This is a genomic window from Achromobacter sp. 1L-A-4-B-C2, assembly GCF_057291955.1.
The window spans coordinates 685,473-1,144,306 of the sequence record NZ_JBXAWP010000003.1; the positions used below are offsets into that span (position 1 = coordinate 685,473).

395 protein-coding genes, 9 tRNA genes, 1 pseudogene and 1 riboswitch (1 of these 406 only partly in view) are annotated in these 458,834 nt (G+C 65.1%); of the genes and pseudogenes, 183 read left to right on the top strand and 222 right to left on the bottom strand.

Annotated elements, in window-relative coordinates; all coding sequences use genetic code 11:
* Positions 1-158: 158 nt before the first annotated feature.
* Positions 159-758, bottom strand: coding sequence for a nitroreductase family protein (locus tag AC0Z35_RS16555; RefSeq protein WP_046807037.1), 600 nt, complete (start codon positions 756-758; stop codon positions 159-161).
* A gap of 121 nt (positions 759-879) precedes the next feature.
* Positions 880-1,836: a LysR substrate-binding domain-containing protein gene (locus AC0Z35_RS16560; protein ID WP_219991829.1), complete on the bottom strand. Its 957-nt coding sequence runs from the start codon at positions 1,834-1,836 to the stop codon at positions 880-882.
* A gap of 104 nt (positions 1,837-1,940) precedes the next feature.
* Between AC0Z35_RS16560 and AC0Z35_RS16565 the strand changes: the two genes are divergently transcribed.
* A complete protein-coding gene (locus AC0Z35_RS16565) occupies positions 1,941-2,759 on the top strand; it encodes an aminotransferase class IV family protein (protein WP_485132282.1) in 819 nt (272 codons plus the stop codon).
* 80 nt (positions 2,760-2,839) lie between these two features.
* On the opposite strand, the gene AC0Z35_RS16570 is transcribed toward AC0Z35_RS16565, so the two are convergent.
* Genes AC0Z35_RS16570 through AC0Z35_RS16580 form a run of 3 tightly spaced genes read right to left on the bottom strand, consistent with a single transcriptional unit; the run spans position 2,840 to position 5,603 of the window.
* Positions 2,840-3,805 carry a Bug family tripartite tricarboxylate transporter substrate binding protein gene (locus tag AC0Z35_RS16570; RefSeq protein WP_485132281.1) on the bottom strand — a complete coding sequence of 322 codons (966 nt, stop codon included), beginning with the start codon at positions 3,803-3,805 and terminating at the stop codon, positions 2,840-2,842.
* Between the two features lie 50 nt (positions 3,806-3,855).
* Positions 3,856-4,341 carry a DUF3237 domain-containing protein gene (locus AC0Z35_RS16575; RefSeq protein WP_120154163.1) on the bottom strand — a complete coding sequence of 162 codons (486 nt, stop codon included), beginning with the start codon at positions 4,339-4,341 and terminating at the stop codon, positions 3,856-3,858.
* Complete coding sequence (locus tag AC0Z35_RS16580) at positions 4,338-5,603, bottom strand: flavin-dependent oxidoreductase (protein ID WP_120154161.1); 1,266 nt, start codon at positions 5,601-5,603, stop codon at positions 4,338-4,340. Before AC0Z35_RS16580 ends, AC0Z35_RS16575 begins: the two co-directional genes overlap by 4 nt.
* 147 nt (positions 5,604-5,750) lie before the next feature.
* Here AC0Z35_RS16580 and AC0Z35_RS16585 point away from each other — a divergent pair, with 147 nt between their 5' ends.
* Together AC0Z35_RS16585 and AC0Z35_RS16590 are read left to right on the top strand one after the other, a co-directional pair.
* Complete coding sequence (locus AC0Z35_RS16585; protein WP_120154159.1) at positions 5,751-6,245, top strand: MarR family winged helix-turn-helix transcriptional regulator; 495 nt, start codon at positions 5,751-5,753, stop codon at positions 6,243-6,245.
* Between the two features lie 117 nt (positions 6,246-6,362).
* A complete protein-coding gene (locus AC0Z35_RS16590) occupies positions 6,363-7,154 on the top strand; it encodes a tyrosine-protein phosphatase (RefSeq protein WP_082134629.1) in 792 nt (263 codons plus the stop codon).
* Positions 7,155-7,238: 84 nt separating this feature from the next.
* On the opposite strand, the gene AC0Z35_RS16595 is transcribed toward AC0Z35_RS16590, so the two are convergent.
* Positions 7,239-7,403 (bottom strand): hypothetical protein, encoded by a 165-nt coding sequence (locus AC0Z35_RS16595; RefSeq protein WP_370512778.1) that lies wholly within the window; start codon positions 7,401-7,403, stop codon positions 7,239-7,241.
* A gap of 183 nt (positions 7,404-7,586) precedes the next feature.
* Between AC0Z35_RS16595 and AC0Z35_RS16600 the strand changes: the two genes are divergently transcribed.
* Positions 7,587-7,892 carry a hypothetical protein gene (locus AC0Z35_RS16600; RefSeq protein ID WP_120154153.1) on the top strand — a complete coding sequence of 102 codons (306 nt, stop codon included), beginning with the start codon at positions 7,587-7,589 and terminating at the stop codon, positions 7,890-7,892.
* Between the two features lie 109 nt (positions 7,893-8,001).
* Here the strand turns inward: AC0Z35_RS16600 and AC0Z35_RS16605 are convergent.
* From AC0Z35_RS16605 to AC0Z35_RS16620, 4 genes are all read right to left on the bottom strand, one after another.
* Positions 8,002-8,086 (bottom strand) — tRNA-Leu (locus tag AC0Z35_RS16605).
* A gap of 164 nt (positions 8,087-8,250) precedes the next feature.
* Positions 8,251-8,718 carry a preprotein translocase subunit SecG gene (gene secG / locus AC0Z35_RS16610; RefSeq protein ID WP_104142895.1) on the bottom strand — a complete coding sequence of 156 codons (468 nt, stop codon included), beginning with the start codon at positions 8,716-8,718 and terminating at the stop codon, positions 8,251-8,253.
* A 21-nt stretch (positions 8,719-8,739) separates the two neighbouring features.
* Positions 8,740-9,486, bottom strand: a complete 747-nt coding sequence (tpiA, locus tag AC0Z35_RS16615; RefSeq protein ID WP_046807028.1) for a triose-phosphate isomerase — start codon at positions 9,484-9,486, stop codon at positions 8,740-8,742.
* 130 nt (positions 9,487-9,616) lie between these two features.
* On the bottom strand, positions 9,617-10,594 hold the full coding sequence (locus tag AC0Z35_RS16620) for an NAD(P)H-quinone oxidoreductase (RefSeq protein WP_046807027.1): 978 nt from the start codon (positions 10,592-10,594) through the stop codon (positions 9,617-9,619).
* Between the two features lie 140 nt (positions 10,595-10,734).
* Between AC0Z35_RS16620 and AC0Z35_RS16625 the strand changes: the two genes are divergently transcribed.
* Positions 10,735-10,822, top strand: a tRNA-Ser gene (locus AC0Z35_RS16625).
* A gap of 145 nt (positions 10,823-10,967) precedes the next feature.
* Here AC0Z35_RS16625 and AC0Z35_RS16630 read toward each other — a convergent pair.
* The gene (locus AC0Z35_RS16630; RefSeq protein WP_046807026.1) at positions 10,968-11,882 is read right to left on the bottom strand and encodes a LysR family transcriptional regulator; all 915 of its coding nucleotides are present in this window, start codon (positions 11,880-11,882) and stop codon (positions 10,968-10,970) included.
* A gap of 122 nt (positions 11,883-12,004) precedes the next feature.
* Here AC0Z35_RS16630 and AC0Z35_RS16635 point away from each other — a divergent pair, with 122 nt between their 5' ends.
* From AC0Z35_RS16635 to AC0Z35_RS16655, 5 genes are all read left to right on the top strand, one after another.
* Positions 12,005-13,021 carry a Bug family tripartite tricarboxylate transporter substrate binding protein gene (locus AC0Z35_RS16635; RefSeq protein ID WP_223264773.1) on the top strand — a complete coding sequence of 339 codons (1,017 nt, stop codon included), beginning with the start codon at positions 12,005-12,007 and terminating at the stop codon, positions 13,019-13,021.
* Between the two features lie 41 nt (positions 13,022-13,062).
* Positions 13,063-14,247, top strand: a complete 1,185-nt coding sequence (locus tag AC0Z35_RS16640; RefSeq protein WP_485132280.1) for a serine hydrolase domain-containing protein — start codon at positions 13,063-13,065, stop codon at positions 14,245-14,247.
* 204 nt (positions 14,248-14,451) lie between these two features.
* Positions 14,452-15,591, top strand: a complete 1,140-nt coding sequence (locus AC0Z35_RS16645; protein ID WP_485132279.1) for an RDD family protein — start codon at positions 14,452-14,454, stop codon at positions 15,589-15,591.
* 57 nt (positions 15,592-15,648) lie between these two features.
* A complete protein-coding gene (locus AC0Z35_RS16650) occupies positions 15,649-17,184 on the top strand; it encodes a tetratricopeptide repeat protein (RefSeq protein ID WP_485132278.1) in 1,536 nt (511 codons plus the stop codon).
* Positions 17,185-17,705: 521 nt separating this feature from the next.
* Complete coding sequence (locus AC0Z35_RS16655; protein ID WP_240434040.1) at positions 17,706-18,254, top strand: PIN domain-containing protein; 549 nt, start codon at positions 17,706-17,708, stop codon at positions 18,252-18,254.
* A gap of 156 nt (positions 18,255-18,410) precedes the next feature.
* Here AC0Z35_RS16655 and AC0Z35_RS16660 read toward each other — a convergent pair whose 3' ends face one another.
* From AC0Z35_RS16660 to rpsO, 6 genes are all read right to left on the bottom strand, one after another.
* A complete protein-coding gene (locus AC0Z35_RS16660) occupies positions 18,411-19,916 on the bottom strand; it encodes a tripartite tricarboxylate transporter permease (protein ID WP_046807021.1) in 1,506 nt (501 codons plus the stop codon).
* 9 nt (positions 19,917-19,925) lie between these two features.
* Positions 19,926-20,348 (bottom strand): tripartite tricarboxylate transporter TctB family protein, encoded by a 423-nt coding sequence (locus tag AC0Z35_RS16665; RefSeq protein WP_485132277.1) that lies wholly within the window; start codon positions 20,346-20,348, stop codon positions 19,926-19,928.
* Positions 20,349-20,844: 496 nt separating this feature from the next.
* Complete coding sequence (locus tag AC0Z35_RS16670; protein WP_046807019.1) at positions 20,845-22,062, bottom strand: threonine ammonia-lyase; 1,218 nt, start codon at positions 22,060-22,062, stop codon at positions 20,845-20,847.
* A 15-nt stretch (positions 22,063-22,077) separates the two neighbouring features.
* Positions 22,078-22,755 carry a hypothetical protein gene (locus AC0Z35_RS16675; RefSeq protein WP_370512779.1) on the bottom strand — a complete coding sequence of 226 codons (678 nt, stop codon included), beginning with the start codon at positions 22,753-22,755 and terminating at the stop codon, positions 22,078-22,080.
* A gap of 237 nt (positions 22,756-22,992) precedes the next feature.
* On the bottom strand, positions 22,993-25,155 hold the full coding sequence (pnp, locus tag AC0Z35_RS16680; protein ID WP_046807017.1) for a polyribonucleotide nucleotidyltransferase: 2,163 nt from the start codon (positions 25,153-25,155) through the stop codon (positions 22,993-22,995).
* Positions 25,156-25,246: 91 nt separating this feature from the next.
* Complete coding sequence (rpsO, locus tag AC0Z35_RS16685; protein ID WP_006223612.1) at positions 25,247-25,516, bottom strand: 30S ribosomal protein S15; 270 nt, start codon at positions 25,514-25,516, stop codon at positions 25,247-25,249.
* A 294-nt stretch (positions 25,517-25,810) separates the two neighbouring features.
* Here rpsO and AC0Z35_RS16690 point away from each other — a divergent pair, with 294 nt between their 5' ends.
* Positions 25,811-26,329, top strand: a complete 519-nt coding sequence (locus AC0Z35_RS16690; RefSeq protein ID WP_046807016.1) for a lipoprotein — start codon at positions 25,811-25,813, stop codon at positions 26,327-26,329.
* A 108-nt stretch (positions 26,330-26,437) separates the two neighbouring features.
* Here the strand turns inward: AC0Z35_RS16690 and pssA are convergent, their stop codons facing one another.
* The 4 genes from pssA to AC0Z35_RS16710 all read right to left on the bottom strand — a co-directional run bounded on the left by pssA (position 26,438) and on the right by AC0Z35_RS16710 (position 30,981).
* Positions 26,438-27,214, bottom strand: coding sequence for a CDP-diacylglycerol--serine O-phosphatidyltransferase (gene pssA / locus AC0Z35_RS16695; protein ID WP_046807015.1), 777 nt, complete (start codon positions 27,212-27,214; stop codon positions 26,438-26,440).
* A 168-nt stretch (positions 27,215-27,382) separates the two neighbouring features.
* Positions 27,383-28,399, bottom strand: a complete 1,017-nt coding sequence (gene ilvC / locus AC0Z35_RS16700; protein WP_046807014.1) for a ketol-acid reductoisomerase — start codon at positions 28,397-28,399, stop codon at positions 27,383-27,385.
* 76 nt (positions 28,400-28,475) lie between these two features.
* Positions 28,476-28,967: an acetolactate synthase small subunit gene (gene ilvN, locus AC0Z35_RS16705; protein WP_006223608.1), complete on the bottom strand. Its 492-nt coding sequence runs from the start codon at positions 28,965-28,967 to the stop codon at positions 28,476-28,478.
* 10 nt (positions 28,968-28,977) lie between these two features.
* Entirely contained in the window at positions 28,978-30,981 is a 2,004-nt protein-coding gene (locus AC0Z35_RS16710; protein WP_255444745.1) for an acetolactate synthase 3 catalytic subunit, read from the bottom strand.
* 350 nt (positions 30,982-31,331) lie between these two features.
* On the opposite strand from AC0Z35_RS16710, the gene AC0Z35_RS16715 reads away from it, so the two are divergent.
* Positions 31,332-33,644 (top strand): FUSC family protein, encoded by a 2,313-nt coding sequence (locus tag AC0Z35_RS16715; protein WP_485132276.1) that lies wholly within the window; start codon positions 31,332-31,334, stop codon positions 33,642-33,644.
* Positions 33,645-33,792: 148 nt separating this feature from the next.
* Here the strand turns inward: AC0Z35_RS16715 and yaaA are convergent, their stop codons facing one another.
* The 3 genes from yaaA to AC0Z35_RS16730 all read right to left on the bottom strand — a co-directional run bounded on the left by yaaA (position 33,793) and on the right by AC0Z35_RS16730 (position 36,786).
* Positions 33,793-34,569 carry a peroxide stress protein YaaA gene (gene yaaA, locus AC0Z35_RS16720; RefSeq protein WP_104143654.1) on the bottom strand — a complete coding sequence of 259 codons (777 nt, stop codon included), beginning with the start codon at positions 34,567-34,569 and terminating at the stop codon, positions 33,793-33,795.
* A 14-nt stretch (positions 34,570-34,583) separates the two neighbouring features.
* The gene (locus AC0Z35_RS16725) at positions 34,584-35,366 is read right to left on the bottom strand and encodes a 3-hydroxybutyrate dehydrogenase (protein ID WP_485132275.1); all 783 of its coding nucleotides are present in this window, start codon (positions 35,364-35,366) and stop codon (positions 34,584-34,586) included.
* 124 nt (positions 35,367-35,490) lie between these two features.
* Positions 35,491-36,786, bottom strand: coding sequence for a cation:proton antiporter domain-containing protein (locus tag AC0Z35_RS16730; protein ID WP_485132274.1), 1,296 nt, complete (start codon positions 36,784-36,786; stop codon positions 35,491-35,493).
* 285 nt (positions 36,787-37,071) lie between these two features.
* On the opposite strand from AC0Z35_RS16730, the gene AC0Z35_RS16735 reads away from it, so the two are divergent.
* Positions 37,072-37,162 (top strand) — tRNA-Ser (locus AC0Z35_RS16735).
* A 77-nt stretch (positions 37,163-37,239) separates the two neighbouring features.
* On the opposite strand, the gene AC0Z35_RS16740 is transcribed toward AC0Z35_RS16735, so the two are convergent.
* From AC0Z35_RS16740 to AC0Z35_RS16760, 5 genes are read right to left on the bottom strand one after another with little or no spacing between them, the layout of a single operon-like run.
* A complete protein-coding gene (locus tag AC0Z35_RS16740; protein WP_485132273.1) occupies positions 37,240-37,362 on the bottom strand; it encodes a hypothetical protein in 123 nt (40 codons plus the stop codon).
* A gap of 7 nt (positions 37,363-37,369) precedes the next feature.
* Positions 37,370-37,621, bottom strand: coding sequence for a hypothetical protein (locus AC0Z35_RS16745; protein WP_485132272.1), 252 nt, complete (start codon positions 37,619-37,621; stop codon positions 37,370-37,372).
* Entirely contained in the window at positions 37,618-38,139 is a 522-nt protein-coding gene (locus tag AC0Z35_RS16750) for a lysozyme (RefSeq protein WP_485132271.1), read from the bottom strand. Before AC0Z35_RS16750 ends, AC0Z35_RS16745 begins: the two co-directional genes overlap by 4 nt.
* On the bottom strand, positions 38,054-38,317 hold the full coding sequence (locus tag AC0Z35_RS16755; protein ID WP_485133315.1) for a DUF7940 domain-containing protein: 264 nt from the start codon (positions 38,315-38,317) through the stop codon (positions 38,054-38,056). The genes AC0Z35_RS16750 and AC0Z35_RS16755 overlap by 86 nt, the downstream gene beginning before the upstream one ends.
* 9 nt (positions 38,318-38,326) lie before the next feature.
* Positions 38,327-38,623, bottom strand: coding sequence for a hypothetical protein (locus AC0Z35_RS16760; RefSeq protein ID WP_485132270.1), 297 nt, complete (start codon positions 38,621-38,623; stop codon positions 38,327-38,329).
* Between the two features lie 100 nt (positions 38,624-38,723).
* On the opposite strand from AC0Z35_RS16760, the gene AC0Z35_RS16765 reads away from it, so the two are divergent.
* Positions 38,724-39,767 carry an acyltransferase family protein gene (locus tag AC0Z35_RS16765; RefSeq protein WP_485132269.1) on the top strand — a complete coding sequence of 348 codons (1,044 nt, stop codon included), beginning with the start codon at positions 38,724-38,726 and terminating at the stop codon, positions 39,765-39,767.
* Positions 39,768-40,035: 268 nt separating this feature from the next.
* Positions 40,036-41,235 (top strand): acyltransferase family protein, encoded by a 1,200-nt coding sequence (locus tag AC0Z35_RS16770; RefSeq protein ID WP_485132268.1) that lies wholly within the window; start codon positions 40,036-40,038, stop codon positions 41,233-41,235.
* Positions 41,236-41,261: 26 nt separating this feature from the next.
* Here the strand turns inward: AC0Z35_RS16770 and AC0Z35_RS16775 are convergent, their stop codons facing one another.
* From AC0Z35_RS16775 to AC0Z35_RS16830, 12 genes are all read right to left on the bottom strand, one after another.
* On the bottom strand, positions 41,262-41,669 hold the full coding sequence (locus AC0Z35_RS16775; protein ID WP_485132267.1) for a tail fiber assembly protein: 408 nt from the start codon (positions 41,667-41,669) through the stop codon (positions 41,262-41,264).
* Positions 41,666-42,670 (bottom strand): glycine-rich domain-containing protein, encoded by a 1,005-nt coding sequence (locus AC0Z35_RS16780; protein WP_485132266.1) that lies wholly within the window; start codon positions 42,668-42,670, stop codon positions 41,666-41,668. The genes AC0Z35_RS16775 and AC0Z35_RS16780 overlap by 4 nt, the downstream gene beginning before the upstream one ends.
* A complete protein-coding gene (locus AC0Z35_RS16785) occupies positions 42,660-43,334 on the bottom strand; it encodes a DUF2612 domain-containing protein (protein WP_485132265.1) in 675 nt (224 codons plus the stop codon). Before AC0Z35_RS16785 ends, AC0Z35_RS16780 begins: the two co-directional genes overlap by 11 nt.
* Positions 43,331-44,542 (bottom strand): baseplate J/gp47 family protein, encoded by a 1,212-nt coding sequence (locus AC0Z35_RS16790; protein ID WP_485132264.1) that lies wholly within the window; start codon positions 44,540-44,542, stop codon positions 43,331-43,333. Before AC0Z35_RS16790 ends, AC0Z35_RS16785 begins: the two co-directional genes overlap by 4 nt.
* Before the next feature lie 7 nt (positions 44,543-44,549).
* Positions 44,550-44,900: a contractile injection system sheath initiator gene (locus AC0Z35_RS16795; protein ID WP_485132263.1), complete on the bottom strand. Its 351-nt coding sequence runs from the start codon at positions 44,898-44,900 to the stop codon at positions 44,550-44,552.
* Complete coding sequence (locus AC0Z35_RS16800) at positions 44,897-45,631, bottom strand: oxidoreductase (protein ID WP_485132262.1); 735 nt, start codon at positions 45,629-45,631, stop codon at positions 44,897-44,899. The genes AC0Z35_RS16795 and AC0Z35_RS16800 overlap by 4 nt, the downstream gene beginning before the upstream one ends.
* Positions 45,624-46,142, bottom strand: coding sequence for a baseplate hub protein (locus AC0Z35_RS16805; protein WP_485132261.1), 519 nt, complete (start codon positions 46,140-46,142; stop codon positions 45,624-45,626). Before AC0Z35_RS16805 ends, AC0Z35_RS16800 begins: the two co-directional genes overlap by 8 nt.
* The gene (locus AC0Z35_RS16810; RefSeq protein WP_485132260.1) at positions 46,109-46,327 is read right to left on the bottom strand and encodes a hypothetical protein; all 219 of its coding nucleotides are present in this window, start codon (positions 46,325-46,327) and stop codon (positions 46,109-46,111) included. Before AC0Z35_RS16810 ends, AC0Z35_RS16805 begins: the two co-directional genes overlap by 34 nt.
* 270 nt (positions 46,328-46,597) lie before the next feature.
* Positions 46,598-48,193: a methyl-accepting chemotaxis protein gene (locus AC0Z35_RS16815; protein ID WP_370638750.1), complete on the bottom strand. Its 1,596-nt coding sequence runs from the start codon at positions 48,191-48,193 to the stop codon at positions 46,598-46,600.
* A gap of 378 nt (positions 48,194-48,571) precedes the next feature.
* Entirely contained in the window at positions 48,572-49,189 is a 618-nt protein-coding gene (locus AC0Z35_RS16820) for a flavin reductase family protein (RefSeq protein ID WP_046803366.1), read from the bottom strand.
* 3 nt (positions 49,190-49,192) lie between these two features.
* A complete protein-coding gene (locus AC0Z35_RS16825) occupies positions 49,193-50,149 on the bottom strand; it encodes a carbon-nitrogen hydrolase family protein (RefSeq protein WP_104143650.1) in 957 nt (318 codons plus the stop codon).
* 16 nt (positions 50,150-50,165) lie between these two features.
* Positions 50,166-51,818 (bottom strand): MFS transporter, encoded by a 1,653-nt coding sequence (locus AC0Z35_RS16830; RefSeq protein WP_314358251.1) that lies wholly within the window; start codon positions 51,816-51,818, stop codon positions 50,166-50,168.
* Between the two features lie 171 nt (positions 51,819-51,989).
* On the opposite strand from AC0Z35_RS16830, the gene AC0Z35_RS16835 reads away from it, so the two are divergent.
* The gene (locus AC0Z35_RS16835; RefSeq protein WP_046803369.1) at positions 51,990-52,856 is read left to right on the top strand and encodes an IclR family transcriptional regulator; all 867 of its coding nucleotides are present in this window, start codon (positions 51,990-51,992) and stop codon (positions 52,854-52,856) included.
* Positions 52,857-52,900: 44 nt separating this feature from the next.
* Here the strand turns inward: AC0Z35_RS16835 and AC0Z35_RS16840 are convergent, their stop codons facing one another.
* Complete coding sequence (locus AC0Z35_RS16840; protein WP_485132259.1) at positions 52,901-53,884, bottom strand: Bug family tripartite tricarboxylate transporter substrate binding protein; 984 nt, start codon at positions 53,882-53,884, stop codon at positions 52,901-52,903.
* A 72-nt stretch (positions 53,885-53,956) separates the two neighbouring features.
* Positions 53,957-55,084: a mandelate racemase/muconate lactonizing enzyme family protein gene (locus AC0Z35_RS16845; protein WP_104143681.1), complete on the bottom strand. Its 1,128-nt coding sequence runs from the start codon at positions 55,082-55,084 to the stop codon at positions 53,957-53,959.
* Positions 55,085-55,247: 163 nt separating this feature from the next.
* Here AC0Z35_RS16845 and AC0Z35_RS16850 point away from each other — a divergent pair, with 163 nt between their 5' ends.
* The gene (locus tag AC0Z35_RS16850) at positions 55,248-56,132 is read left to right on the top strand and encodes a LysR family transcriptional regulator (protein WP_120154133.1); all 885 of its coding nucleotides are present in this window, start codon (positions 55,248-55,250) and stop codon (positions 56,130-56,132) included.
* Here AC0Z35_RS16850 and AC0Z35_RS16855 read toward each other — a convergent pair.
* Positions 56,129-57,319 (bottom strand): amidohydrolase family protein, encoded by a 1,191-nt coding sequence (locus tag AC0Z35_RS16855; RefSeq protein WP_314358240.1) that lies wholly within the window; start codon positions 57,317-57,319, stop codon positions 56,129-56,131. The genes AC0Z35_RS16850 and AC0Z35_RS16855 overlap by 4 nt on opposite strands.
* A 61-nt stretch (positions 57,320-57,380) precedes the next feature.
* Positions 57,381-57,578 (bottom strand): hypothetical protein, encoded by a 198-nt coding sequence (locus AC0Z35_RS16860; RefSeq protein WP_082134365.1) that lies wholly within the window; start codon positions 57,576-57,578, stop codon positions 57,381-57,383.
* A 177-nt stretch (positions 57,579-57,755) separates the two neighbouring features.
* Here AC0Z35_RS16860 and AC0Z35_RS16865 point away from each other — a divergent pair, with 177 nt between their 5' ends.
* Both AC0Z35_RS16865 and AC0Z35_RS16870 read left to right on the top strand, forming a co-directional pair.
* Positions 57,756-58,253: an ASCH domain-containing protein gene (locus AC0Z35_RS16865; protein WP_046803373.1), complete on the top strand. Its 498-nt coding sequence runs from the start codon at positions 57,756-57,758 to the stop codon at positions 58,251-58,253.
* Positions 58,254-58,525: 272 nt separating this feature from the next.
* A complete protein-coding gene (locus AC0Z35_RS16870) occupies positions 58,526-58,870 on the top strand; it encodes a virulence factor (RefSeq protein WP_104143641.1) in 345 nt (114 codons plus the stop codon).
* Positions 58,871-59,085: 215 nt separating this feature from the next.
* Here the strand turns inward: AC0Z35_RS16870 and AC0Z35_RS16875 are convergent, their stop codons facing one another.
* The 4 genes from AC0Z35_RS16875 to AC0Z35_RS16890 form a co-directional block, all read right to left on the bottom strand.
* Entirely contained in the window at positions 59,086-59,334 is a 249-nt protein-coding gene (locus tag AC0Z35_RS16875; protein WP_082134366.1) for a hypothetical protein, read from the bottom strand.
* A gap of 230 nt (positions 59,335-59,564) precedes the next feature.
* Positions 59,565-60,911: a serine--tRNA ligase gene (gene serS / locus AC0Z35_RS16880; RefSeq protein WP_046803374.1), complete on the bottom strand. Its 1,347-nt coding sequence runs from the start codon at positions 60,909-60,911 to the stop codon at positions 59,565-59,567.
* A 45-nt stretch (positions 60,912-60,956) separates the two neighbouring features.
* Positions 60,957-62,300 carry a replication-associated recombination protein A gene (locus AC0Z35_RS16885; RefSeq protein ID WP_046803375.1) on the bottom strand — a complete coding sequence of 448 codons (1,344 nt, stop codon included), beginning with the start codon at positions 62,298-62,300 and terminating at the stop codon, positions 60,957-60,959.
* Positions 62,301-62,425: 125 nt separating this feature from the next.
* The gene (locus AC0Z35_RS16890) at positions 62,426-63,217 is read right to left on the bottom strand and encodes a deaminated glutathione amidase (RefSeq protein WP_104143638.1); all 792 of its coding nucleotides are present in this window, start codon (positions 63,215-63,217) and stop codon (positions 62,426-62,428) included.
* A 166-nt stretch (positions 63,218-63,383) separates the two neighbouring features.
* Here AC0Z35_RS16890 and AC0Z35_RS16895 point away from each other — a divergent pair, with 166 nt between their 5' ends.
* The 9 genes from AC0Z35_RS16895 to AC0Z35_RS16935 all read left to right on the top strand — a co-directional run bounded on the left by AC0Z35_RS16895 (position 63,384) and on the right by AC0Z35_RS16935 (position 73,196).
* Entirely contained in the window at positions 63,384-64,712 is a 1,329-nt protein-coding gene (locus AC0Z35_RS16895; protein ID WP_485132258.1) for an amino acid deaminase, read from the top strand.
* A gap of 123 nt (positions 64,713-64,835) precedes the next feature.
* Complete coding sequence (locus AC0Z35_RS16900; RefSeq protein ID WP_319308182.1) at positions 64,836-66,395, top strand: ABC transporter substrate-binding protein; 1,560 nt, start codon at positions 64,836-64,838, stop codon at positions 66,393-66,395.
* Between the two features lie 104 nt (positions 66,396-66,499).
* Positions 66,500-67,441 (top strand): ABC transporter permease, encoded by a 942-nt coding sequence (locus AC0Z35_RS16905; protein WP_046803377.1) that lies wholly within the window; start codon positions 66,500-66,502, stop codon positions 67,439-67,441.
* A gap of 1 nt (position 67,442) precedes the next feature.
* A complete protein-coding gene (locus AC0Z35_RS16910) occupies positions 67,443-68,318 on the top strand; it encodes an ABC transporter permease (protein ID WP_046803378.1) in 876 nt (291 codons plus the stop codon).
* A 2-nt stretch (positions 68,319-68,320) separates the two neighbouring features.
* Positions 68,321-69,328 carry an ABC transporter ATP-binding protein gene (locus tag AC0Z35_RS16915; RefSeq protein ID WP_104143635.1) on the top strand — a complete coding sequence of 336 codons (1,008 nt, stop codon included), beginning with the start codon at positions 68,321-68,323 and terminating at the stop codon, positions 69,326-69,328.
* Positions 69,325-70,326, top strand: coding sequence for an ABC transporter ATP-binding protein (locus AC0Z35_RS16920; RefSeq protein WP_104143633.1), 1,002 nt, complete (start codon positions 69,325-69,327; stop codon positions 70,324-70,326). Before AC0Z35_RS16915 ends, AC0Z35_RS16920 begins: the two co-directional genes overlap by 4 nt.
* A gap of 37 nt (positions 70,327-70,363) precedes the next feature.
* Positions 70,364-71,236: a MurR/RpiR family transcriptional regulator gene (locus tag AC0Z35_RS16925; RefSeq protein WP_046803381.1), complete on the top strand. Its 873-nt coding sequence runs from the start codon at positions 70,364-70,366 to the stop codon at positions 71,234-71,236.
* 14 nt (positions 71,237-71,250) lie between these two features.
* On the top strand, positions 71,251-72,732 hold the full coding sequence (locus AC0Z35_RS16930) for an N-acyl-D-amino-acid deacylase family protein (RefSeq protein ID WP_046803382.1): 1,482 nt from the start codon (positions 71,251-71,253) through the stop codon (positions 72,730-72,732).
* A gap of 50 nt (positions 72,733-72,782) precedes the next feature.
* Entirely contained in the window at positions 72,783-73,196 is a 414-nt protein-coding gene (locus tag AC0Z35_RS16935) for a RidA family protein (RefSeq protein ID WP_104143630.1), read from the top strand.
* A 45-nt stretch (positions 73,197-73,241) separates the two neighbouring features.
* Here the strand turns inward: AC0Z35_RS16935 and lolA are convergent, their stop codons facing one another.
* Both lolA and AC0Z35_RS16945 read right to left on the bottom strand, forming a co-directional pair.
* The gene (gene lolA, locus AC0Z35_RS16940; protein ID WP_046803384.1) at positions 73,242-73,865 is read right to left on the bottom strand and encodes an outer membrane lipoprotein chaperone LolA; all 624 of its coding nucleotides are present in this window, start codon (positions 73,863-73,865) and stop codon (positions 73,242-73,244) included.
* Positions 73,865-76,249, bottom strand: a complete 2,385-nt coding sequence (locus tag AC0Z35_RS16945; RefSeq protein ID WP_120154118.1) for a DNA translocase FtsK — start codon at positions 76,247-76,249, stop codon at positions 73,865-73,867. Before AC0Z35_RS16945 ends, lolA begins: the two co-directional genes overlap by 1 nt.
* A gap of 42 nt (positions 76,250-76,291) precedes the next feature.
* Here AC0Z35_RS16945 and trxB point away from each other — a divergent pair, with 42 nt between their 5' ends.
* The 5 genes from trxB to AC0Z35_RS16970 all read left to right on the top strand — a co-directional run bounded on the left by trxB (position 76,292) and on the right by AC0Z35_RS16970 (position 80,134).
* Entirely contained in the window at positions 76,292-77,251 is a 960-nt protein-coding gene (trxB, locus tag AC0Z35_RS16950; protein ID WP_104143627.1) for a thioredoxin-disulfide reductase, read from the top strand.
* Entirely contained in the window at positions 77,238-77,906 is a 669-nt protein-coding gene (locus tag AC0Z35_RS16955) for a Smr/MutS family protein (protein ID WP_046803387.1), read from the top strand. The genes trxB and AC0Z35_RS16955 overlap by 14 nt, the downstream gene beginning before the upstream one ends.
* Positions 77,903-78,232, top strand: a complete 330-nt coding sequence (locus tag AC0Z35_RS16960; RefSeq protein ID WP_485132257.1) for a DMT family transporter — start codon at positions 77,903-77,905, stop codon at positions 78,230-78,232. Before AC0Z35_RS16955 ends, AC0Z35_RS16960 begins: the two co-directional genes overlap by 4 nt.
* A gap of 77 nt (positions 78,233-78,309) precedes the next feature.
* Positions 78,310-78,936 carry a hypothetical protein gene (locus AC0Z35_RS16965; protein ID WP_485132256.1) on the top strand — a complete coding sequence of 209 codons (627 nt, stop codon included), beginning with the start codon at positions 78,310-78,312 and terminating at the stop codon, positions 78,934-78,936.
* Entirely contained in the window at positions 78,923-80,134 is a 1,212-nt protein-coding gene (locus AC0Z35_RS16970) for a hypothetical protein (RefSeq protein ID WP_485132255.1), read from the top strand. Before AC0Z35_RS16965 ends, AC0Z35_RS16970 begins: the two co-directional genes overlap by 14 nt.
* Here AC0Z35_RS16970 and AC0Z35_RS16975 read toward each other — a convergent pair.
* Complete coding sequence (locus AC0Z35_RS16975; RefSeq protein WP_319308159.1) at positions 80,131-82,233, bottom strand: sodium:solute symporter family protein; 2,103 nt, start codon at positions 82,231-82,233, stop codon at positions 80,131-80,133. The genes AC0Z35_RS16970 and AC0Z35_RS16975 overlap by 4 nt on opposite strands.
* Before the next feature lie 110 nt (positions 82,234-82,343).
* Positions 82,344-82,613 (bottom strand): annotated as a pseudogene (locus tag AC0Z35_RS16980) (DUF4212 domain-containing protein); the annotation flags it as partial.
* A gap of 741 nt (positions 82,614-83,354) precedes the next feature.
* Here AC0Z35_RS16980 and kdpF point away from each other — a divergent pair.
* From kdpF to AC0Z35_RS17025, 9 genes are all read left to right on the top strand, one after another.
* Complete coding sequence (gene kdpF / locus AC0Z35_RS16985; protein WP_046803392.1) at positions 83,355-83,444, top strand: K(+)-transporting ATPase subunit F; 90 nt, start codon at positions 83,355-83,357, stop codon at positions 83,442-83,444.
* Entirely contained in the window at positions 83,444-85,240 is a 1,797-nt protein-coding gene (gene kdpA / locus AC0Z35_RS16990; RefSeq protein ID WP_485132254.1) for a potassium-transporting ATPase subunit KdpA, read from the top strand. The genes kdpF and kdpA overlap by 1 nt, the downstream gene beginning before the upstream one ends.
* A gap of 22 nt (positions 85,241-85,262) precedes the next feature.
* Positions 85,263-87,422, top strand: coding sequence for a potassium-transporting ATPase subunit KdpB (gene kdpB / locus AC0Z35_RS16995; protein WP_485132253.1), 2,160 nt, complete (start codon positions 85,263-85,265; stop codon positions 87,420-87,422).
* 162 nt (positions 87,423-87,584) lie between these two features.
* Entirely contained in the window at positions 87,585-88,220 is a 636-nt protein-coding gene (gene kdpC, locus AC0Z35_RS17000) for a potassium-transporting ATPase subunit KdpC (protein ID WP_485132252.1), read from the top strand.
* Positions 88,221-88,271: 51 nt separating this feature from the next.
* Complete coding sequence (locus tag AC0Z35_RS17005) at positions 88,272-91,094, top strand: DUF4118 domain-containing protein (protein ID WP_485132251.1); 2,823 nt, start codon at positions 88,272-88,274, stop codon at positions 91,092-91,094.
* A gap of 13 nt (positions 91,095-91,107) precedes the next feature.
* Positions 91,108-91,800, top strand: coding sequence for a two-component system response regulator KdpE (kdpE, locus tag AC0Z35_RS17010; RefSeq protein ID WP_046803396.1), 693 nt, complete (start codon positions 91,108-91,110; stop codon positions 91,798-91,800).
* 178 nt (positions 91,801-91,978) lie between these two features.
* The gene (locus tag AC0Z35_RS17015; RefSeq protein WP_219991801.1) at positions 91,979-92,737 is read left to right on the top strand and encodes a TorF family putative porin; all 759 of its coding nucleotides are present in this window, start codon (positions 91,979-91,981) and stop codon (positions 92,735-92,737) included.
* Positions 92,738-92,879: 142 nt separating this feature from the next.
* The gene (locus tag AC0Z35_RS17020) at positions 92,880-93,200 is read left to right on the top strand and encodes a hypothetical protein (protein ID WP_046803398.1); all 321 of its coding nucleotides are present in this window, start codon (positions 92,880-92,882) and stop codon (positions 93,198-93,200) included.
* 2 nt (positions 93,201-93,202) lie between these two features.
* Complete coding sequence (locus AC0Z35_RS17025) at positions 93,203-94,102, top strand: 4-hydroxy-tetrahydrodipicolinate synthase family protein (RefSeq protein ID WP_219991800.1); 900 nt, start codon at positions 93,203-93,205, stop codon at positions 94,100-94,102.
* Here AC0Z35_RS17025 and AC0Z35_RS17030 read toward each other — a convergent pair.
* The 3 genes from AC0Z35_RS17030 to icd all read right to left on the bottom strand — a co-directional run bounded on the left by AC0Z35_RS17030 (position 94,035) and on the right by icd (position 98,521).
* Positions 94,035-95,621 carry a methyl-accepting chemotaxis protein gene (locus AC0Z35_RS17030; protein ID WP_485132250.1) on the bottom strand — a complete coding sequence of 529 codons (1,587 nt, stop codon included), beginning with the start codon at positions 95,619-95,621 and terminating at the stop codon, positions 94,035-94,037. The two genes, AC0Z35_RS17025 and AC0Z35_RS17030, sit on opposite strands and share 68 nt — an antisense overlap.
* 244 nt (positions 95,622-95,865) lie before the next feature.
* Positions 95,866-97,143: an O-antigen ligase family protein gene (locus AC0Z35_RS17035; protein WP_485132249.1), complete on the bottom strand. Its 1,278-nt coding sequence runs from the start codon at positions 97,141-97,143 to the stop codon at positions 95,866-95,868.
* Between the two features lie 121 nt (positions 97,144-97,264).
* Complete coding sequence (gene icd / locus AC0Z35_RS17040) at positions 97,265-98,521, bottom strand: NADP-dependent isocitrate dehydrogenase (RefSeq protein WP_006217809.1); 1,257 nt, start codon at positions 98,519-98,521, stop codon at positions 97,265-97,267.
* A 201-nt stretch (positions 98,522-98,722) separates the two neighbouring features.
* On the opposite strand from icd, the gene AC0Z35_RS17045 reads away from it, so the two are divergent.
* Positions 98,723-99,148 carry a DUF1841 family protein gene (locus AC0Z35_RS17045; protein ID WP_046803401.1) on the top strand — a complete coding sequence of 142 codons (426 nt, stop codon included), beginning with the start codon at positions 98,723-98,725 and terminating at the stop codon, positions 99,146-99,148.
* 47 nt (positions 99,149-99,195) lie between these two features.
* On the opposite strand, the gene AC0Z35_RS17050 is transcribed toward AC0Z35_RS17045, so the two are convergent.
* Complete coding sequence (locus AC0Z35_RS17050; protein WP_319308138.1) at positions 99,196-99,558, bottom strand: c-type cytochrome; 363 nt, start codon at positions 99,556-99,558, stop codon at positions 99,196-99,198.
* A gap of 10 nt (positions 99,559-99,568) precedes the next feature.
* Positions 99,569-99,922, bottom strand: coding sequence for a c-type cytochrome (locus AC0Z35_RS17055; protein ID WP_046803403.1), 354 nt, complete (start codon positions 99,920-99,922; stop codon positions 99,569-99,571).
* Positions 99,923-100,098: 176 nt separating this feature from the next.
* On the opposite strand from AC0Z35_RS17055, the gene AC0Z35_RS17060 reads away from it, so the two are divergent.
* Positions 100,099-100,980: an AAA family ATPase gene (locus AC0Z35_RS17060; protein WP_046803404.1), complete on the top strand. Its 882-nt coding sequence runs from the start codon at positions 100,099-100,101 to the stop codon at positions 100,978-100,980.
* A gap of 23 nt (positions 100,981-101,003) precedes the next feature.
* Positions 101,004-102,176: a vWA domain-containing protein gene (locus tag AC0Z35_RS17065; RefSeq protein ID WP_120154099.1), complete on the top strand. Its 1,173-nt coding sequence runs from the start codon at positions 101,004-101,006 to the stop codon at positions 102,174-102,176.
* A gap of 40 nt (positions 102,177-102,216) precedes the next feature.
* On the opposite strand, the gene AC0Z35_RS17070 is transcribed toward AC0Z35_RS17065, so the two are convergent.
* From AC0Z35_RS17070 to AC0Z35_RS17080, 3 genes are all read right to left on the bottom strand, one after another.
* Positions 102,217-102,771: a GNAT family N-acetyltransferase gene (locus tag AC0Z35_RS17070; protein ID WP_120154097.1), complete on the bottom strand. Its 555-nt coding sequence runs from the start codon at positions 102,769-102,771 to the stop codon at positions 102,217-102,219.
* Between the two features lie 115 nt (positions 102,772-102,886).
* Entirely contained in the window at positions 102,887-103,264 is a 378-nt protein-coding gene (locus AC0Z35_RS17075) for a hypothetical protein (protein WP_104143610.1), read from the bottom strand.
* A 250-nt stretch (positions 103,265-103,514) separates the two neighbouring features.
* Complete coding sequence (locus tag AC0Z35_RS17080) at positions 103,515-104,114, bottom strand: GNAT family N-acetyltransferase (RefSeq protein WP_485132248.1); 600 nt, start codon at positions 104,112-104,114, stop codon at positions 103,515-103,517.
* A 98-nt stretch (positions 104,115-104,212) separates the two neighbouring features.
* Between AC0Z35_RS17080 and AC0Z35_RS17085 the strand changes: the two genes are divergently transcribed.
* Both AC0Z35_RS17085 and AC0Z35_RS17090 read left to right on the top strand, forming a co-directional pair.
* A complete protein-coding gene (locus AC0Z35_RS17085; protein WP_485132247.1) occupies positions 104,213-106,969 on the top strand; it encodes a M16 family metallopeptidase in 2,757 nt (918 codons plus the stop codon).
* A 343-nt stretch (positions 106,970-107,312) separates the two neighbouring features.
* Positions 107,313-107,702, top strand: coding sequence for a DUF4148 domain-containing protein (locus AC0Z35_RS17090; RefSeq protein WP_104143605.1), 390 nt, complete (start codon positions 107,313-107,315; stop codon positions 107,700-107,702).
* 448 nt (positions 107,703-108,150) lie between these two features.
* On the opposite strand, the gene dnaJ is transcribed toward AC0Z35_RS17090, so the two are convergent.
* The 7 genes from dnaJ to hrcA all read right to left on the bottom strand — a co-directional run bounded on the left by dnaJ (position 108,151) and on the right by hrcA (position 114,920).
* The gene (gene dnaJ / locus AC0Z35_RS17095) at positions 108,151-109,281 is read right to left on the bottom strand and encodes a molecular chaperone DnaJ (protein ID WP_046803410.1); all 1,131 of its coding nucleotides are present in this window, start codon (positions 109,279-109,281) and stop codon (positions 108,151-108,153) included.
* 108 nt (positions 109,282-109,389) lie between these two features.
* Complete coding sequence (gene dnaK / locus AC0Z35_RS17100) at positions 109,390-111,315, bottom strand: molecular chaperone DnaK (protein ID WP_046803411.1); 1,926 nt, start codon at positions 111,313-111,315, stop codon at positions 109,390-109,392.
* A gap of 79 nt (positions 111,316-111,394) precedes the next feature.
* Positions 111,395-111,799, bottom strand: a complete 405-nt coding sequence (locus AC0Z35_RS17105; RefSeq protein WP_120154091.1) for a thioredoxin family protein — start codon at positions 111,797-111,799, stop codon at positions 111,395-111,397.
* Positions 111,800-111,816: 17 nt separating this feature from the next.
* A complete protein-coding gene (gene grpE, locus AC0Z35_RS17110) occupies positions 111,817-112,374 on the bottom strand; it encodes a nucleotide exchange factor GrpE (protein ID WP_046803413.1) in 558 nt (185 codons plus the stop codon).
* Positions 112,375-112,519: 145 nt separating this feature from the next.
* Positions 112,520-112,756, bottom strand: a complete 237-nt coding sequence (locus tag AC0Z35_RS17115) for a hypothetical protein (RefSeq protein ID WP_485132246.1) — start codon at positions 112,754-112,756, stop codon at positions 112,520-112,522.
* Positions 112,746-113,870, bottom strand: coding sequence for a ferrochelatase (hemH, locus tag AC0Z35_RS17120; RefSeq protein WP_219991796.1), 1,125 nt, complete (start codon positions 113,868-113,870; stop codon positions 112,746-112,748). Before hemH ends, AC0Z35_RS17115 begins: the two co-directional genes overlap by 11 nt.
* Positions 113,871-113,915: 45 nt before the next feature.
* Positions 113,916-114,920 carry a heat-inducible transcriptional repressor HrcA gene (gene hrcA, locus AC0Z35_RS17125; protein ID WP_046803416.1) on the bottom strand — a complete coding sequence of 335 codons (1,005 nt, stop codon included), beginning with the start codon at positions 114,918-114,920 and terminating at the stop codon, positions 113,916-113,918.
* A gap of 139 nt (positions 114,921-115,059) precedes the next feature.
* Here hrcA and AC0Z35_RS17130 point away from each other — a divergent pair, with 139 nt between their 5' ends.
* Both AC0Z35_RS17130 and recN read left to right on the top strand, forming a co-directional pair.
* Positions 115,060-115,959, top strand: a complete 900-nt coding sequence (locus AC0Z35_RS17130; RefSeq protein WP_046803417.1) for an NAD kinase — start codon at positions 115,060-115,062, stop codon at positions 115,957-115,959.
* Between the two features lie 13 nt (positions 115,960-115,972).
* Positions 115,973-117,634 carry a DNA repair protein RecN gene (gene recN / locus AC0Z35_RS17135; RefSeq protein WP_485132245.1) on the top strand — a complete coding sequence of 554 codons (1,662 nt, stop codon included), beginning with the start codon at positions 115,973-115,975 and terminating at the stop codon, positions 117,632-117,634.
* A 222-nt stretch (positions 117,635-117,856) separates the two neighbouring features.
* Here recN and fur read toward each other — a convergent pair whose 3' ends face one another.
* Complete coding sequence (gene fur / locus AC0Z35_RS17140; protein ID WP_046803419.1) at positions 117,857-118,276, bottom strand: ferric iron uptake transcriptional regulator; 420 nt, start codon at positions 118,274-118,276, stop codon at positions 117,857-117,859.
* A gap of 156 nt (positions 118,277-118,432) precedes the next feature.
* Here fur and AC0Z35_RS17145 point away from each other — a divergent pair, with 156 nt between their 5' ends.
* A complete protein-coding gene (locus AC0Z35_RS17145; protein ID WP_104143600.1) occupies positions 118,433-118,969 on the top strand; it encodes an outer membrane protein assembly factor BamE in 537 nt (178 codons plus the stop codon).
* 19 nt (positions 118,970-118,988) lie between these two features.
* Positions 118,989-119,780: a 4-hydroxy-tetrahydrodipicolinate reductase gene (gene dapB, locus AC0Z35_RS17150; RefSeq protein WP_046803421.1), complete on the top strand. Its 792-nt coding sequence runs from the start codon at positions 118,989-118,991 to the stop codon at positions 119,778-119,780.
* 130 nt (positions 119,781-119,910) lie between these two features.
* On the opposite strand, the gene murB is transcribed toward dapB, so the two are convergent.
* Positions 119,911-120,957: a UDP-N-acetylmuramate dehydrogenase gene (gene murB, locus AC0Z35_RS17155; RefSeq protein ID WP_485132244.1), complete on the bottom strand. Its 1,047-nt coding sequence runs from the start codon at positions 120,955-120,957 to the stop codon at positions 119,911-119,913.
* 239 nt (positions 120,958-121,196) lie between these two features.
* Between murB and AC0Z35_RS17160 the strand changes: the two genes are divergently transcribed.
* Both AC0Z35_RS17160 and AC0Z35_RS17165 read left to right on the top strand, forming a co-directional pair.
* Positions 121,197-121,272 (top strand) — tRNA-Gly (locus tag AC0Z35_RS17160).
* Between the two features lie 258 nt (positions 121,273-121,530).
* On the top strand, positions 121,531-122,241 hold the full coding sequence (locus AC0Z35_RS17165; protein WP_485132243.1) for a hypothetical protein: 711 nt from the start codon (positions 121,531-121,533) through the stop codon (positions 122,239-122,241).
* Positions 122,242-122,338: 97 nt separating this feature from the next.
* On the opposite strand, the gene AC0Z35_RS17170 is transcribed toward AC0Z35_RS17165, so the two are convergent.
* The 17 genes from AC0Z35_RS17170 to gspG all read right to left on the bottom strand — a co-directional run bounded on the left by AC0Z35_RS17170 (position 122,339) and on the right by gspG (position 140,156).
* Positions 122,339-124,963, bottom strand: coding sequence for a S8 family peptidase (locus AC0Z35_RS17170; protein WP_485132242.1), 2,625 nt, complete (start codon positions 124,961-124,963; stop codon positions 122,339-122,341).
* 133 nt (positions 124,964-125,096) lie between these two features.
* Positions 125,097-126,617 (bottom strand): lytic polysaccharide monooxygenase, encoded by a 1,521-nt coding sequence (locus AC0Z35_RS17175; RefSeq protein WP_485132241.1) that lies wholly within the window; start codon positions 126,615-126,617, stop codon positions 125,097-125,099.
* Positions 126,618-126,888: 271 nt separating this feature from the next.
* The gene (locus AC0Z35_RS17180) at positions 126,889-128,433 is read right to left on the bottom strand and encodes a lytic polysaccharide monooxygenase (protein ID WP_485132240.1); all 1,545 of its coding nucleotides are present in this window, start codon (positions 128,431-128,433) and stop codon (positions 126,889-126,891) included.
* Positions 128,434-128,672: 239 nt separating this feature from the next.
* Positions 128,673-129,845 (bottom strand): sensor histidine kinase, encoded by a 1,173-nt coding sequence (locus tag AC0Z35_RS17185; protein WP_319308988.1) that lies wholly within the window; start codon positions 129,843-129,845, stop codon positions 128,673-128,675.
* Between the two features lie 147 nt (positions 129,846-129,992).
* On the bottom strand, positions 129,993-130,679 hold the full coding sequence (locus tag AC0Z35_RS17190) for a response regulator transcription factor (protein ID WP_046803427.1): 687 nt from the start codon (positions 130,677-130,679) through the stop codon (positions 129,993-129,995).
* A gap of 243 nt (positions 130,680-130,922) precedes the next feature.
* A complete protein-coding gene (locus AC0Z35_RS17195) occupies positions 130,923-131,351 on the bottom strand; it encodes a type II secretion system protein (RefSeq protein ID WP_240434128.1) in 429 nt (142 codons plus the stop codon).
* A 52-nt stretch (positions 131,352-131,403) separates the two neighbouring features.
* Positions 131,404-131,793, bottom strand: coding sequence for a type II secretion system protein (locus tag AC0Z35_RS17200; RefSeq protein ID WP_046803429.1), 390 nt, complete (start codon positions 131,791-131,793; stop codon positions 131,404-131,406).
* The gene (locus AC0Z35_RS17205) at positions 131,768-132,244 is read right to left on the bottom strand and encodes a type II secretion system protein (RefSeq protein ID WP_485132239.1); all 477 of its coding nucleotides are present in this window, start codon (positions 132,242-132,244) and stop codon (positions 131,768-131,770) included. The genes AC0Z35_RS17200 and AC0Z35_RS17205 overlap by 26 nt, the downstream gene beginning before the upstream one ends.
* A gap of 9 nt (positions 132,245-132,253) precedes the next feature.
* On the bottom strand, positions 132,254-134,086 hold the full coding sequence (locus tag AC0Z35_RS17210) for a type II secretion system protein GspD (RefSeq protein WP_189371487.1): 1,833 nt from the start codon (positions 134,084-134,086) through the stop codon (positions 132,254-132,256).
* 50 nt (positions 134,087-134,136) lie between these two features.
* On the bottom strand, positions 134,137-134,589 hold the full coding sequence (locus AC0Z35_RS17215; protein WP_485132238.1) for a hypothetical protein: 453 nt from the start codon (positions 134,587-134,589) through the stop codon (positions 134,137-134,139).
* 11 nt (positions 134,590-134,600) lie between these two features.
* On the bottom strand, positions 134,601-135,173 hold the full coding sequence (locus AC0Z35_RS17220; RefSeq protein WP_046803432.1) for a hypothetical protein: 573 nt from the start codon (positions 135,171-135,173) through the stop codon (positions 134,601-134,603).
* The gene (locus AC0Z35_RS17225) at positions 135,170-135,697 is read right to left on the bottom strand and encodes a hypothetical protein (RefSeq protein ID WP_485132237.1); all 528 of its coding nucleotides are present in this window, start codon (positions 135,695-135,697) and stop codon (positions 135,170-135,172) included. Before AC0Z35_RS17225 ends, AC0Z35_RS17220 begins: the two co-directional genes overlap by 4 nt.
* On the bottom strand, positions 135,685-136,440 hold the full coding sequence (locus AC0Z35_RS17230) for a hypothetical protein (RefSeq protein ID WP_485132236.1): 756 nt from the start codon (positions 136,438-136,440) through the stop codon (positions 135,685-135,687). The genes AC0Z35_RS17225 and AC0Z35_RS17230 overlap by 13 nt, the downstream gene beginning before the upstream one ends.
* Entirely contained in the window at positions 136,421-138,019 is a 1,599-nt protein-coding gene (locus AC0Z35_RS17235; RefSeq protein ID WP_485132235.1) for a GspE/PulE family protein, read from the bottom strand. Before AC0Z35_RS17235 ends, AC0Z35_RS17230 begins: the two co-directional genes overlap by 20 nt.
* A 41-nt stretch (positions 138,020-138,060) precedes the next feature.
* A complete protein-coding gene (locus AC0Z35_RS17240) occupies positions 138,061-139,254 on the bottom strand; it encodes a type II secretion system F family protein (RefSeq protein ID WP_046803435.1) in 1,194 nt (397 codons plus the stop codon).
* A gap of 1 nt (position 139,255) precedes the next feature.
* A complete protein-coding gene (locus AC0Z35_RS17245; protein WP_046803436.1) occupies positions 139,256-139,702 on the bottom strand; it encodes a lytic transglycosylase domain-containing protein in 447 nt (148 codons plus the stop codon).
* Positions 139,703-139,727: 25 nt separating this feature from the next.
* Positions 139,728-140,156, bottom strand: a complete 429-nt coding sequence (gene gspG / locus AC0Z35_RS17250) for a type II secretion system major pseudopilin GspG (protein ID WP_046803437.1) — start codon at positions 140,154-140,156, stop codon at positions 139,728-139,730.
* 344 nt (positions 140,157-140,500) lie between these two features.
* Here gspG and AC0Z35_RS17255 point away from each other — a divergent pair, with 344 nt between their 5' ends.
* Both AC0Z35_RS17255 and AC0Z35_RS17260 read left to right on the top strand, forming a co-directional pair.
* A complete protein-coding gene (locus AC0Z35_RS17255; RefSeq protein WP_485132234.1) occupies positions 140,501-141,154 on the top strand; it encodes a cytochrome b in 654 nt (217 codons plus the stop codon).
* Between the two features lie 134 nt (positions 141,155-141,288).
* Positions 141,289-141,364 (top strand) — tRNA-Gly (locus tag AC0Z35_RS17260).
* 97 nt (positions 141,365-141,461) lie between these two features.
* Here AC0Z35_RS17260 and AC0Z35_RS17265 read toward each other — a convergent pair.
* Genes AC0Z35_RS17265 through AC0Z35_RS17280 form a run of 4 tightly spaced genes read right to left on the bottom strand, consistent with a single transcriptional unit; the run spans position 141,462 to position 146,615 of the window.
* Complete coding sequence (locus tag AC0Z35_RS17265) at positions 141,462-142,079, bottom strand: sarcosine oxidase subunit gamma (protein ID WP_319309106.1); 618 nt, start codon at positions 142,077-142,079, stop codon at positions 141,462-141,464.
* A complete protein-coding gene (locus AC0Z35_RS17270) occupies positions 142,069-145,080 on the bottom strand; it encodes a sarcosine oxidase subunit alpha family protein (protein ID WP_485132233.1) in 3,012 nt (1,003 codons plus the stop codon). The genes AC0Z35_RS17265 and AC0Z35_RS17270 overlap by 11 nt, the downstream gene beginning before the upstream one ends.
* Positions 145,077-145,355: a sarcosine oxidase subunit delta gene (locus tag AC0Z35_RS17275; RefSeq protein WP_046803450.1), complete on the bottom strand. Its 279-nt coding sequence runs from the start codon at positions 145,353-145,355 to the stop codon at positions 145,077-145,079. The genes AC0Z35_RS17270 and AC0Z35_RS17275 overlap by 4 nt, the downstream gene beginning before the upstream one ends.
* A gap of 15 nt (positions 145,356-145,370) precedes the next feature.
* A complete protein-coding gene (locus AC0Z35_RS17280) occupies positions 145,371-146,615 on the bottom strand; it encodes a sarcosine oxidase subunit beta family protein (RefSeq protein ID WP_046803451.1) in 1,245 nt (414 codons plus the stop codon).
* 64 nt (positions 146,616-146,679) lie between these two features.
* Here AC0Z35_RS17280 and AC0Z35_RS17285 point away from each other — a divergent pair, with 64 nt between their 5' ends.
* Both AC0Z35_RS17285 and fdhA read left to right on the top strand, forming a co-directional pair.
* Positions 146,680-146,817 carry a hypothetical protein gene (locus AC0Z35_RS17285; RefSeq protein WP_319309111.1) on the top strand — a complete coding sequence of 46 codons (138 nt, stop codon included), beginning with the start codon at positions 146,680-146,682 and terminating at the stop codon, positions 146,815-146,817.
* Between the two features lie 29 nt (positions 146,818-146,846).
* On the top strand, positions 146,847-148,043 hold the full coding sequence (gene fdhA, locus AC0Z35_RS17290; protein WP_104143571.1) for a formaldehyde dehydrogenase, glutathione-independent: 1,197 nt from the start codon (positions 146,847-146,849) through the stop codon (positions 148,041-148,043).
* A gap of 7 nt (positions 148,044-148,050) precedes the next feature.
* Here fdhA and AC0Z35_RS17295 read toward each other — a convergent pair whose 3' ends face one another.
* The 10 genes from AC0Z35_RS17295 to glyA are packed head-to-tail and all read right to left on the bottom strand — an operon-like array spanning position 148,051 to position 160,339.
* A complete protein-coding gene (locus tag AC0Z35_RS17295; RefSeq protein ID WP_082134371.1) occupies positions 148,051-149,073 on the bottom strand; it encodes a GlxA family transcriptional regulator in 1,023 nt (340 codons plus the stop codon).
* Between the two features lie 17 nt (positions 149,074-149,090).
* Positions 149,091-150,260 (bottom strand): FAD-binding oxidoreductase, encoded by a 1,170-nt coding sequence (locus tag AC0Z35_RS17300; RefSeq protein ID WP_104143568.1) that lies wholly within the window; start codon positions 150,258-150,260, stop codon positions 149,091-149,093.
* Between the two features lie 9 nt (positions 150,261-150,269).
* On the bottom strand, positions 150,270-151,547 hold the full coding sequence (locus AC0Z35_RS17305; protein ID WP_485132232.1) for an aromatic ring-hydroxylating oxygenase subunit alpha: 1,278 nt from the start codon (positions 151,545-151,547) through the stop codon (positions 150,270-150,272).
* An 8-nt stretch (positions 151,548-151,555) separates the two neighbouring features.
* Entirely contained in the window at positions 151,556-152,323 is a 768-nt protein-coding gene (locus AC0Z35_RS17310) for an electron transfer flavoprotein subunit beta/FixA family protein (protein ID WP_485132231.1), read from the bottom strand.
* On the bottom strand, positions 152,316-153,542 hold the full coding sequence (locus AC0Z35_RS17315; RefSeq protein ID WP_485132230.1) for an electron transfer flavoprotein subunit alpha/FixB family protein: 1,227 nt from the start codon (positions 153,540-153,542) through the stop codon (positions 152,316-152,318). Before AC0Z35_RS17315 ends, AC0Z35_RS17310 begins: the two co-directional genes overlap by 8 nt.
* Positions 153,542-155,440 (bottom strand): (Fe-S)-binding protein, encoded by a 1,899-nt coding sequence (locus AC0Z35_RS17320; protein WP_485132229.1) that lies wholly within the window; start codon positions 155,438-155,440, stop codon positions 153,542-153,544. The genes AC0Z35_RS17315 and AC0Z35_RS17320 overlap by 1 nt, the downstream gene beginning before the upstream one ends.
* A gap of 2 nt (positions 155,441-155,442) precedes the next feature.
* Positions 155,443-157,506, bottom strand: a complete 2,064-nt coding sequence (locus AC0Z35_RS17325) for an NADH:flavin oxidoreductase (protein ID WP_120154040.1) — start codon at positions 157,504-157,506, stop codon at positions 155,443-155,445.
* A gap of 7 nt (positions 157,507-157,513) precedes the next feature.
* Positions 157,514-158,035, bottom strand: a complete 522-nt coding sequence (locus AC0Z35_RS17330) for a DUF5943 domain-containing protein (protein ID WP_485132228.1) — start codon at positions 158,033-158,035, stop codon at positions 157,514-157,516.
* 12 nt (positions 158,036-158,047) lie between these two features.
* Entirely contained in the window at positions 158,048-159,034 is a 987-nt protein-coding gene (locus AC0Z35_RS17335) for a dipeptidase (protein WP_485132227.1), read from the bottom strand.
* 27 nt (positions 159,035-159,061) lie between these two features.
* A complete protein-coding gene (gene glyA, locus AC0Z35_RS17340) occupies positions 159,062-160,339 on the bottom strand; it encodes a serine hydroxymethyltransferase (protein WP_046803461.1) in 1,278 nt (425 codons plus the stop codon).
* Between the two features lie 285 nt (positions 160,340-160,624).
* Here glyA and AC0Z35_RS17345 point away from each other — a divergent pair, with 285 nt between their 5' ends.
* From AC0Z35_RS17345 to AC0Z35_RS17365, 5 genes are all read left to right on the top strand, one after another.
* Positions 160,625-161,704 (top strand): GlxA family transcriptional regulator, encoded by a 1,080-nt coding sequence (locus AC0Z35_RS17345; RefSeq protein WP_104143555.1) that lies wholly within the window; start codon positions 160,625-160,627, stop codon positions 161,702-161,704.
* A 145-nt stretch (positions 161,705-161,849) separates the two neighbouring features.
* A tRNA-Gly gene (locus AC0Z35_RS17350) sits at positions 161,850-161,925 on the top strand.
* A 55-nt stretch (positions 161,926-161,980) separates the two neighbouring features.
* Positions 161,981-162,054, top strand: a tRNA-Cys gene (locus tag AC0Z35_RS17355).
* Positions 162,055-162,154: 100 nt separating this feature from the next.
* On the top strand, positions 162,155-162,472 hold the full coding sequence (locus AC0Z35_RS17360) for a hypothetical protein (protein ID WP_104143678.1): 318 nt from the start codon (positions 162,155-162,157) through the stop codon (positions 162,470-162,472).
* Between the two features lie 2 nt (positions 162,473-162,474).
* Positions 162,475-163,065, top strand: coding sequence for a DUF2946 family protein (locus AC0Z35_RS17365; RefSeq protein ID WP_485132226.1), 591 nt, complete (start codon positions 162,475-162,477; stop codon positions 163,063-163,065).
* Positions 163,066-163,126: 61 nt separating this feature from the next.
* On the opposite strand, the gene AC0Z35_RS17370 is transcribed toward AC0Z35_RS17365, so the two are convergent.
* Positions 163,127-163,528 carry a DoxX family protein gene (locus AC0Z35_RS17370; protein ID WP_046803545.1) on the bottom strand — a complete coding sequence of 134 codons (402 nt, stop codon included), beginning with the start codon at positions 163,526-163,528 and terminating at the stop codon, positions 163,127-163,129.
* Between the two features lie 128 nt (positions 163,529-163,656).
* Between AC0Z35_RS17370 and AC0Z35_RS17375 the strand changes: the two genes are divergently transcribed.
* The 5 genes from AC0Z35_RS17375 (at position 163,657) to AC0Z35_RS17395 (ending at position 167,882) form a co-directional block, all read left to right on the top strand.
* On the top strand, positions 163,657-164,589 hold the full coding sequence (locus tag AC0Z35_RS17375) for a LysR family transcriptional regulator (RefSeq protein WP_485132225.1): 933 nt from the start codon (positions 163,657-163,659) through the stop codon (positions 164,587-164,589).
* Between the two features lie 10 nt (positions 164,590-164,599).
* Positions 164,600-165,181, top strand: coding sequence for an NUDIX hydrolase (locus AC0Z35_RS17380; protein WP_046803466.1), 582 nt, complete (start codon positions 164,600-164,602; stop codon positions 165,179-165,181).
* Complete coding sequence (aat, locus tag AC0Z35_RS17385; protein ID WP_082134372.1) at positions 165,178-165,990, top strand: leucyl/phenylalanyl-tRNA--protein transferase; 813 nt, start codon at positions 165,178-165,180, stop codon at positions 165,988-165,990. Before AC0Z35_RS17380 ends, aat begins: the two co-directional genes overlap by 4 nt.
* A gap of 47 nt (positions 165,991-166,037) precedes the next feature.
* The gene (locus AC0Z35_RS17390; RefSeq protein WP_104143552.1) at positions 166,038-166,772 is read left to right on the top strand and encodes an arginyltransferase; all 735 of its coding nucleotides are present in this window, start codon (positions 166,038-166,040) and stop codon (positions 166,770-166,772) included.
* 66 nt (positions 166,773-166,838) lie between these two features.
* A complete protein-coding gene (locus AC0Z35_RS17395; protein WP_485132224.1) occupies positions 166,839-167,882 on the top strand; it encodes a quinone-dependent dihydroorotate dehydrogenase in 1,044 nt (347 codons plus the stop codon).
* 146 nt (positions 167,883-168,028) lie between these two features.
* On the opposite strand, the gene AC0Z35_RS17400 is transcribed toward AC0Z35_RS17395, so the two are convergent.
* Entirely contained in the window at positions 168,029-168,607 is a 579-nt protein-coding gene (locus AC0Z35_RS17400) for a phasin family protein (RefSeq protein WP_046803469.1), read from the bottom strand.
* 382 nt (positions 168,608-168,989) lie between these two features.
* Between AC0Z35_RS17400 and AC0Z35_RS17405 the strand changes: the two genes are divergently transcribed.
* The gene (locus AC0Z35_RS17405; protein ID WP_104143549.1) at positions 168,990-169,967 is read left to right on the top strand and encodes a tripartite tricarboxylate transporter substrate binding protein BugD; all 978 of its coding nucleotides are present in this window, start codon (positions 168,990-168,992) and stop codon (positions 169,965-169,967) included.
* A 90-nt stretch (positions 169,968-170,057) separates the two neighbouring features.
* On the opposite strand, the gene AC0Z35_RS17410 is transcribed toward AC0Z35_RS17405, so the two are convergent.
* From AC0Z35_RS17410 to AC0Z35_RS17420, 3 genes are all read right to left on the bottom strand, one after another.
* Complete coding sequence (locus AC0Z35_RS17410) at positions 170,058-170,921, bottom strand: IclR family transcriptional regulator (RefSeq protein ID WP_104143548.1); 864 nt, start codon at positions 170,919-170,921, stop codon at positions 170,058-170,060.
* Between the two features lie 123 nt (positions 170,922-171,044).
* Positions 171,045-171,860 carry a competence/damage-inducible protein A gene (locus tag AC0Z35_RS17415; protein WP_046803472.1) on the bottom strand — a complete coding sequence of 272 codons (816 nt, stop codon included), beginning with the start codon at positions 171,858-171,860 and terminating at the stop codon, positions 171,045-171,047.
* Positions 171,861-171,894: 34 nt separating this feature from the next.
* Positions 171,895-172,704 carry an EI24 domain-containing protein gene (locus AC0Z35_RS17420; protein ID WP_046803473.1) on the bottom strand — a complete coding sequence of 270 codons (810 nt, stop codon included), beginning with the start codon at positions 172,702-172,704 and terminating at the stop codon, positions 171,895-171,897.
* A gap of 64 nt (positions 172,705-172,768) precedes the next feature.
* On the opposite strand from AC0Z35_RS17420, the gene AC0Z35_RS17425 reads away from it, so the two are divergent.
* The gene (locus AC0Z35_RS17425; RefSeq protein WP_104143546.1) at positions 172,769-173,152 is read left to right on the top strand and encodes a thioredoxin family protein; all 384 of its coding nucleotides are present in this window, start codon (positions 172,769-172,771) and stop codon (positions 173,150-173,152) included.
* Between the two features lie 74 nt (positions 173,153-173,226).
* Here the strand turns inward: AC0Z35_RS17425 and AC0Z35_RS17430 are convergent, their stop codons facing one another.
* The 3 genes from AC0Z35_RS17430 to AC0Z35_RS17440 form a co-directional block, all read right to left on the bottom strand.
* Positions 173,227-174,717, bottom strand: coding sequence for a DEAD/DEAH box helicase (locus AC0Z35_RS17430; RefSeq protein WP_104143545.1), 1,491 nt, complete (start codon positions 174,715-174,717; stop codon positions 173,227-173,229).
* A 382-nt stretch (positions 174,718-175,099) separates the two neighbouring features.
* The gene (locus tag AC0Z35_RS17435) at positions 175,100-175,435 is read right to left on the bottom strand and encodes an AzlD domain-containing protein (protein WP_046803475.1); all 336 of its coding nucleotides are present in this window, start codon (positions 175,433-175,435) and stop codon (positions 175,100-175,102) included.
* Positions 175,432-176,181 carry an AzlC family ABC transporter permease gene (locus tag AC0Z35_RS17440; RefSeq protein WP_046803476.1) on the bottom strand — a complete coding sequence of 250 codons (750 nt, stop codon included), beginning with the start codon at positions 176,179-176,181 and terminating at the stop codon, positions 175,432-175,434. Before AC0Z35_RS17440 ends, AC0Z35_RS17435 begins: the two co-directional genes overlap by 4 nt.
* A gap of 298 nt (positions 176,182-176,479) precedes the next feature.
* Between AC0Z35_RS17440 and AC0Z35_RS17445 the strand changes: the two genes are divergently transcribed.
* Genes AC0Z35_RS17445 through AC0Z35_RS17455 form a run of 3 tightly spaced genes read left to right on the top strand, consistent with a single transcriptional unit; the run spans position 176,480 to position 178,279 of the window.
* Positions 176,480-176,695, top strand: a complete 216-nt coding sequence (locus tag AC0Z35_RS17445; protein ID WP_006217686.1) for a zinc-finger domain-containing protein — start codon at positions 176,480-176,482, stop codon at positions 176,693-176,695.
* A 43-nt stretch (positions 176,696-176,738) separates the two neighbouring features.
* The gene (locus tag AC0Z35_RS17450; RefSeq protein WP_006217685.1) at positions 176,739-177,161 is read left to right on the top strand and encodes a YybH family protein; all 423 of its coding nucleotides are present in this window, start codon (positions 176,739-176,741) and stop codon (positions 177,159-177,161) included.
* A gap of 17 nt (positions 177,162-177,178) precedes the next feature.
* Positions 177,179-178,279, top strand: coding sequence for a YheT family hydrolase (locus AC0Z35_RS17455; RefSeq protein ID WP_046803477.1), 1,101 nt, complete (start codon positions 177,179-177,181; stop codon positions 178,277-178,279).
* Positions 178,280-178,364: 85 nt separating this feature from the next.
* Here the strand turns inward: AC0Z35_RS17455 and AC0Z35_RS17460 are convergent, their stop codons facing one another.
* Positions 178,365-179,888 carry a M48 family metalloprotease gene (locus AC0Z35_RS17460; RefSeq protein WP_046803478.1) on the bottom strand — a complete coding sequence of 508 codons (1,524 nt, stop codon included), beginning with the start codon at positions 179,886-179,888 and terminating at the stop codon, positions 178,365-178,367.
* Between the two features lie 57 nt (positions 179,889-179,945).
* On the opposite strand from AC0Z35_RS17460, the gene galU reads away from it, so the two are divergent.
* A complete protein-coding gene (gene galU, locus AC0Z35_RS17465) occupies positions 179,946-180,797 on the top strand; it encodes a UTP--glucose-1-phosphate uridylyltransferase GalU (RefSeq protein WP_046803479.1) in 852 nt (283 codons plus the stop codon).
* Positions 180,798-180,820: 23 nt separating this feature from the next.
* Here galU and AC0Z35_RS17470 read toward each other — a convergent pair whose 3' ends face one another.
* The 5 genes from AC0Z35_RS17470 to AC0Z35_RS17490 form a co-directional block, all read right to left on the bottom strand.
* Positions 180,821-181,693, bottom strand: a complete 873-nt coding sequence (locus AC0Z35_RS17470) for a cytochrome c oxidase assembly protein (RefSeq protein WP_104143544.1) — start codon at positions 181,691-181,693, stop codon at positions 180,821-180,823.
* A gap of 98 nt (positions 181,694-181,791) precedes the next feature.
* Positions 181,792-182,904 (bottom strand): porin, encoded by a 1,113-nt coding sequence (locus AC0Z35_RS17475; RefSeq protein ID WP_485132223.1) that lies wholly within the window; start codon positions 182,902-182,904, stop codon positions 181,792-181,794.
* 61 nt (positions 182,905-182,965) lie between these two features.
* Entirely contained in the window at positions 182,966-185,770 is a 2,805-nt protein-coding gene (gene mgtA / locus AC0Z35_RS17480; RefSeq protein ID WP_485132222.1) for a magnesium-translocating P-type ATPase, read from the bottom strand.
* Positions 185,771-186,194: 424 nt separating this feature from the next.
* Complete coding sequence (locus AC0Z35_RS17485) at positions 186,195-186,533, bottom strand: hypothetical protein (protein WP_039882806.1); 339 nt, start codon at positions 186,531-186,533, stop codon at positions 186,195-186,197.
* A gap of 463 nt (positions 186,534-186,996) precedes the next feature.
* The gene (locus AC0Z35_RS17490; protein WP_046803482.1) at positions 186,997-188,004 is read right to left on the bottom strand and encodes a sodium:calcium antiporter; all 1,008 of its coding nucleotides are present in this window, start codon (positions 188,002-188,004) and stop codon (positions 186,997-186,999) included.
* Positions 188,005-188,083: 79 nt separating this feature from the next.
* Positions 188,084-188,248: riboswitch (yybP-ykoY riboswitch) on the bottom strand.
* Positions 188,249-188,384: 136 nt separating this feature from the next.
* Between AC0Z35_RS17490 and AC0Z35_RS17495 the strand changes: the two genes are divergently transcribed.
* Complete coding sequence (locus AC0Z35_RS17495) at positions 188,385-189,731, top strand: aminopeptidase P N-terminal domain-containing protein (RefSeq protein ID WP_485132221.1); 1,347 nt, start codon at positions 188,385-188,387, stop codon at positions 189,729-189,731.
* Positions 189,732-189,804: 73 nt separating this feature from the next.
* On the opposite strand, the gene AC0Z35_RS17500 is transcribed toward AC0Z35_RS17495, so the two are convergent.
* Positions 189,805-190,293, bottom strand: coding sequence for a TM2 domain-containing protein (locus tag AC0Z35_RS17500; RefSeq protein WP_082134374.1), 489 nt, complete (start codon positions 190,291-190,293; stop codon positions 189,805-189,807).
* 78 nt (positions 190,294-190,371) lie between these two features.
* Between AC0Z35_RS17500 and AC0Z35_RS17505 the strand changes: the two genes are divergently transcribed.
* The 6 genes from AC0Z35_RS17505 (at position 190,372) to ruvA (ending at position 195,890) form a co-directional block, all read left to right on the top strand.
* Positions 190,372-191,610 carry a UbiH/UbiF/VisC/COQ6 family ubiquinone biosynthesis hydroxylase gene (locus AC0Z35_RS17505; RefSeq protein ID WP_485132220.1) on the top strand — a complete coding sequence of 413 codons (1,239 nt, stop codon included), beginning with the start codon at positions 190,372-190,374 and terminating at the stop codon, positions 191,608-191,610.
* Positions 191,611-191,682: 72 nt separating this feature from the next.
* Positions 191,683-192,708, top strand: coding sequence for a tRNA dihydrouridine synthase DusB (gene dusB, locus AC0Z35_RS17510; RefSeq protein ID WP_046803485.1), 1,026 nt, complete (start codon positions 191,683-191,685; stop codon positions 192,706-192,708).
* 36 nt (positions 192,709-192,744) lie between these two features.
* Entirely contained in the window at positions 192,745-192,984 is a 240-nt protein-coding gene (locus tag AC0Z35_RS17515) for a helix-turn-helix domain-containing protein (RefSeq protein WP_006217670.1), read from the top strand.
* Between the two features lie 106 nt (positions 192,985-193,090).
* A complete protein-coding gene (purH, locus tag AC0Z35_RS17520; protein ID WP_485132219.1) occupies positions 193,091-194,680 on the top strand; it encodes a bifunctional phosphoribosylaminoimidazolecarboxamide formyltransferase/IMP cyclohydrolase in 1,590 nt (529 codons plus the stop codon).
* Positions 194,680-195,228 carry a crossover junction endodeoxyribonuclease RuvC gene (gene ruvC, locus AC0Z35_RS17525; protein ID WP_046803487.1) on the top strand — a complete coding sequence of 183 codons (549 nt, stop codon included), beginning with the start codon at positions 194,680-194,682 and terminating at the stop codon, positions 195,226-195,228. The genes purH and ruvC overlap by 1 nt, the downstream gene beginning before the upstream one ends.
* An 89-nt stretch (positions 195,229-195,317) precedes the next feature.
* The gene (gene ruvA, locus AC0Z35_RS17530) at positions 195,318-195,890 is read left to right on the top strand and encodes a Holliday junction branch migration protein RuvA (protein ID WP_046803488.1); all 573 of its coding nucleotides are present in this window, start codon (positions 195,318-195,320) and stop codon (positions 195,888-195,890) included.
* On the opposite strand, the gene AC0Z35_RS17535 is transcribed toward ruvA, so the two are convergent.
* The 5 genes from AC0Z35_RS17535 to AC0Z35_RS17555 form a co-directional block, all read right to left on the bottom strand.
* A complete protein-coding gene (locus AC0Z35_RS17535) occupies positions 195,887-196,807 on the bottom strand; it encodes a complex I NDUFA9 subunit family protein (protein ID WP_104143536.1) in 921 nt (306 codons plus the stop codon). The genes ruvA and AC0Z35_RS17535 overlap by 4 nt on opposite strands.
* A 104-nt stretch (positions 196,808-196,911) precedes the next feature.
* A complete protein-coding gene (locus AC0Z35_RS17540; RefSeq protein WP_120154007.1) occupies positions 196,912-197,877 on the bottom strand; it encodes a threo-3-hydroxy-L-aspartate ammonia-lyase in 966 nt (321 codons plus the stop codon).
* 91 nt (positions 197,878-197,968) lie between these two features.
* Positions 197,969-199,042, bottom strand: a complete 1,074-nt coding sequence (gene ruvB / locus AC0Z35_RS17545; RefSeq protein WP_046803491.1) for a Holliday junction branch migration DNA helicase RuvB — start codon at positions 199,040-199,042, stop codon at positions 197,969-197,971.
* A gap of 101 nt (positions 199,043-199,143) precedes the next feature.
* Positions 199,144-200,742: a sensor histidine kinase gene (locus AC0Z35_RS17550; RefSeq protein WP_485132218.1), complete on the bottom strand. Its 1,599-nt coding sequence runs from the start codon at positions 200,740-200,742 to the stop codon at positions 199,144-199,146.
* Positions 200,742-201,443: a response regulator gene (locus AC0Z35_RS17555; protein ID WP_039882801.1), complete on the bottom strand. Its 702-nt coding sequence runs from the start codon at positions 201,441-201,443 to the stop codon at positions 200,742-200,744. Before AC0Z35_RS17555 ends, AC0Z35_RS17550 begins: the two co-directional genes overlap by 1 nt.
* A gap of 292 nt (positions 201,444-201,735) precedes the next feature.
* Here AC0Z35_RS17555 and AC0Z35_RS17560 point away from each other — a divergent pair, with 292 nt between their 5' ends.
* Together AC0Z35_RS17560 and recQ are read left to right on the top strand one after the other, a co-directional pair.
* Positions 201,736-203,097 (top strand): fimbrial protein, encoded by a 1,362-nt coding sequence (locus AC0Z35_RS17560; RefSeq protein WP_223264804.1) that lies wholly within the window; start codon positions 201,736-201,738, stop codon positions 203,095-203,097.
* A 92-nt stretch (positions 203,098-203,189) separates the two neighbouring features.
* The gene (recQ, locus tag AC0Z35_RS17565; protein ID WP_319308939.1) at positions 203,190-205,019 is read left to right on the top strand and encodes a DNA helicase RecQ; all 1,830 of its coding nucleotides are present in this window, start codon (positions 203,190-203,192) and stop codon (positions 205,017-205,019) included.
* A 63-nt stretch (positions 205,020-205,082) separates the two neighbouring features.
* On the opposite strand, the gene AC0Z35_RS17570 is transcribed toward recQ, so the two are convergent.
* Complete coding sequence (locus AC0Z35_RS17570; protein ID WP_046803495.1) at positions 205,083-206,138, bottom strand: cytochrome d ubiquinol oxidase subunit II; 1,056 nt, start codon at positions 206,136-206,138, stop codon at positions 205,083-205,085.
* On the bottom strand, positions 206,135-207,478 hold the full coding sequence (locus AC0Z35_RS17575; RefSeq protein ID WP_046803496.1) for a cytochrome ubiquinol oxidase subunit I: 1,344 nt from the start codon (positions 207,476-207,478) through the stop codon (positions 206,135-206,137). The genes AC0Z35_RS17570 and AC0Z35_RS17575 overlap by 4 nt, the downstream gene beginning before the upstream one ends.
* A 136-nt stretch (positions 207,479-207,614) precedes the next feature.
* Here AC0Z35_RS17575 and AC0Z35_RS17580 point away from each other — a divergent pair, with 136 nt between their 5' ends.
* From AC0Z35_RS17580 to minE, 4 genes are all read left to right on the top strand, one after another.
* Positions 207,615-209,384, top strand: coding sequence for a glutamine--tRNA ligase/YqeY domain fusion protein (locus tag AC0Z35_RS17580; protein WP_120153999.1), 1,770 nt, complete (start codon positions 207,615-207,617; stop codon positions 209,382-209,384).
* A gap of 175 nt (positions 209,385-209,559) precedes the next feature.
* Positions 209,560-210,468: a septum site-determining protein MinC gene (minC, locus tag AC0Z35_RS17585; RefSeq protein ID WP_319308938.1), complete on the top strand. Its 909-nt coding sequence runs from the start codon at positions 209,560-209,562 to the stop codon at positions 210,466-210,468.
* A 141-nt stretch (positions 210,469-210,609) separates the two neighbouring features.
* Positions 210,610-211,425, top strand: coding sequence for a septum site-determining protein MinD (gene minD / locus AC0Z35_RS17590; protein WP_006217655.1), 816 nt, complete (start codon positions 210,610-210,612; stop codon positions 211,423-211,425).
* Positions 211,426-211,428: 3 nt separating this feature from the next.
* The gene (gene minE, locus AC0Z35_RS17595) at positions 211,429-211,686 is read left to right on the top strand and encodes a cell division topological specificity factor MinE (protein WP_006217654.1); all 258 of its coding nucleotides are present in this window, start codon (positions 211,429-211,431) and stop codon (positions 211,684-211,686) included.
* A gap of 95 nt (positions 211,687-211,781) precedes the next feature.
* Here the strand turns inward: minE and AC0Z35_RS17600 are convergent, their stop codons facing one another.
* From AC0Z35_RS17600 to AC0Z35_RS17615, 4 genes are all read right to left on the bottom strand, one after another.
* A complete protein-coding gene (locus AC0Z35_RS17600; protein WP_039882797.1) occupies positions 211,782-212,006 on the bottom strand; it encodes a glycine zipper 2TM domain-containing protein in 225 nt (74 codons plus the stop codon).
* Positions 212,007-212,195: 189 nt separating this feature from the next.
* Entirely contained in the window at positions 212,196-212,729 is a 534-nt protein-coding gene (locus tag AC0Z35_RS17605; RefSeq protein ID WP_046803498.1) for an isochorismatase family protein, read from the bottom strand.
* Between the two features lie 284 nt (positions 212,730-213,013).
* Positions 213,014-214,687, bottom strand: a complete 1,674-nt coding sequence (ettA, locus tag AC0Z35_RS17610; RefSeq protein WP_006217650.1) for an energy-dependent translational throttle protein EttA — start codon at positions 214,685-214,687, stop codon at positions 213,014-213,016.
* 193 nt (positions 214,688-214,880) lie between these two features.
* The gene (locus AC0Z35_RS17615) at positions 214,881-215,795 is read right to left on the bottom strand and encodes a DMT family transporter (RefSeq protein ID WP_104143532.1); all 915 of its coding nucleotides are present in this window, start codon (positions 215,793-215,795) and stop codon (positions 214,881-214,883) included.
* A 309-nt stretch (positions 215,796-216,104) separates the two neighbouring features.
* Between AC0Z35_RS17615 and AC0Z35_RS17620 the strand changes: the two genes are divergently transcribed.
* Positions 216,105-216,626 (top strand): hypothetical protein, encoded by a 522-nt coding sequence (locus tag AC0Z35_RS17620; RefSeq protein ID WP_104143530.1) that lies wholly within the window; start codon positions 216,105-216,107, stop codon positions 216,624-216,626.
* 79 nt (positions 216,627-216,705) lie between these two features.
* On the opposite strand, the gene AC0Z35_RS17625 is transcribed toward AC0Z35_RS17620, so the two are convergent.
* From AC0Z35_RS17625 to AC0Z35_RS17650, 6 genes are all read right to left on the bottom strand, one after another.
* On the bottom strand, positions 216,706-217,695 hold the full coding sequence (locus tag AC0Z35_RS17625) for an ABC transporter ATP-binding protein (RefSeq protein ID WP_219991763.1): 990 nt from the start codon (positions 217,693-217,695) through the stop codon (positions 216,706-216,708).
* On the bottom strand, positions 217,692-218,672 hold the full coding sequence (locus AC0Z35_RS17630) for an oligopeptide/dipeptide ABC transporter ATP-binding protein (protein ID WP_314357558.1): 981 nt from the start codon (positions 218,670-218,672) through the stop codon (positions 217,692-217,694). Before AC0Z35_RS17630 ends, AC0Z35_RS17625 begins: the two co-directional genes overlap by 4 nt.
* Positions 218,673-218,679: 7 nt before the next feature.
* Positions 218,680-219,594, bottom strand: coding sequence for an ABC transporter permease (locus tag AC0Z35_RS17635; RefSeq protein WP_046803503.1), 915 nt, complete (start codon positions 219,592-219,594; stop codon positions 218,680-218,682).
* The gene (locus tag AC0Z35_RS17640) at positions 219,594-220,583 is read right to left on the bottom strand and encodes an ABC transporter permease (protein WP_104143526.1); all 990 of its coding nucleotides are present in this window, start codon (positions 220,581-220,583) and stop codon (positions 219,594-219,596) included. Before AC0Z35_RS17640 ends, AC0Z35_RS17635 begins: the two co-directional genes overlap by 1 nt.
* Before the next feature lie 64 nt (positions 220,584-220,647).
* A complete protein-coding gene (locus AC0Z35_RS17645; protein WP_046803505.1) occupies positions 220,648-222,219 on the bottom strand; it encodes an ABC transporter substrate-binding protein in 1,572 nt (523 codons plus the stop codon).
* Between the two features lie 223 nt (positions 222,220-222,442).
* The gene (locus tag AC0Z35_RS17650; RefSeq protein WP_485132217.1) at positions 222,443-222,949 is read right to left on the bottom strand and encodes a MarR family winged helix-turn-helix transcriptional regulator; all 507 of its coding nucleotides are present in this window, start codon (positions 222,947-222,949) and stop codon (positions 222,443-222,445) included.
* A gap of 368 nt (positions 222,950-223,317) precedes the next feature.
* Here AC0Z35_RS17650 and AC0Z35_RS17655 point away from each other — a divergent pair, with 368 nt between their 5' ends.
* The 14 genes from AC0Z35_RS17655 (at position 223,318) to AC0Z35_RS17720 (ending at position 240,665) form a co-directional block, all read left to right on the top strand.
* Positions 223,318-225,555, top strand: a complete 2,238-nt coding sequence (locus AC0Z35_RS17655; RefSeq protein ID WP_120153989.1) for a ferredoxin family protein — start codon at positions 223,318-223,320, stop codon at positions 225,553-225,555.
* Between the two features lie 13 nt (positions 225,556-225,568).
* A complete protein-coding gene (locus tag AC0Z35_RS17660) occupies positions 225,569-227,125 on the top strand; it encodes an indolepyruvate oxidoreductase subunit beta family protein (protein ID WP_485132216.1) in 1,557 nt (518 codons plus the stop codon).
* A gap of 50 nt (positions 227,126-227,175) precedes the next feature.
* Entirely contained in the window at positions 227,176-228,153 is a 978-nt protein-coding gene (locus AC0Z35_RS17665) for a PDR/VanB family oxidoreductase (RefSeq protein ID WP_104143521.1), read from the top strand.
* Between the two features lie 30 nt (positions 228,154-228,183).
* Complete coding sequence (locus AC0Z35_RS17670) at positions 228,184-229,503, top strand: aromatic ring-hydroxylating dioxygenase subunit alpha (RefSeq protein WP_485132215.1); 1,320 nt, start codon at positions 228,184-228,186, stop codon at positions 229,501-229,503.
* Complete coding sequence (locus tag AC0Z35_RS17675) at positions 229,500-229,991, top strand: aromatic-ring-hydroxylating dioxygenase subunit beta (protein WP_314357542.1); 492 nt, start codon at positions 229,500-229,502, stop codon at positions 229,989-229,991. The genes AC0Z35_RS17670 and AC0Z35_RS17675 overlap by 4 nt, the downstream gene beginning before the upstream one ends.
* 9 nt (positions 229,992-230,000) lie before the next feature.
* Positions 230,001-231,650, top strand: coding sequence for an AMP-binding protein (locus AC0Z35_RS17680; RefSeq protein WP_485132214.1), 1,650 nt, complete (start codon positions 230,001-230,003; stop codon positions 231,648-231,650).
* The gene (locus tag AC0Z35_RS17685; RefSeq protein WP_046803512.1) at positions 231,647-232,816 is read left to right on the top strand and encodes a thiolase family protein; all 1,170 of its coding nucleotides are present in this window, start codon (positions 231,647-231,649) and stop codon (positions 232,814-232,816) included. The genes AC0Z35_RS17680 and AC0Z35_RS17685 overlap by 4 nt, the downstream gene beginning before the upstream one ends.
* Entirely contained in the window at positions 232,813-234,054 is a 1,242-nt protein-coding gene (locus tag AC0Z35_RS17690; RefSeq protein ID WP_485132213.1) for an SDR family NAD(P)-dependent oxidoreductase, read from the top strand. The genes AC0Z35_RS17685 and AC0Z35_RS17690 overlap by 4 nt, the downstream gene beginning before the upstream one ends.
* Positions 234,055-234,144: 90 nt before the next feature.
* Positions 234,145-234,930: a cyclase family protein gene (locus tag AC0Z35_RS17695; protein WP_046803514.1), complete on the top strand. Its 786-nt coding sequence runs from the start codon at positions 234,145-234,147 to the stop codon at positions 234,928-234,930.
* Positions 234,931-234,975: 45 nt separating this feature from the next.
* Positions 234,976-235,704: an SDR family NAD(P)-dependent oxidoreductase gene (locus AC0Z35_RS17700; RefSeq protein WP_485132212.1), complete on the top strand. Its 729-nt coding sequence runs from the start codon at positions 234,976-234,978 to the stop codon at positions 235,702-235,704.
* A 193-nt stretch (positions 235,705-235,897) separates the two neighbouring features.
* On the top strand, positions 235,898-237,049 hold the full coding sequence (locus tag AC0Z35_RS17705) for an ABC transporter substrate-binding protein (RefSeq protein WP_046803516.1): 1,152 nt from the start codon (positions 235,898-235,900) through the stop codon (positions 237,047-237,049).
* An 18-nt stretch (positions 237,050-237,067) separates the two neighbouring features.
* Positions 237,068-238,108: a branched-chain amino acid ABC transporter permease gene (locus AC0Z35_RS17710; RefSeq protein WP_046803517.1), complete on the top strand. Its 1,041-nt coding sequence runs from the start codon at positions 237,068-237,070 to the stop codon at positions 238,106-238,108.
* Positions 238,105-239,898, top strand: coding sequence for a branched-chain amino acid ABC transporter ATP-binding protein/permease (locus AC0Z35_RS17715; protein WP_485132211.1), 1,794 nt, complete (start codon positions 238,105-238,107; stop codon positions 239,896-239,898). Before AC0Z35_RS17710 ends, AC0Z35_RS17715 begins: the two co-directional genes overlap by 4 nt.
* Positions 239,898-240,665: an ABC transporter ATP-binding protein gene (locus AC0Z35_RS17720; protein WP_046803519.1), complete on the top strand. Its 768-nt coding sequence runs from the start codon at positions 239,898-239,900 to the stop codon at positions 240,663-240,665. The genes AC0Z35_RS17715 and AC0Z35_RS17720 overlap by 1 nt, the downstream gene beginning before the upstream one ends.
* Here the strand turns inward: AC0Z35_RS17720 and AC0Z35_RS17725 are convergent.
* A complete protein-coding gene (locus AC0Z35_RS17725; protein WP_485132210.1) occupies positions 240,662-241,597 on the bottom strand; it encodes a glycosyltransferase family 2 protein in 936 nt (311 codons plus the stop codon). The genes AC0Z35_RS17720 and AC0Z35_RS17725 overlap by 4 nt on opposite strands.
* A gap of 256 nt (positions 241,598-241,853) precedes the next feature.
* Here AC0Z35_RS17725 and AC0Z35_RS17730 point away from each other — a divergent pair, with 256 nt between their 5' ends.
* The gene (locus AC0Z35_RS17730; RefSeq protein WP_120153971.1) at positions 241,854-242,837 is read left to right on the top strand and encodes a LysR family transcriptional regulator; all 984 of its coding nucleotides are present in this window, start codon (positions 241,854-241,856) and stop codon (positions 242,835-242,837) included.
* 56 nt (positions 242,838-242,893) lie between these two features.
* Here the strand turns inward: AC0Z35_RS17730 and AC0Z35_RS17735 are convergent, their stop codons facing one another.
* From AC0Z35_RS17735 to AC0Z35_RS17750, 4 genes are all read right to left on the bottom strand, one after another.
* The gene (locus AC0Z35_RS17735) at positions 242,894-243,022 is read right to left on the bottom strand and encodes a hypothetical protein (RefSeq protein WP_006226408.1); all 129 of its coding nucleotides are present in this window, start codon (positions 243,020-243,022) and stop codon (positions 242,894-242,896) included.
* A gap of 220 nt (positions 243,023-243,242) precedes the next feature.
* Complete coding sequence (locus tag AC0Z35_RS17740; RefSeq protein WP_485132209.1) at positions 243,243-244,202, bottom strand: sugar kinase; 960 nt, start codon at positions 244,200-244,202, stop codon at positions 243,243-243,245.
* Complete coding sequence (locus AC0Z35_RS17745) at positions 244,195-244,842, bottom strand: bifunctional 4-hydroxy-2-oxoglutarate aldolase/2-dehydro-3-deoxy-phosphogluconate aldolase (protein WP_104143510.1); 648 nt, start codon at positions 244,840-244,842, stop codon at positions 244,195-244,197. The genes AC0Z35_RS17740 and AC0Z35_RS17745 overlap by 8 nt, the downstream gene beginning before the upstream one ends.
* 22 nt (positions 244,843-244,864) lie before the next feature.
* Positions 244,865-245,650 carry an IclR family transcriptional regulator gene (locus AC0Z35_RS17750; RefSeq protein WP_120153967.1) on the bottom strand — a complete coding sequence of 262 codons (786 nt, stop codon included), beginning with the start codon at positions 245,648-245,650 and terminating at the stop codon, positions 244,865-244,867.
* 292 nt (positions 245,651-245,942) lie between these two features.
* On the opposite strand from AC0Z35_RS17750, the gene uvrA reads away from it, so the two are divergent.
* The 3 genes from uvrA to AC0Z35_RS17765 all read left to right on the top strand — a co-directional run bounded on the left by uvrA (position 245,943) and on the right by AC0Z35_RS17765 (position 253,612).
* A complete protein-coding gene (uvrA, locus tag AC0Z35_RS17755) occupies positions 245,943-251,747 on the top strand; it encodes an excinuclease ABC subunit UvrA (RefSeq protein WP_046803525.1) in 5,805 nt (1,934 codons plus the stop codon).
* Positions 251,748-251,752: 5 nt separating this feature from the next.
* Positions 251,753-252,904, top strand: a complete 1,152-nt coding sequence (locus AC0Z35_RS17760; protein WP_485132207.1) for an aminodeoxychorismate synthase component I — start codon at positions 251,753-251,755, stop codon at positions 252,902-252,904.
* Between the two features lie 75 nt (positions 252,905-252,979).
* A complete protein-coding gene (locus AC0Z35_RS17765; protein ID WP_485132206.1) occupies positions 252,980-253,612 on the top strand; it encodes an aminotransferase class IV family protein in 633 nt (210 codons plus the stop codon).
* On the opposite strand, the gene AC0Z35_RS17770 is transcribed toward AC0Z35_RS17765, so the two are convergent.
* Positions 253,593-254,525: a LysR family transcriptional regulator gene (locus tag AC0Z35_RS17770; protein WP_485132205.1), complete on the bottom strand. Its 933-nt coding sequence runs from the start codon at positions 254,523-254,525 to the stop codon at positions 253,593-253,595. The two genes, AC0Z35_RS17765 and AC0Z35_RS17770, sit on opposite strands and share 20 nt — an antisense overlap.
* Before the next feature lie 147 nt (positions 254,526-254,672).
* Here AC0Z35_RS17770 and AC0Z35_RS17775 point away from each other — a divergent pair, with 147 nt between their 5' ends.
* Genes AC0Z35_RS17775 through AC0Z35_RS17785 form a run of 3 tightly spaced genes read left to right on the top strand, consistent with a single transcriptional unit; the run spans position 254,673 to position 256,724 of the window.
* Complete coding sequence (locus AC0Z35_RS17775) at positions 254,673-255,911, top strand: aromatic ring-hydroxylating dioxygenase subunit alpha (protein WP_046803529.1); 1,239 nt, start codon at positions 254,673-254,675, stop codon at positions 255,909-255,911.
* Between the two features lie 2 nt (positions 255,912-255,913).
* Positions 255,914-256,387 (top strand): aromatic-ring-hydroxylating dioxygenase subunit beta, encoded by a 474-nt coding sequence (locus tag AC0Z35_RS17780; RefSeq protein WP_104143504.1) that lies wholly within the window; start codon positions 255,914-255,916, stop codon positions 256,385-256,387.
* A 25-nt stretch (positions 256,388-256,412) separates the two neighbouring features.
* On the top strand, positions 256,413-256,724 hold the full coding sequence (locus tag AC0Z35_RS17785) for a non-heme iron oxygenase ferredoxin subunit (RefSeq protein ID WP_120157387.1): 312 nt from the start codon (positions 256,413-256,415) through the stop codon (positions 256,722-256,724).
* Positions 256,725-256,732: 8 nt separating this feature from the next.
* On the opposite strand, the gene AC0Z35_RS17790 is transcribed toward AC0Z35_RS17785, so the two are convergent.
* Genes AC0Z35_RS17790 through AC0Z35_RS17805 form a run of 4 tightly spaced genes read right to left on the bottom strand, consistent with a single transcriptional unit; the run spans position 256,733 to position 262,208 of the window.
* A complete protein-coding gene (locus AC0Z35_RS17790; RefSeq protein WP_104143502.1) occupies positions 256,733-257,575 on the bottom strand; it encodes a tRNA threonylcarbamoyladenosine dehydratase in 843 nt (280 codons plus the stop codon).
* Between the two features lie 10 nt (positions 257,576-257,585).
* Positions 257,586-259,055 (bottom strand): efflux transporter outer membrane subunit, encoded by a 1,470-nt coding sequence (locus tag AC0Z35_RS17795; protein ID WP_485132204.1) that lies wholly within the window; start codon positions 259,053-259,055, stop codon positions 257,586-257,588.
* 5 nt (positions 259,056-259,060) lie between these two features.
* Positions 259,061-261,019, bottom strand: a complete 1,959-nt coding sequence (locus AC0Z35_RS17800) for a MacB family efflux pump subunit (RefSeq protein WP_046807887.1) — start codon at positions 261,017-261,019, stop codon at positions 259,061-259,063.
* A gap of 1 nt (position 261,020) precedes the next feature.
* Positions 261,021-262,208: an efflux RND transporter periplasmic adaptor subunit gene (locus tag AC0Z35_RS17805; protein ID WP_485132203.1), complete on the bottom strand. Its 1,188-nt coding sequence runs from the start codon at positions 262,206-262,208 to the stop codon at positions 261,021-261,023.
* 430 nt (positions 262,209-262,638) lie between these two features.
* Here AC0Z35_RS17805 and AC0Z35_RS17810 point away from each other — a divergent pair, with 430 nt between their 5' ends.
* From AC0Z35_RS17810 to purU, 6 genes are all read left to right on the top strand, one after another.
* Positions 262,639-263,847 carry an MFS transporter gene (locus AC0Z35_RS17810; RefSeq protein ID WP_104143672.1) on the top strand — a complete coding sequence of 403 codons (1,209 nt, stop codon included), beginning with the start codon at positions 262,639-262,641 and terminating at the stop codon, positions 263,845-263,847.
* Positions 263,848-264,510, top strand: coding sequence for a gamma-glutamylcyclotransferase (locus AC0Z35_RS17815; RefSeq protein ID WP_046807884.1), 663 nt, complete (start codon positions 263,848-263,850; stop codon positions 264,508-264,510).
* A 140-nt stretch (positions 264,511-264,650) separates the two neighbouring features.
* Positions 264,651-265,280: a pyridoxamine 5'-phosphate oxidase gene (pdxH, locus tag AC0Z35_RS17820; protein ID WP_046807883.1), complete on the top strand. Its 630-nt coding sequence runs from the start codon at positions 264,651-264,653 to the stop codon at positions 265,278-265,280.
* 39 nt (positions 265,281-265,319) lie between these two features.
* Positions 265,320-265,844, top strand: coding sequence for a flavin reductase family protein (locus tag AC0Z35_RS17825; protein ID WP_319307658.1), 525 nt, complete (start codon positions 265,320-265,322; stop codon positions 265,842-265,844).
* On the top strand, positions 265,841-266,950 hold the full coding sequence (locus AC0Z35_RS17830; protein ID WP_046807881.1) for an NAD(P)/FAD-dependent oxidoreductase: 1,110 nt from the start codon (positions 265,841-265,843) through the stop codon (positions 266,948-266,950). The genes AC0Z35_RS17825 and AC0Z35_RS17830 overlap by 4 nt, the downstream gene beginning before the upstream one ends.
* Before the next feature lie 45 nt (positions 266,951-266,995).
* A complete protein-coding gene (gene purU, locus AC0Z35_RS17835; protein ID WP_046807880.1) occupies positions 266,996-267,850 on the top strand; it encodes a formyltetrahydrofolate deformylase in 855 nt (284 codons plus the stop codon).
* Between the two features lie 3 nt (positions 267,851-267,853).
* Here purU and AC0Z35_RS17840 read toward each other — a convergent pair whose 3' ends face one another.
* Positions 267,854-268,771 (bottom strand): LysR family transcriptional regulator, encoded by a 918-nt coding sequence (locus AC0Z35_RS17840; RefSeq protein WP_485132202.1) that lies wholly within the window; start codon positions 268,769-268,771, stop codon positions 267,854-267,856.
* 114 nt (positions 268,772-268,885) lie between these two features.
* On the opposite strand from AC0Z35_RS17840, the gene AC0Z35_RS17845 reads away from it, so the two are divergent.
* The 4 genes from AC0Z35_RS17845 (at position 268,886) to AC0Z35_RS17860 (ending at position 274,290) form a co-directional block, all read left to right on the top strand.
* Positions 268,886-270,601, top strand: a complete 1,716-nt coding sequence (locus tag AC0Z35_RS17845) for an acyl-CoA dehydrogenase family protein (protein ID WP_219991745.1) — start codon at positions 268,886-268,888, stop codon at positions 270,599-270,601.
* 52 nt (positions 270,602-270,653) lie between these two features.
* Positions 270,654-271,637: a Bug family tripartite tricarboxylate transporter substrate binding protein gene (locus tag AC0Z35_RS17850; protein WP_046806453.1), complete on the top strand. Its 984-nt coding sequence runs from the start codon at positions 270,654-270,656 to the stop codon at positions 271,635-271,637.
* Between the two features lie 12 nt (positions 271,638-271,649).
* Positions 271,650-272,786 carry a CaiB/BaiF CoA transferase family protein gene (locus AC0Z35_RS17855; protein WP_104143492.1) on the top strand — a complete coding sequence of 379 codons (1,137 nt, stop codon included), beginning with the start codon at positions 271,650-271,652 and terminating at the stop codon, positions 272,784-272,786.
* A 97-nt stretch (positions 272,787-272,883) separates the two neighbouring features.
* Positions 272,884-274,290, top strand: a complete 1,407-nt coding sequence (locus tag AC0Z35_RS17860; protein ID WP_046806455.1) for an APC family permease — start codon at positions 272,884-272,886, stop codon at positions 274,288-274,290.
* A 133-nt stretch (positions 274,291-274,423) separates the two neighbouring features.
* Here the strand turns inward: AC0Z35_RS17860 and ggt are convergent, their stop codons facing one another.
* Positions 274,424-276,190, bottom strand: coding sequence for a gamma-glutamyltransferase (gene ggt / locus AC0Z35_RS17865; RefSeq protein ID WP_485132201.1), 1,767 nt, complete (start codon positions 276,188-276,190; stop codon positions 274,424-274,426).
* 114 nt (positions 276,191-276,304) lie between these two features.
* Between ggt and AC0Z35_RS17870 the strand changes: the two genes are divergently transcribed.
* Positions 276,305-277,210 carry a LysR family transcriptional regulator gene (locus AC0Z35_RS17870; protein ID WP_104143488.1) on the top strand — a complete coding sequence of 302 codons (906 nt, stop codon included), beginning with the start codon at positions 276,305-276,307 and terminating at the stop codon, positions 277,208-277,210.
* A gap of 198 nt (positions 277,211-277,408) precedes the next feature.
* Here AC0Z35_RS17870 and AC0Z35_RS17875 read toward each other — a convergent pair whose 3' ends face one another.
* The gene (locus AC0Z35_RS17875) at positions 277,409-278,401 is read right to left on the bottom strand and encodes a tripartite tricarboxylate transporter substrate binding protein BugE (protein WP_046806457.1); all 993 of its coding nucleotides are present in this window, start codon (positions 278,399-278,401) and stop codon (positions 277,409-277,411) included.
* 245 nt (positions 278,402-278,646) lie between these two features.
* Here AC0Z35_RS17875 and AC0Z35_RS17880 point away from each other — a divergent pair, with 245 nt between their 5' ends.
* Positions 278,647-279,546 (top strand): AEC family transporter, encoded by a 900-nt coding sequence (locus AC0Z35_RS17880; protein WP_104143486.1) that lies wholly within the window; start codon positions 278,647-278,649, stop codon positions 279,544-279,546.
* 152 nt (positions 279,547-279,698) lie between these two features.
* On the opposite strand, the gene fumC is transcribed toward AC0Z35_RS17880, so the two are convergent.
* Positions 279,699-281,093: a class II fumarate hydratase gene (gene fumC / locus AC0Z35_RS17885; protein WP_104143485.1), complete on the bottom strand. Its 1,395-nt coding sequence runs from the start codon at positions 281,091-281,093 to the stop codon at positions 279,699-279,701.
* Between the two features lie 162 nt (positions 281,094-281,255).
* On the opposite strand from fumC, the gene tsaE reads away from it, so the two are divergent.
* Both tsaE and AC0Z35_RS17895 read left to right on the top strand, forming a co-directional pair.
* Positions 281,256-281,795 (top strand): tRNA (adenosine(37)-N6)-threonylcarbamoyltransferase complex ATPase subunit type 1 TsaE, encoded by a 540-nt coding sequence (gene tsaE / locus AC0Z35_RS17890; RefSeq protein ID WP_104143484.1) that lies wholly within the window; start codon positions 281,256-281,258, stop codon positions 281,793-281,795.
* Positions 281,723-283,105 (top strand): N-acetylmuramoyl-L-alanine amidase, encoded by a 1,383-nt coding sequence (locus AC0Z35_RS17895; RefSeq protein WP_046806461.1) that lies wholly within the window; start codon positions 281,723-281,725, stop codon positions 283,103-283,105. Before tsaE ends, AC0Z35_RS17895 begins: the two co-directional genes overlap by 73 nt.
* A gap of 123 nt (positions 283,106-283,228) precedes the next feature.
* Here the strand turns inward: AC0Z35_RS17895 and AC0Z35_RS17900 are convergent, their stop codons facing one another.
* On the bottom strand, positions 283,229-283,864 hold the full coding sequence (locus tag AC0Z35_RS17900; RefSeq protein ID WP_082134590.1) for a VTT domain-containing protein: 636 nt from the start codon (positions 283,862-283,864) through the stop codon (positions 283,229-283,231).
* Between the two features lie 102 nt (positions 283,865-283,966).
* Here AC0Z35_RS17900 and mutL point away from each other — a divergent pair, with 102 nt between their 5' ends.
* Positions 283,967-286,120 carry a DNA mismatch repair endonuclease MutL gene (gene mutL / locus AC0Z35_RS17905; protein ID WP_485132200.1) on the top strand — a complete coding sequence of 718 codons (2,154 nt, stop codon included), beginning with the start codon at positions 283,967-283,969 and terminating at the stop codon, positions 286,118-286,120.
* 2 nt (positions 286,121-286,122) lie between these two features.
* Positions 286,123-287,091, top strand: a complete 969-nt coding sequence (gene miaA / locus AC0Z35_RS17910) for a tRNA (adenosine(37)-N6)-dimethylallyltransferase MiaA (RefSeq protein WP_485132199.1) — start codon at positions 286,123-286,125, stop codon at positions 287,089-287,091.
* A gap of 161 nt (positions 287,092-287,252) precedes the next feature.
* On the opposite strand, the gene purM is transcribed toward miaA, so the two are convergent.
* A complete protein-coding gene (purM, locus tag AC0Z35_RS17915; protein ID WP_104143482.1) occupies positions 287,253-288,302 on the bottom strand; it encodes a phosphoribosylformylglycinamidine cyclo-ligase in 1,050 nt (349 codons plus the stop codon).
* Between the two features lie 391 nt (positions 288,303-288,693).
* Here purM and hda point away from each other — a divergent pair, with 391 nt between their 5' ends.
* Genes hda through AC0Z35_RS17935 form a run of 4 tightly spaced genes read left to right on the top strand, consistent with a single transcriptional unit; the run spans position 288,694 to position 291,973 of the window.
* The gene (hda, locus tag AC0Z35_RS17920) at positions 288,694-289,395 is read left to right on the top strand and encodes a DnaA regulatory inactivator Hda (RefSeq protein ID WP_046806465.1); all 702 of its coding nucleotides are present in this window, start codon (positions 288,694-288,696) and stop codon (positions 289,393-289,395) included.
* Positions 289,392-290,090: an HAD family hydrolase gene (locus AC0Z35_RS17925; RefSeq protein WP_046806466.1), complete on the top strand. Its 699-nt coding sequence runs from the start codon at positions 289,392-289,394 to the stop codon at positions 290,088-290,090. The genes hda and AC0Z35_RS17925 overlap by 4 nt, the downstream gene beginning before the upstream one ends.
* The gene (gene pcnB / locus AC0Z35_RS17930; RefSeq protein WP_104143481.1) at positions 290,090-291,481 is read left to right on the top strand and encodes a polynucleotide adenylyltransferase PcnB; all 1,392 of its coding nucleotides are present in this window, start codon (positions 290,090-290,092) and stop codon (positions 291,479-291,481) included. Before AC0Z35_RS17925 ends, pcnB begins: the two co-directional genes overlap by 1 nt.
* A gap of 3 nt (positions 291,482-291,484) precedes the next feature.
* Positions 291,485-291,973, top strand: a complete 489-nt coding sequence (locus AC0Z35_RS17935) for a 2-amino-4-hydroxy-6-hydroxymethyldihydropteridine diphosphokinase (RefSeq protein ID WP_485132198.1) — start codon at positions 291,485-291,487, stop codon at positions 291,971-291,973.
* Positions 291,974-292,069: 96 nt separating this feature from the next.
* On the opposite strand, the gene AC0Z35_RS17940 is transcribed toward AC0Z35_RS17935, so the two are convergent.
* From AC0Z35_RS17940 to AC0Z35_RS17955, 4 genes are read right to left on the bottom strand one after another with little or no spacing between them, the layout of a single operon-like run.
* Positions 292,070-292,966, bottom strand: a complete 897-nt coding sequence (locus AC0Z35_RS17940) for a sugar kinase (RefSeq protein WP_046806469.1) — start codon at positions 292,964-292,966, stop codon at positions 292,070-292,072.
* Entirely contained in the window at positions 292,963-293,796 is an 834-nt protein-coding gene (locus tag AC0Z35_RS17945; RefSeq protein ID WP_485132197.1) for an HpcH/HpaI aldolase/citrate lyase family protein, read from the bottom strand. The genes AC0Z35_RS17940 and AC0Z35_RS17945 overlap by 4 nt, the downstream gene beginning before the upstream one ends.
* Positions 293,793-294,986: a CaiB/BaiF CoA transferase family protein gene (locus AC0Z35_RS17950; protein WP_104143475.1), complete on the bottom strand. Its 1,194-nt coding sequence runs from the start codon at positions 294,984-294,986 to the stop codon at positions 293,793-293,795. Before AC0Z35_RS17950 ends, AC0Z35_RS17945 begins: the two co-directional genes overlap by 4 nt.
* Positions 294,983-295,813 (bottom strand): HTD2 family dehydratase, encoded by an 831-nt coding sequence (locus tag AC0Z35_RS17955; RefSeq protein WP_046806472.1) that lies wholly within the window; start codon positions 295,811-295,813, stop codon positions 294,983-294,985. Before AC0Z35_RS17955 ends, AC0Z35_RS17950 begins: the two co-directional genes overlap by 4 nt.
* 165 nt (positions 295,814-295,978) lie before the next feature.
* On the opposite strand from AC0Z35_RS17955, the gene AC0Z35_RS17960 reads away from it, so the two are divergent.
* A complete protein-coding gene (locus AC0Z35_RS17960; RefSeq protein WP_104143472.1) occupies positions 295,979-296,872 on the top strand; it encodes a LysR family transcriptional regulator in 894 nt (297 codons plus the stop codon).
* A gap of 30 nt (positions 296,873-296,902) precedes the next feature.
* On the opposite strand, the gene paaG is transcribed toward AC0Z35_RS17960, so the two are convergent.
* The 3 genes from paaG to AC0Z35_RS17975 are packed head-to-tail and all read right to left on the bottom strand — an operon-like array spanning position 296,903 to position 300,070.
* Positions 296,903-297,721 carry a 2-(1,2-epoxy-1,2-dihydrophenyl)acetyl-CoA isomerase PaaG gene (paaG, locus tag AC0Z35_RS17965; RefSeq protein ID WP_485132196.1) on the bottom strand — a complete coding sequence of 273 codons (819 nt, stop codon included), beginning with the start codon at positions 297,719-297,721 and terminating at the stop codon, positions 296,903-296,905.
* Entirely contained in the window at positions 297,718-298,848 is a 1,131-nt protein-coding gene (locus AC0Z35_RS17970; protein WP_485132195.1) for an acyl-CoA dehydrogenase family protein, read from the bottom strand. The genes paaG and AC0Z35_RS17970 overlap by 4 nt, the downstream gene beginning before the upstream one ends.
* Before the next feature lie 31 nt (positions 298,849-298,879).
* Positions 298,880-300,070, bottom strand: a complete 1,191-nt coding sequence (locus AC0Z35_RS17975) for an acyl-CoA dehydrogenase family protein (RefSeq protein ID WP_046806476.1) — start codon at positions 300,068-300,070, stop codon at positions 298,880-298,882.
* A gap of 218 nt (positions 300,071-300,288) precedes the next feature.
* Between AC0Z35_RS17975 and AC0Z35_RS17980 the strand changes: the two genes are divergently transcribed.
* From AC0Z35_RS17980 to AC0Z35_RS18000, 5 genes are all read left to right on the top strand, one after another.
* On the top strand, positions 300,289-300,693 hold the full coding sequence (locus AC0Z35_RS17980) for a Zn-ribbon domain-containing OB-fold protein (RefSeq protein ID WP_485132194.1): 405 nt from the start codon (positions 300,289-300,291) through the stop codon (positions 300,691-300,693).
* Complete coding sequence (locus AC0Z35_RS17985; protein ID WP_046806478.1) at positions 300,690-301,862, top strand: thiolase; 1,173 nt, start codon at positions 300,690-300,692, stop codon at positions 301,860-301,862. Before AC0Z35_RS17980 ends, AC0Z35_RS17985 begins: the two co-directional genes overlap by 4 nt.
* A gap of 61 nt (positions 301,863-301,923) precedes the next feature.
* Positions 301,924-303,444 carry a class I adenylate-forming enzyme family protein gene (locus AC0Z35_RS17990; RefSeq protein WP_485132193.1) on the top strand — a complete coding sequence of 507 codons (1,521 nt, stop codon included), beginning with the start codon at positions 301,924-301,926 and terminating at the stop codon, positions 303,442-303,444.
* A 57-nt stretch (positions 303,445-303,501) separates the two neighbouring features.
* Positions 303,502-304,476 carry a tripartite tricarboxylate transporter substrate binding protein gene (locus AC0Z35_RS17995; protein ID WP_314357457.1) on the top strand — a complete coding sequence of 325 codons (975 nt, stop codon included), beginning with the start codon at positions 303,502-303,504 and terminating at the stop codon, positions 304,474-304,476.
* Between the two features lie 19 nt (positions 304,477-304,495).
* Positions 304,496-305,464, top strand: a complete 969-nt coding sequence (locus AC0Z35_RS18000; RefSeq protein ID WP_485132192.1) for an NAD(P)H-dependent flavin oxidoreductase — start codon at positions 304,496-304,498, stop codon at positions 305,462-305,464.
* Positions 305,465-305,479: 15 nt separating this feature from the next.
* Here the strand turns inward: AC0Z35_RS18000 and AC0Z35_RS18005 are convergent, their stop codons facing one another.
* The 5 genes from AC0Z35_RS18005 to AC0Z35_RS18025 all read right to left on the bottom strand — a co-directional run bounded on the left by AC0Z35_RS18005 (position 305,480) and on the right by AC0Z35_RS18025 (position 314,383).
* Positions 305,480-306,901: a type VI lipase adapter Tla3 domain-containing protein gene (locus tag AC0Z35_RS18005; RefSeq protein WP_485132191.1), complete on the bottom strand. Its 1,422-nt coding sequence runs from the start codon at positions 306,899-306,901 to the stop codon at positions 305,480-305,482.
* Between the two features lie 221 nt (positions 306,902-307,122).
* Entirely contained in the window at positions 307,123-309,489 is a 2,367-nt protein-coding gene (locus tag AC0Z35_RS18010) for a T6SS effector phospholipase Tle3 domain-containing protein (protein WP_485132190.1), read from the bottom strand.
* A 75-nt stretch (positions 309,490-309,564) separates the two neighbouring features.
* The gene (locus AC0Z35_RS18015) at positions 309,565-312,075 is read right to left on the bottom strand and encodes a type VI secretion system Vgr family protein (protein ID WP_319307636.1); all 2,511 of its coding nucleotides are present in this window, start codon (positions 312,073-312,075) and stop codon (positions 309,565-309,567) included.
* A gap of 176 nt (positions 312,076-312,251) precedes the next feature.
* Positions 312,252-313,247: a Bug family tripartite tricarboxylate transporter substrate binding protein gene (locus tag AC0Z35_RS18020; protein ID WP_485132189.1), complete on the bottom strand. Its 996-nt coding sequence runs from the start codon at positions 313,245-313,247 to the stop codon at positions 312,252-312,254.
* A gap of 230 nt (positions 313,248-313,477) precedes the next feature.
* Positions 313,478-314,383 (bottom strand): LysR family transcriptional regulator, encoded by a 906-nt coding sequence (locus AC0Z35_RS18025; RefSeq protein WP_046806484.1) that lies wholly within the window; start codon positions 314,381-314,383, stop codon positions 313,478-313,480.
* 150 nt (positions 314,384-314,533) lie between these two features.
* Here AC0Z35_RS18025 and AC0Z35_RS18030 point away from each other — a divergent pair, with 150 nt between their 5' ends.
* From AC0Z35_RS18030 to AC0Z35_RS18040, 3 genes are read left to right on the top strand one after another with little or no spacing between them, the layout of a single operon-like run.
* The gene (locus AC0Z35_RS18030; protein WP_046806485.1) at positions 314,534-315,448 is read left to right on the top strand and encodes an SDR family NAD(P)-dependent oxidoreductase; all 915 of its coding nucleotides are present in this window, start codon (positions 314,534-314,536) and stop codon (positions 315,446-315,448) included.
* A 7-nt stretch (positions 315,449-315,455) separates the two neighbouring features.
* Entirely contained in the window at positions 315,456-316,316 is an 861-nt protein-coding gene (locus tag AC0Z35_RS18035; RefSeq protein ID WP_046806486.1) for a MaoC/PaaZ C-terminal domain-containing protein, read from the top strand.
* Complete coding sequence (locus AC0Z35_RS18040) at positions 316,313-317,545, top strand: CaiB/BaiF CoA transferase family protein (protein ID WP_219991730.1); 1,233 nt, start codon at positions 316,313-316,315, stop codon at positions 317,543-317,545. The genes AC0Z35_RS18035 and AC0Z35_RS18040 overlap by 4 nt, the downstream gene beginning before the upstream one ends.
* 82 nt (positions 317,546-317,627) lie before the next feature.
* Here the strand turns inward: AC0Z35_RS18040 and AC0Z35_RS18045 are convergent, their stop codons facing one another.
* Together AC0Z35_RS18045 and AC0Z35_RS18050 are read right to left on the bottom strand one after the other, a co-directional pair.
* Entirely contained in the window at positions 317,628-319,151 is a 1,524-nt protein-coding gene (locus AC0Z35_RS18045; RefSeq protein ID WP_006217560.1) for a fumarate hydratase, read from the bottom strand.
* Positions 319,152-319,276: 125 nt separating this feature from the next.
* Positions 319,277-320,044: a crotonase/enoyl-CoA hydratase family protein gene (locus AC0Z35_RS18050; RefSeq protein ID WP_046806488.1), complete on the bottom strand. Its 768-nt coding sequence runs from the start codon at positions 320,042-320,044 to the stop codon at positions 319,277-319,279.
* A gap of 278 nt (positions 320,045-320,322) precedes the next feature.
* On the opposite strand from AC0Z35_RS18050, the gene glyQ reads away from it, so the two are divergent.
* From glyQ to def, 8 genes are read left to right on the top strand one after another with little or no spacing between them, the layout of a single operon-like run.
* Positions 320,323-321,234 carry a glycine--tRNA ligase subunit alpha gene (glyQ, locus tag AC0Z35_RS18055; protein ID WP_485132188.1) on the top strand — a complete coding sequence of 304 codons (912 nt, stop codon included), beginning with the start codon at positions 320,323-320,325 and terminating at the stop codon, positions 321,232-321,234.
* Positions 321,235-323,373 carry a glycine--tRNA ligase subunit beta gene (gene glyS, locus AC0Z35_RS18060; RefSeq protein WP_485132187.1) on the top strand — a complete coding sequence of 713 codons (2,139 nt, stop codon included), beginning with the start codon at positions 321,235-321,237 and terminating at the stop codon, positions 323,371-323,373.
* On the top strand, positions 323,370-323,909 hold the full coding sequence (gene gmhB / locus AC0Z35_RS18065; protein ID WP_046806491.1) for a D-glycero-beta-D-manno-heptose 1,7-bisphosphate 7-phosphatase: 540 nt from the start codon (positions 323,370-323,372) through the stop codon (positions 323,907-323,909). The genes glyS and gmhB overlap by 4 nt, the downstream gene beginning before the upstream one ends.
* Positions 323,910-323,913: 4 nt before the next feature.
* Positions 323,914-324,642, top strand: a complete 729-nt coding sequence (locus AC0Z35_RS18070; protein ID WP_046806492.1) for a lysophospholipid acyltransferase family protein — start codon at positions 323,914-323,916, stop codon at positions 324,640-324,642.
* Entirely contained in the window at positions 324,629-325,639 is a 1,011-nt protein-coding gene (locus AC0Z35_RS18075; RefSeq protein ID WP_319305469.1) for a M48 family metallopeptidase, read from the top strand. Before AC0Z35_RS18070 ends, AC0Z35_RS18075 begins: the two co-directional genes overlap by 14 nt.
* Positions 325,640-325,659: 20 nt before the next feature.
* Positions 325,660-326,802: a 2-aminoethylphosphonate--pyruvate transaminase gene (locus tag AC0Z35_RS18080; protein WP_485132186.1), complete on the top strand. Its 1,143-nt coding sequence runs from the start codon at positions 325,660-325,662 to the stop codon at positions 326,800-326,802.
* Positions 326,803-326,813: 11 nt separating this feature from the next.
* Positions 326,814-327,209 (top strand): lactoylglutathione lyase, encoded by a 396-nt coding sequence (gene gloA / locus AC0Z35_RS18085; protein ID WP_046806494.1) that lies wholly within the window; start codon positions 326,814-326,816, stop codon positions 327,207-327,209.
* Positions 327,210-327,220: 11 nt separating this feature from the next.
* Positions 327,221-327,754 (top strand): peptide deformylase, encoded by a 534-nt coding sequence (gene def / locus AC0Z35_RS18090; RefSeq protein WP_485132185.1) that lies wholly within the window; start codon positions 327,221-327,223, stop codon positions 327,752-327,754.
* Here def and AC0Z35_RS18095 read toward each other — a convergent pair.
* Complete coding sequence (locus AC0Z35_RS18095; RefSeq protein ID WP_046806496.1) at positions 327,751-330,060, bottom strand: acyl-CoA dehydrogenase; 2,310 nt, start codon at positions 330,058-330,060, stop codon at positions 327,751-327,753. The two genes, def and AC0Z35_RS18095, sit on opposite strands and share 4 nt — an antisense overlap.
* A gap of 148 nt (positions 330,061-330,208) precedes the next feature.
* Here AC0Z35_RS18095 and AC0Z35_RS18100 point away from each other — a divergent pair, with 148 nt between their 5' ends.
* A complete protein-coding gene (locus AC0Z35_RS18100; protein WP_485132184.1) occupies positions 330,209-331,438 on the top strand; it encodes a nucleoside recognition domain-containing protein in 1,230 nt (409 codons plus the stop codon).
* A 52-nt stretch (positions 331,439-331,490) separates the two neighbouring features.
* On the opposite strand, the gene pyk is transcribed toward AC0Z35_RS18100, so the two are convergent.
* A complete protein-coding gene (pyk, locus tag AC0Z35_RS18105; RefSeq protein WP_046806498.1) occupies positions 331,491-332,933 on the bottom strand; it encodes a pyruvate kinase in 1,443 nt (480 codons plus the stop codon).
* A gap of 141 nt (positions 332,934-333,074) precedes the next feature.
* Between pyk and AC0Z35_RS18110 the strand changes: the two genes are divergently transcribed.
* Positions 333,075-334,217 (top strand): glycerate kinase, encoded by a 1,143-nt coding sequence (locus AC0Z35_RS18110; RefSeq protein ID WP_485132183.1) that lies wholly within the window; start codon positions 333,075-333,077, stop codon positions 334,215-334,217.
* A gap of 87 nt (positions 334,218-334,304) precedes the next feature.
* Here AC0Z35_RS18110 and rsmA read toward each other — a convergent pair whose 3' ends face one another.
* The 3 genes from rsmA to AC0Z35_RS18125 are packed head-to-tail and all read right to left on the bottom strand — an operon-like array spanning position 334,305 to position 339,082.
* Positions 334,305-335,090: a 16S rRNA (adenine(1518)-N(6)/adenine(1519)-N(6))-dimethyltransferase RsmA gene (rsmA, locus tag AC0Z35_RS18115; protein WP_046806500.1), complete on the bottom strand. Its 786-nt coding sequence runs from the start codon at positions 335,088-335,090 to the stop codon at positions 334,305-334,307.
* Positions 335,091-335,108: 18 nt separating this feature from the next.
* A complete protein-coding gene (locus AC0Z35_RS18120) occupies positions 335,109-336,695 on the bottom strand; it encodes a peptidylprolyl isomerase (protein WP_120153903.1) in 1,587 nt (528 codons plus the stop codon).
* Positions 336,692-339,082, bottom strand: a complete 2,391-nt coding sequence (locus AC0Z35_RS18125; RefSeq protein ID WP_485132182.1) for an LPS-assembly protein LptD — start codon at positions 339,080-339,082, stop codon at positions 336,692-336,694. Before AC0Z35_RS18125 ends, AC0Z35_RS18120 begins: the two co-directional genes overlap by 4 nt.
* Positions 339,083-339,250: 168 nt before the next feature.
* Between AC0Z35_RS18125 and AC0Z35_RS18130 the strand changes: the two genes are divergently transcribed.
* The 6 genes from AC0Z35_RS18130 (at position 339,251) to AC0Z35_RS18155 (ending at position 344,325) form a co-directional block, all read left to right on the top strand.
* Positions 339,251-340,291 (top strand): aminoglycoside phosphotransferase family protein, encoded by a 1,041-nt coding sequence (locus AC0Z35_RS18130; protein ID WP_485132181.1) that lies wholly within the window; start codon positions 339,251-339,253, stop codon positions 340,289-340,291.
* A complete protein-coding gene (gene murU, locus AC0Z35_RS18135) occupies positions 340,291-340,977 on the top strand; it encodes an N-acetylmuramate alpha-1-phosphate uridylyltransferase MurU (protein ID WP_485132180.1) in 687 nt (228 codons plus the stop codon). Before AC0Z35_RS18130 ends, murU begins: the two co-directional genes overlap by 1 nt.
* Positions 340,978-341,125: 148 nt before the next feature.
* Positions 341,126-341,824 carry a DUF6776 family protein gene (locus tag AC0Z35_RS18140; protein ID WP_046806505.1) on the top strand — a complete coding sequence of 233 codons (699 nt, stop codon included), beginning with the start codon at positions 341,126-341,128 and terminating at the stop codon, positions 341,822-341,824.
* Positions 341,825-341,969: 145 nt separating this feature from the next.
* Positions 341,970-343,631: an FAD-dependent monooxygenase gene (locus tag AC0Z35_RS18145; protein WP_485132179.1), complete on the top strand. Its 1,662-nt coding sequence runs from the start codon at positions 341,970-341,972 to the stop codon at positions 343,629-343,631.
* A complete protein-coding gene (locus AC0Z35_RS18150) occupies positions 343,628-343,864 on the top strand; it encodes a hypothetical protein (protein WP_485132178.1) in 237 nt (78 codons plus the stop codon). Before AC0Z35_RS18145 ends, AC0Z35_RS18150 begins: the two co-directional genes overlap by 4 nt.
* Positions 343,861-344,325, top strand: a complete 465-nt coding sequence (locus tag AC0Z35_RS18155; protein ID WP_485132177.1) for a MarR family winged helix-turn-helix transcriptional regulator — start codon at positions 343,861-343,863, stop codon at positions 344,323-344,325. Before AC0Z35_RS18150 ends, AC0Z35_RS18155 begins: the two co-directional genes overlap by 4 nt.
* Here AC0Z35_RS18155 and AC0Z35_RS18160 read toward each other — a convergent pair.
* From AC0Z35_RS18160 to AC0Z35_RS18225, 14 genes are all read right to left on the bottom strand, one after another.
* The gene (locus tag AC0Z35_RS18160; protein WP_046807633.1) at positions 344,322-344,648 is read right to left on the bottom strand and encodes a 4a-hydroxytetrahydrobiopterin dehydratase; all 327 of its coding nucleotides are present in this window, start codon (positions 344,646-344,648) and stop codon (positions 344,322-344,324) included. The two genes, AC0Z35_RS18155 and AC0Z35_RS18160, sit on opposite strands and share 4 nt — an antisense overlap.
* Positions 344,649-344,658: 10 nt before the next feature.
* Positions 344,659-345,306, bottom strand: coding sequence for a YiaD family glycine zipper/OmpA-like lipoprotein (locus AC0Z35_RS18165; protein ID WP_046807634.1), 648 nt, complete (start codon positions 345,304-345,306; stop codon positions 344,659-344,661).
* A gap of 108 nt (positions 345,307-345,414) precedes the next feature.
* Positions 345,415-346,023 carry a hypothetical protein gene (locus AC0Z35_RS18170; RefSeq protein ID WP_319305495.1) on the bottom strand — a complete coding sequence of 203 codons (609 nt, stop codon included), beginning with the start codon at positions 346,021-346,023 and terminating at the stop codon, positions 345,415-345,417.
* 12 nt (positions 346,024-346,035) lie between these two features.
* The gene (locus AC0Z35_RS18175) at positions 346,036-349,170 is read right to left on the bottom strand and encodes a T6SS effector BTH_I2691 family protein (protein WP_485132176.1); all 3,135 of its coding nucleotides are present in this window, start codon (positions 349,168-349,170) and stop codon (positions 346,036-346,038) included.
* The gene (locus AC0Z35_RS18180) at positions 349,167-350,174 is read right to left on the bottom strand and encodes a DUF4123 domain-containing protein (RefSeq protein ID WP_485132175.1); all 1,008 of its coding nucleotides are present in this window, start codon (positions 350,172-350,174) and stop codon (positions 349,167-349,169) included. Before AC0Z35_RS18180 ends, AC0Z35_RS18175 begins: the two co-directional genes overlap by 4 nt.
* On the bottom strand, positions 350,171-352,921 hold the full coding sequence (locus tag AC0Z35_RS18185) for a type VI secretion system Vgr family protein (protein WP_485132174.1): 2,751 nt from the start codon (positions 352,919-352,921) through the stop codon (positions 350,171-350,173). Before AC0Z35_RS18185 ends, AC0Z35_RS18180 begins: the two co-directional genes overlap by 4 nt.
* Positions 352,922-352,937: 16 nt before the next feature.
* Positions 352,938-355,679, bottom strand: coding sequence for a type VI secretion system ATPase TssH (gene tssH, locus AC0Z35_RS18190; RefSeq protein WP_485132173.1), 2,742 nt, complete (start codon positions 355,677-355,679; stop codon positions 352,938-352,940).
* A gap of 25 nt (positions 355,680-355,704) precedes the next feature.
* The gene (gene tssG, locus AC0Z35_RS18195; protein WP_046807639.1) at positions 355,705-356,796 is read right to left on the bottom strand and encodes a type VI secretion system baseplate subunit TssG; all 1,092 of its coding nucleotides are present in this window, start codon (positions 356,794-356,796) and stop codon (positions 355,705-355,707) included.
* A complete protein-coding gene (gene tssF, locus AC0Z35_RS18200) occupies positions 356,760-358,598 on the bottom strand; it encodes a type VI secretion system baseplate subunit TssF (protein WP_104143432.1) in 1,839 nt (612 codons plus the stop codon). Before tssF ends, tssG begins: the two co-directional genes overlap by 37 nt.
* Before the next feature lie 52 nt (positions 358,599-358,650).
* A complete protein-coding gene (gene tssE / locus AC0Z35_RS18205) occupies positions 358,651-359,136 on the bottom strand; it encodes a type VI secretion system baseplate subunit TssE (protein ID WP_046807641.1) in 486 nt (161 codons plus the stop codon).
* A gap of 66 nt (positions 359,137-359,202) precedes the next feature.
* Positions 359,203-359,706: an Hcp family type VI secretion system effector gene (locus tag AC0Z35_RS18210; protein WP_006226591.1), complete on the bottom strand. Its 504-nt coding sequence runs from the start codon at positions 359,704-359,706 to the stop codon at positions 359,203-359,205.
* A 45-nt stretch (positions 359,707-359,751) separates the two neighbouring features.
* Positions 359,752-361,251, bottom strand: a complete 1,500-nt coding sequence (tssC, locus tag AC0Z35_RS18215) for a type VI secretion system contractile sheath large subunit (RefSeq protein ID WP_046807642.1) — start codon at positions 361,249-361,251, stop codon at positions 359,752-359,754.
* Positions 361,244-361,759 carry a type VI secretion system contractile sheath small subunit gene (gene tssB / locus AC0Z35_RS18220; protein WP_006226593.1) on the bottom strand — a complete coding sequence of 172 codons (516 nt, stop codon included), beginning with the start codon at positions 361,757-361,759 and terminating at the stop codon, positions 361,244-361,246. Before tssB ends, tssC begins: the two co-directional genes overlap by 8 nt.
* A 72-nt stretch (positions 361,760-361,831) precedes the next feature.
* Positions 361,832-362,626 carry a tetratricopeptide repeat protein gene (locus tag AC0Z35_RS18225; RefSeq protein WP_485132172.1) on the bottom strand — a complete coding sequence of 265 codons (795 nt, stop codon included), beginning with the start codon at positions 362,624-362,626 and terminating at the stop codon, positions 361,832-361,834.
* A 157-nt stretch (positions 362,627-362,783) separates the two neighbouring features.
* Here AC0Z35_RS18225 and tssJ point away from each other — a divergent pair, with 157 nt between their 5' ends.
* Genes tssJ through AC0Z35_RS18250 form a run of 5 tightly spaced genes read left to right on the top strand, consistent with a single transcriptional unit; the run spans position 362,784 to position 375,116 of the window.
* Entirely contained in the window at positions 362,784-363,401 is a 618-nt protein-coding gene (tssJ, locus tag AC0Z35_RS18230) for a type VI secretion system lipoprotein TssJ (protein ID WP_485132171.1), read from the top strand.
* Between the two features lie 60 nt (positions 363,402-363,461).
* The gene (tssK, locus tag AC0Z35_RS18235) at positions 363,462-364,808 is read left to right on the top strand and encodes a type VI secretion system baseplate subunit TssK (RefSeq protein WP_046807645.1); all 1,347 of its coding nucleotides are present in this window, start codon (positions 363,462-363,464) and stop codon (positions 364,806-364,808) included.
* Between the two features lie 13 nt (positions 364,809-364,821).
* Positions 364,822-365,601, top strand: a complete 780-nt coding sequence (icmH, locus tag AC0Z35_RS18240; RefSeq protein WP_052946138.1) for a type IVB secretion system protein IcmH/DotU — start codon at positions 364,822-364,824, stop codon at positions 365,599-365,601.
* Entirely contained in the window at positions 365,598-374,576 is an 8,979-nt protein-coding gene (gene tssI, locus AC0Z35_RS18245; protein WP_485132170.1) for a type VI secretion system tip protein TssI/VgrG, read from the top strand. Before icmH ends, tssI begins: the two co-directional genes overlap by 4 nt.
* Before the next feature lie 39 nt (positions 374,577-374,615).
* A complete protein-coding gene (locus AC0Z35_RS18250) occupies positions 374,616-375,116 on the top strand; it encodes a hypothetical protein (protein WP_104143428.1) in 501 nt (166 codons plus the stop codon).
* 40 nt (positions 375,117-375,156) lie between these two features.
* Here the strand turns inward: AC0Z35_RS18250 and AC0Z35_RS18255 are convergent, their stop codons facing one another.
* From AC0Z35_RS18255 to AC0Z35_RS18275, 5 genes are read right to left on the bottom strand one after another with little or no spacing between them, the layout of a single operon-like run.
* A complete protein-coding gene (locus AC0Z35_RS18255) occupies positions 375,157-377,475 on the bottom strand; it encodes a DUF2235 domain-containing protein (RefSeq protein ID WP_485132169.1) in 2,319 nt (772 codons plus the stop codon).
* Positions 377,468-378,247, bottom strand: coding sequence for a DUF3304 domain-containing protein (locus tag AC0Z35_RS18260; RefSeq protein WP_485132168.1), 780 nt, complete (start codon positions 378,245-378,247; stop codon positions 377,468-377,470). Before AC0Z35_RS18260 ends, AC0Z35_RS18255 begins: the two co-directional genes overlap by 8 nt.
* Positions 378,240-379,232, bottom strand: a complete 993-nt coding sequence (locus tag AC0Z35_RS18265) for a DUF4123 domain-containing protein (RefSeq protein ID WP_485132167.1) — start codon at positions 379,230-379,232, stop codon at positions 378,240-378,242. Before AC0Z35_RS18265 ends, AC0Z35_RS18260 begins: the two co-directional genes overlap by 8 nt.
* Positions 379,233-379,237: 5 nt before the next feature.
* Positions 379,238-382,171, bottom strand: a complete 2,934-nt coding sequence (locus tag AC0Z35_RS18270; RefSeq protein ID WP_485132166.1) for a type VI secretion system Vgr family protein — start codon at positions 382,169-382,171, stop codon at positions 379,238-379,240.
* Positions 382,172-382,230: 59 nt separating this feature from the next.
* A complete protein-coding gene (locus AC0Z35_RS18275; RefSeq protein ID WP_485132165.1) occupies positions 382,231-383,118 on the bottom strand; it encodes a hypothetical protein in 888 nt (295 codons plus the stop codon).
* A 226-nt stretch (positions 383,119-383,344) separates the two neighbouring features.
* Here AC0Z35_RS18275 and AC0Z35_RS18280 point away from each other — a divergent pair, with 226 nt between their 5' ends.
* The 5 genes from AC0Z35_RS18280 (at position 383,345) to AC0Z35_RS18300 (ending at position 391,319) form a co-directional block, all read left to right on the top strand.
* Positions 383,345-384,196, top strand: coding sequence for a M15 family metallopeptidase (locus tag AC0Z35_RS18280; RefSeq protein WP_370512753.1), 852 nt, complete (start codon positions 383,345-383,347; stop codon positions 384,194-384,196).
* Positions 384,197-384,265: 69 nt separating this feature from the next.
* Positions 384,266-385,690 (top strand): hypothetical protein, encoded by a 1,425-nt coding sequence (locus AC0Z35_RS18285; RefSeq protein ID WP_485132164.1) that lies wholly within the window; start codon positions 384,266-384,268, stop codon positions 385,688-385,690.
* Between the two features lie 65 nt (positions 385,691-385,755).
* A complete protein-coding gene (gene tssM / locus AC0Z35_RS18290) occupies positions 385,756-389,541 on the top strand; it encodes a type VI secretion system membrane subunit TssM (RefSeq protein WP_485132163.1) in 3,786 nt (1,261 codons plus the stop codon).
* Positions 389,538-390,521 (top strand): type VI secretion system-associated protein TagF, encoded by a 984-nt coding sequence (tagF, locus tag AC0Z35_RS18295; protein ID WP_485132162.1) that lies wholly within the window; start codon positions 389,538-389,540, stop codon positions 390,519-390,521. Before tssM ends, tagF begins: the two co-directional genes overlap by 4 nt.
* 3 nt (positions 390,522-390,524) lie before the next feature.
* A complete protein-coding gene (locus tag AC0Z35_RS18300) occupies positions 390,525-391,319 on the top strand; it encodes an OmpA family protein (RefSeq protein ID WP_046804221.1) in 795 nt (264 codons plus the stop codon).
* 118 nt (positions 391,320-391,437) lie between these two features.
* Here AC0Z35_RS18300 and tssA read toward each other — a convergent pair whose 3' ends face one another.
* On the bottom strand, positions 391,438-392,565 hold the full coding sequence (tssA, locus tag AC0Z35_RS18305) for a type VI secretion system protein TssA (RefSeq protein ID WP_219991710.1): 1,128 nt from the start codon (positions 392,563-392,565) through the stop codon (positions 391,438-391,440).
* Between the two features lie 186 nt (positions 392,566-392,751).
* On the opposite strand from tssA, the gene AC0Z35_RS18310 reads away from it, so the two are divergent.
* Both AC0Z35_RS18310 and AC0Z35_RS18315 read left to right on the top strand, forming a co-directional pair.
* A complete protein-coding gene (locus AC0Z35_RS18310) occupies positions 392,752-393,006 on the top strand; it encodes a hypothetical protein (RefSeq protein WP_104143413.1) in 255 nt (84 codons plus the stop codon).
* Positions 393,007-393,022: 16 nt separating this feature from the next.
* A complete protein-coding gene (locus tag AC0Z35_RS18315; RefSeq protein ID WP_046804224.1) occupies positions 393,023-393,292 on the top strand; it encodes a PAAR domain-containing protein in 270 nt (89 codons plus the stop codon).
* Positions 393,293-393,440: 148 nt separating this feature from the next.
* Here AC0Z35_RS18315 and AC0Z35_RS18320 read toward each other — a convergent pair.
* Together AC0Z35_RS18320 and AC0Z35_RS18325 are read right to left on the bottom strand one after the other, a co-directional pair.
* Positions 393,441-393,516 (bottom strand) — tRNA-Lys (locus AC0Z35_RS18320).
* 162 nt (positions 393,517-393,678) lie between these two features.
* The gene (locus tag AC0Z35_RS18325) at positions 393,679-394,425 is read right to left on the bottom strand and encodes an SDR family NAD(P)-dependent oxidoreductase (protein WP_485132161.1); all 747 of its coding nucleotides are present in this window, start codon (positions 394,423-394,425) and stop codon (positions 393,679-393,681) included.
* A gap of 114 nt (positions 394,426-394,539) precedes the next feature.
* Here AC0Z35_RS18325 and AC0Z35_RS18330 point away from each other — a divergent pair, with 114 nt between their 5' ends.
* On the top strand, positions 394,540-395,184 hold the full coding sequence (locus AC0Z35_RS18330) for a TetR/AcrR family transcriptional regulator (RefSeq protein WP_046804226.1): 645 nt from the start codon (positions 394,540-394,542) through the stop codon (positions 395,182-395,184).
* A gap of 11 nt (positions 395,185-395,195) precedes the next feature.
* Entirely contained in the window at positions 395,196-396,791 is a 1,596-nt protein-coding gene (locus AC0Z35_RS18335) for a sensor domain-containing diguanylate cyclase (RefSeq protein WP_219991708.1), read from the top strand.
* 77 nt (positions 396,792-396,868) lie between these two features.
* Here AC0Z35_RS18335 and AC0Z35_RS18340 read toward each other — a convergent pair whose 3' ends face one another.
* Positions 396,869-398,944, bottom strand: a complete 2,076-nt coding sequence (locus tag AC0Z35_RS18340) for an AsmA family protein (protein WP_485132160.1) — start codon at positions 398,942-398,944, stop codon at positions 396,869-396,871.
* A 355-nt stretch (positions 398,945-399,299) separates the two neighbouring features.
* On the opposite strand from AC0Z35_RS18340, the gene AC0Z35_RS18345 reads away from it, so the two are divergent.
* Positions 399,300-401,225 carry an LTA synthase family protein gene (locus tag AC0Z35_RS18345; protein ID WP_485132159.1) on the top strand — a complete coding sequence of 642 codons (1,926 nt, stop codon included), beginning with the start codon at positions 399,300-399,302 and terminating at the stop codon, positions 401,223-401,225.
* A gap of 19 nt (positions 401,226-401,244) precedes the next feature.
* On the opposite strand, the gene AC0Z35_RS18350 is transcribed toward AC0Z35_RS18345, so the two are convergent.
* Positions 401,245-401,850 (bottom strand): DNA-3-methyladenine glycosylase I, encoded by a 606-nt coding sequence (locus AC0Z35_RS18350; protein WP_319305541.1) that lies wholly within the window; start codon positions 401,848-401,850, stop codon positions 401,245-401,247.
* Between the two features lie 221 nt (positions 401,851-402,071).
* Between AC0Z35_RS18350 and AC0Z35_RS18355 the strand changes: the two genes are divergently transcribed.
* Positions 402,072-402,533: a YkgJ family cysteine cluster protein gene (locus AC0Z35_RS18355; protein WP_046804230.1), complete on the top strand. Its 462-nt coding sequence runs from the start codon at positions 402,072-402,074 to the stop codon at positions 402,531-402,533.
* Positions 402,534-402,552: 19 nt separating this feature from the next.
* Here AC0Z35_RS18355 and AC0Z35_RS18360 read toward each other — a convergent pair whose 3' ends face one another.
* The gene (locus tag AC0Z35_RS18360) at positions 402,553-403,338 is read right to left on the bottom strand and encodes a helix-turn-helix domain-containing protein (protein WP_082134428.1); all 786 of its coding nucleotides are present in this window, start codon (positions 403,336-403,338) and stop codon (positions 402,553-402,555) included.
* A 106-nt stretch (positions 403,339-403,444) separates the two neighbouring features.
* Here AC0Z35_RS18360 and AC0Z35_RS18365 point away from each other — a divergent pair, with 106 nt between their 5' ends.
* From AC0Z35_RS18365 to AC0Z35_RS18395, 7 genes are all read left to right on the top strand, one after another.
* On the top strand, positions 403,445-403,882 hold the full coding sequence (locus AC0Z35_RS18365) for a Fur family transcriptional regulator (RefSeq protein WP_046804231.1): 438 nt from the start codon (positions 403,445-403,447) through the stop codon (positions 403,880-403,882).
* Complete coding sequence (locus AC0Z35_RS18370; protein ID WP_485132158.1) at positions 403,879-404,298, top strand: hypothetical protein; 420 nt, start codon at positions 403,879-403,881, stop codon at positions 404,296-404,298. The genes AC0Z35_RS18365 and AC0Z35_RS18370 overlap by 4 nt, the downstream gene beginning before the upstream one ends.
* 283 nt (positions 404,299-404,581) lie before the next feature.
* Positions 404,582-405,493 (top strand): LysR family transcriptional regulator, encoded by a 912-nt coding sequence (locus AC0Z35_RS18375; protein WP_485132157.1) that lies wholly within the window; start codon positions 404,582-404,584, stop codon positions 405,491-405,493.
* Between the two features lie 159 nt (positions 405,494-405,652).
* A complete protein-coding gene (locus tag AC0Z35_RS18380) occupies positions 405,653-407,263 on the top strand; it encodes a methyl-accepting chemotaxis protein (RefSeq protein ID WP_046804234.1) in 1,611 nt (536 codons plus the stop codon).
* 184 nt (positions 407,264-407,447) lie between these two features.
* The gene (locus AC0Z35_RS18385; protein WP_046804235.1) at positions 407,448-407,735 is read left to right on the top strand and encodes a ClpX C4-type zinc finger protein; all 288 of its coding nucleotides are present in this window, start codon (positions 407,448-407,450) and stop codon (positions 407,733-407,735) included.
* A gap of 295 nt (positions 407,736-408,030) precedes the next feature.
* Entirely contained in the window at positions 408,031-411,060 is a 3,030-nt protein-coding gene (locus AC0Z35_RS18390) for an autotransporter family protein (protein ID WP_485132156.1), read from the top strand.
* Between the two features lie 303 nt (positions 411,061-411,363).
* Positions 411,364-414,459: an autotransporter outer membrane beta-barrel domain-containing protein gene (locus AC0Z35_RS18395; RefSeq protein WP_485132155.1), complete on the top strand. Its 3,096-nt coding sequence runs from the start codon at positions 411,364-411,366 to the stop codon at positions 414,457-414,459.
* A 333-nt stretch (positions 414,460-414,792) separates the two neighbouring features.
* Here AC0Z35_RS18395 and AC0Z35_RS18400 read toward each other — a convergent pair.
* The 6 genes from AC0Z35_RS18400 to mnmC form a co-directional block, all read right to left on the bottom strand.
* Positions 414,793-414,868 (bottom strand) — tRNA-Lys (locus AC0Z35_RS18400).
* A gap of 135 nt (positions 414,869-415,003) precedes the next feature.
* Positions 415,004-415,801, bottom strand: a complete 798-nt coding sequence (locus AC0Z35_RS18405) for a MetQ/NlpA family ABC transporter substrate-binding protein (RefSeq protein ID WP_104143395.1) — start codon at positions 415,799-415,801, stop codon at positions 415,004-415,006.
* A gap of 64 nt (positions 415,802-415,865) precedes the next feature.
* Positions 415,866-416,519 (bottom strand): methionine ABC transporter permease, encoded by a 654-nt coding sequence (locus AC0Z35_RS18410; protein WP_006226291.1) that lies wholly within the window; start codon positions 416,517-416,519, stop codon positions 415,866-415,868.
* Complete coding sequence (locus tag AC0Z35_RS18415; protein ID WP_046804292.1) at positions 416,476-417,564, bottom strand: methionine ABC transporter ATP-binding protein; 1,089 nt, start codon at positions 417,562-417,564, stop codon at positions 416,476-416,478. The genes AC0Z35_RS18410 and AC0Z35_RS18415 overlap by 44 nt, the downstream gene beginning before the upstream one ends.
* A gap of 229 nt (positions 417,565-417,793) precedes the next feature.
* Complete coding sequence (locus AC0Z35_RS18420) at positions 417,794-420,019, bottom strand: glycoside hydrolase family 31 protein (protein ID WP_485132154.1); 2,226 nt, start codon at positions 420,017-420,019, stop codon at positions 417,794-417,796.
* A gap of 269 nt (positions 420,020-420,288) precedes the next feature.
* Complete coding sequence (mnmC, locus tag AC0Z35_RS18425; RefSeq protein ID WP_485132153.1) at positions 420,289-422,163, bottom strand: bifunctional tRNA (5-methylaminomethyl-2-thiouridine)(34)-methyltransferase MnmC2/FAD-dependent 5-carboxymethylaminomethyl-2-thiouridine(34) oxidoreductase MnmC1; 1,875 nt, start codon at positions 422,161-422,163, stop codon at positions 420,289-420,291.
* Between the two features lie 146 nt (positions 422,164-422,309).
* Here mnmC and AC0Z35_RS18430 point away from each other — a divergent pair, with 146 nt between their 5' ends.
* Positions 422,310-423,194: an inositol monophosphatase family protein gene (locus AC0Z35_RS18430; RefSeq protein ID WP_046804295.1), complete on the top strand. Its 885-nt coding sequence runs from the start codon at positions 422,310-422,312 to the stop codon at positions 423,192-423,194.
* On the opposite strand, the gene AC0Z35_RS18435 is transcribed toward AC0Z35_RS18430, so the two are convergent.
* Entirely contained in the window at positions 423,191-424,942 is a 1,752-nt protein-coding gene (locus AC0Z35_RS18435; RefSeq protein WP_046804296.1) for an AMP-binding protein, read from the bottom strand. The two genes, AC0Z35_RS18430 and AC0Z35_RS18435, sit on opposite strands and share 4 nt — an antisense overlap.
* A gap of 77 nt (positions 424,943-425,019) precedes the next feature.
* Between AC0Z35_RS18435 and AC0Z35_RS18440 the strand changes: the two genes are divergently transcribed.
* Positions 425,020-426,216, top strand: coding sequence for a M20 aminoacylase family protein (locus AC0Z35_RS18440; protein WP_104143391.1), 1,197 nt, complete (start codon positions 425,020-425,022; stop codon positions 426,214-426,216).
* Positions 426,217-426,219: 3 nt separating this feature from the next.
* On the opposite strand, the gene AC0Z35_RS18445 is transcribed toward AC0Z35_RS18440, so the two are convergent.
* Positions 426,220-427,113, bottom strand: a complete 894-nt coding sequence (locus tag AC0Z35_RS18445) for a LysR family transcriptional regulator (RefSeq protein WP_046804298.1) — start codon at positions 427,111-427,113, stop codon at positions 426,220-426,222.
* 120 nt (positions 427,114-427,233) lie between these two features.
* Here AC0Z35_RS18445 and AC0Z35_RS18450 point away from each other — a divergent pair, with 120 nt between their 5' ends.
* The 4 genes from AC0Z35_RS18450 (at position 427,234) to pagP (ending at position 431,041) form a co-directional block, all read left to right on the top strand.
* Positions 427,234-428,328, top strand: coding sequence for a YeiH family protein (locus AC0Z35_RS18450; RefSeq protein WP_219991700.1), 1,095 nt, complete (start codon positions 427,234-427,236; stop codon positions 428,326-428,328).
* A 105-nt stretch (positions 428,329-428,433) separates the two neighbouring features.
* On the top strand, positions 428,434-428,844 hold the full coding sequence (locus AC0Z35_RS18455; protein ID WP_046804300.1) for an acyl-CoA thioesterase: 411 nt from the start codon (positions 428,434-428,436) through the stop codon (positions 428,842-428,844).
* Positions 428,845-428,854: 10 nt separating this feature from the next.
* Positions 428,855-430,327, top strand: coding sequence for a magnesium transporter (gene mgtE, locus AC0Z35_RS18460; RefSeq protein WP_046804301.1), 1,473 nt, complete (start codon positions 428,855-428,857; stop codon positions 430,325-430,327).
* Between the two features lie 159 nt (positions 430,328-430,486).
* The gene (gene pagP, locus AC0Z35_RS18465; RefSeq protein WP_104143389.1) at positions 430,487-431,041 is read left to right on the top strand and encodes a lipid IV(A) palmitoyltransferase PagP; all 555 of its coding nucleotides are present in this window, start codon (positions 430,487-430,489) and stop codon (positions 431,039-431,041) included.
* A 16-nt stretch (positions 431,042-431,057) separates the two neighbouring features.
* Here the strand turns inward: pagP and AC0Z35_RS18470 are convergent, their stop codons facing one another.
* From AC0Z35_RS18470 to AC0Z35_RS18510, 9 genes are all read right to left on the bottom strand, one after another.
* Complete coding sequence (locus tag AC0Z35_RS18470; protein WP_046804303.1) at positions 431,058-431,669, bottom strand: gamma-glutamylcyclotransferase; 612 nt, start codon at positions 431,667-431,669, stop codon at positions 431,058-431,060.
* Positions 431,670-431,830: 161 nt separating this feature from the next.
* Positions 431,831-432,289: an Lrp/AsnC family transcriptional regulator gene (locus AC0Z35_RS18475; RefSeq protein WP_485132494.1), complete on the bottom strand. Its 459-nt coding sequence runs from the start codon at positions 432,287-432,289 to the stop codon at positions 431,831-431,833.
* Between the two features lie 78 nt (positions 432,290-432,367).
* Complete coding sequence (locus AC0Z35_RS18480; RefSeq protein ID WP_104143386.1) at positions 432,368-433,150, bottom strand: SDR family oxidoreductase; 783 nt, start codon at positions 433,148-433,150, stop codon at positions 432,368-432,370.
* Positions 433,151-433,290: 140 nt separating this feature from the next.
* Positions 433,291-434,985 (bottom strand): thiamine pyrophosphate-binding protein, encoded by a 1,695-nt coding sequence (locus AC0Z35_RS18485; RefSeq protein ID WP_485132152.1) that lies wholly within the window; start codon positions 434,983-434,985, stop codon positions 433,291-433,293.
* Positions 434,986-435,044: 59 nt separating this feature from the next.
* Positions 435,045-436,019, bottom strand: coding sequence for a tripartite tricarboxylate transporter substrate binding protein (locus AC0Z35_RS18490; protein WP_370638747.1), 975 nt, complete (start codon positions 436,017-436,019; stop codon positions 435,045-435,047).
* Between the two features lie 11 nt (positions 436,020-436,030).
* The gene (locus AC0Z35_RS18495; protein ID WP_485132151.1) at positions 436,031-436,783 is read right to left on the bottom strand and encodes a GntR family transcriptional regulator; all 753 of its coding nucleotides are present in this window, start codon (positions 436,781-436,783) and stop codon (positions 436,031-436,033) included.
* A gap of 240 nt (positions 436,784-437,023) precedes the next feature.
* On the bottom strand, positions 437,024-437,743 hold the full coding sequence (locus tag AC0Z35_RS18500; RefSeq protein WP_046804308.1) for a VOC family protein: 720 nt from the start codon (positions 437,741-437,743) through the stop codon (positions 437,024-437,026).
* A 15-nt stretch (positions 437,744-437,758) separates the two neighbouring features.
* The gene (secA, locus tag AC0Z35_RS18505; protein ID WP_046804309.1) at positions 437,759-440,494 is read right to left on the bottom strand and encodes a preprotein translocase subunit SecA; all 2,736 of its coding nucleotides are present in this window, start codon (positions 440,492-440,494) and stop codon (positions 437,759-437,761) included.
* Between the two features lie 175 nt (positions 440,495-440,669).
* Entirely contained in the window at positions 440,670-441,656 is a 987-nt protein-coding gene (locus AC0Z35_RS18510; RefSeq protein WP_046804346.1) for a M23 family metallopeptidase, read from the bottom strand.
* Positions 441,657-441,783: 127 nt separating this feature from the next.
* Here AC0Z35_RS18510 and AC0Z35_RS18515 point away from each other — a divergent pair, with 127 nt between their 5' ends.
* On the top strand, positions 441,784-442,191 hold the full coding sequence (locus AC0Z35_RS18515) for a DciA family protein (RefSeq protein WP_006217476.1): 408 nt from the start codon (positions 441,784-441,786) through the stop codon (positions 442,189-442,191).
* A 204-nt stretch (positions 442,192-442,395) separates the two neighbouring features.
* Here AC0Z35_RS18515 and lpxC read toward each other — a convergent pair whose 3' ends face one another.
* The 12 genes from lpxC to AC0Z35_RS18575 all read right to left on the bottom strand — a co-directional run.
* On the bottom strand, positions 442,396-443,319 hold the full coding sequence (gene lpxC, locus AC0Z35_RS18520) for a UDP-3-O-acyl-N-acetylglucosamine deacetylase (RefSeq protein ID WP_046804311.1): 924 nt from the start codon (positions 443,317-443,319) through the stop codon (positions 442,396-442,398).
* A 241-nt stretch (positions 443,320-443,560) separates the two neighbouring features.
* Entirely contained in the window at positions 443,561-444,745 is a 1,185-nt protein-coding gene (gene ftsZ, locus AC0Z35_RS18525) for a cell division protein FtsZ (RefSeq protein WP_046804312.1), read from the bottom strand.
* Positions 444,746-444,937: 192 nt separating this feature from the next.
* Positions 444,938-446,164 carry a cell division protein FtsA gene (ftsA, locus tag AC0Z35_RS18530; protein ID WP_006217473.1) on the bottom strand — a complete coding sequence of 409 codons (1,227 nt, stop codon included), beginning with the start codon at positions 446,162-446,164 and terminating at the stop codon, positions 444,938-444,940.
* A 4-nt stretch (positions 446,165-446,168) separates the two neighbouring features.
* Positions 446,169-446,993, bottom strand: a complete 825-nt coding sequence (locus AC0Z35_RS18535) for a cell division protein FtsQ/DivIB (RefSeq protein ID WP_046804314.1) — start codon at positions 446,991-446,993, stop codon at positions 446,169-446,171.
* 12 nt (positions 446,994-447,005) lie between these two features.
* The gene (locus AC0Z35_RS18540) at positions 447,006-447,956 is read right to left on the bottom strand and encodes a D-alanine--D-alanine ligase (protein ID WP_485132150.1); all 951 of its coding nucleotides are present in this window, start codon (positions 447,954-447,956) and stop codon (positions 447,006-447,008) included.
* Complete coding sequence (gene murC / locus AC0Z35_RS18545) at positions 447,953-449,359, bottom strand: UDP-N-acetylmuramate--L-alanine ligase (protein WP_120153828.1); 1,407 nt, start codon at positions 449,357-449,359, stop codon at positions 447,953-447,955. Before murC ends, AC0Z35_RS18540 begins: the two co-directional genes overlap by 4 nt.
* Positions 449,356-450,432, bottom strand: coding sequence for an undecaprenyldiphospho-muramoylpentapeptide beta-N-acetylglucosaminyltransferase (gene murG / locus AC0Z35_RS18550; RefSeq protein ID WP_485132149.1), 1,077 nt, complete (start codon positions 450,430-450,432; stop codon positions 449,356-449,358). The genes murC and murG overlap by 4 nt, the downstream gene beginning before the upstream one ends.
* Complete coding sequence (gene ftsW / locus AC0Z35_RS18555; protein ID WP_046804318.1) at positions 450,429-451,622, bottom strand: putative lipid II flippase FtsW; 1,194 nt, start codon at positions 451,620-451,622, stop codon at positions 450,429-450,431. Before ftsW ends, murG begins: the two co-directional genes overlap by 4 nt.
* Complete coding sequence (gene murD, locus AC0Z35_RS18560; protein WP_485132148.1) at positions 451,619-453,151, bottom strand: UDP-N-acetylmuramoyl-L-alanine--D-glutamate ligase; 1,533 nt, start codon at positions 453,149-453,151, stop codon at positions 451,619-451,621. Before murD ends, ftsW begins: the two co-directional genes overlap by 4 nt.
* On the bottom strand, positions 453,148-454,317 hold the full coding sequence (gene mraY / locus AC0Z35_RS18565) for a phospho-N-acetylmuramoyl-pentapeptide-transferase (protein WP_046804320.1): 1,170 nt from the start codon (positions 454,315-454,317) through the stop codon (positions 453,148-453,150). The genes murD and mraY overlap by 4 nt, the downstream gene beginning before the upstream one ends.
* Entirely contained in the window at positions 454,307-457,165 is a 2,859-nt protein-coding gene (gene murF, locus AC0Z35_RS18570) for a bifunctional UDP-N-acetylmuramoyl-L-alanyl-D-glutamate--2,6-diaminopimelate ligase MurE/UDP-N-acetylmuramoyl-tripeptide--D-alanyl-D-alanine ligase MurF (RefSeq protein WP_485132147.1), read from the bottom strand. The genes mraY and murF overlap by 11 nt, the downstream gene beginning before the upstream one ends.
* Positions 457,162-458,834 carry the 3' portion of a peptidoglycan D,D-transpeptidase FtsI family protein gene (locus AC0Z35_RS18575; RefSeq protein WP_046804322.1) on the bottom strand. It continues 58 nt past the right edge of the window, so the window shows 1,673 of its 1,731 coding nt (coding positions 59-1,731); its start codon lies beyond the right edge, outside the window — the gene reads right to left on this strand; the stop codon is at positions 457,162-457,164. Before AC0Z35_RS18575 ends, murF begins: the two co-directional genes overlap by 4 nt.

The following is a 458,834-nucleotide window of genomic DNA, read 5'->3' on the forward strand; positions in this document are numbered from 1 at the left end:
GCTGCCGGCCCAAAGGAGTCGGGCCGGACAAACGACCATTATGCACTTGTCGACAATTTGCGCCGGCCCATGAAAAAGCCCGCCCTTCCTGTGTCGGAAGTGCGGGCTTGCATGGCGTTTTTGATCAGGCCACCGGCGCCTGCGTCACGTCAGGGCATTCAGCCAACCACGCGGAAACGCTCGGCATCGTCCATGAAAGGCTTGTCGCCAAAACCGTTCTCGTTGGAGCCGAACGGCATTTGCGCGCGCAGCTTCCACGAGGCCGGCACGTTCCATTCACGCGCGACCACGCCGTCGATCAGCGGGTTGTAATGCTGCAAGCTGGCGCCGACGTTGGCGTTGGCCAGGGCTGCCCAGGTGGACAATTGAGCCATGCCGCCCGACTGCTCGGACCACACCGGGAAGTTGTCGGCATACAGCGCGAATTTTTCCTGCAAGCTGCGCACCACGTCCTGGTCTTCGAAGAACAGCACGGTGCCCACGCCGGCGGCGAAGCTCTTGAGCTTGGCTTCGGTCTTGTCGAAACCTTCGGCCGGCGCAACCTTGCGCACTTCTTCGATGGCCAGGTCCCACAGCTTCACGCTTTCATCGCCAAACAGGATGACGGCGCGCGAGCTTTGCGAGTTGAACGACGAAGGGCTGTGCTTGATGGCTTCCTGGATCAGGCTGGCCAGTTCTTCTTTGGAGGCCGACACATTACGGCCCAGCGAATACTGCGTACGGCGCTTCTTGAGTGCCTCGAGATAAGCGTTGCTCATGGGACTTGACCTTTCGACTGGTAGATAGGGGGTGGTATGGGAACGAATTCTAACGGTCGAACCGTGACACGCGCACTAGCAGCACGACCAAAACGGCTGGTTTTGGACGGAACAAACTGTTCTATTCGTGGAACGAGCCGGGTTGATAGTGCTGTTTGACGGCATCCGCGGCGCTGACGGTTCGCAGCATCCAATCCCGCAATGCGCATACCCGGCGGTCGGACGCGCTGGCCGCCGGATACACCAGGTGATAGGCGTATTCCGGCGCCACCCGAACCCCAACATCGAACAGCCGGACCAGGCGGCCGGCTTGCACATCGCGTTCGACCAGTTCCCATTCCACCAAGCCCACCGCCGCGCCATCCATCACGGCTTGCACCACGTGGCTGGATTCCGCGAAGGCGACGCTACGGCTATCGTCGAAGCCATCAACGCCCGCCGCCGCCATCCACATCGGCCAGTTCGGCCAGACAATGCCGCCGGGCCGGCAGTCTACGTAGCACAACGTGTGGTTGAACAAGTCCTGCGGGCGACCCAACGGGCGGCCAGATTGCAACAGCGCCGGGCTGCACACGGGAACGACGACGGTATGAAACAGCCGATGGGACACCGCACCGGGGTAATCGCCCGCGCCGAATCGGATGGCCGCGTCCACATCGTCAGCGGCAAAGTCGCGCACGGCATCGCTGATGTCGAACGTCAATGCCAAGCCGGGGTGTTCGGCCTGAAACTGAGGCAGGCGCGGCAACAGCCAGTGCGTTGCAAAGCGCGCGCCCACTGACAGCCGCAGTTGGGCATCGCCCCGCGTCAGCCGTCGCGCCTTGGACACCGCCTGCTGCAACGTGTGCAACGCGTCGGCAGCGGCGTCGAACAGCACCGTGCCGGCAGGCGTCAATTGAATGCTGCGGCTGGTGCGCGTGAATAGCACCACGCCCAGTTGTTCTTCGATCTCTTTGATTTGATAGCTGACGGCTGCCGGCGTCAGCCCAAGTTCGTCGGCAGCGCGCGTGAAGTTCAGGTGACGCGCTGCCGCTTCCAGGGTACGCAGAGCACGGGTGCCGGGCAGCAGGCGATTCATGATCTTCAAGCCAAATTTGATAATGGCGTGAAAATAACTCGTTTCCCCTGGTAATGGCAATGCAGGATAGTGGCGAAACTTGATGATCAGCCCGGATATCCTTCATGCCCGCCTTGGAAAGTTTTCCCTATGTCACGCAGCGCAACGGCCTGCCCGCCACCGCCGCCGACCTGGCCCCGCTGGCGTTTGCCGGCTACGCCCACTTCACCGCGATGCAGGTACGCGGCGGACGGGTCCGGGGCCTGGACCTGCACCTGGCACGTTTGCGCGCGGCCTCGCTGACGATGTTCGGGCGGGCGTTGCCCGATACCGCCATCGTGGATGCGCTGCGTTCAGCCATCCGCGCCAGCCCCGAGGACTTATCCCTGGTCGCCACCGTCTATTCCCCAGCCGGCGAATTCACCGTTGCCCAAGGCGATACCCCGCTGGACATCCTGGTACGGACCGGGCCGCCTTCAAATGGCCCGGCCGGGCCCCTGTCGTTGGCGGCGATACAGCACGAGCGGACGCTGCCGGCCGTGAAGCATGTGGGCGAAGTCGCCAAGACGTATCTGTTGCGGCAGGCGGCCCGGCAAGGCGCCGACGACGCAGCCTTCGTCGACCGGCAGGGTCGTTTGAGCGAGGCGTCCATCTGGAACCTTGCGTTCTGGGATGGGCAGGCCGTGGTGTGGCCCGATGCCCAAATGCTGACCGGCACGACGATGGGCATCGTGCAGCGGCAGCTGCGCGACAGGCAGATACCGCAGCGTGTGCAGCCCGTGACGTTGGCCGACCTGCCGGCCATGGCGGGGGCCGCCGTGATGAACTCCTGGACGCCGGGCGTCGCGGTGAGGCGTATCGGCGACACCGCGATGCCGGACGCGCCCGCGTTCATGACATTGCTGCACGACGCCTATCGGGCCGAAGCGCTGATGGCGCCGTGATGGCTTGCGGCCACGCAACGGGATGCCCGCAACGGGATGCCGGCAACGTGGACGCCGGCAAACGGGAGGGCCGGCAACGATCAGTCGGCGCGGAACCCCGTGGCCTTCACCACATCGCTCCAGCGCTTGGATTCGCTGGTCAACAACGCTTGCAGCGTCGGGCGGTCGGATCCCACCACCACGAAGCCGGCCTCGGCCAGGCTGCGTACGGCAGCGGGCTGGCGCAGCGCAGCGGCGCTGTCTTTTTGCAGGCGGTCCAGTACCGCATCCGGCGTGCCGGCGGGCGCGAACAGCGCGAACCACGCGCCGAAGTTCACGGCGGGCAGGCTGCGTTCGGCAAAGGTCGGCACCGCCGACAGCGCGGGCGAGCGTTGCGCGCCGGTGATGGCCAAGGCACGCAGCTTGCCGCCCTGCACTTGCGGCACGGCCAGCGCCGTTGTCACGAACGCGGCCTGCACCGCGCCGGACACCAGGCCGGACACCGCGTCGCCCGTTGAGCGGTAGTGGATGGCCTCGATCTTCATGCCCGCTTCGCGCGCGAACAACTCGGCGCCAAAGTGGCCCGGCGTACCCGCCCCGAAGGTGGCGAAGTTGATGCGATCGGACGCCTTCTTCGCGCCGTCGATAAACGCCGTCAGGTCCTGATACGGGGAATCGGCCGGCACGACCAGCACGAAGTCGGCGCGCACCACTTCAGAGATCGGCGCAAAATCGCGCGGCGGATCGTAATTCAGGTTGCGGTAGGTGGCGGGCGAGATGCTGATGGAGCCGACTTCGCCCAGCAGAATCGTCTGGCCATCGGCCGGGCTGCGCGCCACGGTCTGCGCGGCGATCTGCCCGCCCGCGCCCACCTTGTTTTCCACGACCACGCTTTGGCCTAGCAACGGCCCCATGTGTTGCGACAGCGTGCGCGCCACGATGTCGGGCCCGGTGCCGGGCGGAAACCCCACGTTCAGCCGCACCGGCCCATTGGGAAATTGCGCCATCGCGGCAAGCGGCACGCACAGCAGGAAGCCGCCCAACAGGCGGCACAGCATTGAAGTCATGGTTGTCTCCGAGTCGTTTTTATCGTCATGCCACGGCGGATGCCGCGGGTTCAGCAAATGCGGTAGAAGCGCAGTTCGACCCGGTCGGGATAGCGTGCGCCCGTGCCGATGAACAGGCTTTCGTTCATCCAGCCCAGTGCGGGCGCCGCCGTTTCAAAGCGCGGATAGCTGCGGAAATAAATCCTGGCGGGGTCCACGGGTTCGCCGCGCACCAACCGGGCGATGTCGTCCGCGTGCCCGGTGCGGATGCCGGTGTTCTCGACGTAGACGCGATCGCCCTCGGGCGTTTCGATGACGTAGCGCGCGTGAATGTCGGTGTACGTGGCCGAGCGGATCACCTGAAAATCGGCGCCGCCCGGCAGCACCTTGCCTGTCAGGCGTGGGCCTTGCGCGGTGCCGCCCGAAATCGGGATGACGCGGCGGCGGCCTTGCGGCGTGTCGCCCACTTCCTGCGGTGCGCCAACCTGGACGATAACGGTGGTGACGTGTTCGAGCCGGGGGGCTTCCGGGTCGGTCAATGCATCGATGGCGCTCATGGCGTGGCTTCCCGGCTTTTCTTCAAGGCGGCGGGATCGAATCCCGCCAGTTGTTTGTAGCGCAGCGATACCGCCGCCAATTCCTCGTGCGCCATCACATCGTGGATGTCGGTGAAACCTTGCGGCGCGCGTTCTTCGGCCATCTGCATGACCTGTTCGGGGCCATTCAAGCGGTTGCGCAGCACGATGCCGGCCGTGCGCGGCAGGCGCTCGGCCTCATATTCCAACAATGCGATTTCCGGCGTGCGCACGCGACCGCCGGCCGCCTGCGCCAGCCAATCCGACAGACAGCGCGCGTCCAGAATGGCTTGCGCCGATCCGTTCGAACCAATGGGGTACATGGGATGCGCGGCGTCGCCCAACAGCGTCACGCGCCCCCGCGTCCAGCGCGGCAGCGGGTCGCGGTCCACCAAGGGAAATTCGTAGATGGCTTCTGCGCCGTCGATGATCGCGGGAATGTCGATCCAGTCCCAGCGCCAGTTGGCGAACTTGTCCGCAAACACCGACTTGTTCACCTGGCGGTTCCAGTCGGTGGCCGGCAGTTCGGCGCCCGGCACGGAAAGTTCGGCAATCCAGTTGATCAGCGAACGCCCTTCGCGGCGCAGCGGTTCAGAGATCGGGTAGCAGACGAACTTCTGGTCCTGATGACCGGCCATGAACATGCTGCGCCCGTCCAGGTAGGGCAGGGCCTCGGTGACCGCACGCCACAGCATGCGGCCAGAGAAGCGGGGTTCGTCGCCCACCGGATGCAGTTGGCGGCGCAACGCGGAATGGATGCCGTCGGCGCCCACCAGGATATCGCCGCGCACGCGGTGCAACGATCCGTCCGCGCGCCGCCGGAACACTGCCGTGGCGCCGTCCGCGTCCTGCTCGGCGGATTCCAGCGCCATGCCCGTCACAATGGCATCGTTGCCCAAACGGTCTCGCACCGCTTGCGCCAGCAGCATCTGGAATTCGCCCCGGTGCACCGAGAATTGCGGCAGCGGATAACCCGCTTGAACGCCACGCGGCTCGCGCCAGATGGGCTGGCCGAACTTGTTGTAGTAGTGCAGCTGCGACGTTTCGATGGCGCGCTCGGCCAGCGCGGGCATCAGGCCCAGCTGTTCCAGCTCGCTGACCGCGTGCGGCAGCAGGTTGATGCCCACGCCCAGCGGTCTCAGTTCCTGGGCGCTTTCATATACGCGGCATTCGATGCCGCGCCGATGCAGCATCAGCGCGAGCGTCAGCCCGCCGATGCCGGCGCCGGCGATGACGATTTGCATGTCCACTCCTGGTCTTATTTGTTATGCAACATAACAAAATTGCCGCCGATTCCGCACCGGGGATTTCCCGTAATCCGGTAGCGCGGCGCGCATGACTGCATTAGTGTTGAGCCCCCTGACACCAGGACCCTGCCCCGCGCCACCGCCATGTCACGAGCCGCATCCCAACGCCCCCGCCGCCCCGGCGCGCGAGGCGAGCAGTTTCAGCCCCACGTCCCCGGCGTCCGGTACGGCGCACTGGACGGTCTGGTCGGTTACGCCATCCGACGCGCGCAGATCGTTATCTATGAGGACTTCCTGGCCGCGTTGGCGCCGTGGGACATCACGCCCCAGCGGTTTTCGGCGCTGACATTGATTGCGGCGAATACTCACCTGAAACTAACGGACCTGGCTCGCATCCAGGGCATTGCGCGGTCGGGCGCCGTGCAGATCGTGAACCAGTTGCAGGCGCTGGGCTATGTGGAACGGCAGGACGCCGAGCACGATAAGCGCGCCTATTCCCTGGCAGCCACCGACGCCGGCCGCGCCGTGCTGGCCGACATTACAGAGGCCGTGCAGGCGCATGACGCGCGGATCAGCCAGGAACTGGGTGCGGCGGAAAAGCGGCAGCTGATTGAATTGCTGGGCAAGCTGGGGGCTTAGGCCCGGGCGGCTATTGCCCAAACGAGCGCCGGCGCCCCCCCCACAAGGGCGGCATGGCCGCTGCGAGCGCGCCCGTGGTGCTACGATCCACCGACCCGTTTACACGTGAAGGAACCCATGCCGACCCCCATGCGCCAGCAAGACCCATTCATGCCAACGCCCGAAGCCATGCAGCGCCGCCTGGAGCTTGAGAACGTGCACAATGCGCGCGACCTGGGCGGGCTGGCCGGGATCGACGGCCGGCGCGTGCGGCGGGGCAAACTGTTTCGCAGCGGCAACCCGGGCCGCGCCAGCGCCGCCGACCTGGAACGGCTGGGCGCGCTGGGTTTGGAAGCCGTCATCGACTTTCGCGCTGAACCGGAAAAGGCCCACGACGAGGCGCACTTCGGCCAACGCTTTCACTGGATTGCATCGCCCGTGCTGGACGGCAATATGGCCATGGCATCCCTGCTGCCGCGCCTGCGCGACGCCAGCCCGGCATTCGCGACGACCATGATGGTCGAGATCTACCGAGAATTTCCGTCGCGCTACCAGGCCGCGTTTGGCGGTTTCATGAACACGGCGATGACGGGCAAGACCCTGCTCTTTCATTGCACGGCGGGCAAGGACCGCACCGGCTTCGCATCGCTGTTGCTGCTATCGGCGCTGGGCGTGGCGCAGGACGATATCCTGTCGAATTATCTGGAATCGAATCACTGCAACGCCCGGTTCTTTGAGGACATCCTGGCAAAGTCCGGCGCCAGCGGCATCAAGGACGACGTGATGATGCCGCTGCTGGAAGTGGCGCCCGCGTACCTGGACGCGTCGGTGCAAGCCATCAAGCAGGAATACGGCAGCATGGACCGGTATCTGAAAGACGCGCTGAAGATAGACGCCGACGTCTTGCGCAATCATTACCTGGAAGCCTGAATCTTGCCGCGCGGGCGAGATTCAATGGCTTCGGCGGGTTCAGCTACTTCAGCCGCTTCAGCTACTTCAGCTACTTCAGTTGCTTCAGTTGCCCGAGCTGCGGCGCAGCCGATCGGAAGACTGCTTGTTCAAGCGCTTTGCCTCTTCTTCGGCGTAGTCTTCTTCGCCGGGGTCGTATGAGCCCTCGTGCATGCAGCTGCTGCGATACCACTGGCACTCGCTGCTGCGGGAGTCTCCCAAGCCAACCATGGAACATCCTGCACCCATCGCGATTAGCGACGCTGCCGCACCGCAACGGATCAACTGTTGAATCGACATAAGCTTGCCCTACCGTTGAATCTACAACGCCCTTTATAACAGTGCCGCATCACTGTTTTGGCGTGCATGGGCGTGCGCATTACATCCCCTAACTGAAACCCTAGGATCGAAACCATGCTGAAGGACCGCGCATTTCTGGCCTGGCTTGCCGTCTTTGCCGTGGTGGCCGGCACACTGATTGCGTTGCTGTGGCCACGGACGTCGGCGCCTGTATCGATTGGGGGTGGCGGCTATGACCTGTCGGATTGGGTGTACACGCTGTCGCTGCTGGCGTTCACGGGATTGTGGTCGACGGTGGCGACGCTGATCGGGCTAAGCCGAAACAACGCGCATGCCGCGAAGCGGGCGTATCGATTGGCGGCGGTCGGGCTCACGACATTCGTGGTGGCGGTGGTGGCGTTTGGCGGGAACTTGCATTGAGGCATTCAATGGCCATGTGTCCAAGGCCAAAGGCAAACGCAAACGCAAACGCAAAGCAAAAAGCCCGCTGAAACGTAGCGTTTCAGCGGGCTTTTTTGCGAGGAATTCTTGGTGCCGACGGCGAGACTCGAACTCGCACAGCTTTCGCCACTACCCCCTCAAGATAGCGTGTCTACCAATTTCACCACGTCGGCATTCACCAGATTTCTGTAACCCTACCGATAGGCAAGGCCAGAAAGTCGAGCATTCTAGCATGGATTTAGTAGAACCCGGAATGAAGCAGATTTCGGGCTCCGATCCCAATGGCGCAAAATAAAAAAGCCGGCGCGCACGCCGGCTTTTTCAACCTTGCCCGATCTTACTTGGCGGGCGTTTCAGCCGGCTTGGTGGCCGGAGCGGCCGGGGCAGTGGGCACCGAGGCATCGGGCTTGGCCGGCGCGGCAGGCGCCGCCGGAACCGAAGCGGCACCCGGAACCGAAGAACCACCGGCTGCGGGAGCAGCGGGGGCTGCGCCCGGCACTTGCGGCACGGAGCGGTCGGCCGGGAAGCTTTGCATCACGCCGGAGTCAACGGCCGGGCCGCTGGTGCCCTTGTGGCTGACGTAGGCCAGGCCGGCGGTGGACGCAAAGAAGACCACGGCGGCCCACTTCGTGGCGCGCGACAGGAAGTTGGCAGCGCCAGTGGCACCGAACAGGCTGCCGGACGAGCCGCTACCGAAAGCGGACCCCATGTCGGCACCCTTGCCCTGCTGCAGCAGGACCAGGACGATGATAGCCAGCGCCGAAAGTACTTGGACGGCCAGCAAAAGTTTAAGCATCAAGGGCATTACAGACTCCGGAACGGAAACTTAGATGGCGGCAATACGCAAAAATTCTTCAGCCACTAGCGACGCGCCGCCGACCAGGGCCCCGTCGATATCAGTCATGGCGAACAAACTGGCGGCGTTGGCAGCTTTGACGCTACCGCCGTATAAAACTTGTACTTGCGCCGCGCCCAGCGTGCGCAGGGCGGCGCGGATGGCGCCGTGAACTTCCTGCGCTTGCTCCGGGCTGGCGGTGCGGCCGGTGCCGATGGCCCAGACGGGCTCATAGGCCAGGACCATGCGCGCCACCGATTCGGCGCCCAGGGCCAGCACGGGCTTCAACTGGCGCTCGATGACGGCCAGCGTGTTGCCCGCTTCGCGATCCGCCAGCGATTCACCGACGCAGACCACCGGGGTCAGGCCTGCGGCCAGCGCGGCTTGCGCCTTGGCGGCAACGATTTCGTCGGTTTCACCGTGCAGCACGCGGCGCTCGGAGTGGCCGGCCAATGCCCAGCGGCAACCGAATTCTTTCAGCATTGCACCGGACACTTCACCGGTGTAGGCGCCTTTTTCGTGTGCGCTGACGTCTTGCGCGCCCCACGACACGCTGCTTCCGGTCAGGGCCGAGCCAGCTTGCGCCAGATAGGGAAACGGAACACAGATGCCGATCTCGCAGTGGCTCGCGGCATCCGCGGCGCGCAGCTCGGTCAGCAACGCGGCGTTCTCGGCCAGGTTGCCGTGCATCTTCCAGTTGCCCAGCACGAGGCGGGCGCGATTGTCGACTGAAGTCATGGCAGGTGTCAGAGTGGGGGTGAGCCCCGGGCAATGATGCAACCGCCCACGGGCCTGCCTGGAAAAAATTCCAGGCGAAACCCAAGATTGTATCCTGTTGCGCGGCGATACGCCGATCGCCGCGCGATTCTTACATTGTCAGGATGATTTTGCCGATGTTTTCACCGCCTTCCATCATGGCGTGCGCCTTGGAGGCCTCGGCCAGCGGGAAGGTGGCGTGAACGATGGGCTTGATGGCCCCTTTTTCCAGCAAGGGCCAAGCCTGTTCGCGCAGGGCGCGGGCGATGGCGCCCTTGAAGGCGACGGGACGGGGACGCAGGGTGGAGCCCGTGATGGTCAGGCGGCGGCGCATGACTTGCGAGGTGTCCACGTCGGCGCGCGAACCGCCCAGTTGCGCAATGATGACGATGCGGCCGTCATCGGCCAGGCACTGCATGTCGCGGGCGATGTAGTCGCCGGCCACCATGTCCAGGATGACGTCCACGCCGCGCCCATCGGTCGCGTCCATGACTTCCTTCACGAAATCCTGGGTTTTGTAGTTGATGCCTTTTTCAGCACCCAGTGCCTCGACGGCACGGGCGCGGTCGTCGCTGCCGACCGTGGCGAACACGCGGTTGCCCATGGCGCGCGCCAACTGGATCGCCGTGGTGCCGATGCCGCTGGCGCCGCCGTGCACCAGCAGGATCTCGCCTTCGGACAGGCGGCCGCGATCGAACACGTTGCTCCAGACCGTGAAATAGGTCTCGGGCAAACCGGCCGCTTCAACGTCTGACAAGCCCTTGGGAATGGGCAGGCATTGCGCCACGGGCGCCACGCAATATTCGGCGTAACCACCGCCGGCCACCAGGGCGCAGACCTTGTCGCCGATGGCAAAACCGCTGTCGGCAACGTCACCGCTTACGATCTCACCGGCCACTTCCAGGCCCGGCAGGTCGGACACGCCACGCGGCGGGGCATAGTTGCCCTTGCGCTGGAAAACGTCCGGGCGATTGATGCCCGCGGCGCTGACTTTGATCAGGACTTCACCCGCGCCGGGTTCGGGCGTGGGGCGTTCTACGGGGACCAGGACCTCGGGGCCGCCGGGGCGGGAGATTTCTACAGCGTGCATCGCGTGCCTCCTTTGCAGCAAATAGATTATTATTGCGCCCTTTACGGCATCTCGCGGGATCGTTCGGGCAGAATGTTTGCCTGACGGCCGAATCCCCAAACCGTAACGCCGCGACCCGACGCGCGGCGCGGCATCACCCCGGAAGCGTGGCAGAGTGGTCGATTGCACCGGTCTTGAAAACCGGCAACGGGCAACCGTTCGTGAGTTCGAATCTCACCGCTTCCGCCAGACCCTCGACAGCAGCCCACGCGCCTTTGCGGCGCGGCTGCGTTCCCCTACCCGTGTTGCAGACCGGCCCGAAATACGGCCTTGGCCCCGGCGCCCGCGCGCTATATCGGCAGGTGCCACGCAAAGACACCGGCTTCCCGTCGCGTCACGGGGCATCCTCTCCCGACATGTAGCGCGTGCACAGTTCCCTGAGCCGCAATAGCGCGGGTGGCAGTGTTTTGCCTTCCAGAGTCACAAACACAAACTGGGACGACAACTCCAATGCCGGTCGGATATCCAAGTGCACCAACTCGCCATGGGCGATTCCAGGCTGCGCCACGCGCAGCACGCCAAAGAACACCGTATCGCTGGTTCGGACCAAATCGACCAGCGGGTGGATGTCGTTCGATTGGTACTGGATCGCTTCGATGAAATGCGCTGTTGGGCCGAAATAGGCATTCAGTCGGTGCATCACCTCGTCGCTCATGGCTCGGCCGCTGGCGGCTACGCCGAAACGACGCAAGGCCTGAAAATCGAGATCGGTCCGGCCGGCCAGTGGATGGCCGGTCCGAACCACGAAGCCCAGCGGCGTGCGGGGAAAGAACATCAGATGCAGATCCGCGTCGGCCGGGATGTGGTTGCGGTGAACCACCAGCGCGTCGACCGCCCCCTCGCGCAGCTCTTGCACCTGCATCTCGGGTGCACCGCCGCTTAGCAGCAGCTTGATTGCCGGATAGCGCTCCTTCATCTCGCGCAGCAGCGGCACCGAAAGAATCGCGGTGGGCGTGGGGCCGAGGCCCAGCCGCAGCGTGCCGCCCGCGTAGTCGGCCAACAGGCTGGCGCTGCGACGCAGCTCGGACAGTTCGACCCGGATGCGCCGCGCGCGCACGATGGCCAACTCGCCCAGCGCTGTCAGCGTTTTCTCTTTGTCGCGTTCAAGCAAACGGCCGCCCAGCGTTTCTTCAAGCGCCTGGATACTGCGGCTGAGGGCGGGCTGTGTCAGGTGCAGTTTGACGGCTGCACGGCTGAAAGATCGAGTCTCCACCAACACAAGAAAGTGTTCCAGCTGCTGCAAGTTCATGCGGACCCCGTGGTTTTATTACTTCTTAATTATGCTTTGATGATTAATTATGCATTGGACGTAATGAATCGGGACTTCCAGAATGCGGGTTCACCATCCGAATTCAACTGGAGCAACAGGCCATGGCCCTCGGTTCGCGCTTTCCGCAGTCGGCTTCTTCCCGTTTTCAACGCCTGATAGGCCTGGCCGCAGCCGGCACGCTGGCCATGGCTTGCGCCGCGCCAGCTAGCGCCGCCGACTGGCCGGCCCGCCCGGTCTCGGTATTTGTTCCCGTGGCTGCCGGCGGCGCGGCCGACGCGCTGGCGCGCGCCTGGGCCGCCTACGCCGGCAAAGAGATCGGCGGCACCGTGGTGGTGGAAAACAAGCCCGGCGCCAATGGCAGCATCGCGGCCGCCTATGTGGCCAAGCAGCCGGCCGACGGCTATGCGCTGCTGTTCGGCAGCACGTCCAACATGTCGGTAAACCCATTCACCTACTCGCAGCTGGCCTACAACCCCACGCGCGACTTCGACCCGGTCACGAAGATCGCCGGCACCTCACAAGTGCTGGTGGCCAATCCCGCCACCGGCATCCGGTCGGTGGATGACCTGGTGAAGAAGGCCAAGGCCAGCCCCGGTCATCTGAACTACGGCTCGGCCGGTATCGGCAATTCCACACACCTGAACGTGGCATTTCTGGCCGAGCACTTCAAGATCGAGATGTCGCACGTACCGTACAAGGGCGCAGCGCCGGCAATGATGGATTTGATCGGCGGACAAATCGACCTGACCGCGGACGCGCTTACCGGCGCGGTGCCGCAGGTCAAGACCGGCAAGGCGGTACCGCTGGTGATCTTCGGCGCAGACCGCGTCGCGCAGCTTCCCGATGTGCCCACGATTGCGGAGGTCGGCGTGCAGGGCTTTCCCGGCGACGCCTGGTACGGCTTGATGGCGCCCAAGGGCACGCCCCCCGAGATCGTGACTCGGCTTACCGAGGCCACGCGCAAGTTCTGGGCTGATCCGGCGGTGCGCAAGCAAATGGCCGACATCTACATGACGCCGCCCAAGGAGCTTGGACCCGCCTCGGTGGCGGAGTCGATGAAAACCGAGGCCGATGTGTGGGGCCCGATCGTGAAACGCCTGGGCGTGCGAAACGACTGATTTGTGCCGGGCCGCGTGCCCGGCTTTTTATTGAGGTATCCATGAACGCTATCCCCTCCCCGCGGTTGGCCGAGGCCGTTGAACACCTGCCGCGCGGTGAAGACTTCCTGCTGTGGCCGCCCTGCCTGCAGTCGTATGGCTATCGCATCGTCGATCGCCTGTTCGCCACCCGCGCCATCCGCCGTGGTTCGCAGCCACGCCCCTTGCCGCGCGCTCCCGAAATCGACGTGCGCTTCACGCAGGGCGATGAACAGCTGGGTGTGGCCGATCTGATGGACCGCAACAACGTTGCCGGCCTGATCGCGATCCATCGCGGCCACATTGTTCTGGAACGCTATGGCCTGGGTTTCCAGGCGCATGAGCGCTGGTCGACCATGTCCACGGTCAAGTCCATGACGGCCATGCTGACGGGCGCGGCCTTGCACGACGGCTCGATTGCGAGCCTGGACGACCCGGTGACGGCCTATGTGCCGGCGCTGGCCGGCTGCGCCTACGATGCCGTGACGGTGCGCCACCTGCTGACAATGTCATCAGGTATCGCCTGGGAAGAAAACTACACCGACAAGTCCTCGGATGTGAATCGCTATAGCAAATCGCTGGCCGACAAGGTGCCGGGCGGCGTGCTGGGCTTGCTGCGCGCCTGCCATCGCGCCCACGACGCCGGCCGGGTATGGCACTACAACACCGGGGATACGTATCTGCTGGGCGCGGTACTCAGCGCCGCCACCGGCGGGACGCTGGCCGACTATATGTCACGGCGAATCTGGCAGCCGTGCGGCATGGAATTCGACGGGTTCTACACGCTGGAATCTGACGATGGGCAGGAGATCGGAGGCAGCCGCGCGGGCATGACGCTACGCGACATCGGCCGCTTCGCACAGTTCGTCCTGGACGATGGCGTGGCGGGCGGCGAGCGCATCCTGCCCGAAGGCTGGGTCGCACGGTCCGGCACCCCGGCATTCCAGATCCCGGCCGACCAGCACACCGCGCATCGAGAGGCGCTGGGCCTCGCGGCGTACGGCTACAGCTGGTGGCTGCGCGAGGACGGCGCGATGATGGCCATGGGCCATTCCGGTCAGCGCATCTTCATCGATACGCGCGCACAGCTGGCGGTGGTGCAGCTTGCCGCCTATCCCGAGCCGCGCTACGCGAGCCCCAACGAGCCAGACCGCGATGCAGCACTGAACGCTTTCATTCTTGCCCTGCGCGAGGCCACGGGCGCATAACCATGGGCCGGCGCCGGGCCCGGATCCACGCCCGGCATCGCGACGGAATCTTGCGACACCGCGGAGGCCCGCGCCCCACCTCTGTTTCAGTGGCGGCTGTTCGCACACGCGGTGATCCGGGTTTTCCCTAGCGCAAGACTTGAGTATCATCCGCGCTCCGGTCGTTGTTGTACGGCCCCAGGCGCCTCCAGGATCTCAGTTTCCATGCAATGCCCTCGCTGCAATTGGCAGAACCCCGCCTCGAATACGCAATGCTTCAGTTGCCAGGCGCCGCTGCCTGTCCCGGCTTCGTCGGCCGCCCAACCCGCCGGCGCATTCGCCACGGGCAAGAAAAAAACAAAACCCGCCAAGGCCTCCGCGCCTAAAGCCGCCGCCCGGTCCGCCTCCGCCGGACAAGGCAACGCGCTGGTGTTCCCCAGCATCTGGCCACGGCTGGGTGCAAGCGCAATAGACGCCGTGGTGATGGCGGTGGGAATGACCGTCTTGATCCTGGCGTGCCAGCTGACCTACGAGGGCTTGACCGGTGACAAGGCGCCCTTCTGGATTGCCTTGATCGCCGGATTGATCGGCTGGTTCCTGCCCGCCATCATGGACGCGTGGGGCAACGGGTCGCCGGGCAAGCGCGCGGTGAAACTGCGCGTGGTCAATCGCAAAGGCAAGGCGCCGGGCCTGGTGCGGTCGATGTGGCGGCACACGTTGAAGTACACGGTGAACATGCTGCTGCCGGGCCTGTTTCACCACTTGCAGCAAATGATCTTTGGCGAACGCGCCATGCACAACGCCTTGGCCGGCACGCACGTGATCACACGCGATGCGAACCCGCACGCGATGCAGGCGGCCGTGGCGCGCGCCCCGTCTGTCACCGGCGCGGGCAAGTTTCTGTTTTTTGTTTTCGGCACCCTGGTCCTGGTGGTGGTGGGCATCGTCATAGGCGTGAACGCCACCAGCGATCGCAACAGCGACAACCCGCTGCATGCGGATATCAACCGCTACGACCTGGTGTCCGACCCGGTGCGCCGCCTGGCGGAAAACCACTATCGGCGCACGCAGAAGTTTCCGGCCAGCCTGGACGACCTGGGCATCAGCCAGCAGTCCATGCAAGACAGCGGCTTTTCCAAGGTGGAGATGAACCCGGTCAACGGCGTATTGCGCTTCACCATTGCCGGCACGCCCAGCACCGACGGCACGCCCAGCCTGGCGGGCAAGCATCTGGTCTACGTGCCGGAACTGCGCGCCGAACGCAAAGGCGGCGGCGTGCGCCGGTGGCAATGCGGCAGCGACGACATCCCCGCCAGCGACCGTACCTACAGTTGCCGCCACGACGCCAGCGCCTTCTCGCGCTAGGCCGCCCGGCCATTCTCAGCACCCGCCAAGCAACCGACGTAACGACGGAACCCACGCATGTCCGCCTTGATCGAAGCCATCCACCGCGCCGAAGACGGCAGCGACTTGCCAAAAATGCTGTCGCTGTGCGACCAGGCCGTGCGCGAACAGCCGGCATCGGCCACCGCGTGGGCCTTGCGTGCCCGCTGCCACGCGCAACGCAAAGCCTATGTCCAGCGTGACGCCGACCTGGCGCGCGCGCTGGCGCTGGACCCGCAATGCAGCGACGCCATCGCCGTGCAGGCGGTGGTGCAATACGACGACGGCGACAAGCAGCAGGCGTGGCGCGGATTGCGGGACGCCCGCCAACGGGCGCCTTCGCACTTTGGCCTGCTGATGGCCGAAGGCTACCTGCTGATCAACGACCGTCGCCTGGAAGACGCCATCGCCAGCTGGACCCGCGCCTCTCAAGTGCGTTCGGCCGCCGCCGCGCCGCACTGCTATATCGGATCAAACCTGCACAACGCCGGTCGCTATACCGAGGCCCTGCCCTACCACCAGCGTGCCGTCGCGCTGGCACCCAACAATGGCGGCTTTTTGTACGACGCCGGCAACAACTACCGGCGCCTGGGCGACCTGCAAAACGCCATCGCCATGTTCGACCGCGCCCGCGCCATCCTGGGCGAACAAAACGCCATCCAGCACAACCGCGCGTCCTGCCTGCAAGCCATGGAACGCCACGCCGACGCCATCGAGGAATGGACCAGCCTGCTGCGACGCGAGCCCGACTGGGACTGGCCGCTGGAAGGCAAGGCGCGGTCGCTGCACCGGCTGGGTCGCGCGGACGAAGCCGTGCCCTTGTGGCGCCATCTGGATACGCTGTCCGACACCGGCTGGGAGGGCCGCAAGGAGCAAGCGCGCGAATACGTGCGCAGCCGCGAACCGAAACTTGCCGAAGAAGCGCTGATCGGCCTGGACCCGCTTGACAGCGGCGACGCGCAGCTGCTGTTCGTGGCGGGCAACGCCCAGCGCGACCAGCGCAATTGGGAAGCCGCGCTGGCGTACTACCTGAAAGGCTATGAGCTCGCCCCCAGCGACGACTTCCTGCCCGGCAACGCGGCCGACATGCTGAACTACCTGGAACGCTACGACGAAGCGCTGCCGCTGGCCGAGGTGGCCATTTCGCTGGACCCGGACTGGCTGAAATGGCGTCGCGTCCGCATCGAAGCGCTGACGCATTTGAACCGCGCCGACGAGGCCGTGGCCTACGCCGACACCGCCCTGGAACGTTGGCCCGACAGCGGCCCGCTGCACGCCGAACGCATCAACGCGCTGATCGCCGCCAAGCGCAATGACGAAGGGCTGGCCGCTTGCGACCGCCTGCTGGCGCTGGACCCCGACTACCGCAGCTGGGCGCTGTTCGCGCGCGGCCGGATCTACGGCCAGATGAAGCGCCACGCGGAATCGGCCGTGGCCTACCGCCAGGCCTCCTCGTCCTACCAGCAAAACGGCAAGCCGTATTTTCAGGAGCTGTCGATGAAGAACGCGCTGGAAGCGGAGGCGGCCGCCGCCAAACCCGCCGGCTTTCTGGGACGGCTGTTCGGCCGCAAGTAGCCGGAACGCGCGCGGCGGGATGTTATAGTCACGCCCGCTGCCGACCCTTGCAAAGGGCCGCGCATCGCCCGAGTGGTGAAATTGGTAGACACAAGGGACTTAAAAAAATTTGAGCCCTTTGGAGGAAACTTCAAAGGTGTAGCCCGTCAAACTCGGCGAATGCCCTGGACTTGTTCCGAGCCAACGCCGAGCCAAGCCCCGATTGAAAAATCGGGGAAGGTGTAGAGAGCAGACGGCGGGCACCTAAGGCCGCAAGGCTATGGTGAAGGCGTGCTCCAGACCACGAACAGCGCACCCGCGCTGGCGGCGAAAGCCGAAGTGGTAAGAAAATCCCTCGACCGCAAGGTCGTACCGGTTCGATTCCGGTCTCGGGCACCACTTTTGCGATCGAAAGGCATCGGCCTTTCGGGTCGCCTGTCTTGCGCCTGCCCTGCGCTTTCCCCGGTTTTCCCTTTCTTCCTGTCGTCTTGAACGCCCCCGCCGCCCGCCCCCCTTTCATCGTCCTGGACGCCTGCGTCCTGATGTCCGGCATCTTGCGGCGGCTGCTGTTGCGTCTGGCGGATGCCGGCGTGTACACGCCGGTGTGGACCGAACGCATTGGCGAGGAATGGCGCCGCAACGCGTCGCGCATCTGGGATATTCCGCCCGAGGTGCTGGCCGAGTTCTGGGCCGAGATGAACGCGCGCTTTCCCGACGCCAACGAAGCCGACACCCAGGTGTATGAGGCCTCGTTGCGCTACAGCGATCCCAAGGACTTCCACGTGATTGCCGCCGGCCTGGCGCGCCGCGCGCGTTGTGGCTGGCAGCAGCCGCCCGTGGTGCAGGTGCTGACCTGGAACCTGAAGGATTTCAACCGGTCGGAATTGCGGCGCCAGGGGCTGGATGTGTACAACCCCGATCGCATGCTGGTGCAATGGTGGCAGGCGGACGCGAGCGCCATGCGCGCGGCCATTGCGCAGATTCCCGACGACTACGTCGCGCTGGGCCGCGAGCCCGAACCCTTGGCCACGACGCTGCATCGCGAACGCCTGTATGGCCTGAAGAGCCTGGTGGCGCGCGACGCGGGGTGAAAAGGCGGGGCGGCTTCTGAAGCGACTGCTGAGGCGCCTGCTAAGACGCCTGCTAAGACGCCTGCAGGGGCCGCCTTGCAGGGCGACGAGAGGGCAAAAAAAGGGCCTGGCCAGCTTGCGCCGCACCAGGCCCGGAGCCAAGCGTGTTCCCCGTGGTCAGTCGACCTCGACGAACGTTTCCTCGCGCTTCTTTCGCAGCGCCGGCAGCATCACCAGCACCAGCAAAATGGCGGCCAGCGCCAGCAATGTGGCGGACAGCGGACGCGTGACGAAGGTGCTGAATTCACCGCGCGACAGCAGCAGCGCCCGGCGGAAGTTTTCTTCCATCATCGGGCCCAGCACCAGGCCCAGCAACAGCGGCGCACCCTCGCAGCCCAGCTTGCTCCAGACATACCCGATGACGCCGAAGATGGCGAACATGAAGATGTCGAACACGTTGTAGTTCAGCGAATACACGCCGATCGTGCAGAACACCAGGATTGCCGGGAACAGCATGCGGTAGGGAACCCGCAACAGCTTCACCCAGATGCCGATCAACGGCAGGTTCAGGATGACAAGCATCAGGTTGCCGATCCACATGGACGCAATCAGGCCCCAGAACAGCTCGGGGTGGCTCGTCATCACTTGCGGGCCGGGCTGGATGTTGTGGATGGTCATCGCGCCCACCATCAAGGCCATGACCGCGTTGCCCGGAATACCCAACGTCAGCAGCGGGATGAACGAGGTTTGCGCGCCCGCGTTGTTAGCGGATTCCGGACCTGCCAAGCCGGCCGGATGCCCCTTGCCGAAACGCTCGGGCTGTTTCGACAGCTTCTTCTCAAGCGTGTACGAGGCAAACGCCGACAAGACAGAACCGCCGCCCGGCAAGATGCCCAGTGCGGAACCCAGGGCAGTGCCCCGGACGATGGCGGGCGCGGCTTCGCGGAACTCTTGCCGGCTGGGATACAGCGAACCCACCTTGTCGGTGATCTCGACCCGATTCTCTTTCTGCTCCAGGTTGGCCATGATCTCGGACAGCCCGAAAACGCCCATCGCGACGATGGCGAAGTCGATACCGTCCTGCAATTCCGGGATGCTGAAATCGTAGCGGGCGACGCCCGAATTGACATCGGTGCCGACCATGCCCAGCAGCAAGCCCAGCAGGATCATGCAAATCGCCTTGGGCAGCGACCCCGACGCCAGCACCACCGCGCCGATAAGACCCAGGGCCATCAAGGAAAAGTACTCGGCGGGTCCAAACGCAAACGCCACTTCCGCCAGGGGCGGCGCGAAGGCCGCGATCAACACCGTGGCGACGCTACCCGCGAAGAACGACCCGATGGCAGCAAGCGACAAGGCCGCGCCGGCCCGTCCGTTGCGCGCCATCTGGTGACCATCCAGCACCGTCACCACGGCGGACGTTTCGCCCGGCAGGTTCACCAGAATGGCCGTCGTCGAGCCGCCATACTGGGTGCCGTAGTAAATGCCCGCCAGCATGATGAGGCCGGCCGTGGGCGGCAACACATACGTGATGGGAAGCAGCATCGCGATGGTGGGCACCGGACCCAGGCCCGGCAATACGCCCACCAACGTGCCCAACAGGCAGCCCAGGAATGCGTAGCTGAGGTTTTCCGGCGTGAACGCCACGGAGAAACCCAGCATCAGGTTTTGCAGTAGTTCCATTGCCGTCTCCTAGTTGGCGAATACGCTGGGCCACAGCGGAAATATCAGGCCCAGACCGCGGATGAACGCAAGGTAGGAGAACACCACCAGGAACAAGCCGTTGGCCACGGCGACTTTCCAATTGAATTCGTGGCTGGCGAGGCTGCTGACAAGTACCAGCACGAATACCGACAGGTACAGCCCCAGGTACTTAAGCGCGAAACCGTACAAGACCACCGATCCGACCACCAGGAAAAGAATGCGGAAGTCGAAGCGACTGATCGTGGTGGTCTCGGCGCGCTTGGCCAGTGCGCTGATGAGAACGACCGCGCCCATCAACGCCAGGACGATGCCTAGCCAGAACGGGAAATATCCGGGTCCCATGCGGGCCGCGCTTCCCATGGAATATTCGGTGGCCTGCGCGGAAAAGGCCCCTCCCAAAACGATGAACATGATTCCGGACCAGAAGTCCTGTCTGTTTTTAATCAAGCTGCGGTCTCCCTTGTCTGACGCGCCGAACCCTCACTGGAAACACCGGCGCGCGCTTATATCAACGCTTTCCGCGCCCAACAACGACAGGCGGAAAAGCGAAGTGGGAGATCCTAAATCGCATGCCGACATATCGAATATCCGTAAGAACCATGACTTTTTTGGGGATATCCCTAGGCCAAATAGTGGACAGTTTTCACGCATTTGGCCTCGATGAAGGCTTACAGAAACCCTTCAATCAGCTGTCACGCCAGGCACAGTGGGGATGTACGCGGCCCGCAAAAAAGTTCCCGTTGCGGGCAAATAAATTTTTTGCAGCCCCGGCGCCGCCCCACTTTTTTTGCAACGATTTCCGACTGAAGCAGGGGCGGGGAAAGCAAAAACGCCCGCAAGATGCGGGCGTTCGGAGTCTGGGTACGGTGACGATCAGGCCGGGCCGGCGCCCCTGCCGCAGTCCTGGTCAATGGTCGTGGTTGCTGGCCGCGAAGCCCGCGGCGTTCAGCACGTCGATGACTTCCAGGATGTGGTCCGGACCACGGGTCTGCAAGACAAAATCCACTTCGACATTGCGCACCGGCAATGACGTGAAAGCGCGTTGGTGATGCACTTCGGTGATATTCGCCTGCGCGTCGGCAATGAGTTTGGTGGCATGCGCCAGCGCGCCCGGCAGGTCGCGCAAGTCCACGCGGATACGGGCAAGGCGGCCGGCGCGCACCATGCCGCGTTCGATCAGCTCGCCCAGCATCAGCGGGTCAATGTTGCCGCCCGTCAGCACCAGGCCGATGCGCTTGCCCTTGTAGCGGTCGCTGCCCGCTTCCTGCGCGCGCAGCAGGGCCGCCAAGCCCGCCGCGCCGGCGCCTTCGACCACGGTCTTTTCAATTTCCAGCAACACGACAATGGCGTGTTCGATGTCGCTTTCGCTGACCAGTTCAATGTGATCGACCAGCTTGGCGACGATGGGCTGCGTCAGCGCGCCGGGCGACTTCACGGCGATGCCTTCCGCAATGGTGTATTGCCCCTGCGGCATGTCCACGCCCTTGACCGCCGCGTACATCGACGGGAAGCGCTCGGTCTGCACGCCCACGATCTCGATGTCCGGCTTCAAGGCCTTGGCTGCCGTGGCCACGCCGGAAATCAGCCCGCCGCCGCCGATGGCGATGACCATCATGTCCAGCCGCGGCTGGTCTTCCAGCATTTCCAGCGCCACGGTGCCCTGCCCCGAAATGACGGCTTCGTCGTCGTAGGGGTGGATCATGATCAGCCCGCGCGCCTGCGCCAGCTCGTAGCCGTGCGCCTTCGCATCGTCGAACGTATCGCCCGCCAACACCACCTCGGCGCCAAAGCGGCGCGTGTTGGCCACCTTGACGGTGGGCGTGAAGCGCGGCATCACGATCACGGCCGGTACGCCCATGCGCTGCGCATGGTAGGCCACGCCTTGCGCATGGTTGCCGGCGGACACCGCGATAACCCCCTTGGCGCGCTCCTCGTCCGACAAGCTGAGCATGCGGTTCAACGCGCCGCGTTCCTTGAACGATGCCGTGAATTGCAGGTTCTCGAACTTCAGCCAGATCTCGGCGCCGAAGATGTCGGACAGCGTGCGGGACAAGGTAAACGGGGTCTTCAAGACCTGGCCGCGCAAGTGTTCGCGGGCGGTCTGGATGGAAGCGATATCGATCACGATGGGTGGGTCCTGTTAACGCACAGGCAGAAAATTGAACAGCAAGAGGCCTTGCGCATAGTTGATCCCGATGCGGCGGGAATTCTCGCCAAGCAGGTTGGCGATCAGGTCCAGCCTGCCGATGATGGCGCCGAACTCGCGTTCGAAGCTCAGGTTCGTGGCATTGGGAGACATTTCATTGGCCAGCAAAAGCAGCTCGCCCTGATTGTTGCGGCGCGAGGCCAGCAGCCAGGCGGCAGCCTCGACGTTCCGTGCGGCATTGTAGACCCGCTGGCCGTCCAGCGCGTCGGTGGCATACAGGCGGGTCTTGCCGTTGTGTGCGGCGATGATGGTGTCGGCCATGCCGTAGATGAACGCGCCGACGCGGTCGCCGGAGTAGTTCGGGTCCAGCGACACGGCCAGGATCTGGATGTCTCGCAGGCCGGCCAGGTCGCTGGGCGGGATGCGCACTTCGATGGCGTGCTTGACCCGGTTCACGGCGGCTTTTTGATCGGCCACGCCGGTCTTGCGCCATTCGCGCGGATTGCGCCGGTAGAGCTTGTCCAGCAGCGAATACAGGCTGGTGAGGTTGTCGCGCACTTCCAGCGTGACGGTGCGGTTGAAATCCGTCTGGCCGAATTGGTCGGCCGACATGGCTTCGCTGTTGGGGCCGCGCTGCCCCGGCCCCGGACTGCTCATGCAGCCGGTCAGCATTGCGGCGGACAGCGCGCCACACAGCACCGCGCCCGCGGCGGCAGGCCATCTGGTCATGCTTGGATCATCCGATTCCCCCTTTTCTCGCGCACGACTTTACAGCAAGGTCGGCGAAGTTGGGGGACGACAGCGGGGTGAAGTCGCAAGAAGATGAATCAGCGCGTCAGTCGCGGTTTGCGGCGCCGCAATAAAAAACGGCGCCTTGCGGCGCCGTTCTTGTTCAATCAGCCTGCCAGCTTATTCAGCTTGCGGTTCCGATTGGGCGGCTGCATCGGGAGCGGCAGCGGGTTGCTGCGCTTCGATACCGCCGATTGCCTTGATGGACAGGCGCAGACGGCCCTTGTCGTCGGCCTCGATGACCTTGACGCGGACTTGCTGGCCGACCTTCAGCACATCGTTGATGTTGGCGATGCGGTAGTTGGCGATTTCCGAGATGTGCAGCAGGCCGTCACGGCCCGGCAGCACTTGCACGATAGCGCCGAAGTCCAGCAGACGCAGGACCGAACCTTCGTACATCTGGCCCACTTCGACATCGGCCGTCAGTTCGACGATGCGGCGCTGGGCTTCTTTGGCCTGCGCTTCGTCGACGCTGGCGATCACGATCGTGCCGTCGTCGGAGATGTCGATCTGCGTGCCGGTTTCTTCGGTCAGCGCGCGGATGGTGGCGCCGCCCTTGCCGATCACGTCGCGGATCTTCTCGGGGTTGATCTTGATGGTCAGCATGCGCGGGGCAAAAGCCGAGAGCTCGCCGCGCGAACCGTCCAGCGCTTCCTTCATCTTGGTCAGGATGTGCAGGCGGCCTTCGCGGGCTTGCGCCAGCGCCACTTGCATGATTTCCTTCGTGATGCCCTGGATCTTGATGTCCATCTGCAGTGCGGTGACGCCGTTTTCGGTGCCCGCAACCTTGAAGTCCATGTCGCCCAGGTGATCTTCGTCACCCAGAATGTCGGTCAGCACGGCAAACTTGCCGCCGTCCAGGATCAGGCCCATGGCCACACCGGCCACGTGATCCTTGACCGGCACGCCGGCGTCCATCATGGCCAGCGAGCCGCCGCAGACCGAAGCCATCGACGACGAGCCGTTGGACTCGGTGATTTCCGACACGATGCGGATCGTGTATTGGAAGTCTTCCGGAGCCGGCAGCAGCGGGATCAGCGAACGCTTGGCGAGACGGCCGTGACCGATTTCGCGGCGCTTGGGCACACCGATGCGGCCCGTTTCGCCGGTGGCGAACGGAGGCATGTTGTAGTGCATCATGAAGCGGTCGCGGTATTCACCCATGAGCGCGTCGATGATCTGTTCGTCTTGCTTGGTGCCCAGCGTGGCCACGACCAGCGCTTGCGTTTCACCACGGGTGAACAGCGCGCTGCCGTGTGCGCGGGGCAGCACGCCCAGACGCACGCTGATGGGGCGAACGGTGCGGGTGTCGCGACCGTCGATACGCGGTTCGCCGTTCAGGATCTGACCGCGAACGATGGCCGATTCCAGCGAGAACATGATGTTGTCGACGGTGACGGCGTCAGGCGCGGGCTCGCCCTTTTCAGCGGCGGCGGCAGCCAGCTTGGCCGACACGTCGGCCGACACTTCGCGCAGCTTGGCCGTACGGGCCTGCTTTTCGCGGATCTGGTAGGCGGCGTTCAGGCCTTCCTGGGCAGCCGCGGTCACGGCGGCGATCAGGGCTTCGTCCTTGGCGGGCGCTTGCCAGTCCCACTCGGGCTTGCCGGCGTCCTTCACCAATTCGTGAATGGCGTTGATGACGGCCTGCATTTGCTCGTGGCCGAACACCACACCGCCCAGCATGATTTCTTCGGACAGCTGTTGGGCTTCCGATTCCACCATCAGCACGGCGTTTTCCGTACCGGCAACCACCAGGTCCAGCTTCGAGGACTTCAGCTGCGTGGCGGTCGGGTTCAGCGCGTATTGGCCGTCGATGTAGCCCACGCGAGCGGCGCCGATCGGGCCGTTGAACGGGATGCCCGATATGGCCAGAGCGGCCGAGGCGCCGATCATGGCGGCGATGTCGGGATCAATCTCGGGATTGACCGACAGCGTGTGGATGACCACCTGGACTTCGTTGTAGAAGTCTTCGGGGAACAGCGGACGCAGCGGACGATCGATCAGGCGCGAGGTCAGCGTTTCCTTTTCGGACGGCTTGCCTTCGCGCTTGAAGAACCCACCCGGAATACGGCCGGCGGCGTAGGTCTTTTCGATGTAGTCGACGGTCAGCGGGAAAAACGTTTGACCCGGCTTGGCCTTCTTGGAAGCTACGACAGTAGCCAGGACAACGGTGTCCTCGATCGACACCACAACGGCGCCGGAGGCCTGGCGAGCGATCTCGCCAGTTTCCAGGACGACCGTGTGCTGGCCGTACTGGAACGATTTTGTCACTTTGTTGAACATGACGATTATTCCTTACAAATGAAAAACCGTGGCCGCTGCGACAATACGTCGCACCGACCACGGTTGCGTCATGGGGAGCCAGCCCCGTCGATCACTTGCGCAGACCGAGTTTTTCGATCAGAGCGCGGTACGAATCGGGATTGCGGCCCTTGAGATAGTCGAGCAGCTTGCGGCGACGGCTGACCATACGCAGCAGACCGCGGCGCGAGTGATGGTCCTTCATGTGTTCTTTGAAGTGACCGGTCAGTTCGTTGATACGGGCGGTGAGCAGAGCCACCTGAACTTCGGGGGAGCCGGTATCGCCTTGAGCGCGTTGGAACTGCGCAACGATATCGGATTTCTTGATGTCAGCTACAGACATTGATGACCTCTTCGGACATGCGACAGGGCCGAGGTGCCCTGACGTGGTTGGGAAAAATTTGCGTAAGACCCGGCGATAAGCGTTTTTGCTTTCTCACTGCTGCTTCAATAGCTGCAAAGTGGCCGCTTTCGGCTACCGTGCAGCCGGACTGCCGGCGCAAAGCATCTTGCAAAATCAATCAATACGTTTGATAAAGCTCGGTGATTATAGCTGAAACGCTAGAATTACCCCAGAGACGGTTTCGCCTGTTCGGCAGAGGCCGGCAAGCGCCCACGGCGCCTAGAGGAGCAATAGATGTCTAAATATTACAGAACAGCCCGCATCACCCTCGCCTCCCTGGCCCTGACCGGCCTGGCCGCCTGCGCGAACCTGGCCCAGGTGCCGCCCGGCACGCCTTACGCCGATGTGTTGACCCAGTTTGGCAAGCCCAATTACACCTGCCCGCAAGCGGGCGGCGGGCAACGCGTCATCTGGACCCAGCAGCCGATGGGGCAATTTGCCTGGGGCACCAACGTGGGCACCGATGGGCGCGTGGGTCCTGTCGTGCCTTTGCTGACGGACGCGCACTTCAAGGTGCTGGAAGTCGGCGATTGGGGGCCGGACCGGGTGCGCTGTGAATTTGGCCCGCCCGCCCGCATCGAAGAGGCAGGGCTGGGCGAAAAGCGCGAAGTCGTGTGGTCGTATCGCTACAAGGAAAACGGCGTCTGGAATTCGCTGATGTACGTCTACATGAGCCGCGACGGCAGCAAGCTGACGCACTTCCATCCTGGCCCGGACCCGATGTATGACGATGAAAGGTTCATGTGGCGCTAAGGTGTCCGGGCAATAATCGCCCGACGCCAAACGTCAAACGTCAAAGATGAAATACAAAACCCGCCGACTGGCGGGTTTTGTGTGAGCGGTAAGTAATACCGACAGCGGTCAGGACGATGACTGCCCGCGACGCTCTTGCGTCAGGCGGCGCGCCTTGTTCCAGCGCCACGCCCACATGACCCAGCCCGAAAGACCATACAGCACGAACAGGCCGAACAGCACCACCGGGGGATCGCTGGACACGAACACGAACACGGCCACCACCAGCAAGATGCCCCAGAACGGCACGCTGCGGCCCAGCGCAAAGCTCTTGCCGCTGAAGAACGGCGCGTTCGACACCATGGTGATGCCGGCGTACATGGTTAGCGTAAAGGCCACCCAGGCCATCAGGCTGTCATGGATCGGCAGCTTGTTATCGACAGCCAGCCAGACGAAGCCGGCAACCAAGGCGGCGGCCGCCGGGCTGGGCAAGCCTTGGAAATAGCGTTTGTCGACGACAGCGATATTGGTATTGAAGCGTGCCAGGCGCAGCGCGGCGCCGGCGACATAGACGAAGGCGGCAAGCCAACCCCAGCGGCCCAGGTCGTTCAAGATCCATTCGTACATGACCAGCGCGGGCGCAACGCCGAACGACGTCATATCCGACAGCGAATCATATTGCTCGCCGAAGGCAGACTGCGTATTGGTCAACCGGGCGACGCGGCCATCCATGCCATCAAGCACCATCGCCACGAAAATGGCGATGGCGGCGACTTCGAAGCGATCATTCATGGCCTGCACGACGGCATAGAACCCCGCGAACAGCGCCGCGGTGGTGAATGCGTTGGGCAGCAAGTAGATGCTTCGGTGGCGGTTCTCGGAATCGCGCATGGAAAAATTGGGCATAGTCTCAATAACTTACAACGGACTGTGAAAGGTTAACTCATATGGCCCCGCTTGCGGGATAGAGCAAGAGCCGTGCCTGACGAAAAGGCCATAAAAAAAACGGCACGCCCTTGCGAGCATGCCGTCTTTGAGGACGGGGCGCGGGGCCAGCCCCGCACCGGACGTCGATCAGTTCTTGGACTTGTCCACCAGCTTGTTCGCGGCGATCCAGGGCATCATGGCGCGCAGCTTGCCGCCCACTTGCTCGATCTGCGATTCCGCGTTGATGCGGCGGCGCGAGGTCAGCGTCGGGGCGCCGGCGGTGTTTTCCAGGATGAACTTCTTGGCGTATTCGCCGGTCTGGATGTCCGTCAGGCACTGGCGCATGGCCTTGCGGGTTTCGTCGGTGACGATCTTCGGACCCGTTTCGTATTCGCCGAATTCAGCGTTGTTCGAAATCGAGTAGTTCATGTTGGCGATACCGCCTTCATAGATCAGGTCGACGATCAGCTTCAGTTCGTGCAGGCATTCGAAGTACGCCATTTCGGGCGCGTAGCCGGCTTCCACCAGCGTGTCGAAACCGGCCTTGATCAGTTCGACGGTACCGCCGCACAGCACGGCTTGTTCGCCGAACAGGTCGGTTTCGGTTTCTTCGCGGAAATTGGTTTCGATGATGCCGGCACGGCCGCCGCCGTTGGCGCTGGCGTACGACAGGGCCACGTCACGCGCGGCGCCCGACTTGTCCTGGTACACGGCCACCAGGTGGGGCACGCCGCCACCTTGCTTGTACGTGTTGCGCACCGTGTGGCCCGGGGCCTTCGGGGCGATCATGATGACGTCGATGTCTTCGCGCGGCACGACCTGGCCGTAGTGGACGTTGAAGCCGTGGGCGAAAGCCAGGGCGGCGCCGGCCTTGATGTTGCCGTGCACTTCCTTGTTGTAGACCGAAGCGATGTTCTCGTCGGGCAGCAACATCATGACGATGTCGGCGGCCTTCACGGCATCAGCCACTTCCTTGACTTCCAGGCCGGCGTTGGCGGCCTTGTTCCACGAAGCGCCGTCCTTGCGCAGGCCGACGATGACCTTCACGCCCGATTCATGCAGGTTCTGCGCGTGCGCATGGCCTTGCGAACCGTAGCCGATGATGGCAACGGTCTTGCCTTTGATGAGGGACAGATCGCAGTCTTTGTCGTAGAAAACTTTCATGGTTGTGCTCCAGATTCCAGTATTTTGGATATTCGATTAATTCAGATGTAGGGTGTGGCGTGGCCTGGAAGGCCGGTCAAATCTTCAAAATCCGTTCACCGCGTCCGATGCCGGACACGCCGGTGCGTACGGTTTCAAGGATGGCACTGCGGTCCAGGGCTTCCAGGAAGGCCTGTACTTTTTCCTGCACCCCGGTCAATTCGATGGTGTAGGACTTGTCGGTCACGTCGATGATGCGGCCACGGAAAATGTCCGCCATGCGCTTCATCTCTTCGCGTTCCTTGCCAACGGCGCGCACCTTCACCAGCATCAGCTCGCGCTCGATGTGGGCGCCTTCGGTCAGGTCCACCACTTTAACGACATCCACCAGGCGGTTCAGGTGCTTGGTGATCTGTTCGATGACTTCATCGGAACCGGTCGTCACGATCGTCATGCGCGACAGCGTGGAATCCTCGGTGGGCGCCACGGTCAGGGTTTCGATGTTGTAGCCCCGCGCGGAAAACAGCCCCACCACGCGCGACAGCGCGCCGGGTTCGTTTTCGAGGAGGACGGAAATCACGTGCTTCATGGTGGCCTCCTTACAGGTCTTCAGAGCCAAGCAGCATTTCGGTCAGCCCACGGCCGGCCTTGACCATCGGCCACACGTTTTCGGTGCGGTCGGTGATGAAGTCCAGAAAGACCAGGCGTTCCTTGTGCTTGCCAAAGGCTTCGCGCAGCGCGGGTTCGACATCCGCCGGACGCTCGATGCGCAGACCCACGTGGCCATAGGCCTCGGCCACCTTGACGAAGTCGGGCAGCGAATCCATGTAGGACTCGGAATAGCGCGAGCCGTAATCGATCTGCTGCCATTGCCGGACCATGCCCAAGAAACGGTTGTTCAGGCAGACGATCTTGGGCGTCAGGCGGTATTGATGGCAGGTCGACAGTTCCTGGATGTTCATCTGGATCGACGCTTCGCCGGTAATGACGGCAACGTCGTGCCCAGGGTTGGCCATCTGCACGCCCATCGCGTACGGCAGCCCCACACCCATGGTGCCCAGGCCGCCGGAGTTGATCCAGCGGCGCGGCTTGTCGAACTTGTAGTACTGGGCCGCCCACATCTGGTGCTGGCCCACGTCGGACGTGACGAAGGCGTCGCCGCCCGTCACTTCCCACAGCTTTTCCACCACGTACTGCGGCTTGATGACTTCGTCCGAGTTGGCGAACTTCAGGCATTCCTTGCCGCGCCACGTTTCCACCTGCTCCCACCATTTGGTGATGGACGCGGGCTTGTGCTCGGCGGCCGCCACTTCGAATTGGGCGGACAGGTCGGCCAGCACATCCTTGACGTTGCCGACGATCGGGACGTCCACGCGCACGCGCTTGGAGATCGACGACGGATCGATATCGATATGGATGATCTTGCGGGCGTTTTGCGCAAAGTGCTTGGGGTTGCCGATCACGCGGTCATCGAAACGCGCGCCGATGGCCAGCAGCACGTCGCAGTGCTGCATCGCCATATTGGCTTCGTACGTGCCGTGCATGCCGGGCATGCCCACGAACTGGCCGCTGCTGGCCGGGTACCCGCCCAGGCCCATCAGGGTGCTGGTGCAAGGCGCACCCAGTTGCGACACAAGCTTGTTCAACTCGGGCGCGGCGTTCGACAGGATGACGCCGCCACCCGTGTAGATCATCGGCCGTTCGGCAGCCAGCAGCATCTGCACGGCTTTCTTGATTTGCCCCTGGTGACCCTTGTTGACGGGCGCGTAGGAACGCATCGAGATCTCGCCCTTGGGCGGCGTGTATTTGCACTGCGCGACGGTGATGTCCTTGGGGATATCGACCAGCACCGGGCCGGGACGGCCCGTACGCGCGATATAGAACGCGCGGCGCATGGTTTCGGCCAGGTCCTTGACGTCACGCACCAGGAAGTTGTGCTTGACGCAGGGACGCGTGATGCCGACGGTGTCGCATTCCTGGAACGCATCTTCGCCGATGGCCGCAGTGGGCACTTGCCCGCTGATGATGACCATGGGGATGGAATCCATATAGGCGGTGGCGATGCCGGTGACGGCATTGGTCACGCCCGGGCCGCTGGTCACGAGGCAGACGCCAACCTTTTGCGACGAGCGCGAATAGGCATCGGCGGCGTGCACGGCGGCTTGCTCGTGACGAACCAGGATATGCTGAAATTTGTCTTGCTTGAAGATCGCGTCGTAGATGTAAAGCACTGCGCCGCCGGGATAGCCGAAAACGTGTTCCACGCCCTCATCGGCCAGGCAGCGCACGACGATATCGGCGCCATTCATTTCCATGTTGTATTTCCTTTCAGTACCGGCCCTGCAACCCTGACTGCTGCTCGCCCGGATACGGCGGCAACGGAACCCATACCGGCTACGACAACATGATCCGGCGCTTAGCGGCTCACGGAGCCACGCCACCCGGACACCCTGCCGACCCGGCACACGCTCGACAGAACGCAGTGCAAACGCCCCTGGGGGACGCTGGAGGTCGAAATGGAAGCTTTGGCAACACACGCTTGTGGCGCGGCCAACAGCAAGTATCACTGCGGCGGGATGGCTGGGGAGGTGACCCGTTACCATCCGCCTCAACGCACCGGTATCGGATAGGCAGACCGGCGCAAGAGATGGAATTTACCGCGTTGCGTCAAAGGTAGCAAATCGGCGTGAAGCGACCGTTGCACGCGCGATGCAAGGCGAATTGCGGGACAGTCCGGCAACCATCCGACCCCAAAATATATGCCCCCCCAGCGGGGCAGCTTTCCCCTTGGGGCGGCCCAGCGGAAAAAGGGGCCCCCACGCTTCGCGCCCTTCGTGCGCTCTCTGCCCCCCAAGGGGGCAGCTTTCCCCTTGGGGCGGCCCGGCGGGGAAAGGCCCTAACTCGCGGGCGCATCTATATACTTGCCGCATCGCGAGAATTAGGCCCCGCCCCCATGGATTTGCGCATCGCCAGCATCCGCCGCTTCCTTTACAGCCACTACTTCTTCGGGGGGGTGCGCCAGGGGGTTGGCATGCTGTTGCCCGTGCTGGTGCTGGGCGGGCTGTTCGGCAACTACACCACCGGGCTGGTCGCCACGTTTGGCGCGCAGTGCCTGGCCATCATCGACCAGCCGGGCGGGCCGCAGCGCCATCGCACCAACGAAATGCTGGGCGGCGCAGCGCTGGGTACGCTTACCGTCATCATTACCGGCCTGGCCTCCAGCAACCCCGTCCTGATCTGGTTGGTGGTGATTGCGCAGTGCTTTGTCTATTCGATGTTCACGGTGTTCGGCAAGCGCGGCGGGCTGATCGGCTTTGCCGGCCTGTTGCTGATGACGTTGACCATGCATTCGCCGCTGGAGCCGCACCAAGTGCTGGCGCATGCCGCCGCGACGCTGGGCGGCGCGTTGTTCTACGTGGTCTTCAGCCTGGGCTTTTCGCGCCTGTTCTGGCTGCGCGAAGAACAGCAGGCCATGTCGGTGGCGCTGTTCGCCACCGCTGACTACGTGGCCGCTCGCGCCGCTTTCTACGACGAAACGGCCGACCTGGACGAGGCCTACCGCGCACTGATCCAGCGCCAGTCGATCATGACGGAAAAGCACCAGGCCGCGCGCGACATGGTGCTGCGCGCGCTGCCACGCGGCAAGGGCGTGGGCGACCGCCAGCGCGTGATGATCTGGAACATGTTCGTGGACATGCTGCAATTGCTGGACACGCTGGTTGCCACGCATACCGACTACGCGTCGCTGCGCCGCACGCTGGCCGGCAACGACTGCCTGATGTTCATGCGTGACGCGCTGGTCAAGATGTCGCTGGAATTGAATCGCATCGCGCTGGACGTGTCGCGCGGCCGCCCCGTGCAATACCGCAGCAGCGCCAAGGCCGAGCTGCGCGCCATCGAATACGAAATCGAACAGCTGAAACAGCAAGGCTTGGGCGAACGCGAACCCGAGATGCTGGCGCTGATCATCCAGGTGCTGCGCCGCCTGCGCAATTCGGCCCGCATCGTGGACCGCCTGGCCGACCACACGGCGGCATCGCCCGACGCCAAGCCCACCGACGTCTTGCGCATCAACAAGTCGTTGACGCGATTCATCTCGCGGCAGGAATTCCGCTTTGGGCTCCTGACCAGCAACCTGCGGCTGGATTCCCCCCATTTTCGCTACGCGCTGCGCGTGACGGCCGCCGCCGCCATTGCCATGACGCTGGCCAGCCGCTGGTTGTCGCCGGAGTTTTCCGCGCACAACTACTGGATCATGCTGACCATCGTCATCATCATGAAGCCCGGCTTCGCGCTGACGCGGCAACGCAACGGCTGGCGCCTGGGCGGCACCCTGATCGGCTGCATCTGCGCCCTGCTGCTGTTCAACCTGACCGACAGCCCCGAGATCCTGTTCGCCGTGCTGCTGGGCGCCTGCATCATGGGCAACAGCCTGGTGCAACTGAACTACATGGCCAGCGCCATATTCAACACCCTGTTCGTGGTGCTGGTGTTCCACTTCGTGTCGCCGGGCACCGTGTCGATGTCGGTGATTGGCGAACGCGCCATCGACACGCTGCTGGGTTGCGCGCTGGCGCTGATATGCAGCTACATCCTGCCGTGGTGGGAAGCGCGCTACCTGAAGCCGCTGGCGGCCGCCGCCACGCGCGCCAACCGCGAGTACCTGGTTGCCGGCCTGCGCTACGTGGAAGCCATGCAGGCGCATGGCGCGCCGTCAAACGTGGCCACAGCTACCGCCACGAATGCCGCCACGACTGCCGCCACGACTGCCGGCACAACCCCTGCATCCCCCGCCGCCAGCCCCACTGCCACATCCGCGGCCGACACGCCCGCCGTCATCGACGCCGACCTGGCCTGGCGGCTGGCGCGCAAGAACGTGCACATTGCGTTCAGCAACTTCGCCGAAGCGTTCTATCGAATGATGAGCGAGCCAAAGTCGCACCAGCAAAGCGTGCCGGAATTGAACAACCTGCTGATTCAGAACCACGTGCTGGCATCACAGATCACGGCGGCGATTCCCATCCTGGCCGCGCTGCCCAAAACGCCCGAGGCGGTGCAGCTTGCCATGAACGGCATGGTCGACCTGCTGGACGAAAAGCGCCCGCAGATCGCCACCACCCTGCCCACGCAGTTCGACACATCCGGAGAGCAGGCGGCGTTGGCCTATCCGCTGAAACAGATGCTGAAGGCCTCGCACATGATTCGCCAGGAGTTGCAGGCGCTGGCTGACCCGACGCACGCACCGCCGCTGGCGGCGGCGGCCTGAAGCCGAAGGTATCGGTAACCCGCAAGACAGGCAAAGCGCGCGAAGACGTGGAACAGTACTCACGTCAACCGCGCGCTTACCGCGTCGACTGATGACGGCGTCAACGCACCACGCCGTCCACGCATCACCGCATCACCGCATCACAGCATCAATCCGCCAGCTTGCGGCGAAACACCAGCTTGTCGTCCGTCGATGCCGAGGCGTCGTAGGCGTAGCCTTCCAGGTCAAAGCCCTGCAAGCCTTCGGGCTTGGTCACCTTGTGCTGGATCGCGTAGCGCGCCATCAACCCACGCGCCCGCTTGGCGTGAAAGCTGATGATCTTCCAGGCACCGTTCTTCCAGTCCTGGAACACGCACTGCACCACGCGCGCCTTCAGCGTCTTCAAGTCAACTGACTTGAAATATTCCTCGGACGCCAGGTTCACGATGACCGGCGCCTTCTTGCCTTCCAGGCGCTCGTTCAAATAGTCCGCAATGGTCGAACCCCAGTACTCGTACAGGTTCTTGCCCTTGGGCGTTTCCAGCCGCGTGCCCATTTCCAGGCGATACGGTTGCATCAGATCCAGCGGCCGCAACACGCCGTACAGGCCGCTGAGGATGGCCACGTGGTCTTGCGCCCAGTCCAGCTGCTTGGCCGACAGGCTGGAGGCGTCCAGCCCTTCGTACACATCGCCGTTAAAGGCCAGCACGGCCTGGCGCGAGTTGGTCTGGGTGAAGCTGCGCTTCCAGTGCGCATAGCGCTGCGCGTTCAGTTCCGACAGCGCCGGGCTCAGGCTCATCAGGCCGGCGATGTCTTCGGCGGACTTGGTCTTAAGCACTTTGATCAGGCCGGCGGCCTGATCCACGAACAGCGGCTGGGTATGCGTCTCGATATGCAAAGGCGAGTCGTAGTCCAGCTTCTTGGCGGGGGAAAGCAAAAACAACATTCGTAGTTCCTTTATCAGCGCGCCGTCCAGCCACCATCGACCGAAACGGACGTGCCCGTAATTTGCGCCGCGGCGTCCGAGGCCAGGAACACGGCGGTGCCGCCCAATTGCTCGGGCGTCACGAATTGCAGCGACGGCTGCTTTTCGCCCAACAGTTCGCGCGCGGCGGCTTCCTGGTCGACGCCATTCTTTTGCGCCAGCGCGGTGATCTGCTTTTCCACCAGGGCGGTGCGCACCCAGCCCGGGCAGATGGAATTGGCGGTGATGCCCTGCCCGGCCGTTTCCAGCGCCGTGACTTTGGTGAAGCCCACCACGCCATGCTTGGCCGCCACGTAGGCCGACTTGTTGGCCGACCCGACCAGGCCGTGCGCCGACGCGATATTGATGATGCGGCCAAAGCCCTGCTTCTTCATGTGGGGCAGCGCGGCGGCGGTGCCGTGGAACACGGCGGACAGGTTCAGCGCCAGGATGGCATCCCACTTTTCAGCGGGAAAATCCTCGATCAGCGCGGTGTGCTGGATGCCGGCGTTGTTGACCAGGATGTCGATGCGGCCCAACTGGCGCACCGTGTTCTCGACCAAGCCGCGCACCGCGTCGCCCTTGGACAGGTCGGCGCCGTCGTAGACGACCTTCACGCCATGCTTGTCGGCCAGGCCGGCGCGCACTTTTTCAATCTCGTCGGCCTCGCCAAACCCATTCAGGACGATATCGGCGCCTTGCTGCGCGAAGGCCGTGGCGATACCCAGGCCGATGCCGCTGGTGGAACCGGTGACTAGGGCGACTTTTCCTTTAAGCATGCGCATTCTCCTGGGGTCTGGCGGGGGTGACGGTGGGGTGACCGTGGGGTCGAAAAGCAGAGCGGTGACAAGTGTAGCCGCCCAACAAGACGGCAATCATGCCATGACCCCACGCCGTGCGGGGTCAAGCGCGAGGGGGGCTGTCGGCGGGGTTTGCCGAGGGGCTTGCGGGCGTGTTTGCCGCGGCGCTTGCCGAGACGCTTGTCGACGTGTCAGCTGAAGAACCGGACAACGGCTCCGACTCCGGCGAAGGCGTCGTCTGCACCGGGCTCGGCAGATCCGCCATGCCGCCACGGTTCTCAGGCACGCGCTCCAGCAGCTTGATCAGCACTGGCACCACGCCCATCGAAATCGCAACCACCACGGACAGCACATCGCGCTGTTCAAGATTCACCAGGTGGTTATCCCAGGCTTCGTTGAAGATGGCGAAGCTGAACTCGCCGCCTTGGGCCAGCACCATCGCGAACAGCAGCCGGTGGTAGCGCGGCAAGCCCAGAAATCGCGCGAACCCATACAGGACCAGCGCCTTGACGACCAGCAAGGCGGCCACGCCGCCAAGAATGAACGACCAGTGGTCGGCCACCACCTTCAGGTTGACGGACATGCCGATGGCCAGGAAGAACAGGCCCAGCAGCAGCCCCTTGAAGGGTTCGATGGCGCTTTCGAGGTCGTTCCGATAGCGCGATTCCGCCATCAACACGCCCACCAGGAAACCGCCCAGACCGGCTGACAGGCCGGCGTAGTCGAACAACTGCGCGGCGCCCACCACCATCAACAGCGCGGCCGCCGTGAACAGTTCTTGCAGCTGCGCCTTGGCGGCCCAGCCCAGCAGGCGCAGCCGATACGCCAACGTCACCACCGCCACGGCCACCAGCGCTTCCTTGAAAGACGGGGCCGACGTGCCGTCGGAGCCCAGCAGCCCCGCCGCCACCAACATCGGAATGGCTGCCATGTCCTGAAACAGCAGCACCCCCAGGGCCGATCGCCCCAGCGGCGTGCGGGTCAACGTGCGCTCATCCAGCAGCCGCAGCGCCACCGCCGTCGACGACAACGCCAGCGACAAGCCGCACAGCACGGCAGCCTGCCATCCCATACCGGCCAGATGCCGCAGCGCCGCGCCAAACACCAGGCCCAGCAGCAGGCCGCAAACCAGCATCTGCAAGGTGCCCAGCAAAAAGACCTCGCTGCGCATGGCCCACAAGCGCTTGGGCGACAGTTCCAGCCCGATGATGAACAGCATCATCACCACGCCCCATTGCGACACGTTGATCATGGTGTCGACGTTGGTCACCAGCTTCAGGCAGGACGGCCCGATCAGCACGCCCGCGATCAGGTAGCCCGGTATGGCGCCCAGCCCCAGCCGCTGGGTGATCGGCACGCATAACACGGCGGCAAGCAGAAGGATAAGGATCAGGTCCATGGAAAAGGATGCCGGCTGGGGATGATGGGGGAAGGCCGAAGGCGCGCAGCGCGAATGGAAGGATTCTGGGCAAAGATCGCGACCACCGGAAGCGTCGAATGCCTTCCTTCAAAGATTTTTTCGCACCCCCTTTACACACAAGAAAAAATTCCTGTAGAATTGCGGGCTTCGCTGCTCCAACAACGAAGATCCTTCCGACCAGGGATCTTTCAGTGAAGCCTCTTTTAAGAACTTGAAGTCGGGGTCTTAAAGCAAGGGGGCACCACCGTTTTGGAACCCAGCCACGGAGAGGTGGCAGAGTGGTCGAATGTACCTGACTCGAAATCAGGCGTACGGTATCCCCGTACCGTGGGTTCGAATCCCACCCTCTCCGCCAAGTATTCAAGCACTTACGTGCTTTGCAGAGGCCCCGAAAGGGGCCTTTTGCTTTTGGTACGGTGGGGGAAATATTGACTAATCGTCCACCCCAGGCCAATCGCACAGCCTCACGCCCAGCTCGTTGTGCGTCAGGATCTGCCGCGCCGTCCCGTCCGTCAGCACGTCATGCTGGCTGATGAAGATCGGCAGCGACACCATGCAGAACTCAGCGCCCACCGGTTCCCTTGTCGCGCATCCACTTGCTACGAAGCTCAGCAGCAGCGCCGCCGTCGTCCATCCGATTGACCTTAGCTTGAACATCCCGGACATCCTTAGCGGATTCGACCGCCTGCTTGTTGATCTGGTCGCGCACTTCCTGGCGGCCGTCAGACTTGCCCTTGAGGCGAACGCCGAAGTACGCCAGGACGATTGCCAGGCCCCCAGCGATGTAGGGCCAGAATTCGAGTAGGACGGTCATGGCGTCTTGTCCCCTGCCGCGATGGCATAGGCGGCATTGGCGCCCAGGAATAGCGCCCGTTCGGCAGCGCATCGACGGCGCAGGCCCTTGAGCGACTTCCCACCGGCCTTATCCCAGCGCGGGAATTGGTCGGCAGCCAAGGCGATATCCCCGGCATTGAACAGCTTCACCAGCGTCGACGCGGAGAACGCCCCTACCCCGATGTTGTAGGCGAGGCACACCATCGCGTCGAACTGCTCCTGGCGCATGCCTGCGGTGATCGCAGCCTGTACCCCCGGCTCAAAGTCACGGGCTAGCCGACGTTCAAGGCGATCTTCCGCCTCCTGCCGCGTGATCGTCATGCCTGGCAAAACGTTCTCGGTATCTCCGTACCCGATGGTCCAAACCCCCACCGAATCCTGGTAAGCCCGTAGCTCGCAGCCCTCGCAGTGCTTAAGGACCGTCAGACCGCTTTCGCTCATTGAGAGAGGGCTGACGAACGAGCCGGGCGACGATGCCGATTGCAATGAGCGCGACACCGAACCACTTGACGTAGCCGGGCGGGAAAGCCTGCCGAAGATCTTCAGGAAGAACTGACCAAAGTTGGATAGCTGCATCTGGCACCGCCGTTAAGTACGAAAAAAAAGCCGCTGCTGCGGCCTGGAACCATGTAGAAGACATGCGCCACCATGAGCGCCATTCAGGAACTAGCTTCATTGCACACACCTACTCATCGTTGAGAGTTTTTGATACATCGGATGCCCCCCCTTTTTTCACCATCTGCGTGATCAGGCGACGCTCCCAATCCTTGCGCTCGTTATCCTTCTTGATGAGCAGCACATCGGTCTGGATCGAATTGACGCTGCTTACAACGCGCTCTAGCGTGTCCACGCTCTTTGTCGCGTACCACGAGTACCCAGCACCCATGAACACCATGACGGCAATCGCCGCGCGCATGGTCGCCTTTAGACCGACCATTTCCCGTTCTAGGGCGGCTACACGTCCCTCAAGATTCGATTCCATAACGTTCCTTAGGACGTAAAAAATCCCGCATGGGCGGGTGGTGTGCCAACGTGGCGCTTATTTTGTTACGATCTTCCAGCTTTTCTCAACCAGACAGAACATGCCCCAAAACACTACAAGAATCGTTGGCCTCGACTACGGCAGAGCTACCGCCGCTGTATTCGTGTTGCTCTGGCATGAGCACTTCTTTGGGCTCGGTGGAATGTTTAGCGGCGCAGCTACTGCGCCTTTCGTGCCGACTGTCGTCGACATCCTGAACGCCAACATTCTGCTCCAAGCGGTCCCATTCTTTATTTTTCTATCCTGCTACCTGTACGTTTCCAAAGGGCCGAGCGCGCACTCGCTCAAGCGGCGCGCTACGAGACTAACAACCCTACATGTATTCTGGGGATGCGCTTATTTCCTGGTGATGGGTGGGCTGCCAGCGCTCACCCTCGCGCTTTCGTCGTTCCAGACGCGACCCGTTTTTGCGGCCGTTACTGCTATGGGGTCCTTCTACTTTTTTTCGGCCCTATTGCTGACGATCGCGCTCACCCACGTGGCTTCCCGGCTAAGCGATTCGTGGCTCTTCACTCTCGTAGTACTTTCTATCTTGCTCGTTACGGGCATGCAGTTCGCCACAGTACGGCACGGCGTAATCTGGGCGTCCGCTTTTTGGAGTCCGTTGAACTACATCACAATGCCCCCCATAGCAGTTCTGACTGCTCGGCATTTAAGCGGGCGCCAGGCGAGTTCACAGCTGATAGCGATTTTGGCCGTCGCATTTATTGGCGTTGCCGCAATTGAGTGGGCGGTTTTGGTGGATCCAGCGTTTACCAAGATTCAAGGCTATGCGATCCCGGCCTACACCAGGGTTTCGCCAGCAATATTCTGCTGTCTCGCTGTATGTCTACTTTTGAAGGTTAAACGCCCACCGGGTCCGATCGTCTCTTTTATGTCCCGGTACGCTTTGGCCGCCTACTGTCTACAAGCCTTTGTCCTGGAATCCACCGCGAGGGCTGGCCTTTCGGTTCTACCTAAGACAATTCTCGACTTAGGGGGCACCTATCTCCTGGCCTACCTCCTTGGAAAATTTGTACTCAAGAATCAGTTGCTTGAATCTGGTCATCGAGCACAGGCCCAGATTGAGCGGCTACCCACTTAAGATTTCCGATAGTCGACGTATTCCGCGCGGTGGCTTCCGCGTTGTGGGCCATGTTTTGCTCCATTTGCACGACGCGCGCGTGCAGTGACTTGATGAACGCATCGGACAGATGTTCGTCAGCCATGGCATTTCCTTTGAAGCGACAACATCGCGTCCCCTATAGACGTAAAAAAACCCGCAGAAGCGGGCTAATGTATGAAGTGCCGTCGTTTATACTCGCCGTCAAAATTCGGTAATGAAGCGGCCACATCGGTGGCTAAAAACTACAATGACAAACAGCCAAATAAGCCCGACCGCGTCCCACACGAAAGTACTGAGCCTAGAGGGCTTGCGAGGATATGCGGCGGTAGCCGTGGTGTTATCCCATCTGGCATTCGAGTTTTTCCCTGCTGCCGTCCGGGGCGAAACCGCTGCCGTTCATTCGAAATTCGAGATGTGGCTATATCACAGCCCGTTCAAGTTCTTCTACTCAGGTTTTTTTGCTGTCTGCATCTTTTTCGTAATGAGCGGCTATGTCCTCTCCAGAAAATTCTTGGCGACACATGACAGGAGCGTTTTGGGAGAAGCCGCCCTGAAGCGATATTTCCGGCTGATGCCCCCTGTTTTAGCCTCAAGCCTACTGCTGGTGGCAACGACCGGCTTCTACCACGGCGTCGGGGCCGAGCTGCTAGGCCTTAGACTGCTGGATGCCGCCGCCGAAGCGACTTATCGGACATTCCTGTTCGGGGCGAATACCTACAATTCGGTCATATGGACAATGCAGATCGAGTTTCTTTGCTCTCTGTTGCTTTTCCTGTTTCTCGCGCTGTTTGGAAAGACGCGCATTGCGGGAATAGCCGTGCTAGGCGCCTGTGCGGTCACCATGACCTTGTCGCCCCTGTTTGGATATTTTTTGGCGTTATTCCTCATCGGAGCCTATATCGAAAAGGTCGCGGCGTTTCTGAAGCCGATTGCAGTTTCGCTCGCGGCCCTGATCGCAGCTCTGTACCTTGGAGGCTACGACAGCCCGTCGGCGGCTTACAGCTCAATGGTATTCGTGGCCAATACGCTGCAATTCGAGTACGGGGTAAAACTGAATTGGCCGGTTCTCTTCCCATCGATCGGCGCAGTTATTCTTGTCGCTACGATCTTGGCAAACGGCGCTTTTTCTCGGCCGCTATCTACCCGCTTTTCTGTATGGCTGGGGAAGGTTTCGTTCTCGCTATACCTGACCCATTCCATCGTCCTGTTCTTCGTAACGACGCCAGTATTTAAGGCGCTTGAACCCGCTATGGGCTACAACGTCTCAGCCAGTATCGCCTCAATAGTCGCGTTATGTGCCTCCCTGGCTGTATCCGAGCTTTTTTACCGCTTGTTTGATCGGCCGTCTGTCCTTCTATCCAATGCCGTCGGATCATTGGCACGCCGATTGTTCCAAGCATCAAGGCACGGTGGATCGACGGGCACCGGTGCTACGCAACAGCCCTAGCGCGGAGTCCGTCGTATATCCATCAGTCAAGCCGGTGCCGAAGGCCATTCAAATTGGAGTGGAAACCCCGGCTGTTCGTGAAGGCGCATGAGGTCGATCCGATATCGCTTCCACCTGAGCAGCAGATCAATCTCCTGCTGGCTCGCGATTTCCAGGTCCTCGGCATCTTGGAGTGGGGCGATACTTGCCGTTGCGGCGGCCATGAGAGCCGCGCGCGACGCCGTCACCTGAGCAAGAACTTCTTCCGCGCTCGGGGGTGGCGGGGGCATGAACTGCTCGCCATCGAATGTCCAGCCCTCACCCGGCGACGGCTCGGTCTGGGTTACATCGACCCACACGAAGGACGGATGAAACAAACCTTCGATGCTGTCAGCAGTGTGGAAGAACTCGACCACATTACCGTCTTCGATTCGTGCATATTTTTTCATCTTCATCCCCAAATCAGCACTGCACCAGGCGCGCCCGCTCCGCCATTGAAGTTTCCGCCTGAGCCGCCAGCGCCACCACCACCGCCACCGCCCGGCGCAAAGCCAGCAGGGCCGGAAGAAGTGCCAGGCCCGGGCGCGTGCGGCTTGCCACGAGGTGCACCTCCACCGGCCCAGCCGTAAACCAGCGTCCCCGTGGAAATCGAAGGGCCAGTGCCTGGAGTGCCCGACAATCCGAAGTCCGCTCCGGTCGGGGCGGCACCGCCGGCTCCGCCGCCTGTGCCGCCACCAGCACCTCCTGCCCCACCCGGGCATGACATGACCGCACCGACCGATGACGCGCCGCCTGCACCGCCGCCGATTCCCACGCCGGTTCCTGCGTTTCCCGCCGCACCGACTACGATGCTGAACACTTGGCCCGGCGTGACGTCGATCCACTTCAAGCCATATGATCCCGAGCCGGCGCCGTTGCCTGAGTTGAGGCCCCCGCCCGATCCGCCGCCGCCGCCACCGCCCCATCCCTCCGCCAGGATTCGGTAGACGCCGGCCGGAACCGTGAACGAGAACGTGCCGGCAGTGGAGTAGGTAGCCAGCAGCGCGCCGCCCGATTTTGAAGGCAACGGCGACCAATTTGCGCCGCCGGTATAAGGGTTCGCTGAATTGTTGTCGACCAAGTTCAGCCACATGCCGTTCCCGGCCGCAGCGGCCAGCACGGCGCCCTTGGGATAACCGCCAATGGCCGCGGCGAATGCGGCGTCGAAGGTGTAGCGACCACCCGCCTGTGCCCAGCGCACCGCCGAGCTCAGGAAATTGAAAATGCCATTGAAATCGGCGCCATAGGGCGGCACGCCGCCAGCAGCCAACGGCGTCATCGTCAAAGGGGGGAAGCCATCTGTGAACGATGCGGCCCCAGGGGTCACGCCGATCTGTGAATCTACCGGAATGGTGTTCTTAGTGCCGCTTTCCGCGAACGGTACGGCAGATTTGCTGGGTGCGTTGCTAGCCTGCATGGATGAGCCCCGAGGATGTGAAAAAGACGCCGGAACCGAAGGGCTGCATCAGCCCTTCGTAGAATCCGAAGGTTGTTGGTAAGTCGACTTGCAGAACATTAGCCAAAACGGCGGCAGGCTTTGGGATTGCCCCGGATTGCGTCAGGATTGCGATCTCATACGGCTCAAGCGCAAACTCGAATACGTACCGGAATTCCATGTTCCCGGTGTCGGACACATAGCACCGTCCGCGCCCGGCGAAAAGGTTGGTCAGCAACCGGTTCAGGCTGGGCGACGTGCAATCGGAGATGTTCGCGAGCGCCTTCACCAAGATCAGCTTTCGATAGGCATCGTCCGCCAAACGGTATGTCCGCGTGTCTTGAATGCCTGTGAAGAACGGCGCTTGGTTGAATGGCTGCCAACTGATGGACTCCTCATACCCAAGATAGGTTGCGTCCCCCGGCACGGTGAGCATGCGCCCGATATCCACAATCCTGCCCCAGATATCCAGCCCGAACCCTTGCGCGGTCTCTACGTTCCAAACGAAGTCATAGAACGCGTCGAAATCGGCGTCAGGGTTGATGTACTCCTCCATGTTGTTGATCAACTGGACGAGGGTCGGACTATTGGCGTACTGGCTGATGATGGTGCGGGCCACCAGCCCCGGCTTTGGATCGACAGTCATACCAGGATCACCGAAATGTCGTCGGCCGTGATCGTGGGCCGGCAGTTAATGGGCACCGTGAGGCTCGGCGCCGTCGGCGTCGCTGTACCCAGCAGCAGCGACAGGATCGATACGGACGGGCTCAGAAGCGAAACTGGCGCATAGAACCGGCTGGCATAAATGGTCGACCCGATACGCGCGCGCTGGCCGCCGTCGGCGCCGTTGAAGGCGTCGATGATGGCCTGCTTGGTCAGCGCCACGATGTCCGAGGGCAGCGCGGGGTTGTCGGCCAACTGCACAGCAAACAACACCGGCAGCGCCGCAGGGGTTTCCCAGGTCACGACGTAGGACGGATACGGGTAGGCGTAGCCCTCCCGATCCTCGATCGTGTATGACGTGTTGCCGTTGTAGTTGGCGCCGTTGCTCTTCTTGCGCCAGATCGCGTCGGCGATATCGGCGGCCTCCCCACCCACCACCGCAACCCAGATGGAATGCGGAGTGAGCGACACGCCACCGATAGTCTGCGGCACGGACAGGTTATTCTCCGTGACATAGACGTCGATTACGTCGGCCACGTTGGCCACGTTGGCATAGATTGATGGCAGCGACCCCCGCGCATTCAGTGCCACCGACTGGCGCCGCCGCGCTTCGAACTCGGCGCGCGACTCTACATAGCTGCCGACCGTACCGGCGTCCGCGTTCAGGAGGGAATCCCAGCCGGGGATTGCCTGATAGATCTGGTTCAGCGCGCCAGGCGCGCAGTCCACCGGCCCGTCAACTGAGCATGCGAACGGCAGGTCGATGCTACCGCTCGGCGGGATCGTGCCGCCCTGCGTGCAGAGATACAGGTTGCCGTCTACCGCCTCGGCGCGTGCGCCCACCGGGATGACCACGCCGGACAGCCCCGTGCACGTCGCGATGACGACAGTCGGCGTGCCAGGCTTTCGATCCAGGAAATAGATGCGCCCAATGGCGTCCTGCATGCGACCCTCGGCGAACGCCGGATCCACCTGGTTTACGTAGCTGGCGAATTCGTTGTTCTTGTCGCCAATGATGGCCGTGGTGCTCGATGCCAGTTGCCCCTGCGGCGTCTCCAGCGCCGGATTCAAGCTGCCGCCAAAGGCGGAGTCCATATCGGTCTGGACGCCCGCCAGGATGGCCGACTCTTCGGGCAGCACCAGCCCTTCCGGCGTGAACTGCACGCGCGGCACTTGGGAGCTTGTAGCCATGGTTTCCTCAGAAGCTGACGGTCTGCGTCGTGCCGTCGGTCAGGGTGATTTCGACATAGCCCGCCAGGGCTCGGTCTGTGAAGCTGGTGAGCGTGCACCGCGCGCTGGCGACGTCAGCCACGGTAAGGGCGGCGCGCTGGACGTTTTCGCGCACCAGGGCAAGCGGTGGCCGGTGCCCGAGGATGTCTTCCCAGTACGGCACGCCCGGCGCCTTGTTGTAGAACAGCTCGCCCTTGAAGAGCTTGATGGCGCTGGCTACGTCCTGCGCCACAGCGTATGGATTCGACGCCATCGCAATGTTCCCCGCGGCATCGAGCACAAGATCCCACGCCGTCCGGTCGAGCAAAAGCGTGTTCATGGATTCGGTGCCCCAGTATTCGAAGGCCCGCTTTGCACACCCGGATGGGTATGCGTCGAGCCGACGTCCTTGCCGTTGTTTCGCAGCGTGCCAAGCGTGGTCATGTTGCCCTGCCAGGTCGAAGTGCCACCATACGAGCCCGCGCCCTGCTGCACGTTACCGTTCAGCACGATGCTGGGCGCGTTCAGCGCGCATTGTGTGCTGGCGTTCATCTCGATGTCCGGAGCCTGCACCGTCACCTTGGACGGTGACACCACGTTGATGCCGCCCGCGGTGAACTGCACGTACTGCACCGGCGTGCCGTTCAACAGGCCCCCGACATACAGGCCGTCTGCCATGTCGTGGGACCGCCAAGACCCGGGATTCGCCTCACCCTTTGACGCCTTCACTGCGGAAATATCCCGGCTAGCGAACACCGCGATGCCCAGGTCTCCTACCTTCGGATCCAGGATGATCGCGTCCGTACCACCCTGCTGGCGGAAGTACGGCAGGTTGTGCAGCACCGCATGCGGGACCGCATTTCCGGCACCGTCGAGTTGGTTGACCAGCGGTTGGACGTCCACGAAGCCCACGGGCGCCACGCCGCCTGCGTTTGTCACGGCCACCACTTTCACCAACGTGGAAGTACTGAGCCGCGCCAGCGCTTGCTGAATCACAAACATCATGGCGCCGTACTCGTCGCCGCCTTCTGCTGCCCGCGCCTGGCCCGGATACCCAAATTGTTCAGTCATTTATCTGCCTTTGACACATGATCTGCGACACCCAGTTGCCACCGGGCACTTGGGATTCCAGGGCATGAACGATGCTGACGACGATCCATTCCCCGTGAGCCGCTTCAATCGTGCTAGTGACCTGCACTAATCCGCCCAGGCTCAACTCCGGCGTGTACAGGAGGGTGAAGAGGATTCCGCCGCCAGTGAAGGATGGGTATCCCATGAGGTTCTTATCTGAAGATATTTGAACTGGATCGCCCTGTCGCGCAGTGGCGCGCGGCCAAATCGCGAGAATGCCGCGATCAATTGCATAGCTAATTCGTGCCGCACGCGCGCATGACCGCAGTTGCTCCAACGCCGTCCCGCTAAAGTATGGGTTGGACAATTGAACCGTCACCCCACTGTTTTCGAATGCCAACCCCATGGCGCCGGCCAAATCTGCGGCGATGACGGCCACCTCAGTTGATCCACGATAACTGCGCGCGTTGACAGGCTTTACGGCATGGATTGCCGCCGACAGCGCCACCACGTTGAAAACGACTCCGGTGCGCCGCTATAGTCGGCCCAAGCTTGGGAAATAGTCCCTTCGTACAGGACCGTCATCGCCTGCCCTTCGTCGCCAGCCGCTACCAGGATCCGGTTGTTCTGCCGTTCCGTCATGATCGGCCCGATCACAGTGAGCCGGTTCATCATGTCCTGGCTCAGTCCGAACATGCGAAGCTGCAGCTGGCTTTGGGCATCACCGTTGTATGCCACGACCGCCACGGAAACACGGTAGCCACTCAGCGTGACGTCGGGCCCCTTCGTGTCGCCGAACTTGCCTTGCCCCAGGCGTACGGTATCCCCGTACCGTGGGTTCGAATCCCACCCTCTCCGCCAGTATTCAAGAACGAAGCCCCTGAGAAATCAGGGGCTTTTTTCTTTGTGCGGCGGGCAGACGGCTGAAGAGTCAGGTGACCCCGCCGTGCCGTGCCCTACCCCGCCCTACCCTGCGCGGGCCAATGCGTGGCCGATCGCGACGCGCGGCGAGGCATGCGCTACCGCCACAACCCCCGGCAACTTGAACGCACTGACCGCCCGGGTCAGCTCCGCTGCCTGGTCCTGCATCGACCCGGCGGCCGCGGCGGCTTCTTCTACCAGTGCTGCGTTTTGCTGCGTGACTTCGTCCATTTGCGATACCGCGCGGTTCACCTGTTCGATGCCGTCGGCCTGTTCGGCGGAGGCCGCCGCGATTTCGCCCATGATGTCGGTCACGCGCTGCACCGAGCTGACGATTTCCTGCATGGTAGTGCCGGCGCGTTCGGCGCTGATCGAGCCTTGGCTGATCTTTTGGACGGTGTCTTCGATCAGCGTCTTGATCTCCTTGGCTGCTTGGGCGCTGCGTTGCGCAAGCGTGCGAACTTCCGCTGCGACCACCGCGAAGCCCTTGCCCTGCTCGCCCGCGCGCGCGGCCTCCACCGCCGCGTTCAGCGCCAGGATGTTCGTCTGGAACGCGATGCCGTCGATGACGGACACGATGTCGGCGATCTTGACCGAGCTGGACGAAATGGCGTTCATCGTGCTGACGACCTCGGACACCGTCGCGCCACCGCGCGAGGCCGTGTCGGAGGCGGCCGCGGCCAGTTGGTTGGCCTGGCGGGCGCTGTCGGCGTTCTGCTTCACGGTGGAAGACAGTTGCTCCATCGAGGCCGCCGTTTCCTCCAGCGATGCCGCCTGCTGTTCGGTGCGGGACGACAGGTCGGTGTTGCCGGCCGCGATTTCGCCCGACGCGGACGCCATGCTGTCCACGCCGGTGCGGATGCTGGCGACCGTGCCGGCCAGGTTGGCGTTCATGGATTCCAGCGCCTGCATCAGCTGGCCGATCTCGTCGCGCGAACGCACGGTGATCGTGCTGGTCAAGTCATTGGCGGCGACGGTGCGCGCCACGCGCACGGCGTCGGCCAGTGGGCGAGTGATGCCGCGTGTCAGCAACACGGCCAGTACCAGGCCCGTAACCAGCGCAATCGAGCCGATTACGATCATCCACAGGTTGGCGGCGCCGTAGGCGCTTTGGATGTCGGCCGCGCTGGCATCGATCTCGGCGCGTTGCAGGTCCGACAGCTTGTTGATCTGGTCGATGAACTGGCGCGTGGCCGGCAGGAATTCCTGCGTGAAGACGCGGTTGGCCGCCTCGACGTCGCCGTCCTGCTTGGCTTTGAAGATGGCGTCGCGCGTGCGCAGGTAGTCGCCGCGAGACTTGCGGATGCCTTCCCACAGGCGTTTTTCCTCGTCGGTCTCGATCAGCGGTTCGATCTTTTGTTGCAGCGCCGACGAATTACGGGTGGACGCGGCCGCCTCTTCCGTGAAGAAACCGGCCAGGCTGGCGTCGGCGCTTTTGGCGATGGCGGTGGTGCGCGTCACGCCGGTCTGGATGTTGCGGCCCCAGTCGCTGATCAGGCGTTCCTTGATGAGCGAACGCTGCGTCACGGTTTCGACCGATTCGTTGATGTTGGCCAGACTGACCAACCCCACGATGCACATGACGATAATCATCGCCAGCAAGACGGAAAAGCCACCCGCAAGACGGGTTCCAAGCTTCATGTTTTTCATACTGCCTCCAGCATCCACCCAGGCGCGTGAATGCGGGTTTTGGCAGCTGCATGGCGCCGGACTATGCCGCCGCCGTCGCAAGCCAGACGCCCGCAAGCCCCTGGATGATCCGCCCCCAAAAATATTGGTGTTCGTTGTGTCAGGTAAATGCCGCCGGAGAAGTCGGATTCGAGGATTCTCTTGACGGTCGGGGAAATGCTAGCAGCCCGGATTTGGGCGGCATCGGGCGAAATGGAGAACTTTTTGCCACAAGCTCGCGCGTTTGCGTAACCGCCCGCCCGCCCGCCGCCGCGGGCGAAAAAAAAAACGGCCGATGCACGATGCGCGGCCGCTGAAAAATGATGCGGCCGTAATGGCCGCCTTGTTGCGTCAATCCGTCACGGTGGGCCGCGCCAGCTGGAACAGGTCCGTGCTGCGGGCGTACCAGCCGCTGCCGTGCATGCGCGCCACCAGCCCCATCTCGGTCGTGTTCACATAGCCGCGCTCGGCGTCCTGCACAAAGGCGTCGTCCACATGCGCGCCCAGCACGCGGCCGATGACGACCACCTGGTGCGGGCCGGTCACGATCGTGGCCTGGCTGACGCATTCCAGCGACACCGGGCTGCCCTGAATAAGCGGTGGACGAACATGCGCGGCGGGCAGCGCGGTCAGCCCGGCCTTGGCCAGTTCGTCCACGCCCGGTGGGTAGTCGGCGCAGGTCTGGTTCATCTGCTGCATCAGCGCTTCAGGCACCAGGTTCACCACGAACTCGCCGTTTTCGATGATGTTGGCGCTGGTGTCCTTCAAGTCGCCGTTGGCGCGGCGCATCAGGCCGATGGCGACGGTGGGCGGCTGGTGCCCCATGACGTTGAAGAAGCTGAACGGCGCGGCGTTGACGCACCCGTCGGCCGATATCGTGGTGACCCACGCGATCGGCCGGGGGGTGACGGTCGAGGTCAGCAGCTTATAGACCGTCTGCGAAGGCAGCGCGCTGAAATCAAAATGCATGGCTTAGGGCTCCTGGCCGCCCGCGCCAAGCGCTGAGACGGCCCGCTTTTCTCGGGTGTCGACCTGCAACTGGAACACGTCGGGGCGAGCGTAATGGCCGGCCACATCGAAGTCGTACTTGCCGCGCAGGATCTGGTTGGGGTTGATGTCGGCGTACAGGATGGTCTCGTCCGAGAAATCCGGCCCGGCCAGCACTTCACCAAGGGGGTCGATGATAGCGCTGCCGCCGCGCATCAACACGGTGTCGGGCGCATCGCCCAGCGCGCATTCGAAGTCTTCCGGGTAGGCTTGGCGGCGCAAGTGCTGGCACGCCGTCAGCACATAGCAACGGCCTTCCAGCGCGATGTGGCGCATGCTGGGAATCCAGCTGTCGCGGTCATCGGCCGTGGGCGCGCAATACAGCGCCACGCCCTGGCTGTACATGTACATGCGCAGCATGGGCATGTAGTTTTCCCAGCAGATCACCGCGCCGATCTTGCCGTAAGGCGTGTCGAAGACGGGCATGGTCGAGCCATCGCCAAAGCCCCAGATCAGCCGTTCTCCGGCCGTGGGCATCAGCTTGCGATGCTTGCCGACCAAGCCCCTGGCGCCGTTGAAATACAGCACGGTGCAATACAGCGTGCCGCCGTCCGCTTCGATGCAGCCCATCACCACGAAGCTGTCGGTGTCGGCCGCGGCCTGCGCCACGATGGCCACTTCCTCGCCATCCAGCGCGATGGCCTGCCGGTGGTAGCTGGCGAACGCGTCGCGGCCTTCGGGCTTGCGCATGCCGATGGGCGCGCCAAAGGAATTGCCCTTGGGATAGCCGCCCAGAAAGGCTTCGGGAAACACCAGCACCCGCGCGCCCTGCTCGGCCGCCTGCCGGATCAGCGAAGCCGCCTTGTTGGCGCAGGCAACGCTGTCGGTGGGGATGGACGCGGCCTGGATCACGGCGGCCTTGAAACTCGCTTGCACGGACATGTTTCTCCTCGCTTTTTTAGTGGATGGGGTCTTCGTCGATGGCTTGGGCGCGGGTGTTCGGCAGGAACAGGCTGCCGATAACGCCCACTACCACCATCACGACAACCGGGTACATCAACCCGCCAAAGATATTGCCGCTGGCCTGGGCCAGGTAGGTGGCGGTAAAGGGCACGATGCCGCCGAAGATGCCGGCGCCGATGTGATACGGAAAGGATAGCGCGGTGTAGCGGATGCGGGCCGGGAACAATTCCACCAGGTACGACGCAACCGGACCGTACACCATGGCGACCACGGCGGTCATCAGCACCAGGATCAGGATGATGGTGGCGCGGTCCACGCGCGCGGGGTCGGCGCGATCGGGGTAGCCCGCCGTGCCCAGGGCGCGGGCGTAGGCGGCGCGGTCAAAGCCGTTGACGGTGGTGCCGCCCACGCTCATCGCGATTTCCTGCCCGGGCAGCGGCGCGGCGTATTCGAAGTTGATGCCCTTGCCGACCAGGAATTTCTTGGCCTGCACGCACACCTTCTTGTGATCGGCGTGGCTGCCGATCATGGCGGCCTGCAAGCCGAAGTCGCACGCGCCGCCGCTGGTGTCGGCGTGCACGCGGACGGGCGTGCTTTGCATGGCTTGCGCCAGCGCCGGGTTGCCGGCCTTGAGCAGCACGTCGAACATCGAGTGATAACCCAGGGCGGCGATGAACAGCCCCGCCATCATGATCCACTTGCGGCCGATGCGGTCGGACAGCCAGCCGAACAGCACAAAGGTCGGCGCGCCGATGATGAAGCCGATCAGGATCAGGGTGTAGACGCTGGTCTGGTCCAGCTGCACCGCCTGTTGCAGAAAGATCATCACGTAGAACTGGCCCGTGAAATACGTGGCGCCCTGGCCGGCGGTAACGCCGATCAGCGCCAGGATCACCAGGCGCAAGCTGGACCACTGGCCAAACGTTTCCTTGATGGGGTTTTTCGACAGGCGGTTCTGCTGCTTCATCCGCGTGAACACGGGCGATTCGTGCAGCTTGGCGCGCACGTAGATCGAAATGGCCAGCATCACGATCGACAGGATGAACGGCAGGCGCCATCCCCACTGCCGGAAATCATCGGCGCTCATGGATGCCTGGGTGCACAGGATGACGACCAGCGACAGGATCAGGCCGGCCGACGAGGTGATCTGGATCCAGCCCGTCAGCAGACCGCGCCGCTTGGGTTCGCAGTGCTCGGCCACGTAGATCACCGCGCCGCCGTACTCGCCGCCCACCGCCAGGCCCTGCACCACGCGCAGCGTCAGCAACAGAATCCAGGACAGGTGGCCCGCCGATTCATAGGTGGGCAGGCAGCCGATTAGTACGGTAGCCCCGCCCATCATCACAACCGTGATCAGGAAGGTGTACTTGCGGCCCCACTTGTCCCCCAGGTACCCGAACATCACCGCGCCCAGCGGCCGGATGATGAAGCCGACCGCCAGCGCGCCCAAGGCGGCCAGCAGCGCAACGGTGGGATTGTCCTGCGGGAACAGCACCTGGCTCATGAAAACCGCCAGCGTCCCGTAGATGAAAAAGTCATACCACTCGAACAACGTGCCCAAGGTAGAGGCCACCACCACCTGGCGTTCCTCTTTGCGACTTAGCGTCGGCGCCGCAGCCGCGCGCCCCATTGCCACATTAGCTTCCATGCTTACTTTCCCCTGTGTTTTTAGATTGATACTGCTGTACGCATTAACTATTATCAAACTTAAAACCCGGGCGGACAAAGCTGGGGGAAACCCGGAACGGGCCGCGTGGACCCGTCGAAAGCGGCCGGACGCCGCTGCTACACTGCCGCCAAACACACAGTGGAGGCAGTGATGGCAAGGCCCGCCGGCAAGGTAGACAAGGACACGGAAAAGACGCCGACCGCGGCGCGCAGGGGCATCCAGTCCATTGAAGTGGGCTTTCGCATCCTGGACCTGATCCGCAAGACGGGCCGGCCCTTGCCTCTGAAGGACATCGCGGACGCCTGTGAGCTGACCGTGCCGAACGTGCACTACTACCTGGTCAGTTTTCAGAAGGTGGGCGTGGTGCAGCAGCATGCGGACACGGGGCACTACGGCCTGGGGCCCTACGCGTTGCGCCTGGGGCTGGCCGCGCTGGAACAGTTCGACGTCTTCACCACAGCGCGGCCGATCATGGCCGAAGTGGCCGCCGTCACCGGGCATACCGTGTTTTTGGGCGTGTGGGGCAACAAGGGGCCGACCATCGTCTATCGCGTGGAAGGCAGCCGCAGCCGGCCCTTGCTGGAATTGCGCGTGGGCACCGTGATGCCGCTGCTGTCATCCGCGCTGGGCCGCAATTTTCTGGCCCATCTGCCCGATGCCTTGACGCGCGACCTGCTGGAGCGGGAACTGGCATCGTCCGTGCCGGAAAGCCACGGCGGTGCACCGGGCAATTCCTACACGCTGAAAGACGTGCAAGCCATACGCGACGAAGTGCAAAAGCACCACATCAGCCGCTGCCGCCATGCGCTGCTGCCGCACTTTACGTCGCTGTCCGCGCCCATCTTCGACATGCTGGGCGAAATGACGGCCGCCATCACACTGATGGGGCCGGTGGGCGCCATCGACGACGACCTGGATTCCGGCACCGCGCGGCTGCTGCGCGAAAAAGCGCGGTCGATATCGGCCATGGCGGGATGGGAAGGGTCAGAGCCGGTTGGGGCAACGCGCGCCGGTTGACGCGCGACGCCGGCTCAGGTGCATGCCGGGGCGCGCCGGCAGGGTCAGCTTTCCACCACGATCTTCGCGTCTTTGATCGTCTTGGCGTACTTGCGCTGTTCCTGCGTCATGAAATCGGCAAAGCGCTGCACGCTGCCGCCACCGTCTTCCGCGCCGACCTGCGCCAGCTTTTCCTGCACATCCGCCATCGCCAGCACCTGGTCGATGTCTCGATTCATGCGCTGGACCATGGCGTCCGGCATCTTGCCGGGGCCCACCATGCCGAACCAGATGCTGGCCTCGAAACCGGGGTAGCCCTGTTCGGCCACCGTCGGCACATCCGGCTGGCTCTTGGAACGCTGTTGCAGCGTCTGCGCCAGCGCGATCGCCTTGCCCGATTGCAGCAGCGGCGTGGCGGTGGTCATGCCTTCGAAGCAGTACTGCACATGGCCGCCCAGCAGATCGTTCATCAGCGGCGCCGATCCCTTGTAGGGCACGTGCAGCACGTCGATGCCAGCACGCGCCTTGAAGATCTCCAGCGCCAGGTGTTGGGCCGAGCCGGCGCCAGCGGACCCGAACACAATCTTGCCCGGCTGCGCGCGGCACAGCTTGACCAGGTCAGGCAAGGTCTTGGCGGGTTGCGAGGCGCCGCCGATCAGGATGGTGGGCGTTTTGCCGACCAGCGCGATGGGCGTGAAATCGCGGTCCACCGAATAGGCAAGCTTGGGATGCAGGCCGGGCGCGATACCGTGGCTGTTCACATGCGCCATCAACAAGGTGTTGCCGTCATTGGGCTGGCGCGCGACCTGTTCGGCGGCGATGACGCCGGCCGCGCCCGCCCGGTTCTCGACGATGACGGGTATGTTCCACATCACACCCAGCTTTTGCCCCAACAGGCGCGCCAGCACATCGGTGCCTCCGCCGGCCGGAAAACCCACCACGATTTTCACCGGGCCGGACGGCATGTCCTGCTGCGCTCGCGCCGTCACGGGCAGCACGAGCGCCGCCCCCAGCGCCGCGGCGCCGGTCATGAATTGCCTGCGTTGCATTCTTGTCTCCTTGCGCCGGTCCCGAAGGCCGGCAGCTTTTATTGGAAAAGCGCCGCCTGCTTGTGATGGCGCCTAGCGACTGACGCGGACCCACTTGCCAAATTTTTCCACCATGCGTTCGTCAAACCCGAAACCCAGGCCCGGTTCCTGATGCAGCACCACGCGGCCTTGCTTGTGGGTTAACTGCCGATCGACCAGTTTGCGGAAATTCAGCACCTGGTCGTCCCAGAAGAACTCCACGTAGCGCGCGTTAGGCGTGGCCGCCACCAGCGGCGCGTGCACGTCGTGGAACCAATGCGGGCACACCACGACGCCGTAGCTGGCGGCGGTGGCGGCAATGCGCTTCCATTCGGTGATGCCGCCGCAGACGGCCGCATCGGTTTGCAGGATGCCGGCCGCGCCCTTGTCCAGCAGTTCCTTGTGGTACCAGCGGCCATAGCCGATTTCCGCCGTGGCGATGGGCAGATGCGTCAGCCGCGCCAGCTTGGCATGGCTGTCGATATCGTCGGGGCCAAAGGGTTCTTCGATGAAATACGGTTCGTACTGCTCGAAGCGGCGGATGTACTGCATGGCCTGCGTCACGTCCTGCCAGGCGTTATTGCAATCCATCATCAGCTCGACGTCCGGGCCAACCGCCTCGCGCGCCGCCTTCAGGCGCGCCTCTTCTTCGCGCGGCGACAGGCGGCCCGTTTTCATCTTGACGGCGCGAAAGCCCTTGTCCACATAGCTGGCCATTTCTTCGCCCAGATGCTGCGGCGTCTTGCCGTCCAGGTAATAGCCGCCGCTGGCGTAGGCCGGCACCGTCTCCAGTTCAACGGCACCCAGGAACTTGTGCAGCGGCAATCCGGCAGTCTTGGCGTTCAAGTCCCACAGCGCGATGTCCAGTGCGCTTAACGCGCGCATCACCGTGCCCTGGCGGCCTTGCAGCAGCGCCTCTTGGTACATGGCCTGCCACAGGCCTTCAACGGCATGCGAATCGCGGCCCAGCAGCACGGGCGCCAACAGGCTTTGCACGGCCGCTTCGAAGATGGCGCCGCCGGCGCTGCCCACATAGCAAAAGCCGATGCCCTCGACGCCGTCGGTGGAACGAACCTTGACCAGGCCGTAGTGGCGGGTGGATACGCTGCGGTTTGAAAACGACGTGACTTTGTCCAGCGGCACGGCGGCGGCGCAAACGTCGATGGATTCAATAATGGGCACGGCAAGCTCCTTGATGGCGGGTTTCCAACATGCCGCGCCGTGGCCTGATGCGCGCGGGCGGCTGGGGTTGAACGTATTCTTGCCGCCGTGAAAGAAAACAACAATTATCTTCATCCATCTTTAGAATACGGAAAAACCATCTTTCAAAAGGGGCGCAATCGCCGTGGACTCGCGCTTTCTACAAACCTATGTGCATGTGGTGGAACTGGGCTCCATCGCGCAGGCCGCGCGCCATCAAGGCCTGACGCCGGCCACCGTGCAGCAGCGCTTGCGCGCGCTGGAAGGGGATGTCGGCAGCGCGCTGATTGCCCGCTCGGGCCGCACCGTCAAGCCCACGCCCGCCGGGCTGCGCATTCTTGAGCGCGCCCGCCATATCCTGCGCGACGTGCGCGACCTGCGTTCGGCGGCCAGCGACACCGAACTGCCCGCCGGCCCCTTGCGGCTGGGCGCCACGCCCACCGCGCTAACCGGCATCATGCCGCCCGTGCTGCGGACCTGGGTGGCGCGCCATCCGCATATCGAGATCTACATAGAGCCTGCGCCCACCACGCTGCTTTACAGCAAGGTACTGTCCGGCGAACTCGATGGCGCGCTGCTGGTGCACCCGCTGTTCTCCCTGCCCAAGACCTGCGAATGGCGCGACCTGCGCCACGAACCGCTGGTGCTGGTGACGCCCGCCGGCATGAAGGTGCGCGACCCGCTAGCGGTGATCGCGCGCGAACCGTACATCTGCTATGACCGCAGCGTGGTGGGCGGCAAGATGGCCGACGATTACCTGCGCGCGCGCAATTTGCGACCGCACGTGCGGTTCGAACTGGATGGCATCGACTCCATCGCCAAGCTGGTGGCCGAGGGCTTGGGCGTGGCGGTGCTGCCTGATTGGGCGGTGATGGGCGAGCCCGTGGCGCGGGTCAAGCGCTGGCCCTTGCCCGCGCCCTGCCCCGTACGCACGGTGGGTGCGATCTGGCAGCGCGCCGGCGTACGGTCGGAGTTGATGCGGGCCTTCGCGGCGTTGACTGAAACGCAGCTGGGCCTGACGCGCGGCTAGGCGATGGCGTCCTGGCCGTTACGCGCCACGATGACGCCGCCGGATATGACGAGGCGGCGCGGCTTGCGCGTGACGACCGCTTCGGCCACGCAGCTGGCGTCGACCAGCACCAGATCGGCGCGCGCGCCCGGCGTCAGGCCATAGCCCTCGAAACCACAGGCCCGGGCGGCGGCGCCGCTGACGCAATCAAACGCCCATTCCACTTCGTCGTCGCGCCGCAGGTCGTTGCGCAGGCCGATCATCATGGCACGCGCCAACATGTCGGGGCTGCCGTACGGCGTCCAGGTGTCGCGGATGCCATCGTTGCCGCCGAAGATCGTGACGCCCGCCTCGCGGCAAGCGCGCACGGGCGGCACGGGCCGCGATGGCGGCGCGGTGGTCAGCAGCGCAACGTCCAGCGTGGCCAGTCGTTTCAGCAAGCCGTCCAGTCGCTTGGCGTCCACGCCCCCCAGGCAAAACGCATGGCTGATCACCACCTTTCCCTGCATGCCCAGCGCCTGCACGCGGTCCAGGATCAGGTCCAACGTAAACGCGCCCAACTCGCCGGGCTCGTGCAAATGGATGTCTACCGGCTTGCCATGCTTGTTGGCCAGGCCGAACAGCACATCCAGGGATTGGGCGGGGTCGCGGTCAATAGCGGACGGGTCCAGCCCACCCAGCACATCGGCCCCTTGCGCCAGCGCCTGATCCAGCAGTTGCGCGGTGCCGGGGCGTACCAGCAGGCCCGACTGCGGAAATGCCACGGTCTGGATTTCAATGCGGCCCGCGAGTTCGTCGCGGGTGGCATGCACGCCGTCCAGATGGCGCAGGCCCGCGTCGGTGTCGACGTCGACATGGCTGCGGATGCGGGTGGTGCCTTCACGCAAAAACGCCAGCGCCAGCGCGCGCGCGTGGCTGGCGGCATCATGCCCCGAACTGGCGCGCCAGGCGCGTTCGTTATCGATACGGTCGGTCAGCAGCGGGCCGACTTCGTTGACGTACCAGGGGGAATCCCAGGTCGTCTTGTCCAGATGGGTATGCCCTTCTATCAGGCCCGGCAACAACAACGCGCCGCCGCCCTCCTCGACCAGCACGTCGGCCGGCGCGTGCACGGCGGTACCGATCTGAAGGATGCGCCCGTTGCGCACTTGCACGTCGACGGTTTCGGCCGCCGACATGCGGACGTTCTTCAACAAGAGGTCGGTCATGGATCTTCCCGGACAAACGAAAGCGGCCGGCCCGAGGGGCCGGCCGTATCAGCCTGAATGCTCAGACTTGCGGCGGTTCGATCCAGAAAAAGCGTTCGCCTTGGCGGACCATGTCGGCAACGCCTTCGGCGCCGATGCGATAGTCCGAACCCATGAGCGATGCGCCACCGTCTTCATGAATGTGGATAACGGCCAGCGGGTCATTGGCCATGGTGTACCAGTAGTACCCGGGCTTGAGATTATGCAGGTCAGTAGTCATTGCTCGAGTATACAAACAACGCCACAAGACAAAAAGACAACACTAATACAAAGCTTGCCTGACAGCGCGAACACGACACGTCATACTGCGTGATCCTGATCTGAATAAGCTGGTGCATGTGTCACGCTGCGGCACTTGGAATCCGCGGACGTTGGTAGATAGGAGAACAGCGAGCGCATGAAAAGGCAGTCACTTCAATTCAGCGAGCCGCACAAGCAAGCCGTTCTGGCGGGCACGAAAGTGCAGAGCCGACGCATCCTGAAACCGCAGCCCACCAAGCTCACAACGGCTTGGTACGCGGACGCGGCCGACGCCGGGCGCTGGGTTGCAATGGGCCCTGATCGCGATAATCCCACCGAATTACGCCGCACTTCCAGCTGGGTCAGATGCCCCTTTGGAAAATCCGGTGAAAGCATCGTCTTGAGCGACGAAGCCGGCAACCCGTTTGCGCACGCATTAGTGGTGGGCGTGCGCATTCAACGGCTGCAAACCCTGACCGAAGCCGACGCCCGGGCCGAAGGCACCGAAGCGATTTACCAAGCGTCGGCGTTATTGCCCGGCGTTCCTCTTCAAACAGCGTTTGCATTGATGTGGTGTGAGCGCTATGGCTCGCATGCCTGGGCCGCCAACCCCTGGGTCTGGGTCGTGGAATACCGGCGCACCCAAACGCTGTAGCGATGTCGCCACGCCGCCCCCGGCGGATGGTGACCGGGTGTAACGACCTCCGGTGACTTCATCGCATTCCACTTCATTTCAATCGATTTCAGATCTGGGCCTACCAGAGCAGCAGCACTAGTCCCGCATCGCAGCACGATCCGAGCCTTGTGACGGGGGACGGTTGCGGATTGTCGCTATTGCGCTTGGGGCGCTTACGAATACGCGGCCGAAAAGCCCGAAAATAGGGGCGTCAAATAACTTTGCTGTGTCGTGCAGCAGGCAGGTGCAACATGAAAAAGTGGCTTATTGCTGGTGTGGGTGCCGCAGGTCTGCTGATCTCCAGCGTGGCCTTGGCCCGAGTGGACGTGGGTATTTCCATCGGCGTGCCGGGTGTGGTGTATCCCGCGCCGGTATACGTTGCCCCCGCTCCCGTTTACGTAGCCCCGCCGCCCCCGGTTTACTACCGTCCGCCTCCCGTCTACGTGGCGCCCCCGGTGGTTTACCCCGCCCCGGTGTATTACCGTGGCGGCCCCCACTGGCGCGGCGGTCCGCCCCCGCGCTACTACGGTCCGGGCCCTGGCTATTATCGTGACGGGCACGGCCATGGCAAGGGCCATGGAGATTGGCGCCGATAAATACGAAGGCCACTCAAATGAGTGGCCTTTTTTCCGTGGGGACAATGTCCGGTGTCCCGGTGGATGCCTATTAAGCCGCGGGGGCTCGTAGCGGTTTTTCCGCCACCAAGGCGGATTTTTGCGATACCGGCGCGGGCTTTCCATCCACCCAACGCGGCGATTCCTGTACAAGATCAATCCATCTGCGCGGCGCACTGGACGCGCGCCACCAACCATTATGCGGACGCATGGGCAAACTCCGGCTCACCGTTAAAACGCACACCATTGATTTCTTGGAACAACTGACGGCTTTCCTGCTCTGCTTCGTGCAAATCCGAAAACGGCGCCTGTCCGGGTACCGTCCAGCATTTTTCCGGCGCGGTTCCACCGACTCGGCGGGTCCATATCTGCACGCGGTAGCCCTGCTCGTCTTCGCGAGCGACAGAGCATCTCACACGAAAATCTCCAATCATTCTTGAAGTCATGGACAACTCCTTGTTATATAAGTGAATGAAGCGTGAAGAACGCGGGTGTATTGTGCCGCAACTATCCGGCCCTTATATTAGAAATACACAATTGCTCACATCAAATTCATGCACTCACACTGTGATGATAATGAGTAAAAAAGACAGCAATGTGTCGCTATGATAAAAAAAAACGGAGCCGCCAGGCTCCGTTTTCTTATCCGCCAAATGGCCGATAGACGTAATGCGCTTCAGGGTTTCAGTACCGTCAAACCGCCCATATAAGCTTGCAGCGGTTCGGGAATCAATACGCTGCCGTCGGCTTGTTGATGGTTTTCCAGAACAGCCACCAGCGCGCGGCCCACGGCCAGGCCCGAACCATTAAGCGTGTGCACGAATTCCGGTTTGCCCTGTGCATTGCGGAAACGGGCCTGCATGCGACGTGCCTGGAACGTTTCGCAATTGGACACCGACGAAATCTCGCGCCAGGTATTTTGCGCGGGCAACCACACTTCCAGGTCATAGGTTTTGGCGGAGCCAAAACCCATATCGCCCGTGCACAGCAGCATGACGCGATACGGCAGGCCCAGCAATTGCAGCACGCGTTCGGCGTGGCCGACCATGTCTTCCAGCGCTTCATACGATTGATCCGGCTGCGTGATCTGCACCATTTCGACCTTGTCGAACTGATGCTGGCGGATCATGCCGCGCGTGTCGCGGCCGCCGCTGCCGGCTTCCGAACGGAAGCAAGGCGTGTGCGCCGTCAGCTTCAAAGGCAGGTCGGCGGCGGCCTGGATGGTGTCGCGCGCGACGCTGGTCAGCGTGATTTCCGACGTGGAGATCAGGTATTGGTCTTCACGCACATAGGGGTTGCCGGCGGCATCGACCTTGGGGTCGTCATCGCCACCGCCCTTGGACACGGCGAACATGTCGTCCTTGAACTTGGGCAGCTGGCCCGTGCCGTACAAGGTGGACGCGTTGACGATGTAAGGCGTATAGCACTCGGTGTAGCCGTGCGTGCCCGTTTGCAGGTCCAGCATGAACTGGGACAACGCGCGGTGCAGGCGGGCAATGGGCCCGCGCATGAACGAAAAGCGCGCGCCCGACAGCTTGGCGGCCATGTCGAAATCCAGGCCCAGCGGCTCGCCAATGGCGACGTGGTCGCGCGCTTCGAACGCCAGGGCGGGCGGGTTGCCGTCCGCACCGGCGGCGCCAGGCAGCCAGCGGCGCACTTCGACGTTGTCGTCGGCGGATTCGCCCAGCGGCACGCTGGCGTGCGGCAAGTTGGGCACCGACATCAGCAGGTCGTTCAGCGGGGCCTGCAAGGCCGCCAGCTCTTCTTCCAGCTGCTTCAGGCGAACGGGCACGGCCTGCGATTCGGCCATGACGGCGCTGGCGTCTTCGCCCTTGGCCTTCAACTGACCGATCTGCTTGGCCAGCGCGTTGCGGCGGGCTTGCAGGGACTCGGTTTCGGTCTGGACGGCCTTGCGGCGGGATTCCAGGTCGTTGAACCGTTCCGTGTCGAAGGACACGCCACGGCTCTTGAGGCGGTCGACGACGGTTTGCAGGTCTTTGCGCAGCAGTATCGGGTCTAGCATGTTGATGTCGGTTGAGGTTGGGTGAAGGCGGCGGGCCGGAGCCCGTTACCGGTTCTTGGCGCGTTCCTGCGCGTCCAGCTCGCGCAGAAATGCCAACTTTTGCTGGATTTTAGCCTCCAGGCCGCGATCGGTCGGCCGGTAGAAGGAAGGCTTGAGTCCGTCAGGGAAATATTGTTCGCCCGCGGCGTAGCCGTGTGGCTCGTCGTGGGCATAGCGATAGGCCTTGCCATGGCCCAGTTGCTTCATCAGCTTGGTCGGCGCATTGCGCAGGTGGATCGGCACCGGCGCGCTGCCGTGTTCCGCCGCGAATTGGCGCGCCTGGTTGTAGGCGTTGTAGACGGCGTTGGATTTGGCCGCGCAGGCCATGTAGACCACGGCTTGCGCCAGCGCCAGCTCACCCTCGGGCGAGCCCAGGCGTTCGTAGATGTCGGCGCCGTTCACGGCCAGGTCGGTGGCGCGCGGGTCGGCCAGGCCGATGTCCTCGACCGCCATGCGAACCAGGCGCCGCGACAGGTATTTGGGATCGGCGCCACCGTCGATCATGCGGCAGAACCAATACAACGCGGCATCGGGATTTGAGCCGCGCACCGACTTGTGCAAGGCGCTGATCTGGTCGTAGAACGCGTCGCCACCCTTGTCGAAACGGCGCAGGTTTTGCGACAGGGATATTTCCAGCCAGGCGGCGTCCACCGTGTCGCGACCGGCCGACTGCGCCGATTCCGCCACCACTTCCACCGCGCTGATCAGCCGTCGCGCATCGCCGTCGGCCCAGGCGGCCAGTTGCTCGCGCGCGTCGGGTTCGATGCGGATGGCGGCCTCGCCGTCGTCCAGCCCTTCGTTCAGGGCGTGCACGGCGCGGTCGACCAGCTGCTGCAATTCCTCGGGCGACAGCGATTGCAGCACGTACACCCGGGCGCGTGACAACAGCGCCGAATTGACTTCGAACGAAGGGTTTTCCGTTGTGGCGCCGATGAAGGTGAACAGCCCGCTTTCCACATAGGGCAAGAAGGCGTCCTGCTGGGCCTTGTTGAAGCGGTGCACCTCATCAACAAACAGGATGGTGCGGCGGCCCTGGCCTTGCGCCACTTGCGCCACCGTGACCGCTTCGCGGATGTCCTTGACGCCGCCCAGCACCGCCGAAATGGCGATGAATTGCGCGTCGAAACCGTCGGCCATCAGGCGCGCCAGCGTGGTTTTACCCACGCCGGGCGGCCCCCAGAAAATCATGGAATGCGGGCGACCGGATTCAAAGGCCACGCGCAGGGGCTTGTCGGGCCCCAGCAGGTGCGACTGCCCGACCACGTCGGACAACGTGCGCGGGCGCAGGCGCTCGGCCAGGGGCACATAGGGCCGATGCGCAGGATCGGCCGCGAAGAGATCGTTGCTCATTGGCAGCAGATGGGGGAAGACGGCAAGAAGATCAAGTCAGCATTACACCATGACCGCCGCGCCCTTTCCGGGCGCCCCCGGAGCGCACGCCGGACCACACATTGGACCGTCTGGCCCCGGGGCGCCTAGGCCAGTTCGGGCGGGCCGAAGCGGCGGTTGGCCAGCACCGGCAGCACCTTGCGGGCATGCGCCAGGCGCTCGGGGTCGATGTCGGCAAACACCAGCGCCGGGGCTTCGCCCGCGCGCGCCGTCACCACGCCCAGCGGGTCCACCACCATGCTGCACCCAATATTGCGTTCGCCGCATTCGCCCGTGGCCGCCACGTAGCAGGTGTTCTCCAGCGCACGGGCCGTGACCAGCACCTCCCAGTGCATTTCCTTGAGCGGCCCGCGCACCCAGGCGGCGGGCAACACCAGCAAGTCGGCGCCGTCCAGCGCCAAGCGGCGCGCCAGTTCGGGAAAGCGCACGTCATAGCAGGTCATCAGGCCGACGCGCAGGCCGGCGATGTCCAGCAACGGGGGGATCTCGGTGCCCGGCGTGACGTTGGTGGATTCCTTCATCGTGAAGGCGTCGTACAGATGCAGCTTGCGGTATTGCGACACGATGCGCCCGTCTTGCACCGTGACCAGCGTGTTCCAGACCCGGCCTTCGCCGGTCGGCACGTGCACGCACATCATGGTCGCCAGCGACGAGCCCCGGCTGGCCTCCAGCAGGCGCGTCATGAACGGGCCATCCAGCGGCTGCGCGGCTTTCAGCACGATTTGCGGGTCGGTGATGTCGCGCGCCAGGATGCCTTCGGGCAAGACCAGCAGACCGGCGCCGCCCGCGCTGGCCCGCTCCATCAGGTCGATGCAGACCTGCGCGTTCTCTTCCCAGACACGGCTGACGGCGAACTGGCCCAAGGCAACTTTCAACATGGCTATTCCTTCATGGAGCGCGTTTTTTTCGCGAATTTCCTATTGTCGCGCCAACTCGGCCGGGCCGCACCGTACGGGTAAGTCCTAGCTGCCTTTGTAAATTTCTTTCACGATAATGAAAAAAAAGCATTTCCACGTAAATATTTTCCATAACGAGCGCGCCGCCATGATCCATTCCTCTTCCCCCGCAGCCCTGTTGGATGTGAACGGCAAAGGCCTGGGCGCGTTCCCCGAGTGCTGTACGACGGCCGGTGTGGCCGCCCTGAACTGGAACCTGCTGGACGAAGACGTCAGCCTGCCCGTGGCCGTGTTGTACGAAGCACGCGTGCGCCACAACCTGCAATGGATGCAGCAGTTCATGGAGGCGTACCACGTCAAGCTGGCGCCCCACGGCAAGACCACCATGAGCCCGGCGCTGTTCAAGCGCCAGATCGACAACGGCGCATGGGGCATCACGCTGGCGACCGCGCCGCAGGTGCTGGCCGCGTACCAGCACGGCATCCGCCGCGTGCTGATGGCCAACCAGTTGGTGGGCCGCGCCAACATGGCCATCATCGCGCGCCTGTTGCAAGATCCGGCGTTCACCTACTTCTGCATCGTCGATTCCCCCGCCAACGCCGCCCAGCTAGGCCAGTTTTTTGCCGAACAGAGCCTGACTTTGCCCGTGCTGATCGAACTTGGCCCCACGGGCGGACGCACCGGCGTGCGCGATGATGCGCAGTTGCAAGCGGTGATCGACGAAATCGGCCGTTGGCCCAGCCTGGCGCTGGCGGGCATTGAAGTCTATGAAGGCGTGTTGCAGGAAGAAGGCGCGATCCGCGCGTTCCTGCGCCGCGCCACCGACGCGCTGCGCGGACTGGCCACGGCCGGTCACCTGCGCAAGAACGGCCCCGCCATTATTTCCGGCGCGGGCTCGGCCTGGTTCGATGTGGTGGCCGAAGAATTCTCGCAGCTGGATATCGGCGCGCCGCTGGAAGTGATCCTGCGCCCCGGCTGCTATCTGTCGCACGACGTGGGCGTCTACCGGTCCGCCGCTGAACGCATCAACGCCCACAACCCCGTGGCGCAAAAAATGGAACCGGGCCTGCTGCCCGCCTTGCAAGTCTGGGCCTATGTGCAGTCGCTGCCCGAACCGGGCCGCGCCATCATTGCGCTGGGCAAGCGCGATGCCGCTTTCGACGCCGGCCTGCCCACGCCCGCGCTGCATTATCGGCCGGGCCGCGTCAGGCCGGGCCGCGCCAGGCCGGGCCGCGTCAGGCCGGGCCGCGCCACGCCGGGCCAAAACGCCCCCAGCGCCGCGCCCCGGGCGTGGAAGCTGACCGCCATGATGGACCAGCATGCCTTCATGCAGATCGCCGACGGCGACGACATCCAGGTCGGCGACATGATCGCCTTCGACATTTCCCACCCCTGCCTGACGTTCGACAAATGGCGCCAGGTGTTGTTGGTGGACGAGCAGTACCGCGTCACCGACGTAGCCGAAACCTTCTTCTGAACGCCCCCTAGCCCGCCGCAACGCGCCTGGCCCAAGGGGGCTGCTGCACGACGACCGGGATCCCGGCGCGAATCCGATCACACGCGACAACCTGTTTGTTTTTGACCCTCTGGAGAGAGAATCATGAACTTCCGACCCTCCCGGCGAGGCAGTGGGCTGACCAGCCTGCTCGCGGCCGGCGCAATTGGCTTGACCGCAATGACCTCCCCCGCCCTGAGTGCCACGCCGGTCAAGGGGGGCACGATTTCCGTCGCCACCATCGGTGAACCGCCCACGCTGGACCCGATGACCAGCACGGCCGATCTGGTCGGCATCCTGACGCAGCATTTCTTCGAAACGCTCTACACCTTCGACGCCAAGTGGAACCTGACCCCGCTGTTGGCGGAGAAGATGCCCGACGTCACGCCCGACGGCCTGGTCTACACGATTGCGCTGCGCCAGGGCATCACGTTCCATGACGGCTCGAAGATGGACTCCTCCGACGTGCTGGCGTCCTTGAAGCGCTGGACCGAAACCGCCACGCGCGGCAAGGGCGCGGCCAAGGTCATCAGCAGCATCGAGGCGCCCGACGCCAACACCATCCGCATCACGCTCAAGCAGCCCTACGCGCCGCTGACCGCGCTGCTGGCCATGAACAACGCCGCCGCCGTCATCATGCCCAAGGGCAAGATTGCGCCGGTGCTGACCGAAATCGTCGGCACGGGTCCGTACCAGTTGAAGGCCCGCGTGCCCGACCAGTACATCCAGTTGGTGCGCTTTGACGGCTACAAGCAACGCGACGGCGAGCCCGACGGCTACGGCGGCGCGCGCAAGCAGTACCTGGACGAAATCCGCTTTGTGCCGGTCAGCAACGCCAACACGCGTTCCGAAGCCGCCGCCGCCGGCCAGTTCGACTACGTCGACTCGCTGCCGGTGGAAGCGCTGGCCAAGCTCAAGGGTGGCCGTTCCGACCCGGTGATGCTCAAGCCTTTCGGCTGGCCGCGCCTGGTGCTCAACACCAAGCAAGGCATCATGTCCAACCTGGCGGTGCGCCAGGCCGTGCAGCTGGCGCTGAATGAAGAAGACATGCTGTTCGCCGCCTTCGGCAACAAGGACTTCTACAAGCTGAACGGCGACCTGTATCCGGAAGGCTACCCGTGGGCCACGTCGCTGGGCGGCAAGGTCTACAACAAGGGCGATGCCGCCGCCGCCAAGAAGCTGCTTGACGGCGCCAACGTGGCCGACAAGAAGATCCGCATCCTGACCAGCCAGCAGTACGAATTCCATTACAAGATGGCGCTGGTGGCCGCGGAATACCTGAAGGCCGCCGGCTTCACGGTGGACATGCAGGTGGTGGACTGGGCCACGCTGACGCAGCGCCGCCAGGACCCCGCCGTGTGGGACATCTTCATTACCCACAGCGTGTTCCTGCCCGAACCCGCGCTGATCGATTTCCCGTCCAAGGACGCCCCCGGCTGGTGGGACACGCCGCGCCGCGCGCAGGTGATGGACGCCTTCAACCAGGCGCGCACGCAGGAAGAACGCATCAAGCGCTGGGCCGACGTGCAGCAGGCCGTGTATGACGAAATCCCCTTCGTGAAGGTGGGCGACTTCAACGCCCAGGCCGCGCGCTCGCCGTCGTTGCAAGGCACGCAGCCCGCTCCGTGGCCGTACTTCTGGAACGCCTGGAAAAGCGCCAAGTAAGTAGGGAAACGCGCGGCCAGGCGGTGCATGATCCCGCCGCCTGCCGCGCCCCAAGCCGTCTTTCGCTCCGCGTGCACTGATTGCCGCTTTTCTAGGACTCTATCGTGTTGCGTTATCTTTTGAACCGGCTGGTCGGGCTGGTGGCCGTGATGTTTATCGTCGCGACCATCGTGTTCGTCATCATTCGTGTCACACCCGGCGATCCGGCGGCCGTGATGCTTGGGCCACAGGCCAGCCAGCAGGACATCGCCGCGCTGCGCGCGCAACTGGGGCTGGACCAGCCCATGGCGCTGCAATACGTATCGTGGCTGGGCAAGCTGGTGCAAGGCGACCTGGGCCAGTCCATCTTCATGAACAAGCCCGTGCTGTCGGCGCTGGCTGACCGTGCCGAGCCCACTATTTTGCTGACGTTGATGTCGCTGCTGATTGCCAGCGCCATCGCCCTGCCGGTCGGCATCCTGTCGGCGGTCAAGCGCGGCACCACGCTGGACCAGTCGGTGCTGTCGTTCTCGATGTTTACCTCCAGCGTGCCCAGCTTCTGGCTGGGCCTGCTGCTGATGCAGATTTTCTCGGTGAAGCTGGGCTGGCTGCCGGTGTCGGGCTATGGCGGCCCGGACGCCTCGCTGGCCACTCGCCTGTCGCACCTGATCCTGCCCGCCGTGGTGCTGGGCCTGGTCAACTCGGCGCTGATCACCCGCTTTATCCGCGCCAGCATGCTGGACGTACTGCGCGACGATTACGTGCGCACCGCGCGTGCCAAGGGCCTGCCGGAAAGCAAGGTCATCCTGAAGCACGCCGTGCGCAACGCGCTGATTCCCATCCTGACCGTGCTGGGCCTGACCACCGCGCTCTTGATCAGCGGCGCGGTCGTGACCGAGACCGTGTTCGGCCTGCCCGGCGTGGGCAGTCTGGTGGTGTCGGCGGTGCTGCGCCGCGACTACCCCGTCATCCAGGGCGCGCTGCTGATCATCGCGGCCATCTACGTCCTGATCAACCTGATCATCGATCTGCTCTACCTGCTGGTCGACCCCCGGGTGCGCTACTGATATGGCTATTGCAACTTCCCCCCAATCCGCCGGCGGCGCCGACCGCTGGCAGGTGCTGCGCCTGCTGGTGTCGCGCAAGACCGTGCTGCTGAGTCTGATCGTCATCATCGTGCTGGTGGCCGCCGCGCTGCTGGCGCCGTGGGTCAGCCCCTACGATCCCTTCAAGCTGTCCATCATGAACCGGCTGAAGGCGCCGGGCGCCGCGCACTGGTTCGGCACCGACGACTTTGGCCGCGACGTCTTCAGCCGCGTCATCTACGGCGGCCGCCTGTCGCTGATGGTGGGCTTTTCGGTCGTGATCGTGTCCAGCGTGCTGGGCATCGCGCTGGGGCTGATCGCCGGTTTCTTCCGCTCGGCCGACAAGTTTGTCTCGCGGCTGATCGACGCCATGATGGCGTTTCCCGACATCCTGCTGGCCATTTCGCTGGTGGCCGCGCTGGGCCCCTCGCTGATCAACGTAGTGATTGCGCTGGGCATCGTCTACACGCCCCGCCTGGCCCGCATCGTGCGCGCCTCCACGCTGGTGATCCGTGAATTGCCGTTCGTGGAAGCCGCCCGCGCGCTGGGCGTGCCCACGTGGCGCATCGTCACCGTGCACGTGCTGCGCAACCTGGTGTCGCCCATCCTGGTGCAAGGCACGTTCATCTTCGCCTACGCGATTCTGGCCGAAGCCGGCCTGTCGTTCCTGGGCGTGGGCGTTTCGCCCGACATCCCCACCTGGGGCACCATGATCAACGCCGGCCAGCAATACATGGGATCGGCGGACTGGATCATGATTTTCCCCGGCATCGCCATCGTGCTGTCCGTGCTGTCGCTGCAATTGGTGGGCGACGGGCTGCGCGACGTACTCGACCCGCGCCTGCGCAAGGAGCTGTAATCATGACGTCAAGCAACCGAGACGTCGTGCTGTCCGTGGAAGGGCTCAAGACCTGGTTCCACAGCCGCGACGGCATCGCCAAGTCCGTGGACGGCGTCACCTTTGATCTGGCGCGCGGTGAAACGCTGGCCATCGTAGGCGAATCCGGTTCCGGAAAATCCGTGACCAGCCTGTCCATCATGGGGCTGTTGCCCAAACCGGCGGGCCGCATCGAAGCGGGCAAGATCCTGTTTCGCGACCGCCAGGGCGTGCAGCATGACCTGGCACGCGCTTCGTCCGCCACCCTGCAGAAGATACGCGGCGCCGAAATCGCCATGATCTTCCAGGAACCCATGACCAGCCTGAACCCGCTGTACACGGTGGGCGACCAGATCGCCGAAGCCGTGTTGCAGCACGAAGGCGGCTCGTACGCGTCGGCCATCCGCCGCGCCCGCGAAATGCTGGAACGCGTCGAGATCCCGGCCGCCGACCGGCGCGTCAACGAATATCCGCACCAGATGTCGGGCGGCATGCGACAACGCGTGATGATCGCCCTGGCGCTGGCCTGCAACCCGGCGGTACTGATCGCCGACGAGCCCACCACCGCGTTGGACGTGACCGTGCAGGCGCAGATTCTGGACCTGCTGCGCCGGCTGCAAAAAGAAATGAACATGAGCATCCTGTTCATCACGCACAACCTGGGCGTGGTGGCGGAAATCGCGCACCGCGTCGCCGTCATGTACGCCGGCCGCGTGGTGGAAGACGCGGGTGTCTACGACCTGTTCGAAAAACCCACGCACCCGTACACCCGCGGCCTCTTGTCCTGCCTGCCCACGGCCGCGCTATTGGCTTCGGGCGAACGGCTGCGCGCCATTCCCGGCAACGTACCCAGCGTGCTGTCGCTGCCCGCCGGCTGCACCTTCGCCCCGCGCTGCGAACTGGCGGCGGACGATTGCCGCGCCGCCGTGCCCGAACTGGTTGCGGTGCAAGCGGAACACCGCGCGCGCTGCATCAAGGTGAATCCGATATGACTAGCCCCCAAGCCACCGTGCGGGCCCAAGACCCGCTGGTCCGCATTGAAGACCTGAAGGTCCATTTTCCCACGTCGCAAGCCCGTAACGCGCCGGTCGTGCGTGCCGTGGATGGCGTCAGCTTCGATGTGCCGCGCAACACCATCGTCGGCCTGGTCGGCGAATCAGGCTCGGGCAAGACCACGACGGGCCGCGCGTTGCTGCGCCTGTTCAAGCCCACCGCCGGCCGCCTGCTGTTTGACGGCACCGACATCACGCATCTGAACGAAAAGCAGATGCTGCCGTGGCGCCGCCGCATGCAGATTGTGTTCCAGGACCCGTATGCCAGCCTCAACCCCCGCATGACGGTGGCCGAGATCCTGGGTGAAGCGCTGGACACGCACAAGCTGGCGCAACATCGCCGCGCCGCGCGCATCGGCGAACTGCTGGAACGCGTGGGCCTGAACGCGGACCACAGCCGCCGCTACCCGCACGAATTCTCGGGCGGCCAGCGCCAGCGCATCGGCATCGCACGCGCGCTGGCCGTTGAACCCGATTTCATCGTGGCGGACGAGCCGGTGTCGGCGCTGGACGTATCCGTGCAGGCGCAGGTGCTTAACCTGCTGCAAGACCTGCAACGCGATCTGGGCCTGACCATGCTGTTCGTGGCGCACGACCTGGCAGTGGTGGATTACCTGTGCGATGAAGTCGTCGTCATGTATCTGGGCCGCGTGATGGAACGCGGGCCGACCAGCGAGGTCTATGCACGGCCGCGCCACCCCTATACTCGCGCACTGCTGTCGGCCGCGCCCGTGCCGGATCCGCGCGCCCCGCGATCGCGTATTCTGCTCAAGGGCGATATCCCCAGCCCGGTCAATCCGCCGTCCGGCTGCGTGTTCCGCACGCGCTGCCCCCACGCGATCGACGCCTGCGCCACCATCGAGGCGCAAGCCGTCCAGGTGGGCGCGGGCCACTTCGTGGCCTGTTCGCGCCTGGACGCCCCCGAGCTGGCGGCCTAGCGCATTGCACGACCCGATCAGACCCAGGAAACCCCACATGGACATCATCCGCGACATCGTCTTCCAGATACGCAGTCGGCGGGACGCATTGAGCGTGACCGAACGCAAGGTGGCCGACGCCATTCTTGACGACATCATCTGGGGCGCCAGCGCCACCGTCGACCAGCTGGCCACCAAGGCCGGGGTCAGCATCGCCACGATTTCGCGCTTTGCGCGCACCGTGGGCTGCGACGACACGCGCGACCTGAAAATGAAACTGGCGCAGGCCAGCACGGTGGGCAGCCGCTTTCTGGACCCCAGCGCGCCGGCCGAGGAAAGCACCTTTTACGCACGCATCTACGCCGACATCGAAAGCACCTTGCGCGCGCATCTGCCCACGTTCACCGAACCGCTATTCGAACAGGCGGCATCCATCGTGGACGGCGCGCGGATGATCTACGTGTTCGGCATGGGCGGCGCCTCGGCCGTGCTGGCGCAGGAAGTGCAGTCGCGGCTGGTGCGGCTGGGCTACCCCATCGCGGTGTACAGCGATGCCGTGCTGCTGCGCATGGTGGCCGCCACGCTTACCGAGCACGACGCCGTGCTGGTGTTGTCGGCGTCGGGCCTGACGCCGGAAATCCTTGGCGCGGCCCGCATTGTGAAGCAGTATCGCGCCCGCATCGTCGCCATCACCGACGCCACGTCCGAACTGGCCAAGCTGGCCGATGTGGTGCTGCCCATCCGCACGGACGAAACCGACTTCATCTACAAACCCTCGGCATCGCGCTACGCGATGATGCTGGCCATCGACTTGCTGTCCACCGAACTGGCCATGCTGAACCAAGAGGAAAACCGCGAACGCCTGCGCCGCATCAAGCTGGCGCTGGACGAACACCGTGGTGGCCCCAACCGCTTGCCGCTGGGCGATTGAACCTGGAACCCAAGATGTACGACACCCTTATCGGCAACGTCCGTATCCTGGACGGCACCGGCGGCCCCGAGTACCGCGCCAGCGTTGCGCTGGCCGACGGCCGCATCGCAGCCATCGGCGCCTTGCCGGGCGCGCAGGCACGCCAGATCATCGATGGCACCGACCTGGCGCTGGCGCCCGGCTTCATCGACGTGCACACGCACGACGACACCAACGTGATCCGCACTCCGGGCATGCTGCCCAAGCTGTCGCAGGGCGTGACCACCGTGGTGGTGGGCAACTGCGGCATCAGCGCCTCGCCCGTGTCGCTGCGCGCCGACCCGCCGGATCCGATGAACCTGCTGGGTGGCCGTGAAGACTTCAACTACCCCTCGTTCAGCGACTACACGCGCGCCATCGAAGCGGCGCGTCCGGCCGTGAACGTGGCCGCGCTGGTCGGCCATACCGCCCTGCGCAGCAACCACATGGACCGCCTGGACCGCGTCGCCACGCGCGACGAAGTGCTGGCCATGCGCGAACAGCTGCGCGATGCGCTGGCGCACGGCGCCATCGGCCTGAGCACCGGCCTGGCCTATGCGTCCGCCATTGAAGCCGACACCGCTGAAGTCAAACTGCTGGCAGAAGCCCTGGATGAATTCGGCGCGCTGTACACCACGCACCTGCGTTCCGAGTTCGCCGCCATTCTGGATGCCATGCAGGAAGCTTTCGACATTGCCGGGCACGCGCGCGTGCCGGTGGTGGTGTCGCACCTGAAATGCGCGGGCGCGGGCAATTGGGGCCGCACGAAGGAAGTGCTGTTCGCGTTGGAAAACGCAGGCCGCATGCAGCATGTGGGCTGCGATTGCTACCCGTATTCGGCCAGCTCGTCCACGCTGGATTTGAAGCAGGTGACCGACGAATTCGATATCGACATCACGTGGTCGGTGCCGCATCCCGAGCAGGCGCGGCGCAAGCTGGCCGACGTGGCGGCGGACTGGGGCGTGTCCTTGCTGGACGCCGCGCGCCGCCTGCAACCGGCCGGCGCCGTGTATCACAACATGCACGAGGACGACGTGCGCCGCGTGCTGTCGCATCCATTGACGATGGTGGGGTCCGACGGCTTGCCCAATGACCCGATGCCGCACCCGCGCCTGTGGGGCGCGTTTCCGCGCGTGCTGGGTCACTACAGCCGCGACGTGGGCTTGCTGCCGCTGATCCAGGCCGTACACAAGATGACCGGTCTTTCCGCCGCCCGCTTCGGCCTGGCTGATCGCGGCCTGGTGCGCGAGGGCTATCACGCCGACTTGGTGCTGTTCAATCCTGATACCGTCATCGACCGCGCCACCTTCGCCGAGCCGGTGCAAACGGCCGCCGGCATCGAGGCCGTGTGGGTCAACGGCGCGCTGTCCTACCGGCACGGCCAGGCCACCGGCGAACGCGCGGGCCGCTGGCTGCCCCGCAATGGCGATTTGCGCGCCAGCTTCGCGGCGGCCTCGCCCTATTCGGCCTTGGCCTGAATTTCCTTGCCCGAATCATTCTTGCCCACTACGAATTAAGGAGCACCTCCATGAGCAACACTCCCACCCCCGATCAAAACGGCATCACCCGCTACGGCGTCGGTGGCGGCACCGGCCAGGGCGGTTCGCACATGCCGTTCGCGCGCGCGGTCGCCGCCGACGGCTGGCTGCACGTATCCGGCCAGGTGCCGATGGAAAACGGGGAAGTGATTGAGGGCGGCACGGTGGCGCAATGCCACAAGGCCATCCAGCAATTGCTGGCCATCTTGAAGGAAGCGGGCTACGGCCCGGAACACGTCGTGCGCTGCGGCGTATGGCTGGACGACGCGCGCGATTTCCCGTCGTTCAACAAGGTGTTCAAGGAATACTTCGGCGAAAATCCGCCCGCCCGCGCCTGCGTGCAGTCCAGCCTGATGGTGGACGCCAAGGTGGAAATCGATTGCGTGGCGTACAAGCGCCCTTGATGCGGTGAACCGCCGGCCACGCGCCTGCCGGCGCGCGGCGCGGCCTTACATCTTGACGATGTCCACGCCCTTGGGCGCGGTGAACTGGAATTCCTTGGCGGGCAGGCTGGGGTTGGCGGCAATGGACGACAGGTCCACGCGCGTCGTCTGGCCAAACGAATCCAGCAGCTCGACCCGCACGGGCAGGTTGTCTTTCATGCCGATGTCCACGCGCGAAAAGCCCGCATCCGCCGTGCGCGGCTTGGCGCGCAGCCAGTCCACGCCGTCCTTGGACGGCAAGGCCGACACATCAAACGACTGTTCCAGCGAACCCGATCCGAACAGGATCGCGGCCGGCGACGTGCCGATGGCGGCGTCCACCTTGCGTTCGGTAACCTGCGCCAGGTCGGGGTCAAATTGGAACAGCACGCGCCCGTCGGACACCACCAGCTGCTCATAGGGCTTTTGCACCGCCCACTTGAACTTGCCCGGGCGCTGGAATGAAAACACGCCGGTCTGGGCTGGCTGCGTGCGGCCCTGGTTGTTCACGGTGTATTGCGAGAACGAACCGGTGGCCGAGGTGACCGTGGCCACGAACGACTTCAACTGCTCTTGCGCGCTGGCGGCGAACGTCAGCGCGGGCGCCAGGCTCAGGGCGGCGACAACGGCCAGGCGGTGAAACGTCTTCATCAGGCTTCCTCTCGGGCGGCGGCAGCGGCGGGGACCAGGATCTCGCGATTGCCATTGGACTGCATCGCCGACACCATACCCGATTGCTCCATCTGCTCCAGTAACCGGGCCGCGCGGTTGTAACCGATACGCAGGTGGCGCTGCACCAGCGAAATCGACGCGCGGCGATGCTTGAGCACCACTTCGCAGGCCTGGTCGTACATCGGGTCGGATTCCGCGTCGCCACCGATGCCGGTGACGCTGCTGGCGCCTTCGCCGTTATCGCCCTCGACGCCGCCTTCCAGCAGGCCTTCGATGTAGTTGGGCTCGCCTTGTGCCTTCAGGCTTTCCACCACGCGGTGCACTTCATCGTCGCTGCAGAACGCGCCGTGCACGCGCACGGGCAAGCCGGTGCCCGGCGGCATGTAAAGCATGTCGCCCTGGCCCAGCAGGGTTTCGGCGCCCATCTGGTCAAGAATCGTGCGGGAATCGATCTTGGACGACACCTGGAACGCGATGCGCGTCGGGATGTTGGCCTTGATCAGGCCGGTGATGACGTCCACGCTGGGGCGCTGCGTGGCCAGGATCAGGTGGATACCGGCAGCGCGCGCCTTTTGCGCCAGGCGGGCGATCAGTTCTTCTATCTTCTTGCCCACCACCATCATCAGGTCAGCCAATTCGTCGATGACCACCACGATGGTGGGCAGCGGCGCCAGCGGCTCGGGCTGGTCGGGCGTCAGCGAGAACGGGTTCGGGATAGGTTCCTCGCGCTTGATGGCGTCGCGGATCTTGGTGTTGTAGCCCGCCAGGTTGCGCACGCCCATCTTGCTCATCAGGCGATAGCGCTTTTCCATTTCGCCCACGCACCAGTTCAGCGCGTTGGCGGCCTGGCGCATGTCGGTGACAACCGGCGCCAGCAGATGCGGAATACCTTCGTAGACGCTCATTTCAAGCATCTTCGGGTCAATCAGGATCAGGCGCGTGTGCGAAGCGTCGGCCTTGTACAGCAGGGACAGGATCATGGCGTTGATCCCCACCGACTTGCCCGACCCCGTGGTACCCGCCACCAGCAGGTGGGGCATCTTGGCCAGGTCGGCCACGACCGGGTTGCCGGCAATGTCCTTGCCCAGCGCCATCGTCACGACGGAATGGCTGGCGTGATAGGTCTGCGACCCCAGGATTTCCGATAGGCGGACCATCTGGCGGCGCGGGTTGGGCAATTCCAGGCCCATCAGGTTTTTGCCGGGTATGGTTTCCACCACCCGGATACTGACCAGGCTCAAGGCGCGCGCCAGGTCCTTGGCCAGGTTGACGATCTGGCTGCCCTTGACGCCGGTGGCGGGCTCGATTTCGTAGCGCGTAATGACCGGGCCGGCCTGCGCCGCCACCACGGTGACCGACACGCCGAAGTCGGCCAGCTTCTTTTCGATCAGGCGCGAGGTGAATTCGATGGTTTCGGCCGACACCGTTTCCTGGTTGGTCAGCGGGGGGTCCAGCAGGCTGATCGCGGGCAGGTCGCCTTCGGCGCCGCCGGCGGGCGCGAAGAACAGCGACTGCTGCTTTTCCTTTTCGACCCGCTCGGACTTGGGCACCACCGTAATGGCGGGTTCGATCCGCACCGGCTGTTCGTGCACCAGTTTTTCCTGCTTGGCCACGACTTGCTCGGTACGCACGGCCTTGGCCACCTGGCCGACCTTGCGGTCTTCGCGAGCGGCGTAGGAATTACGGACGCGGCGCACCAGGCCTTCCAGCCAGGAGCCCACTCGTTCGGCCACCGCCAACCACGAAAAAGAGAAAAACAGGCTCAGGCCGATGGCCAGCATGACCAAAAAGGCCAGCGTGCTGCCCGTAAAACCGATGCTGCGGCTGATCAAGTCGGCCAGCGTGTGGCCGATGACGCCGCCGGCGCCGCTGGCCGTTTCGGACGCGCCGGGCAGGTGCGTGCCCCGGCTGGACAGGCGCAGGGCTTCCATGCCCAGCGACCCCACCAGCAGCAGGAAGAAGCCGATGCCCTCTTCCCAATGGACGCGCGGCAGCACTTCCGGTTGCTTACTGTTAGTTACCTTAAGCTGGCTGGCCAGGCGCCGGTAGCCCGCGCGAACCCGGTGCAGCAGCAGAATTACCCACCACCAGGCGGAAAAACCGAACAGGTAGAGCAAGATGTCGGCCAGGTAGGCGCCCAGGCGGCCGCCGTGGTTGCGCACCACGTCGCCTGGCACCGAGTGCGACCAGCCAGGGTCGGACGCGCTCCAGGTGGCCAGCACCAGAGTCAGCCAGGCCGCCAGGGCGGCAAATAGGATCCAGCGGGCTTCACGCAGCAACGCGGAGATACGCGTTTGTAGCGGCGAAGGCCCGTTGCGGGTGTTGCGCGAGGCGCGCGGGGAAGCAGTCGAGATACGCGGCATGCGGCTCATTATAATTGGGCGTTAACCTAAAGATACCCGCCCATGTCCACGCCCACGCACGCTAAAGTTTTGATACTCGGTTCCGGCCCCGCCGGTTACACGGCGGCCGTCTATGCGGCACGCGCCAACCTGAGCCCCGTCCTGGTGACCGGCCTGGCCCAAGGCGGCCAGTTGATGACCACCACGGACGTCGATAACTGGCCCGCCGACGCGGATGGCGTCCAGGGTCCGGACCTGATGCAGCGCTTCCAGAAGCACGCCGAACGCTTCAACACCGAAATGCTGTTTGACCACATCGCCAAGGTCGACCTGTCCAAGCGCCCGTTCACGCTGACCGGCGACACAGGCAAGATCTACACCTGCGACGCCCTCATCATCGCCACTGGTGCATCGGCCAAATACCTGGGCCTGCCCTCTGAAGAGGCCTTCATGGGCCGCGGCGTGTCGGGCTGCGCCACCTGCGACGGTTTCTTCTACCGCAACCAGGACGTGGTCGTGGTCGGCGGCGGCAACACCGCCGTGGAAGAAGCCCTGTACCTGTCCAACATCTGCCGCAAGGTCACCCTGATCCATCGCCGCGACAAGTTCCGCGCCGAGCCCATCCTGGTGGACAAGCTGATGTCCAAGGTCGAGAACGGCAACATGGAACTGAAGCTGTTCCATACGCTGGAAGAAGTGCTGGGCGACAACAGCGGTGTAACTGGCGTGCGCGTACGCCACGTGGACACCGGCGTCACGGAAGACATGCCGGTCACCGGCGCCTTCATCGCCATCGGCCACCAGCCCAACACGGAAATCTTCCAGGGCCAGCTGGAAATGAAGGACGGCTACATCGTCACCAAGAGCGGCTTGTCCGGCATGGCCACGATGACGTCCGTGCCCGGCGTGTTCGCCGCCGGCGACGTGCAAGACCACGTCTATCGCCAAGCCATCACCAGCGCCGGGACGGGCTGCATGGCCGCGCTGGACGCCCAACGGTGGTTGGAGAATGCGGGGCAGTAAGGTCGGCCTGGCCGACCTGAAACGCCTGAAGAAAGACCTGCAAACCGAGCGCGAACGCGAAGCGCTTGCCAAGCGGGTTGCCGCCATCAAGAAGCCTGAAACCGCCCCCATGGATGACATGGCGGCGTTTCAGCGCACGATGAAGTCCGTCACGCCGATCAAGCAGGACGCCCGGGTTGAACACAAACCCGTGGCGGAACCTGCCCCGGCGTTGCGGCGGGCCAACGCGCTGGGCGAAACGCCGTCGCGCGCCGATGTGGGCGTATCCGATGGTGGCGAAATCACGCACCTGTTGTCCGAAGGCGGCACCGCCTTTGTGCGTGGTGACGCGGCGCCGGACACCGCGCGCAACCTGCGGCGCGGCCAATGGCGCGCGGGCGCTGAACTGGATCTGCACGGCCTGCGCGTCGAACAGGCGCGCCACGCGCTATTGTCGTTTCTGGACGAATGCCAGGACCATGGCATCCGCTGCGTGCGCATCGTGCACGGCAAAGGCTACGGATCCGAAGGGCTGGAGCCCGTGCTGAAAGACAAGGCGCGGACCTGGCTGGTGCAAAAGAACGAAGTGCTGGCTTTTTCCGAGGCCCCCGAACGCGAAGGCGGCGCCGGTGCGCTGCTGGTGCTGCTGCGGCAATCCGAAGGGTCGCGCAAATGAAATGGCTGTACCTGGGCGTGGCGATCATCGCCGAGATCTTCGCCACCAGCGCGCTGAAGGGTTCCGAAGGATTCACCCGTCTGGTGCCGTCGCTGATCACCGTGTGCGGCTACCTGATTTCGTTCTACTTCCTGTCTCTGACGCTGCGCGAGATCCCGGTGGGCATTGCCTATGCCATCTGGTCCGGCGTGGGCATCGTGCTGATCTCCATCGTGGGCGCGGTGCTCTTCAAGCAGCACCTGGACACGCCCGCGCTGGTTGGCATCGGCCTGATCATCGCCGGCGTGGTGGTGATGAACGTATTTTCGCAGTCGGTATCCCATTGACCGCGCCTGCCGCGGGGGGGGCAGCCGCTGTATGTGACGCGGAATTGTCCGGCGCGGCCTGCTGGCGCGTGGCCAGAATGCCGCTCTGGCGCCAATGGTTTGCCTGGCTGTGCTTTGTCAGCCTGGCCTGCGTGGGCGGGCTCTGGAGCGCCAACGCCATGGCGCAGGACTTCAACCGCGCCGCCGAACTCGTCCGCTACCGCGCCTGGTTCCAGGCATTCACCCACGATCTTGATGCGCTTGCCGCCACGCGCGGCCCGCTGACCGAGGCGCAGCTGGACGAACGCTTTGCGCGCTCCGTCGTGCCCGGTTCGCGCGCCGCCAGCTTCCTGCGCCAAACCTTCACGCGACGTGGCGACGACGGCTTGTACTATCCGCAAGCCGGGTCGCGCGCGGTGTTCACAGGCGTACTTGCCAGCGCCATCCCGGCCGGCCAGGGCGGCGTCTACCCCGAGACCACGCCCGCCGTCGATGTCGGCGATTTGACCGTCTGGTACCTGCACGTGGACGTGGGCGACATGGCCAATACCTACCTGCTGTCACCCGAGCATTTCAAGCCCTACCGGCTACCCCCGCCCGGCAAGCTGGAACGCGACGCCTACCCTTTCCTGCTGATGGACACGCGCGACAAGGCGTTGCGCCTGGGCGGCATCAGCAGCGAACTCTGGGGCCTGATCGTCTACCTGCACAATGCCGCCTATTGATCGCACCTTGCGCCTGCTGCTGCTGACCGGGCTGTCGTGCGCGTCCACGTGGGCGCACGCGCTGTGCCAGCCCATGGCCGCATCGGCCCAGCGCGAGACGGTGGTGGCCCAGGTACGGCTGGACGAAACCGCCACTTTGCTGGCGTTGGACGGCTCGCGCATCAAGACCTGGGAACCGCCCGTTGCGGTGCAAACGGGCACACGCGCCACGCCCGTCATCTGGGCCGAGCAGGTGGACTGGTCGGTGTATGTGACCGATCCGATGGCGAACGCCTCCCCTGCGTCTGGGGCCGCGTCTCCCGCCCCCATCAACGCGGGGTCCAAGGCCAACCCCATCGCCAACGCCATGCTCGGCCCCACCGTGCTGCGGTTCGAGCGCGGCCCCGACGGCGTCCGCCACCTGTGCGGCATCGCCCAATTCGACCCCGGCACACTCCAGGCCGCGCAAGCCGCCGGGCGGCCCGGGCTGCCCAAGCCCGACTACGAAACCCGCTTTCAATACGACAGCGCCGGCCGGCTTGCGGGCTACGAAATGCGTTCTCGGGATGCGAAGGGCAAGCCCAACCCCTCGGCCTATTTCTGTCTGCGCTATGACAGCAACGGATGGCTGGCGGAACATGGCGCCAACGCTTGCAGCGACCCGTCTCGGCCGCTGATGCGCTATGTACACGATGCCGCCGGTCGGCTGCTGCGCACGATTTCCTATGTGGAAAACCAGGGCGATGCCCAGGAAGTCACCCAGTTCGATCAGCAAGGCCAACCCGCCCAGCGCTATCGTCGCCAACGGCTGGACTGGCACAACGAAAAGTTGAGGCTGGGGCTGCCCTATCAGGAACGCCCATCCGAATTTGCCGTCTTGGTGTTGCCCGGCGCGAACTGGGCGGCGCCGGCCATGGAGTCGTATCACTACGACTGGGCCATCGTGCAGCCCAAGGGCGATGACGGCGACGTCTACGGCGCCAGGCGCGATCCATCGTCCATCCTGGCGCAGGGCAATAGCGGCCCGGACGGCCAATTCACCCTTAGCGTGGCGCAGCGCCGCCAAGTCTGGGAAGCGGCAGGGAAAAACCCCGGCGGCGTGCATTGGCTGTGGGCGCCGGGCCAGGTCTACACGCTATTGCAGACGCTGCCCCCAGGCGTGTGGGAAGCGTGCACCAACGCCGACAACCGGCAGGCGAATGCCTGCGGCGCCCCCTAGGAATTGTTGGTGGGCGGCAGCGAATCGCCGGGATGGCGCGCGCCCGGATGCCGCACATAATCCACCAGCGCCAAGGTGGCACGGTCCGGCGGCGGGGTCAGCAGCGACACCACGATGATCGTCAGGAAGGCCACCGGCGCGCCGAACACGCCGGCGGCAATCGGCTGGATGCCCCACCACAGGTCCACCGGCTGCGTGCGTGAAATGCCCAGCACCCATTCGCGCAACCACGGATGCGTATGCGTCATGTAGGCAAAGGTAACCAGCAGCCCGGCCGCCATGCCCAAGGTAGCGCCCCATTTGTTGGCGCGGCGCCAGAACACGCCCATGACCAGGGCAGGAAAGAACGACGAGGCCGCGAACGAGAACGCCGCCGACACCATGAACAGAATGTCGGCAGGCTTGCGCGCGGCGACCCAGGCCGCGCCAAACGCCACCACCAGCAACAGTATCTTGGACACCATTACCCGGCGCGCCGCCGACATGCGCGGCGACACCATCCGGTACCACATGTCGTGCGACAAGGAATTGGACAGCGTCAGCAGCAGGCCGTCGGCCGTGGACAAGGCGGCGGCAAGCCCGCCGGCCGCCACCAGGCCCGAAATCACATAAGGCAAGCCGCCGATCTCGGGCATCGCCAGCACCACCACGTCCGCGCCCATGCTGATCTCGCTTAGCTGCACGACGCCATCGCGATTGATGTCGGTCACGTCAAGCAGGTTGCTGTCGACCGCGCTCCAGGCATGCACCCAATTGGGCAGGCTGAGAAAGTTCGACCCCACCACCTGCGTATAGACCTCGTACTTGACCAGCAGCGCCAGCGCGGGCGCCATGAAGTACAGCAGCAGGATGAACAGCAGTGACCAGAACACCGATTTGCGCGCCTCGATCACCGAGGGCGTGGTGTATGAACGCATCAGAATGTGCGGCATGCCCGCCGTGCCCAGCATCAGGCACAAGACCAGCGCCAGGAAGTTGACGCGCATGTTGCGCTGTTCTTCGGGATCTTTGGCGGGAAAGGGTTCCGCGTGAGGGGTGGCCGGGGCGGCCCGCGCTTCGAACGTGGCGCGCGCCTGCGACCACGCCACCCGCGCGTCTTCCACGCTGGCGGGGTAGGCGGCCAGCTCGCGCTCGGCCGAACGAATCTCGACCATCGGCGCATCCGACGCGTTCAATTGCGCCAGCCGGCTGCGCAGCTTGTCCTTTTCCAGGGTCCAAGATTCGGGCAGGGCCTGTACGCGCGACGCCATTTCATCGGCATGCTGCTGCCACAGCCGCCGCACCTCGATTTCGGAAGGATCGTTTTGCAGATAGATTTCTTTTTCGGTCACCTGCTGCAAGACCACGCCGGCCGACAATTGCGGCACCGGCATGTTCGTATGCTTGACCGACAGCCACACCACCGGCACAAGATAGGCGATGACCAGGATGATGTACTGCCCCACCTGCGTCCACGTTACGGCGCGCATGCCGCCCAGGAACGAACACACCAGCATGCCGCCCAGCGCCACGAAGATGCCCAGCTCGAACGAAATACCCGTCATGCGCGTGGTGATGATGCCCACGCCGTAGATCTGCGCGACCAGGTAGGTGAACGAACAGAGGATGGCGCAGGCCACGCCCGCCAGCCGGGGCATGTTGCCGCCGTAGCGCGCGCCCATGAAGTCGGGAATGGTGTATTGGCCAAAGCGCCGTAGGTAAGGCGCCAGCAACATGGCGACCAGCACGTAGCCGCCCGTCCAGCCCATGATGTAGGCCAGCCCGCCGTAGCCGGTCAGGTACAGGGTGCCCGCCACGCCGATGAACGATGCCACCGACATCCAGTCGGCCGCCGTGGCCATGCCGTTATAGATAGCGGGCACGCGTCGGCCCGCCACGTAGTATTCGACCTGATCCGACGTGCGGCAGACGATGCCGATACCGGCATACAGGCTGACCGTGACCAGCAGGAAAACGTAGCCGATCCAGTTGCGCGGCATCCCCAGGACCTCGGCCAGCGCCATCAGCAGGATCATCAGGGCAAAGCCGGCCGTGTACAGCACGTAGATACGGCGCAGCCGGATCTTGAATTCCTGCGGGGTATCTCCGCTGAACGGCATCAGCGGCCCCCGCCGGCGCGATCGCCGTTGCCGGGGGTGTTGCCGTTGCCGTTGCCGTTGCCGTTGCCGCCCGCAGGGGTCCCCACTTCAGCGCTCCCTCCACCGCCCGCATCGAGCGCCGCCTCGGCGGCTTCATCGGCGCGGTTCATGACCCGCGCGTAGACGCCAACGATGATCAGATACGCCAACGGCGCGCCATAGGCCGCCATCCAGAACGCGAAGGGCCATCCGATGAAATCAAAGCTCAGGCTGCGCGCGAAGAATGCGGGCACGAACGTCAGTGCCGCCCAGACCACAAGCAGCAACAGAATCAGCCGCAGATTGCGGCGCCAATAGGGGGTGGTGATAGGCGGGGAAAGAGATGCGCGGGATTTCGGCATAGCTAGGATGTTTTCAGACCCTATCTGGATAGCGCGAAACGCTGCGTCTGAAAAGCCCTTGCGGATGAAATCCAGGCTTTTTATGCGACAACGGCTGGCACTCTTTGGTGCCAGCCGTTGTGCGTTTTGCTTTTTTTGAGTACTGCTTTACTTTTTTTATGTACCGGTGCCGCCGGTATTTGCCCATGCAGGGCTTTGTCTCCTCACCTGCATGGGAAGAGATTCTGCACCAAGTGCGGGAATGCCACACTAGGGGAATGCCCTAAGACGGAGCATTCATTTACATATTCCTCGCACCACAACGGTGCCATTTGACCGGAAAGTTCTAAATATTGGGATTTTTTGGCAAAAAAGCCGGAATTGAGCCGAATTCAGGAATCTGGCGCGTCCCGCAATATGACGGCCGCCACCGCGCCATGCCCGGAATCGGGCGCGCCGGTCCGGCCCATCAGCCCCCTGGTCCGCCCCGGACGCCGCGCCTTTTTATTTCTTGTTTACACCCGCCCGCCCAACCTATATCCCGTTTTTACCCCCCGCTCCGTAACCTGCCGGTGTCCTGATTGTCACCTGGCCTGCCCCGGCGCGCATCCGCCTTTGCCGCGCAGGCCCGTCGTTCGAAGGGAGCGCTGCTCCCGGGAGGAAAAACGTGGATGCCATCTATATCGCCGCCTTCGCCGTCATGGCCGGCGCGACGCTAGCCCTGCTGCAATTTTGCGCAGCCCTGTCCGGGGGAGAGCCGTCATGAACTGGCTTTACTGGCTTAGCGGCCTGACCGCGGCCGTGCTGTTCGTCTACCTGTTGGTGGCGCTGTTCAAACCGGAGAAATTCTGATGACCGCCGAATTCGTCGGATTGCTGGCCTTGTACCTGGCAATCCTGCTTGCGATCGCGCCGCTGCTCGGGCGCTACATCCGCGTCGCCATGGAAAACGGGCAATCCAGGCTGACCGCCTGGGGCCGCCCGCTGGAGCGCGGCATCTACCGGCTTGCCGGCATTGACCCGCAGGCCGAAATGGGTTGGAAGCGCTACGCCTTGGCCGTGCTGGTGTTCAACATGGTCGGCATCGCGGTCGTCTATGGCTTGCAGCGCTTGCAAGGCATGCTGCCGCTGAACCCTGCCGCCCTGGGCGCCGTCAGCCCGGATTCCGCGCTGAACACCGCGATCAGTTTTGTCAGCAACACCAACTGGCAAGGCTATGGCGGCGAATCCACCATGAGCTACCTGACGCAGATGCTGGCGCTGACGGTGCAGAACTTTGTCTCGGCCGCCACCGGCATCGCCGTGCTGTTTGCGTTGATACGCGGCCTGTCGCGCCACTGTTCGGCCACGGTGGGCAACTTCTGGGCGGACATGGTTCGCTGCACGATGTACGTGCTGCTGCCGCTGTCGTTCGTGCTGGCGCTGTTGCTGGTCAGCCAGGGCGTCATCCAGAACTTCAGCCCGTATCAGGACGTGCAGACGGTGCAGGCCCTGCACTACGAACAGCCGCGCGTGGGCGCCGACGGCCAGCCGGTGCTGGACGCGTCCGGCCAGGCCGTGACCGACCCGGCAGTCACCTCGACACAAACGTTGGCGATGGGCCCCGTGGCCTCGCAGGAAGCCATCAAGCTGCTGGGCACCAACGGCGGCGGCTTCTTCAATGCCAATTCCGCGCACCCGTTCGAGAACCCCACGCCGCTGGCGAACTTCATGCAGATGCTGGCCATCTTGATGATTCCCGCCGCGCTGTGCTTCACCTTTGGCGAAATGGTGGGCAGCCGCCGGCAGGGCATCGCCATCCTGGCCGCGATGACGGTGCTGTTTGCCGCGTTTGCGCTGACCACCGCCTACTTCGAACAGCAGCCCAACCCCATGGCGGCGCAAGCCGGCGCGGACAGCGCCATGACGGCCCTGGCGCCGGGCGGCAACATGGAAGGCAAGGAATCGCGCTTCGGCATCGCGGCCACGTCGCTCTTTGCCATCATCACCACGGCGGCATCGTGCGGCGCGGTGAACGGCATGCACGATTCGTTCAGCGCCATGGGCGGCCTGCCGCCGATGTTGCAGATGCAGTTGGGCGAAGTGGTCTACGGCGGCGTGGGCTCGGGGCTGTACGGCATGTTGGCCTTCGCCGTGCTGGCGGTGTTCATCGCCGGCTTGATGATCGGCCGCACGCCCGAATACCTGGGCAAGAAGATCGAAGCCTACGACATGAAGATGGTGTCCATCATCATCCTCGTTACCCCCTTGCTGGTGCTGGGCGGCAGCGCGCTGGCCGTGTCGGTATCGGCGGGCCAGGCGGGCGTGCTCAATCCGGGCATCCACGGTTTTTCGGAAATCCTGTACGCACTGTCATCGGCCGCCAATAACAACGGCAGCGCGTTTGCCGGGCTATCGGCCAACACGCCTTTCTACAACGTGCTGCTGGGCATCGCGATGTGGTTTGGCCGCTTTGCCGTGATCGTGGCGGTGCTGGCCATGGCCGGCTCGCTGGCGGCCAAGCGGCGCCTGCCCGCCGGCCCCGGCAGCATGCCCACCACCGGCCCGCTTTTCGTCGTGCTGCTGATCGGCGCGGTGCTGCTGGTGGGCGCGCTTACGTATGTGCCCGCGCTGGCCCTGGGGCCGGTCGCTGAACACCTGCAACCTTGAATGCAACAGGCTAGGAAACAACATGGCCAAGATTGAAATGCAAACCTCAAGCGCAGGCGGCGCCGCCGCCTGCGCACCCGACGTCACCCCCCAAGAGCGCCCGTTCGGCATGTGGTCCCGATCGCTGGTCGCGCCCGCGCTGCTGGACAGCCTGCGCAAGTTGTCGCCCGCCGCGCAATTGAAAAACCCCGTCATGTTCGTCGTGTACGTGGGCAGCATCCTGACCACCGTGCTGGGGGTCATGGCCCTGCGCGGCCAGGCCGAAGCGCCCGCCGGCTTCATCCTGGCCATCGCCGTTTGGCTGTGGTTCACGGTGTTGTTCGCCAACTTCGCCGAGGCCCTGGCTGAAGGCCGCGGCAAGCAGCAGGCGGCGACGCTGCGCGGCTTGCGCACCACCATCAACGCGCGCCTGCTCAAGAACTTTCACGATGCCGACGCCCGCGACGCACATCCCGATCAATGGCGCGGCCAGGCCGTCAGCCAGGCTTCGGGCCTGCTGCGCCGAGACGACGTGGTGCTGATCGAAGCGGGTGAAACCATTCCCGGCGACGGGCAGGTCATCGCGGGCGTGGCCTCGGTGGACGAAAGCGCCATCACCGGCGAGTCGGCGCCCGTCATCCGTGAATCGGGTGGCGACTTCTCTTCCGTCACCGGCGGCACGCGCGTGCTGTCCGACTGGATCTTCGTGCGCATCGCGGCCGACCCCGGCGAGAGCTTCCTGGACCGCATGATCTCCATGGTGGAAGGCGCCAAGCGCCAGAAGACGCCCAATGAACTGGCGCTGACCATCCTGCTGGTCGGCCTGACGGTGGTATTCCTGCTGGTGGTCGTGACGCTGATGCCCTTCTCCATCTACGCGGTCAGCGCGGCGGGCGGCGGTGCGGCGGTGACCGTGACCGTGCTGGTGGCGCTGCTGGTGTGCCTGATCCCGACCACCATCGGCGGCCTGCTGTCGGCCATCGGCGTGGCGGGCATGAGCCGCATGATGAGCGCCAACGTCATCGCGACCTCGGGCCGCGCGGTTGAAGCGGCGGGCGATGTCGATGTCCTGCTGCTGGACAAGACGGGCACCATCACCTTCGGCAACCGCCAGGCGTCCACCTTCCTGCCCGCCCCGGGCGTGTCGGCCCGCGAATTGGCGGACGCGGCACGGCTGGCTTCGCTGGCCGATGAAACGCCCGAAGGACGCAGCATCGTGGCGCTGGCCGACAAGACCACGCACGCCCCCGCCACGCGTGTGGAAGACGCGGAGTTCGTCCCGTTCACCGCGCAATCGCGCATGAGCGGCGTGAACCTGGGCGAACGCATGATCCGCAAGGGCGCGATAGACGCCGTACAGTCCTGGCTCAAAGCGCTGGACGCCAACGTGCCCGACGCCGTGTTGCATCAAGCCGAAGACGTAGCCCGGCGCGGCAGCACGCCGCTGCTGGTCAGCGACGGCAATCGCGCGCTGGGCGTGGTCGAGCTGAAAGACATCGTCAAGCCGGGCATCCAGTCGCGCTTTGCCGAACTGCGCCGCATGGGCATCAAGACGGTAATGATCACCGGCGACAACAAGCTGACCGCCGCGTCCATCGCCGCCGAAGCCGGTGTGGACGACTTCCTGGCCGAAGCCACGCCCGAGGCCAAGCTGAAGCTGATCCGCGCCTATCAAGCCGAAGGCCGGCTGGTGGCGATGACGGGCGACGGCACCAACGACGCGCCCGCGCTGGCGCAAGCCGACGTGGCCGTGGCGATGAACTCGGGCACCCAGGCCGCCAAGGAAGCGGGCAACATGGTGGACCTGGATTCCAACCCCACCAAGCTGATCGAGATCGTTGAAATCGGCAAACAGATGCTGATGACGCGCGGAGCCTTGACCACGTTTAGTGTGGCCAACGACGTAGCCAAGTACTTCGCCATCATTCCGGCCGCCTTCGCCACCGTGTATCCGCAGTTGAACGTGCTGAACATCATGCAGCTGGCCACGCCAGCCTCGGCCATCTTGTCGGCCGTGATTTTCAACGCGCTGATCATCGTGGTGCTGATTCCGCTGGCCCTCAAGGGCGTGCGCTATCGGCCGCTGGGCGCCTCGGTGCTGCTGCGCCGCAACCTGCTGATCTACGGCCTGGGCGGCCTGCTGGTCCCGTTCGTCGGCATCAAGCTGGTCGACATGGTGCTGGCCGCGCTGGGGTGGGCCTGACGCCCGCGCCGGCCTGGCGCGGCCCGGCCCGCAACATAAGCACGTAGCCCACGTCTGTCATGCCGCCGACATAACCCGCACCCAGTCACTACCGGCCCCCGGCGCGCGCCTCGCGCCCGCCGGTGAGCCCGCCCAGAGCCTGCCTCATTCAAGGAATTCATTATGCAAGCCACAACTTCCGCAAACGCAGCCGCCACTGCGTCCACCCCGGCCCGCCAAGGCGGCATCCTGCGCCCCGCGCTGGTCGTCTTTGCCGCGCTGTCGCTCGTGACCGGCCTGGCCTACCCCTTCCTGACGCGCGGCGTGGCCGCCGTGGTGTTCCCGCACGAGGCGGCCGGCTCGCTCATCACGCAGGGCGACAAGGTCGTCGGGTCGGCGCTGATCGGCCAGGCGTTCAGCGAACCGCGGTACTTCTGGAGCCGGCCGTCGGCCACCGCGCCCATGCCGTACAACGGCGCGGCCTCCGGCGGGTCCAACCTGGGCCCGCGCAACCCCGCGCTGGCACAAGCCATCCAGGAACGCATCGCGGCCTTGAAAGCGGCCGATCCGGACAACCCCACGCCGGTGCCGGTGGACCTGATCACCGCGTCCGGCAGCGGCCTGGACCCGCACATCAGCCCGGCCGCCGCCAACTATCAGGCCGCGCGGGTGGCGCGCCTCCGCCATCTGCCGCGCGCGCAGGTCGATGCGTTGATCCAGGCGCACACCGAAAAACCCTGGATCGGCGTGCTGGGTGACCCGACCGTCAATGTGTTGACCTTGAACCTGGCGCTGGATGCATTGCGCCCTGCGCCATGACGGCGCGGCGTATAGTAGCGCCAGCCTTTTCCACCCCACACTTTGCGCTTCATGGCTGACATTGCTGGCGAGCGTCCCGATCCCGACGCGCTCTTGAAAACGCTGGACGACGCCGCGCGCCAGGCGGTGCGCGGCAAGCTTCGCGTGTACTTCGGCGCATCGGCCGGCGTGGGCAAGACCTACGCCATGCTGGTGGCCGCCCGCGCGCAAGCCGAGCAAGGCGCGCACGTGCTGGCCGGCATCGTCGAAACCCACGGCCGCCGCGAAACGGCAAGCCTGCTGGAGGGCTTGGCAACGCTGCCCTTGAAAGATGTGGCGTACCGGGGCCACGTGCTGCGCGAATTCGACCTGGACGGCGCGCTGGCCGCCCGGCCCGCGCTGGTGCTGGTGGACGAGCTGGCGCATTCCAACGCGCCGGGCTCGCGCCACGCCAAGCGCTGGCAGGACATCCACGAATTGCTGGCCGCCGGCATCGACGTCTGGACCACGCTGAACGTGCAGCATCTGGACAGCCTGAACGAAGCGGTGGGCAGCATCACCGGCGTGCGCGTGTGGGAAACCGTGCCGGACGAGGTCTTCGACACCGCCGACGAGGTCATCCTGGTGGACCTGTCGGCCGACGAACTGCTGCGGCGCCTGAAAGAAGGCAAGGTCTATCTGCCCGAGCAGGCGCGCCACGCCACGCGCAATTTCTTTCGCAAGGGCAACCTGATCGCGCTGCGCGAACTGGCCTTGCGCCGCACCGCCGACCACGTGGACGACGACGTGCAGGCCTATCGCCGCGACCGCGCCATCGATTCGGTGTGGCGCACGCGCGAAGCCGTGGTGGCCTGCATCGGCCCGGACGCGGACGCCGAATACGTGATCCGCAGCGCGCACCGCCTGAGCCAGCAATTGGACTGCGACCTGCACGTGGTCACCATCGACACGCCGCGCGCGGCGCCCACCCCCCAGGGCCAGCAAGACCGCATGCAGCGCAGCCTGGCGCTTGCCGACGGCCTGGGCGCGCGCACGGAAACGCTGCCCGGCGGCGACATGGTGGATGCCGTTGTGCGCTACGTGCGTCGGCACAACATCACCAAGGCCGTCGTGGGGCGCACCCGCGCAAGCGGCCTGCAACGGCTGCGCGTGTCGCTATCCGCCTTGCTGTCGGCGGCGCTGGCGCCGGGCTGGCTGTGGCGCCGCCACAGCTTTGCCGACATGCTGGCCGCGGGCTGCCCCGAAATCGACATCATCCGGCTGGGCGCACCGCCCCTGCCCGCCAGCGCGGCGCCAGGGCGCGACCCGCTGACGCTGGGGCACCGCGCACGCGCGCAAGCCGATGACCGCAACACCGCGCCTTGGTCGGGCTATGCCTGGGCGCTGTGCTATTGCGCGGCCGCCACGGGCTTGTCGATGCTGGCGTTTCCGGCGCTGCACCAGACCAACATCGTCATGCTGTTCCTGCTGGCGGTAGTGGCCGTGGCGCTGCGTCACGGGCGTGGCCCGGCCGCGCTGGCGTCCGTGGTCAGCGTGGCGTTGTTCGACTTTTTCTTCGTGCAGCCGCTGGCATCCTTTGCCGTGTCGGACGTGCAGTACCTGCTGACGTTCGCCGTGCTGCTGGCCGTGGGCCTGTTGATCGGGCAGCTGACGGCCGGGCTGCGGCTACAGGCGCAGGTGTCGGTCAAGCGCGAAGCGGACGCGCGCAGCCTGTACGAATTCGCGCGCGAGCTGTCGTCGGCATTGTTGCCGGAACAGATCGTGGCGCTGGCCGGCGCATTCGTGCACGCCACGTTCGGCTCGCGCTGCGCGCTGTATATCCTGGGCCTGGACGACCGCCTGAAGCTGGCCTCGCCCGCCGCCGACGATATGCCGGCGCTGGAGTCCGCCTTGGCCCAATGGGTGTATGACCATGGCCAACCGGCCGGCGCGGGCACCGCCACGCTATCCAACAGCGACCTGCTGTACCTGCCCCTGAAGGCGCCGATGCGCACGCGCGGCGTGCTGGCCCTGGCCGCGCCGCGCCGCAGTCTGTTCACGCATCCCGACGCGCGCCGCCAGATCGAGGCCTACGCCACGCTGATCGCCATTGCGCTGGAGCGGCTGCACTATGTCGAAGTCGCGCAGCAGGCACTGGTCAGCATGGAATCCGAACGGCTGCGCAATTCGCTGCTGGCGGCGGTGTCGCATGACCTGCGCACCCCGCTGACCAGCCTGGTCGGCATGACGGACACGCTGACGCGCCGGCCGGGCACGCTGCCGGACGATGTGCAGGACACCATTCGCGCCATGCGCGACCAGGCGCAGCGCATGCATGCGCTGGTGGTCAATCTGCTGGACATGGCGCGGCTGCAAAGCCATGACACGCCGCTGCGCCTGGAATGGCAGTCCATTGAAGAACTGGTGGGCGCGTCGCTGGCCGCCATGCGCGAGCCGCTTGCCGCGCACCACGTCACCGTCGCGCGCCTGTCCGACCTGCCGCTGGTGGAATGCGACGGCGTGCTGATCGAACGCGTGCTGTGCAACCTGCTTGAAAACGCCGCCAAGTACACGCCGCCCGGCAGCACCGTGCATATCCACGCGGCGGTGCACGATGACTCGCTGCGCGTGGCCGTCTGCGACAACGGCCCGGGCGTTACACCGGGCGCCGAGCGCCGCATCTTCGAAAAATTCACGCGCGGCGACCGCGAATCCGCCACCCCCGGCGTGGGCCTGGGCCTGGCGGTATGCGAAGCCATCATCCTGGCCCACCACGGCCGCATCTGGGTGGAGCACACGCCGGGCCAGGCCCATGGCGCGCAGTTCGTCTTCAGCCTGCCGCTGGGCACCCCGCCCGACGTCCAGCCCGAATCCACCGAATCCACCGAATCCCCCGATTCCCCCGATTCCCATTGAAAGCGCCTTTTGCATGTTCGACTACCAGCCTACCGTCCTGATCATTGAAGACGACGCCAACATCCGGCGCTTCGTACGCCAGGCCCTGGAAAGCGAGGGCTGCGCCGTGCACGAGGCCGACACGGTCAAGCGCGGCCTGATCGAGGCCGGCACGCGCCAGCCCGACGCCATCGTGCTGGACCTGGGGCTGCCCGACGAAGACGGCATGACGCTGATCCGCGAGTTGCGCGGCTGGACGCAGGTGCCGGTGCTGGTCCTATCGGCCCGCAGCGCCGAGCCGGACAAGGTGGCGGCGCTGGACGCGGGCGCCGACGATTACCTGACCAAGCCGTTCGGCGTCAGCGAACTTCTCGCGCGGCTGCGCGTGCTGTTGCGCCGCCATGCGCGGGCGGGCGCGGCCAGCGCCGCCGAGATCAGCTTTGGCGACGTGCGCGTCGACTTCTCGCGGCGCGTCGTCGAACGCGGCGGCCAGCACGTGCACCTGACCGCCATGGAATACCGACTGCTTGCCGCACTGCTGGCGCACCGGGGCAAGGTCATGACGCATCGAGAACTGCTGCGCGAGGTGTGGGGGCCGTCGCATATCGAAAGCAACCACTACCTGCGCATCTACATGGGGCACCTGCGGCAAAAGCTCGAAGCCGACCCCGCGCAGCCCGTGTTCCTGCTGACCGAGATCGGCGTGGGGTACCGCTTCGCGGGCTGAGCGGGGCAACGGATCGCGGTGACCGGGATGTAGTGAACGTGGATGTAATCAACGTGTCTGCGATCGCCGTGCCTGTGATCCACATTGACGCGATCTTTACGCGTGCCGCCCGTGTCTTGTCTCGCGCTTTATGCCGATCCTCCTATTGTTGCCATCCGTTCAACAGCAGGAGCATTCCATGTCCCGCAATTCCTTGGCCGCGCTGGCGCTGCTGACGCTGGCCGCCACCGCCCAAGCCAATGACGCCCCGGTCGCCCCCGCCGACCCCGACTTCACTTTGTCCGCAAACCTCAGCCTGACCAGCCAATACCGCTATCGCGGCCTGATGCAGTCGGACAACAAACCCGCCGTGCAAGGCGGCTTCGACCTTGCCCACCGCAGCGGCTTTTATCTGGGCAACTGGAATTCCAGCATCAGCTGGCTCGGCGACAGCAACCCCGACGTTTCCGCCCCCGTGGAAATGGATTTCTACGGCGGCTACAAGGGCAATGTGGCCGACGGCGTGCCCGTGGACCTGGGTGTCTTGCAGTACTACTACCCGGGCGATTTCCCGTCCGGCTACACCAGCCCCGACACCACCGAACTCTACGCCGGCATCGGCTATGGCCCGGTCATGTTCAAGTATTCCATTGCCATGACCAACCTGTTCGGCTTTGCCGACAGCAAATACAGCCAATACTTCGACCTGAGCGCCAACGTCGACACCGGCGTGTGGGGCCTGACCCTGAACGCCCATGCCGGCCGCCAGATGGTGAAAAACGTGGACAACGGGTCGTATACCGACTGGAAGCTGGGGCTGACCAAGGACTTTGGACAAGGCCTGTCGGTATCGCTGGCCTACCTGGACACCAACGCGGATCGCGCCGTCTATACCAACACCCGCGGTCGCGACATGGGCCGCGCGACAGGCGTGCTGTCATTGACCAAAACCTTTTGATCCCCCCGGGCGTTGACGCGATTTTTACGCGCCGCGCCCGCTTTTATCGGCGGGGTTTACGGCGCCCTTCCTATAGTGGAATCGTCATCAACCAACCGATACGCGGATCGCCGCAAGCAGCGCCTTCCGCCCCGCCCCCGCCATGATCGCCCAACCCAATTCCTCTGGCCCCGCCTTGCTTGCCCCCTTTCCCGCGCCTGCGCAGGCGCGCAACGAACAGGTGGCGCTGACGGTCAGGATCGATACGCTGGATGCCTTGAACGTGCGCCTGGCGCTGCATCGGGCCCTGGGCACGCGCATCGGCATCTATTTGCTGTCGGTGGACCACGCCCGCGCGCAAAGCACGCTGCAATTGCAATGCAGCCGGGACCAACTGGATGACATGATGCAAGCCGTCATGCGTGGGCTGCCGCAGGCCGAATTCGGCACCGTGCGCCCGGCCGCCACCCTGACGGGGCAATAACCATGGACATGCCCGTCACCCCCCGCTTTGAAGGCATCTGGCTGCCGATGATCACGCCGCTGCGTGGCGGCTATGTGGACGTGGACGCGGCCCAGGCGCTGGCCCGCTATTACCGCAACGCGGGCATCGCCGGGCTGGTGCTGTTCGGGTCCACCGGCGAAGGCAACTTGCTAAGCCTGTCCGAAAAGATCGACATGGCGCAGGCGATCAACAGCGATCCACACGCGCTGCCGCTGGTGTTCGGCGCGGGCGGCGTGGACACGCGCGGCGTGGCCACGGCCATCCGGCGCCTGGACAAGCTTCGGCCGGCGGGCTATCTAGTGCCGCCGCCTTATTATCTGGGCCCATCGCAGGCGGGCATTCTTTGGCATTACCGGCAGATCGCCTGGGCCACCGATCGCCCCATCATCCTGTACAACATCCCCAAGCGCACCGGCGTGACGATGACGGTGGAAACCATGGAAACACTGGCGTCCTTGCCCAATTTTTCGGCGGTGAAGGAATGCGATGCGCCCGTGCTTGCCGCCCTGAATGCGCGCGGCAAGCTGGATGCGCTGTGTGGCGACGACTTGTCCTTGCTGGACCACTGGCTGGCCGGCGGACACGGCGCCATACCGGCCGCCGCGCATCTGTTTCCCGAACGCCACGTTGAAATCATGCGGCTGGCGCGCGCGGGCCAGGCCGACGCCGCCCGGGCGCTATTCGAACCGCTGCGCGCGTTGATCCGGCTGCTGTTCGCCGAACCGAACCCCGCGCCGATCAAGCGTGCGCTGGCCATGCAAGGCCTGATCGCCGACGAACTGCGCATGCCGATGATGCCCGCCAGCCGCGAGCTTACGCCGCGGCTGCAACGAGCACTGGGCGCAATGCAGGCGCTGCCGAGCCGCTTGCAGACAGCTTGAATACCGACACGGCGCGCGCCAGGCCGTCGGCCTGATCGTGCAGGGTCGAGGCCGACGCGGCAAACTCTTCGACCAGTGCGGCGTTCTGTTGCGTCACGCTGTCCAGATGCGTGACGGCCTGGTTGATCTGTTCGATGCCCGCGCTTTGTTCAGCCGACGCCGTGGCGATTTCCCCCATCAACGGCGCGCTGGTGGCCGCCGATTCCAGCACGCTGCCCATCGTGGCGCTGGCCTGCCCCACGCGTTCGCTGCCGCGCGCCACCGAATCGGACGAGGCTTCGATCAGGTCCTTGATTTCTTTGGCGGCCGTGGCCGAGCGCTGCGCCAAGGCCCGCACCTCGCCCGCAACCACCGCAAACCCACGCCCCTGCTCGCCCGCGCGCGCGGCTTCCACCGCCGCGTTCAGGGCCAGGATGTTGGTCTGGAACGCAATGCCGTCGATCACGCTGATGATCTCGCCGATGCGCTGCGAGCTGTGCGAGATCTCCCGCATGGCGTCGATGGCGTGCTGCGTTTCTTCGCTGCCCTGACGCGCCAACTTTGCCGACTGCGCGGCCAGCGCGCTGACTTCGCGCACGTGTTCCGCGCTTTGGCGGGCAGTAGCCGTAATCTCTTCAACGCTGGCCGCCGTCTGTTCCAGCGCGGCCGCCTGCTTTTCGGTGCGGTCCGACAGGTCCAGGCTGCCCGCCGCGATCTGGCGCGAGGCCGCCGCGATGGACCCGGTCGATTGCACGATGCTGCGCAAGGCCACTTCCAACCGTGTCTGCATGCGCCCCATGGCTTCGAACAGCTGCCCGATCTCGCCACGATGGTTGCTGGACACTTCGCCAGCCAGATCGCCGTTGGCCACGCGTTCGCACAGCGCCACGGCCTCGTCCAAGGGGCGGATCACATGGGTGTGGAAAAAACGCAGCGCCGCCAACAGCAACAACACCAACAGACCGATGGTGGCCCCGCCCTGACGCCAAAGCGTCTGGTAGAACGCGGCGTCCACATCGTCCACATACAGGCCCGTGAAGATCAGCCAGCCCCATTCCGCGTCGTAGGTTGCGTAACTGATCTTCGGCAGCGCCTCCTCCGCGCCGGGGCGTGGAAAGCGGTAGTGCACATAGCCGCCGCCCGCCTTGCCGCCGGCATACAGCCGCTGGAATATGGGCAGGCCGTCCACGTCCTTGATGTCCCGCACGTTGGTGCCCACCAATTTCGGGTCAGGGTGCACCAGCAAGGCGTAGTCATCACCAAAAGCGCCCACATAGCCGTCGTCGCCATAGCGCAGCTGCGACAGGCGCCTGGCCACGTTGCGCTTAGCCTCGGCCAGCGGCATGCCTTCGCTGACGCTTTGCTTGCCGTTGCGCAAAATGCCGGCCGACAGGTCCAGCACGTGCCGCAGTTCCGTCTTGCGGTCCTCGACCATTTCACCCCGGCGCTGCCACGCATCCCAGGCGCCCAGCGCCAGCACGGCCGCGCCTATCGCGAAAACGAACCACAACAACTCTCTGCGCAGACTGGAGTTCTTCACCGGATTTCCTTGTAATGCTTGTCATGCCCACTGCGCGCCTGAAACGACAGACGGCAAAATGTGACTGTTTATGTATTTGCGATTTGTCAGGATACGGAGAAGACACAGGGTTTTCACCAAGCGCGCGCGGGCTTGTTGATCTGGCGCAAGCGCCGGGCGCAAAAAAAACGCAAGGCGCGGGACGCCTTGCGTTTTGTTTGGTGCGGGCCCGGCGGCTGGATGCCGGGTCGTCAGGGATGGGAGGTCATGGCCTCGGGGGCACCGCCGGCGGTGTCACTGGCTGCTTGGTCGGCCGCGGCGTCGTCAGCGCGATCAGCGTGACCACGATCAGCGAGTAATTGGGCACGCTGCGCATGTTGCGAAACATCATCTCCGTCAAGCTGAACGCGCAATAACCCAGGCAGAACAACAAGCCCAGCTGCGCTCCCACCCGTATCACGCGGTCGTCGCTGGCCATGCGCCGGAAGAAAACGCCGGCCGGCACCAGATACAAGGTCAGGATGGTCATCAAGCCCAGCAAGCCATATCCGGACAACGCACCCAGCATATCGTTGTGAGGCTCACCGAAGCCTTCAACCACCTCTTGCGTCACGATCCCCTGCGTCTGCAAGTGCCGCAACTCTTCGCGGAACATGCTGGGGCCCACGCCCACGATGGGGCTTTTCTGGAACATCAGCAGCGACGCATGCCACAGCTGCAAGCGGATGCCAAACGAGGTATCGCGGTTGGACGACGTGGCAAACCCCTGCACGTCGGACGTGATCTCGTGCATGCGGCTGCTGAACGTCCAGATCGCGGCGGCGCTGGCGGCCAGCGCCACGCACAGCGCCAGCGCGCAATACACCTTGTGACGACGGCTCCAGTTGCGCAGGCCCAGCAGGAATACCAGCGCCAGAATCGGCAGCAACATCCAGCTGCTGCGCGTCTCGGACTGCCACGTGGCGTAGACGGTCAGCAGCACTACCGCCAGCTTCACCGCCATTTCGATGCGCGGCCAGCGCGTACAGGCGCCAAAGCCCATCGACAGCAAGGTCATGCCGCCCAGCAGCAGAGTCAGGTTGGCGAACGCCACCGCGTTATAGCGCCCGCCCACGTCCACCATGCCGTTGCGGCCCACCGTCGCCATCGTGACGATCAGCAGCATGGCCCCGCCGAAGGCGCCCACCAGCACGCTCCATTGCACCGCCTTCAACCACGGGCGCGGCGCACGCAGCAGCAGCCACAGCACCGGCAGCGCCAAGGCGAAGCGCAACAGCTTTTCAAGTTCTGAATTGCTCCACACGCCGCGCACCGCCGACGTGATGAACATACAGGCCAGGGGCAGCAGCAGCACCAGCGACATGGGCCACAAGGCCCGGAAGTCCATGGGTTCGTAGCGCTTGACGGCGTTCACGGCCAGCGCGGTCAGCGCAATCAGCGCGCTCAGATAAAGAACGGCGGGGCCGCCCACCGGGCTGGTCAACGCCAGCGCGGGAACCAGCAATACAAGCCAGGTGGCTAGGGATACATATAGTCGGGGCACAGCGATCAACCTGGAAAGAGCAGCGTAAGCGCCAGCGCGCTTCATGCGGATACGTTAGACAAAACCCGCCCGCCATGACGGCGGGCGGGTTCAGCGGACCATCTTGATACGAACCGCGGGTTTACATGTTTTCGATCATGACCTGGCCGAAGCCCGAGCACGACACCTGCGTCGCCCCTTCCAGCAGGCGGGCAAAGTCATACGTGACCTTCTTGGACAGGATGGACTTTTCCATGCTGGAGATGATCAGGTCGGCCGCTTCGGTCCAGCCCATGTGGCGCAGCATCATTTCGGCTGAGAGGATTTCGGAACCGGGGTTCACGTAGTCCTTGCCGGCGTACTTGGGTGCGGTGCCGTGGGTGGCTTCGAACATGGCAACCGAATCCGACAGGTTGGCGCCCGGGGCGATGCCGATGCCGCCCACCTGCGCGGCCAGCGCATCCGAGATGTAGTCGCCGTTCAGGTTCAGCGTGGCGATCACGTCGTATTCGGCCGGACGCAGCAGGATCTGTTGCAGGAAGGCGTCGGCGATCACGTCCTTGACGATGATCTCGCGGCCCGTCTTCGGGTTCTTGAACTTGCACCACGGGCCGCCGTCGATCAGCTGCGCGCCAAATTCCTTTTGCAGCAGCTCGTAGCCCCAGTCCCGGAAGCCGCCTTCCGTGAACTTCATGATGTTGCCCTTGTGCACCAGCGTCAGCGACGTGCGATCGTTGTCGATAACGTACTGCGCGGCCTTGCGCACCAGGCGCTCGGTGCCTTCGCGCGACACCGGCTTGATGCCGATGGACGAGGTGTTCGGAAAGCGGATTTTCTTGACGCCCAGCTTGGTCTGCAGGAACTGGATCAGTTCCTTGGCCTGTTCGCTTTCGGCCATGTATTCGATGCCCGCATAGATGTCTTCCGAGTTCTCGCGGAAGATCACCATGTTGGTCTTTTCGGGTTCACGCACCGGCGAAGGCACACCCTTGAAGTACGCCACCGGGCGCAGGCAGACGTACAGGTCCAGTTGCTGGCGCAGCGCCACGTTCAGCGACCGGATGCCGCCGCCCACGGGGGTGGTCAGCGGGCCCTTGATGGACACCACGTAGTCTTTGACGACTTCCAGGGTTTCATCGGGCAGCCAGACGTCCGGGCCGTAGACCTTGGTGGCCTTCTCGCCGGCATAGACTTCCATCCAATGGATCTTGCGCTTGCCGCCGTAGGCTTTTTGCACCGCGGCATCGACAACCTTGATCATCACCGGGGTGATGTCAGCGCCCGTGCCGTCGCCTTCAATGAAGGGAACGATGGGCTGTTCAGGCACATTCAGCGAGAAATCAGCGTTGACCGTGATTTTCTGGCCGCCAGCGGGAACCTTGATATGTTGGTAGGACATGAATGCTCCATTTGCTCCGGGTGGTATTTCTGCACGCGCCGCATCGAAAAGCGTCCGATTCCGCAGGGAAAAACCCCTGTCTGACCGCACACCGGATGGCGGATAGCAACCAATTCTATATCGCAAAGGGTTCCCGGCAACCGGCGGCCATCGGGCGCGCGGTAAAATAATGCGTCCATAGACCGCATTGCGCCCCCACCGATGTTCAATCCCTCACGCGACCAAGTCCGCGAATTCTTTATCGACACCTGGCGCAAGCACCGCGCCAACGAGGTGCTGACCCCGCTCGAGGCCATCGCGCTGGACTGGATCATCGAGCATCCCGAATACCACGGCGACCTTGAAAGCCCCGAGGCCATGACCATGGAATACGCGGTGGAAAAGGGGCGCACCAACCCCTTCCTGCACCTGTCCATGCATTTGGCCATCGCCGAGCAGTTGTCCATCGACCATCCGCCCGGCATCCGTCTGGCTTACCAGCAGTTGACCGCCCGCTCGGACGCGCACCATGCAGCCCATGAAATCATGGAATGCCTGGGGCAAGTCGTATGGGAGGCGCAGCGCCTGGGCACGCCGCTGGACAGCGACACCTATATCGATCTGATCCGGCGCCGCGCCAGCCTTTGATGCTTGCTTTGACGCTTATGTAGCGTGCAACGCGCAAGCGTTATGGCTTATTTGCGTACGCCCAGGTCGCTGGGCTGAGACGCGAGCCATGCCGACACGTTGGAAATATCCTGGTCGGACAGCTGCGTGGCAAAGGCGCCCATGATGGGGTTCTTGCGCACGTTGGCGGTGGCCGCGCTGCCCGAGGCGCCGCGTTTGTAGGCCTTCAAGGCATGCGACAGGTAGTCGGCATGCTGGCCGGCCAGCGTGGGGTAGGCCGGGTCCACCGCGGTCTTGGCGTCGGCGCCGTGGCACGACGCGCAATTGAATTTGTCGAAAACGGCCTTGCCGGCCGCCAGGTCCTGCGCCTGGACGGAGGCGCCCGCTATGGCGAAAGTCGCGCCCAGAAGGGCAAGCATCGTGCGATTCATTGTTTGCCCCTTATTTCAGATTCGAGTAGTACGCGGCCAGATCGGCGATGTCCTGGTCGGACAGGCTGCCGGCAATGGCGTCCATCGTGGGATGGCTACGCGCGCCTTTCTTGTACTCGTTCAGGGCGGTTTCGATGTATTTGGCGTTCTGGCCAGCAATCATCGGCACGTGATACAGCTCGGGGAACGTCGCCTTGTAGCCTTCGATGCCGTGGCAGCCGATGCACATGGAGACCTTGTCGCGGGCGTTTTGGATATTACCGACAGGCGCTGCGTCGGCAGCAACAGCCTGACCGGCGATCGCACAGGATGCCATCGCGGCCAACACGTAAACCGTGCACTTCAGAGAGGTTCGCAACTTCATTGGAATGGCTCTTCTTGGTATGGCTTAAGGACTAGGGCCTGCTCACACGTCGGCCCCCTGCAAACACGTTGCGGGTCGAACCCAACTGCAAAACCGCCTGATTGTACGATAATTGCTCAGGATTAATACCTTGCGATGGGTATTGATCACCGTCAATCCTCGGAAGCCATAAGCCAATGTCCGCAGCCCAGTCCGCACACTCCGCCTCGCCTGCCCGCTTCAACGGGACCGACAGCTACGTCGCCACCGACGACCTGAAACTGGCCGTCAACGCCGCCCTGACCTTGCAGCGCCCGCTGCTGATCAAAGGCGAACCCGGTACCGGCAAGACCATGCTGGCCGAAGAGGTGGCGCGCGCGCTGGGGCGGCCGCTGCTGCAATGGCACATCAAATCCACCACCAAGGCGCACCAGGGCCTGTACGAATACGACGCCGTCTCGCGCCTGCGCGATTCGCAGCTGGGTGACGAAAAAGTCCGCGATATCCGCAACTACATCGTCCAAGGCACCCTGTGGCAAGCCTTCCAGGCCGATGAGCCGGTGGTGCTGCTGATCGACGAGATCGACAAGGCCGACATCGAATTCCCCAACGACTTGCTGCGCGAACTGGACCGCATGGAATTCCATGTGTACGAAACGCGCGAGACCATTTCGGCGCGCCATCGCCCGCTGGTCATCATCACGTCCAACAACGAAAAAGACCTGCCCGACGCGTTCCTGCGCCGCTGCTTTTTCCACTACATCCGCTTCCCCGACCGCGACACCATGCGGGACATCGTGGCCGTGCACTATCCGCACTTGAAACAGGACGTGCTGCGCGCGGCGCTGGACACCTTTTTTGCGCTGCGCGATGCGCCCGGCCTGAAGAAAAAGCCGTCTACCTCGGAACTGCTGGACTGGCTGCGCCTGCTGCTGGCCGAAAACGCCACGGCGGCCGAGATCGACGCCCACACAGCAACCGCCGTGCCGCTGATGGCCGGCGCGCTTCTGAAGAACGAGCAAGATGTGCACCTGCTGGAACGCCTGGCGGCCATGACCCGCGGCGGCCAGCGCCGCTGATCTTGCAGCCACCGGCGCACCCTATGCTGATCGACTTTTTCTATCACCTGCGGGCGCACAAGCTGCCCGTCTCGGTCAAGGAATACCTGACCCTGGTGGACGCCCTGCGCCACGACCTGATGGCGCCCACGCTGGACGAGTTCTACTTCCTGGCGCGCGCCACGCTGGTCAAGGACGAATCGCTTTACGACCGCTACGACAAGGCTTTCGGCGCCTATTACAAGGGCATCGAAGCCGCGCTGCCGCCAGGCAAGGAAATTCCGCTGGACTGGCTGATCAAGCAGTTTGAAAAGAACCTGACGCCCGAAGAAAAAGCGGCCATCGAAAAGCACGGCTGGGACAAGCTGATGGAGCTTTTCAAGGAACGCATGCAAGAGCAGAAAGAGCGCCACGCGGGCGGCAGCAAATGGATCGGCACCGGCGGAACGTCGCCGTTCGGCAACGGCGGCTACCACCCCGAGGGCATTCGCGTGGGCGGCGCGTCGGCGGGCAACCGGTCGGCCGTCAAGGTCTGGGACATGCGTCAGTTCAAGGACTACGACGACCAGGTCGAACTGGGCACGCGCAACTTCAAGGTGGCGCTACGGCGCTTGCGCCGCTTCGCGCGCCAAGGCGCCGAAATGGAACTGGACCTGGATGACACCATCGCCAGCACCGCGCGCAACGCCGGCCACCTGGACCTGCGCATGGTGCCCGAACGCCACAACACCGTGAAGGTGCTGATGTTGCTGGACGTGGGCGGCAGCATGGACGACCACATCGGCCGCGTCGAAGAATTGTTTTCAGCGGCGCGCAGCGAATTTCGCAATCTGGAAGTCTATTACTTCCACAACTGCCCGTACGAAAGCCTGTGGCAAAGCAACCGCCGCCGCCAGAACGAACGCTTCGACACCTGGGATGTGCTGCGCAAGTACAACCCGGACTGGCGCCTGATCATCGTGGGCGATGCCACCATGAGCCCGTACGAAATCCTGCAACCGGGCGGGTCCGTCGAGCACTACAACAAGGAACCCGGCGCCCAATGGATGCGGCGGCTGCTGGACGCGTGGCCCAAGTCGGTATGGCTGAACCCCGAGCCCACCGCGTCGTGGCAGTATCGGCAGTCCATCGCGCTGATGCGCGACATCATGCAGGACCGCATGTACCCGGTCACCGTCGCCGGCCTGGAACAGGCCATGCGGGTGCTGTCCAAGTAAGGGGTTGCGGTAACGGCGCGCGGTAAGGCCCTGCGGGGCGTCAGCCGTCGACCGGCTGCTCGGGCGTGTCCAGCGTCAGTTGGTAGAACGCCAGATCCAGCCAGCGGCCGAACTTGAACCCGGCCTGGCGAATCGTGCCGGAATGCGTGAAGCCCAGCTTTTCGTGCAGGTGGATGCTGCCTTCGTTCGAGGCGTCGATGCCGCCGACCAACACGTGCACCTGGTTGGCGCGCGCACGTTCGATCAACACCCGCATCATCGCTTCGCCCAGCCCCTTGCCACGAAAACGCGCGTCCACGTAAACGGAATGCTCGACCGAATACTTGAACGCGGGCCAGGCACGGAAGGTGCCGTAGCTGGCGAAGGCCATCAACTCACCGGCCTCGTTTTCGAATCCCACTACCGGAAAACCGCCCTGCTGCTTGGCCTGGAACCAGCCTTGCATAGCCTCTGGCGGACGCGGCTTGTAGTCGTACAACGCCGTGGAATTGACGATGGCGTCGTTGAAGATGGCCAGTATCTGGTCGGCATGGCGCGCATGCGTGCAATCAACCAGGGCGGCGCCTGGTGGGACGTGGATGTCGGGCGAGTTCATGGCGCAAAATTGTACTGTCACGAGCCGCGTCGATAGCATCGGCCGAGAGCGTCCGCACAAAAAAAAGACCGGCGAATCCGCCGGTTCAATGAGGTGTTGCCGCTTCTGGCCACTCTCAGGCGGCGCGGCTCTCCACTGATCGGTTGTTGGCGGACGCATGCCGCAGGCCGGGACATTGGCGCCAGGACAGGTCGTCGCCGTCCATATCCAGGTCAAAGAGATCGTTCGCGGCCGGCCAGGGGTGGCTGCGCGTGGCCGCGCCCTCCATCTCGAGCACGTGCCCGGCAAACCCACGGGGCGAACCACCGCACTCGGCAAAATAACGTTGGGCGTTCAGGTCCACCACATAGGTGGTCATATCATGGGTCAGTATGGCCACGAATTGGCCGTCATCACTGGCATAGGCGTACTGAAACTGTCCTTTGATGCCGTCGCCGTTCAGGGCGCTACCGGTCAATTGGGACAAGGCACGCGTGACGATTTCGGTCAGCATGGGTCGTTCCTCCGAAAAATGCGCCGGCAGGATGCCGGCAGCGAAGGCGCGAACGACAAGCACCGGCGCCGCGCTTGCAGCGGCGTCTGGCGTTGGACGGGAAGCCGGGTAGACGGCTGTCGCGCATCCCGTCGGCAACAGCTACTACGTGTTGAAAAGCTTACACCCGCAAGCCGGGCAAGCTCAAATTTGCCTTGTGCACGAACGGTGTTGCGGTGCAGCACCCTGTGACGACGCCACTTTCGGCCGATTATGCGGCTGCAACCGGCACGCCGCCTATCTCTGCGTCACCGTTATTCTGGCGCAGCCATTGTTCGCGGCGCAGTCGATACAGCACGTGCTCGCGCAGCTTGTGCCCCTCGGGCAAGGCGGGATGATCGAACGTACCTGGCTCGGCCTGCATGCCCAGACGCCTCATCACTGCCTGCGAACGCTGGTTGCCCACGGCGGTGAACGCCACGATTTCGGGAAGGTGCACCTGGTCGAAGCCCACGCGCAGCGCCGCCTCGGCCGCTTCGCTGGCGTAGCCCCGCCCCCAAAAGGGACGAGCCAGCCGCCAGCCCACTTCCACGCCTGGCGCAAACGGAAGCAGGGCCGGCAACGGCTTGATGCCGACAAAGCCGATGAACGGCGCCGCGCCAGGCGCTTCCACCGCCCAAAAGCCCCAGCCGTGCTCGTCGATGCCCGCTGCCAGCCGCTGGGCCATCGCATCGCTTTGCTCGGTGGAAAGCGGGATCAGGAATTCCGTTACGCAAGGGTCGGCATTCATGGTGGCGAAGGGCTTGCGGTCGTCCGCCCGCCATTGCCGCAGCACCAGACGCGGTGTTTCTACTTCAAGAGATAACGACATGTCGCACTTCCTTGTCTTGCGCCCAGGTCCGCAGCCCCTGAACCATTGCCAACGTATACACTCCAACGAATTCTGCCATGCCAAAGGAATTGTCTGCCATGCGCCTGTCCCTGTCGAAGCTGCCGCGCCCGTTGGGTGCGCTGCTGTTCTCCTCCTTCCTGGCCTTCCAGGCCGGCGCCGCCAATCTTCCGGCCGGCGTTTCGGAGGCCGCCTCGGTTGAAGGCATCACCGAATATCGCTTGGCCAATGGCCTTCGGGTGCTGCTGGTACCCGACGAATCCAAACCATCCACCACGGTCAACATGACGTACCTGGTCGGCTCTCGCAACGAGAACTACGGCCAGACCGGCATGGCTCACCTGCTTGAACACATGCTGTTCAAGGGCACGTCCACTACCCGCAACGCCATGGGCGAGTTTTCGCGCCGAGGCTTGCAAGCCAACGGGTCCACCTCCAGCGACCGCACCAACTACTTCGCCAGCTTTGCCGCCAACCCCGACACCTTGAAGTGGTATCTGGGCTGGCAGGCCGACGCCATGGTCAATTCCTTGATCGCCAAGGAAGACCTGGATTCGGAAATGACCGTCGTCCGCAACGAAATGGAAAGCGGCGAAAACAGTCCTTCACGCATTCTGATGCAAAAGATGCAGGCCGCCGCCTACCAGTGGCACAGCTACGGCAAGAACACCATCGGCGCTCGCTCCGACGTTGAAAACGTAGACATCGGCCAGCTGCGCGCCTTCTATCACGAGTACTACCAGCCCGATAACGCCGTGCTGATCGTGGCCGGCAAATTCGACCCGCAAGCCACCCTGGCAGACATCGAGCAAACGCTGGGCAAGCTGCCCAAGCCCGAGCGCAAGCTGCCGCCCGAATACACCGTGGAACCCGTGCAGGACGGCGAACGCTCCGTCACGCTGCGCCGCACGGGCGGCACGCCGCTGGTTGCCGCGATGTACCACATCCCCGCCGCCGGCAGCCCCGACTTCGTGCCGCTGGACCTGGCCACCGTGATCTTGTCCGACACGCCGTCGGGCCGCCTGTACCACGCGCTGGTCGCCACGAAAATGGCCTCGGGCGTATTTGGCTTCACCATGGAAAACCGCGATCCGGGCCTGGCGATGTTCGGCGCGCAGTTGCCGCCCGGCAAAGACCTGGACGCCGCCATGAAGACGCTGACCGGCACGCTGGAATCGTTGGGTAAAAAGCCGTTCACTCAGCAAGAACTGGACCGCGCCCGCAGCAAGTGGCTGACCGCATGGGAACAAACCTACAGCGACCCCGAGCAAGTCGGCGTGGCGTTGTCCGAAGCCATTGCGGCCGGCGACTGGCGCTTGTTCTTCTTGCAGCGCGACCGCGCCCGCAAGGCCACGCTCGCTGAAGTCCAGCAGGCGGCCACCACGTACCTGCTGCAAAGCAATCGCATCGAAGGTCGTTATATCCCCACCGAAAAGCCGCTGCGCGCTCCGCAGACGCAACGCGTGGACCTGACCGCCGTGTTCAAGGACTACAAGGGCGACCCGGACTTCAAGGCCGCCTCGGCCTTTGACCCCACCCCGGAAAACATCGACAAGCTGACGCAAAGGAAGAAGCTGGACCTGCCCAACGGGCCGGTTCAACTGGCGCTGCTGCCCAAGGCCACGCGCGGCAACCGCGTGCAGGCGCAGATGCTGATCCAGTTCGGCAACGAGAAAGACCTGCGCGGGCAACGCGTGAACGCCAGCGCGGTGGCCGACCTGCTGTTACGCGGCACGGCCAAGCTGTCGCGCCAGGACATCCAGGATCGGCTGGACAAGCTCCAGGCTGAACTTGGTTTCAGCGGCGGCGGCACCACGTTGAAGATCGCCATGTCGACCAAGGGCGAAAACCTGCCCGAGCTCACTGCCCTGGCGCTGGACATCGTGCGCAACGCCAACTTCCCGAAAGAGCAGTTGGACGAATACCAGCGTCAGCTGGAAACGTCGATCCAAAACGCCATGACCGAACCGTCAGCCCTGGCCGGACGCACCCTGGCCCGCCAGGACAATCCGTGGCCCGTGGATGACCTGCGCTACGTGCCCACGTTCGAAGAGTCGCTGGCAAATGTACGTGGCCTGAACCGCGACGCGCTGGTCAAATTCCACGCCAAGTTCTACGGCGCCGGCAAGATCGAGTATTCCGCCGTGGGCGACTTTGAACCGGCGGCCGTCGAAAAGGCCATCAAGACGGGCCTTGCCGGCTGGAAGAAGGCGCCTGCCTACACGCGCGTGCCCAACCCGTACCGCGACATCCCCGCCAAGCAGTTCGATATCGACACGCCTGACAAGGCCAATGCGTTCTACTTGTCGCGCATGCCGCTCAAGCTGCAAGACACCGATGCCGACTACGCGGCGCTGTATCTGGGCAATTACCTGTTCGGTGCGTCGGAAACGTCACGCTTGTGGAATCGCGTGCGCGAGACCGAAGGGCTGTCGTACAACGTGCGCAGTTCGTTGTCGGTGTCCTCGTTCGAACCCAGCGCCAGCTGGACCATGTACGCCATCTACGCGCCGCAGAATCGTGAACGGCTGGAAAAGGCCATCAACGAGGAACTGGCTCGCGTGCTGAAAGACGGCTTTTCCGACAAGGAAATCACCGATGGCATCAACGCGCTGCTCAACTACCGCAACCTGGCGCGCGCGCAGGACGACATCCTGGCCAGCACCTGGCTGGACTATCTGCAACGTGGTCGCACGTTTGAGTGGTCAGCCGAGATGGACAAGAAGATCTCGGCCCTGACGCCAGATGCGGTCAACGCCGCGCTGCGCAAGTACCTGCGTCCCGACGGCTTCAGCACCGCCGTCGCCGGCGACTTCAAGAAGAAAGCCGCGCCTTGACCTGAACCGATCCGGGTACTGCCGGCGCCTGAGCGCGCCGGACCCCGCGGTTACGCCCTAGCCCCTGCCGGATGACGGCAGGGGCTTTTTTGCGCCATCTGCCGTCCCGGCGGTAAGGAAAGTTTCCCTGGAGGGCCGCGACCATGCCAAGACCATGCCAAAAACGGGGAGATTTTTCACTATCACGCTTATTACTCGGTTATTTGGAAAGATGTTTTCAACAAGCAAGGGTTTATCCCAGGTGGGATCAAGCGCAGAATTCAGTCATCGGGAACAAACAACGAACCACGACGGAGGGCCGCCGGATTCGGTCCCCATCCAAGATGACACGGAGGTCTCAATCATGAAAACCCTAACCACCACCCTGTTGCTATCCCTGGCGCTTGTTGGCGTTGGCGCCCAAGCCGCCGGTCTGGAACAAGCCAAGACCCGCGACCAGGTCGTGACCGAATTGCAGCAAGCCAAGGCCAGCGGCCAATACACGTTTGGCGAACTGGACTACCCGCCCGCCCAACCCCAGGCAGCCAGCCTGAGCTCGGACGAAGTGCGCGCCCAGCTGCAACAAGCCAAGATCAGCGGCGAATACACCTTTGGTGAACTGCAATACCCGCCCGTCATTGCCACCTCGGCCAGCGCGAAGTCCCGCGCCCAGGTGCAGCAGGAACTGGCGCAAGCCAAGGCCAGCGGCCAGTACACGTTCGGCGAGCTCGAATACCCGCCGATCACCCGGTGAGCTGCTTGCTGTAGCCCGGCCGGTCTCGGGCGGCATCATGGCCTGGGACCGGTTTTTTCCGGCACAGCGGCAACCGCAGTAGTAGTAGCAGTACTTAGCAGTTGAAGTACCAGCAGTTGAAGTACCAGCAGTTGAAGTACCAGCAGTTGAAGTACCAGCAGTTGCAGTACCAAGCAGTTGAAGTACCAAGCAGTTGAAGTACCCAGCAGTTGCAGTACCGACAGTTGAAGTACCAGCAGTTGAAGTACCCAGCAGTTGAAGTACCCAGCAGTTGAAGTACCAAGCAGTTGCAGTACCAGCAGTAAGGCCGCGGCGAGCCAGCCGCGGCCTTTTTACGTTGGGCGATCCTCCACGCCTCCGGGGCCAGGATGATCGCGCATTGCCAAACGCCCCCCAAAAAGAAAAAGCCGCGATTTCCATCGCGGCTTTTTAGCGCCCTTCAACCCGATCAGCTGAAGAATTCCTTCACCCGATCCGTCCAGGACTTGCTTTGCGGCGAGTGGCGATCGCCCCCGTCGTTCAGCGACGTCTCGAACTGGCGCAGGATGCTCTTCTGGTCTTCGCTCAGGCGCACCGGCGTTTCCACCACCACGTGGCAGTACAGATCACCCGGATAGCTGCCGCGCACGCCGCGGATACCCTTGCCGCGCAAGCGGAAAGTCTTGCCCGACTGCGTGCCCTCGGGAATCGAGATCTCGGCCTTGCCACCCAGCGTGGGCACCTGCAATTCGCCGCCCAGTGCCGCCGTGGTGAACGGAATGGTCAGCTCGCAGTGCAGGTCGTCGCCATCGCGCTGGAAGATCTTGTGCTGCTTGATGTGGATTTCCACATACAGGTCGCCCGGAGGACCGCCGTTGATGCCCGGTTCGCCATTGCCGCTGGAGCGGATGCGCATGCCGTCATCAATGCCGGCCGGAATCTTCACCTGCAAGGTCTTGTTGCGGCGGATGCGGCCCACGCCATCGCACGACGGGCACGGGTCGGTGATTTCCTTGCCGTTGCCGTGGCAGGTCGGGCAGGTTTGCTGCACGCTGAAAAAGCCCTGCTGCATACGCACGGCGCCCGAGCCACCGCAGGTGCGGCAGGTCTTGGGCGACGTGCCGACCTTGGCGCCAGAGCCGTGGCAGGTGTCGCAGTTTTCCCAGCTGGGCACGCGGATCTCAGTGTCGAAACCGGCGGCAGCCTGTTCCAACGTGATTTCCAGCGCGTATTTCAGGTCGGCGCCACGATACACCTGCGGGCCGCCGCGACGGCCGCCGCCGCCCGCGCCGCCAAAGATCTCGCCAAAGATGTCGCCGAAGGCGTCGGCAAAGCCGCCGCCCATCCCTGCCCCGCCCATGCCGGCGGAATTGGGATCCACGCCCGCATGGCCGTAGCGGTCATAGGCGGCACGCTTTTGTTCATCGCCCAGGACCTCGTAGGCTTCCTTGGCTTCCTTGAACTTCTCTTCGGCTTCTTTGCTGTCCGGATTGCGGTCCGGATGGTATTTCATGGCCAGCTTTCGATAGGCCTTCTTGAGTTCGTCGTCCGAGGCGTTTTTTGCTACGCCCAGAACTTCGTAATAGTCGCGTTTTGCCATGATCCGTGGGCTCGAATAGAGCCGTCTTTTCAGTGCTACAGAATGAGTACGCCCGGTAGGCGGATTTCTCCGGCTACCGGGCGGCAGAGGCTGGTCAGCGCCCGGCCATTATTGGTCGCGCTTGACTTCCTTGAAGTCGGCGTCGACGACGTTGTCGTCCACCGGCTTCGCGTTATCGGCCGCTTGCTGCTGGCCGGCGGCTTGTTGCGCCTGCATGTCGGCGTACATCTTTTCGCCCAGCTTCTGCGACGCGGTCGACAAGGCTTCCACCTTGGCGTCGATCGCGGCCTTGTCGCCTTCCTTCAGCGTGTCTTCCAGGTCCTTGATGGCGGCCTCGATGCTTTCCTTTTCGGAAGCTTCGAGCTTGTCGCCGTACTCGGTCAACGACTTGCGGGTGGCGTGCACCAGCGCATCGGCCTGGTTGCGCGACTGAGCCAGTTCGGCAACGCGGTGATCTTCCTCGGCGTTGGCCTCGGCATCCTTGACCATGCGTTGGATCTCGTCTTCCGACAGACCCGAGTTGGCCTTGATGGTGATCTTGTTTTCCTTGCCGGTACCCTTGTCTTTCGCGGACACATGCAGGATGCCGTTGGCGTCGATGTCGAACGTGACTTCGATTTGCGGCATGCCGCGCGGCGACGGCGGGATCCCTTCAAGGTTGAACTCGCCCAGCGCCTTGTTGCCCGCGGCGATTTCGCGTTCGCCCTGGAACACCTTGATCGTCACGGCCGGCTGGTTGTCGTCCGCGGTCGAGAAGGTTTGCGAGAACCGGGTCGGGATCGTCGTGTTCTTCTGGATCATCTTCGTCATCACGCCGCCCAGGGTTTCGATACCCAGCGACAGAGGCGTCACGTCCAGCAGCAGCACGTCCTTGCGGTCGCCCGACAGCACGGAACCTTGGATGGCGGCGCCAGCGGCGACGGCTTCGTCAGGGTTCACGTCCTTGCGCGGATCCTTGCCGAAGAATTCCTTCACCTTTTCCTGAACCTTGGGCATGCGGGTCATGCCGCCGACCAGGATCACGTCGTCGATGTCGGAAACCTTCACGCCGGCGTCCTTGATGGCGACGCGGCAGGGCTCGATCGTGCGTTCGATCAGTTCTTCAACCAGCGCTTCCAGCTTGGCGCGCGTGATCTTCAGGTTCAAGTGCTTGGGACCCGAGGCATCCGCCGTGATGTACGGCAGGTTGATTTCGGTCTGCTGGGCCGAGGACAGCTCGATCTTGGCCTTTTCAGCAGCTTCCTTCAGGCGTTGCAGCGCCAGCACGTCCTTGGACAGATCAACGCCTTGTTCTTTCTTGAACTCGGAGATGATGTAGTCGATGATGCGCTGGTCGAAGTCTTCGCCGCCCAGGAAGGTGTCGCCGTTGGTCGACAGCACTTCAAACTGCTTTTCGCCGTCAACGTCAGCGATTTCGATGATGGACACGTCGAACGTGCCGCCACCCAAGTCATACACGGCGATCTTGCGGTCGCCCTTTTCGGTCTTGTCCAGGCCGAACGCCAGCGCGGCCGCGGTGGGCTCGTTGATGATGCGCTTGACTTCCAGACCGGCGATGCGGCCGGCGTCCTTGGTGGCCTGGCGCTGGCTGTCGTTGAAGTAGGCGGGCACGGTGATCACGGCCTCGGTCACTTCTTCGCCCAGGTAGTCCTCGGCGGTCTTCTTCATCTTGCGCAGCACGTCGGCCGACACTTGGGGAGGCGCCATCTTCTTGCCGCGCACTTCGACCCAGGCATCGCCGTTATCGGCGCGTGCGATGGTGTAGGGCATCAGGTCGATGTCCTTTTGCACGGCCTTTTCTTCGAACTTGCGGCCAATCAGGCGCTTGACTGCGTACAGGGTATTGCGGGGATTGGTCACGGCCTGACGCTTGGCGGGAGCGCCAACCAGGGTCTCGCCGTCGTCCATGTAGGCGACGATCGAGGGGGTGGTACGGGCGCCTTCCGCGTTTTCAATGATTTTGACCTGCCCGCCGTCCATCACAGCCACGCAGCTGTTGGTCGTGCCCAGGTCAATGCCAATAATCTTGCTCATGGTGGGTTACCTTGAATTGATCTATGAAAATAGAGAGAAACTTCTTGTCCCCACATAACTGGGGTTAGTCGCAGGGTTTTCAAGACGCCTTGCCGGAATTTTCCGCATTCGGGTCCTGCAACCGCGAAATTGCCGCCGTGAACTGGGGCAATCCGGGCCAACCGGTGATACGACCCAGCCGTTTGCCAGCCCGGTACAGCACGAAAGTGGGGACACCATGCAGGGAAAAGCGCCGGCCCAGGGGTTCGTCGGCGTAAACGTCGGCCTCGAACCAGGTCAGGCCCAGCTTCAGCAACGTTTCCTGGTGCAGCAGCGCCGCCTGCTTGAAAAGATTGCAGTTATAGCAATCCTGTCCCCATAAAAACACACAGCGCAGATCCGTTCCCGGCGCCTGGACCACGGTGGCATCAAAGCCCTCGGTGTCGACATGACGCATGCCGAACACCTGGAAGACTTGAGCCGGATCGAAACGGGGATCGGTCATGACACGCTGCCGGCGTTTCAGCCTTGGCCGGCCGATACGACTACCAGCGCCGGACGCAGCGTGCGGTCGGCAATGGCGTAGCCCTTTTGCAGCAGCTGCACCACCGTGTTGGCGGGTTGCTCGTGGGGGATCGACGAAATCGCCTGATGCAGGTGCGGGTCGAATTTGTCGCCCTGGGCCGGCGCGATGTCCTTGAGCATGTTGCGCTCGAACGCGGCCGACAACTGCTTCAGGGTGACTTCGACGCCTTCGCGCAGCGTCTGGACGGTCTGGTCGGGCTGTGCCAGGGCGGCCTCAAGGCTGTCCTTGACCGGAACCAGGCTTTCGGCAAACGATTCGATGCCGAACTTGCGCGCCTTGGACACTTCTTCCTGCGCGCGGCGGCGCACATTTTCAGCTTCGGCGTGCACACGCAGAAGCTGATCGTGCTGCTCATTGACGGTAGCTTGGGCGGCGTCCAGCTGGGCGCGCAACTCGTTCAGCTCGGCCTCTGCCGCGCCCTGGTCGGCGGGTGCCGCGTCGGCGTTCTGGCCGGCTTCGGGCGTCTTATCTACAGGCTCGTGGGGTGCCGTCATGGGGAATCCTCCAAAAAGAATGGCTTTCGCAGACATGAATGGGGGCCAATACCCCTATTTCAAGCCCGGGAAAGGGAAATATTCCCTGACGGCGCCCGCCCGAGGCAGCAAGCCCGCCCGGGCTTGGCCCGGCGGGGCCGGCTGCTTACTTCCTGTGGGGCTGCGCCGGGGCGACCGGGTCGCTGGCGGGGAAGCTCTCTTCGAGCCCGCGATCCACCTTGTCGTCATCGTCGTCCGGTTCAGGACGGATGGCGATGGGATCGCTGGCGGGAAAGGTCTCGGCTAGCGCTTCGTCCAGATCGTGTTCGACCTGATCCTCGTCCACCGGGGTGGCAACGGTCCCCTTTTTTACGCTCTTGCCGCTCTTGGGATCATGGTGCATGCGCCTTCTCCTTCAAGTCCGTGTTGGCCTGGATCTTCAACGGCCAGCCCTGCAAGTTGCGTTCCACCAAAGTGGCCAAGCCGGCGATCCACGCGGGGTCGTCGTTCAGCGCAGGGATGTAACGAAACTGCTTGCCGCCCGCCTCAATAAAGGCGTCCCGGCATTCCAGGCTGATCTCTTCCAGGGTTTCCAGACAGTCTGCCACAAATCCCGGGCACACCACATCCACCTCGGTAACGCCCGAAGCGGCTAACGCTTTCAGGGTCGGTTCGGTATAGGGCTCAAGCCAGCGGGCAGTACCAAAGCGGCTTTGGAAGGTGACTTCGATCTGTTCGCGCGGCAGCGACAGCCGCTGGGACAACAGGCGGGCCGACTCCATGCAGTCGCGGTAGTAGGGGTCGCCCAGTTCGATGGAATATCGCGGCAAGCCGTGAAAGCTCATGACCAGCTTCTGCGGCTTGCCGTGCTCGCGCCAGAACGACTCGATGCGGGCGGCCAGCGGGTCTAGCCAGGCGGGGTCCTCATGAAAGCGCTTGGTAAAGCGCAGTTCAGGCTGATCCCGCAGGCGCCCGGCATGGCGGGTAACCGCGTCCACGACCGTGGCCGTGGTGCTGGCCGCGTATTGCGGGTACAGCGGCACGGTCAGGATGCGTTCGCAACCGGCCGCGCGCAAACGGGTGATGGCGTCGGGGATGGACGGGTTGCCGTAGCGCATGCCCAGTTCCACCACGGCGTCGATGCCCGCCGCCTCCAGCGCGGCGCGTACGCCGTCCGCCTGGCGCTGGCTATAGACCATCAGGGGCGACCCTTCTTTCAGCCAGACGCCCGCATAGCGCGGCGCCAGCTTCTTGGGTCGCAGCGTCAGCACCAGCCCGTACAGGATGGGTTTCCATAAATAACGTGGAATTTCAATGACGCGGGGGTCGGACAGGAATTCGCCCAGGTATTTGCGGATGCCCTGTTTGTCCGGCGTATCCGGCGTACCCAGGTTGACCAGCAGCACCCCGACTTTGCCGGGCGCGCGGGCCGGCGGGTCTTCGTTGAAGGGGTCGTCCTGCTCGGCTTCCGGCAGGTAGCGTTCAGGCCACAGGTACTTGAACAGGCGAAGAAACACAAAAACTCCCCTTCCTCCGCGAGGAGGATGTAGCTTTGAATGGGACTACTGGTTGTGGCTGAGCGCGTTGGACAGCAGGCGCGCCGTGATGTCCACGATGGGAATCACGCGTTCGTAAGCCATGCGGGTCGGGCCGATGACGCCCAACGTGCCCACGACCTTGCCGTCCACGCCATAGGGCGCGGTAATGACCGAGACCTCTTCCATGGGCACCAATTGGGAATCGCCGCCGATGTAGATCTGCACGCCCTGTGCGCGGCTGGACACGTCCAGCAGTTGCAGCAGGTCGGTCTTTTTCTCGAACAGCGAGAACATCTTGCGCAGCCGGTCCATGTCGGACGCGATATCCGTAACGTCCAGCAGCTTGCGCTCGCCCGAGATGACCATCGTGTCGCCGTCTTCCGCGGCCTCGGCGCTGGCCTCGACCGCCGCCTGCATCAGCCGCGAAATGTCTTCGCGCAGCTGGGCCAGTTCGGTCGATAGCGTCTGGCGCACCGCGTTGAACGACTTGCCCGCGAAATGCATGTTGAAGAAATTGCCGGCTTCCAGCAATTCCGCTTCGGCGTAATCGCGCTGAACAAAGAGAATGCGGTTCTGGACATCGCCATCCGGCGTGACGATGATAAGCAGCACGCGCTTGTCCGACAGCCGGATGAATTCGATCTGCCGGAACACCTGGGCGCGCTTGGGGGTCAGCACCACGCCCGCGAATTGCGTCAGGTTGGACAGCAACGCGGCGGCGGCGTTGACGGCGCGGGTAGGTTCGGCCGCCGACAGCATTTCGCCCATGTTGTGCGGTTGCAGCTGATAAGACTGCACGGCCAGCAGGGAATCGACGAACATGCGATAGCCCCGCGGCGTAGGCACGCGGCCGGCGGAGGTGTGCGGGCTATGGATCAGCCCCAGCTCTTCCAGGTCCGCCATGACATTGCGGATGGTAGCCGGGGACAAGTCAAAGACTTTCGATAGCGTCCGCGAGCCGACGGGCTGCCCATCGGCGATGTAGCGTTCTATCAACGCTTTCAGTAGTGCGCGTGCGCGGTCATCCATAGCGGGCATTTTAAGGAATCTTTTAGGATAAAGGCGATTTTTGTCCCGCAAGCAGATATGCGGCCCCATATAATCGGCTAATCGGCCCATTCCGGGCAGGTTTTGGCTTCGGCTTCGCCCTTTTGATACGCCCGCATCCATGCACTTTCCTACCGTCGCCCTGATCGGCAGATACCAGGACACCGGCCTGGACACCCCGCTAAGAGCCCTTGCGCACGCGCTGACGCAAGCGGGCCGGCATGTGCTGATCGATGCCGACACCGCGCGCAACACCGGCCTGACCGAATACCCAATAGCTACCCTCGAAGAGATCGGCCAGAACGCATCGCTGGCCGTCGTGATGGGCGGCGACGGCACGGTGCTGGGCGCCGGCCGGCATCTGGCGCCATTTGGTGTCCCCCTGGTGGGCATCAACCACGGGCGCCTGGGCTTCATCACCGACATCCCGCTGCAAGACGCGCACGGTGCATTGGCGCGCGTGCTTGAAGGCAGCTTCCAGATTGAAGAACGCATGCTGCTGGAAGGCAGCGTGTGGCGTGGCGACCAGAAAATGTATTCCGCGTCGGCGCTCAACGACGTCGTGCTGAACCGCGCCGGCCGCGGCGGCATGATCGAAGTGCGTGTCGAACTGGACGGCGCCTTCATGTACACACAGCGCGCCGATGGCCTGATCATCGCCACGCCTACCGGCTCGACCGCGTATGCGCTGTCCGCCAACGGCCCCATCCTGCACCCCGGCATGAACGCCATGGTGCTGGTGCCCGTGGCGCCGCAAACGCTGTCGAATCGCCCCATCGTCATCCCGGACACCGGTGTGCTGAACATGACGCTGACCGCGATGGGCCGCGTGGAAGTGGGCGCCAGCGTGCATTTCGACATGCAGACCTGGTCTGACCTGCAACCGGGCGACCGCATCGTCGTGCAGCGCGCGCCGTACACCATTCGCTTCGTGCACCCCGAGGGCTACAGCTTCTTTTCCACCTTGCGCCGCAAGTTGCATTGGAACCTGATGCCCCAGGCCACCGACAACGTAGAGTAGTAAGCGCCCCGACATGCTGCGCACCCTGCATATCCGCGACTTCGTCATCGTCGAACAGACCGAAATCCATTTCGGCCCCGGCTTCACCGTGTTCTCCGGCGAGACCGGGGCGGGCAAATCCATCCTGGTGGACGCGCTGGCGCTTGCGCTGGGCGAACGCGGCGACGCCAGCATGCTGCGCGAAGGCGCACCGCGCGCCGACATCACTGCCGTGTTCGATACGCCGAAGTCATTGCACAGCTGGCTGAATGAACGCGAGATCGACGTCGATGACGAACTGTCGCTGCGCCGGGTCATCGACGCGCAGGGCCGCAGCCGCGCATACATCAACGGCACGCCCGCCACCGTGGGGCAGCTGCGCGAATTGGGCGACAGCCTGGTCGACATCCACGGCCAACACGCCCATCAAAGCCTGATGCGCCCCGACGCACAGCGCGATCTGCTGGACGCGCACGGCGGCCATGGCGATCTGCGCCAGGCCGTGGGTCAGGCGTGGAAGCAATGGCGCGCGCTGGCGCGGCAGCTCGAAGCCGCCGAAAAAGACGCCGCCAGCCTGGCCAACGAACGCGACCGACTGCAATGGCAGGTGGACGAACTGGATCAGCTGGCACTGGGCCCCGACGAATGGGAATCCTTGCAGTCCGAGCACACGCGCTTGTCGCATTCGCAGTCGCTGCTGGACGGCGCCTCGCAAATCCTGGAAGCGCTGGACGGCGAAGGCGATTCCGCGCACCACCGTGTCACAGCCGCCAATCACCGCATTCAGCAAATGCTGCGGCATGACCCCGGCCTGCAAGGCGTGTACGACGAACTCGAGTCCGCCCGCATCGCGATCAGCGAAGCCGTGTCCGACCTGAACAACTACGTCAGCCGCGTCGATCTGGACCCCAAGCGCCTGGCCGACGTCGAAGCACGCCTGGGCCTGGTGTTCGAGACCGCGCGCAAATTCCGCGTCGAGCCCGACGCCCTGTGCGAATTGCGCGATTCCCTGCATGCCGAGCTGGCCGCCTTGCAAGCGGCGGGGGATATCGATGCGCTGCGGGCTCAGTCAGTTGCGGCGCAGTCGCAATACGACACGGCAGCCGCCAAGCTGTCGACCGCCCGCCGCAAGATTGCCAAGGACCTGGGCAAGCAAGTCACCCAGGCCATGCAAACGCTGGCCATGCAAGGCGGCAAGTTCGAACCCACCTTGACCGCCGCCGCGCCGTCCGCGCACGGCAACGAGCAGGTTGAATTCCTGGTGGCCGGCCACGCCGGCACCACCCCGCGCCCCCTGGCCAAAGTGGCTTCGGGCGGCGAGTTGTCGCGGATTTCGCTGGCGCTGTCCGTCATTGCCAGCCGCGCGGCGCGCGTGCCGACGTTGATCTTCGACGAAGTCGACAGCGGCGTAGGCGGCGCGGTGGCCGAAGCCGTGGGCAAGCTGCTGCGCGAGCTGGGCGAACGCCATCAAGTGCTGTGCGTGACCCACTTGCCCCAGGTAGCCGCCTGCGCGAACAACCAATTCCTGGTCAGCAAGACGGAATCTCGCGGCACCACGCGCTCCAGCATCGAAGAACTGGACGCGGCGGCGCGTGTTGAGGAAATCGCCCGGATGCTGGGCGGCATCAAGCTGACCGCCACCACGCGCGAGCACGCCCGCGAAATGCTGGAAGGTTTCGGCCAGCCCGCGGCCTGAGGCGGTTGAGCGCAGCCGGGGGCAAGTCCAGCCCTGGCTCCAAGGCAAATTCGCGCGAACGCCGTACAAAATACGGCACGAAGCCGCGAGAAAGCCAGGCAAAGCCGGGCAAAAGCCCCGCCCCCTCACAGACAAAAAAAAGCCCCTTCATCAAGAAGGGGCTTTTGATCTCACTGGCCCGCAACGAGCGCGGCCACGGACCGTGGGGCGGACGCTAGCGGTTTAGCGCCCTTTCACGCAGCTGCTGCACACGCCGTACAACACCATCGCGTGGCTTTCCAGCGCGAAACCGTTGTCCTTGGCGATCTTCTGCTGGCGCTTTTCGATCTCCGGGTCTGAAAACTCGACCACGGTGCCGCAATTCGTGCAGATCAGGTGATCGTGGTGATCGCCGTCGTTCAGTTCGAACACAGCCTTGCCGCTGTCGAACTGGCTGCGGGCCAGGATGCCGGCCTGCTCGAACTGGGTCAGCACACGGTAGACGGTTGCCAGGCCGATTTCGACGTTTTCGCCGATCAGCGCGCGGTAGACGTCTTCGGCGCTAAGGTGGCGTTGGTCGGATTTGCGGAAAATATCAAGAATTTTCAGGCGCGGAAACGTCGCCTTCAAACCCATGTTCTTCAGTTCGCTTTGGTCGCTCATGGTGTAATCGCTCTCCGTCCGCGTAGGCATGGGCAGGATCAAGGGTGCACCGCGAGTCGGCTCACCTGATTTCATGCCGCCTCGCGGAACTATCCTTATGAAACCTTTATGATAACGGTTTTGTCTGCTTCCAAATAATAGGGGCGCGTAGTGTCCATGATTGCACGAATTCCCTCCCGCTCGCTGAAGACCGGATTGGCCGTCGCCGCCCTGGCCATTGCCCTTGCCGGCTGCTCGGGGGACAAGTGGGGCTTCCCCTACAAGGCCGGTGTCCAGCAAGGCAACTGGATCACCCAGGAGCAAGTCGCGCTGCTCCAGCCGGGCATGAGCCGCGAGCAAGTCCGCTTTGCGCTGGGCAGCCCTACCCTGACCAGCGTGCTGCACGCCAACCGTTGGGACTACCCCTACTATTACAAGCCCGGCTATGGCGAAGCCCGCGAACGCAAGTTCACCGTCTGGTTCGAAAACGACCGCCTGACCCGCTGGGAAGGCGACAAGCAGCCTGATTTGCAGCCCTATCAGCTGAACACGCCCAGCAGCACCGCCGACGAAAAGGCGGACAAGCGCCTGGACCAGGACGAAACCCGCATCAAAGAAGAGGAAGACCTGAAAAAGCGCGATGCCGCCGCTCCGGTCAGCCCGCTGAATCAGTACCCCGGCCAACCGGGCAACGCGCCTGAGCCGCTTCGGTAACCCCTCAAGGATTTTCTTCATGCGTATTGCAATTGCCGGCGCCAGCGGCCGTATGGGCCAGATGCTGATCGACGCCATCCTCAAGTCCACCGACCTGCAATTGGCAGTGGCGTTGGACCGCAATGGGTCGACGTCGCTGGGCCAGGACGCGGGCGCCCCGCTGGGCCAACAGACCGGCGTGCTGATCACCGATGATCTTGACGCGCTGGCCAACGCCGATTGCCTGATCGATTTCACGCGGCCCGAAGGCACGCTTGCCCACTTGCAGGCCTGCGTGAAGCACGGCACGCACGCCGTCATCGGCACCACCGGGTTCGACGACAACGGCCGCGCCGCCATCGAAGTGGCCGCGCAGAAAATCGGCATCGTGTTCGCGCCCAACATGAGCGTGGGTGTGAATGCCACGCTCAAGCTGCTGGACATGGCCGCCCGCATTCTCAATTCCGGTTACGACGTTGAAGTGTTTGAAGCGCACCATCGCAACAAGGTCGATGCGCCTTCGGGCACCGCGTTGAAAATGGGCGAGACCATTGCGTCCGCCTGGGACGTGGCGCTGCCGGACGTGGCCACCTGGAGCCGCCATGGCGACACCGGCGTGCGCAAGCCCGGCACCATCGGCTTTTCCGTGCTGCGCGGGGGCGACATCGTGGGCGACCACACCGTGTCGTTCTGCGGCATTGGCGAGCGCATCGAAATCACGCACCGTTCCAGCAGCCGCGCCACCTACGCAGAAGGCGCCCTGCGCGCCGCACGCTTTCTGCAAGACAAGCACAACGGCCTGTACGACATGCAGTCCGTGCTGGGCTTCTAAGCCAGGCGGCGGCGGTGCACGCCGCGCCGCCGGATCGCCGGCCGCCGGATCGCCGGGCGCCGGAGCGCTCGCCACAAAACCAAAAAGGATCCCTCGGGATCCTTTTTTATCGCACCGTTCGCACCGCGCCCTACACCACCACAGGCTCTGGTTCCAGCACGACACCGTAGCGCGCCTGCACCGACGCTTGAATCGCGCCGGCCAACGCCATGATGTCGGCAGCGTTGGCGCCGCCGCGATTGACCAGCACCAGCGCCTGCCTGTCATGCACCCCCGCCGCGCCCAGGGCCTGCCCCTTCCAGCCGCACTGGTCGATCAGCCAGCCGGCTGCCAACTTGTAGCGGCCGTCCGGTTGCGCGTACGACACCAACCCGGGAAAGCGTTCGGCCAGATCGTCCCGCACGTCGGCGGTCACGATGGGGTTCTTGAAAAAACTGCCGGCGTTGCCGGTCACGGCGGGGTCCGGCAGCTTTGCGCGGCGAATGTCGCAAACCGCGTCGAAAATGTCGCGCGCGCTTGGCACGCCATGGGCCAGCCGTTCGTGGCGTTGCAGGTCCGGGTAGCCCAGCACGGGGCGCCAGGGGCGCGGCAAGGCGAACCGCACGCTGACGATGATCCAGCGGCCGGGCGCGTCGTGCTTGAAGGTGCTATCCCGGTACGAAAAGCGGCAATTGGACGGGCCCATTTCAACAAGCCTTGCCGCCGTCACATCCCAGGCAGTCAGGCTATGGAAGCGCTGTTCGAACTCGACGCCGTAAGCGCCGATGTTCTGCACCGGCGCGGCCCCGACCGTACCGGGAATCAACGCCAGGTTTTCCAGGCCATCCCAACCCTGATCGACGCAATGTTCGACAAAGCCATGCCAGCTTTCGCCACCCGCCGCTTCCACCAGGCGGACGTCGGGCGCGTCTTGCAACAGCTGCACGCCCCTGAAAGCCACCTTGGCCACCAGGCCGGAAACGCGTTCGGGCAGGACAACATTGCTGCCGCCGCCCAGCACCAGAAGGCTGTCCGCGCGGCGTGCCAAGTCGGACAAGGCCGGCAATTGCGCGGCATCGTCCAGTGTGACGAAGGCTTCAGCTTGCGACGCCAGACCCAGCGTATTGAGCCGGCTTAGATCGTGGGCGGCGGGAGTCAGCGCGGCTGGCGCCGTGTTGATAGCAGGGGCAGTTGACATGGGTGCTACGGGCTATGCTATAGTTTCGGTCTTCGCTCATATTACTTGATTGAGTGTTTTGGTTTGAGTACCCCGCTTTTCAACAGCCGCTCTTTATAGAGAACACGGCGAAAACGCGAAAAATCTCAGCCCAATGACAAGCTCGAAAAAATCATGTAAGATGCGCGCCTTCTGATCGATAACCAAGTTGATCAGAGTGCATAAGAAAACGGTTCTGAGCAGTTCATGACGGAACCCATGCGGGAGTAGCTCAGTTGGTAGAGCGCAACCTTGCCAAGGTTGAGGTCGCGAGTTCGAGACTCGTCTCCCGCTCCAAATTCAGATGTGCAGCGGTCAAGCAACCCCGTGTTCTTGATCTCTGCAGTCACCTAAGAAGGGCCCGACACTTGTTGTCCGGCCCTTTTTTCATTTCCGCCGCCATTAGCTGTGCCCGCCATTAGCTGCCTCCGCCAAAACCAGACCCCTGCAATTACCAGACTCCTCTGATTGCTTCTTGCGGATCCGGATGCTTTGCTCTTGGGTTGCATCGCGGACGCCGCGTCGCCGCGTTCGCCGCGCTCCGGAGGCTTGGCCATGACATTGACCCGCGCGGTGTTGCTGCACCGCTTGAAAACCGCCTGCTACACCATCAGCTCCATCGTGCTGATCAGCTGGGTAACCGATGCGCTCAATGAAGGGCTGATGTTCAAGCCTTTGCTGCGCTACTTCTACCCCACCACCGTTGAAAAGTATCAGCATCCGTTCACGGATCACCCCAGCCTGCTGATCTGGCTGGTTCCGTTGCTGGCGGGTTTATCCTTGACGATCGCCTCGTCGGCGATGGCGGTGCACCACCTGAAGCGGCGGCCTCGGTATCGGCTAAGCGCCGCACCCGCCCCACCCTCACAATTGATCGGGCTGGCATCGGGCGGCCGCGCGCTGTCTTCTTTCTGCGCCGCTCGCGGTTCCTTCCAGCCACGCACATTCCATGCCCTGTATCGGCACGCCGACGAGCTGGCCGCGCTTGAAGCGCCATGCGCCGCCGCCGGGGTGCACCTGCAAGGCCATCCGTTGCCAGACGTGCAAGACATGCAGCAGCATCACGCCCACCTGCACCATCTACTGGCCGGCATCCGCCGCGCAGCCGGCCCCGACGCGGCCATCGGCTTTGACCTGAGCGGGCTGCCGGCCGAGCTGGCCAGCATCGCCACGCTGGCGGGTCCGCAGCACGACATCCTGCTGTGCCAGGTCGACAAGCAGGGGCAAGCACGCACCTATCGCGTGGTGGCGGACATGCAGGCCTGAAGCCCATGAGAGCGGCTCGCCAAAAAAAAGCCCCCACCGGAAAACCGGCGGGGGCAGCGCATCACGCAACCATCGCGCGACGCTTATCGCTTAATGCTTAACGCTGCATCCACGCATCGCGCCAATGCGAACCCGTGCCGGGCGCATAGTGCGACGGCGACTGGCTGCACCAGCCGCTGTACGGGAAGATCTTGCATTCAAACGTCTTACCCACGTTCACGACCTTGTCACCCGCCTTATAGATGGTGCCCGCCTTGTACTGCGGGTGCCCACCCACGGCTGCCTGCGCCTGCACCGTCACGGTGTGGCTGGCCTGGACTTCGCCGCGCGAGTTGCTCACCGTCAGCGTAAAGCGGTAAGGCGTGTCCTTCGTGCTGGTCGGCGCGACAAAGCTGATGTCCGCCTGGTCCAACGCACCGGCGAAAATACCCGCGGGCACGGTCCAGCGGTAGCGCAGGTCCGTTCCGGTGGATGCCTTGCCGGACAAGACGACGCGCTCGCCGCCCTTGACCGTGGCGGGGCCGCTCAACTTGGCTTGCGGCGCAATGACTTCAGGCACCACGACCTTGGCCTTGGCTTTCACCACGTGAGTGGCGGTTGCGGTACGACCGCGCTCGTCCGTCACGGCCAGCTTGAACGTCAGGTTGCGATCCTGCGCCAGCGGGGGACCATAAAACGTAACGGTTGCGCCGTTGGCCTGTAGCCCGATCTCGTCCAGGCTCGTCCACACGTACTTCAGGCCTTGGCCCGTGGAACCGCTGGCCGACAAGGTGGCCGGCTGCAACGCCGCGACTTCAGCGGGACCGCTGATGCGAGCAACGGGCAGCGGAATCGGCGTGGGCTCCAGGTCGCAGGACTCGGGCATCTTCCACGGCTTGCCGTACTGCGCCGAGTTCTTGTCCGGCGCGGCGTCCACGTTCCAGTAGTTCTGGTGGTAGACCTTGCCGTTGTACGACACCGCTTCGTTCGGCACGTTGTACACCTTGCGGGCATCCCACGCGGGCGCGTTGGCGCACACGCCCGCCGCCTTCGCCTTGACCAGCACACCATGGTGCGTGGACGCGCTGCGCCCTTGCGAGTCGGTCACTTTCAGCGTGATGCGGTAGGCGACGTCCTTTGCGTTTTCCGGTGCAACAAAGCTGCCCTTGACGCCCTGCTCAATGAACGTCAGCGTGGGCTGGCTGCTCCATGCATAGTTCAAACCCTTGCCAGTCGAATCCGCGGCCGACAACACCACCTTGTCGCCCGCATTCGCTTGCGACGAGCCGACGACATGCGCTTGAGGCGCCTGCCCGCCGACGCTGTCGCCGCCCAGCAGTTCGGCCGCACGCACCAGATCGGGTTGCACACCGATCGGACGAGCCGGATTGACGATGGGCACGGGGTTGCCGCTGTCCACCAGGATCTGCCGCATGACCTTGGGCGGGATATTGCCCAGGCCGCGCTCGCGCGCCAGGCTTTGCAGCCACGCCACGCTACCCGCAATGATGGGGTTGGCGGACGACGTGCCGCTGTACGCCGTGGTGTACAGGTTGTGCTGACCTTCCTTCCAGTCGGTGGTCGTGACGCGCCCACCCCAAGAGAACATATCGACGCGGCTGCCCGTTTCCGAGAACCACGCGACCTGGCCCTGCACCGGGTCGGCCGCGCCGACGTAGATGGCGCCCGAATCGCGCTTGGTACGGTCATAGCGTCCACGGAACCACGGGTCGTCCAGGTTGGCCGCGCCGTTGGCCGCCGCCAGCACCACGTGCACGCCCTTTTCCTTGGTCAGATACGAAATGGCGTCATAGACCACATCCACGTGTTCCACGGGCAACCAGCATGCCGTGGTCGGGCCGCAGCCGTTGCTGAACTTGTAGTGCACGCCGATCTGCACCACGTCGCCGGCCTGCAGCACGTTGCGCAGATCGACCATGCCGCTGGGGCTGTACTTGGTATAGCCGGCCTGCGCTTGCGGCACGATGCCCGTCACGCCATAGCCGTTGTCCTGCCCGAACATGATGCCGGCCGACATCGTGTCGTGCGAATCGGGCTTTTCCACATACTGCCCGTGATGCAGGAAAGGCTTGGGCAGATCAACGTGGTCGAAATCCCAATGGTTGATCTCGTTCGAAATCAGACGCACATTCGCGCCATAGTGCCCGGTCAAGCGCTGCGCCTCGAAGGCGTTGACGCCGCCCAACGGCCAATAGCCGGGCTTGGGCGACTGCATATAGTTCTGGCACGTCGGCGCCATTGCGCCGTCGCACTTGGTGTAGTCCGGCGTGCCGGGCGCCGCGCGCGTGATCGCCATGGCGGGATCGGCTTGCAGGCCGTCACCAATCGACATCGGCACGGGCTCGATCTGCGCGCTTTCCACCAACGGGTTTTCAAGCAGCTGCTTGACCAGCAATTCCGCGTCGCGGCCGCGCATCATCTCGGCCGAAATCTTGTAGTAGCGCGTAAGGTTATGGCGTTCCAGTGCCGCGATATCCTCGTAGTTGCGCATCATCGGCGACATCGGGATCAGCGGCTCCATGCCGGGCGTCAGGCGCGTCAGCGCATCCATGGCGCCGGCCACTTCGGGCGTGGGCGCCGTGCGCTGGGCCGGGTTGGGAGCTTCGGCCTTCAGCCGAACGTAAATGGGCCGGGGTTCGTCGGCTGACGCCGCATGCCCCGGAGCGGAAAACGCCGTGCCTAGTGCCAGCACGAGCATCGAAAACGGTATTTTGTTTTTCATGGCTATTCAGTGATTCGCCTTGACGGCGAATCCAACAACGCAAAAAGAAAGCCCACCTCCCATCGCTGAGAGGGGGCTGGCGTCCAACGCGGGCCAAGGCGTGTTGACCTCGGCCCGCCTTGACAACGACGGCTTACTTCACCAGATCCCAGGCCTGGGTCCAGTAGCCGCCCTTACCGGGCTCGTAATGGAACGGCGACTGGCCGCACCAGTTCGTGTAGGGCCACGGCTTGCACTCGTAGACCTTGCCCAGGTTCGTCACGCGCTCAAGCGCCTTGTAGGCAGTGCCGGCCTTGTAGGCGGGCGGCGTATCGCCGGTGCCACCATTGCCACCGTTACCGCCGGTGCCGCCATTACCGCCATTACCACCATTACCGCCTTCGTCAACGATGACTTCCGGCTTGCCCTTGACCGTCACAACGTGGGTCGCATCCGATGCGCCCTTGTCGTTACGCGTGTTCAGCGTGAACGAGTACTGCTGGTCCTTCGTTTGCGTCGGCGCCACGAAGCTCAGCGTGGGCTGGTCCTTCACCGCGACGGTGATGCCGGCCGGCACGGTCCACGAGAACTTCAGGTCGGTACCGGTCGAGGCCGAGCCCGACAGCTGCACCTTCTGACCCGCTTGCACATTCACCGGGCCGGTGATGCTGGACAGCGGCGGGATCACCACGGGGTCCGGCTTGATCTCGGCCGCTTCCTTGGTCACCACAAAGTGGTACTTGCTGCCGTCCATCGAATAGACGTGCGACTTGTCCACACCCACGATCGGCGTCACGGTCTTGCCGTCAGCGCCCAACTGGCCGATGCGCACGCGCTTGGACGTGCCGTTGACGGCATTGCCCAGCACTTGCGTCCAACGCTCGCCCTGCACGGCGTTCTCGTCCAGCGGCACGCGCAGCTGTTCCAGGTATTCGCCGTTGCGCTTGGGGTCAGCCAAACGCCACACCAGCGAATCGCCCACCTTGGTTTCACCGATGGAGTACAGCGCGCCGATATCCGACGGCTTGATGACGTTGGACACGCCCTCGATGTTCACGTCGCCGCAAGCGCGATAGGACTCGCCCGAGGTCACGCCGTCGCCCACGTGGTTGGTGTTCCAGACGCTCATGATCAGATGGCGGCCGGTCTTGCCGGCGGGCAGCGTGCAGCTGTATTCCTGCTCACGACCTTCGCCCGCCGCGGCCGGCGTGAAGTCGCGCTGTTCGCAGAACTTTTCAAAGTCGGAGAATTGCAGCGGCTTGGTCGAGTCATACGGCATCTTCGTGATGAAGAATTGCAGCGACTTGGTGCGGTGGGCCACGGTGTGGTTCCACTTCAGCGTGACGTTGCCATTGGCATCCGGCTTGAGCGTGGTGATGGGCCATTGGGCCAGCGCGTTCAGGCCGCGATGGGACGGCTTGGTGCCACCGTCGCACAGGCGGTCGCCCGGCGTGGTGGCAACGGTTTTTTCGCCGCCCGGCTTCTGCCAGACTTCACGCCAGTCGTACACGCTGCCGCCCTGCGCCTTGAATGCGGTGCAACCTTCGCTCTGACTGCCCGCGTGGCAATGCAGGATGCGCGCCTTCGGATGCGACATGGTGCCGTGAGCCAAAACCGAACCGGATACGGCCGCCAGTACCAGGCCGCCCACCAGAGTTAATTTGAATTTCGCCATTTTTTTATAAACACTTCAGAGTGAGGTTGAATAAATCACCTTCCATGCAGCACGCAGGACAAGGTGAATTCATTCTCGGCCGGAAGCCCTTTGATAATCAAAGTTGATAAACGATTCCTTAAAGCAATTTCCCCACACTCATTAAAAAAATAACCTGCGGCAAAAAAAATCCCCCGCGCTTTCGCACGAGGGACCAGGAACTTCATTTTTCCGCGTTATTCACTGCGGATTTTCAAGCAGTTTCAGCTCAGACTGAGAACAGTGAAGGGAATTACTTCACCAGGTCCCAAGCTTGCTGCCAAGCCAGGCCCTTGCCGGGAGCGTAGTGCAACGGCGAAGCGCTGCACCATGCGGTCACGGGCCAGATCTTGCACTCGTAGACCTTGCCGCCGTTGGTGACCTTGTCGCCAGCTGCGTACGTGGTGCCTTCCTTGTAGGCCGGGTACTGGCCGGTCTGGCCGCCGTTGCCGCCATCGGTACCACCGTTGCCGCCTTCGTTACCGCCGGTGTTGCCACCGTCAGTGCCGCCGCCGGTTTGGGCTTGCTTCTTGACCAGGACCGAATGCGTCTTGCTCGACGAACCCTTTTCGTTCGTGACCTTGACGGTGAACGAGTAGGACTTGTCTTGCGTCAGCGTCGGAGCCGTGAAGCTCAGGTCAGCCTGGTTCAGCGCCGAAGCGGTGATGCCAGCCGGAGCCGTCCACTGGAACTTCAAGGTGCCACCACCGTTGTTCGAACCCTTGGCCGACAGCGAAACGCGCTCGCCAGCATTGGCCGTTGCCGGGCCAGTCAGTTGAGCCGTAGGCGCATTGATGACGACGGGCGGCGGATCCACCGGCTCGGCAGCCTTCTGGTCAATCGCGAAGCCAACCTTCTTGTTCAGGCCATAGACCTGGTTTTCGGTGTCGCTTTGCTGCGGCAAGACTTGGCCATTGGACTGCATCTTGCCGACCTTGATGACGGACGACTTGTTGTTGACTTCCTTGGCCAGGGCGTACATCCACTGGGCGGCCTTTTCTTCACCGGCCTTGACGATGATCGAATGGCTTTCCAGATCGCCGGCACGGCTCAGATCGAACACGCGCAGGGTCATCTTCGAGCCGACGTTGACTTGGCCGCCTTGCAGCGCGCCGCTGGCTTGCCATTGCACGTTGGCAGGCATCACTTCCACGTTCGAGCAAGAGTAGAAACCTTCCTTGGCGTCGCTCGGGTCACGTTGCCACACGCTGTAAATCACGCGCTTGCCAGTAAAGTGGGCGGGAATCTTGACATCCAGGGGCGTAACGGCGTTCACGACTTCCGGGCGCGGCAGAAAGCCGGTATCGCCGATCAGTTCCAGATCTTCCCAGCGCAGGCCGCGCTTGGGGTCGTAGCTGTCTTTGCTGATGTAGGTCTTGAAGTACGTGGTGATGTGCGGTGCCGTTTGCAGGTACTTGAACTGCGCATTGCCGTTGGCGTCAGGCGTAACTACCGTGGTGGGCCACTGGTGATCGCCATCCAGCGCCTTCCAACTGTCCTTTCCGCCCGCGCACAGCAGGCCATCAGGGATAAGATCCTTGTGGTTGTTGAACACGCCGCCGATCAAGTTGGACTGCCAGTTTCCAATAAGGTCGTTCGCTTTGCCGCAACCGGAGAACTTGGGATTATTCCAAGGAGTATCAAACTTGTGGCAAGCATATTCCCGGCTCGGGGGATCGATCATGGAACCGTGAGCCGAAGCGGTCGTCGGCGCCATGGCCATGAGCACAGCCTGCGTCAGCGCCGCGACCGGCAAGCCAAGCTTGGCGGCTGCACCGCGCAATGTGGTTTTAGTCATCAAATATCCTATGTTTAGTGGATTGTTTTTCGCATTCTCATGAACCGGAAATCACACGGATCTCGTGAAAGCGAAGCCATTATTCCCGGCGCTGGAAAACGGCAAAACCTTTCTCAATACACTATTAAAAGCAGGTGTTGCATCCTTGCCGCATCGCATTGATGACGCGGTAAAACGCGATAAATCACGCAATACATAACGTCCAGACGGCCGAAAAAAAGCGCCACGAGGGCGCTTGTTCATGAGGCGGGATTAAGGCCCGTTCGATAACCGGACCGCGCTTCCTGGCGATTGCCTTCCGCGCACGGAATCGGCGTCAATGGAAATGTGAGTGAAAACTCGCTTCCCTTCCCAGGACGCGAACTGACCGACAATTTTCCGCCGTGCGCATCCACCACCGTGGCCACCAGCGCCAAGCCCATGCCCACGCCGTCACGGCTGCCGGGCTGCACCTGAAAAAACGCCTCGCACAGCTGCGGCATGACCGAATCCGCAATGCCGATACCCTCGTCGATCACACTGATGCGGGCCATATCGCCCTGGCGCTTCAGGCACAACGTGATGCGTGTGGACGGGTTGGAATACTTGATCGCGTTGTCCAGCAGGTTGATGACGGCGCGTTGCAGCATGCAGTAGTCGCCCGACACCCACAGCTTTTCCCCGCATTCGCGGATATGCACGTCGATGCCCTTGCGCTCGGCCAGCAACAGGGTTTGGTCGGCGGCTTCCTGGCCCACGTCGAGCATCGAAACGGGCAGGAAATTCGCCTTATCCAGGCGCTCCGCGCGGGAAAGATGCATGAAGTCCTGCGCCACGGTCAAGCTGTACTGCGCCAGGTCACGCACGGACTGCGCAAAGGCTTCCTGCTTGGGGCAATCGCTTTCGGCGCTTTGCTTTTCCACCATCACCAGGATCGTCGACAGCGGACTGCGCAGGTCATGCATCATTTGCAGCATCACTTCGTTGTCGCGAGCGCAGTTCGGCTTGGCGTGGGTTACGGCAGGCGCATCTACCGGCGCGGCCGTGCGTGCCAAGACACGTTCACGGCGCGCGCCCCGCGTGGCCATGCGCCAGCGGACTACGCTGATGTACGCCAACGCCACGCCCACCACGGGCGCCACCATCGGCGTCCAGCGGCGTGCCGTGATCACGACAAAAGCGGCCAGCAGCCAAAACCCGATCAGCCAACCCAATGCCCGCAAGCGCATTTTCGATTGGCCCGCGATCACGCTGAACAACGCCAGGCCCGCCAGAATGCCGAAGTCCGCCAGCACGCCGGGCGCGGCCGCTGTCAGGGGCTGCCCATCGCTGGGCATGGCAAAGCACAGCAGGATGATGCCCAGGTTGCAGAACAGCAGCGCATCGTTTTTTCTGGCGCCCAGGCGCGTATAAGGCCAAATCAGGAATTTCATCGTCACGCTCGAAAGGTGGGTCGCGATGCGGCAAGCATGCGGTCGGACCGGCAGCGCACGTCAGGCGTGGACTGCGATTGGAAGGGGGGAAGTTGCGTGTACTGCCGAAGCAGCGCGGCGCACTGGCCGGGGCGAATGCCTGCCGGCTTAATACATGCGTTCGAGGCGGTAGCCGTAGTTGTACACGGTAGCGATCACATAGCCATTGCGCGAGCGCAGGCCCAATGACGAACGCAGGTTGCTGACATAGGTTGCCAGGCTGGCGTCGTACTTGCGGTCAACGGTGCCCCAGATGTGCTGGCACAACGCGTCTTTGGTGATGATGCGGCCGGGGCTGCGGAACAGCATCGTGGCCAAGTCGAATTCTCGCGTGGGCAAACTGACGGGGCGCCCATCCACGGTCAACGTCTTGGCTTCCAGGTTGAACGCAAAATGGCCCACCTGGAACTGCGACGCGGTGGCTTCGCCGCGCTGGGATTTGCGCAGCTGTGCGCCCATGCGGGCCAGCAACTCACGCTCGCGCACCGGCTTTTGCAGGTAGTCGTCGGCGCCCATGTTCAGCGCCTGCACGATGCTTTCCTCGTCATCGCGCTGCGTCAGCATCAGGATGGGCATGTTGGGCGCCAGGTTGCATCGCGCCCACTTCAGTACCGCAAGACCCGATGCGCCAGGCACTTCCCAGTCAAGCAGAACGACGTCCACGCGCTGTTGTTGCAGCAGCGCGATGAAGCCGTCGCCATCGCGACGCGAGAAGGCCTGGTGGCCGTGGCTTTGCAGCAGTTTGGTGACCCACTCGACCTGAGTGGGCGAATCTTCAAGAATGGCGACGATCATTGAGTCAACTCTTATGTAAGCGCAATTCCCGAAGATTTTTATTATTACGGCAATCACAATTGATACCCCGACAGAATGATTTCATGCAGGGATAGTCACAACAATAAGAAATTTCTCAAAGCCAAAGTGGGAAAGCCAAATGTCAAGATATGACAACCAGGGCCGAATATGCGGATATTTTCTCGGGCTCTCCAACGGAGAGACCGCGGATTATCAAGAAAATTCCTGGACGTATTTATCTTTTTAATGCGTGATGTGTTGATTAACGCCCATAAATACAAACTTCCAGTCCTGATAACTGGATTTTCCTGACATATCGCCCAACTCGGCATCAAAACCATCCTGCTTGATGGGCTTTTTTTCCGACAGGCTATATACCCCCATGATGCCGCCGTCAGGGGATTTGACGATGCCCCATTCCGTGCTGCCTGTTATCGGGTCAGCGTACAGCCGGCGCAGGTGCCTGCGCGTAAACGACACGCGGTCGTCCTTGAGCAAGGCCTCCATGGTTTTGGGATAGGCCGGCGCGGTGCCGGACAGGTAATAAGACGCCAGCGCTCGTTGATATTGCTGACCGACGAAAAGCAGCTCGGCCTCCTGGTCGCGCAGCTTTTGCATCGACCAGGGCTGCACCACCGCCGTCAGCCCGGTGGCCACCGCCATTACCAGCATCAGCACCGTCAGATAGCCGAAGCCCGCCTGACGGCGCGACAACGCACCGCGATCACCACCGCGCATAGTCCAACCCATCCAGCCCCCTGCCGGTCGCGCCGCTGATTACATCGTTCACGCCCGGCGCATCCCCGTTCTGCGGCAACCAGCTGTCGCGTTTACCCGTCACCGGGTCCATGGGAAGCTCGCGCAGGTATTTGTCGGCCACAAGCACATCCAGCGAATCGGGATTGTTGCCATGGTCGGCGCGGTAATCGTCGATAGCGTGACGGATCGATTGCAGGTTGTGACGCAACACCGTTTCGCGCGCACGGTCGTTGCTTTTGAAAAACGACGGCGCCACCAGCGACATCAAGGCGCCGATGATAGCCATGACCGCCATCAGCTCAATCAGCGTAAAGCCGGCACAGCCGCGCCTACCATTCTTTGTACGGAACGCCATTGAGGCCCCTTCTTTGACTTTTTGAACGCACATCGAACACGTCGCGTCCCGATGAAAACGCATCGACCGAACTGTCATAGCTTCGGGTATCCCAGGTGTCGGCCGCCGAGCGGTTCTCACAGTTTTCACACATCGGGTCCTTGGGCAGGCGGCGCAGGAAATACAACATGCCGCCGTTGGGGTCCGTCTTGTTCTGCACGCCCTTGACCAGGGATTCCAGGTCCGGCGGATAACCGCTGCGGTCCAGCGGCTTATCCACCTTGCCCTCGCGGCTGGCCTGGTAATACGCGTCGATGGCGTTGCGCAGCGTGTGCAGGCTTTGCCGTAGCTCGCGCTCCTGTGCGCGTTGCTTGACCAGCGCCGAGAACGGCAGCGCAACGCTCACCAGCAGGGCCAGCAAGGTCATGGCCGCCATCATTTCAATCAGCGTGAAACCCGATTGCTTGCGCATGTCGCGTCCTCAGAACGGCGGCTTGGCCAGCACCGCGTCCAGCGCCGGGGCGTCGCCGCCCGTCGCCGCGGCTTCCGGGGCGGCGGGCGCCTGGGTGGTCATCGGCATGACGGTGACGCGCGACTCGGTGCCCGACGGGAAGTAGCTGTCGGCAGCCGACGGCAAGGCCATCGAACGTTCGATATGCGGCGTCAACAGCAACACGATTTCCGTGTTCTGGTCCGTCTTCTTCTGGCCGCCGAACAAGCTGCCCAGCCAGCCCATCACGCTCAGTCCGGGCACACCGCTGCTGCTGCGCGTCTGCTGTTGGTTGACCAGGCCGGCCAGCACCTGCGTTTCGCCATCACGCGCCGTCATCACGGTTTCCGCATTGCGCGTGCTCATCGGGTAGACGACGCCGCCGCCAGCCGTCTTGACCTCGCCCTTCAGGTTGCTGACTTCCATGCTGACGCGCACGCTGACTTCATTGCTCAGGCTGATACGGGGCTCTACTTGCAGGATCAGGCCCACGTCCTGATAGTTGACGGATTCCGTCACCACGCCATTGGCGTTGGTGGTGGTCACGACCGGCACCTTTTCACCGATCTTGATGCTGGCCTTTTCCATGTTGCGAACACGGATCTTGGGATTCGCCAGCACCTTGGTCTTGCCGCGCTTTTGCAGCAGGTTCAGCGCCGCCGACAGATCATTGCGGCTGGTCACCCCGATCTTGCCCTGGTTCAGGCCGAGCAGGTCGCCCACCGTGATGCGGCCGTTTTCGCCTTGGGGCAGCACGGAAAACCGCAGGTCGCTGGGGTAGTCCACGCCCACTTCAAGTTCGTCGCTGGCGTTCACCTCCAGCACCTGCACATCCATCGTCACTTCCGACTGCGCGATGTCCAGCGCCGCCACCACGCGTTCCACCACCGCCATCACTTCAGGCGTGTCGCGCACCAGCACGGCATTGGCGCGTTCGTCCAGGTGCACGTTCTTGGGCGCGCTGATCTGCCGCAACGCCGCCAGCACGTGCGTGGCATCGGCATGGTTCAGGTAGAACACGCGCACCATCAGCTCGCGATACTCCTTGTCCTTGTCCGGGCGCGACGGATAGATCAGCAGGGTGTGCGCATCCAGCACCTTCTTTTCCAACTGATTGGTGCGCAGCAACAGGTTGATCGCGTCTTCGGCGGTGGTCTGCCGGGCCATGATGCTGGCCGGCATGGTCGTCTGCACGTCCGGGTCCAGCACGAAGTCCACGCCGGCCGCCAACGAAATCGTGTCCAGGATCTGCACGATGGGTTGCGCCTTGAAGTTCAGCGTCACGGGCTTGCGCAGCGCGTCGGCCAGCCGGGGCTTGACCGATTGGCGGCCGACGTCGCGGCGTTGCAGTTGGGCGCGCAGCGCTTCGGCTGACGGAAAGCCAGGCTGCTCCTGCAAGATGCGATTGACCTTGTACAGGGCCTCGCGCGGGTGGTCGAATTGCAGCCTCACCGCTTCGGCCAGCTCGGCGTTCAGGTGCACACGTTGTTCCAGCTGCGTCTTGAGTTGCTGGGCGCGCATATTGCCAGGGTTGATCGTCAGCAGCTCCAGCACGTCCTGCAGCGCGGCCTCGTCATCGCCCGCGTCCATCTTGACGCGCACACGTTGTAGGATCTCGCGGGTCAACGTCACGCCATCGCGCGCCACGTCCTTGCCCGCTTCGATATCGTTGGGGTTCTTGTCCAGCTTCGCGCGGCCGGCGGCCAGGCGTTCAGCTGTGGTCGGCGCGTCGCCGCCCAGTGCGCGTTTCAGTGATTCCGGGGCCGCGCATCCGCCCAGCAACAGGGTGAAGAATGCGGCTATTACGACAGGTTTTGCAATCATGATGTCTTGCCATTCCCAAAAGAATTTTTTCGTTTCGATGAGCGCCATGCTCATTGCGCCAGCGGCGCCAGGTCCACATGCAGTTCCTTGCCCTGCGGGTCCAACAGCACGGCGCGTTTCGCTTCCAGCGCCTTCAGGCGGTACTGCGGCGTCACGTTGCCGCCCGGCCGCACCGCGCCGTCCATATCGCAGCGCTGGCAGATCAGATAGGTTTCCCCTTGATGCGCCAGCACCACGATGCGGCGCCCGGTGTCGGACCATTCACCGATGGCCGTAAAGGCCGGTGCCGCGGTCGCGCCGACGCCTTCGGGCGCGGTGGGCATGGTGTCGTCCAGGGCCGGCGTGTCGGTCGGCGCGGCGTTGGCCTGGGCGGCGGCGTCCTGGGCAGGTTCGCTGCCGCGATCCAGCAGCGACGCCCAGCTTTGCGAGGGGAACAGATCCACCTCTTGCGCGGTCTCGGCCCACGTGGCGGCCGGTGCCAGGGCGGTGATTACCGCGGTCATCCATCGCTTCATCACACCACCCCCAGCATGCTCAAGCGCATCTTTACGTTCACCAGCATGTTTTCCGGTTTCTGCCTGTCCAAGGACAAGGACTCCAGGCGCAACAGCGGCTCTTCGGTCAACTTGCGCAGACCCGCGCTCAGGTCCTGGTACGAACCCACCGCCGTCACATCCACCGACGTGCGGCGCAAGCGGCCCTGGATGGTGTCTTCGCCCTGATACTGGATGTCGACCAGCAGCAGGCCCGAACGCACCAACTGTTCCATCACGGCCAGCTTGCGCTGGTCGGGGTCCAGGCGCAGTTGCACGCGCAGTTCGTCCATGTCATTGCCGGGTGGCGCAACGTGGGGTTGGCAGGCATGCAGCTCGGCGTTCAGTTCCAGCGCCCGCATTTGCAGCGTGCCCTTTTCCGGCCACAACACCACGACGCAGTGCACGATCAAGACCAGCAAGGCGGCCAGGGCCAACAGCCCGCCGCGCCCGAAGCGTTCGGCCCAACATTGGGCATGCCAACGCAGGGGGGAACCGCCGTTGCCCTGGCGCAGCGCAGCCAGGCGGCGACGAATTTCAGCAAAGGACTTCATCGCAGCTCCACCCGCACGGTGGCCATCGTGGCCAGGTTGGGGTCACCCGACTTGATGCCATGGCGCATCACGGTTGCCCGGATGCCTTCCCCGGCGTTCACGCGCCCGGCAAAGGCGAATATCTCGGTCAGGTCCACCGCCATCAGTTCCAGTTGCACGGTCCTGCCGGCGCCTTCGATCTTCAGGTTCATGACGGCCACGCGGGGGCTCCAGGCCTGTTCGATGGCGCGCAGCAGCACGGGCCGCAACCGGTCCTCGGCACTTTGCGCGGACACCAGCGCGTCCACCTTCTTTTCTTCCGGCGACTGCGCAAGCGCCCGTCGCTGCTCGCGTTCCTGTTGCATGCGGCGTTCGACCAGCTGGCTTTCAAAGCGCGTGACCTCGACCCGCAGCGCCCACAGGTCCCATTGACGCCAGGCGCTCAAGAAGCCTACGCACAGCAACAGCAGCACGACAATGGCGGCAAACGGTTGCGTCGCCCCGCGCTTGGTGAAATCGAGCTTGTTCATCTTCAACCCGGGCATGTCCGTCCTCCCAACATGGCATGGGGAAAGCCCAGCCAGCGCGCGTCTTCGGGCAGCGCGACGTCCGGGGATACCAAGGTGGACGTCCACGCGCATTGCGGCATGACCGGGCGATCGCACAGCGCCTGCGCCGAGGCGACGGCGGATGCGTGGGATTGGCCCGGCGACAACTGCAAGGTGATCATGTCTTCCCACCCCTGCGCCGACGGCCACAGGCACGTCACCGCGCCGGCTTCCGCCAGGACCAGGCAGGCGCCGTCCGTCCGCACGGCGCGTTGAAAGCGATGCAAGGCCGACGACAGCAGATCGTGGCAGGCCGCCACCGTCCACTTCTGTTCGCGCAGCTGGGCTTCCAGGGCGTCCAGCATCACGGCGTCGGCCGCGACGGCCAGGCGGGCCTGCCCATGGCTGGCCGGCCCCAGGCGCACGCGGGTCGGTATCGCGATGCCGCGCTCGCGCAGCAGCGCCTGGGCATAGCCGCACCAGTGCGTATCGCCACCGGGCAAGCCCGGTTGCCACGGCAGCAGCACCGTGTGCACCCAGGGATAACCCAGCCAGACGCGCACGCGGTTGCGCCAGCGCGGGCGCACCGAGGGGCGGCTTGCCAGCAAGGCGGACACGGCTTCGGCGGGCTGGCCGTCATGGACGATCTTCAGCCGCTCGTGCACGGCCGTTGTCGTGGACAACAGGCTGACGTGTTCGGCATCGATCAGAACGGCGTGATCATTCCATAGCGACGGCACGGCAAACCTCCTGATAAGTGGTCAGACCATGGGCCACCGCTTCATGGGCGGCGTCGCGCATCGATTGATAGTCGGGGCATTGCGCCAGGGCTTCCTGGCGGCGCTCGGGCGAGCGGTCCAGCAGCGCGGTCTTCATGCGGCTATCCAGGCGCAGGACTTCAGCCAACGCGATGCGGCCCAGAAAGCCCGTGTGACGGCAGGCCTCACAGCCGGGGCCCGCGCGCGCTTCGCCCGCGGGCGCGCAATGCGGACACAGGCGCCGCACCAGACGCTGCGAGACCACGCCGTTCAGCGATTCGAGGAACGTGGCGGGTTCGACGTCCATATACAAAAAGCGGTCAATCACGCTGAACGCGTCGTTGGCGTGCACGGACGACAACACGCGGTGGCCGGTCAGCGCGGACTGCACGGCGATGACCGCGGTCTCGGCGTCGCGGATTTCACCGACCAGGATCGTGTCCGGATCGTGGCGCAGGATGGACCGCAGGCCGCGCGCGAAGGTCAGGCCCTTTTTCTCGTTCACCGGAATCTGCAAGATGCCGGCCATTTCGTATTCCACCGGATCTTCGATGGTGATCAGCTTTTCGTCGCCGCTGTTCAGCTCGGACAGTGCGCCATACAAGGTGGTGGACTTGCCGCTACCCGTGGGGCCGGTAATCAGCGTCAGCCCATAGGGCAGCTGCGCCAGCACACGAATGCGGCGGGCCGTTTCGGCCGGAAAGCCCAAGGTGTCCAGGCTCAGCTTGTCGCCCCGCTGCGATCGGTCCAACAGACGCAGCACGGCGTTCTCGCCGTGATTGCCCGGCATGATCGACACGCGGAAATCCACCTCGCGCCCTTGCAGCACCACTTTGAAGCGGCCATCCTGCGGCACGCGCTTTTCCGCGATGTCCAGGCTGGACAGCACCTTCAGGCGCGACATCACCTGGTTGGCGGTCACCTGCCCCGGCACCTGGCGGATGCGCAGCATCACGCCGTCGATGCGATAGCGGATCAACAGCCCTTCCTCGTCCGACTCCAGATGGATGTCGCTGGCACGGCTTTGCAAGCCGTCATACAGCGTCATGTTGACCAGGCGGATTACCGGGCTTTCGTCCTTGGCCAGCGAGGCCAGCGAAATCGATTCGACCGCCTTGGCCAACGAGTCGTCCGCCATGTCGACGGCAACGCCGTCCAGCACGCGTTCCGTGGCTTCGGCCTGCTTGAGCCACGCGTCCACCGCGCCGGTGGGGCACACGGCAAAGCGCAATGCGCGGCCGGACAGCATCGCCTGCAACTTCAGGCGCGCATCGCGAGAGAAGGGCGCGGCCATCGCCAGCAGCAATTCGCCATCAACCTGCAAGGGCGCCACGCGGCAGGCCATGGCGTCGGCCAGCGGCAGTACGTCAAAGCGCGGAGTGGCCTGGCGGCATTGCTGCGCGCTTAACGGCTCCATGCCCAGCGCTTGCGCCAGCACAGGCAGCAGTTGCGGGCGCCGCGCCAGTTCCTCGTCCAGGTAATCGGCCAGGGACAGGCTCAGTTCCGCGGCGCGCTCGCGCCACAACCACCATGCCTCGTCGGCGACGGGTTTGGTTTCCATTGCGACCTTCTCCTGACTGATTTCAACTTGGTTCATTGCGTTCATCCCAAACTCCCGGCCATCTCGAAGATGGGCATGTACAGCAAGATGACGATGGTGCCGACCAGCCCTCCAACCACCAGCATCAGCAGCGGCTCGAACACCTTTCCAAAGACTTCGATGGCGTGGTCCAGCGTGCCGTCATGAAATTGGGCGATGCGTTCGCACATGCCGCCCAGATCGCCGCTTTGTTCGCCTACGCGCAGCAGCCGTTCGGCCACTGCCGTGGTCAAGCCGTGGCGCGCCAGCGTCTCCGACACGCTGCGGCCGGCGCGCAGCTCCTGCAACGCCAGGTCCAGCCGTTCGCCGTAGGCGGGCGGCAGGATGCGTTCAGCCAGCTCGAATGCCTGCAATGCGGGCGTGCCGCCTTCGATCAACAGGCCAACGGTGCGATAAAAGCGCGCCAGCACGAACAGGTTGCCCACATCGCGCAGCTTGGGCAGGCGCCAGAACAGGTTCATCAACGCCGCCTTGACCCGCTGCGTGCGCAGCGCCAAGGCAGCAAAGAGCAGGCTGCCGCCTATGCCCGCGCCCAGCCATTGGCCGTCGGACTTGACCAGGCGCGCCCACCACAACATGGCCTCGGCCGTTGCCGGCAAGGTCCGCATGCTTTCAAACACGATGGCAAAGCGCGGCACCACGAAAAACAGCATGAACAGCAAGATGCCAAAGCCCACTGCGATCACGACCAGCGGATACACCAGCGCGCCCACCACCTTCTTGCGGATGTTCTCGATCCGCGTTTCGTAGTACTGGTAGCGCCGCAGCACCACCGGCAATTGGCCACTGCCTTCGGCGGATGCCACCGTGGCCACCAGCAGCGCCGGATACACCAGGGGTTGCGCCTGCATCGCCTTCGATAGCGGCTGGCCCTGGTACAACAAGCGCAACAGCTGGCTCAGCGACGATTGCAGCGCCTTGTTGCCCTTGCCTGCCTTGTCGCTTAACGCCTCCAGCGCTTCGATCAACGCCAGCCCGGCGTCCAGCAACGTGGACAGCTCTTGCAGCAACAGGCCCAGCGAAAATGTCTTCTTGCCGCGCGCCTTGATGCCGCGACGCACGGCCGAACGTTGAATGTCCAGAACCATGCCGTCGGCATCGCTCAACTGCGCGCGGGCCTCGCCTTCGCTGGAGGCGCGCACGGTGTGCACGCGCAACGTGCCCTGCTTGAGCAAGCGGATCCTGAACTCATTCATATCAACGCTCCGCGTGTTGGGACTGGCGATAACGGGCGTCGCGCGCCTGGGTCAGTTGCAGATAGTGTTGCCACACGCGATTCACGTAGCGCTTGCGCGCCGCTTCGCGGTTGGCGGCGCCGCCGGCGTTGTAGGCACCGACCGCGCGCCAGGTGTAGCCATAGCGCTTGATGAAGCCGGCCAGGATTTCGGCGCCGGCATCAATTGACAGACAGGGCTCGTCCAGCAAACGCTGGCGCGTGATGCCCCGCTTGGCCAGGGCCGGCAGATGGATGCTGTTGATCTGCATCAGGCCGACGTCCTGGGTACCGTTGGTGTTGTTGTTGATGGCGCGAGGGTTCAGTGACGACTCCACCTTCGCAATCGCAAACAGCAGCAAGGGGTCCACGCCGTGGCGGTCGCCCGATTCCTGCCAGCAGCTGGCGGCGGCGGCCGCCGAGAACGTCATCCCGACGAGCCCGGCCGCCACCCACTTAGAGGCCGTAGACCAGTTCACCGCTGCCTCCCGCCCGGCCTTCCTCGCCGAAAGAAACCACTTCTGCGTCCGAGCTGCGCCCGGGCACGTTCAGCACGTAGGGACGGCCCCACGCATCGGCCGGCACATCCTTGGCCAGGTACGGGCCGTGCCAGTTGGGTGCGCCCTGCGGGGCCTTGACCAGCGATTCCAAACCTTGCTCGGTGGTGGGATAGCTGCCCACGTCCAGGCGGTATTGGGTCAAGGCATCGCCCAGCGTCTTCATCTGCGCCTGCGTGGCGCGCACCTTGGCGCGGTCGACCTGGGAGAACAACTTGGGGCCGACGTATCCGGCCAGCAACGCAATGATCAGCAGCACGACCAGCAATTCCAGCAAGGTGAAACCTTGTTGCAGGCCAAGACGGCGTCGGAAGGTAAGAGTCTTCATGAGTCCACTTTTTCTGAATGAGCGATTACCGCGCGGCGGCAATCTGGAGTGAAGTGCGAGGGGGGGGCAGAGGCGGGCATCGTGAGCAACGATGCCGATCCGAGCGCCGGTGTGGCCGGGCGCATCAAAGGCGGAAAAATCTCTACGCAGGCCGGCATATTTCCATGCGGACGATGGGCCAACAACGTTTCTAAAGAGAGCCTAAAGGGGCCGGGCGGAGGGGCTTTTGGCCTTCAGGAAGTGTTGAGGAAGATGGCGCGGCAGGGGGTGGCGGCGCTTCAATCTCGCCTCTTGGCCAAGCCCCGCCGCACGCGGAGCCGGCCGGCACCGCTAGAAGGAAGACCATGCATCCCCCCCCCGCCGCCCTGGCCACACAGGCCTACTCCACCTCGCAAATCGCCTTGCATTGGCTCAGTGTCAGCCTGATGGGCATCCTGATTCTTGCCGGCGAATTACGCCACGTGCTGACCGCGCAGACGGGCGTGTCGATGCGCTCGGTAATGATCGTGCACATCGGCTGTGGCATGGCGCTGCTTGCCGTCACGATGGTGCGCACGGTCGTGCGTATCTCGCGCCGCCGCGCCGCCGGCGCCGACTTCAGCATGCAGGATGCCTGCGCCCACGCGGTGCACCTGTTCATCTATGCGTTCATTTTTGCGTCGTGCATGGTGGGCTGGGTCGTGGTCAACGCCAAGGGCCTGGCCGTGCCGGTCCCCTTTACCAACCTGGAGTTTCCGCGCTTGGTCGCCGCCGATCCGGCGCTGGTGGTTACCACGGTGTGGATGCACGACATGCTGACGTGGGGGCTGTACGGCCTGCTGGGGCTGCACATTGTGGCGGCGCTTGCCCACCACTTCATCGCCCGCGACGACACCTTGTCGCGCATGGCCTGGCGCCGCGCTCCGCGCAAGCAGGCCACGCCGGCGTCCTTCAAACCGGCGCGAGTGCGCACAGCGGCATCACGGTCCACGGCCGGCGTGCATTTTTCAAAAAATTAGGTATACTTCCGCCTCGCTTGCCAGAAAACGACATCAAGACGCGGATGGCAATGCATGGCGATAGCGGTAAAACGCAGCAGTGAAGCGGTAGCGATAAAGCGGTAGCCGTAGCGATAAAGCGGTAGCAGTACATTGCGGGAGTAGCTCAGTTGGTAGAGCGCAACCTTGCCAAGGTTGAGGTCGCGAGTTCGAGACTCGTCTCCCGCTCCACATTCAGATTGGCAGCATTGGGTTTTTGCCTGCTGCAAATCAAAAAAGGGCCTTCGGGCCCTGGTAGTTGAAAAAAAGGGCCCCCTGGGCCCTTTTTTCATGCGCGCTCGATACGCTGGTTGGGCGACATGAATTCGCGCGCGGCGTCCAGCAGCATGCGGCCGGCATAGTCCGCGAAGCTGCGGCGCACTACCACTTCCACGCCGCGCGCCTCCAGCGCGCGCACCATCACACCCGCCTTGAAATAGTGGCTTTGCGCGCATTGCCCCGGGCCGAAGACGCGCGGATGCAAATCCAGGGGGCAACCCTTTTCCAGCACATCGCGCGCGGAGTCGCCCAGCAATTGCAGCACCGTATAGCCGCTGCTGACATCCACCACCGTTGCCGATAGCCCGGCCAATGCCGGACGCAGCGCGCCTTCAAGCGCTGGCCGCGCCGGCGCCAGCGACTGCAACCACCATTCATCCGGCCCCATCCACGCCACCAGATGCAGGCGACCTTGGACGACCGTGTTGGGCGCCAGCGGCGGCGCGGCTCCCAGGGCGCGTTCAAGCGCGTCGGTAAAGCCGGGCGACCGTGCATTGCCCCGCAGCACGGCCAGATCCAGAAATGGCCTTTCGACGATGCGCAAGCGCTTGGTGTCGCTCGTTTGCGCGGGTGCCTGTACGGGTTTGAGGCCCTTCAAGGGCGACTCCTGATAGGTTTCAGTCCACATGCTGGCGCCCTCCTTCGGGATCGTAGAAAACCGTGCTGTGTATGGTGGCCGGCATGAAGCCGCCCGTGGGCAGCGCCACTTCCACCAGCTGCCCCATTCGTTCTTGCCCGTCCTGCACCCACCCCAGCGCAATCGACCGGTTCAACGTCGGGCTCATGTAGCTGGACGTGACGTGGCCGATCATGGGCACGATGGGCGCACGGCTTGCACGGTGCATGATCTGGCTGCCCTCGGGCAGCACAACCGCCGGATCGCGCGCCAGCAGACCGACGAATTGCTTGCGCTTTGCGCCGGCCGTGTGGGTGCGTGACAGCGAACGCTTGCCCAGGCAGTCCTTAGACTTGGCAACCATGCCGCCCATGCCCAGGTCCTGCGGCGTCATGGAGCCGTCCGTGTCCTGGCCCACGATGATGTAGCCCTTTTCGGCGCGCAACACGTGCATGGTTTCGGTGCCGTAGGGCGTGATGCCGTGCTCGTGGCCGGCATCCATCAACGCATTCCAGACGCGCTGCCCCAGGTTTGCGGGCACGTTGACTTCGTACGACAGTTCGCCCGAAAAGCTGATGCGCATGATGCGCGCGGGGCTGGACCAACCGGCACCGGCAACCGAGCCGTCACGAAAACTCATGAACGGGAATGCCGCGTTTGAAAAGTCGATGTCGGGGCAGACGCTCTGCAAGACCTTGCGCGCCAGCGGCCCCGCCACGGCGAAGGTGGCGAAATGGTCCGTGACGGTGGTCAGGTGCACATCCAGATGCGGCCATTCGGTTTGCAGCCACCGTTCCATCCATGCCAGCACGCGGGCGGCGCCGCCGGTGGTGGTGCTCATCAGATAGTGTTGCTCGCCCAGGCGCATCGTGACACCGTCGTCGAACACCATGCCGTTCTCGTCCAGCATCAGGCCATAACGGCCCTTGCCCACTTCAAGCTTGCTCCACAGGTTGGTGTAGACCCAGTTCAGCAACGTTGCCGCATCCGGACCCTGGATGTCGATCTTGCCCAGCGTGGACGCATCCAGCATGCCAACGCCGTTGCGCACGGCCAGGCATTCGCGCGCCACCGCGGCCTGCATGCTCTCGCCGGGCAACGGAAAGTACCACGGGCGCTTCCAGTTGCCGACGTCTTCAAAAACCGCACCCCGCGACACGTGCCATTCATGCACGCTGGTCTTGCGGATGGGGTCGAAGAAATCGCCCAGCTCGCGCCCGGCCAGCGCGCCGAACGCCACGGGCGTGTAGTTTGGCCGATAGGTGGTGGTGCCGGTTTGCGCAATGGTCTTGCCCAGCGCGTCGGCCAGGACGGCCGCGCCGTTGATGTTGCCCAGCTTGCCCTGGTCGGTGCCAAAACCCATGGCGGTATAGCGCTTCACGTGCTCGACCGAGTGATAGCCTTCGCGCACGGCCAGGTGGATGTCGGCCACCGTGACATCATTCTGGTAGTCCACGAATTGCTTGGCGCCCCGGCTGGGACGCACACGACCGGCCACCTGCCACAGCGGCATCAACGGATCTTGCGCGATGTCGGCGGTGCGCCAGGCAAGCGCGCCCGCCGGGTTCAGGCCCGCCAGCATCGCTGCCCGGCTGCCCGCCTTTGCCCCACCTTCCAGCGCCAGTGCCAGCGAGAACTCTCCGTTGGCCGCGCCGGCGCTGGCCTGCGCCTGTTGCGAGCCCATCGGCACAAAGCAGGCATGGGCATCGTCCCAGCGCGTCTGCCCGCCCGACTGCGCATGCAGGTGCAACGCCGGGTTCCAGCCGCCGGACACGGCGACCAGATCGCAAGCCAGCCGGGCAGTGGCAGGCCCGGCTTGCCCGCCCACGTAAGAGGCCAGGACCACGCCCTTCACGTGCCGCCCGCCGCGCGCCTGCAACACCACTGATTCATTGCGCACCTCGATGCCGGCGCTGCGCACGGCGTCGGGCAAGGCCCCTCGCCCTGGCGGCCGGGGGTCCACCACGGTCACGTTGGCGCCCTGCTCGCGCAAGTCCAGCGCCGTGCGATACGCGCCGTCGTTGTTGGTGTAGAGCACCACGCGCCGCCCGGGCAGCACGGCGTAGCGCCGCACATAGGTCGACACCGCCGATGCCAGCATGATGCCGGGCAAGTCGTTATTGCCGAACAGCAGCGGCCGTTCGTGCGCGCCGGTGGCCAGCACCACCTGCTTGGCGCGAACCTTCCATAACCGTTGACGCACCCCGCGACGCCCCGTGACGGGGAGATGGTCGCTAAGCTGCTCGCACACCGTCACGAGGTTCTGGTCGTGATAGCCGAACGCCGTGCTGCGCGACAGGATGCGCACATCGCTCATGCCTTGCAGCGCGGCATGCGTTTGACGGACCCAGTCGTTGTTGGCCGCGCCATTGATCAGCGCGGGACTGGACAGCAGGCCGCCGCCCAGTTCGGACTGGTTGTCGACGAGGATCACGCGCGCGCCCGCCATGCCCGCCGCCATCGCCGCGGCCAGGCCGGCAGGCCCGCCTCCCACCACCAGGACATCGCAATGGGCGTAGCGCTTGTCGTAGTGGTCCGGGTCGGGCTGCGCCGGTGCACGCCCCAGCCCGCCCGCCTGGCGGATAAGGCGTTCGTAGCGCGGCCACCAGCGCCTGGGCCACATGAAGGTCTTGTAGTAGAAGCCCGCAGGAATAAAGCGCCCCACCCGTTGCAGGATGGCCATGCGGTCGCGTTCAAGGTCGGGCGCGGCGTTGACGCTGGTGGCGCGCAGGCCTTCATACAGTTCAATTGTCGTGGCGGCCGGGTTGGGCACGGTATGCCCGCCGTCTTCCAGCTGCACCAGGGCATTGGGCTCTTCGACGCCCGCCGTCATGACGCCGCGCGGGCGGTGGTATTTGAAGCTGCGCCCCACGAAATGCTCGCCGTTGGCCAGCAGCGCGGACGCCAGCGTGTCGCCCTGGCAGCCGTAAAGGGTGCGGCCATTGAAGGTGAATTCGATGGACGTCGCCGTGTCGAGGCGTCCGCCGTGCGCGAGCCGATGGGGTTGCCTCATTTGCGTTCTCCGGCCGCGTGCTCGAAAGTGTGGAAGCCATGAAATTCATGGCTGACCGTATCGCGTTCCGCCAGGAACCAGCGGCGGCAACCGTGGGCGTGCTGCCATTGCTCGCGCGCACGGCCGCGTTCGTTGCGCCGCATGAATGCGTAGTCGGCCCATTGCGCGTCGGTCAGGGCATCGCAATCCAGCGGCCGAACGATGTCGGCCTCGCCGCCGCAGGTGAATTCCGTTTCGGCGCGCGGGCCGCAGTAGGGACAAGTCAGCATCAGCATGGGTAAGCTCCGCAATCAATGCGCGACGGCGGCCGCGCCGTGTTCGTCGATCAAGTGGCCGGTATGGAAGCGGTCCAGCGAAAACGGGGCGTTCAGCCGATGCGGCGCGTTGTTGGCCACCGTGTAGGCAAAGACCCATCCCGACCCCGGAGTGGCCTTGAAGCCGCCCGTGCCCCAGCCGCAGTTGAAGTACAGCCCCTTGATGGGCGTCGTTGAAATGATGGGGCAGGCGTCGGGCGACACGTCCACGATGCCGCCCCACTGGCGGTTCATGCGCACGCGGCTGAATGCCGGGAACATCTCGACAATCGCCTGCAAGGTGCTTTCGATCAGGTGGAAGCTGCCGCGCTGCCCATAGCCCACGTACTGGTCGATGCCCGCGCCGATCACGAGATCGCCCTTGTCCGACTGGCTGATATACGCGTGCACCGCGTTGGACATCACGACGGTGTCCAGCACGGGCTTGAGCGGCTCGGACACCAGCGCTTGCAGCGGATGGCTTTCCAAGGGCAGCCGCAGGCCCGCCATGTCGGCAATCACGCTGGAATGGCCCGCGGCCACGACGGCAACCTTGCCCGCCTGGATGAAGCCGCGTGCCGTTTCCACGCCGCGCACCTGACCGTCTTCGCGACGTATCCCCGTGACCGCGCAGTTTTCAATGATGTCCACGCCCAGCCGGTCCGCCGCGCGCGCGTACCCCCACGCCACCGCGTCGTGCCGCGCCACGCCGCCGCGCCGCTGGAACGACGCGCCCAGCACGGGGTAGCGGCAGTCCAGGTTGATGGCGGGAACAATTTCCTTGACCTGCGCGGGGGTCAGCCATTCTCCGTCGATGCCGTTGTAGCGGTTGGCAGTGATACGCCGCTGCGTATCGCGCACGTCTTGCAGCGTGTGCGCCAGGTTCATCACGCCGCGCTGGCTGAACATGACGTTGTAGTTGAGCTCCTGCGACAGCCCTTCCCACAGCTGCATCGATTTTTCATACAGCTGGGACGATTCATCCCACAGGTAGTTGGATCGCACGATCGTGGTGTTGCGCGCGGTATTGCCGCCGCCCACCCAGCCCTTTTCAAGCACGGCGATGTTCTTTAGCCCGTGCTCCTTGGCCAGGTAGTACGCCGTGGCCAGCCCATGGCCCCCGCCGCCGACCACCACGATGTCGTAGGCGGGCCGGGGGTCCGGGCTGCGCCAGGCGCGCGGCCAGCGTTCGTGGTTTGAAAAGCCATTGCGGATCAGGCTGAACAGGGAATAGCGGCTCATCGTGGCTCCTAGACGGTGATCCATTTTTCTCTGAAGGCGCCGGCCATGACGTGCCGCGTCGGCCATGAACTTGCCTGATTCCGACAAGCCCGCCGCCCAGGCGCCCGCTGGCGCATACCGGCTGCTTCATGTCGCACGCGTCAAGGTTGACGGCATTGCGGCTTGCCAAAATCTGGCGGTGGCGGGCACCGGTCCGCATTGATCCGGCCCGGCCGGCAGGGAGACGCAGTCATGGCAGCGAACAGAGGCGTGGTGTACGTGGGCGACGGGCGGGTCGAAGTGCAGTCGATCAGCTTTCCCAAACTGGAGGACCCGCGGGGACGCAAGATCGAACACGGCGTCATCCTGAAGGTGGTCTCCACCAACATCTGCGGCTCGGACCAGCACATGGTGCGCGGCCGCACGACCGCGCAAACGGGCCTGGTGCTGGGCCACGAGATCACCGGAGAGGTCATTGAAGTGGGCCGCGACGTGGAAACGCTGGCGGTGGGCGACCTGGTGTCGGTTCCCTTCAACGTGGCGTGCGGACGCTGCCGCACGTGCAAGGAACAGGACACCGGCGTTTGCCTGACCGTCAACCCGGCGCGCGCGGGCGGCGCCTATGGGTATGTGGACATGGGCGACTGGATCGGCGGACAGGCCGAATTCGTCATGGTGCCGTATGCCGATTTCAACCTGCTGCGGTTTCCGGACCGCGATCAGGCCATGGCCAAGATCCGCGACCTGACCTGCCTGTCGGACATCCTGCCCACCGGTTTCCACGGTGCCGTCAGCGCGGGCGTAGGCCCGGGCAGCACGGTATACGTGGCCGGCGCCGGCCCGGTCGGCATGGCCGCCGCCGCGTCCGCGCGGCTACTGGGCGCGGCGGTGGTCATCGTGGGCGACATGAATCGCCAGCGGCTGCAACACGCACGCAAGGTCGGCTTCGAAACGGCGGACCTGTCGTTGGACGCGCCGCTGGGCGTGCAGATCGCCACGCTGCTGGGCACCCCGGAAGTGGATTGCGCCATCGACGCCGTCGGCTTTGAAGCGCGCGGGCATGGCTCGACCGGGTCGCAGGCGGAAGCGCCGGCCGCCGTGTTGAACGCGCTGATGGACGTGACCCGGGTGGCGGGCCGCATTGGCATTCCCGGGCTGTACGTTACCGACGACCCCGGCGCGAACGATCCCGCCGCGCGCCGCGGCAGCCTGTCAGTGCGCTTCGGCCTGGGCTGGGCCAAGGCGCACAGCTTTCACACGGGCCAAACGCCGGTGCTGAAATACAACCGCGCGCTGATGCAGGCCATCTTGTGGGACCGCATCAACATCGCGGAAGTCGTGGGCGTGCAGGTCATCACGCTGGACGCCGCGCCGGACGGCTATGCGGCGTTTGACGCGGGCGCCCCGAAGAAATTCGTGATCGACCCGCACGCGATGCTGTCCGCCTGAGCCCGGGCTAATCCAGCGCCTGCCTGCGCTCGCTGCTGGGCGAACGCCCGAAGCGGGCGCGGTACGCCTTGCTGAAATGGCAAGGCGACTGAAACCCGCAGGCCACGGTCACGCCCATGATGGTCATGTGGGTCTGAAGCAGCAGTTCGCGCGCGCGCAGCAGGCGCAACCACAGGTAATAGCGCATGGGCGACATGCCCAGGTAGTACTTGAACATGCGTTGCAGCTGGCGTTGCGACAGCCCGATCTGGACGGCGATCTGCCTGAACGACAGCGGGTCTTCGATATGCTCCTCCATCAGCTGCGCGACGTTCAGCAGTTCCTGGCGGTTGAATCCCACGCGGGCCACCATCGGAATGTGCTGCCGTTCCGACGGCAGGCGGATCCGTTCCAGCATGAACTGTTCGGACACGCCCTGCGCCAGTTCGGGTCCGAAGCGTTCGGCGGTGATGCCCAGCATCAGATCGATCGGCGCGGTGCCGCCGGAACTGGTCATGCGGTCGCGGTCGATGACGAAGAGTTCTTCGGTCAGCTCGACAGCGGGAAACTCCTCGCGCACGGCATACAGGTTTTCCCAGTGCATGGCGCAGCGATACCCGGTCATCAGGCCGGCCTTGACCAGCGCGTAGCTGCCGGTGCAGATGCCGCCCAGCGCCACGCCTTGGCGGGCGGCGCTGTGAAGCACTTTGATGACGGGTTCAGTCACCTGGTCCTGCACCTGGAGGCCGCCGCAGACGATCAGCGCATCCCAGTCGTCCACCAGCCCCCGTGAGGGCAAGGGCCGGATCGGCAGCCGGTTGCTGGCTTGCACCGCCGCGCCATCCAGCGTCATGACCGACCAGCGGTAGAGTTCGCGGCGGCTGACGTAGTTGGCCATGCGCAGGACTTCCACCGCGCCCGAAAACGCGATCATCGAAAAATTGGGCAACAGCAAAAAGCCGAAATGCACCTGGCCGGGCTCGACGGCGGGCGCCTCAAGCACCGGCCAGGACGGGTCGGCAATGCGCGCGGACGCTGCGTGCATAGGCATGGGTATTGGCCCCCTCTTCATTTGTCGATGAGCAAATTGCTTAACGGCCGGCTGCAGCATAGCAACACCATGCCCTGATCGATTTCGCGTTGCCGGATACCGCCCTGGTGCTGCATGTTGACGTTGCCTTCCAGCAGCCGCACCTTGCACGTGCCGCACAAGCCCTGGGTGCAGGAAGCCGCCATCCGCAATCCGGCAGCGCGCGCGGCCTCCAGCAACGGCTGGTCGGCCGCGCAGGCAATGGTGCGGTCGCTTTGCTGGAAGCGGATGCTATAGGTGGTGCTGTCCGTGGCGGTATCTGTGGCGGCATCTGTGGCGGCATCTGTGGCGGCATCGGCGGCCCTGGGCGGGTTCGGCGGCGACGCCTCATTGCGCGCCGTCGCCGCATCAGACAGCGTTTCAAACGAGAAGCTCTCTTCGTGATGACGCGCCATGTCGAAGCCCACCGTGCGCAGCATCTGGCTTACCGCCTGCATATACGGCGCGGGGCCGCAGACGAAGATCTCGCGCTGCCGGAAATCAGGCGCAATCAATTCCAGCAAGGGCAGGCTCAAGCGGCCGGTCAAGCCGTGCCATCCGGTGTGCTCGCCCAGGCTTTCGCAGATGAAGTGCGCGCGAAAGTGGCGCTGGCTGGCGGCAAACAGCGCAATTTCGCGGCCGAAGATGATGTCGTCGGGCGTGCGGGCGCTATGCACGAAAACCGTGTCGCGGTCGTCGCAAAGGTCGCGATGGGTGCGCGCCATGGACATCAACGGCGTAATGCCCGACCCGGCCGACAGGAACAGATATCGCTCGGCCGGATGCAAGGCGGACGAAAACACGCCCGCCGGACCCAGCACGCGCAACGGGTCGCCCACCTCCAGGCAGTCATGCAGCCAGTTCGACGCCTTGCCGCCCGGCACACGCTTGACGGTGATGGACAGGGTATGCGGCCGCGTCGGCGGCGACGATATCGTGTAGCAACGGTTCAGGCGTTCGCCGTCGATATCCAGCTCAAACGTCAAAAACTGCCCCGGCGAAAACTGAAACGCATGGCCCGCGCGCGAGCGGAAATAGAAGCTCTTGACGTCGGCGGTCTCTTGCCGAACTTGGCAGCACAGCAGGGTTTCTTCGATGTCGCAGTCCCACGGGGAAGGCAGCCGCTGCCAGAATTCCGGCTGATGAATACGTAAAAGCGCGTGCGGCATGGCGGTCTCTTAATCCAGATAATGGGCCGCCAGGCGGCCGACATACCAGTTGCAGAACTTGTCGACCAGGCTTTCGGTAAACGGCGAATACGGCCCGGGCTGGTACGCGGGGCTGCGCACACCTTGCTGCGAGATCTCGACCAGCGCACGGTCCTGTGCATTGGTGGCCCGCCACACGGCCGTCAGGTTCTGGACGTCGTAATCCACGTTTTCCACCGCGTCCTTGTGCACCAGCCAGCGCGTGCGCACCAGGGTCTTTTCCGGCCCCAGCGGCAGCGCCGAGAACGCGACGATGTGGTCGCTCATGAAGTGGAACCACGCGTTGGGCTGCGTCCACAGCGACAAGCCGCCCAGGTCGCGGCGCGTCAGGGTTCCCAACAGTTTCTTCGAGGCCGCGTTGCCGTCCAGCGTCTGCGACTCGCCGGCCAGATCCAGCGGCAGGCGCCGCACCCGATAGCCCGTCACGCAGCTATCCAGCGCTTCGCGCTCGGCGCTAGGCAGGCCGGCGGCTTCCCATTCGCGGCAACGCGCGGCCGACATTTGCTCGAACTGATCCATTTGCGCGGCGTTGGACAGCGAGGGCTGGTAGCCGTAGCCAAACTCGAACAGCGAGACGGTCAGTTCGGGATGGTTGACGGCGCAGTGGTAGCACTCGCGGTTGTTCTCCATCGTGAGCTTCCAGTTGCAGTCTTCGACGATATCGATCTGCGCGGCGACCTTGGTTTCGCGCAGTTGATGGGGCCGCAGATAAGGTTCCACCTGCGCGCGCATCATCTCGAAGTCGTCGGGCGCGTCCGGGCTCAGGCAGACAAAGATCAGGCCGCTCAAGGTTTCCACGCGGACAGGCTTCAGGCTGTAGAGGCTTTTGTCGAAGTCTTCGCCCATGTGTTCGGCGTAGGCCAGCTTGCCGTTCAAGGTGTAGGTCCACTGGTGGTAGGAACAGACCAGATTGCCGACCGAACCTTGCGGCGTCACGCACAGGCGCGCGCCGCGATGCCGGCAGACGTTGTGATAGCCGCGCACCTGCCCGTCGTCGTCGCGCACCAGCACCACGGACTGCCGGCCGATGTCGACGGCGAGGTAATCGCCGGGCTCGGGGATATCGGGCTCAACCGCCACGAACAGCCAGTGCCGGCCGAAGATGGCTTCCATGTCCATGTCGTACACGGCCGGACTCAGATAGAAGTCGGCGTCCAGGCTATAGCCCGGCCGGCGCGCGGCGATCAGGTTGCGTAGCGATGCATCGATAGGGGGTCGCACCGCGCAAACCTGCTGGATGATGGTCATGTTCCACCTCAGTAGTCGATCAGGCTGTGGGTGCGCAGGTAGTCAATGACCGCCTGCGCCTTTTCGTCGGGGGTTCCTTCGGTGATGACTGTGCCGCCACGGCTTTCCATCGTGATGGCCGCCAGCAGGCGCGCGCGCCCCGACCGCGATTCACGCGCCGCCAACTTGCGCGGGCTGCCCGTGGCGGCCTCGATGCGCGTGGCGGCCAGCGCCGCGGCCGGAACTTTGGGCACGTGCGTCGTCACCTGCCCGGCGCGCTCTTGCGCATAGACGTGCCGCACGTCGAACGCCGCCAGCGGATGCACGGCCACCACCGCGGGCAGGGTTGCGGCCACTTCCCGCCGCCGCCCTTTGGGCAGGCATTGCTGCGTGACGACGCTGCCCGCGTCGATGCGGGCCGACAGCACGGCGGGCAACAAAGGCAGGTGCCGTTTCTGCGCCACCAGATAGGGCAACAGGCCGCTGCCGTCGCCGCTTTCCGCGCGCGTGCCGCACAGCACCAGGTCGTACCCGCGCACGTACTCGGCCAATGCCTCCGCAACGTCGCGCCCCGGCGGCACGTCGATGGCATGGACCGTCGGCGCGCCCAACGCCAGGTAGTCGCGCAGCGCCGGATCGGCAGGGTTGCCGGCATGGACAACGTCAACGTTGGCGTCGCCGCTTGCCATCGTCCGCGCCAAGGCCAGGGCCAACGCGTCATTGCGGCTGAAGCGGGCCGCCCCGCTGACCGGGTGCGCGCCAACCGATACCAGTACCGCAATGCGCAGGTCAGCCATCGGGAGCCTCACGATGACGATGCGCGCCTCGCGCCTGCTTGACGCGGGCGAGCAGCGCCCGCGCCACGCGTTGGGTATCGTCGATGATGCTGAGGTCGGCGCGCCGGACCAGCGGCGCGGCGGCGTCCAGGTTGATCGCAATCACATGGCGGCAGTCTTTGATGCCTTGCAGATGCTGCACCGCGCCCGATATGCCGAACGCCAGATAGGCGCTGGCGCTGACGGTTTTTCCCGTTGCGCCGATCTGCTGGCCCCGCGCGAATCGCCCGTCATCCACGGCCACGCGGCTGGCGCCGATGGCCGCGCCAAGCTCATCGGCCAGCGCATGAAAGCCTTCCAGGTCGCGCATGCCGTTACCCGCGGACACGATCAGGTCGGCCTCTTCCAGGTCCACTTCCGTGGCGGGCAGCGTGCGCGTGCCATGGTCACGGTAGGCCGATGTCATCGGTAGCGGCATGACGCGAGCGGCTTCTCCGTGGCCCACGAAGGGCAAGCGATCATCGACGGCGTCCGGGGCCAGCAACACGATGCGGGGCAACGCGCGACGCGTGCGTCTTGGACCCGTGTGTTGGGGGGTGGGCAGGGTCGGCGGGTTCGGCACGCTCGGCGACCGCGACAGGCCGACGTGAGCCGACGCGACCGGCGTCGATGCCGCGCGGCCGAAGGCGCCACGTCCCACGGCCACCTGGCGATACGGGCTGGCCACTCCGTCGCGGCTCAGTTCCACGACGTGCGTGGCGACCGTGTCGCGCGTGGCGGCGGCCAGGCGTCGGCCCAGGTCGCCGTCGGGCAGCCCGTTGTCGGGCAGGAAGACGTGCAGCGGGCGGTCGCGCTCCATCAGCGCCAGCACCACGGCCAGTTCGGCGTCGGGCGCATAGGCAGGCGGCGCGGCAATGACGGTCAGCCTGTCCGCGCCCAAGTCGGCGGCATCACCCTGGAATTCTCCAAACACCAGCAGGTGGACCCAGGTGTCGTGCGCGGCCAGCAGTGCGGCGGCCGCCACCGCTTGGCAAGCGTGGGCATCCAGCTGCCCGCGATCGCTGTGCGCCACCGCCAGCACGCAGCGCAACGCTTCGGTGGCGCGTACCGGCTTGTGCACGGTGCGCGCTTGCCGGCCAATGGCATCGCCCGAGGGGTCGGCGCCAAGCACCAGGCGGCGAATACCCGAAGGCGCCACGGTGTACTGCCTGCGCGGGTCGATTCTGCGGATCGGGTTCATCATGCCTCCAAGGCGTCGGCGACAAGTTCGGCGATGTCTCGCACGTCGGGGCGGGGGCCGACCACGCCCTCCAGCATGGCCGTGCAATTGGGACAGGCCACCGCCACCAGGCTCGCGCCGGTATCGCGCGCGTCCTGGATGCGGATGTCGGGAATGCGGCGCTCGCCGGGAATATCCGTCAACGCCGCTCCCCCGCCCGCGCCGCAGCAGCGCGCGTTCAAGCCATGGCGTTCCATTTCGTTGATACGCAGGCCCAGTCGGCGCAACAACTTGCGCGGCGCCTCGGTTTCACCGTTGTAGCGGCCCAGGTAGCAGGGGTCGTGATACGTCAGGATGCGCGCGTCGTCAGCCGGCTTGAATCGCAGCCGCCCGGCGTCCGCCAGTTCGGCAAGCAGGCTGGTGTGATGCTGCACCTGGTACAGGCCGCCCAGCGCGGGATATTCATTGCGCAGGCTGTGCAGGATGTGCGGGTCGGCCGTGACGATGCGCGTAAAGCTCAGGCCCGCCAGCGTCTGGATCAGGCGCGTGGCCAGCACCTGGAACGTGGCTTCGTCCCCCAACCGACGGGCAATGTCGCCGGTGTCGGTCTCGCGGTCGCCCAGCACCGCGAAATCCACGCCGCCCGCGTGCATCGCCTTGACCAGCGCGCGCAGGCTGCGTTGGTATCGCAGTCCGAAGGCGCCCTCGCCGACGATCAGCAGCACGTCCACGGCCTGGTCCGGCTGTATCCACGGCACGTTCAGGTCCACCGCCCAGTGGTGGCGCGCGCCCAGGTCATAGCCGCCTGCCGTACCGGTCTCGCGCAGGTTGGCCAGGACGGTGGGCGCCGTCCCGGGCGCGGCGCCGTGCTGCAACGTCTGCTGGCGACGCATATCGATCACGGCGTCCACGTGTTCGATCAGCATGGGGCATTCGTGTACGCAGGCCCTGCACGTGGTGCAGGCCCACAGCGTCTCGGCCGCCACCAGGCCGGGCACTAGCGGTTTGTCCGCCGCGCCTTCGCGTGCGCCGACGGGCACACCCGGCATGGGGCTGCCGGTATAGGCGGCGTCCGACCCACCCGCCATGCCGACGACCATGTCCTGTATCAACTTCTTGGGGTTCAGCGGTTGCCCGGCGGCAAAGGCGGGACACGCGGCTTCGCACTTGCCGCACTGCACGCACGCATCGAAACTTAGCAGTTGGTTCCAGGCGAAGGCGGCCGGTTTGCCCACGCCCAGGGGCTCGGCCGTCGGGTCGCCGCCCAGCGCCAGCGGGCGCAGGGCCGCCTTCTGGCCGGGCAACGCGCGGCCGAAGCGTTCGGGCCGGGGGTGAAAAGCCAGGTGCAGCAGGCCGGCCAGCGCATGTTTCATGGGACCGCCACGCGCCATGCCAACCGTCAGCTCCCAGGCGCCCAGCGCCAGCAGCGCCACGGTGCCCAGGCCGGCCGCGCCCGCCAGCCAGGGCGCGGACACGCCGCCCAGCAGCAACAGGCCCAGCGCCAACGCGCCCAGCATCCAGGGCAGGCGGTCCCACAGGCCGCGCGACAGGCGCTTGGGCGGTTTGCGACGGCGGTGCCAGACGAATATCAGCCCGCCCAGCATCACCAGGGCGGCCACGGCAATGGCCATATCCAACACGGGCGAGTACAGGGCCAGGCCGTAGTTGATGGCCACCAGCACCATGGCCGCGACCGCGCCGCCCGCCGTCGCCACATGAGTCCGGGCGATGTACGGGTCGCGCGCCACCACGCGATGCAGGTCGACAAAATAGCGCTTGGGCACCGCCAACAAATCCAGCCAGCGCACCGGCGCGGCCCGGCCCACGCGCCACAAGGCAGCCCGCCGCCACCCGCCGACGCAGACCCCAAGCAGCGACACCCAGAACAGTGCGGTAACCACGACGGCAAACTGTTCCATGGTCAAAAGTCCTTGCACAGCCGCAATGCGTCATAAATGGCGGCGTGGATGTTGTGCATCGAGACGCAGTCGCCCACCCGAAACAGCAGGAAACGGCCGTCGCCCAGAGGCTGGCCCAGCGCGGGCTGCGGGTCGGCCGCATACAAGGCGTGCAGGTCGGTCTGGCCCATGTTGACGGACTTGCGCTTGAGCATGCCGTACAGCGCGTCATTGGGCACGATGCCGTTTTCAATGACCACCTGATCCACCACGCGCTCTTCGCGATCTTCGGTGTATTCGTTGCGCAGCAGCGCCACCTTCTTGTCGCCTTCCGCACTGACGCGTTCAAGCCAGTGGTTGGGCGTCATCACGACCTGCTGCGCATACAGGCGGCGGTAGAAGATCGGGAACGTGGTGCCGCCCACGTCCTCGGCCACCTTGGTGTCGGGCGTAACGATCTCGACGTGCGCACCCCGGCTGGCCAGGAAGTCGGCTACCCCTGCCCCCGCGTGGGTGCTGACGCCGTCGTACACCAACACGTTTTTCGCGGGCTCGACCTGCCCGGAAAGTATGTCCCAGGAGCTCACGGCCAGCCCGCGCGCCACGCCCCAGCCCTGGTGCTCGTAAACGTGGCTGAGTCCGCCCGTGGCCAACACAACAATATCCGGGCGCTGCGCCAACACCATTTCTTCGGTTGCCAGCGCGCCCAGGCGGCAGTCCACACCCAGGCGCTTGAGCTCCAGCGCGAACCACCGCACGATGCCGTCCATCTGTTCGCGCTGCGGCGCCTTGGCCGCCAGCAGAATCTGGCCGCCAATGGCGGCGGCGCGTTCAAACAGCACGACTTCATGCCCGCGCTCGGCGCACACGCGCGCGGCTTCCATGCCCGCGGGCCCGGCGCCAACCACCACCACTTTTCGCTCCACGCCGCGCGATCGCGCGATCACGTGCGGCATGGTTTCTTCACGAGCCGTTGCCGCGTTCTGGATGCACAGCACGTCCAGCCCGTCGTACTGCCTGTCGATACAGTAGTTCGCGCCCACGCATTGTTTGATCTCGTCTTCGCGGTCGTCGCGGATCTTCACGACCAGATGCGGGTCAGCGATATGCGCGCGCGTCATGCCCACCAGGTCCGCATGGCCGGCTGCCAGCAACCGCTCGGCCTGCACCGCGTCGCGGATGCTTTGCGCGTGCATCACCGGTATCCGCACTACCGACTTGATGCCGGCCGCCAGGTGGGCGAAGGGTTCGGGGGGCAACGCCATCGGCGGCATGCAGTTGGCCAGGGAATTGTGCGTGTCGGCACCGGAGCCGATGACGCCCAGGTAATCGATCAGGCCGGTGTCCGCCATGGCCTGGGCAATTTCGCGCAGCGCCTCGTGGTCGAGCCCATCGTCGTGGAATTCGTCGCCGCACATGCGCAGGCCCACGCAGAAATCGGCGCCGACCGCCTCGCGCACGGCGTGCAGCACGTCCAGCCCGAAGCGCAGGCGGTTGCGCAAGCTGCCGCCATAGGCGTCGGTGCGAAAGTTGGTGCGCGGGCTCCAGAACTGGTCGATCAGATGCTGGTGCGCGGCGGATATCTCGATGCCGTCCATGCCGGCCTGCTGCACCCGCTTTGCCGCGGCGGCAAAGTCGCTGATGATGCGGCCGATCTCTTCGACTTCAATCGTCTTGGCGTTGCCCCGATGCACGGGCTCGCGCACACCGGACGGCGACAGCAAGTGCGGCCAATGCTCCCCGTGCCATGCCGAACGCCGGCCCATGTGCGTTGCCTGGATCATCACCTTGGCGCCGTGGCGATGCATGGCTTCGCTAAGTCTGGCCAACGGTTCGATGACGCGGTCGGTGGTCAGGTTGACCGACCGCCACCACCCTTGCGGGCTATCCAGCGACACGGGGCTGGAGCCGCCGCAGATGGCCAGGCCAAGGCCGCCCTTGGCCTTTTCTTCGTAGTAGGCAATGTAGCGGTCGCCCGGCAAACCGCCCGGGTCCGCGTGCACTTCGGCGTGCGCGGTGCTGACGATGCGATTGCGCAGCACCAGGCGGTTCAGCGTCAGTGGCGCAAACAGGTGGGGATAACGCATGCCGGCCTCAGGTGATGGGGCTAACGGTGAACTCGCAGTGCGCGTGCCCTTCGGCGGCGCATTGGCTTTCCACGCACTGGGCGCGCGTGGCGCCGCCGTGCTGGTCGGCCACCCAGTCCATCGCCCCCGCGAACCATCCGGAAAACATGTGGCAGCGCTTGCCCTCGCCCTGGGGCTGGCCCAGCACGAATGCGGAATGGCGCAGCACGATGCGCGCCGTCATCGCGGTGGGGTCCGCGTCCGTCAGCCGGAACAGCCCCCAGCCGCGCTGCGACAGCCGCATCAGGTAGTGTTCATAAACCGCCAGCCCGCTCAGGCGATGCTCGCGCGACTCTTCATTGCACCAGTGGTAGGCCGAGCGGTGCCCGGCGTCGTACAGAATGCGCGCATAGGCCTCCCGGCCCAACGCCGCCTCTACCGCCGTGTGGTTGTTGATGAAGAAATGGCGCGGCACATACAGCATCGGCATGCCGTCCGTGCTCCACACGCCCGTCTGTTCGTTGACGTCGATCGGAAGCTGGGGATTCATGTTGGTTGCTCCTTAAGCCGCCGGCGCGTCGGCAGGCCAGACGTCGCCAAACACGCGCAGCCAGTTTTCGCCCAGTATTTTTCGGATGTAGATTTCGCTCCAGCCCGCGCGCTGCATCGCATCGGTTAGGTTGGGAAATTGGCCTATCGTCTGGATGCCTTCGGGGTTGCGGATGGCACCGAAGTCCGTCAGCCGGCGGTACCGGCCCTTGTCATGCGTCAGCCAATCAAAAAACGGCTGTCCGTAGCCTTGGGTGAAATCGGTGCCGATGCCCACCGCGTCTTCGCCCACCAGATTCACGACGTAGCCGATGGCTTCGACGTAGTCGTCCACCGTGGCTTGCACGCCGCGCTTGAGGAACGGCGGGAACATCGTCACGCCGATGAAGCCGCCGCGTTCCGCGATAAACCGCAGTTGCGCGTCGCTTTTATTGCGCGGGTGTTCTTTCAGGCCCGCCGGCAGGCAGTGCGAATAGCAAACGGGCCGGGTCGATGCCAGGATCGCTTCTTCGGAGGTTTGGGCGCCCACGTGCGACAGGTCAACCATGATGCCGACGCGGTTCATCTCGGCGATGACTTCGCGGCCGTAACCGGACAAGCCGCCGTCGCGCTCATAGCAGCCGGTGCCGATCAGGTTCTGCGTGTTGTAGCAAAGCTGGACCACGCGCACGCCCATGTCGGCAAAAGCTTCGATGGCGCCCAGATTGTCTTCGAACGCCTGGCCGTTCTGAAAGCCAAGAATGATGCCCGTCTTGCCGTCGCGCTTGGCGCGGCGGATATCGTCCGTGGTGCGCACCAACGTGGCCAGATCGTCGTTGGCGCGGATCAGGGCTTTCATGGCGGCAATGTTCGAGACCGTTTGCTCGAACCCTTCCCACACCGACACCGTGCAGTTGGCCGCGGTCAGGCCGCCTTGCTTCATGTCTTCAAAAACGGACCGGTCCCATTTCGAGATGATCAGGCCGTCGATAACCATGCTTTTCTGATGCAGCGTAGCCATGGGATTTCCCCCCCGATGTTGTGCCGCTTAGTAGATGGGATGGCGCTGGCACAGCGCGTGGACTTCAGCTCGAATGCGTCGTTCGGTTGCTTCGTGTTCGTCGGGGCTGGTGGCCAGCATGTCCACGACATGCACGATCATTTCGCCCACGGCGCGAAACTCGTCTTCGCCAAACCCGCGCGAGGTGGCGGCCGGCGTGCCCAGCCGGATGCCGGAAGTGACCGACGGCTTTTGCGTGTCGAACGGAATGCCGTTCTTGTTGCACGTGATGCCGGCGCGTTCCAGCGTGCGCTCGACATGCGCGCCGGTCAGCCCCTTGGAACGCAGGTCGAGCAGCAGCAGGTGGTTGTCGGTGCCGCCGGAAACCAGGTCGATGCCGCCTTCACGCAGCACGTCGCCCAGCACGTCGGCGTTTGCCAGCACGCGGTCGATGTAGCGTTTGAAGTCCGTATGCAGCGCCTCGCCGAAGGCCACCGCCTTGGCCGCCACCACGTGCATCAGGGGTCCGCCCTGCAAGCCGGGAAACACGGCGGAATTGATCTTCTTGGCGATGGCGCCGTCATTGGTCAGGATGAAGCCGCCGCGCGGGCCGCGCAGGGTCTTGTGCGTGGTGGACGTGACGACATGTGCGTGCGGCACCGGGCTGGGGTGCCTGCCCGCCGCCACCAGGCCCGCGATATGCGCCATGTCGACCATCAGCATGGCGCCGGCCTCGTCGGCGATCTGGCGAAAGCGGGCAAAGTCCGGCTGCCTGGGGTAGGCGGAAAACCCCGCGATGATGAGCTTGGGCCGATGCTCCAGCGCCAGTCGCCGGACCTCGTCGTAATCGATCAGGCTGTCTTCCCGGCGCACGCCGTACTGCACCGCGTTGAACCACTTGCCCGACATTGCCGGCCGTGCGCCGTGGGTCAGGTGCCCGCCGGCATCCAGCGACATGCCCAGCACGGTGTCGCCGGGTTCCAGCAGCGCCAGCATCACCGCGCCGTTGGCCTGCGCGCCGGAATGCGGTTGCACGTTGGCGTAGTCGGCGTGAAACAGTTCGCGTACGCGCAGCAGCGCCAGCGACTCGACCTCGTCCACGTGGTCGCAGCCGCCGTAATAGCGCCGGCCGACGTAGCCTTCGGCGTACTTGTTGGTCAGCACCGAACCCTGCGCTTGCAACACGGCGCGCGACACCAGGTTTTCGGACGCGATCAGCTCGATCTGGGTTTGCTGGCGGCGCAGTTCCCGGTCCTGCATGGCCATCACGACGGGATCGCGCTTGTCGAGCGGCGATGAGAAGAACGGGGATGAAGACTGGAACATGTCGACCTGCCTGAAGGAGCAATGACGTTCAAGAATCCGGCGTAAGCGGGGCCTGTGAAGCATTCTTTCTTAAAGGTCATGTGCACTGTTATCTGAACCGGACCACATCTTGTCCGATTGCGACAGGGGGTCGCACAGCGCGCAAAGGCATATGTCGTAATCCTCTGCAATTTTCGTATTGTTCCTAAGGGCAGACGCGTCCGGCTGGCCTACGATTGCAACGGTCAACTGCCGGAAGGTCAGTACCGGCATTCAGTCCGTGTATTCCTACCAAGGAGCCTAGCCATGACTGCACGTTCGCCGAACCGTGATCGCCGGCACTTGCGCCACTTCGGTTTCCTGCCCTTGCCGCAGTTCACGATGCTGTCGTTCTCGACAGCGATTGAAGTGCTGCGCATGGCCAACCACCTGTTGGGCCGGCAGTATTACCGTTGGTCGGTGGTAGCGCCGTCATGCGGGCCCGTCACGGCCAGCAATGGCTTGCAGGTGCACGCCGACGTGCTGGACGAGGCCACTTTGCCCGACGCCGTGTTCGTTTGCGGCGGCAAGCGCAACCGCGTGGACAACGACCCGGCCACGCGAGACTGGCTGCGGCGCCTGGCGGCGTGCGACGTCACGTTGGGCAGCCTGTGCACCGGCGCGCACACGCTGATGCAGGCCGGTCTGCTCAACGGCTATACCTGCGCCATGCACTGGGAAGACCTGGTCGCGCTGCGCAGCGAATTTCCGCATAGCAGGCTGTCGCACAAGCTGTTCGTTATCGATCGCGACCGCATCACCTGTACAGGCGGCACCGCGCCGCTGGACATGATGCTTAACCTGGTGGGCGAATCCGTGGGACCCGCCATCGTCGCGCTGATCGCTAACCAATTCACCATCGGGCACGTGCGCGACCACAAGGACAGGCAACGCATGCCGACGTCGATTCGCATGCCCGCCTCGCATCCCGCGCTGGCAGAGGTCATCGCGCTGATGGAGGTCAATCTGAAAGAGCCGCTGTCGCTGGAGGAACTGGCGCAATTGTCGGGCGCATCGCAGCGGCAACTGCAACGCCTGTTCCGCGAGCACCTGGGTACGACGCCCAAGCAACATTATCTGAGCCTGCGCCTGCGGCATGCGCGGGCACTGCTGCGGCAGACGCCGATGTCGATCACCCACATCACCACCGCATGCGGATTTCAATCGCCTTGCCATTTCAGCAAGACCTACCGCGCGGTCTATGGCGCGGCGCCCAGCTCGGAACGCCGCAATCCCCGCACGTTCGACCATGACGCCCATGGGCCGGGTTTTGCCTCGGCGATAGGCGCGGAAACCGGGCCCGACGCTTTTTTTCTTCGCCCCACGCGCCCCGCTACACAAGCCTGAAATTCTGTGTATAATCGCTGTCTTTGGTGGACACGGCCTTTGAGAAAAGCTTCTCAAACTTCACCAAAACCGGTGGCGGTTCCAACAGGAATTTCCTTCGGCAAAGCAGGAATACAGCATAAGCAATGGCTGTAAGCAGTACCCCGCGGGAGTAGCTCAGTTGGTAGAGCGCAACCTTGCCAAGGTTGAGGTCGCGAGTTCGAGACTCGTCTCCCGCTCCAAATACAAGAAGGAAGCATCGGCCAACACCGCGCTTCCTTTTTTCTTGCAAGTGCTGGCGCAATGGCAGAGTGGTTATGCAGCGGATTGCAAATCCGTGTACGTCGGTTCGATTCCGGCTTGCGCCTCCAGCATCTTTCCCCCCTCCCCCCAGCATCTCGTTACGCATCCCTACGCGCTGACAATCGAATGATTGCTAAGGTGACGCCGTTTTCCATTGACGTCGACACTATGCACCGCATTCTGAATTTTCGCGCTCGTTCCCCCGTGCTTGCCCTGTCCGCCGCCGCGATGTTGACGTTGGCGCCGATAGCGGCCGAAGCCGACTCCGACCGCCATCATCATCGCCATGGGCGTGAGTACAAAGAAAAGTACTGGGATGGCGCGTGCAAGGTCGAGCGCAAATGGAAGCGCAACGGCGAATATCAGGAAAAGCGCAAGTGCCGCGATGACTATCGCGAAGGCTATTACGCCGCGCCGCAGGTCGTGATGCCGATGCCCGCGCCTGCCATCGTCATCACCCCGCCTTCAATCATCATCCGGCCCTGAACATGGATCAATCGGTAAAGGACGCCATTGCCCGCTGGCCCAACGTGCCGGCCGTGTATGGCTGGCTGTCGCTGGACGGGCGTGGGCGCTGGCGACTGCATCCGCAGGGGCAGGCTGCGCAAGGCGGGCCGGGCGAATCCATCACCAATGCCCAGATCCTGGATTTCATGAATCGGAATTATGAACACGATGACGCGGGCCGCTGGTTTTTCCAGAACGGCCCGCAACGCGTGTTCGTGCGGCTGGATGGCGCGCCCTTCGTGCTGCGCCTGAACGACGACAATCACGGGTTGCGCACGCACACGGATGCGGCGGTCGACGCCGTCAGCGCCTGGTGGCTGGACGATGGCGGCCAGCTATATGCGTCCACGCCGGCGGGCGCCGGGCTGGTGCTGGACCGTGATCTGCCCGCCCTACTGGAAAAACTGTCGGCCAAGGACGGCGCGCCGGTCCTGGACGCCCTGGCAAGCTTGGCGCCTGACGCTGAGATCACCGTGTCATGGCCGGGCGCCTACGCCCCCGCGCCGCTGCGCGCGATCACGCGGCAGGAGGTGGCGCGCCGCCTGGGCTTCGAGCCAAATCCGGCCGCGTAGCGCCAGAACTGCGGCGGGGCAACACGGGGCGGCTACCTGGCAACACAAGGCGTTGCGGGAATCAGCCCCGGCCGCTTTTGACCAGGGCAAATTTGCCATCGCCCAGCAGCATCAGCACGGCGGCCGCCACGGTCAGGAAGATGGGATATTCCCAGCCGCCGCCCGCGTTGCCAAAGCCCCAGCCGTTGCCAAAGTGCACGGTCGACGCTACGAACAACTGCACCACCGCAATGGCCGCCACCCAGCGGGGCACGATGCCCAGGATAAGCAGCACGCCCGCGCCCACTTCAAAGAACGTGACCGGATAGGCCAGCCAGCCGGCAAAGCCGATCTTGGCGAAGAACTGGGCGGTGCCGGGCAGCGTGAAGACCAGCAGCTTGGTCAGGCCGTGGGCCAGGAACATGACGCCAAGCGCCACGCGCAGTAACAGCGCGGCATAGGGAGCGGTACGGGTATCGATCATGGCAAATCCTTCTGGGTAGCGCGGATCGTCCAAGACCGGACGATGCATCAGGCCGCCATTCTTACGATTCCAAAAACAAAGATAAATAGGCAGAATTGCAAATTATTGTTCCCCGATAGGAAACAATCTTGGACACTCACACCGCCATGCAGACCTACGCCAAGGTCGTCGAGCTTGGCCCGTTCGCGGCAGCCGCCGACAAGATGGGCCAGGCGCGTTCGGTCGTGACGCGGCAGATCGCCTACCTGGAACAGAAGTACGGCGTGCGCCTGTTGAACCGCACCACCCGCAAACTCAGCATGACGGACGCGGGGCGCGCCTTCTACGAGCGCGTCCGGCCGATCCTGGCGGAAGTCGCCGACCTGGAGCTGTCGCTACAGGCCGAAGGCCAGCGCCCCAGCGGCCGTTTGCGCGTCAGCGCGCCCGTGTCGTTCGGCATCCTGCACCTGGGGCCGGCCATTGCCGAATACCTGCAACGTTATCCCGACGTCATCATCGACCTGGACCTGAACGACCGCGTGGTGGATCTGGTCGAGGACGGCTACGACGTGGCGGTGCGTATCGGTCCGCTTCAGGATTCATCGTTGGTTGCGCGCCCGCTGGCGCCTCAGCAGTTGCTGGTCTGCGCGGCGCCGGCCTACCTGAAGCAGCACGGCACGCCGACCACCCCGGAAGACTTGAAGCAGCATCGCTGCCTGCACTATTCCTACGCCAGCACCGGCAATGAATGGCATTTCGAGAAGGACGGCGTGACGCATCTGGTTCGGGTGAACGCAGCGCTGCGCGCCAATAACGGCGATGTACTGCGCACGGCGGCGCTGGCGGGCCACGGCGTTATCCTGCAACCCGAATTCCTGGTCGGCGACGACATTCGCGCGGGGCGCCTGGTGGCCTTGCTGGCCGACTATGCGCACACACCCATCTCCATGTACGCCATCTATCCGCATCGCCGCTTCCTGTCGCCCAAGGTCCGCTCTTTTGTCGAGCATCTTGAAGAGCGGTTTGGCGGCAGTGCGCCGGCCACCCCAGGGGGACGCGCCACGGCGCGCCGCAGCCGTTAGAATCCTACCCATGACCGCGAAACCGTCCATCGAATACTTCCCCGCCCCCCGCCGTTCGCTTTTTTGCAGCCAGTGCGCCACGCCCATCACCCGCCGGGTGCCGGAAGGCGACAACCGTGAGCGCGACGTCTGCGATCACTGCGGCGCGATCCACTACCAGAACCCGCGGTTGGTGGTTGGCACGGTGCCCGTGTGGGAAAACCGCGTACTGCTCTGCCGCCGTGCGATCGAACCGCGCTACAACACCTGGACGCTGCCGGCGGGTTTCATGGAATTGGGCGAAAGCACGGCACAAGGCGCGGCCCGCGAAACGCTGGAAGAGTCCGGCGCGCGCATTCAGCTTGGCGAGCTCTACACCATGATCGACCTGCCGCAGATCGACCAGGTGCACGTGTTCTATCTGGCCCAGGCGCTAGGCCCCGAACTGGACCCCGGCCCAGAAAGCCTGGAAGCACGCTGGTACGACGAAGCCGACATTCCCTGGGACGACCTGGCGTTTCGCACGGTGGTAACGACCTTGCAACACTACTTCGACGACCGACGCCAAGGCGCGTTCGTGCCCCATCACTACACCCTAGAATCGCACCGTTGAAGCTGCCCTGGCTTGCCGTCGACACCCCGTTTCCGCCAGCGGAATATGCGCTGACGGAACCCGACGGCCTGCTTGCGGCCGGCGCGGACCTGTCGATGGACAGGCTGATCCAGGCTTACTCGAACGGCATCTTTCCCTGGTATTCCGAAGGCGAGCCCGTGCTGTGGTGGAGCCCCGACCCGCGCATGGTGCTGGCCACCAAGGATTTTTCGCCGTCCCATTCGCTGCGTAAGCTGCTGCGGCAGATCGCAGCGCAGGAAATCGACGCCCAGCCGCGCGTGCAAGTGCGTGTCGACACGGTGTTTTCGAGGGTCATGGCGCAATGCGCCGCGCCGCGTGACGGCCAACCGGGCACCTGGATCACCGCCGCCATGCAGCAGGCGTATGCCGAATGGCACCGGGCGGGCTACGTGCACAGCATCGAAACCTGGATCGACGGCGAGCTCGCCGGTGGCCTGTACGGCATCAGCCTGGGGCGCATGTTCTTTGGCGAATCCATGTTTACGCTCGCCCCTAACGCGTCGAAGATCGCGCTGGCGTACCTGGTTCGCTACCTGGCCGCGCAAGGCGTCGAGCGCATCGATTGCCAGCAGCAGACCCAGCATCTGGCCAGCCTGGGCGCACGCCCGATACCGCGCGCGCAGTTCCTGCAACATGTACGCCGGGCCACCGCCCAGCCCCCGATTTTCTGGGCGCCGGGCACGCTGGACAGCCTGGGCCGCCTGTTGCCCGCGACCCGTTCCACACCCCACCAGGCAGCGGAACCGACGCGGGATTCAGCGTCCGATGCAACGCCACTTAAGCGTTAATATGTAGCCATCGCGTCGCGGACGTACCGCGCGATGCGCACTTCCCCATGAGCCAGCTCAAAGAACTTCCCTTCTCCACGCTGCAGTTCTATGCAACCGCGCCTTACCCGTGCAGCTACCTGCCGGGCCGCCAGGCGCGGTCGCAGGTTGCCGCGCCCGGGCATCTGATCAACGCGGGCACCTATTCCCAACTGGTCGAACAGGGCTTTCGCCGCAGCGGGCTGTTCACGTACCGTCCCCATTGCGACAACTGCCATGCCTGCGTGCCGGTGCGTGTCGACACGTCGGGCTTTGCCCCCAACCGCAGCCAGCGGCGGGCGTGGCGCGATCACCAATCGTTGCAGTCGTTCGTTGCGGAATTGGCGTGGTCGCCCGAGCACTACCGGCTGTATACGCGCTACCAGCAAGGCCGGCATCCAGGCGGCGGCATGGACGAGGACAGCCGCACGCAATATGCGCAGTTTCTGCTGACCAGCCGGGTCAACACGCGGCTGGTTGAATTTCGCGACGCGGACGGTGTGCTGATGATGGTGTCCATCATCGACGTGCTGGATGACGGGCTGTCGTCGGTCTATACCTTTTACGACCCCGATATCGAGGGCAGCCTGGGCACCTACAGCATCCTGTGGCAGATCGAGCAGTGCCGCACGTTGAACCTGCCGTGGCTGTACCTGGGCTACTGGATCGCCGAAAGCCGCAAGATGTCTTACAAGTCCAGCTTCCAACCCGCGCAGTTTCTTGTCGACGGGGAATGGCGGAATCAGGACTACCTGTCCCTTTGATCGTGCCGTACGGTGCGCGGCCCGATTGCGGCAAGCGCGGCGAAATTGGCTCTACAATTCCGCCCCATGTCTATCCTCTTCCACGCCTACCCCCTGGCCCGCCCGGCGCTTTTTGCCATGGACGCGGAAACCGCCCACGAAGTCACGCTGTCGGGCCTGCAACGCGCCTATGAATGCGGCGCGACGCGCAAGCTGATGCATGCGCAGCCCTCGGCGCCTAGCACGCTGATGGGCATGCGGCTGGCCAACCCCATCGGGCTGGCGGCGGGGCTGGACAAGAACGGCGCCTATATCGACGCGCTGGGTAACCTGGGCTTTGGTTTCATTGAAGTCGGCACCGTGACGCCTCGCGCGCAACCCGGCAACCCCAAGCCGCGTATGTTCCGCCTGCCGCGCGCCAACGCGCTGATCAACCGGCTGGGCTTCAACAACCAGGGCCTGCCCGCGTTCCTGGCGAACGTGCAGCGCAGCCAGTGGCGCAAGCAAGGCGGCATCCTGGGCCTGAATATTGGAAAGAACGCGGACACGCCGATCGAGCGCGCCGCTGATGACTACCTGATCGGGCTGGAGGGCGTGTACCCGCATGCCGATTACGTGACGGTGAATATTTCGTCGCCCAACACCAAGAATTTGCGCGCGCTGCAAAGCGGGGACGAGCTCTCGGCCTTGCTCGGGCAGTTGGCCGACAAGCGCCGTGCGCTGGAAGACCAGCACCAGCGCCGCGTGCCCATGGCGGTAAAGATCGCCCCCGACCTGACCGAAGAACAGATCGACGCCATCGCTGACACGCTGCCCCGCCATGGCATTGACGGCGTCATCGCCACCAACACCACGCTGTCGCGCGATGCGGTCACCGGCCAAGCGCATGCCGAAGAAGCCGGCGGCCTGTCGGGCGCGCCGGTGCACGAGCTGTCATTGAAAGTGATTCGCCGCCTGAAGGCTCAGCTGGGTAACAGCCTGGCGATTATCGGAGTGGGCGGCGTGTTGTCGGGCGCACAGGCCCGCGAAAAGATGGACGCCGGGGCGGATGCCGTGCAGCTGTACACCGGCTTGATCTACCGGGGCCCCGCCCTGGTGGGCGAATGCGTGCGGGCTACGGCAAAGCGCTGAACGCTGCCTCCCCACGCTCGCGGCGCGCAGCGCAAAATGCGGGACAAAAAAAAGGGGCCACCCGGTGGGTGGCCCTAATTCCAGCTCTGCTCTGTCACTCAACAGTACTACATTACTGCGATTTGCGCAGCATCGCGCGCCAGGACTCAGGCGGTGCGACGGCTACGGCTGGCAACCTTGGTGGCGGCGTCGGCAGCATCCGTCGCAGCCTTGAAGGTCGCGTTGGCGGCGGCATTCAGGTTCGATTCGGCGACTTCAGCGGCCTGCTTGGCAGCCTTGGTCACGGAGTCGTAGGCGCTGGTCGCGGTGGCCAGCGAGGACTTGATCAGGGCAACGGCGCTTTCCGAACCGGCCGGAGCGTTCTTCGACAGTTGGTCGACGGCTTCGCTCAGTTGCTGCTGGCTTTCAGCGATTTGCTCTTCGGTCAGCTTGACCAGGCTGCCTTGCACGCCGGCAACGATGTCGTACACGTGCTTGGTGTAAGCCATGGCCTTTTCAGCGCCCGGCTGCAGCAGGCCCGACGCAAACGCGGCGGCTTCCTGCGGATCCTTGACTTCAGAGGCTTGTTGCGACTTCTGGGCGACTTCGTCCAGCGTGGCGCGCACAACCTTCATGTTCAGCTCAACCAGCTTTTCAAAGCCGGCGAAAACGGCGGACTGGGCAGCCACAAAAGTGTTGATGCTTGCCTTTTGGCGATCCAGGACTTGCTGCGGAATTGCGCTCATAGAATGCTCCTTTAGGGGTAGCCGGAAGCTTTCCGGCAAGAAGGATTGGTGTCTGCGACGAGAAATAGGAACGTGCGCGGAAACTGGTACTACAAGCTACCGCCGGCCCGTTTGATGCACTGCACAATTCACATTCTAGACTGCCACAAATTGCTGTCAAGCAGTTTTTGTGCAACGCAACAAGTATTTGCACTTTAACGGTGCAGGCGCGTGCACGCCATTGATCCAGAACAAGGTTTTGCCCTGCTTCGGGAAAAACCCGACATGACGGCGTATCAATTCTTTTCTAAACTGCTTTCACGCTGATGACAGAAAAAACAATCCATAAGTCAGCGGCCAAAAACTAAATCGCAGCAAGCAAAACCCTGCAATTGGAGACTTCATGACCTTTATTCCCCGCACGCTTACGGCCCTGCTCGCGGCCAGCGCCATGTTCGCGGCTGGCGCCGCCCAAGCGGAATTTCCGGAACGCCCCATCAATATGGTGGTGCCGTTCGCCGCAGGCGGCCCGACCGACAACGTCGCCCGATCGCTGGCTGAAGCCATGCGGCCGAGCCTGGGACAGACGGTCGTGGTTGAGAACAAGGGCGGTGCCGGCGGCACCATCGGCACCACGCAGGTTGCGCGCGCCCAGCCCGATGGCTATTCCATTCTGCTGATGCACGCCGGCTTCTCCACGGCGCCGTCCCTGTACAAGAACCCCGGCTACGACCCGTACAAGAGCTTTGAGCCCATCGGCCTGGTGGTCGACGTGCCCATGACCATCATCGCGCGTTCGGACTTCCCGCCGAACAACATCAAGGAACTGGCCGAATACGTCAAACAGAACAAGGACAAGGTCTCGCTGGCCAACGCCGGCATCGGCGCGGCCAGCCACCTGTGCGGCACCATGCTGGTGGAAGCGCTGGGCGTCCAGCTGCTGACGATTCCGTACAAGGGCACCGCGCCCGCCATGAACGATTTGCTGGGCAAGCAGGTCGACCTGCTGTGCGACCAGACCACCAACACGACGCAGCAGATCGAAAGCGGCAAGGTCAAGGCCTATGCCGTGACCAGCCTGAAGCGCGTGCCCACGCTGGACAAGCTGCCGACCATGGACGAATCCGGCTACAAGGGTTTCGAAGTGGGCATCTGGCACGGGATGTGGGTGCCCAAGGGCACGCCCAAGCCGGTGGTGGACAAGCTGATCAAGAGCTTGCAGGCCGGCCTGGCCGACCCGAAGTTCCAGGAACGCATGAAGCAGCTTGGTGCCACGGTGCTGACGGCCGAAGCCAACCCGCAGGCACTTGAGGCCAAGGTCAAGCAGCAGGTTCCGCAATGGGCCGAGCTGTTCAAGAAGGCAGGCGTCGAGCAGCAATAAGCTGACGCTGACGGCCGACCCTGGCCGAATGGCAAAAAAGCCCCGAAAGGGGCTTTTTTCATGGTCCGGACCGGCGCGGGCGCGGACTGCTCAGGGCCGCAAGGCTTCCGCCGCCATGCCCAAGCCGTTGAACCCGGTGGACACCGAGGGTTCGTAGCCGAGCGCCTCGGAAATGCTGGCGGCGGTATCGACCAGCGCGCGTATCCAGTCATCCTGCAAGCGTTCGGCCGGGGCCGAGATGGACAGCCCCGCCACCAGCTTGCCGGTATCGTCAAAAATGCCGGCGGCGATGCAACGCACGCCCAGCTCCAGTTCTTCGTTGTCGCGGGCGTACCCATGGCGCCGCACCAACGCCAGTTCACGTTCCAGGCGATCCAGGTCGGTCAGGCTGTTGCGCGTGTGGCCGGCCAGGCCAGTGCGCAGCGCGTACGCGCGCACTTGGCGCGCATCGCCGGTGGACAGGAACAGCTTGCCGGTCGAGGTCAGGTGCAGCGGGGCACGGCCGCCAATGGCACGCACCACCTGCATGCCCGAGCGCTCGCTCCAGGCGCGGTCGATATAGACGATTTCGTCGCCCTGCTGGACCGACAGGTTGATGGTCTGCCCCGTTAGCTTGTGCAGGGACCGCATGGCGGAAATGGCCGCTTCGCGAACGTTCAGCCGCCCTTTCACCAGCGACCCCAATTCCAGCAGGCGCATGCCCAGCTGATACAGGCCGTTGTCCACGCGTTCAACGTAGCGTCCGACGACCAGGTCGTTCAGGATGCGGTGCGCGGTCGAGGCATGCAGGCCGGTGGTGGCCGACAATTCCTTGAGGGTGACCGGGTCTTGCTGCGCGGCCAGGGCGTCAAGCAGGCGCATGGCTCGCTCGATGACCTGGATGGCGATGGGGTGGCCGGACGCGCCTTCGGTCTCGGCGTCCAGGGGAGTGCGGGGTGTCGTCAGACGGGGCATAGGGGGAGATAGGCTCGCGCCGCAACGCCGTAAAGGACCGGCCTTGCGGCAACGCAGCAAACAGTTCTTTCCCGTATTGTGAAATTTAAGACGCCATTTTGCAATGGCTTTTTTGCGACGAGATCAAGCCGCCGCAGGCGGCGCCAGCTTTCCGCCCAGGCGCAGCACCTCGGCGCGCAGGAACTCCAGCGCCTCGGCGGCGGCCGCCGGTTCCCCTTTGACGCCCAGCTCAATATGGGGCGTTCCGCCCGCTTCGCCCACGCTGGGCAGGCTGAAGGCGCGCACGTCGGGCCAGCGGCTTTCCACGCTGACCATAGCCGGCGTGATGCGCGATTCGGGCATGCTGAACACCAGGAAAGAATGCTCGACATGGGCGCGCACATGTTGCAGCGCACGATAGCGCGTGTCCAGGGTCCATTCCAGCATCGGCCAGGCCATCACGGGAAAGCCGGGTACGAAGGTGTGGTCGTGGATGAAGAAGCCCGGAATACGGTTGTACGGGTTGGGAACGATCTCGCAGCCTTGCGGAAACACGCCCATTTGCAGGCGCTGCTGGTTTTCCGGCGCGCTCATGTCGGCCGTGCCCTGGCCCTTGGCCGCCATTTCGGCGGTGCGCAGCGCAATCGCCTGCTCGGCCTCCGGGTGCAGCGCCAATGGCAAGCCCAGCGCGGCAGCGGCGGCTTGGCGGGTGTGGTCATCAGGCGTGCCGCCGATGCCGCCGCAGGAGAACACGACGTCGCCCGTGGCGAAGCTGCGCTTGTAGGCCGCCACCAGTGTGTCGCGGTCGTCGGGCAGGAATTCGGCCCAACCCAGTTGCATGCCGCGAGCACTGAGGAGCTCGACGACCTTTGAAAAATGCTTGTCCTGACGGCGGCCCGAGAGGATTTCGTCGCCAACGATGATAAGACCGATGCGACGGGCGGCGGATTCTGCGGCCATGTCCAGTTCCAAAACGGTAAGGGTTAAATGCCGGTCAGGCTTCGATGACACGATCCTGGCGCAAACGCCGAAGCGCTTCCAGGCCGTAGTGCGCGTAGACCAGCGCCGAAAACACCGGCAGGATAATCCAGGCGGGCGGCAGCAAGTTCAGCAGTGAGCAAATAAGCCCGATGGTCCAGAAGCCGCCGTTGTTGCGTTCCAGGATCAGCTTGCGTTCTTCGGGGCTGGCGTGTTCCACGATGGCGTCCACGCGCATCATCCGCGAAAAAGCAAAGGCCCACCAGAAGATCGACAGGATGATCGCCATGGGCGGCACCAGCCACAAGGGCAGCGTCAGCACCCAGCCGGCGGCGAAGGCGGCCGATACCCAGATGGCGTTCCATACGCTGACCGCCGTCGAGAACTTGCCCTGCGGCGTCACGCTGGCATATTCGCGCTGCCCCACGTGGCGCAGCACAAGCGGCATCACGAAAACAGCGGCAATGGCCAGGCCCAGGATGCCGGACACGGGCAGCAAAATGGCGGCGGCAATGACGGGGATGAGATAGATCTTGAGCGAAAACAGGCCCATTGCGATCATCCATTCATCGGCGCGATTCACCATGTCCCAGTGGGACACCTCGGCGCGCAGCCAGTCGGTCAACGGCGTCCAGAACAGATACAGCAACAGGAACGCGCCAACCAGCGCAATCAGGAACGGCAGCAGCACCGCGAACAGCATCGTGGGATGGCATTGCGACACCAGCGCGCGCTTGAACGCCTGGCCAACGCTGACGGCGCCCGTGCCGGCGCCAGAGAATCGGCCATTGCCGGGCGCGGCGGTATCGGGGCGTAAAGCGGTCATAAGAGCTTGAAAAAGGGGGTGGACATCCCGGGTATGATAGTCAAACACGCCCCGATCTGCTCACATGTCTCTACTCGTACCCGGCTCTGACCTGGCCGCCTTGCGCGCGCGGCTAAGCGCAACCCCCGACACCTGGCTCATCGCCTGCTTCTGCGCGGCCTGGTGCGACACCTGCGAACAGTACAAGCCCAAGCTTGAGGCGTTGGCAGACGCCCTGCCGCAGCACGTGTTCGCCTGGATAGACATCGAAGACCATGCCGAACTGCTGGGCGATATCGATGTCGAGAACTTCCCGACTCTGCTGGTGCAAATCGGGTCGCGCGTGGTGTTCTATGGCCCCATGTTGCCGCACATCGGCCATCTGGAACGCTTGATTGAAAGCGTGGACGCGAACAGCCCGGCAGTCAGTTCCGAATTACCCGATCTGCCAAAACTGCTAGCCGCCTGATTCCCGGCACCGACAAAAAAACCCGCAAGGCCAAACGGCGTTGCGGGTTTTTTTTATGCGGCGCGGGGCGGCGATCAGTTCTTGCGCGAGCCGCCCAGCAACACTGCCACCTGGCGCTTGGGCGACGACGAACCGCTGTCGTTCTTGGGCGCGGGTTCTTGCTCGGACGAAGACGACGCCGAGGGCTCGTAGGGCTTCAGGAAGAAATCATCCACCGGTTGGCGCGAGCCGCCTGACGTGTAGCCCGAGCGGCGATCGGATGAACGGCCACCGCGGTCGCCACGGCTTCCTTCACGGCTTGATTCACGACCCTCGCGCGAGGACGAGGACGAGGACGACGGGCGGTCTTCGCTGCGGCGATGGCTGCGCGCCACGGCGTCGGCCGGCAAGTCCAGCGTGCCGCGCGGCACTTCGCGCTTGATCAGCTTTTCGATGTCGAGCAGGAAACGTTCTTCATCCGGCGTGAACAGCGCAATGGCTTCGCCCGATGCGCCCGCGCGGCCGGTCCGGCCAATGCGGTGCACGTAGTCTTCGGCGTTGTACGGCAGGTCATAGTTGATGACGCAAGGCACGCCGGCCACGTCCAGGCCGCGCGCGGCCACGTCGGTGGCCACCAGCACTTCCAGGTCGCCGGCCTTGAAGGCTTCCAGCGCCTTCATGCGGTCGGCCTGGGTCTTGTCGCCGTGAATCGATTCGGCCTTGACGCCATCGCGTTCAAGTTCGCGGGCCAGCCGGGCCGTGCCGATCTTGGTGTTCGAAAACACGATCACCTGCTTCAGGCCGCGCGACTTCACCAGATGCACGACGGCGGCGCGCTTGGCGTCGCTGGACATCTTGTAGGCGATCTGCGTGATGGTGGTGGCCGTGGCATTGCGCGCCGCGACTTCGATCTCGACCGGCTGGTTCAGGTACGAACGGCCCAGTTTGCGGATTTCGTTGCTGAACGTGGCCGAAAACAGCAGGCCCTGACGCTGCGCGGGCAGCAGGCGGATGATGCGTTCCAGGTCGGGCAGAAAGCCCATGTCCAGCATGCGGTCCGCTTCGTCCAGCACCAGGATGCCGACCTGGCTCAGGTTCACGTTCTTTTGTTCGACGTGGTCCAGCAGGCGGCCGGGCGTGGCCACCAGGATTTCGCAGCCGCGACGCAGCGCTTCTTTTTGCGGACCGATATCCACGCCACCGAACACCACGGCGGAACGCAGGGGCGTTTGCTTGCTGTAGCGCTTGACGCTTTCGAACACCTGGTCGGCCAGCTCGCGCGTGGGCGTGAGGATCAGCGCGCGCACCGGGTGGCGCGCGGGCGAGGCGCTGGTGTTGGCCAGCGGCATCAGGCGGTGCAGGATGGGCACGGTGAACGCGGCCGTCTTGCCGGTGCCGGTTTGGGCGGCGCCCATGACGTCGCGCCCTTCCACCACGACGGGGATGGCTTGCGCCTGAATGGGCGTCGGAATGGTGTAGCCGGTTTCGGCGATGGACTGGAGCAGCAGCGGGTGCAGTCCAAAATCGGCAAACGTCGGCGCGGGCGCGTCGGCGGGGGGTGCTACGGATTGAGTGGATTCAGTCATCAGGGTTTGGCAGATACCGGGACCAGTGAAAAAGAACAAAACGAGAGTGCTACATGCACTGCACTACATATGCATCGGGGCAATCTGAATACGCGTGGTCGCATCGCGACGGCACGCAAATCGCCGCGAAGCGGATTCGGCTTCGCGGGCAATCGGCACCCTGCCTTGCAGGCCAGCGGGCGCATTCGGGATTCGATACTTATGAGGGCAGTACCAGGCCCGGATTGCTGTGGATAACGTGGATTTTAGCGCAGGCGCCCTACCACAACATCAAAGAGTGGTTTCAGACGGGTACGGCAACACCGCCAGACAACGGGCACGCCCGCTTCCAGCCGGTTTAGACTGTCCACCAGATGGACTAATCATGATCGAAAGCCGAACATCAGCCGGCCAGCCAGCGCAGCCCCCACAAGACCAGCATGCCGACCACGATCACCAGCACCGCGCTACGGGTGCGGAGAAAAACCAGGATGGCGACCAGACCGGCCACCAACTTGTAATCAAACACCGGCCCCAAGCCCGCCTTCCAGGGCAAGAGGTCCGGTACGACGATGGCGGTCAGCGCGGCGGCGGGCGCATAGCGCAACGCGCGCCGCACGCCATCGGGCAAAGGAATGTAATCGCCGAAAAGCATGAAGCCGGCGCGCGTCAGGACGCTGCACAGGGCCAGCAACAGGATCGCCGAATAGACGTAGATCTCGGAGGGCCAGAGGGTCATGGACGCGCCTTGAAGAATCGTTCGGCCCACATGCCGGCCACGACGCCCGCGATGACGGCCGCGGCCAAGCCCAGCCGCAATGGCAGCACCTGCCCCGTCCAGGCCACCACGCCGGCGGCCAGCATGGACACCAGCATCGGCTTGGAATTGGCCAGCGGCACGGTAATCGCCAGCAGGGCCAGCACCGCCGCAAAATCCAGCGACCAGCCGGTGGGCACCATGGTGCCCAGGTAAATGCCGACGATGGAAGACGATTGCCACACCAGCCACCCCGGCACGATGGTGCCCAGGAAGAACCAGAGTTGATCGCGCGTGCCGCGTTCGGCCGAATCGCCGTAGCGCGGCATGAACAGCACGAAGCCCATATCGGTGGTGAAGTAGCCCAGCCCCAAACGCTTGGGCCAGGACAGATGCCGGAAATACGGCTGCAAGGCCGCACCGAAAATCAGAAAGCGCAGGTTCACGACAAAGCCGGCGGCGAAGATCAGCCACAGCGGTGCGCCCGTGGCGATCAGCGGCAACGACGTCAACTGAGCCGAGCCCGCGTACAGCAAGAGCGTCATGGCCAACGCCATGGATTCGGTCAGCCCCGACTTGACCATCGCCACACCCGTCACCAGGCCCCAGGTTGCCGTGGCGATCAACGCAGGCACGATAGCGTGCACGCCGGCGCGAAAGGCGTTCAGGCGTTGCTGGCGCACCGCGCCGGGATCTTCGGATTCAGAAAGCGCGGATTCAGAGGACAACGGCTGGCCCCTGGCGGTTCGGACAGGACGACATGGGAACTCTTACGGATTGCGTGGGCCGAATGGCACCACGCCGGTGCGCGAATAGGCCGGTATTGTAACCTCGTCGCTTGATACAATACGCGCCTGAAAATTCTTGGCTGGTCGGGCCTGGCGCGGCGCAAAATCGGCCATGGTGAATGGCCGCGTCCCGAAGTACCATCACTGGCTAAGTCAGTTGTGATTCGCGCGGTGGGTTCAATACCGGCCGCACATTGCCCAACCCGCCGTTTATCGGTTTTTTTATTCAGGAAGATCCATGACCGCTGCCCCGGCCGCCGTCCCGAACGCTCACGAAGTCATTGAAGTCGGCGCTGAAGACCTGCCCGTTTTCTGTCCCGGCCCGAAGGCGCCGCTGTGGAGCATGCACCCGCGCGTCTTCCTTGACGTGGCCCGTACCGGCTCTGCAAGCTGCGCCTACTGCGGCGCGCAATATCGCCTGAAGGCCGGCACGGTGCTGCACGGCCACCACTAAGCCAGCCGCCTTCGACGCTCAACGCCACGGTTACCGCAGCCCTATGTTTGCCACCCCCGAAGAAGCCGAACACGCGTTCTACGAAGCCCTGGAACAGGGGGACTGCGTCCGCCTGATGCAGGTGTGGGCCGACGACGAAGAAGTCGTCTGCATCCACCCCGGGGGCCTGCGCATTGTCGGCCACTCGGCGGTGCACGACTCCTGGCAGCAGGTGCTGTCCAACGGTCCGCTGCATGTCCGTCCGCTGCGCCCGCTGGTCATGCTCAGCATGATGTGCGCGGTGCACGTGCTGGTTGAACAGGTGGCGGTGCGCACGCGCGAAGGCACGCAGTTTGCAAACTGCTACGCCACGAACATCTACCACAAGGGCCCAACCGGATGGCGCATGGTCATGCATCATTCGTCGTCGGCGCCCACGGAAGCCGGGGTGCTCGACTTGCACGACGTACCCGACATGCTGCATTGAATCGGGTGGATTTTTAGTTGGCCGCTGCTCGTCTTGACTCGTCTCCATGCCCCGTCCCCTCCTGGTTACCCGGAGGCGACAGCCAGACGGTCTACGCGTCCTTGTTCGCGCAATACCACCGGATCGCCTTCGTGCGCGACCGAGTGGACACGCCCGACACCGATTTCGTGGACTTCGACTGGACCGGACCCGGCCTGTTTCCGCACAAGGCTGCCGACGGTGCGCCTGTCAGCGGACAGGGCCCGGTTGCCAATGGCAAGACCGCCGCGGCGCGATGGATGACGGCCCCCGACTGGCAGTCGCTGCCGCAAACGCCGGACACCCCCGCGCTGATCCTGTTCCATGGCCTGGAAGGCGGCAGCAACAGCCGCTACGCCCAGTCCGTTGCCCATTATTTCCGCGCGCGCGGCTGGATCGTCGTCATCGCGCATTTTCGGGGTTGTTCGGGCGTGCCCAACCGCTTGGCGCGCGCGTATTACTCGGGTGATTCCGCTGAAGTCGGCTTCCTGCTCAAGACCGTGCGCGACCGCATTCCGCACGCGCGCTGGCATGCGGTGGGCGTGTCGCTGGGCGGCAATGCGCTATTGAAATACCTGGGTGAACACCAGGAAGACACCACCTGGCTGACCGCCGCGGCAGGCGTTTCCGTGCCGCTGGACCTGGTCGCCTGCGGCAAGACCCTGTCCACCGGCATCTTCAACCGGCGCGTTTACACCGCGCATTTCCTGAAGACGCTCAAGCACAAGGTATTGGAAAAGGCGCATCGTTTTCCTGGCGCGATCGACGTGATGCGTATCGCGCATGCGCACGACCTGCGCGAATTCGACGACACCTACACCGCGCCGATGCACGGGTTTCGCAATGCGCTGGACTACTGGACGCGTGCGTCCAGCAAGCCGTGGCTGCCCAAGATCTCGGTGCCCACGCTGGTGCTCAACGCCCGCAACGACCCCTTCATTCCGGCGGCATCGCTGCCCAAGCCGGAAGACTGCTCGCCCACCATCCTGCTGCACCAGCCCAGCGACGGCGGCCATGCCGGCTTTCCGACGGGCGCGTTTCCCGCACACCTGAACTGGCTGCCCCAGCGGCTGGGCCGCTTCTTCGAAACGGGCCTGTAGCTGTAGCGGTAAGCGCGGCAGTAGTTGGCCACTGGCACAAGCGGCGGCCGGATGACCCCGGCCATTACGGCATCGCCGCCTGCCATCAACCCGATTTGAAGCGTTCCAGCAGCTGTCGTTCTTCGGCCAGCTTGTCTTTGACTTCCTTGATCTGCACGTCGATCTGCGATTGCTCGTAGAAGTCGGTCGACAGGCCGCGCGCCTGCTGTAGCTGCGACTCGGCGGCGGCGAACGCCCCGGTCATGACATAAAACCGCGCCAGGTCTCGGCGCGCCTGCACGGGCTTGCCATTGCGCTCTTCGCTTTGCGCCAGCATCTGATACAGGCTGGGTTCGTCGCTGCCCCATTGCTTGATCTTGGCGCGCAGATAATCCTGCGCCTCGGCATGGCGGCCGTTGCTTTGCAACGCCTGCGCATAGGCGATACCCAGCGCCCGCTGGTCCGGCCAGCGCTTGGCGGCGGCCTGCGCCAACTCCACGGCGCGGGCGGTGTCCTTGCGCGCCAGCGCGATGTCGACACTAAGCTTGGCCAATTGCGCGGAATTGCGCCCGTTTGCGGTGGCCAGGTTCCAGTACCGGTCGGCTTCAGCCAGGTTGTTGCGCTGGAACGCTTGCAGGGCCAGCCCGTAATAGGCGGCCGACTGCCGCACCCCCGACAGCGCTTGCGCCTCGTCCTGCAATTGCTGCCCGGCCGAGCGCAGGCTGACGGCGTCGCGCCCCTGCACCACGCGCATCTTGGCGCGCACGTACCAAAAATCGTCGCTGTCGATATGGCGCGAAGCCGGCAATGACCGCACCCGGTTCTGGACATCGGACATCCGTTCGATGGACAAAGGGTGGGTGCTGGCCCATGAACCGCCGCCGGCCCCTTCGTTCAGGCGCGACGCATTCATCAGCCGCGAGAACATCTGGGACATGCCCTCGGCGTCGTACCCCGCCTTGGTCAGCATCTGGAAACCGGCCCGGTCGGCCTCGCGTTCCGCATCGCGTGAAAAGCCCAGCTGGCGGTTGATGGCGGCGGCCTGGCCAAACGCCGCCACGCCCATCGCCAGGTTGCCGCCGCCACCGGCCAGCGCGGCCAGCAACGCGCCGGCCAGGCTGGCCAGCATCACCATGCCGTTCTGGTTCTGCTGCGTCATGCCGCGCGCGATGTGGCGCTGCACGACGTGGCCGATTTCGTGCGCCAGCACAGCGGCCAGTTCCGATTCGCTGCCCGAGGACACGATCAGGCCGGTATTGACGCCGATAAATCCGCCCGGCATCGCAAAAGCGTTGATTTCGGGGTCGCGCACGCCAAACATTTCGACGTCGGGCACGGCCCCCGGCGCAAAGGCCGCCAGCTTGCGGCCCATGGTGGTCAGGTATTGGCTGAGTTCGGGGTCGTCGACATAAGTCGGGTCACGCCGGCCTTGCGACATGATGGCCTCGCCCAGGCTGCGTTCCAGCATGGGCGAGAGCTCGGCGGCGGATGCGGCCCCCATGGTTGGCAGACCCACCGGTTGCGCCCAGGCGGCAACGGGAAGGGAGGGGGCGATCAACGCGGCGCTCAGGGCGAGAATCGCGCTTCGTTTCGCAATAGCGCAAATGGATGGCATGTTCCTGCGGTTCATAAGCCTATGATAGCGATGAGCTTAAAATGTTTCATCGATACTCCCAACGAGGTCTCAATGCGTCCCGTCCGTAAAGCCGTTTTCCCTGTCGCCGGCATGGGCACCCGCTTCCTGCCCGCCACCAAGGCGATGCCCAAGGAAATGCTGCCCGTGGTCGATAAGCCATTGATTCAATACGCCGTTGAAGAAGCGGTCGCCGCCGGCATCACCGATCTGATCTTCGTGACGGGCCGCAATAAGCGCGCCATCGAAGACCACTTCGACTCGGCCCCGGAACTTGAATCCGACCTGGAAAGCAAAGCCAAGCACGAGCTGCTTGCCATGGTGCGGGGCATTCTACCCGCGCATGTCAATTGCCTCTACATCCGCCAATCCGCGCCGCTGGGCCTGGGCCACGCCGTGCTGTCGGCCGCCCCCGCCGTGGGCGACGAACCCTTTGCCGTATTGCTGGCCGATGACCTGATCGACGCCGACACGCCGGCCATGAAGCAATTGGTGGATGTGGCCGTGGCCCAGAACGCCAGCGTGTTGGGCGTGCAGGATGTGCCCCGCGCCGATACCCGCAAGTACGGCATCGTGGCCACCCGCGCCGGCGAAGCGAATCTGGATCCGCGCACGGAACGCGTCACGCATATTGTGGAAAAGCCCGAGCCCGATGCCGCCCCGTCGACGCTGGCCGTCGTGGGCCGCTACGTGCTGGAAGCCGCCATTTTCGACCACCTGCGTTCAACCAAGATGGGCGCGGGCAACGAAATCCAGCTGACGGACGGCATTGCCTCGCTGATGCGCGAGCGCGCCGTGTTCGCGCACCGCTTTGACGGCGTGCGCTACGACTGCGGCAACAAGGCAGGGATGTTCCAGGCCACCGTGGCGCTGGGCAAGAAGTATCACGGACTGGTGCCGGAATAAGCCCCGGCCCGCCTGAACCACGTTCAGGCGGATAGCGCCGCACGGGCCTTGGCCCGGGCGCGCGCATCGCGGTCCACCTTGCGCAGCCGCCCCTTGGCGGACAAGCGCATCAAGGTGCCCAAGGCCACCATCAAGCCGATCACCTCGACCAAGGCAGCCGGAATCCACATCGTGAGGCCGCCGATGGTCTGGTCTGTTTGCGCCGACATGGCGATGGCGCGGCCACAGAGCTCAAACAACGGATAGATATCGCTTTCAGTGAAGGCGATGACGGCGCCCGCCACCATCTGCGGCAGCATGGTCAGCACCGGAGAAATCACGCGTCCGCCCGGCGTCATGGCCGCGGGCGGCGCGGGGCGGCGATCCAGGATCAGGTTCCAGTACATGAAGCCGCTGATCACCACGGACCAGTTCATCAGGCGATACAGGCGCCAGTCCAGCATGGAATAGAACTGCACGGACGGAATCAGCCAGACCAGCACCAGGAAGACGAACAGCGTCGGCACGAAAATCTTGTTGGTCAGTACGGCAACGGTGACCCGCCCGCTACGCGTGCGCAGAAAGTCACGCAGCCGGATGCGCCAGGACATCGGCAGCCCGGCGCGCATGACCTGGCCCGGAAATGCCGCCATCACCAGCAGCGGACCCAAATGGTGTAGCACCAGATGCTGGATGCGGTGGATGAAGAACATCCGTTCGGCGTAGTAGTCGACGCGCGTATGCATCGACAGATACAGCAGCACCAGCCCCAGCCAAAAGAAAAAGCGACGCGCGCCGGTCACATGGTGAACGCGTTGCCCGCGCACGAACAGCACGATCGCCACCACGAAGGAGGCGACCAACGTGGGAGAGAACTCCCAGGGTATGAGCCATTCAAGACTATCCATGCGGGCCATCCGAAAGACATCGGGAAAGACGGGGCCGGCGGCGCGCGCCGGCCTGTGGGCTGATTGTAGTAGACCGCGCCGGCCCGTGGTCCGGTGGGCCGGCAGGATCAGAAGTGATGCGAAACGCCCGCTCCGACGCGCGTGGTGTGGGAATGGGCGGGGTCGAACTGGTCGTCCAGCGTGTAGTTGGACGCGTACCCGGCAAAGCCGTATAGCGTCGTGCGCGGTGACAAGGCATAGGTATAACCCAGGGTCGCCACCTGGGCCTTGCGCGCCGTCATGCCGTTGTCCCACTGCCAGTCGGGTCGCGCCAGGGACCACTGCACCAGCACGGTGCCCGGGCCGAACGGCACGCTGGCGCCCACCAGCCAGGCATTGATGGTGCCGCCCTGGACAAACGGGGCCGGACCCAGGCCCTGGCCCAGGTTGTCGGGGTCGCCGCCGTCCAGGCCGACATAGCCGTTTTGTTGCCGCGACCACGCCAGTGACAGTTTCAGCACTTCAAAGTCGTAAGCCGCGCCCAATTGCACGGCGCGGGGCCGCTTGGCCCCTGCTGCCGAATCGGAACTGGCCAGCTGCAATTGATCCCACGTGGCCACGGCCAGCAGTGGTCCGCTTTCGTACTTCAGCCCGGCGCTGACCGCGCGGGTGTTCTGGTTGGACCGAAACCGATTCTGGTCGCCGGCATCGAACGAGTAGCCCGCGCCTAGCTGGAAGCCGTTCCAGTCCGCCGACGTCACGTTCACCATATTGCTGAACTGGAAGTTGTCCGAGGCCTTGAACGTGGCGCCCATGCCCATGTCCTTCCAGGACGCAATTTCCAGCGCGTTGCCGAACGTCTGGCCGATGGTGCGCTGGCGCCCCAGGCGCACCTCGCCATAGGTATCGTTGCCCAGGCCGACCCAGGCCGCGTAGTTGAACAGGCGGCCCTCGTCTTCCAGCTGGCCGCTGGACGGGTCGAAGCCGCTTTCAAGGCCGAAGCGGCTGCGCCAGCCGCCGCCCAGATCGTCGGTGCCCGACACCCCCCAAAGTGAATCCGTCAGCCCGCCGTTCAGCACGCCGGCGTGGCTGCCTTGGCCGGACACGCTGGTCACCGCTACCCCGGCATCGACGACGCCGTACAGGTGCAGGCCGAAGTCTTCGACGGCGGCGGCCGTGGCCAGCACGGGCGACAAAATCAGCCCACCGGCCATGACGACCGCGCAGAATGCCTTTTTCATGCTTTCTCCTATCAGGGCGAGCGCCTTTGCCCGCCCCGCCAGATGTGACCTTATTGCGGCCTTATTGCCAGCCGTAACGACGTACCCAAATACCCTTGAGCAACTGCGTCAGCACGCAGTAGCTCAGCAACACCCCCACCAGCCAGGGGAAATAGCCCCATGGCAACGCTTGCAGCTGGAAGTACTCGGCCAGCGGCGAGAACGGCAGCATCAGGCCCAGCACCACCACCATTGCCGTCATCGCCATCAACGGCCAGGACGCCCGGCTTTGCAGGAAAGGAATGCGGCGCGTCCGGATCATGTGCACGATCAGCGTCTGCGACAGCAAGCCCTCAACGAACCAGCCGGACTGGAACAGCGTCTGATGCTCGGGCGCATTGGCATGGAACACAAACCACATGATGCCGAACAACGCGATATCGAACAGCGAGCTGATCGGGCCGAAGAACACCATGAAGCGGCCCAGGCCGTCCGCATCCCATTGCTGCGGCTTCTTCAGCAGTTCTTCGTCGACATTGTCGAAGGGAATTGCCGTTTGCGATACGTCGTACATCAAATTCTGCAGCAGCAGGTGAATAGGCAGCATCGGCAGGAACGGCAGGAAGGCGCTGGCGACCAGCACCGAGAACACATTGCCGAAGTTCGAGCTGGCCGTCATCTTCAGGTACTTGAGCATGTTGCAGAAGGTCTTGCGGCCTTCGATCACGCCGTCCTCCAGCACCATCAGGCTCTTTTCCAGCAAGATGATGTCGGCGGCTTCCTTCGAGATATCCACCGCGGAATCCACGGAAATACCGACGTCGGCCGCGCGCAGGGCCGGGGCGTCGTTGATGCCGTCGCCCATGAACCCCACCGTATCGCCTTGTGCACGCAGGCTGCGCACGATGCGTTCCTTGTGCGCGGGCGTCAGGCGGGCAAACACGTTGGCCTGGCGCACCGCCACTGCCAGTTCCGCATCGTCCATGGCTTCAATCTGCGCGCCCAGATACACGCCGCGCACCTCGAAATCGACCTCGCGGCAGACTTTCTGCGTGACTAGTTCCACGTCTCCGGTCAACACCTTGACCTCGATGCCGGACGCCTTCAGCGCGGCCAGCGCCGGGCCGGTCGATTCCTTGGGGGGATCCAGGAAGGCGATGTACCCCACCAGCACCAGGTCCGACTCGTCGGCCACGCCATAGGCCAGTTGCGTGGGCGGCATTTCCTTGACGCCCACCGCGATGACGCGCAGCCCGTCGCGGTTCAGCTCGGCCGTGACGCGCCGGATATCCGCGCGCCGCGCGTCGGTTAGCGGAAATACCGAATCGCCCACGCGCAAGCCCGTGCACGCCGTCAGCATTTCTTCCAGCGCGCCTTTGCAGATCAACTCGTGATGGTCACGGCCGTTTTCCGTTTCGTTGACGACAACGGACATCCGCCGCCGCGAAAAATCAAAAGGAATCTCATCGACCTTGCGGTACTTGGTGGCCAGGTTCAGGCTGCGCTTGACTTCGGCATGCTGCAACACCGCCACATCCAGCAGGTTCTTCAGGCCGGTCTGGTAGTAGCTGTTCAGGTAGGCATAGGCCAACACATCGTCGCTGCTGGATCCGTACACGTCGGTGTGGCGTTCCAGCACGATACGGTCTTGCGTCAGCGTGCCCGTCTTGTCGGTGCACAGCACGTTCATCGCGCCCAGGTTCTGGATCGCATCCAGGCGCTTGACGACGACCTTGCGGCGCGACATGCGCAACGCGCCCTTGGCCAGCGTGGCGGTAACGATCATCGGCAGCATTTCCGGCGTCAGGCCCACGGCGATTGCCAGCGCGAACAGCAAGGCTTCCAGCCAATCGCCCTTGGTGACGCCATTGATGACGAAGACGATGGGAGCCATGACCAGCATGAAGCGGATCAACACCCAGCTGACACGGTTGATGCCCTGCTGAAACTGCGTCGGGGCACGGCTTTCCTGGGTGACCCGGCCGGCCAGCTGACCAAAGTAGGTATTGGCGCCGGTGGCGATGACCAGCGCGCTGCCTGATCCGCTGACCACGTTGGTGCCCATGAAAACCATGTTTTCCAGCTCTAGCGAGTTGTCGGTTTCCTCGCGCTGGACGGCGTGCTTTTCAACGGGCAGGGATTCGCCCGTCAAGGCGGCCTGGGCGATGAACAGGTCCTTGGCGTTCAGGATGCGGCAGTCGGCGGGGATCATGTCGCCGGCCGAAAGCAGCACCACGTCGCCGGGCACCAGTTCAGCCAGCGGCACTTCCAGCTGGTACGAGCCCGAGTCGTGCAGGGGGGCGCCGAACACGCGCCGGCCGTTGGCGGCATCCGGCGTCAACACGTCCGCGCGCAGCACGGTAGCGGTGTTCTGTACCATGGCTTTCAGCGCTTCGGCCGCGCGGTTCGAGCGCAGTTCCTGGGCAAAGCGCAGCACAGTGGAAATCACCACCATGGAGCCGATGATGGCCACGGCTGTCCACGACTTGTCGTCGGCCTCGGCCATCCGCACGTCGGTCAGCCAGGACAGGCCGGCCAGCGCCGTCAGCAGCAGATTGAACGGGTTGCGGTACGACAGCCACAGGTGCGAATACCAGGACAGCGGCTTTTCGTGGTCGACTTCGTTGGCGCCGTGGCGTTCGCGGGCAGCGTCGGCCTGGGCTTGCGTCAAGCCGCCACGGCCACTGGCCAACTGCGTGAACAAGGCGTCCAGCCCCATGCGGGATTGCTCCAGCATGCGGCGGTTGGCGCGCCGCGATGCCTCCGACGGCGTCGACGCAACGGCGGTTTGAGCGCCCTGTTCAAGAATGGGGGTGCGGCGGAAGTGACGGCCTGCGCGGCGGCGGCCGGCGGCCGACGAAAAGAAGGATTTCAGGAAGGTAAACATCGGAGTGCTCCGGTTTTTCTTGGATTTCTTGTCGGAGACACGGCTTTCCCGCCCAGGCGCCGGCCACGCGGGCAGGAACGGGCCACGGCCATGATGGAAAGCCGTGGGTCCGCCCATGCGGGCGTGCGCAGGCACCGGGGCAATGTTGCCGGTGTCCGGATCGCGGTGAATCGCGCCGGAGTGCAAAAAACGGAAAGGGAGCTAGCTGGGAATCGAAACCGGCGCCGTGGACGCGTTCGTCAGTGGGACGCGGTAAGGCCGGGGATTCAATGCTGCGGAGTCCGTCGGAACCGGAAGTCTGTCCGGCCGGTCGGCTCGCAGGCGAGAAGACAGGTCAGACAGGCATGCCGGCGCCATGCACTTGGCGCAATCGAGGGTCGGGGTCTAAGGCACTAGGCATGATCTCTCCTGGGACAAGTGGGCGTTACGCAGCCATTGCGGCGGCTTGCGCGCCGAAATGCACGTGGCGCACGGCGGGGTTGGCGCTGAGGCGGCGCGCTTGCGACATCAATTCAGCACGCAGTTCGGGCGGGCAATTGACGGTGATGCAAGCCGATGCCAGGTTGGGGTCGCGGCCTTGGTCGACCTGCACTTGCGAGACATCCAGGCCGGCGGCGCTGAAGTCCAGGCAGATCTGTTTGCGCAAGGCGCCCAGTTCGTCGCGCGGGCAAATGACCGTCAAACGCGACGTGCCGCGACGGCGGCCCAGGGCGGTGGCACGGTCTACGCCGGCGCGGCGTAGGAACAAGTCGAAGAAACGCATAACGACCTCCATTGCGAAAATGGGGAGCGTGATCGCGAGTACGCGTGCAGCCGGACGCAGCGCATGGCAAACGCGCACAAAAGACGTGCACGAACGCTGACGCTGCGACTAGCGGCGGTTCTGGCGGTTTACGTTGGGGAATTTCCCGGCAAGCCGAAGGCTTGCGCTATTGCCCGGGTTGGAACCCTGGGCTTGGGATACGCCGCAACCTGTATGACAGGATGCGGCAGATGGAGCTCTGCGTGTTTCCTGTCAGACAGCGATGTCGATGCAAGATCGACTACTTTCGCCGGAATCGGTATTCACGAAGACTGCTCCTGGGATGGATAACGGACGGATTTTACGCGGGTTTCCACTGATGGACAAGGTTTTTGCGGTGCAACGACGCAAGTGACGCAAAAAAAGAAAAGCGGCGCGGGCCTGGCAGGCCGTGCGCCATGTTTTCCGTACAGGCCAGCTGCTGTCAGGCGTAGAAATGCCAGCCCAGATAGGCCGCGAACAGGGCATAAAAACCGCCCACCGCCGACAACGCGGGCACGCTCATGACCGAGCGGCGAAAGCGCAGCCACAACAGGCCGATCGACAGCATCGTGAACAGGCCCGCCGCCAGCAAGGGCGCATCCAGCAGCCACGGCGTCATGAAGATACCGAGCGCGCTGGGTATGGTGGCCTGGATCATCATGGCGCCCGAAATATTCGCCAGCGCCAACCGTTCCTTGCCCTGCCGGACCCAGATCAGCGCATTCATGATTTCAGGCAGCTCAGTGGCCACGGGCGCCAGCAACAAGGCGGCCACGTGCGGGGACGCGCCCATGGCGACGCCCAGCAGCTCGATCTGGTTGACGAACACGTGCGATGCACCGGCAATCACCACCAGCGCCAGCACCGTTTGCATCGCCGCCCAGAACATCGACGGGTCGGTGTCGCGGGGCCGCAGCTTAAGCGGTTCGAGGTCTTCGGAATCGGCCCGTTCTTCGTCATGGCTAAGTTCGCGTTTGACGTACATGCCGTAAGTGGCCAGGAACAGAATGCCCAGCCAGGGCTTCCAGGCAAAGGCCAGCAGGCCCAGCCCCACCTTGAAAACGAAAATGCCCATGAACCAGGCCTGGTCGCGGGCCAGCCGGCGCTGGTCCGCGTTGATACAGTTGGCTTTTTCCGGCTGGCCCCCACGGCGGGCGCGCCACAGCGCGATGCCCACCACCGCGTATGCCAGGGTCGCCAGCACCAGGGGGCCGCCCATGGCTGCGCCGACGCCGATGTCTTTCTGTTCAGGGGTGTCGCCGAACACGACGGCCATGAAAGTGACCGCGCTTTCGGGCAAGGCCGTGCCAAAGGCCGCCAGCACGGTGCCGGTAGCGGTAGCGCCCAGATGGAAGCGGTGTCCGACCCATTCAACGCCATTGACGAAGAATTCGCAGGCGAAGTAAATCACTGCCGCGGACAGGAAAAACAGGAACAGGGTGAGCAACATATGAACGCAGCCGGACGAGCAGAAACCAATTGGCGCGACGCAACGGCTCGCCCGGCTAGGGTGAACGCTACGCGGCCAAAGGTCTCGCCTGGCTGATCCATGCGGCGGGCGGGCCGCTTGCATGGAAACCGTTAGCGCCATGGAGTTCTAGCAACCGCTACGCGGCACTGAATCACCAAGTCTGTTGACGCTAACTCCTTTGGGGGCAAAGGATGGCTACTCCCCAATGACAGAGCCGCGATTGTAGCAGCGCAAATCGCGCCGTCCAGTCAAATTCGCCTGGACCGCGCCGGTTGGGTTTCTGCTGTTGTGCGCGCGCGATAGCGGGGTAAAGTAAGCCGCATCCCTCACCTTTCGCGGGGCTCGCGCCCCTGCCCGCCATGAGCCTGCCTCCCGCCGACATCGCTCCCTTTGCCGCCCGCCGCCAACGCTTGATGGAACGGATGCGCGCCGACGGCGGCGGCATCGCCATCTTGCCGACCGCCCCCGAGGCGATCCGCAACCGCGACGCCGAGTTCCCTTACCGCCACGACAGCGACTTCTTCTACCTGACCGGTTTCACCGAGCCGGCAGCCTGGCTGGTACTGATCGCGGGCGCCACGGATCGCGCGCTGTTGTTTTGCCGGCCGCGCCATGTCGAACATGAAATATGGGAAGGCAAGCGGTTCGGCCCCGAAGCGGCCGCCGATTACTTTGGCTTTGACGACGCGCACCCGATCGATGCGCTGGACGAACTGATACCAAAGCTGATGCTGGACCACCCCACGCTGTATGCGCCCCTGGCCGGCGACAAGCATCGCGACGGCCCCCTGCATCGCTGGCTGTCCGCCGCGCGTGATGCGGGGCGGGCCGGGCATGCGCCGCCCAGTCGGCAACAAGACATTCGACCGTTGCTGGCGGAAATGCGGCTGATCAAGGACGCCTCTGAAATCGCCAGCATGCGGCGCGCCGCCAAAATATCGGCCGGCGCGCACGCCCGCGCCATGCGCGTGGCCCGCCCCGGCATGCACGAATACGAACTGGAAGCGGAACTGCTCTATGAATTTCGCCGCCACGGCGCCCAGGCCGTGGCCTACAACAGCATCGTCGCGGCGGGCGCCAACGCCTGCGTGCTGCATTACCCTGCAGGCGAAGCCGTGCTGCGCGACGGCGACCTGGTGCTGATCGACGCGGGCTGCGAAGTCGACAGCTACGCCAGCGACATCACTCGGACCTTTCCCGTCAACGGGCGCTACAGCGGCCCGCAGCGCGCGCTGTACGACCTGACCGTGGCCGCGCAAGAAGCCGCGGCGGCGGCCACCGCGCCCGGGCGCACCTTCAACGACGGCCACGACGCCGCGTTGCGCGTGCTGGCACAGGGCATGATCGACTTGAAGCTGCTGAAGGGGTCCCTGGACGGCGTGCTGGAATCGGGCGACTACAGCCGCTTTTACATGCACCGCACCGGCCATTGGCTGGGGCTGGACGTGCACGACGTGGGCGATTATCGGCAACCCGGCCCCGCCCAGCCCTCCGGCGACCGGCCGTGGCGCACGCTGGAACGGGGCATGATGCTGACGATCGAACCCGGCATCTACGTGCGCCCCTCGGACGATGTGCCGGAAAGCTACTGGAACATCGGCATCCGCACCGAGGACGATGCGCTGGTTACCGATGAAGGCTGCGAATTGATCACGCGCGGGGTGCCGGTGCAGGCATCCGAAATCGAAGCGTTGATGCGCGAATAGGGCCGCCGGGCGGGGGCGGAAAGCGCAGCAGGCCGTGGGCAGCAATGAGCGCCGCGGCGGACAGCATCCCGCGCTACAGCACCAGCCCGTCCAGCCAGCCCATGGCGACCCAGACGTAGACCACCACCATCGCGATGGCGAACATCGACACCACCGAACCCACCAGGCAGGCCAGCAGCGCCACCAGCACCGGGCCCCAGCCCGTGGATGTGGGCCGCCCCAGGTCGGGGTTGTAGCGCCGGTCGAATTTCTCGTCGGACATCAGCGAGAACACGGCGCTTTCAATGAAGCCGTCGATCATCGGGATGAACAACAGGAAGAAGGCCGGGTTGTCGTACCAGACGGGGTAGAAGCGAAACGCGCAGAACAGGCTGACGATGGCCAGCAGCGTTACCGCCCAGGCGTAGCGGCGGCCCAGGTACCACCAATGCGCGCCAAACGAGCCGAACAGGCAGGCCAGCAGCCCCACGGCGACCTTGCCGCGCGGGCGGCGGGCGGTGGCGGATGCAGTGGCGCTAACCGATGCAGCGGACACCGAAGAAGAAGCCTGAACCTGCGTCATGTCGATCAACCGGGAAGGGTTACGCGCGGCCCGCCGCGCTGGCTGTGCCGGATTGTAGTGGACGGTTAAAATCCCGGCATGACTGCATCCGCCTTCGATATCGCGATTCTTGGTGCCGGCCCCGTGGGCCGCGTACTGGCCCTGATGCTGGCGCGCGTCGCGCCGGACCCGTCGCGCATCGCCCTGCTGGCGGGCAGCGTTCCGGCAGCGGCCCCCGCCGCGCCTAGCAGTGCGGTGCCGCCCGCCGCGGGATCGCCCGCCGCTACCAGCCCCGCCGCCACCATTCCCGCCGCCACCATTCCCGCCGCCGATCCGCGCGTGCTTGCCATGAACCACGGCAGCCGCGTGTTGCTGGAGTCGTTGCTGGCGTGGCCGGATCGGTCGGCCGACATACGCAACATCCATGTGTCGCAGCGCGGCCGGCTGGGTCGCACGGTCATTCAGAACACCGATTTCAACGTGCCGCAGCTGGGCAGCGTGGTGGCCTATGCCGGCTTGCACGCCAGGCTGGACGAACGCGTGGCCGCCTGCGGCGTCACCGTGCTGTCCGGCCCCGCCGCGCAGGTCGAACGCCAGGACGCCGACGGCGTGCGCATCGCGCAGGGCGACAACACCCTGCTGTGCCAGGTGGCCGTGCAGTCCGACGGTGCCGGCGCCACGGACCTGCGCCGCGATTACGGCCAGCATGCCGTGCTGACCACGGCCCACGCCACGCTGCCGCGCCGGGGTTGGGCCTGGGAACGCTTCACCGCCGAAGGGCCGCTGGCCCTGTTGCCCCATCCGCAAACGCCCGATGCGTACTCGGTGGTCTGGTGCAGCGCCCCCGAACGCGCCAACGAACTGGCCGCGATGGACAACGCCGCGTTCTCGGCAGCGCTGACGCAAGCTTTTGGCGACCGCCTGGGCCGGCTGTCGAGCCAGTCCCCGCGCCACGTCTTCCCGCTGGCGCTGGCCGCCCGGCGCGCCCAGGTGCAAGGGCGCGTGGTGGCCATCGGCAACGCCGCGCAGACGCTGCACCCCGTGGCCGGCCAGGGCCTGAACCTGGGCCTGCGCGACGCCGCCCGCCTGGCCCAGACGCTGGCCGGCTGGCTGGCGCAGCCGGAATCCAGCCCCACCGCGCGCCTGACGGAATTCGCACAGGCGCGGCAGGTCGACCGTTTCATCACCGCCGGCCTGACCGATTTGATGCCGCGCGTGTTCGCCACGGGGCTGGCGCCCGTCGAGCACGCCTGTGGACTGGCCTTGCTGGGCATGGACCTGGCTTCGCCCCTGCGCGCCCCCCTGGCCCAGCACTTGTTGCAGGGCTTTCGCGCCTGAACCGCGCCGCTTGTTACCAAGCTGTCGGCCTCTGAAAACAGGGGTCCGATTCGAGCCGGTTAAAATGTGACCATGCGCATAGGCCAATGGACCCTTCCCAACAACGTTCTTGTCGCGCCCATGGCGGGCGTGACGGACCGTCCGTTCCGACAACTTTGCAAGAAGTTGGGGGCGGGCTACGCCGTGTCCGAGATGGCCGCCAGCAACCCCAAGCTATGGGATAGCGTCAAGACGTCCCGGCGGCTGAATCATGATGGCGAGATCGCCCCTATTTCGGTCCAGATCGCGGGCGCCGACCCGGCCATGATGGCCGAGGCCGCCGTCTTCAACGCCGGCAAGGGCGCGCGCATTATCGACATCAACATGGGCTGCCCGGTCAAGAAGGTGTGCAACGTGGCGTCCGGGTCCGCGCTGCTGCGCCACGAAGACCTGATCGTCCGCATCCTGGACGCCGTGGTCTCGGCCTGCGCGCCGCTGGGCGTGCCGGTCACGCTGAAGACCCGCACCGGCTGGGACCGCGACAGCCGCAACGCGCTGCGGGTGGCCAAGCTGGCCGAAAATGCCGGCATCGCGGCGCTGACGCTGCACGGCCGCACCCGCGCCGACCTCTATACGGGCGAGGCGGAATATGACACTATCCGCGCCGTCAAGGCCGAGCTGACCATCCCCGTGATCGCAAACGGGGATATCGACTCGCCTGAAAAAGCCAAGCACGTCCTGGATTACACTGGCGCCGACGCGGTCATGATTGGCCGGGCGGCACAAGGCCGTCCCTGGATCTTCCGCGAAATCGATCACTATTTGCGCACGGGCGAGTCACTGGCCCCTCCCTCCTATGGGGAAATGCGCGAGCTGTTGCTTGAACATCTCGACGACCATTACCGGTTTTATGGCGAGCACACCGGCGTACGCACGGCGCGCAAGCATATTGGCTGGTATCTGGACGGCCTGCCGGGGGCGGATTCGTTCTGCGCCCACATGAACCTGATCGACAATACCCGCGACCAGTGGCGGGCGGTGTCGGATTGGTTCGATACCCTCTCGCGCGACGGAGAGCCCCATCCGGCGCCGGTCGCAGAAGCCCTGCTGGCGGCATAACCGCCTCAACACCAACATAAAAATATCTGTACTCAAATGAGCAAGAAAGATGTCCTGGAAGAATGCGTGCGCGCCAGCCTGGAGCGCTATTTCGAAGACTTGGGTGAATCCGAGCCCCACGATATGTGGGACATGGTGATGCGCTGCGTGGAACGCCCGGTGCTTGAAGTGGCGCTGGAGCGGTCGGGCGGCAACCAGTCGCGCGCATCCGAAATGCTGGGCATCACCCGCAACACCCTGCGCAAGAAGTTGCTGGCGCACAATATCCAGGTATAGCTTTTTCAAGAAGGACGGCCCCCCCGGCGGGCACCGTCCTTTCCTTCGCAGATTCCCATCCCGACCTGAACGAGAAAGGCCCACCGCCCGACTCCCGTCCCCCACCATGAAAATCGAAACCGCCCTGCTTTCGGTGTCCGACAAGACCGGCATCGTTGAATTTGCCCGCGCCCTGGCCGCGCGTGGCGTGCGCCTGCTGTCGACCGGCGGCACCGCCAAGCTGCTGGCCGACTCCGGCCTGACCGTCACCGAAGTGGCCGCCCACACGGGGTCGCCGGAAATCCTGGATGGCCGCGTCAAGACGCTGCACCCCAAGATTCACGGCGGCCTGCTGGCCCGTCGCGACAGCGCCGAGCACATGGACACCATCAAGGCGGCGGGCATCGACCGCATCGACATGCTGGTGGTGAACCTGTATCCGTTCCGTGAAACCGTGGCCAAGCCCGATTGCACGTTCGCGGACGCCGTCGAGAACATCGACATCGGCGGCCCGGCGATGCTGCGCGCGGCAGCCAAGAACCACGGCACCGAAGCGGGCGGCGTGACGGTCGTGATCGACCCGGTCGACTATTCGCGCGTGCTGGCCGAAATGGACAAGAGCGGCAGCACGTCCTACGGCCTGCGCCTGGCGCTGGCCTCGAAGGTCTACGCCCACACGGCGGCCTACGACGGCGCCATCGCCGCCTACCTGACCAGCCTGACCGAAGCCGAACCGGCCCAGGAAGCGGTGCCCGCCCGTAACGAATGGCCCGGCACGCTGACCTTGCAGGTCAAGCAGGAACAGGCGCTGCGCTACGGCGAAAACCCCCACCAGACCGCCGCGTTCTACGTCGACGCGCAGCGTCCGGCCGGGCTGCTGGGCAACTACCGCCAATTGCAGGGCAAGGAACTGTCCTACAACAACATCGCCGATGCCGACGCGGCATGGGAATGCGCGCGCAGCTTCGATGTGCCCGCCTGCGTCATCGTCAAGCACGCCAACCCGTGCGGCGTGGCCGTGGCGGCCGACACGCTGGGCGCCTACCAGCAAGCCTTCAAGACCGACCCGACGTCGGCCTTCGGCGGCATCATCGCCTTTAACCGTCCGGTGGACGCGGCCACGGCCGAAGCCGTCAGCGGCCAGTTCATGGAAGTGCTGCTGGCGCCCGCCTACGACGGCGCCGCGCTGGCCATCCTGGCCGCCAAGAAGAACGTGCGCGTGCTGGAAGTGCCGATGGGCGTGGGCCAGAACGCGTTCGACATCAAGCGCGTGGGCGGCGGCTGGCTGGTGCAGACCCCGGACGCCTACAACGTGCCGCGCGATGCGCTCAAGGTGGTCAGCAAGCGCCAGCCCACCGAACAGGAAATGAACGACCTGGCTTTCGCCTGGAAGGTCGCCAAGTACGTCAAGTCCAACGCCATCGTGTTCGTGGGCGGGGGCATGACGCTGGGCGTGGGCGCCGGCCAGATGAGCCGCATCGACTCGGCCCGCATTGCGTCGATCAAGGCGGAAAACGCCGGCCTGACGCTGCAAGGCTCGGCCGTGGCGTCGGACGCGTTCTTCCCGTTCCGCGACGGCCTGGACGTCGTGGTGGCGGCGGGCGCAACCTGCGTCATCCAGCCGGGCGGCAGCATGCGTGACGATGAAGTCATCGCCGCGGCCGACGAGCACAGCATCGCCATGGTGCTGACCGGCACCCGCCACTTCCGCCACTGATGCGCGTCCTGGGCATCGATCCCGGCTTGCGCCGCACCGGCTTCGGTGTGATCGATGCCGAGGGCTCGCGGCTGCGCTATGTCGCCAGCGGGACCATCGTGGTCCCGCCGGCGCTGACGCTGGCCGAGCGCCTGAAAGTCATCCTGGACAATCTGCGCGAGGTCGCGCGCGACACGCAACCCGATGTCGCGGCGCTTGAAATCGTTTTCCTGAACACCAACCCCGCGTCTACCCTGCTGCTGGGCCAGGCCCGTGGCGCCGCGTTGTGCGCGCTGGCCGACAGTTCGCTGGCGGTGCATGAATACACGGCCTTGCAGATCAAGAAAGCCGTGGTCGGCACCGGCCGCGCCGCCAAGGAGCAGGTGCAGATGATGGTGCAGCACCTGCTGTCGCTGGACGGCGTGCCCGCGCCCGACTCCGCCGACGCGCTGGCCTGCGCCATCTGCCACGCCCACGTCGGCCCCTTGCAGGACAAGCTGGAACGGCTGGGCACGGCGCTGCGCATGGGCGGCAAGACGCGCCTGCGCAATGGCCGCCTGATCGGCTGAGCCCGCCGCGCACCGCCTGCCCGGGCGTATAGAATGCCCGCATTCGCCGCGCATTCCGCGCGCGCCATTGCTACCAGGCCATCATCACCATGATCGGACGCATTACCGGAACCCTGATTGAAAAGCTGCCTCCCACCATCTGTGTGGACGTGGGCGGCGTGGGGTATGACATCGACGTGTCCATGAGCACGCTGTATTCGCTGCCGGAGACCGGCGCGCGCGTCACGCTTTATACACACCTGACCGTGCGTGAAGACGCGCACATCCTGTATGGCTTCGGCACCGCCGGCGAACGCAGCGCGTTTCGCCAGCTGATCAAGGTCAGCGGCATTGGCGCGCGCACCGCGCTGTCGGTGTTGTCGGGGATGTCGGTGGCCGACCTGGCGCAGGCCATTACCTTGCAGGAATCGGGCCGCCTGACGCGCGTGCCCGGCATCGGCAAAAAAACGGCGGAACGCCTGTTGCTGGAAATGCGCGGCAAGCTGGGCGCGGATATCGGGGCGTCGTCGCACGCCACGCCGGACAACCAGTCGGACATTTTGAACGCCCTGCTGGCGCTGGGCTATTCAGAGAAGGAATCGCTGTCGGCGCTCAAGACCCTGCCCGAAGGCGTGGGCGTGTCCGACGGCATCAAGCAGGCATTGAAGGCGTTGGCGCGCTAAGGCGCACGCTGTAGGTAGCGTGGCGCCACGGCTTCCAGGCCGGTCGGCACCACGCGCAATTCAGGCGCCATCGGACCCACGCAGACGTTATCGCGGCGCAGGGAATCCAGGTTGTCGCGCGACATCAAGGGTTCGCCGGGCATGCACTCGAACAGGCGCGCCTGGATGCGCCCCACGCCCATCGGCACCGGTACCACCGGGCGCGGATGGCCGCTCCAGGCGGCGCACAGCCGCGCAATTTCACCCAGCGTGTAAACCTGCGGGCCGCCCAGTTCATAGGTCTTGCCACAGGTCTGGGAATCGCCCAGCGCGTTGGCCATGGCCACCACCACGTCGCCCACATACACCGGCTGCATGCGCGCGTTGGCGCCCGCCAGCGGCAAGACCGGCAGCCAGCGCGCCAGCGACGCAAACATATTCGTGAAGTTGTCGTCCGGGCCGAAGATGACCGAGGGCCGGAAGATCGTCCATCCCGTATCGTTGGCGGATGGGAATTCGCTTTTGACGGCGGCCTCGCCGTCGCCCTTGGAGCGCTGGTACATGCTGTCGCCCTGGGAATCCGCCCCCAGCGCGCTCATGTGCAGCAGGCGCCGAACCCCGTGACGTTGGCACGCCCGCGCAATGCGTTGCGGCAGATGCACGTGCGCCCGCGCGAACGCCGAACCATAAGGCCGGCCGACGTTGCCGTGCAAGATGCCGACAAGATTGACCACCGCGTCGCAGCCCCGCACCAGGCGGTCCAGCACGGCATCGTCATGGATGTCAGTCTGGATCAGCGTGGTGGTCGGAAGGACTTGCAGTTCGCTGCCCCGCGCCAACAGGCGGGTGGGCACGATGATCTGGTGCAGGTCGGCGGAAAGTCGGGCAATCAGGTGACGGCCGATGAAACCGGTGCCGCCGATGACAAGGATACGCATGCCGCAGCCCCTGTTCGAGTCAGGATCGAGACCCGATTCTGCCCTGCACGGGCAACAACCGCAAGCACGCATCGACGGCCCGGGGACGGGCCGCCGTTTCCGCGTCAGGAAGCCAGCAGCCGGGAGTAGACCGGAAGGTCGACGTTGCCACCGCTGATGATGACGCCGACCCGCGCGCCGCTTACCGGCACCACGTTTTGCATGACCGCCGCGGCAGCCAGGCAGCCCGTGGGTTCCACCACCATCTTCATGCGTTCGGCAAAGAACTTCATGGTGGTGACCAACTGCGCGTCCGTGACGGTGACGATATCGCGCACATACTTCTGGATCAGCGGGAACGTCAGATTGCCAAGGTGCGTGGTGGCGGCGCCGTCAGCCAGCGTCTTGGGCGCGGGAATCCGGACGATTTCACCCTTGCGCAGCGACTGCTGGCCGTCATTGCCCGCTTCCGGCTCAACGCCGTACACCAGGCAACGCGGGCTTAGCGCAAACGCCGACAGGGCCGATCCCGACAACAAGCCGCCGCCGCCCAGGCAGACGAACAGATAGTCCAGTTCGCCCACTTCCTCGAACAACTCCTTGGCCGCCGTGCCCTGCCCCGTGATCACGTCTTCGTGGTCGTAAGGCGGGATCAGCGTGGCCCCGGTTTCGGCCTGGATGCGCAGCGCGATCTGCTCGCGGTCTTCGGTGTAGCGATCGTAGGTGACGATCTTGCCGCCGTAGCCTTCCGTGGCGGCGCGCTTGGCCGCCGGGGCGTCCAGCGGCATGATGATCGTGGCCGACACGCCTTGCAGCTTGGAAGCCAGCGCGATGGCCTGCGCGTGATTGCCCGACGAAAACGTCACCACGCCCGCCGCGCGCTGCTCCGGCGTCAGGCGCGCGATGGCGTTGAAGCCGCCGCGAAACTTGAACGCGCCCATGCGCTGGAAATTCTCGCACTTGAAGAAGATCGACGCGCCGCTGATCGCGTCGGCCGTGGCCGAGGTCAGGACGGGCGTGCGGTGGGCGTTGCCGGCCAGGCGCTCGCTGGCGCGTACGACGTCATCATAGGTAGGCAGTTCGGGCAGCATGGAAATCTGGTCCTTTGATCGCGGGAATGTCGAAAAACCCCAGGATCATAAACCCGTCACGCCGATTGCGCCGCCCGCCGAGGCGACTAGCCTATTTGTTGAACAGGTCGCCGCTGCCGGTGGCCGCGCCCGCCGGGGGCGCCAGGCCCAGATGGCGCCAGGTGGACAGCGTGGCGGTGCGCCCGCGCGGCGTGCGTTGCAGATAGCCGTGCTGGATCAGGTAAGGCTCGATCACGTCTTCGATGGTGTCGCGTTCTTCGCCGATCGCGGCGGCCAGGCTGTCCACGCCGACCGGGCCGCCATCGAACTTGTGGATGATGGCTTCAAGCAGCTTGCGGTCCATCAGGTCCAGGCCTTGGGGGTCCACTTCCAGCATGGCCAGCGCGCGGCCCGCGACGTCGGCGTCGATGGTGCCACTGGCCTTGACCTCGGCGTAGTCGCGCACGCGGCGCAGCAGGCGGTTGGCGATGCGGGGCGTGCCGCGCGCACGGCGTGCCACTTCCGCCGCGCCGTCGGGCGTGATGACGGCGTTCAGCAAACCCGCGCTGCGGGTGACGATGTGGCCCAGGTCCGTGGCGTTGTAGAACTCAAGCCGCGACACGATGCCAAAACGATCACGCAGCGGGTTGGTCAACATGCCGGCTCGCGTGGTGGCGCCCACCAGCGTGAACGGTTGCAGGTCCAGCTTGACGCTGCGCGCGGCCGGGCCTTCACCGATCAGGATGTCGATCTGGAAGTCTTCCAGCGCCGGGTAGAGAATTTCCTCGACCACGGGCGACAGGCGGTGGATCTCGTCGATGAACAGCACATCGTTCTTTTCCAGGTTGGTCAGCAATGCCGCCAGGTCGCCGGGGCGTTCCAGCACAGGTCCCGACGTCTGGCGCAGTTGCACGCCCATTTCATGCGCAATGATGTGGGCCAACGTGGTCTTGCCCAGGCCGGGGGGGCCGAACAGCAGCACGTGGTCCAGCGCCTCGCCGCGCTTGCGCGCGGCCGCGATGAAGATTTCAAGCTGTTCGCGGGCGCGCTGCTGGCCGACGTATTCCTGAAGGGCCTTGGGCCGCAAGGCGCGCTCGATCGATTCCTCGTTGGGCGACACCGGCTGCGGCGCCACGATACGAGGGGCGTCGGGACGAGAGGAAAGGGAATCGGACTGAATGGCCATGGTGCGAAAAACGACAAGGTACGAAGCAGGATGCATCGTACCGTATGGCGAGTCGGCGGGGGCGGGCCGTGGTGGGGGCGACTAGCTGGCCCCCACCCGCGTCAGCCGTTTTCCGACAACGGCAGCTTCACCCGCACGCACAGCCCGCCGGATTCCGCCTGGCGCAGTTCCAGGGACCCGCCATGCGCGCGCGCAATCGCCTCGGCCAGCGCCAGCCCCAACCCCACGCTGCCCGTGCGGGTACGCGCGTCGTCCAGGCGGCTGAAGGGGCGCAGCGCCTCCTGGCGGCGTTCCGGCACGATGCCGGGGCCATGGTCCGACACGTCCAGCACGGCCTCGCGGTCTTCGCGGCGCAGGCTGACATTGACCGGCGGCGCGCCATGATTGAGCGCATTGCCGATCAGGTTATCCAACAGGCGGCCCAGCGCCACCGCGTCGGCCTGCACCACCAGCGGCGCATCGTCGTCCACGGACGCCAGATGGATATCGGTGCCCGCCCCCTGCCACGCGCCCACGCGTTCGACCAGCCAGTCGGACAGCACGATGGGTGCATAGCGGTAGGCGGCCGGGTCCGTGCCGCGCACAAAACCGATGAACTGGTCGACCATGTGCTGCATGTCTTGCAGGTCGGTGCGCAAGCCTTCCTTCAGCTTGGAATCGTCGGCCATTTCAATGCGCAGCCACATGCGCGACAACGGCCCCTTCAGGTCATGCGGCAGGCCGGACAGCAGCGTGCGGCGCACGGAGTCGGACTCGGCCAGGGCGTCCAGCATGGCGTTGAAACGTTCGCCCAGCGCGCGGGTCTCGTGCGGGCCAGATGGTTCCACGCGCTGCGGCTGCCCGGCGGCAAGCTGGTCGGCCGCATCGGCCAAGCGCGTGATGGGGCGCGTGATGTGCCACGAAAAGCCCACGGCCAACAGCAGCAACAGGCCCAATCCGCCCAGCCAGGCCGCGATGAAGGGCGTGGCAACGGGCGGGTCCAGCCGTTCCAGGGGAATGACCAGCCATTCGCGCAGGCGCGGTACGTCTTCGCTGGCGGAATTGGGCGCCAGCGAAATGAAGATCTCGGGCGTGGGGCCGCGCGACAGCGCCACGCGCGTGCCGTCATTGAGCCGTTCGTTCAGCAACTGCACCAGCACGCGCAGGTCGCGACGGATGTCGTCGGGTTCGGGCTGGTAGCGCTTCATGCGCTCTTCATGGGCGGCGTGGTCGGCCTCGCGCTGCTGGGCGCTGCGCGAGTCGCCGGGGTCGACGCCGCGCCCGTCAGACGGCGGCGGAGGCGGCGATTCGCCGGGCCGGGAGTCGGGTCGCGAATCGGGTCGGGTGTCGGAACGGGTGTCGGAAGGCGGCGGCGGTGGCGGACGTGGCGCGGCACGTGGCGGCGGCGGCGGACGGCGGCCGTTGAAACGCTGAAGCTTGGCTTCGGCCGGCAACACGCGCGACCACAGGCGCCACTGGTTCTGCGACGCGGTGCGCACGAAATCGGCGCGGTCCTCGGCGGGCACCTCGGACAGCGCCGCGCGCAGCGTGCGGATCGTGGTGACGATATAGCCGATGGCCACGTCTTCCATGAACTTGTGCCGGAAGTACGACACCGTCACCAGCGTGGCCGCTTGCGTCAACAGCACAGCGCCCAGGATCAGCAGGATCAGGCGCGCCCGCAACGAGCGCGGCACCAGAAAGCGGGCGGGAAAACGCATCAGGGGGAAAACCGGTAGCCGATGCCCCAGACGGTCTGGATCCAGCGCGGTTGCTTGGGGTCGTCTTCAATGACGCGGCGCAGGCGCAGGATGGCGATGTCGATGGCGCGGTCGTTGCGTTCGCCCGCGTCATCATCGCGCGCCAGCGCCAGCAGGCGTTCGCGCGACAACGGCTTGCCCGCGTTGCGCACCAGCGCTTCCAGCAGGTTGATTTCGCCGCCGGTCAGCTTGACGACGGTGCCGTCACGGGACAACTGGCGGGTGGACGGGTCGAACAGGAACGGGCCGAACGTCACCGGCGCGTCTTTGGTCAGCGCGGACGGGCCGCGCTTGCGACGCAGCACGGCTTCAATGCGGGCCAGCAGTTCGCGCGGGTCGAAGGGCTTGCCGACATAATCGTCGGCGCCGGCTTCCAGGCCGATGATGCGGTCCACCGCCTCGTCGCGCGCGGTCAGCAGAATGACGGGGATGTCCTCGCCTTGCTCGCGCAGGCGGCGGCAGGCGTCGGCGCCATCGCCGCCGGGCAGCATGCGGTCAAGCACGAGCAGGTCGGGCGCGTAGCGGGTAATGCGCGACGACAGATCGGTGGCGTCCGGCGCCAGCAAGGTGTCGTAGCCGTGCCGATTCAGGTAGTCGGCCAGCAGTTGTCTTAGGGCCGGGTCGTCGTCCACGACCAGCAGCTTGGTATGAGGATTGTCCATGGATGCCATAGTGCGGCGCGGCGCGCCAAGCCGCAAGGGGCAGGAAATCAACTGAAATACACCTGTTGCATGATGTACGGCAGGTGTCTGGAAACGCTCCGGCAGCAGCTACCACGGGCGGTGGGCGCGTGATCGGCGGCGGGTTTGCAGGTGCTTGGCCATCTGCAAAACCTGTTCCGGACCCTTTTCCGCACCGGCCGACTAGCCGTAAAATACCGCTTGCCTTGCCGCTGGTCCGGTTTACTAAAAATCGTTTACAGCTACCGCGGCGTCCCCTTTCTACACTGTTTTTATGGTCGCCCCTGCAAACTGGCGCAGACGGCTGTTGCATGCGGCGCTGACGGCGGGAATGTGCTGCCCGCTGGCTACCGCGCTTGCCGACACGCTGGCTGCGTCCCCCCTTCCCAATTCGATGCCCGCCCAGGGCGCGCCGGTGCTGGTGGCACGCGGCATCGGCGTACTGTCCCCGGTACAGCCGATCCCCGTGCGCCCGGCGCCGTCGATCGAATCGCGTGCCGTGCCCCTGGGCCCGCCGCCCTGCGGCTTGCGGGCCGCCGAGCCGGCCTTGGACACCAGCGTGCAAGGCACCGAGGACAGCGGCGACGAAGCAATTCCCGGTTTGAATACCGGCTTGTCGCAAGGCATGGAGGGGGGCGCGCTGGCTTGCGACGATCAGGTTGCGGGCGCGGCCGACGGCAATGCGCCGGACGACAGCGGCACGTCGGACAGCAGCGTGCCGGACTATTCCTTCGCGCTGGAAGAAAGTGACATACCCCGCATCCCCGTCGTGGTGATTTCGGGCGTGTCGCGCCCGACTCGCCCGTGGTTTTCATCGGTCAGTGGCCAGGACGGCCTGCGTTACGGCGGCGACCGCAATTGGGTCTACCGCAACACCGCCGGCCCGTCGCTGACGGTGGGCAACATCAACGCCAACGCCCCCGCCTGGGGCAGCACCGCCCCGGTGGGCGGCTTGCAGATCGCCAATTGGGCCGGGTCGGCCGCCACCGTGCCGGAGGGCAGCTTTGGCTATTCGTCGTCGGTGGGCAAGCTCAACCGCATGGACCCCGCCGCCAGTTCAGGCGCGGTGGACTATGGCGCGTCGGTCGGCATGGGCAGCGTGCGCTACGGCCTGACGCCCGCGCTGACCGTCGAAGGCCAGATGCAAAGCGCCCCGTCGCTGACCACGCGCGGCATGGGCACCACCTATGCCGCTGGCGAATACGGCACCTTCCAGGCCGGCGCCACGCAAAGTTCGTTCGACGCGTCCAACGCCTGGCGCTACCGCTTCGGCTACAACGTCGAGGTTGCGGACGCCGTCAACCTGGGCTACACGAACGAGCAGATCGGTGCGGGGTTCGGCGACCTGTCCAATTACTCCGGCGGCGTGGCCGCGGCCCCGCAATCGCGCAATACGCTGTCGGCCGGTGTGCCGATCCAGGGCTGGGGCACCTTCAGCGGCACCTATTCGGGCCTGCACGAAGGCTCGGTGCTTGCCGAGCAGCGCGTGGGGCTGACCCACAGCATGTTCGTCGCGCCCAAGGTCAAGCTGGCCGTGGGCGCCGACCGCGACATCGTGTCGGGCAACTATGAATGGCGGGCCAACCTGAGCATGCCGGTGGACACCTTCATGCGCGGCACGTGGCTGAGCTGGTAGCAGGCCGCAAGCCGGACGGAAATATCCCCCTGAAACAGGCGCCCGGAAATTGCGGCTTAAAATCCCTGCCATGATGCTTCCGGCCTACCCCCATGTCTGACGCGCGCGCCCTGGGCGTACTACAGCGCGTTTTCGGTTACGAATCCTTCCGCGGCGACCAGCAAGCCATTGTCGAACAAGTGATCGACGGCGGCGACGCGCTGGTCCTGATGCCCACGGGCGGAGGGAAATCGCTCTGTTACCAGATTCCGTCGCTGGTGCGCGAAGGCACCGGCATTGTCGTGTCGCCCCTGATTGCGCTGATGCAGGACCAGGTCGACGCCCTGACCGAATTGGGCGTGCGCGCCGCGTTCCTGAACTCCACGCAGGACTGGCGCGTGGCCCGCGACGTCGAACAGGCGTTTCTGGCCGGCGAGCTGGATCTGCTTTACGTCGCCCCCGAACGGCTGCTGACCGACCGCTGCCTGCAACTGCTGGAACGCGGCCGCATCGCCCTGTTCGCTATCGACGAAGCGCATTGCGTGTCGCAATGGGGCCATGATTTCCGGCCGGAATACCTGGGCCTGTCGATGCTGCACGAGCGCTGGCCAGATGTGCCGCGCATCGCGCTGACGGCCACGGCCACGGCCGAGACCCGGACCGAGATCGCCCAACGCCTGTCGCTGGACGACGCCCGGCACTTCGTGTCCAGCTTCGACCGCCCCAACATCCGCTATCGCATCGTTGAAAAGAACGAAGTGCGCAAGCAACTGCTGGAAATGATCCGCACGGAACACCAGGGCGAGTCCGGCGTGGTGTACGGCCTGTCGCGGGCGCGGGTCGAGGAAACCGCCGAATTCCTGTGCAACCAGGGCATTGACGCCATGCCGTATCACGCGGGGCTCAGCCCGCAGGTGCGCGCCACCAATCAGTCCCGGTTCCTGCGCGAAGACGGCGTGGTCATGGTGGCCACCATTGCCTTCGGCATGGGCATCGACAAGCCTGACGTGCGTTTTGTGGCGCACATCGACCTGCCCAAGTCGGTTGAAGGCTACTACCAGGAAACCGGCCGGGCCGGCCGTGATGGGCTGCCCGCCACGGCGTGGCTGGCTTACGGCCTGCAAGACGTGGTGCAACAGCGCCGCATGATCGATGAATCCCCCGGCGACGAATCCTATCGCCGTCGGTTGGGTCAACAGCTGGACGCGATGCTGGGCCTGTGCGAAACGGTGGAATGCCGGCGCGTGCGGCTGCTGGCGTACTTTGGCCAGCACATTACCGCCTGCGGCAACTGCGACGTCTGCCTGGAACCGCCGCAAGCCTGGGACGGCACGGTGGCCGCGCAGAAAGTGCTGTCCGCCGTCTACCGCTTGTGGAAAGAACGCGGCCAGCGCTATGGCGCGGGCCACATCATCGACATTCTGCGTGGCAAGGTCACCGACCGCACCAAGCAGCACGGCCATGAAACGCTAAGCGTGTTCGGCGTGGGCGAAGACCTTAGCGATACCGCGTGGCGCGGCGTGCTGCGCCAGCTGCTGGCGCAAGGCTTGTTGACGGTGGACAACGAAGGCTTCGGCACCCTGGCCCTGACCGAAGGCAGCCGCGCGGTGCTCAAGGGCGAACGCCAGCTGATGCTGCGCCGCGAATCCGAAAAGAAGACGCGGTCGGGCAAGACCAGCAGCGGGCGGCCCAAGGCAGCGGCCATCGACCTGCCGGCCGAACTGCAACCCGTGTTCGAAGCCCTGCGCGCCTGGCGCGGCGAAGTGGCCAAGAGCCACGGCGTGCCGGCCTATGTCATTTTCCATGACGCCACGCTGCGTGAAATTGCCCTGGCGCAGCCAGAGTCCATGGACGCCCTTAGCCACATCAGCGGCGTGGGCGCACGCAAGCTGGAAGCCTACGGCGAAGAAATCCTGCAACGCGTGGCCAAGCCGGTGCTGTAAGGGCCCGCCCCTGGGGGGCGTTCCTTTTTCCGGCGCCCCGCCCCGCGCCCCACGCCTCAAGCTTCAATACGACGGCGGCGGCAACAGCGGCACCGGCGGGCGTTCCTTGCCGAACACCGACCGGTACGCCAGGATGTTGAACACCAACACCACCGGAATGCCCACGACCGCGCCGGCCATGACCAGGCGCATCGACCCCAGCGCGCCCGCGCCATCCCACAGCGTCATGTCGTCCAGGATCAGGTACGGGAACAGGCTGTAGGCCAAGCCGCTCAACATCAGCAGGAACAGCGCCACGCACAGCACGAAGGGCAACCAGCTGAAGCGGTCGGCGCGGCCGGGAAGGCGCGTCAGCAGCATTTCGGCCGCGACATAGCCTGCCAGCATCAGCACCCACACCGTGGCGGCCAGGCTCAGGTGCGCGATGTTGCTCCATTTGTAGAAGATGCCGGCATTGGCCAGGCCCAGCGTCACGGCAATGGCCACCATGCCCACCGCCGTCCAGCGGATGGCGTGGCGCGCCCAATAGGCGGCGCGGCGTTGCAAATCGCCGTCCACGCGCATGACCAACCACGATGCACCCAGCAGCACATAGGCGGCTACCGCGCACAGGCCGACGAACATGGCGAACCAGCCGTAGCCCGCATCGGACTGATAGCCCGTGGCGATGCGCCCCAGCAGCATGCCCTGCCCGAACGCCGTGATGAGGGAGCCCGCCCAAAAGCCGAAGATCCAGCGCGGCTTCATTTCGTTGCGCGCGCGGATGCGGAATTCAAACGACACGCTGCGCAGCACCACGCCCAGCACCATGAACGTCAACGGCCCGTACAGCTTGCCCAGCACCGCCCCCCACGCAAACGGGAATGCCGAGGCGAACAGCCCCATGCCCAGCAGCAACCAGAATTCGTTGGCGTCGCGCCACGGGCTCAACAGCGACATCATGCGGCCGCGCTCGTGTTCGGGCGCCAGTTGCAGCAGGATGCCCACGCCCAGATCGAAGCCGTCCAGGACCATGCCGGCGGCAATCACCACGAACAACAGGCCCATGAAGGCCAACGGCATCCAGAAAGAAGGGTCTTCGGGGCTGAGCCCCTGCGACGCGGCCAGCATGGCGATCATGGCGAGCCTCCGCCCAATTTACGTACCGGCACCACCCCATAGCGGGCGGCGTGAAACAGCATGCCCGTGAACGCGGCCAGCAGCAGGGCATACAGCAGGCCATAGCCCATCAGCCCGTAGAGCACCGTGCTGGACGGCATCTGCCCCAGCACTTCGGATTGCGTGATCGTGCCGTTCACCACGAAAGGTTGCAGGCCGATGATTGACACCCACCAAGTGGCCACCACGGCGATTCCGCCCGAAAACATCATGCCGCACAGCACGCGCTGCCACCACACGGGCAGCGTCGATGGGTCCAGCCCGCGCCGGAACGTCCACAGGAACGTCACGCACGCCACGGCCAGCATCAACAGCCCCGCCGCCACCGCCACCCGCAGCGACCAGAACGTCAAGGCCACCGGCGGCAACATGCCGGAATACTTGTCCAGGCCCCGGTAGGTGCCGTCGGCGTTGCGATGCAGCCAGCGGCCACCGGCATTGTGAATGGTGATGTCGGACACGTTGGTGTGGGCGCGCGCATCGGGCCAGCCAAACAGCACCAGCTGAGGTTCGGCGCCGCTTTCCCAGAAGCCGGCGGCGGCGGCGGCCTTGGCCGGTTGCAGCTTGGCCACCATCTGGCCCGCGCCGGTGGCCACGGGAATTTGAAGGATCGCGGCCAGCACAGCGATGACCAGCGCGGTCTTGAAGGCGTTGCGTTCGCCATCGCCCAGCGGACGGCGCAGCGCCTGCAATGCCGTCACGCCCATCATCAGGAATGAGGCAGCCAGCGCCGCGCCCACCGCCACCACGGCCATGCGCCAGCCCAACGACGGGTTCAGCACCACGGCCACCCAGTCGTAGACCTGGTAGCGGCCATCGACCAGGATCGCGCCATCGGGTGTCTGCATCCATGACTGCAAGGCCAGCACCCAGAACACCGCCACCAACTGGCCCACGGCCACCATCAGCACGGCCAGGGTATGGGCGCCGTCGGACACCCGGCGCTGCCCGAACAGCATGACGCCCAGAAAGCAGGACTTCAGGATGAATACCGACAGGATGCCGTAGCCCAGCAGCGGGCCGGCCACGTTGCCGATCTTGTCCATCAGGCCCGCCCACAGGCTGCCTATCTGGATCAGCACGGGCACGCTGGCCGCCAATGTCAGGACGAAGGCCAGCGCAAAAATGCGCACCCAGAACCGATAGGCGGCAGTCCAGCCGGGGCGGCCGGACCAGCGGGCGCGCACTTTAAAAAACAGAAGCACCCAGGCAAGCGCCAGGGAAACCGCCAGGAAAAGCGCCAGAAAGCTCAGGCTGGCCACGAACTGCGCACGGGCCAGGGAAAGGGTGGATATATCCATGATGGCCCGTAGTGTAGAGCCAGTTACAAGGCTGTGGGGACAGTTTGAAACCGGTTGCAGAGGGTTCAAAAAGGCCCCTGTTGCGGAACGTGGCAAAATTGACGCTTTGTCGCCGCTTTTTCCTATTCTTTCAAGAATGACCTCCGCCACGACGCCGACCCCTGCTGCATCCAATTTCCTGCTCAACATCGTCCAGGACGACCTCGAAGCCAACCGCTTCCAGGGCAAACGCTGGGCGGGCAAGCCTGGCCCGGCCGCCGTGCAGGAACAGGGCGACCCGGACCCGGCCCGCATCCGCACGCGCTTTCCGCCGGAGCCCAACGGCTACCTGCACATCGGTCACGCCAAGAGCATCTGCGTGAACTTCGGCCTGGCGCGCGACTTCGGCGGTGTCTGTCATCTGCGCTTTGACGACACCAACCCCGAAAAGGAAGACCAGGAATACGTCGACGCCATCATCGAAGCCGTGCGCTGGCTGGGCTTTGACTGGAAGGCCGCCGATGGCAAGGAAAACCTGTACTTCGCCAGCGACTACTTCGGCTATATGTACGAATTCGCCGAAGCCCTGGTCCAAGCCGGCCATGCCTATGTCGACGAGCAAAGCCCCGAGGAAATCCGCGCCAACCGTGGCACGCTGACCGAGCCGGGCACCGATTCGCCGTGGCGCAACCGCCCCGCCGCTGAATCGATCGCCCTGCTGCGCGAGATGCGCGACGGCAAGCATCCCGACGGCAGCCTGGTGCTGCGCGCCAAGATCAACATGGCTTCGCCCAACATCAATTTGCGCGATCCGGTCATGTACCGCGTGCGCCACGCCACCCACCACCGCACGGGCAACCAGTGGTGCATCTACCCGATGTACAGCTGGGCGCATCCGGTGGAGGACGCGCTGGAAGGCATCACGCACAGCGTCTGCACGCTGGAATTCGAAGACCAGCGTCCGTTCTACGACTGGATCCTGACGCGCCTGGCCGAACTGGGCAAGCTGGCCCAGCCGCTGCCGCACCAATATGAATTCGCCCGCCTGAACCTGAGCTACGTCGTCACCAGCAAGCGCAAGCTGTTGCAACTGGTGCGCGAAGGCCACGTCGACGGCTGGGACGACCCGCGCATGCCGACCATCTTCGGCCTGCGCCGCCGTGGCTACACGCCGGCCTCGATCCGCCTGTTCTGCGACCGCACCGCCGTGTCCAAGTCCGATTCGCGCATTGACTACAGCCTGCTTGAGCAAGCCGTGCGCGACGACCTCGACCCCATCGCGGCCCGCTCGGTGGCCGTGCTGGACCCGATCAAGCTGGTCATCACGAACTACCCCGAAGGCCAGTCCGAGCCCTGCACCGCGCCGCGCAACCCGCACGACCCGGAAGCGGGCGTGCGCGAATTCCCGCTGTCGCGCGAACTGTGGATCGAACGCGACGACTTCCGCGAGGAAGCGCCCAAGAAGTACTTCCGCCTGTTCCCGGGCAACACCGTGCGCCTGAAGTACGGCTACGTCGTGCGCTGCACCGGCTTCACCAAGAACGAAGCCGGCGAAATCGTCGAAGTGCAGGCCGAATACCTGCCCGAGACCAAAAGCGGCACGCCGGGCGCGGACAGCGTCAAGGTCAAGGGCAACATCACCTGGGTCAGCGCGGCCCACGCGGTGCCTGCCCAGATCCACCTGTACGACCGCCTGTTCGCCGATGCGCGTCCGGACGGTGGCGACAAGGACTTCCTGACCTGCCTGAACCCGAACTCCAAACAGACCGTCACGGCCTGGCTGGAACCCGGCACCGTCGCCACGCCGGGCGCCACCTGGCAGTTCGAACGCCTGGGTTATTTCACGGCCGACCTGAAAGAATCCACGCCTGACGCGCCGGTGCTCAACCGCATCGTGACCCTGCGCGATTCCTGGGCGCAAGGCTAAGCCGCCGCGCCACGCCGCCACGCGTGCGTAACACGGAAAAAGGCGCCTTCGGGCGCCTTGTTCTTTCGTCTTCCCCCCTGCGCACCCCACCCCGGCGCGGGTTATCATGCCCGACATCCCGCAGCCGGTTACGCGCGCCGTTTTCCTGGCGCCCGGACCGCCAGCCACAATCAAGATGAATACTGAATCGCTAGCCCTGGACTTCAAAAGCGCCACCCTTTATGCCATTCGCGTGGTTCTGCACAGCGCGGACCCCGAACGCCTCGCCGCCGCGCTGGCCAAGCGCATGGCGGATGCCGGCAGCTTTTTTGAAAACGAACCCGTGGTCATCGACGCCAGCCGCGTCGAAGACGCCATCGACTGGCCGGCGCTGGTTGCCGCGCTGCGCGCGCACAACCTGCCCGCCATCGGCGTGGTGGCCGAAGGCGCCAACCTGAAGGCCGCGCGCGACGCCGGCCTGGCACCGGTTGAGCTTTCCACCCCGCCCGCGCGCCCTGCCCCCGTGGTGGACACCGCGCCGCCCAATGATGTGTCGACGCCCGTGCCGTCGGTGCCGGCCGCGGCCGTTGAAACCGCGCCCGCCCCCACGGATACCTCGGCGGCGGATAGCGCAGCCACGGATAGCGCTGCCACGGATAGCGCTGCGGCTGACACGCCCGCCAAGCCCACGTCCGCCGAGCCGATGCCCGCGCGCGAAGCCAGCAACACCACCTCTGCCCCCACCCCCACGCAGGCCGCGCCGCATTCCGCATCGGCGCTGGTCATCACCAAGCCGCTGCGATCGGGCCAGCGCGTGTACGCGCGCCACACGGACCTGGTCGTGATCGGCATGGTCAGCCAGGGTGCCGAAGTCATTGCCGACGGCAATGTGCACGTCTACGGACCCTTGCGCGGCAAGGCCATGGCGGGCGCGCGCGGCGATACCTCGGCGCGCATTTTCACGACGCATCTGGACGCGGAACTGCTGGCCGTGGCCGGCGTGTACCGCGTGGTGGAAGACAAGCTTGACCGCACGTTGCAAAACCAGCCGGCGCTGGTTCGCCTGGATGGCGACACGCTGCGGATCGAGGCCCTGAAAAGCTGATCGGACGATGGCAAGGCGGCGTGCGCGCACGCCACGCACATCGTCCGGAACCTCAGGTCTCAACACATTCTGTAAGAAGCCTTACATGGGCTTTTTGCTTTACGATAACGCGATTTATTCGAACATAAGGGTTTGATCGTCATGACACGCATTGTTGTGGTGACTTCCGGCAAAGGCGGCGTGGGTAAAACCACGACGAGCGCCAGTTTTTCCGCGGGCCTCGCGATGCGGGGCCACAAGACCGCTGTCATCGACTTCGATGTCGGCCTGCGCAATCTCGACCTCATCATGGGCTGCGAGCGTCGCGTGGTGTACGACTTCGTCAACGTGATTCAGGGCGAAGCCACCCTCAACCAGGCGCTGATCAAGGACAAGCAGCTTGAAAACCTGTTCATCCTGCCCGCCTCGCAAACGCGCGACAAAGACGCGCTGACGCAGGAAGGCGTGGAAAAGGTCATCAACGACCTGAAGGAAATGGGTTTCGAATACATCGTCTGCGACTCGCCGGCCGGTATTGAAACGGGCGCGCTGATGGCCGCTTATTTCGCCGACGACGCATTGGTCGTGACAAACCCGGAAGTCTCGTCGGTACGCGATTCCGATCGCATCCTGGGCATCCTGGCGGCCAAGTCCAAGCGCGCGGTGGACGGCGGTGAACCCGTCAAGGAATTCCTGCTGCTCACGCGCTACAACCCCAAGCGCGTGGTCGACGGCGAGATGCTGTCGCTGGGCGATATCGAAGACATTCTGCGCATCAAGCTGATCGGTGTCATTCCCGAATCGGAAGCCGTGCTGCAAGCCTCCAACCAAGGCCTGCCGGCGATCCACCTGAAAGAGACCGACGTCTCCGAAGCGTACAAGGACGTCGTGGCCCGTTACCTTGGCGAAGACAAGGCCCTGCGCTTTACCGATTACGAAAAGCCCGGTTTCCTGAAACGCCTGTTCGGAGGCAAGTAAGCAATGTCCTTCCTGTCGTTTCTGCTTGGTCAAAAGAAAACTTCCGCGTCCGTCGCCAAGGAACGGTTGCAGATCATCCTGGCCCACGAGCGGGGCCGCGGCGACTCGCCCGACTACCTGCCGCAGCTGCAGCAGGAACTTATCGCCGTGATTTCAAAGTACGTGAAGATCAACCCCGAAGACATCAAGGTGCACCTGGAACGCCAGGACACGCTGGAAGTGTTGGAAGTGAAGATCGAGATGCCGCAGAACGAAACGTGATGCGGCGGTCGCGCCGGTTTGCCGGCGCGAATCGCATCTTGGTCACGGCCAAAAAAAAGCCCGGCAATGCCGGGCTTTTTGCTGCTGGGCAGCGTTTAGTGCTTGCCGACCTGATCGCCGATCACGCCGCCGATCGCCGCTCCACCCACCGTACCCAGGACCCCGCCGTTGGTGATGACGGCGCCTGCGACGCCGCCCAAAGCGGCCCCGCCCACCGTGCTCTTTTGACGATGGCTCATGCCATCCCAGGACGAGCAGCCTGCCATGGCGGCGGTCATTGCGAGTGCGACACAGATTTTGGAAAGAGATGCGATTTTCATGATGAGGCTCCTATTCTTATCCCCGGGGCCGCACCATGGACCTGACGCGAGCGCGCGATCCCCATATGGGTTTAGAAACTTCAGGATCTCAAAATATCCGCACGTGTGGTGTTAGGTTTGCCCAGGAATTGTGTCAAACAGCGAGAGAATAATTGCGCGCCCCAGGGACGATGTTGCAGGGCGCGTCGGCTATTTGACGAGACGTAACACCTCGCGAAAACGGGGATGTTCGCAAGTTTGCATCCATTCGAATATCGCCATTTCCGATGTGACGATATCCGCGCCATGTGCCCGCGCGCGGCGCAGCGCGGCGTGGTGGTCCGACGGCTTGCGCGAGCCCGCCGCGTCCGACACGAGCACCGCGTGATAGCCCATGTCGGCCAGGCCGATCACGGTTTGCAGCACGCAGATATGCGCCTCGCAACCGGCCACCAGAATGGTCTTGCGCGCGGCCGGCAGCCACGCTTCAAAGCCTGGTTCACGCGTGGAAGAAAAGTGCATCTTCTGAAAAGTGGACTGCACGATGCCGCGCAACGGGTCCACGGTGACGCCCAGCATCTTGCTGTGATGCTCGGTGGCGATGACCGGCACATCAAGCAAGCGCGCGGCCTGTGCGAGCTTGTGCGTGGTGTGCAGCACGGCCTCATTGTCGTGAATGACGGGCATCAATCGGCCCTGCATGTCGACGATGAGGAACGTGGAATCGGAGGCTTGCAGCAGCATTGGGAATCTCCGGAAAGCCGGCAACGGAATAGACGGGAACCGCAACGCGGCGCAGCCGAAGCGCGCGCGTGTTGCCTAATGATATAGCGGCGACCCGACCGGACAGGTTCAGCGTCTTGGCGACGGACCGCAGACGCTTGTCTTCGGTCCACAGCAAGGCACTGGACGCACGACGCAATTTTGAGTTCATCGCCGCGAAAAAAATCCCGGCGCGTGGGCCGGGATTCTTGGGCTGAACAAGCTGATTGCTAATTCAGCGCTTACTTCAGCACTTACTTCAGCGCTTACTTCAATGCCTTGTAGCGCAGGCGCTTGGGCTTGGCGCCTTCTTCGCCCAGGCGGCGCTTCTTGTCGGCTTCGTACTCTTGGTAGTTGCCATCGAAGAACACCACTTGCGAATCGCCTTCAAAGGCCAGGATGTGCGTGGCGATGCGGTCCAGGAACCAGCGATCGTGGCTGATGACCATGACGCTGCCGGGGAACTCCAGCAAGGCATCTTCCAGCGCGCGCAGCGTTTCAACGTCAAGGTCGTTGGACGGTTCGTCAAGCAGCAGCACGTTGCCGCCGGCGATCAGCGTCTTGGCCATGTGCAGGCGGCCGCGTTCGCCGCCGGACAGCTGACCCACGACCTTGTTCTGGTCGCCGCCCTTGAAGTTGAAGCGGCCCAGGTAGGCGCGCGACGACATTTCGAACTTGCCCACGGTCAGGATGTCGGCGCCGTCGGCCACCGCATCGAACACCGTCTTTTTGTCTTCCAGCGCATCGCGCGACTGGTCCACGTAGGCCAGCTTGACGGTTTGGCCGATGGTGACTTCGCCCGAATCCGGTTGCTCGCGGCCCGCGATCATGCGGAACAGCGTGGACTTACCGGCGCCGTTGGCGCCGATGATGCCGACGATGGCGCCCGGCGGGATCTTGAAGCTCAGGTTATCGATCAACAGGCGATCGCCATACGCCTTGCTGACGTTGTTGAATTCGATGACCTCGTTGCCCAGGCGCTCGCCCACGGGAATGAAGATTTCCTGGGTTTCGTTGCGCTTCTGGTATTCGTAGGACGACAGTTCTTCGAAGCGGGCCAGGCGAGCCTTGGCCTTGGCCTGACGGCCCTTCGGGTTCTGGCGCACCCATTCCAGTTCTTTCTTGATGGTCTTCTGGCGGGCAGATTCCGAGGACTCTTCCTGCTTCAGGCGGTCTTCTTTTTGCTCAAGCCACGAGCTGTAGTTGCCCTTCCAGGGGATGCCGTAGCCGCGATCCAGTTCCAGGATCCATTCGGCGGCGTTGTCCAGGAAGTAGCGATCGTGGGTCACGCCGACGACGGTGCCGGGGAACTTGTGCAGGAATTGCTCCAGCCATTCCACGCTTTCGGCGTCCAAGTGGTTGGTGGGTTCGTCCAGCAGCAGCATGTCGGGCTTGGACAGCAGCAGGCGGCACAGGGCCACGCGGCGCTTTTCACCCCCGGACAGGTTGCCGACGATGGCGTCCCAGGGCGGCAGGCGCAAGGCGTCGGCGGCGATTTCCATCTGATGTTCGATGTCGTCCGAACCGCTGGAGGCGGCGGCGGCGATGATGGCTTCCAGGTCGGCCTGTTCAGCGGCCAGCGCGTCGAAGTCGGCGTCCGGCTCGGCGTAGGCGGCGTAGACCTCGTCCAGGCGCTTCTTGGCGGTGACGACGGCGCCCAGGCCCTCTTCGACCGATTGGCGCACCGTGTGCTCGGGGTTCAGTTGCGGTTCCTGCGGCAGATAGCCGATGTTCAGGCCCGGCATGGGAATGGCTTCGCCTTCGATCTCTTTATCGACGCCCGCCATGATCTTCAGCAGCGTCGACTTGCCCGAGCCGTTCAGGCCCAGCACGCCGATCTTGGCGCCAGGAAAAAACGAAAGCGAGATGTCACGCAGGATCTGCCGCTTGGGCGGCACGATCTTGCCGACGCGGTTCATGGTGTAGACGTATTGGGCCATGGGCTCGTATAGGGAAAGAAAGCTGATGAACCGTCGATTGTAGGCCGGAACCCTGACAGGCGTGCGTCAGCGAGGGAACGTCGGGGTTACCCCCCCGTTCTCCGCCCCGGTTCTCCGTCCCTGTCATTGCCCAAGTCGCTGCTCGGGTCATTGCGCGGGTCACTGCCCGGGTCGCTGCCCCTTCGTCGCCCCTCTACCCGCGCCGTGCCCCCAGGCGCGGGGTACGCATCTGCGCCAGCATGACCCCGGCCAGCGCCAGCAAGCCGCCCACGATATGGAACAGATGCGGCTTTTCGTCCAGGAACACCGAAGCGATAGCCACCGTGCCCACCGGCATCAGGTTCAGGAAAATGCTGGCCCGGTTCGGGCCCAGGTGCTTGACCCCCTGCATCCACAGGAAAGGCGCAAACAGGGACGGAAATATCGCGGCATACAGCACCAGGGGCACGTTATCCGCATTCAACGGCGACGGCGCGGCCATCAGGAATGCCGGCAACTGGAACAGCACGCCAAACCCAATCTGCACGTACAGCGACACCCACGGGCCCACCGGCAAGCCCCAGCGACGCAGCAGCACGCCATACAGCGCATAGGCCAGCGCGGCCATGCCCATCAGCAGGTCACCCGGGTTGGCGCCCACGGACAGCAGCCGCGCGGGGTCGCCTTCGCCGATCAGCAGGGCCAGGCCGGCCAGCGACACCACGCCGCCCAGCATCGCCATCAGCGTGGGCCGCTGGCGCAGCACCACCGTGCCCACCGCGATGGTCAAGAGCGGGATCATGGCGGTGATGATGCCCATATTGGTGGCGGTGGTGCTGGACGCGGCCACATAGGCCAGGCCTTGGTACAGCGCCATGCCCAAGCCGCCCAGCACGGCGAACTTGGGCAGGTACGGCAGGATCAGGCGGCGTTGCGTCCACACGCCTCGCAATGCGAACGGCGTCAGCACGGCGCCGGCCAGCGCCCAGCGGTAAAAGCCGATGACGGCGGGCGAGATCACGCCGGCGGCCATCTTCGTGACGATCATGTTGACGGACCAGATCAGGGCAGCCAACAGCGGAAACAGCAGGTAGCGGGCGGGAACGGCGGAAGGGTCGGATCGCGACATGGATGGGTGATGCGAAAGAGGAATATAAGAACAGGGCGCAAGTGTAGGGCCTGTCCGAATGACGGTGTGCCGTTGCCGCGGTACGCCATCGGGATACGGCCGCGGGTCGGGCATTGCCGGTGGAACAAAGGCTGAAAGCAGGACGCCGGCAAGGACATTGAGCCGCCGGCCCGCGCGGGCCTGACAGCCTTGTAACGCCGCGTCATCCAAGCGCCTGATGCAAGGCAGCGCCGATCGCGCGACAATAGCGCCTGACTTTACGTATCTTGCCGTGCCGTCGCGGCTTCATCGCGCCCAGGAACCCTCTTCATGTCCGCCTCAGCCACTCCCCCAGCCTCCGTCACCCACTTCAGCACGTCCGAGCTGGACATGCTGGCCAAGACCGCCGACGCCCTCAGCGCCTATCTGGGCAAGCCGGTGCTGGCCGAAGTCATCCTGGGCGACGAAGGCACCGAGTGGGTCACCTATGGCGTGCCGATGGACGAAGGCGCGGAAGCGGACGATGAGCAGACTCACGTCCAGATGGGCGGCGCGGGCTCGCGCCTGCTGGGCAATCGCGGCGGGCTGCCGCATGCCGATGACGACACCTACGACTGCCTGTACCTGTGGGCCGTGCAGATTTCGCTGAACGAAGGCGAACGCTTCATCAAGCTGGATCACGACGGCGAAGAATCCGCGTGGTCCGACAACCTGGAAGACGTCCTGCCCTTTGCGCTGACCGAAGAACCGCAAGCGGACCCGAGCACGGCCGACGCAGAGGACGAAGACGAGGACGAGGACGATGAGGACGACGACACGCCGTACGACTCGGTCCACGAACCCCGCCACTGATACCCGGCGGGGTCGCGTCCGGCCCGTGACGGCTTGGGCGCCATTGCAGCCCGCCCTTATCGTTCGGGCGCATCCTTCCTCAGGCGCGTCCTTCCTCTACCGCATGGCAGGCCACCACGGAAACCCCAGTCAACATGGCAACCGGCGCTTCGGCCCGGCAGCGGTCATTGGCGTGCGGGCAGCGCGGATGAAACGTGCACCCTGGTGGCGGGTTCAGCGGATTGGGCACTTCGCCGGCCACCGCCGTGCGCGGCTTGCCCGCCCCGTTGATATCCGGAATCGCCTCAAGCAGCATGCGCGTGTACGGATGCCTGGGCCGCGCAAATAGTTCATCGCGCGGCGCCACTTCCACCATCCGGCCCAGGTACATCACGCCCACCCGGTCGGCCACATGGTGCACCACCGCCAGGTTGTGCGAAATGAACAGATAGGTCAGCCCCAGCTTGCGCTGCAGGTCCTTCATCAGGTTCAACACCTGCGCCTGCACCGATACGTCAAGCGCCGACGTCGGTTCGTCGCACACCAGGAATTCCGGGTTCACCGCCAGCGCCCGCGCAATCGAGATGCGTTGACGCTGCCCGCCCGAAAACTGATGCGGATAACGCCCCTGGTCAGCCGGGTCCAGCCCCACCTGCAACAGCAATTCGCTGACGCGCGCCACACGTTCGGCGGGCGTCATGGTGGTGTGCGTCAGCATGGGTTCGGCGATGATGCGGCCCACGCGCCAACGCGGGTTCAGGCTGGCGTACGGGTCCTGAAAAATCATCTGCAAGCGCTTGCGCAGATTGCGGCCGCCCTTCTCCGACATGCGTGACAGCGGCTGGCCGTCGAAACGGATGTCGCCACGCGTCAGTCCGTACAAGCCCACCAGCATGCGCGCGACCGTGGATTTTCCACAGCCCGATTCGCCCACCAGCGCCAGCGTTTCACCGCGCGCAATGTCGAACGACACACCGTCGACGGCGCGCAGCATCACACGCGGCTTGCCCGCCAGCTTGCGTTCCAGCCACGGCGGCGACACGTCGAACCAGCGCGCGGCATCCTTTACTTCCACCAAGGGCGCGTTCATGCGGCCACCATCGCTTTGTCGTCATGCAACCAACAGGCCGCGCGGGACGTGCCCGCCGGCAGTAATTCGGGGCGCTCGGTCGCGCAGCGCGGCAGGCGCTGGCCGCAACGCGGATTGAACGCGCAGCCCGACGGAATGGCGTTCAGGCGCGGCATGCTGCCGTCGATCTGCACCAGCCGTTCCGTGTGCCCGTCCATTGACGGGATGGACCCCATCAACCCCGCCGTATAGGGATGGCGCGGCTTGTGGATCACGTCGGCCACCGGCCCGATCTCGGCCACGCGGCCCGCGTACATCACCGCCACGCGGTCGGCGGTTTCGGCGATGACGCCCATGTCGTGCGTGATCAGCATGACCGCCGTGCCGTGGTCGCGGCACAGGCGTTTCAGCAGTTCGATGATCTGCGCCTGGATGGACACATCCAGCGCCGTGGTGGGCTCATCGGCCACCACCAGCTTGGGCTCGGCCGCCAGCGCCAGCGCGATGACCACGCGTTGCCGCATGCCGCCCGAGAACTGATGCGGATAGTGGTCAATGCGTTCGCGCGCGGCCGGGATGCCGGTGGACGCCAGCAATTCCACCGCGCGGTTGCGCGCCTGCGACCACGTCATGTCCAGATGCGTGACGATGGTTTCCGCCAACTGCCGGCCCACCGTGTACAGCGGGTTCAGCGACGTCAAGGGGTCCTGGAACACCGCGCCGATTTCGCGGCCGCGCACGCGGCGCATCTGCTCGTCGGGCAGGTTGTCGATGCGGCGGCCCGCCAGCAGGATTTCGCCCGCCGCGATACGGCCCGGCGGTTCCAGCAGGCCGATGATGGAGGCGCCGGTCAGCGATTTGCCGGCTCCCGATTCGCCCACCACGCCCAGCACTTCGCCGGCCTGGATGGAAAAGGACACGTCGTCCAGGGCGCGTAGCGTGCCGCGGCGCGTGGGAAATTCCACGCGCAGATTGCGGACTTCCAGAAGTGCGCTCATGGTTACCTCAATTCAGCCGCGGGTTGAGCGCATCGCGCAGCCAGTCACCCAGCAGGTTGACCGACAGCACCAGCAGCACCAGCGCCGCGCCCGGGAAAATGGTGATCCACCATTCGCCGGAAAACAGGAAATCGTTGCCGATGCGGATCAGCGTGCCCAGCGACGGCGCGGTCGGCGGCACGCCCACCCCCAGGAACGACAAGGTCGCCTCGGTGATGATGGCGGTGGCCAGGTGCACCGTGGCCAGCACCAGCACCGGCCCCAGCACATTGGGCAGCACGTGGCGGAACATGATGACGGGCGAGGCCACGCCGATCACGCGCGCCGCCTGCACGTATTCGCGGTTTTTCTCCACCAGCGTGGACCCGCGCACGGTGCGTGCGTACTGCGGCCAGCCGGCCAGCGCGATGGCGCCGATCAGCACGGGGAACGCGATCAGCTCGTGCATCTCGCGCGGCACGGCGGCACGCGCCACGCCATCGATCAACAGCGCGATCAGAATCGCCGGGAACGACAGCTGCACGTCGGCCACCCGCATGATGAACGCATCGATGCGCCCACCCGCGTAGCCGGAAATCAGCCCCAGCACGATACCGATCAACATCGACAGCAGCACCGACGCCAGCCCGATCAACAGCGACACGCGCGTGCCGTAGAGGATGGCGGAATACAGGTCGCGGCCCTGGCTATCCGTGCCCAGCAGGTAGGTGGCCTGGCCGTTGGCTTCCCAGGCGGGCGGCAGCAAGGCGTCCAGCAGTTCTACCGTAGTCAGATCGAACGGGTTGTGCGGCGCGACCCAGCCAGCGCCGAACGAGCCGATCAGCAGCGTCACCAGCAACAGGGTCGCGATGATGGCCACGGGCGCGCGGCGCCAGGCCCAGGCAATGTCGCTGTCCCACCAACGTTTGAGTGCGGCGCGCATCAGTGAGCCCCCCCGGCGCGAGTCATCCCGGAACGCAAGCGCGGGTCGACGACGAAATAGAGCAGATCGACCACCAGGTTGATCACCACGAACACCAGCGCGATCAGGCACAGGTACGCGGCCATCACGGGCACGTCGGCAAATTGCACCGCCTGGATGAACAGCAGGCCCATGCCCGGCCACTGGAATACGGTTTCCGTGACGATGGCAAACGCGATGATGCCGCCCAGTTGCAAGCCGGTGATCGTGATGACGGGCACCATCGTGTTCTTCAGCGCGTGGCCGAAGTGAATGGCGCGGCGCTTCAGCCCCCGTGCGCGGGCGAACTTGATGTAGTCGGACCGCAGCACTTCCAGCATTTCAGAACGCACCAGGCGCAGCACCAACGTCATCTGGAACAACGACAAGGTGATGGACGGCAGGATCAGGTGCTTCCAGCCGGTGGCGGTGAACAGCCCCGACGTCCACCAGCCCACGGCGACGGTATCGCCCCGCCCGTAGCTGGGCAGCCAGCCCAGCTGCACTGAGAACACCAGGATCAGCAGGATGCCGATCAGGAAGGTGGGCAGCGACACGCCCAGCAAGGAACCGGCCAGCAGCAACTGCGAAACCAGGCTGTTGCGCTTGAGCGCGGTGTACACGCCCAGCGGCACGCCCACCACCAGCGCCAGCAAGGCGGCCACCATGGACAGCTCCAGCGTGGCCGGCAGGCGGGACTTGAGCAAAGTGGAAACGGGTTCGCTCTGGCGCAGCGAAATGCCGAAATTGCCCTGCGCGGCGTTGGCCACGAAATGGCCGAATTGAACGATGGCGGGCTCGTTCAGGCCCAGGCGTTCACGCAGTTCGATGCGCTCGGCATCGGTGGCGTCCTGCCCCAGCATGATGGTGACAGGGTCGCCGACGTATTGAAAAAGCACAAAGGCCAGTAGCGCGACGGTGAGCATCACCGCTACGGCCTGCAACAGGCGGCGCAGTATGAAAGCAAACATAGGGGAACAACCAAAAACAGACGGCGCGCGCCGGGTGGGCGCCGCGCCGTCTGGTTAGCCGGGATCAGTCAACCTTGACCCAGTCGGCAACAAGGCGATTATCGGCACGGTGGATAACCGTGACGTTCTTGCGCATCGCCCAGGGGATGACCTGGTCATGCAGCGGGATGTGGCCGAAGTCCTTGGCGTGCCCTTGCAGCACGGTGATGATGTCGGCGTCGCGCTTGGCGGGATCGGTTTCGGTCTTGATGCGGTCGATGATGACGTCAAGTTCCTTGTTGCTGTAGCCGCCCAGGTTGTACATGCCGTCCGCGCCCTCGCCCTTGGTGCGGATCAGGTTCTGCAACGAGTACATGGCGTCGAACGTGGGCACGCCCCAGCCGAACAGGTAGGCGCTGGTGTCGAACGACTGCACCTTGGGGAAGTACGTGGAACGCGGCATGGCGTTCATCGTGGCCTTCACACCCACCTTGGCCCACATGCCGACCACGGCCTGGCAGATGGCTTCGTCGTTGATGTAGCGGTTGTTGGGGCAGTCCAGCGTGAAGTTCAAGGTGCCGTCGTAGCCGGCTTCCTTGAGCAACGCGCGCGACTTTTCGGGGTCGTAGGGCACGCGCTTGTGCACCGATTCCGCCCAGCCATGCACCTGCGGCGCGATCATCGTGCCGGTGGGCGCGGACAGGCCGCGCATCACGGCGCGCTTGATGGCGTCCACGTCGATGGCGCGGTACAGCGCTTCGCGCACGCGGATGTCCTGGAACGGGTTCTTGCCCTTGATGTTCGAGTACTGCAATTCCGGACGCTTCTGGTCCAGGCCCAGGTAAATGGTGCGGTATTCGTTGCCTTCGACCACCTTCTGCGCCTGGCGCAAGCGCTCCAGATCCTGCGCGGCGGGGTCCAGCACGAAGTCGATTTCGCCGGACAGCAACGCGGCGGTGCGCGTGGCGTTCTGCTTGATGGGCGTAAACACCACCTCGGTCACGTTACCGACCTTGCCGGCCTTGTTCCACCAGTCCTTGTTTTCTTCAAAGACGGTGCGCACGTCCACTTCGCGCGTCTTCAGCTTGTAGGGGCCGGTGCCGTTGGTGTTGCGCGCGCCAAAGGTCTCTTCTTTGTTGACGTAGTCCTGCGGCTTGGCGATGTTGTTCTTTTCGGACCAGGCCTTGTTCATGATGAACACGTTGGTCAGCTGGCGCAGCAGCACCGGGTTGGGCGCCGACGTTTCGATCTCGATGGTCAGGTCGTCGATCTTGCGCGCTTCCTTGATGCCGGTCGTGTAGGCCTTGTAGTTCGACGTGGGCGCCATGGCGCGGTGAATCGAGAACACCGCGTCGTCGGCGGTGAAGGCCGCGCCGTCATGGAACTTCACCCCGGGGCGCAGCTTGAAGCGATACAGCGTCGGCGACACCTGTTCCCATTCCGTGGCCAGGCGCGGCACCACCTTGAACGTCTTGTCGTAGTCCACCAGCGGCTCGTAGATGTAGCTGTTGGCGGCGATCGTCATGCCCTCGTTTTGCGAGTGCGGGTCGAACGTAAGGATGTCGCCTTGGGCGGCCCAACGGAAAGTCTTGGCCTGCCCGATCGAGGGCACAGCCACGGCGGCGGCGATCGCGATAGCAATCAAAGTGCGGCGCATAGGGGTTAACTCCTGACATTAGTCTGAATACCGGCGCCGAGTGTGCCTACGCGTAAGACCCCAGTCAATTCAGGGTTTATGCGTACCGTGGCCCCATTTCACAGAGGGGGATCTATTAAGGGACGCATAAGCATGTAACAAAATTGTTGGGTCGAACAATGTTCGAGTGCGCGGATGCAACGTCCGCCATCACCGCCCGAATCGCCGCCGAATCACCGCGCGCTTATTCCCCGGCGTCGATCGGCAGTTCCAGCGGCACGTGCTCGGTCATCAACACTTCCAGCATGTCGATCAGCAGCGCCGCCTTTTCTTCGCCAAACGGCGCCAGCACGGCTTTTTGATGTTGCAACGCCTGTTCGCACAGGCCCGCGATCAGGTGGGTGCCCTTGGTGGTGATGCACACGCGCGTCTGGCGGCGGTCGGCCCGCACGCCGGTGCGCGCCACCAGCCCCTCGGCCTCCATCCGCTGCACCACCTTGCTTAGCGTGGGTTGCTTGGTGATGGCCAGCACGGCCAGCGTGCCGATGGTTTCGCCGGGGCTGCCTTCCAGGCTGGCCAGCACCCGCCATTCGGTCACCGATAGCCCGGCCGCCTTGACCTGCATATGGAATTCGGCCGAGATGCGCTGGCTGGCCTGCGCCAGCAGGTATGCCAGATAGCCGTCAACGAAACGCGGCCCTGAAGTGCCGCGCCCCGTCAGTTGTGTGTCCCGCTGCTTGTCCAACCGCATGTTGCTTTGCTCCCACGCACCGGAATTCATGAATGGCCGACGGCCGAAAAAACGCATTGCACCACGACGGCGCAAACGCGCGCCATGATGCACGGCAATGCTGTTGCGCAGCACAGGGTATACCCCGAATCGCAACCCGTTTTTGCACCATGGCGGGGCCGAAAACCCGCCATGAAGCTAGAGAACAACCAGTATATACATCCTTGTTTTAGCGTGATATTTTTTGATTTCCATGAAATTTCATCTTTTTTGTTGACAGCTAAAACGTTGACTCCTAAAGTATTTTCAGACGACAATTTCGTGGCACGACGATGCTGCACGGCAGCAAGGCTTGAGGACCGGTCATCCGGCCCCACCAGGAGTTCGAGATGGCTGAAAGGTCTTTCAAGAAAGAAGTCCAGCAGTTGCGCATCGGCGCCGGCGAAGAGTTTCGCGGCGAGGGCATTCTTGCCGTCACCAAAGCCTTGCTGCAATCGGGTGTGGGCTATGTGGCGGGCTATCAGGGTTCGCCCATTTCGCATTTGATGGATGTGCTGGCCGACGCCAACGACATCCTGCAAGAACTGGGCGTGCACTTCGAGGCCAGCGCCTCGGAAGCCACGGCCGCCGCGACCCTGGCGGCGTCCGTCATGTACCCGATACGCGGCGCGGTCACGTGGAAGTCCACCGTGGGCACCAACGTGGCATCGGATGCGCTGGCCAACCTGGCATCGGGCGGCGTGACGGGCGGCGCGCTGGTCATCGTGGGCGAAGACTACGGCGAAGGCTCATCCATCATGCAGGAACGCTCGCACGCGTTCGCCATGAAGTCGCAGATCTGGCTGCTGGACCCGCGCCCCAACCTGGAAAGCATGGTCAAGGCCGTGGAAGACGGCTTTGAATTGTCGGAAGCCAGCAAGACGCCGGTGATGCTGCAACTGCGCATCCGGGGTTGCCACGTGCATGGCCGCTTCATTGCCAAGGAAAACAAGCGGCCCGCGTTTTCGCTGGCGCAGGCGTTGGAAAGCCCGGCGCGCGACACCAGCCGCATCGTGCTGCCGCCCGCGTCCTTTCTGCACGAGCAGGAAAAAATCAAGGATCGCTGGCCCGCCGCCATCCGCTATATCAAAGAACACAAACTGAACGAGCACTTTGACGGCGACCAGGACGATATCGGCCTGATCCTGCAAGGCGGCCTGTACAACGGCGTCATCCGCTCGCTGCAACTGCTGGGCCTGGCCGATAACTTCGGCAACAGCCGCATTCCGCTTTACGTCATGAACGTGACCTACCCCGTCATCGAAGACGAGGTCACGGAATTCTGCCGGGGCAAGCGCGCGGTGCTGCTGCTGGAAGAAGGCCAGCCGGACTACATCGAACAGAACCTGCACGCCGTGCTGCGCAAGGCGGGTATCGACACGCACCTGTCCGGCAAGGACGTGTTGCCGATGGCGGGCGAATACACCACGCAAGTGATGCGCGACGGCGTGCGCGAATTCTTGAAGCGCCATCGTCCTGAATCGCTACAGACGCATGCGGCGGTGGCGGTGGATGCGGTGGCCCAAGCCCAAGCCCCCACCAGCCAACTTGAAATCACCGAAGTCGCGCGTCCGAAGCCTGCGGCAAAGCACGTCGAGCAACCAATCACCTTCCACAAGCAGGTGGACGGACTGGCCTCGGTGGTGCCGCCGCGCCCTGCCGGCTTCTGTACGGGCTGCCCCGAACGCCCGATCTTTTCCGCGCTGACGCTGGCCCAGGAAAAGCTGGGGCAGCATCACATTTCCTGCGACATCGGCTGCCACCTTTTCTCCATCCTGCCGCCCTTCAACCTGGGCGCCACCACCATGGGCTACGGCCTGGGCGCCTCCAGCGCGGCGGCGTTCAATGTGCCCGCCGCCAAGCGCCCCATTTCCATCATGGGCGACGGCGGCTTCTGGCATAACGGCTTGTCGTCCGGCATCGGCAACGCGGTGTTCAACAAGTACGACGGCGTCATCGTCATCGTCGACAACTTCTATGCGTCGGCGACTGGCGGGCAGGACATTTTGTCGTCGCGTGCCGACAACCCCGACCGCTCCACCAACAACCCCATCGATCATGCCGTGCGCGGCGTGGGCGTGAAGTGGGTGCGCACGCTGGACCGCACCTACGACGTGGCCAAGGTGCGCGCCACCATCGAAGAAGCGCTGACCACCGACATCAAGGGTCCGAAGGTCATCATCGCGCAGTCCGAATGCATGCTGAACAAGCAGCGCCGCATCAAGCCGCTGTTCAACAAGGCCGTCAAGGAAGGCCGCCGCGTGGTCAAGGAACGCTTTGGCGTGGACCCCGACGTGTGCACGGGCGACCACGCCTGTATCCGGCTGTCCGGCTGCCCATCGCTGTCCATCAAGGACAGCGGCGACCCCTTGAAGGAAGACCCGGTAGCGCACGTGGAAAGCAGCTGCGTGGGCTGCGGCAACTGCGGCGAAGTGGCCCATGCCGCCGTGCTGTGCCCGTCTTTCTATCGCGCCGATATCGTGCACAACCCCACCGGCACCGACCGCTTCCTGGCACGCATGCGCGGCGCCGTGATCGGTTTCCTGCAACGCCGCCGCGCCGCGCGGCTGGCCCAATACGCCCTGTAAGGACTAGCCCTTCATGAACCCGCCGGCAATGCAGCAAGGCAACCCCATCAAGATCGCCATCCTGGCCATGGGCGGCCAGGGCGGCGGCGTACTGGCCGACTGGATCGTCGACATGGCCGAACACGCCGGCTGGTGGGCGCAAACCACATCGGTGCCCGGCGTGGCGCAGCGCACCGGCGCCACCATCTACTACCTGGAACTGCTGCCCGAAGCGGACGTGGCGCGCGCCGGACGCCCGCCCGCGTTGGCCTTGATGCCCACCCCCGGCGACGTGGATCTGGTCGTTGCCGCCGAACTGATGGAAGGCGGCCGCGCCATCCAGCGTGGCCTGGTCACGCCGGAACGCACGGTGTTGCTGTCCTCGTCGCACCGCAGCTACGCCGTCAGCGAAAAGTCCGCGCCCGGCAACGGCATTGCCGACCCCAACAAAGTGCTGGAAGCCGGCCGCGCCGCCGCCAAGCGCTTCCTGTGCTTCGACCTGCAAGACCTGGCCGACCGCGCCGGCAGCGTCATCAGCGCCAGCCTGTTCGGCGCGGTGGCCGGCAGCGGCGCCCTGCCCTTCACGCGCGACGACTACGAGGCCACCGTGCGCCGCGCGGGCCTGGGCGTGGACGCCAGCCTGCGCGCCTTCGCGCTGGGCTTTGACGCCGCCCATGCCGCGCCCGCCCAACCCGCCGCCATCGACCTGACGCGCCCGGTGGCCGACGTGCCCGAACGCGCCGCCAGCCCGAAGACGCAAGCGCTGCTGGACACCATCAAGCGCGACTTCCCCGCCTGTGCGCAGCCCATGCTGACGGCGGGCGTGCGCCGCCAGCTGGAATTCCAGGACGCCGCCTACGCCGCCGACTACCTGCGCCACATGAAGGCGCTGCGCGACCTGGACGCCCAACACGGCGGCGACGCCCAAGGCTGGGCGCTGACCTGTGCGGCCGCGCGCTACGTGGCCACGGCCATGGCCTACGACGACGTGATCCGCGTGGCCGACCTGAAAACGCGCGGCACCCGCTTTGAACGGGTGCGAAACGAAGTGGGTGCACGGCCGGACCAACTGGTGATGACGACCGACTACATGCACCCGCGCCTGGAAGAAATCTGCGGCACGATGCCCACGCGCATGGGCCGCTGGCTGGAAGGGTCCAAGGCCTTCGGCGGTTTTGTGGAACGCCGCCTGGGCAAAGGCCGCTTGATGCAAAGCGGCACGCTGGGCGGCTTCCTGATGCTGTATTCGCTGGCCGGCATGCGCCGCTTTCGCCGCCGTACATTGCGCCATCAAATCGAATCGGAAGGCTTGCGGCAATGGCTGGACCTGATTGCCCGGCTGGCGCCGCGGGACTACGCGCTGGCGGTTGAAACCGTTAATTGCCGGCGCCTGGTCAAGGGCTATAGCGATACGCACGTGCGCGGCGGCGGCAAGTATCGCCAGCTGATCGCGGCGGCGGCACAGCTGGTGGGCCGCGCCGATGCGGCCGAGACGCTGCGCACGCTGCGCGAGACCGCGCTGGCCAACGAAAGCTGCGCCCCGATGGAACGCCAGATGGCCGAGAAGCTGGCCGAAAAGCTGGCGGCCTGATCCCGCTACCCGAATACCGGAATACCGGAATACCGAAAGAGACAAACGCCGTGCAGACACTGAAACTGATCGTCCGGGAAGTCCGGCAAGAATCGCCGTTGATCCGTTCCTTCCGGCTGGCGCGCGAAGATGCCGGGCCGCTGCCCGCCTTCGGCCCCGGCGCGCATCTGAAGGTCACCGTGCCCGGTGTGCATGAACCGCGCTGCTATTCGCTGGTGCAGCTGACGCCCGACGCCGGCCAGTTCGCGCAGCCCACCGAATACCGGCTGGGCGTACGGCTGGAAGAAACCAGCCAGGGCGGCTCGCGCCACATGCATGCGCTGGCCGAAGGCGACACGCTTAGCGTGGAAGGCCCCAAGAACGATTTTCCGCTGCATGAATCTCCGGCAGGCGACGAACCCGTGGTGCTGATCGCGGGTGGCATCGGCATCACGCCGGTGGCGTCCATGGCCGCCGCGCTCAAAGCCGCCGGGCGCGACTTTCATCTGCACTACTGTGGCCGCAGCAAGGATCAGCTGGCCTTCCTGGGCGAGCTCGAAGCGCTGGCGGGCGGCAACCTGACCGTACACGCGGATGACGACCCCGCCTGCCGCTTCGACCTGCAAGCGCTGCTGGCCGCTTCCAACCCACGCCAGCACCTGTACGTGTGCGGCCCCAAGGGCTTGATCGATGCCGTGATTGCCGGCGCCAAGGCCCGCCACTGGCCCGATGCCCACGTTCACTTCGAACTGTTCGTCACCGCCGCCGCGCAAGCCGGCGACCAGGCGTTTGAAGTCGAGCTGCGCCAGTCCGGCCGCACGCTGACCATTCCCGCCGACAAGACCATCGTCGACGTCATGGAAGAAGAAGGCTGCGACCCGATGTACGACTGCAAGCGCGGCGAATGCGGCGTGTGCCAGGCAACGGTGCTGGAAGGCGAGCCCGATCATCGCGACTACTACCTCTCGGACACCGAGAAGGCCAGCGGCAAGATCATCCAGATCTGTATCTCGCGCGCGAAATCCGCCCGCCTGGTGCTGGACCTGTAACGCTGCCGCCCCGACGACAAGGAAGCGACCATGGCCAAATACCGCGACAACCCCAACGCCATCCGCGCCCTGGTGCGCGACACGGAAGTGCACAAGGACCTGTTCATCGACCAGGAACTATTCGACCTGGAAATGGAACGCCTGTACGCCAACACCTGGGTCTACGTCGGCCACGACAGCCAGGTGCCCAACAACGGCGACTACATCACCACTACCGTCGGCAACCAGCCCGTGGTGATGGTCCGCCACAGCGACAAGACCGTGCGCGTGCTGCACAACCGCTGCCCGCACAAAGGCACGATGGTGGCTGGCGACGCCTGCGGCAACACCGGCAAGTTCTTTCGCTGCCCGTACCACGCCTGGACGTTCAAGACGGACGGCAGCCTGCTGTCGATCCCCCTGAAGAAAGGCTACGAGAACACCGGCCTGGAAAACTGCGAAGCCAGCCAGGGCATGGCCGCCGTCAAAGACGTCAAGAACCATCGCGGCTTTGTGTTCTGCCGCCTGAATCCGGAAGGCCAGTCGTTCGAGGATTTCTTCGGCGATTCCTTGTCCACGCTGGACAACATGGTGGACCGCTCGCCCGAGGGCCGGCTGGAAGTGGCCGGTGGCGTGCTGCGCTACATGCACCGCTGCAACTGGAAGATGCTGGTCGATAACCAGACCGATACCTGTCACCCGATGGTGGCGCACGAATCGTCGGCGGGCACGGCGGTGAAGGTCTGGGAGCAGGCGCCCGAAGGCACGCCCAAGCCGATGGCGGTGGAACTGTTCGCGCCGTTTATCTCGCCGTACGAGTTCTTTGAAAACATGGGCATCCGCGTCTGGGAAAACGGCCACGGGCACACCGGCGTGTCGGACTCGATCCACGCGTCGTACTCCGGCGTGCCGGGCTATTGGGAATCCATGGTGGCCGCCTACGGCGAGGAACGCGCCAAACAGATCCTGGGCGACGTGCGCCACAACACCGTGTACTTCCCCAACATCATGGTGAAGGGCCCGATCCAGACGCTGCGCATCTTCAAGCCCCTTGCCGCCGACCGCACGCTGGTGGAATCGTGGACGTTCCGCCTGGTCGGCGCGCCCGACCTGCTGCTGGAGCGCACGCTGATGTACAACCGGCTGATCAACGCGCCCACCTCCGTTGTCGGCCATGACGACCTGGAAATGTACGAACGCGCCCAAGACGGCCTGAATTCCCGCGCGCGCGACTGGGTCAATGTGGGCCGGCTGTATACGCCCGACGAAGCCGGCCAGAAGAACGTCACCACCAACGGCACCAACGAATGGCAGATGCGCAACCAATACCGCGCATGGGGCCGCTACATGACCGGATCGGAGTCGGTATGAGCGCAAGCGACCGCGAGTTGATCGACTTTGTCTACGCCGAAGCGCGCCTGCTGGACGAGCTGCGCTTCGAAGACTGGCTGAACCTGTACACCGAAGACGGCTACTACTGGATGCCGCTGGCGCACGGCCAGACGGACCCGAAGCTGCACGCATCCCTGATGTACGAAGACAAGCTGCTGCTGCGCGTGCGCGTGGAGCGCTTGGCGGGCCAGCGCACGTTTTCGCAGCAGCCTAAAAGCCGCTGCCATCACCTGCTGCAAGCGCCCACCGTCGAACACGGCCACCCCGACGCCGCGCCTGAAGAAGGCCGCCATGTGGTGCGCACCGCCTTTCACTATGTTGAAACGCGCCAGGACATGCAGACGCTGTACGCCGGCTGGGCCACGCACCACCTGGTGGAACAGGACGGCGCGCTGCGCATCCGTTTGAAGCGCGTTGACCTGGTCAACTGCGACGCCGCCTTCGGCAACATCCAACTGTTCATGTAGGAGCGGCTTGTGAGCACCACCGTCCACCAGGCATTTGCCGACACCGCTTCGCGCTACCGCGCGCAGCCCTTTCTGTGCATCCTGCCGGAAACGGCCCAGGTCTATGGCATAGACGCCGGCGAACTGTCGTATGGCCGCGCGGCCGACGCCATTGAAACGCTGCGCGCCGCCTATGCGGCGGCCGGCTACGGCCACGGCCACCGCGTGGGGCTGCTGCTGGAAAATCGCCCCGCCTTCTTCCTGCATTGGTTCGCCTTGAACGCGCTGGGCGTGTCGGTGGTGCCGATCAACCCGGACCTGCGCGCGGCCGAACTCGAATACCTGACCGGCCATTCCGAGATCGCCCTGGCCGTTGCCCTGCCCACCCGCCACGCCGATTTGCTGGCCGCCGCCGAACGCGCGGGCCGCCCCTTGGGTGTGATGGGCCCCGACGATGCACCGCCGCCCGCCCCCTTCACCGCGCCGCTGGCCGACACCGCGCCCACCGAGCTGACCGAATGCGCCCTGCTGTACACGTCCGGCACGACCGGCCGCCCCAAGGGTTGCATCCTGCCCAACCGCTATTTCCTGCACGCGGGCGGCTGGTATGCGCGCATCGGCGGGCTGGCAACGCTGCGCCCCGGCCAGGAACGCATGCTGACGCCGCTGCCGCTGGTGCACATGAACGCCATGGCGTATTCCGCCATGGCCATGGTGCTGACCGGCGGCTGCCTGATTCCGCTAGACCGCTTCCACCCCAAGACGTGGTGGGACAGCGTGCGCGAGGCCGGCGCCACCGTGCTGCATTACCTGGGCGTGATGCCCGCCATACTGATGAAGGCGCCGCCGTCCGACCGCGACCTGCAACCCGCCATCCGCTTCGGCTTTGGCGCGGGCGTGGACCGCAAGCTGCATGCGCCGTTTGAAGCGCGCTTCGGCTTTCCCTTGCTGGAAGCCTGGGCCATGACCGAAACCGGCGCGGGCGCCGTCATCATCGCCAACCACGAACCGCGCCACGTCGGCACCAGCAGCTTTGGCCGCGAAGAAGACGACGTGCAGGTGCGCATCGTGACGGACGCGGGCCAGCCCGCCGCCGTGGGCGAACACGGCGAACTGCTGGTGCGGCACGCCGGCGACGACCCGCGCTACGGCTTCTTCGCCGGCTACCTGAAAGACGAGGCCGCCACCGACGAGGCCTGGCAAGACGGCTGGTTCCATACGGGCGACATCGTGCGCCGCGAAGCCGACGGCGCGCTGCGCTTCGTGGATCGCAAGAAAAACGTGATCCGCCGCAGCGGCGAAAACATCTCGGCCGTGGAAGTGGAAAGCGTGCTGATGCAGCACCCGCTGGTCAAGGCGGTGGCCGTGGCCGCCGTGCCCGACCCGGTGCGCGGCGACGAAGTGCTGGCCTGCGTCGTGCCCGAAGCCCTGCCCGCTGACGACGCCGCCATGGCCGAGGCCGCGCGCGATATCGTGCAGTGGTGCCTGCAACAGCTGGCCTATTACAAAGCGCCCGGCTATGTGGCCTTTGTGGACAGCCTGCCGCTGACCACCACCAACAAGATCCAGCGCGGCGAAATGAAAACGCTGGCGCCGACCTTGCCCGGCACGGCGCGCTGCATCGACACCAACGCCATGAAAAAGCGCCAGGCGCCCGACCGCCAGGAGTCTGCCCAATGAGCCGCCTGGGCTATGACGGCATCGTGGCGGCCCTGCCCGTCACCATCCCGTACGAACGTTATTCCACGCATGCCGCCCACTGGTGGCTGGGCCGCGCGCTGGGCGCGCTGATCCGGCAATCCGGCGTGGCCAAGCAGGACGTGGACGGCCTGTGCGTGTCCAGCTTTACGTTGGCGCCGGACACCGCCGTCGGCCTGGTCCAGCACCTGGGCATGAGCCCGCGCTGGCTGGACCACATCCCCATGGGCGGCGCCAGCGGCGTGGCCGCCTTGCGCCGCGCGGCCCGCGCGGTGCAGGCGGGCGACGCGAACATCGTGGCCTGCATCGCCGGCGACACCAACCACGTGGACTCGTTTCGCAATACCGTCAGCCAGTTTTCCCGCTTTGCGCAAGACGCCGTCTACCCCTATGGCGCGGGCGGCCCCAACGCCAGCTTCGCGCTGCTGACGGCGCATTACATGCGCACCACCGGCGCCACGCGCGAGGATTTCGGCAAGCTGTGCGTGGCGCAGCGCGACAACGCCTTGCGCTACCCGCACGCGCTGATGAAAAAGCCGCTGAGCCTGCAACAGTATCTGGACGCGCGCGTCATTACCGACCCCATCCATCTGTTCGACTGCGTGATGCCTTGCGCGGGCGCCGACGCGTTCCTCGTCATGCGTGAAGACCAGGCCCGCGCCTTGAACCTGCCCTATGCCCGCATCCTGTCCACCATCGAACGCCACAACGCCTGGATCGAAGACCCCATCCAGACGCGCGGTGGCTGGACCATGGACGTGGACGAACTGTACGGCCAGGCCAACGCCACGCCGGCCGACATGGACTTCCTGCAAGCCTATGACGACTACCCCGTCATCAACCTGATGCAGATCGAAGACCTGGGCTTTTGCAACAAGGGCGACGCGCCGGAATTCGTCCGCGCCCACACCTTCACCGTGGACGGCAGCTTCCCCTTCAACACCAACGGCGGCCAGCTGTCGGTGGGCCAGGCGGGCGCGGCGGGCGGCTACCTGGGCATGGTCGAAGCGCTGCGCCAATTGACCGGCACGGCGGGCGGCACGCAAGTGGCCGACGCGCGCGTTGGCATGGTCAGCGGTTTCGGCATGATCAATTACGACCGCGGCCTGTGCACCGCCGCGGCCATCCTGGCAAGGAGCGACGCATGACCGAGCCGCTAGCCAAGCCGCCCCGGAAGAATCCGGTTGCGCGCACCCGCCAGCCCACCTTGCCGCCCGGCTCGCGCAGCCGCGCGGCGCTGGGCCTGACGGCCGCCGCCGCCGAAGGCCGCTTCGATTTGCAGACCTGCGCCGATTGCGGCGCGGTGCAATATCCGCCGCGCGAAGTGTGCGGCCACTGCCTGTCCGAACACCTGCCCTGGCGGCCGGCCGACCCCAACGGCACGTTGCTGGTCAGCACCACGCTGCATCACAGCAACGACCTGTACTTCCGCGAACGCCTGCCGTGGCGCGTGGGCACGGTGGTGATGGACGCCGGCCCCTCCGTCGTGGCGCACGTGCACCAGGACTGCGCCGACGGCGCCCGCGTGCGGCTGGCGCTGAAGCTGGACCGCAGCGGCCAAGCCGTGATGATCGCCCTGCCTGAAAGGAATACGCCCAACATGGAAGACGACAAGACGCTGCGCGAAACCTCGTGCGACCCGAAGTTCCGCCGCGCGCTGGTCACCGACGGCAAGACCGCCGTGGGCCAGGCCGTGGCGCGCGCCCTGCTGGACGCAGGCTGCCCCACGGTGTTCCTGGGCGATGCGCAGGCCTGGAAGCGCGACGCCGCCTTTGACGCGCTGGCGCAAGACCCGCGCGTGCAATTGGTGGTCCTGGACGTGACGGATTCCGATTCCGTGGATCGGCTTGCCGCCTCAATCGGCGGCAAGGTGGAAATCCTGGTGAACACGGCCGATCTGGAACGCGAAGGCGGCCTGCTCCATCGCAAGGACGTAAACACCGCGCGCGACGCCATGGACGTGAACGTGCTGGGGCTGATGCGCCTGGCGCAGAGCTTCGGCCCTGCCCTGTGCGGCCGCGCCGCCGACGGCGTCAACAACGCCACCGCCTGGGTCAACGTGCTGTCCATCTACGCGCACATGAACCTGCCGTCGCGCGGCATGTGGTCGGCATCGAAGGCCGCCGCCTTGTCGCTGACGCAATGCCTGCGCGCGGAAATGCGCGGCGCGGGCGTGCGGGTGGTGAACGTGTTTCCCGGCCCCGTCGACCACGAATGGGAACAGCGCACGCCGCCGCCGCGCGTGGCCCCCGCCGCCATCGCCGCCGCCATCGTGCGCGCGCTGAAGGACGGCGTGGAAGACGTGTATGTGGGCGACGTGGCGCAGGAATTCCGCGCACGCCTGGCCGACAACCCCAAGGGGCTGGAACGCGAGCTGGGCGCCTGACCGCGCCCGCCACGCCACTGCCCAAGACAACACGCCAGATTCCCTCCGGCGCATCGCGCAAGCGACGCGCCCACCCCCAGGAGCCGCAGCATGAGCCAGAACATTCTTGCCCAATTCATGACGGAACTTGTCACCGGCCGCATCGGCCTGGTGGACTTGACCGAGACGCTGACGCCGGAATTTCCCACCATCGTCCTGCCGCCGGAATTCGGCCAGGCGTGGCCGTTCCGCATGGAAGAAATCTCGCGCTATGACGAGCGCGGCCCGGCTTGGTACTGGAACAATTTTTCGTGTTCCGAGCACACCGGCACGCACTTCGACGCGCCCGCCCACTGGGTATCGGGCAAGGACCAGCCCGACAACACGGTCGACACGATTCCCATCGACGCCTTCATCGCCAGCGCGTGCGTGATCGACTGTTCCGCCGAGGCCCGCGACAACCCCGACTTTCTGCTGACCATCGACTTCGTCAAGGCCTGGGAGGAAAAGCACGGCCGCATCCCCGCGCGGTCGTGGGTGCTGATGCGCACCGATTGGTCCAAGCGCGCCAAGCCCGTCGAATACCTGAACATGCAGGAAGACGGCGCCCACTCGCCCGGCCCGGACGCCGACGTGGTGCCGTGGCTGATCAAGGAACGCGATGTGCACGGCTTCGGCACGGAATCGGTGGGCACCGACGCCGGCCAAGCTCACCACCTGAACCCGCCCTACCCCTGCCACTACTACATGCACGGCAATAACCGCTACGGCTTGCAGTGCCTGACCAACCTGGACCAGTTGCCGCCCACCGGCGCCGTGATTTTCTCGGCCCCGCTGAAGATCCGCAGCGGCTCGGGCAGCCCGCTGCGCGTGCTGGCGCTGGCGCCCCGCGCCTGAGCCCCGCCGGACCTGGCCTATACGGCAACCCAACCAAGGACACGCATGACACAACAATACGTAGCGCTGGTCACCGGCGGCAGCGCCGGCATAGGCGCCGAGATCTGCCGCAGCATGCTGGACGCCGGCTATGAAGTGATTTCAATGGCGCGCCGCGCGGCGGACTTTACTCACCCGCGCCTGCACAACATGCAGGTGGACTTGCTGGATGCGGACGCCACCGCGCAGGCCGGCCAGGAGGCCGCGTCCCGCTTTCCGATCAGCCACGTTATCCACAACGCGGGCGTCATCTGGCCGAATCTGCTGCCCCAGGTAACGCAGGAAGAACTGCACGGCCTGACGCAGATTCACCTGGGCGCCGCGATCAGCCTGGTGCAGGCGGCGCTGCCCGGCATGCAGGAACGCCATTTCGGCCGCATCGTGATGATGTCGTCGCGCGGCGCATTGGGCCTGCCCACGCGCACCGCCTATTCGGCCACCAAGGCCGGCATGGTGGGCATGGCGCGCACCTGGTCGCTGGAACTGGCGCCCCATGGCATCACGGTGAACGTGGTGGCCCCCGGCCCGATCCAGACGGACATGTTCTACGAAGTGATCGAACCCGGCAGCGAACGGGAAAAGCAGCTGGCCAACGGCATTCCGGTCAAGCGCCTGGGCCGCTCCGACGACGTGGCGCGCGCGGTGATGTTCTTTGCCGACCCCGCCAACAGCTTCGTCACCGGCCAGACGCTGTTCGTCTGCGGCGGCGCCAGCGTCAGTTCCATCACCATCTAGTGGACGTTGCGCCATGCATGCTTCGGGTTTTGACGGATAGGTAAGCACCAAGAGCCCGTCTACAGTGCTGATCCTTGCAGGTTAGAAATTTTAAGCAACAAGTAATTCTCGCGATTCCCAAGATTTTCGCTGTTCCCGTTTTCTCCGCTTTTCAGCTGCACCCCCACCCTGCTCCCTATCCGGAGGTTTTGCCATGCTGTCGAAGAAACTCCCCCTGGCCGCGGCCGCCGCCGTTGCCGCCCTGTTCGCCCTGCCCGCGTTGGCGCAAATGAAAGTGGGCGTCGTCACGTCTTCCACCGGCCCGACCGCACTGGTCGGCATTCCGCAGAAGAACACCGTGCCGCTGCTGCCCAAGAAAATCGGCGACCTGACCGTGGAATATGTCTCGCTGGACGACGCCAGCGATTCCACCAACTCGGTGACGGCGTTCAAGAAGCTGATTTCGGAACAGAACGTGGACGCGTTGATCGGCCCGTCGGGTTCGCCCAACGCCATGGGCGTGATCCAGTTCGCCGCCGAGGCCGGCGTGCCGATGCTGGCGCCGGTGGGCACGGCGGCCGTGGTGCTGCCCATGAACGAGCAGAAGAAGTGGGTGTTCAAGACCACGCAGAACGACGACATCATCGCGCGCGCGCTGGTCGACCACATGGCCAAGACCGGCATCAAGACGGTGGGCTTCATCGGCCTGAACGATCCGTATGGCGAGAATTGGTACAAGGTCTTCTCGGGCCTGGCCACCGAGAAAGGCATCAAGATCATTGCCAACGAGCGCTATCTGCGCTTTGACAGCTCGGTCACGGGCCAAGCCTTGAAGATCCTGGCCGCCAAGCCGGACGCCGTGCTGGTGGCCGCCCCCGGCGCCGCCAGCGTGCTGCCGCAGACGACGCTGTTCGATCAGGGCTACAAGGGCAAGTTCTACCAGACCCACGGCGCGGCGCTGCCCGACTTCCTGAAACTGGGCGGCAAGAAGGTTGAAGGCACGGTGCTGGCCGCCAGCCTGATGCTGGTGCTGCCGGAAATGCCGGACAGCAACCCGTCCAAGAAAGTCGCCACCGACTACATCGCCGCGTACGAAAAGCTGAACGGTTCCAAGCCCGCCACCTTCGGCGCCAACGTCTACGACGCCGGGCTGCTGCTGGAAAAGGCCGTGCCGATTGCCGAGAAGGCCGGCAAGCCGGGCACCAAGGAATTCCGCAGCGCCTTGCGCGACGCGCTGGAACAGACCAAAGAGCTGGTGGGCACGCAAGGCGTCTACAACATGAGCGCCGCCGACCACAGCGGTTTCGATGATCGCGGCCGCGAGCTCATCACCGTCAAGGACGGCAACTGGACGCTGGTGAAGTAACGGCTTGGACCTTTTCGCATGAATGCTCAGATCGCCTTGATACTCGGGCAGGACGGCATCACCAACGGCGCGATTTATGCGTTGTTGGCGTTGTCGATCCTGCTGGTCTTTACCGTTACCCGCGTGCTGTTCATCCCCCAGGGCGAGTTCGTCGCCTTCGGCGCGCTGACCATGGCGGCCATCCAGGCCGGCAAGCCCGTGCTGCTGGTGTGGCTGCTGCTGGCCTTCGCGCTGGCTGAAGCCGTGGCCGACCTGATGGCGCGGGCCAAGCGCCCGGGCCGCTCGCGCGGGCTTTGGCGCATCGCGGCCAAGGCGATCTACCCGCTGATCCTGGCGGGGCTGTTGTACCAACTGCCGCTGGCGCAGCTGCCGATGGCCGTGCAGGCGTTGTTGACGCTGCTGCTGGTGGTGCCGATGGGGCCGCAGCTGTATCGGCTGTTCTATCAGCCGATTGCCTCGGCGTCCACGCTGGTGCTGCTGATCGTGTCCATTGCCGTGCACCTTGCGCTGGTGGGCCTGGGCCTGCTGGCGTTCGGCGCCGAGGGCGCGCGCACCGCGCCTTTTTCCGACGCCAGCCTGGCGCTGGGTCCCATCAACGTCAACAGCCAGGCGCTTTGGGTGGTGGCGGTGTCGGCGGTGCTGATCGTGGTGCTGTACCAGTTCTTTGAACGGTCGATGTACGGCAAGGCGCTGCGCGCCGCGGCGTTCAACCGGCTGGGCGCGCGGCTGATGGGCATTTCGCCCATCTTCGCCGGGCGCGCCACGTTCTTTCTTGCCGCGTTGATCGGCACGGTGTCGGGCATACTCATCGCCCCCATCACCACCATGTATTTCGATTCGGGCTTCATGGTCAGCCTGAAGGGCTTCGTGGGCGCCATCATCGGCGGCCTGGTCAGCTACCCCTTGGCGGCGGCCGGCGCGGTGCTGGTCGGGCTGATCGAAGCGTTCTCGTCGTTCTGGGCCAGCGCGTACAAGGAAATCATCGTGTTCACGCTGATCATTCCCGTGCTGCTCTGGCGCTCGTTGAAAAGCCATCACGTCGAGGAAGAAGACGAATGAACCCCCGCATCATCCTCGTCGCGTTCCTGGCGCTGCTGGCGCTGGGGCCGCTGGCCCTGCCGCCGTTCTATATCACGCTGCTGAACTACATCGGCCTGTACGCGCTGGTAGCGCTGGGCCTGGTGCTGCTGACCGGCGTGGGCGGCCTGACCAGCTTCGGCCAGGCGGCCTTCGTGGGCGTGGGCGCCTACACCACGGCGCTGCTGACTACCCGCGCCGACACGCTGCCGTCGTGGCTGGCCTGGCTGGGCGCATCGCCCTGGTTGACGCTGCTGGCCGGCTTGTTGCTGACGCTGGTCATCGCCTACCTGCTGGGCGCGATCACGCTGAAGCTGTCGGGCCACTTCCTGCCGCTGGGCACCATCGCCTGGGGCCTGTCGCTGTACTTTGCGTTCGGCTCGGTGGAAGGGTTGGGCGGCCATACCGGCATCCCTGACATCCCGGCCATCAACCTGTTCGGCTGGACGCTGAACCAGGGCGGCAGCATCTATTACCTGATCTGGGCGTTTCTGATGGTGGCCGTCTGGTCCACGCAGAACCTGCTGGATTCGCGCGAAGGCCGCGCCATCCGCGCGCTCAAGGGCGGCCGCGTGATGGCCGAATCCATGGGCGTGAACACGGCGCGCTCGCGCATGGTGATCTTCATCATCGCGGCGTTGCAGGCTTGCGCGTCCGGCTGGCTGTACGCGCACATGCAGCGCTTTGTGAACCCGAATCCGTTCGGCCTGCAAATGGGTATCGAATATCTGTTCATGACGGTGATTGGCGGCGCGGGCCAGGTCTGGGGCGCGCTGGTGGGCGCCGGCGTGTTTACGGTGGCCAAGCAATGGTTGCAAGACTGGTTGCCCAAGGTGCTGGGGCAGACGGGCAACTTTGAAGTCATCGTGTTCGGCTTCGGCATGGTGCTGTTGCTGCACCGCGCCCGCAGCGGCCTGTGGCCGGTGCTGACGCGCTGGATCCGCGTGAAGAAAGCGGTGCGCCGCGTGGACATGAACGCCGAGCCCCTGCCGCGCAAGCCCATGCCGGCGCGCGGCGAGGTGGTGTTGAAAGCGGTGGACGTGACGCGCAAGTTCGGCGGCCTGGTCGCCAACAACGCCATGAACCTGGAGATACGCGCCGGTGAGATCCTGGCGTTGATCGGCCCCAACGGCGCGGGCAAGAGCACGATGTTCAACCAGATTTCGGGCGTGGACACGCCCACCTCGGGCCAGGTCACGCTGCTGGGGCAATCGGTGGCGGGTGCCGGTGCGCGCAAGATCGCGCGCCTGGGTTTGTCTCGCACGTTCCAGCATGTGCGCCTGTTGGGCCGCATGAGCGTGCTGGAAAACGTGGCGATCGGCGCGCACCTGCGCGGCCATCGTGGCGTGCTGCCGGCCGCCTGGCGCCTGGACCGGGCCGAGGAAGCGCGCCTGCTGGCCGAGGCCGCGCGACAGGTCGAACGCGTGGGGCTGGGCAAGCACCTGCTCGACGAAGCCGGTTCGCTGGCCTTGGGGCAGCAGCGCATTCTGGAAATCGCGCGGGCGCTGGCGTCGGACCCTTGCCTCCTGCTGCTGGACGAGCCGGCGGCGGGGCTGCGCTATCAGGAAAAATGCGAACTGGCCGAGCTGCTTAAGAAGCTGCGTTCGGAAGGCATGGCCATCTTGCTGGTCGAGCACGACATGGATTTCGTGATGGGCTTGGTGGATCGCGTGGTGGTCATGGACTTCGGCGAAAAAATCGCCGAGGGCTTGCCGGCCGAGATCCAGCACAACCCCGCGGTGCTTGAGGCCTATCTGGGCGGAGTGGAATGATGAGCACGAATCTGCTGGAAGTGCGCGACTTGCGCGTGGCGTACGACAAGGTCGAAGCGGTCTCGGGCGTGAGCCTGACGGTGGGCGAAGGCCAGATCGTGACCGTGATCGGCCCCAACGGCGCGGGCAAGACCACCTTGCTGTCGGCCATCATGGGCGTGCTGCCCTCCACGGGCCAGATCGTGTTCGGCGGGAAGCCGCAGGAGCATGCCGAGATCGAGGAAATGGTGGCGGCCGGCATGAACCTGGTGCCCGAAAAGCGCGAGCTGTTTTCTGAAATGACGGTGCACGACAACCTGATGCTGGGCGGCTTCCACCGTTTTCGCACGGGCTTGCGCGACCAGGACAAAACGCTGGCGGAAGTTTACGAGCTGTTCCCGCGACTGAAGGAACGCCATGCGCAACTGGCCGGCACGCTGTCGGGTGGTGAACGCCAGATGCTGGCCGTGGGACGCGCGTTGATGGCCAAGCCGCGCCTGCTGATGCTGGACGAACCCAGCCTGGGGCTGGCGCCGCGCATCGTGCGTGAAGTGTTCAAGATCGTGGCGCGGCTGCGCGAGATGGGCGTGTCGATCCTGCTGATCGAACAGAACGCCCGCGCGGCGCTGCAAGTGGCCGACTACGCCTACGTGCTGGAAACGGGCGCCGTCACGCTGGAAGGGCCTGCCGCCGAGGTGGCGGTGGACCCGCGCGTGGTCGAGGTGTATTTGGGCCTGGGGCATGGCGCGTCCGCGCCTGCCGTGCCCGCCGCCCCCACGGCGGTCTAGGCCACGCCGCGCCGCCGATCCCGCCGGTACAGCGCATAGCCCACCGGCCACATCGCCGCGACCATGAAGCTTGCCATGGGGTTGGTCAGCCGATAGGCGCCCACTGCCGTGGGCACGCCCGAATGCTTCAGGTGCAGCCGAAAGCGCGTGTAGCGCGCGGCCGCCATGATGAATTCGCGCGGGCGGTAGCGGAAGAATTCCAGGTGATGTTGCAGCATGTCCCAGGCCAGCAGGTACAGGCCCTGGGCGTTGTTGCTGACCGACACCGCGCCTTGGGACAAGCCGCCCGGGGTGTCGTGGTACGTGCGCACCACGCGGTTGATGAAGCGGCTGAGATAGCCGGCGCGCGCGATCGCCCACCACACCAGGCTTTCCGGCACGAAGCCGGCCACGTCTTCCGGAAAAGGATATTTGCGCAGGATGTCGGTGCGCATACAGCCGAACTTCTCGCCCTTGATGCGATAGCGGAAGTACACGTCCACGGCGGTGCTGTCGAACACGTCTTGCGGATAGCGGTCGCCGACGATGCTGCCGTCGGGCCGCGCGCACAGCCCGGTCACGGCCACATAGGAATCGCGGCGCGCGGGCGGGATGGCTTCCCAGGCTTCCTTGAAGATGGCCAGCGCGTCGGGCGGCATTTCGTCGTCGCTGTCCAGGCCGACGATCATCTGGCCGTTGGCTTCGCGCACGCCCCGATTGAAGGCGGTTTTCTTGTGCTGGTTGTTCTGCCAGATGTAGCGGATGGGAAAATCCGCGCGCGTCTGCCAGTCCAGGATGGACTCGTGGGTGTTGTCGGTGGAGCCGTCGTCCACCACGACCCATTCGAAGTCCCTGAATGTCTGCCGGGAAAGCGATTCGTACACCCGGTGCAGCGTACCCGCCCGGTTGTAGGTGGGCGTTAGAACGGTGAAAAACGTTGGTGTATCGGTCATGCCTGCTATGCCCCTTTGCGATCTCCGTGCCACCGCTGCGGTCTTGGTCTGTCTGTTTTCGCCTGAAGTGTAGGGGATATGCCAACGTGAACCGATGCCACGGCATTCAAATTTGCAATCAAATCTGTCAACCCATGCGATTTTTAGGCAATATCGCGCGGCTGTGGCGCGGCGTTGGCGAATTTATCGCGATCTTTTGACCAAGCGCTGCCGTGCGCGAGTGGCGTAAACTCGTGCGGCCAAATCCGGAACGCCTATGGAAGCTTCGACCGTCCAGCTCAATGACATTGCCTTGTTTGTAGAGGTCGCCAAGCGCAAGAGCTTCAGCATGGCCGCGCGCGCGCTGGACATGCCTACGTCCACGCTGTCGCGGCGTATCAACGAACTGGAACGCGCGATCGGCCTGCGGCTGATCAACCGCAACACCCGGCGGCTGGACCTGACCGAAGCGGGCGCCGCCTACATGCGCCGCTGCCAGGGCCTGATCGACGAGGCCCGGCTGGCGCACGAGCAGTTGCTGTCGCTGTCCGGCGGCCCGTCGGGCAACCTGCGGGTGTCGATGCCGTACAGCCTGGCGATGTGGCTGCTGCCCGAAACCATCAAGGACTTCACCGACCAGTACCCCGACGTCGAATGCGAATTCGACCTGAGCATGATGACGGCGTCCGACGCGCAAGGCACGCCGTTTGACGTGGTGCTGCGGTTTGGCCGCGATGGGGATATTTCGCCGACGACGCTGGACGTCGGCCATGGCAACGGGAACGGTAACGGCAATGGCGGCGACGCCGGCCGCCCGGTTGGCGCCGTGGTGCAGGAGCTGGTGTCCCTGGACAACTACCTGTATGCGTCCGAGCGCTACCTGCAACGCCATGGCGAACCCCGGACACCGGGCGAATTGACGCAACACCAGTGCCTGCGAACCACGATCGACGACGCGCATTCGCACTGGACGCTGCACGACGGCACGGTCAGCGAAGTGGTGCCGGTCAGCGGCCATCTGGCGGCCAACAACATGAGCATCGCGGGCACGCTTGCCGGCCTGGACCTGGCCATCACCCGCATGCCCAACTGCCTGGCGCTGGACCCGATCATCAAGCGCAACTCGCTGCGCCGCGTGCTGCCGGGCTGGTCAGTGGACCCGATCTCGATCTACGCGGTGTACCCGTCAAGCATCCAACCGGCCAAGACGCGCGCGTTCATGGATTTCATCAAGCCCAAGCTTGGCCCGGCCCCGGCATAAAAAAATCCCCGCAAGGCACGAAGCCCTGCGGGGATTTTTCAGATCCAGAACGTCGATTAGACGCGCTTGATCTTTTCCAGCATCTTGAAAACACCCTTGGGCGACTTGACGAACAAGCGCTTGAAGGCCTTGCCCAGGCAACGGCGTTCCAGGGTGTTACGACGCACGCGTTTGCGTTCAGCCATGTTGATTCTCCTGTTGAATTTGCGGAAAAAAGTCACCGCACAACCGGATATCAGGCTGGCGGAAAAAATTCGGATAACTTGGCATTTTAGCCTGAAATTTCCCGCCGACGCCAATGGCGGGCATTTGGGGTGCATGGCGGCGCGGCGGGGACCCGTCCCTGAATTGATCCAGGCGGCATCGACCGCCTCCACCCCCGCTCCCGCGCCCCCCGCCCCAGGCCTACTTCGACCCCGCGGCGCCCTGCCCCGCCAGCAACGCCAGGCGTTCCCGAACCTGTTCGGCACGCGGCAGCGGGTCCACCGCGCCATAGCCCAGGGTGGACAGCGCCGCCGCCGCGTTGGCATAGCGCACGGCCTCTTCCCAGCTGTCGCCCTGGCAGCGCCGGGCCAGCAGGCTGCCGGCAAAGCAGTCGCCCGCCCCGGTGGCGTCCACGGCGTCCACGCGCAGGGCGGCCATCGGCGTGCGTGTCTTGCCGTCGTCGATGATGGAACCGTCCTTGCCCAGTTTCAGCACGACCACGCCTGCGGCGCCGCCGTCGCGGATCCAGTCCAGCGTGCGTTCGGGGTCGTCATTGCCGGTCAGGTGCTGCATGTCGTCCATGCTGGGCAGGAACAGATCGGCCTGCCGCATCGTTTCGCGCAGGATGGCGCGGGCGCGGTCCACGGGCCACAGGCGCAGGCGCAAGTTGGAATCCAGGCTGATCTGGGTGCCCGCCGCCCTGGCCCGTTGCATGGCGGCAAACACCGTGTCGCAGGCGCTGGTGCTGATTGCCATGCTGATGCCCGACACATGCAGGAAGCGGCTGCGTTCGATCAGCCCGCTGTCCAGCAGGGCCGGCGTCATCAGGCTGGCGGCCGAGCCCCGGCGCAGGTAGCTGAACGCATGGCCGTCGGGCCCGTGCTGCACGAAATACAGGCCCGTGTGCGCGTCGTCGTCGCGCTGCACGCCGGACGTGTCCACGCCTTCTGCCTGCCACAGGTCCAGGAACTGCGCGCCGAAGGCGTCGTTGCCCACCCGGGTCAGGTAGGCGCAGCGCGCGCCTTGCCGGGCCGCCGCGATGGCTGCGTTGGAGGTATCGCCGCCAAAGCCTTGCAGATATTGAAACTGGCCCTTGTGGGTCTGGTTCAACTCAATCAGCGGCTCGCCCAGCGCGACGATGTCGAAGTCCACGTCAGCCATGGGACGCCTCCAGGGTGCGAGTGATCTGCGCGACCAGAGCCGCCGTATCGCGCGCGGCGAAGGCGGCCTTGTCATAAAGGTTGCTGCCGATGCCGACCAAGCCGGCCCCGGCCGCGAAATACGCGCCCATGTTTTCCTGCGTGACGCCGCCCGTGGGGCAGAAGATGGTGTCGGGAAACACGGATTTCAGGGCGGCCAGGTGCTTGGGGCCGCCCGTATCCGCCGGAAAAACCTTCACCACATCCACGCCCGCGCGCCGCGCGGCCAATACTTCGGTGGGGGTAAAGGCGCCCAACAGGCACAGGGCGTCGGCGGCATGGGCCATGTCGACGATATCGGTGGCCAGGCCCGGCGACACCAGGAAATCGGCGCCGGCCACCAGCGCCTCGCGCGCCTGGGTTTCGTCCAGCACGGTGCCCACGCCCAGCAGCAGGCTGGGGCCGTGCTTGTCGCGCAGCGCGCGAACCAGGTCGGTCACGCCGGGAATCGTCCAGGTCAATTCCAGGGTGCGGCAACCGGCCGCCACCGCCACTTCGGCGGCATAGGCGGCGGTGGCGGCGTCGGTATAGCGCAGCACGGGCACGACCCGGGCCGCCAGCAAGGCGGATAGCTTGGACGCGAGGGGAGCGGATGCGGTCATGGGATTCCTCTGAGGCTGACGGTCAGGCGCCGCCGGTGGACACCGGCAACACGGCAAGTTTGGCCACGGCGGCATCGCGCAGCCGCAGCAAGGGGTCGATATAAGCGGTTTGGGGATCGTCCTGGCGCCGGAACAGCAGCGTGCTGACGCTAACGCCCGCCACCGGCCGGCCGGCCGCGTCGCACAGCGCCACGCCATAGCAGACGATACCGGCTTCATTTTCTTCGTCGTCCATGGCGTAGCCCCGGCCTCGGGCTTCGTCCAGCACGGCGCGCAGCGCCGGCAAGCTGGTGACGGTGCCCGGCATGCGCGCCGGCAGGGGCAGCCCGCGCAGCAACTGTTCGCGAGCCGCCTCGTCCAGCGCGGCCAGATAGGCCTTGCCCACCGCGCTGGAATGCAGCGCCACGGACGCGCCCACGCGCGACACCATGCGGACAGGCCCGGGGCTTTCCAGTTTGTCGATATAGATCATTTCGTGGCCCGCCGGCACGGCCAGATGGACCGTTTCGCCGGTGGCATCGCGCAGGGCTTGCAGGTCGGGCGCCAGGGCGGCGCGCAGGTCGAACCGCGACCACGCCCGGCTGGCCAGCGATATCAGCCGCGTGCCCAGCCGATAGGCGCCGCCCGTTTCGGCCACCATGCCCTGCTCGGCCAGCGCGGCCACGATGCGGTAGACGGTGGGGCGGGGATAGCCGCAAACGCGCGCCAGCGCGGCGGCCGTGGGCGGCTCTGGCGCATCGGCAACGGCTTGCAGCACGGCCATGAATTTCCCGAACGCGGCAGCGCCCGCGACCTTGGTTTCCGACAAGAACGTCCCCAGATAAGACCCATGCGCCGTCCTGGGACGGCACATGGAACGGCGTAGACCTTCAACTCGAAAATTCGAAGAAGTCCTAAGAACGCCACAGATTCGAAATGCAGGCAGCGCGGATTTCAGACGAATCTGCGATACTGTTTATTTGTACAGCTAGACCGCCTAGCGTTGTCCATAATGTGGACAACCGCATCACAATATAGGCAATTATTCCATATCGCCGCGCTTGGAACCAGCGATGGGTTATCGCTCGGGCAGGCGGCTTCCTCAGGCTACGATACCGTCCATGAGCTCCCAAATCCGCATCGTTGGCGCACGCCAGAACAACCTTAAAAACCTGGACCTGACCCTCGCCACCGGCGAATTGGTCGTTGTGACCGGCGTGTCGGGGTCCGGCAAAAGTTCGCTGGCTTTCGACACCCTGTACGCCGAGGGCCAACGGCGCTACGTGGAAACCTTCTCGCCCTACGCGCGCCAGTTCCTGGACCGCATGGACAAGCCCCAGGTAGACCGCATCGAGGGCATTTTGCCCGCCATCGCCATCGATCAGACCAACCCGGTGCGCAGCTCGCGCAGCACGGTCGGCACGATGACCGAACTGAACGACCACCTGAAACTGCTGTTTGCGCGCGGCGCGCGGCTGTACTGCCGGGGCTGCGGCAAGCTGGTCCGTCGCGACACGCCCGAATCCGTCTATCACTCGCTGGCCGAACGCGCCGCCGTGGCCGGCGACCCGCGCCTGGTAGTGACCTTTCCCATTGCCGTGCCCGCCAACTTCACCGAAGACGAAGTGCGCGGCTTTCTTGAGCAGCAGGGCTACACCCGCGTGCACGCCGAGGAAACGGCGGTGCCGCGCGCCACCGTGGCCAAGCCGGCCAAAGGCGCCAAGAAGGGCAAGGCCGCCAAGGACGCCGGCGAAGAACGCCGCATCCTGCACGTCATCCAAGACCGTTTCCGCTTCGCCGGCACCGAACGCGAACGCGTGATGGAAGCGCTGGACACGGCACTGCGCATGGGCGCCGGGCACCTGGCCGTCTACGTCATGAACGCCGAGGGCGAGAACGCGGACATCTGGAAATACAGCGACCGCCTGCACTGCGCCGACTGCAACATCGAATACACCGACCCGTTGCCCAGCAGCTTCTCGTTCAATTCCCCGCTGGGCGCCTGCGAGGCGTGCCGGGGCTTTGGCCGCGTGATCGGCATCGACTTCGGCCTGGTCATCCCCGACGAAAACAAGACCCTGATGGAAGGCGCCATCAAGCCCTGGACCACGCCGTCCTACAAGGAATGCCAGGACGAGCTGCAAAAGTACGCCCCCCGCGCGGGCGTGCCGCTGGGCGTGCCCTGGAAAAGCCTTAGCGAAGAACACAAGCGCTGGGTGCTGTACGGCACGCCCGACTGGAAGGGCGGCAACGATGCCTGGAAGCACCAGTGGTACGGCGTGCAGCGCTTTTTCGACTGGCTGGAAACCAAGGCGTACAAGATGCACGTGCGCGTGCTGCTGTCCAAGTACCGCAGCTACACGCCCTGCCCCACCTGCAACGGCGCGCGCCTGAAACCGGATGCGCTGCTGTGGCGCCTGGGCACCAAGGAAGAAGCCGACACCGTGCTGCCGCCCGAAGACGGCCGCTATCAGCGCTTCATGCCGGTCGCCGCCAACTGGTCGCGCGATCAGCTGAACAACATCGGCGGCCTGTCGATCCATGACGTGATGCTGTTGCCCATCGAACGGGTACGGCGCTTCTTTGACGGCCTGTCTTTCTCGGGCGCGCTGGATGCGGCCACCGACCTCTTGATGACCGAGGTGCGCGCGCGCCTGAAGTTCCTGTGCGACGTGGGCCTGGGCTACCTGACGCTGGACCGCCAGAGCCGCACGCTGTCGGGCGGCGAAGTGCAGCGCATCAACCTGACCACCGCGCTGGGCACCTCGCTGGTGAACACGCTGTTCGTGCTGGACGAGCCGTCCATCGGCCTGCACCCGCGCGACATGCACCGCGTGGTCGAAGTCATGCATCGCTTGCGCAACGCCGGCAACACGCTGGTGGTGGTGGAGCACGACCCGCAGGTCATGGTGGCGGCCGATCGCATCATCGACATCGGCCCCGGCCCCGGCGAACGCGGCGGCTACATCGTTTTTGACGGCACGCCCAAGCAACTGCGCGCGGCCGACACGCTGACGGGCAACTACCTGGGCGGACGCCAGCGCGTGGAAGCGCCGCGCCCCATGCCGGTGGCAGCCAACACGCCGCGCCTGCTGCTCGAAGGTGTCAACGCGCACAACCTGAAAAACGTGTCCGTCGAACTGCCGCTGGGTCGGCTGGTCTGCGTGACCGGCGTGTCCGGTTCGGGCAAGTCCACGCTGGTGCAAGACGTGCTGTACCCCGCGCTGCTGAAGCAAAAGGGCAAGCCGTCGGAAACGCCCGGCGCGTTCGACCGCCTGTTGGGCGCCGAGCAGATCGCCGACGTGGTCATGGTGGACCAGACGCCCATCGGCAAGACGGCGCGGTCCAACCCCGCCAGCTACGTGGGCGCGTTTGACGCCATCCGCAAGCTGTTTGCCCAGGCCCCGCTGGCGCGCGAACGCGCCTACACGGCCGGCACGTTCAGCTTCAACGGTGGCGACGGCCGCTGCCCCACCTGCGGCGGCACCGGCTTCGAACACGTTGAAATGCAGTTCCTGTCCGACGTCTACCTGCGTTGCCCCGACTGCGACGGCAAGCGATTCCGCCCCGAAGTGCTGGAAGTGCGTGTCGAACACCTGGGCAAAAGCGCGTCCATCGACGAAGTGCTGGCCATGACGGTCAGCGAAGCGCTGGACTTCTTCAAGGGCCTGCGCGACGTGCAGACCGGCCTGGCGCCGCTGGCCGACGTGGGCCTGGAATACGTGCGGCTGGGGCAACCCGTGCCCACGCTGTCCGGTGGCGAGGCGCAGCGCCTGAAGCTGGCCGGCCACCTGGCCGAGGCCGCGCGCAGCGGCATTTCCACCGCCAAGGTCGCCAAGAAGGGCAGCCTGTTCCTGTTCGACGAACCCACCACCGGCCTGCACTTTGACGACGTGGCGCGGCTGATGCGCGCGTTTCGCAAGCTGCTGGCCGCCGGCCACACGCTGCTGGTCATCGAACACAATCTGGACGTGATCCGCGCGGCCGACTGGCTGATCGACCTGGGCCCCGAAGGCGGCGACGCCGGCGGCCTGCTGATCGGCGTGGGCACCCCGCAAGACCTGATGGACAACCCCAAGTCGCATACCGGCGCGGCGCTGCGTGACTACGAAGTCAGCATCCTGCCGGCCGACGTGGTGGTCACCAGCGACATCGACGCGCAGGAAGTCGAGCAAGCCGGCCTGACCGCGCGCATCGCCGAGCCCACCGCCGTCTACAACGGCGCGGACGTGGCCACCGATGCCGCCGGCCCCGGCGCCGGCGAAGGCACGCCATTGCAGTCCGTGATGCGCGCGCGTCGCCAAGGCAACATGGCCATCGAGATCCGCAACGCGCGCGAGCACAACCTGAAGAACATCAGCGTTGAAATCCCGCACGATAAATTCACCGTGATCACGGGCGTGTCGGGCTCGGGCAAGTCAACCCTGGCGTTCGACATCCTGTTCAACGAAGGCCAGCGCCGCTACTTGGAATCGCTGAACGCCTACGCCCGCGCCATCGTGCAGCCGGCCGGCAAGCCCGACGTGGACGCCATCTTCGGCATTCCGCCCACCGTGGCCATCGAACAGCGCACCAGCCGTGGCGGGCGCAAGTCCACCGTGGCCACGATGACGGAAATCCACCATTTCCTGCGCCTGCTCTATGTGAAGCTGGGCACGCAGTACTGCCCGGATTGCAACGTGGCCGTTGAACCGCAGAACACGGACCAGATCGTGGCGCGCCTGCTGCGCGACCACAAGGGCGTGCACATCGGGCTGCTGGCCCCGCTGGTCACCGCGCGCAAGGGTTATTACACGGACCTGGCCAAGTGGGCCGGTTCGAAGGGCCATTCGCACCTGCGCGTGGATGGCGAGTTCATCCCCGTGGCCCCGTGGCCGCGCCTGGACCGCTACAAGGAACACACCATCGAACTGCCCGTGGCGGACGTGGTGGTGGATCCGGCCAACGAGGCCGACCTGCGCGCCGCCGTCAAAAGCGCGCTGGAAAACGGCCAGGGCGTGATGTCGGTGGTATGGCCGGTGAACAAGCTGCACGAAGCGCTGAACAGCGAATTGCAGCAGCAGCATTTTTCGGTCAAGCGCGCGTGCCCGTCTTGCGGCACCAGCTTCCCGGAACCCGATCCGCGCCTGTTCTCGTACAACTCCAAGCACGGCTGGTGCACGGGCTGCTACGGCACGGGCCTGCAATTGCAGGGCTTTGACGAAGAGCAGACGGGCGAGGAAACCGCCTGGAACGCCTGGTACGAAGGCGAGGCCAAGGCGTGCACGCAATGCGACGGGCAGCGCCTGAACCGCGTGGCGCGCGCCGTGCGCTGGCGCGACAAGTCCATTGCCGAACTGGCGTCGCTGCCGGTGTCGGACGCGCACACCTTCTTTACCGGACTGGTGGCGCGTGGCCGCGAAGGCGAGATCGCCCGCGACATCCTGACCGAAATTCGCGGCCGCCTGAACTTCATGCAGGAAGTGGGCCTGAACTACCTGGCGCTGGACCGCGCCGCGCCCACGCTGTCCGGCGGCGAAGCGCAGCGCATCCGCCTGGCCGCGCAGCTGGGTTCCAACCTGCAAGGTGTTTGCTACGTGCTGGATGAGCCCACCATCGGCCTGCACCCGCGCGACAACCGCATCCTGCTGGACGCGCTGGCGCGCCTGGAAGGCAACGGCAACACGCTGGTGGTGGTGGAACATGACGACGACACCATCCGCCGCGCCTCGCACGTGATCGACATCGGGCCGGGCGCGGGCATCCGTGGCGGTCGGGTCGTGGCGCAAGGCACCGTGGAAGACGTCATGAACGCGCCGGAATCCATCACCGGCCGCTACCTGAAGACGCCGCTGGCGCATCCGCTGCAAGGCCGCCGTCCGGTGGAAGCGGACACGCCCATGATCGAAATCCGAGGCGCGCGCCTGCATAACCTGCGCAGCGTGGACGCCAAGATTCCGGTGGGCCGGCTGAGCGTCGTGACCGGGGTGTCCGGTTCCGGCAAGTCCACGCTGGCGCGCGAAGTGCTGCTGGACAACCTGACGCAAGCCGTGTCGCAGGGCAAGGCCCCGGGCTGGGCGGGCTGCGAAAGCATCAAGGGCTGGGAAGCCATCGACCGCGTACTGGAAGTGGATCAGACCCCCATCGGCAAGACGCCGCGCTCGTGCCCGGCCACCTATGTGGGCTTCTGGGACGACGTGCGCAAGCAGTTCGCCGATACCCGCGAAGCCCGCATGCGCGGCTGGACGGCGGCGCGCTTCTCGTTCAACACCGGCGATGGCCGCTGCCCCATCTGCGAAGGCCAGGGCATGCGCACCATCGAAATGAACTTCCTGCCCGACGTCAAAGTGCCGTGCGACGCCTGCAACGGCGCGCGCTTCAACAGCGACACGCTCAGCGTGCAGATGCGCGGCAAGAACGCCGGCGAGCTGCTGTCCATGGAAGTGGACGACGCCATCGGCTACTTTGCCGCGCACCCGAAGATCCATCGCCCGCTGCAATTGATGCAGGACGTGGGCCTGGGTTATTTGACGCTGGGCCAGCCGTCGCCCACGCTGTCGGGCGGCGAGGCCCAGCGCATCAAGCTGGTGACCGAGCTATCCAAGGCGCGCCTGACCGACGGGCTGATCAAGACCGGCCGCGCCTCGCGCATCCCGCACACGCTGTACGTGCTGGACGAGCCCACGGTGGGCTTGTCGATGGCCGACGTCGAAAAGCTCATCCACGTGCTGCATCGCCTGGTGGAAGCCGGCAATACGGTGGTCGTGATCGAGCATAATCTGGACGTCATCGCCGAAGCCGACTGGCTGCTGGACCTGGGCCCCGAAGGCGGCACGGGCGGCGGGCAGCTGGTTGCCGAAGGCTCGCCGGAACATGTGATGACCCTGGCCGACCATTCCCACACGGGACGCGTCCTGACGGAATTCCTGGCTCATCAACATCCGTAGCAAGCATGCATTGTCGTTTTGAAGACCGGCTGGCCGGTCGCGCACTGAAGTTCGAGGGCTTTTGCTCCCGGATCGAGGCACGCACCGCCGCCGAGGTCGGCCCGGCACTGGCGGCCATCGAGGCCGCCCGGCAGCAGGGCCGCTGGGTGGCCCTGCTGCTGGACTACGAATTGGGCGAATGGCTGCTGCCCGAAGCCACGCGGGCGGCGCCGACCGGCTCTTGGACGGCTCCCCAAGACGACGGCCGCCCACGCCTGACCGCGCTGGTGTTCGAACGCAAGGTCGACGAAGCGCCGTGGGACGCGCCCGACGCGGCAAGCGCCGATGCGGCAAGCGCCAACTCCGCCATCACCCTGCCCGCGCCGCGCATGACGGAGGCCGACTACGTGCGCCAGATCAACGCCATCCAGGGCCTGATCGAAGACGGCGAGCTATACCAAGTCAACTACACCCAGCCGCTGGACGTGCAAGTCCAGGGGGATGCGGCCACGCTTTACCGGCGCATCGCCGCCCGCAACCCGGTCGCCCACGCCGCCTTTATCCAGGACGGCGCGCGCACGGTGCTGTCGTTTTCGCCCGAGCTTTTCGTACGGCGAGACGGCTCGCGGCTGACGACCCGCCCCATGAAGGGCACCGCGCCACGCCATGCCGATGCCGGGGAAGACACGCGGCTGGGGCAGGCCCTGCTGGCCAGCGAGAAAAACCGCGCCGAAAACCTGATGATCGTGGACCTGCTGCGCAACGACCTGGGTCGCCTGGCCCAGGCGGGCTCGGTCAAGGTCGACGCGTTGTTCTCGCTGGAGCGCTATCCCACCGTCTGGACCATGACGTCCACCGTGTCGGCACAGGCGCCCGACGCCACCCTGGAAGCCGTGCTGCGCGCGCTGTTCCCCTGCGGATCGATCACCGGTGCCCCCAAGGTCGCGGCCATGCGCCGCATCCGCCAGATGGAAACCGGCCCGCGCGGCCTGTATTGCGGCAGCGTGGGCTGGCTGGCGCCGGATGGCGATTTTTCGTTGAACGTGGCGATCCGCACCCTGGTGCTGGATGACGCCGGCCACGGCGTCTACAGCGTGGGCGGCGGCATCGTGCACGATTCGGACCCCGCCGAGGAATGGCAGGAGTGCCATTGGAAAGCCCGGATCCTGCGGGCCTGATGCCGCGCTGGAACTTCCGGCGACGGCGGTAGTAGCATAGAGCCCGGCCACACCCGCCACGACCAGGAGCGACCCATGCAACCCGAATTGATCGAGACCATCCTGGTTGATGCCGAACAGCGCGTGCCCTTGCTGGACCGCCACCTGAAGCGGCTGGAGGCGTCCTGCAAGGACCTGGGTTATGTCTGGGCCGGGCGCGCCGTTGAAGGCGACATCATGATCGCCGCTACCAGCCTGGTGACCCCGGGCGCGCATCGGCTGCGGTTGCTGGTGGCCCGCGACGGCAGCCGCCAGATCCAGACCGCCATGCTGCCGCCCCTGCCCGCCGTGCAGGAAGTGATGCTGGCGCCCGAAACGCTGCGCTCGACTGAACCGCTGCTGCGCTACAAAACCACGCACCGCCCCTGGTACACCAAGACCATCGAATGGCTGCCGGCGCATCCGCACCTCTTTGACCTGCTCTATCTGAACGAACGCGGCGAACTTTGCGAAGGCAGCCGCAGCAACGTGTACCTGCGCCTGGACGGCCGCTGGTATACGCCCCCGGTGGACAGCGGCTGCCTGCCCGGCGTGCAGCGCGGCGAATTGCTGGATACGGCCAACGTGCGCGAACGCGTGCTGACGCTGGCCGACTTGCATGCCGCCGACGAAATCCGGCTGTCGAACGCGCTGCGCGGCTGGTTCAACGTCACGCTGCGGGAAGCCTGACCCGCCCGTCCGGCTCGGCAAACTGCTCCACCACCACCTGCCGCAGCCACTGATTGGCGGGATCGCGATGGTTGCGCGCGTGCCAGAACACATTGATGACCGACTCCGGAATCTTCACCGGACAGGGCGCAGTCGCCAGCCCGAAGGGCGCACAGGCGCAATCGGCAAAACGCTGCGGCACCACCGCGATCATGTCGGTGGCCTGCAACACCGGCCCCACCGCAATGAAGTGCGGCACCGTTAACCGCAAGCGGCGCTGGATGCCGGCACGTGCGATCACCTCGTCCACCACGCCATGCCCGGTGCCTTCGGACACGATGGCCACGTGCTCGGCCGCGCGGAATTGTTTGGCTGACACGCCCGAATGCGCCAGCGGATGGTCGCGCCGGAAAATGCACACATAAGGCTGGCTGAACAGCTTGCGCTGAAAAAAACCGCTTTGCAGGCCGGGCAGGAAACCCATCGCCACATCGATGCGGCCGCGCTCCATTTCGTCACGCACGTCGATCGACGTGGTGCGCACCGTGCGGATGGTGACGCCAGGGGCGGCGGCGTCCAGCGCCCGCATCAGCCGTGGCAGGAAATAGGTTTCGCCCACATCGTTCACACCGATCACAAAGGCCCGTTCGCTGTTTGCGGGGTCGAACACGGCGCGCGCGTTCAGCGTGCCATGCAGCGCCGCCAGCGCGTCCGCGATGGGCTGGGCCAGCGCCTCGGCATAGGGCGTGGGCACCATGCCGCGCGACGTGCGCAGGAACAGCTCATCGCCCAGCAGCTTGCGCAGACGGGTCAGCGCGTTGCTGACGCCGGGCTGCGAGATGCCCAGGCTGTGCGCGGCGGCGGAAACCCGGCCATGCCTGTGCAGTTCGTTGAAGACGACCAGCAGGTTCAGGTCCACGTCTTTCAGGTTCATGCGCTTGTCTCCACCAATATTGATTCTGGTGATGCGTTCTATTGACCAGATTCTATTTATTTATTTTTGCGCGTGGCGGAACATGGACCGATAAAAGCAGCGATAAAAGCAGCGATAAAAGCCGCGACAACGACTCGGAGACAAGCCATGCCCATCGACCCGCCCTGGCCGGACGACGGTTCCCACCGCATTCCGTTCGGCGTCTACACCGACGCCGCCCTGCACCAACGCGAGCTGGAACGTTTTTTCTACCAGGCGCACTGGTGCTATGTTGGCCTGGAAGCCGAAATCCCCAACCCCGGCGACTTCAAGCGCACCGCCGTCGGCGAACGTTCCGTCATCCTGCTGCGCGACAACGACGGCCAGGTCCGCGTGGTGGAAAACGTATGCGCCCACCGTGGCGTGCAGTTCTGCCGCGAACGTTCCGGCAACCGCACCGAATTCGTCTGCCCCTATCACCAGTGGAACTACGACCTGCAAGGCAACCTGATCGGCGTGCCGTTCCGGCGCGGCGTCAAGCAGGACGGCAAGGTCAACGGCGGCATGCCGCCCGACTTCAAAACCGAGGACCATAGCCTGACCAAGCTGGCGGTGGCCTGTCGCAACGGCGTCGTGTTCGCCTCGTTCGACCACGACGCCGAACCGCTCGAAGACTATCTGGGCCCGGACATCCTGCATTACTTCGACCGCGTGTTCGACGGCCGCCAGCTGCTTATCCACGGCTACAGCCGCCAGCGCATCCCCGGCAACTGGAAGCTGATGCAGGAAAACATCAAGGACCCCTACCACCCGGGCCTGCTGCACACCTGGTTCGTCACCTTTGGCCTGTGGCGCGCCGACAACCGCTCAGAACTGAAGATGGACCGCCATTTTCGCCACGCCGCCATGATTTCCACGCGCGGCCAGGGCGGCAAGGGCAGCGTAACCAGCGGCGTGTCCAGCTTCAAGGAACAGATGTCGCTGAACGATGACCGCTTCCTGGACATCGTGCCGGAGCCCTGGTGGAACGGCCCCACCGCCGTGCTGATGACGCTGTTTCCCAGCGTCATCATCCAGCAGCAGGTCAATTCGCTATCCACCCGCCACATCCAGCCCGTGGGCCACGACGCCTTCGACTTCGTCTGGACGCACTTCGGCTTTGCCGATGACACGCCCGAGATGACGCAACGGCGGCTGCGCCAGGCAAACCTGTTTGGCCCGGCCGGCTTCGTGTCGGCCGACGACGGCGAAGTGATCGAATTTTCGCAATCGGGTTTTCAACAGAAGCCGTGGCACCGCAGCGTGGCCGAATTGGGTGGCAAGACGGCCGAGAACACCGACCACATGGTCACTGAAACGTTGATACGCGGCATGTACGCGTATTGGCGCCGCGTGATGGAGGCATGACGATGCTGGACTTTCCGCTTTATTACCGGCTGACCTGCCTGTACACCGACTACGCCGCCGCGCTGGACGCAGAGCAATGGGACAAGTGGCCCGACTTTTTCCTGGAAGACTGCATCTACAAGGTGCTGCCCCGCGAAAACCATGAACGCGGCTACCCACTGGCCACCATGGCGTTCGAAAGCCGCGGCATGCTGAAAGACCGCATTTACGGCGCCACCGAAACGATCTTCCACGACCCGTATTACCAGCGCCACGTGGTCGGAGCGCCGCGCGTGCTATCGGTCCAGGGCGACCGCATCGAATCCGAAGCCAACTACGCCGTCTTTCGCACCAAGCCCAACCAGCTGACCACGGTATTCAACGTGGGCCGCTACCTGGACGTGGTGCGCAACACGCCCGACGGCATGAAGTTCGAATCGCGCTTGTGCATCTTCGACAGCGAACTGGTGCCCAATTCGCTGATCTACCCCATCTAGCCTAGCCAGGATCACCGCCATGACGATGACCACCCAATGGATACAGGCCATCGCCCATGCCGATGTGCCCGAAGACGACGTGATTGCCGTGCAGGCGGGCGACCGCGAAATTGCGCTGTACGGCGTGGACGGCCAGGTCTACGCCACGGACAACCTCTGTACGCACGGCAACGCCCGCCTGTGCGACGGCTTTTTGACCGGCCATGAAATTGAATGCCCGCTGCACCAGGGGCGTTTCGATGTGCGCGACGGCCGGGCGCTGTGTTCGCCCTTGCGCGACAACGTGGCCACCTATCCCGTCAGGATCGAAGACGGAATGGTGTTCGTGGCGCTGTAGCGCCGCGTTCAGATCGCCATGCGCAACGCTTCGTTGGCCGCTGCCATGCCCATGGCCGCCGTCACCGTCACCACCGAGCCGTAGCCCGCGCAGGACAAGCCTTGCGGGGCGGTCGCCTGGCCGGCGGCGCCGACATCGTCCTCGCCTTCAGTGGGGCGCGTCCAGGCGTCGGGCAGAATGGCCGGCTGGTCGAACCACAGCGCATGCACGCCCATCTTGGGCACGCGCTTGAGCGCCTTGCCGTGCTGGTCGGACGCGCGCGGAAACCCGTGTTCGCGGCGCAGCTTGTTGCGCAGCTTGGACAACAAGGCGTCGTTCACCGCCGCCGACAAGTCCCCTGCCCGCAACGCCAGCGGATCGGTCTTGCCGCCCGCGCCGCCGCACAGCAGCATCGGCACACCCAATGCGCGCGCGTGCAGGATCATTGCGATCTTGGCGGCTGCCTGGTCGGTGCAATCGATGATGACGGTGTAGGGGCCGGGCAGCACCTCGGCCACGTTCTCGGGCGACACGAAGTCATCCACCCGGGTCACGCGGCATTCGGGGTTGATCTCCAGCACCCGCTCGGCCATCGCATCCACCTTGGACTTGCCCAACGTGGACGTCAGCGCGTGCAGTTGCCGATTGACGTTGGATTCGGCGATGTGATCCAGGTCGATCAACGTCAACGCGCCCACGCCGCAACGCGCCAGCGCCTCAACCGTCCACGACCCGACGCCGCCCAAGCCGGCCACGGCCACGTGCGCGCGCTGCAAGTGCGCGGGCGCTTGCGGGCCGTACAAACGGGAAAGGCCGCCGAAACGGCGGTCCAGGTCGGCGGCGGGGGCTGGGGTGGGGTCGGGAAAGTCCATGGCGGCTATTTTAGGGCAAGGGCCGGGCCTGAGTCCGAGCCTGGGTCTGGGTCTGCGCCTGGGTCTCAGCCTGGGCCTGAGCCTCAGTCTGCGCCTGATCATCCCCGCCCAGCGCCCGGTACACCGTCACCTGGTTCACCAGGCGGTTCAAGCCGTTTTCGTCGCGCGCGATCTCGGCGCTGCGGCGCTTCTCCTGTGCGTCCAGCCAATCCTTGAGCGACACCGCCCCTGCCCGATACCGCACTTCGTACAGGCGTTCGGCATCGCGCGCCGCGCGCAGCGACACCGCCAGCTGCTCGGCCTGCAAGCTCAGCTGCGTCCGGTTCGACAAGGCGTTTTCAACATCCGCCATGGCCTGATACAGCGTCTGCCGGAAATTGACGACGCGCTCTTCGTAGTCGGCCTTGGATATCTTGATGTTCAGCTGCATCTGGTTCCATTGCAGGAACGGCAGCGTCAAGCCCACGCCCAGGGCGGCGACGGGGTTTTGCAGCACGTTCGACAGCGTGGGGCTGGCGCTGCCCACCGCCCCCGTCAGCGTCACGGGCGGATAGAAGCTGGCGCGGGTGGCGTCCACGGTGGCCAGCGCCTCGCGCAGGCGCAGTTCGGCGGCGCGCAGGTCGGGGCGACGGCCCAGCAAATCGGCGGGCACGCCTGCGCGCGCCTCAGGCAACGGGTACGGCGGCAGGCGCAGCGGGTTGGCCATGCTGCGGTCGGGCGGGCCGTCAAACAGGATGGCCAGCGCGTTGGTGTATTCCACGCGCTGCTGCACCAGCAGCGTGTGCGCCGCCTGCTGGCTGGCCACGGTCTGTTCGGCTTCGGCAAGTTCCAGCGCCGACGCGCCGCCCGCTGCGTACTGCGCGCGCACCAGGTCCTGCGTGCGGCGCGCGTAGGCGATGCTTTCCTCGCTGCTGGCGATGCGCTGGTTGATGAACGCCGTCTGCCAATACAGCGTGGCGGTAGTGCCCACCAGCGACAAAGCGGCGGACTGGCGGTCTTGCTCGGTGGCCAGTGCTTCCCACTGGGCCGCATCGCGCTGGCGCGACAGCTTGCCCCACAGGTCCACTTCGTAGCTGACCGTCAGCTGGGCCTGGTTGTTGCGGGTGATGATGCGGTCGCCGTACAGGTTGCGGTTGCGCGTCACGCTGGCGTCGCCACCCAGTTGCGGCATCAGCTGGTCTTCGGTCAAGCCGGCCTGGTATTGCGCGCGGCGCACACGGATCGCGGCAGCCGCCAGATCGTTGTTGCGCGCCAGCACGGCGTCGATCAAGCCATTGAGCACCGGGTCGTTGAAGTTGCGCCACCACTGGCCGCCCTGGGCCAGGGGCGCATGCAGGTTTTCCGAACCGCCATGGGTCCAGGCGGCGGGCGTCTGGGTCATGGGGGGTTCGTAGTCACTGCGCAGCAGGCTGCCGCATCCGCCCAGCGCAACAAGCAGCGCCAGCGCGACGGGTTTGCAAATCAGGGAAACCGCTTTCATCGTCCTCATTCCCGGGCCAAGGCCTCGACGGGATCCAGGCGCGCCGCGTTGCGCGCCGGCAAATAGCCAAAAAGCACACCGATCAGCGTCGAGCACGTAAATGCCGCCACCATCGATGCCGTGGAATAAATCATCTGGAACGAGCCGCCCGTGGCCTTGGACACCAGCACGCCCAACGCCAGCGACAGCATGATGCCCACCGCGCCGCCGATCAGGCAGACCAGCACGGCCTCAATCAGGAACTGCTGCATGATGTCGCTGCGCCGCGCGCCCACCGCCATGCGCACGCCGATCTCGCGCGTGCGTTCGGTAACGGACACCAGCATGATGTTCATCACCCCGATGCCACCCACCATCAGCGAAATCAACGCAATCAGCGACACCAGCAGCGTCATCGTCGCCGTGGTGCGCTCGATGGTCTTGCGGATGGCGTCCGTGTTGAACACGAAGAAATCCTTCACCACGTGGCGGCGCATCAGCAGCCGTTCGATGGATTTCTCGGCGGCGGCCGGCGGCGTGGCGTCGCTGACGCGCACCGTGATGCTTTTCAGATGCTGCTGCCCCAGCACGCGGGATAACGCCGTGGTGTAGGGAATCCAGACGTTCAGCGATTCATTGTTGCCGAACACCGAGTCTTTCTTGGCGGTCACGCCGATCACGCGCGCGGGCATGGACCCCAGGAACACCACCTGCCCGATGGGCTCGGTGTGCGAGCCGAACAGCGCGCGCCGCGTGCCTTCGTCGATCACCACTTCCTGTGCGCGGCGCACCACGCTGGTCTCGTCGAAGAACTTGCCTTGCGCCAGCTTGATGGCGCGCACGCGGAAATACTGTTCGCCCACGCCCTGGATCGAGCCGTTCACCGACACGTTGCGATAGCGCAGCGTATTGCTGGTGGCGACCTCGGGCGTGACGCTGTCCACATAGGGCTCGCGCGCCAGGGCGTCGGCGTCCGCCGCGACCAGCGTGCGAATGTTGACGGCCTTTTCGTCGCCAAAGTCCTTGCCCGGAAAGACTTCCACCGTGTTGGTGCCGATGGCGCTGATGTCTTCCAGGATCTTGCGCCGCGACCCTTCCCCCAGCGCCACCACCGACACCACGGCGGCAATGCCGATGATGATGCCCAGCATGGTCAACGAGGTGCGCAGGCGGTGCGCGTTCATGGACAACAGCGCCATGCGCAGGGCTTCGCCGCAGCGGTCCAGGTAGGCCTGCCACGCGGGCCGCCTGGGCAGTTCGGGCGGGGCATCGCGCGCGGCGTCCCGGCGCGGGGCGTCGGGGTTGCGCTTGTCCGCCACGATCTCGCCGTCGCTGATCTCGATGATGCGCTGCGCGTGGCGCGCCACATTCATGTCGTGCGTGACGATGATGATGGTGTGCCCGGCCGCATTCAGCTCTTCCAGAATGCGCAGCACTTCCTGCCCGGTATGCGTGTCCAGCGCGCCGGTGGGCTCGTCGGCCAGGATGATGTCGCCACCGTTCATCAGCGCACGCGCAATGCTCACGCGCTGCTGCTGGCCGCCGGACAATTGGCCGGGCCGGTGCTCGGACCGGTCAGCCAGGCCCAGCCGCGCCAGCAGTTGTTCGGCGCGGTCCATGCGGGCCTCGCGGCGCTTGCCGGCATACACGGCGGGCATTTCGACGTTGCCCTGCGCGGTCAGGTCCGACAGCAGGTGATAGCGCTGGAAGATAAAGCCGAAATGCTCGCGGCGCAGTTCGGCAAGCTCGTCCGGACCCAGCTCGCCCGTGCTGCGACCGCCCACGCGGTAGTCGCCCCGCGTCGGGCGGTCCAGGCAGCCCAGGATGTTCATCAGCGTGGACTTGCCCGAGCCGGACGCGCCCACGATGGCGACCATCTCGCCGGCTTCGATGGTCAGGTTGACGTCTTTCAGGACGGCGATGGTCTGGTCGCCGGCGGGAAATTCACGCCGTACGCCGGACAACGCAATCAGCGGACCGCTCATGTCAGGCCCCCGGCGCGGCGGCGGCGGCCGGGGCGGAATCCGCCGACACGACCCGCTCGCCTACCTCCAGCCCTTCCAGCACCTGCGCCTGCACGTTGTTGTTCATGCCGATCTTGACGTGGCGCACCTCGGTCTTGTTGTCCTTCAGGACGACGCGCACGGCATAGCGGCCGTCCTCGCCCCGCTTGCCCAGCGCCGAGGCCGGCACCACGACGGCGTCGCGCGCCTCGCCCAGCACGATGAAGACCTGCGTGGTCATCGAGATGCGCAGTTTTTCGTCGGGGTTGGGCACATCGAACAGGCCGTTGTAGTAGACGGCGGCGGTAGTCGAGCTGCCGCTGGATGCGGTCAGCGACGTGGTGGCGTCGTCTTTCTGGATGGAGTCGGGCGCCGGTTCCACGGCGCGCAAGGTCGCGTGATAGCGCTGGTCGGGCTCGCCAAGAATCGTGAAGTACACGGGCAGCCCGGGTTTGACGCGGGTGACGTCCGCTTCGGAAATCTGCGCCTTGATCGTCATGGTGTCCACCTGGGCCACCTTGATGATGGTGGGCGCGCTTTGGATGGCGTTGACCGTCTGCCCTTCCTTGGTCACCACGGCCACGACCATGCCGTCGATGGGCGAGACGATGCGGGTGTAGCCCAGGTTGACCTTGGCCGTGTCCACCTGGATCTCGGCCTGCGCGATCTGCGCATCCAGCGAGGCGATCTCGGCGCGGGTCACGCCCAGCGTGGCCTCGGCGGATTCGTAGGCTTCGCGCGAACTGGCGTCGGCGGCCAGCATCTGGCGTTGGCGCTTGAAGGCCAGTTCCGCCTGCTTCAGCATGGCGACCTTGGCGGCCCGCTCGGCGCGCCGGGTCTGAAGGGCGGCCTCGGCGTTGCGCAGATCGTTCTGCTGGGTCAGGTCGTCGATCTCGGCGACCAGCTGCCCTTTCTTGACGCGGTCACCCAGCTGCACTTTCAGGGACTTGAGCTGGCCGGTCGCCTGCGCACCGACGCTGACGCGCTCAATGGCGTCCAGCGTGCCGCTGGCCAGCACGCTGTCTTCCAGGTTGGCACGGGCGACCTCGGCGACGGCGAAGGTGGGCGGCGGCGGGGCCGAGAAGAACATGGCGCGCACCGCCAGCCCCCCCAACAGGACGACGACGGCGATCAACGCGTAACGCTTGAACTTACTGCGGGACTTTTTCATTGCACCTGAGAATGAGTGACCGGCAAGGCGGCCGTAACGTAACGCCACGCCATCGCAGCGCCACGCCCTCGCAACGCCACGCAGTCGCGCAACGTCGGGCCGCCATCCTAAACGGGGCGAGGGTGCGTGGCGATGACCGATTGCGGCGAAACGGTGAAAAACCGTAAAGCGGGTTTCGGCCGGGACGCCGGCAAGAACGATTGTTCCGTTGCGTGAACGATACAACGGCAATGGCGCATGCACGAAACCGCCGTCCTGCGCCTGCCGGGATCGTGCCGCCAACGTGCCGCCTCTTGTTGCGTAAGGCCGCGACTTGGCCGCTAGATGGCCGCTATCTTGTTCGCGCCGCCTGAAACATTTTGCCGCGCCGCAAAAAAACCGCGCCTCGACATAGCCCGACGATCCGCACAGAATGATTGCAGTTAACGCCGTGTCTACCTCCAACAGATCCCCCTCCTCGCCCTCTGGTTCCCCGGAATTTTCCGGGGCGGTGCTGCTGTGTCTGTTGGCGATGATGAACCACGTGGCGCTGACGGGCGGCCGGATCACTGTGTCGCTGACCGCGCTGCAAATGGGCCTGTCCACCTTCAAGGTCGGCACCCTGGTCGCGGTGTTCGCCGTGCTGCCGATGCTGTTCTCGGTGCGCGCGGGCCGCTGGGTGGACCGCGTGGGCATCGTGCGCCCGCTGGTCATTGGCACGTCTTTGGTCGCCATCGGCACCGCTTTGCCCTTTATCTTTCAGACACAGACGGCCCTGCTGGTGGCGTCCTGCTGTATCGGCATCGGTTTCATGCTGCACCAAGTCGCCACGCAAGATCTGCTGGGCCACGCCGAACCGGCGCAGCGGCTGCGCAACTTCTCTTTCATGTCGCTGGCCTTGGCCGGATCCGGCTTTTCGGGACCGCTGATCGCGGGTCTGGCCATCGACAACCTGGGCACGCGAACCGCCTTCGGCCTGCTGGCCCTGGGCCCCATCCTGTCCGGCATCGGCCTTTATTACCTGCGCCACCAACTGAAAGCGGTGGACTCGCAGCTGTCCGGCGCCAAAGAGGCCCAGCGCCGCCGCGTGACCGAACTGCTGGCGGTGCCGGCCCTGCGCCGCATCCTGATGGTCAACACAATTCTGTCGGGCGCCTGGGACACGCATCTGTTCGTGGTGCCGATTTTCGGCGTGGCGATCGGGCTGTCCGCCACCACCATCGGCGTCATTCTGGCGTCGTTCGCGGCGGCAACGTTCGTGATCCGGCTGGTATTGCCGCTGATCATGCGCCGGGTGCGGTCCTGGACGCTGGTGCGCGTGGCCATGGCCACCGCCGCCATCGACTTCATGCTTTACCCGCTGTTCACCGACGTTACCGTGTTGATCGTGCTGTCTTTCATTCTTGGGCTGGCGCTGGGCTGTTGCCAACCGAGTATGCTGTCGCTCTTGCACCAGCATTCCCCGCCCGGCCGCGCGGCCGAAGCCGTGGGCCTGCGCATGGCGCTGATCAACGGTTCTCAGGTGTCCCTGCCGTTGACCTTCGGCGCGCTGGGTGCGGTAATTGGCGTTGCCCCCCTGTTCTGGGCCTATTCGCTGGCCCTGATGGCGGGCGGGTGGGCCAATCGAAATCCCCCGCTCGAGTCTGACCGGAAGCCTTAAGTGAACACGCAGTCCCCTCCCTCCGCCCCCGGCGTCGCCGGCGCCAGCTTGCCTTTTCGCCTGTGGACGCCCGAAGAAAGACAGGCCTCGCTGGACGACGCGCTGCGCCATTGGCAGGCGGGAGACGACGTCTGGGTATATGGGTACGGGTCGCTGATCTGGCGCCCGGACTTTGACTTCATGGAGCGCCGGCTGGCGACCTTGCGCGGCCACCACCGGGCGCTGTGCCTGTGGTCGCGGGTCAACCGGGGCACGCCGGAATGCCCGGGGCTGGTGTTCGGGCTGGACCGGGGCGGCTCCTGCCGCGGCGTCGTGTACCGCCTGGCGGGCGACCAGGTGCCCAACTATTTCCCTGCCTTGTGGGAACGCGAGATGTCCACCGGCGCCTACCTGCCCCGCTGGATCAACTGCACTACCGACGCCGGCACCGTGCGCGCGCTGGTGTTCATCATGAACCGCGACAACCCCGCGTACATCCGCGCGCTGCCCCAGGACGAACTGCTGGCCATCGTGCGCCGGGCGGCCGGCCGCTACGGCCCCTGCACCGATTACGTGGTGCAGACGGCCCAGGCGCTGCGGGCGGCCGGCATCCACGATGCCCGGCTGGACGCCATTGCGCGGCTGCTGGAAGAAGACGGACACAGGCTGCCTGAAGGCGCCTGAATCGGGCGGGAACGGGGTGGGTAGTGCTGCCCGGCCACACCCCGGGCCGGAAACATCCCCGAGGTCTGCGCGGGGTCAAAGGGCGGGTGGTGGTGCGGGCGGTATAAACTCCCTGTTATCCACCCTGAATCCCCATCCTCATGTCCGTCTCCGATCTGCGTCAAAGCTACGAAAAGAACGTCCTGTTGGAAAACCAGGCCGCCGCCTCGCCGTTCGAGCAATTTACCCGCTGGTTCGACGAAGCCCTGGCCGCCAAGGTGCCCGAGCCCAACGCGATGACGTTGGCCACGGTCGACGCAAGCGGCCAGCCCAGCGCCCGCATCGTCCTCATCAAGGGCTTTGACGAACGCGGCTTCACGTTCTTCACCAACTACGAGTCCCGCAAGGGGCAAGACCTGTTGGCCGAGCCGCGCGCCAGCCTGCTGTTTTTCTGGCAGCCCCTGGAACGCCAGGTCCGGATTGAGGGCGTGGTGGAAAAAGTGGCGCCCGAAGAGTCGGACGCCTACTATCACAGCCGCCCCGCCGGATCGCGCATCGGCGCCTGGGCTTCGCCCCAGAGCCAGCCCATTACCCGTGAAGCGCTGGAAGCCCGTGAAAAGGAATTCCGCGAACGTTTCGGTGAGCAGCCGCCGCGTCCGCCGCACTGGGGCGGTTACCGCTTGAAGCCCACCGCCATCGAATTCTGGCAAGGCAGGCCGTCGCGCCTGCACGACCGCCTGCGCTACGTCGCGGACGGCCCGGCCTGGAAGATCGAACGCCTGTCGCCCTGATGTCGGGCGCGTTTGCGCGCCCGCCCAATTACCGATTGCATGCCCGCCTCCTCCCCTGATTTTGACGCCGCTTTTTTCCGCACCGCGCTGGGCCGCTACGCCACCGGCGTCACGGTCGTGACGGCCGCCGGGCTTGATGGCGCCCCCATCGGCCTGACGGTCAGCTCGTTCAACTCGGTGTCGCTGAACCCGCCGCTGATCCTGTGGAGCCTGTCGCGCTCGTCGTCCTCGCTGGCGGCGTTCGAACAGTGCGAGCGCTACGTGGTCAACGTCCTGAGCGCCGAGCAGATCGCGCTGGCGCGCCGCTTCGCCACGGGCAAGACGCCCGACCGCTACGCCGGCCTGACGGTGCATTACGCGCCAGGCGGCACACCGATGCTGGACGGCCATTGCGCCGCCTGGTTCGAATGCCGCAACCGCAGCCGCTACGAAGAAGGCGACCACATCATCATGGTGGGCGAAGTGGAACGCTGCGGCCACAGCAACGAACCGCCGCTGGTGTTTCACGCCGGCGGCTTTGACCTGACGCCCGCGGGCGGCCGGTCCGAAAGGAAGACGCCATGAGCGTGGACGTAGATTGCGTCGTCATCGGCGCGGGCGTGGTGGGGCTGGCCGTGGCCCGCGCGCTGGCGCAAGCCGGCCGGGAAGTGCTGGTGACCGAAGCCACCGAAGCCATCGGCACGGGCACCAGCTCGCGCAATTCCGAAGTGATCCACGCCGGTATCTATTACCCGGCGGGCAGCCTGAAGGCGCGCCTGTGCGTGCGCGGCAAGCACCTGCTGTACGCGTACTGCGCCGAACGCGGCGTGCCGCACAAGCGCCTGGGCAAGCTGATCGTGGCCACCGACCGCGATCAGGCGGCCCAGCTTGAGGGCATCGCCCAGCGCGCGCGCGCCAACGGCGTGGACGATTTGCAGTTCATTTCCGGCGAAGAAGCCATGCGCCTGGAGCCCGCGCTGCAATGCACCGCCGCGCTGGTGTCGCCATCCACCGGCATCGTCGACAGCCATGCCCTGATGCTGTCATTCCAGGGCGACGCCGAAAATGCTGGCGCGCAGTGTGTCTTTCACACGCCACTGGTGTCCGGCCGCGTGCGCCCCGAAGGCGGGTTCGAACTGCAATTCGGCGGCGACGAAGCCATGACGCTGACCTGTAACGTGCTGATCAATTCAGCCGGGCTGCAAGCGCCCGCGCTGGCCCGCCGCATCGACGGCGTGCCGCCCGCCACCATCCCGACCGATTACCTGTGCAAGGGCAGCTACTTCACGCTGGCCGGCCGCGCGCCCTTCACGCGCCTGATCTACCCCGTGCCGCAACACGCCGGCCTGGGCGTGCACCTGACGCTGGACATGGGCGGCCAAGCGAAATTCGGACCCGATACCGAATGGATCGGCACCGAAGACTACACACTGGACCCGGCGCGCGCCGACGTGTTCTACGACGCGGTGCGCAGCTACTGGCCGGCGCTGCCGGACCATGCACTGGCGCCCGGCTACACCGGCATCCGGCCCAAGATCTCGGGCCCACACGAACCCGCCGCCGACTTCGTCATTGCCGGCCCCGCCGTGCATGGCGTGCCCGGGCTGGTGAACCTGTTCGGCATTGAATCTCCCGGGCTGACCTCCAGCCTGGCCCTGGCGGAAGAAACCCTGGCGCGCCTGAGCGCCTGATTCCGCCCATCCCCTCTTCTCCTTACCTCGGCCTATTCCCGCACCATGCAGCACAACGACTACATCCTGACCCTGTCCTGCCCTGACCGCACCGGCATCGTCTACCGCGTCAGCGGCCTGTTGTTCGAATTGGGTTGCAACATCCTGGATTCGCAGCAATTCGGCGACGAGGAAACGGGCCAGTTCTTCCTGCGCGTGCACTTCGACCTGCCTGTGGCCGTGAACCCCGACGACCTGCGCGGCCGCCTGGATACGCTGTCGGCGGACTACGGCATGGACCTGAAGCTGCATGACGCGCGCCGCAAGCAGCGCCTGTTGATCATGGTCAGCAAGCAGGGCCATTGCCTGAACGACCTGCTGTTTCGCGTGCATAGCGGGCATTTGCACGCCGAAGTGGCGGCCATCGTGTCCAACCACAACGACTACGCCAGCCTGGCGGCGTCCTACGGCATCCCGTTCCATTACCTGCCCGTCACGGCCGACACGAAGGCCGAGCAGGAAAAGCAGGTATTGCAGATTGCCGACCAGTCCAACACCGACCTGGTGGTGCTGGCCCGCTACATGCAGATCCTGTCGGCGGATATGTGCCGCGCGCTGAACGGCCGCGCCATCAACATCCACCACAGCTTCCTGCCCAGCTTCAAGGGCGCGCGCCCGTATCACCAGGCGCACGCGCGCGGGGTGAAGATCATCGGCGCCACCGCTCATTACGTGACGTCGGACCTGGACGAAGGCCCCATCATCGATCAGGACATCGAACGCGTGGACCACACCATGACGGCGGCCGACCTGACGCAAGTGGGCAGCGATATTGAATCGCTGGTGCTGTCGCGCGCGGTGCGCAGCCATGTCGAACACCGCATCTTGCTGAACCGCAACAAAACCGTCGTGTTCCGCTGATCGTCAATCCGCCTGCTGGGCCACCGCCGGCGTGGCCGGCGGAAAATGGCGCGTCACCAGCGCCATGGCCCGATGCTGCAAAGGCGACTGCGCGCCGGCTTGCCAGATCACCTGGCTGACCGAGCGCGCCGCGTGTTCGAACGCAATGAAGCGCGTGCCGGCCAGCCCGCTGCGCGACAGGCAGGACGGCACGATCGACACGCCCAGCCCCTGCGACACCAGCGACGCCACGCTAAGCCAATGCCGCACTTCGTGGCGGACCACCGGCATGAAGCCGGCCGCCACGCACATCGACAACACGGTTTCGTAATAGCTGGGTGAGGCCGCACGGGCGAAGAAGACGAAGTCATCGCCCGCCAGGTCGGCCAGCCGCAACGACGCGCGCGCGGCCAGCGGGTGAGAATCGGGCAGGCACACCACAAAAGGTTCGGCGATCAGGTCACGCGCCAGCACCTCTTCGGGCACCGGGTTGGCATGGATGAACCCCAGGTCCTGTTCCCCGCGCCGCACGGCTTCGATCTGCTCGTGCGAGTTCAACTCGGTCAGCACGTGCTCCACGTCGGGCAGTTCGGCGCGCATGGCGTTCAGCAGCACCGGCAGGCCGCGATACAGCATCGACCCGACGAAGCCGATGCGCAGCCGGCCGCGCAGGCCCGCGTCCACCCGCTGCACCAGTGTGCGCACTTCCTCGGCCTGCCGCAGCAACGTCAGCGCCTCGCGATACAGCACGTGGCCGGCGTCGGTCAGTTCCACATGGCGGCTGGTTCGGGCAAGCAGGCGCGCGCCCACGTTGTCTTCCAGCTGGCGAATGGCGTAGCTGAGCGGCGGCTGCGAGATATGCAGGCGGGTGGCGGCGCGGCTGAAATGGCGCTCTTCGGCTACCGCGATGAAGTAGCGCAACAGGCGCGGGTCCAGATCCATGGTCTCCCCCTATCTATATTTTTTATGGATTGTTCTACACCAAAACGGTATTTGCATAGATTAATCTACCCGCGCAACATCGGCCATCTTCCCGATTTTTCGCAGGATGCCGCCATGGACGCCCCCGCCCGCCCCAATCCCTCCGTTGCCACTTCCGCCGCCTCCACCCCGGTGCCGGATTCACGCGGGCTGAACCTGTTCACTGCCGACCCCTACGCCGCCGCGCTCAGCCGGCGCTACCTGCCCGCACCGCTGCACGCCCATCTGCTGCCCCACCTGGAACGCCTGGGCGGCTTGGCCGGAGGCGTGATGGACGAACTGGCCGCCACGGCGGACAAGCATCCGCCCACGCTGTCGGTACGCAGCCGGGCCGGGGCCGACGAATCGCGGGTGGACAAGCACCCCGCCTATGTGGAACTGGAACGGCTGGCGTACAGCGAATTCGGCTTGGCCGCGCTGTCGCATCGCGGCGGCGTGCTGGGCTGGCCCGAACCCATGCCGGCCGCCGCCAAGTACGCGTTGAGCCATTTGTTCGTGCAAGCGGAATTCGGCCTGTGCTGCCCGGTCAGCATGACCGATTCGCTGGCGCGCACGCTGCGCAAGTTCGGCGACCCGGCGCTGGTGCAACGCGTGCTGCCGCAAGTGACCACGCAGGATTTCGATGCGTTGCGCCAAGGCGCCATGTTCATGACGGAACAAGGCGCGGGCTCGGACGTCAGCGCCACCGAAGTCACCGCCGACCTGCAAGCGGACGGCAGCTGGCGCATCCACGGCGACAAGTGGTTCTGCTCAAACCCCGACGCGGGTTTTGCGATGGTGCTGGCGCGCAGCGAAACCGCGCCCGGCCTGAAAGGCGTCTCGCTGTTCCTGTTGCCGCGCGACCTGGCCGACGGCAGCCACAACCACTACCGCATCCTGCGTCTGAAAGACAAGCTGGGTACGCGTTCCATGGCCAGCGGCGAAATCCGGCTGGAAGGCGCCGTGGCCTGGCTGGTGGGCGAGCGCGGCCGGGGCTTCAAGCACATGGCCGACATGATCAATAACTCGCGCTTGTCCAACGGCATGCGCGCGGCCGGGCTGATGCGCCGCGCGGTGACCGAAGCGATCTTCGTATCGCAGCAGCGCCGCGCCTTCGGCAAGCGCCTGATCGACATGCCGCTGATGCAACGCCAGCTGGTCAAGATGACGGTCTGGGCCGAGCAGGCGCGCAGCGTCATGTTCCAGACGGCGCGCGCGCTGGCCGACGCCGACCAGGGCATGGCCGACCCGGCGTTGGCGCGCATCCTGACCCCGCTGATCAAGTTCCGCGCCTGCCGCGACGCGCGCAAGGTGACGGGCGACGCCATGGAAGTGCGCGGCGGCTGCGGCTATATCGAAGAATGGACCGAGCCACGCCTGGTGCGCGACGCGCATCTGGGATCCATCTGGGAAGGCACCAGCAACATCGTCGCGCTGGACGTGCTGCGCGCCATCAAGAAAGAAAATTCACTGCCCGCGCTGCGCGCCCATATCGACCAGCTGCTGGCAGACGGCGCGCCCTGCCCGCCCGCGCTGGCCGCGTTGCAGGCCGACGCGCTGGCCAAGACCTTTGCGCTGGCCGAGCACGCCGCCATGGGCGACCACGCCGAACTGGCCCGCCAGGCGGCGTCCCTGCTTTACCACGCCGTGTCCATGGCCGCCTTGCGCTGGGAAGCCACGGACGCGGGCATGCAAAGCCGTGCGCAACTGGCCGACCAGGTGCTGCTGCACCGCCTGGCGCCGCGCGACCCCTACGCCATTCCCCCCAACGAAAGCGCCGCCTGCCAGGCCATCTTGCAGTACGCGCTGTAATCCGCGACGCCGGCGGCACAGCCGGCGCGCCCCCCTCACAGGAGACACCACCATGAAACGCCTATTTGCCCCCTTGCTGCTGGCCGTGGCCACCACCGTGGCGCCCGCCGCGCCCGCGCTGGCGGCCGATGCTTACCCCAGCGCCAAACCCATCACGTTGATCGTGCCGTTCCCGCCGGGCGGACCCACCGACGCCATGGCGCGCCGCCTGGCCGAAAAACTGCGTGAACCGCTCAAGCAGAACGTCATCGTGGAAAACCGCAGCGGCGCGGGCGGCAACATCGGCTCGGAATACGTGGCGTCGGCCAAGCCCGACGGCTACACGATCCTGTTCGGCACGTCCGGCCCGCTGGCCATCAACGTCAGCCTTTACAAGAAGCAGGGCTACAACCCCGAAACCAGCTTCGCGCCGATCATCCGCCTGGGCCACCTGCCCAACATCCTGGTCGTGAACCCGTCGGTGCCGGTCAACAACGCCAAAGAACTCATCGCGTACGCCAAGCAGAATCCGGACAAGCTCAGCTACGCCTCGTCGGGCAACGGCGCGTCATCGCATCTGGCCGGCATTCTGTTCAACCAGATGGCCGGCACCAAGATCATGCACATCCCGTACAAGGGCACGGGCCCGGCGCTGAACGATCTGCTGGGCGGGCAGGTATCGATGTCATTCACCGACATCCTGACCGCGCTGCCTTACATCAAGGCCGGCAAGCTGCGCGCCATCGGCCTGGCCAGCGCGCAACGCTCTGACGCATTGCCCGACCTGCCCACCTTGTCCGAGCAAGGACTGACGGGCTACGACGTCAGCGTCTTCTTCGGCATCGTGGCGCCCAAGGGCACGCCGGCCGATGTGGTCGATACCTTGAACCGCGCGTTCAAGACGGCGCTGTCGGACCCGGCCATCGAACAGACGCTGCGTTCGCAAGGCATCGTTGCCGCAGAAGACCAGACGCCGCAAGGGCTGGCCGCGTTCATCACCACCGAAGTCCCCAAGTGGCGCGAGCTGATCAAGAGCGCCAACGTTTCCATCGACTGAAGCAGACCACCCATGGCCCCTACCCTACCGAACGCCGGCGCGCTTGCCGGCTGCAAAGTCATCGACCTGTCGCGCGTGCTGGGCGGCCCGTATTGCACGCAGATCCTGGCCGACCACGGCGCCGACGTGTTGAAGATCGAACCGCCGGGCGGTGATGAAACGCGCGGCTGGGGGCCGCCTTTCCTGGGCGACACGGCTTCGTACTTCATCGGCGTGAACCGCAACAAGGAAGGCATGACGCTGGACCTGTCGCAACCGGCGGGCCAGGAACTGCTGCGCCATCTGCTGGCCGACGCGGACGTGCTGGTCGAGAACTTCAAGCCCGGCACGTTGGAAAAATGGGGCCTGGGGTTTGACACGTTAAGCCAGGCGTTTCCCAAGCTGGTGCATTGCCGCGTCAGCGGGTTCGGCGCCGATGGCCCGTTGGGCGGCTTGCCCGGCTACGACGCCTGCGCGCAAGCCATGTGCGGCCTGATGAGCGTGAACGGCGAAGCCGACGGCGACGCCACGCGCGTGGGCTTGCCGGTGGTGGACATGGTGACTGGCTTGAACGCCGCCGTCGCCATCCTGCTGGCGCTGAACGAACGCCATCGCAGCGGCCTGGGCCAGTTCCTGGACATCACTTTGTACGACTGCGCGCTGTCGCTGTTGCATCCGCACGCCGCCAATTTTTTCTACAGCGGCAAGGTGCCCAAGCGCAGTGGCAACGCGCATCCGAACATCGCGCCTTACGAAACGCTGCCCACCGCCAGCGGCCCGATCTTCCTGGCCGTGGGCAACAACCGGCAGTTTGCATTGATGGCGCAGGTGCTGGACGCGCCGACACTTGCCGCCGACCCGCGCTTTGCCACCAACGCCGATCGCCTGCAAAACCGCCAGGCCTTGCGCGACGCCTTGTCCGACCTGCTGGCGCCGCAACACGCCGCGCCATTGGCCGACCGCCTGCTGCGCGCGGGCGTGCCCGCCGCGGCGGTGCAGACGGTGGACGAGGCGCTGGCGCACCCGCACACGCGCCATCGCGGCATGGTGGTGGAACAGGGCGACTACAAGGGGGTGGGCTCACCCATCAAGCTGTCGCGCACGCCCGCCACCTTGCGCAAGCTGCCGCCCGCGCTGCAAGAGGCGCCATCAACGAATACCAACAACTAAGACATTTCGTTGCACCGCTGTAGCAACGGCTGCTACGTCCTCCCCTTAGACTTTTCGGGTCGCCTCCCGCGAGTCAAAGAAAGAGGAGAAAAAGAAGATGGCTACAACCGATGTAAAAGCCCCATCGCAATCGGAAAACGCGCCGCTCAAGCGCGTGATGGGCCCCAAGCTGCTGTTGCTGTTCATTGTTGGCGACATCCTGGGCACAGGCGTTTATGCACTGACCGGCCAGGTCGCCGCCGAAGTTGGCGGCGCGGCCTGGCTGCCCTTCCTGGTGGCGTTTGCCATCGCGCTGCTGACCGCGCTGTCCTACCTGGAACTGGTCACCAAGTACCCCAAGGCGGCAGGCGCCGCGCTGTATGTGCACAAGGCGTTCGGCGTGCACTTTTTGACCTTCATCGTCTGCTTCACCGTCATGTGTTCGGGGCTGACATCGGCGGCCACGGCGTCCCAGGCATTCGCCGCGAACCTGTTCGCCGCATTCGGCATCAAGGCCGAGAAGACGTGGATCACGTTCGGCGCGCTGGGCTTCATGCTGCTGGTGATGCTGGTGAACCTGCGCGGCGCGGCCGAAAGCGTGAAGGCAAACGTGGTGCTGACGCTGATCGAGCTGTCGGGCCTGCTGATGGTGATCTTGCTGGGCTTTTATGCCATCGCCGGCGGGCAGGCGGATTTCTCGCGCGTGGTGGCGTTCGACACGCCCGAGGATAAAAGCGTGTTCCTGGCCGTGACGTCGGCTACCGCGTTGGCGTTCTTCGCGATGGTCGGGTTCGAGGACTCGGTCAACATGGCCGAGGAAACGCACGAGCCCAGCCGCATTTTTCCCAAGGTGATGTTGACGGGGCTGGGCATTACGGCCGTGATCTACGTGCTGGTGTCGATCTGCGCGGTGGCGTTGGTGCCGGTGGGCGAACTGGCCAAGAGCTCGACGCCGCTGGTGCTGGTGGTCAAGCGCGCCGCCCCGGGCCTGCCGGTGGAATACATCATGCCGATCATCTCGATGTTTGCCGTGGCGAATTCGGCGCTGATCAATATGATGATGGCCAGCCGCCTGCTGTACGGCATGTCGCGCCAGGGCGTGCTGCCGGCCTTTCTGGCGCACGTGCATCGCAAGAACCAGACGCCGTGGACGGCCATTCTGTTCACGACCGTGCTGGCCTTCGGCCTGATCATCCTGGTGTCGCTGGCCGACTCCGAAGCCATCCGCGCGTTGGGCGGCACCACGGCGCTGCTGTTGCTGGGGGTGTTCGCCTTCGTCAACGTGGCGGTGCTGGTCCTGCGCCGCGACAAAGTCCAGCATCAGCACTTCACGATCAATCGCATCGTGCCGTGGCTGGGCGCGGCGGCCTGCCTGTTCATGGTGACCCCGCTGACCGGGCGCGACGTCATCCAATATCAGGTGGCGGGCTGGTTGCTGCTGCTGGGCGTGGTGATGTGGGGCGTGACGTACGTGGCGCACCGCAAGGAAGCGCGCATGGAGATCGACCCGGCCTCGCTGGATTGAGGCGGCATTGCGGGGTCGCGGGACCGCTTGATCGGACGTCACAGCGTCGATCTGGCGGGGCGGCAAGGCATGGGCCTTGCCCGAAATGGGCGGGTGCGCATCGCGCCCCGCCTTGCTCCCGCCTTGCGCGGCTTCAACCGCCCTTGGCCAGCCCTTCGCGGCGCGGGTCCGCGCCCCCTTGCAAGCCCTGCCCGTCGATCACGATGCCGTGTATCCCGCTGGGAAATTCCGTGATGCGCACCGGATGCCCCATGGCTTCCAGCGCGGGCGCCAGCGCCTCCAGCGCAGTCCCCTTTTCCAGTTCGGTTTCCTTGTTGCGGCTGCCCATGTTGGGCAGCGCGATGGCGGCCTGCATGTCCAGGCCCCAATCCAGCACGCCCACGATGGTCTTGGCCACGTAGTTGATGATGGCGCTGCCGCCGGGCGATCCCACCAGCATGACGGGCTTGCCGTCACGCAGCACGATCATGGGCGCCATCGAGCTGCGCGGCCGTTTTCCCGCTTCGACGCGGTTGGCCACGAGCCGGCCTTCGGGGTCCTTGAACGACGAAGAAAAATCCGTCATTTCGTTGTTCAGCAAAAAACCGCGCACGAAGATCTTGCTGCCGAACTCGCTTTCGATGGTGGTCGTCATGGACAGCGCGTTGCCCTTGGCGTCCACCGCGACCAGGTGGCTGGTGGACGGCACTTCCAGCGCGTTGTCGCGGCCCAGGGTCAGCAGCTTGCCTTCGGGGTCGCCGGGCAGGGCCACCTTCATGCTGCGGTCGGGCTGAATCAACGCCCCGCGCGCGCGCAGATAGGCCGGGTCCAGCAGCGCGCGCACCGGCACGTTGACGAAGTCCGGATCGGCCACGTAGAAGTCGCGGTCGGCAAAGGCCAGCCGGCCCGCCTCGGAAAAATAATGCACGGCCTGCACGGAACCGGGCGTGTAGGTGGCGACCGGATACTGTTCCAGCTCGCCCAACATCTGCAACACCGCGATGCCGCCGCTGCTGGGCGGCGCCATGCCGCACAGCTGGTAGCCGCGATACGGCCCGCACACCGGGTCGCGCGTCTTGGCGCGGTAGTTGGCCAGGTCCGCCAGCGTCAGGTCGCCCGGTTTGGCGTGGCCGTGCACGGCGGCCACGATGTCGCGCGCGATGTCACCCTGGTAGAACGCATCGGCGCCCTGCTTGGCCACGGCGCGCAGCGTGCGCGCGAATTCGGGATTTTTCAGCACATGGCCTACTGGCCAGGGCGCGCCGTCGGGCGCGTAGAAATACGCGGCGGCGGCGGCCTGCGTGGGCAGCGCCTTGTTGCCGGCCAGCAGCGTGTGCAGGCGGGGCGACACGGCGAAGCCCTGTTCGGCCAGGTCAATGGCGGGCTGGAACAGGTCGGCCCAGGGCAGCACGCCCGCTTCTTTGTGGGCCAGTTCCAGGCCGCGCAACAAGCCCGGCACCCCCACCGACATGCCGTTGTTGACGGCCTGCGCAAACGGCAGCGGCTTGCCGTCGGCGTCCAGGAAACGGTCGGGGCGCGCGGCGGCGGGCGCGGTTTCGCGGCTGTCGACGGTCTGGATGCGCCCGGACTTGGCCGAATACCACACGATGAAGGCGCCGCCGCCGATACCGGACGATTGGGGCTCGACCAGGTTCAGCACCAGCTGCGTCGCGATGGCGGCGTCGATCACCGAGCCGCCCTTGCGCAGCATGGCATCGCCCGCCTCGGTAGCCAGCGGGTTGGCCGACACCATCATGTAATGCTTGGCGCGAACCAGTTCGCGCGCCTTGGCGCCGCTGGCGGCTTCGGGGTTGATGTCTTCGGTGGCCGGCGTGCGGGCCCAGGCGGCCGGGACGGGGGCCATGCTGGCCGTCAGGGTGGCGGCAAGCAAGACGGCGGCGGCGTGGCGGCAAGCGCGCATGGTGAGCTCCAGGGTGGCGCCGGGTGTCCGGCAGGCGTCCATGATGATCGGCCAGCGGGTCGCGCGCCGTCAACCGCTTAGAATCGCGGTTCCGGTCCCCTATCCTGTCCTGCCATGCGCCTGCGCCACATCGAAATCTTCGAAGCGATCCGTCGTACCGGTTCCCTGACCGAGGCGGCCGCCGCGCTGCATATCTCGCAGCCGGCCGCCAGCAAGCTGCTGGCGCACGCCGAGGCGCAGCTGGGCTTCAAGCTGTTTGATCGCGTCAAAGGCCGGCTGGTGGCCACGCGAGAAGCCGAGATCCTGACGCCCGAGGTCGCGCGGTTGAACCAGGACCTGAACAGCGTGCGCCGGCTGGTCGCCAACCTGCGCGACCGGCCGCATGGGCATTTGCGCCTGGGCTGCGCCCCCGCGCTGGGTCTGGGCCTGCTGCCCGGCGTGGTGCGCGACAGCCGCGACGCGCAGCCCGGCATCACGTTCGACATCCACACGCATCACAGTGCGGAACTCGTGCAAGGCCTGCTCACGCGCGAGCTGGACCTGGCCATTACCTTCGACACCAACGACTATCCCGGCCTGACGCGCACCGGCCTGGGCCACACCGAGCTTGTGCACCTGAGCCGTCGGCCGGCCACGGGGCCCATGCGCCTGGCCGAACTGGCCGATCCCACCGGTGAAACGCTGATCGTGCTGGATGCGGGCGATGCGTCCGGCGCGTTGCTGCAAATGGCGCTGGACGCGCAGGGGCTGGCGCCGCAGGTCTCCATCCAGGTGCAAACGCATTACGTGGCCTGCGCGCTGGTGGACGCGGGTTGCGGCGACGCCATTGTCGACGCCATCACCGCGCAGGCCATGTTGCGTCCCGGCATGAGCCTGCGCCGCCTGGAGCCCGCGCTGCGCGTGCCGATCAGCATCATGGTGCGCAACCAGGACCCTTTGTCGGCGCTGCATGCTGACCTGATCGAGCGGCTGCGCGCGGCCTGCGCCGCCCGCGTGGCGTCCTTGGATGTGGCGGGGTAGTCCGGGTAAATGGAGTAGCTGAAGCAGCCGGGCCGACGTTGCAAGACTGGCCGCGCGCGCATTCGGCCGCCGTCGTGTCGCCGTCGTGTCGCCGTCGTGCCGGCATCACTGCACGGCATAAAAAAAAACGGGCGCCCGTCAGGGCGCCCGTCTCATTTCAGCATCAGGAACCGGCTAGGCAGCCAGCCCCAAGCCGGATCAATCCAGCTTGATGTTCTGCTTCTTCACCACGTCTTGAGCCCAGTCGAACTGCTCTTTGATTTCCTTGGCGAACTCTTCAGGCGTGTTGCCCGACGGCGCCGAGCCCTGGTCGTCCAGCGCCTTGATGACCTTCGGGTCCTTCAGGGCCACGACGGCAGCGTCACGCAGCTTGTTCACGACCTCCATCGGCGTGCCCTTGGGGGCCAGCAGGCCGTACCAGACCGGCTGGTTCAGCACCGGGAAGCCGGCTTCCTTGAACGTGGGCACGCCCTTGACGGCGGGAATCTGCTCGGGCCAGGCGATGGCCATGGCGTTCAGCTTGCCCGCCTGGATCTGCGGCATCGAGGACGGCAGGTTGTCGAACAGGATTTCGATCTGGCCGCCGACGGCGTCGGCCACGGCCGGGCCCGAACCCTTGTACGGCACGTGCACGATGTCGGTGCCCGTGGCCATCTTGAACGATTCGCCCATCAAGTGCAGCACGCCGCACGTGCCCGAGCTGCCATACGAGTACTTGCCGGGGTTCTTCTTCAGTTCTTCGATGAAGCCCTTGAAGTCCTTGGCGGGGAACTTCGGATTCACGGCAACCACGTTCGCCGTGTTGGCGAAGTTGGTGACCGGCTGGAAGTCCTTGATCGGGTCGTACGGCAGGTCCTTCGGACGGCAGGCCGGGTTGACGGCCATGGTCGAGACCGTGGCGATCGACAGCGTGTAGCCGTCGGCATCGGCGCGCGCGGCTTCAGAGGCACCGATGGCGCCACCCGCGCCACCCTTGTTTTCCACGACCATCGGCTGGCCAAGTTCCTGGCTCATGCGTTGCGTCACGAGGCGCGCGATGATGTCGGTGGAACCGCCGGGCGCGAACGGAACGATCACGCGGATAGGCTTGCTGGGGTACTTGTCGGCGGCATGCGCGACGGAGGCGCCAAGCGTGCCGGCGGCGCCGGTAGCCAAAGCGATAGCAACGGCCAGGGAGCGAACTTTATTCATAGGTGTGTTTCCTCCAAGAGTGCGAGCCCGTATGTAAACGGACCGTTTTGAGATGGTCTCCGCCTGTGGACGGGCCAGCAGATAACGGTGGGAGCGCATTGCTTCTGTGCAGCGTGTGTGGCGCTGCTTTTATAAGGTGCTTGTGGCAGACGCGCCCGCCAGAATGACGGAGAATAGCAGCAAATGCTTACACCCGCATAGCGTGCCGATCCCCGGTCAACGCGCTGTTAAAACACCCTTTCCTCATGTCGGTCGCCTTCCTGGTTTTCCCTGATTTCATGCTGGTCGCGCTCGGTTGGGCGCTGCGTCACAAGCTGGGTTTTTCGCGCGAGTTTTTTGCGGGCACCGAGCGTCTCGTCTACTTCGTCCTGTTCCCCGCGCTGCTGTTCCAATCCATTCTGCGCACGCCCATCACCGCGGGCAACGCGGCCATGTTGCTACAGGCCACGGCGGCGGTGGTGGTGGCCGGCGTGGCGATGGCGTGGCTGGCCGGCTGGGTGTTGCGGCCGTCGTCGGTGGGGCTGGCGTCGTCGGCCCAGTGCGGGTACCGCTTCAACACGTATATCGGCCTGGCGCTGTCGGCAAGCCTTGCCGGCACGCAGGGCCAGACGGTGATGGCGCTGATCGTCGGCTTTGCCGTGCCCATGGCCAATGTGGCCGCGGTCTATGGCCTGGCGCGCCACAACGGCGGCAATCTGCTGCGCGAGCTGGCGCGCAACCCCCTGGTCGTGTCCACGCTGGTCGGGCTGGCATGCAACCTGGCGGGCCTGCACCTGCCCGGCCCCGTCGACACGGTGCTGGGGCGGCTGGGCGCGGCGGCGCTGGCGCTGGGGATTATTTGCGTAGGCGCCAGCCTGGCCTGGGAAGGCGGCAAGGGTTATGGCACGTTGATCGCCTGGATGCTGGCCGTGAAACTGGTCGCGCTGCCCGCCGTGGCGCTGGGCGTGGCGATGCTGCTGGGCCTGCCGCCGCTGGAAGCGCGCATGCTGCTGCTGTTCGCGGCCCTGCCGACGGCCTCGGCCGCTTATGTACTGGCCATGCGCATGGGGGGTGACGGGCGCATGGTGGCGGTGCTGATATCGCTGGGCACGCTGTTCTCGGCGGTGACGATACCGATGTGGCTGCTGCTGGCCGGGCAGCCCTGATCCGACGAAAAAAAGGCTGCCGGGTCGGGCAGCCTTGTTGGGCTTGGGCTGGGCTTGGGCTGGGCTTGGGCTGGGCTTGGGCTGGGCTTGGGCTGGGCTTGGGCTTGGCTTGGCTTGGCTTGGCCCTGTGCTTGAGCCCTGTCCCCAGACGTTTACGACTTGTGCGCGTTGGTCATGGACCCGGGCACCACCCATTCGGCGAACTGCGCTTCGGTCACGTAACCCAGCGCCAGCGCCGACTCCTTCAGCGACAAGCCTTCCTTGTGCGCCTTCTTGGCAATCTGCGCGGCCTTGTCGTAGCCGATGTGCGGGTTCAGCGCCGTCACCAGCATCAGTGACCGGTCGACCAGTTCAGCGATGCGCTCGTGGTTGGGTTCGATGCCGGCCGCGCAATGCGCGTTGAAGCTGGCCATGCCGTCCGTCAGCAGGCGCACCGATTGCAGGAAGTTGTGGATCACCAGCGGCTTGAACACGTTCAGTTCGAAGTTGCCGCTGGCGCCGCCAATATTGATGGCGACGTCGTTGCCCAAGACCTGCGCGGCCAGCATGGTGACGGCTTCGCACTGCGTGGGGTTGACCTTGCCCGGCATGATCGAGCTGCCCGGCTCATTTTCCGGAATGCTGATTTCGCCCAGGCCCGAACGCGGGCCGCTGGACAGCCAGCGCACGTCGTTGGCAATCTTCATCAGCCCGGCCGCCAGCGACTTCAACGCGCCGTGCGCGAACAGCAAGGCCTCGTGCGAGGCCAGTGCCTGGAATTTGTTGGGCGCCGACACAAAGGCCGTGCCGGTGGCATGCGCCAGATCGGCCGACACCTTGGCGCTGAATTCGGGATGCGCGTTCAGGCCCGTGCCCACCGCCGTGCCGCCAATGGCCAACTGATGCAGGCCGGGCAGCGTGGCGCGGATCTGCTGTTCAGCCAGATCCAGCTGCGCCACATAGCCGGACAGTTCCTGGCCCAGCGTCAAGGGCGTGGCGTCCTGCAAATGCGTGCGGCCGATCTTGACGATGTCGTAGAAGGCGGCGCTTTTCTCGGCCAGCGTGGCGCGCAACTGCTTCAGCGAGGGCAGCAGGTGATGTTCGACTTCGACGGCGGCGGCCACGTGCATGGCGGTCGGGAACGTATCGTTGGACGACTGGCCGCGGTTGACGTGGTCGTTCGGGTGCACCTTGCGCTCTTCGCCACGCACGCCGCCCAGCAGTTCCGAGGCGCGATTGGCCAGCACTTCATTCATGTTCATGTTGCTTTGCGTGCCCGACCCCGTCTGCCAGACCGACAGCGGAAATTCGTTGGGCCACTTGCCGGCGATGACTTCGTCGGCCGCGCGAATGATGCCGTCGGCGATCTTGGGGTCCAGCTCGCCAAGTTCGGCATTGACCTTGGCGGCGGCGCGCTTCAGGCGCGCCATGGCGTTGACCAGCGGGACAGGCATCTTTTCCGTGGAAATCGCGAAAAAATGCAGCGAACGTTGCGTTTGGGCGCCCCAGAGGTGATCCTCGGGGACTTCGATCGGCCCAAACGTGTCTTTTTCGATGCGGGTCTTCATGGCGCGTACAACTCCGTGGCGGCTGACAGTCGCAAAGCGCGGCGTCGGCCGCAAGCGACTTATTGAGAATGAAAATCACTAAATATATTAGCAGAAACCCGCATTCCTATAATTGCGGAAATCCGAAATCCCTCCACCGTTTTTTACCACTCGCCCCGCGCCATGTCCGCCCCTCTTTGCAGCCTGACCTTGCACCTGCCCGACGAAGCCGCCACGGAATCGCTGGCGCGGCAGCTTGCCCCGTTGGTTTCCGGGGGACAGACCGGGCCCGCCGGCGCCTGCATACACCTGCAAGGCGACCTTGGCGCGGGCAAAACGGCCTTCACCCGCGCCCTGTTGCGCGAATGCGGCATCACCGGCCGAATCAAAAGTCCCAGCTACGCGCTGCTTGAATCCTATAAAGTTTCTAACTTATACTTCTATCATCTTGATTTTTATAGATTTAGTGATTCACGCGAATGGTTGGACGCAGGATTTCGGGATTTACTGCGTGAAGACGCGGTGGTTTTGATCGAATGGCCGGAGCGGGCCGAGGGCCTTTTGCCCCCGCCCGACTTGCTGATTTCCCTGGCTTATGCCGATGAGGGCCGCGACGCCACCCTGACCGCGTACACCGCACGAGGACAAACATGGTTGAACGCGATTGTCCCCCCGCCAAAGACGGCGCCCTTCCCTCGGCAGGCGCCACCCGACGACGCCTGATCAGCGTCGCCGCCACTCTGCTCGTCTTGCCGGTCCTGCCGCGTCTGGCGCAGGCGGCAACGATCCTGGCCGTACGTACCTGGCCGGCCGACGAATACACCCGAGTCACGCTGGAGCTCGATAGCGAGCTGAAGGCGGAACAATTCACGCTTGAAAATCCCCATCGGCTGGTCGTGGATATCGAGGGACTGACCCTTAGCGCGGCCTTGAACGACCTGGTCTCCAAGGTCCGCCCCGACGACCCCTATATCCAAAGCCTGCGCGTGGCGCAGAACCGCCCGAACGTGGTGCGGCTGGTGTTCGACCTGAAGCAGCCCGTGGCGCCGCAGGTATTCACGCTCAAGCCCGTGGCCGACTACCAGTACCGCCTGGTGCTGGACCTGTATCCGAAGATCGCCCAGGACCCGCTGGTGGCGATCCTGAACAAAAGCGGCCCCGACGTCGACGACCCCCTGGCGCGCATCCTGGAAGACATCCAGCGCAACCCGGTTACGCGGGCCGACCCGCCCGAGCCGCCGCGCGTGCGCGGCCAGCAGCCGGCCCCGCCCCTGCCCACCGCGCCCAAGTCGCCCCCGGCCACCGCCGGCCGTGGCAAGCAGCGCATGCTGACCATCGCGCTTGATCCCGGCCACGGCGGCGAAGATCCCGGCGCCATCGGCAGCAGCGGCCTGCGCGAAAAAGACGTGGTGCTGCGCATCGCCCGGCGCCTGAAAGCGCTGATCGACAGCCAGCCCTACATGCGCGCCTACCTGACCCGCGACGACGATTATTTCGTGCCGCTGCATGTCCGCGTGCAAAAGGCCCGCCGCGTGCATGCCGACCTGTTCATCTCGATCCATGCCGATGCCTGGGTCAAGCCGTCGGCCAACGGCTCGTCGGTGTTCGCGCTGTCGCAACGTGGCGCGTCCAGCGCGCAGGCGCGCTGGATGGCCGACAAGGAAAACGCGGCCGACCTGATCGGCGGCGTCAACCTGGGCAGCCACGACCGTCAGGTGGCCAAGGTGCTGCTGGACTTGTCCACCACCGCGCAGATCAACGATTCGCTCAAGGTGGGCAACGCCTTCCTGGACGAAATCAAGAAGATCAACCGCCTGCACAAGAACAGCGTCGAGCAGGCCGGCTTTGCCGTGCTGAAAGCGCCGGACATCCCTTCGGTGCTGGTCGAAACCGCCTTCATCAGCAACCCGCAGGAAGAAGCCCTGTTGCGCAGCAATTCGCACCAGGACAAACTGGCGCAAGCCATGATGACCGGCATTCAACGCTACTTCACGGCCAACCCGCCGCTGGCGCGTCTGGGCGACGTCAGCTGAACCCGCCGGCGTAACCACCAACAACCGCGACAACGGTCGGGATAAAAAAAGGGCGATGCGCTTGATGGCGCATCGCCCTTTTTTCGACCCCGCGCAGCGTTGCGCGGGGTGGCCCTTGGGCTGTTACGCCCGGCGTGACTTGATGAGCTTGAACACGCCCGCGCCCACCACGGGCACGATCGCGGCGGCCAGGCCCAGCAGGACGATGGTGTTCAGGTGTTCGCGCACCAGCGGGATGTTGCCGAAGAAATAACCGGCCGCCACCAGGCTGATCACCCAGAACAGGGCGCCCAGGATGTTGAACATCTGGAAGCGCGACATCGACATATCGGCCACGCCCGCCACGAAGGGCGCGAACGTGCGCACAACGGGAATGAAGCGCGACATGACGATCGTCTTGCCGCCGTGCTTTTCGTAGAACGCGTGCGTGCGCATCAGCGCGCCCCGGTCCAGAAAGCGCAAGTTCATGGAGAACACACGCGGGCCGATGTAGCGCCCTATCATGTAGTTCAGCGTGTTTCCGGAAATGGCGGCCACGATCAGCAGCACGGCCATCAACACCGGGTCGATATGCCCCGTGGCGCCGAATGCGCCCGCGATGAACAGCAGGGAATCGCCGGGCAGGAACGGCAACACGACCAAGCCGGTCTCGGCGAATACGATCAGGAACAGCACCAGGTACACCCACACGCCATATTGCGCGACCCAGACGCCCAGCGTCTTGTCGATGTGGAGGACCATATTGAAAAATTCGAGCATTCAGCGGCCTGGAAGTCGGAAGAAAGGTTAAACCTTCGCGACTATAGCCCACCGGCCCATGACGCTAAAATCGTCCACACAGCACCATCAGACTTTAGCCTAATGACAGAACGCCGTTCCATTCTTGCGCTTCCCGACCTGTTGATCAGCCAGATTGCCGCTGGCGAAGTCATCGAGCGGCCCGCCTCCGTGCTCAAGGAAATTCTTGAGAACGCCATCGATGCGGGCGGCCGCGCCATTGAAGTGCGCCTGGAAGGCGGCGGCATCCGCCGCATTGCCGTCACGGACGACGGCGGCGGCATTCCGCCCGACGAGCTGCCGCTGGCGCTGGCGCGTCACGCCACCAGCAAGATCCGCTCGCTGAACGAGCTGGAATCGGTGGCGTCGATGGGGTTTCGGGGCGAGGCCCTGGCGTCGATTGCCTCGGTGGCCCAGGTGACCATCATTTCGCGCACCCGCGACGGCGAGCATGCCTGGCAGATCGATGCGGGCAGCATGCAGGTCAGCCCCGCTTCCGGCCCACCGGGCACCACCGTGGACGTGCGGCAGCTGTTCGATGCCGTGCCGGCGCGGCGCAAATTCCTGCGGTCCGAGGCTACCGAATTCGGCCATTGCGTTGACGCGATGGAACGCATCGCGCTGGCGCATCCGCAGATTGCGTTCCGCCTGTTTCACCATGATCGCGCGCAGCGGCAATGGTTGCCGGCCGAGCCGCCCCAGCGCATCCGCGACGTGCTGGGCGCGGAATTCGCCGAGCACGGGCTGCTGCTGTCGCACTCGGTCGGCACGGTGAGCTTGGCCGGGATGATCACCCGCCCGACCGCCGCCCGCGCCCGCGCCGACCGCCAATACCTGTACGTAAACGGCCGCTACGTGCGCGACCGCACGGTCAGCCACGCGCTGCGCGCCGCCTATGCCGACGTGCTGCACGGCGACCGCCAACCCGCGTACGTGCTGTTCCTGGACATAGACCCGGCCGCCGTGGACGTGAACGTGCACCCGGCCAAACACGAAGTCCGCTTCCGCGATAGCGGCGCGGTGCACCGTTTTGTGTCGCACGCCGTGGGCCAGACGCTGGCGCAGACGGGCGGCTCGTCCGCCGTCACGCCTTCGCGGCAGGAGCAGGAGGAAGACGGCGGCTTTGAGACCGTGGCGTCGGCCACGGCGGCAGGGGGCTCCGGTTCGGGCTTGGGTTCGGGTTCTGGCTTGGCGGCCGGCTCGGGCTTGGGTTCCGGCTCGGGCTTGGGGGCCGGCTCGGGCTTGGGTTCCGGCTCGGGCTTGGGGGCCGGTTCAGTTTCCGGATCGGGTTCCGGATCGAGCTTGGCTTCTGGGTCGGGCTTCGGCGCCGGCGCCGGTGCCGATGCCGGTCACACTGCCGTCGCGGACGCCGCCTCCGCCCACGCACGCACTCAGGACGGCCACGGTGCCTCCGGTACTGCGCCGAACGCCCTTCGCCCCGGCTACACCGGCCAGAACGCCGCCTACGGCCTGCGTCCGTCGCCCGCGCCGCAACGCGCTCACACCCAGGTGCCGTTCCGCCTGCATAGCGAGCCCGCCGGCATCCCCGCCGCCGACTGGCAATCCCTGTATCGCCCCCTGAACGACGACACGGCCGCCCAGGTCACGCCGGTCAGCGAGCCCCGGCCCGCGCCCTCCTTGCCCATGGACGAGGAACATCCGTTGGGCATGGCGCTGGCGCAACTGCACGGCATCTACATCCTGGCGCAGAACCGCCGGGGCATGGTGCTGGTGGACATGCACGCCGCGCACGAGCGCGTCGTCTACGAACAGCTTAAGCAGGCGTTGGACGCGCGCAGCCTGCCGCGCCAGGACCTACTGGTGCCGGTGGTGTTCCACGCCCAGGAAAAAGACGTGGCGCTGATCGAGGAATTTGAAGAGCAGCTCAGCGAGCTGGGTTTCGAGATGCGCCCTTCCGGCCCCACGTCCATCGCCGTGCGCTCGGTGCCCGCCATCCTGGCGCGCGGCGATATCGAAACGCTGGCACGCGCGGTGTTGCGTGACCTTGGCGCCGTGGGCGTATCGCGCCTGTTGACCGAACAACGCAACGAACTGCTGTCCACCATGGCGTGCCACGGATCGGTGCGCGCCAACCGCAGATTGACCATCGAAGAAATGAACGGGCTGCTGCGCCAGATGGAAGCCACCGAACGCGCCGACCAGTGCAACCACGGCCGCCCGACCTGGGTGCAATGGTCGGTGTCCGACCTGGACAAGCTCTTTCTGCGCGGACAATAAGTTTGCCCTCTTCCCTGCCCCCCGATACTCCGCTGGTGATTTGCCTGGCCGGCCCCACGGCCGCCGGCAAAAGCGCGTCCACCCTGGCCCTGGCCGAGCGCTGGCCGATGGAAATCGTCAACGTCGATTCGGCCACCATCTACCGAGGCATGGATATCGGCACCGCCAAGCCCTCGCCCGAGGAACAGGCCCGCGTACCGCAGCACCTGCTGGACATCCTGGACCCCGCGCAGTCGTATTCGGCCGCCGAGTTTCGCGCCGATGCGCTGCGATTGATCGACGAGATCCGTGCGCGCGGGCGCATTCCGCTGCTGGCCGGCGGCACGATGATGTACTACAAGGCCCTGCGCGATGGGCTGGACGACCTGCCTCAGGCGGACCCCGCCTTGCGCGCCGAAATCGAAGCGCGCGCGGCCATCCAGGGCTGGCCCGCGCTGCATGCCGAACTGGCGCGGCAAGACCCCGTCACCGCGGCGCGCCTGGCGCCCAATGACAGCCAGCGCATCCAGCGCGCGCTGGAAATCTGCCAGTTGACGGGTCAACCGATGTCCGCATTGCTGTCGCGCGGCCAGCAAAAGCCGGACGACGACGCCAACCACTACCTGACCATCAGCCTTGAACCGTCGGAGCGCGCCGCGTTGCACGCGCGCATCGAACAGCGCTTTGACGCCATGCTGGCCAACGGCCTGCTGGACGAAGTGCGCGCGCTGCGCGCCCGGGCCGATTTGCATCCGGGGCTGCCGTCCGTGCGCTGCGTGGGCTATCGGCAGATGTGGGCGCATCTGGACGGCGAGGTCGACCTGCCCACCGCGCGTGAACAGGGCATTGCCGCCACGCGCCAACTAGCCAAGCGCCAGATCACCTGGCTGCGCGCCCAGCCCGACCGCGTCATCGTCGACTGCCTGGCCAGCGACGCGGTGGCGCAAACCATCGACGCCGTGGCGCTGGCGCTGGCGGGCAAGCGCTTGTAGCAGAATGACGCTTGCCCAAGTCGCGCCTCGCGCGTGGCAAAACGTGGCGAAATGCGGCGAAACGCCGGCGACAGCACGAGCTGCTTCGGGCCCGCCCATGAAAAAACCCGCCAACGGCGGGTTATTTCATGCTCATGCACGCGAAGCGAAACCAGTCGGGCTTACACCACGAAGGTTTGCGCCATGCCTTCGGCCTGCGCGACGATTTCGCCGATCTTGTTGACCGTTTCACCTTGCTCGCGCAAGGTCGCGGCGATGGCGTCGGCCTGGGCCGCATCCACCACCAGCACCATGCCGATGCCGCAGTTGAAGACGCGGTGCATTTCCGTGTCTTCAACGCCGCCCTGCTCTTGCAGCCACTGGAACAGCTTGGGCATTTCCCAGCCGTCGCGATGCAGCTTGGCCGACAGGCCGGCTTGCAGGATGCGCGGCACGTTGTCCAGAAGGCCGCCGCCGGTGATGTGGGCCAGGCCCTTGATGTCGGTGCCGTGCTTGGCCAGCGCGGCCAGCACTTGCTTGACGTAGATGCGCGTGGGCGCCATCACCACGTCAACCAGCGGCTGGCCGTGGAAGTCGTCGGTCGGCTTGGCGCCGGCGCGTTCGATGATCTTGCGCACCAGCGAAAAACCGTTGGAGTGCACGCCGCTGGAGGCCAGGCCCAGCACCACGTCGCCCGGCTTGATCGACTTGCCGTCGATGATCGCGGACTTTTCCACCGCGCCCACCGCAAAGCCGGCCAGATCGTATTCGCCGTCCGGGTACATGCCCGGCATTTCAGCGGTTTCACCGCCGATCAGCGCGCAGCCCGACAATTCGCAGCCCTTGGCAATGCCGCCCACCACCGACGCCGCCGTGTCCACCGAAAGCTTGCCGCAGGCAAAGTAGTCCAGGAAGAACAGCGGCTCGGCGCCCTGTACCAGGATGTCGTTGACGCTCATGGCGACCAGGTCGATGCCCACGGTGTCGTGGCGGTTCCATTCGAACGCCAGGCGCAGCTTGGTGCCCACGCCGTCGGTACCCGACACCAGCACGGGCTCGTTGTACTTCTTGGGCACTTCGAACAGCGCGCCAAAGCCGCCGATACCGGCCAGCACCCCGGGGCGCATGGTGCGCGCGGCGAGGGGTTTGATACGGTCGACCAGGGCGTCGCCTGCGTCGATGTCGACACCGGCATCGCGGTAGGTCAAGGGGGCTTTAGGTTGATTCGTCATGAGAAATGCCGTGGGGTATGTAACAATTGCTGGGAATTTGGTGGAACGCCCCGCATTTTACGATGTTGCGGGCCTGTGCAGGGTTCGGACTGGCCGGGCGCCGCGAAAGCGGCGGGGGCGAGACGGGCTGGCCGGGGGGCAAAAAGGGCGCAAACCCAAGCCTGGCAAAGCCCTTGAGCGCGACACCATCCCCCCAGGTGGTTTAAAGTGTTGGGTTGGCCGGGTTGGATTTTGCCAGTTTCTGGCGGGCATTACCCGAATCGGCCCCGTGTATCACCGTTTTTTGGCTTTTCCGGCAACACCGGCATGCCCATCGCGCCGCAGCGAGCCTTGCGCAGACGTACCGCGCAGGGCATTGGAAGTACCGAACAAGCCTGATTGATAACCTCTCATGAACCGCCAGCTGCTGCTCGACGTTCTTCCCGCGCCAGCGCCATCGCTGAACAACTATATCGCCGGCCCCAACGGGGAAGCGCTGGCGGCCGTGCGCGCGCTCAATCCGGGTCGCGCGCTGTATATATGGGGCGCCGCGGGCTGCGGCCGCACTCACCTGCTGCGCGCCCTGACCGCGCGGCCGGACGCCGTCTTCGTTGATCCGGCCAAGGGCGAAACCATGCTGCGCCGCCTGGCCGAAGCCGATTCCAAATCGCCCATGCCGAAATTCGTGGCGGTTGACGACGTGCACCGCATGGACGACAGCCGCCAGGCCGCCTTGTTCGCGCTGTACAACCGCTGGCGTGAATCCGCCGCCACGGGCCGCGCGTTTGCGCTGGCGCTGGCCGGCGACCGCGCGCCGCTGTCCATGCCGCTGCGCGAAGACCTGCGCACCCGCCTGGGCTGGGACCTGGTGTTTCGCCTGGACCCGCTGTCCGACGCCGACAAGCTGGCCGCGCTGTCCGCGCAGGCCGCCGAACGCGGCATGCACCTGGCTCCCGAAATCATCAACTGGATGCTGATTCATCACGAACGCGACATCCGCAAACTGGCCGCGTTGATCGACGCGCTTGACCGCTATTCCCTGGCCACCGGCCGTCCCATCACCCTGCCATTGCTGCGCGCCATGCTCGCAGATCCTGATTCGCAACGCACATGACATCCCGACGTCTCGCCCTGTTCGACCTGGACCACACCCTGTTGCCGCTGGACAGCGACTATCAATGGGCCGACTACCTGGCCCGCACCGGCCGCGCGGGAGACCCCGTCCAGGCCCGTCGCCAGAACGACGACCTGATGGACCGCTACAACCGCGGCGAACTCACCGCCGAACAGGCCGCCGAATTCATGCTGGGCCTGCTGGCGGCGCATTCGCCGTTCGACCTGGCCGACTGGCACGAAGAATTCATGCGCGAAGTCATCCGCCCGTCCATCACGGTCGACGCGCGCGCGCTGGTGCAATCCCACCTGGACGCCGGCGACCTGTGCGCCATCGTCACGGCCACCAACAGCTTTGTCACCGCCCCCATCGCGCGCGCCTTCGGCGTGCCCTACCTGGTCGCCACCGACGCCGAATACCTGCGCGGGCGCTATACCGGCCGCATCCTGGGCACGCCCAGTTTCAAGGAAGGCAAGGTTGTGCGCGTGAACGAATGGCTGTCCAATCTGGGATTGGCGCTTGCGGATTTCCCCGAATCGTTTTTCTATAGCGATTCGGTCAATGATGTGCCTCTGCTGGAAAAGGTGACCCGTCCGATCGCCGCCAACCCCAGCCCGACCCTGCGCACCATCGCAAAGGACCGTGGCTGGCAAGTGATCGACTTGTTCGACCACATGGAAGACTCGAAGTCCTAATGATCACTGAAACCATAAAAAAATTCGTCGGCCGCTTGTTCGCGCCGGCACCCCGGGGGCCGTTGCGCATTGGGCGCGACAAGCACGGCATTGATCGCCGTAACGTTTCTCGCCACGCCATCAAGGTCTGCGAAGTCTTGCGCCAGCACGGCTACGAAGGCTATATCGTGGGCGGAGCGGTGCGTGACCTGATCGTCGGACTGGAACCCAAGGATTTCGACGTGGCCACCAACGCCACGCCCGAACAGATCCGCCCGCTGTTCCGCCGCGCGCGCATCATCGGCCGCCGCTTTCAGCTGGTGCACGTGGTGTTTGGCCAGGAAATCATCGAAACCTCCACCTTCCGCGCCCCGGCGTCCGAAGAGCAGGAAACCGATGAGCACGGCCGCATCCTGCGCGACAACGTGTTCGGGTCACAAGAAGAAGACGCCAAGCGCCGCGACTTCACCATGAACGCGCTGTACTACGACCCGCACACCGAGGAAGTCATCGACTACCACAACGGTGTGGCCGACCTGAAAAAACGCCAGGTCCGCATCATCGGCGACCCGGTCAAGCGTTACCGCGAAGACCCGGTGCGCATGCTGCGCGCCGTGCGTTTCGCCGCCAAGCTCAACGGCACGATCGACCCCGCCACGCGCGAGCCCATCAGCACCATGGCCGAGCTCATCGAAAACGTGCCGGCCTCGCGCCTGTTCGACGAAATGCTCAAGCTGTTGACCTGCGGCCACGCCATGGACTGCCTGCGCCAGCTGCGCGCCGACGGCCTGCACAACGGCCTGCTGCCCTTGCTGGACGTGGTGCTGGAGCAGCCCGGTGGCGAACACTTCGTGGAGCTGGCGCTGGAACGCACCGACGCCCGCGTGCGCGCCGGCAAGACCGTCAGCCCCAGCTTCCTGTTTGCCGCGCTGCTGTGGCAGCAGGTGGATGTGCGCTGGAAGCAGCTGCGCGCGCAGGGCGAACACACCATACCCGCGCTGTCCCAGGCAGCCGATTCGGTGCTGGACGAACAGACGGAAAAGCTGGCCATCCAGCGTCGCTTCTCGTCCGACATGCGCGAGATCTGGTTCATGCAGCCGCGTTTCGAGCGCCGCATGGGCAAGACGATTTTCCGCATGATCGAACAACCGCGCTTCCGCGCCGCCTGCGACTTCCTGCAATTGCGCGCCGCTGCCGGCGAATTCGACAGCGTGTTGGCACAGTGGTGGATGGACCTGGCCAATGCCGACGACGTGACGCGCGCCGACATGATCGAGGAAGTGGCGCGCCTGCCGCGCGAGGCGGGTGATGGCGGCATGGGCGGCATGGGCGGCCCCGCTGCGTCGACCGGCACGCGCAAGCGCCGGCGTCCGCGCCGTTCGCCGTCGCGCGGCCCGGCCACCCCCGAGTAAACCGTGTCGCCCGCTTTGGTCCGCGCCTATATCGGCCTGGGCGCCAACCTGGGCGACAGCGCGGCCACCTTGCGCCGCGTGCTGGCCCAATTGCAGGCCACGGACGGCATCGACGCCGTGACGGCGTCGCCGTTCTACCGCAGCGCGCCGGTGGACGCCGCCGGCCCCGACTTCGTCAATGCGGTGGCGGCACTGGACACGCGGCTGCCGCCGCTGGCCTTGCTGGATGCGCTACAGGCGCTGGAAAACCAGCACGGGCGGCTGCGCCCTTACAAAAACGCCCCGCGCACGCTGGATCTTGATCTGTTGACATACAGCGACGTGTTGCTGGATCACGAACGGCTGATCCTGCCGCATCCGCGCATGCATCAACGCGCGTTCGTGCTGCTGCCGCTGCACGACCTGGCGCCGGACATGCTGGTGAATGGCCGGCCGATTTCGACGTGGGTCGCCCAGATTCGCGATCAGGCGATCGAACGCTTGCCGGATTGATCGGGCAGGCAGCCTGCAAGCTTGGGCTCGATGGCTGCCCGGATGCCTGCCCCGATGCCTACCCCCGGCGCCTGCCCCCGCCGACCGCCCCCGCGCCTACGCTTTAGGCGCAAACGCCATCATCGCGCGTTCCACGTCTTCCACTTGCGGCAACCCGGCCTCGTTGCCCAAGTGCTGGATCTTATGCGCCGACGCCGCGCGCGCAAAGGTGAAGTGTTCCAACCAGGGCAGCTCCGGCCGGTTCAAATACGACCACACATAGGCGCCGTGAAACACGTCGCCCGCGCCCGAGGTATCCACGATGCGTTCGCCCGGCACATCCAGCGATGGCAAGGTGTCGACGCGCCCCGTTTCGTCATACCAAAGCATGCCGCGCTCGCCCATCGTGACGGCGCCGATGCGGCAGCCGCGCGCCTTCAGCAAGTCCAGCAGCCGGGCTGGGCTCAGCTCCAGCTGTTCGCACATGCGCTCGGCGCACACGGCCACGTCGATATGGCGCAGCAGCTCGTCGGTGTTCTCGCGCACGCCGCCGCCGTCCAGCGACGTCAGCACGCCCGCCTGCCGGCACGCGCGCGCATAGTGCAGCGCGGCATCCGGCTGATGCCCGTCCAGGTGCAATGCGCGATACGCGCCGACATCCAGCCGGGGGAAATCATTCAGGTACTGCACGTCGCGCGCGCGCACGATGGCGCGCTTGCCGTGGTTGGGCATGATGAACGACAACGATGACCGGCGCACGTGCCGCGCATGCAGCGTGATGCCGTGCGCGGCGGCCATGTCGGTGTACATGTGGCCCAGCCAATCGGGCGCCAGCGAACAGATCAGGTCGGGCGGCGTGCCCAGCTTGCCGCAAGCAAACGCCGCCGTGACGGCGTTGCCGCCGAAGGACACGGCGTAGTCACGCGCCACGCTTTTTTCGTCGCCGGTGGGCCATTCGTCGGCCAATACGGTGACGTCGATGTAGGTATGCCCGATAAACAGCGCATGGCTCATGGGGGGGTCTGTTCCCCGGCCTGCGCCAGCACCAGCCGCGCGCGCGCGATCACGGGCGCGTCCACCATCTTGCCTTCCAGCATGAAGGTGCCCGCCGCCGTCTCGCGATGTGCAGCCACCACGCGCCGCGCCCAGGCCAGTTCTTCGCGCGCGGGCACGAAGGCCGCGTGAATCACCGGCACCTGCGCCGGGTGGATGCACAGCATGCCGCCAAAGCCCATTTGCTGCGCGCGCGCCGCCGCGGCGGCCAGCCCGGCCGTGTCCTGCACGCCGGGAAACACGCCGTCCAACGCGGGCGCGAGCCCGGCGGCGCGGTTGTGCAGCAATACCTGCACGCGCGCCTGATCCAGCACGGTTTCGGCGCCGGGGGTGTCGGGGGTCAGGCCCATGTCAAGCGCGTAGTCCAGGCTGCCGAACGCCAGCCGCGCCACGCCGGGCGTGGCGGCCACTTCGGACGCGTTCAGCAGCCCGCGCGCGGTTTCAATCAGGGGGATGACGGGCAGACCGGTTTGCGCCACGTGCCGCACCTGCGCCAGTGTTTCTGCCTTGGGCAGCAGGATGCCCGCGATGTTGGGCCGGCCACGGCAGGCTTTCAGGTCATCGTCGTGCCAGGACGTGGACGCGTCGTTGATGCGCACCCACAGGCGGGCGTCGCGATGCGTCCCCAGGAAGTCGCACAGCGCCTCGCGGGCAGACGCCTTGGCCAGATGCTCGACAGCGTCTTCCAGGTCCACGATAACGGTGTCGGCCCCGGCGGCCAGCGCTTTGGGGATGCGCTCGGCGCGCGACGCCGGCACGAACAGGGCGCTACGAACGACGGAATGCGTCACACGACCTCCGAAGCATGCAATTGCGCCACCTGATCGGGCGCGTATCCCAGCGATGCTAGCACCGCATCCGTGTTTTCGCCCACGGCGGGCACGGCGGCCATGCGCGGCGCGAATGCGCTGCTGCTGGCGGGCGGCAACAGCGCGGGCAGCATGCCGGCCGGGCTGTCGACCTGGCTCCAGCGCGCGCGCGCCTGCAATTGCGGGTGCGCCCACACGCCGGCCATGTCATTGACGCGGGCGTTGGCGATCTGGGCATCTTCCAGCCGCTGTGTGACCTGTTCGATCGACAGATCGGCAAACGCCGCCACGATCAGGTCGCGCAACGCGTCGCGGTTGGCGGTGCGCTGCGAATTCGAGATAAAGCGCGCGTCTTCCGCCAGCGTGGGCTGGCGCAGCACCTGCGCGCAGAACACCCGCCATTCGCGTTCGTTTTGCAGGCCCAGCATGATGGTCGAGCCATCGCCCACCGGAAACGGGCCATAGGGATAGATCGACGCATGGGCCGCCCCCGCGCGCACGGGCGGCTTGGCGCCTTCGAACGCGTAGTACATCGGAAAGCCCATCCACTCGACCATGCTTTCCAGCATGGACACGTCCAGGCGGCTGCCCAGGCCGGTTTTCTGGCGCAGCAACAAGGCGTTCAGGATGGCCGAATACGCGTACATGCCGGCCGCGATATCGGCGATGGAACACCCGGCCTTGACCGGATCGTCCTTAGTGCCCGTGACCGACAGAAAGCCGCTTTCGCTTTGGATCAGCAGGTCATACGCCTTCTTGTCCTGATACGGGCCGCCCTCGCCATAGCCGGAAATATCGCAGACGATCAGGCGCGGATAGCGCGCGTGCAGGGCCTCGAACGACAGCCCCAGCCGGGCCGCCGCGCCGGGCGCCAGGTTTTGCACCAGCACGTCGGCCGATTCCAGCAGGCGTTCCATGATGCCGCCCGCCTCGTCGCGCTTCAGGTCCAGCGTCAGGCTTTCCTTGGACCGGTTGGTCCAGACGAAATGCGAAGACAGGCCACGCACGCGTTCGTCGTAGCCGCGCGCGAAGTCGCCGCTGCCGGGCCGTTCGATCTTGATGACGCGCGCGCCCATGTCCGCCAGTTGACGGGTGCAAAAGGGTGCGGCGATGGCGTGTTCCAGGCTGACGACGGTAATGCCGTCCAACGGGCGGGATGCCTGTGTGCTCATTCGGTAAACCTCAGTTCGGCTTGATGGGCCAGCGTGCCGTCCTGCTCGGCCCACAGCTGGGCGACGCCCGGCTCGGTCAAGCGGCCGGCCACCTGGAAGGGCGTAGGCGAAATCAGCGGACGCAGGCCGCGGTAGCTCAGGTGCGTAGGGCGAGCTCGGGGATGGGCGCGCGTAAAGGCGGCAACCATCTCGGTGGCAATCAGGGGGCCGTGCACGACCAGGCCCGGATACCCTTCCACGTCCGTGACATAGGGGTGGTCGTAATGGATGCGATGGCCGTTGAAGGTCACCGCCGAATAGCGGAACAGCAGCACTGACGTAGGGTTGACGGTGTCGCGCCATTGCGCCTGGGGCGCGGGCTCGCTGCCCGACAGCTTGGGCGGCGACGGCTGGCGGTAGACGATGTCCTGCTCTTCTTCGATGACGATGTCGCCGGCCTGATGGTATTCATGGCGCACGGTGACGAACAGCAGCGCGCCGGTGCGGCCCGCCTTCTCTTCAACCTTGAGCACCTTGGACACCCGTTCGGCCGGCACGCCCACCTTCAAAGGCTGATGCCATTGCACCCGGCCGCCCGCCCACATGCGGTTACGGTCCTGTGCCGGCGGCAAGAAGCCGCCGCGCGCGGGGTGCCCATCCGTCCCCAACCCGTCCATGCCCACCGTGCTGATGAAAAACGCCCATTGCCACAAGGGCGGCAGGGCCTCGCCCACGCCCGGCGCCTGACCGCCCAGGGTGGCCGCGATGCGCGCGGCGTGGCCGGGGTCCATGGCGTCCGGCTTGCGTTCGCCGCTGCCGATCCAGGCTGCCGGGTCTGTAGAAGTCATGCCCATATCCTTTGGTGGGGTTGTTCGGTGGGATTGTTGGTAAGCGTCAAGGATGCCCGCAAGCCGTCCCCGTTGTGAATTCGTTTTTCCTCAAGGCGGGGTTTGCGGCGCCTGAATCGACAGCCCACGCCCGGGCCCGGCGCGGCGCGCCGTAATATATGGCCCATGCACTTCGACCTAGCCGACCTACGCCTGTTCATCCACATCGCCGAATCCCCCAGCCTGACCCAGGCCGCGAAACGAGCGCATCTGTCCCTGGCCGCCGTCAGCGTGCGGATCAAGGCGCTGGAGAACCAGCTCAATTCCCGCCTGCTGTACCGCGACAGCCGTGGGGTGGAAATCACGCCCGCCGGGCAGAAACTGCTGCAACATGCCCGCGTCATCATGCGGCAGGTGGACCACCTGAAGCACGACTTCCAAGAGCAATCCGACGGCGATGCCGGGCACATCCGCATCTTTGCCAACACCACGGCCGTGACCGAATTCATGCCCGACATCCTGGCGCAGTTCCTGTCGGGGCACCCGGGCGTCACGGTGGACCTGCAAGAACGCCTGACGCGCGACATCGTGCGCGGCGTGCTGGACGGCACCACCGACCTGGGCATCGTGGCCGGCCCGGTCGATGCGCCCGAGCTGCAAGCCATCCACTTCAGCACCGACCGGCTGGTGCTGGTGGTGCCCAACGGCCATCCGCTGCAAGACCAGGACAAGGTCAAACTGGTGGACGCCGTGCGCTACCCGTTCATCACCATGCACGAAGGCTCCACGCTGGTGGCCTTCTTGCGTGACCAGCTGGAACGCAGCGGCCAGCGCCTGCCGCAACGCATCCAGCTGTACAGCTTCGATTCCATTTGCCGCATGGTGCAGGCGGGCGTGGGCATCGGCGTGATTCCCGATTCCGCCGCGCGCCGCTATGGCGCCGACACCAAGTTGCGCGTGGTAGAGCTGGATGAACCCTGGGTGGTGCGTGAACGTAAGCTGCTGGTGCGCGACATCGACGCCCTGCCCGGCTGCGCGCGTGACCTGATCGAACAGATCCAGGTACCCCGCGCGCCTTGACCTTCAGGGCGCGAGGCAAGCACCGGTCGCTCAGGTCCCCGTGAACGCGGGCGGCCGCTTTTCGGCAAAGGCGCGCATGCCTTCCAGGTAGTCGTCGGTGTAGCCAAGCTCGCGCTGCAACTGGCATTCCAGATCGAACTGCTGGGCCAGCGTATTGCCGCTGGACGCGTGCAGCGCCGCCTTGGTGGCCGCGTAGGCCCGCGTTGGCCCGGCGGCCAATGTGGCGGTGACGTCCGACACGGTGGCGACCACCGCGTCGTCAGGCACGACACGCCAGATCAGCCCCCACGCGGCGGCCTCGGTGGCGCTGACGGCCTCGCCAAACAATGCCGCGCCCATCGCGCGCGCCGAGCCCACCAGCCGGGGCAAAAACCATGTGCCGCCCGCATCCGGCAGCAAGCCGATCTTGCTGAACGCCTGCACGAAGCGGGCCGACTGCGCGGCAAACACCACGTCGCAGGCCAGCACCAGGCTGGCGCCCGCGCCCGCCGCCACGCCGTTCATCACGCACACTACCGGCACCGGCAGCGCGCGCAAACGGGTGATCAACGGGCGATAGCACTTTTCCAGCATCAGGCTCAGGTCGCGCCGCGAGCCGTCCTCGGAGGGCTTGCGCTCGCTCAGATCCTGCCCCGCGCAAAAGCCCCGCCCCGCGCCGGTGATGACCAGGCCGCGCAGACCGGCGTGCGACTCCATCACATCCAGCGCGCGCGCCAGTTCGCCGTGCATGACTTCCGTAAAGCTGTTGAGCCGGTCCGGCCGGTTCAGGGTAATGACGCCCACGCCGTCTTCCAGCGTGAAGCGGATCTGCGTGTAGCCGTCGGCTGCGTTGTCGTGCGTTGCGCTCATGCCTGCTCCTCCAGCATCGCCACTTCCTCCAGCACCGCCAGTTGTTCGGCCGTGTCGCCCAGCAACGGATCCACCATGGTCAGCCGCTTGAAATAATCGCCGACTTCCAGCTCGTCGGTCATGCCCATGCCGCCGTGCAACTGCACCGCCATCTGCGCCACCTGGCGCCCGGCGCGCGCGGCTTCCAGCTTGGCCGACGCGATCATGCGGCGGCGCTGCACGGCATCGGGTTCGGTCAGCGCGGCCACGGCCACATAGGCCATCGACAAAGCCAGTTCCTTGGCCACCAGCATCTCGGCCAATCGGTGTTGCAGCGCCTGGAACGAGGCCAGCGGCTGACCGAACTGCTTGCGCGTCTTCAGATAATCAACGGTGATTTCCAGCAGCCGGTCGATCGCGCCCGCTGCGTGCGCACACAGCGCCGCCGTGCCCCACTGCAACGCCTGGGCCAGGGCGTCGTCGGCCTGCGCGCCTTCGGCCAGCAAGGCATCGTCGGGCAGGCCCACCGCGTCGAAATCCAGCCGGGCGCAGCGCGCGCCGTCCAGCGTGGGCGTGTCGGTGACGCGCACGCCGGCAACGTCCGACGGCACGGCCAGCAACACCGTCTGGCCCTCGGCGCCCAATGCGCTGACCAGCCACGCTTTGGCCGCCGCGCCGTGCCACACCAGATGCTTGGCGCCATCCAGCCGCCAACCCTGGGCAGTCTTGGCCGCGCGGCATTCGCGCGGCTGCGTGTCGTAGCGACGGCCGGGTTCTTGATAGGCCACGGTAACGATCGTCTCGCCCGAGGCTATACCCGGCAACCAGCGGCCACGCGCCGCGTCGCCGCACGCATCCAGCAATGCCGCGCCCATGACCGCGCTGGGAATGACGGGTTCGGACACCAGCGCGCGGCCCAGTTCCACATGCACGGGCAGCAGGCTGGCCGGCACTTCGCCAAAGCCGCCAAAGTCCTGCGAAATGGTCAGGCCCAGCACGCCCAGTTCGGCCAGCGCGGCCCAGGCGCGGGCATCCAGCGTGCCGGTGGCCTGCCGCGCGCGGCGTTGGGGAAATGTCCATGCCTGGTCCACCAGGCGGCGCAGGCTGTCGGCCAGCATGCGCTGTTCTTCGGTATAGATGAAATCCATGCGTGTCTTCCTGTCGGATGGCGCGGCGGGCCTACAGGCCCAGCACCAGGCGGGCGATGATGCCCTTCTGCACTTCGGTCGTGCCGCCGTAGATGGACGTCTTGCGCATATCGGCATAGCCCGCGCCCGACGCCGCGGCCATCGCCGGGCCCGGCCCGTGATCGTCGTGGTCGGCCAGCAGCCAATCCGGGTCGTAGGGCCAGGCGTCCGGCCCCGCCACTTCCATTTGCAGCATGGCCAGATCCTGCTGGATTTCAGACCCGCGAATCTTCAGCACCGAGGCCTCGGGGCCGGGCGTGCCGTCGTTGCTGGACGCTACGCGCAGCAACAACATTTCCAGCGCCATGATGTCCACTTCAATGCGCGAGATGCGGTCGCGAAAACGGCTGTCGGCCAGCAAGGGCTTGCCGCGCGATTGCGCTTGCGCCGCCATGTGTTTCAAGATGCCCAGCTCGCGATGGCAATGGCCCAGCCCGGCGATGCCGGTGCGCTCGTGGCCCAACAGGTACTTGGCGTAGGTCCAACCCTGGTTCTCTTCGCCCACCAGGTTTTCCACCGGTACGCGCACGTCTTCCAGCCAGACTTCATTGACGTCGTGGCCGCCGTCCAGCGTGCGGATGGGGCGCACCGTCACGCCCGGCGCGCGCATGTCCAGCAGCAGCATCGAGATGCCGCGTTGCGCGCGCGCGTCGGGGTCGGTGCGGGCCAGGCAGAACATCCAGTCGGCGTATTGCGCCAGCGTGGTCCAGGTTTTCTGACCGTTGACAACGTAATCATCGCCATCGCGCACGGCGCGTGTTTTCAGCGACGCCAGGTCCGACCCCGAACCCGGTTCGGAATAGCCCTGGCACCACCAATCCTGCACCCGAGGGATGCGCGGCAAAAAGCGCGATTGTTGTTGCGCGCTGCCGTATTTCATCAGCACGGGGCCGATCATCGACAAGCCGAACGGCAGCAGGCGCGGCGCGCCAGCCTTGAAGCATTCCACCTCGAAGATCAGGCGCTGCAAGGCGTTCCAGCCGGTGCCGCCGTGCTCTACCGGCCAGTTCGGCGCGCCCCAGCCCTGGTCCGCCAGGATGTTGTGCCAGCGCACGTAGTCGTCGCGTTCCAGCCGCTGATGGCGCAACACCTTGTCTCGGATGTCGGCGGGCAGGCGGGTGGCGGCAAACGCGCGCACCTCGTCGCGGAATTGGCGCTCTTGCGGCGTCCAGGTCAGGTTCATGGTCTACCTCCTTTGCCCGGTATCTAGCCATGGCGCGGACAGCCCCACAATCTGCCTCTTCCGAAGACCGGCTTCGCGCTGGATGTAGGGCAACATCCCGGACGGCGCGAGCGGCCCACTACCGCTTCGCAAAAGGCCTGCTTCAGCAATGAAGAATGGCAGAACCTTGGCGCAGTACCGACACTAGCAGCCGTCATCCACTGGAATCCCATCGCACCATGACTGTTTCCGATCACAAGGAAGGCGTGTCGCAGGGCGTCGAGGCGCAGTACCGCCAGGCGCTCGACCAGGGCCGCTTTCTTATCCAGCACTGTGGCGGTTGCGACCGCGCGGTGTTCTATCCCCGCATGGTCTGCCCGCATTGCGGCGCGGACAAGCTGGCCTTCACGCCGGCCGACGGACGCGGCACCGTTTATTCCACCACCGTTGTGCGCCGCAAGCCCGAGGCGGGCGGCGACTACAACGTGGCGCTGATCGACCTGCACGAAGGCGTGCGCATGATGAGCCGCGTTGAAGGCGTTGCGCCGGCCGACGTGCGCATCGGCATGGCCGTGCGCGCCCGTGTGATTCAACAGGACGGTCACGGCCTGGTGGTCTTTGACGCTAAGCAGGAGGCGGCATGACGCTTAACGATTTGCGCGGCGCGGTGGCCGTGGCCGGCGTCGGCCATGCGGGCCTGGGACAGGCCAACGGCTTTACCGAAATGGAAATCCTGGTGCAGGCGGCGCAGCGCGCCGTGGCCGACGCGGGCCTGACCCTGCGCGACATTGACGGCATCTGCACCGCCAGCGTGGCCGCGCCGATGTGGGCCATGCCGGTGATCGAACACCTGGGCATCCGCCCCACCTTCATCGACAGCACCATGCTGGGCGGCTCCAGCTTCGTCGCGCACCTGTTGCCGGCCATGCACGCGCTGGCGTCCGGCCAGTGCAACGCCGTGCTGGTCTGCTATGGCAGCACGCAGCGCACGTCGACCCTGAGCCGCGCCGAAGTGGGCCGCGTGCGCAAGCAGTTCGACCCGCAACCCTATGAAACCCCTTACGACCCGCTCAGCCCGCTGTCGTCATACGCGCTGGCGGCGGCGCGCCACATGCATCAGTACGGCACGCGCCGCGAGCATCTGGCGCAGGTGGCGTTGGCGGCCAACCAATGGGCACAGTTGAACCCCGAGGCGCAGTTGCGCCAACCCACGACGCTGGATGAAATTCTGTCGGCGCGCATGGTGTCCGACCCCTTGAGCGTGCGCGATTGCTGCCTGGTTACCGACGGGGCGGGCGCTTTTGTGCTGGTGCGCGCCGACCGCGCGCGCGACTTGCCGCGTCCGCCTGTCTACGTACTGGGCAACGCCACCGCCGTGTGGAACCGGCAGATCTCTTCCATGCACGACCTGACGGTGACGGCCGCCGCGCAGTCGGGCAAGCAGGCCTTCGACATGGCCGGCGTGTCGCCGCGCGATATCGACGTCGTTGAACTCTACGACGCCTTCACCATCAACACCTTGCTGTTCCTGGAGGACCTGGGCTTTTGCGCCAAGGGCGAATCCAAGGACTTCATCGCGGACGGCGCGATTGCGCCGGGCGGCAGGCTGCCCGTCAACACCAATGGCGGCGGTTTGTGCTGCGTGCATCCCGGCATGTACGGCGTCTTCATCATGATTGAAGCCGTGCGGCAATTGCGTGGGGAATGCGGCGACCGGCAGGTGGCCGACGCGCAGCTGGCGCTGGTGCACGGCAACGGCGGCACGCTGTCCAGCCAGTCCACCGCCATCCTGGGCACCCAGGCCACGCTGTGATCCCGGCTTTGATCCCGGCTTTGATCGACTCACCCGCACTTTGACCGACACGCCACCTTCGATGTCTCAAGCAGAAACCCTTACCCGCATCCATGAACTGCTGGCCCGGCAAGCGCGCCGGCAACCCGACGCCATCGTGCTGTACGAAGAAGGCGGCGGCACCGTCACCTATGCGCAGCTATGGCAGCGCGTGCAGGCCGTGGCCGACTGGCTGCGCGGGCAAGGCGTGCAGCCCGGCCATCGTGTGCTGATGGTGGGGGAAAACTGCACCGCGATGATCGCCGCGCTGTTCGGATGCGGCGTGGTGGGCGCGTGGCCGGTGGGCGTGAACGCGAGGCTGTCCGGCCGCGAAGTGGACAACATCCGCCAGCACGCGCAGCCTGAACTGCTGCTGTACACCACCGGCGTGTCGTCCGCCGCCACTGCGCATGCCGCTGACGCCCGCGCGGTGGATGCGGACCCTGCCGTGTGGGGGCCGGGCGTGCAGGCCGCGCGCGCCGCCACGCCCACCGCTGCTGAAACCGATGCGCTGGCCTCGGAAGTGGCCACCGTCATCTATACGTCGGGCACCACAGGCGCGCCCAAGGGCGTGCTGGTGCCGCATCGCGGCCTGCTGCATTTTGCGCGCGTGTCGGCAGCGTCGCGGCGCTTGACACCGCACGACATCGGCTACGCGGCGTTGCCCATGTCGCACATCTTCGGCATCGCCACGGTGCTGATGGCCACGGTGCACGCGGGCGCCAGCCTGGTGCTGCGCAGCCGCTTCGACGCCGACGACGCCTTCAAGGCGCTGGCGCATCCCGGCGTCAGCATCCTGCAAGGCGTGCCCACCATGTTCAGCCGCATGATGGCCGTGGCGCCACCGCGCGCCGAGCTGCGCGCCCCCGCCCTGCGCTATCTGTACACCGGCGGCGCTGCGCTGGACCCCACATTGAAACGCGACGCCGAACGCTACTTTGGCGTGGCGATGCATCACGGCTACGGCATCACCGAATACGCGGGCTCCATGTTCATCACGCGCATCGATGAGCCGCGCGATGACTGCTCAGCCGGCTACGCGGTAGACGGCGTGGAAATGCGCCTGGGCAGCCCCGACGCGGGCGCGCCGAAACCCGGCCAACGTGGCGACATCCTGATCCGAGGCCCCGGCGTCATGCTGGGCTACTACCGCAATCCCGAACAGACCGAGCAAGCGCTGCTGCCCGGCGGCTGGCTCAACACCGGCGACATCGGTTATGTGGACGACAGCGGCGCGTTGTTCATCGCCGGCCGCTCCAAGGACTTGATCATCCGCTCGGGCTTCAACGTCTACCCCATCGAAGTGGAATCGGTGATCAACGCGTTTCCGGGCGTGCGCCTGTCCGCCGTGGTCGGTCGCAACACGGCCGACCAGAACGAAGAAGTGATCGCGTTCGTCGAACCGCTACCGGGTGCACGCGTCGACACCGACCTCTTGATGTTGCACCTGCGTGCCCAGCTGGCGCCGTACAAGCGGCCCGCGCGCATCATTTCCATCGACACGATTCCCACGACCGTCAGCGGCAAGATCCTCAAGCAACCGCTGAAAGAAAGGCTGGCGTAGGCGCGGACCCGCTGTTCCGCTCCACGACCGGCCACCTATACACAAGGAGACAACAGCGTGAAACTCAAGACCCTGTTTGCCGTGGCCGCCGCCACGGCCGCCTTCGCCATGGCGTCCAGCGCCGGCGCGCAGACGTACCCCGACCGCCCCATCCGCCTGCTGGTGGGCTACGCGCCCGGCGGCCCCGTGGACACCACAGCCCGCGTCTTTGCCAAATACCTGGGCGACAAGCTGGGCCAGACCGTCGTCGTGGAAAACCGCGCGGGCGCCAGCGGCATGATCGCCTCTGACGCCACCGCCAAGGCCACGCCCGACGGCTACCTGCTGGGCTTTGCCGCCAGCCCCACGCTGACCATGTCGCCGCTGGTCCAGCGCAGCACGCTGTTCGACCCGCGCCACGACTTCTCATTGATCGGCCTGGTGGTCGATTACGCCAACGTGCTGTTGATCGGCCCGCAGATTCCCGCCAAGAACGTGGGCGAGCTGGTCAGCTACGCGCGCTCGCACCCCGACGCCGTGTCGTTCGGATCCGCCGGCATCGGCGCGTCCAACCACTTGTCGGCCGAACTGCTTAAAAAGCAGGCCGATGCGTCGATGCTGCACGTGCCGTATCGCGGCAACTCGCCCGCCATGATGGACGTAATCAGCGGCAAGGTGACCTTCATGTTCGACATCACCAGCACCGCAATCCCATTCATCAAAAGCGGCAAGGCCCGCGCGCTGGCCGTCACGTCCAAGACCCGTAACCCCGAACTGCCCGACGTGCCCACCATGATGGAAGCCGGCATGAAGGACTACGAGGTGGTGGGCTGGTACGCGCTGGTCGGCCCCAAGAAGTTGCCCGACGCCGTTTCGGCCCGCCTGACCCGCGCGCTGCAAGACGTGTCCAAAGACCCCGCGTTCCGCAAAGCCATGACCGAAGGCGGCTACACCATCAATGCGGGCGACTCCGCCGCCCTGCAATCCCGCATCGACCGCGAGTACGCGTTGTGGTCGGACGTTATCCAAAGCGCCAACATCCAGGCCAACTGACCCTTACCGGAGCCCACTGATGCCCGCCCCGCTTGCGCTACGCGCCCAGACCCGCCTGCCGATCATCGGCGCCCCCATGTTTCTGGTCTCTGGGCCCGAGCTGGTCGTGGCGCAATGCGCGGCCGGCATCATCGGCACCTTTCCCTCCCTGAACGCTCGTCCGCAAGAACAGTTGCAAGACTGGATCACGCGCATTGAAGACGGGCTGGCCGCCAAACGCCGCGCCCATCCGCACGCCAAGTTGGCGCCCTACGGCGTGAACCTGATCATCCACCCCAGCAACCCGCGCTGGCAGGGCGACCTGGCGATCTGCGCCGAACGCCGCGTGCCGCTCATCATCACGTCGCTGCACGCGCCCGAAGCGGTGGTGCGGGCGGTGCACCCTTACGGCGGGCTGGTCTATCACGACGTCACCAACGTGCGGCATGCCAAGCGCGCGTTGGAGGCGGGCGTGGACGGCTTGATCCTGGTAGCGGCGGGCGCGGGCGGCCACGCCGGCCAGGTCAATCCGATTGCGCTGGTCAACGAAATCCGTGCGTTCTACGACGGCCCTTTGGCGCTATCGGGCTGTATCAGCCATGGCAAGGACGTGCTGGCCGCGCAGGTGCTGGGCTGCGACTTCGCCTACATGGGCACGCGCTTCATCGCCACGCAGGAATCGCTGGCAAACGACGCCTACCGCGAGATGGTGCTGCAAGCGCAAGCAGCCGACGTGACCTACACGCCTTACTTTTCGGGCGTGCCCGCGAACTACCTGTCGGCCAGCATTCTGGCGGCGGGCCTGGACCCGGTGGCCTTATCGCGCAATGGCGAGTCGCCGCCGGCCAACATGGACAAGAACTCGCGGCCCAAGGCGTGGAAGGATGTCTGGAGCGCCGGCCAGGGGGTAGGGGCGGCGCAAGAAATCCTGTCCATCGCGACGCTGGTGGATCAGCTGGAAGCCGAATATCTCAGCGCGCGCGCGGCGTTGGTGGCGGTAGCGGGCTAGCGTGTAGCGGCGGCGTCACTTCTCCGACTCCCCCAACAAATCCATACTCGGCCCGCCAGCGATGAACTGATCCAGCAGGCGCTTCTCGGCCGCAATTTTCTCCGGGTCCACATACCGAGCGGGTGGCGGGGCGTTACGCGCGCTTTCTTGCGTCAGTTCCGCAAACCGTTGCAGAAACTCCGGTGACGGCGCTTCGCTCAAGGTACGGGTTTGCGGGCGCAGCTTCACGCCAAAGGGATCGTTGGCCGGCTTCTGACCCGGCGTCGGCGAACTGATGGTGATCACCGTTACCCGGTCGTCACGGCGCAGCGGGACGATGGCGCTGGTGTCGGCGTTCAGATAGCTGGCCATGGTGGCTAGCGCAATTCCCACAAAGGGAGACGCCGCACCCGTGTCGCCCAGGCGTTGCGTCAGGTCGTAGCTTTGGTCCGAAGCCAGCAGGTCGAGCGAGCTGTCGGCCATCTGCAAAGCGGGGAGCAGATCGGCCAGGGCGGAACGGTGCAAGCCTGCGTCGTAGAAGACTCGCGTGGGCGCGTGAGCCAGAGGCGTCACGGCCTGTGTCCAGGCGTTTGCGATTGCCGCATGGCGGGCCTCGCCTTTCAGGGGGATGCTGTCGGATTGCAGCGACACTTCGACCGGGCGGTGCAGCCGCGCCAACGGCGTCAGGCGGTCCCATTGCTGGAAGCCGCGTTCGGTGATCGGTTGAGGGAACCAGGGGCTGGGTTGAAAGGAATATGGCGGGTTGCGGCGCCAGCCGGTGAAGGCGGGGTCAATGTCGTTCTTGTGCGGTTTGGTGTATTTAGCAAAGCCGCGCAACCAGTCCAGGCGCTCGGGGCGGGCAAAGACGATGGCGGTGACGGCGTCTGTCAGCTCGCCGGGTTGGCGGGGACCAGTCGCCACACCCTTGCGCTTGTCATTGCGACTGCCCATTGCATAGAACATGCCAAAGCCGTCGACGGCATAAACCAGCAGCGCGGGCATATCGGGGTTCTTTTCGAAGACACTGAACAGATACTCCACGAACTCTTCCGGCGTACTGTTGCAAATAACGCCGGGTCTGAGCGGCTTACTTCGATGCCAATGCAATCCCGCAGGCCCCATCGTTCGGTCGGCCATCCCGTTGAGGGAAATAGACGCTCTTTCTGGAGAAAAGCGCAGTCGGGGCACCGTCGGGTCGTAATCGCGCACAACCGTCAAGGTGGGAATGGCCCAACGTTCAGGAAAGCCGCGCAGCGCCAACTCCAATGCGTTGGCCTTACGCTGCGCCCAGGCCATGTCCTTATCTTCCGCTATGGTTGGATAGAACGCAGGGTCCATCTGCAACGCGGTCCCGACCTGCAATGCGTCGGATTGTGAAGAGTTCTGTTGTAGCAGTTGTGCCCACACCTGACCTTGTCGATAGACGTCCAAGCTCAAGCCAACGCGGATGATGTCCAACGTCTCCAGGCGTGGGGACGAGGAGGGCGCAGCGAAAATAGGCATCACAACTCCGGGGGCTTGCGGAATGGGGTCAACGGGAATCCATGCATCAGGCGCTGGGGGCAATTCGCAAGCCACGTCCTTCCACTCGGAGGACTCCCTTGAACTTTCGGCGTCGGCGCGTACCTCTTGCTGAAACGTAGCAGCCAACAAAAAGGCCATAGCGCAAGATATGAACTTCATTCCGGCTCCCCGTCCGCAGCCGTGAGATCGCGGCCAGCATCTCTGTCCTTTCGGGTCTGCGTAGACACCAAGGTGGGTAACTTCATTTGATGGATCGAGGCGGGCAAACTGCCTCCTCCCCTAGTCAACAACTTCCCATCTTCGTCATAGACCGCAACTCGCCGACTTCGATAGAGGTCGGTAGCATTGATGAGTTCGAGATTCTCGGAGCTTTCGTTTCTGTAGTAATCCAAGGTTGCCTCGTCCGGCAGTGCCGCGTCGTTCTCTTTGCTAGCGTTTGGTTCCACATCGAACTCCACCCAAGCCATCCTCCAATCCGCCACCCGACACAAATACGCATAGAACGGCTCATCATCAATACTGCGTGCCTGCCCTATCGCCAGGTCGTACGCCATCGCGCGTTGGCTATGCATCGAATTCGCGGGGATTGATGAATGAAAGGAGATCGGGCTTTGCTCGTCCACCCCCGCGTCCATTCTTCGCCGACGCGCCTCGTTCGGGCTTTCCTGATATGTCACGTTAAAGCGGCGCCCGCCCACGTGGTCGACGCCGGTGATCCGGTGCCAGTCCGCTGCCCAATCGTTGTTTTCGGGTGCGGTGTACGGGTTGCGCAGCGGGTCGTTCAAGTCCGTGAGTTCGGCTTCAAGCAATGGCGCATACGCCAGGCTTGCACTGCGGGAGCTATAGGTTTGCGGGACCGGTCCGGCGCTTTCCGGTAAGGTCACCACGCGGGTACCCGCCACACGTATTCCCTTGTTCGTAATGGCAATCGATGCATCAATCGGATCATCCGGCGCGTGTACCGGTGCAATACCCGCCGATGCCTGCTCGGCCATTACCACGCCGCCCGACCTGAAGTCCGCCAGAAACGGCTGCGGCAGGGCTGGCGCGTTGATGGGCACCGACTGGCCAGGCGCGAAGTCGGCGTTGGCCGCCCATCGCTGCGGCAGGCCCATGCCCGAACCCTCCCAGGTGCTTTCATGCTGCCGGCGCAAAACGTAGTCCTGCGTTGGCGGCGAACCAATGGGTTGGCTCTCGCCGTCCCGCGCTCGCATGGTGAATACGCGTTGATGAAAATGGCCACCCAGTGCGGACAATCCGGGGCCGTAAATATCACCCACCCACTGCTTCGCCATGTTGCCCACCATCGTGGGCACGAAATCCACCATCGTCCTTGGCTTGTGCGCAGGCATGGCCTGGTAAGTCAAGGTGTCGGCAATGCCTTGCCAGCCGATACCCTGCACATTGCGCATGCCGACGGTTTTGTCCTCGGGAGAGAAATACAGGAACACGCGGCCGCGATTGTCACGCTCGGAAAAGGCAACGTCTTTGCCTTCCAGCGTGGTCTGGCATTGCAAGCCATTCCAACGCAATCCACCGATGCAGGACGGGCTTGAGGGGTCGGCCATCTGAGCGAAGGTGGGCACCGGGTTGGGATTTGCGCCGATGAAGCCGACGATATTCGCAAGCGTTGTCACGCGCGCCTTGGTGGTCTGCTGCGCTTCGGACATCTCCATGCGCTCGAAGCGGGACTCCAGCAGGCTGTATGGCGGGTTCATCATGATGACCGCATCCACGGCGCGTTTGCCTTCGTCCTTGAGCAAGGCGTTGGCCAGCAGGGTGATCAGCGTGCCCTGGCTGTGCCCGACCACGTTGATCGTGTCGTTTTCGCCGGTGGTCTTGCCGCCAGGATGGCGATAGGCGCGAATCATATTCACCAGCATGGCCAGGCGCCTGGCCGCCAGCAGCATGTACTTGCGGCTGGGCGCCATGACCAGTGGGTGGTCGGGCGACCCAAACAAGGGGTTGATCGGCAGCAGGCCCATCAGCTTGCCGGAGAAGCCCTCACCCCACATATCCGGGATGGAAGTCGTGGCGTTCGCGAACATCCCGCCCTGCTTGATGCCGTCTCTGTCGAGCCTGTTGTGGTAACGGTCCAGCCATTCTCCGTGCTCGGTCTTCTTGTCGATGTATTGCTCTTCTTCGCGAAAGCCCCAATAGAACGGGATGACGACACTGCGCGACGCGCCGCCGAACTTGCCGGCGGATGCTCGGCGGCGATAGTAGACGGCGTCAGGATTGGGCGCCGCGCCCTGATCCTCGGCGGGCAATCGGTAACTGGCGGGGTTCAGGGCGGCGCAGCTTCTACTGCCGTCCGCGGCCTTCAAATGATCCAGGCGCTCATTCAAGCCCACGCAGATGCCGGTTTCCAGGTCGTCATACACGCCGGCCAGATCATTCACTCCGTGAATCAGAATCACCACGCAGGGCTTTGCCTGTTGTACCCGCACGATCGCAGGGCGCGCGCCGGGCAACAGCAGCGCCTCGGGCTGGCCCGTCAATGGGACGGAATGTGTTGCCATGGAACCTCCTTGGTCGAAGTGAATTGGACCGCTGGCAGCCCGGCCAATCGCATCACGGCCCGCCCCCTTGCCGCGTCAATCGGCGTCGTGCACAGTCAGCGTCGCGATGTGCACTGCGTCGCTTTGCACCAATTGCGTCGCGCCTTGCGCGTCGGTGACGCCTTGCACGGTTTCGCCATTGTTCAACGTGATCGTGTAGCGGCGGTGGGCCACCGGGCGCACACCGTCCGGCAGGGTCACGATGAATTTTCGTTGGGTCTGGCCAAGGTCAAACCGGGGGAGTTCCGCTGCCAGGCTGGCCGCCCCCAACATCTGGTGGCTGGCCGCCTTGACCGTGAACGCGCCGGGGCAGCCGAACTCAATCGCGCCATCCTGCATCTTGATGTAGGCCCCGCCGCACAACAGCGTGATGTGCTTGTCGGCAACCGCCAGGACATGCGCGTCGGCCGAGGAAATTTCAACGCTTTTTTCGGCCTGCACGCGGACGCTGCCATGTTGCGCCTGCAACAGCATCTGGCCTTGGTGGGCGATGTGCCGCATATCCCCACCTTGTGTGAAGAGGCTGATTCCCTGCCCCGCATTCATAACGACGGATTGCCCCGCCGTCAGGTGCAGGTTCTTCTGCGCGACGGTATCCGCGTTGCCGCCTGCGGCCAGGGTGATTGACGCCGGCGTCCCCACGGCGATGCCCGCCGGGCTGCTCAACCCAATAACGGGTCGGCCGCCGTTGCTGCCCGCGGCGTCGTCGTTGGCGCCATGTCCAAGGTCCCGCACGTTGTCCGTCAGCTGCTGTTGGCGCGTGGGGTCAAGCGTCAGCGCCTCGTGGCGGGCGGCGTGTTCGCCCAGGTTACGGGCCAATTCCAGCGCGCTTTCCAAGCCCTGCACCAGTTCGCTACGGGATAGCTGCCCGCCCTTGGCGTGTGCCTGTCCGTCTGTCGTCAGCAATATCCCCTTTGCCGCGCGCACCGCGCCCTGTCCGTCCGTGCGCAGCTCGAACCCTTCACCACGGGGCGCCCCGCCTTCGGGCCTGGGCTGCGTCAAATAACCCAGATGCAGATCGGAGGCGGCATGGTCGCTCATCAGCGCCGCGCTGATCTGGGCCAAGGTGTCGTCCAGCCGCAGTTCGTTCGCGCGGTGCCCTTTGTGCTCTTTGGATTTGATGGTGGCAATCGTGTTGTGCCGGGGCAGCGCGTAAGGCGGCAGGTTGGTTGCGCGGAATAGCCGCCCCATGGCAATTGGCTGGTCGCAATCACCGTTCAAGAAATTCACGACGACCTCTTGACCGATACGCGGGACCGCCATATGCCCCCACTGCGCGCCCGCCCAATCCTGCGCCACGCGTATCCAGCACGAGCTGTGTTCGTTGTTGCGGCCGAGGCGGTCCCAGGGAAATTGCACTTTTATCCTGCCAAACTCGTCGCAGAAGATTTCTTCGTTGGGCGGGCCGACAACGGTGGCCGTTTGCGGTCCATCGATGCACGGTCTGCCGCGGGGCGACGGCTTCCAGTCTGTTTTATCGGGCACAAGTTCAGCCGTGTAGCCGTAGTGCGTGCCTGACTGGGCGTGCGCGCCGTCTTGCTCCTGGCTGACATGCTGAACCCCATGGTGACGCATGCGTACCGGGCGCCACTTGCGGTTCCACTCGTTGCGCGCGTGGCCCTGCAACAAAAAGGCCAGGCCGGGAACAAGGCGCGGGTCGTCGCCTTCGACAGACGCGCTGCAAGCGTCGTTACGCCGCCCCAGCAGGCGGGTCCGGGTGAAGGGCTTGCCCGCCTCATCGCGCTTGTAGCGCCCGGGATAGTCGTAACGCTCGTAGCGGGTGTCGTGATGCGCCTGATCCTCGGCGACAGCGCTGTGTTCCTGCTCGTACCGGGGGTGCGTATAGGTGTAGTCGCGTTGTGTCTGGATGGCGGTACGTACGCGCTCGGCATAGCTAAAGCGCTGCAAGCCGGGCGCGGGCGGGTCGCCGCCGCGGGTGGGGTGGTAGATGACCGGGTCACCCGGGATGTCGTCGTTGAGGGTGATGCGGTCGCCGTGTATCAGACGATGCCCGCCGTCGGAATGCGCGTAGTAATAGAAATAGCCTTCCTCGGCGGCAAGCCTGTCCAGGAAAGCCAGGTCCGTGTCGCCTGCCTGCACGCAATACTCGCGCGGCAGGTGTTCGTGGGTGCTGATCTGTTCGTAGTCGGTGATGCCCTGGCGTTTGATCACGTCGGCCATGATCTCGGGCACGGACAGGTGCTGATAGATGCGCCAATCGGAACATAGGGCGGCACGCGCCAATGACGGTTCGACCACTGCCCGATAGCGGGTACGGCGAAAGCCGGTAGCGGCTTGTTCAAATTCAGTGACGATGCCGTGTACGTGGCGCCCGGCTTGCGCACCATGCCAGATGGTGAACAAGGCCGCTTCGTCCAGCATGGCGCCGATATCCATGGCGGATGCCGTGCTGGATAGCCACAGCGTCAAGCGATACGTTTCCGACAGCGCTTCGTCCAGCGTGAACTCGACAACGTCGAAGGCAACGCCGATCGCACTTGCCTTGACAGGTTCAAAGGTGAAACGGAACGTCGACTGGCTGGGCATGGCAGAGTCCGTAAGGATTTCCTGCCGGGAGCCTAGCCGACCCCACGCCAAACAGATATAGAACAAATCTGAAATGCGGCAGCGCAATCCGAAGCCCCTATCCGGATTCATCAATCTGCCCGATGCGGTCTGCCTTATTTCATCTGCTCTATCTCATCTGCTCTATCTCATCTGCCTTATTCCAGCTTGATATTCGCCGTCTTGATCAGGTCGCGCCATTTCACGATCTCGTCGCGCACGAAGGCGCCGAACTGTTCGGGCGTGCCGGGCTTGGGCTCGGCGCCCGCCGCGATCAAGCTCTTGGCCGTGGCCGGGTCGGACAGCACCTTGACCATGTCGGCATTGATGCGCTTGACGATGTCGGGCGGCGTGCCCTTGGGCGCCATCACGCCGCTCCAGGAATAGGCCTCGTAGCCGGGCAGGCCCGACTCGGCGATGGTGGGCACGTCGGGCAGCATGCTGGAACGCGTGGGGTTGCCCACGCCCAGCGCGCGGACCTTGCCGCCCTTCAGGTGCGGCACGGCGGACGGGCCATCGGCGAACATCACCTGCACCTGCCCGCCCAGCAAATCCTGCATGGCCGGCGCGCTGCCGCGATAGGGCACGTGCTGGATGCGGATGCCGGCCATGGCATTGAACAACTCTCCCGCCAGGTGCGTGCCGCCGCCCGTGCCGGACGACCCGAACGACAGCTTGCCCGGGTTCTTCTTGGCGTAGGCGGTCAATTCGCTGACGGAGTTCACCGGTAGCGATGCGTTCACCACCAGCACGATGGGAAACACCGCGGCCATGCCCACCGGCACGAAATCGGTGGTGATGTCGTACGTCAGGTTGTTGCGCAGGCTGGGCAGCACCGCGTGATGGATGGATGCGAAAAAGAAGTTGTAGCCATCGGGCTCGGCCTTGGCCGCGAACTGCGCGCCGACGATGCCGCCCGCGCCCGACTTGTTGTCCACCACGGTGGGCACCGACCACATCTGCCCCAGCGGCTGCGTGGTGAAGCGCGCGGTGGTATCCACCGGCCCGCCCGCCGGAAACGGCACGATGAACGTCACGGCATGGCCGGGCCAGGTGGCGGCGCGTGCGGGCGATGAAAACAAAGTGGGCAGCACGGCCGAGGCGCACGCGGCGCCCAGCCCCGCGATGACGCGGCGGCGTTGAGGATCAATCACTGCGGTCTCCTGGGTCTCGGTGTTGTTCGCGATCAGGCGTTGGATGCTGCCGCCCGCCGCTCTTTTTCTTCGCGTGGGTCGCCTCACGCTTTTTTATTATTTTCCGAGAGCCGGGATTCGCCGCTACACATTTTCAAAAGCCCCTCTTTCGTACCCGCTCCAATGTTCGATCATCGGACAGGAATTTCCCTAAGCCCCGTCGCGCCTACGACATACGCACGAGGGCCGGCTTACGCCGACTGGCCGCGCGCCGCGCGTTGCACGTGCTCGATGAAGCACTCGGCAAAGCTGGGCAGGTCGCGGCCGCGCTGGCGGCACAGCAAGCGGTCGCGCAGCGCCCAGGCGTCTTCCAGCTTCAGCACGTGCAGCGCATCGGGGCGGCTGTAGCGCGCGGCGCAGGCGCGTGGCACCACGGCAATGCCCGCGCCCGCCTCGACCATGCGGCACACCGCTTCGAAGCTGCCCACGTGCACGCGCTGGCACAGGCGCTTGCCCAGGCCGCTGGCAATGTCTTCCAGAAAGGTCTGGATGGCGCTGTCGGGGTGGATGCCCACGAACTGGTAGGCGTCGACCAGGTCCGCGAAGTGCGCGGACTGGGAGGCGGCCAGCGGATGGTCCAGCGACGTCACCACGGTGAGCTCGTCGCGAAACAAGGGCGTGACATCCAGGCCTTCAACGTCGATATTGCCGGCCACCAGCCCCAGGTCACCCGCGCCCGCGCGGATGGCGATGACAATGTCGCCAGAAATTTTCTCTTCGAGCTCGACGTCCACGTCAGGGTTTTCCGCCAGGAACGTGGACAAGGCATCGGCCAGGAACGAATTGGTGGCCGTGGTGTTGGCCAGCAGGCGCAAGCGCCCTTTCAGGCCGCTGGCATAGGGTTGCAGATCCGCGTTCAGGCATTCCAGCTGTCGAAAGACGGCATTGGCGTGCTTGAGCAGCACCTCGCCCGCCGGCGTCAGCGCCACGCCCGTGGCCAGCCGCACCAACAGGCGCGCCTTGAAGGCTTCTTCCATGTGCTTGACCCGGGCACTTGCCGCCGGCAAGGACAGGAACGTGCGTTCCGCGGCCCGGGTCAGGTTGAGGGTTTCGCCCACGTTCAAGAACAAACGCAGGTCCGTCAGATCATGTCTCATGTTCCACCACGCAGAAGGGGGGCATTTCTAATTTTGAATTCTTCGAATGCCGCCACGAATCTACCATGGGGCATTCCCATGAACCAGACCGGTTGATGCGGAACTGTTTTCCATCGACGGCGCGTGCGCCGCAGCAAAGGAGTCAGGGCAATGAGCGGCATCGTTTCCGGAAAGGTAGTGGTCGTCACCGGCGCGGGCGGAGGCATCGGGCGCAGCATTGCGCTGGCGATGGCCGAGGCGGGCGCCAAGGTGGTGGTGAACGACATCGGCGTGTCGCTGACCGGCGAAGGCGGCGGCGAAGGCCCCGCACAAGCAGTCGTGCGCGAAATCACGGCGGCAGGCGGACAGGCGGTGGCCAACACCGACAGCGTGGCGGCGTACGACAGCGCCAGCCGCGTCGTTCAGACGGCCATCGACGCGTTCGGACGCATCGATGCCGTCGTCAACAACGCGGGCAATCTGCGCGACCGGGTTTTCCACAAGATGAGCGAAGAGGAATGGCGCCAGGTGATCGACGTGCACCTGAACGGTTCGTTCTTCATGAGCCGCGCGGCCGCGCCGTATTTCCGCGAGCAGGAATCGGGCGCGTTCGTGCACATGACATCCACCTCGGGCCTGATCGGCAACTTCGGCCAGGCCAACTACGCGGCCGCGAAGCTGGGCATCGTGGCGCTGTCCAAATCCATCGCGCTGGACATGGCGCGCTACAACGTGCGTTCGAACTGCATTGCGCCCTTTGCCTGGAGCCGCATGACCAGTTCCATTCCGGCGGAAACCGACGAAGAGAAAGCGCGCGTCGAAAAACTGAAGAAGATGGAAGCGGGCAAGGTCGCGCCGATGGCCGTGTTTCTGGCCAGCGACGCGGCGAGCGAAATCACCGCGCAGATCTTCGCGGTGCGCGCCAACGAAATCATGTTGATCAGCCAGCCGCGCCCGCTGCGCACGGTGCACCACAGCGAAGGCTGGACGCCCGAACGCATCGCCGACATCGCCGTGCCTGCCATGCGCAAGCACTTCTACGCGTTGGAGCGTTCGCCCGACGTGATCGACTGGGACCCCATCTGAGACCGCCATGCCGCTGGATTACGCGACCGTAAAGAACTGGCGCTTTGACGAGGTCCGTCAGCGCTACGACCACAAAGACACCATGCTGTACGCGCTGGGCATCGGCTTGGGCCAGGACCCCGAGGACACCCGCCAGCTGCGCTACGTGTACGAAGAAGACCTGCAAGCATTTCCCACGATGGGCGTCGTGCTGGCGTACCCGGGCTTCTGGGTGCGCGATGCGCGCAGCAGCATCGACTGGGTCAAGGTGGTGCACGGCGAACAACGCCTGACCGTGCACGCGCCGCTGCCGCCGGCGGGCCAGGTCACCAGCCGCAGCCGCAACACGCATGTGATCGACAAGGGCGCGGACAAAGGCGCCATCGTCATCACCGAACGCACGCTGCACGGCGAGGACGGCGCCTGCCTGGCCACCTTGCGGCAAAGCACCTTCTGCCGGGGCGACGGCGGCTTTGGCCAGGGCGATGCCAGCCCGGAGCCCCTGCCCGCCGCGCCGGACGGCGACCCGACCCTGCGCTGCGAAATGCGCATCGCCCCCAACGCCGCACTGTTGTATCGCTTGAACGCCGACCCCAATCCGCTGCATGTCGACCCCGAGGTCGCGCGCCAGGCCGGGTATCCGCGCCCCATCCTGCATGGGCTGTGCTCGTATGGCGTGGTGGCGCACGCGATCGTGAAAAGCTGCTGCGACTACGACGCCTCGCGGCTGACCAGCCTGAACACGCGTTTCTCGGCGCCGGTGTATCCCGGTGAAACGCTGCAATGCGACATCTGGCGGCTGCCGGACGGGCAGATCCAGTTCCTGGCGCGCTCGCGCGAACGCAACGTCGTGGTGATGAGCCACGGTACCGCGACGGTGCAATCATGACGCGCGCGCCCGCGCTGGACGGCATCCGCGTGCTGGACCTGTCGCGCATCCTGGCCGGCCCCTGGTGCACGCAGAACCTGGCCGATCTGGGCGCCGACGTCATCAAGATCGAACGCCCGCGCGTGGGCGACGACACGCGCGCCTGGGGGCCGCCGTACCTGAAGGATGGCGACGGCCAGGACACCAGCGAGTCCGCCTATTACCTCAGCGCCAACCGCAACAAGCGTTCGGTGGAAGCGGACATGGCCACGCCCGAAGGCGCGGCGCTGATCCGCGAGCTGGCCGCTGTCAGCGACATCCTGGTCGAAAACTTCAAGGTGGGCGGCCTGGCCAAATACGGGCTGGACTACGACAGCCTGAAGGCCGTCAACCCGCGCCTGATCTACTGCTCGGTCACGGGCTTTGGGCAGGACGGACCCTTTGCACAGCGCCCCGGCTACGACTTCATGATCCAGGGCATGGGCGGGCTGATGAGCATCACCGGCGAACGCGACGACTTGCCCGGCGGCGGCCCGCAGAAGGCGGGCGTGGCGGTGACAGACATCGTCACCGGCATGTACGCCACCGTAGCGATTCTGGCGGCCTTGCAGGAACGGCATCGCAGCGGCTTGGGGCAGCATCTGGACATCGCCCTGTTGGACAGCCACGTGGCATTGTTGGCAAACCAGAATTCCAACTACTTCAACTCTGGCGTGGCCCCCACCCGCGCGGGCAACGCCCACCAGAACGTGGTGCCGTATCAGGTGTTCGCCGCCAGCGACGGCCACCTGATCGTGGCCACGGGCAATGAATCGCAGTACCGCGCGTACTGCCGCGCCATCGGCGTGCCGGAATTGGGCGACGACCCGCGCTTTGCCACGAACCGGTTGCGCGTGACGAACCGCGAAACACTGATCGGCATCCTGACGGCGATCATGCAGGAAGGCCGCCGCGACGACTGGATTGCCAAACTGGAAGCGGTGGGCGTGCCATGCGGCCCGATCAACAATATTGCGCAGGCCTTTGCGCACCCGCAGGCGCAGGCCCGGCAGTTGCGCCGCGACATGCCGCATCCCTTGGGCGGCGTGGCGCCGGTGACGGCCAGCCCATTGCGCTTTTCGGGGTCGCCGGTGGTGTATCGGCGCGCCCCACCGCTGCTGGGCGAACACACGGAGGAAGTGCTGCGCGAGGTGCTGGGCAAATCGCCGGACGCGATAGCGGCGTTCACGAAGGGCACGCGCGGCGCCTAGGCGCCATGCCACGCCGCGTCAAAAAAAACGGCCGCTGATTTCTCAGCGGCCGTTTTTATGTCAGCGCGCAACGCTGCGTGGATTACGCCACCGCAACCGGGATCTTCCCGATCTTGGCCTGCCATTCCTTCGGACCCGTCGTGTGGACCGACGTGCCCTTGGCGTCCACCGCCACGGTCACCGGCATGTCCTTCACGTCGAATTCGTAGATGGCTTCCATGCCCAGGTCGGCAAAGCCCAGCACCTTGGCGCCGCGAATGGCCTTGGACACCAGGTAGGCCGCGCCACCCACGGCCATCAGGTAGGCCGAGCCGTGCTTCTTGATGGCTTCGATGGCGACCGGGCCACGTTCGGACTTGCCGATCATCGAGATCAGGCCCGTCTTCTCAAGCATCATGTCAGTGAACTTGTCCATGCGCGTGGCGGTGGTGGGACCGGCGGGGCCGACCACTTCATCGCCCACCGGATCCACCGGACCCACGTAATAGATCACGCGGTTGGTGAAGTCCACCGGCAGCGGCTCGCCCTTGGCCAGCATGTCCTGGATGCGCTTGTGCGCGGCGTCGCGGCCGGTCAGCATCTTGCCCGACAGCAGCAGCGTCTGACCCGGCTTCCAGCTGGCCACTTCTTCCTTGGTCAGCGTGTTCAGGTCGACTTGCTTGGACTTGTTGTAGTCCGGCGCCCAATGCACTTCGGGCCATTCGGACAGCGACGGCGGGTCCAGGCGCGCGGGGCCCGTGCCGTCCAGTTCAAAGTGCGCGTGACGCGTGGCGGCGCAGTTCGGGATCATGGCAACCGGCTTGGACGCGGCGTGCGTGGGGAAGGTGCTGATCTTGACGTCCAGCACGGTCGTCAGGCCGCCCAGGCCCTGCGCGCCGATACCCAGCGCGTTAACCTTTTCGTACAGCTCGATGCGCAGTTCTTCCAGCTTGTTCTGCGGGCCACGGGCCAGCAGTTCGTACATGTCGATGTCTTCCATCAACGACTGCTTGGCCATCAGCATGGCCTTTTCAGCGGTGCCGCCAACGCCGATGCCCAGCATGCCCGGCGGGCACCAGCCGGCGCCCATCGTCGGGACGGTTTTCAGCACCCAATCGACCAGCGAGTCGCTGGGATTGAGCATGGCGAACTTGGATTTGTTTTCAGAACCGCCGCCCTTGGAAGCGATCTGCACGTCGACCTTGTCGCCCTGGACCAGTTCGACGTGCAGGATACACGGCGTGTTGTCGCGCGTATTCTTGCGGGCGAACAGCGGGTCGTCCAGCACGGAGGCGCGCAGCGGATTGTCCGGGTTCAGGTAGCCACGGCGCACGCCTTCGTCGCACAGTTCCTGCAAGGTGCGCTTGGTGTCAAAGCGCACGCTCATGCCGATCTTCAGGAAGACGTTGACGATGCCGGTGTCCTGGCACAGCGGACGCTTGCCTTCGGCGCACATGCGGGAATTGGTCAGGATCTGCGCCATCGCGTCACGCGCGGCGGGGCTTTCCTCGCGCTCGTACGCGCGGGCCAGATGGCGGATGTAGTCGACGGGGTGGTAGTAGCTGATGAACTGGATGCCATCGGCTATCGACTGGATGAAGTCTTCTTCTTTAATGATGACGGACATGGCGATTTGCGGGTCTAGATGGAAAACTGGATATTGAAAACGCGGCTGGCGGGTGAAGCTAACCACAAGGGAGCACAGATCGTTATTGTTGCCCGGCCGCCTTGAAAGGCGGCCGGAGATACTCATTACTTGCCTTGCCAGACCGGCTTGCGCTTTTCAGCGAAAGCGGTGGCGCCTTCCTTGGCGTCGGCCGACGAAAAGATATGGGCGATCAACGGGCGTTGGCGGTCGAACATGCCGTCCTGTTCCCAATCAACGGCCTGCGACACGATGCTCTTGGCGGTCTGCACGGCCAGCGGGCCGTTTTCAACAATGGCGCGCGCCAGTTCCAGCGCGCCGGCCAATGCGCCGCCCGGCTCGGTCAGGCGGTTGACCAGGCCGAACGAGTAAGCGCGTTCAGCCGTCAGCATTTCGCCCGTCAAGATCACTTCCATGGCGATGTGGTACGGCAGGCGGCGCGGCAGGCGCAGCATGCCGCCGGCGCCGGCCACCAGGCCGCGCTTGACTTCAGGCAGGCCGAATTTGGCGTTGTTGGCGGCCACGATCAGGTCGGAAGCCAAGGCCATTTCGCAGCCACCGGCCAGCGCGTAGCCTTCCACGGCGGCGATCAGCGGCTTCTTGGGCGGGCGTTCGTTCAGGCCGGCAAAACCACGGCCTTCAACGTAGGGGCGCTGCCCGGATTTGGCGAATGCCTTCAAGTCCATGCCCGACGAGAACGTGCCGCCGCCACCCGTCAGGATGCCGATGCGGATGTCGTCGCGGCTGTCCAGCTGGTCCAGCGCGGCGGCCATGGCCTGGGCGGTTTCCAGGTTGATGGCGTTCTTGGCTTCGGGGCGGTTGATCGTGATGATCTGGATGCCGTCGGTGACTTCCACCGTGATCAGGTCTGACATAGGACTGCTCCTTCCGGGATTTCTCGGAATCGGGTTCCGGGTTTTATATAAGACTTGGGACGTAACCCGGAATCATACGACCATTGGTTTGCAGGCGCAGCGAGGCCGCCCCCAAGCGTCCGCCAGGGGCACACCTGGCCCGGCCGGGGGATGCCGTCCGGACATAGATGTAACCGCGCGGCGGCGCCCGCCAAACGGGACGGCCCCGGGCCAGTTAAAATGCCCGGTTTCCCACGCCCACGGCAGGCCTTGCCCGGCGGTCGAATTCCAAGAATCCTATGCTCACCTTTCAGCAAATCATCCTTACGCTCCAGGAATACTGGGACAAGCAGGGTTGCGCCCTGCTGCAACCCTACGACATGGAAGTCGGCGCCGGTACCTCGCACACGGCCACGTTCCTGCGCGCGATCGGCCCGGAGCCGTGGCGCGCCGCCTACGTACAGCCCTCGCGCCGCCCCAAGGATGGCCGCTACGGCGAAAACCCCAATCGTCTCCAGCACTATTACCAATACCAGGTGGTGCTCAAGCCCGCGCCGCCCGACATCCTGGACCTGTACATCGGTTCGCTGAAGGCGCTGGGCATCGACCCCACCCAACACGACATCCGCTTTGTGGAAGACGACTGGGAAAACCCCACGCTGGGCGCCTGGGGCCTGGGCTGGGAGGTCTGGCTGAACGGCATGGAAGTGACGCAATTCACGTACTTCCAGCAGGTGGGCGGGCTGGATTGCACCCCCACCACCGGCGAAATCACCTACGGCCTGGAACGCTTGGCCATGTACCTGCAAGAGGTGCAAAGCGTCTACGACCTGGTCTGGACCGAAGGCGCCAACGGCAACCGCGTGCTGTACCGCGACGTGTTCCACCAGAACGAGGTCGAGCAGTCGACCTACAACTTCGAGCACTCGTCGGCCGACATGCTGTTTGCGCACTTCAACGACTACGAAGCCGAGGCCAAGCGCCTGATGGAAGTGCCCCTGGCGCTGCCGGCCTACGAGGCCGCGCTGAAAGCCGCGCACACCTTCAACATGCTGGACGCGCGCGGCGCGATCAGCGTGACCGAGCGCGCCGCCTACATCGGCCGCATCCGCAACCTGTCGCGCGCCGTCGCGCAGGCTTATTTCGATTCCCGCGAACGACTGGGCTTTCCCATGCTGCGCCGCAACCAGGCCGCCGGGGAGGCTGCATAAATGACGACGAACATCCGCCCCCTGCTGGTCGAACTGCTGACCGAAGAACTGCCGCCCAAGGCCCTGCAAAAGCTGGGCCAGGCCTTTGCCGAAGGCGTGCGCGCCACGCTGGAACGCCACGGCCTGTTGGCCGACGGCTGCGCCGTGACCGCGTATTCCACGCCGCGCCGCCTGGCCGTGCATCTGTCCGCCGTGCTGGAGCAGGCGCCCGACCAGCCCTATGCCGAAAAGCTGATGCCCGCCAAGATCGGCCTGACCGAAGACGGCAAGGCCACGCCCGCACTGCAAAAGAAGCTGGCCGCCAAGGGCCTGGAAAACATAGACCTGTCCACGCTGGACCGCGAATCCGACGGCAAGCAGGACTACCTGGTTGCCCGCGGCACCGCCACCGGTTCGTCGCTGGCTGCCGGTTTGCAGGAAGGCATCGACACGGCGTTGAACAGCCTGCCGATTCCCAAGGTGATGCGCTATCAGCTGGCCGACGGCGTCACCACCGTCAAGTTCGTGCGCCCGGCGCATGGCCTGGTCGCCCTGTTCGGCGCCGACGTGGTGCCCGTGTCCACGCTGGGCATGCAGGCCGGCCGCGACACGCTGGGCCACCGCTTCATGTCCGCCGGCCCGGTCTCGTTTGCCGATGCCGATTCCTACGCCGCCACGCTGGCGGAAAAAGGCCGCGTCGTGGCGTCCTTCGAAGGCCGCCGCGATGAGATCCAGCGTCAGTTGCTGGACCACGCCGGCCGCCTGTCGGCCACGCTGGGCGATGACCCGGAAGTGGCCGCGCTGCTGGACGAAGTGACGGCGCTGGTCGAACACCCCACCGTGTACGTGGGCCAGTTTGAAGAGCAGTTCCTGCAAGTGCCGCAGGAATGCCTGATCCTGACCATGCGGCTGAACCAGAAGTATTTCCCGCTATTCGACCCGGCCACCGGCCGCCTGACGCACCGCTTCCTGATCGTGAGCAACATGCACACGGACAACCCGGTGAATATCGTCGAAGGCAACCAGCGCGTGGTGCGTCCGCGCCTGGCGGATGCGCAGTTCTTCTTCGAAACCGATCGCAAGACGCCGCTGGCTTCGCGCGTGGAGCAGCTGGGTTCCATCGTTTATCACAACAAGCTGGGCACCCAGCTTGAACGCGTCGAACGCGTGCGCGCCATCGCGCGTGGCGTGGCCGAGCAACTGGGCGGCGACGTTGCCGCCGCCGACCGCGCCGCCATGCTGGCCAAGGCCGACCTGGGTTCGAACATGGTGGGCGAATTCCCCGAGCTGCAAGGCATCATGGGCGCTTACTACGCAGCCGGCGATGGTGAGCCGGACAGCGTCGTGCAAGCGCTGCGCACGCAATACCGCAACCGCTACGACGCCCCCGTCACGCCAGACACGCTGACCGCCGCCACGCTGTTCATCGCCGAGCGCGTGGAAACGATGGTCGGCATCTGGGCCATCGGCCTGGCGCCCACGGGCGAGCGCGACCCCTTCGGCCTGCGCCGCGCGGCGCTGGGCCTAATCAGCGCGTTTGAACAACTGGCGGCCGGCGGCTGGCTGAAGGTCAGCCAGGACGGCCCGCTGTCGCTCGACGGCCTGTTGACCCTGGCCGCCGGCACCTTCCCCGCCGGGAAGATTCCGGCCGACACGCTGGCCGAAGTGCGCACCTTCATCTACGAGCGCTATCGCAACCAGCTCATCAACGACTTCGACCGCAACGCGGTGGAAGCCGTGATTGCGCTGACGCCGCCGCTGCATCAGGTGGCCGAACGCGTGCGCGCCGCCGCCGCATTCGCGCAACTGCCCGAAGCCGCCAGCCTGGCCGCCGCCAACAAGCGTATCGGCAACCTGCTGAAAAAGGCCGAGGGCGAGATCGGTTCGGTGAACGACGCCGCGCTGGTGGAACCGGCTGAAAAGGCCTTGGCCGCCACGGTCGCCACGCTGCGCCCGCAAGCCGAAGCCCAGTTGGCCGCCGGCGACTTTGCCGGCAGCCTGTCCACGCTGGCGCAAGCCCGCGAACCGGTGGACGCCTTCTTTGCCGACGTCATGGTCATGGCCGAAGACCCGGCCGTGCGCGCCAACCGGCTGGCGTTGTTGAGCCAGCTGCATGGCCTGATGAACCAGGTGGCCGACATTTCCAGGCTGGCACAGTGAAACTGATCATCCTAGACCGCGACGGCGTCATCAATCAGGACAGCGATGCGTTCGTCAAGAATCCCGACGAATGGATCGCCCTGCCCGGCAGCCTGCAAGCCATTGCGCGGCTGACGCAGGCCGACTGGAAAGTGGTGGTGGCCAGCAACCAGTCGGGCCTGGCGCGCGGCCTGTTCGACATGGACACGCTGACCGCCATCCACACCAAGATGCGGCGCGAACTGGCCGCCGTGGGCGGCACGATCGACGCCGTGTTCCTGTGCCCGCACGGGCCGGATGACAACTGCACCTGCCGCAAGCCGCGCCCGGGCCTGTTCGAACAGATCGGCCATCGCTACGACATCAGCCTGGCCGGCGTGCCGGCGGTGGGCGATTCGCTGCGCGATCTGCAAGCGTCGGCGGCCGTGGGCTGCGCGCCGTGGTTGGTGCACACCGGCAACGGCAAGAAGACGCTGGCCAAGGGCGGCCTGCCCGAGAACACCCGGGTCTGCGAAGACCTGTCGGCCGTGGTCGACATTCTGCTTCAGGACAATTGATTCAATGGCCCGGCTACGTTCGCTGCTGTATTTCCTGTTCCTGGCCATCACGGTCATTCCCTACGCGTTCCTGTGCATCCTGTGGGCGCCGCTGCCGCTGCATTGGCGCTACAAGCTGACGGTGGGCTGGCCGCGCCTGGCCATCTGGGGCGCCAAGGTGTTCTGCGGTATCCGCTGGCAGGTCAAGGGCTGGGAAAACCTGCCCGACGGCCCGGCGGTGATCCTGTCCAAGCACCAGTCGGCCTGGGAAACGCTGTTCTTTCCCGCGCACATGCCGCGCGAAGTGTGCTTCGTCTACAAGAAAGAACTGCACATGGTGCCGTTCTTCGGTTGGGGCCTGGCGCTGCTGCGCATGATTGCCATTGACCGCTCGAAGGGCCGCGACGCCTTCGACCAGGTGGTCAAGCAGGGCCAGACGCGCATGGACGAAGGCCGCTGGCCGCTGCTGTTTCCCGAGGGCACGCGCGTGCCGCCGGGCAAGACGGCGCGCTTCAAGATGGGCGGAGCGCTGCTGGCCTCGCGCACCGGCGCGGTGGTTATTCCGGTGGCGCACAACGCCGGCGAGTGCTGGCGGCGCAACGCTTTCGTCAAATATCCGGGGCTGGTCACCCTGTCGATCGGTCCCGCGATAGAATCCAAAGGACTCTCCCCCGACGAACTGAACCAGAAGGTTCAGGAATGGATCGAAGGGGAAATGCGGCGTCTGAATCCTGAAAGGTATGCCCAGCACTGATCAGCTCGAACTCTTGTTCGACATGCAAGAACACGACGCGCCCCACGGCGCGTCGCCGCTGATCGCCACGCCGAAGCCGCGGCCGCAGCCCAGGCTTGAACCGCAGCCTCAGCCCCAGCCCCAGCCTGTCACACCGGTGAACTTGTTCCCCGACGCCTCTCAAGGCGATGCCGGCAAGGGCGAGCCGCTGCTGACGCTGTCGCCCAATGCCGCCTCGCGCGTGCCCACGCCCTGCCCCGACCCGCTGCCGCCCGGCGCGCGCTGGCGCGAAATTCCCACCGACCAACAACCCATCGGCTTCGTGCTGCTGCGTTCGCGCCGGCGCAGCATTGGCTTTGTCATCACCGACGACGGCCTGCGGGTCACCGCGCCCAGCTGGGTCACGCTGACGCAGATTGACGACGCGGTCCGCGAGAAAGCGCGCTGGATCGTCACCAAGCTGCGCGAATGGCACGCTCGCAAGCAGCAGCTGGCCATGGCGCACACGCGCTGGCAGGCGGGCGGCGAACTGCCTTACCTGGGCAAGCGCATCCTGATCGGCGTAGGCGGCGACAGCCGCCAGTCGCGCCTGTCGGGCGATGCCGACGCGCCCGAGGACGGCGACACGCTGTGGCTGGCGCTGCCGTCCACGGCCGACCAAAGCCGCATCCGCGACGCCGCGCAAGCCTGGCTACAGCAGCGCGCGGGCGCCTGGTTCGGCGCGCGGCTGGCGCACTTCCTGCAAATCAGCGGCTTGAAGATCCGCCGCTGGCGACTGTCGTCCGCCGCCACGCGCTGGGGCTCCTGCACCAGCGACGGCAACATCATGCTGAACTGGCGCCTGATCCATTTCGCGCCCGGCATCATCGACTACGTCATCGCGCACGAGCTTGCGCATCTGCGCGAGATGAACCACAGTCAGGACTTCTGGCGCGAAGTCGGCCAGATCCTTCCCGACTTCGAAGACGCCAAGAACGTCCTGCGGCGCCACGACCCCGCTTCGCTGCCTCAGTTCTGAGGCGCACTGGAGACAAGACAATGTTGCTGCTGATTCCTGGCCCGGTCACGACCGACGCGCGGGTGAAGGCCGCCATGGCGCAAGACTACGCGCCGTGGGACAACGATTTCCGCGCAGCCTACCGACAGGTCTGCGACGGCGTCTTGCAGGTGGCCCAGGGCTTGGCCGACGAGCACGTGGCGCTGGCGCTGCCCGGCTGCGGCCACTTTGCGGTGGAAGCCGCCGTGCGCACCTTCGTGCCGCCCGGCGGCCGCCTGCTGGCGCCGTCCACTGGCGCGTACGCGGCCCGCCTGCAAAAGTTGGCCAGCGACGCCGGACGCATCGCCGTGCCGCTGGCGGTGGGCGCCACCGAACGCCTGGACCCGGCCGCCGTGGCCGCCGCGCTGGAACAAGACCCCACGCTGACGCACCTGGCGCTGGTCTATAGCGAAACGGGCAGCGGCATCTGCCACGACGTGCCGGCGTTGGCGCGCATTGCCCACGCGCTGGGCCGCCGCGTCATCGTCGACGCGGTATCCGCCTTCGGCGCGTTGCCGCTGGATGTCTCCTCCCTGCCCGCCGTGGATGCCGTGGTGCTGACGGCCAATAAATGCCTGGAAGGGCTGCCCGGCGCCGCGTTCGTCGTGGCCCGCCGCGACCGCCTGGAGGCCGCGCGCGGCAACGCGGGCAGCTGGTCGCTGGACCTGGCCGACATCTATCAACACACGCTGGCGCCCAATGCCGGCCCGCGCTTCACGCCGCCCGCACCCACGCTGGCGGCGCTGGCCGTGGCGCTGGACCTGTACCGCCAGGAAGGCCGCGAGGCGCGGCTGGCGCGTTACACGGCCAACATGCGCACGCTTTATGATGGCGTCAGCGAACTGGGCCTGACGCCCTACCTATCGCGCGATCTGCAAGGCCCCATCGTCGTCAACGTGCATGCGCCGGATTCCCCGAACTGGCATCTGCAATTGTTCGTGGACGCCCTGAAGGCGCGCGGCTACGTGCTCAGTAATTTCTTCAACACCGAACAACCCACGTTCCGGGTCGGCTGCATCGGCGCCTTTGGCGCGGACCAGATGCGGCAGGCGGTCGCCGCCATGGGCGGCGCACTGCGCGACATCGGCATTACGCGGCAACACTCGGGCAACCCCGGGTTCCTGCCACAACCCCTCATCGCCTAAGGAAGATCTCCATGCGTATGCTCCACACCATGCTGCGAGTCGGCAACCTTGATAAATCCATCGATTTCTACACCAACGTGCTCGGCATGCGCGTGCTGCGCCGCAACGACTACCCGGAAGGCAAGTTCACGCTGGCCTTCGTGGGTTATCAAGACGAATCCGAAGGCGCGGTCATCGAACTGACCCACAACTGGGACACCGAAAAGTACGACCTGGGCAACGGCTACGGCCACATCGCGCTGGAAGTGGACAACGCCTACGAAGCCTGTGACAAGGTCAAGGAACGCGGCGGCAAGGTCACCCGCGAAGCCGGCCCGATGAAGCACGGCAAGACCGTGATCGCCTTTGTGGAAGACCCGGACGGCTACAAGATCGAGTTCATCCAGAAGAAAGGCCGTCAGGACTGACGCGTACCGCCATGATCCACCCCATCCTGAAAATGGGCGACCCGCGCCTGCTGCGCGTGGCCCCACCCGTCGATACATTCGACACGCCCGAGCTGCACGCCCTGATCGACGACATGTTTGAAACCATGGCGGCCGCGCAAGGCGTGGGGCTGGCGGCGCCGCAGATCGGCGTGGACCTGCAATTGGTGATCTTCGGCTTTGACCGCAACGACCGCTATCCCGACGCGCCCCCCGTGCCGCAGACCATCTTGTGCAACCCGGTCATCACGCCGCTGTCGGACGAGATGGAAGACGGCTGGGAAGGCTGCCTGTCGGTGCCCGGCCTGCGCGGGCTGGTGCCGCGCTATCGCCACATCCGCTACAGCGGCCGCGACCCGTATGGCCAGTTGATCGAGCGCGAAGCCGAAGACTTTCATGCCCGCGTGGTGCAGCACGAATGCGACCACCTGATCGGCCGCCTGTACCCATCGCGCATTCAGGATTTCACGAAGTTCGGCTTCACTGAAATCCTGTTTCCGGGCATGGATCCGAACGCCGACGACTAAGCGTCGGGTTCCGGGGCCTGTTCGGAAGCGGACGTCGAATCAGGGCTTGCCGCCTGGGGCGACAGCTCTTGCGGCGCAAAATCATCCACCTGCAAGACCTTGGACACCATCGCGTCCGCCGCCTCCAGCTGCGCGGCCTGGGCGTCCGTGATGGCGCCCAGCTGATGCGCCTGGCGCCAATTGCGCACGTTCGACTGGCGCAGGCGGTCGCGGATGGGCTGCACCGCTTCAACCAGCGCGAAGGCGCGGGTCAGATCCGCCAAGGGGTCGCTGCCCGCGCGGCCGCCCCCCAGCAGTACGCCAGCCCCCGCGCCGCTGCCCGGCTCGCGATGCAGATCGGCCGCCAGCCGGTCATGCGTAGGTGATGGCTTCAACAGCAGGTCTGCGCAGGCGCGCGTCAGGGCGTCGTTCGGCCCGCGTGCCAGGCGCCACGGCAGGATGGCGGCGCGCAGGCCCCACGCCAGCACGCGGCCCGGCAGGTTGCGCAGCACGTCGTCCAGGCTTTTCTCGATGCTGGCGTAGCCTTGTTCCATGCACCAATGCACCAGCGGCAGATCGTCGTGCTTGCGGCCTTCGTCTTCCCAACGCTTGAGCACCGCCGACAGCAGGTAAAGCTGCGACAACACATCGCCCAGCCGCGCCGAGATCATTTCGCGCCGCTTCAGCCCGCCACCCAATTGCGCCAACGTAGCGTCGGCCAACAGCGCAAAACCGGACGCATAGCGTCCCAGCCGCCGGTAGTGCCCGGCCGTAGGGCCGGACACCGGCGACGGCGCCAGCAAGGCGCCCGACCAGGCGCGCCCGATCGCACGCAGCGTGTTCTTGCCGGCGTGCCGCAGATGGCGCCAGAATACGTCATGGAACACCTCGATACCGCGTTCTTCGTCGGGGTTGGCCAGCGCCAGCATTTCCGGCATCAGATAGGGATGCGCGCGGATGGCGCCCTGCCCGAAGATGATGAGGTTGCGCGTCAGGATGTTGGCGCCTTCGACCGTGATGGCGATGGGCACCGCGCGGTACAGCGCGCCCAGGTAGTTGCTGGGGCCGTCGATGACCGCGCGGCCCGCGTGCACGTCCATCGCGGCGTTGACCGAATCGCGCATGCGCTCGGTGGCGTGGTATTTCATGATGCCGGACACAACGGCCGGCTTTACATCCTGGTTCAGCGCGGCGCAGGTCAGGCGGCGCGCCGCCTCGACCAGATAGGCGTTGCCCGCCAGCCGGGCCAACTGTTCCTGCACGCCTTCGAACTTGCCGATGGGGATGCCGAACTGCTCACGCACCCGCGCGTACATGCCGGTGGTGTGCGCGCACATGACGGCGGCAGCGGCCGACAGCGACGGCAGCGAAATGCCGCGCCCGGCGGCCAAGGCGCTCATCAGCATCTTCCAGCCCTGGCCGGCGCGGGCCTCGCCGCCGATCAGCGCATCCAGCGGCACGAACACATCGCGCCCTTTGTTCGGGCCGTTCTGAAACACCTGCATGGCCGGCAGATGGCGTCGGCCGATTTCCACGCCCGGCGCCTCGGTGGGCACCAGCGCCACCGAAATGCCGATGTCTGCCGGGCCGCCCAGAATGCCGTCGGGGTCTGACATCTTGAACGCCAGCCCCAGCACCGTGGCCACCGGCCCCAGCGTGATGTAGCGCTTGTGCCAGTTGAGCCGGATACCGATCAGTTCGCGGCCATCGACCACCTGGCGGCAGACGACGCCCGTGTCCACCATGGACGCGGCATCCGAGCCCGCCTCGGGGCTGGTCAGCCCGAAGCACGGCACCTCGCGGCCATCGGCCAGGCGCGGCAACCAGTAATCACGCTGCGCGGGCGTGCCGAACTGCATCAGCAGTTCGCCGGGGCCCAGTGAATTGGGCACCATGACGGTCACGCCCGCCGTGATGGAATAGGCCGATATGCGGCGCACCACTTCGGAATGCGCGTACGGGGAAAAGCCCAGCCCGCCATAGCGGCGCGGAATGATCATGCCGAAAAAGCGCTGCGATTTCAGAAAGCTCCAGACTTGCGGTGGCAGGTCGCGCCGGTTCCAGGTGATGTCCCATTCGTCCAGCATCGTGCACAGCTGCGCCACGGGGCCATCGATAAAGGCCTGCTCTTCGGGGGTGAGGGTGGCGGCGGGCACGTCCAGCAGCTTGCGCCAGTTGGGGTTGCCGGTGAACAGGTCGGCGTCCCACCAGGTGTCTCCGGCCTCGATGGCCTCGCGCTCGGTGGCCGACATGGGGGGCAAGGCGTTGCGCGCCCAGCGGTACGCGGGTTCCGAGATGCGGCGACGGCGCCAGGCATTGAAATCCATGAGTGTCCCTCACTGTTATGGCCCTAGGGCGGTTCGGCCCAAAGTACCAGAATTGGCGCCGCGCGGCCAAGCTGGCCAGGGCTGACTCTGCGACAATGAGCGTCCCCGCGCTGGTGCGCAATCAACCGCTGTCCGGGCATCGTCACGCATGCTGAACAAACTCTGGCTGGGCTTCTTCCTGACCGCCGCCGCCGCCGCGCTGTACCGCTGGCTGGCCATTGGAGACCCCGACGTCTTTCGCCTGATGGTGGCCAGCCTGTTCGACATGGCGCGCGTGTCGGTCGAAGTGATGGTGCTGCTGTTCGGCACGCTGACCTTGTGGCTGGGCTTCCTGCGTATCGCCGAAGCCGCCGGGCTGGTGGAAAAGCTGGCGCGCCTGCTGGGGCCGCTGTTCGCACGCCTGATGCCCGGCGTGCCGCGCAATCACCCCGCCATCGGTCTGATCACGCTGAACTTCGCGGCCAACGGTCTGGGGCTGGACAACGCCGCCACCCCCATCGGCCTGCGCGCCATGCGCGAACTGCAATCCCTGAACCCCACGCCTGAAACCGCCAGCAACGCGCAGATCCTGTTCCTGGTGCTGAACGCGTCATCGCTGACGCTGCTGCCCGTCACGCTGTTCATGTTCCGCGCGCAGCAGGGCGCGGCTGACCCCACGCTGGTATTCCTGCCCATCCTGCTGGCAACCAGCGCGTCGACGTTGGCGGGCTTTCTTGCCGTGGCCGTGTGCCAGCGCCTGCGGCTGACCGACCCGGTAGTGATGCTGTGGCTGGGCGGCGCGGCCTTGCTCATGGGCGGCTTCATGGCGCTGCTGGCCGGCATGTCGGCCACGGCCATCGCGTCGTTATCGTCCGTGATGGGCAACCTGGCGCTGTTCGGCATCCTGCTGGCGTTCTTGGTCGTGGGCGCCTGGAAAAAGGTGCCGGTCTACGAGACGTTCATCGAGGGCGCCAAGGAAGGCTTCGACATTGCCAAGAGCCTGCTGCCGTATCTGGTGGCCATGCTGTGCGCGGTGGGGGTGCTGCGCGCATCGGGCGCGCTGGATTTTCTGCTGGACGGCATCCGCTGGCTGGCGCTGCAAGCCGGGTGGGACACGCGCTTTGTCGACGCACTGCCAACCGCGCTGGTCAAGCCGTTTTCCGGCAGCGCGGCGCGCGCGATGATGCTGGAAACCATGACGCATTTCGGCGTGGACAGCTTCCCCGCCCTGCTGTCGGCCGTGATGCAGGGCAGCACCGAAACCACCTTCTACGTGCTGGCGGTGTACTTCGGGTCGGTGGGGATATTGCGCGCGCGCCACGCGGTGGGCTGCGCGCTGATCGCCGATGCGGCCGGCGTGATGGCCGCCATCGGCGTGTGCTACTGGTTCTTTGGCTGAAAGCCGGCCAGGCGGGCGTAGCGGGGCCGGGTCGCGGCCCCGCACGCCCGGGTCAATCCACCAGCAGGATCTTCATGCCGTTGGTGCCGCCGCTGTCGCGGTAGAAATCGCCCTTGGTCAGGATGACCCAGTCGCCCGTCTTGACCAGGTTGCGCTTGCGCAGTTCGTCGATGGCGGCCTCGCTGAGTTCGGCCGGTTCGTAGTCCGACGGCGCGAACGGAATGGTGTAGACGCCCCGGAACATCGCCACGCGGTTCTGCGTCAGGCTGTGCGGGCTGTAGCAGTAGATCGGCACGCCCGAACGAATGCGCGACATGATCAGCGGCGTGTGCCCGCTTTCGGTCAAGGCGATGATGGCCTTGACGCCCGGAAAGTGGTTGGCCGCGTACATGGCCGCCAGCGCAATGGTTTCATCGCAGCGCGTGAAGGTCTCGCCCATGCGGTGATGCGACACGGTGGACGTCGGGTGCTTTTCCGCGCCCAGGCAAACGCGCGCCATGGCTTGCACGGTTTCAACGGGATACTGGCCCGACGCGCTTTCCGCCGACAGCATCACGGCGTCGGTGTAGTCCAGCACCGCGTTGGCCACGTCCGACACTTCGGCGCGGGTGGGCATGGGGCTGGAGATCATGGATTCCATCATCTGCGTCGCGGTGATGACCACCTTATTCAGCGTGCGCGCGTGCTGGATGATGCGCTTCTGGATGCCGACGAGTTCGGCGTCGCCCACTTCCACGCCAAGGTCGCCGCGCGCCACCATCACGCCATCGCTGGCGCGAATCAGCGAGTCCAGCGCTTCGTCGTCGGCCACGGCTTCGGCGCGTTCGATCTTGGCGATGATCCATGCCTGGCTGCCGGCCTCGGCCAACAGGGCGCGGGCCTCGTCGATGTCGCTGCCATAGCGCGGGAACGACACGGCCACGTAATCCAGTTCCATTTCGGCCGCCAGCTTGATGTCGACGCGGTCCTTGTCGGTGAGGCTGGGCGCGGACAAGCCGCCGCCACGGCGGTTGATGCCCTTGTTGTTCGACAGCGGGCCGCCCACCGTAACGGTGGTGTGGACTTCATCGCCTTCGACGCGGTCCACCACCAGCACGACACGGCCATCGTCCAGCAGCAGTTCGTCGCCCACGCGGCAATCCGTGACCAGTTCCGGGTAATCGATGCCGACGATGCTGGCCGTGCCCGCATCCTTGGGATGCACGCGCGACAGCGTGAATGGCTGGCCGACGTGCAGTTGCACCAGCTTGTCGGTGAAGCGCGCGATACGGATCTTGGGGCCTTGCAGGTCGCCCATGATGGCGACGAAACGGCCCTGCTTGGCGGCAATGTCGCGCACCAGGCGCGCGCGGTCGCGGTGGTCGTCCGCGCTGCCGTGCGAGAAGTTCAAACGGGCCACGTCAAGGCCCGCACGGATCAGCGCTTCAATGCGTTCGGGCGTCGAAGTCGAAGGGCCCAAGGTGGCAACAATTTTGGTGCGGCGCAATACAGGCATGACGGTCCACTCTCGCAAAAACAACGAAAGCGCTATGGTACGCCGCCTGCGTCGGCGCGGGTATCATGGCCCTTGCTCCAGCAGTTATTCCAGCAGTTACTCCAGCCCTGACTCCCACCGATTACGAGGCGACCCCAACCCGTGAAAATCGTCATTGCTCCCGACTCCTTCAAGGAAAGCGTGTCCGCCCCCGACGCGGCGGCGGCCATTGCGCGCGGCGTGAAAGCCGCCTGCCCCGGCGCCCACACGATATGCGTGCCCATGGCCGACGGCGGCGAAGGCACGGTCGAAGCCGTGCTGGCCGCCACCGGCGGCAAGGAACAGCAGCTGACGGTGAACGACGCGCTGGGCTACAAGGTCGATGCCGTGTGGGGCCTGCTGGAAGACGGCACGGCCGTGATCGAAATGGCGGCGGCGGCGGGGCTGGAACTGATCTCGCCATCCAGGCGCGACCCGATGCGCGCCAGCAGCCACGGTGTGGGCGAGCTGATGCTGGCGGCCGTGAACGCGGGCGCCACGCGCATCATCCTGGGCTTGGGCGGGTCCGCCACCAACGACGCGGGCGCCGGCATGCTGACGGCGCTGGGCGTGCGCCTGCTGGACGCGGGCGGCAACAGCCTGCCGCCCGGTGGCGGCGCGCTGGGCAAGTTGGCCGCCATCGACACGCGCGGACTGGATCCGCGCCTGGCCAGGATCCACATCGATATCGCGTCAGACGTCGACAATCCGCTGTGCGGCCCGCATGGCGCATCGCACGTGTTCGGGCCGCAAAAAGGCGCCACGCCGGAACAGGTGTTGGCGCTGGACCAGATGCTGTCCAATTTTGCCGATGTGTGCGCGCGCCACCTGGGCGTGGATCATCGCAACGAACCCGGCGCGGGCGCGGCGGGTGGTCTGGGCTTTGCGGCCAAGGCGTTCTTGCAGGCGCACTTTCGCCCGGGCGTGGAAATTGTGGCCGAGCTTGGCGGCCTGGCCGACGCCATCGAAGGCGCCACGCTGGTGTTCACCGGCGAAGGCCGCATGGACGCGCAAACGCTGCGCGGCAAGACCCCGGCGGGCGTGGCCAAGATCGCGCAGCAGGCCGGCGTGCCGGTGGTGGCGCTGGCGGGGTCGTTGGGCGAGGGCTACGAAGCGCTGCACGCCGGCGGCATCAGCGCCGCGTTCAGCTTGGCGCCGGGCCCCATCACGTTGCAACAAGCACTGGCCGATGCGGAAAAGCTGCTTGCCGAGCGTGCGCGCGACGTCATGCAGCTATGGATGGCCGCGCAAAAACGCATGTTGTGACGCGCGTGGCGCGGATAGCGTGACACGCGCCACGCTTGCATTGCGTGACACGCGCCACGCCCGCTTGAAGCGCTCCGCGCTTTGCGCTTATTGAAGCAGGCCCGCTGCCACCAGCGCATCCGACAGGCGGATATACCGGTCCACCGAAATGTCCTCGGCGCGCGCGGTCGGCGCAATGTCCAGCGCTTCCCAGGGCACTTGCGGCGCCCAGTCGGCCAACACGCGACGCAGCATCTTGCGGCGCTGCGAAAAGGCGCGCGCCACCACGGTTTCAAAGGCACGCACGCTGACCGGTTGCAGGCGGTCGGCCGGCAGCGGCACCATGCGCACAATGGCCGACACCACCTTGGGCGGCGGATCGAACGCTTCGGGCGGCACATCGAACAGCTTGTGCATGCGATAGCGCGACTGCAACATCACGGACAAGCGGCTGAAATCGCCGGAGCCCGCTTGCGCCACCATGCGGTCGATGACTTCGCGCTGCAACATGAAATGCTGGTCGCGGATGTGGTCGGCCCACGTCATCAGATGGAACAGCAGCGGGCTGGAAATGTTGTAGGGCAGATTGCCCACCACGCGCAGCGCGCTGCCGAATTGCGAGAAATCCACCGTCAACGCGTCGGCTTCGACCACGGTCAGGCGCGACGCATCAAACTGCTTGCGCAGGCGCGCGGCCAGGTCGCGGTCGATTTCCACGGCGGTGAGATGGTCCAGACGCTCTAGCAGCGGCCGGGTCAAGGCAGATAACCCTGGGCCGATTTCGACCACGGCATCGTCACGGGCGGGGCCAACCGCCCGGACGATGGACTCGACGACGCTTTCGTCGGTCAGGAAGTTCTGGCCGAAGCGCTTGCGCGCCTGGTGTTGAGACATGAAAAGCCCGTAATGCGTTTAGCGGTTGTTCTGCTGGATCTTTTGCTGCTTTTCAAGCCGGTTGTCGACGTAAGCCTGAGCACGCAATTGCTCCAGCCAGTCTTCAAAAGCAGGCTGGGCGCGACGCTCGAACAGAATCTGGCGCGCCTTCATGCGGGCCAGGTCGTCGGTGGCGTCGTGTTCGCGGCGTTCTTCGACTTCAATCAGGTGCCAGCCAAAGGGCGACTGGATCGGGGGGCTGATTTCGCCCGGCTTCAGCGCGTTCATGGCGGCTTCGAACGGCGGCACGGTTTCACCCGGGTTCAGCCATCCCAGTTCGCCGCCCTGCGGCGCGGTGGCGTCCTGCGAATACTGGCGCGCCATGTCTTCAAACTTGGCGCCGCCCGACACCAGGCGCTGGCGCACCTGTTCCAGGCGCTGGCGCGCGGTTTCGTCGCTCATGACGGTAGACGTCTTGATCAGGATGTGGCGCGCGCGGGTCTGCATGACCTTGGTCGGGCCTTGCTGCGCGGGCGCTTGCGGCCGCGCGGCGGGCTGCGGTGCCGGCGTGGGGGCCGGCGTGCGCGCGGTGCGGCCAGGCGCCGGCTGGGCCGTGCCGCGGTCCATCACCTTGATGATGTGGAAGCCGTTGCCGCTTTGGATCAGGTTGCTGACCTGGCCCTTTTGCAGATTGCCGATGGCCTTGACGAACAGGTCGGGCCAGCCGTCCAGCGGACGCACGCCCATCACGCCGCCTTGCAAGGCTTCGGGGCCATCCGACGATGCTGCCGCCAAGCTGGCGAAGTCGTCGCCGCGCTTGGCGCGCGCCAGGATGTCTTCGGCCTTCTTGCGCAGCACCGCCAGCTGTTCGGGGGTGGAGCCTTCCGGCACGCGCACCAGAATCTGGGCCAGCGCGTACAGCATCGGGCCCGAGGGCGCGGCGGCCTGCTCGGGCGCGGGCTCGGGCTGCGCCTGCGGTTGTGGCTGCTGCTGCGCTTGCGGCGCGGCGCCAAACGCCGGGTTGCGGCGCTGGTCCTTCAGGAACGCGTCGACCTCGGTGTCGGAAATGACGATGGTGGAATCCACCGCGCGCTGGCGCAGGCGATCGGTGCGGATCTCGTCACGCAGCGACTTGCGGTAGGTATCCCAATTGGTGCCTGACTTTTCGATTTCGCCGCGCAGTTGCGCCACGCTGATCTTGTTGCGCGCCGCGATGGTCTGGATGGCCTGGTCCACCTGGGCATCGTCCACGCGAATGCCAAGCCGGTCGGCTTCGTGGCGTTGCACGCGTTCCATGATCAGGCGCTGCAACACTTGATGTTGCAAGGTCTGGTCGTCGGGCACCTGGATGCCGCGCGATTTCAGTTCGGTCGAAATGCGGATGGACGCGTCGCGCAGTTCGCGCAACGTGATCACGTCCTTGTCGACCACGGCCGCGATGCCGTCCACGAACTGCTCGCCCTTGGGCGCCGGCGTGGTTTTCTGAGCGGCGGGCGCGGCCTTGGCGCCATTGTTCGCGGCCCGGCCTGTTGGCTCGGCCGCGTGCGCGGCGGGAAGGCCGGCGCATAAGGCCAACAACAGCGCACTGCCGGACAGGCGGCGCAAAGAGTGCAACCTACGCATCATTCATACCTTTCAAATGTGGTCCCAGCCGGCACGGGCGGTGTAATGCTGGTGTAGCCGGGGATACTTCTGTTCAGCAGGTTCATCGGGTCGGTTCCCAGGGAACCCAGACCGGTCAGCTCAAGCTGGAAGAACACAGCGGAGTTCGCGTCCGTTGCCGATACAGCATAGCGCTGGTAGACCACGCGGCCCACCCAGCAGCAATCGCCCTTGTACTCGACGCCGGCGATGGCCTGCGTGACACGGGGAGATTCCGTCGTGTTGGCCACCGTGCTGGACGGCCCGGAGCGCAAGGAATAATCCACGCGACCCACGCCGTACCAACGCTTGTTGAACGGCCATTGCAACGCCAGGCTGACCTGGTTCTGGCCTTGGGGCTGATACTGAACGCCCGGTTGCGGATCGCGCTGATAACGATACGACAGCGCCACCGTGGTCAGGCGCTGCGGCGACCAGCGTGCGCTGACCAAGCCGCGCGACCACTGGTTCTGGTAAGGATTGTACTGAGCGGCCACGTCGGTGCTCAGGGTGTCGGTCAGTGCCGCGCTGGCGCCCACCAGGAAGTCGGACCGCACGTTTTCACGCGGCGTTTCGCCCGGCAGCGTGACCTTTTGATCTTCAAAATACAGGCGCTGCGCCACGGCCAGCGACATGCGCTCGAAGCCCGTATTGGCGTCCAGCCAGCGCGTGGTCAAGGCGGCCGTCAGCTGGTTGGCGTTCGAGATACGGTCCCAGCCGCCGGTGTAGATGTTTTCTTCGAAGGCCTGCGAGAAGCTGAAGTCGGCCAGCGACGTGTCGTAGACCGGCATCTTGGACTGGTCGCGGTACGGCACGCGCAGGTAGTACAGGCGCGGTTCGAGCGTTTGCGTGGACGCCTTGCCGAACAGCGACGTGTCGCGTTCGAAGATCAGGCCGGCGTCCAGCGACATGATCGGCACGGTGCGCGATTGCGAACGCGGCAGGCCGTCGGCCGAACCGCCGTTCAGGCCCAGCGCATCCGCGCCATACCATTTGGTCTGGTACTGGGTGTAGTTCACGCCCGCCTTGGGGATGATGAACCAGCCCGGGCGCACGATGGGGTACGACACCGTCGGGTACGACTGCAAGCGGTCACCATCAGGGTAGCGAACGGTCGAGCCGAAATCGGGACGGCGGAAACGCACGGCGGTAGACGTCCAGTCAACGTCGAAACCGCCCCAGTCATAGCGCGCACCGCGCAGGTACAACTCGGGTTCCTTGTCGTACGGCGGCACCAGCGGCGCGTCCGGATCCTGCAGCGTCTGGTACTTGTAGACCTGTGCGTACGTGCTCCAGTAGTTGGAGGCCCAGCCCACGCGGCCGCGCTGCGGCAGGTAGGTGGTCGACGCCTGGTTCAGGCCCAGCTGCGAGATGTCGCGGAAGTAGTCGTCGTCAGAAACCTTGGCGATGTCCCAGTCGGCGTAGAAGCCGTGCGAGAACGTCTGCTGGTGGCGCCACCAGTACATCCAGCGGTCTTCGCTGGTGACGTTGTCGTTAGGCAGGTAGGTGCCGTCCAGGGTGCCCAGATAGGACGAGCCCAGGTAGCGGAATTCGCCGCCCAGCTGCATGCCGCGCTTGGAAAAGTAGCGCGGCTGGACCGTCATGTCGTAGTTGGGCGCCAGGTTCAGGTAGTACGGCAGCGAAATGTCGAAGCCGCCCTGGCTGGTGGTGCCATACGTCGGCATCAGGAAGCCCGACTTGCGTTCTTTCTTGACCGGGAAGGTCATGTAGGGCGACGCCAGGATCGGCACGTCCTTGAAATACAGCACGCCGTTGCGCGCCACGCCTTCGTTTTCGTCGAAATCGATGTCGACGGTGTTGGCCTTGATGTACCAGGACGGCGTTTCGCACGAGCAGCCGCTGTACGTGACCGTATGCAGCCGCATCTGCGACTTGCTGAAGATGTCGGCGTGTTCGGCAACGGCGAAGCCGCCGGTGGCGCCCATCCAGAAGTTGGGCTTTTCGACCTGGCCTGAATATTTGTCGACGTTGAACTTGGCGTTGGGGCCGGTCACCAAGGTGCCGTCGCGCATCATGCGCGCACTGCCCTGGACATCGACTTCGCCGGTGTCCTTGCGGTAGTTGATGCGGTCGCCCTTGATGACGCCATCGATGCGGCGCACTTGCGCGCTGCCGTTCAGGGTCAGGTCGGAATCGGGGTCGCCCTCGATGCTGTCGGCTTCCAGGTACGCGGGGATGCTTTCATCGGGCAGGCGGTGAATGCGCAGACCCGGCGACGTACGCAACACGGGGGCCGCGGAGGTCGCGGTTGCTGCGGACGCCGCGGGAGTCGAACCTTGGCTGCCTTGAGCCTGGACGGCTCCGGCGGCCACGCTGACAGCAGAGAGGATCAACCACCGAACCTTGCGCACGAGTGAAAACAGCCCTTTTTGACGATGGGAAAACCTGGCATTGGCGGCGGAGAACGGCCGATGCTGGTGTAAACGAGCCGGTATTATAGAGAAGCCGCGCCATACGCCCAGCCTTATGTGCGCCGAATGCAAATTTCAGCAATATTGCCCTTCTGACACGGATCTTCCTTGAAAAACGATCACGACCCCCGCCTGGTGCAGATCCGCAACTGGCTGGAAAGCCTGCCCCAAGCCTTGAACCTGGCCGTGGACACGCTGCGCCCGGCCTCCGCCGACGCCAGTTTTCGCCGTTATTTCCGTTTGGACGCCGGCGAGCGCACCCTGATTGTCATGGACGCGCCGCCGGCGCACGAAGACTGCCGCCCCTTCCTGCACGTGGGCCAACTGCTGGCCGAAGCCGGGCTGAACGTGCCTCAGGTGCTGGAACAGGACCTGGACCAGGGCCTGCTGCTGCTGTCCGACCTGGGTGAGCAAACCTACTATCAGCGCATCCAGGCCGGCATTTCCGATAGCGAACTGCAAACGCTGTACCGCGAGGCACTGGCCGCGCTGGTGCGCTTGCAACAGGCGTCCACCCGCGGCCTGGCCACGTACGACACCAACCGGCTGGCCGACGAGCTCAAGCTATTCCCCGAGTGGTACGTCAACAAGCACCACGGCGTCACGCTGGACGACAAGACCGCCAACGCCCTGGAAAAGATCTTCGCCCTGCTGTCGACCAGCAACGGCGGCCAGGCGCAGGTACTGGTGCATCGCGACTTTCATTCGCCCAACCTGATGGTGTGCGACCAGCCGCAGTACGGTCCCAACCCCGGCGTCATCGATTTCCAGGACGCGCTGGTGGGCCCCATCACCTATGACCTGGCCTCATTGGTTACCGACGCCCGCACCACCTGGGAAGAACCGCAGCAGCTGGACTGGGCCATCCGCTATTGGGAAATGGCGCGCGCGGCGGGCCTGCCCGTGGACGCCGACTTTGCCGAATTCCATCGCGCCTACGAATGGATGGGCCTGCAACGCAACCTGCGCATCATGGGCGTATTCGCCCGCCTGAACCACCGCGACGGCAAGGCGCATTACCTGGCCCACATGCCGCGCATGAACGGCTACGTCCGTCAGGTGGCCCAGCGCTACGGCGTTTTCACCCCCCTGCTGCGCCTGCTCGACCAACTGGACGACCGCCAGGTCAGCGTCGGATACACCTTTTGATGCAAGCCATGATTCTTGCCGCGGGCCGCGGCGAACGCATGCGCCCGCTGACCGATCGGCTGCCCAAGCCCCTGCTGGCGGTCGGCGGCAAGCCCCTGATCGCCTGGCATTTGGAACGGCTGGCGGCGGCGGGCATCCGCCAGATCGTCATCAACCATGCCTGGCTGGGCCACGAGATCGAACGCGCGCTGGGCGATGGCGGTGCTTTCGGCGTGCAGATTCGGTATTCAGCCGAAGGCACCGCGCTGGAAACCGCCGGCGGCATCGCCCAGGCGCTTGCCCTGCTGGGCGATGCGCCGTTCCTGGTTGTGAACGGCGACGTCTGGTGCGACTGGGACCCCGCGCAGGCGCCGTCCCTGGCGGCCAATGTGCCGGATGGTGGCGTGGGCTTGTTGATGGTCGACAACCCCGTGCAGCACCCGACCGGTGATTTCCGGCTATCGCCCGATGGCGTCCTGCATGCCGACGGCGAGCCGCGTTTGACCTACGCAGGCATCGGCGTCTACCATCCCTCGTTGTTCGCGGATGTCCAGCGCGGCACGGCGGCGCCCCTGGCGCCCCTGCTACGGCAGGCAATGGCCAAAAACCTGGCGCGCGGCGCACGCCACGACGGCCGCTGGGTCGATGTCGGCACCCCGCAACGGCTTGCCGATCTGGACGCGGAGCTCCTCGCAGCAGCACGCTGACGCTCACATATTTCACAATATCAAGGTGCGCAACCAGGCTTGTCCGCGCACCCAACCGCCCCGGCTAACGGGGTATTCTCTGACGCTTTGGCGCGCGCGGGCACCCGCGCGAACAAGCACATACACAGGAAGTTTTCTAGGAATGGGGATGTTTGGAAGATCGCAACGGGCTGTATTCAAGCCCTCCGTGTACCAACCCGGTCAACGCACGCGGCGCCTGCCGCGCTGGCTTGTCCTGCTGCTGGTGGGAATTGCCCTGGGTGCGGGCGGCGTGCTCTTCCTGCAAACGAACTACGGCCCGCAACGCCTGACCGTCGAGCAGTCCGAGTCCCTGCATAGCGAGCTGAGCGCGTCCAACCTGGAACGCCAGCGCCTGCAAACCCAGCTGGAAGAAGCCACCCAACAGCGCGACGCCAATAAGTCCGGCCACGAAAAGCTGACCACCGACCTGGCCGATGCCCGCGCCAAGATCGATACGCTGAACAAAGAACTGGTCCTGTTCCAGGACGCCATGCCGCCGGACCCGCGCGGCGGCAACCTGGGCATCCGCTCGGCCACGTTCAAGCGCGCTCCCGGCCAGCTTGACTACCAAGTTCTGGTGATGCGCGAAGAGCGCACCGGCGCGCCGTTCAAGGGCACGCTGACGTTCAGCATCGAAGGCAGCTATTCCAATGGCCGCGCCGCAACCGTCACCCCGGAAGGCCCCACGCTGAATGTCGACCGCTACGACTACGCGCTGGGCCAGCTGAAGCTGCCCGACGGCTTCAACGCCCGCGTGGTGGTGCTGCGCGTCATGGACGCCAACCAGAAACAGCAGGCGATGCGCATCTACAACGTGCGCAACTAAGCGTGCGCAACTAAGCGCGCCGCGCCCTTTTCGAAAAACCCGCCCGATTCGATCCGGCGGGTTTTTTTACGTCCCGCCAAAGTAGTTGCGCGCGCAACTTATGAAGAATATAGTTGCGCAAACAACCAAATATTCTGGAGACAAGATGCCGCTACCCGCGCATGTACCCGTGTTGATTGCCGGCGGAGGCCCGGTCGGCCTGACGCTGGCCGCCCTGCTGGCCGAGTACGGCATCGCCTCGCTCACGGTCGAGGCAGACGACGACTATTGCAGCGGCAGCCGCGCCATCTGCATATCCCGCCGCTCGCAGGAAATCCTGGGCTGGGTGGGCGCGGACAAGCCGCTGATGGAAACCGGCCTGGCCTGGACGGGCGGGCGCAGCTACTACCGCGACCGCGAAGTGCTGCACTTCCAGATGCCGCACGACCCCTTGCAGCGCTACGCGCCCATGGTCAACATCCAGCAATACTCGGTGGAGGAATACGCGCATCAGGCCATGCAGCGCCACCCCGATCTGGCCGCGTTGCAGTGGTCGGCCCGCGTGGCCGGCCTGCACGCCGACGCCGATGGCGTCACGGTCCAGATCGACACCGACGGCTCGCGCCAGACCGTGCGCGCCGACTGGTTGATTGCCTGCGACGGCGGCCGCAGCACCGTGCGCGAGGCCATGGGGCTGAAGCTGGAAGGCATGCAGTACGAAGGCCGCTACGTCATCGTCGACATCGAACAGGCATCGACCCGCCCCGTTGAACGCCTGGCCTGGTTCGACCCGCCGTCCAACCCCGGTTCGACCCTGCTGATGCACCGCCAGCCCGGCAACGTGTGGCGCGTGGACTACCAGATTCGCGACGACGAAGACCCCGACGAAGCCGTCAAACCGGAAAACGTCTTGCCGCGCGTGCAAAGCCATCTGGACATGATCGGCGAAACCGCGCCGTGGAAAGCCCTGTGGATTTCGGTCTACAACGCCAAGTGCCTGACGCTGGCGCAGTACCGCCACGGACGCGTATTGTTTGCCGGTGACGCCGGCCACCTGGTGCCCATCTTCGGTGTGCGTGGCCTGAACTCCGGCCTGGACGATGCCGGCAACCTGGCCTGGAAACTGGCCTGGGTCTTGAAGGGCCAGGCCCCGGACAGCCTGCTGGACAGCTACAGCATCGAACGCGTGCACGCCACGCGCCAGAACCTGGCTTATGGCGCCAAGAGCACGGAATTCATGGCGCCGCCGGACTTCGGCTTTCGCTTGATGCGCGAAGCCGCGTTGCGGCTGGCGTTGGTGGACGAGGCGGTGCGCCCGCTGATCAATCCCCGCCAGTCCGCGCCTATTTCGTACGACGCCTCGCCCTTGAACCTGCACGACGGCGCGCCGCAAGCCGGCCCCGCCGCCGCCCCCGGCCAACCCGTGCCCGATGCGCAGCTGCAAGACGGCCCCGCTGTCCGCTACCTGAGCCAGAGTTTCGGCCGGGGCTTCGTGCTGCTGGCGGTATCGCCCGACGCGTCGCTGGCCCGCGAATTGAATGCCCTGGCCACGGCCACGCAAAGCGCGCCGCACCCTTTGCAGATCGTGCAGGTGGGCGCCGGGGCGGGCTCGGGCTCGGGCTCGGGCTCGGGCTCTGGCTGTCTGGACGACGCGCATGGGCAGTTGCGCCAGCGCCATGGCGCCACCGACGGCCTGGTCACGCTGATCCGCCCGGACGGCTATGTGCTGGGCCGTTGGTCCACGCCTGACGCCCAGCAGCTACGCGCCGCGCTGGCGCCCTACTATCCTTCGATCGCCCAGTCCGCAACCCAGGAAGGCCAAGCATGAACAACGACGATCTAGACCAGGTGTACACCGGCATGGCGCAAGCGCTGACGCGCGTGGGCGAATCCCAGGCGCCGCTGTTTCTTTCGATATTGGGCTTGTCGCTGCTGTCCCGCCAGCCCCACGCGGACACGGCGCTGGCGCTGCTGGCGCAGGCCGAAAGCGCCTGCCTGGACCAGGCCGCTGTGGCAAACTATCCCGCCGCCACAACCACCACCACCGCCCGCCCGACGTGAAACCGCCTGCCCTGGAACGATTCCTGACGTATCGCCTGCACGTGCTCAACAAGATCACGGACCGGGACACGAATCGCGCCTACCTGGAAGACTGCGGCATTCCCCTGGGCGAAGCCCGCTGCCTGGCTGCCATCGGGCGCTACGCGCCGCTGTCCGTCAATGACCTGGCGCGCGCGGCCAACCTGAACAAAGGCCAGGCCAGCCGGTCGGCGCAGGCATTGGTGGAACGCGGTCTGGTGGAAAAAACGTTGTCGGCCTCGGATGGGCGCGGCGTGGTGCTGACGCCCACGGCCGAGGGCATGGCGCAATATCAACGCATCATTGATTTGATCGCGCGCCGTAACGACGAAATATTCGGCTGCCTGGATGCCGACGAACAGCGCGCGCTGGGCCAGATGCTCGATCGCCTGATCGAGCATCTGCAAGCGCGCGAAGACGCGGCAGCGGACAGCGACGGCTAGGCGTCCGACTTCGGCGCCGTGGCGCCCATCTGCGTAGCCGCCTCGTCCATGAACTGCGCCATGCGCACGTCCAGCTCGGTCACTCCGCCCGCGTCATGCGTGGTCAGCGTCACGTCCACCCGGTTATAGACGTTGGTCCATTCCGGGTGGTGGTTCAGCTTTTCCGCGAACATGGCCACGCGCGCCATGAACCCGAAAGCCGCGTTGAAGTTCGGAAAGCGGTAGCGCTTTTCAATGGCGTCGCGCGTGGCCGCGGCCTGCCAACCGGTCAGCGCGGCCACGGCGGTATCGGTGCCGATACGGGCGGGGGGAAGCATGCTCATGAGACGGACCTTATTGCTTGACGGCGTACAAGTAGATTTCCACGCGCCGATTCAGCGCGCGCCCTTCGGCGGTCGCATTGTCGCCGATCGGGTCGCTGGGGCCGCGCCCTTCCACCGCCATGCGCCCGGACGCCACGCCCTGTTTGGCCAGGTAGTCCGTCACGCTCTTGGCGCGGTTGATCGATAGCGTCTGGTTATGCGCCAGCGCGCCGGTGCTGTCGGTATGGCCGACCACCTTGGTGCGCAATTCGGGATGCTGGTTCAGCGAACGGGCCACGCTGTCCAGCACCGGCAGCAGGGCCGGCTTGAGCTGCGTCTTGTCCGTGTCGAACGACACGCCGCTGGGGATGTTGACCTTGAGGCTGCCATCGGGCATTTCGACCACGTCGATGCCCAACGAGGATGCGCCGGACTGCTGCACATCTTCCTTGACCACCTTCCAGTTGTAGCCGACCAGTCCGCCCGCCACGGCGCCAATGCCGGCGCCGATTGCCGCGCCCTTGCCGTGGCCGATCAACGCGCCGATGCCGGCGCCCACCGCCGCGCCCGCGCCCGTGCCGACCGCGGTATTGGTTTGCTGTTGCGTTGCACAGCCCGCCAGCAGCGCCCCTGCCGCCGCCACCACGGCCATCCGGTTGATCATTGTTCTTGAGTTCATGGCAACCTCCAACTATTGCATCGTTCTGCCGGGTGATTCCGGCTGAACCATGCTAGCAAGGGGATGCGGGGCGACAAGCAACATTTTGTACTGCCCCAGGCGGCGCTTTCAGCCGCGTCTGCCCAGCAGCATCGTCAGGCCGAACAGTGCGCCCAGCCCCCCAACGATTGCCAACGAGACCGACGGTTCGCGCAGGTTCATGGCCAGCGCTGCCGCCGCCACGCCCACCGCGGTGATGAACCCGCCCACCACGCGGCCACCGGCGGAACCATAGAAGTGCGTGCGTCGCGCGCGCTCGGCGCCGGCGGGCTGGCGCTGTTGCCAGGCGTTCAAGGCCTGCTCGAAGTCACGCAGCAACCGCTCGCGGCTGGGCAGGTCAACCGGGCTGACCAGCAGGGTGGGCAAGCCCGGGCGGATCAGTTTCAGATAATCGTCCGTGCCCCAGCTTTTCAGATCGGCAAACGCAATCGGCCCGCGCCGCGAAAACTCCAGGCCGTCGGGCGTGACCTTGACGGCATTGCGGGTGGGAAAGCCACGAAAGGCAATCAGCGGCGGCACCAGCAAACCCAGCACGGCCAGCACAATCGCCATGACCATCGGCCCCCGATTAAAGACGATCAGCATGAAGCTGCCGGCGGCCAGCGCAAAGCCTAAGGGCACCGACAGCTGGTGCCAGCGCGTATACACGGCGGCCTGGATGCCTTCATTGCTCTGCATGCTTGAACCCTGTCAATTTTTTGCTTTCACGAGATTGGTGCCATCGCTGCCCACCGGCAACGCGCGTACTTCCGGCATGCGTTCCGGGTCGGGCCAGAACTCGATCTTCAAAAACGCTTCGGTGAAGATGTCGTCGTCCACCAGCACCTCGGTGCGCAGCGTCGCGTAGCCATTGTGAACCTGGAACTGCACCGAATCTTCCCACGGTTTGCCCGTGAATTCGATAGCCTGGCTACGGTCCTTGCGGACCCAGCGCCAGATGTCGGCCCAGCCCGGCCGCGCGCTCAGGCCATCCACATAATCATCAACCTTGTCCATCCACGTCCGGGGGTCGGGCCGACCCGCCACCATCTGCGCCTGCGAGGGCGCGCGCGGTTGCAGTTCCGGGTCCTGCGCGCGGGGCGAGCCCCGGCTGGACACCACGGCCGTCACGCCGGCGCCGCCCAGTTTCAGGCAGTACGCGTAGTCGCTGCTTTGCGTGTAGCCGGGCATGGTCACTTCCAGCAGCAGCCGGTCGCGGCCCGCCACTTCGCCGCTCCAGAAGCCATACCATTGCAGCGTCACGCGCACGCCGAACACCGCGGTGTTGAAATCTTCCAGCTCTTCTTCGCGGGTCGGATACAGCTCGCGGCCTTGCACGCCTTCGAATTCTTCCGCGCGCATGCAGCAGCGCGTATACCAGACCTCCAGCTCGCTTTCGGTCGCGCTGTCGCCCCAGAACTTGAAGTACAGACCGGCCACCAGCAGGCACAACCCCAGCGCGATCCAGCCCCACACCGGAATGCCCAGCAGCACCGTGCCGCCGCTGGTCAAACCCACCATCGCCCCGCCGAAACCGCCCGCGCCCGCCGCCACGCCGGCCGTGCTGAACGCGCCGCCCACGGCGATCACCGCCGTGGCCACGCCGGTCAGGCTGGACATCAACAAGAACGCGGACGACGTGGCATAGGCCCCGCCCGCTTCATAGTTGTGCACGTCGTACTGGTCCTTGGCGTTCATGGCGTTGTTGGCGCTGTCCACGAACGTCGCGGCGGTGGCGAACACCGCGCCCGCCGTGCGGAACGTGGCCAGCCGCAAGTTCAGCCGCAGGTTCATCGTGAACGCAGTGTTCGCGCCAACCCGGGCGCCAATTGCGCCCGTCGTGACTTCAATCGCCACGCTGCCCACCCCCAGCACGCCCGTGGTGATGCCGAACCAGGCCTTGCGTTCTTTTTTCGCATCGCCAAGGGCTTGCGCGGCGTTCAGATCCGACACCGACGTGTAAATCGCCACCAGCGCCATCACCCCCGTCGCGCCCGCGAACTGTGCGTCGCGCGACTTGGCGTACTTGATCAGCCCCGCCATCGGCGACATCGTAGGCGCGGGCAACGCCAGCATCGGCGGTGGCGCGGGCAGGCCCAACGGCGGCGCTGCCGTGGGCGTCGGCCGTGGCCGCCCCGCCGGCGCCGCATTCAGCTGCGCATCGACTTCTTCGGGAATCACGTAGTTGACGGTGACCGGCCGCGAAGCCTCGGATTGCGTGCCGATCCAGCCCGAACTCATGTGCTGGGTTGCGGTGACACCGCCCCCCGCCGTGATCGCCAACGACGGGTTCTTGGAATCCCAGATGATGTTGTGCATATCCGCGATCATGCGCGGCACCGTGGTGGTGTGGCTGCGCACCACCAACACAGTGTTCATGCGCGCCGCCATCGTCATCTGTACGCGCGCCGCCACCCGTTCCGCGATGGGGTCGCGCGCCAGCGTCAGCCGCAACAGCTGCGTCGCCATGAACCGGCCAATGGCCGTGGTGGCCGCGCGCGTCGGCGTCGGCAGTCCCTTCGCCCGGCGCTCCTTGAGCCAGTCGTTATAGCTCTTGATCATCTTGCGCACGGTGGACACCTGCTTGGCCAACTTGCCGCGCGCTTCTTTTTGCAGGAAGGCCAGCAGCTCGCCGTCGTTCGAGGCCAGGCCGCGCCAGATGGCCTCGTACAGCCCGTCCCTGTCGTCTTCCTTCAGCGATTCGTCGATGGCCTTGTGTTCGCTGTGGACCGCGCCCGCGCCGTCCACGCACAGCGCCAGGTCCTCTTCCAGCCGCGCGCCGGCCGCCGCGTCGTTGGGCGAGTACGCTTTCAGCGTCATCCAGAACGCTTCGCGGCCATACCACCACGCCCAATCCTTGCCCGCGCCCTCGATCAGGTCCTTCATGCGGTCGATGCTGGCGCGGTTCTCGCGGATGGTCTTGGTGACCTTGCTCATGTTGATGCGCTGGTGCATCCGCTTGATCTCATCGCCCGACGCGTCCATCTGCTTTTCCAGCCCCTGGATGATCTGCGCCACGCCCACTTCGCGCAGCCGCGTCGGGTCCAGATGGTGTTCGGCCAGTTCCCCCATGCGCTTGTTGCGCCACGTGGAGATGTCCGCCAGCAAGCCGACGGGGTCGCGCAGCGCCAGCACCACGCCGCCCTTGGACGACATCTGCCGCATCTTTTCCGCCATCGCGCCGGCCTTGCCGCCGAAGGTGGACACGGCCGGACTCAGCGTGTTGTTGAACAGCGTCGCGGCGCCGGCGGCATCGCGGAATTCAACCGAATGCGCGGCCAGGTTGGCGCCATCCGCCGTCACGCGGTAGCCGGTGTCGGGCTTGGGATGCCCACCGCCCCAGACGGCGCGCGCATCCAGCTCGACCATGATCTTGCTGCGCCAGCGTTCGTTGCGCGTGAGTTCGCGGCGGATATCGCGCGTCCACCACACGCGCGAATAGCCGACCCACACCGGCCGCGACGCATTGGCCGGCGCTTCCACGTTGATCAAGGCGGATTCCAGGCCATGCCCTTCGCGCGTGCAGGTGAACGTGGGCTGCTCGGACGGACGGTTGTCGTCGTCCACCGGCACCTCTTTCATCTGGCCGGTGGCCGTGGCGGCAAACGCGCGCCAACCGTAGCTGCGGCGCGGGTCCCACACGTACACATAGCCGGCGGTGATGGCGCGCAGCATGTAGGCGCCCTGGCGCATGGTTTCGTAATGCAGCTCGGCATCCGCGTACACGCCGTTGGGCAAATCGTTTTTGCCGCCCGGCACGTAGCCGATCCGCATCGGCAGGATCGGCAAACCCGGCCGGCCGCAAAACTTGCCCTTGCAGGGAAGCGCGTCGTAGTCAGTCGTCATGCTTGTCGATCCTCCGGGGCCTGCGCCTGCCGCGCAAACCTCCACCAATCCTCATCGTCCATGTCTTCGACCGCGCTGCGCAGACGGCCACCCTCTTCCTGCACCTCGCGCAGCAGCGCGGCGAACGACGGCGCACGTTCCAGCGGCGCATCCAGCCGCACGCGCCAGGCTGCGAACAGGGCGGCGTCTTCGTCGTCTTTGATGCCGCAGTCGGCCGCTGCGTCCAGCGCACGGCGTATCGGCTCCAGTGCCGCCGGGCCAACAGTCAGGCCACCCGCGTTCAAGCGTTGCAGCACCGCGTTCACCTGACCCAGCCGCGCCAGCCGGGGCCAATCCGGCGTGGCCGTCTGCATTGGGCCGGGCAAGTCCGGCAACGCCTGCCAGCGCGCGAAACCGTCAATGCTCATCCAGGTCGCGCCCGCGATCCATGACGCGGGCGCGCAGCCCGCATACAGCTCGCTTTGGAATTGCGTCGTGCGCGGGTCCCAGAACCGCAGGATGCGCATGCGACCCTGGGCATCGCGCAACCGCGCGCGCAAGCTCAGCCGCTGCGCCACTTCGGCCAGCGGCAGGTCCGTGGCCAGCCACGCCGACATCGAGCGCGCGCGCTTGATCGCGGGCGCGGGCTGCATGGCTTCGTCGACCGCCAATCGGATGCTGGCATTGACCAGCCGTTCATCGGCGATCTCGTCCGGCACTTCGGCCAGGTACAGAGGCGGCGCGGACGCGCCTTGCGAAAGCAGGTCCACCGACCGCCGCTGCAACCCGGCGCGGGCGATGTCGTCCGCCAGCGGATCGGCCAGCGTGGAATCGCACAGCAGCAGCACACGGCGGCTGGGGCGTGCGTCCAGCACGGCGCGCAGCCCGGCAATGGCCTGTTCGACGGCGGCGTCAGCGCGCGCGTGGGCGGGCGGCGTGGCCTCTCCACGCGCGTCGCCGGACGGGGTCGCCGCGACACGTGATTGCCCTGGCGCGGCGGCCGGTTGTTTCGCAACGGTCGTCATGCCGCCAACGCCCCGCTGCCTGCCGCGTCTTCCAGCGCGGCGGCGCAGCCTTCCAGTTCGCCTTGCGGCGGTTGCGCCGGTCCCGCCCCGCTTTGTGGGCCGACCCAGTTGTGCACACCCGCCTTCAACTCGACCTTGCCGGGCGCGTGCAACTGAATGCCGCCGCCCTCGATACGCATGTAGGCCCCCGCCGCCGTGGCAAGCACCTTTTTCGATGCCGTCACATCCACAGCCCCCTGCGCGGACACCAGCGTTACCGCTTTCTCGGCGATCAGCCGCATGCGCGCCTTCTGGCTTTGCAGGCGCAGCTTGCCGCCGGCCGCATGCAGCCGGATGCCTTGTTCCTGCACCGCCCGGCCGCTGCCGCCCAAGCCCTTGGTGAACAACACCACGCCTTGCGCGACGCACACCGCCAGATTCGCGCCCGCCGCCCAGTTCACGTCCGGCGCCACCTGGCACAGCGTGGTGCCCGCCACCGTGTAGGCGTTGTGCGGCGTGTATTGGCCAATGCCCTTGGGCGCGCTGACCTGGATGTGCGGCTGCGTGTAGGCCGGCACGTTCACGTCCTGCTCGGCCTGCGTGCCTTCGATGATCTTGCGCACCGCGTCCAGCTCCTCCAGCGCGCGCGTCTTGTCCGCATCGCCGGGCAACGCGGCTTCCTGGCGCGCCGCTGCCTTGGACAATTCACCGGCCTGCTCGATGGATTTTTCCATCTGGGTGATGGCTTCTCCGCTATCCAGCAAGCCGCCCGCTGCCCCTTCGCGCTTGTCGGCGCTGATCAGCAAACCTTCACCGGCGCGCAGGGCCAGCGCCTCGCTGGTGGCCAGCTCGGCGCCATGGCCCAGGTCCGACAGCCGTTCGTTGTCGCGCTGCTGCTTCAGGTGGCCCAGGCTCAGCCGGGCGTCCGCCTGCGTGGTCGAAGCCATCAACCGCGACTGCCCCGGTGTGTCGTCCTGCACCAGCTGGTTGTAGCCGCCCATGCCCTGGCCGCTTTGCGCCAGCGCCTGCGTCTTGAAGCCCGACATCACCACGTTGTGCGCATGGCCGTCCTGCGTGCCCGCGAACCATGCGGGCGCATTACCCGTGGCCTTGGCCGCGCCGCCCTGCACCTGATTGTTGGCCGCGTTCTCCGCGCCCGCGCCGTTATATAAAGCGCCCACCACAACGGGGCGGTCGATGTCGCCGTGCAAAAACTGCACCAGCACTTCCTGGCCCAGGCGCGGAATGAAGTGGCCGCCCCAGTCCGACCCCGCCACGGGTTCGGCCACGCGCACCCAGGTGCCCAGCGCGTCCGCCGCCGGGGCGTTATCGTCGCCTGCCGGGTGCGTCTGCCGATTGCTGGACGCGCTGCCGCGCTGCCAATGAAACTGGATCTTGATGCGGTGATCGCGGTCGGTATGGACCGGGTCCTTGGCGCCCACCACCAAGGCCGTTTGCGCGCCGTGCACCGTGGGCCGGGGATGCAGCCGCGCGCCATGGCCGTCGCGCGTGCGGGGCCGGTATTCCAGCGTGGCGGCAATGGCGTCGAAGCGGTTGCGATAGAAGTCGGTTTCGGAATTGCCATCGGCTGGAGTGGCCGCGGTTCCACCCGCGCCCAGGGCCGCTGCCACCGCTTGCCCCAGGCTTTCGTCAAAGTTGTTGCGCGCCTCGTGCTCGATACGCATCACCACGAAATCGCTGCCTTCGCCTTGCGACGGTGCCCAGTGCCCCGTCAGCGCAAAGCGCAAGCCTGGCGCCAGCGTGCGCACCGTGCCCGCGCCCTCGTACAGCGACTGGCCCACGCGCTGCGCAGCCAGCGCGTTGTGCGCCAGGCGGTCACCCTGGTTGCCGTCTTCGAACAGGTATTGGCCGGGGTAATCGGCATCGGCCAGCTCCAGCGTGTTCGGCACCTTGTCATCCACCTGCGCGCTGGCCTGGCGGGCCTGCATGGCGCGGTAGTCCCAGGTGGCCAGCCGCAGCGCGTTGGTGCGCCACGCGCGTCGCTTGCGCCACGCCTGGATCGTGTCCTCGGTTTCGGTGGCGTCAGCGCGTTGGAACTTCACGCTGTCTTGCGGGCCGCTTTTGAAGGCGCCGTTGTGGTCGGCAATGACGACGGTATGCGTGCCCGGCTCGCCGTCGCCCGCCTCGTGCTCGACCCAGTAGAACAACCCTTCCTCGGCCAGCAGCCGTTCGACGAAGGCGTAATCGGTTTCTCGGTATTGGATGGTCAGGCTGCGCTTGGCGTAGACGTCGCGGTCTTTCAATTCCCAGCGCCATTGCGCGGCCACCGCGCCTTGCCCGCTGTAGTCGCCGAACACGCTGTCCACGATGTCGATCACGGACTGGTCCTGAAAGGCATAGCTGTCGCGCCGCTGGCGCAGTAACGCCAGCCACGGTTCAATGCGCAGCCGGTAGCGGGCAAAGCCGCCGTTGGCGCCTTCGAAGCGCGCCTCGGACACCAGCCCGCACCAGACGCGGCGTTCGTCGCGGCCCAAGGCGGTTTGCAATGTCAGCTGCACCGGTTGGCCGATCAGCGTTTTCAACGCGATGTGCGCATCGTCGGACAGCGCATCCACTTGCAAGGCAAAGCCACCGTCGCTCAACTGCTCGGAGCCGTGCAGGCGTTCGGCCAGCAGCTTGTCCGGCCCCAGCGGCGTGCTCAGGTCCAGCAACCGATCCGCTTGGGTAAAGGCTGCGGCAAGCGGGCTTGCGGCAAGCGGACTTGCGGCAAGCGAACTTGCGGCGGCGGCGACAGTTTCTCGGGGCATAGTCGGCGTCTCCCGATCAGCTCATGCGAAAACGGAAGTCGCCGTTCTTGCCCGCGCCCACGCGGATCTTGGCAATGGCTTCGCCTTGCGCCATGCGCCCAAGCACCTGCTCGGCAATCTCGGGCAGTAGCGCTCCGTTCAGAATGTGGTCCACGTTGCGCGCACCGGTGTCCACCTCGGTGCAGCGCGCCAGCACGGCCTCGACCAGGGCCTCGTCCCATTCGAACGCCGCGCGGTGCGTGGCCTGCACGCGGCGCGCGATGCGCGCCAGCTTCAGGCCGATGATGTGCGCCAGCGCGTCGTCATCCACCGGGAAGTACGGAATGGTCTTCATGCGGCCCAGGAAGGCGGGCTTGAACGCCTTGTACAGTTGCGGCGCCAGCAGCTCGGTCAGCTGGTCCGGCGTGGGGCGTTCTTCGGCGGGCTTGTTCAGGCAGGCCTGCATGATGGTGCTGGACCCGACGTTCGAGGTCAGGATGATGAGCGTGTTGCGGAAGTCGATTTCGCGGCCTTCGGCGTCGTCCATCACGCCCTTGTCGAACACCTGGAAGAACATCTCCAGCACGTCCGGATGCGCCTTTTCGATTTCATCCAGCAGCACCACGCTGTAGGGTTGGCGCCGCACGGCTTCGGTCAGCACGCCGCCTTCGCCGTAGCCCACGTAGCCCGGTGGCGATCCCTTCAAGCCCGAAATGCTGTGGGCTTCCTGGTATTCGCTCATGTTGATGGTGATCAGCTTGCGCTCGCCGCCATACAGGATGTCGGCCAGCGCCAGCGCCGTTTCGGTCTTGCCCACGCCCGACGGGCCGACGAACAGGAACACGCCCTTGGGCTTGTCCGGGTCTTCCAGCCCGGCGCGCGCCGTGCGCACGCGTTGCGCGATGGCATGCAGCGCGTGGTCCTGGCCGATCACGCGTTCGGCCAGCATGGGCTGCAATTGCAGCACCGTGCGAATTTCGTCGTTGATCATGCGGCCCAGCGGGATGCCGGTCCAGGCCGAAATAATCTCGGCCACGATCTGCGCATCCACGCACGCGGGCACCAGCGGCTGTTCGCCTTGCAGCGCCCGCAGCTCGTCCATCAGGCCGGCCAGGCGCTGCTGTTCCGGCGTCAAGGCCGGCGCGGCCGCCTTGCGGCGCGAGGCGGAAGGCGCGGCGGTCGCCGCAGCCTTGGCACCGCCTGCCGCAGGTCCGCCTGCCGCATCCTCCATTGCCGTCGTGTCTTGGCCTTGCGCTTCCAGTTCGGCGCGCAGCGCATGGATGCGTTCCACCAGGCCGGTTTCCGCCTGATGGCGCGCCTCGGCGTCCGTCAGCGTCTGCTGCACCGTGGTGATTTCCTGTTCCAGTTCGGCCAGGCGCGATTGCGGCGTGCCGGTGGCGGCCTCGCGGCGCAGCGCGGCCTGTTCGGTGCGCAGCCGCGTCAGCCGGTGACGCGCATCGTCGATCAATGCGGGCGTTGCGCTGCGGCCCAGGGCCACGCGCGCGCAGGCCGTATCCAGCACGCTGACCGCCTTGTCGGGCAACTGCCTGCCGGTGATGTAGCGGTGCGACAAGCGCGCCGCCGCGCTGACCGCCTCGTCCAGGATGCGCACGCCAAAATGCCGCTCCATCAGCGGCGCCATGCCGCGCAGCATCGATGCGGCCAGGGCCTCGTCCGGTTCCTCGACCTTCACAACCTGGAAGCGCCGGGCCAATGCCGCGTCTTTTTCGAAGTACTTTTTGTATTCGCTCCACGTCGTGGCGGCGATCGTGCGCAATTCGCCACGCGCCAGCGCCGGCTTGAGCAGGTTGGCGGCGTCGTTCTGGCCCGCCTGCCCGCCCGCGCCGATCATCGTGTGCGCCTCGTCAATGAACAGGATGATGGGCGACGGGCTTTTCTTGACCTCGTCGATCACGTTCTTCAACCGGTTCTCGAATTCGCCCTTGACGCTGGCGCCGGCCTGCAACAGGCCCATGTCCAGCACGCGCAGCGTCACGTCGGCCAGCGCGGGCGGCACATCGCCCGCCACGATGCGCAGCGCCAGGCCTTCCACCACAGCCGTCTTGCCCACGCCCGCCTCGCCGGTCAGGATGGGGTTGTTCTGCCGCCGCCGCGTCAGGATGTCGATCATCTGGCGGATCTCGGCATCGCGCCCGATCACCGGGTCGATCTTGCCGTCCCGCGCGCGTTCGGTCAGGTTGGTCGTGTACTGGTCCAGTGCGGGCGATGCCGACAAGCCCGGCGCGGGCTGCGTGGCGTCGCCCTGGGCCGGCGCGCCGTCGGCAAAGCCCACCGCCTGCCCCGCCTCTTCCGAGCCCTCGGTCAGCGCCGCGAAGTCATGCTTCATCGCGTCCAGGCGGAACGATTCAAACAAGGGCGAACCGCGCCGCGCCAACTGCGCCAGATCGGGTTCTGTCAACAAGGCCAAGAGCAGATGCCCCGAGCGAATGCGCGTCGTCTGCGTGTCCAGCGAGGCAATCAGCCAGGCGTGTTCAAACAGTTTGGGCAGATGCGCCGAGAACACCGGCGTGCGCGTATTGCCGTTCTTGAAACGGGCGATCTCGGCCTTCAGGTCGGCTTCCAGCGCATCCGTGGGAATGTGGCAGCGGCGCGCAATCATGGCCAGATCGCTGGCGGGCTTTTCCAGCAGCGCCAGGAACAGGTGTTCCAGGTCCACCTCGTAATGGCCCTGCGCCATGCACAGGCTGGCCGCGCGTTCGGCGGCCTGGCGGCAGGTCTGGTTCAACTTCCCGATCAGGGTTTTCAGCGGTGTGGCCATGGATTTGTTCTTCTACGTCGATGGATCAGTGAATCGTGTGCAGTTCGTAGCTGGCGTCGTCGCGGTCGCGCGTGGCCGGTTCGGTGGACAGGAAGGAATTCCACCCCAGCCGCACATCGCCGTCCCCGCCCAATTGGCTGGGCCCGATGCTGTCGCGCGCCAATACCAGGCGCACTTCGTATTCGAAGGTCATGCCGCCAAACATGGTCAGCAGTTTTTCCAGCGCCTGGGCGCGCTCGCCGCCGGGAAGAAAGTCGGCGAAGGCCTGGCGCGACAGCGGGCCGATCCACAGGCGGATCCGCAGGTCGCGCTGCCAGATGCGATCGCCCGCCAGCGCCGACACGCCCAACACCGCGCCGGGCCGGCCCAACTGCGTGCGGTTCTGCGGCGGCACGTCGTACCAACGGCCCACGAATTGCTCCACGCGCAGCGGCACGCCGAAGTAGTCCTGCAACACGCGCTGCAAGAACGGCGCGGACACAGGCCGCTGGCGCGCGGCCGCGGCGTAGTGCGCGACGGATTCGTCGAACACGCGGCCGGCGCCGTTGTGCAAGCGGTCGCGCAGCGCCGGATGGCCGATACCGCCCAGCGCCAGCAGCAATGGCAGGTAGTGGTGATCTTGTTCGGCTTCGTGCCGCAACGGCATGCGGTATTTCTTCCAGGCCGCATAGAACAGCGCCGCGGCGCGATTGGAAAAAATATCGAAGAAGGCGCGCGCGCCCCGGTCGCGCCGCAGGCTTTCGCGGGTGGCCAGCATTTCGGAATAATGCAGCGGCAACGCGCCCTGCGCACCCAGCAGCCCGAAGAACGCGGGTGTCACGTCCACGCGGCCCAGCCGCCCTTCCGACACCGCGGCCCGGCGCGCGGCTTCGTCGGCAAGCACCTCGCCATTCTTGTCATAGGCCACGGCGTCGACGATTTCGCTGGGCGGAAAGCCCAGGCCCGGCGCGTTCGGAAAGCGCAGGTGCACCGGCACCGTATGCCGCGTGCCGCCGCGCTCCTGGCGCGCAAAGCACTGTTCAAGCAGACGCACCGCCTGGAAAAACTTGAAGCGCTGCGGCTCTGCCAGCAGCGCATCCATCACGCTAGTATGGCGTCGCCGTTGCATGGGGGGCATCGTAGAAGTTCCTCTGCGCCACGGCGCGACAGCACCACCAACTGCACGAAGCTGTTGGCGTGCACGTACAGGCCGAAGAATCGGTTGATGACGGCCACGAAGGTGTGCAGGCTGGTGCCCACGAAGTGGTCTTCGTTGACGGTCAGGCGGATTTCAATGCCGCGCACGAAGGTGGCGAACGGCTCGCCCGGCATCCAGTGCGTGGCGGGTTTGTAGTCCAGCCCGACCAGCCCTTCGATCTGACGCGCGGCCACCGCCGAGCCGGACAGGTCGTACAGGCGCAACGTTTCCTTCAGCGCGGGCAAGCCGCTTTGCACCAGCGACAAATGGTTCAGCGCCAGATGCGAAATCAAGCGCCAATGCGCCGCGCGCCCTTGCTGGAAGCGATGGCTGTTGGTGGGACGGCGCAGCATGCGAATCGCACGCGCCACCGTGCCGCCTTCCATGAACAGGTCACCGCCCGACTGCCCCACCGCAATCTGCGCAGGCAGGTCGCGATTGGTGCAGGTCAGGTCCAGGCTCAGCGTTTCGGTTTGTGGAATGGACGGGTCGAAATCGATATCCACAATCGATATTTCGGTTTCGTAGCCGGGGCTGCGTTGCGCCATCGCGGCGTCGCGGCGCATCGTCCAGTAATGCCCCGCCGTCTCGGGCGATTCGCCATGGTGCAGCGAATAGAAGGGCCTGAAATCCACCACGGCATCGCCCTGCGCGTTCTGCCGCACCTGGCGCACCCGGTCAATCGAATAGACCTCGTAGCCGTAGGCGCGGCGGGCGTCGGCCACCACCGGGTACGAGGCCGATGCGTGCGTCACGCGGATCGGGTCGGCCCGCTGCGTGAACAGGTTCACTACGGGCGTGCAACCCAGCCGCAGGTTGTCCGCCGTAATCGATTCCAGCAGGCGCGCGGTATTGGAATCGGCGCGCACGCCCGCCACCGGCAGATGCAGCGTGAACTGGCGCACGGTGCCCAGGTAGGGGCGCAGTGCCGCCAGGTCGATATCGACAAAGTTGAATTTTTCCGAGAAAACAAAATACTCGGCCAGCAGACGATAGGCCGGATGCGAACTGGCCGGAAAGTCGATCAGCGCGTCCTCTTCGGCCAGCCCCACCTGGGCTAGCGGAATCGTGGGCAGACGGTCCCAGCGCCCGGGTTGCAGCTCGACATAAGCCGCCGCCGTGCGCAGGAACAGCGCGTCGCGCAGCGCCGCCACGAAAGACGGTTCGCCGTGCAGATACACGCGCAGCTTGTCCAGCCCCGGCATGCCGAAATGCTGATTTTCGCCTTGGCATCCCAGCGTGACGGCAAAGCGCCCCGTCACGCCCGCCGGCAGCTTGGCCGTGGCCGGCGCGTTGGCGCTGGAAAAATAACCCGCGCGCTGCACTTCGATGGGCGCCAGCGTTACGTCGTACGCGGTGCGAAAGCGGCACGATACGCCGCGCACCGGATGCGATTTCAGTTCCGTGCCGCGCGCCACGCGCACGGCGGCGGACAGCTGCGCGCCGGCCCCGCCCAGGTCAAACTGCGCCACGCTGCACGAAGGAAACGGCCGCAGATAATGCGGGTACATCACCTCGAACAGCGCTTCGGTGAATTCGGGGTAGTCGTCGTCCAGCTTCTTGTTGATGCGGGCGCTCAACAAGGCGAACGATTCGATCATGCGTTCTACGTGCGGGTCTTCGCAGGTTTCGCCCGACAAGCCCAGCCGCGCGGCGATCTTCGGATACTGCTGCGCGAAGTCGCGCGACGACGTCCGCAAAAACCCAAGTTCGCGCTCGTAATAAGGCAGCAATTCTTCCATTGTTGTCTTCCTTTCCAGCGCGCAAGCCGCACCTGCACTACAGATTCATTCTTCAGACCGTGGCAGGCGTCTTGGCCCAACCACGGGTCACGGAGTACTGCAACGTCGACGGCTGCAAGGTGGCGTCAAACGTCACGGGCTCGTGGGCCGGGCCCACGTCCAACATGGCCGTAATCGCAAAATACAGCACCGACGTCGCGCGGCTATCCACCTGCAACATCACCCGAACGTGAGTCAGCCTAGGCTCGTGCCGCGCAATCGCCTGCTCCAGCGAACGGCAGATGAATTCGCGGTCGTAATGGCTGGCCAGGCTCAGCCCGGAAAAATCCGACAGCCCGTAGGTCAGCAACGAACGCTGGCAATTCGGATAACGCCGCAGGTCTTCCTCGGTGAACACCATGCGGGTGTTCAGCAGCGCCTCGATGTCGCGCGCCACCGTTTCCTTCATTTCCTCGATCGACAGGCGCCGAAGCGCGTAGGGCGATTGCCCCTCGCCTTCGAACAGCTTGTCGAACAGGCTCGGCTCGAAACCTTTCATGGGGCCTCACATAAAAAAAGACGGCGACCCGGCTCGGGCCGCGGTCTTTTGCGTGCCCGGCTGCGATCAGACCGAGTAGGTCTTGTCGTTCTTGGTCAGGCTCCAGGCGCCCTGGGCGTTACCGCCCTGGTTGCCGCCCACCTTCTGCTGCGTGTACTTCCACTGCACGGCGGCGTACTTCAGCGAGAACGATTCGTGCGGCAGGCCTTCGGCAACCACCTCGGGCGCAACGCGCGCGATGATCACGTACTTGAGCTTGATTTCCAGGTACTTGACGCGGTTGCCTTCGCCGTCGGCACGCAGGAAGTCGATGGTGACTTCGTCAAAGGTCGTGCCGCCCGAGGCGTGCTGATACAGCAGCGGGCTGACCACGTCCAGGTCCTTGGTAAAGACCATTTCGCCATGTTCGGTACGTTCGGCGGTATGGCCACCCGAGGTCGAGGCGGTAGCGGAACGCGGCTGAATGATCTCGTGACGCCACGAGCTGACTTCGATCCAATCCGGGTGGTCCTTGTCTTGCGATTCGCCCTTGAGCGCCGGATTGCCGAACTTGACGTAGATGTCCTTCATTGTTGTAAACCTCTTTGAATGGATGAGTTGTCAGTGCAACGACGATCAGGATTTCTGAGCCTGCGCCGGCAATTCGGCAACCAGGCGCAACGAGATCGAGAGTTCGTCAAGCTGGAAATGCGGCCGCAAAAACGCCACGGCCCGGAAGACGCCAGGACGTCCAGGAACCTCGGCCACCTGCACCGAGGCTTCGCGCAGCGGGAACTGCGCTTTTTGTTCCTGCGTCGCGTTGTCGTCCAGCAGCACGTACTGCGACACCCAACGATTCAGGAAACTCTCTACGGACTGCGCCGACGCAAAGCTGCCGATCTTGTCGCGCATCATCGCCTTCAGGTAATGCGCCACGCGCGATACCGAGAAGATGTATTGCAGCTGCGCCGACAACACCGCGTTGGCGTTGGCGCTGTCCGTGTTGTATTTCTTTGCCTTCTGCACCGACTGCGCGCCGAAGAAGGCGGCGTAGTCCGAGTTTTTGCAATGCACCAGCGGGATCAGGCCCTGGTCGCTCAGTTCTTTTTCGCGGCGGTCGGTAATGGCGATTTCCGTCGGGCACTTCAGCGCGATTTCGCCGTCGTCCGTCTTGAAGGTGTGCGTCGGCAGGTTCTCGACCAGGCCACCGCCCTCGACGCCACGGATGGCGGCGCACCAGCCAAAGTCCGCGAACGCGGCCGTCAGGCGCGCACCGAACGCCCAGGCGGCGTTGCACCACAGGTACTTGGAATGGTCGGTGCCGTCCACGTCTTCAACAAAGTTGAAGCCTTCGACGGTGGTGCCTTCCACGGGGTCGTACGGCAAGCGGCCCAGAAAGCGCGGCATGGTCAGGCCGACGTAACGCGAATCTTCCGAATCGCGGAAGCTGCGCCACTTGGTGTATTCCACCGTGTCGAACACCTTGGCCAGGTCGCGCGGGCGACCCAGGTCGGCAAAGCTGTCCAGGCCGAGCAGCTCGGGCGAGGCCGACGCGATGAACGGTGCGTGCGAAGCGGCGGCCACGTGCGACATCTGCTCGATGAAGTACATGTCCTCGGGCTGGCGCGTGATTTCGAAGTTGCCGAGCAAGGCGCCAAACGGCGCGCCGCCGAAGGTGCCGAATTCTTCTTCGTAGACCTTCTTGAACATCAGGCTCTGATCGAAGTCGATCGCAGTCTGGAAGTCGCGAACCAGGTCGCGCTTGGTGGTGTTCAAGACCTTGATCTTCAGCATCGGGCTGGTGTCGGTCTCTTGGCACAGGTAGTGCAGGCCGCGCCAGGTGCTTTCCAGCTTCTGGAATTCCGGGGCGTGCATCACTTCGCTAAGCTGCGCCGAGATCAGGCGGTCAAGCTCGGCGACGCGCGCGTCCAGCATGGCCGACAGGTTGTCGGAGACGACCACGGTGCCCTTCATCACTTCGCGCACCAGCTCGCCGATGATGTCCTTGGCGCGGTCGTGTTCGGCGGTGGACTTGGCCACGCGGCTTTGCTCGACGATCTGGTCCAGCAGGCCGCTTTGGCTGTCGGCCGATGCGGCGGCGGTGGCGCTGTTCTGTGCGGCGGCGGAATTACTCATTGCGGCCTCCCTTGTCGGTCTCGCTGGTCAGCTGTTGCAGTTTTTCGGTGCTGGTCAGCACTTCGCCCAGCAGGTCTTCCAGCTTGTCGTTGCCGGCAAGCTTGTTGCGCAGGTCGGCCAGCTTGGTGCGGATATCCAGCAGCTCGCGCAGCGGGTCCACCTGTTGCACGACGGCTTCCGGGCGGAAGTCCTCGATGGAGCGGAACTTCAGGTCCACGCCGAACGTGCCGCCTTCTTCGGTCAGGCTGTTCTTGACGCGGTAGGCGGCGCGCGGTTCCAGGCCGCGCATCACGTCGTCGAAATTGTCGACGTCGATGTTGACGAATTTGCGGTCTTTCAAACGCGGCAGTTCGGCTTCGGACTGCGCGCTGAAATCCCCCACCACACCGACCACGAACGGAAGTTCCTTCTGTTCGATGGCGTCGCCCTTCTCAACGTCATACGTGAGCTGAACGCGCGGCGGACGGACTTTCTGCAGTCGTTTCTGAACGCTTTCTTTCTTGGCCATGGAAGGCTCCGTGCAAAGGATCGTGTCTATCGGTCAGCCGTAAGCCGCATGGGGCGGCGCACGATGAGGCGGTTACTTGGTAAGCAGGTCGCCGAACGGATTCGGCGCGCGGTTGGGCTGCTGGGCGGGCGAAGTAGAAGGAGTTTGCGTAGCGGGCTGGCGGCCGGGTTGCGCGGCGGGTTGTGCAGCGGGCGCGGCGCCAGACGATGCGGCTTGCGAACCAGGCATGCCGGCGGGCATACCGGCTGCGGGCGTACCGGCTGCGGGCGTACCGGCTGCGGGCATACCGGCTGCGGGCGTACCGGCTGCGGGCGTACCGGCTGCGGGCATACCGGCTGCGGGCGTACCGGCGGCAGGCGCGGTCGGTTCCACCTTGCGCGGCTGACGCGGGCGCGGCGGCGGGCGGCGGCCTTCCGGGAACAACACGTCCTGGCCCAACGTTTCGCGCATCGAGGCGGCCAGCGCCACCGCGTCGGCGCGGGCATTGCCGGCCAGCAACGCGTCGGCACGCAGGTCGGCCAGTGATTGCATCGCCACGCGCAGCCCGCCCACGGCGCGCACCGTCTTGGCCACGAAGTCGTCCGGATCGCGGCTTAACGTTTCATCGGCGGCCACGATGGCCTGGCCATATTTCTGTTCGTCGAAACGAATTTTCGCGATGTAGGACCACGGTGCGCCCTGCGACGGATTGCGTTGGGCGATCTCTTCGAATTGCGCGACGGCCTGCTCCGCGCCCTTCTGCGCCAGCGTCTTTTCAGCGGCGGCCATGGACTGTTTGTATTCCGCTTCCGACTGCGGTTTTACCGACGCACAACCGGCCATCAAAGCGACGACGCCGGCGACTACGACGAGGCGGGAAAAGGGCATGTTTTAAGCACCTAGCAGGGGTTGTAACTAGGGGCCGTATTTCAACAACCTTTTGTTAGCGCGGCGCTACAGCGCGTGACTTCATGTTACTTGCGTCGAAACTGCACGCAACGTGCCGCGATCTGTATTGCTTCACACACTTCCGGTATAAAGGGCCATGTCCAAACATATCCATTTATCACGTTTGTTCGCAGCGGCGGCTTGCACGCTGGCAAGCACCGCCATCACTGGATGTGCAGCGGTTTCGGCCATCGGAGCGGTGGCTGGTTTGACCGGGAATGCGATGGAGATGGCGGGCCTGAAAAAGCAGGAAAACGCGCCGGTGGAAGTGAAATTAGCAATTCATGCGGGAGAAAATTTGAACGCCGGCTCGGGGCAAGCGATGGCCGTCGTTACAAAAATATACTACCTGAAGAATCCTGAGCAATTCCAACGTGCGCCACTCACGCAATTGATAGACACTGCGCAAGAGAAAACCACGCTGGGGGAAACCGTGCTGGGTTCACGCGAGCTTACGCTCACGCCAGGACAGCGCGTTGAGAGCGTTGAAAAAGTCCCCAAGCAAGCGGAGTACATCGCGGTCGCCGGCCTGTTCTATGCGCCGGCGCCGATGCGTTGGAAGTACGTATTCAAAGTCGACGACGTGAAAGACAGTGGCATCGTCCTGGGCGCGCACGCTTGCGCGCTGACGGTGGCCACGGGCAAACCCACGTTGCCGGCAGGCATACCCAGCTACGACCCCGCGCGCCTGTCCGGCGTGCAGTGTCCTGGTTGACGCGCACTGCGCGATTGCCCGCCTTCTATATATAGAGATAGAAAGACAAGGAGCGCCAACTTGAGTTATTCAGCCAAAGTCCTGTGGGGCGAGGGCCTGTTCCTCCGGCCGCAACATTTTCAGCGGCAGGACGCGTATCACGAGGACCGCTTGGCCGAGATGGCCCGCGCGCTGCATCCTTATGCGTGGGGGCTGCGATCCGCGCGTTTCGATGCGTCGGCACTGGCCAACGGCATGCTGCGCGCCATTGAAATGACGGCCGTGTTTCCCGACGGCGAGCTCTACAACGCGCCGCATGGCGACGAGCTGCCCCCGCCCGTCGCGCTGACCGCGCTGGACGGTGTGAGCGAAGCGGTGTTCTACCTGGCCATCCATCCGCTCAAGGCGATTGGCGGCAATTATCGCGACGGCCAGAGCGCCGGCAATTTCGATACCCGCTACACGCACGACAATGCCCCCGCGCCCGATCTGTACACCGGCGCCACCACGGCCGAGCTGACATTCCTGCGCAAGGACGTGCGGTTGATTTCCGAATTCGAACCGCGCGACGAACTGCTGGCGATTCCGGTGGCGCGCGTGCGCCGCACGGCCAGCGCGGGTTACGAGCTGGACAATTCGTTCATCGCCCCCAGCCTGTCGCTGACGGCTTCGGGCGCGCTGCACGAACAGCTGCGCCGACTGCTGGACGCGCTGCAAGCCAAGGTCAATGCGCTATACGGCTTTCATCGCGAGCCCAGCAAGAACATCATTGAATTCCGCTCGGGCGATGTTGCGTCGTTCTGGCTGCTGCACACGGCCAACGAAGCCTACGCCACGCTGTCGCACTTGTTCCACCACCCGCAGTTGCATCCCGAACGCCTGTTCCAGGAACTGTTGCGGCTGGCGGGCGCGCTGATGACGTTCTCGAAGGTGCACACGCTGGCCGACCTGCCCGTGTACCGCCACGACGCGCCCGGCCCGGCGTTTGCCCGCATGGACGAAATCTTGCGCGACCTGCTGGAAACGGTGATCTCGACGCGCTACTTTTCCATCGTGCTGGAAGAGCTGCGCCCGTCGTTCCACATGGGCCGGCTGGACTCCGAAAAGCTGGACGAGACCACCTCGCTGTATCTGTCGGTGCAAGCCGCCATGCCGGCCCGCGAGCTGTCGGAAAGCGTGCCGATGCGCTTCAAGGTGGGCGCCCCCGAAGACGTCGACAAGCTGGTGCTGTCCGCCATGCCGGGCGTGCCGCTGACCTATACGCCGCAGGTGCCGCCCGCCGTGCCCGTGAAACCGGGCGCGGTCTATTTCGCGCTACAGACGCGCGGCTCGCTCTATGACCGCATGCTGCAAGCACGCAGCATTGCCATCTACGCCCCCGCGGGCATTCCCGAACTGAAGTTGGATTTGATCGCCGTCACCCGCTGACAGGAACCGTGCCATGACCGCCGACGCCCCTTCCCTGATGTCCGGCGCGACGCTGCCTCAGCGCGCCGCCGACTTCCATGCCAGCCGCCCCGCCAAGTCATTGCTGGACCTGCTGTACGACGGCTTCCTGATGCTGTTCCTGGTCAAGAGCGGCCAGGAACCGACCGACGCCGCGGCCTTCTCGGCGCGCGTGCAGCAGTTTCTGGCGGACTACGAACGCGCTGCCAAGAAGCTGGATATTCCAGCCGAAGACGTCTACGCCACCAAGTACGCCTTTTGCGCCGCCGTCGATGAAACCGTGTTGAATTCCGGCTTCGCGATTCGTGACGCGTGGATGTTGCAGCCGCTGCAACTGACGCTGTTCGGCGAGCAGCTGGCGGGCGAGAACTTTTTTGCGCGGCTGGAAGACCTGCGTGCGCAAGGCGCGCCGCGCCTGCAATCGCTTGAGATCTACTACATGTGCCTGCTGCTGGGTTTCCAGGGCAAGTACCTGATCGAAGGCCAGGAAAAGCTGGGTTACCTGACCGCGCGCCTGGGTGATGAGATTGCCCTGCTGCGCGGCAAGCGCACCGGTTTTGCGCCGCATTGGCAACTGCCCGACAAGATCGCCCACACGCTCAAGCGCGACGTGCCGCTGTGGTCGATCATGGCGGTGTTTGCGCTGCTGGGCCTGTTGGCATTCCTGGGCATGGGCCACTTTTTGAATTCGGAAATGCAGACGGCGATGGCGCCGTACCACGACATCGTCAAGCTGGGTCCGCGCGCCGCGCACCTGACCATTTCGTTGCCATGAACACTACGCCTTCGAACCCGTCAAGCGCCTCGGCCTACTCGTCGATGAACATCGCCACCTTGTCGCAACAGGCGCGCATGCTGCGCGTCAGCACGCCGCTGGACGCTGAATTGGTGCCCGAGCAGATGACGCTGCGCGAAGGCGTGTCGCGCCTGTTCGCGTTGACGCTGGATTGCCTGGCCGCCAGCGCCGAGCTCGATGTGAGCGGCCTGCTGGGCAAGGAGATCACCGTCAGCCTGTTGCAGGCGGATGGGTCGATGCGCCGCTGGCATGCCGTGGTCGAAGGCGTGGACGCGCTGGGCGCCGATGGCGGTCTGGCCCGCTACCGCTTGCACGCCGCGCCGTGGATGGCCGCGCTGGCGCTGCGCCGCGACAGCTTCATCTACCAAGATCAGTCCGTGCAGGACATCGTCAGCGACATCTTTGCGGATTATCCCCAGGCGGCCTTCGCGTTCGAAGTCAGCGAGGCATTGCCCGCGCGCGCGGCTTGCACGCAGTACCGCGAATCGGATCTGCAATTCGTGCAGCGCATCCTGGCCGAGGCGGGCCTGTCGTATCGCTTCGAGCACCAACAGGACGACGGCCAGGCGGCCGGCGGCGGAGCGCGCCATCGCGTCGTGATCTTCGATGCGGGCGCGGCGCGGCCCGAAGACCCGGCCTCGCCCCTGCGTTTTCATCGCAGCGACGCCACTGAAACCCGCGACAGCATCACGCATTTTTCAGCGGCCCAATCCGTGCGCCCGAACGCCGTGGCGCGCGCCGCCTGGAATGAACGCACACTGACCGCGCATGCCGCGCAAAGCCGCTCGCCAGTGCAGGTGGAAGCCCTGCCCGTGCTTGAGGATTACGACTACGCCGGCCACGGCCGTTACGCCGACGACGAGGCCGCCGAACAAAGCGCCGCGCGCTCGTTGCGCGCCCACGAATCGCGCATCGTCCGCTTCGAAGGCGCGGGCACGGCGCGGTCGCTGGCCCCCGGCCGCTTGTTCGCCATGACGCAGCACGAACGCTATGCCGAGGGCGGCGGCGGGCAGGCGGTGGACGAGCTGGGCGGCAACCGTTACGTGGTGCTGGAGGTGGTGCACGAAGCCACCAACAACCTGGGGGCACAGGCCCCCCAGGTGGCAAGCAGTGCCGACATGGAACGCGGCACCTATCGGAACCGCTTCACGGCCCAGCCCGAGGCGGCCGCGCTGATGCCCGCGTGGCGCCCGCGCCCGACCGCGCCGGAAGGCCTGGCGGCGGTGGTGGTCAGCGCCGGCGACGCCCCCATCACGTCCGACCGCGACCTGCGCGTGAAGGTGCAGTTTCCCTGGCAGCGCGGCGACAAGCCCGTCACGGGTGGCCTGCCGCACAAGACGCACGGCGACGCCAGCGGCAACGCACCGGGCGACGACCGCTCGGGCACGTGGCTGCGCGTGGCCAGCGCGCAAGCGGGCCCCAACTGGGGCGCGCATCATCTGCCCCGTGGCGGCACCGAAGTCATCGTGGAATTTATCGATGGCGATATCGACAGGCCGGTGGTTGCCGGCCAGCTATACAACGACGCGGACCTGCCGCCCTGGTCCGCTGGCGAGAACGCCGAAGCGAATCACGCCGGCGTATTGAGCGGCTGGCATAGCCACGGCCTGGACGGCGCGGGCCGCAACCAGTGGGTGTTTGACGACACGCGCGGCAAGCTGCGCACGCGGCTGGCCAGCTCGACCGCCGCCACGCAGCTGGGCCTGGGCCATCTGGTCGAACAGGACCTGGACGACGCCAACCGCGGCCAATGGCGCGGCACGGGCTTTGAACTGCGCTCGGACGCGTGGACGGTCGTGCGGTCGGGCCAGGGCATGCTGGTGTCGTCCACCGCCCGCGAACAGGCCAAGTCCACGCAGGCGGACGCGCAGGAAGCCTTGCTGCTGCTGCGCGGCGCGCAAGACGCCACGCGCCGCTTGAACGACAGCGCCGGCCAGCATCAGGCGCGCACGTTGGCGGCGGCCGACGGCTATGACGAATTGCTTGCCGCACTGGACCCGGAACAGGACGGACGCTATCCGGCCCAGATCAACGGCCAGGCCGCCGGCAAGGCCGCCAACGGCCAGCGCACGGACTCGGCCGCCGTCGAACGCATCAACGGCCCGCACCTGCTGATCGATTCCCCCAATTCCCTGAACCTGGCCACGCCGGCCAGCGCCGTGCTGCATGCGGGCAAGCACCTGCACGCCACCGCGCAATCGGACGCGCACGTGTCCGCGCAGCAGACGTATTCGGCGGTGTCCGCGCGCTCGGCCAGCGTGTTCGCGCAGCAGGGCCCTATCCGGGCGATCTCGGCGCAAGCGCCCGTGTCGCTGCACGCACATACCGACATCCTGGAAGCGCTGGCGGGCCAGGACATCACCGTAACGTCGTCGGCCGAAGGCATCGAAATCCTTGGCAACCAGCGCGTAACCCTGCAAGCCGCGGGCGGCAGCGTGACGTTGGATGGGGCCGACATTGTGTTCAAGGGGCCGGGCCTGTTCTCGGTCAAGGGCGCCACGCACAATTTCGTGGGTCCGGCCAGTGACGCGGCCAACTTGCCGGCCTTGCCCAGCACCACGGTCGACGATCCGCTGATCGTCAGCGCCGAGCTGGTGCACAAGGACGGCGCCACGGCGTCCGCCGTCAAGAAGGCCGCGTCCGGATTGATGGCCGGTTTCGGCGGCGCGGCGGGAGCCGGCGCCGGCACCGGGCTGGGGGCACTGGGCGATGCCATGCCCAGCGGCCTGGCCAGCCTGGGCCAGACGGCGGCAGGCGCCGCCTCCAAGCTGTCGCAGCTTGCCGGCCAGGCCAACACGCTGGCCGGGCTGGCCAAGAACCCGATGGGCGCGCTGTCCGCCGCCCCGGGCCTGCTGGGCAACGCCAGCCCCGCGATGGGCGGGCTGCTGAACACCGCCAAGAACACGATGGGCATGGTCTCGCAGGCGCAAGGCATGGTCGCTCAGGCAAAGGCCATCGTCGCAAACCCCATGTCGGCGCTGCCCGCCGCCTCCGGCATGCTGGGTTCGGTGGCCCCGGGCGCCAGCGGCATGATCGATTCCGCCGCGTCGGCGGCGGGCACCGTGTCGCAAGCGGCGGCCTTCATCAAGAACCCTTCGGCGGCATTGCCCGCCGCGACGGACATGCTGGCTGCCGTCGCGCCGGAAGGCGCGTCGGGAATGATTTCCGGAGCGGCGACGTTCGCGGGGGTGGGATCGGGGGCTGGAGCGACGTCCGTGGCAAGCGCCACGCCGGCGGCGACTGGTACGCCAAGCGCGGCAACTGCCGGTACAGCGTCTGCGCCGCAAGCATCTGCCGCGAGTTCGGCTGCGAATCCCTCCGGAGCGCCCTCGCCTGCGGTTGCGAGCGCATCGCCTGACGCATTGGCATCGTCCGACGGGGCTGGGGCTGGGGCTGGCGGTGGTGCTGGTGCTGGTGTTGGTGCTGGTGTTGGTGCTGGGGCTGGGGCTGGTGTTGGTGCTGGTGCTGGTGTTGGTGCTGGTGCTGGTGTTGGTGTTGGTGCTGGGGCTGGTGCTGGTGTTGGTGCTGGTGCTGGTGCTGGTGCTGGTGTTGGCGCAGCGCCGGTCGCAAACAACAGCGTGTCGGTCGCGCCCGCGCCAACGACAGGTGCAGCGTCGACGGCTGCGAACCCTACCGCGACCGCCGACGCAGGCGGCGCGACCAGCGCCTCCGGTACCGCTGGCGTCGTAGCGTCTGCCCCGCCAACTGCCGGCACGGGCGCACCCGTGTCGAGCGCTTCCGCCGCAGGTACGGCAACCGTCAACGCAACCGGTACCTCGTCCGTTGCGACGTCGGCCCCGTCTGCTGTCGCAACACCCGATGCGCCCGCCAGCGATTCCCTGATCGCGAACACTGGGGCGCCCTCCGTTGCCGATGCGGCCGGGTCGTCGGCCGCCCCTTCGATTGCCGTCGCAAGCGCATCCACGGTCGCGCCTTCGATTACCGCTACTGGTGCGTCTACCGTCGCGCCTTCGATTGCTGCTGCCGGTGCGTCTACCGTCGCGCCTTCGATCGCCGCTGCCGGTGCGTCGACGGTCGCGCCTTCGTTCGCTGCTGCCGGTGCGTCTACCGTCGGGCCTTCGATCACCGCTGCCGGTGCGTCTACGGTCGCGCCTTCGATTGCTGCTGCCGGTGCTGCGTCGGCCACGCCTTCGATTACGGCTGCGAGTGCGTCCGCAGTCATATCGGGCGGCGCATCTACTGGCGCCACCTCGATTGCGGCGGCTGGGGCGGCTACCGGTGCTTCGTCATTCGCCGCTTCGGTAGCGCCCACGACGCCTTCATTCGACGCGTCCGCGGTTGCGGGCGCTTCAGACACTTTCGTATCTCCCACGGCGGACGTGGCCGTGTCGCCGGCTTCGGCGGCCCTCGTCTCGGCGTCCACGGAAAGCATCGCGTTGCCGGGCGACGTTGTGTCGGCCGCGTCAGTGCAAGCCGGACCGGCAGCCGGCGACTTCACCGGCGCCGCCACGTCGTCGCCACCATCCATCGCGACGGACCTCGGCATGACCGCCGCGACCGCCACGACCGCCGAGAACTCCGTGAACGCGGCCTACAGCGGGGCAGTCTCCTCTGGCGAGGCCTATAACGCCGCCTCTTCTCACGTCGGCTCTTCTCACGTCGACTCGTCTCACGTCGCCGCTTCTAACGTCGCCGCACCTAGCGCCGCCCCTTCTAACGCGGCATCTTTCAACAGCGCATCCACTCCCCCCGCGACCTTAGCGGCAGCATCCGCCCACGCAGCATCGCAAGTCGGCGCGCTGGCGGGTTCCGGAGCTGCTTCGGTGGCCGCAACCGCCGCCCGCGCGTCGGCCACGGCGGCGGACGGAGCTTCGCCGCTGACGACGGATCTGCCGCCGGGGTCCGGCGCGGCAACCTTTACGGCAGGTTCGGCGACGAACCATGGCATCGGCTTGTTGACCACTGTGGCCGCAACGATTGGCGCGGCCCCCACGCTGCGCGTGCAGGAGCCTAGGCAAGGCCATGCCGTTGACGACCGGCCCGCTGACACATCCGCCAGTTCCGCAGCCTCGCTTGCTGCGGGATCGACCGCGACGATAGCCGGGACGGCAAACGCCCAGGGCCACGGACGTGCGCCGTCGACGCCGTCCAGCCCTGACACCCACGTCGCGCCGGGGTCCGGCGCGCCCGACACCCACTTCGCCCAGACAAGCGCCGACGCCGACCGGCGGAAGCAGGTCGACGAGACATCGGCCGCCGCAACAACGCAGCCATCGCCCAGCTTCGCGACCGCTGCGGCAACAACGCAATCGTCGCCCACTTCCGCGCCCGCCTCCGCGTCCGCCGCAGTGGGGACGCAATCGTCGCCCTCTTTCGCTGCGTCCGTGTCTCCCGGCCAACAAGGCGCGGCCTCAGTCACAGCATCCGCGCACCCACGCGACACGCGCGACACGTCGACTTTGCCGAACGCTACGCTGCTCGCGACCGTGACCGCCAGCGCGGGCACGCTGCTGGCCGGCGCCGCAAACGCGGCCGGCAATACGGCAGCCGCAGCATCTTCGGCAGCCGTTGCTGGCGGCGCGCTGTCTGACCCGGCTACGCTGGCCACCGTCGTTCCGCAGTCCTCTGGCGCCTTGCACGGATTCAGCTGGCCCGGCGCCGTGAACGGCGCATCGCCGTCCTCTGCCGGGACCGTGACGCAAGGCGACCAGCTTGCGCAATTAACGAGCACCGGCCGAGACGCAGGTTCGGCAACGGGACTTTCGGCCGACGTCTCCGCCGGTATCCCCGCTGGTATGTCCGCTGAGGTTTCCGCTAACGTCTCCGCTGGTATGCCCGTTGAGGTTCCCGCTAACGTCTCCGCTAACGTCCCCGCGGACGTCTCTGCAAACGTCTCCGCCCATGCCGCTGGCGTTGCAGCCCCGGACGGCGGCGCGTTGATCGCATCCAGCGACACCCTGCCGGCGACGGGCGGCCTGTCTGGCGACGGCCCTGCCGTGGCCGCCGGCATCCCCACGCAAACGCCTGGCTTCGTCCCTGCCTCGCAAAGCACCCTGCCGCAGGGCGCGGGCCTGCCCGGCGGCTCGGGTGAAGGCGGCTTGAACTTCCCCAGCAACCCCTCATCAGCGGGGGCCAGCGCGACATCCGGCGTTGGCGGGATCGGCGCAGGCGCGGGTGGCATCGGTGCAGGCGCGGGTGGCATCGGCGCAGGCAGCATCGGCCCAGGCGCAGGCGGCATCGGTGCAGGCGCGGCAGCGGGCCTGGGAGGCTCCGGCGGCAGCGCGGCTGGCTCGACTACGGCAGCGACCAGCGCCGCGACGGGCTCCGGCGGCAGCGCTGCGACCTCCGCCGCCGCGCCTGCCGCAGCCTCACCTGACGTAGCGACAAGCGCAGCCGGAGCAACCCCGGCAAGCGTCACCGCGACGACCGCCGCCGGGGACTCGTCCGTCGCCAGCGTCGCGGGAAGCGAGTCCGGCTCCGCGGCGTCGGCAGGCGCGGGCGTCAATACGGCGCCCTCCGCAGCGGACGCTAGCTCGACCGGCACCGTCGGCGGTACCGCGAACGCAGCTACTGCGGCTGGTGCACCGGCGACCGCCTCGGCCGCCCCCACGGCGGACGCTGCTTCCAGCGCCAGCGCCGGCACTTCCACCAGCGCGCCAGCCCATGCGGCCGGCGGCCCATCGGGCGGCGCGACAACAACAGCCGGCGGCCCATCGGGCGGCGCGACGACAACAGCCGGCGGCCCATCGGGCGGCGCGACGACAACGGCCGACGGCGCATCGGGCAGCGCGACGACAACGGCCAGCGCCGCCTCGGCCAACGGCGCGTCCACTCCCACATCGGCTTCGCCCGCCGGCAGCGCGCCCTTAAGCAAAGCCCCCGCCGCAACGCCACCCGCCCCAGCCAGCACGGCGGCCACCGCTGCGCCTGCCACGCCGGATGCAAACCTGGGTAGCGCCACCGCGCGCGCGGCGGGCATGTCCGACAGCACGCCGGCCACCCGCGCCACTGACCTGTCCGCCACAGCCGGTGCGGGTGCGGGCGCGTCCGCGGCTGCTTCCAGCGCCGGCAGTTCCGGCGCTGTGGGCATCGGCGCCGTTGCGGCTGGCGGCGGGCTGGCGACCTTTGCGCAACAGGCCAGCGCCGCGTCCACCGCGCTGTCCAGCGCATCCACCTTCGCGGCGGGCGGCGTCAGCGCCAACGTGGGCGCGGCCATTGTGCCGGTCATGACGCAGGCGCTGAACGCTGGCGGCGACCGCATGGCGGCCTTGAGTTCCGCCGTTGACACGCTGTTCACGTTGCCCGACGTCAAGCAAGCCAACATCCCGTCGGTGGCGGGCGCCATCCTCAGCATGCCGGGCCTGTCATCGTCGTCGGTGCCCAGCGTGATCGGCGCCATCCTGCAATCGCCCACCTTGGCCACCGAGACGCTGCCCAAGGTGGCCGAGGTGCTGATGAAGATACCCGGCGTGGCCGAGTCCCCGCTGCCGCAGATCGCGCGCGACGTGCTTGACTCGGTCGGCCTGGGACCCGTGGCGCGCACCCAGGGCACCAACCTGCCTGGCGGCACGCCGCCCGCCGGCGGCTCCGGCCGCGCGGTGCCCGGCGTGTCCACCTACCGCGCCCGCCAGGACGGCGCGCGCCTGCAATACGTGAACCTGGAACAGGTGGCCGAACGCTGGAACGACGGCAGCGCGCTGACCACCACCGAACGGCAATCGAACCGCCCGCGCATCCACGTGGAATTCAATCGCCCCGGCCAGCACCGCTTCACCATCACCGTGAAGGCCGACCCCGCCAACATTCCGTACTCCGCGCGCGAACGTGGCCGCCGCGCCAGCTATCAGGAACCGCACAGCAACCCGCGCAGCTACGTCACCAACGCCGACGGCACCCGCATCGTCGACGACATCACGCTGCCGGCCGCCGGCCTGAACCTGTACCTGTTCGAAGTGCGCGACGAACGCGGGCAATTGATCAAGACCGAACGCGTTGAAACCGTGCGCCGCCTGTACATCCAGGAGGTCATGTGCATGAGCGCGCATCCGGCCGGCCACCTGGCCGACGTCACGCCCGTCACCGCGGAATTCGCGCTGCACGGTATCGATATGATCCAGCTTCCGCGCCTGCAATTCCGGGGCCGCTCGGCGGTTGACGCCGCCGACACCGTCGAGTCGCAGCAAGCCATCATGAACGCCGTTCGCGCGGTCTATGCCCCTTCCCCGGGCAAGCAGCGCGAACCCTATACGCTGGTCGTTTGCCACGTTGACCGCCTGGCCGCGCCGGGCGTCAGCGGCGACATGCGGCTGCCGGTGCCCGCCGGCCCCGGCGGACGCGTCATGACGGTGCCCATCGTCAACGACGACCGCAGCCGCTCCAGCCTCTGGTACGAATTCGATGCCAGCGACGACTGGCTGGTGCACGCGCGCTACATCCACACGGACGCCTCCGGCGCCGAACGGTCGATTCCGATTCCGCGCCACCTGATCACCCCCATCCGCGAAAGCAATGGGTCGGTCTGGTCGGTGTCCGTGGACCTGACCCGCATATCGCCCACGCCGCTGACCGGCATGCTGAACATCCAGTTCAACACCGTGGCCGCCAGCTACGCCGGCCTTGCCATCACGGGCACCAACCTGCTGTTCGTCTCGACGCTGGACCCCTACGAACCCAACTCGCAGGCCTACCTGACCGAAACCCTGGCCCACGAAATGGGCCACTTGCTGGGCATGGTGCCCAGCGGCCCCGACTGGCCCGGCCTGCGCAACCAGGACGAGTCGGCCGACGATTCAAAGCTGGACCCGCCGCCGAACTTCTACTACAACGCGGGGGGGCACTGCTATTACGGCCTGCCCGACCAGAATGGCGAGTACAACGAGGAAATCGGACAGTGCGTGATGTACGGCATCACCTGCGCGAACATTCATTTCTGCCCCAGTTGCAGCAAGGCCGTGCGCAAGGTCGACTGCTCCGAAGGCTGGACGGCGTTCTGACGCCGGCCTTTTCCAGATAACCGACATGCCCGAACCGACATGCCCATCATGACGACCGACTGGATTGAACCCGCCACCTTTGCCTCGGTGCCCTCGCACTCGCAAAAAGAACACGCCTGCATGCCGCCGCTGCAAGGCTACGACGCGCAGATGCGCATCGCCGCGCCCACCCGCGTGACGATCCGCGACGGCAGCACGCTGACCATTCCCATCTGCGCGCGCGGCATCCTGCCCGTGGTAGACGAGCCGCAGCTACCGCGTTTCGTGGCGGTGGACACGCGCACCGGCAAGGTCTATCGCGGCATCGCGTTCAACTACGTGCGGCCCAAGCTGCCCAATGTGTCGGTGGACCCCAGCGAAGGCGCGGCCCCGCCCAAGATTCCGCTGCCGCCCGGCATGACCGTGGAAACCCGCTTCACCACGGATATGGCGGGCGTCCTGCATCTGCCCGCCACGCCCGCGACCTACGAGGTGTATATCGAGGCAGAGAACGTGAAGTCGAATACGGTGACGATAGCGGTCGAAGCGGGCAAGACGTAAGCGGCATCGAAGGCGCCACGCACGTCCTTCATTCGTCGCGTCACGGCCGCGCCGGTGTCATCTGTTGAATGTTCTGCTCTGCCCGGGCAGCCTGGGCCTCGACCTTTTCCGCGTTGCGCATGTCCTTGGCTCGCTGCGCCATTTCGGCCTTGGCGTCGGTCTTGGCGAATACATCCTTGTCGCGGACGCGGAAGTACATCGTGGTGCTTGCCAACAGGTGATCGGGCCAACTGCTCAACATGGCGTCGTGCACCAGCCAGTCGAACAAGGTCATGACCTTCGGGGGCAGCTGCGTTTTGCCGTCGCGCGCCTCGCGCCAGGCGGTCAGCAGGCGTTGCTGAACCGCGCGCTCGGCCTTGATGTCGGCCAGGGGGTCGGCGGCCTTTTCCGGCGTGCCGCCGCCGCGCTTGATCAGTTCATTGCGCATGTTCTCGCGGTCGCGCATGTCCTTGTCCATCAACTCCATCGTGCGCAACACCTGCGGGCTATTGCGCTCCAGGTCCGCGCGGCGCTGCGCGGTATCGGCATCCTGCTGTTCCGCGTGCTCCAGGCTCTTGTACTCCTCTTCCAGGCGTTCCCACAGCGGCTTGAATCGTTGCGGAGGCAATTCGCCACGGCTTGCCGAGGCGCGTTCCCAACGCTCATTCTTAAGCGCCTCCAGCTCGCGCAGGCGGGCCGTATTCTCGGGCTTGTTGCGTTCCTCGGCGGGCAATGCCGACACGCGCCGCAGTTCTTGGTTGTATTCCTGTTCCGGCGTGAAGTAGTCCCGGTCCTTGATCCACGCCTCGGCCGGGTCCGACAGCTCGGCGCGGAACGTGGGGTCCTGGTAACGCACGGCCAGCCAGCGCAGGAATGCCTCCATATGCGGCATGAAGTCGATGCCCGGCTCGTACTTGACGACCTCGCGATACGCTTTGACCAGATCCAGAATCTGGCTCTTCGTACTGCCATCCACAATCGGTTCGGATAGCGAAAACTGCAAATAGGTATCGGGCTTCAGGTCGGCCAGCCTTTCCATGCTATGAAAGGCCGCGCCGTGCGACAGGGCCTGGTTCATCATGTCGCGCAGCGCCACGCGCGACAGCTCGACCCGCGCATTCAGCGACCCGGGCGGACTGACGCCCGTCACGTCGCCACTGGACCCGGGATACAGATACTGCAGGCCGCGCGTCTTTTCCAGGCTGTCCATGCGCTGATTGCGGCGCAGCTCATGCGCGCCCGCGAAATGCACGCACGCCTGCACGGCGGCCGGCACCGTCAACGTCCTGTCCTTGTGCGTCTGCTTGATAAGGTCAGTGACGGGCAAAAAGCCCAGGAACGTGTTTTCGTCCATGATGGACGCGACCGAATCCAGCAAGCCCATGAAGCGGATCTGGATATCGGCATCTGACTTGTTCTTCGTTCGGTCGCCAATCACCGCCAGGTCGGCATCGTGACGGCGGCGGTACTTCTTGACCAGGTCATTGACGAACTGGCGCGCGACCACACCGCCGCGGTCCGCGCCGAACACGGTGATTTCAATGCGGCGCACATTCTGCCCTTCGCTCACGGCGTCATAGGCGGCCTTGAACTGGCGCAATGCCGAGTCCACGCGCACGTCGACGCCCGTGCCCATCAGGTAGGCCACCGTTTCCTGATCGCGGATGATCGGCACCGTTTCCATCATGGTTGACTTGGCGGCTTCCTTGCCGGCCGTCCACGCGACCTTCAGGGGATTTTTCTTGAAGCCGGCCCAGAAGCCTCGAATGGTGGCGCGCGCACGGTTCACCACGCGCTCGGGGTCCCACGCATTCCAGATCCGGACCGCCTTTTCGGGCAACGTCCGCACATCTTTCACGACGTCCTTGTATGCCTTGACCATGGGCTGATAGGAGGACTCACGCAGCGACTTCTTCACCGCCGCCGTCAGACGCCCGCTGAGCTTATGGTTGGGAATCTCGTCCGTGCGCAAGACATTGCCGACGTTGGCCGATACTGCCTTTTGCGCGTTGCTCGCCGCTTTCATGCCCGCCTTCGCGGCGGCATAAATCATGTCGTCGTTTTCCGCATCGGCATTCAGATCCGTGCCCAGACCCGAGTAATAAAACCGAAACCAGTGGTGCTTTTCAGGGCGGCCGGGATCGCTCTGGACATAGTGCGCTTCCCACAAGCGGCAGATGTTCGAATAGTACGTGGGGTGCTTCGCATCTTCGTCGCGGCTACGGCCGAAGCCGTCAAAAAAGAACCCCATCCGCAGGACCGCACCGCATTCATTGCAGTCGTCCTTGGGGTACGCCGCCTCGTTCTGGGCCATTGCCTTCAGCACCGATGCTGGCGTACGGTTCTCCGGCGGCAAGTCACTGGATTGCGCGTCAGACATGCTTATCTCCCGCCGGGGTGCCCATGGCTTTGATCTGCTCCAGCTTTGCCGGCGGCAACGCCGCGACGTCCCGGGCGAAATCGCCCGGCGCGCGTCCCGGCTTGTCCAGGATCGCCTTCACCTGTGGATCCGAATCGAAGTTCGACGCCACCGTGAAGTACAGCAGCATGTACTGGCGCAGGTCTTGCTTGTCTTCGATACGGTATTTTTTCCATGCCGGCTGCAACGCCTTCGCGGTCGCGCGCAGCAGTTCGGCGTCACTGCGGTAAGCGCCAAGCGCTGCGCGATGCTCGCGCCATAGCCAGTCCACGGTATCGACAATGGGAATCCGCGTCTGGCCCAGGAGCTTGCGGCTTAGCGCCAGCTCCATGTGTTCGTCGGGGTAGATGTGCAGCTCCAGATACAGCGGACCCTCGCCCGCCGGGATCTCGGCGGCCGGAAATTTGATGGCGCCCTGCCGATCGAAATAGAGCGAGTCGGCCTTGCCATCGTGCAAATGCTTGCGCAGCAGCTCGGCGTCGACGCCGCGCCAGTCCACGGTGAAATCGGTGCCCTTGAGCGTGAAGCAGCAGGTAACCGAGCCCTCGCCGCCGCCCGGGCTGACCTGCATCGTCGACGCCACGCCTTCGCCCTTGTCCTTGACGCTGATGCCGCGGATATTCCACGGCGTGTAGTTATAGGCGATGAAACTGACGCCTTGGTAGACCGGCTCGCTATTGCAACCCGCCAGCATGCCCAGCCACAACAGCGCGGCGATCAATCCCTTACGCATTCATCTCTCCTGAAGGCCCATCCTGACCGGCCCAATGCAAGGCCTGCACCTCGTCCCACACCGCGTCCGGCACGCCCGCCAGCGCCTTTGCCAGCGCGCCGTCGTCACCGGGCTGATACCCCTGCAAGCCCGCACGAATCAGCGGATGCTCATCAAAGCGCGGGGATATCGATACGCCCCACGCCACATAGTCGAACATGTCCTTGTCGCCCGCCACGCCGTGTGCGCGCGCGCGTTCCAACTGCACTTGCACTTGCGGCACCAGCGCGTCCTGATCCGGGTCGCCCGGCAGCAGACCGGGATACAAGCGGCGTAGTTGCACCGCGAGTTTGTCGGGGTAGTCCAGGTCGAACAGCATCTGGTGCTGCTCGGGCGTAAAGCGTTGGATGCCGTCGGGCGCCTCTGTGGGCAGCCTGCCGGTGCCCGACAGCTCGGCCTGCGAGCCATCGCGCAACGCGTAGCGCAAGGTGATCAGCGGCGAGGCGAAGCGGGTGCGTTGTTCGGCGGTCCAGACTTGCAGGGCGCGCGCCAGGATGCGCGTGTCGTACCAGTGCAGGAAGAACTCGGTATCGTCGGGCAAGGCGTAGTCGCAAAACCGTCCGAAATGCGCGATCAGCTTTTCCAGGGGCACGGCGGAGGCGAAGCTCATCATTGCGTAGCGGCCGCCGCTGCGTTCGTGCAGGGCGTTCAACACGCGCACGAGCGGCGTACTGAAATCGGGCCGGCGTGGCCCGCGCAGCACGCCTTGCGATGCGCCGTCCACTTCGATCAGCAGTGGCGCCACGTCGCCATAAATGTCCAGCCCGGTTTGCGCCCAGATCGAGCCAAAACTCAGGTCTTCGGTGGCACTGATGCGTGCCAGCAGATCCGGGTGTCCCCGAAAATCCACGATCACATACGCGCGCGCGGCTTCGCCATACGGCCCGCGGTGATGCGGCAATTGCGCAAAGGTGGAAAGCAGCGCCTGCTGCCAGGAATAAGCCATCGCCGTCACGCCTTTTCGGTAATGGATTGCACGCTGTCCTGGGCGTCCAGCACGCAGCTTTTGCATACCGTGAACTGCGGAAAGGGATACGGCATCTGGGTGGGGCCGGCGAACTGTTTGTTGCCGGTCTTGACGTCGATACGGCCGGGCGCGGTGACGGTGATATTGCCGCCTTCGATGACGATGCTGGCACCCGCCGCGTTGGCAATGCGGATGCGCTTGGGCGATGCGTATTCGATGCCGGCGTTGGCGCTGACCATGCGCAGGTCCTGCTGCGCCTGCACGGTCAGCACGTCATGCTGCGACATCACGTCGACTTCGCCCGTGCCGGCGATCAGATCCAGGCCGGATTCGGCGCCGCCCTTCTGCACGCCGGCCACGATGCCCAGCGCCTGGCCGGTATGCACGCGCAGCGAGCCGATGACGGCCAGGTTGTGGTCCAGCCCCGATGACCAGTGCACCAGTTCGCCGGCCGATATCTGCACGTTGCGTCCGGCCGCTTGCGTGAGCCCCGCGCGGCCCGCCATCAGCACCAGCGGGTCCGTCAGGTGCGGGACCTTGCCGTCGACCACTTCCGTATGCTTGGCAGAGGCATCGCCCGCCGCGCCGCTGATCGCCTGGCCGTCCACGGTGCCGGAGACGGCGCGCGTCATCGCGGCCAGGGGCGCGCGTTCACCGTCCAGTCGGCTGGCGCCTGCTGACGTGGTGCCGCGTGCCGAAGCCAGGCGCACGCCCTGATGCGCGCCGATCACGCCGTCAAACGACTGCGCCATGATGTCGGCCTGCCCGGCCAGCGCCAGGGGCGCCGCCGCGTCGCCTGCCGGTTCGCCGCCGCCGGCCGTGTAGGTGGTCAGCAACACGCCCGCGCCGCCCCGCAGCGCGCCAAACGCATCGGTGCGCAATTCCGCGCCCACGCCGCGCACGTTGCCGCGATAGTTGCCAGCCTGGTGGATCAGATGGCCCAGGTTCAGTTCGCTGGCCGACTGCGTGGACTTGATCTGCATGCGCAGCTGGCCGTCGCTGTCGTCGAAGACGATCTGGTTGTAGCCGTCGCCGCCAAATTCCTTGCTCTTGAAGCCGCTTAACGCGGCCGCATTGCGATGCTGTTCGTCGCCTGCCGCCGCGCCGTGCCAGGCGGGTGCATTGCCGCTGGCCAGGTTGGCCTGCGCGCTCGGCTTGCCGTCGAGGGCGGCCGCGTACACCTCGGTGTTCATGGGTTCGCCGGCCTTGCCGCCTGGCGTAGCCGGTATGCCGCCTTCGCCGCGCCCGTTGTAGAGCGCACCGACGACCAGGGGCTGGTCGATGTCTTCGTCCAGGAAGCGCACCAGCACTTCCTGCCCGATACGCGGCACGAAGCTCATGCCCATGCCCGCGCCCGCCTGGCGCTGCGCCACGCGTGCCCAACGGCTTTTCGCCAGGCCCTGGCCGTCGGTCTGCCAGTGAAAGCGCACGCGCACGTCGCCCCGCGCGTTGCGGTGGATTTCGTCTTCGCCGCTGGCCTCGGTGGCCCCTTCGGCGTTGGTGACAATCGCCGTGTGCACGCCCACGGCCGACGGCGCGCCGGCCAATCGGGCACCGCGCGCGGCGGCCGGCAAGGCGCGCCAGGGGCGGTCGCAACGCACCGCGCAAAAGCGGTTGGCGTAGCCCACTTCATGCGCCCGCGCCAGCACGGCGGCGTCAGGCCGGCCGACGCCGATCAATGCGTCGTCTGGCGGGTAGGCGGAATCGTCGTCGGCCGGGTCGTCGTGATTGGCACGCTGAATGTCTGCGTCGCTATTCAACGCGGCGTCTTCGTCGTCGTCAAAGCACAGGAAGTCGTCCAGCGCGCCCATCTGGCCGGACAAGTTGGCGTCGGCCTGGCCCGGCAGGTTGTTGACGCCGACGTGTTCAATACGGTCCAACGCGAACACGGGTTCGAAGCCGGCCTCGCCCTTGGGCCCTAACGGCGACATGTCTTGCAGCGTGAAGCGTGTGCCCGACCGGAACGTGCGCACGTTGCCACGTCCGATGAACGTTTCGGCGCGAGCCTGCGCGGCCTGCATCAACAGCGTGGCCTGAAACTGCGCGTGCGCCTGGTTCAACAAGCCGCCGTGGCCCAGGGGTTCAAACCATTCCAGCCCGGCGGTTGCGTCGTCGGACCCGCTGGCCGGGCCGGCCAGGGCCTGGCCCGTGATGGCGTGCTTGCCGCTGTCGTGCCAGCCTAGAACGGTGACGCGTTCCACCGCGCGCCGCTGCCTGCGCGCCAGGGCCTGCACGCCGTCGCGCGTCTCGGTGGCATGCGCGCGTTGAAAGCGCACGCCGCCGCCCGAGGACTCTTCGTCTTCGGGCAACGTGCGGCTGTCGGCAAAGATCAGCACGGCATGGCGCGAAGGCGCCGCCTTGTCCTCGACGGTGGTCCAGCCCAGGCCGGATTCCGCCAGCAGGCGCGACAGAAAGGCGTAGTCGGTTTCGCGATACTGCGTGGTGTAAGGCCGCGTGGGCAGGTCGGCAAGGTGGCGCTCGACGTCGTCGGCAAGCTTGTAGGTGTAGCCCTCGTAGCTGTCCAGCACATGCCGCACGATTTCCAGCACGGGCTGGTTTTCATAGATGCGGCTGGCGCGCCGCTGCGTGGCCAGCCATAGCCAGGGCGCCAGCGTGATGCGATAGCGCGCCTTGCCCGCGTTGCCACCCAGCATCTCGGCGGCACGCACGACGCCGCTGCGGCCAATCTCGCTGCCGTCGGCGCGCGTGGCCCACAGCGTGGCGGGCCGCGACACCATGTCGTTAAGATCCAGCGAAGCGTCGTCGGCCAGCGCAACGATGCGCGCTTCGCTCAAGTCCGACAGGCCTTCACGCGCCACCCAGCCTTCCACTTGCAGGGACGCGATCGCGCCCTCGCCATCCAGGCGATACAGCCGGGATGGGGCGCTGGCACCGCCGTTGCTTGCGTTCACAGCCATGGAGCAAAAACCTCGCGGGGGGACAGGGGCGATAAAAGCCGGAGTGGGGCGTTGCGCATTCAGGGTTCGACGTTGGCTTGCGGCGTCGGGCATTCAGCGGCCGTGCCCCATTGGCCGGCGCACACGCGCAGGCGGCATTGTTCGCCTTCAAAGAAACTGAGCTTGCGGCATTCCTTCAAGCGTTCGGACAACGGCGAGCCCGGCATCTCGCGCATGAAAATGCCATCGGTTTTATAGACGCGCGTGCCGGGCGGAGACGCGGGCGGCAGGCCGTAATTCATCAGTGCGGACAACAGCGCCGCGTCGGTGTCGGAGGGCTGTGCGGCCTTGCGCGGCGTGGCGGCGGGCTTAACGGCGCGCGGCGCATTGCCATGCGGGACCACGGCTTCGCGCGCGCGTTGTTCCGCCGCCTGGCGCGTGGGACCGGGCGCGGTCGCGGCAGGGGCGGCGGTGGCCGGCGGCGTCATCGCCAGCACGGACAGCGGGTTGGTCGGTTCGCGCGATGGTTCCGGTTCACCACGGCCCACATCCGCATCGCGCGCGGGCGGCGATTCATCGATGATGGCGGCTACCGCGGGCGGCTTGTCGGACGCCTCTTGCGTCGCGTTGGCCTGCGGCGCGCGCGTGGCGGCGGGCGGGGCGCCCGATGCCGCTGGCGACGCGGGCCGATTCGCCTGCGAAGCATCCGCGCTCAATCCCGTAGCACCCGGCGCCTGGGCCTGCATCGCGCCCGTGGGGTCCTCGTGGATGAACCACGTGATGCCACCGGCCAACAGCGCCAGCAGCAACGCCAGCGCCACCCAGCGCCGCGCGCGCGGGTCGCGCCGCGCGGCCAGGTGTTTGACCTCGGCTTCAGGCGCGCGCCCTTCCAGCGCCGCCAGTATTCGTGTGGACTCGGCCTCGCCTCGCGCGGCTGTGGAACCGCTGAGCAGACTCGGCGCGGTCATCGTAGGGCGAGCTTCTTTTTCGTCTTCTGCCATGCGGGTTCCCGTGTCAGCAGGAGGCGTGTGCAGCCCCCCTGTAACCAAGCCCGTCGAGAATACCCGAACACCTCATTTGGAACATCGATTCTTGTTACGATTTCTAAGGGTCCGACGCGGTTTGCAACGCCGGATCGCTTGCCTCCCACGCGAATAGAACAAAAGATGACGCCTTCCGCATGAGGGACCGATCTTGTTACTGCTACTGCCCCTGTATTTTTTGCTGGCGGTGGGCGTTTCCGCTCTCCTGTTTTTCCCTGCACTGCGCCAAGGCGCGGTGCGGGGTTTGCGCGCGTGCGCACAGGGCGTGGCGCGCGGCGCAACGCGTGGCGCAAGCCAGGCGGGCGGTGCGGTGGGTGGCACGGCCGGGGCCTTGCACAGCGGGGTGAAAACGTCGGCGGGATGGGTGGCGCGGCATCGCTGGCAAGTGGCAATCGGCCTTGCAATTGTGTTGCTGCCGTCACTTTTTGCTTTCGTCATGCGACACAATCACACATTCATTTACAGCCCTCAGATGACGGGCCCGGACCGCCGGATTCAGGCCTTGCTGGAAGGCGAAAGGCTGGCCCCCCCGGCCCCCTTGCCGCCCGACGCGTTCACCACGCGTGAGGTGGAATTGGTGCGGCCGAAGCTGGGGGGCGCAAGCCGCAATTGGGACCTGCTGGATGCGGATTTCCGCCAGCGTCTGCTGTTGGCTTATCGCATCATGCGCGAGCAGCACGGCTACGAAATGGCGCTGATCGAGGGCTATCGCAGCCCGCAGCGCCAGGAAGAATTGGCGGGCATGGGCACGCACGTGACCAACGCGGGTGCGTTCCAGAGCTATCACCAATATGGCCTGGCCGCCGACAGCGCGTTCTATCGCGACGGCAAGATCGTCATTTCGGAAAAAGACCCGTGGGCCATGCGTGGCTACGAGCTGTTCGGCCAGACCGCCGAGCTGGTTGGCCTGACCTGGGGCGGCCGCTGGAAGATGATGGACTTCGGTCACGTAGAGCTGCGTCGGCCCGGCGCCATGCAGCGCGCGGGAGACACGGCGAAATGAACGCGACGCATTGCAAGGCGCGCGCCGGCGCCCCGATAACAACAACTTCATTCCTCTGACCGGGCGCACATGGCACGTTTGCTGAAAAAAGGCTTGCTGGTTCTGGCGCTGTTCGCGGTGGTGTGGCTGGCCGTCATCATCTGGTGGCAAGAGTCGCGCACGCTGCCGACCGGCGTGGACATCGGGCTGTATCTGTTTGCGCTGCCGCTGGCGCTGTTGGGCGCGCTGTGGCTGGGCGCGCGCATCGTGCGCGCGGCGCGTGCGCCCAAGCCGCAACCGGTGGCGTCAGCGCCCGCTGCCGAGGCGGCGCCGGCGGCTCGGGCCGAACTGCGCGTCGTTGCGGTCGCGGCGCGCGCGGGGGCCGGGCCGGACGCAGCATCGATTGCCGAGGCGTTGATCGAACAACGGCGCCCCGAGCTGGATCCCGAACTAAAGACCTTGCAGGGCTTTCCCGTCTTCGCGGCGCGCGTGCCGCAGTTGGACGACGTTGAGCTGTACGCCGCCGCACGCGAGCGCGGCGCGCCCGCCGACGCGTTGGCCACGGCGGGTCTGCGCGCAACGGCCTTGCTGGTCGATGTCGCGACCACATTGACCGACCAAGCGCATCGCCGCGTCACCGAACTGGATGTGCCGGCGCGCAACGAAGACTGGCCGTTGCTGCGCTTTGACCTCCTGCTGCCCGCAAGCTGGTCGCAGCCCGCGCGTGAGCGCGCGCGCGCCGAAGTGCTGGCGGCAGCGGGCGTCTGGCCCGATAGCCGCGTCAGCGTCACGGAACACATCGCGCATGACGTGATGGCCACCGAGACACTGCTGCGTGAATTGGCGTCGCTGCCCGTCGACACCAAGGCCGCGCCAACGTGGCGCATCGTGCTGGCCGGTGACGGCTACATCGATCAGGATCAGGTGGCGCAATGGGACGCGGACGCCACGCTGCTGACGCACGCCAATCCGCACGGCCGCGTGCCGGGCGAGGCCGCAGCCGGCTTGTTATTGAACCTGGTGGATACCCAGGCGGGTGTGGCCGACGCAGGGCCGACCGCATCGAACGCGGCTGCGACGGCCCCCTCCTTTACATCCACCGACCTGCGCGTCGCCCTGTCACCCATGATCCAACGCCAGAAGCCCGCGGATGCACGGGGCGCGTTGCCTGAGCCCGCGCTGGCCGAACTGGCGCGCGACCTGTTGCAGCGCGCGGCCGTTGCGCCAGACACCGTCGTGCACGTGGTCAGCGACGCCGATCATCGCGGCAGCCGTCCGTTGGAAGCCCTGGGCGTGACGTCGCAATTGTTTGAACACCTGGATGCCAGCAAGGACTGCCACGCGGTGGGCGTGGCCTGTGGCCACACCGGCGTGGCCGCCTCGTTGCTGACCTTGGCCATCGCCGGTGAAGCCTGTATGCAGGCCGAACACCCGGTGCTGACCCTTACCCTGCAAGACCCCGCATTGCGCTGCGCGTCCCTGGTCTATCGACCGGCCGCCGGCACTACCGCCTGACTCGGAAAATAACAGCGAAAACCATGCGTAGCCCCTCAGGATTCCTATCTTCTCTTTCCAGTTCCATGAGCGATATTCGCTACTGGGGCGCGCGCGTGTTCGCCAACCCGCGCACCTTCATGGTGATCGGGTTGATCGCGCTGATCGTCTTCCTGTTCCTGTTCGCGGACACCATGCAGATCGGGTTGATATGGGCCGGCACGGCGCTGGGCGTATTGCTGTTGCTGTGGCTGTGCGTGCAGCTGTGGCGGCGCCGCCGCACGCGGCGCGCCAACCAGCAGCTGGGCGACATGCTGGAGCAACAGGTGCAAACGGGCGCCGTGTCCAGCCCCGCCGCCAACCGCAACGACATCGATGCCTTGCGCCAACGGCTGACGCAGGCGGTGCGCACGATCAAGACGTCAAAGATCGGCCAGACGTCGGGTAACGAAGCCCTGTACGAACTGCCCTGGTACATCGTCATCGGCAACCCGGCGGCCGGCAAGAGCAGCGCGGTCATCAACTCGGGCCTGCAATTTCCGTTTGCGGACAAGAACGGCGCGGCCGTGCGCGGCGTGGGCGGCACGCGCAACTGCGATTGGTTCTTCACCACGGAAGGCATCCTGCTGGACACGGCGGGCCGCTATTCGGTGCACGAAGAAGACCGCAACGAATGGATGAGTTTTCTGGACCTGCTCAAGCGCCATCGCCCGAAGGCGCCGATCAACGGCATCATCGTGGCGGCCAGCATCAGCGAGCTGACAGATTCCGGCCCGGAATTTGCCATCAACCTGGCCAAGAACCTGCGCCAGCGCGTGCAGGAACTGACCGACCGGCTGGAGGTGTTTGCGCCGGTGTATGTGATTTTCACGAAGGCGGATCTGATCGCTGGCTTCTCGGAGTTTTTTGCGGATGCCGACCCGCGCGAGCGCGACCGCGTGTGGGGCGCCACGCTGCCGTATGGCGCGGACGAAAGCCGCGACGTGCTGACGCAATTCGACGAGCGTTTTGACGAGCTGTATGAAGGCCTGAAGGAAATGGGCACGGCGCAGATTTCGCTGCGACGCAGCGGCGCCCTGCCCCCGGGCCTGCTGACTTTTCCGCCGGAATTCGCGGCGATCAAACCCGCGCTGCGCACGTTTCTGTCGACCTTGTTCGAGACCAATCCGTTCCAGTACAAGCCGGTGTTTCGCGGCTTTTACTTCACCAGCGCCCTGCAGGAAGGCGCCTCGCGCAGCACCTCCACGGAAAAGCTGGCCGAGCGCTTCAGCCTGCGCCCATCCACGCGCGGCGCGGCGCCCAACACGGCATCGCACAACGGCCTGTTCCTGCGCGACCTGTTTTCCAACGTGATCTTTGCCGACAAGAAGCTGGTGCGCCAACACGCCAGCCCGAACAAAGTCCGCATGCGTTACCTGACCTTCTTCGGCCTGGTGCTGGCGCTGGGCCTGGTGCTGGGCGGCTGGAGCTGGTCGTACCTGGGCAACCGCCAGTTGGCCACCAACGTGCAGGCGGATCTGGACAAGGTGGTGCGCCTGCAAAGCGAACGCACCGATCTGCAAAGCCGTCTGGAAGCGATGGAGATCCTGCAAGACCGCATCGAACAGCTGGACCGCTATTCGTCCAGCCGCCCCCTGTCGTTGGGCCTGGGGCTGTACCAGGGCGATGTGCTGCGCGAACGCCTGCTGGCCGAGTACTACAACGGCCTGCGCCAGTTCATGCTGGTGCCGGTGAAGGCCAGCCTGGAAGAGTATCTGGGCCGAGTGGATACGTCGAAGGCCGCGGCATCCGGCGCGACGGCCACGCCGGTGTCCACCCAGGCGTCTGCCCAGGCACAGGGACAGCCGGCGCGCGCCAATGCCGGCGACACCTTGTTCCAGGACGCCTCGCCCACCAACGTGGACGACGCGTACAACGCGCTCAAGACGTACCTGATGATGGCCAACCGCGAGCACGTGGACCCGACCCACCTGTCGGATCAGATCACGCGCTTTTGGCGCGGCTGGCTGGAAACCAATCGCGGCGCCATGCCGCGCGACCAGTTGATCCGCAGCGCGGAGCGGCTGATTTCGTTTTACGTGGCGCGCGCCGCCGATGCCGATTGGCCGCAGATCGAGACCAATCTGGCGTTGGTGGAACGCACGCGCGGCAATCTGCGCAGCGTGATGCAGGGCATGCCGGCGCGCGAACGCGCCTATTCCACGCTGAAGGCGCGTGCCGCCACGCGCTTCCCGGCAATGACCGTGGCGCGCATCATGGGCGAAGCCGACGCCGCCGTGGTGGCGGGCAGCTACGCCGTGCCCGGCACCTTCACCCGCGAAGCCTGGGAGCAATACATCGAGCCCGCCATCGGCGAGGCCGCGCGGCGCGAAGTGCAGACCAGCGACTGGGTGCTGGGCGTGAACGCGCGCGACGATCTCACGCTGGAAGGCAGCCCGGAACAAATCCAGAAAAGCCTGGCCACGATGTACAAGACCGAGTACGCGCAGGAATGGCAGAAGATGCTGCGCGGGGTCACGATCAAACCGTTCAACAGTTTTGAGCAAGCGGTGCACGGCATGAACCGCCTGGGCGATCCGCAGAATTCGCCGCTGGTCAAACTGATCAACACCACCTACGAGCAAACGTCGTGGGACAACCCGTCGCTGATCAACACCGGCATTTCGCAGGCGCAGACGGGTGTGGTGGCGTGGTTCAAGCGCGTGATCCTGCGCCAGGGCCAGCCCAAGCCCGCGCAGACGGCGGCCAACGGCGAACAGATTCCGATGGGGCCGGTGGGCCGCGAGTTCTCGGACGTGGCCCGATTGGTGGTCACGCGCGACAACCAGTCGCTGATGGGCAACTACATGACGGCGCTGTCGAAGATCCGCACGCGCTTTAACCTGATCAACAACCAGGGCGACCCGGGTCCCGGCGCCTTGCTGCTGATGCGCCAGACGCTGGAAGGCAAGGACTCGGAGCTTGCCGATGCGCTGAAGCTGGTTGATGAACAGATGCTGGCCGGCCTGACGCCCGCGCAACGCGAGACGCTGCGCCCGCTGCTGGTACGCCCGCTGATCCAGGGCTATGCCGTGGCCATGCAACCGGCCCAGACCGAGCTGAACAAGGTGTGGAACGCGCAGGTCTATCAGCCCTTCAGCCAGGGCCTGGCCGACAAGTATCCGTTCTCGACCAAGGCCGGCATCGAGGCCAGCGGCGAAGAAATCGGCCAGGTGTTCGGCCCGCAAGGCAGCATCGCCAAGTACGTGAACGACACGCTGGGGCCGCTGACCGTGCGGCGCGGCGACATCCTCACGGCGCGTACCTGGGGCGACATGGGCATAGATTTGCAGCCCTCGTTCACTGCCAACTTTGCACAGTGGGTGGCCCCGCTGGCGGGCGGGGCGGCAGGCTCGGGCGCGGCGTCGCAGCCGCAGACGCTGTTCCAGATCCAACCCAAGCCGGCGGGCGGCGTCACGGAATACACCATCGAGATCGACGGCCAGCAACTGCGCTATCGCAACACGCCGCCGCAGTGGGTCAACTTCGTGTGGCCCAATGCGCAGGGCGCACCGGGCGCGCGCATCACGGCCACCGCGTTTGACGGCACCGTGGTCGAGGTCATCAACGAGCCCGGCCGCTTTGGCCTGGAACGCCTGATCTCCGGGTCGCAGCGCAAGCCCAACCCCGACGGCAGCTTCGACATGAGCTGGACCAAGTCGAACATCACCGTGCCGGTCAAGCTGCGCATCATCAGCAACGCGCAAGCCGCCAGCGCGGGCGGCACCGAACCCGGCAGCCAAGGGCTGCGCAACCTGCGCCTTCCCGCCTCGGTGGTGGGCGCGTCCTCTCAACCTCCCGTCGCCCCGACGCCTGCCGGAGCGCAGCAATGAGCCATCCGCAGTCCCCCATGTTCCGTACGGCCTACTTCGGCAAAATCCCGTCTCGCGGTGATTTCGTGAAGAACACCTCGCACCCCCAGCTGATGTCGACGCTGGATGCGTGGGTGGCGAACACCATGGAGATCCTGGCGCAAGACCCGCACTGGAAGACGCTGTACGACGAGGCGCAGCCCGTGCCCTTCGCGGTCTTGGGCTCGCGCGGCAAGCTGGCCATTGCCGGCCACCTGCAACCCAGCCGCGACCAGTCAGGGCGGCGCTTTCCGTTCATCAGCGCGACGTCGGTAGAGGTAGCGCGTCCGCTGGATTTCATCGCGCGCAGCCCGCTGGCGTTCAGCCGCATGTGGAACCGCATGGGCGCGGCCGCCGCGCAGCTGATGCAGGACGGCGACCCCGCCCTCGCGCTGCAAACGCTGAACGACCTGGAAGGCGAGATCCGCACGGCGGCCGACGACGGCTTCGATGCGTTCATCGACCTGCAAACGATCGAGCGCGTAGAGGCCATGCTGCGCAACAACGGCCACGCGGCCAGCATGCACGACATCGTGCTGGCGCTGGGCATCCTGCTTGCACCCGTGATGTCCAGCGGCTCGTCGCAGCTGGACACGGGGCTGGCGTTGCCGCTGCCGGACGACCCGCTCTACATCAACCTGGTGGCCACGTATTGGATGACGCTGATCGCGCCCTTCCTGACGCGCGCCGACTTTGAAATCGCCATGTTCATCGGCAGGGTGGCGGGCAAGCATCGGCTGGTGGTGGGCTTTCGGGGCGCATCGCCGCAGACGCTGGCCAGCCTGTTGTCCACGCCGCAGACCTTGTCGCAGCACTACATCGTGCTGGAGGGCGCGCCGTGGGTGCGCGACCATGTCAGCGCCAGCCACGGGCTGGCCAAGCTGTCGAGCTATCTGGATCAACCGCGGCTTTCCTTGCGCCAGGCGCTGGAAACGTTCCGCGAAGTTTTCATCGGAGCCTAGCGCATGCGCACGCTTATTCTTGCCCTGGCCGCCACGCTGTCGTGCGCGGCCCATGCCCAGGATGCCGCAACGGTGGTGCCGGCCAACGTCATCCCCCAACCCGGCCAGGTGGTGGCCAGCGGCGCGGTGCCCGACGAGGCCACCAAGGCCGACGTGCTGGCGCGTTTGCAGAAGGTCTATGGCGTGGGGAACGTGATTGATCGCATCGACGTGGGCGGCGTGGTCGCGCCGGCGAACTGGTCGCAACACGTCAGCAAGCTGCTGGACACCCCGCTCAAGCAGATCAACCGGGGTCAGCTGGAGATCGACGGCACGCAGATCCGCTTGCGCGGCGAGGTCGACAACGAAGCGTCGCGGCAACAGATCGCCAGCACCTTCGCCACGTCGCTGAACCCCACGTACAAGATCGTCAACGGCCTGCGCGTATCGGCTGGCAAGGACGAACAGGATGTGCTGGACAACCTGCTGAGCAACCGCGTCGTGGAATTCGAAACGGGCAGCACGCGGTTGACGGCACGCGGCCGCGAGTTGCTGGACCGCGTGGCGGATGCGGTGCCCAAGCTGCGCGCCGACAAGATCCAGATCATCGGCCACACCGACAGTTCAGGCAGCCGCAGCACCAACCTGGCGCTGAGCCAGGCGCGCGCGGATGCGGTGCGGGATTATCTGGTGGACAAGGGCTTGCCGGTGTCGCGCTTCGAGGCGATGGGCGCGGGCCCGGATCAACCGGTCGCGACCAACGCCACGGCCGAGGGGCGGGCCAAGAACCGACGCATCGAATTCCGCGCGGCGCGATAAGGCTGGCGGTTGGCCCGACGCCTGTTGCCCGACGCCTGTTGCCCGACGTCTGTTGCCTGAAGTCTGTTGCCCGACGTCTGTTGCCTGACATCGGCGGCCAGACCTCGGCCGCCACACATCAGCCGTTCTCGCCGGCCTTCTTGATGCCCAGCAGTTCTTCCAGGCCCGACAGGGTCTCGTCGTTCTTGACCACCGTGCGCAGCCACAGGTGCAGCGACATCTCGCCCCAGCTGGCCGCTTTGTCGGCCAGATAGGCTACCGGGCTGTGCGGCTCGGTGCGGCGGAAGAAATCAGCCACCTCGCGCAGCTGCGCCAACGCCTGCTCGCGCGTCTGGATCGGACCACGCACGGCGGGCGTCGCGGGGATGCCGACCGGCGCACCGGCGGCAGGGAAGGAATCGTCGGCGGGCAAGGTCGGCTCCACACGGGTGGGAACGGCGGGCGCCAAGGGCGGCTGTGGCAAGGTCGGCGCCATATCGGCGCGCACCAGCAAACCAGCGTCGCGCGCAAAGCGGTGGACCAATTCGGTCACGTTGCGCAGCGCCTCGCGCACCCTCGAAAACGCCGGGCTTTCGTCGCCCAGGCGCTCGTCCAGCGTGCGTTCCAGCTGCGCCAACGCCTGCGCGCAACCTTCCAGCTGGCCGTCCAATTCAGAATAGAACGACGGCGGCGTATCCCGCCGCGCCGCATCAAAGCGGTCTAGCGTGAGCTTGCCCCGGGTCAGCTCGTTGGCGTTGTCCGGCGTGCGCTTGACGGCGTTAGCCAACTGGCTGGCGGCCTCCCAGAGCACCGCGCCATAACGCGCGCCGTCCGCCTGCGTCAGCGGAATCTCACCAATCAGTTGCTGCGACCGCGACAGCAGCCACGCCAGGTTGCCCACGCGTTGCTGCACGTCGCCATCCTCGGGCACGGGGTGCAGGCCATCCCAATAGTTCTGACACAGGCCGTCGATCAACAGATAACCGTCGCGCAAGCCCGCAAAGCCGCGCGTCTTGGCCCACGCTTCCGCCAGCCACGACGCAATGCGTATGTCCTTGCTACGGTTGCGCAGCGCCTCGGAACAGATGCGCGCCACTTCCGGCCAGTCGGCCTCTTTCAAATCAATGATCCAGTCGCCTTGGTCCAGCTGCGGATCATCGTGCCGACGCGCTTCGCGTATGGCGTCGAATTCGGGCGAGAACACCAGGTCCACGCCGCAGGGCGCATCGCCGGGTATTGGAAGCAACAAGGCGTTGATGTCGGTCATAGTTCTGGAAGGCGGTAGCGGGGCTGGCGGCGTCAGGGCCCAAAGGCGAAGACAACGCTGCCAGCGGCGGGATTGGCGGAAATGATCCCACATTCGCTTACGCATAACGTTCAAAGATGACACGTCCTATTACAAGGCGCATCACGATGCATCGTTATGATTTCGGCTCCTACCCAAGGAGCGTCCATGACGACGAAATCCATCCGCATGTTGCCCGACGGGCACTTCATTGCCGGCACCCCGCGCCGAGCGCCCGACGGCACCTATGTCGGCGGCGAAGGCCCCATCACCCGCGCCCCCGACGGCACGTACGTGGCAGGCACCCCGCAACGCGCGCCGGACGGCAGCTACAAAGGCGGCGGCGGCCCCGTGCGCATGGCGCCCGACGGCACGTTCGTGGTCGGCCCTGCCCGGCGCGCGCCGGACGGCACGTATCTGTAAACAGATATCTCGCGCCATGTCCCAACGCCCCGTCATCCGCAAAGGCGACAAGACGTCGCACGGCGGCGTCGTCGTGACCGGCGATGAAACCGTCATCATCTTCGGCCAGCCCATGGCCCGCGTCGGCGACCGCGTCACCTGCCCCAAATGTGGCGACACGCACACCATCGTCGAAGGCGTGCACAACGTCAGCTCCGACCGCATGACCGCGCTGGAAGGCATGCGCACGTCCTGCGGCGCGACGCTGATCGCGAGCCAGAGTTTTTATCAGTTGGAGTTCGGGTGAGGCGTGCAATGCAATGACGGGCCGGGGGTAGGTATCCCTGTCCCGTCGGAATCGCGCAAAGCAAAAGGCCGGAAAGCAAAAAGCCCACCGCATGCGGTGGGCTTTTTTTGCCTGGTGCACCAAGTTTCCCGGGTACGACCAAAAATTCTGGTGGGCTGTGAGTGGCTCGAACACTCGACCTACGGATTAAGAGTCCGCTGCTCTACCAACTGAGCTAACAGCCCTGCAATGCACGCATTTCGATTCGTTTTCAACCGCGCGGCTATCTGTTGATGGCCTTGCTGCTGACTGCGTTTCGCTATGTGTGTAGTGCGAAGAAGCAAGATTATATGTAGGTTTTTTTGTTTGTGCAAGTCGGGTGCGAAAAAACTTTCACACCCGCTGCGTCAGGCTGCGTAGCCGCCGTCCACCGACAGGCTGGCGCCCGTGATGTAACGCCCTTCCGGGCCGGCCAGGAAGGCCACCATGCCCGCGATGTCGCGCGGTTCGCCATAGTGCGGCAGCGACAGCACGGCGACGAGGTCGGCCGCGTGGTCGCCGTTCGCCGGGTTCATGTCGGTGTCGATCGGGCCGGGGTGCACGACGTTGACGGTGATGCCGCGTGCGCCCAGGTCGCGGGCCAGGCCTTGGCTGAGCCCGATCAGCGCGGTCTTGCTGGCCGCGTACAGCGCCACGCCGGGGCGGCCGGCGCGTTGGGACAGGCAACTGCCGATGTTGATGATGCGGCCGCCGTCCGGCATGGATGCCTGCGCGGTGCGGATGGCCACGAACGGAGCGCGCACGTTGATGTTCATCGTGCGTTCGTATTCCTCAAGGCTGGTGTCGCCGATGACGCCGGTGACGAAAATGCCCGCGTTGTTGACCAGCACGTCCACCGGTCCAAGCAGCTTGATCGCTTCTTCCACGGCCTGCCTGACGGCCAGCGCATCTTCCGCATCGGCCTGGATGGCGCGCACCCGGCGTGCGTCGGTGGTCAATTCCGTTGCCAGTGCCTTGGCTGCGTCAGCCGAGGAAGGGCTGACGTAGGTGAAGGCGACGTGCGCGCCCTCGGCGGCCAGCCGGCGCACGATGGCCGCGCCGATGCCACGACTGCCGCCTGTCACGAATGCGACCTTTCCGTTCAAGTTGCCCATGTTTCATCCTTATTTGTAGTGATCGATACAAATATCATCGCCGCGAAATATTTGCGGCGTCAACAAATTTTTTATCGATCAACACAAAATAGGCGTCGCAGGTAAAATCCCGCCATGGCAGAACGTGGGCGCCCCCGGAGCTTTGACCGGGCCCAGGCCTTGCAAAAGGCAATGGAAGTTTTCTGGTCGAAGGGATATGAAGCAGCATCGCTGTCCGAACTCACGGAAGCGATGGGCATTAACTCGCCCAGCCTTTATGGCGCGTTCGGCTCCAAGGAAGACCTGTTTCGTGAAGCCGTCGAGCTATACCGTGAGACCGCCGGCGGGGGATCGCGGCGCGCATTGCAAGACGGCGCAACTGCGCGTGAAGGCGTTCAAGCCATGCTGATGGCCGCAGCCGAACGCTTCACCGCGCCGGGCACGCCGCCCGGCTGCATGATCGTATTGGGCGCGCCGTCCGGCAGCGTCAACCACGCCAGCGTTGGCGAATTCCTGTGCGATAGCCGGCGAGAGATGCAGGCCCGGATTCAGGCCCGCCTTGCCGCCGGCGTTGCCGACGGCGAACTGCCTGCCGGCACCGACGTGAAAGCGCTGGCGGCGTTCTACACGACCGTGTTGCACGGCATGTCGATCCAGGCGCGCGACGGCGCCAGCCGCAAGACTTTGCAGTCAGTGGCTCGGCAAGCCATGTGCGCTTGGGACGCCCTGACGGGCAGCCGGCCGCCTTCAGGCGTGCCTCCGGGCCACGCCCGTTCCTGACGGCCGCGACCATGTTCCGCATCGACCTTCGGCGCCTTATCCTTTGGATCTGCCTGCTGTCGGTCGTTTTGGTGCTGGCCGGCGGATTGCACGCCAGCTACCTGGTGCAGCGCGACCTGCTGCTGCACAACGCGCTTGAGGTCAACCGCGTCTACGCGTCCAAGCTTGCCGTCACCACCGACCTGTTCCTGGCGGACGTGCGGCGTTATCTGGCGTATAGCGCCGACGTGCTGACCGACATGGAAGCGCGCCCCGGCTTGATGGTCGAAGAAACGCGGCGCCAGCAAGCGCAGATGGGGCAGTTCAATTCCACCGTCGTGGTCTCGCCGACGGGCAAGGTCATTGCGGCATCGTCGGCGTATCCGCAACTGCTGGGCCAGCAACTGACCAGCGAGCCGTCGCGCAATGCCATCCGCACGCAGCAGCCGAATATCAGCGAACCCTATCAGGCCAGCAACAACCGCTGGCTGATTCTGTATTCGCATCCGATTTTCTCGCGTGATTACCGGTACCTGGGGTACATCGCCGGCACGCTGTATCTGCACGAGGACAACGCGCTGGATCGCCTGCTGGACAAGCATTTCTATCGCGATGATTCCTTCGTGTACGTGATGGATCGCAACGGCACGCTGATCTATCACCCGGATCGCAGCCTGCTGGGCCACAAGGCGCCGGACATCGACGCATTGGCGGCGGCGCGGCGGGGTGAAACGGGTGAAATGCGGTTTACCGATCAGCAAGGCCGCGACATGCTTGCGGGTTACGCCCCCGTGCCCAGCACCGGCTGGAGCATCGTCGCGCAGCGGCCGGTCGCGGGCACCCTGCAACCCTTGAGCGACCTGCTCATGGCCACCGCGCGCAATACCCTGCCCTTGCTGCTGTTGTCGATCATCACGATCTGGGTACTGTCGGGCTGGATTGCCCGGCCGCTGGGCGAACTGGCGGGCATCGCCAAGCGCATGGAAGACCCGGATTCCGCCGACCGCATCCGCGACGTGCGGTCGTGGTATTTCGAGGCGGCGCAGCTCAAGCGCGCGCTCATCATCGGCTTGGCGTCGATCCATCACAAGATTCGCGACCTGCGCCGTGAAAGCACCACCGACACGTTGACGGGGCTGCTGAACCGGCGCGGCCTGGACGAGGCCATGGCGCTCTTGCAAGCGGGCGAATCGCCCGTGGCGCTGCTGGCCATCGACATCGACCACTTCAAGACCATCAATGACCGCTATGGGCACACGGCGGGCGACCGGGCCTTGCAGGCGTTGGCGGCCGTCATGGGCGAAGGCTCGCGGGTGGGCGACACCCTGGCGCGCGCGGGTGGCGAAGAATTCGTGGTGCTGATGCCGGGCGCCTCGCTGCATTCCGCGGCGGCTGCCGCCGAACGGCTGCGGCAGCAGATCGCCTCGCGGCAGCCGCCGGATTCCATCGGGTCGCCGCTGACGGTGTCGGTGGGCGTGGCGCGCTATCCCGAACACGGCGCCACGCTGGAAGCGGTCTACCGGCGGGCGGACAAGGCGCTTTATTACGCGAAGAACAACGGCCGCAACGCCGTGTGCGTGGCGGATGACGCCGAACCGGAAGGTGCCCGGCGCGTGTCGCCGAAGTAGCGATGCCGCAGGTGGCGGCGCGGCGGCGGCGCGGAGGCACGGCGGCCCTTTAACCGAGGGCCGCCATCCTGACCGACCTACTTCCCCTTCTGCGCCGGCGCGGTCGGCGGCTTGCGCATCTGTTCCAGCAACGGCCCGCACGCGTTTTCGTCGTTGGTGCTGGGCGCGATCAAGGCCAGCAGGCCGGCGGCCGGGGTCAGCAACACGCCCAGCGCCACCATGCCCGCGCCGCGCGCGGCCAGCGGGCCCACGTGCACGCCCACATCGGGGTCGCCGAACGTACCGCGCACGTACAAGGGCGAACGCAGCGAAAAGATGCGGAAGCCCTTGCTGTCGGGCGTGACGTCCATATCGATTTTTTCGTTCTTGAAATCGGCCGTGCCGGTGATGCTGATCAGCGCGTTTTCAGTGTCGAAAACAAAGACGCGCGGCGTCATCACGCCGTTCTTCATGGCCAGGTCGGCGGCGCCGCAATTGATCTTTACCTCGTCGTCGCCAAACAGCTTGGACACCACGTAGTTGCCTACATTCAGGCCGGCGATCTCCATCAGGCTGCGGCTGATGACGCCGTCGTTGACCAGCATTTTGATGTCGCCGGTGGACGTACCCAGCAGCGCCGCCACGGAATTGCCGGTGCCGCTGACGGCAAGATCTCCGTTCAGTTCGCCCAGCGTCTTCTGCATGGCTTCGGTGGCGGGGAACAGCTGCTTGAGCCGCAGGCGGCGCGCATGCAGGTCCACGCGCCCGGCCATGGCCTCGTGGGCACCATCCAGATTGATGGTGCCGTTGATGTTGCCCCCCGCGATGCCGAACTTGAAGGGGTCCAGCGTCAGCTTGCCGTCCTGCAAGACCACGTGCACCGACAGGTCTGACAAGGGCAGCTTGCTGTCGTGGATGATGCGGCCGGCGTCCAGCGACACGTCGGCATCCATGTCGCGCCAGCGGTCGGTGCGAAACGCCTGCGTGGGCAGCACCTTGCCGCCCTTGGGCTTGGCTGGCGCGTCCTTTGTCTTGTCGGCGGGTGCCGCGGCGGTGCCGTCTGCCGGCACCCCGATCAACGGCCCCAGGTCGACCATGCGCAATTGCTTGGACGACAACTTGCCCGTCAGCTTGGGCCGCGGCGCCCCCAGGGCAAAGGTGATGTCGCCATGCAAGTCGCTATTGCCGACCTTGCCGTTGAAGTCCTTGTAGTCAAACACGGCGCCGCCCGGGTTTTGCAGCTTGGCCACCAAATGCCCATCCGTGGAATACGGCGGCGTATCCGGCAAGGTCACGCCCGTCAGCGGGTACAGCTGCGCCATGGATGCGCCGGCCAGCTTCAGGCGCAAGTCCAGTGCGCCCAGGTTGGCGGGGTCGGTCACGGTGCCGGTGATCGACGCCTTGGTGCCGCCCACGGCGACATCCGCCTGCACCGGAAAGGGTTGCTTGGGATCTTGCAGGGCCAACATGCCGCCGACCTTGCCTTCGCCTTTGGTGTCCAGACCTTTGTATTTGCCGTCAACCTTCCAGCCGAAGACATAGTCGCGCGGCGCCGGGGCCTGGCCGTCCTGTGGCGCGACGGCGGCGCCCGCCACGTCGGCGAACGGGACGGGCTTGCCCAGCGGATCGACCAGCACCGTCAGGTCGGCTTTAAGCGTCTCGTCGACGAAACCAACGCGGCCCTTGTCGAAACCGATCTCGTTGATGTCCAGCACCCACGGCGACGGCTCGCCGGATTCAGGCAGCGTGAATACCCAGTTGGCGCGGCCATCGGCCAGCCGTTGCAGATCGGCGGCGGGCTCGGTCAGCTGGATTCTGCGAATGACGACGCGCTGGCGCAGCAATGGCAACAGCGCCAGGCTGAACTCGCCGCGCTTGAGGGTGGCGAAGTTCGGGGCCTTGGCCCAAGGCGCATTGCCGATCGAAATATCGTTGGCGACCACGTGCGGCCACGGCACCCAGGCCCGCCAACCGCCCTCGTCCCGTTCACGCTGCCACTTGACGCTGAGATCGCCATTGATGGCGAACGGCCTGCCGATGGCGGCGCTGGCGCGCTCGTTGATCATGGGCTTGGCGCGATTCCAGTCAAAGGTGGCGATCACCACCGCCAATACCAGCACGATCAAGGCCAGAGCCCCTACAATCCCGATCGCTATTTTTCTTGTTCGCGTCATGGCGTTCATCCTTGGCGTTATGGCCGGCCCGTCACCGCCGACCCCATTTACCGACAAGGGTATCGCGGCCCGGGGCAAGGGTTAAGCTTGCCGGCCCCATAATGTGTGCGGATCTTTCCAAGCGGCGGCGCTGCGTACCGGCCGACATGGCGGTCGTCGCCTTGCCTGACGCAGCATGCGGCGTGCCCGGTAAAGGTGAAGCACAATAAGGGCCGTTACAAAGCGAAATAGCCGAAGCGGTGACCGGCGTGGTCGGGCGCGCGGATTCGCTGAATTTTCTACGCGGTCCCTGATCCAATGCCCGCAAGATTGGTTTCGGCCCACCGGGCCGGATGCAGAACAACCTGGAGGCCCAATGCGGCATTCAACCCTGATTTTCGTAGTGGCGGCATTTGCGCTGCTGACGTTGAGCCGCTTGGCGCTGGCCGCCTGGCAGTGGCAGCGCGTGCGCAATGCCGGTGGCCTGGTCCCCTTGTTGCTGGGCGGCTTGCGCATCGACGCGCATCAGATCGCCGTGCTGGCCGCGCTGCCGGCGGTGCTGTCGCCTTTCTTTGGCCACTTTCCGATTGCCGCCTCGCTTGCCGGATATTGGTACCTGGTGGCCTTCATGCTGCTGGCCTTTCTGGAAGTGGCCTCGCCGCCCTTCATCCTGGAATACGACTCCCGGCCCAACCGCCTGTTCGTTGAATACCTGAAGCACCCGCGCGAAGTCTCGGGCATGCTGTGGCGCGGCTACAAGCTGGTGCTGGTGGGCGCCTTTGCCGCCCTGGCGCTGATCGGCTGGGGCGCGTACGCCCTGTTCGGACACGCCCAGGCCGACGCGGCGCTGACCTGGTGGCAGATGCCGATTGCCAGCGTGGTGATCCTGGCGGTAGTCATCCTGGCCATACGCGGCACGCTCGGCCATCGCCCGATCAACCCGTCTTCGGTGGCCTATTGCTCGGACGGCATGCTGAACACGCTGGCGCTCAATTCGCTCTACAACGTGTTCTACGCCGTCTACAGCATGAAGAACGAAAAGTCGGCCTCGGCGGTGTACGGCGGCATGGACGATGACCGGATGCACGATCTGGTGCTGGCGCAAGCCGGCCTGCCCAATCCGCCCGCCAACCCCGACTACCCCAGCCTGCATCGCCAACCCGCCACGCGCAAGACGGCTCGGCCGCTGAACTTGGTGATCATTCTTGAAGAGAGCCTGGGCGCGCAGTACAGCGCGGGCTTGGGCGGCGCCAACCTGACGCCGGAACTGGATGCGCTGGCGCGCGAAGCCTGGGCGTTTACGCGCGCCTATGCCACCGGCACGCGCTCGGTGCGCGGGCTGGAAGCCGTGGTGACGGGCTTTTTGCCCACGCCTGCCCAGGCCGTCTTGAAGCTGCCCCGCTCGCAGCGCGGTTTTTTCTCGCTGGCTGACCTGCTGGGCCGCCATGGCTACCATTCGCGCTTCATCTACGGCGGCGAATCGCACTTTGACAATATGAAGGGCTTCTTCCTGGGCAACGGCTTCAAGCAGATCGTTGACCGCGCCGACTTCGTCGACCCCGCATTCGTGGGCACCTGGGGCGCGTCGGACGAAGACATGTTCAATCAGCTTGACCGCCTGCTGCGCGAAGACGGCGACAAGCCCACCTTCACGCTGGCGTTCAGCGTATCGAACCACACCCCTTGGGAATACCCCGCCGGCCGCATCCAGACGGAAGGCAACCCCGCCACCGTGGAGAACACGGTGCGCTATGCGGACTGGGCGCTGGGCCGCTTCTTTGAACGCGCCAAGGCATCGCCGTACTGGGAGAACACCGTGTTCCTGGTGGCGGCCGACCACGATTCGCGCGTGTTCGGCGCCAGCCTGGTGCCGGTGCGCCACTTCCATATTCCCGCCGTGATCCTGGGCGCCGGCGTCGAGGCACGCCGCGACGACCGCCTGATCAGCCAGATCGACCTGCCGCCCACCTTGCTGTCGCTGATCGGCGTGGACACCGAACACCCGATGATCGGCCACGACCTGACGCGCAGCACACCGGGCCGCGCCATCATGCAGTACGACAACACGTACGGGTATCTGAAGGAAAACGACTTGCTGGTGCTGGCGCCCAACAAAACGCCGGTGCAGTACCGCTACACCGCGCCTGAAGACTACGCGCCCGTTGCCCTGAACCCCGAACTGGCCACCGAAGCGCTGGCCCATGCGCTATGGCCCAGCTGGGCGTATCGCGAAGGCCGTTACAGCCTGCCCGGGCTGACGCCCGAAATGGCGGCCACGCCGGTGGACGCCGCCAAGCGCTGATCCACGCGCCACGCGCTGATCAGCGCGGGCGCAGGAACCCCTTGCGCGCCTTGTCGCTGGGCGCATGGCAATGGCAGTCGGGGGTGTGGTCGTTGACCATGCCCACCGATTGCATGAAGGCGTAGACAGTGGTGGGCCCGACGAACTTCCAGCCCAGCTTTTTTAATGCCTTGGACAGCGCGATGGATTGCTCTGACGTTGACGCGCCCAGCGTCGATGGCGACCCGTCGGGCGCTTCAAAGCGCCAGAAGAACGCGGCCAGGGACCCTTCCCGATCGATCATTTCCAACGCGCGCGCCGCGTTGTTGATCACGGCTTCAATCTTGCCCCGATGGCGCACGATGCCGGCATCGGCCAACAACGCCTGGATGTCTTGCTCGCCAAACTTCGCGACGCGGGCGGGGTCGAACTCGGCAAAGGCGCGACGAAACGCCGCGCGCTTGTTCAGGATGGTGCGCCAGCTGAGGCCCGACTGAAATCCTTCAAGGCAAAGCTGTTCGAACAGCGCGCGATCATCCCCTTGCGGGCGCCCCCACTCGGTGTCGTGATAGGCCATGTATTCGGCGGATGTATCCACCCAGCCGCAACGGGCAAGGCCGTCGGGGAAGTCGTTTTTGGCGTTCAAGGCAAAGCTCCAGGCTGCGGTCAGGTATCGATGCTAACGCAGCAACGTCCCCGAAAAAAGTCGTAGCAGCCGCAGTCTGAATCCAGCTACTATTTGCGCTCTGATCCCGTGCCGGCCCTGTCCGCGCGCGCCCCGGATCCCAAACGGGCTTGCACCAACAGCAAGCCCGTTTTGCGTCCATCCCGGGGTTGGGCAGGCTTGCCAAACTTCTCCCCTCTCTCATGTCGCTGCTAGAGACCGCTGTTCTGACGTTCGTGTCGCCCGCCATCCTGGCCGGTGACAAGGCCGATGCCAACCCTTGCCTGGACTGCGGCGCCTGTTGCTCGCACTTTCGGGTGTCGTTCTATTGCGGCGAGCTGGCGGGCGAAAACGGTGGCCACGTGCCGGTGGAATTGGTCACGCAGATGAGCCCGCTGCGTGCCTGCATGAAGGGCACCGAAATGGGAGGCGGCCGCTGCATTTCGCTGCGTGGCGAACTGGGCAAGCCCGGCATCCACTGCGCCATCTACGAAGACCGCCCCACGCCCTGCCGGGAATTCGATATCTGGATGCCCGATGGGTCGCCGAACCCGGACTGCCAGCGCCTGCGCGCAGGCCTGGGGCTGGCGCCCGTTGCGCCCCGCCCCGATGCGGAAAACGACCCGCAAGGCCCGATGCACCCGGATCAACCGGCCGCGGCGTAGCCACGCGCCCGCCGCACGGTCAATGCGGTTGCAGCCCCGCCAGATAACGCGTGGGCGTCATGCCGAAAGCCGCCCGGAAACTGCCGATGAAGGCGCTGGTGCTTTCGTAGCCCACCGACAAGGCAGCCTGCGTTACCGAGCCGCCCCGGCACAGCATTTCAAGTGCGCGCAGCAAGCGCGCCTGCTGCCGCCACTGCCCCAGCGTGACGCCGGTCTCTTGCCGAAACCTGCGCATCAAGGTGCGCGACGACATGTTCAGCCGCTGCGCCCATTCATCGATGCCTGCCATGTCGTCAGGCGTATCCAGCAGCGTGTTGGCCAGGTCTTGCAGACGCGGGTCAACGGGCATCGGCAGCAGTTGCGGCGTATGCGCGCGCGAGTCCAGTTCGTGCAACAGCACGTCAAACAGCTGAGCCTGGTAGGCGCCGGAAATTTCGCCCGGCTGGCTGCCGCTGAACCGGTCAACCAAGGCTTCGATAAGTTTGGATGACGGCCATGACCGGCAGTGCGCCGGCAACCGGTGGCAGACGTCGGGCCGCACGTAGAGGAACGTGCCGCGGGCATCGCCGAACCAGCGGGCGCCGTGCGGCGTGCCGGGGGGAATCCAGCCCAGGCTGCCCGGCATCACCGTCCAGACCTGCGAGCCGGCCTGAACCACCACCAGGCCTTCATGCACCAGCGTCAGCATGCCTTCGTCATGCACGTGCAAGGGCACGGCGATGCCCTTGGACTCGCGCCGCCCTTGCACGCTGAACGATGTCAGCAGCGTATCGGGGCGCGCGTTGGCGATGGCCATGTGAAGCATGGTTGGCAACTTTGAGCTACAGGTTGACGGGTTCCCGTTAGCGGGCGAAGTTGAAAATGTACATCATTCTCATCAGTCGGGCATCAGCCCCCCGAAGGAGAAAACGATGGACACTACGCGGCTGCGCGACGCCGGCATTAAAGCCACCTTCCCGCGTCTGAAGATTCTTGATCTGTTTTATCAGCACGCCGATCAACACATGAGCGCGGCCGACATTTACCGCAATCTGATCTCGGACCGCAGCAGCATCGGCCTGGCCACGGTGTATCGCGTGATCACGCAACTTGAAGACGCCGGCCTGCTCAAACGCACTCAGCTCGACGCGCACAACACCGTGTTCGAGCTTAACGACAAAGGGCACCACGACCATCTGGTCTGCAAGCACTGCGGACAGATCCTGGAATCCAGCGATCCCGCCATGGCGCAACTGGTGCGCAAGATCGCCAAGCGCAGCGGTTTCCTGCTGGACTCCTACAGCCTGGTGCTCTACGGCAGTTGCGGCTGCAAAGCCGCCGCGCCGCTCGCCCAAGGAGAATTCGAATGAACCGCGATCATTTTTTCTTTCACGATCTATCGCGCTTTCCCATCGTGACCGCCAAACACGGCGGCGCCCCCGCCGGTTATTCGGCCAGCTGGATACGCGAGATGGAAATGCTGGTGGACAACCCGCAAAGCTTCGTCATGGTCATGCCAGACATGCGTATGGAAGCCGGCCACGACGACCGCAAGGCGATGATCGATTGGCAGACGCGCAATATGCAGCGCTTGAAAGCACGTTGCCGCGCCTTTATTGCGGTTGAACGGGAACCTGATGCGCTGAACCGCATCCGCCAACGCGGCGAGAAAATGGCGCGCGCGTTCGGCATGCCGTTCCTGGCGGTGGCCACCAGCGCCGAAGCCCTGCAATGCGCGCGAGAACTGCTTGGCCACAGCGGCCCCAGTGGATTCGTCGTGGATTGAATTTGTGTGTATCGCGGTAGTACCTGCGCGCCTTCGGGCGCGTTTTGCATTTCCGGCGCTGCACAAAAACGCCGAGATTGCCGAAATTCGAATGCAATATTGATTATTTTGCGATTGTGGCAAAAGGCGTTGCTGGCATAAATTCCGTCTTTGGCACTTCCGCTGGTCCCTGCCCGCCGGGACTTGCGTGCGACGGCCGTTTCCGATGCCATCCGCCCCGCGCGCCATTTTTGCGGCTGCCAACCGCTTGGACTCGACATTGAGATTTACGGCATCCACGTCAATGAAGCGATTCCACTTCGATAGCACCGCGCTTCGTTATTTTCTTACCGTCGTCGACACCGGGTCCGTCAATGGCGCCGCCGCGCGGCTGAACGTGGTCAGCTCGGCGGTCAGCCGGCAGATCGCAGGGCTGGAACAGCGCCTGCAAAACCAGCTGTTTGAACGCCATCCCAAAGGCATGCGCGTGACCGAGGTGGGCCGCATCCTGGCGGACCATGCACGGCGCGTGGAAGCCGATGCCGCACGCACGTATGCCGAAATCGGCGGCCAGAACGGGCGTTACACGCAAACCGTGAAGATCGCCGGCGCCCATGGCATTGCGGCGCGCGCGCTGCCGCCTAAATTCGCGGCGTTCCAGACAGAGCATCCGTCGGTGCGCTTTAACCTGACCGTGCTGGACGCCGGGCTGATCACTGAAAGAGTGCGCTCGGCGCAGGCCGACATCGGCGTCACGTACAGCCACGCAGCCGAAAAGGACATTGCCGTCATCTGTGCACGGCCGGCCGAGATCGTGGCCGTGATGCGCCCCGGCCATCCGCTGGCCGCCCATGGCTCGTTGCATTTGACGCAGCTGTCGGCCTATCCGCTGGCGTTGCCCGAAGGCGGCAGCGCGTTGCGCCGGCTGCTGGACATGGCCTCAAGCCTGTACAACACCACCCTGTCGCCCGCCTTCACCTCCAATCACCCCGATGCGGTCTACCACTATGTGCTGACGGGCAACGCGGTGACCTTGTGCGCCCGCTTGACCGCCGCCGCCCAGCTGACGGCCGGCACATTGGTTTGCCGGCCCGTTCAAGACGCGCTGCTGAACGGCGGCCAGATCCAGATCCAGACCCACGTATCGCGCCCGCTGCCCGACGCGGCCCAGCGGTTTTTGCGGTATCTGCGCAGCGACACCGAAGGATTGTTCTAGGCACGGGCGCGCCGCCGCCAGCTGCGTTGCCGAAACGACAACGGGGCGCTGAGAAATGATCAATTGTTAAAGTTGTAATCTAAATTTACAGTCGACGCGGGTTTATCACTTGATCTTGGCGGCGGCTTTGCGCCGACCGCCCTTGCTGGAGTCTCGCGCATGTTTAAGAACCTGAAAATTCGGACCGGGCTGTTGTCCGTCCTTACGCTGTTCGTCCTGGCGCTGGCCGCCGCCACCGGCATGGGCTGGTCATTCGCCAAGGTGGCCGATGAAGCGGTCGACAACCTCAATCTGGTGTCTACCGAGCAGACCCGCCCGCTTTACGAGACGCAAGTCCTGCTATTGCGCACCCGCATCACGCTGGTGGCCGCCTATCTGGACGTGCAGGCCGGACGCACCGCTCAGGCGCAGGCCAGCGTCGAGCAGGCGGGCAAGTTCCTGGCCAGCGCGCGCAAACGCTATGCCGTATTCCAGACGGTGCCCAAGCTGACGGACGCCGCCCGCAAAATGACGGCGGACATGGACGGCGTATTCGACGCCTATGTCCGCAGCATCGACGCGCTGGGCGATGCGCTGCAAAAGCAATCCGCCGAAGGCTACGTCGCGGCGGTGGCCGAGGCCCGCGTTGCGGACGCGCGATTCGAAGAACGGCTTGGCGCCATCCTGTCCCACACGGAGCGGCGCGCCGTGGAGATCAACGACGCGTCGGACCGCCGCTATCTGCAAGCCGAAACCGCCGCCATCGTCATGTTGAGCCTGGCGTTGATTCTTGCCATCGGTTGCTGGCGCTTCATCAGCCGCCAGGTGCTGTCTCCGTTGAAAGAGGCCGCGGTGCACTTTGACCGCATCGCCTCGGGCGACCTGACGCAGCGCGTCCACACCGGGGCCGACAACGAGATCGGCGTGTTGTTCTCGGCCCTGAAGCGCATGCAGGAAAGCCTGACGCGCACCGTGGCCGAAGTGCGCCGCAGCGTGAACGAAATCAACACGGGCGCGGCCGAGATCGCGTCGGGCAATACCAATTTGTCTTCCCGCACGGAAGAGCAGGCTGCGTCGCTGGAAGAAACGGCCGCCAGCATGGAAGAGCTGGCCACGGCGGTCAAGCAGAACACCGAACACGCCCACCAGGCCAACGCGCTGGCGGCGGAAAGCCGCGGGGTGGCAATGCGCGGTGGCGAAGCGGTGCACCAGGTGGTGGAAACCATGTCGCGCATTTCGGATAGCTCGCGCCGCATCGCCGAGATCGTTTCGGTCATTGACGGCATCGCGTTCCAGACCAATATCCTGGCGCTGAACGCTGCCGTGGAAGCGGCCCGGGCCGGCGAGCAAGGCAAGGGCTTTGCGGTAGTGGCGGGCGAAGTGCGGTCGCTGGCGCAACGCAGCGCGCAAGCCGCGCGCGAGGTCAAGGACCTGATCGAACAGTCCACCACCAACGTGGACAGCGGCGCCGAACAGGTGCGCCAGGCCGGTGAGACCATGCAGGAAATCGTGTCGTCCGTGCAGCGCGTTACGCAGATCATGGCGGAAATCACCGAAGCGTCGACGGAGCAATCGCAAGGTATCGACCAGATCAACCGCGCGGTTACGCAAATGGACGACGTGACGCAGCAAAACGCCGCCTTGGTCGAGCAAGCCGCCGCTGCCGCGTCGTCGCTGGAAGACCAGGCCAAGCGTCTGGCCGCTACGGCCGCGTTTTTCAAGGTGCCGGCTGAAACCATTATCGACGTCACGCCGCAGGCGGTTGCGTTACGTCACGCCCACGCGCACTGAGGCGATGACCGCCGCCTCATGCAAATGGCCGATATTGCCCCGTCACCCCATCCATTTGTATGAGTATTTTTTCCCTAAGCCGTTTTCCGGTTTAAGACTTGCCGGCCTGTGGCCGTTGTTAAAGGTGTAGGCGCCGTTATCCACGCGGCGCCTTGCCCCCCACCACAACGAGCCGCCCGCCAAAATGAATCGCGCCCTTGCCTGTATTTTTTGCCATTCAACGCTGGCCCAGGGCGCGCCGTTGCTGGAAAAAAACGGTGCAGCCATCTGCAAGCGCTGCGTCGACCAATTCTCGGAACGCTTTTCGGAACGCGCCTGGGTCATGGCGGCCACGCTGGAAGAACAGCTGGACGTGCTGCTGGAAGAAAGCCGGCGGGCGTTGACGCAAAGCGAAGCGCTGTCCGAACGGGCACGCAGTTGCGGCCTGAGCCTGCACTTGCTGTCGGGCGCATCGGCGCGCACGCCATCCTGACGCAACACGTATTCCAGGGACGCATGGCATTGGGATATATGGACGCTTATATCGGCCTTCCTTAGGGCTTTGAAGCTGTCAGCTATCCGTAAGATCGCCTGCGCACGTTGCAAAACACTGTTGGGCTGATTATTAAAAGCTGCACGCCTGACGCGTTTTTGTTTTTTGTCGACATTATCGAACGTGCCGGCCCGTCCGCTTTCCCTTCGTCTGTGAAATGGCCCTCCCGCGTTTAGTACCCAGTATTAAGCGTGCACCGTTTTGCCGTCGCCCATCTCATTACCGAAAAGCAAAAATGCCTTCCTACGAAATGAAAAAACGGGCGATTTGTCTTGCCCTGCAATCACTTGGCCTGAGCGGCGCGTGGTCGTTAAGCCTGCTGGCCGCGACGCCCGCGCTGGCCCAGAACATCACGTGGACCGGCACGCAGAACAGCGATTGGCAAGAGGCGCAAAACTGGTCCACCGCGACGCTTCCTGGTGCCGCCGGTTATTTATTCATCAATAGCGTGGCGCCCAACGCACCGGTTATCAACAACAGCGCCGGACAGGCGGGCATATTGTTTCTGGGCGCAATCGGCGGGCCATCGTTGACGTTGATCAATGGCGGGACGTTAAACAGCGACAGTGCCATCGTCGGCAATTCGAATAATGGCTTTACGGCCGGCACGTCCGAGCTTGAATCTGGTACGGCTACCATCAGCGGCGCCGGCTCGCAATGGAACGCCACCTTTTTAACCCTCGGTTTATATGGCGCGGGCACGTTGAACATTACCGCGGGCGGCAAAGCCGTCACGGCCAACACTGTGTCGCTGGGCGCGCACGCCACGTCCCACGGCACGCTGAATATTTCGGGCGTGGGCAGCGCGTTGCAGGCGGGGCAGATTACCGTCAGCGACAGCGGCGCCAGCCTGTTGCGAATTTCGGATCACGGCACGGCGCAGGGTTCCTCCTTGCTGGTCGCCAATAGCGCGGGCTCGGTGGGTACCGTCGAGATCCTCGGCGCCGGGGCCTCATTACAGACCAGCGGCAGCATGACGATCGGCGCGCGCGGCACTGGCACCGTCACCATCACCGGCGGCGCGTCGGCCACATCGGCCACCCGAACCTATTTGGGCTCATATGCCGGCGGTGTCGGCAAACTGGCGGTGTCCGGCGTTGGCAGCCGGTTCTCGTCGGTGAACGATATGGTCGCCATCGGCATGGATGCAGGATCGAAAGGCGAACTGACGGCAACGGACGGCGCGCTGGTCGACACGTTTCAGATCGTGGCGGGATACAGCGCGGCAAGCGAGGGCACCGTCGTCGCCGACGGCCCGCAAACCAAAGTCAGAACGACCAGCGCATTCCTGGTGGGCTATTACGGCAATGGCACCGTCAGCCTGTCCAATGGCGCCATGCTGGAAACGGCTAACCGCGTCCGGATCGGTGACGCTACCGGCTCGACCGGCACCCTGAATATCGGCGCCGCCGCCGGCGATGCCGCCACGGCTCCCGGCGTGGTGCAGGCGGCGCTGGGCGTGCGCTTTGGCAATGGGACCGGCAAGCTGGTCTTCAACCACACCGGCACGGATTATGTCTTTGCCCCCGCAATCAATTCCTTGTCACCGGGAATGGGCACGATCGACGTGCTGGCGGGCACGACCATCTTGACGGGCGATTCCAGCGCCTTCAGCGGGCAGACCCATGTGCAAGGCGGCGTCCTGACGGTGAACGGCATCCTGGGCGGCACGTTGAACGTAGCCGGCGGCGCGTCATTGCGCGGGGTCGGGCAGGTTGGCACGACCACGCTGCAAAGCGGCGCCATTCTGTCGCCCGGCAAGCTTGGCGGCGCGCTGACCGTAGCGGGCGACCTGACATTCTCGCCAGGATCGGTCTACCAGGTGATGGCGGATTCGCAATCGTCGGCAAGCAGCCGCGTAGTGGTCAGCGGCACGGCGAATCTGGCGGGGTCCGCCGTCCATATCGGCCCGGATGGCGGGTTCCAGACGCAGCGCGAATACACCATTCTTAGCGCCGGCACGATCAACGGGCGGTTCGACTCCTTGTCGTCCAACTACGCTTTTCTGGACCCGGCGTTGCATTACGACGCCCAGAACGTCGTGATGCAGCTTGGCCGCAAGCAGGTGCCCGTGGACCCGGGTACGCCCGGCACCCCGGAAACGCCGACCCGCCCCATCGCCTTCGCCGACGCGGCGCAAAGCGGCAACCAACGTGCCGTGGCCAACGCGCTGGACAGCCTGCCCGCCGGCAACCCGCTGCACGACTACATCCTGACGCTGCCGGAAGGCGCCACCAGCGCCGCGTTCAACAGCCTGTCCGGCGAAGCGCACGCCAGCGTGACCTCCAGCCTGACCGGCTTTAACAACACGGTGCGCACCGTGCCGCTGGCCTATCTGCGCGCCAATATGGGCGCCGGCATGCGGCCGGGCGCCCCCACCGCGCAAGCCGGCGGCACGCCCTTAGCGTCCGCCTTGCCTTCGTCAAACGCGCAGCCCGCCTGGGCCGAAGTGATCGGCAACTGGCAAACCTTGAAAGGCAACAGCGATGCCGGCCAAGTCCGCCAGAAGACCGGCGGCGTCTTCGCCGGCGTGGACCATGCCCTGGGCGGCGGCTGGCGCCTGGGAGGCGCGCTGGGCTTTACCGACGCCGACATACGCGTTGACGACCGCTCGTCCAAAGCCGACGTCGCCGGGTACAGCGCGGCCGTGTTCGGCGGCAAAGTGTTTGAGATGGGGCCGGGCAAGTTGAATCTGATGCTGGGCACGTCGTACACCTGGCACGACATATCCACCGAACGTCACGCCAACGTGGCAGGTGCTTCGCAAAAGCTGACGGCCGATTATGGCGCCAGCACGACGCAATTGTTCACGGAACTGGGCTACGCCCTGCCCGTTTCGGATCACGTCAGCATCGAGCCCTTTGCCGGCCTGGCATGGAGCGACACGCGCACCCGCGGCTTCTCGGAATCAGGCGGTTCAGCCGCGCTGCGCGGGGAAAGCGACAGCACCACGCAGACCAGCAGCACGCTGGGCTTGCGCGCACTGACGAACTTTACGGTGGGCCAAACCGAAGGCCGCCTCCAGGCAACGTTGGGGTGGCGACATGCTTTTGGCGATGTGCAGCCCCAATCCGTGATGTCTTTTGATGGCGGACAAGCCTTTACCGTGGCGGGCGCGCCCATCGCACGCAATGCCGCGCTGGCCGAGTTGGGCGTCGAAACCGCCGTCACCAAAAACGCGACGATTGGTTTGACCTACAGTGGGCAGTTCGGCGGTGGTAACCGTGAAAACGCGGGGTCACTGCATATGACATGGAGATACTGACCGCCGCGTTTTGTTTTGTCGTTCAATAATAATTAGTGTTTCAAACTTCGCATTTCATATAACAGGATGGTATCTGCCGGCCATTTATTAATACTGCGGTTGGTATCCGCCGCGCCTGCGATTTCAGAATGGATGGTATCTGTTTGCAGGCGTTTTGCTATATAAAAGAACTGGTATAAATTGCGTCCTTTTTTTCGTTAACCCATTCGGTCCACACATATTGGCCTGTTACGTAGAAATACGTTTAAAACAATCCAGCAATGTTTGTGCCGTGGATTATTAATCGAGACAAAGGACGCAGTTTTGATATACGGCACGAAGAAGTGGCTGACGGCGACGCTGGCGCTGGGGACAACTTACTGCGGCGGCGTCATGGCCGCCGACTTGACGGTTTCGCCCGGTAATACGCAAGTGTTCGATGGCTCGGCCAATTACGCCGGGGGCGTGGACGTCAACGGCGGTACGCTGGTTATCGGTGGCAATGGCGGTGGCGCGGGCGTCACGCTGGGCGGCAACGTCAACGCATCATCGAATGGCACGGTGGCGGGCTTCGGCACCGTCAATGGTGACTTGAACGTCTCCGGCGCGCGGGTTGCCCCCGGCTACGAAGTCGGCACGCCAACGGGCGTTTCCAACGGCAACCTGGTCGTCAACGGCAACCTGTCGATGAACAACAGCGTGTTTGCCTTCGAGACCGGCTACGCGGGCCTGCCCATCACCCAACCCGGCACGGGCGACAACATCACGGTCCGTGGCGACGCCGCCATCAACAACACGACGCTGAACGTCACGGTGAATACCTTGGGCGTGAACGCGGGCTATTACCGCATCCTGTCGTACGGCGGCAGCTTGTCGGGCAACGGGCTGACGCTGGGCAGCGTCACCGGCGACTCGGCACCCGGGGCCACCATCCAGTCGTTGACGGGCGATAAGCAGATCAACCTTATCCTTGGCCCCAGCACGACCAATCTGTGGAACGGCAACGGCGCGGCATCCGCCACGCGCGCGGGTGGCGGCAACGGCACCTGGAGCGCCGCAAGCACCAACTGGAATAGCCCCGGCAACGCCACGGGCGCGCTGCCGGATGGCGGCTACGCGATTTTCACGGGCGCGGCCGGCACGGTTACCGTGGACGGCGGCGCGGGCCCTGTCCGCGTGTCCGGCATCCAGTTCGCTACCGACCGCTACCGCCTGCAAGGCGCGCCCATCACGCTGGTGGGCAACGGCGGCAACCCACCGGCCATCGTCGTGGGCGATGGCACCTATGCCTCGGGCCAGTTCGTCGACATTATCGACAACCCCTTGCAGGGCACACAGGGCTTCGTCAAGACCGGCCCGGGCTCGGTCATCCTGACCGCCGACAGCAGCGGCCTGACCGGCCCCATCCTGATCGCGGACGGCGCACTGGAAATCGACGGCAAGTTGAACGGCCCCGTGGATATCGGCCGCGAAGTCGTGCTGGCCGGGGTGGGCCAATTGGGCAGCACCACGCTTTACCCGACCGCCGTGGTGTCGCCGGGCAATGATGGATCGCCCATCGGCACGCTGACCATCAACGGCAACCTGAACTTTGGCCAGGACACGATCTATCGCGTGCACGCCGACCCGGCCAGCAGCGCCAGCGACCGCATCCACGTCACCGGCGTTGCCTACCTGGACGGCAGCGTCGCGCATGTGGGCCCGGACGGCAACTACGCGCCGCGCACAACGTACAACATCCTGACGGCGGATGGCGGCATCCAGGGCCGGTTCACGGGCGCGTCCAGCGGCTATGCGTTCCTGACGCCCACCCTGAGCTACGACGCCAAGAACGCCTTCATGACGCTGACGCGCAACGACGTGCCGATCGGCAGCGTGGGCAACACGGGCAACGAAAACAGCGTGGGCGGCGCACTGGACCAGGAAGCACCGGCCGCGGGCGGCAACGGGTCCGCGTCGGCGGGTAATGGCTCGGCGCCGGCAGGCGGTGGGTCGACATCCACGGGTAATGGTTCGACGCCGGCAGGCGGTGGGTCGGCGTCCACGGGTAATGGTTCGACGCCGGCAGGCAATGGTTCGGCGCCTGCGGGGAACGGTTCGACGTCCACCGGTAATGGCTCGGCGCCGGCAGGCAATGGATCAACGGCCACGGGTAATGGATCGGCGTCGGTAGGCACCGGCTCGACGTCCACCGGCAACGCGTCGACCGCAACCGGCGGCACTTCGGCCTCCACCTCCACCCCCTCCGCATCGACGACGCCCCCTGCCACCGGCAACGGCGCCACGCCGACTACCTCCGGTTCCACGGTCGTCGCCAGTGGCAGCACATCCGGCAAAGCCACGGCCGCCAGCCAGGTAACCAACGCGGTGCTGGCCATGACGCCGGGCCAAGCGCGAGCGGCCTTGGCGATGCTGTCTGGCGAAGCGTACGCCAGCACCACCAGCATCCTGCAAAGCCAGTCGGATGCCGTGCGCACCCTTCCCCTTTCGCACCTGCGCGCCAACCTGGACGCACCCGCGATGGCGGGCCGGCCCACGGCGCAACTGGGATCACCCTCGTCCAACGCGCTACCGCAAAGCGGTGCGTACCCCGTATGGGCGCAGGCGTTCGGCAACTGGAGCACGTTCAAGGGTGACGGCAACGCGTCCAGCGTCAACCAGTCGGCCGGCGGCTTCTTCTTCGGCGCCGATGGCGACGTGGGCAATGGATGGCGGATGGGCGGCGCGCTGGGCTACATCGGCAGCCACAACTCGATGGCTGACGTATCGTCGCGCACGAACGTCGACAGCTACACGGCATCGTTGTTCGGCGGACGCAATTTCAGCGCAGGCCCGGGCGCCATCCGCTTCATGGCGGGTGCTGCGTACACGTGGCACGACATCGACGCCAAGCGCAACGTGGCGGCCGGCAGCCTGAATCAACGACTGGAATCGTCTTACCACGCGTCGTCGACGCAGCTGTTCACCGAACTGGGCTACAAGCTGCCGATGAGCGACACGACCAGCATCGAACCCTACGCCGGCTTGGCGTGGAACCAGCTGCGCACGCGTGATTTCAAGGAGACGGGCGGCACGGCGGCATTGCACGGTTCGGGCAACACGGACGACGTGACCAGCACCACGCTGGGCCTGCGCGGTTCGTGGGATTTCGCATCCAACCGCGCGCCGGGTCGACTGACCGCAACGCTGGGCTGGCGCCATGCGATGGGCGATGTGAGCCCCAAGCAGGAATTGGCGTTTGAAGGCGGCAGCACGTTCTCGGTGACGGGCGTTCCCATCGCGCGTGACGCGGCGGTGTTGGGCTTGGGCGCTGAAATGGCCATCGCCCGGAACACCACGGCGGGCGTGGCCTACGACGCGCAGTTCGGCGGCGGCAACCGCCAGCAGTCGGGCGTGCTGAAGTTGGCGGTTCGGTTCTAAGAAGGAAAGTTCGGGAGCGGGCTCAGGGAGTCCGTTCTTGGATGACGCCTTGGACGCCGGCTTTGCGCGGCGGTCCTGGATGCCGGTCTTGGCCGGCGGTCCTGGATGCCCTTCTTGGGCGCCGTTATTGGTCACCCGTTATTGGTCACCCGTTATTGGTCGCCCCATTCTTGGTCGCCCCGTTCTTGCCGTCCGTTCGTAAAGGCAGATCCAAGCAATCCCCCCGGGAGGTTCCGCGAAGCGCCTCCGACCCGCAGATGAAAAAAAACGCCGCAAAAAAAACGCCGCTAGTGATAGCGGCGTTTTTTTCATTGCGGGTCTTGCGGTGTTCTGTGGTGGGCTGAGCGAGACTCGAACTCGCGACCAACGGATTAAAAGTCCGCTGCTCTACCGACTGAGCTATCAGCCCGACCGAAGCCAGAAATTATGGCGGATTTCTTCGGACTTGTCAAAATAATGACGCCCCGTTCCGCTCAAGCCATCCGTGCGTCCATAAAAAACGGCCGCTTGCGGCGGCCGTTTCCGAGCGGTGCGGCGTCCTGGATTACCAGGCGGCCACCACGGCGCCCTTGTACTTGGTCTCGATGAACTGCTTCACGGCCGGGCTGTGATAGATGCTGACCAGCTTGGCGAATTCGGCGCGGTCCTTGTCCTTTTCACGCACGACCAGCACGTTGGCGTAAGGCGAATCCGGCGATTCCTGGGCGATGGCGTCCTTGGTCGGGTTCAGGCCGGCTTCCAGCGCGAAGTTGGTGTTGATGGCCGACGCGTCGGTGTCGTCCAGCGAACGCGGCAACTGGGCGGCGTCCAGTTCGATGAAGCGCAGCTTCTTCTTGTTTTCCACGACGTCGATCGGGGTCGCCTTCAGGCCCGCTTCCGGACGCAGCTTGATCAAGCCATTGGCTTGCAGCAGCAACAGGGCACGACCACCGTTGGTCGGGTCGTTCGGCAGCGCAATGCGCGCGCCGTCTTTCAGTTCGGCCAGCGACTTGATCTTCTTGCTGTAGATGCCGATCGGGAAAATCACCGTCTTGGCGATGCTGACCAGCTTGTAGCCGCGGTCGGCGTTGGCGTTGTCCAGATAGGGCTGATGCTGGTAGCTGTTCACATCCAGGTCGCCCGCGGCCAGTGCCACGTTGGGCTGCACGTAGTCGGTGAATTCGATGATCTGGATGTTCAGCCCTTGCTTGGCGGCTTCGGCCTTGACCACATCAAAGATCTGCGCGTGTGGGCCGGCGGTGACGCCAACCTTCAACGGCTTGTCCTGTGCCAGCGCGGGCTGGGCGAATACGGCGGCGCCAAGCGCGAATGCAGCCAGCGACTTCAAAACCTTGATGCTCATGTTGCGATATCCCGAGTAACGGAAGTAGAAAGAAGATTGAAGCAAGAGTGAAGCGATGTCGCGTTCAGCGATGCGACATGCGGCGCACGAAACGGTCGCCCAGGCTTTGAATCGCCTGCACCAACACGATCAGCACGATCACGACCGCGGCCATGACGTCCGATTGAAAACGCTGGTAGCCGTAGCGAATGGCCAGGTCGCCCAGGCCACCGCCACCAATGGCGCCGGCCATTGCCGAATAGCCGATCAGGCTGACCACGGTGACGATGGTGGCGGCGATCAGGCCGGGCAAGGCCTCGGGCAGCAGCACCTTCAGGATGATCTGCATCGGCGATGCGCCCATGGCGCGCGCCGCCGTGATCAGGCCCGGGTCCACTTCGCGCATGGCGTTTTCAGCGATGCGGGCCATGAACGGAATCGCGGCCACCGACAGCGGCACGATCGCGGCCGTGGTGCCGATGGACGTCTGCGCCACCAGCCGCGTGAACGGAATGATGGCGACCATCAGGATCACAAAGGGCACCGAACGCGTGGCGTTGATGATGGCGCCCAACACGTGGTTCACCGGCTGGTTCTCCAGCATGTTGCCGCGCGCGGTGACGGTCAGCGTCACGCCCAGCGGAATGCCGATGACCACCGCTATCGCGCTGGCCACGCCCACCATCAACAAGGTGTCAAGCAGCGACGTAATAAGCAGGTCGATCAGTTGCGGACTCATGAGCTATTTCTTCAACGGTAATGTCACGGGCGGTCAACGCGGCAATCGCGTCCTTGACCGCGGCGGGCGTGCCTTGGGCCAGCACGAACATCGTGCCCACGGCCACACCCTGGATGTCTTCAACGCGGGCCTGCACCAGGCCCACGTCCAGCGAAAACTGCTTGGATAGATCGGTCAGGAACGAGCCCGACGAATCCGTGCCGGTCAGAGACAGGCGCAACAAGCGCACGGCCTGGCCGGGCTGTGCGGCGGCCAGCGCGGCGATGCGTTCTTTCACGGCGGCCAAGGTGGCGTCGGTCAGGTCGGACGCGGTAGCGGCCGACACCATGCCGCGCGTGACGTCATGGCGCGGCTGCGCGAACACTTCGCGCGTGCTGCCGATTTCCACCACTTCACCTTGCGACAGCACGGCCACCCGGTCGCACACTTCGCGCACCACTTCCATCTGGTGCGTGATCATCACGACCGTCACGCCCGTCTTGCGGTTGATGTCGCGCAGCAGCGCCAGGATGTTGTGCGTGGTTTCCGGGTCCAGCGCGGACGTGGCTTCATCGCTGAGCAGCACGTCGGGGTTATTGGCCAAGGCGCGCGCGATACCGACGCGCTGCTTCTGGCCGCCGCTGATCTGGCTGGGATAACGGTCGCGCAGATGCTCCAGGCCCACCAGCGCCAACAAGCGCTCGACGCGCGCCGGGATCTCGGCCTTGGCCACGCCGGCGATTTCCAGCGGCAGCGCAACGTTGCCGTACACCGTGCGGCGCGACAGCAGGTTAAAGCCCTGGAACACCATGCCGATACGACGGCGCTGGCCACGCAACTGCGCCTCATTCAGTCCGGTAAGTTGCTGTCCGCCGATGGCAATCGTGCCTTCGTTCGGGCGCTCAAGCAGGTTGATGCACTGGACCAGCGTGCTTTTACCGGCCCCGCTGGGGCCGATGATGCCGAAGACCTCGCCCTGCTCAATGTGCAGGTTGATGCCTCGCAGCGCCTGGAATTGTCCATGCGGCGTGGCATAGGTCTTGGATAGGTTCTCGATGTGAATCATGGCAAGCGATTTTGTATCTTTTCTCTTCTGAAGAGAACGACCGTTTTTTTCATTTTTAATAACTATAAGTAATATTGCGCGCCGTAGCGCGCCCGCGATTCATTGGCCCGCCTCGCCGCAGGAAGGGTCGCGATACGGACACGGCAAAACGCGTAAAGGGCAGTCAGGAAGGAAAGCCTTCCTGACTGCCCCTTTTATGACGATGACCGGGGAGCCGGCCGCGCCGATGTCAGCGTGCGCGCGAAATGCGGACTTCCGCCCCCCGGCGCTTGACCTCAAGGCCTTCGGACGGCGAAATACGCAGCCCTTCAAGCCCCTTGATGTAGCTGGAGCCCTGCATCTGCATCACGCGGATCTTGTTGCGCATGACAACCGGGTTGTGCACCGGCATGCCGAACATCCAGACTTCGTCCAGGATACGGGCCGAATTGAATTCGCCCGTATGCTGCGCGGCGGGCCCCAGACAGAGCATGTGCCCTTCACGGCCAAAAACCGGGAACTGGCCCAGCTCGCAGTCGATCGTCCAGGTGGTGCCGCCTTCGTAGCGATGGCCGGTGTTCAGATCCCACCAGGCTTCGCCCTTGGGCAGATACACGCGCACCTGCTTGCCCGGTTCGGTAACCGGCGCCACCAGCAGGGCCGGGCCCAGCAGGTATTGCAGATCCCATTCGTGGGCGTGCGGGTCGTTCGGGAACGACAGCGCCATGGAACGCTGCACCGGCAAACCGGTGCGGGCGGAGTCCTCGATGGCGCCCAGCACATAGGGAACCAGGCGATAACGCCATTGCATCCAGGTGCGGGCTTGCGCCAGGGTGTCTTCGTCGAAGTCCCAAGGCATCAGGCCTTCCACGCCCTGGAACGAGAAGTTGGCCGAGAACACTCCCACGGTCAACCAGCGCAAATACAGTTCGGACGTCATGCCGGCGCGATCGCGCGAGGCCGAACCAATGCCATGGACCTGCACGGGCAGGCCGCTGGCGCCGATCGACAAGGCGGTGCGCAAGGTATGGCGCAGGCCATCCCAGGAGTTTTCCGCCTGTGGCCCCACCTGCCACGGCAGGCGCTGCGCGGCGGGGAACAGGTCAGAGCTGGGCACGACGCCTTCGGGCGGCACTTTCAGGCCGGCCACGGCATCGAACAACGCGCGGCGCACCAGCAGCGGGTACATCGTGCGCAACGCGGGGCCCGTTTCGCCATTGCGTGCCGTCACGCCATCGGGGATGGCGATCTGGGCGTCGCAAGCGGGCGCATCCAGGCCGTCGTCGATCAGCTGGCGATGACGCTCGACCCACAGGTTGTAGATGTCGCGATAGGTCAGGTCCAGCAAGCCGAAGGGCTGACCGGAGGTGGCGGCGATGCCGTCGAACACCTGCGCGGCGCCGTCTTCCTTGGCCAGCAGCCAGCCGCGATCTTCCAGTTCCTCGAACAACGGGCTGCTCTTGAGCACGCCGGGGAAACCGGAGGCCGCGACATGCACGTTGTGCTTATGGAAAAGCGCCAGCATCTGCTTGGCGTCAGGGAAGCGCTGGGCGTCCCATTCGAAAACCGCCTTGTCGGACTGGAAGCCCCACGCCACCGGCTGCGCCAATGTGACGGCGTCCACCGGAATCTGGTTTTCGCGCATGCGCGCCACCAGGGCGACCGTCTGCGTAGGCATTTCACCGGCAGCCTGGGCCAGCCACGCGCCCATGGCCCACAACACGGGCTGGCCGGCACGGCCGGTCAGCGCGGTGTATTGGTTCAGGATTTCGGCGGGCTCGCCGGCGAACAGGAACACGTCCAGCACGGCATCGTCAACGGTCAGCACGTAGGCCGAATCCGCCGGCGCGACGCCCACGGCATGTTCCACGCGACGCATCGTGTTGACGTAAACGCCCCAGCCGCGCGGGCTCCATGCCAATGGCAAGGCGCGATGCTCGGGGTCGTCAGAGACAACGGATTCTTCGCGGCGGTTCAAGTCGCCCGGGGTTTCGCCCAGGCCAAAGACACGCTCGTCGGCCAGCAAGGTGAACCCCGCCGTCCAGACTGCGTCGTCTTCCTTGTCCAGCGCGTTATGCCCGAATGCGGGCGTATGCGCCGAGACTTCCGACTCGAATACCCGTTCGTCGTTGCGATACATCGCAACGCGCACGGGGTTGGACTGGATCTCCAGGGCGACGTCGCCCTGGGTGATGCGCCAGCCATCGCCGCCATCGCGCGGGGCAATGGTGGCTTCGCCCACGGCCTCTTGGCGCGCGAGCAGCATCTCGGCCACGGCGCGCGCACGCGCGCCGGGCTTGTCATCGTTCAGGTGGTTCGCCTCGCCGCAGCGCAGGCGAAAAACACCAGGCGCATGCGCCTCGACTACCAGGTGCAACCCATCGCCCGCGTCGAAATCAAAACGACTGGGGCGGGACGTCAGCAGCTCGATGTTGTCGAGCTGGGTAGTATGGGCAAAGTCGAACTTGGGCGGCACAGAGCATCCCCCGGCTTAAGCCAAAAACCATCAAAAGACGCTATTTTGACGGATTTGAGCTTTGAAATAAACTCGGTCCCTCTTCTGGATGGGTTTCTCATCCTTAAAAAGGGGTCGTAAAGCCCTCGGCCAACGCCTCCCGGCCTAGAGCCGCGCGCCGCCGAAACGCCAACATCAGGCCCATTACGGTCTATTTGGCGCCAAATCCTGGCAATTACCGCAATTCTACGCCACCTGGCTCCGGCCCCTGCCAGAGACCGAACTTTTTTTCACCTTGGTGAAATAAGTTGGGCCAGATCGGTTTCCAGCACATCCGGCTCGCCGCTCACGCGTGCCGCGATCACATCGCCCATCAGCGCCGACCACGACAAGCCCCGCGACGCATAGCCTACGGCTATCCAAAGCCCGGGCGCATGCCGCAATTCCCCCACGGCGGGCAGCCGCCCAGGCAACACGGCGCGCCAGCCCGCCCACCCCGGCAGCGACCCGGGCACCAAGGCCTCAAAAACTGGAAAGTGGCCGCCCAGCAGCCCCGCCGCCTTGGCCAAGGTGGTGCGCTGGCCCGGCTCGGTGACCAAGGCTTGGGCCGCGCCGTGTTCGTAAGTGCTGCCGACCACGCAACCTGCACCCACATCCGGCAGCAGATAACCTTCGCCCCCCACAATGCAGCGCGGACCGCCGTCAAGCGCCGCAGCGGGCACCAGCGTGACTTCGCCCGCCAGCGCGTGCATCTGCGCCACGCGCGGCAGAGGGTCCAGCAACCCGCTTTGCTTCAATACCGCTTGCGCACCAAAGGCGTTGGCCAGGATGACGGTTTGCGCCTGCGCCAATTCTTTGCCCTGGGCGTCCAAGACACGCCAGCCCTGCCCCGACGCCTCGACACGGGCCGCGTTGCCCGGCACAACGCCGACGCCGGGCGTTTGCAGCAACGCGTCGATAAGACGGTTGGGCTGAACCAGCATGCCTTGTCCGAAGTACACGCCGCCCCGGGCCACCGGCAGGCCGGCCAAGGCGCTGGCTTCGTCACGGTCGACCACCCGCACCCAATCGCGCGGGAACGCCAAGGTTTGCAATGTGCCGGCCAGCGCGGCGGATTTGCCGGCGTCGCGTTCAACCTGGACCGTACCGCAAACCTGGGGCGCGGCATCGCCGCCCAGCCCTTGCCAGCGGGCCTGCGCGCGTTGGCTTCCGGCGCGGGACAGGCGTGCGCGTGCATTGTCGTCGCGTGCCACCACGGGCGTCAGGGCGGCGGCCACATGGCCCGCATGCGCGGGCTTGCCCAGCGCCCGGGCCGCATCCAGCACCGTTACACGCCAACCGCGCCCGGCCAGCGACTGCGCGATGCCGGCCCCCGCCAGCCCTGCGCCGATCACCACGGCATGCTTGACGGCCACCGGCCCGGCGATGGCGGCGGCTACCTGGCCCGGCGCGCGGGCGATGCCCTCGGTCATATGCCATTTGCCGCCGTAGCCGGGCGTGCGCCGCACGTCAAAACCCGCGTCCTGCAGGGCCTGGCGCAGCTCGCCGCTGCATGCCCAGGTGGCTACCGTGGCGCCAGGCGCGGCCAGTTGCGCCAGATCGCGCAGCAATGGCGCGGACCACATGCCCGGATTGCGCTCTGGCGCGAAGCCGTCCAGGAAGAAGGCGTCCACGCGCGCCGACAGGCGCGGTGCAATTGCTTCGGCATCGCCAAAGCCCAGCGTCAACGTCACTGCGCCGTTCTCGAATTCGAGCCGATGCAGCCCCGGCAGCAGCGCGGGCCATTGGTCCACCAGGCGCTGCGCCAACTCGGCCAGTGGCGTAGCGGCGTAGCGAGCCAGCAAGGCGGCAAGGTCATCGCGGGTAAAGGGATGCCCCTCTATCGACACCACATGCAGCGCGGCAGGCCGCTGGGGATCTTGCCGCCAGGCGTGCCACAGCGCCAGAAAATTGAGTCCCAGGCCGAAACCGGTCTCGCAAACGGTAAATGCGTCGCGTCCACGCCAGCGCGCCGGCAGCCCGTTACCACGCAGGAACACGTGTTCGGCCTGCCCCACCGATCCGGGGTGCGGGTGATAGACGTCGCCGTACACGGCGCTGTACAGCTTGCCGTCGGCGTCGAATTCGATCACTGCGGGGGTCAGGGGAACGTAAGGCGCGGACATGGGGTTTTTCGAAAGAATGGACAGAGTTGTGACAAACGCGAATTATCGACGGGCCGCCGCGCAGACGTTGGATGGACGCCACGCGGCGCCCGGCTTTCGCGCGGCTGCCGCGGGTTTGACGCAATCATGGGCTTACACTGGTTTGCATGGACACCTATGATCAGCCCCGCTCACTGGCCCAGCCCATCGACCTGTGCGCCGCGATCGATGCGGCAGTTACCGCAGCGCATGGCGGCGCGGCCATCTTGCAATCCTACGCGCATCATCGCGCCGATCTCGTGATCGACCGCAAGGCGCGCAACGATCTCGTCTCGCAGGCGGACCGCGAAGCCGAGGCCGTCATTATTCAGGAACTGCGCGAGCGTACGCCCAAGTTCGGCATCGTGGCCGAAGAGACGGGCGGCAAGCCGCAAGGCAGCGCCACCTGGTACATCGACCCGCTTGATGGCACCACCAACTTCCTGCACGACATTCCCCACTACGCCGTTTCCATCGCGCTGATCGCGCACGCGGGCACGGCGGTATCAGCCACCGAAACACTTGCCGAAGACACGCCCGTTATTGGCGTGGTGTACGACCCGAATCGCGAAGAACTGTTTACCGCCGTGTACGGCATCGGCGCCTGGTTGAACGGCCGCCGCATCAAGTGTTCGCGCACGCAGACCATCGAAGATTCCGTGCTGGCCACCGGCTTTCCGTTCCGCGACTTTTCCTTTGCCGACCAATACATGCCCATGCTGAACGACGCCATCAAGCGCGCGCGCGGCGTGCGGCGCATGGGCGCGGCCGCGCTGGACCTGGCATGGACGGCTTGCGGCCGCTACGACGGGTATTGGGAGATGGGGCTGGCGCCGTGGGACGTGGCCGCCGGCACGCTGATCCTGCGCGAAGCGGGCGGCACGTGTTCAGACATGCACAAGCTGGATCCCTGGCCTATCGGTGGACGCGTCGTGGCGGGCAACCCCGCCATCGAACGCGCCCTGCACGACATGATTGCGCCGCATCTGGACAACGGGCCGGCAGCCGCCTAGCGAGCGGTCGCGCCCGCATTTGCGCCTGTGTTCGCGCCTGGGTTGGCGCCAGATGGCGACGCGGCGGGTGCGGATGAAGACGCGTCGGGCCGCAATTCGCGGCGCAGGATCTTGCCCACGTTGCTCTTGGGCAATTCGTCGCGGAATTCCACGAAGCGCGGTCGCTTGTACCCCGTGAGCTTTTCGCGGCACCAGTCCTGCACCTGCGCCTCGGTCAACGACGGGTCGCTCTTGACCACGAACACCTTCACCGATTCTCCGGAGTGTTCGTCCGGCACGCCGATGGCCGCGCATTCAAGTACGCCCGGCATCTGCGCCACCACGGCCTCGACCTCGTTCGGATAGACCTTGAATCCGGACACCGCGATCATGTCCTTTTTGCGGTCCACGATGCGCGTATAACCCTTATCGTCCATGATGCCGATGTCGCCCGTGCGAAAGAACCCGTCGGCCGTCATCGATTGCTGCGTTTCTTCGGGCTTTTGCCAATAGCCCAGCATCACCTGCGGCCCGCGTATGCCCACTTCGCCGCGTTCGCCCAGCGGCACTTCGTGACCGGCATCGTCAAGAATGGCCACATCGGTGGACGGCAACGGCAGGCCGATCGAACCGGAATACGCAGTGGCGTTGGTGGGGTTCACCGTCGCCACCGGCGACGTTTCCGACAAGCCATAGCCTTCAATCAAAGGGCGGCCCGTGATCTTCAGCCAGCGTTCGGCCACCGGTTGCTGCACGGCCATGCCGCCGCCCAGCGTCAAGCGCAGGGCCGAAAAATCCAGCTTGGCAAAGTCGGCGTTGTGGGCCAGCGCATTGAACAAAGTGTTGACGCCCGGGAACAGATTGATCGGCACCTTGCGCCAGGCCGCAATCAGCGAAGGCTGGTCGCGCGGGTTGATGATCAGCACGTTGCGCATGCCCGCATGCAGGCCATACAAGCCGCAAACCGTCATCGCAAACACGTGATACAGCGGCAGCGCACTGATGATGGTGAGCTGGGAATTTGCCAGATCGTGCACGACGGGCTGCGCGACCGCTTCGGTTTGAAGCACGTTGGCCGTCAGGTTGCGGTGCGACAGCATCGCGCCCTTGGGTACGCCTGTGGTGCCGCCCGTGTACTGCAACACCGCCACGTCATCCATCGTCAGCGCGGGCGGCGTGAATGGCAGGTTGGCGCCGGCGGCCAAGACCTTGGGCAAGGACTGCGCGCCATCGATGTTCCAGGCGGGAACGATCTTCTTGATATGGCGGGCCACGAAGTTGACCAGCGGCGCCTTCAGCCCACCGAGCAGATCGCCCGGCCCCGTCACGACAATGTGCTTGAGCCGACCGCGATTCTTCACGCCCTGCAAGGTGTGGGCAAAGTTTTCCAGGATCAGGATCACGGACGCGCCGCTGTCTTGCAACTGGCGTTCCAGTTCGTCGGCTGTGTACAGCGGGTTCACGTTCACCACGACCATGCCCGCGCGCAGCGTGCCCAGCATGCCGACCAGGTAGGCCGGCACGTTGGGCATCATCAGCGCCACGCGGGCGCCCTTTTCCAGGCCCAGGCTTTGCAACCATCCGGCGAAGGCGCGCGCATGCCGATCCAGCTGCGCATAGGTGATATCGCTGCCCATCGCCGTGCAGGCGATGCGCGTGGCGTACTGTTTGCAAGCGCGGTCGAGCAGGTCGGCCAGCGAGGAATAACCCTCGGTGGAGATCTCTGCCGGCACCCCTTGCGGGTAATGGGCAAGCCACGGACGCGTCATGGTGTTTGTCTCCATTAAATAGATTTTTGAATGATGATAACCTTGTTGCGTTCCCTTTTTTTGCCCGACCTTTCCCCATGAAACTGCTCGAACCCATCGTCGCCTGGCACCAGGATATTTCGAAGATCCGCCGCGACATCCACGCGCATCCCGAACTGGCTTTCGAAGAATTCCGCACCGCCGACGTGGTGGCGGCCAAGCTTGAAGAATGGGGCATCGAGGTCGACCGTGGCTTGGGTGGCACGGGCGTGGTCGGCATCATCCGCGGCAACCAGCCCGGCGATCGCGCAGTGGGCCTGCGCGCCGACATGGACGCGCTGCCCATGCAAGAAGTGAATAGCTTTGCGCACGCCAGCAAGAACGACGGCAAGATGCACGCCTGCGGTCATGACGGCCACACCGCGATGCTGCTGGCCGCCGCGCAATACCTGGCGCAACACCGCGATTACGCCGGCACCGTCTATGTGATTTTCCAGCCGGCCGAAGAAGGCGGTGGCGGCGCCAAGCGCATGATCGACGACGGCCTGTTCAAGCGCTTCCCCATGGAAGCCGTGTTCGGCATGCACAACTGGCCCGGCATGAAGCCCGGCCAATTCGGCTTGACGCCCGGCCCCATCATGGCGTCCAGCAACGAGTTTTCGATTGTCGTCAAAGGCAAGGGCACCCACGCCGGCATGCCCAACCTGGGCATCGACCCGGTCATGGCCGCCGTACAGTTGGCGCAGTCGTTGCAGACCATCATCACGCGCAACCGCAATCCGCTGGACGCCGCGGTGCTCAGCATTACGCAGATCCATGCCGGCAGCGCCGACAACGTCGTGCCCAACCACGCTGAACTGCGCGGCACCGTGCGCACGTTCACGCTGGACGTGCTGGACCTGATCGAACGCCGTATGGAAGAGATCACGCGCCACACCTGCGCCGCCATGGATTGCGAGGTGGAGTTCACGTTCCAGCGCAACTACCCGCCCACCATCAACCACGCCGAAGAGGCCGCGTTCTGCGCCGAGGTGCTGCGCGACATCGTGGGCGAGGCCAACGTCAACGACCACGTGCAGCCCACGATGGGCGCGGAAGACTTTGCGTTCATGCTCCAGGAACTGCCGGGCTGCTACGTCTGGATCGGCAATGGCACGGGCGAACACCGCGACAGCGGCCACGGCCTGGGCCCCTGCATGCTGCATAACGGCAGCTACGACTTCAACGACGAACTGCTGCCGCTGGGCGGCACGTATTGGGTCCAGCTGGCCTTGAAGCGCCTGGCCAAAGCCTGACCGCTACCCGCCGTCCGCCGCCCCGACCGCCAGGCACATCGCCAGAAAGCGTTCAGCGGCGCGGGCGGCCGCATCCGCATGCGGCACCAGGATGCTCAGGGTGCGCGTCAACGGCCGGGGCAACAAGCGCAGCGCCGCCAGGGCGCCGTCTTCATGCCGCATCGACATGACGGACACAAAGCCCACGCCCAGCCCCGCCCGCACCGCCTGCTTCACCCCTTCCACCCCTGCCAATTCCAGACCCACCGACGGCGCCAGCCCGGCATCGGCGAAGGCGCGCTCGACCAGCCGACGCACGCCCGACCCGGGCTCGCGCATGACCAGGGCAGACGCCGCCAGATCACGCAAGGTCACCGCGCCCTTGGACGCCAGCGCGTGGTCGGCGCGCACGATCGCCACCACTTCGTCCTGGCGCCACGCATGTACGGCCGTGTCGGCGGGCAGCCCCGAGGGCACATCCCCTTCAATAAAAGCCAGGTCCAGCGCGGGCAAGCGCTCGACGATTTCGCGGGTATTGCCATCTGACAGATGCAGGCTGACCGCCGGAAAGGCGGAACGGAAGTCGGCCACCAGCCGGGGCAGCAGATAGCTGGCGGGCGTGGTGCTGGCGCCCAGCCGCAACGCACCCGTTTCCAGCCCGCGCCACGATTCGCGCACGGCCTGCGCCTGCCGGTACACCTGCCGCAGCTGCCGTGCCTGTTCGGCCAGACGCTCGCCAGCCTCGGTCAGCGCAATGCCATGGCCGCTGCGCCGGTACAGCGGTTCGCCAAACCAATCTTGTAGCGCACGCAACTGCCCGGATACGGCCGGCTGAGACAAATTCAGCACCTGCGCCGCGCGGCTGATGTTGCCGGTATCGGCCACGCAGGCGAATGTGAGGAGCTGGTCAGGGGTCATGGATTGCTGTGCTTATTATCAGTATTTCCGATATTACATATCCGAATTGAAGATTTTTCAAATAACGGCCCGCAACTTAATATTTCGCCTAGTTATTTAGATATGCCGCAAAGGCCCGTCATGAGCACCTCTTCCAGCACCGCCGTTCCCCTGCCCGCCTCGGCGGCACCTGCCGCAACCGCCGCCCCCACAGCCACCGCCACGCCCTGGCGCGACAAGCTCAATGGCGTGTTGTTCGTCGGCCTGATGGCGGCTGCCGTGATGCAACTGGCGGACTTGCCCGCCATTCGCCAGCTGGGCTTTTCGCCGCTGGTCGTGGGCATCGTCTGCGGCATGCTGTATGGCAATTTCCTGCGCGGCACCATGCCGGCGGACTGGGGCGTGGGCGTGAACTTCACGGCGCGCCGCCTGTTGCGTATCGCCGTGGCGTTCTACGGCTTGAACATCAGCATCCAGCAGATCGCCGCCGTGGGCCTGCCCGGCCTGGCCGTGTCGGTCGCGGTAGTGCTGGGCACGTTGGTAATTGGCACGGTCGTGGGGCAGCGCCTGCTTGGCCTGGACCGCGACACCGCCATGCTGACCGCCGCCGGCAGCGCCATTTGCGGCGCGGCGGCGGTGCTGGCGTTCGAACCCACGCTGCGGGCGGCGCCCCACAAAAGCGCGGTCGCCGTGGCCACGGTCGTGCTTTTCGGCACGCTCTCCATGTTCCTGTATCCGATTCTTTATCACGCGGGCTGGCTCGGCCTGGACACGCAGGCGCTGGGCATCTATATCGGGGGCACCATCCACGAAGTGGCGCAAGTGGTGGGCGCGGCCAGCAATATCGACCCGGCCACCACCGAAGTCGCCACCATCGTCAAGATGACCCGCGTGGCGCTGCTGGTGCCGGTGCTGCTGGTGTTGGGCATGTATCTGCGCAGCGCGGCCAGCCAGTCGGGCGGCCAGGCCAAGGGCGGCAAGCTGCCCATTCCGTGGTTCGCCGTCGGCTTCCTGGTGCTGGCCATCATCAATTCGCTGAACATCATCCCCGCCGACGCCATCGCCGCCATCCGCCGCCTGGACATCTTTGCGCTGACCATGGCCATGACCGCGCTGGGCATCGAAACGCGCTTTGCCCAGATCAAGAAGGCGGGCCCCCGCGTAATGGCCCTGGGGCTCATTCTGTATGCCTGGCTGTTGGTTGGCGGCTACGGCATCGTGAAGTTGGCGACCTGATTTTCAGGCCGTCGCGGCAAAGCGCCGCGACGGCCTGCGCCGCGCACGCCGCTGTCTCGTTTTTCCTGCATAATCGGCTGGTTCCCATGCATTGGAGTCGGCCGCATGACCTCCAGCCCGAAAACCCCGTTTACGACTTTGCCCGCCAATCGCGACGCGGTATTGCGCGTCATGCCGATGCCGGCCGACGCAAATATCCACGGGGACGTTTTTGGCGGATGGATCATGGCCCAGGTGGACATCGCCGGCTCGATTCCCGCCGCGCGCCGCGCCGCCGGCCGGGTCGCCACCGTGGCGGTCAACGCCTTCCAGTTCAAAGAGCCCGTCTTCGTGGGCGACCTGCTCAGCTTTTACGCGGCCATCGTCAAGACCGGCACCACTTCGGTCACCGTGTCCGTCGAGGTCTACGCGCAGCGCCAACGCCTGGACGCTGAAGTCGTCAAGGTCACCGAGGCCACGCTGACCTACGTCGCCACCGACGAAGCGCGGCGCAGCCGCCCCCTACCTTCTCTTTGAGCCGTAACGCATGACGCAGTCCGCCGCCGCGCAGAAACCGCCCGCGACGCCCCGCCGCCTCGACCCGGAAGACGCCCAGACCGCCCTGGCCGAAGTGCAGGAACGCCTGCGCCGCCAGCAGTTGGTGGCCGACCTGGTGCATCGCCAGGAAGAAGGCGATGCCAAGGCGCCGCTGGTTGAAGACCTGGTCCACCGCCAGCACGAAGCCGAACTCAAGACGCTGCTTGACGGCCTGCACCCGGCCGACATCGCCTTCATCCTGGAATCGCTGCCCAAGGACGAACGCCAGGCCATCTGGAAGCTGGTCAGCCCCGAGCACGACGCCGACGTGCTGCTGGAAGTCGAAGACTGGGTGCGCGAATCGCTGATCGAAGCGATGGACCGCCAGGACCTGGTTGCCGCCACCGGCAACATGGACGCCGACGAGTTGGCGGACCTGGCGCCCGACCTGCCGCCCGACGTGGTGGCCGAAGTGCAAAAGGGCCTGACCGAAGAAGAACGTGCGCAGCTGCTGGAAGCCATGGGCTATCCGGAAGACAGCGTGGGCGCGATCATGGACTTCGAAATGGTCCGTGTGCGCGAGGACGTCACGCTGGAAGTGGTGCTGCGCTACCTGCGCCGCCTGCACGAGCTGCCCGATCACACCGACCAGATCTTCGTCGTGGACCGCCAGGACAAGCTGCAAGGCATTCTGCCCTTGTCGCGCCTGTTGGTCAGCGAACCCGAGACCGAAGTGCGCGCCGTCATGAACTCGGACTTTCTGGCGCTGAACCCGCTGGATTCCGACGCCGACGCCGCCGGCGCGTTCGAACGCTACGACCTGGTGTCCGCGCCGGTAATGGACGACCAGGGCCGCCTGATCGGCCGCGTCACCATTGCGGACGTCGTGGACGTGATGCGTGAAGACTCGCAAGAACAAGCGCTGTCGCGTGCCGGTCTGCAAGAAGAAGACATCTTCGCGCCCGTCACCACCGCCCTGCGCAACCGCGCGCCCTGGCTGCTGTTCAACCTCTGTACCGCCGCCACGGCATCTTTCGTGGCATCCCAATTCGAAGGCACGGTCAGCCAGATCGTGATCCTGGCGTTTTTGATGTCGATCGTTGCGGGTATCGGCGGCAACTCGGGCAACCAGACCATGACGCTGATCATCCGGGCGCTGGCCATGGGCCGGATCACCGGGCGCAACCTGTGGCAGCTGGTCAAGCGTGAGCTTTTCGTGACGTTGCTGGTCGGCCTGTGCGGCAGCCTGGTGGCGGCGCTGTTCGCCTGGGTCATCTCGCATTCGCTGTCAATCGCGCTAGTGATGATGGCGGCGATGATCTGCAACATGCTGGTCGGTGCATCGGTGGGCGTGCTGGTGCCGATGGTGCGCGCGCGGTTCGGCAAGGACCCGGCAATGGGGTCGTCGGTCCTGCTGACGTTCGCCACCGATTCATTGGGCTTCTTCATCTTTCTGGGCTTGGCCACGATCTTCTTGCTGTAGCTCGGCCACCACAGAAAATTCTTGTTTTTGCGCAGGTGTGCCGCCCCCTTCCTGGGGCGGTGTCTACGCACGCCGATGCATGACAGCCATCTGACAGGGATGCAGCGATGACTACATGTACAGTCATCGAATTGTCATCTTTACCCCTGTTTACCCGCAATGAACGCCAAATTTCGGGCAGCGATCCTCTGTCTGCTGCTCTCGACTTTCACCGCCGCCGCGCAGGCCTGTGAAAGCCTGCCCTCGTGGGCGCAATCCGCTTGCAATCGCCTGGACCAGATCTGGACCGAAGGCGGCCACGACCTCTACGTTTCCGGCTACGCCTGGCACAACCGCGCCACGTACAGCAAAGAAAAAATCGACAGCTTCAACGAGCTGGCATGGGGCGGCGGCTATGGCCGCAGCATCTATGACGAAGACGGCGACTGGCAGGGCCTGTACGCCATGGCGTTTCTGGATTCGCACAGCAAGGTCGAGCCCATCGCCGGCTATGGCTTCCTGAAAATCGGACAGGTCAGCGAGAACTTCCGGTTGGGCGCGGGCTACACCGTCTTCCTGACCGCGCGGCACGACATCATGGGCTACGTGCCGTTTCCGGGCATCCTGCCGCTGGTGGGCGCCGGCTACAAAGACGCGATGTTCTACGCGACCTATATCCCCGGCGCGTCCGGCGCGGGCAACGTGCTGTATATGTTCGGGCGCTGGCACTTCTAAGGCGCCACGCGCAAGCTTAAAACGCCTGGCCCAGCCTGCGCACCAGATCGCCCAGCCGCCAGTCGTCGATCCCGTGGGCGCGCAACGCGCGTTCGGTTTCCACCACGTAATCCAGGCAAGGCCCCGAGTGCCCCACGGCACTGCGCACGGACGCGATCAGGCGATCGTCGCAAAGATCGGCGGCATATTCGTCGCAGGCGCGATTCAGCAGGAATACCAGCCCGCGCACCGGCGCGGATTCGGTGTGGCAAGTCAGCCAGCGGGGCGTATAGGCGCCCGTCACCATCTCGCGGCGCCACAGCGCCTGGAACACGTCGGGCACATCGGCGGCGGCGATTTGATACGCCACGCCCCGGCAGCAACCGCCCCGGTTCAAGCCGAACACCAGCCCCGGGTTGTCAGGAGAACCACGATGATCGCGCGACCACAGGCACAAGGACCGGTGATAACCGCGCACGGTTGCCAAGCGGCGTTCGCGCCACGCAAAGCCGGGATGCCAGATCAGGGAACCGTAGGCGAACACCCACAAGTCGTCGACGCCGTTCCAGCCGGCCAACAGGTCGTCCACCGATAGCGCTTGCCGCGTTTTTTCCAGACCGGCACAGCCGGCGGGTACTGCGAACGACATAGGGTCCTCTGATATCCCGATTCATTCCCCAGCAGGGAATGAGCGATATCCTACGCCGACGGCCGCGCAAAAGAATTGCGAGATAGGCGTTTTGCAACGCGCCGAAAGAAATTTGCATCCGCCCTAACTGCCCGCAATGAAAAAAATTTGCGCGGCGCGTGCTACACCGCGTCCAGCGGTAATTCCGTGGTGCTTTTGATGATTTCCATCGAGAAGCTGGCGCTGACGTCCAGCAAGTCCACGGCGCCGATCAGCCGGCGGTAGAAGCGGTCATACGCCGCCATGTCCTCGACCACAACCTTGAGCAGGTAGTCGATGTCGCCCGCCATGCGGTGAAATTCAACGACATTGGGCAAGGCCATGACTGCGTTGATCAGGCTTTGCGTCCATTTTTCGTTGTGCTGGCTGGTCTTGATCGAGACAAAAACGGTCAGGTTCAACCCCAGCGCGCGCGGGTCCAGCAAGATGGCGTTGCGCGCAATGACCCCGTCGTCCTTGAGCTTCTGAATTCGCCGCCAGCATGGTGTGACCGACAGATTCACCTGTTCGGCGATTTCCGCGACCGAGCACGTGGCGTCCTTTTGCAGCAACCGCAATATCTTGATGTCGGTCTGGTCCATGGGCTTTTTCTCGAACGGCATGGGTGCCAATCTTGCCTGTTAGTCCCGCGCGCGTCCAGCGCGGGACCCCAGTTGCGCCTAGTACGTGCCGGGGTAGCCGCCGCCGTCGATCAGCACGCTTTGTGCGGTCATATAGCCGGCCTGCGCCGAGCACAGATACGCGCACAGCGCGCCCACTTCCTCGGGCTGCCCATAGCGGCCCGCCGGGTTGCCGCGCGCGCGTTCGTCCCACAGTTGCTCGAACGTCTTGCCGCCAGCCTCGTCCAGCATGCCCTGGATGTGGCGAATCTGTGCATCCGTGGCGAAGGCGCCGGGCAGCAGGTTGTTGATGGTGACGTTGTGCCGCACGGTCTGGCGCGCCAGGCCACCCACGAAACCGATCAGCCCCGAACGCGCGCCGTTGGACAGGCCAAGTTCCGCATGCGGCGCCTTGACGCTGCGCGACACGATATTGACGATGCGGCCAAAACGGCGCTCGACCATGCCGTCCACCACGCGCCGGATCATGTCGATGGGGCCCAGCATCATGGCGTCCAGCGCCGCGATCCAATCGTCCCGGGACCAATCACGAAAATCGCCGGGCAGCGGGCCGTCGGCGTTGTTGACGAGGATGTCCGGATGCGGGCACGCCGCCAGCGCCGCATCGCGGCCAGTTGCCTGGGTCAAGTCGGCCGACACCCAGCCCACGCCGATGCCGGTTTCCTTCGAGATCTCGGCGGCTGCCTGCTCAAGCGTCTGCGGGTTGCGTGCCGCGATAGTCACCGCCACGCCCTCGCGCGCCAGCTGCAAGGCGCACGCGCGCCCCATGCCGCGGCTGCCACCAAACACCAAAGCCGTCTTGCCACTGATCCCCAGATCCATGCCCGATTCCCCGTTGATGTGTTGCAGACCGCGCGGCCTCGCCGCGCCAAAGCGGATCAGTATAGGACCAGCGGCAGTGCGCGCAGGCAAAAAAAAGGGCCCCGAAGGGCCCTGGGTACCGCTGCGCGATCAGGCGCGAATTAGCCCATCCACTGGCTGACCGGCGCGGCCGCGTCCTGCAAGGGCTGCGCCACCACGTCGATCAGCGCCGGGCCGTCATGTTCCATGGCGGCCTTGATGGCGGCGTCCAGCTTGGCGGGATCTTCCACGCGCCATGCCTTCACGCCATAGGCTTCGGCAATGCGGGCATGGTCGGTGCGGTTGAAGTCCACGCTGTAGTAGCGCTCGTCGTAGCCGGCCTTCTGGCTGGCCTTGATCCAGCCGTAGACGGAATTGGAAAACACGATCATCAGCAACGGCGCCTTGTGGCGGACGATGGTTTCCAGTTCGCCAACGGTAAAGCCGAAGCTGCCGTCGCCCATGACCGATACGCATTTGGACTGCGGGCGGCCCACCCACGCACCCAGCGCGGCCGACATCGAGAAGCCCAGCGCGCCATGTGCGCGGTTGGTAATGAAATGCCGGCCGGGGCGCGACACGTCGTAGTACGCCGAAAAGTACGGGCAAGGCGTGCCCGGGTCCGCGCACACGACGGCATCGTCGGGCAGCAGCCGGTTCAGCGATTGCACGACGCGCTCGGGGCGAATCGGGGCCTCGAGGCTGTTGGCCAACGACTCCAACTGCGCGCGACGCGCGGCCTTGGCGCGGCCGGCCAGCACAGCGCCATCCACGGCGTCCGAATTGCGGTGCGCCAGACGCGCCTGTACTTCGGCGCCCAGGGCCTCCAACGCCAGCTTGGCGTCGCCCACCAGGCCCACTTCGGTCAGGTAGTTGGCGCCGATCACCATTGGATCGACGTCGATGTGCAGGATCGGCACGTCGCGGTTCGGGAAGCGCCAGTGTTCCGTGGACGTGGACCCGGCCCGGCAGCCCACGAACAGCACCACGTCGGCCGCGGCGACCACGTCGCGCGTGGCCATCACGCCGCCGTTGGAGCCGACCACGCCCGCGTTCAGGGGATGCGTGTCGGCCAGGCTGCCCTGCCCGCTCACGGTCACGCACACGGCGGCCTTCAGCGCTTCGGCCAATTCCTGCAACGCGCCGCTGGCGCCGGCGATGACCACACCGCCACCGCAGATGATGACGGGCGACCGCGCGCCCACCAGGCGCTGCGCGGCACGCGCCACGTCCGCGGGGTCCGGCGCCACGCGCATGGCGGGGAAGCGGCCGTGTTCGGGCTGCGCCCAGATGTCGGAAGCGTCCACTTGCTGCTTCATCACGTCATACGGAAAGCACAGGTGCGCCGCGCCGGGCTTGCCGGTCGTCATGGCGCGGAACGCCGCGCGCACCATGCCGGGGATCTGGTCGGCGCGGTCGATCGTGCGGTTCCACTTTGTCAGCGGGCGGTACAGCGCTTCCTGGTCAAGTTCCGTCAACGGATACTTGCCGCGCGAGCCCACCGCGACGTCGGACGTAATGCCCAACACCGGAATCGACGATTCATTGGCCTCGACCAAACCAGGCAACAGGTAGGTGGCGCCGCCACCGCTGGGGCCTTCACACACGCCGACCTTGCCGGTCACGCGCGCATAGGCGTCGGCCATGTAGCCCGCGCTACGTTCGTCGCGCGTCAGGATGTGCTGCATGCCGTGATCCAGGCGGTACAGCGCGTCGTAGAACGGCAGGCTGGTGTCGCCGCACAGGCCAAAAATATGTTTGACACCGTTGTGTTGCAGCATCCGCACCATGGCTTCGGCGCCGGTCAAATTTTCCATGTCATCTCCACGAGTATCGCGGACGGGACCGGGCGGCGCGCCGCCCGGTTTACCGCCGCTCAGTTATCCAGATTGATGTTGCTGCTCTTGATGAAGGCGCTCCAGCGGTCGTATTCCGACTTCACGTAGGCGTCCAGTTCGGGGCCGTTCGACGCCACGATTTCGAAGCCCGCTTCCGTCACCTTCTTCTTGATGTCCGGGTCAGCCAGCACCGCCTTGAAGTCGGCCGTCAGCTTTTTCACGGTCGCGTCGGGCGTGCCCTTCGGGGCGAACATGCCGCTCCAGGAATACGCGACAAAGCCCGGAAAGCCCGATTCGATCACCGTCGGCACGTTGGGCAATTCAGGCAGGCGCTTTTCGCCGGCCACGGCCAGGGGCTTGATCTTGCCGCCCTGGATCTGCCCGCGCAGCGCCGCAAAGCTCAGCCACGTCATATTGGCCTGCCCGCCCACCACGGCCTGGATGGCCGGGCCGCCGCCGCCATACGGCACATGCAGCAGTTCAACCTTCGACAGGCGCTTGAGTTCTTCGGGCGCCAGATGGTTGAGCGAACCCACGCCGGTGGACGCGTAGTTGAATTTGTTGGGCGATTCCTTCGCCGCTGCGGCCAGGAACTCTTTCAGGTTATTGCCGGGCACATTGGGGTTGGCGCCGATGACCAGCGGAAAACGCACGGTCTGCGAGATGGCAACAAAGTCCTTGAAGGTGTCGTAGGGCAGTTTGGGCTTTACGGCCGGGTTGATGCCGTGATTGTCGAAGCTGACCAGCAACGTATTGCCATCGGGTTCGGCGCGCGCCACGAAAGCGGTCGCGATCTGGCTGGCCGCGCCGGGGCGGTTTTCAACCACGACCGCGCGCCCACCCAGTTGCTGGGACAGACGCGGCTGCAAGATGCGCGCCAGGATGTCGGTGCTGCCGCCCGGCGGGTACGGCACCACCAGGATCAACGGCCGTTCTTCGGCGGCGACGGGTGCGGCCACCATGGCGCCCCCGGCGGCAGCCAGCGTGCATAAGCCCGCCAGGATCCGCTTCATTGTGTGATTCATTATTTTTCCCCTGCTGTTGTGGTGTTGGCCGGCGCTACCGTGGCGGGTTCGGCCTGGTCCCGCATGTAAATCGTAGAAAAGCCTGTGCGTATCACGTCGGTAATCTGATCCAGGCGGCGCCCGATATGCGCGCCCATCAGCGCGGGCAGCGCATCCATGTCGCGCTGTTCCAGCGCCTGCACGATGCGCAGGTGTTCGCCCTGCGTGTGGCTGCGCCGGCCCTGCTGCATATCGATCCAGCGCACGAAGTGAATCCGGGCATTGACGCTTTCCAGGGCCCGCACGAATTCTTCATTGCGCGACAGCCCCGCCAGATTCAGGTGAAACGCTTCGTCCAGTTCCAGCAAGCGGGTGGCGTCGCTGTCTTCCGGCACATCGCGCGACCGCTCGACGAATGCCCGCAACTGGGCCAGTTCTTCGTCGCTGGCACGCTCGCACGCGGCGCGCACGATGCCCGCTTCCAGCACCGCGCGGTATTCGTACAGGCTGTGAATCTGCTTGGCGTCCAGCAAGCGGGCGATAAATCCGCGGTTGACCGAGCGGGTCAGGAAGCCTTCAACCATCAACTGGTTCAGCACCTCCCGCAGCGGCGTACGGCTGACGTTCAAACGGCGCGCCAGCTCAACTTCGTTGATGCGTTCGCCGGGCTTGAAATCAAAGCGCACCGCCATCGCCTTGACCGCGCCGTACAGCTCGGCCTGGCCCGCGGAGGTGCGGGCAGCGGGACGATGGACGGTGGGCGACTGCGTCATGGAGCGGAATCCGGCTGGCAAATAGAGGAGATCGGGGTGGGGAAATGCGGCGGGATGAAGTGCATACTAAAGTGCATACACTTTGCCTTGCAAGCAGGGTTTGCCCGCAAGAGGCGGGTCCGGGCGCCGCGAAGCCAAAAAAGGGACGCAACGCGACACGGCTGCGAAAAATGCAGCCCGGGATCACAAGTGTGGAAGTCAGAAAACGGGCGCGGCGCGACCGACACGCCCGTTGGCAAGCTACAGGCCGGTATCGAGCGTGTAGTGGGCGCCGTCGCGGTTTTCCAGCGTCAGCGTGGACAACACGGGCGTCACCGCTGCCGCGTCTTGCTGAACGTGAATGCGCAGATTGGCCAGCGGCACGTCCCAGCCGCCAGAAGCGGCTTCGGCGGACACGTCCGCCACCCGCGCCAGGCGCTCGGCCACCGCTTGCGCATCCGCCGCGCGCGCGTCGATGCGAATCAGGCTGCGCGCGCCATTAGGATGCGCCATCAATGCCGGCGACCACACGCATTCCGGCGTCAGGTGTCGGCAGAAATACATGCGGATGCCGGGCAAGGGCTGCTCGGCAAAACGCACGGTATGGAACTTGGCCTGCACTTCCTGGCCGTCCAGCATCGCCGGGCGAGTCAGTTCTTGTACAGGGTTCACGGCGAACCCGGCTGCCTTGAGCCGTTCGTAGGTGGCGTCGGCGTCATAGGTGCGAAACACCAGTGCTTCCAGCCCGAACGGCGAATCCGCGATCTCCTTGCGGGCGGGCGGCGCCCCCGGCGGCCATCCCAGCAATTCGACATACGTGCCTTCCAGCACGATCAGCCGATTGCAGGACCCCAGGTTATGCACCGCCTTGTCGCTCAGGTGAAAGCCCTGGCGCTCAAAGTGCGGCGCCAGCGCATCCAGCCGGTCGCGCACCATCACGACGGCGTGGTCGAATTCGGTGCGGCCGACAGAATGCAGCATGGCGTTATCCCCTGATCAGACCAGCTTGCCGTGGCACTGCTTGTACTTCTTGCCGCTGCCGCACGGGCAAGGGTCGTTGCGGCCGACCTTGGGCAGCGCGTTGCGCACGGGCTGCGCGCTGTCGTCCGATTCCGTCTGGGCCAGTGCCTCGTCGTAGTCGGAATGGTGGTATTGCACGTTTTGCACGTGCGATTGCGCCGCTTCCGCTTCGGCTTGCTCGACCTGCTCGGACGACTGCACGCGCACCGTCATCAACACGCGCACGACGTCGTCGCGAATGCGATCCAGCATGCCCGAGAACAGTTCGAAGGCTTCGCGCTTGTATTCCTGCTTGGGGTTCTTCTGCGCGTAGCCGCGCAGATGGATGCCCTGGCGCAGGTAGTCCAGCGACGACAAGTGTTCGCGCCAGTGCGTGTCGATCGATTGCAGCATGATCGAACGTTCAAACTGCGACCACGACTCAACGCCCACCTGGTCAACCTTGGCCTGGTACGCATCGCGCGCCGCGGCCACCACGCGTTCGCGCAGGTCTTCGTCGGTCAGGTTGGATTCCTTCTCCAGCATTTCCGTCAGCGGAAGGTGCAAGTGCCAGTCGGCTTCCAGCGCCTTTTGCAGGCCGGGGACGTCCCATTGGTCTTCGACCGATTCCGGCGGCACGTACGTGTTGAACAGTTCGACCACGGCGGCATCGCGCAGGTTGTTCACCGTGGCGCTGACGCTGGCGGCTTCCAGCACGTCGTTACGCTGCGAATACAGCACCTTGCGCTGGTCGTTGGCAACGTCGTCGTATTCCAGCAATTGCTTGCGGATGTCGAAGTTGCGGCCTTCCACCTTGCGCTGCGCGGTTTCGATCGAACGCGTCACCATGCCCGCCTCGATGGGCTCGCCCTCGGGCAGCTTCAGGCGTTCCATGATGGCGCGCACGCGGTCGCCCGCGAAGATGCGCATCAGCGAGTCTTCCAGCGACAGGTAGAAACGGGACGAACCCGGGTCACCCTGGCGGCCGGCGCGGCCACGCAGCTGGTTGTCGATACGGCGCGATTCGTGGCGCTCGGTGCCGATGATGCGCAGGCCGCCAGCGGCCTTGACCTGCTCGTTCAGCGGCTTCCATTCAGCGCGGATCTTCTCGATGCGCGCATTCTTTTCGGCTTCCGACAGCGATTCGTCGGCGCGGATCAGGTCGACCTGCTTGTCCACACTGCCGCCCAGCACGATGTCGGTACCCCGACCGGCCATGTTGGTGGCGATGGTGATGTGACCCGGCTTGCCGGCTTCGGCAACGATCTCGGCTTCGCGGGCGTGCTGCTTGGCGTTCAGCACTTCGTGCGGCAGCTTGGCCTTTTTCAGCAGGCCCGACAGCAGCTCGGAGTTTTCAATGCTGGTCGTGCCCACCAGCACGGGCTGGCCGCGCTCGTGGCAGTCGCGGATGTCTTCGAGGATCGCGTTGTACTTTTCCGGATCGGTCTTGAAGACCTGATCGTTCTGGTCCTTGCGGATCATCGGCTTGTTGGTCGGGATGATGACCGTTTCAAGCCCGTAGATTTCCTGGAATTCGTACGCTTCCGTATCGGCCGTACCGGTCATGCCGGACAGCTTTTCGTACATGCGGAAGTAGTTCTGGAACGTGATGGATGCCAGCGTCTGGTTCTCGTGCTGGATCTTCACGCCTTCCTTGGCTTCAACGGCCTGGTGCAGGCCGTCGGACCAACGGCGGCCCACCATCAGGCGGCCCGTGAATTCGTCGACGATCACCACTTCGCCGTCCTGCACCACGTATTGCTGATCGCGGAAGAACAGGTTGTTGGCGCGCAAGGCCACCATCAGGTGGTGCATCAGGGCAATGTGGCGCGGGTCGTACAGCGATTCGCCTTCCGGCAGGATGCCCAGGCGGGCCAAAATGGCCTCGGCATTCTCGTGACCGGCTTCCGACAGGTAAACCTGCTGGCTTTTTTCGTCGACCCAGTAATCGCCTTCGGGTTCCGGCTCTTGCGGCTTGGGCTCGCTGGCCATGCGCTTGAGCAGCGGCGGCACCGCGTTCATGCGGATGTAGAGCTCGGTGTGATCCTCGGCCTGGCCCGAAATGATCAGCGGCGTACGGGCTTCGTCGATCAGGATCGAGTCCACTTCGTCGACGATGGCGTAGAACAGCACGCGCTGGCGGCGGTCCTCAACACGGTATTCCATGTTGTCGCGCAGGTAGTCGAAGCCGAATTCGTTATTGGTGCCGTAAGTGATGTCGGCGGCGTAGGCGGCCTTTTTCTCTTCGTTAGGCTGCTGCGGCACCACCACGCCCGTGGTCATGCCCAGGAAGTGGTACAGGCGCCCCATCCATTCCGCGTCACGGCGGGCAAGATAGTCGTTCACCGTCACCACGTGCACGCCCTTGCCGGCGCATGCATTCAGGTAAACGGGCAACGTCGCCATCAGCGTTTTGCCTTCCCCCGTGCGCATTTCGGCAATCTTGCCGCTGTGCAGCGCGATGCCGCCCAGCAACTGAGAGTCGAAATGGCGCATCCCGAACACGCGCTTGCCGGCTTCGCGCACGACGGCGAAAGCTTCGGGCAGCAGGTCGTCAAGCGACGTACCTTGGGCGTATCGGGATCGGAATTCGTCAGTTTTGGCCGCCAGCTCCGCATCGGAAAGCGCGGAAATCTTGGGCTCGAGCCCATTGATCTGGGTTACCAGCTTGCGATACTGCTTAAGCAGCCGGTCGTTGCGGCTACCTATGAGTTTTTTGAGCAGAGAAACCATGCGTATGTCGGCCGCACGAGCCACGCCGCGCCTGCAAAGGGCAAGGGCAGCGCCTCCCGTGACTTTGATTTATTGGTTGAGCGGGGGTCCGCTGGGAAACGAACCAGTTTAACGCACCTGGCGCGTAATAGCCTGGCCCTATGGCCAGAGTGCTGAAGATGACCGGTTTGACCGGTCAGCGCGCCGCAGGTTCAGTCGCGGCGGCCTGGGCCACGGCGGGCGGCGCGTTCTGCTGCGATCCCAGGAACAAACGGGGGTCCAGCGGTTGTCCGGCAAGGCGGACCTCAAAGTGCAGATGCGGGCCGGTCGAACGGCCGGAACTGCCCACGCGAGCCACTTGCTGGCCGCGTTCCACCAGTTGCCCCTGCTTGACCATCAGCGACGACGCATGCGCGTAGCGCGTGATCAGGCCGTCGCCATGGTCGATTTCGACCATATTGCCAAAGCCGGGCTGGAACTTGGCTTCCAGCACCACGCCGCCGGAAGCGGCCAGGATCGGGGTGCCCGAAGGCGCCGCGAAGTCCAGGCCTTCGTGCATGGCGGTGCGACCCGTCACCGGATTGCGGCGCCAGCCGTAGGAGGAACTCAGATAGGGATAATCGGTGATGGGCATCGCCGTGGGCATGCGGGCCTGGTCGGCCGACCGCTTGGTCAGCGCCGCGTCCAGCAGCTTCAGGTTGTCGGATTGCTGCGCCAGCCGCGCCTGGATTTCGTCCAGCTGGCGGCCCAGCGCTTCGGCGGACGCCGCGCTGGGCGGCGGGTGGTCGGTGAACAGGTCATCCATGACCTGGGTCGCTTCCGGCTGGGTCAGCGCTTCGGGCTGCGCCACGGCCAGTTGCTTGGCTAGTTCCGGGTCGGTGTACGCCACGCCCGCCACCTTGGCCACGCGCTGGCCCAAGCCGTCGATGCTGACCAACTTGGCTTGAAGGGCGCCTACCTTGGCGGCCAGCAGGTTCATGTTTCCACGCAGGAAATCGGTATCGCGACCCGGTTGTTGTGCCAGCGGCCAGCCCACGGTGTGTACCGCCGGCAGGATGGGAGTAAGGTAGCGCTGTAGCGCGGCGCCAAAGATGGCGGCTGTCATCAGAGCGGCCCCAAGCAGCAACGCCAGCCGCGCGCCACCCAGGGTGAAATGCCCGTCCCGCCCGTCGCGGGCGTGCATAATCACGATTTTCAAGATTGCTTCCTAATTCTCTAGAGCCGGGATGAATAGACCCACTTCATACCGTCAACGTTCCAGTTCCAGCCGGCGGAAAGAAAATACCGCTCTGGGATGGCTGGGTCATGACATGCGGGGCGCCGGAGTGTTGGCGACTGCCCGCAAGCACTTGCAAATTCAGTATGCGGTGGCGGCGGTTCTGCCCGCCCCGCTAGGTGCCGTCTGCCAGGTGGGCAAACTGGAAAACCAGTGCCTGCATCTTGTGGTGCCCAGTGCCGCGCACGCAGCCAAGATGCGTCAGTTGGCGCCGCGCGTGGCGCGTGCCCTGGCCGATCAAGGCTGGAACCTTAACGAAATTGCCGTCAAGGTACAAGCGGGGTTACCGAAGCCCGGCGCCCGTCAGCCACGCCCTCCCAAAGAGGCGCAACCCCTGGGCAATACCGCCTTGGGCGCGTTCGAGACGCTGCACGAAAAACTGCGCCCCGGCCCGTTGGCCGACGCGGTTGCCAAGCTCTTGAGGCATCACAAGAGTAGCTGAAGCTATCCGGCTTTGTCCGGCGCGCACGGCGCATGGAAACGAAGCGAAACCAAGTTCTTGTCGGACTACGACGATGGTTTGCAGCCGGATGGCGACTGTTGCATCAGGGGATGATGACCGGCCCCGCCCATTGGTCGGGCAAGGCGGTAAACGGACGAAATCGGGGCATCGCGCCCCCGCCCGCATCCCGTCAGGAACCCGGCGTTACGCCAGCTTCCATTCGTGGCGGAAGGCTTGCGGCGCTTCAGCCTGCGATTCATAGGTGATCAGTTCCCAGGCATCTTGCTGCGCGAGCAGCGCACGGGCCAACTGATTGTTCAGGCCGTGGCCCGACTTGCACGCCACGTAGCGGGCCACCAGGGGCTTGCCCAACAGATACAGGTCGCCGATGGCGTCCAGGATCTTGTGCTTCACGAATTCATCGTCATAGCGCAGCCCGTCGCTGTTCAGCACCCGGTATTCGTCCATGACGATGGCGTTGTCCAGGCTGCCGCCACGGGCCAGGCCCATCGAGCGCAGCGCTTCCACTTCATTGACGAAACCGAACGTGCGCGCGCGGGCAATTTCACGCACGTACGAATGCGTGGCGAAATCGATCTCGGCAAAATTGGCGGTGGAATCAATGGCGGGGTGGCGGAAGTCGATCGAGAAGGCCAATGCGTAGCCTTCGTGCGGTTCCAGCCGCGCCCATTTTTCGTTGCGGCCTTCGCCTTCGCGCACTTCCACCGTCTTTTTAACGCGGATGAACTGCTTGGGCGCGTTCTGCTCGACGATGCCCGCCGAGCGCAACAGATAAACAAAGGTTGCCGCACTGCCGTCCATGATGGGGACTTCTTCGGCAGTGAGGTCGATATGCAGGTTGTCGATACCCAGGCCGGCCAAAGCCGACATCAGGTGCTCTACCGTGGATACGCGGACGTTGCCCTGTTGCAGGACGGACGCCATGCGCGTGTCGCCCACGCCGGTGGCCTGAGCAGGCAGGTCCACGACTTCGGGCAAATCAACACGGTGGAAAACAATGCCCGTATTGGGCTGTGCCGGACGCAGGGTGAGCTCTACCCGCCGTCCGGAGTGGACGCCGACGCCTGTCGTGCGGACGAGATTCTGAATGCTGCGCTGTCGGAACATGATGCTTGGGTATTAGAGCCAGGAAGCCGGCACGAAGAGTACAGATTGCCGGCGTAACTGACGTATTGTAACGCTGTCCGATCCTTGGCGCCATCAAGCAACCCGGATCGACCGATACTTCCGTCCCTTTATAGAACCGTGCAAGGGAAACACGGACCGCTCCGCCTCCGGCTCGCCCGCGGGGACAAGCGAGCCGGAGATGAGGGAGTTGCGATTCAGAGCCTGTAGTCGGCTCTTTCGTTTAATCCGCCTGCTTGCGCAGGAATGCCGGGATGTCGAAATGATCCATGCCCGAGCTTTCCAACGCACGCACCTGGGCCGACGCCTGGCTGCGCGGGTTGCGCATGACAGACGGCATATCCAGATTGCGGTAATCGCCACCTTGACCAGCCGGCATCGTGCCCATGGGCATGTTGTCGGTACCGGTACGCAGCACTTCAGCCGTGCTTTGCACCAGTTGCGGACGCGCTTGCGCACGGCCCAGGCCGGTTGCAACCACGGTCACGCGCAGGTTTTCACCCATGGATTCGTCGTAGGCCGTACCGAAGATCACGGTCGCGTCGTCCGAAGCGTAGCTGCGGATCGTTTCCATGATTTCGCGCGTTTCGCGCATCTTCAGCGAGCGGCTGGCGGTGATGTTGACCAGCACGCCACGCGCGCCGTTCAAGTCCACGCCTTCCAACAACGGGCATGCAATGGCGTGCTCGGCGGCGACACGTGCACGGTCCGCGCCCGATGCCGATGCCGTGCCCATCATGGCCTGGCCCTGCTCACCCATGATCGTCTTGACGTCTTCGAAGTCGACGTTGACGTTACCTTCGACGTTGATGATTTCGGCGATGCCCGCGCAAGCGTTGTGCAGGATATCGTCGGCCGAACGGAAGCAGTCTTCCTGCGTCGCGTCCTCGTCCATCAGTTCATAGAGGTTCTCGTTGAGGACCACGATGAGCGAATGCACGTGCTTGGCCAGTTCGGCAATGCCGTCCTCGGCCATCTTCAGGCGCTTGTTGCCTTCAAACGTGAAAGGCTTGGTGACCACGCCAACGGTCAGGATGCCCAGTTCCTTTGCCACTTCGGCCACGACCGGACCCGCGCCGGTGCCGGTGCCACCGCCCATGCCGGCGGTGATGAAGACCATGTGAGCGCCGTTCAGCGCAGCACGGATCTCCTCGCGCGCGGTTTCAGCCGACGCACGTCCTTGCTCGGGCTTGGCGCCCGCGCCCAGGCCGGTACGGCCCAAGCGAATCTGCACCGGGGCATTGGTTGCCGCCAGCGCTTGCGCATCGGTGTTGGCGCAGATGAAATCCACGCCGTGCACGCCGCTGCGAATCATGTGCGCGACGGCATTGCCGCCCGCACCGCCCACACCAACGACCTTGATTACGGTCCCTTTGGTGTTGTTCTCAAGCATCTCAAAGTTCATCATGATGACTCCCTCACAAGTCCGATTTTGCAAATCACAAAAATTCCCCAACAACCTATATTTTGTGAATCGCCTCAAAGCCGATGCCGACTGCTATGGTCCGCGACGGGTTTGAGACGCCTCCCCTTTCTGGTCCGCCCCGCGATACTGCCGCGACGCGTTCCAAGGAGCAGGCCCCAACCTGCCCCTTCCTCTTTAATTCATGAACCATTCCTTCATGCGCGCTAGCAGGCTTTTGAAATTGCCTGTCTGAGCGGCGACCTTGCGACCTCGCACACGCTGCATCCGTGCTTCCTGCAACAAACCCATGACCGTCGAGAAGCGCGGGTTGCGCATCACGTCGGCCAAGCTTCCTTCGTATTCGGGTACCGCCACACGCACCGGCTTGAGGAACACGTCCTCGGCCAGTTCGATCATGCCGGGCAACTGCGCCGACCCACCGGTCAGGACAACGCCCGAAGCCAGCAGATCTTCGTAGCCGGAATCGCGCACCACCTGCTGCACCAGCGTGAACAGTTCTTCGACGCGCGGCTCGATCACGGCGCCCAAGGCCTGGCGCTTGACCTGGCGCGGGCCGCGATCGCCCAGGCCGGGCACTTCGACGGATTCGTCCGGGCTGGCCAGCACCTGCTTGGCCACGCCGTAGCGCAGCTTGATCTCTTCGGCGTCCGGCGTCGGCGTGCGCAGCATGGCCGCGATGTCGTTGGTGATCTGGTCGCCGGCAATCGGCAACACCGCGGTGTGGCGAATGGCGCCGCCGGTAAAGATGGCGACATCGGTGGTGCCGCCGCCGATGTCCACCAGCACGACGCCCAGCTCTTTTTCGTCGGCCGTCAGCACGGCCAGGCTCGAGGCCAGCGGTTGCAGGATCAGGTCCTGCACTTCCAGGCCGCAGCGGCGCACGCACTTGACGATGTTCTGCGCGGCGCTGACCGCGCCCGTCACGATGTGCACGCGCACTTCCAGGCGCAGGCCGCTCATGCCGATGGGCTCGCGGATGTCTTCCTGGCCATCAACGATGAACTCCTGGGTCAGCACATGCAGCACTTGCTGGTCGGTAGGGATGTTCACCGCCTTGGCGGTCTCGATGACGCGGGCAACGTCGGTGGCGGTGACTTCTTTGTCCTTCACAGCGACCATGCCGCTGGAATTGAAGCTGCGGATATGGCTGCCGGCAATGCCGGTGTAGACGTCGCGAATCTTGCAATCTGCCATCAGCTCGGCTTCTTCAAGCGCGCGCTGAATGGAATTCACAGTGGTCTCGATGTTGACGACCACGCCCTTGCGCATGCCGCGCGATTCGTGCTGGCCAAGGCCGAGCACTTCGAATCGCCCTTCGGGCAAAATTTCAGCCACCACAGCCACCACCTTGCTGGTGCCGATATCGAGGGCGACGATAAGGTCCTTGATGTCACGGGTCATGGCGTTAGCGTTTCTTGGGAGGTTTCGGTGTGGATTTGGATTTGGTTTCCGACGCGGGCAACGGAGCCAGCGCCAGGGCGAAACCATTCGGATAGCGCAGGTCGGCCTGCGTGATGGTGCGCCCTTCCAGGCGCCCCGACACGACGGGCCACGCCTGCACAAAGCGTTGAATACGAGCCGCGAACGGCAAGGCGCCGGGCAGGCCATGCGGGTCCGGCGCGTCGGCGCCCGGGTCCCGGCCCAGGTCCAGCAGCATGCCGTTGGACAGCACCACCCGCCAGGCATAGCGCGGGCTCAGCTCCAACTGTTTGACATGCATGTCCAGCGGCGCGAACCACCGCGCCAATTCGGCGTAGCGCTGCACCACCAGCGATTCCGTGCCCTCGGGGCCCGAGAACTGCGGCAGCACGGTTTCGTCGTCCACCTCGCCCGTGTTGGCCGTGAACGCTTCGCCCCAGGTGTTGATCATCTGGTTTTCGTTCCACAGCGCCAAGGGCTGCTGTTCCTCGATCCGCACGCGCAGCACGTTGGGCCAGATGCGGCGCACGGTGGCATGGCGTACCCACGGCACGGATTCGAAGATCTCGCGCGCGTCGTCCAGGTCCACCGTGAAGAAGTTGCCCTTGAAGCGACCCGCGATGGCCGAGCGCACCGCTTGCGGCGACACGTAGTGCAATTCGGTGTCCGGCATCGATTCCAGCTCGATGGCCGTCAGCGTGAAGAACGGGCGTTGCGCTACCCAGACCACGCCCGCGATCAGCATGGCGCAAACCGCCAGCACGGCTAGCGTGTTGGCGATCAGGTTGGTAGTGCGAGCGTCGTTCCACACGGATTATCCAGGTCAAGCGTTACGCGGGGCGCTGTGCACTTTGCACGAGGCCTCGGACAAAATCGCCACGCAGAGTTCGGCGTAGCTGATCCCTACGGCCTTCGCGGCCATCGGCACCAAAGAATGGCTGGTCATGCCAGGCGAGGTATTCATTTCAAGCAGCCACGGCCGGTTGTCGCGGTCGAGGATGAAGTCGGCGCGGCCCCAGCCTTCGCAGCCCAGCGCCTGATAGGCCTTAACGGCAATTGCGGCGACTTCTTCAGCCACGCCGTCCGGCAGCGTTGCCGGGCAGAAGTACTGCGTGTCGTCCGAGAAATACTTGTGTTCGTAGTCGTAGTTGCCACCGGGTGCGGCGATCTCGATGACGGGCAGCGCGCGCGCGCCCTTGCCCGAACCCAGCACTGCCACCGTCAGCTCGCGGCCGGTGATGAATTGTTCGGCCAGCACCTCGCTGTCAAAACGCGCGGCGGCGGCATAGGCTTCTTTCATGTCGGAATAGCCCACTACCTTGGTGATGCCCACGGTCGACCCTTCATGCGGCGGCTTGACGATCAGCGGCAGGCTCAGACGGTCCGGCACCAGGCGAAGTTCCGTGTCGGCGTCCAACACTTCGAATTCGGGCGTGGGCAGGCCGTTTTGCAGCCACACGCGCTTGGTCATGGTCTTGTCCATGGCCAGGGCGGATGCCATCGGGCCGCTGCCCGTGTACGGAATGCCCAGCAATTCCAGCGCGCCCTGGATCGTGCCGTCTTCGCCGTAGCGGCCATGCAGCGCGATGAAGACACGGTCAAAACCTTCGGCGGCCAGCTCAGCCAGGCTGCGCTCGCCCGTGTCGAACAGGTGCGCGTCCACGCCGGCGCTGGCTAGCGCCTGCTGCACGCCCTTGCCAGACATCAGCGACACTTCGCGTTCAGCGGAGCGTCCGCCGTACAACACACCCACTTTGCCGAATTGCGCGCTCATGCCAGTTCTCCTACTTGGGCGGGGACCTTGCTGATCGAACCCGCTCCCATCACGATCACGACGTCGCCGTTGCGCACGAAGTCGACCACAGCCTGCGGCAGTTCAGCCACGTCTTCGACGAACACCGGCTCGACCTTGCCCGCCACCCGCAACGCGCGCGACAGCGCACGGCCGTCCGCGGCCACCAGCGGCGGTTCGCCGGCGGCGTAGACCTCGGTCAGCAACACGGCGTCGGCCGTGCCCAGCACCCGTACAAAATCTTCAAAGCAATCCCGCGTACGCGTGTAGCGGTGCGGCTGAAAGGCCAGCACGATGCGGCGATCGGGCCAGGCGCCGCGCGCGGCGGCCAGCGTGGCGGCCATTTCCACGGGGTGATGGCCGTAGTCATCAATCACCGTGAAGGTGCCGCCGCCATGGGTGGCCGGCACCGGAAATTCGCCCGTCTGGGTGAACCGGCGGCCCACGCCCTTGAAGGCGGCCAGCGAATCGCGGATGGCGTCATCGGACACGCCCAGCTCGGTTGCGACGGCAATCGCGGCCAGCGCGTTGCGCACGTTATGCAGGCCGGGCAGGTTCAGTTCCACCTGCAACGGCGGCAGCAGCGTGTCGCGATGCGTGCGCTGCACGTTAAAGCGCATGCGCGTGCCGGACGGCTGCACTTCATAAGCGCGCACCTGCGCGTCTTCGTTCAAGCCGTAGGTAGTGATCGGGCGCGACACGAAGGGCATGATCTCGCGCACATTGGCGTCATCCGAGCACAGCACGGCGCTGCCGTAGAACGGCAGGCGCTGCGTGAATTCGATGAACGCGCTTTTCAGGCGCGCCACATCGTGCCCATAGGTGTCCATGTGGTCGGCGTCGATGTTGGTCACGATGGCCATCACCGGCAGCAGATTCAGGAACGACGCGTCGGACTCATCCGCTTCGACAACGATGTAGTCGCCCTGCCCCAACCGCGCGTTGGCGCCGGCCGAATTCAAGCGGCCACCGATCACGAAGGTGGGGTCCAGGTCGCCGGCGGCAAGCACGCTGGCGACCAGGCTGGTGGTGGTGGTCTTGCCATGCGTGCCCGCCACGGCGATGCCGCGCTTCAGGCGCATCAGCTCGGCCAGCATGATGGCGCGCGGCACCACGGGGATACGCGCAGCGCGCGCAGCGATGACCTCGGGGTTGTCGCCCGCCACCGCGGTGGACGTGACGATGGCGGCCGCGCCAGTGACGTTGCTGGCCACATGGCCGATGGCGATCTTCACGCCCAGACCGGCCAGACGGCGCGTGACCGCCGATTCGTTCAGGTCGGAACCGCTGATCGTGTAGCCCAGGTTGAGCAGGACCTCGGCAATGCCGCTCATCCCCGAGCCGCCGATGCCCACGAAATGGATATGTTGAATTCTGTGTTTCATGATGAACGCCCCGCTGCTTGTTCGCAGACATCGGCGATATGGGCCGCGGCTTCCGGCTGCGCATGCGCGCGCGCACGGCCGGCGACGGCCTGGAGTTCTTGTCGGGAACGCTGGGCCAGCCAGTCCGCCAGCCACTCGGGCGTCAGGGCGGATTGTGGCTGTAGCCAAGCGGCTTCTGCATCGCTCAAAAAGCGCGCATTGGCGGTCTGGTGGTCATCGATGGCATGCGGCAGTGGCACGAACAGGGCGGCGACGCCCGCGGCAGCCACTTCGGACACCGTCATGGCGCCCGCGCGGCAGATCAGCAGGTCGGCATCGCTCATCGCGCCCGCCATGTCTTCGATGAACGCGCGGCAGTCGGCCTGCACGCCCGCCTGGGCGTAGGCTTGTTGCAGCGCGGGTAAATGTTGTTCGCCAGCCTGATGGACAACGACCGGGCGGCGCTCTTGCGGCAAGCGCGCCAGCGCCTGCGGCACGGCAATGTTCAGCGCCTGCGCGCCCAGGCTTCCGCCCACCACAAGCAGGCGTAGCGGACCGGAGCGGCTGGCGTAACGCACGGCCGGGTCGGGCAATGCGCACAGGTCGGCGCGCACCGGGTTGCCCATCGCCTCGCCCTTGGGCAGCACGCCCGGGAACCCGCTGAGCACGCGGCGCGACATCTTTGCCAGGCACTTGTTCGCGGTGCCGGCAACGGCATTCTGTTCGTGCACCACCAGCGGCGTGCCGCGCAGGGCCGCGATCACGCCCCCGGGGAACGCCACGTAGCCGCCCATGCCCAGCACCACGTCGGGACGCACGTCCGCCAGACGCGACCAGGCTTGCGCAAAGGCGCGCAGCAGCAGGAACGGCAGTTTCAGCAGCGCGGACGCGCCCTTGCCACGCACGCCTTGAAAGCGCAGCGGCACCAGTTCAATACCGCGCGGCGGCACGAGCTTGCCTTCCATCTTGTCGGGGTTGCCCAACCACATCACGCGCCAGCCACGGGCGCGCAGCACATCAGCCACGGCCAGGCCGGGCATGATGTGGCCGCCGGTGCCGCCGGCCATGATCAGGATGGTGCGCGCGGCGGTCATACCCGTCCCCCACGCATCATCACGCGATTTTCCACGTCGACCCGGATCAGCATGGCCAGTGCGCACAGATTCATCACCACGCCCGAACCGCCGTAGCTCATCAGCGGCAAGGTCAGGCCCTTGGTGGGCAGCAAGCCCAGGCACACGCCCATGTTGATGAAGGACTGCACGCCGAACCACATCGCCACGCCATGCGCCACCAGACCCGCGAACGTGCGTTCCATGGCGATGGCCTGGCGTCCGATATCGAAGCCGCGGTAGACGATGATGGCGAACAGCGTGATCACCAGCATGACGCCGGCAAAGCCCAGCTCTTCGCCCACTACCGCCATCAGGAAGTCGGTGTGCGCTTCGGGCAGGTAATGCAGTTTTTCAACACTGGCGCCCAGACCCACGCCCAGCCATTCGCCGCGGCCCAGGGCAATCAACGAGTGCGACAGCTGATAGGCGCTGCCGTAGGCGTTGTCTTCGTTCCAGGGGTCCAGGTACGCGAACAGCCGCGCACGGCGCCACGGCGACAGCCAGATCAACATCAGGAAGGTGCTGACCAGCACGCCCAACAGGCTGCTGAAGTACTTGCCGTTGATGCCGCCCAAAAACAGGATGCCGATGGCAATGGCCACGATCACCATGAAGGCGCCCAGGTCGGGCTCAAGCAGCAGCAGCATGCCCACGCCCGCCAGCGCAAACGCCATCGGCAGAAAGCCGCGCGCGAACGCCTGCATGTGTTCCTGCTTGCGCACCGTGTAGTCGGCGGCGTAAAGCAGGGCCGCCAGCTTCATCAATTCAGACGGCTGGAAATTCAGCGGACCCAGCGGGATCCAGCGGTGTGCGCCGTTGACTTCGCGGCCGATGCCGGGGATCAGCACCGCTACCAGCAGCACCATCGCCACCACGAACAGCGGCACGGCCATGCGCTGCCAGACCCGGATCGGGATGGCCAGCACGACCGCGCCCGCAACCAGACCCGCGCTGACGAACAGGCCATGGCGGATCACGAAGTAGTAGCGGCCATAGGACGCGTAACGCGGGCCATCGGCCAGCGCGATCGACGCCGAATACACCATCAGCAAGCCCAGCAGCAACAAGGTCGACGCCGCGATGACCAGCGGCAGATCGAAGTTGCGCATCTTGGTACGGCCGGGCCGTACGGCATTGACGCTGGCGGTGAGATCGGCGATCAGGCTCATGCCACTTCTCCGCGATCGCGGGCCAGGTCTTCGACCTCTTCCATGAACACTTGCCCACGGTGCGGATAATTGCGGAACATGTCCAGGCTGGCGCAAGCGGGCGACAGCAACACGGCGTCGCCCGGCTGCGCCAATTCAGCCGCGCCGCGCACGGCGGCATGCAGCGAATCAACAGTGATGCAGTTGACACCGGTGGACGCCAGCACACGGCCGATCTCGGGCCCGTCCACGCCGATCAGCATGACGGCGCGCGCATGGCGCGACACCACGGGAATCAGCGGAGAAAAGTCCTGGCCCTTGCCTTGCCCGCCGGCGATCAGCACGACTGGTTGGCCCAGGCCTTCCAGCGCGGCCACCGTGGCACCGACGTTGGTGCCCTTGCTGTCGTTGATATAGTCCACACCGCCGATCTGACGCACGAACGCTGCGCGATGCGGTTCGCCCGCGTATTCGCGCAGGGTACGCAGCATGGCGCCCCAGCCCAGGTCCAGGCAGCGGGCCAGCTGCAACGCGGCCAGTGCGTTCAAGGCGTTGTGGATGCCCCGAATGCGCAACGCGTCCACCGGCATCAGGCGGCTTTTGCGGCCATTGGCACGCACGGGTTCGGGCGCGTCTTTCTTGCGGCGCGTGGGCGGTGCGGGTTCGTCGAAATCGCTAGGTTCGCAGGCAACGAGCCAAGCCACGCCCTGCCCGAGTTCAAGACCCATGTCGCCGACCAGCTCGGGCATGTCGCGGCCAAAGCTGCGCACGTTCAGCGCGTTCACGGTGGGCACCATGGCCACGGTAAGCGGGTCATCACGGTTGACGATGGCGATACGCGCCATCTTCAGGATGCGGGCCTTGGCAGCGGCGTAGGATTCCATGCCGCCATGCCAGTCCAGGTGATCTTGCGTTACGTTCAGCACGACGGCGGCGTCGGCCATCAGCGAGCGCGTCGTTTCCAGTTGGAAGCTGGACAGCTCCAGCACCCACACCTGCGGCAGCGCATCGTTGTCCAGCGCGTCCATCAGCGCGGTCAGCGCGGCCGGACTGATGTTTCCGGCGGCCACCACCGACAGGCCGCTGGCGTCGATCAAGTCGCGCGTCAGAGCAGTAACGGTGGTCTTGCCGTTGGTGCCGGTTACGGTCAACAGGCGCGGACGGTATTCGCGCGTTTCGGCCAGATCGGCCAACGCGCGGGCAAAGAGTTCGATTTCACCAACCACCTCGATGCCGCGGGCCTCGGCCTCGCGCAGCAGATCGGCGGCGGGTGCTTGCGTGGGCGCCAGGCCGGGACTGAGGACGATTTGCGTCACGCCATCCAGCAGCGCGGGATCAAACGACGCATCGCATCCCAGCTGGTACTGCACATCACTTTGCGCCAGCGCCTCTTGCAGCGCGGCAAGGCCACCCGGTTCAGCGCGCGTGTCGGCCACACGCAAGCGGGCGCCCAGGCGGGCGCACCAGCGTGCGGCGGCGACACCCGTCTCGCCCAATCCGAGGATCAGGACAAGCGGCGCGTCAGCGCGGGAGGTTTCCATCGTATTCATCGCAACTTCAGGGTTGAGAGGCCAATCAGCACCAGCATCATGCTGATGATCCAGAAACGCACGACCACCTGGGTTTCTTTCCAGCCGCCCACTTCAAAGTGATGATGCAGCGGGGCCATGCGGAATATGCGTCGACCTGTTCCATAACGTCGCTTGGTGTACTTGAACCACGTCACCTGGATCATCACCGACAGCGTTTCCACCACGAACACGCCGCCCATGATGAACAGCACGATTTCCTGGCGCACGATGACCGCGATGGTGCCCAGCGCGCCGCCCAGGGCAAGCGCGCCGACGTCGCCCATGAAGACCTGGGCCGGATACGCGTTGAACCATAAAAAGGCGAGTCCCGCGCCCCCTATCGCCGCGCACAGCACCATGAGTTCGGACGCACCGGGTATGTAGGGGAACAGCAAGTACTTGGAATAGTCCACGCGGCCGACCACGTAGGCGAAGATGCCCAGCGCGCTGCCCACCATCACGGTGGGCATGATGGCCAGGCCATCCAGGCCGTCAGTCAGGTTCACGGCATTGCTGGTGCCGACAATCACGGCCCAGGTCAGCGCCACGAACCCCAGCACGCCCAGCGGATAGCTGACCGACTTGAAGAACGGCACGATCAAGTCGGCACGCGTGGGCAGCGACATCGTGAAGCCGCTACCCACCCAGGCCTTGAACAAGGGCCACAGGTCGGTGTTGGCGGGCGCCGACACGGCAAACGCCAGGTACACCGCGGCCACCATGCCGATGGTGGCCTGCCAGAAGAATTTTTGCCGTGCGGGCATGCCTTCGGGATCGCGATAGACAACCTTGCGGTAGTCGTCCATCCAGCCGATCCAGCCGAAGCCGAACGTGACAAGCAGCACCACCCACACGAAGCGGTTGGTCCAGTCGGCCCACAGCAAGGTGCTGATGGCGATGGAAATCAGGATCAGCACGCCGCCCATCGTGGGGGTGCCGGTCTTGACCAGATGCGTTTCCGGGCCATAGGCGCGCACGGCCTGGCCGATCTTCATTTCGGTCAACTTGCGAATCACACGCGGACCGGCCACCAGGCCGATCAGCAACGCCGTCGCGCACGCCAGCACGGCGCGCAACGTGATGTATTCGAACACGCCCAGGGCGCGCACATCATCGGAAAGCAGACGGGCTAGCTCAAGCAGCATGCTGCTCTCCCTGCGCCTTGGCCGTCTGTTCGTCGTTCGTGGAAAAAGCCTTCACTACCCGCTCCATGCGCATAAAGCGCGATCCCTTTATCAATACGCTGGACGGGCGCAAGCCGCGCAAGGCGGCCACCACTTCGTCTACCGATGTGCACGCTTGCGCGCCGGGTCCGTATGCGGCCGCGGCCGCCCGGCTGGCATCGCCCAGCGTGATCAACGCGTCAAGCCCTTGCTCGCGCGCATAGTGGCCCGCCTCGGCGTGCAAGGCAGGGCCGTTGTCCCCGATTTCACCCATGTCGCCCAACACCAGGACACGCGTGCCGGCGATTCGCGCCAGCACGTCGATGGCCACGCGAACCGAATCGGGGTTGGCATTGTAGGTGTCATCGATCAGCAACGTTCCGTCGCTTAATTGTTTGTGCTGCATGCGGCCGGCCACCGGCGCAAAGCCCGCCAGCGCGCGCACGGCAACGTCCAGCGGCGCGCCTGCTGCGATGGCGCTGGCGATGGCGGCCAGCGCATTGCGCAGGTTGTGCAGGCCGGGCACGGGCAAGACCAGGTCCGCAACGCCCACCGGCGTCACAACGCGGCAACGGGTCGAGCCCACATCGGCAAGGATCTGCTCGGCGTAGACGTCCAGCCCGGGCTGCAAGCCGAAGCGCAACACGCGGCGCGGTTCAGCCAGCGCATCCCAAATGGCGCAATAGGGTTCGTCGCCGGGATACACGGCAACGCCGTCATCCGGCAACGCAGCGATGGCAGCGCCGTTTTCGTGCGCCACCGCTTCCACGGTGTGCATGAATTCCTGGTGTTCGCGCTGTGCGTTGGTCACCAGCGCGACCGTGGGCGCGGCCATGTCGGCCAACTGTGCGATTTCGCCCGGGTGGTTCATGCCCAGTTCAAACACCGCGGCGCGATGTTCAGCGCGCAGGCGCAGCAGCGTCAGCGGCACGCCGATGTCGTTGTTCAAATTGCCGGCGGTGGCCAAACGGCCCGACTCGCCCTGCCATTCGGCCAACATCGCCGAGATCATTTCCTTGGTGGTCGTCTTGCCGTTGCTGCCGGTCACCGCCACCACGGGCAGCGTGAACTGCGCGCGCCACGCGGCACCGATGCGCATCAGCGCAATGCGGGTATCGCCCAGCACCAATTGCGGCAGCCGGGCGTCGGGCACCGCGTGCGCCACGACGGCCGCGCAGGCGCCGCGGCCTTCGGCCTGGTCAAGATAGTTATGCGCGTCGAAGTTCTCGCCGACCAGCGCCACGAACAACTCTCCCGAGCCGATGCGGCGGGTATCCGTGGACACGCCCTTGACCTGCGGCAGCAGCAGCGACAGGCGCGCCCACTCGCGGTCATCAAAGGGCAGTTTTTCGCCGCCGACGTCCTGGTACGTTTCATGGCCCTTGCCCGCCAGCAGCACGACATCGTCTGGCGAGGCGGACCAGATGGTCTGCATGATGGCGCGCGCGCGATCAACCTGGGCGTCGGCGTGCACAGCGTCCGGGATGCCGGCCAGGATCTGGTCGACGATGGCTTGCGGGGATTCGGTGCGCGGATTGTCGCTGGACACCACAACGTGGTCAGCCAGCTGCGCGGCGATACGGCCCATTTCCGGGCGCTTGCCCGGATCGCGCTCGCCGCCGCAACCAAACAGGCAGATCAAGCGGCCGGACCGGGCGATGGCCACGGGGCGCAGCGCGGTCAATGCGCGAGACAAGGCATCCGGCGTGTGCGCGTAGTCCACCACCACCAGCGCGCCCCGGCCAGCGGAAGACTGGGGCGACACCGCTATCGGCTCCACGGTCTGCAAGCGCCCGTCAACCGGGTCCGTCGCGGCCAATTCGCGCGCGATCTGTGCAAACGGCAGGCCCAGCTTGTACAGCACGCCGGCCACCAACAGCAGGTTCGACACGTTGTGCGCGCCCAGCAGGCGCGTCACGATCTGGGCCTCGCCGTGCGGGGACACCAACGTAAAGATCTGGCCCTGCGATGTGGCCTGCAAATCCCGCGCGCGCATCGCGGCGGGGATGTCGGGCGAATCGCTCAGGCTGTAGCCCATCGTGGCCATGCCTTGCGGCAGGCTTGCCAGCAGGCGGCGACCGGCTTCGTCGTCGGCATTGACGACGGCGGCGGTCAAGCCAGGCCATTGGAACAAACGCGCCTTGGCGGCTTCGTAGCGTTCCATCGTGCCGTGATAGTCAAGATGGTCGCGCGTCAGGTTGGTGAAGGCGGCCAGCGCCACGCGCACACCGTCCAGGCGGCCTTGCTCGATACCAATTGACGACGCTTCCATGGCCACGGCCTGGGCGCCGGCGTCGCGCATCGCGGCCAGCGTGCGGTGCACGGTCAGGACGTCGGGCGTGGTCAGGTCGCCGCCCAGCGTGCGGCCGTCCGGCAGCACGGCGCCCAAGGTACCGATGGTGCCGCAAGGCTTGTCGTTGCGGCTGAGCGCGTGCGCAATCCATTGCACCGACGAGGTCTTGCCGTTGGTGCCGGTCACGGCCACCACGGCCAGCGCCGCCGACGGGCGGCCGTACCAGGTGTCGGCCAATTCGCCCAGCAAGGCGCGCAGCCCCGTCACCGGCAGCATCGGCGTGCCCGACGCGGCGTTCTGAAGCGCTTCGGTGGCGGGCGCTTCGAACAAGACGGCGCTGGCGCCAAGCGCCAATGCCTTATCTATATAGAGACGTCCGTCGCTGGACAGGCCCGGGCAGGCAACGAACACGTCGCCCGGCTCGATATCGCGCGAGTCCAGTTTCAGATGCGCCGTCAACGAGACGCGCGCATGCAACCACGCCACGGTTTCAGCAACCGTGGCGACAGGGGTAGAGAGGAAGCCGTTGGCGCTCATCTGCCTGGCTCCTTGAGACCAGCAACAATCGTGGATTCAAAAGGCGCGTCGGGCCGCACCCCCATCAACCGGAGGCTTCCGCCCACGATGTGGGAGAACACCGGCGCGGCGATGGCGCCGCCGTAATAACCGCCAACCGTGGGCTCGTCGATGGACACGGCCACGACGATCTTCGGATCGGACACTGGCGCAAAACCCACGTACGAGCTGCGATAGCGCTGCATGCTGTATTTGCCGTCGACGATCTTGCGAGCGGTGCCGCTCTTGCCGGCCACGCGATAGCCCTGCACCTGGGCTGCCTTGGTGCCTTCGGGGCCGGCGGCGGCTTCGAGCATCGCGCGCACCATGGCGGTGGTCTTGGGCGTGTAGATCTTGACGCTGGTCGGGTCGCTGTCGCGCTTGACCAGCGTCAGCGACACCATGTCGCCGTTACGGGCGAAGACGGTGTAAGCGCGCGCCACTTGCAGCAGCGACACGGACAGGCCGTAGCCGTAGGCCATGGTGGCCTTTTCGATCAGGCGCCAACGGTCCCAGGGACGCAACCGGCCGGGTGCTGCGCCGGGGAATCCCACTTGAGGGGCCTGGCCCAAGCCTAATTCGGTGAAGCGGTCCCACATTTCACGGGATTCCAGCTTCTCGGAAATCATCGTCATGCCGATGTTGCTGGACTTGCGCAACACCCCGGCAACGTCCAGCGTGCCGTTGCGGCTGACGTCGCTGATCGTGCTGCCTTGATAGGTGAAGCGGCCATTGCCCGTTTCGAACAGGGTCGACGTCGTGATGCGGCCCAGGTCCAGCGCCAGCGCGGCCGTGAACGGCTTCATGATGGAGCCGGGCTCGAACGTGTCGGTAATGGCCTGGTTGCGCAGCTTGGAACCATGAAAGGTTTCACGCTTGTTCGGGTCAAACGTCGGCACGTTGGCCAACGCCAGGATTTCGCCGGTATGCACGTCCACGACCACGGCGGTGGCGCCCTTGGCCTGGTGCTTTTCCATGGCGTCCTTCAATTCCTTGAACACCAGGTACTGCAAGCGGGTATCGATCGACAGGCGCAGGTCGCGCCCATCAACGGGCAACGTCACGGCCTGCACGTCTTCGATGACGCGGCCCAGCCGGTCCTTGATGACGCGGCGGCTGCCCGGGCGGCCCTGCAATTGCTGGTTGAACGTGAGTTCAACCCCTTCCTGGCCCTGATCTTCAACGCTGTTGAAGCCAACCACATGGGCCATGACGTCGCCGTCGGGATAGTAGCGGCGCGTTTCGGGCTGCTGATGGATGCCCGGCATGTTCAGCTGCTTGATCTTGTCGGCCACGTCCATTGCGACCTGGCGCTTCAAGTAGACGAAGTTCTTGTCTTCGTCGACCAGGCGATGGCGCAGGTCGGCCACCGGCGTTTCCAGCAACTTGGCCAGCGCATCCATTTGCGCGGGCGTGCCTTGCTTGGCGTCTTCCGGGATTGCCCAGATGGCGCGCGCCGGCACACTGGAGGCCAGCACCGCGCCGTTGCGGTCCATGATCTTGCCGCGCGTGGCGGCCAGCGTCAGCGTGCGTTCGTAGCGGCGTTCGCCCTGCTGCTGCAGGAACTCCGTCGACAAACCCTGCAAGAACAAGGCGCGCCCGGCCAGCACCGTGAAACCGCCAAACAGCAGTATCAGCACCAGGCGCGCGC

Excerpts from the sequence above, each read along its gene's own strand:
- AC0Z35_RS16555 (WP_046807037.1), bottom strand. The coding sequence starts at position 758 with ATGAGCAACGCTTATCTCGAGGCACTCAAGAAGCGCCGTACGCAGTAT.
- AC0Z35_RS16560 (WP_219991829.1), bottom strand. The coding sequence starts at position 1,836 with ATGAATCGCCTGCTGCCCGGCACCCGTGCTCTGCGTACCCTGGAAGCG.
- AC0Z35_RS16565 (WP_485132282.1), top strand. The coding sequence starts at position 1,941 with ATGCCCGCCTTGGAAAGTTTTCCCTATGTCACGCAGCGCAACGGCCTG.
- AC0Z35_RS16570 (WP_485132281.1), bottom strand. The coding sequence starts at position 3,805 with ATGACTTCAATGCTGTGCCGCCTGTTGGGCGGCTTCCTGCTGTGCGTG.
- AC0Z35_RS16575 (WP_120154163.1), bottom strand. The coding sequence starts at position 4,341 with ATGAGCGCCATCGATGCATTGACCGACCCGGAAGCCCCCCGGCTCGAA.
- AC0Z35_RS16580 (WP_120154161.1), bottom strand. The coding sequence starts at position 5,603 with ATGCAAATCGTCATCGCCGGCGCCGGCATCGGCGGGCTGACGCTCGCG.
- AC0Z35_RS16585 (WP_120154159.1), top strand. The coding sequence starts at position 5,751 with ATGTCACGAGCCGCATCCCAACGCCCCCGCCGCCCCGGCGCGCGAGGC.
- AC0Z35_RS16590 (WP_082134629.1), top strand. The coding sequence starts at position 6,363 with ATGCCGACCCCCATGCGCCAGCAAGACCCATTCATGCCAACGCCCGAA.
- AC0Z35_RS16595 (WP_370512778.1), bottom strand. The coding sequence starts at position 7,403 with ATGGTTGGCTTGGGAGACTCCCGCAGCAGCGAGTGCCAGTGGTATCGC.
- AC0Z35_RS16600 (WP_120154153.1), top strand. The coding sequence starts at position 7,587 with ATGCTGAAGGACCGCGCATTTCTGGCCTGGCTTGCCGTCTTTGCCGTG.
- secG (WP_104142895.1), bottom strand. The coding sequence starts at position 8,718 with ATGCCCTTGATGCTTAAACTTTTGCTGGCCGTCCAAGTACTTTCGGCG.
- tpiA (WP_046807028.1), bottom strand. The coding sequence starts at position 9,486 with ATGACTTCAGTCGACAATCGCGCCCGCCTCGTGCTGGGCAACTGGAAG.
- AC0Z35_RS16620 (WP_046807027.1), bottom strand. The coding sequence starts at position 10,594 with ATGCACGCTGTAGAAATCTCCCGCCCCGGCGGCCCCGAGGTCCTGGTC.
- AC0Z35_RS16630 (WP_046807026.1), bottom strand. The coding sequence starts at position 11,882 with ATGAACTTGCAGCAGCTGGAACACTTTCTTGTGTTGGTGGAGACTCGA.
- AC0Z35_RS16635 (WP_223264773.1), top strand. The coding sequence starts at position 12,005 with ATGGCCCTCGGTTCGCGCTTTCCGCAGTCGGCTTCTTCCCGTTTTCAA.
- AC0Z35_RS16640 (WP_485132280.1), top strand. The coding sequence starts at position 13,063 with ATGAACGCTATCCCCTCCCCGCGGTTGGCCGAGGCCGTTGAACACCTG.
- AC0Z35_RS16645 (WP_485132279.1), top strand. The coding sequence starts at position 14,452 with ATGCAATGCCCTCGCTGCAATTGGCAGAACCCCGCCTCGAATACGCAA.
- AC0Z35_RS16650 (WP_485132278.1), top strand. The coding sequence starts at position 15,649 with ATGTCCGCCTTGATCGAAGCCATCCACCGCGCCGAAGACGGCAGCGAC.
- AC0Z35_RS16655 (WP_240434040.1), top strand. The coding sequence starts at position 17,706 with ATGTCCGGCATCTTGCGGCGGCTGCTGTTGCGTCTGGCGGATGCCGGC.
- AC0Z35_RS16660 (WP_046807021.1), bottom strand. The coding sequence starts at position 19,916 with ATGGAACTACTGCAAAACCTGATGCTGGGTTTCTCCGTGGCGTTCACG.
- AC0Z35_RS16665 (WP_485132277.1), bottom strand. The coding sequence starts at position 20,348 with ATGTTCATCGTTTTGGGAGGGGCCTTTTCCGCGCAGGCCACCGAATAT.
- AC0Z35_RS16675 (WP_370512779.1), bottom strand. The coding sequence starts at position 22,755 with ATGCTGACCGGCTGCATGAGCAGTCCGGGGCCGGGGCAGCGCGGCCCC.
- pnp (WP_046807017.1), bottom strand. The coding sequence starts at position 25,155 with ATGTTCAACAAAGTGACAAAATCGTTCCAGTACGGCCAGCACACGGTC.
- rpsO (WP_006223612.1), bottom strand. The coding sequence starts at position 25,516 with ATGTCTGTAGCTGACATCAAGAAATCCGATATCGTTGCGCAGTTCCAA.
- AC0Z35_RS16690 (WP_046807016.1), top strand. The coding sequence starts at position 25,811 with ATGTCTAAATATTACAGAACAGCCCGCATCACCCTCGCCTCCCTGGCC.
- pssA (WP_046807015.1), bottom strand. The coding sequence starts at position 27,214 with ATGCCCAATTTTTCCATGCGCGATTCCGAGAACCGCCACCGAAGCATC.
- ilvC (WP_046807014.1), bottom strand. The coding sequence starts at position 28,399 with ATGAAAGTTTTCTACGACAAAGACTGCGATCTGTCCCTCATCAAAGGC.
- ilvN (WP_006223608.1), bottom strand. The coding sequence starts at position 28,967 with ATGAAGCACGTGATTTCCGTCCTCCTCGAAAACGAACCCGGCGCGCTG.
- AC0Z35_RS16710 (WP_255444745.1), bottom strand. The coding sequence starts at position 30,981 with ATGGTAACGGGTCACCTCCCCAGCCATCCCGCCGCAGTGATACTTGCT.
- AC0Z35_RS16715 (WP_485132276.1), top strand. The coding sequence starts at position 31,332 with ATGGATTTGCGCATCGCCAGCATCCGCCGCTTCCTTTACAGCCACTAC.
- yaaA (WP_104143654.1), bottom strand. The coding sequence starts at position 34,569 with ATGTTGTTTTTGCTTTCCCCCGCCAAGAAGCTGGACTACGACTCGCCT.
- AC0Z35_RS16725 (WP_485132275.1), bottom strand. The coding sequence starts at position 35,366 with ATGCTTAAAGGAAAAGTCGCCCTAGTCACCGGTTCCACCAGCGGCATC.
- AC0Z35_RS16730 (WP_485132274.1), bottom strand. The coding sequence starts at position 36,786 with ATGGACCTGATCCTTATCCTTCTGCTTGCCGCCGTGTTATGCGTGCCG.
- AC0Z35_RS16740 (WP_485132273.1), bottom strand. The coding sequence starts at position 37,362 with ATGGTGTCGCTGCCGATCTTCATCAGCCAGCATGACGTGCTGACGGAC.
- AC0Z35_RS16745 (WP_485132272.1), bottom strand. The coding sequence starts at position 37,621 with ATGACCGTCCTACTCGAATTCTGGCCCTACATCGCTGGGGGCCTGGCA.
- AC0Z35_RS16755 (WP_485133315.1), bottom strand. The coding sequence starts at position 38,317 with ATGAAGCTAGTTCCTGAATGGCGCTCATGGTGGCGCATGTCTTCTACA.
- AC0Z35_RS16760 (WP_485132270.1), bottom strand. The coding sequence starts at position 38,623 with ATGGAATCGAATCTTGAGGGACGTGTAGCCGCCCTAGAACGGGAAATG.
- AC0Z35_RS16765 (WP_485132269.1), top strand. The coding sequence starts at position 38,724 with ATGCCCCAAAACACTACAAGAATCGTTGGCCTCGACTACGGCAGAGCT.
- AC0Z35_RS16770 (WP_485132268.1), top strand. The coding sequence starts at position 40,036 with ATGACAAACAGCCAAATAAGCCCGACCGCGTCCCACACGAAAGTACTG.
- AC0Z35_RS16775 (WP_485132267.1), bottom strand. The coding sequence starts at position 41,669 with ATGAAGATGAAAAAATATGCACGAATCGAAGACGGTAATGTGGTCGAG.
- AC0Z35_RS16780 (WP_485132266.1), bottom strand. The coding sequence starts at position 42,670 with ATGCAGGCTAGCAACGCACCCAGCAAATCTGCCGTACCGTTCGCGGAA.
- AC0Z35_RS16785 (WP_485132265.1), bottom strand. The coding sequence starts at position 43,334 with ATGACTGTCGATCCAAAGCCGGGGCTGGTGGCCCGCACCATCATCAGC.
- AC0Z35_RS16790 (WP_485132264.1), bottom strand. The coding sequence starts at position 44,542 with ATGGCTACAAGCTCCCAAGTGCCGCGCGTGCAGTTCACGCCGGAAGGG.
- AC0Z35_RS16795 (WP_485132263.1), bottom strand. The coding sequence starts at position 44,900 with ATGAACACGCTTTTGCTCGACCGGACGGCGTGGGATCTTGTGCTCGAT.
- AC0Z35_RS16800 (WP_485132262.1), bottom strand. The coding sequence starts at position 45,631 with ATGACTGAACAATTTGGGTATCCGGGCCAGGCGCGGGCAGCAGAAGGC.
- AC0Z35_RS16810 (WP_485132260.1), bottom strand. The coding sequence starts at position 46,327 with ATGTTCGGACTGAGCCAGGACATGATGAACCGGCTCACTGTGATCGGG.
- AC0Z35_RS16815 (WP_370638750.1), bottom strand. The coding sequence starts at position 48,193 with ATGAAGCTTGGAACCCGTCTTGCGGGTGGCTTTTCCGTCTTGCTGGCG.
- AC0Z35_RS16820 (WP_046803366.1), bottom strand. The coding sequence starts at position 49,189 with ATGCATTTTGATTTCAGCGCGCTGCCTTCGCAGACGGTCTATAAGCTG.
- AC0Z35_RS16825 (WP_104143650.1), bottom strand. The coding sequence starts at position 50,149 with ATGTCCGTGCAAGCGAGTTTCAAGGCCGCCGTGATCCAGGCCGCGTCC.
- AC0Z35_RS16830 (WP_314358251.1), bottom strand. The coding sequence starts at position 51,818 with ATGGAAGCTAATGTGGCAATGGGGCGCGCGGCTGCGGCGCCGACGCTA.
- AC0Z35_RS16835 (WP_046803369.1), top strand. The coding sequence starts at position 51,990 with ATGGCAAGGCCCGCCGGCAAGGTAGACAAGGACACGGAAAAGACGCCG.
- AC0Z35_RS16840 (WP_485132259.1), bottom strand. The coding sequence starts at position 53,884 with ATGCAACGCAGGCAATTCATGACCGGCGCCGCGGCGCTGGGGGCGGCG.
- AC0Z35_RS16855 (WP_314358240.1), bottom strand. The coding sequence starts at position 57,319 with ATGACCGACCTCTTGTTGAAGAACGTCCGCATGTCGGCGGCCGAAACC.
- AC0Z35_RS16860 (WP_082134365.1), bottom strand. The coding sequence starts at position 57,578 with ATGACTACTGACCTGCATAATCTCAAGCCCGGGTACTACTGGTACACC.
- AC0Z35_RS16865 (WP_046803373.1), top strand. The coding sequence starts at position 57,756 with ATGAAAAGGCAGTCACTTCAATTCAGCGAGCCGCACAAGCAAGCCGTT.
- AC0Z35_RS16870 (WP_104143641.1), top strand. The coding sequence starts at position 58,526 with ATGAAAAAGTGGCTTATTGCTGGTGTGGGTGCCGCAGGTCTGCTGATC.
- AC0Z35_RS16875 (WP_082134366.1), bottom strand. The coding sequence starts at position 59,334 with ATGACTTCAAGAATGATTGGAGATTTTCGTGTGAGATGCTCTGTCGCT.
- serS (WP_046803374.1), bottom strand. The coding sequence starts at position 60,911 with ATGCTAGACCCGATACTGCTGCGCAAAGACCTGCAAACCGTCGTCGAC.
- AC0Z35_RS16885 (WP_046803375.1), bottom strand. The coding sequence starts at position 62,300 with ATGAGCAACGATCTCTTCGCGGCCGATCCTGCGCATCGGCCCTATGTG.
- AC0Z35_RS16890 (WP_104143638.1), bottom strand. The coding sequence starts at position 63,217 with ATGTTGAAAGTTGCCTTGGGCCAGTTCGCCGTCAGCCGTGTCTGGGAA.
- AC0Z35_RS16895 (WP_485132258.1), top strand. The coding sequence starts at position 63,384 with ATGATCCATTCCTCTTCCCCCGCAGCCCTGTTGGATGTGAACGGCAAA.
- AC0Z35_RS16900 (WP_319308182.1), top strand. The coding sequence starts at position 64,836 with ATGAACTTCCGACCCTCCCGGCGAGGCAGTGGGCTGACCAGCCTGCTC.
- AC0Z35_RS16910 (WP_046803378.1), top strand. The coding sequence starts at position 67,443 with ATGGCTATTGCAACTTCCCCCCAATCCGCCGGCGGCGCCGACCGCTGG.
- AC0Z35_RS16915 (WP_104143635.1), top strand. The coding sequence starts at position 68,321 with ATGACGTCAAGCAACCGAGACGTCGTGCTGTCCGTGGAAGGGCTCAAG.
- AC0Z35_RS16920 (WP_104143633.1), top strand. The coding sequence starts at position 69,325 with ATGACTAGCCCCCAAGCCACCGTGCGGGCCCAAGACCCGCTGGTCCGC.
- AC0Z35_RS16925 (WP_046803381.1), top strand. The coding sequence starts at position 70,364 with ATGGACATCATCCGCGACATCGTCTTCCAGATACGCAGTCGGCGGGAC.
- AC0Z35_RS16930 (WP_046803382.1), top strand. The coding sequence starts at position 71,251 with ATGTACGACACCCTTATCGGCAACGTCCGTATCCTGGACGGCACCGGC.
- AC0Z35_RS16935 (WP_104143630.1), top strand. The coding sequence starts at position 72,783 with ATGAGCAACACTCCCACCCCCGATCAAAACGGCATCACCCGCTACGGC.
- lolA (WP_046803384.1), bottom strand. The coding sequence starts at position 73,865 with ATGAAGACGTTTCACCGCCTGGCCGTTGTCGCCGCCCTGAGCCTGGCG.
- AC0Z35_RS16945 (WP_120154118.1), bottom strand. The coding sequence starts at position 76,249 with ATGCCGCGTATCTCGACTGCTTCCCCGCGCGCCTCGCGCAACACCCGC.
- trxB (WP_104143627.1), top strand. The coding sequence starts at position 76,292 with ATGTCCACGCCCACGCACGCTAAAGTTTTGATACTCGGTTCCGGCCCC.
- AC0Z35_RS16955 (WP_046803387.1), top strand. The coding sequence starts at position 77,238 with ATGCGGGGCAGTAAGGTCGGCCTGGCCGACCTGAAACGCCTGAAGAAA.
- AC0Z35_RS16960 (WP_485132257.1), top strand. The coding sequence starts at position 77,903 with ATGAAATGGCTGTACCTGGGCGTGGCGATCATCGCCGAGATCTTCGCC.
- AC0Z35_RS16965 (WP_485132256.1), top strand. The coding sequence starts at position 78,310 with ATGCCGCTCTGGCGCCAATGGTTTGCCTGGCTGTGCTTTGTCAGCCTG.
- AC0Z35_RS16970 (WP_485132255.1), top strand. The coding sequence starts at position 78,923 with ATGCCGCCTATTGATCGCACCTTGCGCCTGCTGCTGCTGACCGGGCTG.
- AC0Z35_RS16975 (WP_319308159.1), bottom strand. The coding sequence starts at position 82,233 with ATGCCGTTCAGCGGAGATACCCCGCAGGAATTCAAGATCCGGCTGCGC.
- kdpF (WP_046803392.1), top strand. The coding sequence starts at position 83,355 with ATGAACTGGCTTTACTGGCTTAGCGGCCTGACCGCGGCCGTGCTGTTC.
- kdpA (WP_485132254.1), top strand. The coding sequence starts at position 83,444 with ATGACCGCCGAATTCGTCGGATTGCTGGCCTTGTACCTGGCAATCCTG.
- kdpB (WP_485132253.1), top strand. The coding sequence starts at position 85,263 with ATGGCCAAGATTGAAATGCAAACCTCAAGCGCAGGCGGCGCCGCCGCC.
- kdpC (WP_485132252.1), top strand. The coding sequence starts at position 87,585 with ATGCAAGCCACAACTTCCGCAAACGCAGCCGCCACTGCGTCCACCCCG.
- AC0Z35_RS17005 (WP_485132251.1), top strand. The coding sequence starts at position 88,272 with ATGGCTGACATTGCTGGCGAGCGTCCCGATCCCGACGCGCTCTTGAAA.
- kdpE (WP_046803396.1), top strand. The coding sequence starts at position 91,108 with ATGTTCGACTACCAGCCTACCGTCCTGATCATTGAAGACGACGCCAAC.
- AC0Z35_RS17015 (WP_219991801.1), top strand. The coding sequence starts at position 91,979 with ATGTCCCGCAATTCCTTGGCCGCGCTGGCGCTGCTGACGCTGGCCGCC.
- AC0Z35_RS17020 (WP_046803398.1), top strand. The coding sequence starts at position 92,880 with ATGATCGCCCAACCCAATTCCTCTGGCCCCGCCTTGCTTGCCCCCTTT.
- AC0Z35_RS17025 (WP_219991800.1), top strand. The coding sequence starts at position 93,203 with ATGGACATGCCCGTCACCCCCCGCTTTGAAGGCATCTGGCTGCCGATG.
- icd (WP_006217809.1), bottom strand. The coding sequence starts at position 98,521 with ATGTCCTACCAACATATCAAGGTTCCCGCTGGCGGCCAGAAAATCACG.
- AC0Z35_RS17045 (WP_046803401.1), top strand. The coding sequence starts at position 98,723 with ATGTTCAATCCCTCACGCGACCAAGTCCGCGAATTCTTTATCGACACC.
- AC0Z35_RS17050 (WP_319308138.1), bottom strand. The coding sequence starts at position 99,558 with ATGAATCGCACGATGCTTGCCCTTCTGGGCGCGACTTTCGCCATAGCG.
- AC0Z35_RS17055 (WP_046803403.1), bottom strand. The coding sequence starts at position 99,922 with ATGAAGTTGCGAACCTCTCTGAAGTGCACGGTTTACGTGTTGGCCGCG.
- AC0Z35_RS17060 (WP_046803404.1), top strand. The coding sequence starts at position 100,099 with ATGTCCGCAGCCCAGTCCGCACACTCCGCCTCGCCTGCCCGCTTCAAC.
- AC0Z35_RS17065 (WP_120154099.1), top strand. The coding sequence starts at position 101,004 with ATGCTGATCGACTTTTTCTATCACCTGCGGGCGCACAAGCTGCCCGTC.
- AC0Z35_RS17070 (WP_120154097.1), bottom strand. The coding sequence starts at position 102,771 with ATGAACTCGCCCGACATCCACGTCCCACCAGGCGCCGCCCTGGTTGAT.
- AC0Z35_RS17075 (WP_104143610.1), bottom strand. The coding sequence starts at position 103,264 with ATGCTGACCGAAATCGTCACGCGTGCCTTGTCCCAATTGACCGGTAGC.
- AC0Z35_RS17080 (WP_485132248.1), bottom strand. The coding sequence starts at position 104,114 with ATGTCGTTATCTCTTGAAGTAGAAACACCGCGTCTGGTGCTGCGGCAA.
- AC0Z35_RS17085 (WP_485132247.1), top strand. The coding sequence starts at position 104,213 with ATGCGCCTGTCCCTGTCGAAGCTGCCGCGCCCGTTGGGTGCGCTGCTG.
- AC0Z35_RS17090 (WP_104143605.1), top strand. The coding sequence starts at position 107,313 with ATGAAAACCCTAACCACCACCCTGTTGCTATCCCTGGCGCTTGTTGGC.
- dnaJ (WP_046803410.1), bottom strand. The coding sequence starts at position 109,281 with ATGGCAAAACGCGACTATTACGAAGTTCTGGGCGTAGCAAAAAACGCC.
- dnaK (WP_046803411.1), bottom strand. The coding sequence starts at position 111,315 with ATGAGCAAGATTATTGGCATTGACCTGGGCACGACCAACAGCTGCGTG.
- AC0Z35_RS17105 (WP_120154091.1), bottom strand. The coding sequence starts at position 111,799 with ATGACCGATCCCCGTTTCGATCCGGCTCAAGTCTTCCAGGTGTTCGGC.
- grpE (WP_046803413.1), bottom strand. The coding sequence starts at position 112,374 with ATGACGGCACCCCACGAGCCTGTAGATAAGACGCCCGAAGCCGGCCAG.
- AC0Z35_RS17115 (WP_485132246.1), bottom strand. The coding sequence starts at position 112,756 with ATGCACCATGATCCCAAGAGCGGCAAGAGCGTAAAAAAGGGGACCGTT.
- hrcA (WP_046803416.1), bottom strand. The coding sequence starts at position 114,920 with ATGGATGACCGCGCACGCGCACTACTGAAAGCGTTGATAGAACGCTAC.
- AC0Z35_RS17130 (WP_046803417.1), top strand. The coding sequence starts at position 115,060 with ATGCACTTTCCTACCGTCGCCCTGATCGGCAGATACCAGGACACCGGC.
- recN (WP_485132245.1), top strand. The coding sequence starts at position 115,973 with ATGCTGCGCACCCTGCATATCCGCGACTTCGTCATCGTCGAACAGACC.
- fur (WP_046803419.1), bottom strand. The coding sequence starts at position 118,276 with ATGAGCGACCAAAGCGAACTGAAGAACATGGGTTTGAAGGCGACGTTT.
- AC0Z35_RS17145 (WP_104143600.1), top strand. The coding sequence starts at position 118,433 with ATGATTGCACGAATTCCCTCCCGCTCGCTGAAGACCGGATTGGCCGTC.
- dapB (WP_046803421.1), top strand. The coding sequence starts at position 118,989 with ATGCGTATTGCAATTGCCGGCGCCAGCGGCCGTATGGGCCAGATGCTG.
- murB (WP_485132244.1), bottom strand. The coding sequence starts at position 120,957 with ATGTCAACTGCCCCTGCTATCAACACGGCGCCAGCCGCGCTGACTCCC.
- AC0Z35_RS17165 (WP_485132243.1), top strand. The coding sequence starts at position 121,531 with ATGACATTGACCCGCGCGGTGTTGCTGCACCGCTTGAAAACCGCCTGC.
- AC0Z35_RS17170 (WP_485132242.1), bottom strand. The coding sequence starts at position 124,963 with ATGAAAAACAAAATACCGTTTTCGATGCTCGTGCTGGCACTAGGCACG.
- AC0Z35_RS17175 (WP_485132241.1), bottom strand. The coding sequence starts at position 126,617 with ATGGCGAAATTCAAATTAACTCTGGTGGGCGGCCTGGTACTGGCGGCC.
- AC0Z35_RS17180 (WP_485132240.1), bottom strand. The coding sequence starts at position 128,433 with ATGACTAAAACCACATTGCGCGGTGCAGCCGCCAAGCTTGGCTTGCCG.
- AC0Z35_RS17185 (WP_319308988.1), bottom strand. The coding sequence starts at position 129,845 with ATGAAATTCCTGATTTGGCCTTATACGCGCCTGGGCGCCAGAAAAAAC.
- AC0Z35_RS17190 (WP_046803427.1), bottom strand. The coding sequence starts at position 130,679 with ATGATCGTCGCCATTCTTGAAGATTCGCCCACTCAGGTCGAGTGGGTC.
- AC0Z35_RS17195 (WP_240434128.1), bottom strand. The coding sequence starts at position 131,351 with ATGCTGGTAATGGCGGTGGCCACCGGGCTGACGGCGGTGGTGCAGCCC.
- AC0Z35_RS17200 (WP_046803429.1), bottom strand. The coding sequence starts at position 131,793 with ATGGCGTTCCGTACAAAGAATGGTAGGCGCGGCTGTGCCGGCTTTACG.
- AC0Z35_RS17205 (WP_485132239.1), bottom strand. The coding sequence starts at position 132,244 with ATGCGCAAGCAATCGGGTTTCACGCTGATTGAAATGATGGCGGCCATG.
- AC0Z35_RS17210 (WP_189371487.1), bottom strand. The coding sequence starts at position 134,086 with ATGATTGCAAAACCTGTCGTAATAGCCGCATTCTTCACCCTGTTGCTG.
- AC0Z35_RS17215 (WP_485132238.1), bottom strand. The coding sequence starts at position 134,589 with ATGACCGCGGTAATCACCGCCCTGGCACCGGCCGCCACGTGGGCCGAG.
- AC0Z35_RS17220 (WP_046803432.1), bottom strand. The coding sequence starts at position 135,173 with ATGAAGTCCTTTGCTGAAATTCGTCGCCGCCTGGCTGCGCTGCGCCAG.
- AC0Z35_RS17225 (WP_485132237.1), bottom strand. The coding sequence starts at position 135,697 with ATGCCCGGGTTGAAGATGAACAAGCTCGATTTCACCAAGCGCGGGGCG.
- AC0Z35_RS17235 (WP_485132235.1), bottom strand. The coding sequence starts at position 138,019 with ATGGAAACCAAACCCGTCGCCGACGAGGCATGGTGGTTGTGGCGCGAG.
- AC0Z35_RS17240 (WP_046803435.1), bottom strand. The coding sequence starts at position 139,254 with ATGAATGAGTTCAGGATCCGCTTGCTCAAGCAGGGCACGTTGCGCGTG.
- AC0Z35_RS17245 (WP_046803436.1), bottom strand. The coding sequence starts at position 139,702 with ATGACGTTCTCGGCGGCCGCCGCCGCCAGCTGCTGGCAGGAATCGGGC.
- gspG (WP_046803437.1), bottom strand. The coding sequence starts at position 140,156 with ATGAAGACTCTTACCTTCCGACGCCGTCTTGGCCTGCAACAAGGTTTC.
- AC0Z35_RS17255 (WP_485132234.1), top strand. The coding sequence starts at position 140,501 with ATGCATCCCCCCCCCGCCGCCCTGGCCACACAGGCCTACTCCACCTCG.
- AC0Z35_RS17265 (WP_319309106.1), bottom strand. The coding sequence starts at position 142,079 with ATGTGGACTGAAACCTATCAGGAGTCGCCCTTGAAGGGCCTCAAACCC.
- AC0Z35_RS17270 (WP_485132233.1), bottom strand. The coding sequence starts at position 145,080 with ATGAGGCAACCCCATCGGCTCGCGCACGGCGGACGCCTCGACACGGCG.
- AC0Z35_RS17275 (WP_046803450.1), bottom strand. The coding sequence starts at position 145,355 with ATGCTGATGCTGACTTGTCCCTACTGCGGCCCGCGCGCCGAAACGGAA.
- AC0Z35_RS17280 (WP_046803451.1), bottom strand. The coding sequence starts at position 146,615 with ATGAGCCGCTATTCCCTGTTCAGCCTGATCCGCAATGGCTTTTCAAAC.
- AC0Z35_RS17285 (WP_319309111.1), top strand. The coding sequence starts at position 146,680 with ATGAACTTGCCTGATTCCGACAAGCCCGCCGCCCAGGCGCCCGCTGGC.
- fdhA (WP_104143571.1), top strand. The coding sequence starts at position 146,847 with ATGGCAGCGAACAGAGGCGTGGTGTACGTGGGCGACGGGCGGGTCGAA.
- AC0Z35_RS17295 (WP_082134371.1), bottom strand. The coding sequence starts at position 149,073 with ATGCCTATGCACGCAGCGTCCGCGCGCATTGCCGACCCGTCCTGGCCG.
- AC0Z35_RS17300 (WP_104143568.1), bottom strand. The coding sequence starts at position 150,260 with ATGCCGCACGCGCTTTTACGTATTCATCAGCCGGAATTCTGGCAGCGG.
- AC0Z35_RS17305 (WP_485132232.1), bottom strand. The coding sequence starts at position 151,547 with ATGACCATCATCCAGCAGGTTTGCGCGGTGCGACCCCCTATCGATGCA.
- AC0Z35_RS17310 (WP_485132231.1), bottom strand. The coding sequence starts at position 152,323 with ATGGCTGACCTGCGCATTGCGGTACTGGTATCGGTTGGCGCGCACCCG.
- AC0Z35_RS17315 (WP_485132230.1), bottom strand. The coding sequence starts at position 153,542 with ATGAACCCGATCCGCAGAATCGACCCGCGCAGGCAGTACACCGTGGCG.
- AC0Z35_RS17320 (WP_485132229.1), bottom strand. The coding sequence starts at position 155,440 with ATGGAACAGTTTGCCGTCGTGGTTACCGCACTGTTCTGGGTGTCGCTG.
- AC0Z35_RS17325 (WP_120154040.1), bottom strand. The coding sequence starts at position 157,506 with ATGCGTTATCCCCACCTGTTTGCGCCACTGACGCTGAACCGCCTGGTG.
- AC0Z35_RS17330 (WP_485132228.1), bottom strand. The coding sequence starts at position 158,035 with ATGAATCCCCAGCTTCCGATCGACGTCAACGAACAGACGGGCGTGTGG.
- AC0Z35_RS17335 (WP_485132227.1), bottom strand. The coding sequence starts at position 159,034 with ATGGCTACGCTGCATCAGAAAAGCATGGTTATCGACGGCCTGATCATC.
- glyA (WP_046803461.1), bottom strand. The coding sequence starts at position 160,339 with ATGTTCCAGTCTTCATCCCCGTTCTTCTCATCGCCGCTCGACAAGCGC.
- AC0Z35_RS17345 (WP_104143555.1), top strand. The coding sequence starts at position 160,625 with ATGACTGCACGTTCGCCGAACCGTGATCGCCGGCACTTGCGCCACTTC.
- AC0Z35_RS17360 (WP_104143678.1), top strand. The coding sequence starts at position 162,155 with ATGCACCGCATTCTGAATTTTCGCGCTCGTTCCCCCGTGCTTGCCCTG.
- AC0Z35_RS17365 (WP_485132226.1), top strand. The coding sequence starts at position 162,475 with ATGGATCAATCGGTAAAGGACGCCATTGCCCGCTGGCCCAACGTGCCG.
- AC0Z35_RS17370 (WP_046803545.1), bottom strand. The coding sequence starts at position 163,528 with ATGATCGATACCCGTACCGCTCCCTATGCCGCGCTGTTACTGCGCGTG.
- AC0Z35_RS17380 (WP_046803466.1), top strand. The coding sequence starts at position 164,600 with ATGACCGCGAAACCGTCCATCGAATACTTCCCCGCCCCCCGCCGTTCG.
- AC0Z35_RS17390 (WP_104143552.1), top strand. The coding sequence starts at position 166,038 with ATGAGCCAGCTCAAAGAACTTCCCTTCTCCACGCTGCAGTTCTATGCA.
- AC0Z35_RS17395 (WP_485132224.1), top strand. The coding sequence starts at position 166,839 with ATGTCTATCCTCTTCCACGCCTACCCCCTGGCCCGCCCGGCGCTTTTT.
- AC0Z35_RS17400 (WP_046803469.1), bottom strand. The coding sequence starts at position 168,607 with ATGAGCGCAATTCCGCAGCAAGTCCTGGATCGCCAAAAGGCAAGCATC.
- AC0Z35_RS17405 (WP_104143549.1), top strand. The coding sequence starts at position 168,990 with ATGACCTTTATTCCCCGCACGCTTACGGCCCTGCTCGCGGCCAGCGCC.
- AC0Z35_RS17410 (WP_104143548.1), bottom strand. The coding sequence starts at position 170,921 with ATGCCCCGTCTGACGACACCCCGCACTCCCCTGGACGCCGAGACCGAA.
- AC0Z35_RS17415 (WP_046803472.1), bottom strand. The coding sequence starts at position 171,860 with ATGGCCGCAGAATCCGCCGCCCGTCGCATCGGTCTTATCATCGTTGGC.
- AC0Z35_RS17420 (WP_046803473.1), bottom strand. The coding sequence starts at position 172,704 with ATGACCGCTTTACGCCCCGATACCGCCGCGCCCGGCAATGGCCGATTC.
- AC0Z35_RS17425 (WP_104143546.1), top strand. The coding sequence starts at position 172,769 with ATGTCTCTACTCGTACCCGGCTCTGACCTGGCCGCCTTGCGCGCGCGG.
- AC0Z35_RS17430 (WP_104143545.1), bottom strand. The coding sequence starts at position 174,717 with ATGACTGAATCCACTCAATCCGTAGCACCCCCCGCCGACGCGCCCGCG.
- AC0Z35_RS17435 (WP_046803475.1), bottom strand. The coding sequence starts at position 175,435 with ATGACCCTCTGGCCCTCCGAGATCTACGTCTATTCGGCGATCCTGTTG.
- AC0Z35_RS17445 (WP_006217686.1), top strand. The coding sequence starts at position 176,480 with ATGACCGCTGCCCCGGCCGCCGTCCCGAACGCTCACGAAGTCATTGAA.
- AC0Z35_RS17450 (WP_006217685.1), top strand. The coding sequence starts at position 176,739 with ATGTTTGCCACCCCCGAAGAAGCCGAACACGCGTTCTACGAAGCCCTG.
- AC0Z35_RS17460 (WP_046803478.1), bottom strand. The coding sequence starts at position 179,888 with ATGAACCGCAGGAACATGCCATCCATTTGCGCTATTGCGAAACGAAGC.
- galU (WP_046803479.1), top strand. The coding sequence starts at position 179,946 with ATGCGTCCCGTCCGTAAAGCCGTTTTCCCTGTCGCCGGCATGGGCACC.
- AC0Z35_RS17470 (WP_104143544.1), bottom strand. The coding sequence starts at position 181,693 with ATGGCCCGCATGGATAGTCTTGAATGGCTCATACCCTGGGAGTTCTCT.
- AC0Z35_RS17475 (WP_485132223.1), bottom strand. The coding sequence starts at position 182,904 with ATGAAAAAGGCATTCTGCGCGGTCGTCATGGCCGGTGGGCTGATTTTG.
- mgtA (WP_485132222.1), bottom strand. The coding sequence starts at position 185,770 with ATGTTTACCTTCCTGAAATCCTTCTTTTCGTCGGCCGCCGGCCGCCGC.
- AC0Z35_RS17485 (WP_039882806.1), bottom strand. The coding sequence starts at position 186,533 with ATGCGTTTCTTCGACTTGTTCCTACGCCGCGCCGGCGTAGACCGTGCC.
- AC0Z35_RS17490 (WP_046803482.1), bottom strand. The coding sequence starts at position 188,004 with ATGTTGCTCACCCTGTTCCTGTTTTTCCTGTCCGCGGCAGTGATTTAC.
- AC0Z35_RS17495 (WP_485132221.1), top strand. The coding sequence starts at position 188,385 with ATGAGCCTGCCTCCCGCCGACATCGCTCCCTTTGCCGCCCGCCGCCAA.
- AC0Z35_RS17500 (WP_082134374.1), bottom strand. The coding sequence starts at position 190,293 with ATGACGCAGGTTCAGGCTTCTTCTTCGGTGTCCGCTGCATCGGTTAGC.
- AC0Z35_RS17505 (WP_485132220.1), top strand. The coding sequence starts at position 190,372 with ATGACTGCATCCGCCTTCGATATCGCGATTCTTGGTGCCGGCCCCGTG.
- dusB (WP_046803485.1), top strand. The coding sequence starts at position 191,683 with ATGCGCATAGGCCAATGGACCCTTCCCAACAACGTTCTTGTCGCGCCC.
- AC0Z35_RS17515 (WP_006217670.1), top strand. The coding sequence starts at position 192,745 with ATGAGCAAGAAAGATGTCCTGGAAGAATGCGTGCGCGCCAGCCTGGAG.
- purH (WP_485132219.1), top strand. The coding sequence starts at position 193,091 with ATGAAAATCGAAACCGCCCTGCTTTCGGTGTCCGACAAGACCGGCATC.
- ruvC (WP_046803487.1), top strand. The coding sequence starts at position 194,680 with ATGCGCGTCCTGGGCATCGATCCCGGCTTGCGCCGCACCGGCTTCGGT.
- ruvA (WP_046803488.1), top strand. The coding sequence starts at position 195,318 with ATGATCGGACGCATTACCGGAACCCTGATTGAAAAGCTGCCTCCCACC.
- AC0Z35_RS17535 (WP_104143536.1), bottom strand. The coding sequence starts at position 196,807 with ATGCGTATCCTTGTCATCGGCGGCACCGGTTTCATCGGCCGTCACCTG.
- AC0Z35_RS17540 (WP_120154007.1), bottom strand. The coding sequence starts at position 197,877 with ATGCTGCCCGAACTGCCTACCTATGATGACGTCGTACGCGCCAGCGAG.
- ruvB (WP_046803491.1), bottom strand. The coding sequence starts at position 199,042 with ATGGCCATTCAGTCCGATTCCCTTTCCTCTCGTCCCGACGCCCCTCGT.
- AC0Z35_RS17550 (WP_485132218.1), bottom strand. The coding sequence starts at position 200,742 with ATGCGTTTTCCCGCCCGCTTTCTGGTGCCGCGCTCGTTGCGGGCGCGC.
- AC0Z35_RS17555 (WP_039882801.1), bottom strand. The coding sequence starts at position 201,443 with ATGGACAATCCTCATACCAAGCTGCTGGTCGTGGACGACGACCCGGCC.
- AC0Z35_RS17560 (WP_223264804.1), top strand. The coding sequence starts at position 201,736 with ATGGTCGCCCCTGCAAACTGGCGCAGACGGCTGTTGCATGCGGCGCTG.
- recQ (WP_319308939.1), top strand. The coding sequence starts at position 203,190 with ATGTCTGACGCGCGCGCCCTGGGCGTACTACAGCGCGTTTTCGGTTAC.
- AC0Z35_RS17570 (WP_046803495.1), bottom strand. The coding sequence starts at position 206,138 with ATGATCGCCATGCTGGCCGCGTCGCAGGGGCTCAGCCCCGAAGACCCT.
- AC0Z35_RS17575 (WP_046803496.1), bottom strand. The coding sequence starts at position 207,478 with ATGGATATATCCACCCTTTCCCTGGCCCGTGCGCAGTTCGTGGCCAGC.
- AC0Z35_RS17580 (WP_120153999.1), top strand. The coding sequence starts at position 207,615 with ATGACCTCCGCCACGACGCCGACCCCTGCTGCATCCAATTTCCTGCTC.
- minC (WP_319308938.1), top strand. The coding sequence starts at position 209,560 with ATGAATACTGAATCGCTAGCCCTGGACTTCAAAAGCGCCACCCTTTAT.
- minD (WP_006217655.1), top strand. The coding sequence starts at position 210,610 with ATGACACGCATTGTTGTGGTGACTTCCGGCAAAGGCGGCGTGGGTAAA.
- minE (WP_006217654.1), top strand. The coding sequence starts at position 211,429 with ATGTCCTTCCTGTCGTTTCTGCTTGGTCAAAAGAAAACTTCCGCGTCC.
- AC0Z35_RS17600 (WP_039882797.1), bottom strand. The coding sequence starts at position 212,006 with ATGAAAATCGCATCTCTTTCCAAAATCTGTGTCGCACTCGCAATGACC.
- AC0Z35_RS17605 (WP_046803498.1), bottom strand. The coding sequence starts at position 212,729 with ATGCTGCTGCAAGCCTCCGATTCCACGTTCCTCATCGTCGACATGCAG.
- ettA (WP_006217650.1), bottom strand. The coding sequence starts at position 214,687 with ATGGCCCAATACGTCTACACCATGAACCGCGTCGGCAAGATCGTGCCG.
- AC0Z35_RS17615 (WP_104143532.1), bottom strand. The coding sequence starts at position 215,795 with ATGTCGCGATCCGACCCTTCCGCCGTTCCCGCCCGCTACCTGCTGTTT.
- AC0Z35_RS17620 (WP_104143530.1), top strand. The coding sequence starts at position 216,105 with ATGTCCGCCTCAGCCACTCCCCCAGCCTCCGTCACCCACTTCAGCACG.
- AC0Z35_RS17625 (WP_219991763.1), bottom strand. The coding sequence starts at position 217,695 with ATGAACGCGCCCTTGGTGGAAGTAAAGGATGCCGCGCGCTGGTTCGAC.
- AC0Z35_RS17630 (WP_314357558.1), bottom strand. The coding sequence starts at position 218,672 with ATGAGCGCACTTCTGGAAGTCCGCAATCTGCGCGTGGAATTTCCCACG.
- AC0Z35_RS17635 (WP_046803503.1), bottom strand. The coding sequence starts at position 219,594 with ATGCGCGCCGCACTCAAACGTTGGTGGGACAGCGACATTGCCTGGGCC.
- AC0Z35_RS17640 (WP_104143526.1), bottom strand. The coding sequence starts at position 220,583 with ATGTTTGCTTTCATACTGCGCCGCCTGTTGCAGGCCGTAGCGGTGATG.
- AC0Z35_RS17645 (WP_046803505.1), bottom strand. The coding sequence starts at position 222,219 with ATGCGCCGCACTTTGATTGCTATCGCGATCGCCGCCGCCGTGGCTGTG.
- AC0Z35_RS17650 (WP_485132217.1), bottom strand. The coding sequence starts at position 222,949 with ATGCGGTTGGACAAGCAGCGGGACACACAACTGACGGGGCGCGGCACT.
- AC0Z35_RS17655 (WP_120153989.1), top strand. The coding sequence starts at position 223,318 with ATGGCTGAAAGGTCTTTCAAGAAAGAAGTCCAGCAGTTGCGCATCGGC.
- AC0Z35_RS17660 (WP_485132216.1), top strand. The coding sequence starts at position 225,569 with ATGAACCCGCCGGCAATGCAGCAAGGCAACCCCATCAAGATCGCCATC.
- AC0Z35_RS17670 (WP_485132215.1), top strand. The coding sequence starts at position 228,184 with ATGGCCAAATACCGCGACAACCCCAACGCCATCCGCGCCCTGGTGCGC.
- AC0Z35_RS17675 (WP_314357542.1), top strand. The coding sequence starts at position 229,500 with ATGAGCGCAAGCGACCGCGAGTTGATCGACTTTGTCTACGCCGAAGCG.
- AC0Z35_RS17685 (WP_046803512.1), top strand. The coding sequence starts at position 231,647 with ATGAGCCGCCTGGGCTATGACGGCATCGTGGCGGCCCTGCCCGTCACC.
- AC0Z35_RS17690 (WP_485132213.1), top strand. The coding sequence starts at position 232,813 with ATGACCGAGCCGCTAGCCAAGCCGCCCCGGAAGAATCCGGTTGCGCGC.
- AC0Z35_RS17695 (WP_046803514.1), top strand. The coding sequence starts at position 234,145 with ATGAGCCAGAACATTCTTGCCCAATTCATGACGGAACTTGTCACCGGC.
- AC0Z35_RS17700 (WP_485132212.1), top strand. The coding sequence starts at position 234,976 with ATGACACAACAATACGTAGCGCTGGTCACCGGCGGCAGCGCCGGCATA.
- AC0Z35_RS17705 (WP_046803516.1), top strand. The coding sequence starts at position 235,898 with ATGCTGTCGAAGAAACTCCCCCTGGCCGCGGCCGCCGCCGTTGCCGCC.
- AC0Z35_RS17710 (WP_046803517.1), top strand. The coding sequence starts at position 237,068 with ATGAATGCTCAGATCGCCTTGATACTCGGGCAGGACGGCATCACCAAC.
- AC0Z35_RS17715 (WP_485132211.1), top strand. The coding sequence starts at position 238,105 with ATGAACCCCCGCATCATCCTCGTCGCGTTCCTGGCGCTGCTGGCGCTG.
- AC0Z35_RS17720 (WP_046803519.1), top strand. The coding sequence starts at position 239,898 with ATGAGCACGAATCTGCTGGAAGTGCGCGACTTGCGCGTGGCGTACGAC.
- AC0Z35_RS17725 (WP_485132210.1), bottom strand. The coding sequence starts at position 241,597 with ATGACCGATACACCAACGTTTTTCACCGTTCTAACGCCCACCTACAAC.
- AC0Z35_RS17730 (WP_120153971.1), top strand. The coding sequence starts at position 241,854 with ATGGAAGCTTCGACCGTCCAGCTCAATGACATTGCCTTGTTTGTAGAG.
- AC0Z35_RS17735 (WP_006226408.1), bottom strand. The coding sequence starts at position 243,022 with ATGGCTGAACGCAAACGCGTGCGTCGTAACACCCTGGAACGCCGTTGC.
- AC0Z35_RS17740 (WP_485132209.1), bottom strand. The coding sequence starts at position 244,202 with ATGGCTGACGTGGACTTCGACATCGTCGCGCTGGGCGAGCCGCTGATT.
- AC0Z35_RS17745 (WP_104143510.1), bottom strand. The coding sequence starts at position 244,842 with ATGACCGCATCCGCTCCCCTCGCGTCCAAGCTATCCGCCTTGCTGGCG.
- uvrA (WP_046803525.1), top strand. The coding sequence starts at position 245,943 with ATGAGCTCCCAAATCCGCATCGTTGGCGCACGCCAGAACAACCTTAAA.
- AC0Z35_RS17760 (WP_485132207.1), top strand. The coding sequence starts at position 251,753 with ATGCATTGTCGTTTTGAAGACCGGCTGGCCGGTCGCGCACTGAAGTTC.
- AC0Z35_RS17765 (WP_485132206.1), top strand. The coding sequence starts at position 252,980 with ATGCAACCCGAATTGATCGAGACCATCCTGGTTGATGCCGAACAGCGC.
- AC0Z35_RS17770 (WP_485132205.1), bottom strand. The coding sequence starts at position 254,525 with ATGAACCTGAAAGACGTGGACCTGAACCTGCTGGTCGTCTTCAACGAA.
- AC0Z35_RS17775 (WP_046803529.1), top strand. The coding sequence starts at position 254,673 with ATGCCCATCGACCCGCCCTGGCCGGACGACGGTTCCCACCGCATTCCG.
- AC0Z35_RS17780 (WP_104143504.1), top strand. The coding sequence starts at position 255,914 with ATGCTGGACTTTCCGCTTTATTACCGGCTGACCTGCCTGTACACCGAC.
- AC0Z35_RS17785 (WP_120157387.1), top strand. The coding sequence starts at position 256,413 with ATGACCACCCAATGGATACAGGCCATCGCCCATGCCGATGTGCCCGAA.
- AC0Z35_RS17790 (WP_104143502.1), bottom strand. The coding sequence starts at position 257,575 with ATGGACTTTCCCGACCCCACCCCAGCCCCCGCCGCCGACCTGGACCGC.
- AC0Z35_RS17795 (WP_485132204.1), bottom strand. The coding sequence starts at position 259,055 with ATGAAAGCGGTTTCCCTGATTTGCAAACCCGTCGCGCTGGCGCTGCTT.
- AC0Z35_RS17800 (WP_046807887.1), bottom strand. The coding sequence starts at position 261,019 with ATGAGCGGTCCGCTGATTGCGTTGTCCGGCGTACGGCGTGAATTTCCC.
- AC0Z35_RS17805 (WP_485132203.1), bottom strand. The coding sequence starts at position 262,208 with ATGAAAAAGTCCCGCAGTAAGTTCAAGCGTTACGCGTTGATCGCCGTC.
- pdxH (WP_046807883.1), top strand. The coding sequence starts at position 264,651 with ATGTCCGTCTCCGATCTGCGTCAAAGCTACGAAAAGAACGTCCTGTTG.
- AC0Z35_RS17825 (WP_319307658.1), top strand. The coding sequence starts at position 265,320 with ATGCCCGCCTCCTCCCCTGATTTTGACGCCGCTTTTTTCCGCACCGCG.
- AC0Z35_RS17830 (WP_046807881.1), top strand. The coding sequence starts at position 265,841 with ATGAGCGTGGACGTAGATTGCGTCGTCATCGGCGCGGGCGTGGTGGGG.
- purU (WP_046807880.1), top strand. The coding sequence starts at position 266,996 with ATGCAGCACAACGACTACATCCTGACCCTGTCCTGCCCTGACCGCACC.
- AC0Z35_RS17840 (WP_485132202.1), bottom strand. The coding sequence starts at position 268,771 with ATGGATCTGGACCCGCGCCTGTTGCGCTACTTCATCGCGGTAGCCGAA.
- AC0Z35_RS17845 (WP_219991745.1), top strand. The coding sequence starts at position 268,886 with ATGGACGCCCCCGCCCGCCCCAATCCCTCCGTTGCCACTTCCGCCGCC.
- AC0Z35_RS17850 (WP_046806453.1), top strand. The coding sequence starts at position 270,654 with ATGAAACGCCTATTTGCCCCCTTGCTGCTGGCCGTGGCCACCACCGTG.
- AC0Z35_RS17855 (WP_104143492.1), top strand. The coding sequence starts at position 271,650 with ATGGCCCCTACCCTACCGAACGCCGGCGCGCTTGCCGGCTGCAAAGTC.
- AC0Z35_RS17860 (WP_046806455.1), top strand. The coding sequence starts at position 272,884 with ATGGCTACAACCGATGTAAAAGCCCCATCGCAATCGGAAAACGCGCCG.
- ggt (WP_485132201.1), bottom strand. The coding sequence starts at position 276,190 with ATGCGCGCTTGCCGCCACGCCGCCGCCGTCTTGCTTGCCGCCACCCTG.
- AC0Z35_RS17870 (WP_104143488.1), top strand. The coding sequence starts at position 276,305 with ATGCGCCTGCGCCACATCGAAATCTTCGAAGCGATCCGTCGTACCGGT.
- AC0Z35_RS17875 (WP_046806457.1), bottom strand. The coding sequence starts at position 278,401 with ATGAATAAAGTTCGCTCCCTGGCCGTTGCTATCGCTTTGGCTACCGGC.
- AC0Z35_RS17880 (WP_104143486.1), top strand. The coding sequence starts at position 278,647 with ATGTCGGTCGCCTTCCTGGTTTTCCCTGATTTCATGCTGGTCGCGCTC.
- fumC (WP_104143485.1), bottom strand. The coding sequence starts at position 281,093 with ATGAAGACCCGCATCGAAAAAGACACGTTTGGGCCGATCGAAGTCCCC.
- tsaE (WP_104143484.1), top strand. The coding sequence starts at position 281,256 with ATGTCCGCCCCTCTTTGCAGCCTGACCTTGCACCTGCCCGACGAAGCC.
- AC0Z35_RS17895 (WP_046806461.1), top strand. The coding sequence starts at position 281,723 with ATGGTTGAACGCGATTGTCCCCCCGCCAAAGACGGCGCCCTTCCCTCG.
- AC0Z35_RS17900 (WP_082134590.1), bottom strand. The coding sequence starts at position 283,864 with ATGCTCGAATTTTTCAATATGGTCCTCCACATCGACAAGACGCTGGGC.
- mutL (WP_485132200.1), top strand. The coding sequence starts at position 283,967 with ATGACAGAACGCCGTTCCATTCTTGCGCTTCCCGACCTGTTGATCAGC.
- purM (WP_104143482.1), bottom strand. The coding sequence starts at position 288,302 with ATGACGAATCAACCTAAAGCCCCCTTGACCTACCGCGATGCCGGTGTC.
- hda (WP_046806465.1), top strand. The coding sequence starts at position 288,694 with ATGAACCGCCAGCTGCTGCTCGACGTTCTTCCCGCGCCAGCGCCATCG.
- AC0Z35_RS17925 (WP_046806466.1), top strand. The coding sequence starts at position 289,392 with ATGACATCCCGACGTCTCGCCCTGTTCGACCTGGACCACACCCTGTTG.
- pcnB (WP_104143481.1), top strand. The coding sequence starts at position 290,090 with ATGATCACTGAAACCATAAAAAAATTCGTCGGCCGCTTGTTCGCGCCG.
- AC0Z35_RS17940 (WP_046806469.1), bottom strand. The coding sequence starts at position 292,966 with ATGAGCCATGCGCTGTTTATCGGGCATACCTACATCGACGTCACCGTA.
- AC0Z35_RS17950 (WP_104143475.1), bottom strand. The coding sequence starts at position 294,986 with ATGAGCACACAGGCATCCCGCCCGTTGGACGGCATTACCGTCGTCAGC.
- AC0Z35_RS17955 (WP_046806472.1), bottom strand. The coding sequence starts at position 295,813 with ATGACTTCTACAGACCCGGCAGCCTGGATCGGCAGCGGCGAACGCAAG.
- AC0Z35_RS17960 (WP_104143472.1), top strand. The coding sequence starts at position 295,979 with ATGCACTTCGACCTAGCCGACCTACGCCTGTTCATCCACATCGCCGAA.
- paaG (WP_485132196.1), bottom strand. The coding sequence starts at position 297,721 with ATGAGCGCAACGCACGACAACGCAGCCGACGGCTACACGCAGATCCGC.
- AC0Z35_RS17970 (WP_485132195.1), bottom strand. The coding sequence starts at position 298,848 with ATGGATTTCATCTATACCGAAGAACAGCGCATGCTGGCCGACAGCCTG.
- AC0Z35_RS17975 (WP_046806476.1), bottom strand. The coding sequence starts at position 300,070 with ATGAACCTGACCTGGACGCCGCAAGAGCGCCAATTCCGCGACGAGGTG.
- AC0Z35_RS17980 (WP_485132194.1), top strand. The coding sequence starts at position 300,289 with ATGACTGTTTCCGATCACAAGGAAGGCGTGTCGCAGGGCGTCGAGGCG.
- AC0Z35_RS17985 (WP_046806478.1), top strand. The coding sequence starts at position 300,690 with ATGACGCTTAACGATTTGCGCGGCGCGGTGGCCGTGGCCGGCGTCGGC.
- AC0Z35_RS17990 (WP_485132193.1), top strand. The coding sequence starts at position 301,924 with ATGTCTCAAGCAGAAACCCTTACCCGCATCCATGAACTGCTGGCCCGG.
- AC0Z35_RS18000 (WP_485132192.1), top strand. The coding sequence starts at position 304,496 with ATGCCCGCCCCGCTTGCGCTACGCGCCCAGACCCGCCTGCCGATCATC.
- AC0Z35_RS18010 (WP_485132190.1), bottom strand. The coding sequence starts at position 309,489 with ATGGCAACACATTCCGTCCCATTGACGGGCCAGCCCGAGGCGCTGCTG.
- AC0Z35_RS18015 (WP_319307636.1), bottom strand. The coding sequence starts at position 312,075 with ATGCCCAGCCAGTCGACGTTCCGTTTCACCTTTGAACCTGTCAAGGCA.
- AC0Z35_RS18025 (WP_046806484.1), bottom strand. The coding sequence starts at position 314,383 with ATGAGACATGATCTGACGGACCTGCGTTTGTTCTTGAACGTGGGCGAA.
- AC0Z35_RS18030 (WP_046806485.1), top strand. The coding sequence starts at position 314,534 with ATGAGCGGCATCGTTTCCGGAAAGGTAGTGGTCGTCACCGGCGCGGGC.
- AC0Z35_RS18035 (WP_046806486.1), top strand. The coding sequence starts at position 315,456 with ATGCCGCTGGATTACGCGACCGTAAAGAACTGGCGCTTTGACGAGGTC.
- AC0Z35_RS18040 (WP_219991730.1), top strand. The coding sequence starts at position 316,313 with ATGACGCGCGCGCCCGCGCTGGACGGCATCCGCGTGCTGGACCTGTCG.
- AC0Z35_RS18045 (WP_006217560.1), bottom strand. The coding sequence starts at position 319,151 with ATGTCCGTCATCATTAAAGAAGAAGACTTCATCCAGTCGATAGCCGAT.
- AC0Z35_RS18050 (WP_046806488.1), bottom strand. The coding sequence starts at position 320,044 with ATGTCAGACCTGATCACGGTGGAAGTCACCGACGGCATCCAGATCATC.
- glyQ (WP_485132188.1), top strand. The coding sequence starts at position 320,323 with ATGCTCACCTTTCAGCAAATCATCCTTACGCTCCAGGAATACTGGGAC.
- glyS (WP_485132187.1), top strand. The coding sequence starts at position 321,235 with ATGACGACGAACATCCGCCCCCTGCTGGTCGAACTGCTGACCGAAGAA.
- AC0Z35_RS18070 (WP_046806492.1), top strand. The coding sequence starts at position 323,914 with ATGGCCCGGCTACGTTCGCTGCTGTATTTCCTGTTCCTGGCCATCACG.
- AC0Z35_RS18075 (WP_319305469.1), top strand. The coding sequence starts at position 324,629 with ATGCCCAGCACTGATCAGCTCGAACTCTTGTTCGACATGCAAGAACAC.
- AC0Z35_RS18080 (WP_485132186.1), top strand. The coding sequence starts at position 325,660 with ATGTTGCTGCTGATTCCTGGCCCGGTCACGACCGACGCGCGGGTGAAG.
- gloA (WP_046806494.1), top strand. The coding sequence starts at position 326,814 with ATGCGTATGCTCCACACCATGCTGCGAGTCGGCAACCTTGATAAATCC.
- def (WP_485132185.1), top strand. The coding sequence starts at position 327,221 with ATGATCCACCCCATCCTGAAAATGGGCGACCCGCGCCTGCTGCGCGTG.
- AC0Z35_RS18095 (WP_046806496.1), bottom strand. The coding sequence starts at position 330,060 with ATGGATTTCAATGCCTGGCGCCGTCGCCGCATCTCGGAACCCGCGTAC.
- AC0Z35_RS18100 (WP_485132184.1), top strand. The coding sequence starts at position 330,209 with ATGCTGAACAAACTCTGGCTGGGCTTCTTCCTGACCGCCGCCGCCGCC.
- pyk (WP_046806498.1), bottom strand. The coding sequence starts at position 332,933 with ATGCCTGTATTGCGCCGCACCAAAATTGTTGCCACCTTGGGCCCTTCG.
- rsmA (WP_046806500.1), bottom strand. The coding sequence starts at position 335,090 with ATGTCTCAACACCAGGCGCGCAAGCGCTTCGGCCAGAACTTCCTGACC.
- AC0Z35_RS18120 (WP_120153903.1), bottom strand. The coding sequence starts at position 336,695 with ATGATGCGTAGGTTGCACTCTTTGCGCCGCCTGTCCGGCAGTGCGCTG.
- murU (WP_485132180.1), top strand. The coding sequence starts at position 340,291 with ATGCAAGCCATGATTCTTGCCGCGGGCCGCGGCGAACGCATGCGCCCG.
- AC0Z35_RS18140 (WP_046806505.1), top strand. The coding sequence starts at position 341,126 with ATGTTTGGAAGATCGCAACGGGCTGTATTCAAGCCCTCCGTGTACCAA.
- AC0Z35_RS18145 (WP_485132179.1), top strand. The coding sequence starts at position 341,970 with ATGCCGCTACCCGCGCATGTACCCGTGTTGATTGCCGGCGGAGGCCCG.
- AC0Z35_RS18150 (WP_485132178.1), top strand. The coding sequence starts at position 343,628 with ATGAACAACGACGATCTAGACCAGGTGTACACCGGCATGGCGCAAGCG.
- AC0Z35_RS18160 (WP_046807633.1), bottom strand. The coding sequence starts at position 344,648 with ATGAGCATGCTTCCCCCCGCCCGTATCGGCACCGATACCGCCGTGGCC.
- AC0Z35_RS18165 (WP_046807634.1), bottom strand. The coding sequence starts at position 345,306 with ATGAACTCAAGAACAATGATCAACCGGATGGCCGTGGTGGCGGCGGCA.
- AC0Z35_RS18170 (WP_319305495.1), bottom strand. The coding sequence starts at position 346,023 with ATGCAGAGCAATGAAGGCATCCAGGCCGCCGTGTATACGCGCTGGCAC.
- AC0Z35_RS18175 (WP_485132176.1), bottom strand. The coding sequence starts at position 349,170 with ATGACGACTGACTACGACGCGCTTCCCTGCAAGGGCAAGTTTTGCGGC.
- AC0Z35_RS18180 (WP_485132175.1), bottom strand. The coding sequence starts at position 350,174 with ATGACGACCGTTGCGAAACAACCGGCCGCCGCGCCAGGGCAATCACGT.
- AC0Z35_RS18185 (WP_485132174.1), bottom strand. The coding sequence starts at position 352,921 with ATGCCCCGAGAAACTGTCGCCGCCGCCGCAAGTTCGCTTGCCGCAAGT.
- tssH (WP_485132173.1), bottom strand. The coding sequence starts at position 355,679 with ATGGCCACACCGCTGAAAACCCTGATCGGGAAGTTGAACCAGACCTGC.
- tssG (WP_046807639.1), bottom strand. The coding sequence starts at position 356,796 with ATGCCCCCCATGCAACGGCGACGCCATACTAGCGTGATGGATGCGCTG.
- tssF (WP_104143432.1), bottom strand. The coding sequence starts at position 358,598 with ATGGAAGAATTGCTGCCTTATTACGAGCGCGAACTTGGGTTTTTGCGG.
- tssE (WP_046807641.1), bottom strand. The coding sequence starts at position 359,136 with ATGAAAGGTTTCGAGCCGAGCCTGTTCGACAAGCTGTTCGAAGGCGAG.
- AC0Z35_RS18210 (WP_006226591.1), bottom strand. The coding sequence starts at position 359,706 with ATGAAGGACATCTACGTCAAGTTCGGCAATCCGGCGCTCAAGGGCGAA.
- tssC (WP_046807642.1), bottom strand. The coding sequence starts at position 361,251 with ATGAGTAATTCCGCCGCCGCACAGAACAGCGCCACCGCCGCCGCATCG.
- tssB (WP_006226593.1), bottom strand. The coding sequence starts at position 361,759 with ATGGCCAAGAAAGAAAGCGTTCAGAAACGACTGCAGAAAGTCCGTCCG.
- AC0Z35_RS18225 (WP_485132172.1), bottom strand. The coding sequence starts at position 362,626 with ATGCCCTTTTCCCGCCTCGTCGTAGTCGCCGGCGTCGTCGCTTTGATG.
- tssJ (WP_485132171.1), top strand. The coding sequence starts at position 362,784 with ATGTCCAAACATATCCATTTATCACGTTTGTTCGCAGCGGCGGCTTGC.
- icmH (WP_052946138.1), top strand. The coding sequence starts at position 364,822 with ATGACCGCCGACGCCCCTTCCCTGATGTCCGGCGCGACGCTGCCTCAG.
- tssI (WP_485132170.1), top strand. The coding sequence starts at position 365,598 with ATGAACACTACGCCTTCGAACCCGTCAAGCGCCTCGGCCTACTCGTCG.
- AC0Z35_RS18250 (WP_104143428.1), top strand. The coding sequence starts at position 374,616 with ATGCCCATCATGACGACCGACTGGATTGAACCCGCCACCTTTGCCTCG.
- AC0Z35_RS18255 (WP_485132169.1), bottom strand. The coding sequence starts at position 377,475 with ATGTCTGACGCGCAATCCAGTGACTTGCCGCCGGAGAACCGTACGCCA.
- AC0Z35_RS18260 (WP_485132168.1), bottom strand. The coding sequence starts at position 378,247 with ATGCGTAAGGGATTGATCGCCGCGCTGTTGTGGCTGGGCATGCTGGCG.
- AC0Z35_RS18265 (WP_485132167.1), bottom strand. The coding sequence starts at position 379,232 with ATGGCTTATTCCTGGCAGCAGGCGCTGCTTTCCACCTTTGCGCAATTG.
- AC0Z35_RS18270 (WP_485132166.1), bottom strand. The coding sequence starts at position 382,171 with ATGGCTGTGAACGCAAGCAACGGCGGTGCCAGCGCCCCATCCCGGCTG.
- AC0Z35_RS18275 (WP_485132165.1), bottom strand. The coding sequence starts at position 383,118 with ATGACCGCGCCGAGTCTGCTCAGCGGTTCCACAGCCGCGCGAGGCGAG.
- AC0Z35_RS18285 (WP_485132164.1), top strand. The coding sequence starts at position 384,266 with ATGGCACGTTTGCTGAAAAAAGGCTTGCTGGTTCTGGCGCTGTTCGCG.
- tssM (WP_485132163.1), top strand. The coding sequence starts at position 385,756 with ATGAGCGATATTCGCTACTGGGGCGCGCGCGTGTTCGCCAACCCGCGC.
- tagF (WP_485132162.1), top strand. The coding sequence starts at position 389,538 with ATGAGCCATCCGCAGTCCCCCATGTTCCGTACGGCCTACTTCGGCAAA.
- AC0Z35_RS18300 (WP_046804221.1), top strand. The coding sequence starts at position 390,525 with ATGCGCACGCTTATTCTTGCCCTGGCCGCCACGCTGTCGTGCGCGGCC.
- tssA (WP_219991710.1), bottom strand. The coding sequence starts at position 392,565 with ATGACCGACATCAACGCCTTGTTGCTTCCAATACCCGGCGATGCGCCC.
- AC0Z35_RS18310 (WP_104143413.1), top strand. The coding sequence starts at position 392,752 with ATGACGACGAAATCCATCCGCATGTTGCCCGACGGGCACTTCATTGCC.
- AC0Z35_RS18315 (WP_046804224.1), top strand. The coding sequence starts at position 393,023 with ATGTCCCAACGCCCCGTCATCCGCAAAGGCGACAAGACGTCGCACGGC.
- AC0Z35_RS18325 (WP_485132161.1), bottom strand. The coding sequence starts at position 394,425 with ATGGGCAACTTGAACGGAAAGGTCGCATTCGTGACAGGCGGCAGTCGT.
- AC0Z35_RS18330 (WP_046804226.1), top strand. The coding sequence starts at position 394,540 with ATGGCAGAACGTGGGCGCCCCCGGAGCTTTGACCGGGCCCAGGCCTTG.
- AC0Z35_RS18335 (WP_219991708.1), top strand. The coding sequence starts at position 395,196 with ATGTTCCGCATCGACCTTCGGCGCCTTATCCTTTGGATCTGCCTGCTG.
- AC0Z35_RS18340 (WP_485132160.1), bottom strand. The coding sequence starts at position 398,944 with ATGACGCGAACAAGAAAAATAGCGATCGGGATTGTAGGGGCTCTGGCC.
- AC0Z35_RS18345 (WP_485132159.1), top strand. The coding sequence starts at position 399,300 with ATGCGGCATTCAACCCTGATTTTCGTAGTGGCGGCATTTGCGCTGCTG.
- AC0Z35_RS18355 (WP_046804230.1), top strand. The coding sequence starts at position 402,072 with ATGTCGCTGCTAGAGACCGCTGTTCTGACGTTCGTGTCGCCCGCCATC.
- AC0Z35_RS18360 (WP_082134428.1), bottom strand. The coding sequence starts at position 403,338 with ATGCTTCACATGGCCATCGCCAACGCGCGCCCCGATACGCTGCTGACA.
- AC0Z35_RS18365 (WP_046804231.1), top strand. The coding sequence starts at position 403,445 with ATGGACACTACGCGGCTGCGCGACGCCGGCATTAAAGCCACCTTCCCG.
- AC0Z35_RS18370 (WP_485132158.1), top strand. The coding sequence starts at position 403,879 with ATGAACCGCGATCATTTTTTCTTTCACGATCTATCGCGCTTTCCCATC.
- AC0Z35_RS18375 (WP_485132157.1), top strand. The coding sequence starts at position 404,582 with ATGAAGCGATTCCACTTCGATAGCACCGCGCTTCGTTATTTTCTTACC.
- AC0Z35_RS18380 (WP_046804234.1), top strand. The coding sequence starts at position 405,653 with ATGTTTAAGAACCTGAAAATTCGGACCGGGCTGTTGTCCGTCCTTACG.
- AC0Z35_RS18385 (WP_046804235.1), top strand. The coding sequence starts at position 407,448 with ATGAATCGCGCCCTTGCCTGTATTTTTTGCCATTCAACGCTGGCCCAG.
- AC0Z35_RS18390 (WP_485132156.1), top strand. The coding sequence starts at position 408,031 with ATGCCTTCCTACGAAATGAAAAAACGGGCGATTTGTCTTGCCCTGCAA.
- AC0Z35_RS18405 (WP_104143395.1), bottom strand. The coding sequence starts at position 415,801 with ATGAGCATCAAGGTTTTGAAGTCGCTGGCTGCATTCGCGCTTGGCGCC.
- AC0Z35_RS18410 (WP_006226291.1), bottom strand. The coding sequence starts at position 416,519 with ATGAGTCCGCAACTGATCGACCTGCTTATTACGTCGCTGCTTGACACC.
- AC0Z35_RS18415 (WP_046804292.1), bottom strand. The coding sequence starts at position 417,564 with ATGATTCACATCGAGAACCTATCCAAGACCTATGCCACGCCGCATGGA.
- mnmC (WP_485132153.1), bottom strand. The coding sequence starts at position 422,163 with ATGTCCGCGCCTTACGTTCCCCTGACCCCCGCAGTGATCGAATTCGAC.
- AC0Z35_RS18430 (WP_046804295.1), top strand. The coding sequence starts at position 422,310 with ATGGACACCTATGATCAGCCCCGCTCACTGGCCCAGCCCATCGACCTG.
- AC0Z35_RS18435 (WP_046804296.1), bottom strand. The coding sequence starts at position 424,942 with ATGACGCGTCCGTGGCTTGCCCATTACCCGCAAGGGGTGCCGGCAGAG.
- AC0Z35_RS18440 (WP_104143391.1), top strand. The coding sequence starts at position 425,020 with ATGAAACTGCTCGAACCCATCGTCGCCTGGCACCAGGATATTTCGAAG.
- AC0Z35_RS18445 (WP_046804298.1), bottom strand. The coding sequence starts at position 427,113 with ATGACCCCTGACCAGCTCCTCACATTCGCCTGCGTGGCCGATACCGGC.
- AC0Z35_RS18450 (WP_219991700.1), top strand. The coding sequence starts at position 427,234 with ATGAGCACCTCTTCCAGCACCGCCGTTCCCCTGCCCGCCTCGGCGGCA.
- AC0Z35_RS18455 (WP_046804300.1), top strand. The coding sequence starts at position 428,434 with ATGACCTCCAGCCCGAAAACCCCGTTTACGACTTTGCCCGCCAATCGC.
- mgtE (WP_046804301.1), top strand. The coding sequence starts at position 428,855 with ATGACGCAGTCCGCCGCCGCGCAGAAACCGCCCGCGACGCCCCGCCGC.
- pagP (WP_104143389.1), top strand. The coding sequence starts at position 430,487 with ATGAACGCCAAATTTCGGGCAGCGATCCTCTGTCTGCTGCTCTCGACT.
- AC0Z35_RS18470 (WP_046804303.1), bottom strand. The coding sequence starts at position 431,669 with ATGTCGTTCGCAGTACCCGCCGGCTGTGCCGGTCTGGAAAAAACGCGG.
- AC0Z35_RS18475 (WP_485132494.1), bottom strand. The coding sequence starts at position 432,289 with ATGGACCAGACCGACATCAAGATATTGCGGTTGCTGCAAAAGGACGCC.
- AC0Z35_RS18480 (WP_104143386.1), bottom strand. The coding sequence starts at position 433,150 with ATGGATCTGGGGATCAGTGGCAAGACGGCTTTGGTGTTTGGTGGCAGC.
- AC0Z35_RS18485 (WP_485132152.1), bottom strand. The coding sequence starts at position 434,985 with ATGGAAAATTTGACCGGCGCCGAAGCCATGGTGCGGATGCTGCAACAC.
- AC0Z35_RS18490 (WP_370638747.1), bottom strand. The coding sequence starts at position 436,019 with ATGAAGCGGATCCTGGCGGGCTTATGCACGCTGGCTGCCGCCGGGGGC.
- AC0Z35_RS18495 (WP_485132151.1), bottom strand. The coding sequence starts at position 436,783 with ATGACGCAGTCGCCCACCGTCCATCGTCCCGCTGCCCGCACCTCCGCG.
- AC0Z35_RS18500 (WP_046804308.1), bottom strand. The coding sequence starts at position 437,743 with ATGCTGCATTCTGTCGGCCGCACCGAATTCGACCACGCCGTCGTGATG.
- secA (WP_046804309.1), bottom strand. The coding sequence starts at position 440,494 with ATGGTTTCTCTGCTCAAAAAACTCATAGGTAGCCGCAACGACCGGCTG.
- AC0Z35_RS18510 (WP_046804346.1), bottom strand. The coding sequence starts at position 441,656 with ATGCACGCCCGCGACGGGCGGGACGGGCATTTCACCCTGGGTGGCGCG.
- AC0Z35_RS18515 (WP_006217476.1), top strand. The coding sequence starts at position 441,784 with ATGCGGGGCGCCGGAGTGTTGGCGACTGCCCGCAAGCACTTGCAAATT.
- lpxC (WP_046804311.1), bottom strand. The coding sequence starts at position 443,319 with ATGTTCCGACAGCGCAGCATTCAGAATCTCGTCCGCACGACAGGCGTC.
- ftsZ (WP_046804312.1), bottom strand. The coding sequence starts at position 444,745 with ATGATGAACTTTGAGATGCTTGAGAACAACACCAAAGGGACCGTAATC.
- ftsA (WP_006217473.1), bottom strand. The coding sequence starts at position 446,164 with ATGACCCGTGACATCAAGGACCTTATCGTCGCCCTCGATATCGGCACC.
- AC0Z35_RS18540 (WP_485132150.1), bottom strand. The coding sequence starts at position 447,956 with ATGAGCGCGCAATTCGGCAAAGTGGGTGTGTTGTACGGCGGACGCTCC.
- murC (WP_120153828.1), bottom strand. The coding sequence starts at position 449,359 with ATGAAACACAGAATTCAACATATCCATTTCGTGGGCATCGGCGGCTCG.
- murG (WP_485132149.1), bottom strand. The coding sequence starts at position 450,432 with ATGACCGCCGCGCGCACCATCCTGATCATGGCCGGCGGCACCGGCGGC.
- ftsW (WP_046804318.1), bottom strand. The coding sequence starts at position 451,622 with ATGAGCCTGATCGCCGATCTCACCGCCAGCGTCAATGCCGTACGGCCC.
- murD (WP_485132148.1), bottom strand. The coding sequence starts at position 453,151 with ATGAATACGATGGAAACCTCCCGCGCTGACGCGCCGCTTGTCCTGATC.
- mraY (WP_046804320.1), bottom strand. The coding sequence starts at position 454,317 with ATGCTGCTTGAGCTAGCCCGTCTGCTTTCCGATGATGTGCGCGCCCTG.
- murF (WP_485132147.1), bottom strand. The coding sequence starts at position 457,165 with ATGAGCGCCAACGGCTTCCTCTCTACCCCTGTCGCCACGGTTGCTGAA.